Source organism: Streptococcus dysgalactiae subsp. dysgalactiae (genome assembly GCF_900459225.1).
Taxonomy (GTDB): domain Bacteria; phylum Bacillota; class Bacilli; order Lactobacillales; family Streptococcaceae; genus Streptococcus; species Streptococcus dysgalactiae.
On the sequence record NZ_UHFH01000003.1, the window covers coordinates 611,545 to 1,072,917 of the forward strand.

Below are 461,373 nucleotides of genomic sequence, written 5' to 3' on the forward strand. Positions count from 1 at the left end.
CCGAAGACAGCTTAGAAGCATCGCAACAGCGTGAAGATAAACTTGTTGAAAGCACAGCAGTTTCTCCAGCAGATTCTGCTAGCATGGTCGGTGACAAAGATGATCTTACGTCAAGTCCATTCGGTCAAGCTACTGTATCAGATACAGAAGAAATCAAGGAACAGCCGATTGTAGATCAATTCCCAGTGGAACAAACTCAAGATGCTGAGTCAGCTAATTTCACGGAAGAGGATGAAACAAGTCTTTCAGAAGAACCATCCAGTAGCCAACAATTTATGGAGGACTATTACCGTCGTAAGGCTGCTGTTGAAACAAGTCTTCAAGAAGCAGCTGCAGCAACTGTCCCACTGATGCCAGAGGAACCGGTTGAGGTATCTGTAGGGTCCGATATGTCAGAAGAGGTTGCACAAGACGACTCTTTGACTGAGGTGACGGAAACGGATGAGGAAAAATACAAGCGTAGCTTGAAAAAAACACGAACAGGTTTTTCAGCTCGCTTAAACAGTTTCTTTGCTAATTTCAGACGCGTGGATGAGGAGTTCTTCGAGGACTTAGAAGAAATGTTGATTCTATCAGATGTCGGTGTACATGTGGCGACAACTTTGACAGAGGAGTTGCGTTATGAAGCCAAACTGGAAAATGCTAAAAAACCAGATGCCTTGAAACGCGTGATTGTGGAAAAATTGGTGGACATCTATGAGAAAGATGGACAATATAATGAAGCTATCAATTATCAAGATGGCTTGACCGTCATGTTGTTTGTAGGAGTTAATGGCGTTGGTAAAACCACTTCGATTGGGAAGTTGGCTTACCGCTACAAGCAAGAAGGGAAAAAAGTCATGTTAGTGGCAGCTGATACCTTCCGTGCCGGTGCTGTTGCTCAGCTAGTCGAATGGGGACGCCGAGTAGATGTGCCAGTGATTATGGGTCCTGAGAAGGCTGACCCAGCGTCCGTTGTTTTTGACGGGGTGGAAAAAGCTGTGGCAGAAGGTGCAGATATTCTTATGATTGACACGGCTGGTCGTTTGCAAAATAAAGAAAATCTCATGGCAGAGCTGGAAAAAATGGGCCGTATCATTAAGCGCGTGATACCAGATGCCCCTCATGAAACGCTTTTGGCCTTAGATGCTTCAACAGGTCAAAATGCGCTTAGCCAAGCCAAGGAATTTTCAAAAATAACCCCTTTAACAGGTTTGATTCTAACGAAAATTGATGGAACTGCCAAAGGTGGGGTGGTCTTAGCCATCCGTCAAGAATTGGATATTCCAGTGAAGTTCATCGGATTTGGTGAAAAAATGGATGATATTGGAGAATTCCATTCAGAAGATTTTATGAAAGGTCTTTTGGAAGGGATCTTATAACCTCAAAAGGTCAGCCTAGACATAGCTAGGCTGACCTTTTTAAGTTGTTTGAGATATAGAGACTGATTGACCATTGATTAGAATACCAAAAACCGAGTTTTTTAGGTAGCATATTCTATATGATTCTAAAAAATACGATAAACATAAGGGTTGTCAGGTTCCTGAACTTGGTGAACTTCAGACAGTTCAAGAACAGGTAGATTTTGTTCCAAGTTTTTATCATATTCCATATGAAGGCGACCTTTGACAGTCAGCCAGGTGTTGTTAGGGTAGCTGGCTTGGCTGCCTGTTGTCAAAAGCCCATACACTCCTGAATCGGCAATACAGTGAATAATGCCGAAACGGAAAAGAAATTGGTAGTTGTCATGGCCCGGTTCGTTGTAAACGAAACCAGTGTACTGGATGTCACGATCAACAAACTCATCGGGATAGAGATAGATCAATTCCATCACTTCCATATAATTTTCAGTGGTAATGGTGACCGGTTTCTTGCCTTTATACTTATTGAGTTCTTGACGCATCTCTTTTTGATAGGCAGATTTTGTAAAATAAAGGCTGGTATCAGGTTTGAGGTATTGGATGGTGGTTCCGTCATCACTGACTCCTGTTTTAGAAGCTCCCGCAGCCAATGGGAAAGTGTAGCCTTTAGCAGAAACCGTGGTGGAATCTAAGGTAACGGTCGGCACAAGGAGTCCGACTAAGACAGGAAAGACCAAGATAAAAGGACTCGTCAGCTTTGCGATTTTTCCTGTTAAATGGCTGTGTACCTTAATGTTTTTCATCCAGGTATAGAGTTGAACAAGAGCTAAAATGAAAGATAAAACCATGGAAATATAAGCAAGGTAAGAATACCGAACATTGATGTACTGGTCCAGTTTACCAGACAACTGGAGGTACATGGTTAATTCAAAATAGCCAGCTAAAATTAAGAAACGAATCATTAGAGCACCCCCACAAGTAAACAATAAACGGTAATCATAATGACGGATACGCCGATAAATTGAACAATGAAGCGTCCTTTAAAAGCCTTTACCATCATCATGAGGTTTTTAATATCTACCATCGGACCGATTAAAAGAAAGGCAAGAACTGGAGCCACTCCAAAGGTTGATAATAAGGAAGCTCCGATAAAGGCATCGGCTTCACTACATAATGATAGAATGAAAGCCATAAGCATCATAATCAAAATGGCTGTCAAGGGATTGTGCCCAATCGTTGTCAACACACGGGTTGGGACATAAATTTGCATGGCAGAGGCAATCAAGGTTCCAAATACTAGATACCTACCGGTGTCGAAGAATTCATCAATAGCATGTACCAGTGCTAGATAAATGCGTTTTGGCAAGGTTTCATGAGAATAATCATGAAAATGCACGGGCTGAGCATTTTCCTTAAGAATATCCTCATCGACCAGGAAAGCCAACATCATGCCAAGCGCGATAGCTACTAAGATGGCACCAAAGAGACGAAGCATGAGGAAGCGAAGAGAATTCCCAAAAGCGGAATAGGTTGCAAACAAAACAATGGGGTTAATAATAGGAGCCGTAGCAAGGAAGGGCACTGCTGTATAGCTAGGCACCTTTTTTTCCAAGAAACGATTAATAATAGGAATAATCCCACATTCGCAAGAGGGGAAAACAAATCCAACAAAAGTTCCAAATAGGATGCGCAAGAACTTTTGCTTAGGTAGGTATTTTTGAACTAAGTCTGGCGTAACAAAGACTTCAATGCAGCCAGAGAGAATCGTTCCTAAAAGAACAAAGGGCAGCGCCTCAATGATAATAGATAAAAAAATCGCAAACCATTGTAGGACACTGGGAGGAAGAGTTGAAAACAGTGACATGCACCATATCCTTTCTAAATGACAAAAGAGAAGGCTAGAGCATTACTACTCAGCCTAAATCAATAACCTTTATTAGCGGTATGACAACTAGAAATCACGCTCACCTTCAGAGATTAAAGAAACTGTGAAGACAGCGGACAAGAACGTTAGGATTGATTTGGTTTAGTAGGATTATTGGGTTTGTTATTAGTCACTAATTTACCATCAGTAGAAACGTCAAGGGGAGCATTAAAATGAGGCAATGAAGCAAAACCTGCCATCATTTTCTCAAGTTCATCATTTTTTTTATGGGTAATTGCCATGGGTATGACCTTCTTTCATTCAAGATAAGTCTATTATACTATCATTTAGAAACAATGCCAAAGCCAAAGTGTTTTTCGAAGCAAATGGCAGATGAGATGGTTAGGGGTCTAGCTATCAAGAGCTGTGATTGTGCTTTTGTGATAAAATAGAACAAAATAAAGAGGAGGAAAATTGTGATGATGACAAAAGAAGATTGGGTGAGAAGGTTAGGATTAGAACCACATGTGGAAGGGGGCTATTTTAAACAAATGGAAAAAGCTTCAGAGCGTTTAGATTTTTCTGGTAAGGAGCGAGCGCTTTACACTAGTATTTATTTCTTATTAGAAGAAACTAATCCTTCTCATTTTCACCGGTTAACGGCTGATGAAATTTGGTATTTCCATGCAGGAGAGGCCTTGACAGTCCATATGATTACACCAGATGGTCATTATGAAGCAGTAACTTTAGGTTTGGACTTGTCCAAAGGGCAACGGCTTCACTACTGTGTTCCTAAAGGAACTATTTTTGGATCAACGGTCGAGAAAGATTATGCCCTAGTATCTTGCCTTGTGGCGCCAGGTTTTGAATTTGATGATTTTGAATTGTTTAAAAGAGCAGATTTGCTGGCTACTTATCCAGAATACCAGACTATCATTGAGCGCTTAACGAGAGATTAGACGTTTTTGAGACAACCTATGTGTTAGAGCAGCAACATTAGAATTTCTGATAAGTATGTTATAATGTGACTAATAGGAGATAACGGATGACAAAACAAATCTTATTAGTGGATGATGAAGAACATATTTTGAGGCTACTGGATTATCATCTCAGTAAAGAAGGTTTTTCCACACAATTGGTAACAGATGGACGAAAAGCATTGACATTGGCAGAAACAGAGCCTTTTGACTTTATCCTACTTGATATTATGTTGCCTCGGTTAGACGGCATAGAAGTGTGTAAGCGACTAAGAGCTAAAGCTATTAAAACTCCGATTATGATGGTTTCTGCTAAAAGTGATGAATTTGATAAGGTTTTGGCCTTGGAATTAGGAGCTGATGATTACCTGACAAAGCCTTTTAGCCCTAGGGAATTAGTAGCTCGTGTCAAGGCTATTTTACGGCGAACCAGTAAAGAGCAGCAAGAAGATGACACAGATGATTTCAGGGATGATTATCGGGTATTTGGGGCCCTAACCGTCTATCCAGACCGGCATGAGGTTTATAAGGCAGATCATTTATTGAGCCTTACCCCAAAGGAATTTGAACTCTTACTCTATCTTATGAAACATCCCAACATGACCTTAACTAGGGAACGTTTACTTGAACGGATTTGGGGATATGATTTTGGACAAGAAACCCGTTTAGTGGATGTTCATATTGGCAAATTGAGAGATAAGATAGAGGATAACCCTAAAGACCCTCAATTTATTCAAACGATTAGAGGCTATGGGTATAAGTTTAAGGAGTTATAGATGAAACGCTATCTTCAGTTTTTACTGGTTAGTTTTGGGCTTTCTTTTTTTATTCTGTTAGGAATGGCAGTTGCTCGGCTGAGTAAAGGAGTAGGTCTATTTTTGCTAGCCTTGTTGCTAGGAAGCAGTGCTTATTGGATCTGTCGACTATGGAGGTGGGAGCAGGCCTTTGAAAGCCTCCATCAGCCCCTCTTAACCAGTAATGACCACTTTTTAAAAAAAGGACAGGAGGATCTCACATTTCTTGCCAAATATATGACGGATTTAAAAAGCAGATTTGGTACAACAAGAGCGTCACTACAAAGATTTATCTGAGAAAATGGAGACCTTACTCTTTCATTTAACAATGGGAATGTTTTTAGTCTCTTCAAAGGGACAACTATTATTATCCAGTAAGTCACTACCTCATTATTTTCCTGATATGACTGAGGAAATGACGTCGATCGAAGACCTCAAACGGATGGATATTCGTAACCTCATTCATCAAGCTTTCGATCAACGACTCAAAGTCAAAAAGGAAGTAGCAGGTTTTCATGAGGATGATTTGATATTAGAAGTGACCGCAGTTCCTATTATCAATGACGCAAAATCTGTGTCAGCTGTTTTAGTCTTGCTTTATGATTTGACCACAATCAGAACCTATGAAAAAATGAATTTGGATTTTGTGTCAAATGCCTCCCATGAATTACGAACACCGGTAACGTCTATCAAAGGATTTGCTGAGACGATTAAGGCTATGCCGCCAGAGGAAGAGGCGTTGAAGGGTGATTTTTTAGAGATTATCTATAAAGAAAGTTTACGGTTGGAGCATATTATCGAGTATCTTTTGACTTTGTCTAAACTGCAACAAATGACCCTGCAGTTAACAGAGATAGAGTTGGCTGTTTTTGTCGAAGAGTTAAAGCAAAGCTTGCAACCTCAACTAGGAAAAAAAGACTTGCAGTTAAACCTGCAAGTGCCAGATGACTTAATGCTTGTATCAGACCGTCAATTACTGTCACAAATCTTGCTCAACCTGTTGTCCAATGCCATTCGTTATACGGAAGAAGGTGGCCACATTAGTGTCGAGGTTAAGAAAGTAACCGATGGGTTAGCGATTTCTGTCACAGATACAGGAATCGGGATGAGCCAATTGGAATTGAGCCGTATTTTTGAACGCTTTTACCGAGTGAATAAGGGACGAAGTAGGCAAAATGGTGGAACAGGTCTTGGCCTAGCCATTGTCAAAGAACTCAGTCAATTATTGGGAGGGCAGGTTACAGTCACCAGTCAACTCGGCAAGGGCAGTCGTTTTACCCTTTTATTGCCAGAACAAATCTCACTTGATTAGTTATGTTTATGGAAAGCTATGTTAGCGCAGATAATTGCCTAAGATAGCTTTTTTTGATTCTTTACATAATCTTTACATGAATCACGGATAAACCTTTACAAAGGATTGATACACTATAAGTGTAGTAATCCTACACAAAAAATAGTTAGAAATAAAGGTGATTGTTATGAAAGTCAAAAAAATGCTTGCTCTTGCAGCGATTAGTTTAACAGGATTTGGACTTGTCGCCTGTGGTAACACAAATTCTGATAACGGTCAGTCCGCTTCAGGTAAAATTGAAGTGATTTCACGAGAAAATGGATCAGGGACACGTGGTGCTTTTACAGAAATCACAGGGATTCTCAAAAAAGATGGTGACAAAGACACCGACAATACTACTAAGACAGCTGTGATTCAAAATAGCACAGAAGGGGTTCTCTCAGCAGTTCAAGGCAATGCGAATGCTATTGGTTACATTTCCTTAGGATCCTTGACCAAATCCGTCAAGGCCTTAGCAATTGATGGGGTAAAGGCTAGTCGTGAGACAGTTTTAGATGGGGAATACCCTCTCCAACGCCCTTTTAATATTGTATGGTCTTCTGATTTATCCCAATTAGGACAAGATTTTATTAAGTTTATTCACTCTCAACAAGGACAACAAGTCGTCACAGAAAATAAATTTATTGAAGCTAAAACTGAAGCAGCAGAGTATACTAGTCGAAACTTATCAGGCAAGTTGTCTGTTGTAGGTTCGACTTCGGTGTCTCCTTTAATGGAAAAATTAGCAGAAGCATACAAAAAAGAAAATCCAGAAGTGACAATTGACATTACTTCTAATGGGTCTTCTGCAGGTATTACAGCTGCTAAAGAAAAGACAGCGGATATTGGCATGGTTTCTCGAGAATTAAGTCCTGAAGAAGGTAAGAGCCTAACGCATGATGCCATTGCTTTAGATGGTATTGCGGTTGTGGTTAACAATGACAACAAGGCGAGCCAAATCAGTATGGCTCAACTGGCAGATGTTTTTAGCGGTCAATTGACCATATGGGACAAGTTGAAATAAGTGATGTGCTGCTGTTAGCTCCGCATCATTTCTCAAAAAATCAATTATCACAAGATAAGAAAGGTTAATAGGGAGATACGGTATCTCCCTTACTTTCTTCACTAGAAAGGATAACATGTGACAAAACAATCCTTCAAAGAAGCTATTTTCAAAGCCATTTTCTTTATGAGTGCAGCAGTAGCCGTTGTTGCTATTTTACTCATTTGTTATTTTATTTTTAGGAATGGCTTACCTTTTATGGCAGATTATGGCTTTTCACGTTTTTTGTTAGGCAGTGATTGGTCCCCAACAAACAATCCAGCTAGTTATGGCATTTTACCGATGATTATTGGGTCCTTGCTGGTTACGTTTGGAGCAATTCTTATCGGGGTCCCAACAGGCGTGCTAACGGCCGTCTTCATGGTTTATTATTGCCCTAAACCCATATACGGTTTTTTAAAATCAGCTATCAACTTAATGGCAGCCATCCCTTCCATTGTGTACGGATTTTTTGGGCTACAATTATTAGTGCCTTGGGTTAGGACCTTTTCAGGTAACGGCATGAGTGTCTTCACAGCTTCTGTATTACTAGGAATAATGATTTTCCCGACAATTATCAGTTTGTCAGAATCAGCCATAAGAACAGTTCCAAAAACCTACTATTCAGGTAGCTTGGCCTTGGGCGCTAGTCATGAACGTAGTATTTTCAGCGTCATCTTACCAGCAGCTAGATCAGGAATTTTATCAGCGATTATTTTAGGAATTGGTCGAGCCATTGGAGAGACCATGGCAGTCATTTTGGTTGCGGGAAATCAACCGGTGATTCCAAGTGGTATCTTTGAAGGGACTAGAACACTAACCACCAATATTGTTTTAGAAATGGCTTACGCATCAGGTCAGCATAGGGATGCTCTTATTGCGACATCAGCAGTTCTCTTTTTCTTTATTCTTCTGATTAATGCGGGCTTTGCTTATTTGAAAGGAAAATCGTCTTATGAGTAAATACGTGTTAAAAACTTTCGTTTACTTTTTTGCAGCATTAACCTTTGTGTCCCTTTTTGTGATTATCGGTTTTATTCTGATTAAAGGACTGCCACATTTCAATATGTCTTTGTTTTCTTGGACCTATACTTCTGAGAACATTTCCCTAATGCCTGCCATTATTTCCACTGTTATATTGGTTTTTGGTTCTCTTTTTCTAGCTTTGCCAATAGGCATTTTCGCGGGGTTTTACCTCGTGGAGTACGCTAAAAAAGATTCTCTTTGGGTAAAGATGATGCGGCTAGCTTCAGACACTTTATCCGGGATTCCGTCCATTGTGTTTGGTTTATTCGGCATGCTCTTCTTTGTCGTTTTTCTGGGATTCCAATATTCTCTTTTATCAGGAATATTGACGTCGGTTATTATGGTTTTGCCAGTCATCATTCGTTCAACAGAAGAAGCCCTTTTATCCGTTAGTGATAGCATGCGTCAAGCTAGCTTTGGACTTGGAGCAGGGAAGATAAGAACGATTTTTCGGATTGTTTTGCCAGTTGCCATGCCAGGAATTTTAGCAGGTGTAATATTAGCTATTGGTCGTATCATTGGTGAAACAGCTGCTTTGATGTATACCTTAGGAACATCGACGAATACGCCAACTAGTCTCATGTCTTCAGGCCGTTCTTTAGCTTTGCACATGTATATGCTGTCGAGCGAAGGACTGCATGTCAATGAGGCATATGCGACCGGTGTCATTTTGATTATCACGGTCTTAATCATTAATACCCTATCAAGCTTATTATCTCGGAAACTTGTGAAAGGAGCTTCCTAGTATGGGAACATTTTCAATTAGACAGTTAGATTTATTTTACGGTGAGTTTCAGGCTCTAAAAGATATTTCTATTGACTTACCCGAAAAACAAATAACAGCTCTTATTGGGCCGTCTGGATGTGGTAAATCAACCTTTTTAAAAACCCTCAATCGGATGAATGATTTAGTGTCATCTTGCCGTATTGAAGGGGAGGTGCTGCTAGACAATCAAGACATTTACAGTAGCAAATTCAACCTTAATCAGTTACGCAAGCGTGTTGGAATGGTTTTTCAACAACCAAATCCTTTTGCTATGTCTATCTATGACAATGTCGCTTATGGACCAAGAACACATGGGATTCGTGACAAGAAAGAACTAGACGCTTTGGTTAAGAAATCGCTAAAAGGAGCTGCCATCTGGGATGAAGTCAAAGATAACTTGAAAAAAAGTGCCATGTCTTTATCAGGTGGTCAGCAACAACGCCTTTGCATTGCTAGGGCATTAGCAGTAGAACCTGATATTTTGCTAATGGATGAACCTACCTCAGCTCTAGATCCTATTTCCACGTTAAAGATTGAAGATTTGATTCAAGGCCTGAAAAAGGACTATACGATTATTATTGTCACTCATAACATGCAACAAGCGTCTCGTATTTCCGATAAAACCGCTTTTTTCTTAACAGGAGAAATTTGTGAATTTGGTGATACGGTGGATATCTTTACGAATCCAAAAGACCAGCGCACAGAAGATTATATTTCAGGACGTTTTGGCTAAGGAAAGGAAAAAACCTTATGAGAGACCAATTTGAATTAGAATTACAAGAACTAGAACATTCTTTTCTAGAGTTAGGGCAGCTTGTCCTTGAAACGGGTTCAAAAACGTTATTGGCACTGGCTTCTAAAGATAAAGACATGGCAGAGCAGATTATTGCTCGAGATCAGAAGATTAACCAAAGGCAAAGTGCCATCGAATTAGTATGTGCCAGAATGTTGGCCCTACAGCAACCTCAAGTATCTGATCTTCGCTTTGTGATTAGCATTATGTCTTCTTGTTCGGATCTTGAACGAATGGGAGACCATATGACAGGTATCGCTAAGGCTATTTTACAATTAAAAGAAGACCAACTATCCCCCAGCGAAGACCAATTACATCTGATGGGGCAATCAGCACTTCGCATGTTAGCTGATTTATTAGAAACCTTTCCTTTGCATCAGGCTTCAAAAGCAGTTTCTATTGCACAAACAGATGAACAGATTGATCAGCACTATTATGCCTTATCAAAAGAAATTATAAGCCTTATGAAAGACCAAGAAACCTCCATTCCAAATGGTACTCAGTATCTCTATATTATAGGGCATTTGGAACGCTTTGCGGATTACATTGCTAATATCTGCGAGCGTGTGGTCTATTTGGAAACAGGAGAATTAATTGATTTGAATTAGGTTTGAGGTCATAGAGCAACTTATCCTAATCCTAAAAACGAGCACCTACAATATACTGACCCCAAAAGTTAGACAAAAAATCTAACAATTGGGGTGTTTTTGTTTCTATTCAATTATCTTCTCCTAAACGACTTTATGCTATAATAGATACTATTATGGAAAATAAAACGAATCAAACAATTGCAGAGGCTTTGTCTGTTAGCCTTAACCAAATTGAACAGGTACTGGCTTTAACAGCAGAAGGTAACACCATTCCTTTTATTGCGCGTTACCGCAAGGAAGCAACAGGGAATTTAGATGAGGTAGTGATTAAAGCCATTATTGATATGGACAAATCACTTACCACCCTCAATGAGCGTAAAGTGACTATTCTGGCTAAAATTGAAGAGCAAGGAAAACTTACCAGTTCATTAAGGGCTAGTATCGAAGCAACTGAGAAACTCGCTGACTTGGAAGAATTGTACCTGCCTTATAAGGAAAAACGCCGAACAAAGGCAACCATTGCGCGTGAAGCAGGTTTATTCCCATTGGCGCGTTTGATTTTACAAAATGCTCAAAACCTTGAAACAGCAGCAGAACCCTTTGTCACAGAAGGTTTTACTAGCCCAGAGGCTGCTCTTGCAGGAGCTGTGGACATTCTTGTGGAAGCCATGTCAGAAGACAGCAAGTTACGTTCTTGGACTTACAATGAGATTTGGCAGTATAGCCGCTTAGTATCAACGCTTAAAGATGAGCAGTTGGATGAGAAAAAGGTTTTCCAAATCTATTACGATTTTTCTGACCAAGTGTCCAACATGCAAGGGTATCGTACTTTAGCCTTGAATCGTGGTGAGAAATTAGGCATCTTAAAAGTATCTTTTGAACATAATTTGGAGAAAATGCAACGCTTTTTCAGTGTGCGTTTCAAAGAAACGAACCCTTATATTGAAGACGTTATCAATCAGAGCATCAAAAATAAAATTGTTCCAGCCATGGAAAGACGGATTCGTTCAGAGCTAAGTGATGCCGCAGAAGATGGGGCCATCCACCTCTTTTCCGAAAATCTCCGTCACCTTTTGCTGGTATCCCCATTAAAAGGAAAAATGGTTCTTGGATTTGACCCTGCCTTTCGAACAGGTGCAAAATTGGCTATCGTTGATCAGACAGGTAAACTTTTAGCGACACAAGTCATTTATCCAGTCGCACCTGCTAGCCAAACGAAGATTCAAGCAGCCAAAGAAACACTGGCTCAACTCATTGAGACTTACCAAATTGATATTATTGCTATTGGAAATGGAACGGCTAGTCGGGAGAGCGAAGCCTTTGTGGCAGACGTTTTGAAGAATTTTCCAAATACTTCCTATGTCATTGTTAATGAAAGCGGAGCTTCTGTTTATTCAGCATCAGAGTTAGCGCGTCATGAGTTTCCAGACCTAACAGTGGAGAAGCGCTCTGCTATTTCTATTGCTCGCCGTCTACAAGACCCGCTCGCAGAATTGGTTAAAATTGACCCTAAATCTATTGGAGTTGGTCAGTATCAGCATGATGTGAGTCAGAAAAAGTTGAGTGAGAACCTTGACTTTGTTGTAAATACCGTGGTCAACCAAGTCGGAGTTAACGTAAATACCGCTAGCCCATCGCTTTTAGCGCATGTGTCTGGCTTAAATAAGACTATTTCAGAAAATATTGTCAAATACCGTGAAGAAAATGGGGCGCTGACATCGCGCGCTGACATCAAAAAAGTGCCTCGATTAGGAGCCAAAGCCTTTGAACAGGCTGCTGGCTTCCTACGTATTCCAGGAGCCAAAAATATTTTAGACAATACTGGTGTCCATCCAGAATCTTATCCAGCAGTCAAAGAACTTTTTAAGGTACTTGAGATTCATGATTTGGATGAGGCTGCTAAAGCAAAATTGGCTGCTGTAACAATTCCTCAAATGGCAGAAACTTTAGGCATTGGCCTAGAAACGCTTAACGATATTATTACTGACCTCCTCAAACCAGGTCGTGACCTGCGTGATGATTTTGAAGCACCAATCTTGCGTCAAGATATACTTGATTTGAAAGATTTAGCTATTGGTCAAAAACTAGAAGGAACCGTGAGAAATGTGGTTGACTTTGGTGCTTTTGTAGACATCGGTGTTCATGAAGATGGGCTTGTTCACATTTCTGAAATGAGTAAGACCTTTGTTAATCATCCAAGTCAAGTTGTTTCAGTGGGGGACTTGGTAACTGTTTGGGTCTCTAAGATTGACTTGGACCGCCACAAGGTCAATCTCAGCCTATTACCACCGCGTGACACTCACTAATTATGTCCAAGAAGTTTCCCTGGCTGATTTTGGCAAGCCGTTTCGACATCAGGCTTATTGGAACAAGCGTCTAAAAACAACTGGCGGTCGCTTTTTCCCAAAAGATGGTCATTTGGATTTTAATCCTAGAGTGTTTGAGGAACATGGAGAGTTTATTTTTCGACAAATTGTCCGTCACGAACTCTGTCATTACCACCTCTATTTTGAAGGGAGAGGGTATCACCATAAGGATAGGGATTTCAAAGATTTGCTAGCCCAAGTAGATGGGCTTCGTTATGTCCCAACTAGCTCTAATCCAAAGGCTAATCATCATTATAGTTGCCAAACATGTGGGCAGGTTTATCAACGAAAAAGGCGTATCAATCTGGCTAAATATGTTTGTGGAAATTGTCGTGGAAAACTTATTGAAAAAAATCAGTCGTAAGGCTGATTTTCTTTTGCGAAAAATCAAGTAAACTATTATTATAGAATGAGGAGGTAAGGAACCGTGGAAACTAAATTTTATAAACAACGAAAAAATCGATTAGTGGCTGGTGTCGTTGCCGGATTAGCAGACAAGTATGGCTGGGATCTTACTTTAGCCCGTGTCTTGGCAGCTCTTCTCATCTATGGCACTAGTTTTGGACTATTGCTTTATATTCTGTTAGCCCTCTTCCTGCCCTACAAAGAAGATTTACTTGAAGAACGCTATGGTCGTGGTCCCCGTCGTCGTAAAGATGCGGATGTCTTAGATGAAGATGAAGACGAAGACGGTTGGTTTTGGTAAACAAATGAGAAGCCTTTGAGAATTAACAGGAACTTGAAGGTTTTCTCAGCTATGGAATATGTTATAATCTCCTAACATACAGCTATGCTAAAGGCCTTTATCTATTAAGATAAGGTCTTTTTTGAAGAGTTGCAGAGCAGTTATTTTTCTCATCTGAACAAAACAAACCTGAAAAAGAAGAGTAAATTTGGAAAGGATTTCTAATCTTACTTTTCTTTAGTTTGATGACACAAATTAGAGTATTTGTAAAGGCTTAGATAGTGTTTTGTGTTATAATATTGAAAAAGGAGAAAATATGACGGTTACTGTAAAGATGTTAGTCAAAAAAGTCAAATTGGACGTGGTATATGCTACAGATGAGTTGTTAGAAAAAGAAATCACAACATCAGATATCTCACGTCCTGGACTTGAAATGACTGGTTATTTTGATTACTATGCTCCAGAAAGGTTGCAGCTATTTGGTATGAAAGAGTGGTCTTACCTTACTCAAATGACCTCTCATAATCGCTATTCTGTTTTAAAGGAAATGTTTAAAAAGGATACCCCGGCTGTCATTGTTTCTAGAGCCTTAGCGATTCCTGATGAAATGATCCAGGCAGCAAAAGAAGAAGGGATTTCCCTTTTGAGTAGTCGAGTATCGACCAGTCGTCTGGCTGGGGAAATGTCCTATTTTCTAGACGCATCTTTAGCGGAGAGAACCAGTGTCCATGGTGTTTTAATGGATATTTATGGCATGGGGGTACTTATTCAAGGAGATTCTGGTATTGGTAAAAGTGAGACCGGATTAGAGCTGGTCAAACGTGGCCACCGCTTGGTTGCCGATGATCGCGTGGATGTTTACGCAAAAGACGAAGAAACACTCTGGGGAGAACCAGCAGAAATCTTACGCCACTTGCTTGAAATTCGTGGAGTTGGAATTATTGATGTTATGTCTCTATACGGGGCTAGTGCTGTTAAAGATTCTTCCCAAGTTCAATTGGCCATTTACCTTGAAAACTTCGAGGCTGGTAAAGTCTTTGATCGCCTCGGAAATGGGAATGAGGAGATTACCTTCTCAGGTGTCAGCGTTCCTCGTATCCGTATCCCAGTTAAAACAGGTCGTAACGTTTCGGTGGTTATTGAAGCTGCTGCTATGAACCATCGGGCTAAAGAGATGGGATTTGATGCTACCCAGACTTTTGAAGATCGCCTGACCCAGTTAATCACTAAAAATGAGGCGAGCCGATGATTAATCCCATTGCCTTACACCTTGGTCCACTGACTATTCATTGGTATGCTTTATGTATTTTATCAGGCCTTATTTTGGCGGTTTACTTGGCATCAAAAGAAGCCCCCAGAAAAGGCATGACCTCTGATGATATCTTAGATTTTATTCTCATTGCCTTTCCCTTAGCCCTCATTGGAGCAAGACTCTATTACGTTGTGTTTGAGTGGTCTTATTATGCACATCATTTAGACGAAATTATTGCTATTTGGAATGGTGGCATTGCTATCTATGGTGGTCTCATTACAGGTGCTCTAGTTCTTTTGGTTTATTGTTATTATAAAGTGCTAGATCCTATTCATTTTTTAGACATCGCTGCACCGGGAGTTATGATTGCCCAAGCTATTGGGCGTTGGGGAAATTTCGTTAACCAAGAAGCTTATGGTAAAGCTGTCAGTCATTTGAACTACCTGCCGAGCTTTATTCAAAAACAGATGTTTATTGAAGGAAGTTATCGTATCCCGACCTTTCTTTATGAATCCCTTTGGAATCTTTTAGGGTTTATTATCATCATGATTTGGCGTCGCAAGCCTAAAAGCCTTCTCGATGGCGAAATTTTTGCGTTTTATCTGATTTGGTATGGGTGCGGACGTCTAGTCATTGAAGGGATGCGAACAGATAGTCTGATGTTCTTAGGCTTCCGTGTTTCCCAATATGTTTCTGTATTATTAATTATCATTGGTCTGGTCTTCGTCTTTAAAAGACGTCGTCAAAAGGGAATTTCTTATTATCAAAAATAGGGATAGAAAGAGGAGGAACTTATGGATTTGGTTGGAATTTCACTTATTATTATTGCGCTAGCATTTGTTGCTTTGGTTGTTTTTTTAATTCTTGTTTTGAAAAAAGTTTCTGAAACAGTTGACGAAGCGAAAAAAACCATCTCAATTTTAACTAGCGATGTGAACGTCACTCTCTATCAAACTAACGAAATTTTGGCGAAAGCAAATGTTCTTGTTGAGGATGTCAACGGTAAAGTTGCCACAATTGATCCTTTATTTGTGGCTATTGCGGATTTGTCAGAAAGTGTATCTGACTTAAATCTTCAAGCGAGACATTTTGGTCAAAAAGCAAGCAGTGCGACACATAATGTTACAAAAGCTGGTAAAGTTGCTCTCGTTGGTAAGATGGCATCAAAAGTATTTGGTAAAAAAGGGGAAAAGCATGAGTAAATTCTTTAAAACATTAGTAGTGGGTGCTGCATCTGGAGCAGCAGCAGCTTACTTCTTATCAACAGAAAAAGGTAAGGCTTTGAAAAATCGTGCTGAAAAAGCTTACCAAGCCTACAAAGAAAATCCAGATGATTACCACCAACTTGCTAAAGAAAAAGGTAGTGAATACACTCATTTAGCACGTGACACTTTCTATGATGTGAAAGATAAGCTGGCTACTGGAGAGGTGACAAAAGAGGAGATTCTTGAGTTACTCAAAGATAAAACAACAGCTTTCGTGCAAAAAACAAAAGAAACCCTTGCCGAAGTTGAAGCGAAAGAAAATCAAGACGACATTATCATTGACTATACTCAACAAGATGAGCATGTTAGTGACGCTGACACTTCACAAGATAAATACTAAATAAGACAACCTAAAAAACAAAAAAAGAAAAGATTGAAGGCTTTGCTCACCAGTCCCCATAGTTAATTTTCGGCTAACTGAAGAAGGGAAGTGGTTATTGTGGCTTCAATCTTTTTGGTTTTTGGCAAAAGAAAAAGAGTCACGGAAAATGGACTCTAGAAGTTACATTAGTAATGATTTGATACCTTTAGCTAGTAAGGAAGTGATCCCTAAGCTGATGATGCTGGCAAATAAGAAAGCCAAAACCGGTGCTAAGTTCATTACGAGTAGGACAAATGCAAATAAAACAGTAATAAGGCTAAAGCAAGCAATCCGAGCGAAGAATACTAACTCTTTTAGTTTAGCACTCTGACCATTGAACTCTTGAAAATCTTGGAATTTACCCTGGGATTCTTGATAGGAATCGTCGTGTTCGAATGCGTCATGCTTCTTTAACGGTGTTGGCATAGTCCTCTCCTTTCCTTCAGATACTAAGCTATTCTACCACAAAAGTCCCATTTTGTCATCTTTTTTTAAATAAATTGAAAAAATTCAATAACCTTGACGAAGCTAGCTGCGGCAGGAAAAAATTACCAAATCGGAAGCTGTCAGATTTTGCAAGAAATATGCTTGACGCTTAGAATTTTTTGGTATAATAAAGGTTATATGAAAAAAATAATTATTACAGCCACAGCGGAAAGTATAGAGCAAGTCAAGGCTTTATTAGCTGCTGGTGTCGATCGTATTTATGTTGGTGAAGCGAATTATGGGTTACGTCTCCCCCATAATTTTTCTTATGACGAATTGAGACAAATTGCCAAACTAGTCCACGAGGCTGGAAAAGAATTAACAGTAGCTTGCAATGCTTTGATGCATCAAGATATGATGGATCACATCAAACCCTTTTTAGACTTAATGGCAGAGATTGCTGTTGACTATCTTGTGGTTGGTGATGCAGGTGTGTTTTATGTCAATAAAAGGGATGGCTATAACTTTAAACTGATTTATGACACATCTGTTTTTGTGACGTCTAGTCGCCAGGTAAATTTCTGGGGGCAACATGGTGCTGTTGAAAGTGTCTTGGCTCGAGAAATCCCATCAGCAGAGTTATTCACCTTAGCTGAAAATTTGGAATTTCCAGCAGAAGTGCTTGTCTATGGTGCTTCAGTCATTCATCATTCGAAACGTCCCTTGCTAGAAAATTATTACCATTTTACCAAGATTGATGATGAGGTTAGTCGTGAACGCGGTCTTTTCTTGGCAGAGCCAGGAGATGCTAACAGTCATTATTCCATTTATGAGGACAATCATGGCACTCATATTTTCATTAATAATGATATTGATATGATGTCTAAATTGGGTGAGCTTTATGAGCATGGTTTAACTCATTGGAAGCTGGATGGTATTTACTGTCCTGGTGATGATTTTGTAGCTATTACTAAATTGTTTATTCAAGCAAAAGAGTTATTAGAAGCAGGGCAATTTACCCAAGGGAAAGCTAAAAAGCTTGATCAAGAGGTACATGCCCATCATCCATCTGGCCGTGGTCTAGATACTGGTTTTTACGATTTTGATCCAAAAACCGTGAAATAAACACGTAACCCTTATCTTGAGTGAGTTTACTATTTCAAGGCAAGACAGGGTTATGACACCATTACACAGGTAATCTACCTATCTTGAAAATAGAAAGAATATCACATGTCACATATGAAAAAACGTCCAGAGGTTTTATCACCTGCTGGAACACTGGAAAAATTAAAAGTTGCGATTGACTATGGCGCAGATGCTATTTTTGTCGGAGGACAGGCCTATGGTCTAAGAAGCCGTGCTGGTAACTTCTCTATGGAGGAATTGCAAGAAGGCATTGATTATGCTCATGCGCGTGGGGCTAAGGTCTATGTTGCTGCTAACATGGTTACCCATGAGGGGAACGAAATTGGTGCGGGTGAGTGGTTCCGCCAACTGCGTGATATGGGACTTGATGCGGTCATTGTTTCAGACCCAGCCTTGATTGTCATTTGCTCAACAGAAGCTCCAGGTTTGGAAATTCATTTATCAACTCAAGCCTCATCTACCAATTATGAAACCTTTGAATTTTGGAAAGCGATCGGGTTGACGCGTGTTGTATTAGCCCGTGAGGTCAATATGGCTGAATTAGCAGAAATCCGTAAGCGGACAGATGTGGAAATTGAAGCCTTTGTCCATGGAGCCATGTGTATCTCTTATTCAGGCCGCTGTGTCTTATCCAACCACATGAGTCACCGTGATGCTAACCGAGGTGGTTGTTCACAGTCTTGTCGTTGGAAATATGATCTCTATGATATGCCATTTGGGGCTGAACGTCGTTCTCTAAAAGGAGAAATTCCTGAAGACTACTCCATGTCTTCTGTTGACATGTGTATGATTGAGCATATTCCTGACCTGATTGAAAATGGGGTTGATAGCCTAAAAATCGAAGGACGGATGAAATCCATTCATTACGTCTCAACCGTAACCAACTGTTACAAGGCGGCTGTAGATGCTTATATGGAAAGTCCGGAGGCCTTCTATGCGATTAAAGATGAATTGATTGACGAACTATGGAAGGTGGCTCAGCGTGAATTGGCAACAGGTTTTTATTATGGCACTCCAAGCGAGAATGAACAGTTGTTTGGCGCTCGCCGTAAAATTCCACAATACAAATTTGTCGGAGAAGTAGTTGCCTTTGACTCAGCTAGCATGACAGCGACCATTCGTCAGCGTAATGTCATCATGGAAGGCGATCGGATTGAATTTTATGGACCAGGTTTCCGTCATTTTGAAACGGTTGTTAAGGATCTACATGATGCGGATGGCCAAAAGATTGACCGTGCCCCAAATCCAATGGAACTCTTAACCATCTCTTTACCGAGAGAAGTTAAGCCAGGGGATATGATTAGGGCTTGCAAGGAAGGTCTGGTTAACCTCTATCAAAAAGACGGTACAAGTAAAACGGTCAGAGCTTAATTGAAATAAATATGAAAGGCCCTTTTTCCCTAGTGGCGTAAAAGCTGCGTTTGGGATAAAAGAGCCTGTTTTTTGAAAATTAGATACCACGATAGCTTATTTTCAAAAAACTTGATAAAATAAGGTCATCATAACTAAAAAGTTGAAAAAAAGATTGCTTTTGTCAATTTATTTTCGAATAGTATAAGTAAGGAGGAAAAAATAATGGCAGAATTTACGTTTAAAATTGAAGAACACTTACTCACCTTGTCAGAAAATGATAAAGGTTGGACGAAAGAATTGAACCGCGTCAGCTTTAATGGCGCAGAAGCCAAATGGGATATCCGCACGTGGAGTCCAGACCATACGAAAATGGGGAAAGGCATTACTCTTACCAATGAAGAATTTAAAACCATCTTAGATGCTTTTCGTAAGTAAAACCTCTCTATGGTTGTAAAAAATAACCCTTCTAGTCAACTGCACCTTGACATCTTGGCCATTTTAAGGCTGGTAATCGGGTGCAGTTGACACGGAGAAGGGTTATTTTTTAGATTGAAGACGGTCAGCAAGGCCTACAAAAACTAAGATTAGACCTAAGCCTATAAAAATCCACTTCGCAGCTAGAAGACCATAAAGGACAAAAATAGCAGCACTAATATAAGAGATATATTCTTTTGTCATCACGTTTTCATTACTTTCTTTAGGATACCCTCTATTATAGCATAAAAGCCATTAACAATCACAAGTGACTTCGCAGCAGTCTAGGCGATCAAGATGCATTTGGTTAGCTCTGTAAAATTCCAGAATATCAGGGTCAAGCTGCCAGCCTTCTCGGCTAGCAATTTCAGTGATAAGTGGCGAGAAGCGTTGACGGAATTTATAAATATAGCAGAAAATGGTATTTCCTTGTCTCAAACTAGGACCAATCAAGAAACAGTTTGAGTTTAGGGTGGATTCGTCATTCTCTGTTACTAGGGGAATACCATCTTGATTGTAGTCAAAAATGGCTTCTCCGCCAATAAGCTGGCAGGTGTTTAAAAATCCAGTGGCTAAGATAGGTTTGTGGCGACTATAAGCAGTGCTGCCATCTTGAAAAATGACTTGATAACCTTTTTCGGTTTGATGGATTTCTTGGGCATGTTTTCCTTCTGTGATGTGAATGTGATAGTTGGGATTGTCTTGAATATGTTTGAGTCTCTCTTGGGTAATCGGTGATAAGGAAATACTAGGATCGGCAGCTGTTTCGCTTTTTCCAAAACTATCGGTAAATAAATGAACCTCATTGCCAAGATAGGCTAAATGAGTGAGGGCATCACAGGCACTCTCATTTCCCCCAATAATAATAAAAGGATCTTCAGATTTGACATTAAAGGAGTCAACTTGACCATAGTGCATGCCTAGTTTAGCTCCTTTGATTCCTTGAGTGTTTGGCAGTTGGAATTCTCCGGTTGCCATAATCAGATAACGGCAACTAAAATCACCTTGGCTAGTGTTTAGGTGATAACCTTTGGGATGGCGTTGGATTGTTAGTACCTGAGTATTCGTTTGAATCGATAAGTTGTCATTTTTAGCAACTAAGGACAAGTAATGAGCATATTCAGGTCCAGATAGGTGCTCCTTATTGAAGCTAAAAGCGGGTGATGTATTAGGAACAACAGCATTAATATCTGGAAAACCAAAACCATTTGTAGTAAAGGAAGGTGTAATAAATTGTGTAGTTCTTGGCCATTTCAAAAAGCTATCTCCAACAGTTCCCTGCTCAAGAATCAAAAAATCGTTAATGTCGTATCTTTTTAAAGCGGCACCGAATCCAATGCCGGCAGCTCCTGCTCCAATGATAATAATCTGATAATGTTTCATATGATTCTCCTTGACAAGTGTTTAGACTTAGGTTAAAATACTTAACTAGTTAACTATTTTACAGTTTAACAAAACTTAGAAACTTTGTAAAGAAAGGAAAATCATGTTTCTATTAATATGTATTTTAGTAATGTGGGTGATGATCTTTGGAGTTGCCTGTTTTTATTTTGGAAGCTTAGATAAACAGCTTACTCCGCAAGTGATTTATCGTTTTACCTTAGCCATTCTGGTGGCAACTCTTATTTGGATTTTAGGCGCTTACTTTTTCGCCTTTGAAGGCAAAATGCAAACCTTAATGACGGTAAAATCAGTTTCTTTAGAAAGAGCCTTGGACTTGTTATTCCAATTATGTTTTTGCTTGTATGCAGTGGTTATGCTTATTGGTGCCATCATTGATCGGGTCAAAACCAGTCATCTCCTCTTGTTAGTTGGAGTGTGGATTAGTTTAGTCTATACCCCTTTAGCCTACTTGATGTGGAATACAGAGGGTCTATTAGCTAACTTAGGTGCTAGAGATTTTTCGGGAGGTATGGTGGTTCATTTATCGGCTGGACTGTCAACTTATATTTTGGCTCATTTTGCTGGGAAAACTCCTCACCAGCATGAGAAGATTCGCCAAGAATGGTTATATCTGGGTATGATTTTGGTGACCTTTGGTTGGTTTGGCTTTAATGTTGGACCTGTTGGACAATTGAATGCTTTGGCGGGTCAAGTTTTGCTTAATACCCTTTTAGCCATTGTTTGTGGTGGCTTTTCTTGGAGTCTAGTAACCTTTTTAAGGCACAAGGAAGAATCAACCGTTGCTTTGCTCAATGGCATGATTGTTGGCCTAGTGACCAGTACGGCAGGTGTAGGGTATCTTAACACAGGAGAGATTAGTTTTTTGACCTTTGTAGCAAGTGGTTTGACTTGTCTTCTGACGGATTACCTTAGTCATCAGTTGCCTGTTGATGATGTGGTGGATTCATTTGCCATGAATGGTATAGGAGGTTTTTTAGGAAGCTTAGGGCTTGCGCTATTGAGACCTCATCTTCTATTCCCGCAAATACTTGCCATCTTTGTAACGATTTTTCTATCTACTCTAGTCTCTTTTGTTCTTGCGAAGGCTCTTTTACAACATAAAACCAAGAAAGTTGAATAAATAAGACAAGAAGCAATATAAAAAAGGTAATCCACTTGAAGTAGGACTACCTTTTTATTATCATAAGTTTTTTATATTAAGGTTTCATGGTTGGGAAAAGTAGCACATCTCGGATAGTTGTTGTGTTTGTTAACAACATGCAGAGACGGTCAATACCAATTCCAAGTCCACCAGTTGGCGGCATACCATATTCAAGGGCTTCAACGAAGTCGTAGTCAATGCCAGTTGCTTCGTCATCACCAAGTTCTTTGGCTTGTGCTTGTGCTTCAAAACGAGATAATTGGTCAATTGGATCATTTAACTCTGTGAAAGCATTCGCGTATTCTTTGGTCATGATGAAAAGTTCGAAGCGGTCGGTGAAGCGGGCGTCTTTAGGATTCTTCTTAGCCAAAGGTGATACTTCAACAGGATGACCAAAGACAAAGGTTGGTTGGATTAAGGTTTCTTCAACGAATTCTTCGAAGAAAGCATTGATGATATGTCCAACACTTGTGAAGTGTTTTTCGAGTGGAACCTGTTTTTCTTTGGCAAGTGCAATAGCTTCTTCGACAGTCATTTCAGGCCAGAAATCAACACCCGTCACTTCCTTGATAGCATCTACCATGTGGACACGTTTGAAAGGTTCATTGATACGAATTTCAGTTCCTTGATAATCAATAGGCCCATCACCTTTAACAGCTTTAGCGGCATGTTGGATTATGCCTTCTGTCAAGTTCATGATGTCAAGGTAATCTGCGTAAGCTTGGTAAACCTCGATAGAAGTGAACTCAGGATTATGAGTGGCATCCATTCCCTCGTTACGGAAGATACGACCAATTTCATAAACACGTTCCATACCACCAACAATCAAACGTTTCAAATGAAGTTCTGTTGCGATACGAAGCACCATATCAATGTTTTGAGCATTATGGTGAGTAACGAAAGGACGAGCAGCAGCACCACCAGCTTCGTTATGAAGCACAGGCGTTTCTACTTCTAGGAAATCAAGTCCGTCTAAATAACGACGGATTTCTGAAATCATTTTGGAACGGGTCACGAAGCGGTTAAAGCTTTCACGATTTGAAATTAAATCAAGGTGACGCTTACGGTAAATGGTTTCAATATCAGTTAATCCGTGGAATTTTTCAGGAAGAGGTCGAAGAGACTTAGAAAGGTGAGTCAACTTGGTTGCCTTGATGGAGAGTTCCCCCATATCAGTCCGCATAATTTCTCCCTCAACGCCAAGAAAGTCTCCTAGGTCAGCTTTTTTGAAAATTTCATAGTTGTCTTCGCCAACAGAATCCTTACGAACATAAAGTTGGATCTGCCCTTCACGGTCTTGAAGATGAGCGAATCCAACCTTACCTTTACCACGTTTAGTCATCAAACGACCAGCCACGATAGCTGTTTTGTTTAGCTCATGTAAGTCTTCTTTTGTTTTGTCAGAATACTTTTCTTTTAATTCAGCAGAGTTGGCTGTGCGGTCAAAGCGTTTACCGAAAGGATCAATTCCTTGTTCAGCCAGCGCCGTCATTTTTTCACGGCGGACAATCTGTTGGTCATTTAATTCTTCGATGTGTTGATTAGACATATTTTCCTCCAATATGATTTCTTTTCCATTGTATCATAAAAGGGGCTAGAATACACCTATATTTCGTTGGAAAATGCAACTGCAGCGGGGCACTTTTTTGAAAATGAAATTGAAAAGCCTAATGGAAAATAGTATAATGGTTGGGATATTAAACTAGAAAAGAAGAGAGACTCATGATTACTGCTATTGTTTTTGATGTAGATGACACAATTTACGACCAGCAAGCGCCTTATCGAATCGCCATGGAAAAGTGCTTCCCAGATTTTGATATGTCAGTAATGAATCAAGCTTATATTCGCTTTCGTCACTATTCAGATGTTGGATTTCCAAGAGTAATGGCAGGGGAGTGGACGACCGAACATTTCCGATTCTGGCGTTGTAAAGAAACACTACTTGAGTTTGGCTATAGAGAAATCGATGAAGCTACGGGAGTGCATTTTCAAGAGGTCTATGAACACGAGCTTGAGAATATTACCATGTTAGACGAGATGCGCATGACCTTGGATTTCTTAAAATCAAAGAATGTTCCAATGGGGATTATTACTAATGGGCCAACAGAACATCAGCTGAAAAAAGTTCGTAAATTAGGGCTTTATGATTATATTGATCCTAAGCGTGTCATTGTGAGCCAAGCAACAGGGTTTCAAAAACCAGAAAAAGAAATTTTTAACCTGGCGGCAGAACAGTTTGACATGAACCCACAAACCACACTATATGTTGGGGATTCTTATGACAATGATATCATGGGGGCTTTTAATGGTGGGTGGCATTCGATGTGGTTTAACCATAGAGGACGTCAGTTAAAGCCAGGAACTAAGCCTGTTTATGATGTGGCAATTGATAACTTTGAACAACTCTTTGGTGCTGTTAAGGTTCTCTTTGATTTGCCAGATAATAAATTTATTTTTGATGTCAATGACAAGAAAAATCCAATTTTACAGATGGGTATCAACAATGGTTTGATGATGGCAGCAGAGCGTTTGCTTGAAAGCAACATGAGCATTGACAAGGTGGTTATCTTGCTTCGATTAACCAAGCAACAAGAAAGGGTTTTGCGCTTAAAATATGCCAGATAAAGAGTATCAGAGCCGTTCCTTTCGCTAAAGATTAAGTAATAAGGAGGCTAGCAAGTCACGTTTTCCTTGAGAGGAGGGGCCTACTTGTTGTCTTTTTTAGAAAATGACTGGAAAGATTATAACTCATTGGCACTAATAGATTTAAAAAATCGTCCTAAATTAGTGTTAGGACGGTTTTTGTTATTCTGTAAAGGATTTATCGTTCCACTTTAAGCACTGAAAGTCTTGACCATTCTTGGTTTCAAGTATGGTTAAACTAGCATTGTCCAATCCATCTTTGGCCAACAGTAAAGCGGGTTCGAAACCTAAGAGTGACCGAATACTAGCAGTTAAATTGGCTCCATGTCCCACAATAAGGACATTATGATAGTTTTTGCAACCAAATGATTGAATCAGTTGCCACACCCGATGCGTGGTCTTGTAGATGGATTCTGCTTCAAATTGATGCGGTTTGAATTGGGCTAAATTATGACGAAAAGCTGATATCTGTTGAGGATAAATAGCTGTCATAGTGGCTATCTTTGCCTCTTCCAATTTGCCTAATCGCCACTCCCGAAGTTGATTAGTATGGTAAAGGATAGGCTCTTGGTCAAAAGAGTCCAAAATAATGGCTGCCGTAGCCATCGCTCTAGGAAGGTCACTGGTATAGACAGCATCAAAGGAAATTTTTGATAGCGACTTTCCTAATAAGCGAATCTCGTCTTTGGATTCTTCAAGTAGGGGTGAGTCACCGCCAGCTCCCTGAAAGCGCCCTTCCAAATTCCAGAGGGTTTTACCATGTCTTACAAAATATAATTTCATAAAAAGATCCCTTTAAAGGTAAGTGATTCGAGCACCAAAAGGAAAGAGACTGATGAGAGCTAACTTGAGACACTGACCTGCAAAAGGAATGCCGATAATGGAAATACAGAGTAAAAGAGCAGAGGTAAGGTGCATCACCGCTAGGCTCCAACCACAGATTAACATCCAGAGGAGATTTAAGATGAGGCTATCAGTTCCTGTACCGATGTCGATAGTTTTACCGAAAGGAAATAACCCAAAATTGCCGATTTTAAAGCATTGAAGGCCAAAAGGGATACCAATAACCGTTAAGCACAGCAAAATACCGATAAAAGACCAGGCCAACCAAGCCCAAAAACCAGAAAAGATAAACCAAATCATATTTGCAACAGTTCTCATTTTTTCTCCTTTAAATCAGCAAAGCTTGCTCCAACGAAATCGGCTAAGGTGTGACTGTCGATTTGAAAAGAACGTCCAATCTCACCAGCAGAGACGATCATCTGTCCCTTCTCGAGGGCTGTTTCATCAATAAAAATAGGAAAGGAATGCTTTTGACGAATCCCAACAGGATTGTTTGCCCCGTGAACGTAGCCAGTTGTCTTTTGCAAGTCTTTTTGAGGAATCATAGCGACTTTCTTATTACCAGAGACTTTTGCCAGTTGCTTTTCAGACAAGTGTTCTGTCAAAGGGATAATCCCAATCAGAGGTCCCGTTTTATCCCCGATGAGGGCGAGGGTTTTATAAATATCAGAAGCTTGAATGCCTGAGGGCAAATCACCTTCTAAAGCATTAAGACTCAGTCCCTGGTGAGCGATGTGAGCCTTATCTAATATTTGTTCCACTAATGTTTTTTTGCGTTTTGTTTTTTTAGCCATGATCAAGTCCTTATCATTGTTTTAAACATAAAAAATAGTATAACACTAACATTATACCATTTTTTTAAGTTTGCTTTCAAATTGTTAAAGCTTAGTCTCTTGGATCAAAAAATTGAGTTTGGGTTGGCAAGATAAGCAAGAGGGCCAAAAGCGTGATTAATAAAGTAAGCAATCCAGAAGTTCCATTGACAGTAAAGGAATACCAGATGGCAGACATCCCTTTTGGAGCATAGCTTCCCCAGAAAATAACACCTGCAATAAAGTGCCAGAGGTAGCGTACCCCAACGGCTAAGATAGTAGCCATTAAGGCGATAAGCAAGGCAAAAGGCTTTTTTTGTTCTTTTAAGGTTTTGACAAGACTATCAGAGAAGATTCCTGCTAATCCCATTGAAATAAAGGCTAAAATATACTCGATAAAGACTTGGGACATGCTGAGATAGTAAACTTTTCCAAGTGCAAAATGTAATAGTCCCCAAATAAGTCCCGCAAGCAATCCATATTTCAACCCACGTCTCAAAGAGAAAATAACCAGAGGAATAGCACCATATGAGGGGCTAAACCATCCTGCAAAATCTGGAATGAAGGAAAGTGCCATTGCTAGGGCAGCAAAAATAGCAGCTTCGATAAGGTATTTGACATTTGTGTTTTTTGACATAAAAAAACTCCTTTTCAGAGACAAAAAGAGCATTGTTTTCCCAACTATTATCGTTTGGTCACAATCCCTACGCTTGTACTAGCAAGATCAGGTCCTCAGGATTTCGCAATTGCGATCTCAGCCAAAGCACTCCTTTGTGAATCATTATATTTTTCTATATTATATGATGCCGTGAAAGCCCTGTCAAGAAAGTTGGCTTACCATCTAAACTTTAGAATGACAAGACGAGCAGGAGCAGGAGTTATCAAACGTAAAAAAAGCCAGTTTCTAAACTGGTCTTTTAGTTCTTAATCTTTCCAAAGAGTTTTTCAAACGTTTTTTTAGTGTCCTTAGTTACAGCAATTTGATTCAAATCCAAGGGATGGTTAAAACCGTTGATGTAGCCTTGTGAAGTGTATTGGTGCAAATCGTAATCTAAAGTTGTATTAGGAGCGGCCTCGTAATAACCTGAATCGCTACCATAAGTGGGAATCCAAATGGCATCAAAACCTTTTGTTGAGATCTCTTGTTCAGCCATAAAGTAGGTCCCAATATACAAACCGACATTTTCAGCCCCTAGTTTCTTAAGTTCTTCTCTAAATGCTTTAACACCTTTGTTCATATCTTTCATCGTCACTTCTTCGACATCAATCCAATAATAAGTTGGATTAAAAGGAGCGGCATTTTTGTAGAAGGCTCTTGCTTCTTCTCGCATTTCTTTGGCGCTGCGTCCAAGGGCATAGCTGTAAACAGCCACAGGGACATCACGCTTTTGGAATTCCTTGATGTGTTTTTTAAAAGATTTGTCAATTCCGGTGGTAAAAGCCGCATTATTATGGGCTGTGATTTGTGACCCTCCATAGACACGAACAATTGCCCCAGAGATGTTATGTGATAAAGTGTCATAATCAATTTCTTCTGGGAGTTGCCAACCGGAAACATCAATAATAGGATTTAAAACAAAGTCTTCAGTCTCACTTGTGCTTGGTTTAGTTGAACTACTGGTTGCAATAGGAATATTAGCCTTTGCTTGCTCAAGCTCTTTTTGTTTCGCTTGATTAGCGTGTAACTTTCCAATGATTAATACCATTGCCAGTAGCGCAAAGAAGACGAGCACAACAATAGGTTTTATTCTTCTTCTCATTATTGCTATTGTACCTTAATTACTGGGAAAAATCAAAATATCCTAACTATTTCCTTATATTATCTTGCATTTTAAAGAGTTCGTGCTAAAAGGGTCAAGAATCGAGCGAGAGCCTATGTAAGAAATCATTCCTCAAGTTAGTATATAGCTATAGTCTATATCAGTGAACGGAATAAGCTAGTCTTTAACTATATCGTATAAGAGTAGGATAGCTTCTTTATTAAGTTATCCTCATTTTATGTTAGTTTTATAAGAAATGAGCCCAAAACTGGCTAAGTGCTCTAAAATCTGTCATAATAGAAAAAAAACAAGAAAGAGAAATTATGTCAACTAAGGTTGTTAGTCGAATCGCTGTGATGTCTGCCCTTTGTGTAGTACTTCGCATTGCTTTTAGTAGTCTTCCTAATGTCCAGCCTGTGACGGCTATTTTTTTAGTATATCTTCTTTATTTTGGGTTAGCAGAAGCTAGTTTAGTCATGATGTTATGCTTATTGTCCTCATCTTTTTTACTTGGCTTTGGTCCCTGGGTTTTCTGGCAAATCACGTGTTTTGCTTTCATTCTCTTGCTTTGGCGGTATATCTTTTATCCCTTAACGCTGAAAGTAAAACGCCACCAAATTATCTATCAGGCTGTTTTTGCTGGCTTTGGGGGATTTCTTTATGGGGTGCTGATAGATACTTGTTTTGCGTATTTGTATAGTATGCCTTGGTGGAGCTATGTTTTAGCAGGGATGCCCTTTAATATAGCGCATGCTTTATCAACTCTCGTCTTTTTTCCAGTTATTATGATGTTATTTAGGAGGTTAATCGGTGAACAAAGGATTTAAAACAGGATTTTTAGCACTTGTTGCTATGCTACTAGTGGCTTGCTCGCAAGGAACAAAACAAACACAGACTCCAAGCGTCCCCAAATCAGACCATCACGTTCGCTTAGTTGTTAAAGAAGACACCAATACTGTTGACGAAAAAGTTTCTTTTGAGGAAGGAGACACAGTGCTTGAGGTCCTCAAAGATAATTATGAGGTCAAAGAAAAAGATGGCTTTATCACTGCTATTGATGGTATTGAACAAGATACGAAAGCTAACAAATACTGGCTTTTTAAGGTCAATGGAAAGATGGCAGATAAGGGTGCCGATCAAATTACTGTTAAAGATGGTGATAGCATTGAATTTTATCAAGAAGTTTTTAAATAGTAACTATAATATAAAATAGACTTGGCACGCCAAGTCTATTTTATATTAACCAAGAAGTGCTTTAAGGTCTTCTTCAATTAGTTTAGGATTTGTCTTTGAGGAATAGCGTTTAATGACTTGACCATTTTGGTCAATGAGAAATTTAGCGAAATTCCATTCGATGCGTTTCCCAAGGGGCCCACTTTTTTCTTCTTTTAACCAGGTAAACAAAGGATCAGCGTCTTTACCATTTACTTTGATTTTTGCAAAGCGAGGGAAAGTAGTGTGATAGGTTAAGCTGCAAAAGCGATTAATCTCTTCGGCTTCCCCTGGAGTTTGATTTAAAAATTGGTTGCAAGGAAAATCTAAGACCTCAAATCCCTTGTCATGGTATGTGTCATATAGTGCTTGCAAGGCCTGGTATTGCGGGGTTAGCCCACATTTGGTAGCTGTATTCACGACCAAAACCACTTTTTCTTTGTAGTTAATTAGTGAGATGTCACTGCCATCCTGAGCCTTAACCGTAAAATCATAGAGATTAGGCATGTGACATATCCTCGGTGTAACTGATAATTTGGTCAACGGTATCACTCAAGAATTGAATGGTATCCCGAAGAGGTTTTTCAGTGGCAATGTCTGCCCCAATCAACATAGCAGTATCAAGAGGCGTACGGCTACCACCTGATTTTAGGAAGTCAAGCCATTCTTCAGCTCCATTTGGGTTATTTTTGAGGTTGAGGTAACCAGCTGTTGAAATAACAAGACCAGCAGAATAGGTGTAACTATATAAGCCCATGTAGTAATGCGCTTGGCGCATCCAGGTAAGAGCTGCGTCATCGTCAATGTCAACGGCATCTCCCCAGAAGTCTGTTAAGACCTCTTTCATCATGGCATTTAATTGGTCAGCTCCAAAGGTACCGCCTTCTTCAATAAGGGTGTAAACCTTACGTTGGAAAGCCGCTTCCAATAGGTGAGTGATGAAGTTATGGAAGTAGGTGTCTGTTAAACGGTGAGCAAGGGCAAAACGTTTTTGACGAGGGTCATCAAATTGATGTTCCAGGTAATCACTAAGCATCAATTCATTAAAGGTTGATGGCGCTTCGACATAATAAGTTGACATATGGGTGTTGAAGTAACTTTGGTGATTATCAGAGAAAATAAATTGGCCAGAGTGCCCGATTTCATGAATGAGCGTGTAGACATCAGACATTCTACCAGTCCAGCTCATTAAGACATACGGATGGACCTTGTAAGGATCAGCGGCATAACCACCAGAATCTTTATTGGCATTAGCAGCAAAGTCAACCCAACGCTCTGTCTGATAACGTTCGATTTCTTTCGTGTATTCTTGTCCTAATGGGGCTAAAGACTTCATCACGAGGTCATAGGCACCATCAATGCTAACTTCTGGATTGAGATCATTGTCAATATCTAGCTTCCAGTCAGCAAAAGTCATTTTCTCAAGACCGTTGACTTGGGCGACGTGTTTTAAGAATTTCTGAGCAACCGGTCCAAATTCAGTCATGATGAGATCAATTTGGCGGTCGAACAAGCTACGATCCACTTCCTGTTCAGCTAGAAGGTAATCAAAGACAGAAGCGTAGCCTTTCATATCAGCTAACAATTTTTCAGATTTAACCTTAGCCAAATAAGCAGCAGCAGCTGTATTTTGGTGTTTACGGAGACCTTTTGAGAAGGAACGGAAAGCTTTGTCACGAATCTCAGCATTTTCGTGATTTTGATAAAAGTTTTCATAAGAGACAAAGCTATTTTTGTAGGTTTTGCCATCCACCTCAAAATCATCCATGTCAAAGTCACCAGCCCGCATTTTGGTGTAAATATCATAAGGTGCATTGATGACCTCGCGTAAGTTAGCTAGAGCCTTTTCCACATCAGGACTGAGCAGGTGTTCTTTTTGGATTTTTGCCATGCGAATAGCTGCGCTAAAATGAGGGTTCTTTTCTAATGTATCTAGCACCTCAAGGTCGGCATTGGCTAAGGCAGTGTCAAAGAAGCTAAGGGCAACGCTAGCTTTAGTCATGAAATCATCACCAGCCTGAGCAATTTGAGCAAATGACTCACTTGAAAAATCAGTGGTTTGAGGCATAAAGGCATAGGTGCCAATATGACTCATTTGAATATAGATGTGCTCGATTTCCATAAAGGCTTGAGTGAAATCGTCAACAGAGGTTAATTGACCTTCATAGTTTCGTTTAAACACCTCAACATCTTGTAAGGCTTTTTCAATAGCGAGTAAAAAATCTTGGCGGTCTTTGTAGAGCGCTGTTAAATCCCAAAGTTCATTTTCAGGAAATTCTGAACGTTTTTTTAATTCCATAATGGTCTCCTTAACTTATGATTACCACTAGTATAACAGAATTTGGCTAGGATATAACAGAAAAATTGTTCCATACATTAAAGACGATAAAACGCTTACTTTCGATAAAAAGCAAACATTCCACTTTAGAGTGCTTTCATTTCTAGTAAAAAGTGGTATGATAAAAAGAGAAGCTAACAGAGGAGGAGTCAATAGTTTGTCACTTAAAAAGCTAGAGAGTAGTAACAACCAAGCTATTATTGCTGAAGAAGTTGCTATTTTAAAAGATATGTTGGAAAAAATCACCCGTCGAATGATTGGAGATGAGGCGTTCGCAACGATTGAAACCATTGTTGCTTTATCTGAAAAGCAAGATTATATTGGGTTAGAAACGATTATCGCAAGCATTTCTAATCAAGATATGGATGTGATTTCAAGATACTTTTCAATCTTGCCTCTGTTAATTAACATTTCAGAAGATGTGGATTTGGCTTATGAAATCAATTATCAAAATAATACCAACAAGGATTATTTAGGTAAACTTGCCTTAACTATTGATGCCGTCTCAGAAAAAGAGAATGCCAAAGACATCTTAGAACAGGTTAATGTGGTACCTGTTTTGACAGCCCATCCGACACAAGTGCAGCGCAAAACCATTTTGGAGTTGACAACGCATATCCATGATCTCCTTCGTAAGTATCGTGATGTCAAAGCTGGTGTCGTTAACCAAGAGAAGTGGCATAATGAACTCTATCGATACATAGAAATCATTATGCAGACAGATATTATCCGCGAGAAAAAACTCAAGGTCAAAAATGAGATTACTAACGTCATGCAGTATTACGATGGTTCTCTCATTCAAGCAGTGACCAAATTAATAACTGAGTATAAAAACTTGGCTCAGAAACGTGGCTTAGACTTGGTCAATCCTAAACCCATTACCATGGGCATGTGGATTGGAGGAGATAGGGATGGGAATCCTTTTGTCACAGCTGAAACCCTAAGGTTATCTGCTACGGTTCAGAGCGAAGCCATCCTGAATTATTATATTGAAAAATTAGCAGCCCTTTACCGAACCTTTTCTTTGTCTTCTACCTTAATTCAACCGAGTGCAGAAGTAGAGCGTCTGGCTAGCTTATCCCAAGACCAGTCTATTTACCGTGAGAATGAACCTTACCGTAGGGCTTTTCATTATGTGAAGTCCCGCCTTGTCCAAACACGCACTCAATTGACAGGGAACCAAGATACCACTGGACAGTCGGTCACAGCGGATCGCCTTACTCGTCAGTTAGCAATGCAAAATCAGTTAGAAGGACCTATTGCTGCCTACGTTTCGCCGGAAGACTTTAAAGCTGATTTGATGGCCATTGAGCAATCTCTTTTAAGCAATGGAGATGTTGCACTGGTTGATGGCGACTTACGCGAAGTGATGCAAGCTGTCGATATTTTTGGCTTCTTCCTAGCAAGTATTGACATGAGGCAAGACTCTAGTGTGCAAGAAGCATGTGTGGCAGAGTTATTAAAAGGAGCTAATATCGTTGAGGATTATAGCTCACTTTCAGAAACTGAAAAATGTGATCTTCTTGTGAAACAACTGACAGAGGATCCAAGAACACTATCTTCAGCAGCAGTTGCTAAGTCAGATTTGCTCGAAAAAGAATTAGCGATTTACGCAGCTGCACGTGAGTTGAAGGATAAGCTAGGTGATGAGGTCATTAAGCAGCACATCATTTCGCACACAGAAAGTGTTTCTGATATGTTTGAATTGGCCATCATGCTTAAAGAAGTTGGCCTGATTGACCAACACAAAGCTCGTGTGCAAATTGTGCCACTTTTTGAAACCATTGAAGACTTAGACAATGCTCGTGACATTATGACAGCTTACTTGAGTTACGATATGGTTAAATCATGGATTGCAGCTAATCATAACTATCAAGAAATTATGTTAGGTTATTCTGATAGTAATAAAGATGGTGGTTACCTTGCTTCAGGTTGGACCCTCTATAAAGCTCAAAATGAATTAACAGCCATTGGAGAGGAGAATGGCGTGAAAATCACTTTCTTCCATGGTCGTGGAGGAACAGTTGGACGAGGCGGTGGACCTTCTTACGATGCCATCACCTCACAACCTTTCGGTTCTATTAAAGATCGTATTCGCCTCACTGAGCAAGGGGAGATTATTGAAAATAAGTATGGTAATAAAGATGTCGCTTATTATCATTTAGAAATGCTCATTTCAGCTTCTATTAATCGTATGGTCACACAAATGCTTACCAACCCTAATGAAATTGACGATTTCAGAGAAGTGATGGATGGTATTGTTGCGGACAGTAATAAGATTTACCGCCAGCTAGTATTTGATAATCCTCATTTTTACGCTTATTTCTTTGAAGCAAGTCCTATCAAGGAAGTTTCTAGCCTTAACATAGGGTCAAGACCGGCAGCTCGTAAAACGATTACGGAAATCACAGGCTTGCGGGCTATTCCTTGGGTCTTTTCGTGGTCACAAAATCGTATCATGTTCCCTGGATGGTATGGGGTAGGATCGGCCTTTAAACATTATATTGACCAAGCAGAAGGCAATCTTGAACGTCTCCAACACATGTACCAGACTTGGCCCTTCTTCCATTCCTTATTATCGAATGTGGATATGGTGCTATCGAAATCAAATATGAACATCGCTTTTCAATATGCTCAGTTGGCAGACAGCCAAGAGGTTAGAGATGTTTTTCATGTGATTTTGGACGAGTGGCAGTTGACAAAAAATGTGATTCTTGCCATCGAAGGACATGAGGAGTTACTAGAAGATAACCCATCTTTGAAACAAAGTTTAGCTTTTCGTCTCCCTTATTTCAATGTGTTGAACTATATTCAAATTGAATTGATTAAGCGCCTGCGCAATCATCAGTTAAGAGAAGAGGATGAAAAATTAATTCATACAACGATTAATGGAATTGCCACTGGCTTACGTAATTCAGGCTAAATCCTTGAAAAGTTCTCTACCTAATTAAATTAAGGCAGCAGAAGTTTTAGGTTATCCCTAATCGTCTATTCAAAAAGGTCCCCTTTGTTTCGTCTGATGTCCTTGTCAGGCTTGCTTGGAGGCTTCTTTTTGCAGGAGATTGACTTTCACTTTTGTTTGTTCTTGAAAGATGATATAATGCTAAAAGATTATCTCAAGAAATATAGGGGAAACTATGAAAATTGATAAAAGGCACCTCTTAAATTACTCCATACTATTGCCTTACTTAATTTTATCGGTTATTGGTTTAATCGTGGTCTATTCCACGACAAGTGTTAGCTTGATTCAAGCACATGCTAATCCGTTTAAATCCGTGATTAACCAAGGGGCGTTTTGGACGTTAAGTCTGATTGCCATTATTTTCATTTATAAGTTAAAATTAAACTTTTTAACCAATACTAAGGTATTAACCTTAGTGATGTTAGTTGAAATGACGCTCTTGGTTATTGCTCGCTTCTTTACGACGGCTATCAAAGGAGCACATGGTTGGATTGTCATTGGTCCTATCAGTTTTCAACCTGCTGAATATTTGAAAATTATAATGGTCTGGTATCTGGCCCTGACCTTTGCCAAAATTCAGGAAAAAGTCAGTCTTTATGACTATCAAGCTTTGACGCGTCGTAAATGGTGGCCAACGGAATGGGGAGACTTACGAGACTGGCGAGTCTATTCCCTTTTTATGATACTTTTGGTTGCTGCCCAACCTGACTTGGGAAATGCTTCCATTATCGTATTGACAGCTATTATCATGTTCTCTATTAGTGGAATTGGCTACCGTTGGTTTTCAGCTATCCTTGTCTTGATTATTAGCTTATCAACTCTGTTTTTGGGAACAATTGCCCTCATTGGGGTGGAAAAAGTTGCTAAAGTTCCTGTTTTTGGCTATGTTGCCAAACGTTTCAGTGCCTTTTTTAATCCCTTCCATGATTTGACAGATTCAGGGCATCAGCTGGCCAATTCTTATTACGCTATGAGTAATGGTGGATGGTTTGGGAGAGGTCTGGGTAATTCCATTGAAAAAAGGGGTTATTTGCCAGAAGCACAGACAGACTTTGTCTTTTCCGTTGTTATTGAAGAGTTAGGTTTGATAGGAGCAGGGCTCATTTTAGCGCTTGTTTTCTTCCTTATCTTACGGATTATGAATGTGGGCATTAAGGCTAAAAATCCTTTTAATGCTATGATGGCCTTAGGAGTTGGTGGCATGATGCTGATGCAGGTATTTGTTAATATCGGTGGGATTTCCGGTTTGATTCCTTCAACCGGGGTAACTTTCCCTTTCTTATCTCAAGGAGGAAATAGCTTACTTGTTTTATCAGTTGCTGTCGGGTTTGTGCTTAATATTGATGCCAATGAAAAGCGTGAAGATATTTTAAAAGAAGCAGAGCTAACTTATCGGAAAGATGCTCGAAAAGAAAATAGTAACATCATTAACATCAACCAATTTCAATAAAAATCTCCTTTGAGGGGATTTTTTTGTAACCAAAATAAAGGATGACACGTTATATAAGTGTAGAAAGGGGGTGAGCCCCATCAAGTTAGAACCATATGAACAGGAACTAGTAGTTTATTCAAAAGATATTATCGCTTATTTAAAAGCATCGGGTGTGCCAGACCAGTTGGCGCGTGACATTAGTCAAGATGTTTTCCTAAAAATGTTAGAGAGTAATATTATCCTCCCACCTGAAAAGATACGTGCGTGGATGTATCGCGTTGCTGTCAGAAAATACATTGATCATTACCGAAGAGACAAGACTTATCTGGAGATTCTTCAAAGAGATTTTTTCCATCAAGAAACGGTTGTCGAATTTGAACAACCTAACTATACCCCTTTGTACGAGACCATTAGTGCCTTACCAGAAAAGTACCGCATGGTTTTATCACTTTATTATTTTGATGGCTTGTCGGTAAAAGAAATCGCAAGCATTTTGCACAAGTCCTTAAGCAGTGTCAAAATTAACTTGATGCGGGGACGAGCCTTATTAAAAGAAAAATTGAAGAAAGCAGGATATACATATGATGATTTCAACTGATTTTGAAAAGCTTGTCAAGCGACATAAACGCCGAAATATTTTTAGAACGGTAACCATTAGTGTAGTCTTAAGCCTGTTTCTTATGGTATTAGGATTTATAGGACTCAATAGACTGACTAGCAAGAACGGTCAAAGCATTCAACAGTATTATACGGTTATTTCGGAAATAGCCTACCCTAATATTAGTTATAGCAGTTGGGGCTACGATGCCACTTCCCAATTCACAGGTAATTTTGTCTCTCACCGTTTTAAAGATATTGATGGTATATCCGTTCCTTTTGAGAAATATGAACATTATTACTCTCTTATCTTAAACCAAAAATCATCAGCAAACAATAACTCATTGATGTCTGACGATAATGGTCGCTCGATGTACACAAGAGCATCCCATTATAAAGTTCCTATGTTTTTTAACAAGGGAAAAAGAATGCAACTTGGGTCGATAAAACCCACTCAAGATATTCCTCTCATCAGTCAAATGTCAGGACAAGCTGTAGAAGTAGCAATCACTTTTGATAAAGGCTATACCTTAAAAGAAATGGAACAGTTCATTCCTAAAAATTTAAAACTCAATTGGATTTGGAGCGGGGTTCAGCTTGATTATTTGGAAAGTCAATTTGGTTTTACCCCCTACTTTAATTTGGGTTTGACAGCCGAGAAACAGAAAAAGATGAACGCTGAGATTGCTAAGGCTTACCAAACCCAAAAGAATCCGGATTTGAACCCTATTTATCAAAAATATAGTCATAAAAGTGTTGTTTCTCCTGTTGAAGGGATGGAAAATAGTTATACTGCATTCCAAGATAGACTAGAACAATACTTCAAAATGGAGGAGAGTAGTCTCCAAACGGTAACGACTGAAGATGGAGAAGTTTATTCCTCTAAAGCTATGTTAAAAGAGTATTTAAAGCAAAACAAGAATCCAAAGACAGCTAAATTTGAAGGTGTCATCCTAACAGGACGCGCTGAGAATTTTGACCAATTACAAAATGCTGATTGGATTTATGCTTCAAATATTGGGCAATCCATTCAAATCCAACCCTACCATCAATTAGAAAAATAAAGAAAAAGCAAAAGGCATAAAATACTTGCATTTTCCTTAGAATTTGCTACAATAGTAAGGTAAAGTTAGACTGTATTGCCTACCGTCTATCTATAAAATATATTTTATTGGAGGCTTTTCCTAAAATGGCAAAAGAAAAATACGATCGTAGTAAACCCCACGTTAACATTGGTACAATCGGACACGTTGACCATGGTAAAACTACTTTAACAGCTGCAATCACAACTGTATTGGCACGTCGCTTGCCTTCATCAGTTAACCAACCAAAAGATTACGCTTCTATCGATGCTGCTCCAGAAGAACGCGAACGCGGAATCACTATCAACACTGCACACGTTGAGTACGAAACTGCAACTCGTCACTATGCGCACATCGACGCTCCAGGACACGCGGACTACGTTAAAAACATGATCACTGGTGCCGCTCAAATGGACGGAGCTATCCTTGTAGTTGCTTCAACAGACGGACCAATGCCACAAACTCGTGAGCACATCCTCCTTTCACGTCAGGTTGGTGTTAAACACCTTATCGTGTTCATGAACAAAATTGACCTTGTTGACGATGAAGAATTGCTTGAATTGGTTGAAATGGAAATCCGTGACCTTCTTTCAGAATACGATTTCCCAGGTGATGACCTTCCAGTTATCCAAGGTTCAGCTCTTAAAGCTCTTGAAGGCGACACTAAATTTGAAGACATCATCATGGAATTGATGGATACTGTTGATTCATACATTCCAGAACCAGAACGTGACACTGACAAACCATTGCTTCTTCCAGTCGAAGACGTATTCTCAATCACAGGTCGTGGTACAGTTGCTTCAGGACGTATCGACCGTGGTACTGTTCGTGTCAACGACGAAATCGAAATCGTTGGTATCAAAGAAGAAACTAAAAAAGCTGTTGTTACTGGTGTTGAAATGTTCCGTAAACAACTTGACGAAGGTCTTGCAGGAGACAACGTAGGTATCCTTCTTCGTGGTGTTCAACGTGACGAAATCGAACGTGGTCAAGTTATTGCTAAACCAGGTTCAATCAACCCACACACTAAATTCAAAGGTGAAGTATATATCCTTTCTAAAGACGAAGGTGGACGTCACACTCCATTCTTCAACAACTATCGTCCACAATTCTACTTCCGTACAACTGACGTAACAGGTTCAATCGAACTTCCAGCTGGTACAGAAATGGTTATGCCTGGTGATAACGTGACAATCAACGTTGAGTTGATCCACCCAATCGCCGTAGAACAAGGTACTACTTTCTCAATCCGTGAAGGTGGACGTACTGTTGGTTCAGGTATCGTTTCAGAAATCGAAGCTTAATTTTAATTAAGTTCCCAGAATAACAATTAAAGTCGGACACTTTAAATTGTAAAAAGCTCCCTTAAGGGAGCTTTTTTTGTTTTTTAAAGAATTTTAGCAATTAAGTTAAAGTGATAAATAGGTGAAGTAATATACACGATTGATAAGGAATATGAGTCAAGTGGTTTCTCACTGTAAAAAGAGAAGGAACCGTTTTTTTTATCAATTGACATTCTTTTTGCTAGATTCTTTACTGTATTCTTATTAACCCTATCTCTTTTTTACATTGTGTTTATTTGCAAATACTAATCATTGCGAAAAACTCTATGATTAAGGTGATAGGAATAAATATTTTCTAATATCTTACGTTTCCTCTCCTTATTTCTCCAGAGTGAGTAGTAGTTTGACTACCATGAGGACAAGATACAGCAATAGTATAGCCTTCCTTCTTGAAGGCAGAATAAAAGAAAAAATAAATCGTATAGGAAGTAGTGAAAAATTTTCAGAAAGCCCTTTTTTTATTTGTGAAAATATTCCTAAAATATAGCCGTTTTCTTTTAATAGCCAGTAAAATATGCTAAAATAGGAGATGTAAATAAAAAAAGAAGAGGTATGTGATATGTCACGTAAACCAATTATTGCCGGTAACTGGAAAATGAACAAAACCCCTCAAGAAGCAAAAGCATTCGTTGAGGCTGTAGCAAGCAAATTACCTTCAAACGATCTTGTAGATGTTGCAGTAGCAGCACCAGCTGTTGATTTGGTAACCACTATTGAAGCTGCTAAAGATTCAGTTCTTAAAGTTGCTGCGCAAAACTGCTATTTTGAAAATGCAGGAGCCTTTACTGGTGAAACATCACCAAAAGTGCTTGCTGAAATGGGAACTGACTATGTTGTTATTGGTCATTCAGAACGCCGTGATTACTTCCATGAAACAGATGAAGACATTAACAAAAAAGCAAAAGCTATTTTTGCGAATGGGTTAACTCCAATCCTATGTTGTGGGGAATCTCTTGAAACTTACGAAGAAGGTAAAGCTGTTGAGTTCGTCGGTGCTCAAGTTTCTGCGGCTCTTGCAGGTCTTTCTGAAGAGCAAGTAGCTTCACTTGTTTTGGCTTATGAGCCAATCTGGGCTATTGGTACTGGTAAATCAGCTACTCAAGATGATGCTCAAAAAATGTGTAAAGCTGTTCGTGACGTGGTTGCAGCAGACTTTGGGCAAGAAGTTGCTGATAAAGTTCGTGTTCAATACGGTGGTTCTGTAAAGCCTGAAAACGTTAAAGATTACATGGCTTGTCCAGATGTTGATGGTGCTCTTGTTGGTGGCGCATCATTAGAAGCTGATAGCTTCCTTGCTTTGCTTGATTTCCTTAATTAAATAACTATTTTAGGTTGATAGAAAAACAAGAAGGTCTGAATACCTTCTTGTTTTTTTTATATTAGTGTTAAGAGTAACCAAGATAGTGCTTACTAAGTAATCATACTCTATCAGACTGAGAGAATTACTTAACGGGAGTTAATGTATTAAAGCGGCTTTTAAAACATTTAGATTATTTCCGTACTTGTTAACTACATAATACATCTTGAGCTCTTAATTAAGTTATTCTACAAAGTTTAACGTCTCCATAGATATTTATATCTCACTTCCAGCAACAACCTACTTATCATGAGAGAGAACTAATCCTTGAACTACAGTAGGTGCAGCGATAATTGGCATTGTAAGGAGAATGCTGAGTAAAAAAGTTTTTATGGAAGGATTTTCTACAGTTGTTAGAACTCTGGGGATAATTTGCACATGATTAAAAGAGTTTGTGTTTTCATGAAGGGTCCATTCATCTTCAGAACCGTCCGCAATGTATCCAAAGCCTCCTTTGGGGATAATTTGTGGGCACGTTGCTGTAAACTTGTAAGGTTTAGAATTTTCAAACGCTCTTCACAATCTGATCGCTGTTAGCCATTAATCATCGTCATCATTTTAGGACTCATTTCTATTATCCAACAATTAACTATTGATGAAGATATTACTAAAATAAGGCTACCTAGTGACAAGAGCAATGAAAAAGTTTTAGGATTCATATGAAATCCTAAAACTTGGATAATATTGAAATTGCTAATAGCGTCTCAATACCTTCTTGATGAATTGAATCGATTGAAACAGCATAGGTCTTGGATAGTATCGAAAAGTTCCTGGTTTTTGTAAAATATAACCATTAAAGTTTTGTTTGAACCTTAAAACACCATCTGAGCCATCAAATTCACCAGTGATACCGAGAAAATTATAGGTTTTAATTCCTTTGGCTATAGCGTCTAACATAGCATGTTCTTGAAGAAGAGCAGGGGCATAAAATCGATTAAATTCTGGGTAGGAGCCTGAAAAGAGATAAACTGCCTCTTGAGGAGTGTACAAAAAGAGACTACCTGCGAGAATCATTTCTTTGGCACCATACTCTTTAAGAAAATCAAGGGCTTCAGAAATTCTGACGTCAAAGGTCTCAAATTGACTTGATAATTCACGAAGTTGATTTTGTTTTTTTTCAGAATGAGGGTGAATCATAAGCTCATTATCAAGTTTTTCAATTCTTCCCCAAAGTTGATTTTGTTTTTGCTTGAGGTTAGTCAAATAGTCATTGAAATTAAGAGTTGCTACCATGAATTCACAATATTCTCCAAAACTATCATAAAAATCTTGGTAATAAGATAAGGACTTATCAGAATAATCTCGACGATCTGACGTGGCAGTGGTAATCTCTTTGAAATGGTGGAGCTCATCTCGGTTGAGTGAACGTAAGGTAATGCCAAAAGTATTTGCTTTTTTGAGTAATGCTTTCCCCTTTTTGCTGAAAGATTGAGGTAGTCGAGAAGGAGTGATTCCCTCTAATTTTTTAACATAATGCCAAACGGGCTCTCCTTCTGGATAACCAGTTTTAAAACCATCATGTTGAAAACCTAAGGACGTTAGAAGCTCAATCAATTCTTCATTTGTTTCAGAAAGAGGGTTACCATTGCTATCAAATTGCTGATAATCATCATAAGGTTTCACAACGCATTCGATCACATGATGTTTTTTAGCATAATCTTTGAGTTGGCTGTAAAACTCTTTCAAGTACTCTGGGTAATTGGTATTGGGACCAGCATTAAGTTCAAGACGCCAGCCTCCTAAGACTTTTTGAAGAAAGATTAGGGCAGCAATTTTTAGTTTGCCATCTTTTTCAAGGCCTAGAAAATGGGGCTCTGCCCCTCTTTTCATCAATAACTTAGCCATTTCGGGCGTCTGAATAAAGGAATGGCGTTTTAAATTTTGGCAGTAATGAGCAAATCTTTCTTGGGATATTTCGATTAGTGCCATCAGTGGTGTGTGCTCCTTATTTTTTTTCGTAGGTTATAAGCGGCAGTAGCTAATTTGGAGATGGTGTTCACAGGAATATTAAATTCACCGGCGAATTCTTCGATGGTTGGGTTTAATCTAGCTTTGAAATGGTAGAGGCCGCCATTTAACTGGTTTTCCACCCCCCCCAGATTATGCCATCGGCAGCCTCGCTGAAAGGCTTCCTTAGCCGTATGATACCAGGTAAGTAGGGGGGCTTGATAGTTGCGGTAATCATCATCCATTCCAGCATAAAGATTTTCTGAGGTATCCCCATAAATTAAGGTTAAGGTCGCAGCTAAAGGAATACGCTCTTGTCCTTTTAAAAGTTGTGTATTTAAGACTGCTAGCTCTTTCTCAAGTCGCTCAATAGTCTTTTGATTCTCAGTGACTTTGCTAGGCTTGCTTTTTTCATTAAATTTGGCTTGTTCTGCGCTTGCTTTGTCTAATTGTTGAGAAAGAAGAGCTTGCTGTTTGGGTAAATCTAGGAAGGCCATGGTAATGTAAGAGTAATTAGCATAAGTGGTCAGTAACTTATGATAATAGGACTGCCCCCGTAAAATAATCCCTTTTCGCTCTTCTGTCTTAGCCATGAGGCTAGAAAAATCATCTAGCAATTCAGCTCCTCCGAAAATAATCTCAACCCCTTTGTTGGTCGCAGTGCGAATGGATTGTTTTGCTTTTTTGGACAGGTTCTCAAACTCAAAGTCTTTGGCGTAGATATTAGCCTGTACTCTTGGTTGAATCGTTTCATCAAGCTTTTTTGTTCTCCCAGACCATTCCAGCCCAAGTTGTTTTAAAAAAGCGATGATTGAGAGGGTGAAGTCATTTTCTTCACTATCTACTCCTAAAAATGACTGTTTGATTTGTAAACTTGGGTCCATTTTAACAAAGAGAGCGCGCTTGCTTTTTCCAAAAATTTTGAGGGTTTTAATCACAAAATCAAGGAGTTCAAAATTGGCGTAATCCATAATTGGTCCACGAGGGATATAAATCATGCTAAACCCAAGAGGAAGTGGCCTGATCAAGCAAGCAGCAGCGGCTACTTGAATGCCATCTTCGTAAAACCCAATCCGTTCATGTTTCCAATTATCTTTGACGTGTCCCCAATCCGAACTTTGTAGCAGGTTTACTTGAGGATGAGACAAGACAAATTGATCGTGTTCTTCAGGAGATATTCCAATTTTATACGTATACATTATTTTAACACCCACTCGCGAATAGCATGTGCCACACCACTGTCATTGTTTGATTTAGTGATATACTTGGCAATTTTTTTTAATTCAGGAACCCCATTTTCCATCACAACAGGGTTGGCAACAACTTCTAGCATGGCACGATCATTCTCAGCATCACCAATGGCCATGGTTTGTGACATGTCTAGTCCAAGCTTTTCAGCTAAATGTTTAATGGCATTACCTTTGCTGACGGTTTTGGGCATAAACTCTAAGTAGAACGGTGTTGACTTGACAATCGTGTAGTGATCAAAGAAGTTTTGAGGGATAAGCTTGATTGCTTCGTCCAGCAATTCGGGGTCATCGACCATCATAATCTTGATGATTTCTTTACCTGTCATTTCCTCTGGAGTTCGGTAGAAAATCGGCATGTTTACTAAAGTTGACTCGTGCACGGTGTATTTGCCAATATTACGATTAGCGGTAAAGATACCTTCTTTGGTAATCGCATGCATATGTATGCCTAGTTTTCGGCTTAAGTATTCAATCTCTAAATAGTCTTCATAAGTCATCAATTCTTTAACAACTTCTTCGCCAGTCTCAGCATCTTGCACCAATCCGCCATTAAAGGTAATGACGTGGTTTCCTTGATGATTAAGTTCTAACTGTTCGAGTAATGAAACTACTCCGGTAATAGGTCTGCCAGTAGCAACTACCACATGGACACCTTGAGCCTTAGCTTCTTGGATAGCTTGAAAAACGTCATCGGTGATACGGCGGTCATCGGTGATTAATGTGCCGTCAATATCGACAGCAACCAATTTGATAGACATCGCATTCTCCTTACTTATACTTAACTGTCATTATAAAAATGCTCTAAACTCTATCATACTAAAAATAGGTGTTTTTGTCATGAAATAGAAGAAGGAATGGAGTGAAAAGTAAGAGAAAACGTTTTAGTGTAGGATGATTTTTGTCATTACCATCAAAAAAGATTGAAGAAGGTCTTCTACACCAATCTCTGGATAAAGCACCTTTAAGAGAATTTGTGCACAATGTTATCAAAAAATAGTATCACTTTTTGCATTGTATGAGTCATAGGCGAGTGAAGCAATCCAAAATGCGATACGTTACATCGCAGCAAAAACGCTAGAAACATGATGTTTCTGGCGCTCGGAGATTTTTAGACCTAGGCTCAAAATCTAGGTATGAAATCCCGTCGGGAGTTGCTATCATCTGTGCTACCTAAGTCAAGTATCCTAAAAATATTAACTTTCAAGAAAGCAGACTTTTTCTTCAATTTAGAAGGACTTTAATTACTGAAGTGAAAGTGTCCATTGGAAATGTAACTAATAAAGGCTTCCTTACTAGAGGCAAACAGATCATCTAGCTCTAACATTTCCTTTGGAAAATAAAAGCGGCGATCTCCGTAAGTGGTACCTGTTAGGGCTTTGACAATAGGTGATAATTGTGACAATTCAGCACGGCTGCCATCTTGTTGTACCATTTCGATTTGAGTTCTTGGATTTGCTAGTTCTGGTCGGTAAATATCATAAGGTAGGTCAAAGTTAACATGGATACCAGTGTAATAATCAGGGTCAAAACCTACAGCCTCCACTAGCTGTCGTAAGCGCTCTAAATCTTCTTGTGACTCTTGATCAAAGGTGACCGATTTGAGAATTTTTCGGTTGATGAAGCGACCAGCTAAATCTGATAAAATATGGTCTTCGCTTGCCATCCAAACTTGGAAGTAAGTGTTCATTACCCCATCATCTAAAGAAAGGTAATCGGTTAGTTTGGCATTTTTCTCAAAGAAAGGAATAAGACCAGGCGCTGTTTTTTGGAAATAGGCTTTTTGCTCAGGATATAAGGTTTTAGCCCGTTTAAGAAGGTTTTGCAAGATAAGTTCCACGGCACGGCTAGCAGGATGAAAGTAAACCTGCATGTACATTTGAAATCGGCTCACGATATAGTCTTCCACAGCATGCATGCCACTGCGGTCAAAGACGATTCCCCCGTCAACAGGACGAATCACTCGTAGAATTCGCATCAAATCAAACTGGCCATAATTGGCAGCAGAGAAGTAAGAGTCTCTCAGCAGATAATCCATGCGATCACAATCAATTTGGCTAGAAATGAGCTGAACGACTTGTTTATTAGGATAGGTATGGTTGATGACACTAGCAACCTTACCCGGAAAATCAGGAGAATGACGCACTAAAATAGCATTAATCTCCGTTTTAGGATTAGTAATAATCTCTTGAGTAAAGGCCTCATGGTCTGTATGAAAGAGAGTCTCAAAGGTGTGGGAATAAGCACCATGACCAATGTCATGTAGGAGGGCAGCCGTCATGGTAACAAGACTTTCATCTTTGTTCCAATTATCAGGATATTTTTCCTCGAAGATTTCGGTGACACGCCGGGCAATTTCATACACCCCTAGACAATGGGAAAAGCGGCTATGCTCTGCTCCATGAAACGTAAACGCAGTTGTAGGTACCTGCTTGATGCGTCGTAACCGTTGAAATTCTTTGGTATTAACAAGATCATAAATAAGCTGATGATTAATATGGATATAGTTGTGAACGGGGTCGCGAAATACTTTTTCATTCATGGTTTATATTATACCAAAAATTGAAAAAATAAGAAGAAACTGATAGAATAGACAGACGAGACTAGAACAGAAAGAGAAGTTATGAAATTACAGATAAGGAATCATATTCGATTTGGGGATGACACAGAAATCATCCATGAAGTTCACGATGCTGAGTGGCGACAAAAAGGTGATTACCAATACCTGATTTATCAAAATGATGAGAAAGAGAAAGTTGTTATCAAGTATAATGAGAACGAATTAACCATGAGCCGTTTTTCGACCCCTCAGTCCATCATGAAATTTTTTGCAGGTAAAAAGGTTTTGATTGCCTTACCTACGCCGATGGGGATTCAACAGTTTTTAACAGATACCAGACATTACCAATTGAATCATGAGAGACAACATTTGACTCTTCATTATGACTTATTACAAGTTCATACGGAAGCATCTTTTGCCAGTTATCAACTGGAGTTAACTTGGACCTTTCCTGAGACTGATGACGAGTAATCAAAAATCATCAGATAAAAAAGTGATAAAAGTCCTTAAATAACACCAAATATAGTTAAAATATAATAAAAAACAACAAATAAAACCAAAAATCGTCAGATGATTTTTGGTTTTTTCTCTATCTTTTAGTGTTTTTTTCTTGTTTTTCGTTAATATTTTTACTATAATGATTATTATATCAAGGGAGTAGCAGACGGTTAGCCGTGATTGTATCGTCAATACGGAATTTCGATTTCCGGTACAATCTGAAACAGCGAGACTTGTTTAAGAAAAATAAACAGGTCTTTTTATTTGAACATGGGATAAAAAGACCAAGGGGGTACTAATTTGTCTAAAGAACAAAGACATGAAGCGTTTTATACGCAAAGTGAAGAGACCGTACTGGCTCAATTAGAGACCAGTCGCGAAGGCCTTACGTCTGTACAAGCAAAAGAGCGCTTAGCAGAGTATGGACGTAATGAGCTTGATGAAGGCGAAAAACGAAGTTTATTCATGAAATTCCTTGATCAATTCAAAGATTTGATGATTATTATTTTAATTGTAGCTGCCCTTCTTTCAGTTCTTACAGAGGGGATGGAAGGCTTGACAGATGCCATCATTATCTTGGCCGTTGTTATCCTAAATGCCGCTTTTGGTGTTTACCAAGAGGGACAAGCTGAAGCTGCTATTGAAGCCTTGAAATCAATGTCAAGTCCACTTGCTCGTATTCGCCGTGATGGCCACGTGATCGAAGTGGATTCTAAAGAATTGGTTCCTGGAGATATTGTCTTGCTAGAAGCAGGAGATGTTGTCCCTGCTGATATGCGCTTGTTGGAAGTTAACTCTTTAAAAATCGAGGAAGCAGCTCTTACTGGAGAATCTGTACCGGTTGAGAAAGATTTATCAATAGCTGTTTCAGAAGATGCAGGTATTGGTGACCGTGTCAATATGGGATATCAAAACTCAAACGTCACATACGGTCGCGGAATCGGAGTTGTTACCAACACTGGAATGTATACAGAGGTTGGGCATATTGCTGGCATGCTTGCTAATGCTGATGAAACAGATACACCATTGAAGCAAAACCTTGACAATCTTTCTAAGATTTTGACTTATGTGATCCTTATTATTGCAGCAGTGACTTTTGCTGTGGGAGTATTCTTGCGTGGGCAACACCCTCTTGAAGGCTTGATGACTTCCGTTGCACTTGCTGTTGCAGCGATTCCAGAGGGACTTCCTGCGATTGTTACTGTTGTGCTTTCTCTTGGGACTCAAGTACTTGCTAAACGTAACGCCATTATCCGTAAATTACCAGCTGTTGAAACGCTAGGATCAACTGAAATCATTGCTTCCGATAAAACGGGTACCTTGACAATGAACCAAATGACCGTTGAAAAAGTTTATACCAACGGGACACTTCAAAGTTCATCAGCTGATATTGCCTTTGACGATAATACCCTTCGTGTGATGAACTTTGCTAATGATACTAAAGTTGATCCTTCAGGGAAGTTAATTGGTGACCCAACAGAAAAAGCTTTGGTACAGTTTGGATTAGACCACAATTTTGACGTACGTGAGGCTATGGTGGCAGAACCACGTGTGGCAGAATTGCCATTTGATTCTGACCGTAAGTTGATGTCGACCATTCATAAACAAGCTGATGGCAAATATTTCATCGCAGTTAAGGGTGCGCCCGACCAATTGTTGAAGCGTGTGACCCAGATTGAAGAAAATGGGCAAATTCGTCCTATTACTGACGCTGATAAACAAGCCATTCTTGATACCAATAAGAGTCTTGCTAAACAAGCCCTTCGAGTCTTGATGATGGCTTACAAATATTCGGATGCTCTTCCAACACTAGAAACAGAAGTTGTTGAGGCTAATCTTGTCTTCTCTGGTTTAGTAGGAATGATTGATCCTGAGCGTCCTGAAGCAGCACAGGCTGTTAAAGTAGCTAAGGAAGCTGGCATTCGTCCAATCATGATTACTGGTGACCATCAAGATACGGCAGAAGCCATTGCCAAACGTCTTGGTATTATCGAAGAAGACGGCATTGATCATGTCTTTACAGGTGCTGAACTCAACGAATTATCAGATGAAGAGTTTCAAAAAGTCTTTAAACAATATTCCGTGTATGCCCGTGTATCTCCTGAGCATAAAGTTCGTATCGTTAAGGCTTGGCAAAATGAAGGTAAAGTTGTTGCCATGACTGGTGATGGGGTTAACGATGCACCATCTCTTAAAACGGCAGATATTGGTATTGGAATGGGAATTACGGGTACAGAGGTTTCTAAAGGGGCTTCTGACATGGTTCTTGCCGATGATAACTTTGCAACCATTATTGTAGCTGTTGAAGAAGGACGTAAGGTCTTCTCAAACATTCAAAAAACAATTCAATACTTGCTTTCTGCAAACATGGCTGAAGTCTTTACCATCTTCCTTGCAACCTTGTTTGGTTGGGATGTTCTTCAACCAGTTCACTTGCTTTGGATTAACTTGGTAACAGATACGCTACCAGCTATTGCCTTAGGTGTTGAACCTGCTGAACCAGGTGTGATGAAACACAAACCTCGTGGACGTAAATCAAGCTTCTTCGATGGTGGCGTGAAGGAAGCCATTCTTTACCAAGGTGCCTTCCAAACCATGCTGGTTCTTGGGGTTTATGGTTTTGCCTTGATGTTCCCAGAACACACAAGCTACCATGATGTCCATGCAGATGCTTTGACCATGGCTTATGTGACCCTCGGTTTGATTCAGTTGGTACATGCCTACAACGTGAAATCTGTTTACCAATCCATCTTTACTGTTGGATTGTTCAAAAATAAATTATTCAACTACTCTATTCCAGTAGCGTTTGTTGCCTTAATGTCAACTGTTGTTGTGCCTGGATTTAATAAATTCTTCCACGTGACACACTTGACAATTACACAATGGTTAGTCGTTGTTATTGGAAGTCTCTTGATGGTAGTTCTTGTTGAGCTTGTCAAAGCTGTTCAGCGATCACTTGGTCAAGATGAAAAAGCAATTTAATAGACGCTAAAAGGTTTGAGACAATTGTCTCAAACCTTTTTTGTGGTTGACTAGTTAAGAGTGCAAATTGGGGTCATTTTTGATCAAACAGTAACGAGGGATTAGATTAAGTATTCCAATGAAACAAGCATTGAGTAGCAGAGAATATTTTTGGTAAAGAGGAGGCAATTGAGTCTTTGAAAAAGTTAGGAACATCACAACGAAAAAGTAGAGTAAAGTCATTATAGTAGCAATCCTAAAGTAAGGATTATTGACAATAAAAATGGTATCTCCGTCTTGAACTTTAATAGAGGGGAAACTCAACCTATTGCAGGATAAAGAATAAGTTTCTGAGCCATTAGTTTTCTTGGGAAGTGAGAGGGTTATGGAACTATGATTAGGAACAGTAGTCAGATAATCTTTATTGATAAAAATCACTTTATCTTCTAGTGAGTTGAGAAAGGATAAGTTAGAAATAATGGTGATTGTCATGATAAACCTCTTCTGAATGTCATTTCTACTGGATACTTTCATGGCAGTAACTTTTTATCATGTTTAAGAAGAGCGACAACAGATGATATCAATCTATTTGTTGCTATTCAGTAAGTTCACTTAATGAGTAGCAAAGGGGAATCAGAAGGTTGATTCTTGCCAGTTAACTTGACAGTCGAAAATCTGTTGTTTCGCTTCTTTGCTATGACCCTCAATATCATCAATTAAAATCTTGGTTGCTTGCTCTCCTTCTTCATAAGCTGGTTGAATAATAGTGGTTAAACTTGGAGAGGAGAATTTTGTCCACTCGGTGTTATCAAATCCTACTAAACCAGTTTCTGGTAGACTGATATTTAGGGCTTTCATGGCTGTAAAAACCTTGGGCAGAGCCCAGCAGTTAGGGACAAAAATCAAACTTTGATTCTTTAAAGAAGTCTGTAAAAATTGAGCAATTGCTTCTGAAGAGGTTTGATTTTCATCGATAATCATTTGTTGATACTTAAGGTGGTTAGCTTCTAAGACATCAATAAAGCCCGAAGCTCGTTCAATGCGTGTGCTCAAGAGACTAGGATTACCAGTAATCATGATGAAATGTTGGTACCCCTTGTTGATACATTGTTGAATAGTATCGTAAACCGCATCATAATTATTGGTTTTGACCCAGTTTGTACGATGTTCGTAAAGCTGGCTATCAAAAAAGACCACTTTTTTCTTCTTAATATCGATAATGCGAGAATATTTTCTGAAATTAGAGGTAGGCTGAATGATAAAGCCATCCACTCCGAGGTTCAGCATCTTTTCAATGAGTTCATCTTCGCGAGAGGGGTCGTAGTTGCTGTTTCCGATGATAATTTGGTAACCAAATTCCTGGGCTTTGCTTTCAATTCCCTTAACAATTTGATTGGAAAAACTATTGGTAATATCACCAATAACCACGCCAATGAGTTTGGTAGATTTGGCGTTTAGACTTCTGGCAGCAATGCTTGGTTTATAGTTGGTAGCTTCAATCGTGCTTTTAATGCGATTTTTAGTTTCCTCTGACATCTTGTCAAATTTACCGTTCAAGTAAAAGGAAACTGTCGTTTTGGAAGTTTTAGCCAATTCAGCAATATCTTTGATGGTTACTTTACGCTGCATTGCATACACTCCTTTAATTTAGTGATGGTTAGTCATATTATAACATAAGGACTCGTAAAAGATTTAGTGTTTCAATCGAATAATCTCATTCGTGATATGGTTGATAACAACCACCTTTCCTCTGATTTTATGACCATTTAGGAGAACGAGTTTTTCTCCTTTAATTAAGTCCTCTTGGAGAACACAGATACTGTAGTCAAACTGCTTTCCTTTTAAATGCCAAGCAAGAGCGGTCTCAATTGGGTTGCGTTTGCCAGTTTGAAGTGGTGTTAAGGGAGTAACTTTGGTATCGTCAGGGACTAACAGGGTACTAGTGCAACCCTTGTCTTTAAAAGGTTTTCGTTTGATGAGTTTGTGACTAGTCAGGTATTGGTTGTATTTTTTTGACAAAATCGTTTCTTCGATAGTGAAAGGGCAGTCACTGATTAGTCTGAGGTCACTAAGGTGATCTGTCTTTACTTCTAAGTGATTATCAAGAATAAATTGACTGACAAGACAGTGGTTGCCTTGAGCCTGTATCGTATCAATGATAAGAAAAATTCCTGGTGGTAAAATGAGAATTTGTCGGTCATGTTGGTAGTTGTTCTTGTCAGAGAATTGCGTCTGGTAGCTACCTTCAATAAAGTAAACGTGTCCATTTTGTCGAAGGTGACAATAATTGGATTTGGGGTAAGAAAGGTAAGCCCAGGAGCTATCAACCTGCTCAGGTAATTGTTCTTCTAAAAAGGCGGTAGAATGATGGCTGGCGCTTTTTAGGGCATAGCGGAATGGTTCTTCTTTGTAAGTGTATCGCCCAGCATCACAGAAAAGTGGTTGACCGTTATAATAGAGACAGAGACTATTTTGGTCACTATGGGTATGGGAACTACCGATGGGCCCATTTTTGAAAAAAAGATAATAATTCTCTTGATTGATAGTAATATGCCCGGAATGTTCAAAGTGATGCGCAAAAGTTGGTAAGGTTTGGACGGGTAACTGTTCAAAAGTGTGGACACCTTTTTCTCCTAGAAGGAGAAGACTATCGATATCAAGTGTGGGAAAAGCAGCAGCTTTTAAGTGTGGTTCTTCAAGGATAGTGGCTGCTAGCGTTAGAATGTCTCTGGTATCGGTAAAATCACTGTCTCCCAAGGGAATCTGTTTGTGGTCAGGACCAGTCATTTTGAGGAGATAATCACTCATGGCAAGCAAAGTAGGTCTTAGCTTAGAGAGATAATCAGGGACTAAAGCAGTTAATTCCAGAAGGGCTTTGAGTACTTCCACATGATACATGGTTGATTGTTCAAATTGACTGCCATCTTCGAGAATTTGTAGTGCGAGTTGTTGCGCCAATTCTTTTCTAGCGAAAACTGTTGCTGCAGCAATATCAAGGTCGGACCCAAAGTAGGCATCAGCTAATAAAATCGCAGTGGTTTGCAAGATTCCCCAATTGCTGAGGCTATATTTATCAAGGTAGTTGGCATGGAGAAATTGAAGTTGTTTTTCCATGGAAGCTAGGATGAGGCTTTCCTCTTGCTTGGTTAAGGCGTCAAAAAGATTAAGGTAGATCAAACATTTGACCCAAGCAAAACAACGGATGCCAGTATCTAAGGTTCTAGTAGCTAACCCTTTAGGGTCTAAAGGAATGGCTGATTCAATCCAATTGAGGATGAAACCTTTAGCTGTTAAGAGATAACGTTCATCTCTTTCAACAAGGTAGACGAGGATTAATTTTTGGAGATAGGTCTGTCGATTTAACATAAAATTCCACTCAGAATCATCTGTGACAGCCTCTTGCCAAGTAATGGGATCTAAGTGGTAAGGAATGTGGCAAGGCTCCATATCCCAATTATCTTCAAATAAAAAGGTATTGGTTAAGAGTAGGTCAGCTATCCTTTTTTGATCAGCATAGCTGTCAGCCTGATAGTCTAGTAGGTAATTCCTGCAAAAGTCTGGATTGACTGTTTCTTTAAAACGTGCGAAGGCAAGAGACATAGGATATTTCCTTTCCAAAAGAAAAGAGACCTCATCATGTGCTTAGGAACTATTTCCCTATGCTCATAACAGGTCTCTATGAACCATTAAGCTAAAATACCTAACCAGCTACCGATAATACCGATAAGAACAGTGAGGAGAACCAATTTGTAGGTTGTCCATTTTTTGTTTTTAATGAGGTAGTACATTAGAAGGGTAAAGAGAGCTGGGAGAAGGGCTGGAGCAATTTTATCAAGCATCCCTTGAATTGTCACAAATTTTTGTGCTGCATTTGCCGCATCCACCTTGCCAGCGGCAAAAGTAATGGGAACAGTAATTTTAACAGAAGTAGCCGCTAGTCCAGCGATAACGGTAACGCCGACAATATTTGCCATGCGCGACACAACCGCCATTTGTTCACTTAATTTATCAATAAAGTTTGTGCCGACCTTATAGCCATAGAGTCCAGAACCAATTTTAATAGCGGTTAGGATAATATTCATGGCTAGGAAGAAGAGGATTGGTCCCAAAACCAGACCATCACTAGCTAAGGAAGCTGCAATCGTTGAAAAGAGTGGCGCCAAGCAAAATTGTGATAAGGAGTCACCGATACCAGCTAAAGGCCCCATAAGTGCCATTTTGATGTTTCGGGTTTCTTCTTCAGGGCGATCATTTTCTAACATGACCAAGTGCAGACTGGTGATGAAAGGAAGGAAGTGAGGGTTAGTATTGTAAAACTCACAGTTATCTTCTAAAGCTTGATATAAGCCCTTTTTATCACTGCCAAAATGTTTTTTTAAGGCAGGATAGATGACATTGGCGTATCCGATACCTTGGTAATTACTGTAATTAAACCCATTTTGTAGGAAGAAAGCTCTCAGAGCTGTTTTGAGGTAATCTTTCTTGGTTAATTTATTAGATCCAGTCATCTTGTTGACCTCCTTGGACAGTTGTTGCATCGACTTGCTTAGGTTTGTTGTAAAATTCATTCAAGGCGAAAATGATACCAATAATAGCGATACCAATGGTTGGAATTTGGAGGTAGGCTGCACAAACATAACCAATTAGTACAAACGGAATTAATTCTTTTTTGGCCATAACAGATAAGATCATGGCAAATCCGATAGCAGGTAACATTTTACCAGCGACAGTCAATCCATTGAGCAAGACAGGTGGGATATAGTCAACCAAGTGAAGGAGAGTATCCATTGACAAGGCACCTAATAAACCAAGGCCTAATCCGATAAAAGCGAAAGCCCAGATAGTGCCATTGGCAGCGAATTTGAAACCTTTAATATTGCCTTTTTGCAATTGTTTTTTAGCGGTTTCGGGAGCACCAGCAAAAGCTGTATAGACGAATGTTTGAAGGAACTGGATGGCAACTGCGATTGGTGTTGATAAGGCTAGTGCCGCTTCTGGGGTGACTTTACCAGCACTGGTAATAGCCATCAAGGTACCAAAGATACCAGGGCCGATAGGATTAGGAGGAACGGTACCCCCGGCACCCACTCCAAATCCCATATAAGCTAATTCGGAGATGGCTCCCATGCTAAGCGCAGTTGGCAAGTCACCTAGGATAATCCCTACACCAAAAGACAGAATAATACAACGGTTGGTGTAGATGCCAAGTAACATTCCGCTGAAACAAAAGGCTGTCCAAAGACCAATTAAAAGTGCCTGTAACAAATTGATATCCATATCAATCTCCTTTATTCATTAAATATAATCTAAGATGTCAACGTCAGAGGCGCTATTGCCAGCTGGAGTTGTTTTGGTGTTAAAAACCACTTGGTGGTCATGGGCTAGGCAACGAATAGCAGACTTGTCTGTTTCTCCCAGCGAAATAAACTGGGTAATCGCAACCTTATCATCAGTTTTATGAATATTACCGATATTGATTTCTGTGATGGGAACACCCCCTTCGACTAGGCGTTTGGCATCTTGCAAATCTTTGACCACGATGAAGATACTTTGAGCAGGACTTGCTTTATGAATGATGTCAATCACTTTTTGAATGGAGAAAAAACGAATGGCAATACTGGATGGGATAACTGTTTTCATAAGGGATTGTTGAATCTTATCTTCAGAAACGGCATCGTTAGCGACGATAACAGTGTTGCAGTTGAGGAATTTGACCCATAATTGCCCCTGTCCGTGAATCAAGCGCTCATCAACTCGCGTCATGATAATGTTTGGTTGTGTCATAAAATCTCCTTTTTAAATGTGATTATCGGTGTTTGTTACCAGTAAGGGTTCCAGTCTTTGTAGAAGCGAAGTAGAGCTTCAAGGTAGTAATAGTCTCCCCAGATATTTCCTTCATTCACCCCTTTTCCAGAGTGCCAAGAATAGACTCCGTGAAGCAGTAGAGGAGCACCAGGCTTGAGATCTTTGTTAGCATAATCCTTAATCAAGGCTCTTAGCATGCTGTGCATGGCAGCTTCGTATGTTTTTTTATCAGGATCACTGTCTGGTAAGGTTTTTAACATTTCGTGGATACCACATACAGCAATGGCTGTTGCTGAACTATCACGAGACTGTCCACTTCCATCTCCAAAAATTAAATCCCAGTAGGATACCTGGTCTTTAGGAAGACGGTTCAAGAAATAATGGGTCATGCCCTTGAAGAGTTGAATGAGTTCAGGTTCTTTTAGGAAACGATAGGTCAAAGGAATACCATAAATGCCCCAAGCTTGCCCTCTGGCCCAGGCCGAATCATCGCTATAACCTTGTCGGGTTACTCCTTTAACAGGATTGCCTGTTTCTGGATCAAAGTAGAAGGTATGGTAAGCAGAGGCGTCATCTCGGATGACATGATTCGCTGAGGCGTAGAAATGGTTGATCGCCATGTCGCGGTAACGGTTGTCTCCAGTTTCTTGGCTAGCAAAAAAGAGTAATTGGATGTTTAGGAGGCAATCAATGATTAAACGGTAATCTTCTTTTTTCCCCAGCTCCCCCCAGGCCTGAATAAAGCCGCCTTTGTCTTGATAGCGTTGGACTAATTTGTCGGCTGCTTTCAAAGCAGCTTCTCTAGCCTCAGGTGTTTTTAAAAGTTTCCATTCAGCCATGCAAGAAGGGGTGTAAAGAAAGCCCAAATCATGGTGATCTAGCTCAATGTCTCTTGTTACTCGATCTAGGAAAGAAAGGTCATTTGCTTGAGCCAGAGCTTTAATGGCATCATCTCCACTGTATTCGTAAGCTAACCAGAGGCAGCCAGTCCAAAAGGCATTGGTCCATTCCGTGTTGTCCATAATGGCGTATTGGTTATCTTTGGTAGCTGGCGTTGGAAAATCCTCTTTGAAGTAGTCCATATTAAGCCGAACTTGTTTGAGGGCTAAGTCAAGGGCATGAGTAATGTCTTCTTGGCTTAGGAAATCCTCTTTTGTAAATCGTTCAGGCTGCTTGATAGGTTCAAGAGCAATGGTTTTTAAAGGTCGTGTCATTAAATGCCTCCTAACTCATCGTCTGTCGCACCGTCTTCTTGCTGAGAAAGAGTCTTCCAGTCAACAATGCCTTCTTTAGAACATGTTATAAGTCCTGATACTAAGTCGTCAAAAGAAGCTGCTGTTTGTCTTGCAAAACTAGCTTCAATCAGCATAGCTAAGTTAAGACCAGAAAGAACATTACACGTCGTGTTTGGAAGAGATTCCATTAAGGTTGCAGCGACTTTAAAAGGGGTACCTCCTAGAAGGTCACAAAGAACTAAAGTTTCCTCTTCTGGGATTAAAGCACGAGATAATTGGTCCTGCACATCAGCGGTGGTCATCTCAGCAGTAAAATCAATAGCAGTTACCTTTTCTTGTTGTCCTGCAATTAACTCTAGGGATGAGACAATCCCACTTGCAAAGTGTCCATGTCCCATAACAATAATAGCAATCATGATAAAACTCCTTTTAGTTTACCGGTTTACTTAAAAACATTGTAGCGCTTTCAAAATTCTTTGTCAATACTTTTTTTAAAAGATTTTTGAAAAAGAAAAAGTGAGCAGTTGTGCTAAAAAAGAATCAAAAATTGCCTCTTTTGCAACTATTTAATGTAGAAAAGCCTTAGTAGCTATTAAAAATAGGATAAGGCGAAATAATAGTGACAGTTTGGATAGAACATTTTTTTAAATTTTTGAACCGTTTTCATTAAAATGATTGACAAAACTAGTTTACTTTGTTATAGTTTTGGTAAACAGGTTTACTTAATATAAAAACAAAAAGGAGAATCCTATGGAAAATATGTTTTCGTTACAAGGTAAGATTGCCTTGATTACCGGAGCATCCTACGGTATTGGTTTTGAAATTGCCAAAGCCTATGCTCAAGCGGGTGCAACCATTGTGTTTAATGACGTCAAACAAGAGTTAGTTGATAGAGGGATGGCTGCCTATCGAGAATTAGGGATAGAAGCTCATGGCTATGTTTGTGACGTGACTGATGAAGCTGGTATCCAACAGATGGTTAGTCAAATTGAAGATGAAGTAGGTGTTATTGATATTCTGGTCAACAATGCAGGTATTATTAGACGCACGCCGATGCTTGAAATGGCCGCAGAAGATTTTCGTCAAGTCATTGATATTGATTTAAATGCACCTTTTATTGTGTCAAAAGCAGTTTTGCCATCGATGATTGCAAAAGGACATGGTAAAATTATAAATATCTGTTCTATGATGAGTGAATTGGGCCGTGAAACTGTTAGTGCCTACGCGGCGGCTAAAGGTGGCTTGAAAATGTTAACCAAAAATATAGCCTCTGAGTTTGGAGAAGCCAACATTCAGTGTAATGGGATTGGTCCTGGCTACATTGCGACACCACAAACAGCTCCGTTAAGAGAGCGACAAGCAGATGGTAGTCGTCATCCTTTTGATCAATTTATCATTGCTAAAACACCAGCAGCACGTTGGGGGACAACAGAAGACTTAGCTGGTCCAGCTGTTTTTCTAGCTAGCGATGCCAGTAATTTTGTGAACGGCCATATCCTTTATGTCGACGGTGGCATTTTAGCTTATATTGGAAAACAACCTTAATCACACACTAGAAAGAGATTTTATATGAAAATTGCATTAATTAATGAAAATAGTCAAGCGGCTAAAAATGGTATTATTTACGATGCCCTTACCTCAGTGACAGATAAACACGGCTACCAAGTCTTTAACTATGGCATGTATGGCACAGAAGGTGAAAGCCAGTTGACCTACGTTCAAAATGGACTCTTAGCTTCTATTTTATTGACCACTAAGGCGGCCGATTTTGTGGTGACTGGTTGTGGAACAGGTGTTGGAGCTATGTTGGCCTTGAACAGTTTCCCAGGAGTTACCTGTGGTTTTGCGAGTGAGCCAACAGAAGCTTATCTCTTTTCTCAAATCAATGGTGGTAATGCCTTGTCTATTCCTTTTGCCAAAGGTTTTGGTTGGGGAGCAGAGTTGAATTTGACCTTAATATTTGAACGCCTCTTTGCAGAACCAATGGGCGGTGGTTACCCTAAAGAGCGAGCTATTCCTGAACAGCGGAATGCACGTATTTTAAGTGATTTGAAAAAAATTACTTACAGAGATTTGTTGGCGATTGTCAAAGATATCGACCAAGATTTCCTCAAAGAAACGATTTCTGGCGCTCATTTCCAAGAGTACTTCTTTGCCAATGCAGAGCCGTCAGAATTAGTCACTTATTTGAAATCAGTACTTGAACAGTAATTCCATTTTGACGAGGAAAGGAGGTCACATGTCTAAGTTATTATTGGTTGGTGAACCGCTGATTCGCGTTAGCCCCAATCAGTTTCAGCCTTTGACCAATGCCTGCGACGCTCAGCTTTTTTTTGGCGGTTCAGAAGTCAATATTGCAAGAACTCTAGGCGGTTTTGGTTTAGAAGCAAGGCTATTTACGGCCCTACCAGATAATCCTGTTGGTCACGCTTTTCATCAGTTTTTGAAGCAAAGCGGTGTAGATATGACCTTGACGGCTTGGCAAGGCAACCGTGTTGGGTTGTATTACCTTGAAAATGGCTTTGGCTGTCGGGCTAGTCAGGTTTATTATGACCGCTGTGGCTCTAGCTTTTCGGCCTTAGATAAGGACAGTCTTGATTTAGCTGCCATTTTTGAAGGCATTAGTCACTTTCATTTTAGTGGGATCAGTTTGGCGTTGGGTAAAAAAACTCAGGATCTGATTGAGATACTAGCGAGAGAAGCTAAGAAGAGGGATATTTGTATTTCTTTTGACCTTAACTTTAGATCTAGTATGATTGCGGTAGCTGATGCTAAACGACTCTTTTCTCACTTTGCTCAATACGCGGATATTATTTTTGGCATGGAACCTTTGCTGTTAGACAGTGACGATTTTGACATGTTTGATAGAAAAAAGGCAAATACTACGACGATTAGAGAACGTCTGGAAGGACTTTATCAGCGCTATCAGTTACAAGCTATTTATCATACGGAGCGTTCAAATGATGCCCAAGGCAGTAATCATTTCAAGGCTTATGCCTATGATGGGCAGTTTTACGAATCCTGTGAAGTGACGACCCCAGTCTTGCAACGGGTTGGAAGTGGAGATGCTTTTGTGGCAGGTTTGCTTTATCAGTTGTTAGAAGGTAACGAAAAGCAGCGCAACCTTGATTTTGCTGTAGCAACAGCTAGCCTAAAATGTACAGTAGCTGAAGATCAGCTCTATCACAGGGTCCAACAAGTAGAAGCAGTCTTAGCTAATCAACGAGATGTCCAGAGGTGATGATATGGGAAAAATAGAAATCTTAACCAAACTTAAGGCTAATCGGCTTGTCCTAGTTGTACGAGGACAGTCTAGTGAGGAGGCTTTAGCTTGCAGTCTGGCCAGTATTGAAGGCGGCATTAAGACAATTGAAGTCACCTATACTAACCCCTTTGCTAGTGAGGTTATCGGTCAATTGGCTGAACGCTTCAAAGAAGATACTGAAGTTTTAATAGGTGCTGGAACAATTTTAGATGATATTACCGCTCGCCAAGCTATTTTAGCTGGTGCTCAATTTATTGTTGGGCCTCATTTTAATCAGGCAGTGGCAAGACTCTGTCATCGCTATGGTGTTCCTTATTTACCAGGCTGTATGACCGTTACAGAAGTGGTAACTGCTCTGGAATCAGGTGTTGATATGGTGAAACTTTTCCCTGGTTCTACAGTCGGCATGTCCTTTATCCAGGCAATCAAATCTCCTTTGCCTCAGGTAGAGGTCATGGTGACAGGTGGTGTCAACGAAGGTAACGTCACGGATTGGTTGGCTGCTGGGGCACAAGTGTTAGGAATTGGTGGTGATTTTAACCGCTTGGCCAGTCAAGGGCGATTTGAGACCATCACCCAAAGAGCAGCAGCATATGTTAAATTAACAAAAGATTATTAACTTCAAAAATGAAGAAGGTGTCAAATGAAACACAAAAAATACTATCCCTACATTTGTTCTAGCATTCTATTAGCCTGCCTGCTATGGTCGCCAACGGTTTTAGCAGACGAAGATGCATCTGGGACAACTGCCTTACCAACGTCACAGGACATAGAGCGACCGCAACAAATGACAAATCTTTCTCACCAAGTGACATCTCAAAATGATGGAGTAGTGACAACAACAGAAATAGAAGTAGACCCAGACCTCGAGAGTCAAATCACTTTAACCGGTGAAAATCTCTTGAAGAACCCTCAATTTGACCAAACTAGTCCAGCTTCAACGTCTTCATCAGACAAAGACAAGGGCTGGTCTAAAGAAGCAGCTGAGGGTTGGCAAGTTTATAAAGATAGTAAGCAAACAGTTGGTAGTCCTCAAATTGATGCCACTGAACATCAACTGACCATGACCAATGAAGTAGGCAAGAAGTTAAGGGGATGTGTCCATCAGACGGTTGCCATTAATCCTGAAAAACAATACTTGGTTTCTTTTGATATTGAAACAAAGGATAAGACAGGGCAAACCTTTGTGCGTGTTATCGAAGAAATTAAAGAAAACAACACCTTAAAAGAGCAACGTCTGTGGCTCTCTCCAATGGCGACAGGAACCATGAAGAAACACCAAGAAAAGCTTTATGTCCCTAAATTAAAGGTTAACCAGATTAAGCTAGAGCTCTTTTACGAAACTGGTCAAGGTCAAGTGATCTTTGATAATATTTCCTTAAGAGAAGCGGGTGACAAACCTAGTGGTGCTATCAAGGAGGTTACTCATTCATTGGAAGAGCGAATTGCTTTGCCTTTGTCTAAAAAGTATCTCCTTGCCCTACCTGACTATATCTATCAGGTAGCCGCTGGGGCAAACCAAATTGTGCGTATCGAAAATGGTACTGTAGAGCCTTTGCAAGAAGGGCACACGCTGTTAGAAGTCTTTACCAAAGAAGGTCAAAAAATAGCTGATCTGCCTCTTGAAGTAACAGGTAAAGATGACAGTGAAATGACCGCTTTGATTTCTCAATGGCGTCAAATGATTCTGGGGGCAGATTCCTATAACGCATCGAACCCTGCTATGCAGGCATTAAACCAAAAACTAGATGACAGTGTGACCAAAAACCTCAACAGTCTTGTCAATAATCAAAAGGAAGCCTACTTGTGGGAAGATTTAAAGGATTTTGGGAAGTCATCTCATATGACTGCGACTTACAGACGTTTGGAAGAAATGGCAAAACAGGTCAATAGCCCAGCTTCGAAGTACTATCAAGATACAGCGTTAATCAGGTTAATCAAAGACAAATTGGCCTGGCTACACCTTAACTACTATAATCCTCAGAAGGATATCGAAGGCAATGCTAACTGGTGGGACTACGAAATTGGGACCCCAAGAGCCATTGTTAATACGCTGACGTTACTTTATCCTTATTTTACCCAAGACGAAATTAAAGCGCAGACCAAGAGCATTTCTCATTTTGTTCCGAATCCAAAACAGTTTCGTTCAACCTTGGTCAATCCTTTTAAGGCCATTGGCGGGAATCTTGTGGACATGGGACGTGTGAAAATCATTGAGGCCTTGCTGACGCATGATGAGGCAAAATTGAAAGAAAGTATTGAAGCTCTAGATACACTCTTTGAGTTTCAAAAGGATGGTTCAAAAGGAGAAGGTTTCTATCAAGACGGCTCTTACATTGATCATACCAATGTGGCTTATACCGGAGCTTATGGAAATGTCCTTATAGATGGCTTGTCACAATTAATCCCGCTGATTCAGGCATCACCGATGACCTTAAATGCACAAAAATTAGAGGTTATAGAGCACTGGATTGAAAAATCCTTCTTCCCATTGCTGATTCATGGCGAATTAATGGACATGAGTCGTGGTCGCTCTATTAGTCGTGAAAATGCTTCGTCAAGGATGGCAGCGTTAGAAGCTTTACGTGGTATTCTAAGGTTATCGCAAGTCTTGCCTGAGGCAAACAAGAATAGGATTCAAGGTCAATTAAAGTCAATCTTGGCCTTCCATGATAAAGAAACGATGTTGAGTAGCTTATCTAGCTACTATGACATCAATTTGTTTGAACAGGTTCTTGCTAATAAGGCTATTAAGCCCATGCCGATGTCAACCAACCTCTCTGTGTTTCAGAATATGGATAAATTAGCTTATTACAATGCTGACAAAGATTTTGGCTTTGCCTTATCCATGCATTCTAATAGGACCCTTAATTTTGAAGCCATGAATAATGAAAATACACGTGGTTGGTACACAGGTGATGGCATGTTCTACCTTTATAATCATGATTTGACCCATTATTCGGACAAGTATTGGCCAACTGTTAATCCGCTAAAAATGCCAGGCACAACAGAGGCCGAAGGCAACCGAGAAGATGTTACAGATGACTATTTGAAAAAACTAACCACTGATTATAAGGAAAAAGCTAAGGAAAAAGCTGGCATGTCCACCCTCCCAAATTCATTTGTGGGGGCTATCAAAGGGGATGACAAAACAGCCTTGGCTGCTATGGATTTCCAGAATTGGGATCGGACGGTCAGTGCCAAGAAAGCTTGGGGGATTTTCGATGACCGTATCGTCTTCTTAGGAGCTGGCATCCAGAGCACCAAAAATCAGGCGGTTAGCACAACGATTGATCAGCGAAAGGATAATCCAGAAAATCCTTATCGTCTATTGGTCAATGGCCAGGAAGTCAGTCTGACAAATGACACCCTTGAAAGAGATCATGTCACAAGTGTCTTGTTATTGTCTCAAGATGGCAAGAATAATATTGGCTATCTCTTTGATAAACCGACAACCTTAGTGTTCTCACGCCAAGAACAGTCAGGACGCTGGTCTAATATTAACAGAGGGTCAACAAATAAAGAGTTAGTCACACAAACTTTTATAACCATTAGCCAAAGGCATCAGCAAACAAATGATACGTACGCTTACACCTTATTGCCAAATGTCAGTCAAGAAGACTTTGATAAAGTTCGAACAGAAGCATCTATCGAGGTTGTGCGTAACGATAGTGACCTTCAAATTCTTCATGATCACAAACAAGACCTCTGGGCAGTTGTCAACTACCATGATGGACCTCAAAGAATTAATGATCAATTAACACTTGAAAAAGCTGGTTTGTACCTTTACCAGAAAGTTGGAAACGTCTTTAAATTGCTTTCTAAGGACTTAATGTCTAGTGATTAAAAAGAAAAACCCAGGTCATATCGACTTGGGTTTAGTTGTGTTCCCAGCGAAATCGAGGAACGAAATAACTACTAGCCAGGCTAACAAAGCCCGCCATAGTTAGGTAAAAAAGTAAAGGATTATCAAAATTGAGTAAGACGTGACTTCCTAAAATAAGAAAGACACCAGACCAGAATAAGAGAAGGTTTAAAGGATTATCCTTGAGAAGTAGCTTATCTTTGTCACTGACTGTTATAGCAGTTTGCCTGCTATGTTTGATGTTAAGTTGAGTTTGACCATCTGGAAGATCAATGTCAAGGCTGTCGCCATTATAGAGAACGGCTTTATGCTTGTCTCCAATGAAGATGGTTACAGGGGCACCTATTCTGACAAATTGGGTTTGTCGTTTAATATTCATATGTCTATCCTTTCATCTCGTTACTGTCAAAAATAGTCATGGCATCTCTCAATTAGGCTGCCAACTGCTGCTCGCGGTAGTCTTTAAAAACCTTCAATTCTTTAGTAGCATAATAGGCTTTGCTAGGGACCCATCTTCCTTTAATAGTCAAAAGAGTTGCTTGTCTGATAAACGCACGAGTGAGTTGCCATTCTTTGGCATATCCTAGTGTCCTTGAGTGATAGGTGACTCCATCGATAGTCTGAGGAGAAAAACGTTTGTGATGATGTCCAAAGACCACTTCTTTCACGCTATAGCGTCGAAAAATGTCATGGAAGGTAGGGCGCTCCCTAAGAAAGCGTTGAAGGCTTTGACCTTTGGATGTTTGAGGGTGAAAATGCTATGGGGACAAAGTGCATGGCTACAATCACTGTTTGATCAGAAAGCGCAATCAATGCCTTTTCTAATGCTTGACAAATCTGGTTTGTGAGTTCAGAATCTATCAAGGGCCGTTTTAGTCGCCGATCAAACCAGAAATGATTCGTGAAGTCAATATGATCAGCGTCAGCTTTTTCAGCAGAAAAACCATAGTCATACCAACCGTGAAAAGCAAGAAGACTGAGTTTAGGAGCAATAAGGTAAGTCTTGAAGTCGTGCGCCTCAATGTCAGCTTCGGTCAAATCTAGCATATCGTGGTTGCCCAGCTTAAAGGTAACGGTGATGTCTTGAGCCAAGACAGAAAGAAAGGGCTCAGTGTCCTTGTAAAAATGGTTGGTCATATTCCCTGCTAAATGCAGATGATCAATCTTTTCGTGCTTGAGCACTTCGATAAGTGTCTCACGCTCAAAAGGTCCAAAGTGATTGAGGTCTAGGTAAAGGTCGCTCATTATCGCAAGTCGTGTCATACTGGTATTCTAACAAAAGCTTAGTTGAAAAGCGACTAGAAGGAGCGAATAACACTAATAAAGCAGAAAAATAATAGAAAATAATGGAAATTTAGGAAGAAGAAAAGAATAATTTTCTGTAAATTAAGGAAATGTTATCATTTACGATAAATGGTTGACTTATTTTGCAACCGCTTGCATAATAAAGGCTGTAAGAATAAAAACAGAGGAGAAACTCAATGATGAGGAAAGCAAGTCCTGAAACCAAGGTAACCAATTATAGAATGTGGAAGTCTGGCAAGCAATGGCTTTTTGGAGCTAGCCTAGTTGCCGCCTCTTTACTTGTAATGAATACGCAAGCGTTTGCTGATGATGGTAATCCAGTAGTTAGTGAATCGACATCAATGCTAGTAGCACCGGTGTCGAGTGAGAACAGTACCACGCCCGAGGGAAGTAAAGACGTAACAGCTGCAACCAATGAAGCTATTGTTGCTCCTTCATCACATAATCCTGTCGGCCCACAGGTCAACGCCGACACAAGCAAAGATGAAGAGACAAAAGCTAACCTTTATACCGCAAATAATACTTGGAACGACTACAATAAGGATACAGAATTCCAAACACCGCAACCTGTCACTATTCATTATGAAGCTAAAAACTCCGATGATTATTATGCGGCTTGGATTTGGAAAGACAGTAAAGAAAATGAAAAAGGCCGTTGGGAAAAATTAGTCAAGGAGGGGAATAAGCATCTTCTTAAAGTAAATGCAGAGATAGGAGTCAGTGCCTTTAACTATATTCTTGTGAAGAATGCAGATATTTCAAGTGTTAGAGATTTTGGAAGTCAAAACGATAGTAAAAAAGTTACAGGCGATATGACGGCTCCTGTGAGTGTTTATACGCCAACAGATATTTATCACAATGAAAATGATGGGTGGTACTCACAGTTTGCGAATGTTCAAACTAAAGAGTTTGATCAGCGCTATGGTTATACTGATAAACAAGTTGATGAGAAGGGTAAAGTGACGATAGTTGGACAAAATGGCCAACTGGGAGCTTCTTTTGATGATAAGGGGAATGCTACTTTCAACGTTTGGGCCCCTACTGCCAATGCTGTTTCTGTTAATATCTACCAATCAACGGATGAAAATGCACCGCTTCTTAAAACCGTTGAACTAAAAAGAGGAAAAAATTACGATAGAAACGACCATACTAAAAATACCATTGGACTTTGGTCTGTCACTATAAAATCAGAAGAACTTGGTCAGGGAGCTTTTGCTAACATTGCTTACGATTATAAACTAACCATTCCAAGAGCTTTCTTTATTCAAAAAAACAGAAGAATGGAAAGAAAGTGATCAAGAAAAAGGTAAGTGGTATAAAGTTGGCGATCAATATGTTAATTCTGCGGGAGCCTCAAAGGAAAAATCCGATAAATTAAGTTCTAATGCAAGTAAAGAAGATATTTCTAAATTTTATGTCGGATCAGACCAAACCGTTACTATTCAAGATCCCTACTCAATTGCAACTGTTCGTAATGGTAAACGCTCTGTTCTTGTAGCGAAAAGCGCTATTGGCGGAGAAGTTCAGCAAACTAATAACGTACGCGTCTCATCTAAAACACAAATGAGTGTTATGGAAATGGATGTTCGTGACTTTACCATTGATCCTCATTCAGGAATCAGCGATCAAAACAAAGGAAACTTTTTAGGAGTCGTTGAAGAGGGGACAAAAGATACTAGGACAGGTCAAAAAACAGGTTTAGACTATTTGAAATATTTGGGTGTCAAATATGTTCAGATGATGCCTTTATATGATTTTCAGACAGTTCCAGAACTAGATCAAAATGATCCTAAAAATAACAGTATCTCAACAGAATTTTCAGCTGATGATCAACAAAACTGGGGCTATGACCCTAAAAACTACAATGTGCCAGAAGGCTCTTATTCAACAAACCCAGCGGATCCTGTTAATCGCATCAAAGAATTAAAAGAGATGGTTCAAAAACTTCATGATGCGGGGATTAATGTGGTGATGGATGTGGTTTACAATCACCTCTATGATGGACAAAACAACCCATTTGAATACACTGTTCCAGGTTATTATTACGCCATTAATCATGATGGTAAAATGAATAATGACGTTGGTGTGGGAAATGCTATTCGTTCGAATTCAGAAATGATGCGTCAATATATTGTCAATTCTGTCGTTCATTGGATTAAAGAGTACGGTATGGATGGTTTCCGCTTTGATGCTATGAGTGATCTAGATGTCACTACCCTCAATGCTATCAGAAAAGCTATTAATAAAATTGATGGCAAGATTGTTACTTACGGTGAAGGCTGGGATAGTATGGGAAAATACCTTTACAAAGATGGTGACAAGCCAACAAGCGTTTCATATGCGAAGGAGACACCAGAAGTGGGGCATTTTGATTCCATAGGGCGAGATGCTATTGCGGGTTCTCACTATGATAACGGAAACCCTCCAGGCTTTGTAAACGAAACGAGTGAGTATAAAGATGTAAAAGTTTCTGTTTTAGCAGATAGTTTATTAGGAGGTCATCATAGAAGTTTCCAAGATGCTTCTCAACAGCTGAACTATATCGAAGTACATGATGGCATGACTTTGAGTAATTTGTTGAAACATTATAATCAAACTGATAAGGATAATGCGATAATTCACCAAAACCGTGCTGAGTTAGCAACTGCTATGAGTGGTTTATCGCAAGGTATTCATTTCTTCCAACATGGGCAGGAATTTTTACGTGAAAAAGCAGGTGCTCACAACACTTATAATGCGGGCGATGAAAAGAATAAAATTGATTGGGAGTTAACCAGTAAGAACGTTGACGTGGTTAACTTTATGAAGTCGCTTTTAACTTTGCGTACAAATGAATCTTTGTGGCATTTGAAAGACTATGAAGCTGAAATTTTCAAAAAAATGAAAATTACCAATGCTCAGAAGGAATCTGGAATTATCACTTTTGAATTGCAAGAAGATAATGGTGATAAGTATTTAGTTGTTTTCAATAACAATACTAGTTCTGGTGATAAATCGTTGACCCTAGGAGATACTAATTCAACAAATTGGTACTACGGAAGACAAGATAATTTTACTGAATTTAAAAATACTGATGGCAATCGTGGTAAAATCAACGAGACTAACGATTTCACGAACGCCTATATTGTCACTACTAACTCCAAAAATCTTTACAATAAGATTGGTCAAATGAATGGGCAAAAAAACCATCACTATGGATCATCTTTCAGCGACCGTTCTTTATATCCCTAAAGCAGTAGAAGTAGCTAAACTAACTACTAAAGCTGATGTCACCTATATAGACCAGGAAGGTAAGAAACTTGTCATTCCTGCTAATCAAGGTGTTTCCTATTTGAAAGTAGAGTTTAATGATCCAAACAGTAAGTTTGGTTATGAGGTTTCTGGAATTGCGACGACCTCGGACCAAGAGCTTGGACATACTAAAAACGTTTTGACAAAAACTAGTGATGGTATCCAAACAGTCACAAAATACTACATGGCTGTAGATAAAGCGACAGGACATGTCGTTTCGGTAGCTCAACCAACGAGTTTTATCAACGGCACCCCTCAATCTACGGATGCTAATATTGAGTGGAAAGAAGTAACAGAAGCAGCTCCTGCAGAACTGAATGTTTCTCAAGATTCAGGTGAAGCGACTGAAGAATCTCCTAAGGGAAGTGCTGTAGGCAATAACATTGAGCAAGGTGAGTCAGTGACTCAAGAAACAACAGTAACGACTCCTATCTATGATACTTTTCTGAAAAGTATGATTTTTAAGAAAGCTGAAAAAGCAGTGAAACGAGAAAATAAGCATCAGCAAAAACAATTAAAACTGGAACGAAAAACTGCTAAAAAAATGACTAAAAAAGGTCGGGGTTATGCTTGGGGAAATAAACACTATTTTGCATTTGATGGATCGGTCTTGCATTTGGGGAAGAAAAAACATTGGTTTAGATAATAAGCAATTGTAAGGCTGCTACGTAGTCGTTATTTCCATTAGTTGTTAAATGATAAAAGAGGATTTGCATTTGGCGATTCTCTTTTTAGTGCTTTTGCTGAATGTTTTGGAAACTTGTGATAAACTAATCTAAAGGAGGATGCTATGATTCAAGGAATTATTTTTGATATGGACGGTGTATTGTTTGATACAGAGCCCTTCTATTTTAAGCGACGCGAAGCCTTTTTACTGGCTAAGGGGATTGCCATTGATCATTTGAGCGCCAAAGATTTTATTGGAGGTAATCTTCAAGAACTCTGGAAAGACTTGCTAGATGAGCATTTCACTCCTGAGGAAGCAAAAGCAGTCGCTGAAGCTTATGAATCTTACAAATTACAGCATAAGCCCCCATACGCAGAGGTCTTATTTGCTGAGGTTAGGCCTTGTCTCCAAGCTTTGAGAGATAAGAACATCAAGCTAGCCTTAGCTTCTAATTCAAATCGTGATGATATTTTATTAGCCCTAGAGACGAGTCATATTAAGGACTATTTTGAGGTTGTTTTGGCGCGTGAGGATGTCTCCCGTGGCAAGCCTTATCCTGATATTTATGAAAAAGCAGCGCAGTCACTCGGTTTACCAAAAGAAACCTTAGTAGTCGTTGAAGATAGTCAAAAAGGGATTGCGGCCGCGAAAGCTGCTAATCTGACGGTTGTTGCTGTTACTGATTACCGTTATGGGATTGATCAACAAGAGGCTGATGCTAACATCGATCACCTTATGCAACTTTGTGCAACAATTGAGCAGTTTTAGTCATGTGAGGCAAAGGTTTTTGCTTTGAAACTCTCAAGCACATTAAGATAGGAAGGTCTTGGATGCTATTTCTCAAGGCCTTTTTGATTTGTGCAAAAGAATGCGCTTTCAACTTTTTGCTGGCATTTTTGCTGAATAACCTTTACAATGAAAAAGTAGTTAGCTGGACCCCTCTGAGTGGTATCTAGCTTCTTGATATGATGACAAGCGATAAGGAGTGGTTACCGAACATGTCAAAGTACTATCGTCTCTTGAAAGAAAAATTCCCAACAAAGTCTTCTCTGGCTACCGAAATGATTAACCTAGAAGCCATTTGCCATTTGCCCAAAGGAACCGAGCATTTTCTAAGTGATCTTCATGGAGAATATGAGGCCTTTGATTACCTCTTGCGAAATGGTTCTGGATCCATCAAAAAGAAATTACAGGAATGTTTTCCCGACAAAGACCCTGGGACCATTGACCTGCTTTGTCAGTACATTTACTACCCTGCTGAAAAAATCAATGCTAATACCTTGTTCTCGGAACAAGCATTGCAAGAAGAATTAACCGGCTTTCTACCCGACCTATTGCAGTTGGTTAAGTACATCGGAGGCAAGTATACTCGCTCTAAAGTGAGAAAATTGTTACCCAAAGATTACGCCTATATCATGGAAGAATTGTTGACGGAAGGCCAACCTGATAAAAATAAAGAAAATTATTATTCAGCAATTATTGGTAAAGTGATTGAACTCAAGCAGTTGGAAAATCTCTTTATTGCTTTTGCGACCTTGATTCAGCAGTTAGCCATTGATCATTTGCACGTGGTGGGAGATATTTTTGACCGTGGGAAATACCCTGACTTGATTTTGGATCGGCTCATGACTTTTCAGCATATTGATATTCAGTGGGGTAACCACGACATCACCTGGATGGGTGCAGTTTCTGGATCGATGATTTGCATGGTCAATGTGATTCGGATTGCAGCGAGGTACAACAGCATTGAGCTCATTGAAGACCGCTACGGAATTAACCTTCGTCGCTTGATTGATTATAGCCAAACCTACTTTACCCCTAAGGTCGTTTTTCAGCCTATTTTGGATGGGGATGTGATTTCAGAACAAGATGAGCGGGTGTTGAATTGTTTGCAGCAGGCTACAGCTTTACTACAATTCAAGCTGGAACATCAATTGATTCACCGTCGGCCTGAATTTGAGATGATGGCGTCGAGCGCCTTAGACCGCATTCGACCAGAAAGTGAGGAAATGCTGGTGGGTGAGAAAACCTACCCACTAACTGATTTTCCTTTTGACATGGTGGACTGGCAAGCTCCTGGAAGCCTAACCACAGAAGAAGAGGACTTATTGGATGATTTGCTTGAGCGTTTCCAACAATCAGACCGCCTGCGTCATCACATAGAATTCCTCTTTTCGAAAGGTGCTATCTATCATATTTCCAATAATCATTTGCTTTATCACGGTTGTATCCCCATGCATTCCAACGGTGATTTTAAATCCATTTGCTTACAGGGACACTTTTTATCTGGCAAAACCCTGATGGATTTTTACGAAGAAAAAGTGAGGCAAGCCTATCAAAACCCTGATATTCAGGACGATTTTGCGACCGATTTGTTTTGGTATTTGTGGTGCGGAGAAGGGTCTTCTCTATTTGGCAAGCAGCGCATGACCACTTTCGAACGTTATTATATTGAGGACAAGGAAACTCATAAAGAAAAGAAAAATCCTTATTATCACTTAAGGGAAAAAGAAGACATCTGCCAACGTCTTTTGGCTGAATTTACTTTGGATGAAACAGGGCATATTGTCAATGGGCACACGCCTGTCCAGGAAAAGAGTGGTGAGATTCCGATTAAAGCTGGTGGGAAAATGATTATTATTGATGGTGGATTGGCGAAAGGTTATCAGAAAAAAACTGGTATCGCAGGCTATACCTTAATTTCCAACAGTTACGGTTTAGAGTTGGTGGCTCATAACCCCTTTTCATCAGTGGAAGCTGTTTTAAATGGAGAGTGTGACATTATTTTTATCAAACGATTGGTCGAAGAAGTGGCCGAACGCACCTTGGTCAAACAGACAGATAATGGCAAGGAGCTCCTCAAAGAAATTGAAGACCTGCATTACCTCTACCACCATTTTGATGAGTATTAAGCCTTGTTTAAGGTTCTTTTGAGACAATAGCAAAGCCTTAACAGGACTGTCCTATCAAGTAAGGAAAATGTGGAGAACATAAGTCTCTTTTGTGTTGAGTGATGACCTTACTAAACTAAAAGCAAAAAAGGTGGACTTTTGTCTTCCCTTTTTTGTTGTTACAGTAGCTGACTTTTACGGTGAATTTTCTGATGGGGAAGCTTTTGTTGAATTGTCATCCTTTCGTCTTGAAGTCTTAACTTATTTCGATTATGATAGTAGTATGAACATTAAGGCAGACATTCAGGCATTGGCTAAGGAAATTGGCATTTCAAAAATCGGCTTTACCACCGCAGATGATTTTTCTTATTTAGAGAAATCGTTGCGCCTTGGTGTCGAAGAGGGGCGCACTACTGGCTTTGAACACAAGGTGATTGAGGAGAGAATTAAGCCAAAATTATCGCTGGCTTCTGCCAAAACCATTATTTCCATTGCTGTTGCTTATCCCCATAAATTACCTGTCCAACCTCCAAAAACAAGTTATAAACGGGGAAAAATCACACCTAATTCTTGGGGGCTAGACTATCATCATGTGTTGCAAGATAAATTGCAGCGACTAGCAGAAGGTATCGAAGCCTTAACGGCTGATTTTGAATACAAGGGCATGGTAGATACAGGTGCCTTAGTTGATACTGCTGTGGCAAGACGGGCAGGAATTGGCTTCATTGGCAAAAATGGTTTGGTTATTTCTAAAGAATTTGGCTCCTATATGTACTTGGGGGAATTGATTACAAACCTTGACATTGAGCCTGACCAACCTGTGGATTACGACTGTGGAGATTGCAGACGGTGTTTAGATGCCTGTCCGACCTCATGTTTGATTGGGGATGGCACTATGAATGCTAGGCGTTGTTTGTCTTTCCAGACCCAGGATAAGGGTATGATGGCACTCGAGTTTCGTAAAAAAATCAAAACGGTTATCTATGGCTGTGATATTTGTCAAATTTGTTGCCCTTATAATAAAGGGATTGACAATCCCTTGGCATCACCTATTGATCCAGAACTAGCTATGCCAGAATTAGTGCCTTTTTTGGAATTGAGCAATAAGTCGTTTAAAAAAACCTTTGGTATGATTGCAGGTTCTTGGCGGGGGAAAAACATTCTTCAGCGTAATGCTATTATCGCACTAGCCAATGCGCATGATCGAAGTGCCATTCCAAAACTTTTGGAAATCATTGATCAGAACAATAATCCGATTCATACAGCTACAGCTATCTGGGCTCTAGGAGAATTAATCAAAAAGCCTAATCCAGACATGCTGGCCTTTATGAAGAACCTTTCTCTAGAGCATGAAGAGTCCAAAGAAGAGCTTGAAAGTCTACTCACAAAGTGGCAGAAGGCTTGATTTTATGATAAAATAAACAACGTTTAGCAAGCAAATAGAGAGAACGTATTGATAAACTCGAATCTGCTTTTAAAAGAAATGAAACGAAAGAGGAATCCAATATGGAAATAGCAGAAATGCGCCAAAAAATAGTAGAAAACAAAGAGAAGTTGACTAGCTTCAGGAGGTCTCTTTGACTTAGATGGTCTAGAAGAAGAAATTGCTCTTTTGGAGCATCAAATGACAGAGTCTGACTTTTGGAATGACAATATCGCAGCTCAAAAAACCTCACAAAAACTGAATGAGCTGAAGTCTACCTACGAGACCTTCCACAATATGCAAGAACTCTCTGATGAGACAGAACTGTACTTAGAAATGCTTGAGGAAGATGACAGTGTCAAGGACGACTTGGAGGCTAGCTTAGAGACATTAGGTCAGATTTTGGCGAGTTATGAGATGACCTTGCTCCTATCAGAGCCTTATGACCATAACAATGCCATTTTAGAGATTCATCCAGGGTCAGGTGGTACTGAGGCTCAGGACTGGGCAGACATGCTCTTTCGGATGTACACGCGCTTTGGGAATGCCAAAGGTTTTAAGGTAGAAACCTTGGATTATCAGGCAGGCGATGAGGCTGGTATTAAGTCGGTCACCCTTTCTTTTGAGGGACCAAATGCTTATGGCTTTTTAAAATCCGAAATGGGTGTCCACCGTCTGGTTCGGATTTCACCATTTGATTCGGCCAAACGCCGCCACACGTCTTTTGTATCTGTGGAGGTTATGCCAGAATTAGATGACACCATTGAAGTGGACATTCGTGATGATGACATTAAAATGGATACCTTCCGTTCAGGCGGTGCTGGTGGTCAGAACGTCAATAAGGTATCAACTGGGGTGCGTTTGACCCATATTCCAACAGGCATTGTTGTGGCCTCAACGGTTGATCGTACTCAATACGGAAACAGAGACCGTGCCATGAAAATGTTGCAGGCCAAACTCTATCAATTAGAGCAGGAGAAAAAAGCTGCTGAGGTCAACGCCCTTAAAGGAGATAAAAAAGAAATCACTTGGGGGAGCCAGATTCGTTCCTACGTTTTCACCCCTTATACCATGGTTAAGGATCACCGAACAAACTATGAGGTGGCTCAAGTGGATAAGGTCATGGACGGTGAGATCGAGGGCTTTATCGACGCTTACCTTAAGTGGCGCATGAGTGATAATTAAACTAATCATGTGTTAACGATTATTGTAAAGAAAGAAGAGTAAGATGGCATTAATTGAAATGAAAGGTGTTTCAAAGAAATACCGCCGCTCAACGACCGCCCTTAGAGACATTAATGTTTCTGTTAACCAAGGTGAATTTGTTTACCTGGTTGGTCCGTCAGGAGCAGGGAAATCAACCTTTATCAAGCTCCTTTACCGGGAAGAAAAATTAAGTTCAGGTAAGCTGTACGTCGGTGAGTTTGATTTGACCAAGCTTAAATCTCGAGATGTTCCTATTCTACGCCGTCATATAGGGGTAGTTTTCCAGGACTACAAGTTACTTCCAAAGAAAACGGTGTTTGAAAATGTTGCTTATGCCATGGAAGTTATTGGGGAAAAGCGCCGCCATATTAAAAAACGCGTTCCAGAAGTTCTCGATTTAGTTGGTTTGAAACACAAGATGAGATCTTTCCCTAACCAGTTATCTGGTGGGGAGCAGCAGCGTGTCGCAATTGCACGCGCCATTGTTAATAATCCCAAGCTGTTGATTGCTGATGAGCCGACTGGTAACTTAGACCCTGAAATTTCTTGGGAAATCATGCAGTTGCTTGAACGTATTAACCTTCAAGGGACAACAATCTTGATGGCCACTCACAATAGTCACATTGTAAACACCTTACGCCACCGTGTGATTGCCATTGAAGATGGTCGTGTGGTTCGTGATGAAATGGAAGGAGATTACGGTTATGATGATTAGATACTTTTTCCGTCATATTTGGGAATCCATTAAAAACCTTAAACGTAACTTTTGGATGACCTTTGCTTCTGTTAGTATGGTCACTGTCACCTTAACATTGGTTGGGGTTTTCACAGCCACCCTACTAAATATTCAGCGGGTTGCTTCGGGTGTTGAAAACAATATTCAAATTAATACCTACCTTCAAGTTGATTCAACTGATGCTGCTAAAGTGGTGCAAAATACCGCCGGTGAACAGGTTGATAATGAGAATTACCATAAGGTCTATGACCAAATCGCTCAACTGAAAGGGGTTCAAAAAATCACCTTTTCAAGTAAAGATGAGCAATTGAAAAAATTACAAGATACGTTAGGTGATGTTTGGGACATGTATGATGAGGACACTAATCCTCTACAAGATATCTACATTGTTGAAACCAAGACAGCCAAGCAGGTAAAAGGGGTGACCAAACAAATCAAGGCTATTGAAGGGGTAGAGGATGCTGATTACGGAGGCATCAACTCTGACAAACTCTTTAAGTTCTCCAAAATGATTCAAACTTGGGGACTGATTGGGACTGCCTTGCTCTTATTTGTAGCCATCTTCCTTATTTCTAACACTGTTCGGATGACCATCATGTCTCGTCAACGTGACATTGAAATCATGCGTTTGGTAGGGGCTAAGAATTCTTATATCCGTGGTCCATTCTTCTTTGAAGGGGCTTGGGTCGGCTTACTAGGAGCTATTTTGCCAGCCTTACTTATTTATTATGGTTATGACTTTGCCTATAAGCACTTCATGCCAGATTTACAAGTGAACAATCTATCACTGTATCCTATCAATCCTTATGTTTATGGTTTGATTGGGGCTTTGTTTGTCATCGGTGTTATCATCGGTTCACTTGGTTCAGTTCTTTCCATGAGACGTTATTTGAAATTCTAAACCATCAGAACTTCTGAAGTGATCAGAAGTTCTTTTTTTGATATGGCTAACGAAAAAATCAGCAGTCGTAAAACGACGGCTGATTGCTAAAATAGATGTTTAACGGCTGATTGCTAAAATAGATGTTTAACGGCTGATTGCTAAAATAGATGTTTAACGAAAGATACTTCTCTTTCGCATTAGTGGAAGAAGGGGTTGGCATTTTTTTCATGGCTAATAGTGGTTGAAGGGCCATGTCCAGGGTAGACCTGATAATGATTAGGAAGGCTGAATAATTGAGTGTTAATGCTATCAATCAACTGCTCAAAGTTCCCCGTTGGCAGGTCTGTTCTACCAATGCTTTCTCGGAATAAGGCATCACCACTAATGACGAATGCTTCCTCAGGAAAGATAAAAGAAACCCCTCCAGCTGAGTGTCCAGGTGTTGGAACCACAATGAATTGACAACCTGCGATGTCATAAGCAGTGTGGTATTGAAAAATCTCTTCAGCAGGTTGGCAGATAATATCAGGAAGATCTGCGTGACGAATCAGCCCAGAAAGGTTCATCTCAGGAGTGTAAAGCCAAGTGGCTTCTTCGTTAGCTACATAGACAGGTGGCTGGCCAAATGCTTCCCTAACCGCCTCCAAACTCATGATATGATCATAATGGGTATGCGTCAGCAAAATAGCCGCAAGTGGTTTATTTAATTCTTTGATACGGTCAATAATAGCCTTACCATTGCTACCAGGATCGACCACCAAAATACCTTGGTCAGTTACCAGTAGGTAAGTATTTTCCTCTGCAACGGGGTTCGTTATTGTAATAGGTGTCATATGCTGAGTCATTTTAAACGTGATGTCCTTTCTAATGTGTCTTTGGTTATTAGGTTAAGTCAAACAGTTTCATTTGCCATATTCTATCAGAAAAATGAGCAAAGGCGTAGCATTTAAAAGATACCCTTTGTGATATTATACCACGCCTAGATGTGATTCGCTGTTAAAAGGAATTAATGGACGGCGAAATGCCTCGTTCAGCCGAACGCTCTTTTGAAAACATGGTATAATAGGAGTACTATGAGTAATGAAATGACGAGAAAATATGCGGTTGTTGATTTGGAAGCAACTAACGCAGGAGCAACCGCAGCTATTATCCAGGTGGGGATTGTCATTATTGAGGGAAAAGAAGTTGTCGAAACTTACCAAACAGATATTAATCCCCATGAGCCCTTATCCGATCATATTAAGGCTTTGACAGGAATTACAGATGCCCAGTTAGCTCAAGCTCCCGAGTTTTCACAGGTTGCTAAAACCATTTATGAGTTAATTAGTGATTGTGTTTTTGTGGCCCATAATGTTAAGTTCGATGCTAATTTATTAGCGGAAGCTCTCTTTTTTGAAGGCTATGAGCTATTGACGCCTCGGGTAGACACTGTCGAATTGGCTCAGATTTTTTACCCTAGTCTTGAAAAGTATACCCTTGGCCATTTGTCAGCTGAATTGGGTCTGGAACTGGAAGAAGCGCATACAGCTATTGCAGATGCTAGAGCCACGGCGGCTCTATTTATTAAGCTTTTGCAGAAAATTGACAGCCTCCCAAAAGAATGCTTGGAGAGTCTACTGCCTTATGCTGATAGTCTTTTGTTTGAAACAGCGATGGTCATTGAACAGGGGTTTAATCAAGCCAAGTCCTATGATCCGAGAACGTATGTTCATCTTGGTAAGATGCTATTACCTAAGCACCCAAAAGGGCAATCATCTCCATACCAATTATCGAAGCAATTTGCTATCAATATGGCTCTTTTGGGATTAGAAGAGCGCTCTAAACAAGCTAGCTTTGCTCAACTGATTGAAGCCGATTATCATCAAAGGCAGGCGAGTTTTATCGAAGCCCAGACCGGTATTGGAAAAACCTATGGCTATTTGTTGCCTCTTTTAGCCCAAGAAGACCATAACCAAATTATTGTTAGTGTCCCGACCAAGATATTACAGGATCAATTAATGGCTAATGAAATAGCAGCTATTCAAGAACGGTTTCACATCACTTGCCATAGTTTAAAAGGCCCTGCGAATTACCTTAAATTAGAGGCCTTTGCAGAGAGTTTGGAACAAGAGGACCAAAACCGCTTGGTGAATCGGTATAAAATGCAGTTACTGATTTGGCTATTGGAAACAAAAACAGGAGACCTTGATGAGATTAAACAAAAGCAACGCTTTGCTGCTTATTTTGACCAGCTTAAACATGATGGAATCCTGAGTCAATCTTCTGATTTTTATGACTATGATTTTTGGCAAAACAGTTATGTTAAAGCCCAAACAGCTCGAGTAGTTATCACTAATCATGCTTACTTTTTACATCGGGTTCAAGATGATAAAGACTTTGCTAAAAACAAGGTTTTGGTATTTGATGAGGCTCAAAAATTAATGTTGCAGTTGGATCAACTATCTCGTCACCAGTTGAACCTTAGTCATCTGTTACAATCATTACAGGCCAAGTTAAGCACTCCCTTACCTCTTTTAGAAAAACGTCTGTTAGAAAGCCTTGTGTTTGAGTTAGGACAGCTGTCAAGTGATTTTTATCAGAATCAAGGGGAACAACAAACGCCTGATTGGTCCCGTATTGCTGGCTATGCGAAAGAATTGCCGGGAGTTGATTATCAGGATTTGCAGGCTTTTTTTGCCGTTGCTACTGATGATTACTGGTTAAGCAGCGACAAGCAAGAGGATAAGCGCGTGACTTATCTGAACAGTGCTAGTAAAGAATTTATCCATTTCCGACAATTCTTACCAGAAACGGTGAAAACCTATTTTGTCTCTGCCACCTTAACCATTAGCCCAGAAGTTACCTTAGCTGACTTATTAGGTTTTGAAGAGTATCTCTATCATGTTATTGCAACGGATAAAAAGGAAGACCAATTGGTGCTTGTTGATCAAGACATGCCTATTGTGACAGAAGTCAGTGACCAAACCTATGTGGAAGCCATTGCGAAACGAATTGAAAACTTGAAGCAAGAGGGTTATCCTATTTTGGTGCTTTTTAACGCTAAAAAACACTTGTTGAAGGTTTCAGATTGTTTAGATCAATGGCAGGTGCCTCACTTAGCGCAGGAGAAGAATGGAACAGCTTATAATATTAAAAAGCGTTTTGATAGAGGAGAACAGTCGATTTTACTGGGGTTAGGCTCTTTTTGGGAGGGAGTGGATTTTGTCGTGGCTGATCGGATGATAACTGTAATCACTCGTTTACCATTTGACCATCCGGAAGATCTTTTTGTGAAAAAAATGGGTCATTATCTATTAGGAAAAGGAAAGAATCCTTTCAAAGCCTATTTTCTTCCGATGGCTATTTTACGCTTAAAACAAGCTATTGGTCGCACGATGCGTCGACAAGATCAAAAGTCAGTTGTGTTAATATTAGATCGCCGCCTACTTACCAAGTCCTATGGTCATGCCATTTGGGATAGTTTAGGACAAGAATTCGTGATTTCTCAACAAAATTTCCCAGATAGTCTAGTAGAAATGGCTCGTTTTTTGCTATAATAGAAAGGATCATATAGTGAAAGAGACCCTTAACGTTGATAAGGGTGACAAACCAACGGTCTAGAAATCTTGGTTTGCGACCCTTGTTAGTCTCTTTTAATGACCTGTGTTGAGCCTTTCTCAATGGCTTTTTTCAAATGATTAGTTAATGCCGAAAAGCCCTTCTAACGAGGTAAGAGAAAAAGCTGGCTTAGAGTTACAGTAGAAATAGCTACCAAACACAGACTAGTAAAGTGGTGATTGACGTTAAGACAGGAAGACTGATGAAAAAGGAGATGTGATGACCAAACTATCGAGGCGTGTGTTGGACATGGAAGAAAGTGTGACTCTGGCAGCTGGTGCTAGAGCCAAGACTTTAAAAGCTCAGGGACGCGATATTTTAAGTTTAACTTTAGGCGAGCCTGACTTTATCACACCGAAAAATATCCAAGATAAGGCTATTGAATCCATTCGAAATGGAAAAGCTAGCTTTTACACCGTTGCTTCAGGACTCCCAGAATTAAAGGCTGCCATCGCTACTTACATGGAGAATCAATATGGCTATCCTTTAGCTGCCAATGAAATTGTGGCAGGGACAGGTGCGAAGTTTATCCTTTACGCTTTCTTTATGGCTGTTTTAAATCCTGGAGACCAAGTTTTAATTCCAACGCCTTACTGGGTGTCTTATTCAGATCAAGTGAAAATGGCAGAAGGACAGCCAATCTTTATCCAGGGATTAGAAGAAAATCAGTTCAAGGTTACGGTTGATCAGCTAGAAGCAGCCAGAACTGATCGAACCAAAGTGGTTTTGATTAATTCGCCATCAAATCCAACTGGGATGATTTATGGAGCTGATGAATTAAGAGCTATTGGTGAGTGGGCAGTGGCACATGATATTATCATTTTAGCTGATGATATTTATGGTTCCTTAGTTTATAATGGCAATCAGTTTATTCCTATTTCAACGCTCTCAGAGGCAATTCGTTGTCAAACCATTACAGTTAACGGGGTGGCTAAAAGTTATGCCATGACAGGATGGCGAGTTGGTTTTGCTGTTGGGGATCCTGAGATTATTGCCGCTATGAGCAAGATTATTGGACAGACAACATCCAATTTAGCAACGGTTTCACAATATGCGGCTATTGAAGCCTTCGCAGGTGATCAGTCGTCGTTGGAAGGCATGCGGTTGGCCTTTGAAGAACGTCTAAATACTATTTACCCACTTTTAAATCAGGTGCCAGGATTTGAGGTGATGAAACCTCAAGGAGCCTTTTACCTCTTCCCAAATGTCAAGAAAGCTATGACAATGACAGGTTTTACAAATGTAACAGCCTTTACAGATGCTATCTTAGAAGAGGTTGGTCTGGCTGTCGTCAGTGGTGAAGGATTTGGAGCGCCTGAGAATATTCGGTTGAGCTATGCTACTGATTTAGAGACTTTAAAAGAAGCTGTGAGACGGTTGACGGTTTTTATGGACCGCCGCACAGTAACGAATTAAATGGTACAAACAATTTATAGAAAAGAGAGATGATAGAATGACTAAAAAATACGTTTCCATTAGTGATGTAAAAGATTATGTAGGACAAGAAGTAACCATTGGCGCTTGGGTTGCCAATAAATCAGGTAAAGGAAAAATTGCCTTTCTTCAATTACGTGATGGCTCTGCTTTTTTCCAGGCTGTTGCCTTTAAACCAAACTTTATTGAGCGTTTTGGCGAGGAAGAAGGAGCTGCTAAATTTGATACTATCAAACGTTTAAGTCAAGAAACCTCTGTTTTTGTTAAAGGGATTGTCAAAGAAGATGAGCGTTCAAAATTTGGTTATGAGCTTGATGTGACAGATATTGAGGTCATCGGTGAGTCACAAGACTATCCAATCACACCAAAAGAACACGGAACAGACTTTTTGATGGACAATCGTCACTTGTGGTTACGTTCCCGTCGTCAGGCTGCTATTATGCAAATTCGTAATGCTATTATCTACGCGTCATACGAATTCTTTGACCAAAATGGCTTTATTAAATTTGATAGCCCCATTCTATCAGGAAATGCTGCAGAAAATACCACAGAACTCTTTGAAACGGATTATTTTGGAAATCCAGCTTTCCTTAGCCAATCTGGTCAATTGTACCTTGAAGCGGGAATGATGGCACTTGGTCGTGTCTTTGACTTTGGTCCTGTTTTCCGTGCTGAAAAATCCAAAACACGCCGCCACTTGACGGAATTTTGGATGATGGATGCTGAGTACCCATTCTTGTCACATGAGGAATCACTTGATCTACAAGAAGCTTATGTCAAAGCGATGATTCAAGGAGTTCTTGATCGTGCACCACAAGCCTTGGAAACCTTAGAGCGTGACACAGATCTCTTGAAAAAATATATTGCTGAGCCTTTCAAACGTGTAGCATATGATGATGCCATCAGCCTGTTACAAGAGCATGCTTCTGATGAGGACGCGGATTACGAAGCTATCCAACATGGGGATGACTTTGGTTCCCCCCATGAAACCTGGATTTCAAACTACTTTGGTGTGCCGACCTTTGTCGTTAACTATCCAGCTAGCTTTAAAGCTTTCTACATGAAGCCTGTTCCTGGCAATGAGGAGCGCGTGCTTTGTGCTGACTTATTGGCTCCAGAAGGCTATGGTGAGATCATCGGCGGCTCAGAACGTGAGACAGATTACAACAAACTATTAGCTAAAATCGAAGAAGAAGGTCTGAACCCAGATGACTATGCTTTCTACCTTGACCTTCGTAAATATGGTTCGGTTCCTCACTGTGGTTTTGGACTTGGCTTGGAACGTATGGTTACCTTCGTAGCTGGTACCAAGCATATCCGTGAAGCTATTCCATTCCCACGTATGTTACACCGTATTAAACCTTAATTGTCGTAAAAGCTCATGACCCCATGGGCTTTTTGGTTGCTAAAAAGGCTTGAAAAAATAAAACACGTCACAATTGATACACCTACAAGTAGCAATTATGAAAGTATTTCCTATTCTAAAGTGGCGTTAAGAAATCTTTAAGTTAGAAGAAACATAATCTCCAAGGGTAAAGTTACAAGAGCAATCATTAGAATTGATTTCAGAGATAAATAAAGCTTGTGATTACTAGGTCGCCCTGCTTTCTAAAAGAGGTGCTGATTTCTTTTAGAAAGGAGAAAAGAAGGAAGCGTATGACAAATAAAAAATGAGTAAAAGATGCTATTGATGCCAAAAACTATCTTATTTCAGAAGGGATCTTTCTCTTTGAATTAGACCAGCCTTTGCAAGAACTCATCATGACTGACTACCCCAAACTGGGACCTTCTGATTTTATTAGCCAAGAGCATTTAGCTGATTACCGCTTACGTTACCTTAATGACATGATGACAAACGCTAAATTAAAAAGCGATAGCATTCGAGACATGGTTTATGATGTTTCTAAAAAACAAAAAGACCATATTTGAAATGTCCAAGAAGCCTTAGACAGCCAAATTACGTTTGGACAACGCTTAGCTGATCAGGTGGCTCATTTTGGAGGAACGTGGACCTTTATTATCTCCTTTGTTATTTTTATGGCCATGTGGATGCTCTTTAATGAAATTAGTCCCTTTGGTTTGGCGTTTGATCATTACCCCTTTATTTTACTCAATCTTGCTTTATCCACCCTTGCGGCTATTCAAGCTCCGCTTATTATGATGAGTCAGAATCGGACTTCTGAATATGATCGTTTACAAGCTAAAAATGACTATGACATCAATAAAGCATTTGAAGAAGGCATTCGCTTATTGCACACCAAGCTTGATCATTTGGTATTACAAGATCAGTCTGATTTGATGCAGATTCAAAAGCTACAAACAGATATTCTCATTTCAATTACCAAACAATTAGCTCGGCAATTTCGTGAAGACGTTACCTCTTCAGAAGAGAACCCTTAGCCATGTGTAGACCAACAAAAATAGCTTTATCAAACAAGATAGAATACTCCTTGTCGTTTTAAACGTTTTGGGAGGTCACCTTATGTGGTATAATAAAAGGTAATCGTGCCAATAAAGAAAGGGAAAATGCAGATGCCAGATACACACATTAATTTGGTCATTGTGACAGGAATGAGTGGTGCAGGGAAAACCGTTGCCATTCAGTCATTTGAAGACCTTGGTTATTTTACCATTGACAACATGCCACCAGCCCTAGTTCCGAAATTTTTAGAGTTAATCGAACAAACCAATGAAGATCGCAGGGTAGCTCTGGTTGTGGACATGAGAAGTCGTCTCTTTTTTAAAGAAATCACCTCTGTCTTAGATAGTATAGAAACTAATGAGCATATTGACTGCCGTATTCTGTTTTTAGATGCGACAGATGGGGAACTGGTTTCTCGCTATAAAGAAACCAGACGAAGCCATCCACTCGCATCCGATGGCCGTTTGCTTGATGGCATCCGTTTGGAAAGAGAACTCTTATCTCCTTTGAAAAGTATGAGCCAAAATGTGGTCCACACTACAGAATTAACGCCTAGACAGCTGCGTAAAGTTATTTCAGATCAGTTCGCAGGAGATTCTAATCAAGCTTCTTTCCGGATTGAAGTCATGAGCTTTGGGTTTAAATATGGTTTACCTTTAGACGCAGACTTGGTCTTTGATGTTCGCTTTTTACCCAATCCCTATTACCAAGTCAGTTTGCGAGAAAAAACAGGTCTAGATCAAGAGGTTTATGACTATGTCATGGCTCACCCCGAATCAGAAGAGTTTTACAAGCATTTGTTAAACCTTATTGTTCCCATTTTGCCGGCTTATCAAAAGGAAGGAAAATCGGTCTTGACGGTGGCTATTGGCTGTACTGGTGGCCAGCATCGAAGTGTTGCTTTTGCGCATCGCTTAGCTGAAAGTTTAGCTAAAGATTGGTCAGTTAATGAAAGCCATCGTGATAAAAATCGTCGTAAGGAAACGGTAAATCGTTCATGAAAAATCCTAAAATTACTGTGATAGGTGGGGGGACTGGGATTCCCGTTATCTTAAAAAGTCTTCGGAAAGAAGCTGTTGATATTACTGCTGTTGTGACCGTTGCTGACGACGGAGGCTCCTCAGGAGAACTTCGTAATGCCATGCAATTAACCCCTCCAGGTGATTTGCGTAATGTCTTGTTAGCCATGAGTGACATGCCTAAATTTTATGAGCGGGTTTTCCAATACCGTTTTAACGAACGTGATGGTGCTCTAGCTGGTCATCCTCTTGGGAATTTGATTATTGCTGGTATTTCTGAAATGCAGGGGTCAACCTACAATGCTGTTCAGATTTTAACCAAATTTTTTCACATCACAGGTAAAATTTACCCCTCTAGCGAGCAAGCTTTGACCCTTCATGCGGTTTTTAAAGATGGACACGAAGTAGCAGGTGAAAGCTCCATTGCCAAATACCAAGGGATGATTGATCACGTTTATGTGACCAATACCTATAATGACCAAAAACCTCAAGCCAGTCGTAAGGTGGTTGATACCATCTTAGAAAGCGATATGATTGTTTTGGGGCCAGGTTCTCTTTTTACATCCATTTTACCTAATTTGGTGATTCCAGAAATTAAAGAAGCCCTGCGTCAGACCAAAGCTGAAATTGTTTATATTTGCAACATCATGACTCAATATGGAGAGACCGAACAATTTTCGGATGCTGATCACGTGGCTGTTCTAAATCAGCATTTGGGAACAGATCTTATTGATACAGTATTGGTAAATGTGGCTAAAGTCCCTCAAGCTTATATGAATTCTAACAAATTTGATGAGTACCTTGTTCAGGTTGATCACGATTTTGCTGGGCTGTGTCAGTCTGCTAAACGGGTGATTTCTTCTCATTTTTTACGATTGGAGAATGGCGGAGCCTTTCATGATGGTAACCTGGTGGTTGAAGAATTGATGAACTTAGTGAGGATTGCTAAACCATGAGTTTCACAACTAAAGTTAAAGAAGAATTAATTCATTTATCCACTGCAGATAAAAATGAGCTGGCAGCTATCATTAAATTATCAGGTAGTTTGGGTTTGGTCAATCAAGGGCTTCATTTGTCTATTACAACTGAAAATGCTAAAATCGCTCGCTACATTTACTCGCTGATTGAAGATGATTATGCCATTGTGCCAGAAATCAGGTATCATCAGAAGACAAATCTTCGCAAAAATCGTGTGTATACCGTCTATGTGGAGCAAGACGTTGACACTATTTTAGCTGACTTAAAGCTGGCTGATTCATTTTTTGGTTTGGAAACAGGCATTGAACCTCAAATCTTATTGAATGATGATGCCGGTCGTTCCTATCTCAAAGGCGCTTTTTTAGCGTCAGGAAGTATTAGAGATCCCGAATCGGGCAAGTACCAGCTAGAAATGTATTCTGTCTACCTTGATCACGCGCAGGATTTAGCTCAGTTGATGCAAAAATTCATGCTGGATGCTAAAACCATCGAGCATAAGAGTGGTGCCGTGACCTATCTACAAAAGGCAGAAGATATCATGGATTTCTTGATAATTGTCGGTGCGATGACTTGTAAAGAAGAGTTTGAAGGGATTAAGGTGTTGCGCGAAGCCCGCAATGACATTAATCGAGCCAATAATGTCGAGACAGCTAATATAGCAAAGACCATCAGTGCTAGTATGAAAACCATTAATAACATTATTAAGATTATGGATACAATTGGTTTAGAAAGTTTACCAATTGAATTACAACAGGTAGCACAACTTCGGGTTAAACATCCAGACTATTCGATTCAGCAAGTGGCAGATGCTCTTGATTTCCCTATTACTAAGAGTGGGGTCAATCATCGGCTACGCAAAATTAATAAAATTGCAGATGACTTATAATCACTACTATCGCATGAAGAAAGGTTCATGCGATTTTGCATTTTCTAAAAGTTGTTTTCCATTGTTTTTTTGAAGTGTCTGATATTCTGTGGTATGATAAAAGAGATATATCGTTTGTAAAGGAGACTTATTATGGCCTGCACCACTATTCTTGTTGGAAAAAGAGTGTCTTATGACGGCTCAACTATGATTGCCCGGACCGAAGATTCCCAAAATGGAGATTTCACTCCTAAAAAAATGGTCGTGGTTAAAGCAGAAGATCAGCCTAGACATTACCGTTCGGTGCAATCTTCCTTTGAAATGGAGTTACCTGACAATCCCATGACTTACACGTCTGTTCCTGATGCGCTTGGTAAAGATGGTATCTGGGCAGAAGCTGGTGTGAACGAGGCTAATGTGGCCATGTCAGCAACTGAAACCATCACTACCAATTCTCGTGTTTTAGGAGCAGACCCTCTAGTAGCTTCTGGTATTGGTGAGGAGGACATGGTAACCTTAGTGCTTCCTTATATCCGTTCTGCGCGTGAAGGGGTTTTGCGTCTTGGTGCCATTTTAGAAGAATATGGAACTTACGAGTCAAATGGTGTGGCTTTTTCCGATGAACATGACATTTGGTGGCTGGAAACGATTGGTGGTCATCACTGGATTGCAAGACGGGTGCCAGATGATGCTTATGTCACCAATCCCAATCAATTTGGCATTGATCATTTTGAATTTAACAATCCTGAAGATTACCTTTGCTCAGCTGATTTAAAGGACTTTATTGACACGTATCACTTAGATTTAACCTATAGTCATGAGCATTTTAATCCCCGATATGCCTTTGGTAGCCAACGTGACAAAGACCGTCACTATAATACGCCACGTGCTTGGATCATGCAAAAATTCTTAAATCCAGAAATTGTTCAAGATCCACGTAGTTTTGCACTTCCTTGGTGCCAAAAACCTTACCGTAAAATCACTGTAGAAGATGTTAAATACGTTTTGAGTAGTCACTATCAGGATACGGTTTATGATCCTTATGGTTCAGAAGGGACTCCGGTTAGCAAGAAAGCTTTCCGTCCTATTGGCATTAATCGTACAAGCCAAACAGCTATTTTGCAAATTCGTCCTCATAAACCTAAAGAAATTGCCGCTATCCAGTGGATGGCTTATGGGTCAATGCCATTTAATACCATGGTACCTTTTTTCACACAGGTGAAGACTATTCCAGATTATTTTGCTAACACTCACGAAAATGTGTCTACCGATAATTTTTATTGGACCAGCCGCTTGATTGCGGCTTTGGCAGATCCTCACCATAATCATCATGAAACAGATTTGGAAAATTATTTAGAAGCAACGATGGCAAAAGGTCATGCTCGATTACACGCAGTTGAGGCAAAGCTATTAGCAGGTGAAACAGTTGATTTAGAAGAAGAAAACCAAAAAATGAGCGATGAGATTCAAGTAGATACTCAAGCTTTGCTGAATAAGATTCTCTTTGATGCTAGTAATTTAATGACCAATCGTTTCAGTCTTAGTGACTAAACAAATTCAAGGTTGAGCAGAAGAGCTCAGCCTTTTTCTAGTTTTTTTCATGAATGATAAGATTAAAAACATCAAAAACTTGGAAAAACGGTGAGAGTGTGTTATACTTAACTGGTCGATTTTTAACCAGTTAATTACAAAGGAGGAATCATGAAGAAGAAAATTCTTTTAATGATTAGTTTAATCGGTGTGTTTTTTGCTTGGCAACTTAGCCAAGCAAAACAAGTGTTAGCAGAGGGTAAAGTTAAGGTTGTCACAACTTTCTACCCTGTCTACGAATTTACAAAAGGTGTTATTGGTAAAGATGGCGATGTGTCACTATTGATAAAGGCAGGAACAGAGCCTCATGATTTTGAACCTTCAACCAAAGACATTAAAAAAATTCAAGATGCAGATGCGTTCGTTTATATGGACGACAACATGGAAACATGGATTTCTGATGTTAAAAAATCATTGAAATCTAAAAAAGTAACTATTGTTAAAGGAACTGGTAACATGCTACTTGTAGCAGGTGCTGGTCACGACCATGACCATGAACACGGTCATGATCACGAGGAGGCTGATAAAGAGCATGATCATGACGAACATGGCGAAGAAGAGCACAGCCATGCCTTTGACCCACATGTGTGGTTGTCACCATACCGTAGCATTACGGTTGTTGAAAATATTCGCGACAGTCTTTCAAAAGCTTATCCAGAAAAAGCTGATGACTTTAAAGCGAATGCAGCGGCTTATATTGAAAAACTAAAAGACCTTGACAAGGACTACACAACAGCCCTTTCAGATGCAAAACAAAAGAGCTTTGTCACTCAACATGCTGCTTTTGGCTACATGGCACTTGACTATGGCTTGAACCAAATTGCGATTAATGGTGTCACACCAGATGCAGAACCATCAGCAAAACGTATTGCAGCTTTATCAAAATACGTTAAGAAATATGGCGTAAAATACATTTATTTTGAGGAAAATGCTTCAAACAAGGTAGCTAAAACGTTAGCTAAGGAAGCAGGAGTTAAAACAGCTGTTCTTAGTCCTCTTGAAGGCTTAACAGAAAAAGAAATGAAAGCTGGCGAAGATTACTTTACAGTCATGCGCAAAAATCTTGAAACATTACGCTTGACGACTGATGTTGCCGGTAAAGAAATCCTTCCAGAAGAAGATACCACTAAGACAGTGTATAATGGTTACTTCAAAGATAAAGACGTCAAAGACCGTAAATTATCTGACTGGTCTGGTAACTGGCAGTCTGTTTACCCATACCTTCAAGATGGCACTTTAGACCAAGTTTGGGATTACAAGGCTAAAAAATCTAAAGGTAAAATGACAGCAGCTGAATACAAAGATTACTACACTACTGGTTACAAAACTGATGTAGAGCAAATCAACATTAATGGTAAGAAAAACACCATGACATTTGTGCGAAATGGTGAAAAGAAAACTTTTACTTACAAATATGCTGGTAAAGAAATCTTGACTTATCCAAAAGGAAATCGTGGGGTTCGTTTCATGTTTGAAGCTAAAGAAGCAGATGCTGGCGAATTCAAGTATGTCCAATTTAGTGACCATGCCATTGCTCCTGAAAAAGCAGAGCATTTCCACTTGTATTGGGGTGGTGATAGCCAAGAAAAATTACATAAAGAGTTAGAACATTGGCCAACTTACTACGGTTCAGACTTATCTGGTCGTGAAATTGCCCAAGAAATCAATGCTCATTAATGCTAAAAAAGCAAACCTAAGAAAGATTAGGTTTGCTTTTTGTTTTCTTTCTTTTATTTTTGATCAAAAAAGTTTAATATTTATAAATATTTGCTGGACTAAGTCTTATTATTATAATATACTTGAGGTGGTTATAACAAGCTAGAGGTGAATAGGATGCCAAAAGAACAACCACTCTATTTACAGATTGTTGATGCCCTAGAAGTTAAAATCAGAAAGAGCATGACAGCGAACGATAAGTTACTGTCAGAACGAGAGTTAAGCAACCTTTACGATGTTAGCCGCATCACGATTAGACTAGCTCTTAAAGAATTAGAACTGCGGGGCTTAATTTATAAAAAGCAGGGTAAGGGAACCTATGTTTCTGGTATCAAGGAACCCCCCACTGATTTATCAAGTACCTATAGCTTTACAGAGCAGATGAAAAAAATGGGAAAAATGCCTAAAAACAGAAATTCTTTCCTTTGAACGGTATCAAGTGACACCCTACTTATCTGGTCTCTTGGAGATAGATGTTGATACTGACGTTTTTGAATTAGAGCGTCTAAGGATTGCAGATGATATGCCTTTGATGTTTGAACGATCCTATATTCCTGCTCAGCTTTTTCACGGGTTAAGCATTGAGCACTTGAAGCGTAAGCCAATGTACGATTTATTTGCAGAGGATTACCAAGAAACTATTCGCCTAGCAGAAGAAGAGTTTTATGCTAGCATTGCCTTGGACTATGAAGCAGACCTTTTGGGAATCAAAAAAGGAGATCCTGTCTTACATATTATTCGTAAAACTTATAACGATAAAAATATTTTGATCGAATTTACTTTCAGTATTGCAAGAGCAGACCAGTTTAGGTATAGGGTGCAACATCACCCCAATGGATAAAGAAATGGGAGGTTAATACATGTTTACAAAATCGCAGGAAGCTTTGGAAGCTCTTGGTGCAGCTATTACTACCAAAGAAATCAAGCAACAACCAGCTTTGTGGCAAGACACCATGGCTTCTTTTGACGTAACAAAAGAAGCCCTAGTTTCTTTTTTAAGGGCAGTTTATGAAAGCGCTAACGGAAATAGAGTTCGTGTTATTTTTACAGGTGCAGGAACATCAGAATATGTTGGCAATACTATTTGTCCCTACTTGAATAGGGGAGGGAATCGGCAGCGCTATTTCTTTGATAGTATTGCTTCAACGGATCTGGTTGCGGCGCCAGAATATTATCTTGCTGAGGAAGAGACGGTACTATTAGTCTCCTTTGCTAGGAGTGGTAATAGCCCAGAAAGTGTGGCAGCTGTTAATCTGGTCAATCAACTGGTACCGAATAGTTATCATTTGACCATTACTTGTGCCAAAGATGGGGAGCTGGCGAAAAAAGCACAGCAAGATGATCATTCTTTTCTCTATTTAATGCCAGAAGCTGCCAATGATGCTGGTTTTGCCATGACAGGTAGCTTCACTTGCATGATGCTAGCAGCTCTTTTGATTTTCGATGATGCGACCGACTTATCTCAGAAGCAGTCTTATGTGGCTGATATGGTTTTTGCTGGACAAATTATTCTTGATCAAGAAGAACGGCTACAAGAGCTAGCTGATTTAGGATTTGAACGTCTAGTTTATCTGGGTTCAGCAAGTTTAGCTAACTTAACCCAGGAGGCTCAACTAAAAATGCTAGAATTGACTGCTGGTCAGGTTGCAACAGTTTATGAGTCTTCGATGGGATTTAGGCATGGGCCAAAGTCCTTTATTAACAAGGACACCTTGGTAATAGGATTTGTCAATAGTGATCCTTATGTTAGACAATATGATTTAGATATATTAGAAGAAGTTAGAGCAGATGGTATTGCTCTAAAAACCCTAGCCCTCTTGCAAGAAGGCACAACCAATTTTTCAGGGGATCAATTTTTATTGGAAGTTAGTCAGTTATTGCCTGATGCCTATCTTGCCTTTCCAATGATTTTAGTGGCACAAATGCTAGCTCTCTTGACAGCTATTACAGTAGGAAATCGTCCTGATACTCCATCTCCAACAGGTACAGTTAATCGTGTGGTCAAAGGGGTAACAATTCACCCTTATCCAATTAGTAGTCGTCAAAGTAATAAAGCTTAAAGTTTTTGTATAGAAGTCATCGGTTAAGTGATTTTGGTCTACTAGCTCAAAAGAAAAACCCTCCTGAAACAGGAAGGTTTTTCGTATTGTCTTGCTTATTTTGCTGCGTTTGCGTCTTTGAGACCGTATTTTTTGTTGAAGCGGTCCACGCGTCCATCTGCTTGAGTGAACTTTTGACGTCCTGTGTAGAATGGGTGTGAATCTGATGAAATTTCCACACGAATAAGTGGGTAAGTTTCACCTTCAAACTCAACGGTTTCTTTAGAAGCTTTTGTTGAGCCGCTAAGGAACTGGTAACCTGTAGTTGTATCAAGGAAAACAACTGGACGATAATCTGGATGAATGTCTTTTCTCATCTTAAAAAAATTCCTTTCTGCCATGACACATTCCGCATCATAGTTATTAACCATTCCATTTTAACAGAAGTTGAAAGACTTGACAAGCCTTTTCTCTGATTATTTCACAGAAAAACTAATTTCCCTGACAAACAGCAATCAATTCTTGGAAAATCGTTTGATTTTCTTCTAAAGTAGCTGAATTGGCTCCACTTGCAAGAGGATGGCCCCCACCGTCATGGCGCTTTGCGATACCGTTGATAACTTTTTCTTTACTGCGCATGCGAACGCGGTAGCTACCATCAGCTTGTTCAACGAAAATAGCCCAGGCCTTAACGATATCAATTTTACCTGGAGCTGAGACAATGGCAGAGCTTTCAGCTAAGGACACGTCAAAGGTTTTAAGGGTGTCTTGACTGAGAAGGACATAAGCAGCGCCGCTCTCATCAATTGTGAGATGATCAAAAACATAACCTTGTAGCTTTGCAATTTTAAAAGGGAAAGAATCCATTTGCCTAGATATAGCTGCAAAATCAAAATGGAAATGTCTAAGCTGGCTAGCAATGGTGAGGGTTTTACTGGTAGTTGATGCATAGAGGAAACGACCAGTATCCCCAACAATACCAGTGTATAAGAGACTAGCCGCCTTGTCAGAAATCATCAGGTTTTGACTAAAGGCAAAGTCTGCAATGATTTCACTAGCACTGGAAGCAGTTGTGTCCACATAATAGAAATCACCATAGATATCTTCATTTGGGTGATGATCAATTTTCATCAAACAGTTGCCATTCAGGTAACGGTCATCATCAATTCTTGGTCGATTAGCAGTATCAGTGACGATGACCAAGGCTTCCTTGTAATCCTCATCATCCACCTGATCCATTTGACTTATCCAAGTGAGACTGGGTTCGTCAACACCGGTCATCAAGACCTTTTTATCTGGGAAATTTTGCTTAATGATTTCTTTTAAGCCCGCCTGGCTCCCTAGAGCATCAGGGTCGGGATTTTGATGACGATGGATAATAATCGTCTGGTAAGCTTTAATGGTTTCTAGAATAGTTTCAAAAGTTGTTGTCATGTTTTTTAATCTTTCAGCATATCAAGGTGGGGAATATCATCTTCTAAATAAATTTCAGAGATTGGTTTAAAACCAAATGAGGCATAAAATTGTTCTAAGTAAGCCTGTGCCTGAGCATAAACGGGTAAATCTGGAAACTGATTCTCAGCTACCTCTAACGCTTTGGCGACCAAGTCACTACCAAGACCAGTTTTTCGAACGCGACTAGTCACTAAAACTCTCCCCAGTTTCAGTTGGTCTTTTGCGGGGATTAAGCGACAGTAAGCTGTGATACCAAGCTCATCTTTAGTAAAGAGGTGTAGGGCTTCTTTATCGAGATCATCCACTTCAGGGTAAGGACAGGCCTGTTCTACAATAAAGACAGCAACACGCTCCTTATAAATCGCAAAAAGCTCTTCTGTAGATAATTGGTCAAAAGGTTTTAGGGTCCACATCATCTTACTTCCTTCATTGTTGTCTTCTTTGTCTCATATTATAGCACAATCTTCTATGAAAATTGCCAAAAGCAGTCAAGAAAAAAATTAAGATATAGCTTGGTAGTTTGCAGCTAGTCCTCGATTCACAGCAGGACGTTTGGCGATAGTGTGGCTCCAAGCCTGTATATACTCGTAATGATTTACTTGAAGAAATAGCCCAGCCCTGTTCCAAAGCTTGTCTTGGGCTAATTGCCCATACCATGCCCAGATGGCAATATCGGCAATGGTATAGTTATTACTAGCAATGTAAGGTTTTTGATATAATTCTCTATCTAATAAATCAAGTTGGCGTTTAGCTTCCATAGCAAAGCAGTCAATAGGGTATTCTAATTTCTCCTTGGCGTAATGGAAAAAATGACCAAAGCCACCGCCCCAAAAGGGGGCAGCACCAGTCTGCCAAAATAACCAATCGAGGACTTCAGTACGCTCTTTGGGTGTTTGAGGGATCAGTTGATGGTGTTTATCAACAAGATAAAGCAAAATATGTGCCGATTCAAAGACACGGATGGGTTCTTCTCCTGATAAATCGAGCAGAGCAGGGATTTTAGCATTTGGGGTGATGCTTACAAAGTCACTGCCAACTTGTTCTCCTTTAGAGATATCAATACGAAACAAGTCGTAGTCAACTCTTGAAACACCTAATTCTTTTAACTCTTCAAACATAATAGTAGCTTTAATGCCATTTGGTGTTCCAGAGGATTAGAGTTGGTAAGGCTTCTTCCCTTTAGGTAAAATTTCCTCAAACCGGCTTCCTGCAGTGTCAGCGTTGAGTCCTGAAATGTGTCCTTTATTTTCCCAAATCTCGGGGATATAATAGCTTGTCATTTAAAAACCTTCTGTTCGCTTTTTCCTGTCGTCATCATAACAGAAACCCAAATGAAGCACAAAAATTTGCAACAAGTTATCTTTTTGAAAATAAGGTTCGGATTTTGTTTAATTTTTTGTGAAAACGAATTTTTCAGCCTTTCTAAAGTTTATAAAATACAGACATTACACCCGAAAATGTGACAGAAATTGCTTGCTTTTTCCTTTAGTTTTGGTATGATATTAAAAAAATCTTTACAAGGAGACCTGCTTTGGAAACAATAGACTTTAACACAATAGCTAAAACAGAATTGCATTGCCACCTTGATGGTTCTCTCTCCTTAGAGGTCATTCGTCAATTGGCAACCTTAGCGAATGTAACCTTACCCGAAGACGACGCTAGCTTAAAAACCTTGGTCACAGCTCCAGAAACCTGCGAGTCATTGATGGATTACCTTAAAACATTTGATGTCATAAGACCTCTTTTACAGACGCAAGAGGCCTTGGAATTAGCTGCTTATGACGTAATGAAGCAAGCGGCAGATGACCAAGTGATTTATATTGAGATTCGTTTTGCACCAGAATTGTCAATGGATCAAGGACTGACAGCTGTTGATGTTGTAGAGGCTGTGTTAACAGGTATTCAAAAAGGTCAAGAAGACTTTGGTGTTGTGGGCAAGGCTATTGTGTGTGGGCTTCGTCAATCGTCTCAAGCAGTGAGTCAAGCTATTTTTGACCAGGTGGTTTCTTTGGCGTCAAAAGGCTTAGTCGGTTTTGATTTTGCAGGTAATGAACTTGACTTCCCGCCAACTGTATTAGAAAGAATAATTAAGCAAACCAAAGAACGGGGTCTTCCTTTTACCTTGCATGCTGGAGAATGTGGCTGTCCTAACTATATTTCAGATGCTATTGATTTAGGTATCAAGCGCTTAGGGCATGTGACAGCTATTCATCATCAAAAAGAGTTGCTGTCTAAGTTTATTGAAAATGAGGTGACTGCAGAGCTCTGCCTGACTAGCAACCTCCAGACGAAAGCTGCGAGGTCGATAGCGGATTTTCCTTATTTAGAAATGAAGGCAGCAGGAGCTAAGTTGGCGATTAATACAGATAATCGCACGGTTTCTGATACCAATTTAATCAAAGAATACAAACTTTTTGCCCAACATTTCCAAACAGACGCAGCAGATTTTCTATTGCACAATCAAGATGCTATCAAGGCTAGTTTTGCCAGTCCGATTGAAAAAGCAGAGCTTCTGAATCGCCTTGAACAATCATATCAGCCTTATCTTTAAAGAATTAGTGCGTTTCCCTAAAAAGTGTGCTAAAATAAAAATAGTTTAGTAATTTTGGGAGGAATTTATGGCATTAGCAAAAATCGTTTATGCCAGCATGACAGGAAATACTGAAGAAATCGCTGATATCGTTGCAAATAAATTGCAAGAATTGGGCCATGATGTTGACATTGACGAGTGCACAACAGTTGACGCTTCAGAATTTGAGGATGCTGATATAGCAATCGTTGCGACTTATACTTATGGTGATGGTGATTTACCAGATGAAATTGTTGATTTTTACGAAGACCTACAAGATTTAGATTTAGAAGGTAAAATCTATGGCGTGGTTGGCTCTGGTGATACATTTTATGATTATTTCTGCAAGTCTGTAGATGACTTTTCAGAGCAATTTGCTCTTACTGGTGCAACCAAAGGTGCAGAGCCTGTCAAAGTAGATTTGGCAGCAGAAGATGAAGACATCGACCGTCTAGAAGCCTTTGCAGAACAACTCTCACAGGCTGTTAATAATCTATAAAACTATTTAGCAAAAATGTCAGGGGCTTCCTTGGCATTTTTAGCTTTTTAACCCAAAATAAAGGGAATGTCACTTCAGGGTAGGGATTGAAAAAAACTATCAGTTTCACCTTGCTTCTGATCCTTTTATTAACTATAATAAAAAGATACTCTAATACATCTAGAAAAGGAAAGTTATGCGTTTAGAAGAGATACGACAAGAAATCAATGGTATTGATCAACACTTGGTTGCCTTATTAGAAAAGCGGATGGCACTTGTAGAGCAAGTAACAGCTTATAAATTAGCTAATCAATTGACTGTCTTAGATCAGGAGAGGGAAGATCAGATCTTAGATATAATCTCTCGTCTCGTTAAAGACCAAGCATTTAAACCAGTTATTCATGAGACATTCAAAACTATTATGTCTCTTTCACGACAGTATCAAACGCAACACTTAACAGGTGGTGACACTAATGATTAAATCAATTGCAAGACTGCCTAAACCTTCCTTAAAAGAAGCGTTAGGACTAGTAGGATTAGCGCTTCCCATAGGAGGCGTGGTTGGAGTGGTTGATGTTATTTTTGGCAAAGGGCTTTTGTTTCTTTCCGGATATCGTGATCAACACCTGTTCTTGCTTCTTCCTTTTCTTTTTCTAGCAGGCCTTGTTATTGTTTTTCTTTACGATAAGTTAGGCAAAGAGGTTCGTCAAGGAATGGGATTGGTTTTTGAGGTAGGACATGGTCAAAAAGATAAGATTCCCCCTATTCTAATTCCTCTTATTTTGTTCTCGACTTGGGTGACCCACTTATTTGGAGCGAGTGCGGGTCGAGAAGGAGTAGCCGTTCAAATAGGAGCTACCATCTCTCATTATTGTCGGAGATTTGTGACTAGTCAAGAAGCCGCGCGACATCTTTTGATTATGGGGATGGCAGCCGGTTTTGCAGGGCTTTTTCAAACGCCAATTGCTGCTGTCGTATTCGCCCTTGAGGTTTTATTAGTAGGAACGCTTCGTTATTCCGCTTTATTGCCTTCCTTAGTTGCTGCTTACGTGGCTTCTTGGACTTCCCATGTCTTGGGATTAGAGAAATTTACGATTGTTCTTGAAGAAACACTTACCATAACTCCCGTCACATTGGTTAAATTAATTGGGTTAGGTCTTATTTTTGGTCTGGTGGGAAATAGTTTTGCCTATTTACTTGACTGGTTTAAACCTTACCTGAGTCAAAAACTACCAAATCCTTATTTCCGGATTGCTTTTATCGGTGCTTTGTTATCTATCTGTCTGATGATTGGTCACGTCGGAAGATACAGTGGTCTAGGAACTAATTTGATTGCGGCAGCTTTTTCTGGTCAAACTATCCTAACTTACGACTGGCTTCTAAAAATGATTGTGACGGTTATCAGCTTGTCAGCTGGCTTTCAAGGTGGTGAAGTGACACCTCTATTTGCTATTGGAGCTTCTTTAGGCATCATTTTGGCCCCTTACTTAGGTCTTCCTGTACTGTTAGTTGCTGCACTTGGTTACGCCACGGTATTCGGAAGTGCCACTAATACGTTCTGGGCCCCTATCTTTATTGGGATAGAGGTCTTTGGTCCAGAAAATGCCCTAGCATATTTTGTCACCTCGGCTGCGGCCTATATGGTCAGCCACAGACATTCCATTTACAGTTATCAAAAAGTGGTAATGACTAACTTAGAAGACATGACGGTAAATCAGGTGGAGTTAAAAAAATAGCTTTACAATAAAGAAGCTTTTTGTTAGAATAGAATTTGTGTGTAATGGACACACGAAAATTACGGCTAATCCGCTAAGACAAGTACTTAAGATTAGTAAGATAGGAGAATAAAAATGAATCCATTAATCCAAAGTTTGACAGAAGGTCAACTTCGCTCTGATATCCCTAACTTCCGTCCTGGTGATACTGTTCGCGTTCACGCAAAAGTTGTCGAAGGAACTCGCGAACGTATCCAGATCTTTGAAGGTGTTGTTATTTCACGTAAAGGTCAAGGGATTTCAGAAATGTACACTGTTCGTAAAATCTCAGGTGGTATCGGGGTAGAACGTACATTCCCAATCCATACACCACGTGTTGACAAAATTGAAGTTATCCGCCACGGTAAAGTCCGTCGTGCGAAACTTTACTACTTGCGTGCATTACAAGGTAAAGCTGCTCGTATTAAAGAAATCCGTCGTTAATCTGAATAAGAGTCGATGGAATGACAAAAGGCTAGAGTGTTCTAGTCTTTTGTCTTGTTTTATAGCGTTTATTGGAGAGATAGAAGTCATGTGAGCTTGGCAAAACAGGGCAAGTAGATGGCCTATTACGTTTAAAAAGAAGACAATAGGAACACCGAAAACAGTAGTTGCTGGTTCGATTCCGGCAGGGGTCATTATTGTCACCAAAAAAGCCTTTTGATGTAAAGGCTTTTTTATTACTAAATTATTTTTAGGGGCATAAAAGGGGCAGTTTGATTATTAATCAATTCTTTCATATTTACAGTTGTATGACTGTAAATTGATAATGTTGTGTTGGGGTCTGAATGGCCAACTCTGTCCATAATCGCTTTTAGTGGTATTCCTTTTTCGGCTAAAAACGAAATGTGTGAGTGTCTGAATAAGTGAGTATGATAGTTACCATAAATTTTCAGGCGCTTATTGATGTATGCGTTTAAAATTGGTAAACCTTTTGAATTTGGAAAAATAAATTCACTTACTTTATTTTGTCGATTGATGATTTCTAAAATGTTATCAGACACAGAAATTTTGCGAGTTGATTTTTTGGTCTTAGTAGTCGTGATTTCTTTAGTGTAAAAATCGTAAGTTGCGTTAATTAGAATTTCTTTATTTTCAAAATCTATCTTATCATAAGTCAAGCAAGCCAGTTCGCCATACCTTGCACCAGTCAGAAACATCAATAAAACGATGTCTGCGAGCTTTTGTTCGTTGTTGGCTATCATTCTACCACAGAGGTCATAAACTTCATCAGATGTTAAATAAAGTACCTTTTCAGGCATATATTCCTCTTTTGGCTTAGGTACTAAAACATTATCTGTCGGATTGCTTGTTAAATAGTCCATTTGGATTGCGTAAGACAAAATAGCGTGTAATCTTTTTCTGCATTTATGTGTAACATGGTACGAATGGTTTGTCAATAAGTTGTCAATAAGTTGTCTAATGTCGCGTTTAGTCAACTTGCTGATAATTGTATCATCTGGCAACACGGTTGCGATATGACCGTCTGAGACTAAATAACCACGCTTTGTAGAGTCTTTGACCGTTGGTATCCATTGATTTAAATATTCGCGCTTTAATTCACCATAGGTCATCTCAGAATGATCGCGAATAGCGAGTCTATCTTCAATCTTTTCTTTGATAATAATACTTGCTTTATTCTTAGCTTGATTACTATTCTTATCAAGTGTCACAGATACTTTTTTATATTTTCCGGTTAATGGATCTGTATAACGTTCGATAAATTTAAATTTTCCATTTAATAATTCTTCAATCCACATTTGTTTTATACCTCAATTTCTGTTAAAATGGGTATAAGAAAACGAGCCATTTAATGCTTGTTTCTTATACGGTTTGGCCTCACACTCAACGTTTGGCGATGGCGAGTGTGGGGCTTTTTTATTTGTCTAAAAGTAAGTAGCCGTCTATATAAATTAGAGGGACACTATTCTCGGAACCACTTGTTGTCGTATATTCATAAGATAATAAATATCTTCCATTGATAGTGATATTATCAGTTTCTAAAAGCTTAGTTTCTAGTCGCTTGGTTTCGATAAACAACATATACAAGTCCCCATTAGGGGTGTTTGCTAGAATTTTAGTATATTTATCTTTATCAGAGATTTGTATTATTTTTAAATTATCGATTCTAACTTTAAGGGAAAAGTACTTTTTAGGGTCTCTTAAAATTGTTTTGTAGTCATAAAATAGATACTCCTCTGATTTGTAGTTATCTGTTGTTACTTTGTCAATCTTAGATATTAGAGTGTCAAAGTATTCTTTTTCGCTCATATCTCCAGATACTTTACTAGTATCCGATGATAGAGTTTTTGATGTTGTATCTTTTTTTGAGCCACCAGAGCAAGCTCCGAGACATACTATTAAGACTGATAAGGTAAACAAATATACTATTTTTTTCACAATAAATCCCCTAGATTAATTTTTTGAATTCGTCTTGTATTATCTCTTGCCCCCACGTCGTTGATATTTGATATGTCGTGGCAAACTGCAACCAATTAAAATCAACAACATCATGAGATGACAAGTAATTCTTTATCAATTCCCTAATCATAAATCTATCGGCTTGGTTTTCGTATTTTAGTAGCAATCTTTGATACTGTTTAGGGTCATGTTCAAGATGACCTAACTCGTGTAAAATAACTTTTTCTTTTTCTATTTGTGATAGATTTTGATTAATGTAGATTATCCGCTTGTCTGGATAGTAAAACCCTTTTCTGTCCCACATCGCTTCAGGGAACTCGAATAACTTGATATTGTACTGACTAAGTATCTCATTTATCTTCACCATTCCCCACTCCTAAAGACAATTTAATAATAGCTTCGATTTTTTCTACGTCTGTGTCAGATAAAGGTTTTCCGTCAAACATCACAACACGTTCACGGAGATTGGATAGGTCAATAGTTTGTGTCGGAGAGTTTTTAGGTGTCACCCCAATGATATGTTCTGGTGTCGTCCCTAAAGCCTTCGCAAATAAGTTGGCTCTATCTAGCGGAAATTTTCTTGCTTTATTAAAGTATAATGATACACCTGATTTTGACATGCCGACTTTTCTAGATAATTCACTTATCGAGAGATTTTTCTCTTTTCTGATATTATCCATCAAGTCAATTATTTCATCGTTTGTTCGCATTTTTTCGCCTTTCTTTTATTGACTATCTAAATTATACCACCGTTCTCAAAAAAGCACAATCGTTCTCACGGAAAAACTTTTTTATTTTTTTTAGATAAAAGTGTTGACAATAAAGAACGATATTGATATACTTAGATTGTTCTTTTAAGAGAACGAAATAAAAAGACAAAACAGAAGAGGGGGAAATATGGCAGTAGATTATTTACGTGTTAAAGCGGAGCGTATCGCCAAAGGCTACACACAAGACTACATGGCTAAGCAACTAGGATGGTCTGACCGAGCTAGATACGCAAAACGCGAGAACGGATTCGTATCTTTTGATGCTGATGAGTTAGCAAAAGTAGCTGAAATTTTAGGCATTTCAAAAGATGATATTGGAATTTTTTTTACATACAACGTTCACTAAAAAGAACGATTTGTTGGTTTTAGCCGCAAAAAAAACGACTGCGGGAACAGTCGCTAACTAAATTAATTTACTTAATTATACCATGAAAGGAAACAATATGCTAGCGAAATTAAAAAGCGGTATTGAAGTACCTTACGAAGAATTATGGATGGATGATAATGATTTAGCTGAATTTATTGGAAAGTCATTTGATCAAACGCAGCGATTACTAAGAAAGATGTACAAAGACAGAAATTACCGTAAGTACATTGACAAGGTTGGTGGTCGTTCGACAAAAGTTAAAAAATTTGAAGAATGGAGAAAAACACAAAATGAAAAGCTTATTTAACTTTATTTTCGCAAAACCAAAAAAACAAGAAGAAAAACCAAAATGGACGATTGAAAACAACGGTTGGGAAGCCAATGCGCGTAGATATAACCAGTTGCACGGTTTGCCTGGCAAGCAGATTTGGTAGGAGGAAAGAATGGAACAACAACTAATTAATGATAACGAATTTTTGCGAGACGAAAATCGCAGGTTAAATAATGAATTGGCGGAACATTATTTTGTAGTTACAGCTAAAGCCAATTTATTAGATGTCATTATTGCCAGTGGTTTTATCTTGCAAAGTACGATAGATAAATGTATAGCCGAATTGGATGAAATTGATCAAATGGAACTTAGAAAGGTATGGAATAAATAGTATGAGATTAGCAAAGCAAAAAATTGGAGCTCAACAAAATGGATATGGCCGCATTGGATGTGATATTGAAATTTATAATGAAATTGCTGAAATTGCAGATAAATGTGGATATACCCTGACGAGCTTAACAAATGCTCTTTTAGGTTATGCTTTAGAGAATAGCGAGCTCACAGCAGAAACAAAAACAGTTGAAGTTTTTAAATTTACTATAGGAAACGAGGATTTCGATAATGGTAACAATTAATAAATTGGAAATTGAAAACGTTAAGCGTATTAAAGCGGTAAAGATTGAGCCGTCGGCAACTGGCTTGACTATTGTTGGTGGAAACAATAACCAAGGGAAAACAAGCGTTCTAGACGCAATTGCTTGGGCACTAGGCGGCAATAAATACAAACCTAGCCAAGCAACGCGAGAAGGGTCTATGGTGCCGCCTACGCTTAAAATCACCATGTCTAATGGACTTATTGTTGAACGGAAAGGTAAAAACGCCAGCCTTAAAGTCATTGATCCAAACGGTCAAAAAGGCGGACAACAACTACTAGATAGCTTTGTTGAAGAGTTAGCTATTAACTTACCAAAGTTTATGGATGGAACACCAAAAGAGAAAGCAGATGTCTTGCTTGAAATTATTGGTGTCGGTGATCAATTAGCTGAATTAGAATTCAAAGAAAAAGAAATCTATAATCAACGTCATGCTATCGGTGTTATAGCGGACCAAAAAGAAAAGTTTGCTAAGGAGATGACATATTATCCTGACGCACCTAAACAACTGGTAAGTATTTCTGAGCTTATCCAACAACAACAAGCTATCTTAGCCAAGAACGGAGAGAATGCTCAAAAGCGTCAAAATGTAGAACGTATCCGCTATGATTATGATCAATCTATCTTGGAAGTTGACCGCTTACGCAAGTTATTAGCAGATGCAGAAGCTAAGACGAATAAGTTAAGCGAGGATTTAAAAATAGCAAATACTGACGCTATGGATTTACATGATGAATCAACAGCAGAAATCGAGGCAAATATCGCCGATATCGACGAAGTCAACCGTAAAGTTCGCGCTAACTTTGATAAAGATAAGGCAGAGGAAGACGCTAAGCAGCAACGTGATCAGTACAACACATTGACTAATGAGATTGAGGTTATTCGCCAGCAGAAACGAGATTTATTGACTAATGCAGACTTGCCACTTGAGGGGCTTACCGTTGATGATGGCAAACTGCTGTATCTTGGCCAGGAGTGGGACAACATGTCAGGAAGTCAACAACTTATGGTAGCCACTGCCATTGTACGAAAACTTAAACCAGAGTGTGACTTCGTTTTGATTGATAAACTCGAACAAATGGATAACATCACACTTACACAGTTTGGCCAATGGCTAGAGCAAGAAGGATTGCAAGCTATCGCAACCAGAGTTTCAACCGGTGAAGAGTGCGCGATAATTATCGAGGACGGCTACTCCGTGGAAAATAAGGCTCATAATTTTGAAACTGCAGCAGCAGGTGGTTTTGCCGAAACAGTAGCACCCGCTTGGCAAGGTGGATTTTAGAAAGGAGAATATCAATGCAAATCACAAGAGGAAAACGTGCACGGGCTCAACGTGTGGTCATCTATGGCCCTGAAGGAATCGGAAAATCTAGCTTTGCAGCACAATTTCCAGAGCCTCTGTTTATTGATACAGAAGGATCAACAGATAACATGGATGTGGCACGATTAGATAAACCAACAAGCTACACTATGCTAAAGAATCAAATTGCATGGATTAAAGCGAATCCAACATGTTGCAAGACACTGGTCATTGACACAATCGATTGGGCAGAAAGCTTAATCGTTGATGATGTCTGTGCGCAACATGGCAAGAAAGGTATAGAGGACTTTGGTTGGGGCAATGGTTATACCTACACAAAAGAGGAAGTAGGTCGATTCTTGAATATGCTCCAAGAACTGATTGAACTCGGTATCAACATTGTATTAACTGCCCATGCGCAAATGAGAAAATTTGAACAACCTGACGAGATGGGAGCTTACGACCGTTGGGAGTTGAAACTTGGTAAAAAGACAAGCTCACAGACGGCGCCACTTGTCAAAGAATGGGCTGATATGGTTTTGTTTGCAAACTACAAAACAGTAGTCATGACATCTGATACCAAAAAGAAGAAAGCTACTGGCGGACAACGTGTGCTATACACGCAGCACCACCCAGCGTGGGATGCAAAAAACCGTCATGGGTTACCAGACGAAATGCCTCTTGACTATGCAGGAATCGCACACATATTCACACAAGCACAAAGTCAACTCGCGGCAGAAACAGCGCCAATTCAGCAAACAGTACCTACTCAATCAGCACACGAAAACGCACATGAGCATCGGACAACACCTCAACAACAACCACTTCCAAAAAATGAAACAGGTCAACAAGTGGTATATCCATCATCATTGCCACAAGCTTTAACTGACTTAATGATGTCCGAAAAAGTCACACCAGACGAGTTAGTAGCAGTAGCAAATATTCGAGGACACTTCCCACCACTGACACCTATTGAAAATTTTCCACCAGATTATTGGAGCATGATTGTAGCAAATTGGGGAGCCACACTGGAAGTTATTAAAACCCAAGTCCGAACAATGGAACCACCCTTTACAGTGGAAGGCTCATAGATTTTGGGAATTAGAAATAATATCGAGGTATAACAAAACATGGATAAAACAATCAAATTAGATTTATCAGCTATTGGAGAAGGGGGCTTACAAGAAAAAGTGGATAAGGAACTTGAAAAAGTTTTTGACAATATCCTAGATCCAAATACTGATATTAAAACAAAACGAAAATTGACCATCACTCTCACTATGGTCCCAGATGAAACACGAGAAGTCATTAGTACATCAATGGAAGTTAAGTCATCCTTGGCGCCACAAACAGGTGTAGCCACCACTGTGCTTGTCGGTCAAAAAGATGGCAAAGTGTATGCTAACGAACTTAAAAGTAAAATCCCTGGTCAAACATATTTTGACGAAGAAGCAACATTACGAACAGATATCGGGCAGCCGATTGATGACCTTGAAAGAGGTATTAACGAAGATGTTATTGATTTTAATAAACAAAAGAAAGTAGGTAACTAATATGTCAGAAAATATCAAAGAAGCTTTGGAATATGCAGTAAAAATAGCCAACAAAATGCCTGAGACTATAATTGGCAATGACGGCAAAGAGTATTATGATCGCAACAAATATTCTTTGGTTGAACTTAAAACTAAGTATTATCCAAAAACATTGAATTTAAACACGCTTGACAGTTTAATTGATTATCTTAAATCAGATATGAACAATATTAATTCCAAGCGTCTTATGGTCATTGTAGAAGGCCCTCGTGAAGTTATTGTTTGCGAAGAAGATGATGATGACCTTAATCGAAATGTGTTAGTAACTGTGGAGGCAATTATTCCAAATGTTCAATTTGGCCGCTATGATTCACCTTCTGATTTTAATATTAGTCTGCAATCATTATTTGTTAACGCTGACGATCGTAACACAGTTATTGAATTCGCTAGTGCATTAAAAATCGAAAATGGCTCAGAAATTGTTGATGATGGCATTGGTCAAACTGCCACAATTAAACAAGGTGTGGCAAGCCTTGCAAAAGCTAAGGCGCCAAACCCAGTTACATTACGTCCATACCGCACATTTTCTGAAGTAGAACAACCTTCAAGTGAGTTCATTTTCCGCATTAATCAACTTGCTAATATGGCTTTGTTTGAAGCAGACGGTGGAAAGTGGCGCTTAGATGCTATCAATAATATTGCTAACTACTTAAAAGAAGAACTTGCTGATCAAACTAACATTACAATTTTAGCTTAATAGAAAATAGGAGAAATAAAAATGACTGAATACAATAACAACTTTGACCGTGAATTGGGATGGGATGATGAAATTACACAAGACAGTGTAGGTTTTGTTCAATTAGCGCCTGGTGATTATCAATTTACAGTAACTAATATGGAGCGTGCTCGTCACACACCTAATCCGCAGAGTCCAGGAAAATTACCAGCGTGTAACAAGGCGGTCGTTACGATTCAAATCGAAACATCAGAAGGAATCGCGCAATTAACTCATAACTTATTCCTACATACTACAACAGAAGGTATGCTATCAGCTTTCTTTGGTGCTATTGGTCAAAAGAAACATGGGGAACCACTTAAAATGAACTGGAATACCGTCATCGGAGCTAAGGGTGTTGCTCGTATTAATAAACGTAAAGGCACCGGCGATTATGCTGATCGCGAATACGATAACATCAAATCTATGATTTACGCTGATGAAGTTGATTGGACAAAAGTCTTAAATAAAGATGTCGCGCAACCACAGCAAATGACACCTCAACAATCTGCTCAACCTACATATCAGGGACAACAGGCACAAGGCACTAATTTTGCACCTCAACAACAACCAGCAACGCAGTCATATCAACAAGGTCAAATGCAAACACCTCAACAACCTCAAGGCGGATGGGGAGGATTCTAATGCAGCTTAGACCTTACCAAGAAGAGGCAAGGTCAGCAGTGCAACACGAGTGGGAAGACGGCAAGAAGAGAACTCTTCTTGTCCTTCCAACTGGTTGCGGTAAAACTATTGTCTTTTCGAAAATTATCGAAGACCGTGTAAGGCTCGGAGAGAGAGTTTTGGTTCTGGCTCATAGGTCTGAACTTTTAGAACAGGCTAGTGATAAATTGATGACAGCAACTGGATTAGGGACAGCATTAGAAAAAGCAGAGAATACTTCTTTAGGGTCATGGTTCAGGGTTGTAGTTGGATCAGTTCAAACGATGCAGAGAGAGAAGCGTTTGAGTAAGTTTCCTACAAATCATTTTGACACAATTATTATTGATGAAGCCCATCATGCTATCTCTGACGGTTACCAAAGAGTTTTGCAACATTTTGATAGTAGCAATGTTTTGGGGGTTACAGCGACACCAGATCGTGGTGACAAACAAAATCTAGGTAAATATTTCGATAGTTTAGCTTATGAATATTCTTTGGTAGATGCCATCAAATCTGGTTATCTATCTAAAATTACCGCGGTTACTATCCCGTTGACTTTGGACCTATCCACAGTTAGTCAGCAAGCTGGAGATTTTAAAGCAAGTGAGATCGGGACGGCGCTTGACCCGTACCTAGAACAAATTGCCGATGAAATGGTGAAGCAATGTGCAAACCGTAAAACAGTTGTATTTCTTCCACTTGTTAAAACTTCCCAAAAATTCCGTGATATTCTAAACCAAAAAGGATTCAAAGCAGCAGAGGTCAATGGAGAATCGAAAGACCGTGCTGAAGTCCTAGAAGACTTTGATAATGATAAATATAATGTACTATGCAATTCAATGCTTTTAACTGAAGGATGGGATTGCCCGACAGTCGATTGCGTAGTTGTACTAAGACCAACCAAAGTTAGAGCTCTATATAGTCAAATGGTAGGACGTGGCACGCGATTAGCGCCGGGGAAAGAAAATCTACTGTTATTAGATTTTTTATGGCATACCGAACGCCATGAACTTTGTCGTCCTGCTCATCTAATTGCAAAGACACCAGAAGTTGCTCAAAAAATGGTCGATAACATGACCGAGGAAACTGAAGTAGCCTTTGAATTGTTAGAAGCTGAAGAAGTAGCTAGCAAAGATGTTGTCGCAGAACGAGAAGAAGCACTCGCCAAGCAGTTAGCAGAAATGCGTAAGCGTAAACGTGCATTAGTTGATCCGTTGCAATTTGAAATGTCTATCAATGCTGAGGACTTAGTAGACTATGTGCCAGAATTCGGATGGGAAATGGCTCCTGTTTCTGATAAACAAAAGAACGCTTTAGAAAAATTTGGTATTTTTACCGACGACATTGGAAATGCCGGTAAAGCTACTAAGTTATTGGAGCGATTGGCCAAGAGGAGAGAAACTGGCCTAACAACACCTAAACAAATCAGAATGCTAGAACGATACGGATTTAAAAACGTTGGAATGTGGAAATTTGAAGTAGCATCAAACATGATTAACCGCATTGCTGCTAGCGGATGGCGCTTACCAAAAGGCATCAATGCTCGAGAATACCAACCTGAGTAATGAAAGGATAACATGGCAGAGAATGATTTTAATTTGCTACCGTTGCTGGATTATATCAATCCTGCCACGGTGGATTATCATACATGGGTCCAAGTAGGAATGGCCCTAAAACACGAAGGATATACTGCTATGGATTGGGACATTTGGTCACAGTCTGACAGTAGATACAAAAAGGGTGAATGTTTCGCTAAATGGGATAGTTTTCAAGGCAATGGACTTGGGACTGTCACTGGTGCAACTATCACACAGTTAGCGAAAGAAAACGGGTGGACATCTGACTACCGTACGAGTGATGAAGCCCACGAGCTTGATTGGGATAGCACTATTGATCGTGACTATAAAATTATTGACAAGAACTGGATCGAAGCAAAAGAAATTAGAGAACCTACTAACTGGTCACCTGTTCACGATTTGATTACTTACATCAACACTCTTTTTGAATCGACTGACAAAGTCGGATATGTGACAGAAACATACCCGATTGAAACAGATAAGGGCATTATCTATAAACCAACAAAAGGAGCCTATGACAGGACAGCTGGTCAGCTTATCCAAGAATTACAAAAAAATCCTAATGACATTGGTGCTGTCCTCGGTGACTATAAAGAAGAAGCTGGGGCATGGATACGATTTAACCCTTTAGATGGCAATGGCGTCAAGAACGACAATGTAACAGACTTTAGGTATGCCTTGGTTGAATCCGACAGCATGGAACTTGGTAAGCAGTATGCTTTATTTAAAGAACTAGAATTGCCGATAGCGGCATTGGTCCATAGCGGTAAAAAATCATTACATGCTATTGTCAAAGTAGATGCTCGTGATTATCAGGAGTACCGCAAACGTGTTGATTACATCTATCAAATCTGTAAGAAAAACGGTCTTGATATTGACACACAGAATCGTAATCCAAGTCGTCTATCACGAATGCCAGGTATTATGCGAAACGGTCACAAGCAATTTTTGATTGATACAAATATTGGTAAAACCAATTATGAAGAATGGTATCAATGGATTGAAGATTTAAATGATGATTTACCAGAGCCTGAAACGCTAGCTGATGAATGGGATAATTTGCCAGAGCTGGCTCCTGAATTAATTAAAGGAGTGTTACGCCAAGGACATAAAATGCTAATTGCAGGACCATCAAAAGCCGGTAAGTCATTTGCATTGATTGAGTTATCTATTGCTTTGGCTGAGGGGCAGAAATGGCTGGGTTGGCAATGTGAACAAGGGAAAGTCCTCTATGTCAATTTGGAACTGGACAGACCATCAGCTTTGCATCGCTTCAAAGATGTTTATGATGCGATGGGATTACCTCCTACTAATGTGGCAAATATTGACATTTGGAACCTCCGTGGGAAAACAGTACCAATGGATAAGTTAGCACCTAAACTTATCAGACGCTCACTGAAGAAAAATTACCAAGCGGTTATTATCGACCCTATTTATAAAGTGCTCACTGGTGATGAAAACAGTGCTGATCAGATGGCCCATTTTACAAATCAATTTGATAAGGTAGCCACGGAACTTGGATGTAGCGTAATTTACTGCCACCACCATTCTAAAGGAAGTCAAGGTGGTAAAAAGTCCATGGACAGGGCAAGTGGTTCTGGAGTATTTGCTCGTGATCCTGATGCATTGATTGATTTAGTAGAGCTTGAGCTTAGCGATGATTTGATTAAGGTTCGTGCTGATAAGGCTGCCAATAAAATCTATCAACGTGCTTTGCAAGAGCGAAATCTAGGCTACTACCAACAATATGTTAGCCTTGACGATTTGGAAAGTAATGCACAGATGAGACAACACTTTGAAAAAGCGATTAGTGATGTCCTAGTACGTAAAATTTACACAGACGAAATCAAGCAGGCTGTCCACGCTATCAACATTAGCACAGGCTGGCGAGTTGAAGGAACTTTACGTGAATTTGCTAAATTTCAGCCGGTCAACATGTGGTTTAGTTATCCAGTGCACGAAGTTGATACAACTGGTGTGTTGGCAGATATACAACTGGAGGAAAGTAAGCCGAACTGGCAGAAAGCTAAGGAAGGTAGAAAGTCAAAAAAAGAAAAGGCAGAGGAACGTAAGCAAAAAATAGATACAGCCTACAGTGCTCTATTTGATGGCTTCACACCCGTTTCATTATCAGAGTTGCAAGAGTATCTGGATTCTACCGAAAAAACAGTTCGAAATCATCTCAAAGAGCATGGTGGTTTTGATATTAAAAACGGAATTGTCTATCAGAAAAAAACAGAATAGGGAAAGAAAATAACAGAAAATTTTCCCTGTAAAAAACAGAGAATTTTATGTTATTTTCCCTTCCTAAATCCTGTAAAAAACATAAATTTTCCCTTTTTCTAAATCCTGTAAAAAACAGAGAATTTTATGTTATTTTCCGGAAAAAGACACGCTATAACTCTTATCAGAGTTATTAAAAGTGTTTTTCCTTCGTCAAAAGTCAAAGAAAAAGGAAGGTTTGGCGTTAGACTTCGCCAAAACCATTCCTTTCTCATCTTTGACAAAGCGCGTAGATTAAGAAAGGAATAAAAAATGCAAATTGAATTTTTTAAAAATGGTAAAAGTGATATTGAGTTGGAATATTTAAAAAATGAAGTTAACGGTTTTATAAACGACCTGCGAGAAGATGGTATTAAATGTTTAGATATCCAATTCATTTTTGATGAAGATGAGATCATCGTATTTGTTAAATATGAGGGCTTAATCGATGATTGATTTCTTTATCCCGATGAAGAAAATCCCAACTACTACACACCAACAAAAGAAGGTCCGTGTGGTAAACGGTAAACCACAATTCTACGAACCGGATTCGCTGAAGGAAGCTCGTGCCATGTTTATGAGTAAATTTGCACCCCATGCTCCTGAGAAAAAAATGACCGGTCCATTACGACTCACTGTCAAATGGTTATTCCCGAAAATCAAAAAATCAGTAGACGGACAATATAAAGATACTAAACCCGACACAGATAATTTGAACAAGTTACCTAAAGATTGTATGACTGCATTGGGATTTTGGAATGATGATGCGCAGGTTGCTTCGGAAATTATTGAGAAGTTCTGGGCTGATACAGTAGGAATATACGTAAAGGTGGAAGAGTTATGAAAATTGATTATATTAATTTTTTTGAACGAGTGGTTCCTGACTGGATGAGAGAGAGTAATGTCAAAATGCAAGAAGTTGGATTTAATACTGAAGCTTATTGGATATGGGCCAACCAGTCAATTGTTACGATTTGCGAAACTTATGGTAACGACTCATTAATTAATGGTCAATTTCATCTTATTTGGGAGTGGCTTGAAAGTAAAACAAAAGAAAGTAGTTAAAAATGGTAAAACACGTTGTTAGAGTTTACAACAAAGGTATTACAGCGACTTACGCGATCTATGACAAAAACCTGTTTCAGGAGCATGAGTTTGTAACAAAAATAGAAGCAATGCAGTTTATTAGACGGCTAGAGTTAGCTAATGATAAGCGAGCGACAGAATATTTTATGAGAGAGGTAGACGAATGATACCAAAATTTAGAGCGTATTTTGAGCAGTATAAGAGAATGATTTATTCCATAGGAATAGTAAACCAAAACATGATATTGGTAGACTTCCATGATACAGGTGACACAGAGTCATTATTTATTACAGATAGAATTCATGTTATGCAATCAACAGGCTTGTTTGATAAAAACGGCGTTGAAATTTTTGAGGGAGACGTCGTGAAATTACAATATACAATTACTAGTGATTTTGAACTTTTTGAAGTACGTCAATTTAGAGGAGGGATGTGGCGAATTGACAATAGACGACGCGGATCAGATTTGTGGTTAAGAAACGAGGACTGCGAAGTTATCGGGAATATATATCAGAACAGCGACCTGCTAGAAAGTGTGGAAGAATGACAGAAGAACAGATGATTGATTGCTTGCTTTATGAGTTAGCAAAAAAAGACAAAGCAATCGAGAAGAAAGACATCATTATTGCTGTACTGAAAGTCATGCTGTGTCTCGTGTTTGTTTTTGGCATCGCACTACAAAACCACCACAAACCGCAAATCACTGGTTTGCAGTCGCAATTACGCAGGACACAAAAGCAGCTTAAACGTGCTAGCGAGCAAAATCAGAGACAGACAAAGCGGATTGCGGAATTGACTGGGAATTGGGGATAAGGGATGAACTGGAAACATGCTTATTTAAAACCAAACAAAAATGGATTATTACAATGGCACGGGGATATACCTGAATATGATAAAGAACTAGTAATTTATACGCAAGGGTACTTTTCTATTGATATTTTTATTTTTGAAGATGACGGTAATGCTGAATTAGAAGAAAATTTTTCAGCTGACGATTTCTATTGGTGTGAACTTGAAAAACCTGATACTGGAAATGGGGGGTAAAATATGCCAGACATCAAGATTTTAGATGCTTGTTGTGGAAGTCGCCTATTTTGGTTTGATAAAAACGAACCTCACACAACTTTTATGGACGTCAGACAAGAAAAATTTGAGATACACGGCAAAAAAATCAATGTCAACCCTGATGTAATTGGTGATTTTCGTGATATGCCTTTTGAAAGTAATAGCTTTAACCTTGTTGTCTTCGACCCACCACACTTAAAATATGTTGGACAAAACTCAATTATGAAAGCTCAGTATGGCCAACTTGATAAAGAAAACTGGAAAGAAGATATTTCAAAAGGTTTCGAAGAGTGTATGAGAGTTCTAAAAGTAGGAGGAACTTTAGTTTTTAAATGGTCTGATTGTCAGATAAATGTAAAGGAAGTTTTATCAGCAATACCATTTAAGCCATTATTTGGCCAGCAACGAGGAACAACTCACTGGATGACGTTTATGAAATTTGAATTGACTGGAAATGGGGGATGAGTATGTCGCTAATTGATGAAGTGAAACAATGTGGTTTAGAATCACATAAAAAATGGTTCGATAGATTTTTTAATGATTTAAAAATCGAGGATAAGATTAAACAATCTGCAATGAAAGGGTTCTCTGGTTATAGAATCCCTATCTCCAAAAACGATGAATACTTAGCTAGACGCCTTAACAGTCAAAAAACAATAGATTTACTAAAACAGCGGTTGGGAGGCGGCTTTGATGTTGAAATAAAAACGCTTGAATCATCATATAAATTGCTTGGTAAACCAGTTGTATTTAGCAGAGATTTATGTATTTTTTGGAGGATAGGAGATGAGGATGGACAATAACACAGCAGTTGTTTTGACACTATTAATACTATTTTTACCTTTTATTATTGGAAGTTTTAGAGATTAACAGAGGTACAAAATGACAGAGCAAGAAATTAAAAATCTGCTTAATGACAGCAGAAAACTAGTATCAGAAGCAATTAACAAGTGCTATTTAGCGACAAGCAAAATTCCTCTATCTGTTGATAATAGCTTGATTTTTAGTGCTTACGATTATATTATTCACGACATCGGTGACGTTGATAAAATAGCTAAAGAAATAAGTAAGGCAGGGGAAAATGAACATTAACGACAAATCCATAAAAACTATTAACAGTATATACACATACGGTGATAGAGTAGAAATGTGCGAAAACATGCAATCATACGTTGCAGAGAGAGACGCGTTAATAAAAGATTTGCTGAGACTAAAAAATCCTATCGACAGAGACAGGGTGTCCGCAAAATTAGATAGAGTGCAAAATAATATTAGCGAGCTTATCTTAAGAGTGACAGATGTATGGCGAGGCAGTGAGCAAGTCATTGCTGAGCAGTGTTTTTTAAAGGTATTAGAGGAGGTGACGGAATGAATGAAAGCGAAATCAAAAATCTAGTAAATAGGCTAAGTGATTTAATTGATAAATGCGATAATGACTTTGAAGCAATGGTGTTTAATCCAGATGCAACATTTGATTTATTACTCGACAGTCATTCTGTACTATCAAGAGTTTTAAGGGAAGAGGTAGATTAATGATCTTTCTTTATTAATATTCGCTGGATGTTGTCTAGTAGTAAAAATCATAGAGTATTTAATTGATTTATAACCCCACGCAAGCGCCAAAGAGCCTGCAATGGCTCTGTGGGGTTACGTGCCAGGAACCACGTTAAAAGCGACTTAGACACCTTTTATTTTTATCAGCTGCATAGCGTGGAATAATCGTTATGCAGTCATAGACCGAAATTAATTAAAAAAGGATGTGACAAGAATCTCCTTAACCAAAAAAACAAAAATCTAACGCCGATTATCGGTCACTGGCTATTATTCAAGGCGCTAACGCTGACATCCTGCGCCTGTGTCAAATAAAAAGGAAAGAGAGGGCTTTTCTCCACAAAACAAAAAGACGTCCATGCGAACGCCTCCTTGGTTAAATTAAGCTTAAATAAATTATACCATACTGGGGGCTTTCATGACGTTTTTTCCAGAGATTGACATCCAAAAAACAAAATCTAATGCCAAGCGTAAATTGAGAGAGTATCCACGCTGGCGGAGGATAGCTAATGACGTAGATACTCAAAAAGTTACAGCTACTTACTCATTTGAGCCAAGGCAACCACATGGAATCCCTAGTAAACCTGTGGAAAGACTAGCACTTAATCGTGTGTCGGCAGAACAGGAGTTGGATGCGATTGAGAGAGCAGTCAACGGGATATTCGATCCAGAGTATAGATTGATACTGATTGACAAGTATTTGCTGACATATCCAAAGACTGATTGTGATATTTATACAAAACTTGGCTACGAAAAAAGTCAGTATTACAACATGCTAGATAACGCCTTGATATCGTTTTCTGAACTGTATAAAGAGGGAGTGTTGCTTGTTGAGAAATTGGAAAAAAGCTGGAATTAATATGGAATAATTATGTGCTTTATATATAAATATTCATGTTATTATAGTACTATCAAAATAACAAGAAGAGATAACCATTTTACCAACTGACTATTTATTTAGTCGCCAACTTTAACTACAATCAAACTTGTTATTTTGTAGCCTGATGGCGGTACAGCGAGTTGAGACGACAACTGGGTATGCAGGTTCGAATCCTGCCGTCTCAATCAGCGTCGGGGAGACGCGACCCCACATCCCTTTTAAGGCAGATACGTTCTGATGTGTGGGTTTTTATGATTAACCGCAAGTTCAAAAACAAGGGTCGCAACCTTGCTTGTGGTTAGTGGGGACAACGGTTGTAAGTCGGTTCGATTCCGACTGTTCCTGTACTAGTCATCACATAGTGGTGGCTTTTTATTATTTCAAAACAAATAAAAGCAGGAGGTTTAGGCTTGGGTAGAGCAAGAGACCCCAACCGAGACAAAGCATTTGAAATCTATTCAGAACACAATGGAGACATTGAACTGGTTGAGATTGCTGAGTGTTTGGGTGTTTCAGCTGGCACTGTCCGAGGTTGGAAAAGTAAAGACAAATGGGAACCTAAAATAAAAGGAACGTCCCAAAAGAAAAATACGGAACGCTCCAAAAAGCCAAGGGGTGCTCCTAAGGGTAGCAAGAACGCTCTAGGACACGGAGCGCCTAAAGGAAACACCAACGCTCTCAAACATGGATTGTTTGCTAAGTACCTCCCTCAAGAGGTTTATGAGATAGCTCAAGAGCTATCAAACAAGCATCCTATAGATATACTTTGGGAAAACATCACGCTGACCTATGCTAATCTACTGCACGCTCAGCGTATTTTATTCGTTCAAGATGTCGATGATAGGAATGCCTTTGTCACAAGCGAGGGTAAGGCTGGTGTGGGCTATGAACATCACACAGCATGGGATAAGCAAGGCAAGGCTCTAGCTGCAATAGCAAGGGCACAATCAGAGCTTAAAAGCATGATTAAGACCTATGACGAGTTAACACGTAGCGAGCTTGTCACTGACGAGCAGCGAACACGTATTGAACTACTTAAAGTCAAGCTCGATGCTGAAAAAGGCTCTAAGCCTGATACTAGCTTAATGAGAGCTTTGTTAGATGCTGTTGAGGGAGATGATTAGAATGCAGATTGTATTTTCAAACAAGCAAAAAGACATCATTAGACGCCCTTTTAACTACGAATTAGAGGTCAATGAGGGGACACCCAGAAGTGGAAAGACCACAGCGGGTCATTTTCGTTACGCTCGATATCTAATTGAGTCAGATGATGAAAACCACCTTGTGGCGGCTTACAATCAAGAACAAGCTTATCGTTTGTTTATCGACGGCGACGGTACGGGTTTGATGCATATATTTGATGGTAGCTGCGAAATAAAACACGACGAGCGTGGAGATCACTTGTTAATCATGACACCAAAAGGTAATAAGCACGTCTATTACAAAGGTGGCGGTAAAGTTAATAGCGTTGGTGCTATTACAGGTATGTCTCTAGGCTCAGTGGTCTTTTGTGAGATTAATCTACTGCATATGGATTTTATTCAGGAGTGTTTTAGGCGTACTTGGGCGGCTAAGCTACGTTATCACCTAGCAGATTTAAACCCGCCTGCACCACAGCACCCTGTGATTAAAGATGTCTTTGACGTTCAAAACACGAGGTGGACTCATTGGACCATGGATGATAACCCAATCCTGTCCGAGGAGCGTAAACAAAACATTATCAACAGTCTTAAGAAGAATCCATATCTTTACAAACGAGACGTACTCGGTCAACGGGTCATGCCTCAAGGGGTTATTTATGGCCTTTTTGACATGGAAAAAAATGTTCTAGATACTTTGATTGGCGCACCAGTAGAGATGTATTTCTGTGCAGATGGGGGTCAATCTGACGCCACCTCTATGTCTTGTAACATCGTAACAAGGGTTAGAGATAATGGCAAAATAAGCTTTAGACTTAACCGAGTGGCTCACTACTACCACAGCGGAGCTGACACTGGTCAAGTAAAAGCTATGTCAACCTACGCTTTAGAGTTAAAAGTTTTTATGGACTGGTGCGTTAAAAAGTATCAGATGCACTATACAGAGGTATTTGTAGATCCCGCCTGTAAATCTTTAAGGGAGGAGTTGCACAAGCTAGGAGTATTTACTCTGGGAGCTCCGAACAATTCTAAAGATGTATCTAGCAAAGCCAAGGGCATCGAGGTTGGTATCGAGCGTGGTCAAAATATAATCTCAGATGGCGCTTTTTATCTTGTTAATCATAGTGAAGAAGAGTATGACCACTACCACTTTTTAAAAGAGATAGGGCTGTACAGTCGTGACGACAATGGCAAACCTATTGATAAAGATAACCATGCCATGGACGAGTTTAGATACAGCGTTAACGTGTTCGTGCATCGATATTACAACTAAAGGAGCTGCTTAAATGGGGGTAATCCAAAAAATAAAAAATCTTGTTACAAGGAGTAAATACGTGATGACAACGCAGAGTCTTACAAATATAACTGATCATCCTAAAATAGCTATCAGTCAGCTAGAGTACGACCGTATAACAACCAATCTAAAGTACTATAAGAGTGATTGGGATAGTGTTTTATACTTAAACACGGATGGCGAGGCTAAAAAAAGAGATCTTAACCATCTGCCAATTGCACGGACAGCTGCTAAAAAGATTGCTAGCCTTGTCTTTAATGAGCAAGCAGAGATTAAGGTTGATGATGATGCGGCTAATAAATTTATTAGTGAGACACTAAAAAACGACCGTTTTAATAAAAACTTCGAGCGGTATCTGGAGAGTTGTTTAGCGTTAGGCGGATTAGCTATGAGGCCTTATGTGGATGGTGATAAAGTTAGGGTAGCATTTGTTCAAGCGCCTGTTTTTTTGCCACTGCAGAGTAACACGCAAGACGTTTCGAGTGCCGCCATCGTCATTAAGTCCGTTAAGACAATTAACGGCAAAGAGGTCTATTATACTTTGATAGAGTTCCATGAATGGCGCAGCTCTGATGATTATGTTATCTCAAATGAGCTATATCGCTCAGATGATAAAACTAAGGTAGGTAGCCGAGCGCCGTTATCTGAGGTATACGAGGACTTAAAAGACGAGGCTAAAGTTACAGATGTGACTAGGCCTATCTTCACTTATCTCAAGACCCCTGGAATGAATAACAAGGATATTAATAGCCCACTTGGGTTATCTATCTTTGATAATGCTAAGACAACGATTGACTTTATCAATACGACCTATGACGAATTTATGTGGGAAGTTAAGATGGGTCAACGTCGAGTTGCTGTGCCAGAGAGCTTGACTGCTTTAACTATTCGTACCAATGATGGCGATGTTGTTCCAAGGCCTCGCTTCGAGTCTGATCAAAACGTTTATATCCGTATGGGCGGCAGAGATTTAGACTCAAGCGCAATACAGGACCTAACAACACCTATTAGAGCGGATGACTATATCAAGGCTATCAACGAGGGGTTGTCGTTATTTGAGATGCAAATAGGCGTATCTGCTGGATTATTTAGTTTTGATGGCAAGAGCATGAAGACTGCAACAGAAATCGTCTCCGAAAACTCAGACACCTACCAAATGCGTAACAGTATTGTTGCTTTAGTAGAGCAATCGCTAAAAGAGTTAGTTATCTCTATATTTGAGATTGCTAAAGCTTATGATTTGTACCAAGGCGAAGCTCCCGGCATGGATAACATCAACATAAGTCTTGATGATGGTGTTTTTACAGATCGAGACGCTGAGTTAGACTACTGGATAAAAGTTGTTAATGCTGGCTTTGGCACTCGTGAGATGGCAATCCAAAAAGTGCTAAACGTGACAGAGGAAAAAGCTCAAGAAATAGCTGCAGAAATTAATACTGGAATCGTTGACAAAATCAACCAACAGCGTACTGATACACATTTATACGGAGAGTGATTAGATGAAAAAGAAGCCTATTAAGTTAAATGACGAACAGCTTCTTTTGGAAGCTAGTCAGTTATCTGATATGTATCATCAGCTGACTCTTGATTTATTTGACCAAGTGATTGAGAGGATAAAAGCCAGAGGCCCAGCGAGCTTAGCCGATAATCCTTATCTTTGGCAAGCTAATAAGTTACACGAAGCTGGACTGCTTAATGCAGATAATATTAAGCTCATTGCAAAGTATTCTGGCATTGCGGAAGCTCAACTTCGCTATATCATTGAGAATGAAGGATTCAAAATTTATAAAAATACATCTGAGCAGCTAGAAGAGGCTTTAGGTAGAGAGTCTGGGGTAAACAGTACTATCCAAGACGACCTATCTAACTATGCTAGACAAGCTATTGATGATGTGCATAATTTGATTAATACCACTTTGCCAATTAGTGTCATAGGGGCTTATCAAGGGATCATCCAAGACGCTGTTGCCGGTGTGGTGACAGGCTTAAAAACACCTGACAAAGCTATCAATCAAACTGTGATGAAGTGGTTTAAAAAGGGTTTTTACGGCTTTACAGATAAAGCTGGGAGAAAGTGGAGAGCAGACTCTTATGCTCGTACCGTTATCAATACTACGACTTGGCGAGTCTTTAACGAAGCCAAAGAAGCCCCTGCTAGGGAGTTTGGCATTGATACCTTCTATTACTCAAAAAAAGCTACAGCTAGAGAGATGTGTGCACCTTTGCAGCATCAAATTGTCACCACTGGCGAAGCGAGAGAAGAAGGAGGAATAAAAATCTTAGCTTTATCTGATTACGGGCATGGTGAGCCTGATGGATGCTTGGGAATCAACTGCAAGCACACTAAAACGCCGTTTGTCGTCGGTGTGAATAGTAAGCCAGAATTGCCAGAACATCTAAAAAATATCACTTCTGCACAAGCTAAAGCTAATGCGAATGCGCAAGCTAAGAAGAGGGCAATTGAGAGATCAATCCGTAAAAGCAAAGAGCTACTGCATGTTGCAAAGCAATTGGGTGATAAAGAGTTGATTAGGCAATATCAATCGGATGTTAGAAGTAAACAAGATGCACTTAATCATCTGATAAACAACAATGCCTTTTTACATCGCAATCAAGCTAGAGAAAAGCGTTACAATAATCCTTATACCAAAACTCAAAGTGAAGTCGAAGTTAGAAAAGAAAAAGCTAAATTAGATAAACGTAGGGATGTTGAAAGTGCTATAATAGGAGTAGAAACTAGTGAGGGGATACCGCTAAAAATAACAAAGCATTTAGCCGAAAGGGCGGTGCTGAGAAATGTAGCACCTATTGATATTGTCGATTCTATAAAAGAACCGTTGAAGATAGCTCCTATTAAGTACGATAACCTTGATAGACCTTCCCAAAAATACATTGGTAAGCGTGTATCAACAGTAATAAACCCTATAGACGGAAATATTGTTACAGTTCATGCTACTAGCACGAGAATCCGCAAAAAATATGGAGGAAATTGATGAAATTAAAAAGTATTTTAAATGATAGTCAAATAGATTTTGTCAAAAATGAACTTCCGGGATTACCTGTGGATATAGATGTTAATTCCGAAAAGTATGATGTTTTTTGTGAAGGTATAGAGACTTACTACCAGACAGAAAGCTTTGATGAGAAGTACAATATAACAGCTAAAGGTAAACTAGCTGAGAGTATTATTGATTTACTGACTGATAAAGGTTATTGGTGACACGACTTATTAAATCTAGAGCATTTAGCTAAAGGCTAGGTGCTTTTTTTGTACCTAAAAACAGGAGGAAGACATGAATAAACGCATCAAGAAAAAACGTAAATTGGAAACAGCTATTGTGTTGCTTGTTGCAGAGAATGCCATGCAAGCAGAAGCTATTAAAAATCAGAACCGACAAATTGCAGAGCTGAGAGCGGTTGTACAACAAAACGCCCAAGCTACCAATGAAGAGTTTGCGTCTGTTAAAGCTGCTACTTTAGATAACCAATCAGCCATCAAGGCAATTGGTGACACGGTTAACTACGTCAAGAAAAACTACAAACGTAAGTGGGGCAAATAAAGTTTAACCGTGTCGAATTCGACCCCTTTTACAAATCAAATCTAAACCAAGTCGTAGCAATACGGCTTTTTATTGTGCCTTTATCCGCAGGCGTTAAAGAACGGAAATCAGCGACCTATCGCTTTTATAGGAGGAAATGCACATGGAAAATGTGACAAACGAAAACGTCGACCAAGAGACTACTGGCTTGGAAAGTAATCAACAAGAAGATAAAGCATTTACACAAGATGATTTGAATCGAGTGGGAACTAAAGAGCATTCTAAAGGCTATAACAAAGCGGTTAAAGACTTAGGTTTTGATGACGTGGAGTCAGCCAAGGATGCACTAAAAGCCTTCAAAGAGTGGCAAGAGTCACAAAAAAGCGAGTCAGAAAAACAGACAGAAATCTTGAATGCTAAAGACAAAGAGCTTGAGGAAGCTCGGGCAAACAATAAGGCTCTTAATGCAAAGCTAGCGGCAATGTCTTTAGGTGTGAACGCTGAATCTATTGATGATGTGATTGCACTATCTGAGCGTCTTGTCACTGACGAGACAAGCATAGAGGATGCAATCAAAACGGTTTTGGGTAAGTATCCTCACTTTGGCCAAACAAAGGATAAAGCTCCTAAAATCACAGTGGCAGGCAATCCGTCTGCTGATAACGGACAAGGTTCGGTGTCTAAGGAAGACTTCGCGAAGATGTCTTACCAAGAAAAACTGGACCTAAAACTAAAAAATAAGAATCTTTATGACCAATTGAAAGGAAATTAAAACATGGCAGTAGGAACAACTAAAATGGCACAAATGCTAGACCCTGAGGTTCTAGCGGATATGATTGACGCAGAGGTAGGGAAAGCGATTCGCTTTGCTCCTCTCGCTGAAGTAGACACAACTTTAGAAGGACAACCAGGTACAACTTTAACAGTGCCTAAATGGGATTACATCGGTGACGCAGAAGATGTCGCTGAGGGAGAAGCTATCCCAATGACCCAACTTGGATTTAAAAAGACCACAATGAAAATCAAAAAAGCGGGTAAAGGTGTAGAAATTACTGACGAAGCTATTTTATCTGGGTACGGCGATCCAGTAGGCCAGGCAGCAAAGCAAATCGTAGAAGCTATTGACCACAAAGTTGATGCGGATGTATTGACTGCCCTTAGTGGTTCTACTCAAACTGTTAGCGCTCCTGCTTCTGTTGAGGGAGTATCTCAAGCGCTCGACATCTTTAATGATGAGGACGATGCTGAGACAGTTATTGTCATGAACCCAGCAGATGCATCTACTCTACGTTTAAATGCTGCGAAGGAGTGGTTAGGCGCTACCGAGGTTGGAGCAAATCGTGTTGTCTCTGGTGTTTATGGTGAAGTTTTAGGGGTACAAATTGTGCGTTCTCGCAAATGCCCTAAAGGAACCGCTTATATGGTCCGCAAAGGTGCACTACGTATCATGCTTAAACGAAACACAATGGTTGAGACAGACCGTGATATTACAAAAGCGATTAATCAAATTGTAGCCAATAAGCATTATGGTGTTTATCTTTATAAAGCCGAAAAAGCAGTTAAAATTACAATCACAGAGGCCAAGAAGAAAGAGAAAAGCTTTGAAATGTAGAGGTGGCATATGAACAAATACAGATCAACGGTAGACTTTACAAGCAGGGCTGAGGGAGTCTCATGCTCAGAGGGGCAAATCGTGGAATTAGATGGAGCTGTTGCTAATCAAATCAATGATAAAGCATCCGAAAAATTCCCTGATTATGCTCCTTTTTTGGAGCTTGTCGAACGCAAAAAACAGACAGTTGCTGACATCAAAAAAGCTTTAGGAGAAAGAGGTATTGATTACCCGCCCAAGGCTACAAAAGAGGAGTTGTTAGCGTTACTAGTGGAATAGATAGCCACTTTATTCGGGGGAGGTGGTTATTATCGCTTTTTTAACGCAAAAAGAATTTGAAGATTTGGGTTTTGCTACAGTCGAAGAGTTTGAGAAACTGGAAAAGCGTGCAGGTCACGCAGTTAACCTTTATTGTCGCAATCGCTACGATTATAAGCCCTTTGAAAAAGAACTAATCTTTATCCAAAAGGCTGTAAAGCGGGCAATCGCTTATCAGATAGCATATTTCAATGACTCAGGAGTAATGACAGCAGAGGATAAGCAATCCTTTGCTGGAATATCTCTAGGACGGACAAGTATTAGCTACACTGTCGGGCATGGCCAAGGCAGCCAACAAAAAACTCTGGCAGACAGGTTTAATCTCTGTCTAGATGCAGAGAATGAGTTACTAGCTGTTGGGTTAGGATATACAGGTATTAGCTATGATCGATAAAAGACTACTTATTGACGAACTGCAGGTAAGACTTGTTAAAGATAAAGGGGATTATGGAGGGTTTGTCTATGATGAGCCCTTTACACTCTCTCCCGTTAGGTTTGACCGTAATCTTGCAACCGCAGGTAAAGATAATGCAAGGCAAGAGACTAAGCCGTCGGTTATCTTTATTTATCCTAAATACTGTAAGACAGTAGCCGATAGGTCATGGGTTGATGCTGTTGTCGCTGATGGTGATACTGAGTACACCGTTGATAAAGTGATACCAGTCTACCACCCACTCACAAACAAAGTTTTTTGTTACGAAGTGGAGGTTATTTAATGGCTAAGATAGTGGTAGAGTTGGGAGGCATTAAGCGTAAAGTATCTCCTCGAGCGCTAGCTAAAGGAAAACTTATCATGAACAACCAAGTCATGATGTCCATGAACCCTTATGTTCCGTACAGAGACGGAGCTTTGAGAGGAAGCTCGAGAGCTAATAGCGTAGGCGTAACGTGGAGTGGACCACATGCTAGAGCCCAGTTTTATGGTGGTGCTTACAACAAGTACAAGTCCTTTAAATTTAAAAAGTACACAACACCAGGTACAGGCAAACGTTGGGATAAACGTGCGTTAGCTAATGCAACAATTGTCAAGGATTGGGAAAAATCCTTACTGAGAGGAATGGGATTTAAATGACAAATGACTTTGCAACTGTTTTGAGGCAATTTGTCGAAGGATTAGACTTAGGTATAAAGCCTAGACTTGACTATCTAACAAGACAAGAAGACCTAGCCATTTATCCAATGCCAGGCGGGAAGGTAAATAACGAGTACATGGATGGTACTCGTGAGATAAGCCTGCCTTTTGAGATTGCAATCAAAACTAAAAATCAGGAGTTGGCAAACACTGTGATGTGGACTATTAACAGCGCTTTGTCTAACTTTGACTTAAAATTACCAAGTCTTAATAATTCGTACACATTTACTAGCCTTGATGTCGAAAAGCCATTTTTAAATGACTTAAGCGACCAAGGCTTTTATATTTATGTGCTGGATATTACAGCACACCTAGAAATAGAAGGGAAAAACTAATGGCAAGACAAAAGAACGCCTTACGCGGGCATTTTATCGCACCATATAAAACAGGAAAATCAGAAACAGAGGTTACTGATGAGACCGTTATGGAATTAGCAAAATGGATTAAGGATATTTCCGATGATACCGACGAAAAGACAGAAGATGAGGCATACTATGACGGAGACGGGACAGAAGAAACAACCGTTGTAGGAGTTAAGGGGGCGTATACTTTCGAGGGGACCTATGACCCAGAAGACAAAGCCCAAGCCCACATTGCAAGTCTTAAGTATAAGCTAGGAGATGAGCGAAAAGTGTGGCATTTAATTGTAGCAGCAGACGGTAAAAAACAATGGTTGGGCGTAGCAACAGTAACAGAAATTATTGCTGGGTCTGGAGCTGCGGCAGATTTTGAAGCTTTTGGTTGTAAAATTACCTACAACACTTTACCAAAAGAAAGTTCAGAAATGACGCTAAAGAAAAAAGAGAAGAATTTCGAGATGTAATAGAGTCAGCGTAAGCTGGCTCTTATTTAATAAGGAGATGACATGTCAATAATTAATATTGATCTTAAACGTACAGGCTTCCCTGTAAAAATTGGAGTAGTTGAACTTTGGTTCGACACCAGTCAGGAGCGGCTACTTGAGTTTTTTGATATAGAGGCCGAGGTTTCACGTCGTTTTAACGAGTACGAAAAACAGATTATTGAAGCAAATCTCAGCAAGAGAATTGAAGACGAAGGGATCACCAAAGAAGTCGCCAAGGGCGCTTTAGATTTAGAAACAAAATACCTAGAAATTAATTACGACCTGCTGTTTGGAGACGGAACTTTTAATAAGCTTTATGAAACTTACCCTGATAAAGATGCGCTCGAGAGCACTCTTGAAGTTGTCTCTAGGGAAATTGAGCAAAAGCTGAATGAATTAAGAATCAAACGCCAAAAAATAGTCGAAGAAAAGGTGAAAAAATACAAAAAGAAGTGAGGTAGCTTATGAAACTAAACGATCCATTAGTAAAGTCGTTTGAGTTTAGGGGCGAAACTTACTCCATTAATTTGAGTTTTAACAAGGTTTTAGATGTCTTTGACGTCATTGATGATGATTTTTTAAACGAAACAGAAAAGTGTTTTTTGTGTCTTGATATTTTGCTAGATAGGACAGATTTACCTTTTACTTACGCGGTGGATCTTTGGATTCATATCAAAAAAAAATATATTGATATGAAAAAGCCTGAGAAACCTCAGCTTGACATCAAAGGGAATCCGATGCCTGTAGTAAAAGAAAAAGATGATAACGAAAAAGTAATCGATTTTAGGTTGGACGCTGAGTTTATCTATGCGAGCTTTATGCAAGCCTACAAAATCAATCTTTTAAAAGAGCAAAACAAATTGTCTTGGATTGAATTTAAGGCACTTTTAAATGCTCTACCCGATGACACTATTATGCAACGCATTATAGCTATCAGACAGTGGAAAGATGATGGTAAAGGGGATAAAGATTACAGAGATAACATGCGTAAACTAAAGGCCAAGTACAGCTTAGATGACGGAGAGGAGGAAGATGATGGCAGCTGATGGTAAGGTAACGATACTTGTTGACGTTGATGGTAAGCAGGTAAAGGTACTCAATAATGAGTTAGATAAAGTTGCCAAGCACGGTGATAAAGGCAGCTCCTCTCTTAAAAAATTTGCGGTTGGTGCAGGAGTCTTTAAATTAGCTTCGGCTGCAGTTGATTTGGTTAGCCAATCTCTTGGTAAGGCCATCACAAGATTTGACACTCTGGAAAAATATCCAAGAGTCATGAAAGCTATGGGGCATAGTGCTGAGGATGTTGCAAGGTCAACAGATAAGCTGGCTAATGGGATTGATGGTTTACCGACTACTCTAGACGAGGTTGTCGGAACTGCTCAACGGTTGACCTCTATCACGAAAGATATCAACAAATCAACAAATCTCACACTGGCTTTAAATAACGCCTTCTTAGCTTCTGGGGCCTCCTCTGAAGCTGCAAGCCGAGGATTAGAACAATATGCTCAAATGTTATCAGCTGGCAAGGTTGATATGCAAGCTTGGAAAACTCTTCAAGAAACAATGCCTTATGCCTTGCAACAGACTGCGGAAGCGTTTGGCTTCGCGGGTGCCTCAGCCCAAAAGGATTTTTATGAGGCATTAAAAAACGGCCAAATAACATTTGACCAATTTTCTAATAAACTCATCGAGCTGAATGATGGTGTCGGTGGTTTTGCAGAGCTTGCCAAAGAAAACAGCAAAGGGATTGAAACCTCTTTTAACAATATTAAGAATGCCATTGCAAAAGGTGTAGCCAATAGCATTAAGGCTTTAGATGATTTATCTAAGGCCGCAACAGGCAAGAGTATAGCTGATCATTTTGATAGTTTGAAAGCTGTTATCAATGCCTCTTTTAGCGCCATCAATGCAAGTATTAAAGCTAGTACACCGCTATTTAAACTTTTGTTTAGTGTTATTGGGGCTGGAATATCAGTCGTCAAAGCTCTGTCACCAGCCCTGGTTGGTGTAGCATCTGGTCTAGCCGCCATGAGGGCAGTTAATGAGACCATAACAATGATTAAAGCGCTAAATAGAGCTTGGGTTATGGCATCTGCATCAATGAGTATTGGAGCAACAACCATTAAGACTGTGACTGCGGTACAAGCGGTAAGTACCACGATGACTAAAGCTGATATGGTCGCAAGGCTGTCTCAGTTAGGTGTCTTAAAAGCCAGTACAGTTATTTATGGCGTTATGACAGGAGCTATTAGCTTATCTACTGCTGCAACCATAGCCAGTACCGCTGCGGTAACTGCTCTTAAAGCGGCACTTGTAGCCTTAACAGGTCCCGTTGGTTGGGTAGTAGGTGCGATTGGTGCGTTAGTTGCTGTCGGTGTAAGTTTGTGGTCATGGCTAACTAAAGAGTCAGACGAGACCAAAAAGCTGAAAAAAGAGCAGGAGGGGCTAGTCGAAAGCAACAAACAGCTAAGAGATTCTGTCCGTGAGGGCGTGCAAGAGCGTAAGAAGAGCCTTGAGTCCGTCAAAGAGAGCACTGCAGCTCATCAAAAATTAGCTGACGAAATCATTAAGTTAGCCGCCAAAGAAAACAAAACTGCAGGTGAAAAACAAAACTTAAAAAATAAGATTGATCAGCTTAATGGGTCTATTGATGGCTTAAACTTAGCCTATGACAAAAACTCCAATTCTCTTTCTCACAATGCAGATCAAATTAAGTCACGCATTAGTGCCATGGAAGCAGAAAGCACATGGCAGACAGCACAACAAAACCTGTTAAATATTGAACAGAAACGTAGTGAGGTTAGTAAAAAGCTAGCTGAAAATGCCGAGCTACGTAAAAAGTGGAATGAAGAAGCTAACGTCTCTGATTCCGTCCGAAAAGAAAAGATTGCCGAACTCACAGAAGAAGAGGGCAAGCTTAAAAACATGCAGACTCAACTGCAGGAGGAATATAACAAGACATCAGCTACTCAACAAGCTGCTGCAGATGCTATGGCTGCCGCTGAAGAATCAGGATCAGCAAGACAGGTTTTGGCCTACGAAAATATGTCAGAAGCTCAACGAACTGCCATAGACAATATGCGCACTAAGTATTCTGAACTTTTAGAGACAACGACATCTATTTTTGATGCTATCGAGCAAAAGACAGCTCTGTCAGTGGAGCAAATGAATGCCAATCTCGAACAAAATAGATTAGCTACTGAACAATGGGCTACGAATCTGGAAATTTTAGCTCAGCGTGGTGTGGATCAAGGTATTTTGGAGCAACTAAGACGCATGGGTCCTGAAGGAGCCACACAGACGCAAGTTTTTGTGGATGCAACAGACGCAGAATTAGCACCTTTGCAGGAAAACTTTAGAGCAGCCACAGAAACTGCTAAAAATGCGATGGGGAGCGTTTTAGACTCAGCAGGCGTGGAAATGCCAGAAAAAGTCAAAGGGATGGTCACTAATGTTTCTACGGGATTACAGGCTGAACTGCAAGCTGCTAACTTTGCTCAACTTGGCCAAGAAATCCCTAATGGGGTTTCTCAAGGTATAAGCCAAGGGACAGGTAAAGCAAGTGACGCAAGTATCAAAATGGGACAAGAAGTCAAGCGCTCTTTCCAAGGAGAGCTTGGCATTCACTCGCCATCTAGAGTGTTTACTGAGTATGGCGGCCATATCACAGATGGTTTGAGCAATGGCGTGACAAATGGGACGTCAAAAGTTATGCAAACCATGCAGAGTATGGCTCAACAGATGTCTCAAAAAGGACAGCAGATTGTTAATGACATGCGTACCAAATCAAACCAAATAACAGATGCCTTTAGTACAATGAGGGGTCCAATGCACTCTCACGGTGTTAATGCCATGCAAGGTTTGGCCAATGGTATTTATGCAGGGTCAGGGGCGGCTTTAGCAGCAGCTCAAAGTATTGCAGCGCGTATCACCGCAACAATACAGAGTGCCCTAGATATCAACTCGCCATCTCGTGTTATGAGAGATGAGGTTGGACGTTTTATCCCCCAAGGTATCGCTGTTGGTATTGACGCGGATAGAAAAGTCATTGACTCATCTATGCAAAAGCTAAAAGAGTCAATGACGATTAATGCAACCCCAGAACTAGCCTCTGGATTTAGCGGAGGAGTTGCTGGTGTTGCTAATCAGACCACAAATAACTCAAATAACAGTTTCACCCTTAATGTCAAGGTTGATGAATCCGACGGTAATAGCCGCGAGAAATATCACCGCTTATTCAGAGAATTTAGCTGGTATATTCAACAACAACAAGGAAGGTTAGGTGATGTTAAATGACAGCTTTTATCAAGTTTGATGGTAAAAAATCTTCAGATTTTGGTTTGAGAATTATTAATGACGTTGAGCATGACTCGACCTTTTACGATGTTGACCCGGTTAAAGTACCTGGTCGTGATGGGGTTGTTTTAAAGAATAACCAAAGGCTCGAAGCTGTCGAACGCTCTTATCCTTTGCGCTTGTACAGCAAGAGGAGATTGACAGAAGCAGAGACTGACATAAGTAATTGGCTTAATGTAACAGGCTGGAAAGATTTAGAGTTATCTTGGGAACCTGACTATGTCTATAAAGCAACACATATCACTCCATTTAGTATAAAAGAGGTCTTACGTAACTTTGGAAGTTTAAGAGCTAACTTTTTAATCCACCCTGTCAAATATTTAAAAACAGGTAAGCAAGAGGTGTCTCTTGTTAATGGTGGCACTTTACAAAATCCTGGTAATGTGCAAGCTAAACCAATCCTAAAAATCAAAGGCACAGGCAACGGTGTTTTAACCATTAATGGTTTTGAGACGGGGCTGGAAAATGTACAGGGCGAGCTTGTTATAGATATGGAGAGACATCTTGTCTATAAAGACGTCTTGTCTGCTTGGGATAACATCGTGCGGACAGAACGCCACCGCATGCCGTTATTTGACGTTGGACAAAATAACATCTCGTGGACTGGTAATTTTACGATTACTACTATACCTAATTGGGGGGTTAAAGTATGATACCAGTTTTGTACGAAGCTAGGGAGACTAAATTTAGGACTTTTGGTCTTGGAGAGATCGCAGACGCTTATGAGGTAAGAGTTACTCGTGAGCGCAATGGTAATTACTCACTATATATCAAATATCCTTTAGATGGTGTCTTTGCCTCTGTCTTTAAAGAGGAGATGAAGATTAAGTCTGACGCTGGTCGTAGGACCAAGTGGCAAACTTTTGAGATTGATCGGGTACTGCGAAATAGCAAAGACCACATCGAGATTTTTGCGCGTCACATCTCAATGCGCACACAGGATATTGCTTTAAAACCGTTTGTAAGCGGTGCGAGCGTAGGTGCTGAATCAGCTTTAGAAATCTGGAAGGAAAACCTTGTCGGTGATGATAAGTTTGATGTTAAAAGCGACATCCTAACGCTTGGTAGTTTTAACTGGGAAGTGGATAAAATTGGCAATGCCAGAGGTGCTCTAGGAGGTGTTGCTGGCTCAATCTTGGATGTTTATGGTGGTGAGTACGAGTTCGACAATCGCACTATCATTTTGCATAAGCAAATGGGGCGTAAAGCTCCTACGGTATTGGAGTATGGTCGTAATATCGTCAGCGTAGAGGAGGAGCGATTGCTAGATGGCAATTACACCTCTATCTATCCTTACGTAAGATATACGCCACAACCAAAACCGCAAGAAGAAGCCTCTGGTAAGCCGCACGTAGGCGAGCATGAGCAACCCGAAGAACAATTGGTGACGCTGCCCGAGTTTATCCTAGATGGTCAGTATCTTGACTTATATGCTCAACGCAGAATCCAGATGGTTGATTTGTCAAGCCATTTTAACGATGACAAAAATAAAAAAGAGCCAACAGTTGAAGAAATCAGAAAGCTGGCTCAGAAGTACCTTAAGGATAATAACATTGGTGCACCAAAAGTCAGTATCGAGGTTGATTATATCGACTTGTCACAAACGCTTGACTATCAAGATTTCAGGGTCATGGAAGAGGTGGAGCTTTGCGATATTGTACCGCTCTACTATCCAAAGTTTGGCATCACAACTGAGTCTGAAAAAGTCGTTGAGATTGTCTATGACGTCTATACCGATAGTAATCACACTATCAAGTTGGGCACGATTGGCCAGTCCATCTCTAAGAGTTTGACGGGCGGGGTCTCAGAGCGTATCAATGCGTTGGAAAATAACCAAAAGGTTATCACCAACAGCCAAAAACAGTTTGAGCTTAATCTACCTAAATACCTCAATGACATCAATGGTAACCGAGTCTGGTACGAAAAACCAGATGACAACATTGAGCATAAGATAGGCGACTACTGGTTTGAGAAAAATGGGAAGTATCAGCGTACTTGGATTTGGGATGGCAATCAATGGGTAAAAGTACTGGATACAGAGGATTTAAACCCTAATCAACGGGCTTTTGACGAGGCAATGGCTGAAATCGAAAAGCTCAAACAACATCAGCAAGAACTCGACGAACGCAACCAAAAAGAACTCGATGAATTCCGAGCCACCCTCAAAAACCTAGCTTTGCCAGAGGAAGCGATCAAGAAAATCACAGATGCTATCAAGGTTGATGACATCCCATCGATTAAACAGTCGTTTGATGACCTAAAAAACAAAGTCAGCGAGACGAGCGAGACTGCACGTCTAAACGCTGAAATTATTGGGACAGATGGCAAGACCCGCTACAACAAAAACTTATTGGTTGGCGAACCTAATCGCACGAAAACCTATGACCAAGACTATATCGAGGTCGAGGCCAACGATGGTGGCTTCAGGCGTGGCGAGACCTACACGATTAGCTTTAGTCAAACGTGCGAACTACTCAAAAAAGTGGCTATCACGCTGACACAGGCTAACAACAAAGGAGTTAAACTGGTACTGACCCCAACCAAAGCCAAAACGGAGCCGCAGACCTTTGACCTGACTAAAGATAAAGAGGTCATCAGCGTTTATCCTTTGAGCTACACGGCTGTTTTAACTGGCGATTGGTATAAATCTAAGCAAATAGATTTAAATGCGTCAGACGTGCAAAATTTAGCTCTGGAGATGGCCTATAAAGATGTGGTTGATGCTAAAGGTGCAACTATCATAGCTAAACAATCAAGCAATCCAAAAATTATTTTAGACGGAAGGAGGGACAGATGACATCAGTTGAAACAATACCAATAAAAATCGTCTTTGACCGCAAAGATGCCTCAGAATGGCAGTCTACTAACCCTGTTATTGATGATGGCGAACTAGTCGTTGAGTTAGACACTCACAGGCTAAAGGTCGGAGATGGCAAATTGACCTATAACGACTTGCCTTACTACGAAGGTCCACGAGGAGAATCCATAACAAAGGTACAGCTATCCGAAAATGGAGACTTATCTGTATGGATTGGCGACAAAGAGACTAAGCTCGGCAATATCAAAGGTCAAAAAGGTGATAAAGGGACAAGTATTACCGACATCACAAAAGATGGTGAGACACTGACAATCAAACTATCTGACGATACCCAAAAGACCTTTAACATCCCCAATGGCCAAAAAGGGGATAGAGGTAAGAGCGTGGAGAGCGCTAGAGTTGATGAGGCTGGCCACTTAAAGCTCAAAATTGAAGAGGAGCAAGAAAAAGACCTCGGTAATGTTAAAGGAGATAAAGGGGATAGTATTACCATCACAGACCAACAGCGTGTCTCAGAGGGCGTACAGTTAACCTTTAGCGACAAAACCAAAGTAGTCATCCCAAAAGGTGAAAAAGGTGATACTGGTGATGTCAACGGCATCAATCTGGATGACTATGTCAAAAAGTCAGATCTAAAAACCGTGGGGGCGCCAGATGTTAAAGCTATTAATGACTTTTTAGGGCTATCTCAAAAGGTATTTACGAGCAACTATAGATACTCTGATAGTCTTTTAAAAAGCTATAGTAACCCTAGTTACTCTGCTAGCTGGTATGTCAACGAATCAACCAAAGACGTCAATGTCAAAGACAAAGTATTGATTACTATAAGTAACACGACAACTCGAGCGGATAACTACTTGGAGGTATCAGTTACTTATGTTGGTTCTAACTACGTGACCGCTACCTCCACAGGGAAATTGTTAACTACTCCTGGCGAAGTTAATGTCCTAACGAAAGAACAAATCGCAGCTGCTTATGCTAAAAAAGAGCACAAACACACTGTAAGCGATATTGCTGATTTGAATTTAGATCAGTATGCTACAAAAGCTGAGCTAAAAAGAATTGAGTTAACTCCCGGTCCTAAAGGAGAGCAGGGTCCGCCTGGAATGGATGGACCACGGGGACCATCAGGACCGCCAGGACCACCAGGGAAAGATGCAGTGTTGCCAGATGGACTAGAAAGCGATGTTAGGCTGTTACAATCTCAGATAGTTTCAAAACTAGATAAAGCTACAGCTGATGCTGCGTACCTGCAAAAAGATGGCGTATCGGGTATTGCGGTAGCTAAAGTCATTACAGATGCTAGTCAAGCGACTGACAGTAATGTGCTTTATTTGGTCAAGGAGTAATTAAATGGTACAAAAATCATTATATACATCGTCTTATACGTCGCTTGGCGTCAAAGAGGTTACAAAAAGCAATACGCTTACGTCAAGTTGGACAACCCTTGCAAAAATGCAAGAAGGGAAGCTTTACATAAAGCAATATAGCGTTACTGCTTATAACAGCAATGCCTTACTGGACTTTTATTACACTGACGGAGATGATATCTGGTATTTTAGCTCACGAAAATCTCAGGCTTGGGATGATTATGGTTCCCTGGCGGGGACAAGCTCGTCATCTTCTGGCACCTCATCAGGCCTAAAACTTTCCAAAAACGGCGAAAAGGCAGAAGGTTATTTACAGAGTAGATGGACCGTCTGGCACATTAATAGTGACGGCTCGACGGATGACAGTAGAGTTTCGGCGTCGGAAATGATAACTTTTGAGCCTTATGTCAAAAATACTGATATTAGCGACTACCAAAATGGCAATGTCGTCAATATTTTTTATAAGGATACGGATGGCACTATTTGGACGTTTAATGCAAACAAAAAAAACGTCATAAAAAAATGAGTTACTTCGTACCAGAGCAGGAAAAAGATAATGTTGCTGATTTTAGAGGAGTGACTGATGTTATCTACAATAGTCAACACATCAAACAGATTATTTACAATCACGATGTTATTTGGAGGCTTAAATCACTTTATCAAAAAACAGTCACAACAAGCGCTGTAATGGATATTTATACAAGAGCCAAAACCATTTATATTTATGTCCCATTGTCAGATATAGACAATGTGATAAATGACATTAACTCTTTTAAATTAGTTGCAATTAATAATGTCAGTCTGTCATCTAGTGCAAAAGTTTACATCAGTAAAACACCCAGTAAATACAGCATATCTATATTGCAATTAGATAATGTTAGCGATATACAAAATATAACCGAAAATAAGTTGTTATTTGAAAAATAGGAGGTAACAATTGAGCAGAGACCCAACACTTATTTTAGACGAGACAAATCTCGTCATAGGAACAGATGGACGTATGCATTACACGTTTGTAGCGCAAGATGATAATCAAAAAGTCAGGCTAGCTAGTGATTGTTTAGGCACAGCGCATTTTAATCAGGTTATGATTGAGCGAGGAGATAAAGCGACTGGATACGTTGCACCAGTTGTCGTTGAGGGTAGCGGTGAGTCGACAGGTGTGTTTAAAAGTCTTGAGGAGATGCTTAGTGGTCTACAGTCTATTAATTTAGAGCTGACAGACACCGAAAACTCTAACTTGTGGTCAAAAATCAAGCTCACGACAAACGGCATGTTACGTGAGTATCATCGTGATCATATTAAAACAGAGATTGTTGAGAGTGCAAGTGGTATTGCCGCACGGATTAGTGAGGATACTGATAAAAAACTTGCGCTTATTAATGAGACAGTCTCAGGTATCAGACGTGACTATCAAGACGCTGATAGGCAATTATCATCAAGCTATCAAGCTGGTATCGAGGGATTAAAAGCCACCATGGCTAGCGATAAACTTGGTTTACAAGCTGAGATTAAAGCATCTGCACAAGGACTATCGCAAAAATACGACGATGAGATACGTAAGCTATCGGCTAAGATTACCACAACCTCAAGCGGCACGACCGAGGCTTACGAAAACAAGCTCGAGGGCTTACGTGCTGAGTTTACTCGCTCAAATCAAGGCATGCGTGTGGAGCTAGAGTCGCAAATCAGCGGACTAAGGTCAGCACAACAATCAACTGCCAGTCAAATCTCACAAGAGATTAGAGACAGGACAGGAGCTGTTAGTCGCGTGCAACAGGATTTGAACAGCTATCAAAGGCGGTTGCAGAGTGCGGAAGGCAATTACTCTAGCTTACAACAGACTGTCCGAGGTTTGCAAAGTGATGTGGGGTCCCCGACTGGTAAAATCCAATCACGCTTTACGCAGCTAGAAGGACAAATTGAGCAGCGGGTTACTAGAGATGGTGTCATGAGTATTATTAGTGGCGCTGGAGACAGCATTAAATTAGCTATCCAAAAATCTGGTGGTATTGATGCTAAGATGTCCGCAAGCGAGATTGTCTCAGCTATTAATTTAAATGGCTACGGTGTACGCATATCTGGCGAGCGTATTGCTTTAGACGGCAATACGACAGTTAATGGGGCGTTTGGTGCAAAACTTGGTGAGTTTATCAAGCTAAGAGCCGACCAGATTATCGGTGGGACAATTGATGCAAATAAAATCAATGTAATCAATCTCAACGCTAGCAGTATCGTTGGTTTAGATGCCAATTTTATCAAGGCTAAAATCGAGTATGCGATTACTAGTTTGCTTGAGGGTAAAGTCATCAGAGCACGAAATGGTGCTATGAGCATTGACTTACAAAACTCTAACATTGACTTTAACAGCAATGCAGCTATCAATTTTAATAGCAGAAATAATGCCTTGGTCCGCAAAGACGGCACACACACTGCCTTTGTCCACTTTAGCAATGCCACACCAAAAGGGTATACTGGCTCGGCACTTTATGCGTCGATTGGTATCACCTCATCTGGTGACGGGGTTAACAGTGCATCATCTGGACGTTTCTGTGGCGCTAGATTTTTCCGTGGCGCTAGCGGATATGAGCACACAGCTTATGTGGACCAAGCAGAATTTTATGGGGATACCATGCTTTTTTCGGACTCTTTTGACATCAAAAGAGGATTCGAAATGACTCCCACAGAGATGCCTAAAGTTGTCAGCCTTAATAAAATGTATCAAGCTATCTTAGCACTTGGACGGTGTTGGCTACACGCTAATAACACTGCCTGGACATTTAACTCTGACACAACAAGCGCCATTATCAGAGAGTATAACGCTCATATCAACGGATTATAGGAGATAATATGCAAGAAAAATTACTAGGAAAAATTATTAATGATTTAACAATTAAAGTTGCTAATTTAACGCTGGAAAATGCTCAATTAAAAGCACAGCATGAAGTTGAATTGGAAGAATTGAACTCTCAATTAGATGAAGCAACAGCACCAAAGAAAGAAGGTAAATAATTATGGCACGTAATTGGAAAGTAACAGGAAAATATCCTCAATTTGACAGCACAGGAGCAGTCGCAAGTACACACGTTATTATCGCAGCAGAAGACGGAGCTGTTATTCCGCAGCTTGTCAAAAAAGATTTAACAGGAACAAACGACAAAGATATCATCACAGCAGTCCTCGAAGAGTTTAAAAAATCGGAATACGTGGAAATCGCCATGGGCGAAGCCGTGCAAAAAGTGGACGATTTAGAAAAAATCTCACAGGAAACTGCTAAGACTGCAAAAACAGCTCAAGCAGCTGCTGGACTAGCTAAAGTGTCCGCAGAGCGTACGCAAAAGATGATTAACTTACAGACTATCCACGTTTTGACTACTAGCGATAAAGTAGAGCCTGATATTTACAAAGGTATGCTTGAGCTCATTGAGCCTGTCAAAAAAGGTGAATATCAAGCGTATGATGTATTTACTATTGTCGACGAGTCGCATGAAGACCAAGCTGGCGAAGGCAACCTTGTCTTTGTGCATGTCAACGAGCCGTTTACTTATGAGGCACAGACCTTAGAGGAGCTTGATTCAGAGGATAAAGTCACGGTTATTAAATATGCGGACTTAGTAAAGCAGGATTAGAGGTGGTTAGATGCACTTTGATTTACTACAGGCAGGAGCTGCAGCGGCAGCCCTCATGTCTGTTTTTGGCCTTTGGAAGGCAGTTGTAACGCCTTTTAAAAAAGCTATGGAAGCTAATGAGTTTGCCATGGGGCAACTTAAGGACTCTCTCAAAGAGTTGGCTTATGAGCTTAAAAATCTTGATCGTGACCGTGAGATTACCAAAAAAATTATCGATCGCCACGAAGAACGAATTGGACGTGTCGAAGACGAAGTCATTATCAATAAGGAGCGTATTATCACGCTATTTAAAAAAGGAGAAGAAAAATGAACAAATGGTTTAAAAAAGTAGCAATCAAAACAATCAAAACAATGGCACAAACTGCTGTGGGTCTTATCGGGTCAAGTGTGTTGATTACGGATATTAACTGGCCTACCATGCTATCAGCAGTGCTGTTGTCAGGACTTACTTGTGTCCTCATGAACGTGTCACAAATTAAAGACGAGGAATAAAGACATGCGAGCAATCACACGATTAGCATTAATACTAGCAATCGCAATAATGTATGTTCCGCTGTCTGTGATTGCTCTTATCTTTTATCCGTTTTTAGATAAGGAGGACAGATGACCTTTTTAGATAACATTAAGCAAGGCTGCTTAGATGGATGGGTTAAATATAAAATTCTACCATCTTTGACCGCAGCTCAGGCTATTTTAGAGAGCGGTTGGGGCAAACATGCACCACACAACGCTCTATTTGGTATTAAAGCTGATGCGAGCTGGACAGGTAAGTCTTTTGACACCAAGACGCAAGAGGAGTATCAGCCTGGTGTCGTCACAGATATCGTAGATAGGTTTCGTGCATATGATAGCTGGACTGATAGTATAATCGATCACGGTAAATTTTTAAACGATAATCCACGCTATCAGGCTGTTATCGGCGAGACTGACTATAAAAAAGCTTGTCACGCTATTAAAGATGCAGGTTATGCGACTGCTAGCGGATATGCGGAGTTGCTTAGCCAACTGATTGAGGAAAATGACCTGCAGGAATGGGATAAGGAAGTCTTAACAAATCAAAAGGAGGTAACGATGACAACCGCAAATGAGATTGTAAAATACTGTGTCGACCTTGCCAATTCAGGCATGGGAGTAGATAAAGATGGTATGTATGGCACACAATGTGCTGACTTGCCATGTTTTGTCGCTAAAAATTGGTTCGGAGTCGATTTATGGGGTAACGCGATTGATTTATTAGACAGCGCAAGTGCTCAAGGTTGGGAAGTCCATCGTATGCCAACAGAGGCAAATCCACGAGCGGGGGCTACGTTTGTAATGGCTGTTTCTGGGCACCAATTTGGACATACGGGAATTGTCATTGAAGACAGCGACGGTTATACCATGCGCACAATCGAGCAAAATATTGATGGCAATGCAGACGCCTTATATGTCGGTGCACCAGCTCGTTTTAACACTCGTGATTTTTCTGGTGTGACAGGATGGTTTTACCCTCCTTACCAAGGGAATGCAGTCACACAAACCGTCAGCACAGAGCCGCAAACGTCTGACACCATCGTAGAGACACCAAAATCTGGTACCTTTACGCTTGATGTTGCAGAGATTAATATTAGGCGGTGGCCAAGTTTGGCCAGCGAAGTAGTAGGTAGCTACAAGCAAGGCGATAATGTCAGCTTTGACAGCGAGGGTTACGCCAATGGCTACTACTGGATTAGCTATCTTGGCGGCTCAGGCAAGCGTAATTACCTAGCTATTGGACAGACTGATAAAGATGGCAATCGCATCAGCCTTTGGGGGAAATTAAATTAGATAAGACAAACGCCCTCGCTTTTGCGGGGGCTGTTTTTTCGCAAAAAACTTCGCATTTATTGACAAAAAGTTCAAGGCGTGTCATAATGAGGGTGAGGAGTAGCTGGAGTGCTACTCCTGAAATACATTATAAGGGAGGTTGTCAGTATGGCTACAAAAACATTTACTAGAGATTTTAGTTTTACAGCTGAAAGTGCTGATAGTTTGATTAAGGCACTAAACCGAAACGTAACCCCCAAGACGGTCGATGTGAGCCACATCAAAGAATTGACAGCAGAAGCAGAAATTAAGGCGTTTTTTGGTAAAAAATAATGAACTATAGAACAATTTCACTCGATGAAATAATGAAATATTTAGAAAAAGAAGAAATTCAGCAACTTCTAAAATCATTCAAAGGGTTCAATGACGGAACTTCTACACCACATGATGTAGAAGTCTTTTTGCATCAAAAAGCAGTAGAGTTTGAACGCTCAGCGATAGCATCAACTTATCTTGTTTTTTCTACAGATTCCCGTGAGCTGGTTGGTTTTTTCTCGCTAGCTAATCGACCTCTTTATTTTTCAAAACAAAATTATCAAACTCTGACTAAAAGTCAACGCAAAAAAATAAGCCGTTCAGGTCGTACCTTAAAGGGAAGCGGTAGTTTTTTAATGAATAGTTTTTTGATTGGTCAATTGGGTAAAAACTATAAATCAAATACCTCTATATCAGGAAAAGAGCTACTTACATTAGCTTGTGATAAAGTTAAGAAGGCTTCAAAAATTATCAATACTAAGTATATTTGGCTAGAATGCGATAATAATCCAAAGCTTATACAGTTCTACCAAAATTTCGGATTTACCCCAATTGATAACTTCGAATCCGAAAATGGGCTTAAAGTTTTTGTAATGAAGATACAAAAATAACAAATTGGATTTCTCTTACCTTCATTGACACTCCCGCACAATCATGAACAAATTACCGTAGTAAGAATTAGCCGAAATAAAAAACCAACCGCTCTCTTGATTGAGGGCGGTTTTTTTGTGTGTCTAAAAATTTTTTGAAATCTTAGTTTTCTTCTTCTTCTTCGGTAATAGTATCGTTATAAACGTTTTCTTCTGAATCATCCACAGAATTCTCTATTTCGTCTGTTGTAGAATCTTCAATATTATCAATTTCAGCTGCAGGGCTCTCTGTTACGAGTCCACCTTTTTCGTAATTAATATTAAATCCATCAGCAGTATTGAAAACACGAACAGTTTCGTTAATTACTCCATCGGAAGATAAAGCAGATACTAAAACTGATCTTGCTAATAACTCAGCCCCCTGATATTCAGGGATGGCACTGTAGAATACATAAACATCAGGATTCTTAGTGATATGGCTTAAAACTTTTTTCTCAATATATTGCATTCCACCTTTACGTGTTCCTACATTTTGCATTTGAGTTCCAGTAATAGCGTTTTTCCGTATGGACTTTCCTCCAAGGCTATCGGCAAAGAGATGGCTACGTACAAATAAGTGACTGTTGTATTGTTTACCTTTTAATGTTGTTAACACTACAGGTACATTGTTGGTAACTTTGTATGACTTAGTACGTCTTGAATCATATTCTTTCTCACTAATTTCTTCATTATCGGCTCTATTATAAAATCTGAACCAACCGCTTGGTTCGGGATTTGTTTCCCATTTTTCACGGTATCCTTTAGACATGTCAATCATATCTTTTGTGACAACGCCGTAAGCGCCTGTTGAACGTTTATAGCCATCTAATGGGTTATAAACTACATCAGATACGGTTACTCTTTTTTCGCTTGTACCTTGTCCTTTATAGACTCTCTCGGTTGTTTTATATATCTTAGGAAAAGCAGATTGGTCAATGTTTGACTCACCAATTACAGTATAATAGTCTTTATATTCACCATAAGTCTGATTTACTGAGACTGTTTTAGCTAAGACTGTACTGTGATGATAAGTTGGAATCGCCATCACAGCAAATGATGCGAATGCTGCAACAACTATTCTGGCGAGAGAGTTTCTAAGCTTTTTAGACATATCCATGTCCTCCTTTAATTATTTACAGGTTAAGTATACCACTTTAAATTAAAAAAAATTAAAATTAATAAAATTAATTTGTTGCCAACATTGTACTAAAATTTCTTTTTATTTAATATTCGCTAATAATAAATATTTTAGTTTGTAACAAAAATAGATGTTATTTAATTTTAAATAATCTTTAAATTTTATTATGTTATTTCCTGTAAAATACGAATAATAAGATAAGGAGGTGCTTTATGCTAACATACGACGAATTTAAACAGGCAATTGATGACGGATATATCACAGGAGGCACAGTCAAGATCGTGCGCAAAAACGGACAGATTTTTGATTATGTGTTGCCGAATGAGGAGATAAGAGATTGGGAGGTTGTGACAGAGGAGAGGGTGGAAGAGGTGATGATGGAATTGTGGTGAAAGGGTGCAAAAAAGGGGCAAAAAAGATTAAAAATGAAACTATTTTAAACTTTTTACTATAATAATTACCTTTTAAATCAACACTTGAACTATTGTGAACCATTGTGTACAATAGTAGTAGATTCCGGCAGGGGTCATATCGGGTTCAGAGCTTTGAACTGACTACCTGAACCATCTTGTTAGTCATCATGAAAATGAGATCTCTTGGCTGAGATTTGAACTTGCATTCCCTCTTTTTCTAGGTTACAATAGATACTACAGATATCCAGTAGACCCCTTAGTTCAATGGATATAACAACTCCCTCCTAAGGAGTAGTTGCTGGTTCGATTCCGGCAGGGGTCATATCGGGTTCAGAGCTTTGAACTGACTACCTGAACCATCTTGTTAGTCATCATGAACATGAGCAATCTATTATTGAACATTCTAAGCTAATTTTTCCTAAAGAAAAGGTGTTGGTGATAGGCTGTTTTGCCCTTAGATTGGGGCTCTTTTTCATTTTTGGCTAAATGATCTCCAACAACAGTATTTTACCACTATGGTCACTTAAAAAGGAGGTTGCCTCTTGTCTCAAAGGAAATCTATTGAACGTCGTATTGACTATGCCATTGTTTTTCCTGTTTGTTGCTTACTAGTGTTAGGATTGGTTTCTATTTATGTGGCGACAAGTTATGATTTTCCACAGCATGTGACATCCGTTATGGGGCAGCAGGTGCTATGGATTGCTATTGGAGCAGTCTTAGCCTTTATCCTAATGTTTTTCACTACAGCCACTCTATGGAAATTGACGCCCTGGTTGTACCTGCTGGGAATCGGTTTAATGATTTTGCCCTTGATTTTCTTTAGTCCTCAGTTGGTAGCGGCAACAGGAGCTAAAAACTGGATTACGATTGGGTCGGTGACCCTGTTTCAGCCCTCTGAGTTTATGAAGATCGCTTATATCTTACTGATGGCAAGAGCAACAGTCTGGTTTAAAGGAAAAAAAGAGCGTATCCACTTCAAAGACGATTGGATTCTATTGGGGTTTTATGGCATTATAACGTTTCCTGCGCTACTCTTACTTGCTTTGCAAAAAGATTTAGGGACTGCTATGGTTTTTCTTGCCATTTTGGCGGGAATGGTCCTCATGTCTGGGATTTCCTGGTGGCTAATCATTCCTTTAACTTTTGTCGTAGTGGGATTTCTTGTGGCCTTTTTCCTTATCTTTTTATTCCCTGAAGGCAAAGAGTTTCTCTTAAAACTGGGAATGGATACTTACCAATTGAATCGTATTTCAGCGTGGTTAGATCCTTTTGCTTTTTCAGAAACCATCGCTTATCAGCAAACACAAAGTATGATTGCAATCGGCAGTGGGGGACTGTTTGGAAAAGGGTTTAATGTTTTAGAATTACCCGTTCCTGTTAGAGAAAGTGACATGATCTTCACTGTTATTGCTGAAAATTTTGGTTTTATGGGTTCAGCTCTGTTATTAATGCTTTATCTGCTCTTGATTTATAGAATGTTAAAAGTCACTTTTGAGTTTAACAACCTCTTTTACACTTACATTTCAACAGGCTTTATCATGATGATTTTGTTTCATATTTTTGAAAATATTGGAGCAGCGATTGGTATTCTACCCCTTACGGGAATTCCTCTGCCCTTTATTTCACAAGGGGGCTCAGCCTTAATTTCCAACTTGATTGGGGTCGGTCTGATTTTATCGATGACTTATCAACAGGTGCTAGCGCGTGACAAAGAAAGCGAAAAAAACTTAAAGAGACGCCTACGCTATCATTAGAAAATAAGGGACCTAGTGCTTGTGAAACAAGTTGTTACTAGTCCCTTTTTATTTATGGAAATCGCTGTAATATTAAGTGAATTTGTGATATAATGAAAAGCATGGATTATCACGATTATATATGGGATTTGGGTGGTACCTTACTCGATAATTACGAAATTTCGACCCAGGCCTTTGTTCAGACGCTAGCTTTTTTTAACCTTCCAGGTGAACATGATGCTGTTTACCAAAAATTGAAGGAATCTACAGCCATTGCGGTTGCGACCTTTGCTCCATACCAACCTCAATTTTTGCAAGAGTATAAGCAAAATGAAGCGGTGAAGCTGACTCAACCGATTTGGTGTCTGGGAGCTAGGGAAATTTTGGCTAAAATTGTGGCGTCGGGATCACGTAATTTTTTAGTGTCTCATCGTGATCAGCAAGTTAACCAGCTGTTAAAACAAGCTGGACTCTCGGAATATTTTACCGAAGTGGTCACAGCTTCGAATGGTTTCGCTCGTAAGCCTAATCCTGAGAGTTTACTGTATTTAAAAGCAAAATATAACATTGAGAGTGGCTTGGTTATCGGGGATCGTGACCTTGATAGGCAAGCGGGACAGGCAGCAGGTTTTGATACCTTGCTTGTTGATGGTAGAAAAAACCTATTGGAGATAGTAACTTAGATGATTGAAGAAAACAAACAAGTTGAAGAGAAAGCACAAGACTATGATGCCAGTCAGATTCAGGTCTTAGAAGGACTTGAAGCCGTAAGGATGCGTCCAGGAATGTATATCGGATCTACAGCTAAAGAGGGCTTGCACCACTTAGTATGGGAAATCGTCGATAATTCTATTGATGAGGCATTAGCTGGATTTGCTACTCACATCCAGGTGTTTATCGAGGCAGATAATTCAATCACAGTCGTTGATAATGGGCGTGGTATCCCCGTCGATATCCAAGCTAAAACAGGTCGTCCAGCCGTTGAAACTGTCTTTACCGTTTTACATGCCGGAGGGAAATTCGGCGGTGGCGGTTATAAGGTTTCTGGAGGACTACATGGTGTAGGTTCTTCTGTTGTTAATGCCTTGTCGACCCAATTAGATGTTCGTGTTTATAAAAATGGTCAGATACATTACCAAGAATTTAAACGCGGGGCTGTCGTTGCAGATCTTGAGGTCATTGGAACCACTGATGTGACTGGGACAACGGTCCACTTTACACCAGATTCAGAAATTTTTACCGAAACGACTGAATTTGATTATAAGGTTTTAGCAAAACGTATTCAAGAATTAGCCTTTTTGAACCGTGGTTTAAAAATTTCCATTACAGATAAACGCTCAGGTATGGAACAAGAAGAGCATTTTCACTACGAAGGTGGTATAGGTTCTTATGTTGAATTTTTAAATGATAAAAAAGAGGTTATTTTTGACACTCCTATCTACACTGATGGTGAGTTAGAAGGGATTGCCGTAGAAGTTGCCATGCAATACACCACTAGCTACCATGAGGTGGTCATGAGTTTTGCCAACAATATCCACACCCACGAGGGTGGAACTCATGAACAAGGATTTCGAACAGCTCTTACTCGGGTCATTAATGATTACGCTAAGAAAAATAAAATCCTTAAAGAAAATGATGATAATTTGACGGGAGAAGATGTCCGCGAAGGCTTAACAGCAGTGATTTCGGTCAAACATCCAAATCCACAATTTGAGGGACAGACTAAGACAAAACTTGGCAATTCAGAGGTTGTTAAAATTACTAACCGTCTCTTCAGTGAAGCTTTTCAACGTTTTCTTTTAGAAAATCCACAAGTTGCTCGTAAAATTGTGGAAAAAGGCATTTTAGCCTCTAAGGCTAGAATTGCAGCTAAGCGAGCTCGTGAAGTAACTCGGAAAAAATCAGGTTTGGAGATTTCCAACTTGCCTGGTAAATTGGCTGATTGCTCATCAAATGATGCCAGCCAAAACGAACTCTTTATCGTCGAAGGGGATTCAGCAGGGGGGTCAGCTAAATCAGGTCGTAACAGAGAGTTTCAAGCCATTTTGCCTATTCGAGGTAAAATTTTAAATGTGGAAAAAGCAACTATGGATAAGATTCTGGCCAACGAAGAAATTCGAAGTCTCTTTACTGCTATGGGAACAGGTTTTGGTGCAGACTTTGATGTGTCAAAAGCTCGTTACCAAAAGTTGGTGATTATGACTGATGCGGATGTCGATGGTGCCCATATCAGAACTTTACTGCTAACACTCATTTATCGCTTTATGAGACCGGTTTTAGAAGCAGGTTATGTTTACATTGCTCAACCACCTATTTACGGGGTGAAAGTTGGTAGTGAAATCAAAGAATACATTCAGCCTGGTATTGAACAGGAAGAACAACTAAAAACAGCTCTTGAAAAATACAGTGTCGGTCGTTCAAAACCGACCGTTCAGCGTTATAAAGGTCTGGGAGAAATGGACGATCACCAACTTTGGGAAACGACAATGGATCCTGAGAATCGTTTGATGGCACGTGTTACTGTTGATGATGCAGCAGAAGCAGATAAAGTATTTGACATGCTCATGGGAGACCGTGTTGAACCAAGGCGTGAATTTATCGAGGAAAATGCTGTTTATAGTACATTGGATATTTAGTGACCTTGTTAGCCGCACAAGGATTTGTTACCAAAGAAGACGAACTGATTAAAATCTGTGTTGATAGGGTCTGATTTAGCATGTGGCTATCTCTAGGAATAGTGTTAATGAATAGGTGTTGAGGCCGAGCTTCGACACCTATGCTAGTCTCTACTAAGAAAGTCGTGTGAGTCGCTTGTGGGAGATTGTTCAATTAGTCAAATATGTTTTGAAATGCACTTGAAAGTATGTTATAATCGTAACGTTATAGTGTATTTTTGATAAAATTTTAATAAAAGGCGATTAAGGAGTCTCAATTTTTGCTGAGACACACGTTGACAAATCGCATCTAATAATAAGGAGATTCAGATGTCAAGCGGAATTATCTTGCTGATTGTGGCTATAGTCCTACTAGTGATTATCGCCTATCTAGTAGGTGTCATTATACGAAAACGTAATGATTCACTAATTACCAGTCTAGAAGAACGAAAACAGGCCTTGTTTGCCCTACCTGTTAATGATGAAATCGAAGAAGTGAAATCATTGCATTTGATTGGACAAAGTCAAACGTCTTTTCGTGAATGGAACCAAAAGTGGACGGATTTAACCCTCAACTCTTTTGCAGATATTGAAAATCATATCTTTGAAGCTGAGAACTTAAATGACACGTTTAATTTTATTCGTGCCAAACATGAAATTAGTAGTGTTGAAAGTCAACTTAATCTTGTTGAAGAAGATATTACATCTATTCGTGAAGCGCTTGGTATCTTAAAAGAGCAAGAAGAGAAAAATAGTGCACGGGTCACACATGCCCTTGATTTGTATGAAAAATTACAAGCATCTATCTCTGAAAATGAAGACAACTTTGGTTCTACTATGGCTGAAATCGACAAACAGATGAAAAATATTGAAACTGAATTTTCACAATTTGTTGCTCTCAATTCTTCTGGAGATCCTGTTGAAGCGGCTGAGGTACTTGATCGAGCTGAAGAGCATACGATTGCACTGGGACAAATCACTGAGCAAATTCCAGCCATTGTGGCTAAATTAGAAGATGATTTCCCAGATCAACTAGATGATTTGGAATCTGGTTATCGTCGTTTACTTGAAGAAAATTACCATTTCCCAGAGAAAAATATTGAAGCTCGTTTCCAAGAAATTCGCGAATCCATTCGTGCCAACTCTTCAGAATTGGTGACTTTGGATTTAGACCGTGCTAGAGAAGAAAACACTCATATTCAAGGGCGAATCGATTCTTTATATGAGTTATTTGAGCGTGAAATCGCGGCTTATAAGGTAGCTGCTAAAAATAGCAAAATATTACCACGATACTTGGCTCATGCTAAACGCAATAACGAACAACTTAAAACTGAAATTTCTCGTCTATCTCGAAAATACATTTTGAGTGAAAATGAAGGGTTCAATGTTAAAGCTTTTGAGAAGGATATTAATGACGTTGAGGAAAACACCCTTGAAGTTGCAGAGCAGTTTGGTACACAAGAAAAGCCATTCTCAGAACTACAACTTATTTTTGAACGTAGCATCAAAACATTAGGGTCGGTTGAATCTGGTCAAATGGATGTTTTTGAAGCTGTCAAAGATATTGAAAAAATTGAATCGCATGCCCGTCAAAATCTTGAAATTTATGTGACTCAACTTCACATGATCAAACGTTACATGGAGAAGCGTAACTTACCTGGAATCCCTCAAGATTTCCTTAGTGCTTTCTTCACAACTAGTTCTCAATTAGAAGCTTTAATGTATGAACTTAGCAGAGGCCGCATCAATATTGAAGCTGTTTCACGCTTATCTGAGGTTGCTACGGTGGCTATTGCAAACTTAGAAGAATTAACTTACCAAGTCGTTCAAAATGCGACTTTGACAGAGCAATTATTACAATACTCTAACCGTTACCGTTCCTTTGAAGCCGGTGTTCAAAATAGTTTTGAGCACGCCTTGAGATTGTTTGAAGTAGACAATGATTATCAAGCATCATTTGATGAAATATCTTATGCGCTTGAAACAGTAGAGCCTGGAGTAACAGACCGTTTTGTTAACTCCTATGAAAAGACACGCGAGCATATCCGTTTTTAATACATAAAAGCCTGTGATTTATCACGGCTTTTTTGCTAGCTATTAGTTTTAGTTGCTAATGAAAAGAAGCGATTTAGGCGAAAAAATCGTTACTAAAGTGCTTATTGGTTGTGATAATAGAAGGAGAACAATATGAAAACTGTGACAGGGTTTTTGTTATTGGATGTCGATGGGACGCTCATTCAAGAAGAAGTGATTAATTTTCTTGGAAAAGAAGAAGGGCAAAAAGAAGAAATTGTAGCCATAACAGCAGCCATGGCAGGTCAATTAGATTTTAAAACAGCTTTAGTTCAGCGAGTATCTCTTTTAGCTGGTTTACCTACAAGTGTCTTTGAAAAGGTGTCGCAATCTCTTCATTTGCATAAAGGGGCTAAAAAGCTTATTACGGAGATGAAGGAAAGAGGTTATAAAATTGGTTTAGTGTCGGGAGGTTTTCATGAGATTATTGATGACTTGGTGGCTACTCTTGAGATTGATTATGTTAAAGCTAACCACTTAGAAATAAATTGTGGGCGTTTAACAGGAAGTGTCATAGGAGAAGTGGTAAGTCAACAGACAAAGGCCGATTGCCTCAAAAGATGGGCTGATGAGAATGGTTTAAGGTTGTCACGAACCATCGCTGTTGGGGATGGGGCTAACGATCTTTTAATGGTGCAGCAGGCTGGTCTTGGGATAGCCTACTGTGCTAAACCAGTTCTTAAAGAAGTTGCTGATGATCACATTGATCAGCCAGATTTAGGGTTAGTATTAGACTGTCTGGATTCCTATCTTGTCTCTCCACGAAAAAGACAAGCATAATAAACAGATATGCTTGTCTTGTCAGTTTAGTGAAATAATTTTTGCCAGAAGGTTTTAGGTTTGTCAGCCGGTTGATCGATGATATTACTGTCTTCATTTTGTGTCAAAATAACTTCTAGGCGTGTTTCATCTAGGTTTACCATGTGATCTGTGTGAAGAACAAAAGCAAAAGGCGAGGTCATGTGTTTTTCGGTTACGATAGTTGCTGCTAGCTCATATTGTTTGGCTAGTTTCATGAAAAGCATCTGGTAGTTAGGTGCTAACAGTGAAGAAATCTTTAACGTAAGGGGACGGTATTTTAGAGCAAGATTTGGTAATTCGCTTTCTAAATAATCTTTTACCCGATTATCTTTGGCATCTTCCAAAGGTAAACTTAAAACGACTCGCTCAGCATAAGTTCCTAAGTAATGACGTTGTTCGTCAGGGTTGAATCGATTTTCTCCTAGGGCGCCTTGTAGTAGTTTATCGTCTAACCGCTCCATAACTCTCCTCGCTTTTCTCTCTAGTCTCTTTATTATACCGGTTTATCTCCAAAAATACCAATTCAATCAACTGTGGAAGTTTTCTGTAAATCAACGAAAGTTTATGAATGATAAATTGAAAACAAAGTAAGGTTTTCACGAAATTGCTTTTTAAGTTGATTAAAGGCCTAGTTTGTGGTATTATTAACATGTAAAATATTTAAACTCATAAGGAGAGTATTATAATGTCAATTATTACTGATGTTTACGCTCGCGAAGTCCTTGACTCACGCGGTAACCCAACACTTGAAGTAGAAGTTTACACAGAATCAGGTGCATTCGGACGTGGTATGGTTCCTTCAGGAGCTTCAACTGGTGAACATGAAGCCGTTGAACTTCGTGATGGTGACAAATCTCGTTACCTTGGTCTTGGTACTCAAAAAGCTGTTGATAACGTTAACAACATTATCGCTGAGGCAATCATCGGTTACGATGTTCGCGATCAACAAGCTATCGACCGTGCAATGATCGCACTTGACGGTACTCCTAACAAAGGTAAACTTGGTGCTAACGCTATTCTTGGTGTTTCTATCGCTGTTGCTCGTGCAGCTGCTGACTACCTTGAAGTGCCACTTTATACTTACCTTGGTGGATTTAACACTAAAGTTCTTCCAACTCCTATGATGAACATCATCAACGGTGGATCACACTCAGATGCTCCAATTGCATTCCAAGAGTTCATGATTATGCCAGTTGGTGCACCTACTTTCAAAGAAGGTCTTCGTTGGGGTGCTGAAGTTTTCCACGCTCTTAAGAAAATCCTTAAAGAACGCGGACTTGTTACAGCTGTAGGTGACGAAGGTGGATTTGCTCCTAAATTTGAAGGAACTGAAGACGGTGTAGAAACTATCCTTAAAGCTATTGAAGCAGCTGGTTACGAAGCTGGGGAAAACGGCATTATGATCGGTTTCGACTGTGCATCATCAGAATTCTACGACAAAGAGCGTGGTGTTTACGACTACACTAAATTTGAAGGTGAAGGAGCTGCTGTTCGTACATCTGCAGAACAAATCGACTACCTTGAAGAGTTGGTTAACAAATACCCAATTATTACTATCGAAGATGGTATGGACGAAAACGACTGGGATGGTTGGAAAGCTCTTACTGAACGCCTAGGCGGACGTGTTCAATTGGTTGGTGACGACTTCTTCGTTACAAATACTGAATACCTTGCTCGTGGAATCAAAGAAAATGCAGCTAACTCAATCCTTATCAAAGTTAACCAAATCGGTACTTTGACTGAAACTTTTGAAGCTATCGAAATGGCTAAAGAAGCTGGTTACACTGCTGTTGTATCACACCGTTCAGGTGAAACTGAAGATTCAACAATCGCTGACATCGCAGTTGCAACAAACGCTGGCCAAATCAAAACAGGTTCATTGTCACGTACAGACCGTATTGCTAAATACAACCAATTGCTTCGTATCGAAGATCAACTTGGTGAAGTTGCTCAATACAAAGGAATCAAATCATTCTATAACTTAAAAAAATAAATTAGTCTAGTGGACTAATTTATCCTGAGCTAATGTATTAGCGAGGTAAAGTTATTGAGGAAGACTTGGATATGTTATCCAAGTCTTTTTTTGCGGTAAGACAGAAATCGGTCACTCGTAGAATGCGATTTCGTTGTTGCACCCCCGTCAGGCTGACTAGGTTGGTCACGACAAAATGAGTGATTAGAGCGGTATAATGGATAAAGAAAGGAGTCATTTTGAGAGTTAGGTGTTCATTGTCTTGTGATTTTCTCCATTAGAGTTTTTGGGTGTTTCTAAATTATTATTTTATTATTAACTAATTGTTGTTTTTATCTAAAAAAATTCCCAAAACGAGAAAGAAAGGGTTTACATTTAAATCATTTTTACTATATCATAGGTGATAAGAATTGAATAGTTGTTTGGTTACTATAATACAAAAACTAGCCTTGTCATGATATCGCATTTAGGTGTATCTAAAAAACAATTATGTGAACTCTTATCAGTTGTTTATTTGTTGGATAAGGAGGTAATCGTTATGTTACAATTTACTTCAAATATTTTATCTACTAGTGTAGCTGAAACAACTCAAGTTGCTCCTGGAGGCTGCTGCTGTACTACTTGTTGCTTCTCAATTAACGTTTGGGGCGGTAGTACGCAAGATGGTAGCGGAAGCTATACACCAGGTAAATAATCTATTTAATACCTCAATTTAATGGCATATCAACGTGATTAGTTTGCTAGCGACCAGGTTACCTATCGTAACAGTTGGTGAGACTAGTGTTAAATGGAGGTGTTAGGACATGAGGCAGTGGTAATCGTCTTGGTTCTAGTGTCTCGAAGTAATTAGCAGGTACTAAGTGGTACCTGCTAATTACTATATGTTTGGTAGAATAAGATAGAAAGATTACTATGCCATTTTTTACGAAAGATAAACACGTTTTAGACAATCGTCCCCCCTAACGTTGGAAAAGGCAAGACCATTATTTGAATTTAACACCAATCACTTATCCTTATCGGGGTACTATCATTAGACGGTTCTAAAGACATCGAAACAGCTGGTTGCTCAACATTTAATGCCTAATGAGACCGACCGATAATCTTAGTCAGCGATTTTTAATGAATTACAAGTCTAAGCAGTTTTCCATTGCCACTTTGCCAACCTGTTCGCAATCATAGGGCGAAGATTTTCAATAGCTTCGCTGATATTGGGCATAATGCCGCTAAAAACCTTTGGTTCTATGGTTTTAAAGTTCATATGCTGGTCACTTTGTCGGGTTTTATTCTCAACTATGTTGTGACACCAGCCTCTGTTCACGATATCAAAGTTGCTAATGAGTTGCTAGAAGGCTGTAGACAATCTGTTATCCTTGCTGATTTAGGCTATCTCAGCCAAGAACTAAAAGAGACCTTACAACAGGAAGGCTATCACTTATGGACACCTTTACGCCAAAACATGGTCGGTGCAGAATAACATAATCACTGGCAATGACTTGTCATGAGGAGAACAATAGAAAACACGTTTTTCAGAGCTTTGTTCGCTATTTAATATTGAGCACACGTTGACTAGAAGTATCACGGGACTACAATTGAGAATTGAACAAATCATAATGGCTTATCATTTGAGATATTTTTAAATCAACTAGCACCACGAGTATTATTTGTTAAAATACGACGGAAAAAAACAGTTATGTGACCTTTTTTTGTTGCCTATTTTAACAACACTGTTGGCTTTATCTTTGAGCTTTTCAGGAAATAATCAGGCTAAAATTGGAATTTTAGACAAAGATCACAGTCGAATTTCGAAACAATTTGTTGCTCAGCTAAAACAAACGAAAAAGTACGATGTGTTCACCAAAATAGAAGAAAATCATATTGATAATTACCTTTGGGAGAATTATAATATCATGGACGATGTGGCTGCTGGGGATTACAAACGATTTGACCAGTTGTTGCAGAAGAATAAGAGTTTGAATGACCATGTGCAACAAGAGACTTTAGCTGATCGTTCACGTAGCAAATCAGTGTCATCTACCACAACAGGTTTCTTATTAATCTTGATGCTAGGTAGCACGAGTGTGATTTATGGTGGGATTTTAACAGACAAGTCTAGTCAAATTTATAATCGTTTAGTACTATCTCGTTTGTCTCGTTTTCAATACATGCTCAGTTATGTCTGTGTTGGTCTTGTCGCGTTTACAATTCAAATTGCGATTATGTTTAGCCTATTAAAGATTTTTAACGTTAGTTTTTACATTCCGACCCCAATGCTCTTACTGATTTTCTTCCTCTTTAGTTTGTTAGAGATAGGTTTTGGTTTGTTAATTGGTGAGATGACTCAAAATCCCCAACAAAGTAGTCAATTAGCTAACTTAATTGTAATGCCAGCGTCTATGTTGGCAGGGTGTTTATGGCCCTTGTCCATTACCCCTTCTTATATGCAAGCTATTGGGAAACTCTTACCTCAGAATTGGGTTCTTTCAGCTATCGCTGTTTTCCAAAGTGGAGGAAGCCTAGCACAGGTCGGGTCTTATCTTTTGGCAATGCTAGTGACAGCAGTGGCTTTCATAACTTTGTCAAGTTTCTTATTAAAACTTGCTCATTCATAAGATTCAGGTTTAGAAATAGTAGTGTAATGCTCTTTTGATGAGCAATTGGCAAGATAAAAGCATCAATCTGACTGATTAGTGGTAACTAATCTGGTTAGATTGGTGCTTTTTAGGTGAAAGACGATTAACTTTCTGAACAAATGGGTGAATGATAAGAAGCTCTATCCAAAAGTGAGAGTACACCTGGAAAATGTTTGTTTTTTAACATAAATCAAAGAAAAATAAGTTATTGATAACGATTACATTTTTAGTAATGCTAACTTTTTGTAACAAAATATACAAAAATGTATTTCTTTTGCTTGTCAATTTTGTTACAATAGGCGTGTATTAAACGTACTAAATAAAAGGAGTTTTTATGTTAAACAGGAAATTTTTCACTTATGCGTCATTATTAGCATTGGTTGCTGTTCCTACTGTTGTTGAAGAGGTTACTCTGCAACAGCATCCCGTCTATGCTGAAGAGGTGGTTGTCCCTAAATCAGAAGAACCTGTTGCCACTGGTGTGGAAGATAATGGTTCTGCAACAACTCCCCTAGCCCCTGTCGAGACTACTCAACCAGCTCCTACAACACCAGTTGACTCAGTCAATACGACTGTAGCAGCTAAAGAAGAGACCCCAGCGAATCCTGAAGTAATGGCAGATGCTAATGGCAGTCAGCCTATTTCAGACGTTCGAGTAAGCCCTGAAGGAAAACCTTACACGGTTACAGGTAAAATTATCAGCGTCGTGAATGGCTGGGGTGGTAATGGTTTTTACATTCAAGATAGCAATGGCACAGGACTTTACATTTACCCTGAGAAAAATTTGGGTTATGCCAGTGGAGACATTATTCAACTGACAGGTACACTTACTAATTTCAAGGGTGAATTGCAGTTGAAAAAAATTACTGCCCATAAAAAATTAGAAGGGCAGCTTCCTACCCCTGTTAAAGAAACAACCATTCCCGAATTAGAAAAAGCAACTCAATCAACACTAGTTAAGTTATCGAATGTAACTGTAGGAGAAATAGCATCGGATAAATACGAAACCTCTTCTTTTAATGTCACAGATATCGATGGTAAAAGTGTGGCAGTTCGTTTAGACAATCGCACGGGGATTAAAACAAGTGACTTAGTCGCTAAAATTGGTCAGGGGGATGTCATCAATTTGACAGCTATTTTGTCAACTTTTGATGGGAAATTGCAATTAAAACCATTTACCTTGGAACAATTTGAAGTGGTGAAACAGGCTGTCAGAAAAGAAGACACTACGCCAGTTGGCAAGGTTGTGAAAATTGGAGATATCCAAGGGACTCATCATACTTCGCCTCTTTTGAAAAAAGCTGTAACAGTTGAACAAGTTGTTGTCACTTACTTAGATGATTCCACTCATTTTTATGTTCAAGATCTTAACGGCGATGGTAATGTAGCCACTTCAGACGGTATCCGTGTCTTTGCTAAAAGCGCCAAAGTAGCTGTCGGAGATGTATTGACGATTTCCGGAGAGGTTGAAGAATTTTTTGGTCGTGGATATGAGGAACGTAAACAAACTGACCTTACAATTACCCAAATTGTGGCTAAAACTGTTACCAAAACAGGGACAGCTCCAGTACCAGCCCCTCTTGTGTTAGGTAAAGATCGTGTGGCACCTGCTGATATCATTGATAATGATGGCTTACGTGTCTTTGACCCACAAGAAGATGCTATTGACTATTGGGAATCCATGGAAGGCATGTTGGTTGCTGTCGACGATGCGAAAATCCTTGGTCCAATGAAAAATAAAGAAATCTATGTTTTACCTGGTTCTAGCACGAGAGTTTTGAACAATTCAGGTGGTGTATTGTTGCCTGCAACCAGTTACAATACCGATGTGATTCCTGTACTTTTCAAAAAAGGTAAGCAAACTATCAAATCTGGTGATTCTTACAAGGGAAGATTAGCTGGGCCAGTCTCATACAGTTATGGTAATTACAAGGTTTTTGTTGATGATAGCCAAAAGATGCCTGTCTTAATAGATGGTCACCTTGCACCTGAAAAAACACATTTGCAAAAAGACCTAAGCAAATTAAGTATTGCATCTTATAATATTGAGAACTTCTCAGCAAACCCATCTTCAACCAAGGATGAGAAAGTTAAACGTATTGCTGAATCCTTTATTCACGATTTGAATGCACCTGATATCATTGGTCTAATTGAGGTACAAGATAATAACGGCCCAACCGATGATGGTACTACAGATGCTACTCAAAGTGCTCAACGCTTGATTGATGCTATTCAAAAACTTGGGGGCCCAACTTATCGTTATGTTGATATTGCTCCAGAAAATAATGTTGACGGTGGTCAACCTGGTGGGAATATTCGGACAGGTTTCCTCTATCAGCCAGATCGTGTTAGTTTGTCTGATAAACCAAAAGGTGGGGCTAAGGATGCTCTATCATGGGTAAATGGGGAGTTAAACCTCAGTGTTGGTCGAATTGATCCAACTAATCCTGCTTGGAAAGATGTCCGTAAATCACTAGCAGCAGAATTTGTTTTCCAAGGAAATAAAGTTATTGTGGTGGCAAACCATTTGAACTCTAAGCGTGGGGACAATGCTCTTTATGGACGTGTGCAACCTGTTACCTTCAAATCTGAAGAAAGACGCCATGTTTTAGCTAATATGCTGGCTAAATTTGCCAAAGAAGGAGCAACTCATCAGGCAAATATTGTGATGTTAGGTGACTTTAACGATTATGAATTCACAAAAACGATTCAGTTGATTGAAGAAGGGGATATGGCTAACTTGGTCAGCAGACATGATTTAGCAGATCGTTATTCTTATTTCTACCAAGGAAACAACCAAACCCTCGATAACATGCTGGTATCTCGTAATCTGCTTGGTCAGTATGAATTTGACATGGTGCATGTGAATTCACCGTTTATGGAAATTCATGGCCGTGCTTCTGATCACGATCCATTGTTGCTTCAATTATCCTTTAAAAAAGCCGCAGATGCAGTTATAGAGGAAGGTAAACAAGCTCCGACTGCTACTGAGCAGAAAAAGGTAGTAACAGCTAAACCACTTGCGGCAGCTCAAAAAGCATCCTCAGAGAAGGCTTTGCCAAAAGCAGGTGAAAAAGCTGGGATTGTGATGACTATCTTAGGAATGACTAGCCTGTTTGCTTCTGTTAAGTTGTTTAGAAAAGGCCAAGAAAGACAATAAGCACAAAACAATTTTAAAATCCCTAGTGGGGTAAAGGACCTGAGTAAAGTCTGAAGTGACCCCCAAAAGTTGGACATTATATTTTAAGTTAAGGATTGAGTTCTGTATTGCACAGGACTTAGTCCTTTTAATGTAAGTTTGATTCGTTTAGTGTTGTAGTAGTTGATATATTCTGAAATAGCTGTTTTTAATGTTTCGAGGGAAGTAAATTCCTTCTCAAACCCATAAAACATTTCTGTCTTCAATGTTCCAAAAAAAGATTCCATCATGCCGTTATCTAAGCTATTTCCTTTACGCGACATGGACGGTCTCATTCCATGCACCTCAAGAAAATGATGGTAGTAAGTGTGTTGATATTGCCATCCTTGGTCACTATGTAAAATAGTGCCCTGGTAAGTTTGTTCAGGAAAAGCCTCGGAAAGCATCGTTTTAAGTTGTTGTAAGTTTGGCGAGGTAGATAAATGATATGCAATAATCTCACTGTTAAAGCCATCAAGAACTGGTGATAGATACAATTTTTGATCACTAGCAGGAATTGAAAACTCTGTGACATCGGTATAACACTTCTTAAGTGGTTGGGTAGCTTTAAATTGACGCTTAATGAGATTATCAGCTTTCTTGCCAACCTCACCTTTATAAGAGTTATAGCGACGTTTCGCACGGATTCTAGCTTTCAAACCAAGTTCTGTCATCAAACGTTGAACTTTCTTATGATTAACTTTATAGCCTCGATTTTTAAGTTCGAGGTGAATTCTACGGTAACCATATCTCCCTTTGTTCTCAGAATAAATATCTTGAATAGCTTCTTTTAATTCTTTGTTGTTATCTCCCTGAGTTAGACGTTTAACCTGATAATAGTAGGTTGATCGAGACAGCTTCAAAATATTAAGTAGGATTCTTAAATCAAATACATTGATTAGTCCTTGAATGATTTCTGTTGCTCTTTGAGCCTTGCTTCGACCCTCAATCGGAGTTCTCTCAACTTTTTTAGTACGGCATTCTCCGCTCTAAGGTACTCATTATCATATTGAAGACGCTCTAATTCAGTCATTTCTTCAAGTTTTCTCTTTGGTTTGCGTCCCATCTTTACAGGTCTCCCTCTTGATTTCTCAAGAATAGTATACCCGTTTTTCTTGTATTGCGCTATCCAATTAGGAAGCATTCCCTTGTTTGGTAATCCATAATCTAGAGAAACCTCTAGCTGAGACCTACCTTTCATCAGAACTTCGTTTATGATTTCCTGCTTTAGTTCAGGAGAATAATACCTATTTTTCCTTTTACAAACACTTTCCAATCCGTGTATATCAATAAGGCGGACCATGTATTGAAGGTTATACTTACTCATATTAAATGTTTGACTGATTTTAGGCCATGTCCAACCAGATTGTCGTAAGCGATAGATTTCAATTTTATCTTCATAACTTAATTTCATAGAAAAACACCCCAAAAGTTAGATTTGTTGTCTAACTTTTGGGGTGCAGTTCAGTCTCAGGTCCTTTTACTTTTCAGCCAAATAATTTATCTAATAAAAGAGAAAATCATGACACTAAAAGTATTCAGTTAGTCTGTATGAAAGGAATCGAGAAGGTAAACATGTCCCTTTGTTACAAGTCGCAGGAGTATTTAGTATTTTTGTAAAGTTGGCCTTTTTGTGGTACAATGTAACCGTTGTTTAGCAACCCTTGGTGCTTAGTTCCCTTTCACCAAGCATATTAGACACGTAAAGAGTTAGGTTTGACTAACTGCTTTGACGTTAAAGGAGAAAAAATGACAAAATTAACAGTGCGTGACTACGTTCACATTGCTTTAGTGGCTGCTCTCTATGTGGTATTGACCATTACGCCTCCTCTGAATGCCATTTCTTATGGAATGTATCAGTTTAGGGTATCTGAAATGTTGAATTTCCTTGCTTTTTACCATCGCAAGTATATCATTGCAGTGACTCTAGGGTGTATGATTGCAAACTTTTACAGTTTCGGACTTATTGATGTCTTTGTTGGCGGTGGCTCAACCCTTATTTTTGTGACGTTGGGTGTCGTTCTCTTTAGGAAGTACCACAAAGACTATCTATTTAATGGTCTTGTTAACAAGGCGTTATTTTACTTTTCTTTCTTTTTTGCCGCTTCCATGGTGACCGTTGCTATTGAGCTTTCTTTCTTTGGTGCACCCTTCCTATTGACCTGGTTTACAACGGCTATGGGGGAATTGGCATCGCTGCTCATCGGTTCTCTGATTATTGATAAGCTAGCTAAGCGTATGTCTTTTCATTAACGAATATTCATAACCGGAGTGAGAGAGGCTCCTACACTTTTTAGAAAATAGGTACTTGGACAGTTGCTGGATTTTACAGCTGTCCTTTTTATTTTCTTCTGATTAGGAAATAGCTTATTTTTAATCTTTTATGATAAAATAAGAGTATGAAAAAACGCATAAGAGAAGTGACGGAATTGCTTAACCGTTACCGTCAAGAATACTATACCAATGATTCCCCTTCTGTTTCTGATAGTGAGTACGATAAGCTTTATCGTGAGCTAGTGGAGCTTGAAAACCAATACCCTGAGCATGTCTTACAAGATAGCCCAACTCAGAATGTCGGAGGAACCCTTCTCACCGGTTTTGACAAATACCAGCACCAGTATCCACTATTTAGTTTGCAGGATGCTTTTTCGCGTGAGGAATTAGATGCCTTTGACAAGCGGGTTAAATCGGAATTTCCTGATGCCACTTATCTAGCAGAGTTAAAAATCGACGGTTTATCCATCTCTTTAAGTTATGAAAATGGCCAATTACAGGTGGGAGCTACCCGCGGAGATGGTAGTATTGGTGAAAACATTACAGAGAATCTTAAACAGATTAAAGATATCCCTCAAGTATTGCCTCAACCCCTGACCATAACTGTTCGAGGAGAGGCCTACATGTCTCGGCAATCGTTTAAAGCAATTAATGAAGAGAGACAGGAAAACGGTGAAACAGAATTTGCCAATCCTAGAAATGCTGCTGCGGGTACCTTGAGGCAATTAGATACGGCGGTAGTGGCCAAGCGTCAATTGGCTACTTTTCTCTACCAAGAAGCTAGTCCCACAACCAGAAGTCAGCAAGATCATGTCTTGAAAGCATTAGCTGATTTGGGTTTCTCAGTTAATCAGCGTTACCATCTATCATCCTCTATGGATGAGATTTGGAATTTTATTCAAACTGTGGAGGCAGAACGCGAGCAATTGGCTTATGATATTGACGGTATTGTCATCAAAGTGAATAACTTAGCCATGCAAGAAGAGTTGGGATTTACGGTTAAAGCGCCACGTTGGGCGATTGCCTACAAGTTTCCAGCAGAAGAAAAAGAGGCAGAAATCCTTTCGGTTGACTGGACAGTTGGTCGAACAGGTGTGGTTACCCCAACAGCAAACTTGACATCAGTTCAATTAGCTGGAACAACGGTCAGCAGAGCTACCTTGCATAACGTCGATTATATTGCGGAAAAAGATATTCGAATTGGAGATACCGTAATTATCTATAAAGCTGGGGATATCATTCCTGCTGTCTTGCGCGTGGTTTCTGACAAGCGTCAGGAACAGGTGCCTATGTGGATTCCAAGTCAATGCCCATCTTGTCAGAGTGATTTGGTGCATTTTGAGGATGAAGTAGCTCTACGCTGTATCAATCCTTTGTGTCCGAGTTTGATTCAGCGAGGGTTGGAACATTTTGCCAGTCGAAATGCCATGAATATTGCTGGACTTGGGCCTGCTGTTGTGGAAAAACTCTTTTTAGCAGGGCTTGTTCACGATGTGGCAGATATTTACAAGCTCACTAAGGAAGATCTTCTGCATCTAGATGGTATTAAAGAAAAGTCGGCCGAAAAATTGCTAGCAGCTATTGAAACATCCAAATCAAATTCAGCCGAGAAATTGTTATTTGGTTTAGGTATTCGTCACATTGGTGCTAAGGCCAGCCGTTTAATTTTGGAAACTTGCGGAAACATTGAGCATCTTTTAACGGTGAGAGAAGAAGACATTGCGACTATTGATGGTCTGGGCATGGTGATTGCTAAATCATTGGTTCAATATTTTCAACAAGCTTCTGCCATTCTTTTAGTAGAAGAACTAAAGAATGCTGGAGTTAACTTAGCTTATTTAGGACAGAAGATTGATAGTAATGCAGAATTATTTGGCTTAACGGTTGTTTTAACGGGCAAGTTGGAGAAAATGACTCGCAACGATGCAAAAGCAAAATTAGAAACCTTAGGTGCTAAAGTGACTGGCAGTGTGTCTAAGAAAACGGACTTGGTGATTGCTGGAAGTGATGCAGGGTCTAAGTTGGAGAAAGCGCAGGCTTTAGGCATTCGAATCGAAGGTGAAGAGTGGCTAGAGCAGCTTTAGGAGAGGTATTGTATGAAAAAACAAATGAGAGCACGTCTCATTTATAACCCGACATCAGGACAAGAAATGATGAAAAAGAGTGTTCCTGAGGTCTTAGATATTTTGGAAGGGTTTGGGTATGAAACCTCTGCCTTTCAGACGACAGCAGAAAAACATTCTGCTTTAAATGAAGCCAGAAGAGCTGCGAAAGCTGGATTTGATTTACTGATTGCTGCTGGAGGAGACGGTACCATCAATGAGGTAGTCAATGGGATTGCGCCACTGAAAAAGCGTCCCAAGATGGCTATTATCCCAACAGGAACAACCAATGATTTTGCGAGAGCTTTGAAAGTTCCAAGAGGGAACCCTAGTCAGGCGGCCAAACTCATTGGAAAAAACCAAACCATTCAAATGGATATTGGTAGGGCTAAGAAAGATACCTATTTTATCAATATTGCGGCAGCAGGAAGTTTGACTGAATTGACTTATAGCGTTCCTAGTCAGTTAAAAACCATGTTTGGCTATTTAGCCTATCTTGCTAAGGGTGTTGAATTATTGCCACGTGTTAGCAATGTTCCTGTTAAAATTACCCACGATCAGGGCGTTTTTGAAGGTCAAGTGTCCATGATTTTTGCAGCCATTACCAATTCTGTAGGTGGCTTTGAAATGATTGCTCCTGATGCTAAGCTTGATGATGGCATGTTTACTTTGATTTTAATCAAAACGGCTAATCTTTTTGAGATTGTACACCTTTTGCGTTTAGTTCTAGATGGCGGCAAACACATTACGGATCGTCGTGTGGAATACATCAAAACGAGTAAAATAGTAATTGAACCTCAATCAGATAAGCGCATGATGATCAATTTAGATGGAGAATATGGTGGCGATGCCCCAATCACACTTGAAAATCTGAAAAACCATATTACATTCTTTGCAGATACTGATTTGATTTCTGATGATGCCTTGGTACTGGACCAAGAAGAATTGGAAATTGAGGAGATGGTGAAGAAATTTGCGCATGAAGTAGAAGATTTAGAACAAGAACTGGAGGAATAAAGGAAGTGATAGATAATGCCATTACCGTTCATTATCATAGTCGTCAAGGAAACTACTTTAATTTAAGTTTGTGGCAGTGGCAAGATGGGAAATGGGGAAAAGATGCCTACTTCTCTCGATTTGATAGTTTTGGTGCAGTAGCTCAGTTAAGTTATCCGGCTCCTTACTTTTTAAGCCATGCTTATGTGATTGTAAAAGATCAATTGTGGCAGCACAAAACGATTGATTATCGTATTGACCGTGACTATGGTGTTCCAAAAACAGAAGTTTGGCTAGTGGACGGTGATGACACTGTTTATTATTCAAGGCAAGCTGCAGTTGCTAGTCGTTCGTATGGGCGTAGAATGGCTCATTCGTTTGATATGGCAGTTAACAGCAAAGCTTTCGATAAGCGTTGGGGATTTAATGGATGGCTTGGTTTTCGTTACCAGGAGAATCAGACGACCTTTCGCTTATGGGCTCCGACTGCTGAACGAGTTGATCTGATTTTATATGATTCAACGGCTGAACGAGCGAGCGTAGAGAGAGTTGTTCCTATGATTCGCGGCCATGTCAGTAATCCTGAAGATCATTCTAAAAATACTCACGGAGTGTGGGAGTTATGTTTAGAAGGAGACTATAACTATCAGGCCTATCGTTATCGAGTGTATTACCGTAAACGGACCTTTAGAGATACACGAGACCCTTATGCCATTGCAACAACGGCTAATGGTCGTCGCTCCATTGTGATTGCCCCTAACCAGCTAAAGCCAGAAGGTTTTGAAGTCAAACAGGGCAAAGAAGCAACGTGGAGACTAGACAATCCTAATCAAGCTGTTATCTATGAAATGCATGTGCGAGACTTCTCAAAATCTGAGACTTCAGGTGTCAGTCCATTACATCGTGGTAAATTTAAAGGATTGATTGAAAAAGGAACGCGTAACGAATTTGGGGACAAGACTTGTTTTGATTATGTCACGTCATTAGGGATAACTCATATTCAGTTGCAACCTCTTTTTGACCATCATCAAATCATTGAAGACAGTGGGGAATATGCCTATAACTGGGGATATGATCCTGAAAATTATAATGTGCCTGATGCGAGTTTTACCAGCAATCCTCACGAACCTGCGACACGTATTTTAGAATTAAAAGAAGTGATTCAAGCTTATCACGATGCTGGTATTAATGTCATCATGGATGTGGTCTATAACCATACCTTTTCATCTAGGGACTCAGCATTCCAACTAGCTGTTCCTGATTATTATTACCGGATGAATCCCAACGGAACCTTCCAAAATGGGTCGGGATGTGGTAATGAGACGGCTAGTGAAAAGGAAATGTACCGTAAGTACATGCTTGATTCTATTTTATATTGGACCAAAGAATTTAATATTGACGGTTTTCGTTTTGATTTAATGGGCTTGCATGATATTGAAACCATGAATCTTATCAGACGGGAATTAGATAAAATTGACCCAAGAATTCTTGTTTTTGGAGAAGGATGGGATATGGGAGTAGGGTTAGCTCCTGAACAAAAAGCTAAAAAAGATAATGCTTACAAGATGCCAGGAATTGGTTTCTTTAATGACGATCAGCGTAACGCGGTTAAAGGCGCAGAAATCTATGGGACATTTGAGGAAGGTTTTGCCTCTGGTGCAGCTACCGAAGATTGTGTTGCCAAGTCTATTTTGGGGAGTGATGAATTGGTCCACTATTTAAGTCCTAGTCAGGTAGTGAACTATGTAGAAGCTCATGACAACTACAACTTGAATGACCTCTTTTGGGCGCTCAATCCAACTGATAATCAAGAAGAACATACTCGTCGTATCCAGCTAGCTTCTGCCATGAATATCTTGATGCAGGGCATGTGTTTTATGCAGATTGGTCAGGAGTTTCTAAGAACTAAATTATATCCGACAGGAGAACAAGGAGAACTCACCCATGCAGACAAAGAAAGAGCTATGAATTCTTATAACGCTCCAGATCAGGTAAATCAAATTGACTGGAGACAGGTCACTCTAGAAAAAGAAACCGTTGCTTTTATGAAAAAATTAATTTTTTTGAAAACAAAAACCCATCTGTTTTCATATCCAAGTTTCGAAGAAATTCGTCGTCATGTCTATATTGAAAAAGCGGATAAAGGTACTGGTTTTATCAGCTTCACAGTGGATGATAAAAGAAAATACAAGGTTATTTTCACAACTTCTGGCAAACGCTTGCAATCATGTGTCGAGCATGATATAATTGAAACAAATGACAAGCGCTTTCAAAAAAGGGAGTTGTTACTCAATCCTTTGACAGCGATGATCCTTGATATTACAGAATAACCTGAGGTTTCTCAGGTTATTTTTGTTTTCTTGAGGCATAATCTTGTCTGGGATGAACCTGAAAATAGAGGTTTAAAAAGAGTGAGGATTAAAAGAGGGTGATGAAATGGACAATGAGTTAGCGCTTTACACATTTGGCACCGGGGAGAATAACCAGTTGCAAGATTACTTGGGTGTTCACCGGGTTGACATAGATTATAAAACTGCTTACGTTTTTAGGGTGTGGGCTCCGAATGCAGAAGAAGTGAGTCTAATAGGCGATTTTACTGACTGGAAAGCTAACCCTTTAAGCATGTTTAGGCATGAGGCGGGTGTTTGGGAAGTGACCACACCATTAGCTAAAGAAGGGGATATTTACAAATATCTGGTTAAACGGCAAGGTGGTCATGTTGTCGAGAAAATTGATCCTCTTGCTGTCTTGTTTGAAGCTAGGCCAGGGACAGGAGCTGTTGTTAAAACATTACCAGATAAAAAATGGCGAGATAGTTTGTGGATGGGGCGAAGGAAACGCTTTGGGTTTAGAGAAAGACCTGTTAACATCTATGAGGTCCACGCTAATTCCTGGAAAAAGGATGAAACTGGAAAGCCATATGACATGTCTCGCTTGAAAGAAGAGCTGATTCCTTATCTCAAAAAGATGCATTATACTCATGTGGAATTTCTTCCCGTCATGACGCATCCTTTGGACATGAGCTGGGGATACCAACTGATGGGGTATTTTGCTTTTGATTCGACCTTTGGTAGCCCAGAGGATTTCCAGGACTTTGTCGAAGCTTGTCACCTTAATAATATTGGCGTTATTGTCGACTGGGTACCAGGACATTTTACACAAAATGATGATGCTTTAGCTTACTTTGATGGAACGCCAACCTTTGAGTATCAAGATCATCATCGAGCGCGGAATTATGGCTGGGGGGCTTTGAACTTTGATTTAGGTAAAAATCAGGTGCAGTCTTTCTTAATCTCCAGTGCCTTATTTTGGTTAGAAACTTATCATATTGATGGTATCCGAGTAGATGCGGTTAGCAACATGTTGTATTTAGATTATGATCAAGGGCCATGGACACCTAATATTCATGGTGGAAACCAAAATCTTGAAGGGGTTGCCTTTCTTCAAAAATTGAATCGGGTGATAAAAGAAAAACACCCAGATGTCATGATGATCGCAGAGGAATCCTCTTCAGCAACACCGATTACCAGTCCTATTGAAGAGGGTGGACTAGGGTTTGATTACAAATGGAACATGGGTTGGATGAATGATATTTTGAGGTTCTATGAAGAAGACCCTTATTACCGGCAATTTGATTTCAACCTCTTGACTTTTAGTTTTGTGTATTGTTTCAATGAACGCTATATTCTGCCATTTTCTCATGACGAAGTAGTGCATGGTAAGAAGAGTATGATGCATAAGATGTGGGGAAATCGCTATAATCAGTTTGCAGGTTTGCGAAATCTCTACACTTATCAAATGTGTCATCCAGGTAAAAAATTACTATTTATGGGCTCTGAATTTGGTCAATTTTTAGAGTGGAAGTACAATGATCAACTAGAATGGCATGGTTTGGAAGATCACTTTAATGCCAAACTACAACGGTTTACAGCTGAGTTAAATCAGTTTTATAAAGATCATAACATGCTTTGGCAAAATGATGAGACGTATGACGGTATTGATATCATTGATGCTGATAACAAACAAGAATCGGTTTTATCTTTCTGTCGCCTCAACAATAAAGGTGAACTGTTGTTGTGTGTCTTTAACATGACGCCTGTTGAACGACCAGGTTTTACTGTAGGTGTTCCAGTCGCAGGAATCTATGAAGAAGTTTTCAATACTGAAATGGAAGCGTATGGAGGTGTTTGGAAAGAACACAATCCTATTACTAAAACAGTACAAGCACAATGGAAAGAGTATCATCAAACCCTCTCTTTCACTTTACCAGCATTGGGAGCAAGTATCTGGAAGGTTAAGCGTCGTCAAAAAGACTAGGAAATGTCAGAATAACTCTCCTCTTTTTATCATTAATGTCGTATTAAGAGATGAAGGGAAGAAAGGAAGCTTATCCAAAAGTCTCTTTGACATGTTAGGTGATGTTAGTCATGAAAGGATATCTAAATGAAGAATGAAATGTTAGCTCTTATCTTGGCCGGTGGTCAAGGAACTCGTTTAGGAAAATTAACACAAAGTATTGCTAAACCAGCAGTGCAATTTGGGGGTCGCTATCGTATCATCGATTTTGCCTTGTCAAATTGTGCTAATTCAGGGATTCACCATGTTGGTGTCATTACCCAGTATCAACCGTTAGCTCTTAATAACCATATTGGGAATGGGTCATCTTGGGGCCTTGACGGCATTAATGCTGGTGCTACCATTTTACAACCTTACTCAGCAACAGAAGGTAATCGTTGGTTCCAAGGAACCAGTCATGCCATCTATCAAAACATTGATTACATCGATAGTATTGATCCTGACTATGTCCTTATCTTATCTGGAGATCATATTTATAAGATGGACTATGATGACATGCTTCAAAAACACAAAGACAACATGGCCAGCTTATCAGTCGCTGTCATTGATGTGCCTCTAAAAGAAGCCAGCCGCTTTGGTATTATGAACACGGATACCAGTGATCGTATTGTGGAATTTGAAGAGAAACCCGCTCACCCCAAATCAACCAAGGCCTCTATGGGGATTTACATTTTTAACTGGAAACGTCTAAGAACCATGTTGGTTGATGCTGAAAAAAATAATATTGACATGTCTGACTTCGGCCAAAATGTGATTCCCTCCTATCTAGAGACAGGTGAGAGGGTTTACAGTTATAACTTTAAAGGTTACTGGAAAGATGTAGGAACCATCGAATCCTTGTGGGAAGCCAATATGGAATATATCGGAGAAGAAAATGCTCTGGACAGTCGTGACCGCTCATGGAAGATTTACTCTAAGAACCATATTGCACCACCAAACTTTATCACTGAAGAAGCAGATGTTTCGAATTCGCTTGTGGTTGATGGTAGTTTTGTATCAGGAAAGGTTGAGCATTCTATTTTATCAACCAATGTTCAGGTGAAAAAAGGTGCTCAAGTCAAAGATTCCTTTATCATGAGTGACGTTATTATTGGAGAGGGTACCAAAATCACACGTGCTATTATTGGAGAAGGTGCCGTCATTGGTGACGGTGTTGTGATAGATGGGACTGAGGATGTGCAAGTTGTTGGTTACAATGAAGTAGTGGGGGTTTCAAATGAAGATTGACAAATACACAGCCATTTTGGGAAGTTCAATTGGCTTTGCCGAAATGAAGGGATTGACAGATTCAAGACCCTTGGCAAACTTACCGTTTGATGGGAAATACCGTCTCATCGATTTTCAGTTATCCAACCTTGCTAATGCAGGGGTGAGAAGTATTTATGGTATTTTTCGTGGGGAAAATATCCGTTCTGTCTTTGACCATATTAGGTCTGGTAGAGAATGGGGATTAAACTCTTTATTGAGCCACTATTTTTTAGGTTTTTATAACACTGCAGAAGATTCTCAAGAAGCAGATAAAGATTATTATGATAATATCTTAACCTACCTCAAACGTTCTGGATCAGACCAAACCATTTATATGAGTTGTGATATATTATGTAATATCGAACTAAATCAAGTTATTCATCTGCATGCAGTTAATCAACGACCTCTTACAGTGGTCTACAAAAAAATGCCAACTGATGCCATCTCAAAAGCCAACGATATTTTAGATATTGATGAGACAGACACCGTTATCAATAGGCGCCAGATTCCGAGCGATCAAGATATCGAAAAAATGTCAGCGGGTATTTACATTATTGATACCCCTTGGTTGATTGAACAGATGGAGAAAGAAGCTCAAAAAGAAAAACCTCAAAAGTTACGTTTTTTACTTCGTGAGTTAACCGTTTCAGAAGGAGCTTTGGGATTTGAATACACTGGCTACTTAGCCAATATTCACTCGGTCAAATCTTACTTCGATGCTAATATGGACATGCTTGACCCCCAAAAATTCTATTCGCTTCTTTATGCCAATCAAAAAGTCTACACTCGTGTGAAGAATGAGGAATCGACTTATTTTGATCAAACGTCAGAGGTGAAAAATTCACAGTTTGCATCAGGAAGCATTATTAAGGGATATGTGGAGCATTCTATTGTGTCGCGTAACTGCCACATCGAGGTTGGAGCGCGGGTTAAAAATAGTATTTTGTCACCTAAAGCCATTATCGGTGAAGGAGCCATTATTGAGAATGCTATTATTGACAAATTAGTGGAAGTGACACCTGGTGTTACCATTAAAGGAACACAAGAAGAACCAATGGTGGTCGCTAAAGGAACTAAGGTTATTGAGGATATGATAAGATGAAAATAATGTTTGTGGCGGCAGAGGGAGCTCCTTTTGCCAAAACGGGTGGTCTAGGTGATGTGATTGGTGCCTTGCCTAAATCCCTGGTCAAAAATGGTCATGAGGTCTCCGTTATTTTGCCTTACTATGATACCATTGACCAAAAATTTGGCGATCAAGTGGAAGACGTGTTGTATTTTTACACACAAGTAGGTTGGCGCCGTCAATACGTTGGTCTCAAGAAGATTATGAAAGACCAAGTGACCTTTTATTTTATAGATAACCAATATTATTTCTTTAGAGGAAAAGTTTATGGTGACTGGGACGATGGTGAACGATTTGCTTATTTTCAGCTAGCCGCAATTGAGGCGCTGGAGAGACTTGATGCAATTCCAGAAGTTTTGCATGTGCATGATTACCATACAGCAATGATTCCTTTCCTATTAAAAGAAAAATATCATTGGATCGAGGCTTATCGAAAGATTAAAACAGTTTTCACTATTCATAATATTGAATTTCAAGGTCAATTTGACCCAGGAATGTTAGGAGACCTATTTGGTGTTGGAGCAGAGCGATATGAGGATGGGACTCTGCGGTGGAACAATTGCCTCAATTGGATGAAAGCTGGGGTGTTATATGCAGATCGCGTAACGACTGTATCCCCATCTTATGCCGGTGAAATCCAAACTCCTGAGTTTGGAAAAGGTTTGGATCAGTTGATGCGGATGGAATCGGGGAAATTAATAGGAATTGTTAATGGCATTGACACAGAAGTGCTCAATCCTGAGACAGACCCCCACTTAGTCGCTCCCTTTTCAGTAGCCGATTTATCTGGAAAATCAGCCAATAAAAAGGCTTTACAAAAAAGATTGAATCTTCCTGTACGCGATGAGGTTCCACTCATTGGGATTGTCTCACGATTGACTGACCAAAAAGGCTTTGACTTGGTGGTGCAGGAGTTGGATAATCTACTTCATCAAGATGTTCAACTAGTTGTTCTTGGGACAGGTTATAAGGATTACGAGGACGCTTTCAGGTGGTTTGCACAGGTTTACCCAGAGAAGCTTTCAGCTAACATTACCTTTGATTTAGGATTAGCGCAACAGATTTATGCTGCCTGCGATCTTTTCTTAATGCCAAGTGCCTTTGAACCTTGTGGGTTGTCACAAATGATGGCTATGCGCTACGGGACGGTTCCAGTTGTCCATGAAATTGGAGGATTAAAGGATACGGTTATTCCTTACAATTCCTTTGATAAAACAGGAACTGGATTTGGTTTTAATCACTTTTCAGGTTTTTGGATGCTGAAGACCCTCTTGTTTGCTTTGGATGCTTATCGCCATCATCCAGAGGATTGGAAAATGCTACAACAAAATGCCATGACACATGATTTTTCGTGGGAGACAGCTAGCTTGGCTTACGTGGATTTGTATCACAGTTTGGGAACAGTTATTTAATTCGTTATCAAAAATATGATAAGACCAGAGAGACGGCGAAAGCCGTTTTTTTGCTGGTTGGGGGTTTTGGAATATCCCAACCTTTTTGTTATAATAGAAGTGTGTTTCTATTTTTTGAAAGAAAATCCCAACCTTTTTTTCTGTTTTTGTAAAAAGGTTAGTATTAGTCTAAGAAAGCGTACCCAGACTAAAGAAATCTGTTGACATTCTTAATTTTAAGGAATAGAATAGCAAAGTAAAAAAAATTTTAAGGAGTATTCTACTATGAATCCTATTTTCGCATTGGCTTTGGCCTGTTTTGGTGTTTCTCTTGCTGAAGGTTTCTTGATGGCAAATCTTTTCAAAGCAGCGTCTCGCCAACCAGAAATCATTGGTCAATTACGTTCGTTAATGATCTTAGGTGTTGCCTTTATCGAAGGTACTTTCTTCGTTACCCTTGTTATGGCCTTCATTCTTAAATAACAGCCTATTTTATAATAGAAAAGGAGGGTGTTAGATGGAAGAAGCTAAAATACCTATGCTAAAGCTTGGTCCAGTAACCTTTAATTTGACCCTACTTGCTGTTTGTATTGTCACAATTGCGATTGTCTTTGCCTTTGTTTTTTGGGCAAGTCGCCAAATGAAATTGAAACCAGAAGGGAAGCAAACTGCTTTAGAATATTTAATCAGTTTTGTGGATGGTATTGGAGAAGAGCACTTAGATCATAACCTACAAAAATCTTATTCACTCTTACTGTTCACCATTTTTCTCTTTGTGGCTGTCGCTAATAATTTAGGATTATTTACTAAACTAGAGACAGTTAATGGCTATAACCTATGGACCTCGCCAACAGCCAATCTGGCTTTTGACCTTGCTCTATCTCTTTTTATTACCTTAATGGTACATATTGAAGGGGTTAGACGTCGTGGCTTGGTTGCCCATTTGAAACGTTTGGCTACGCCGTGGCCAATGACTCCGATGAATTTATTAGAAGAGTTCACAAATTTCTTATCACTTGCCATTAGGTTATTCGGTAATATCTTTGCCGGGGAAGTTGTTACAGGTTTGATTGTTCAACTGGCAAATTATCGAGTTTATTGGTGGCCAATTGCTTTCCTAGTCAATATGGCGTGGACAGCCTTTTCAGTCTTTATTTCCTGCATACAGGCTTTCGTTTTCACAAAACTGACAGCGACCTATCTAGGAAAGAAAGTCAATGAATCAGAAGAATAAGGAAGGAGAACAAACGAATGTCAATCACATTTGGTGAACTCGTTGGGAATTTTATTCTAGTAACAGGTTCTGTAATCGTCTTGTTACTCTTGATCAAAAAATTCGCTTGGGGTGCAATTGAATCGATTTTACAGACACGCTCACAACAAATTTCTCGAGATATTGATCAGGCTGAGCAATCACGCTTAAGCGCTCAACAGTTAGAGGCAGAAAGTCAAGCTAACTTAGACGCTAGTCGTTCAGAAGCAAGTAAAATCATCAGTGATGCCAAAGAAATTGGTCAATTACAAGGTGATAAATTGGTAGCAGCAGCTACTGCTGAAACAAAACGCTTGAAAGAAAAAGCGTTGACAGATATTGAACAAAGCAAATCAGACGCTATCTCAGCAGTCAAAACAGAAATGTCTGATTTAACGGTTCTTTTAGCGGAAAAAATTATGGGAGCTAATCTTGATAAGGCGGCGCAAAGCCAGCTTATTGATAGTTATCTTGATGACTTAGGAGAAGCTTAATGACCAAAAAAGAACAGGCTCTTATTGAGCAATATGCAAAAAGTCTTGTCGAGGTAGCAAGTGAACATCATTCTCTTGATGCCTTAAAGGCTGATGTGCTTGCAATTTTAGAGACGTTTGAAGCAACGAATCTTGAACATAGTTTATCAAGCCTGGCTGTTCCACATGCTGAAAAAATGAAACTGGTAACCTTATTAAAGGGAAATAATTCTATTTACATGAATAATTTCTTAGACCTCATTTTACAAAATGAACGTGAGGCTTACTTGTATCCTATCCTTCAAGCAGTTTTGAAGGAGATGGCGGCCGTCTCAAATCAGTATGATGTGACCGTTACCTCATCAATACCTTTGACTGAGGAGCAAAAAAGCCGTGTTCGTGCAGTTGTAGCAAAGAAATTTGCTGTAACAGCAGGTCGTTTAATTGAAAAAGTGGATCCTTCGCTTATTGGAGGATTTATTATCAGCGTCAATAATAAAGTAATTGATACCAGTATTCGTCGTCAATTACAAGCATTTAAAATGAATTTAAAATAGAAAGTGGTGTGACTTTTGGCAATTAATGCACAAGAAATTAGCGCTTTAATTAAAAAGCAAATTGAGAACTTCCAGCCAAATTTCGATGTCACAGAAACTGGGATCGTTACCTATATTGGTGACGGTATTGCACGTGCCCGTGGATTAGATAATGCCATGAGTGGTGAACTTCTTGAATTTGAAAATGGTGCCTACGGGATGGCTCAAAACCTTGAGTCAAATGATGTGGGTATCATTATCCTTGGTGATTTTTCAACAATCCGTGAAGGAGATGTGGTTAAACGTACCGGTAAAATCATGGAAGTACCAGTTGGTGAAGCTCTCATTGGACGTGTGGTAAACCCACTTGGACAGCCAGTTGATGGCTTGGGAGATATTGAAACAACTGGCTTTAGACCAGTCGAGACGCCAGCTCCTGGTGTTATGCAGCGTAAATCCGTTTCGGAACCATTACAAACTGGATTAAAAGCAATTGATGCTTTGGTTCCAATTGGTCGTGGGCAACGTGAGTTGATTATCGGAGACCGTCAAACAGGAAAAACATCCGTAGCTATTGATGCGATTTTGAACCAAAAAGGTCAAGACATGATTTGTATCTATGTGGCTATTGGTCAAAAAGAATCAACCGTTCGTACACAAGTTGAAACCCTTCGCCGTTACGGTGCCTTGGATTATACTATTGTTGTGACAGCGTCAGCCTCACAACCATCACCATTGCTCTTTATCGCTCCTTATGCGGGTGTTGCCATGGCTGAAGAATTTATGTACCAAGGCAAGCATGTCTTGATTGTCTATGATGATTTATCAAAACAAGCGGTGGCTTATCGTGAATTGTCTCTCTTGCTTCGTCGTCCACCAGGTCGTGAAGCTTACCCAGGGGATGTTTTCTACTTGCATAGCCGTCTTTTGGAACGCTCTGCAAAAGTCTCTGATGATTTAGGTGGAGGTTCTATCACAGCTCTACCATTTATCGAAACACAGGCCGGAGATATCTCTGCATATATTGCGACTAACGTTATTTCGATTACAGACGGACAAATCTTCCTGCAAGAGAACCTCTTTAATTCAGGAATTCGTCCAGCGATTGATGCAGGATCATCTGTCTCACGTGTAGGTGGTTCAGCTCAAATTAAAGCGATGAAAAAGGTTGCTGGTACTCTTCGTTTGGATTTGGCTTCCTATCGTGAGCTAGAAGCCTTTACCCAATTTGGTTCGGACCTTGATGCTGCAACACAAGCAAAACTTAATCGTGGTCGCCGTACGGTTGAAATCTTGAAGCAACCATTGCATAAACCATTGCCTATTGAAAAGCAAGTCGTTATTCTTTATGCCCTTACCCATGGCTTCTTGGATGATGTTCCAGTAGATGATATTTTGGCCTTTGAAGAAGCTCTTTACGACTACTTCGATGTTCATTACAATAACTTATTTGAAACTATCCGTACCACAAAAGACCTTCCTGAAGAAGCTGACCTTGATGCGGCTATTAAAGCGTTTAAAGATCAATCAAAGTTTAAGTAATAGAGGGAGGATACTAGTATGGCAGGCTCTCTAAGTGAAATTAAAGCTAAAATTATTTCAACTGAGAAAACAAGTAAAATCACTAGTGCCATGCGTATGGTTTCTTCTGCAAAACTTGTTAAATCTGAGCAAGCAGCTCGTGATTTTCAAATTTATGCCTCAAAAATTCGCCAGATTACCACAGATTTATTGAAATCAGAATTAACCATAGGATCTGATAATCCGATGTTGGTGTCTCGTCCTGTCAAAAAAACAGGCTATATTGTCATCACGTCTGATAAAGGACTTGTTGGGGGTTACAATTCAAAAATCTTGAAATCTGTTATGGATATGATTACGGAGTACCACGCTGATGGTGACTATGAAATCATTTCTATTGGTAGTGTGGGTTCAGACTTCTTCAAAGCAAGAGGAATGAATATGGCTTTTGAACTTCGTGGACTTGCGGATCAACCAAGTTTTGAACAAGTGAGACAAATCATTTCACAATCCGTTGGCATGTTTGTCAATGAGATTTTTGATGAGTTATATGTCTGTTACAATCACCATGTGAATAGCTTAACTAGCCAAGTCCGTGTTCAACAGATGTTGCCAATTTCTGACTTGGTTGCTGATGAAGCAGCAGAAGAAGGTGTTACTGGGTTTGAATTGGAACCTAATCGTCATGATATTTTAGATCAATTATTACCTCAATTCACAGAAAGTTTAATTTATGGGGCTATTATTGATGCTAAAACGGCTGAACATGCAGCAGGTATGACTGCCATGCAGACAGCAACTGATAACGCTAAGAATGTCATTAACGATTTAACCATCCAATATAACCGAGCTCGTCAAGCAGCAATTACACAAGAAATCACTGAGATTGTTGCAGGAGCAAATGCACTAGAATAAAAAATGACGCTGACTAGCGATTAGGTTATTGTCAGCATTCAATTTTATCAATCGAGATAAAATTACTTATGGGATTCCTTTTTAAAATCACTTGCGGTTTTTAGAATGAGCTAGGTTAGTAAAACTAAGCAATCCCTTACTATCGAATATAAGGAGAAATGAATGAGCTCAGGCAAAATTGCTCAGGTTGTTGGTCCAGTAGTAGACGTTATGTTTGCTAGTGGGGACAAACTTCCAGAGATTAATAATGCATTGATTGTTTATAAAGATAGTGATAAAAAGCAAAAAATCGTCCTTGAAGTTGCTCTGGAACTTGGTGACGGTATGGTGCGAACAATCGCTATGGAATCAACTGATGGGCTTACACGTGGGTTAGAAGTTCTTGACACTGGTCGTGCGATTAGTGTACCAGTAGGTAAAGAAACTTTGGGACGCGTCTTTAATGTACTTGGAGAAACCATTGACTTGGAAGAACCATTTGCAGAAGACGTTGACCGTCAGCCAATCCATAAAAAAGCACCATCGTTTGATGAATTATCAACATCATCAGAAATTCTTGAAACTGGTATCAAGGTAATTGACCTTCTTGCCCCTTACCTTAAAGGTGGTAAAGTTGGACTTTTCGGGGGTGCCGGAGTTGGTAAGACTGTCCTTATCCAAGAATTAATCCACAATATCGCCCAAGAACACGGAGGTATTTCAGTATTTACCGGTGTTGGTGAGCGAACACGTGAAGGAAATGACCTTTACTGGGAAATGAAAGAATCAGGCGTTATTGAGAAAACTGCCATGGTTTTTGGTCAGATGAATGAGCCGCCTGGGGCACGTATGCGTGTAGCCCTTACTGGTTTAACCATTGCTGAGTATTTCCGTGATGTAGAAGGCCAAGATGTTTTGCTCTTTATTGATAATATCTTCCGTTTCACTCAGGCAGGTTCAGAAGTATCAGCCCTCTTAGGCCGTATGCCTTCTGCTGTTGGTTACCAACCGACCCTTGCTACTGAAATGGGACAATTGCAAGAACGTATTACGTCAACTCAAAAAGGATCTGTTACTTCTATCCAAGCGATTTATGTGCCAGCCGATGACTATACTGACCCAGCGCCAGCAACTGCATTTGCTCACTTGGATTCAACAACTAACCTTGAGCGTAAATTGACTCAAATGGGGATCTACCCTGCGGTTGACCCATTGGCTTCAAGTTCACGGGCCTTATCACCTGAAATTGTTGGCGAAGAGCACTATGCTGTGGCAACAGAAGTTCAACGTGTGCTTCAGCGCTACCGTGAATTACAAGACATCATCGCTATTTTGGGGATGGATGAATTATCAGATGAAGAAAAAACATTGGTTGGACGTGCGCGTCGTATCCAGTTCTTCTTATCACAAAACTTTAATGTTGCTGAACAATTTACAGGTCTTCCTGGTTCTTACGTGCCAGTTGCTGATACAGTTCGCGGCTTTAGAGAAATTCTTGAAGGAAAATACGATGATCTTCCAGAAGACGCCTTCCGTTCAGTTGGTCCAATCGAGGATGTGATTAAAAAAGCCGAAAAAATGGGCTTTTAATGAGGTGATGCCATGACACAAATGACTGTTCAAGTGGTAACGCCAGATGGAATCAAATATGATCACCATGCTAAATTTATTTCTGTAACAACACCAGATGGGGAGATGGGGATTTTACCTAATCACATCAATTTAATTGCACCTTTGCAAGTTCATGAAATGAAAATTCGCCGAGGTGGTGAAGATGAAAAAGTGGACTGGATTGCAATCAATGGTGGTATTATTGAAATCAAGGATAATGTGGTTACCATTGTCGCTGATTCTGCAGAACGTGACCGTGATATCGATGTCAGCCGAGCAGAGCGAGCAAAACTAAGAGCAGAACGTGAAATTGCACAGGCTGAAACAACCCATAATATTGATGAGGTTCGTCGTGCTAAGGTTGCCTTGCGCCGCGCTTTGAATCGTATCAACGTTAGTAAAAAATAAAAGCTGTTAATAAAGAGGGAAGGGATCCAAGCTATGGCTTATCCTTCCTCAATCTTTATGACATCCTTTTTCGAGAGTTTAACCTTATTCTTTTCTCGCGGCAAGTTATTATGGCCAAAGAAATGTGTAAGAGAACTCTTTTTTTATTGGGACTGTAAGGGATTAGAAACCATCTCTTTATAGAGGTACTGCTTATTAGACCACTGTTTAGAGGTGACATCCAGAAAAAGAGCCATAATTAACAAGAGACTCCATTATACTTTGAGCTTTTATGTATGGACGTTCTTGCTTAGTTGGACGGATCAAAATGGTATGTTATAATAGGTTTATGGAATCACTAATGAAAATTATTACCTTTTTATGCCATTTATTTTTTATTGGTCTCAGTTACCAACTACTGATTAGCGTGATTGACTGGACAAAGTTTAGTCATCACCACCCAGAAAATCTTGGCAAGCTGCGTCTTTTTGTATTTCTAGTGGCTATTGCCCTAGGGTATTTGGTGAGCCATTTTATGTTAGAATTAATTCAGATTAGCCAAACTCTCTTTTTTGAGTTCCGCTAGGATGTCAGCAAAAGATATATGGTATAATATGACAACAACTATGAGATAGATATGGGAGAAGATTGTGGATAAAATAATCATTGAAGGTGGTCAGACACGGTTAGAAGGAGAAGTAGTTATTGAGGGAGCTAAAAATGCAGTTCTTCCTTTGCTAGCAGCAACTATCTTACCTTCAGAAGGGAAAACAATTCTCAGAAATGTTCCTATTCTTTCTGATGTTTTTACTATGAATCATGTGGTGCGTGGTTTAGATATTACCGTTGAATTTAATGAGGCAGCTAACGAAATCACAGTTGATGCTTCAGGAAACATTTTAGATGAAGCCCCTTATGAGTACGTGAGCCAAATGCGTGCCTCTATTGTTGTTTTAGGACCTATTTTGGCGCGTAATGGCCATGCCAAAGTGTCTATGCCAGGTGGTTGTACAATTGGTAGTAGGCCAATCGATTTGCACTTAAAAGGTCTAGAAGCCATGGGGGCAAAGATTACTCAAAAAGGTGGAGATATTACCGCTCAAGCAAAACGCTTAAAAGGAGCAACTATCTACATGGATTTCCCATCTGTTGGTGCTACTCAAAACTTAATGATGGCTGCTAGTTTGGCTGAAGGCGTGACGGTGATTGAAAACGCAGCTCGCGAGCCAGAAATTGTGGATTTGGCTCAGTTTCTAAATAAAATGGGAGCTAAGGTTCGTGGTGCTGGTACAGAGACCCTGACAATCACGGGAGTCACAAATCTTCATGGGGTGGAGCACGATGTGGTTCAAGACCGTATTGAAGCAGGTACTTTTATGGTTGCAGCGGCTATGACATCAGGAAATATCTTGGTCAAAGATGCAGTTTGGGAACATAATCGTCCTCTCATTTCGAAGTTAATAGAAATGGGGGTTTCGGTTACAGAAGAAGAAAAAGGTATTCGTGTGCAAGCTGATACGAGCAAACTTAAACCTGTATCAGTTAAAACCTTACCTCATCCAGGCTTTCCAACAGATATGCAAGCACAATTTACGGCCCTTATGGCTGTGGTCAAAGGTGAATCCACTATGGTTGAGACAGTCTTTGAGAATCGTTTTCAACACTTAGAAGAAATGCGACGCATGGGCTTACAATCTGAAATTCTAAGGGATACTGCCATGATTCATGGGGGTCAAGAATTACAAGGAGCACCGGTCATGTCAACAGATTTACGAGCTAGCGCTGCTCTTATTTTGACAGGAATGGTTGCCCAAGGCACAACAACTGTTACCAAGCTGACCCACTTGGACCGTGGTTATTATCAATTTCATGAGAAATTGGCTAAACTGGGGGCTTCAATCCACCGTATAAGCGAGGACTAGTTTATGACAAGTGGTTGGAGATATGTTGTAAGACAGTTATTGCTCATCTTAGGAATTGCTTTGTTAGCTTGCTTATTTTTAGCTTTTGGTCTAATGGTAGGTTACAGCTTTATGGGCGATGGGGGAAATCCTTGGTCTATCTTATCTTTAGATAAGTGGGCAGAGTTAGTGAATAAATTTACTGGAAAGTAGGCTTTGCCTACTTTTTATAGCATTTGAGAGGAAGTATGTTAATAAGGAAAAAACAAAAAAGGGTGCTTAATTCCTTCTTATTGATTTTGTTAGTGTTGGGGTCTAGTTACCTTGCTAAGAGTGATTTCATAGCTAGCAATCACCCTATTAAGCAAATTTATCGTACCGTTTTGGGAGATAAGGGTGAATCATCATCAGAATCAAAAGAAGTCCATAGTGAGGTTCCCACAGAAGCCCTATCCGCTTCTGTCTTAACCAAATCCATTAAGGAACAATTAGCTTCCGATATTGAATGGAATGGAGCAGGCGCCTATATTATCAACAGGAACAAAACAGATTTAACCGCAAGCGTAGCCAGTCTGCCCTATGCCAATAATGAAACCAAATGGGTTCAAGGACAAAAGGTTCCTACTAGAGCTAATGCCTTACTTACTAAGTCGACACGACAGTATCGGAATCGCTATCAAACGGACAATGCTTATCGTACCTTCAAGCCTGCTGGTTGGCACCAATTACATCACTTAAAAGGAAATTATGATCATGCAGTTGATAGAGGACATTTGCTAGGTTATGCTTTAGTTGGTGGACTGAAAGGTTTTGATGCTTCTACCAGTAATCCTGATAATATTGCCACTCAACTAAGTTGGGCCAATCAAGCAGATAAACCCTATTCGACAGGTCAAAATTACTATGAAGGCTTAGTACGTCGTGCATTGGATAAGGGTAAAAGGGTCCGTTATCGTGTTACCTTGCTTTATGATGGTGATAATCTCTTAGCCAGTGGTAGCCAGTTAGAGGCCAAATCTGCCGATGGGAGTTTAGCATTTAACGTGTTTGTTCCAAATGTCCAAGCAGGGCTGACGGTTGATTATCGAACAGGACAGATTGCCATCAATCCCTAGACTAAAAATCCATGATTTAGGATTGTCACTAAGCACTTTTTTTGATAGAATAGAGCTAATTGAATAAGTGTCTATGAGACTAGTACTAATAGGGAAATTAACAGGGAGTGAGGGCCGTGACTGGAAGCCTTCTGAAGGGAACTATTAGGAATTCACTCAGCTAGAGACAATTAATTAAGGTCTGATAACATCAGATAAAAACGGATGGTACCGCGTGTCAACGCTCCGCTTATGAAGTGGAGTAGTGGCACGCTTTTTTCATCGCTAAAAGAAGGGAAAACTATGGATTTACAAGTACAATTAGAGGAATTAAAAACAAAAACATTGGAGACTCTCCAATCTTTGACGGGGAATCATACCAAAGAACTGCAAGATTTGCGCGTAGCTGTTCTTGGGAAAAAGGGATCTTTGACAGAATTACTAAAGGGGCTAAAAGACTTGTCTAATGACTTGCGTCCTGTGGTTGGTAAACAGGTGAACGAAGTTCGTGACTTATTGACAAAAGCCTTTGAAGAACAGGCTAAAATTGTAGAAGCTGCTAAAATTCAGGCCCAACTTGATGCTGAAAGCATTGATGTGACTTTACCGGGTCGTCAAATGACTCTGGGTCACCATCATGTGTTAACACAAACCAGTGAAGAAATCGAAGATATTTTCTTAGGAATGGGTTTTCAGATTATTGATGGCTTTGAGGTGGAGAAAGATTATTATAACTTTGAGCGCATGAATTTGCCAAAGGATCACCCTGCCCGTGACATGCAAGATACGTTTTATATCACAGAAGAAATCTTGTTACGGACTCATACAAGTCCTGTTCAGGCCCGTACTCTTGATCAACATGATTTTTCAAAAGGCCCTTTAAAAATGGTTTCTCCAGGTCGTGTTTTCCGTCGAGACACCGATGATGCTACCCACTCACATCAATTCCATCAAATTGAAGGTTTGGTTGTGGGCAAAAATATTTCCATGGGAGACCTCAAAGGAACTCTCGAAATGATTATCAAGAAAATGTTTGGTGACGAACGTAGCATTCGTTTGCGCCCTTCATACTTCCCATTTACAGAACCATCTGTTGAAGTGGATGTTTCTTGTTTCAAATGTGGTGGTAAAGGTTGCAATGTCTGTAAGAAAACAGGTTGGATTGAAATCCTTGGTGCTGGTATGGTTCACCCAAGTGTCTTGGAAATGTCAGGTATTGATGCACAAGAATATTCAGGCTTTGCCTTTGGTTTAGGTCAAGAGCGAATTGCCATGTTGCGTTATGGCATTAATGACATTCGTGGTTTCTATCAAGGTGATCAACGTTTCTCCGAACAATTTAAATAAAACGAGTCGTTTGAAGACCTTTGTCAGCTATTTTATCTAAGATTGAGTGAAAGCTGATAGGTAATGATAATAGGTTAATTGTCTAAGGGGAAAGTCCCTCTCGTTTCAACGTCATAAGGGTTTTGACTTGGAATTTAAAATACGAAAGGAAATGACTCAAATCACGGCTTGAGAGCTTTCTCTAGCCGAGTGATTTGGGCACTAAAATTATGTTAGTATCTTATAAATGGTTAAAAGAATTAGTAGATATCGATGTGACGCCAGCAGCACTTGCTGAGAAAATGTCAACAACGGGTATTGAGGTAGAAGGAATTGAAGTCCCTGCAGATGGTTTATCAAAACTGGTTGTGGGGCATGTGCTTTCTTGCGAAGATGTGCCAGAGACACATTTGCATTTGTGTCAGGTAGATACAGGTGATGAAACGCCACGTCAAATTGTGTGTGGCGCACCAAACGTGAAAGCAGGGATTAAGGTTATCGTGGCTGTGCCAGGTGCTCGTATTGCAGATAATTATAAAATCAAAAAAGGCAAAATCCGAGGCATGGAATCTCTTGGCATGATTTGTTCCTTGCAAGAACTTGGTTTGTCAGATAGTATCATTCCAAAAGAATTTTCAGACGGTATTCAAATCTTGCCAGAAGAGGCTGTGCCAGGTGATGCCATTTTTAAATACCTTGACTTGGATGATCATATTATTGAATTGTCTATTACACCTAACCGTGCAGATGCGCTTTCTATGCGAGGTGTGGCACATGAAGTCGCAGCTATTTATGGCAAGTCAATATCATTTCCAGAAAAAAATCTACAAGAATCTGATAAGGCAACTTCAGAAGCCATTGAAGTGGCCATTGCCTCTGATAAAGTTCTAACTTACGCTAGCCGTGTCGTGAAAAATGTCAAAGTTAAGCCAAGTCCACAATGGTTGCAAAACCTTTTAATGAATGCTGGTATTCGTCCTATTAATAATGTGGTTGATGTGACCAACTATGTGCTCTTGTACTTTGGTCAACCTATGCATGCTTTTGATTATGATAAATTTGAAGACCATAAGATTGTGGCGCGTGCGGCTCGTCAAGGGGAAAGTATAGTCACACTTGATGGTGAAAAACGGGAATTGACCACTGAGGATCTTGTTATTACCGTGGCTGACAAACCAGTTGCTTTAGCAGGTGTTATGGGTGGTCAAGCCACTGAAATTGATGCCAACTCTCAGACGGTTGTTCTTGAAGCAGCTGTTTTCGATGGCAAATCGATTCGTAAAACGAGTGGTCGTTTAAACCTTCGTTCGGAATCATCTTCACGCTTTGAAAAAGGTGTTAACTATGCAACTGTTTTAGAAGCACTTGACTTTGCAGCGGCTATGTTACAAGAATTGGCAGAAGGTCAGGTCTTATCAGGCCATGTTCAAGCTGGTCAATTGGCAACAGAACCTGTTGAAGTCTCAACTAGCCTTGACTATGTGAATGTTCGTTTAGGAACAGAGTTAACTTTTAAAGACATTCAAACTGTTTTTGATCAACTTGGCTTTGGACTAACAGGAGATGAAACAAGCTTCACGGTAGCTGTTCCGCGCCGTCGTTGGGATATTAGTATTCCGGCTGATTTGGTGGAAGAAATTGCGCGTATTTATGGTTATGATAAGTTGCCAACAACCTTACCAGAGGCAGGAGGAACAGCTGCAGAATTAACGCCAACACAGGCCCTTCGTCGTAAAGTCCGTGGCTTAGCGGAAGGATTGGGCTTGACTGAAATCATTTCGTATGCCTTGACAACACCAGAGAAAGCTGTCGAGTTTGCAGTGGCACCAAGTCACCTGACAGAACTCATGTGGCCAATGTCTGTAGAACGTTCAGCACTACGTCAAAATATGGTTTCAGGGATGTTAGATACGGTTGCCTATAATGTGGCTCGTAAACAAAGTAACTTGGCTCTTTATGAAATTGGGAAAATCTTTGAACAAGAAGCTAATCCAAAAGAAGATCTTCCTAATGAAGTGAACCATTTTGCTTTTGCTATTTGTGGCTTAGTGGCACAAAAAGATTTCCAAACCCAAGCACAGGTGGTTGATTTTTATCATGCTAAGGGTATCTTGGATACTTTATTTGCAAACCTTAATCTCAAGGTTCAATATGTGCCAACCAAAGACTTAGCAAGCATGCATCCAGGCCGAACAGCGCTTATCCTGTTAGATGAGCAAGTGATTGGATTTGTTGGTCAAGTTCATCCAGGAACAGCAAAGGCTTATAGTATTCCTGAAACCTATGTGGCAGAATTGGATATGGCTGCTTTAGAAGCAGCTTTGCCAAGTAATCAAACTTTTGCGGAAATCACAAAATTCCCTGCTATGACACGTGATATTGCCTTGCTACTGGACCGTGAGGTGAGTCATCAGGCCATTGTAACAGCTATTGAATCGGCAGGTATAAAACGCTTGACTAAGATTAAGCTCTTTGACGTGTATGAAGGAGCAACCATTCAGGCTGGCAAAAAATCAATGGCTTATAGCCTCACTTTCCAAAATCCAAATGACAATTTAACGGACGAAGAAGTTGCCAAATACATGGAAAAAATGACTAAGGCACTGACAGAACAAGTCGGCGCTGAAGTACGTTAAGAAAAAGGAACTGAGTGAAGTGACCCCCAAAAGTTGGACATTATATTTTAAGTTAAGGATTGAGTTCTGTATTGCACAGGACTTAGTCCTTTTAATGTAAGTTTGATTCGTTTAGTGTTGTAGTAGTTGATATATTCTGAAATAGCTGTTTTTAATGTTTCGAGGGAAGTAAATTCCTTCTCAAACCCATAAAACATTTCTGTCTTCAATGTTCCAAAAAAAGATTCCATCATGCCGTTATCTAAGCTATTTCCTTTACGCGACATGGACGGTCTCATTCCATGCACCTCAAGAAAATGATGGTAGTAAGTGTGTTGATATTGCCATCCTTGGTCACTATGTAAAATAGTGCCCTGGTAAGTTTGTTCAGGAAAAGCCTCGGAAAGCATCGTTTTAAGTTGTTGTAAGTTTGGCGAGGTAGATAAATGATATGCAATAATCTCACTGTTAAAGCCATCAAGAACTGGTGATAGATACAATTTTTGATCACTAGCAGGAATTGAAAACTCTGTGACATCGGTATAACACTTCTTAAGTGGTTGGGTAGCTTTAAATTGACGCTTAATGAGATTATCAGCTTTCTTGCCAACCTCACCTTTATAAGAGTTATAGCGACGTTTCGCACGGATTCTAGCTTTCAAACCAAGTTCTGTCATCAAACGTTGAACTTTCTTATGATTAACTTTATAGCCTCGATTTTTAAGTTCGAGGTGAATTCTACGGTAACCATATCTCCCTTTGTTCTCAGAATAAATATCTTGAATAGCTTCTTTTAATTCTTTGTTGTTATCTCCCTGAGTTAGACGTTTAACCTGATAATAGTAGGTTGATCGAGACAGCTTCAAAATATTAAGTAGGATTCTTAAATCAAATACATTGATTAGTCCTTGAATGATTTCTGTTGCTCTTTGAGCCTTGCTTCGACCCTCAATCGGAGTTCTCTCAACTTTTTTAGTACGGCATTCTCCGCTCTAAGGTACTCATTATCATATTGAAGACGCTCTAATTCAGTCATTTCTTCAAGTTTTCTCTTTGGTTTGCGTCCCATCTTTACAGGTCTCCCTCTTGATTTCTCAAGAATAGTATACCCGTTTTTCTTGTATTGCGCTATCCAATTAGGAAGCATTCCCTTGTTTGGTAATCCATAATCTAGAGAAACCTCTAGCTGAGACCTACCTTTCATCAGAACTTCGTTTATGATTTCCTGCTTTAGTTCAGGAGAATAATACCTATTTTTCCTTTTACAAACACTTTCCAATCCGTGTATATCAATAAGGCGGACCATGTATTGAAGGTTATACTTACTCATATTAAATGTTTGACTGATTTTAGGCCATGTCCAACCAGATTGTCGTAAGCGATAGATTTCAATTTTATCTTCATAACTTAATTTCATAGAAAAACACCCCAAAAGTTAGATTTGTTGTCTAACTTTTGGGGTGCAGTTCAGAGCCTCAAAGGCTCGGTTCTTTTCTGTTATAATAGGGGAAGAAGGAACTCCAACTCAAATGATTGGAGAAAATATCAGAAAAAGTGGAGGGAAATCAGAATGTACCAGACAAAAATAACAGGAGACCGGCTTTACCACACGGTTTCGGAAGGCTACGGAGATAGCGTGACCTTATTTGGAAAAACTGATCAAGGGGAAACTCCTATGAGTTTACTGGTCATTGCCTTGTCTTCTTGTGTGACCATGTGTGTGCAGGGTTTTTACCATCGTCAATTTAAGCAAGATACACTTGCTGTTTCTGTTGAGGCTAGTTATGAGGAAGAAGCTTTTGAACTACTTGTTAGGATTGAGGATGTTTTAGATGGCAAAAAGAAAGCTGACTTATTGGCTTACATTGGGACCTATTGCCGCGTGAAACGACTCCTCAAACCCGAAGTTACGGTGACCATTACGTTAGAAGGACTGTCTCATGACTGATGCTTGTTTGAAAACTTACCAAAAACAATGGGCTTATCAAAAGTATTGGGTCATGGCACATTCGCAACAGCATTATAATGCTTTAAGAGGTTTGTTCAAAGGAAATGAGTGGTCAGAAGAAAAGGTGTTGACTTTTCATTGTTTGATTGAAGAAGCGCAAGCCATTCCTCCTACAGTAAAAACCTTACGAACGGCATATCAGCATGTTTGGGGGTATTTTAAAAAGGTAGCAAGCCAGGAAGAAAAAGAGCACTTCAAAGATTTGGATGCGCAGTTGGAAATTCGATCTGAGGAGATGCTATACTTTTTACAAGAGATGACTGCTCATTATCAGCCCTCTTATCTGCTATCTTGTCGTTTGATTACCACAGGTCCTTAAATGCTAAACAGAAAAGTAGCGATTTCTGGGAAGTTATGTTAAGTTAGTGATATAAATAAGGGGGAATGAGAGATGTTTTTAGCATTTAATGAAATGAAACAATCCAAATTGCGGTATGGTTTAATTGCTGGTTTGCTATGTTTGGTTGCCTATTTGATGTTCTTTTTATCAGGATTGGCCTTTGGTTTGATGCAGGAGAACCGCTCGGCGGTTGATCTTTGGAAAGCTGACAGTGTTTTACTAGCCAAGGATGCTGATGCTACCTTGACCTTATCACAGGTGTCCAGAGCTCAAGAATATCAAATAACAGCAGACAAGATAGCTCCTCTTGCTCAACTCAATACTGTGGCGTGGTCAGTTCAAAATCCTAAAGATGCCGACAAAGTTAAGGTCAGCCTTTTCGGGATTGATTCTACTAGCTTTATTCGTCCTAACATTGTAAAAGGTCGATTATTTAAGACTAACAAAGAGGTTGTTTTAGATCAAAGCCTTGCAAAAGAGGAAGCTTTTGCGATTGGTAAGGATTTTTACACGTCGAATTTTAGTCAAGCATTAACTATCGTTGGCTATACTCAAAATGCTAAATTTAGTGTGGCCCCTGTTGCTTACCTGTCGCTCGATGCCTTTCAAACCTTAGAAAATGGTAAGGGGGAGACTAAGAAGAAGCAACTGGTTAATGCGTTTATTGTGAGGGGAAACCTAGAAGACTACCCTAATCAAGAGTTGACAAAGTTGCCTATCAAAACCTTTATTACTAAATTGCCTGGTTACAAGGCACAGCTTTTGACCTTTGGTTTTATGATTGGGTTTCTCATTGTGATTTCAGCCATCATCATTGGTATTTTTATGTATGTGTTAACCATTCAAAAGGCTCCTATTTTCGGTATCATGAAGGCTCAAGGTATCGGGAATATAACGATTGCACAAGCAGTTCTGCTGCAAACCTTCTTGTTAAGTGCTTTAGGAAGCGGTTTAGGGTTATTGGGAACTTGGTTGACGTCTTTAGTGCTCCCTGAAGCAGTTCCTTTCCAAAGTAATTGGCTAGTTTACTTAGCGATATTAGTCAGTATGATTTGTTTTGCTTTGTTAGGAACCTTATTTTCTGTTTTTAGCATTGTACGAATTGATCCTTTGAAAGCAATTGGATAGGAGGTAGTGATGTCGGTTTTAACATTTAAACAAGTGACCAAAACATTTCAAGACGGTCATCAAGAAATCAATGCGTTAAAGGCAACTGACTTTTCCATTGAAGCTGGGGAATTTGTAGCGATTGTGGGACCATCAGGTTCTGGGAAATCAACCTTTTTGACCATTGCTGGTGGTCTACAGACCCCAAGTTCTGGACAGCTAATCATCGATGGTACTGATTATACGCATTTATCAGAAAAAGAGCGCTCACGCTTGCGTTTCCAATCTATTGGTTTTATCTTACAAGCCTCCAATCTGATACCTTTTTTAACAGTCCAGCAGCAGTTGGAATTGGTCGATCATTTGACAGGAAGCAAAGAAAAAGCCAAAGCCAATCAGTTATTTGACGATTTAGGCATTGCAGGGCTAAAACATCAGTTGCCTCAAGAATTATCCGGCGGAGAAAGGCAAAGAGCGGCGATTGCCCGTGCTCTTTACCATGATCCAGCACTGATATTGGCAGACGAACCTACTGCAAGTTTGGATACTGAAAAAGCCTATGAAGTGGTCAAACTGTTAGCTAAGGAAAGTAAAGAAAAAAACAAGGCCATTATTATGGTCACTCATGATGATCGGATGCTGGCATCTTGTGACAAGGTTTATCGCATGGAAGATGGTGTATTGCGCCAAGAAAAATAGGTAGAGTTGTTATTGCTGTTTAAAAGAAAAATAAAAACCAAACAAGTGTTACACTCGTTTGGTTTTTATTTGGGTAATGTTGGTTTTTCTTAGTTAAAGTTTATTGTAAGGGATGCTAAAGGTGTCACCATGCTCAAAGTCGCCATATTGGTAACCTCGGTCAAACCAGCGCTGTCGTTGTTGCGAAGTTCCGTGGGTAAAACTATCTGGAATGGCTCTGCCATAAGCTTCTTCTTGCAGAGTATCATCCCCAACTGCGTGAGCTGCTGCCATTGCCTCCTCAATATCTCCTTTTTCTAAAAGGCCTTGCCCTTGAACATAATTAGCCCAAGCACCAGCATAGTAGTCAGCCTGAAGCTCTAACTTAACATTGAGTTGATTGACTTCTGCCTTTGAGCGTCCTTGTCTAGCACTAGCGTAGTCTTCCATGATGCCAATTTCATTTTGGATATGATGGCCAACTTCATGAGCAATCACATAGGCCATGGCAAAATCGCCTTTGGCGCCGTATTTAGTAGACAACTCATCGTAAAACGAAATGTCTAAATAAACTTTTTGGTCGCCTGGACAATAGAAAGGACCAGCAGAGGCTTGACCTGTCCCACAAGCTGTCTGTGTGGCACCAGAATATAAGACTAAGGTTGGTTTGTTGTAAGTTAACCCCTTATCTTTAAACTGTTTGGTCCAATAGTCTTCGGTAGAGGCGAAGACCTTGCTGACAAAGGAAACCTGCTCTTGACTAGCCTTATCACCATTTGTACGTGTTACTTGGCTTGATTGGTAGGCATTGTTATTGGTGGAAGAAGGATTGCCTCCGAAAACACCAGATAGGCCACCCCCTCCCATGACTAGGAGAAGGAGTAGAATAACAAGTTTGGTTTTCCAACTTCCTCGTGAAAAGAGTAATTGAAGCAGAAGACCGCCCCCTAGGCCCCCACCACCAAAAGAACCAGACGATTGACCACGTCTATCTTCAACCTGTTGACTTTCTCTCAAATCATCCGTTTTCATAAGATTTCCCTCGTTTCTTTCTTGTTACTATTATAAAATAATTCGGTCAGAAATGCTTGTTTTAGTGCTTGAAAACGCTATTTTGAGATGATTTTTAATTAGTCTAAAATAGGAAAAGCTATAGGGATTTGCTATAATATAACAAAACAGATTTGGTCACCATAAAGGAGCTCTATGAAACTAATTTATACAGAAATGACCTATTCAATGACAGACATTTTGGTAGCTGAGGCAAGGCAGGCTGCCTCTCGAGGTTACCGTGTCTTTTACCTTGCTCCAAACTCTCTCTCGTTTGAAAAGGAAAGAGAAGTATTGACCTTGCTACCAGAACGAGGGTCCTTCTCCATTACCGTGACGCGTTTTGCTCAGATGGCAAGGTATTTTACGATCTCTAACTCTGAGTCAAAACAAGCCTTGGACGAGACAGCCTTAGCCATGATTTTTTACCGCGTCTTAATGCAGTTAACCCCTGAAGATCTTCCTGTTTATGGTCGCTTGAAAGACGATCCGGCTTTTATTAAGCAGCTAATTGATCTCTATCAAGAATTAAAAACGGCTAACCTTAGTGTCTATGAGTTAACCGAGTTAGATACTCCCGGTAAACAAGAAGACCTAATAAGAATTATCTCCCTTGCCGAAGAACTCATGACTCAGCAAGATTACCATCAAGACAGTGCTTTGATGTCCTTTGCTAAAACTATTGCAACAGGTCAATTGGACGAACAACTGTCAAAAACAGTGCTAGTTATTGATGGGTTTTCTCGTTTTTCTGCTGAAGAAGATTACCTATTATCTCTTCTTAACAGCAAGTGTCAAGAGATTGTGATAGGAAGTTATATTAGTCAGAAATCCTACCAAAAACCGTTTATTAAAGGAAATATTTATGAGGCCAGTATCCAATTTTTGCAAGGGCTTGCTGAACAGTACGAGACAAAACCGATTTATTCTCAATCGGAAAAGGTCTTCGCGCCGTCTTTTTCAAGAGTGACTCAGTTATTTGAAGCTCATCATGATTTTTCCCAAGTAGACTGGCAATTGGAAGAAAAAGATAAGGAAGACATTCACATCTGGCAAAGCCATCAGCAAAAAGAAGAGATAGAGCATGTTGCTAAGGCTATTCGAGAAAAATTGTATGAAGGTTATCGCTATAAGGACATGTTGGTCTTGCTAGGAGATGTGGACGCCTACCAGTTACAAATTGGTCCCATTTTTGACAAATTTGAGATTCCTTACTATTTAGGGAAGGCAGAATCCATGACCGCTCATCCCTTAGTGCAATTTATAGAATCTTTAGAGCGGAGCCAGCGCTATAATTGGCGTCGTGAAGATATTTTAAATCTGCTCAAATCAGGACTTTTTGGAAGTTTTGCCGATAGTGACGTTGACCGCTTTGAAGAATACCTCCAATTTGCAGACATTAAAGGATTTACTAAATTTTCAAGGCCTTTTACGATTAATTCCTCTCGTCATTACCCGTTGGAGTTGTTAAACGAGATAAGAGAAGCTATTTTTTCTCCTTTGCAAGCCTTATTTAAGAGTCAAAAACAATTGGGAACGTCATTGCTAGATAAATTGATGACCTTTTTTAAAGATGTTCAGTTAGCAGAAAATATGAAAAACCTGGGCCAAAATGAGCTAGAGACAGAGAAAAATGAAGAAGTTTGGAAAACATTCACCGACGTGTTAACCTCTTTTTACCAGACTTTTGGTCAGGAAAAGTTGAAACTGGCGGACTGTCTTTCCTTGATCAAAATGGGAATGCAGTCGGCCCATTATCGTATTGTTCCAGCTACTTTAGATGTTGTTTCTATCAAATCCTATGATTTGGTGCAACCTCACTCAAAACCTTTTGTTTATGCTATTGGTCTTACGCAATCTCATTTTCCAAAGCAAGTCAAAGAGACAGGGTTACTTTCTGATCAAGAGCGGGCAAGAATTAATGAAATCACTGATAGCTTCCAGCATTTTGACATTGGCAGTATCGAAAATAGCAGGAAAAATCATCAGACAGCTCTTTCACTTTTGAATGCAGCCACTCAAGAATTGGTCCTGAGTGTCCCAGCACTAGTGAACGAATTTTCAGATGACTTGTCTCCTTACCTCAAGGAATTGATGTCCTTTGGTCTTCCACTGATTGATAAAGGAAGCAATCGCTTTTCTTATGCTGCTAGTGATATTGGCAACTATAAGGCCCTTTTGTCACGTTTAGTTGACCTTAATCGAGAAGCTATAGTGGCTGACATGACCGAACAGGACAAGACTTTTTGGACTGTTGCCCTTCGTTATCTCCGACGACAATTAAGGCATCAGCAGGTCACACTTCCTATGCTAGATGACCATTTGGTGACGAAACCTCTAGCCTCCGAGGTTATTGAGGCACGTTTTCCAAGCGATCGTCCGCTTAGACTATCATCGACTGCTCTGACTGTTTTTTATAATAACCAGTACAAGTATTTTTTGCAGTATGTCCTAGGATTACAAGAAGCCGAATCTATTCATCCTGATGCCCGCATTCATGGGCAATATTTACATCGGGTATTTGAATTGGTGATGACGGATCACACAGCAGCTTCCTTTGACAGCAAATTGGCGCAAGCTATTCATCAAACTAACCAAGAAAAAGAATTTCAATATATCTATCAAGACAGTGCTGAAAATCGTTTCAGTTTAGACTTGCTTGAAGATATTGCTAAGTCGACCGCTTCTATTTTGCGTCTTAATCAGAATATGACTGTAAGTCGACAAGAAGACCCTTTTGCCCTGCAAGTGACAGATCAGATAGTGGTCCATGGGATAATTGACCGGATCGATCAGTTAAGTGATGGGAGTCTAGGGATTGTTGATTATAAATCCAGCGCGAATCAGTTTGATATCGGGAAATTTTACAATGGGTTAAGCCCACAACTTGTTACTTATCTGGCTGCTTTGCAGCAACAATTTGGACCAGATGATTTAGGGCACTTATTTGGTGCCATGTACTTGCATTTGCAAGAGCCTAAGTTAGACTTAGCAACTTTCAAAGCACTTGATGATAAACTGGTTGAAAGTATTTATAAAGAGTTGACCTATAAAGGAATCTTTTTAGAGTCTGAAAAAGAATATTTAGCAAATGGTGCTTACCAGACGCGAAATGCAATTTACTCCACTGAAGAGTTACAAACCCTCTTGACTTATAATGCTCTTCTTTACAAGAAAGCAGCAGAGCAGATTAAGAAAGGGCATTTTGTCATTAACCCTTATACAAGTGATGGGAAGTCTGTTCAAGGAGAACAACTCAAGGCTATTACACGTTTTGAGGCTGATCTTGATTTGGACCAAGCAAGGCATCTTGTAACGCTCCCTGCCAAAGATAAGCGCCAGCAGTTTTTAACGTTAATGAGAAAGGAGGATAACCTGTGATATCATTTGACCCTTTTTTAAGTCCAAGTGCCATTGCGCAACTAAAAGAAAAAGAAGCTCAAAGTAGTCAAGCGCAAAAAAGAACCCCAGAACAAATCGAAGCTATTTATACCAGTGGGCAAAATATCTTGGTGTCAGCCTCAGCTGGATCTGGAAAAACCTTTGTTATGGTGGAACGGATTCTTGATAAAATCCTAAGGGGTGTTTCAGTAGATAGACTTTTTATTTCAACCTTTACGGTCAAAGCGGCTACCGAGTTACGTGAACGTATTGAAAAAAACTGTATGCGCAAATTGCGAAAACCAGTGATCCTTTGCTAAAAGCTTATCTAACAGACCAATTACAAGCTTTATCACAGGCTGATATTGGGACGATGGATGCTTTTGCTCAAAAAGTCCTCATCCGTTACGGGTACAGCATTGGTATTTCCCCTCAATTTCGTATCATGCAAGATAAGGCGGAGCAAGACATTCTAAAGCGAGATGTTTTTAGCAAATTATTTGAAGAATTTATGACTCAAGATGATTCGTCCTTGTTTAAGGCATTGGTCAAAAATTTTTCCGGTAATCGTAAAGATGCTTCTTCGTTTAGAGAAGTCGTCTATAGTTGCTACGCCTTTAGCCAATCTACCGAAAATCCGAAACAGTGGTTAGAAGAAACCTTTCTAAAAGCTGCTCAAACCTATCAAGGGATTGAAGATGTCCCTAAACAAGAGATTCAACTCTTGCTGTCAACCATGCAAGATACCGCAGATCAGTTAAGAGAGGTGACTGACATGGAAGATTATGGTCAGCTGACAAAAGCTGGGAAACCAACAGCCAAATACGTCAAACATTTGGTCATAATAGAGAAGCTTTACGAATGGGCGCGTGACTTTCCTCACCTCTATGGGAGACAGGGGTTAAGCCAATTGGCAAGGGACCTGACAGCTCTTTTGCCGACTGGAAATGATGTGACAGTGGCTGGGATCAAATACCCTGTTTTCAAGAGTTTGCACCAAAAGCTCATCCGATTTAGGCACTTAGAAACCATTTTAACCTATCAGCCAGAAAGTATTCCCTTATTAGAGCTTTTGAAGATTGTTGTGCTTGCTTTTTCGAAGGCTTATCTGGATGCCAAAAAACAAGAAGGTGCTTTTGAATTTTCAGATATTGCCCATTTTGCCATACAGATTTTAGAAGAAAACCCTGACATCAGGCAGACATATCAAGACCAGTATCATGAAGTCATGGTTGATGAGTACCAGGATAACAATCATATGCAAGAACGGCTGTTGACCTTATTATCAAATGGACATAACCGTTTTATGGTGGGTGATATTAAACAATCCATTTACCGTTTTCGACAGGCAGATCCTCAGATCTTCAATCAAAAATTCAAGGACTATCAAACCTATCCTGAGCAAGGAAAACTCATTTTATTGAAAGAGAATTTCCGGAGTCAATCAGAAGTTTTAGAAGCTAGCAATGCTGTCTTTACTCATTTAATGGATGAGTCCTTAGGAGATATTTTGTATGATGAGCAGCACCAGTTGGTGGCAGGTAGCATTGGTCAAAAAATTGCTTCCCCAGAGCATCGTGCTAAGCTCCTGCTTTATAATACCGATTGCGAAGATCATCTTGACATAGAAGATGCGGATGACATTTCTCCTAGTGAAGTGACCATCGTTGCTAAAGAAATCATTAGGTTATACAATGAACAGCACGTACCTTTTGAGGATATAACCCTCCTAGTATCATCCAGAACAAGAAATGATGCCATTTTTCATACCTTTAACCAATACGGTATTCCGCTTGTGGAAGATGGTGGTCAGCAAAATTACCTCAAGTCGGTTGAAGTAATGGTGATGTTGGATACTTTACGTACTATTAATAACCCAAGAAATGATTATGCCTTGGTCGCCCTGTTGCGTTCACCGATGTTTGCTTTTGATGAAGATGAACTGACCAGGCTAGCTCTCCAACAAGGAGACGACAAAGAAGCAGATTGCCTCTATGATAAACTGGAGAGAGCATGCCTTGGCACAGGAACACACCCTGAGTTGGTCCATCAAGACCTAAAACTAAAACTAAGCAGGTTTATAGAGACCTTAAAAAGCTGGCGCCGTTACGCTAAAATCAGGTCGCTCTATGATCTCATTTGGAAAATTTTCAATGACCGTTTCTATTTTGACTTTGTGGGTAGTCAAGTTAAAGCAGAACAGGCACAAGTTAATTTATATGCCTTAGCTCTTCGAGCTAATCAGTTTGAACAATCAGGTTACAAAGGTCTCTCGCGTTTTATTGGCATGATTGACAAGGTGCTGGAAACACAAAATGATTTAGCCGATGTTGAGGTAGCTAGTCCTAAACAAGCGGTTAATCTGATGACCATTCACAAGTCCAAGGGATTGGAATTCAAGTATGTCTTTCTCCTCAACTGTGATAAGCGTTTTGCCATGACAGATGTCCATGCGCCATTTATTTTAAGCCGTCAACAGGGCATTGGTATTAAGTATTTAGCTGATGTCAAAGACGTTCTGGAAGAAAAAACGTTACCTTCAGTGAAAGTGAGTATGGAAACTCTCCCCTATCAACTCAATAAACAAGAGCTGCGTTTGGCGACTCTATCTGAGCAAATGCGCTTACTCTATGTTGCTATGACACGGGCTGAAAAGCAAATCTATCTGATAGGCAAGGCAAGCAAGGAGAAAAGTCAAGAATTCACCGATGGCAAACGCTTGGGAAATCATTTGCCTTTAGCTCTGCGTGAGCGACTAATGTCCTTCCAAGATTGGCTTTTAGCGATAGCAGATACCTTCACTGCAGAAGATCTCCATTTTGATGTTCAGTTTATTGAAGAAAGTGAATTGAGTCCAGAAGCTATTGGTCATTTACAGAGTCAACAGGTTTTACAACCGGATGACCTCAAAGACAATCGTCAGTCAGCAGATATTACGAGAGCCATTGACATGCTTAATAAGGTATCTCAACTTAATGAACGCTATGAAGCTGCCATTCACCTACCAACAGTCCGAACGCCAAGCCAACTAAAAGCTGCTTATGAGCCCCTGTTGGATTCAGATGGCGTCGAGGTTATGGAAAAAAGTTATCGGACACTCAACGAATTTACCTTACCTGAATTTTCAAAGCAAGTTAAAGTTGAAGCTAGTCAGGTAGGGTCAGCCCTTCATCGACTCATGCAAGCCATCCCTTTAACGAAGCCAATCAGTTTGGCAACAATTGCGCAAGCGTTGGAAGAAATAGAAGCTGAAGCAGTGGTCAAAGCAGCCCTTGATTTACAAAAGGTAGAACAGTTCTTTACTGAAACGGCTTTAGGAAAAAGGTTTCAAACCTACTCGACTAACCTTTACCGAGAAGCTCCATTTGCCATCCTCAAGAAAGACCCTCTCAGCCAAGAAGATTATGTCATTCGTGGGATTATAGATGCCTTTCTCTTGTTTGAAGATCATATCGAATTGATAGACTACAAAACAGATAGGTATCGTCATCCGAGTGACTTAAAAACACGCTATCAACAACAATTGGAATTATATGCAGAAGCGCTTAGCCAGATCTATGGACTTCCTGTAACCAAAAAGTACCTGGTGCTGATGGGCGGACCAGAGTTGGCTATTGTGACGCTTTGAGGCTGCCTCTTTCGTGTAGATAAAAGAGAAAAAAGAGAGGAATCCTCTCTTTTTTGTGATTTATTCAAGTGACCAATGAATGGCTATGCATAAGTAGTAGTAACAGAAGTATCTTTTTATGCTACAATGTAATAAAAATAAGACAGGAGGACAAGGATGTATCTACCAGCTTTTGGTGTGGAGGAATGGCTAAACCAGTATGAAAAAGAGGCTACCTATGATATTGCAGGCTCCTCTATTGCCTCCCTAACTTTAGAGAACTTATTCAGCATAACAGGCACAGACCCTCAAAGATTTTTCCAGACCCTTGCTCAAAAGCCCATGGATTACGGCTGGATTGAAGGTTCACATGATTTTAAACAAGCTGTTGCCAATCTCTATCAGACCTTAAGTCCTAATAATATTTTACAGACCAATGGAGCCACAGGGGCTAATTTTACCCTTCTTTATGCCCTTGTTGAAGTCGGCGACCATGTGATTGCTTATCAGCAACTGTATGATATTCCTGAATCATTAGGAGCATCAGTTGACTATTGGCAGACTAAAGAAGAACTGAATTGGCTTCCTGATTTAGATCAATTAGAACAACTTATTCGTCCCAATACGAAGCTGATTACCATCAATAATGCTAACAACCCTACTGGGGCTTATATGGATAAGGAATACTTGGACCGCTTGATCGCTATTGCTGAAACTCATAATCTTTACATTTTAAGTGATGAAGTCTACCATTCTTTTGCTTCCGATGAACTATTAGCTATTGCAGACCTTTACCATAAAGGGATTTCTGTCAATAGCATGTCCAAAACTTTTTCGCTTCCGGGGGCTTCGTGTAGGTTGGCTGGCAGCGTCTGAGGAAATAGTAGAACGGTTTAGGTTATATAGGGATTATACGATGATTTGTGCTGGTGTCTTTGATGATATGGTAGTAACCTTGGCCTTAACACATGCTTCTAAATTATTGGAACGGAATCGAACACTTGTCAATCAAAATTTAAAACATCTTGATGACTGGATACAACAAGAAGATAAGGCTTCTTATATTAAACCGAAACACGTTTCGACAGCTTTTGTGAAACTAGACATTCAAGAGCCCATCGAAGCTTTTGCCCTTCGTCTTCTCAAAGACTATGGTACCCTAGTCGTTCCTGGCAATCGCTTTGGTCGCGAAAAGCATATACGGATTGGCTATTGTTGTCAATCTGACATTCTTAAAGCGGGATTAGCAGTACTATCAGAATGTTTAAAAATCACACCGTAAAGTATTGACCTTTGAATAATAATGCACTATAATAGACTACATTAACAATAAAAAGGAATAAATATACTATGAACCTAAAAAAAATACTATTTAGTCTTCTCATTCCACTCCTCATTTTTACTTTGGCAGCTTGCGGAAAGTCTGAAAAAGTCAATCGCCAAGATAGTATCAAACAAGCAGGTAAACTTGTGATTGCTGTTAGTCCTGATTACGCTCCTTTTGAATTTAAAGCCTTGGTTAATGGCAAAGATACAATTGTTGGAGCTGATATTCAATTAGCGCAAGCTATTGCTGATGAACTAGGCGTTAAGCTAGAGTTGTCTCCGATGAGTTTTGACAATGTCTTGTCTAGCTTGCAAACTGGTAAAGCAGATATGGCTATCTCTGGCTTATCTTACACAAAAGAGAGAGCTAAAGTTTATGATTTTTCAACCCCTTATTATGAAACTGAAAATGCCATTCTAATGAGAGCTGCGGATGCAAAAGCAGCTAAAGACGTGACAAGTTTAGAGGGACAAAAAGTAGCAGCTCAAAAAGGTAGTATTGAGGAAGGCTTGGTTAAAAGTCAGTTACCCAAATCTAATCTTGTTGCTTTAACAGCTATGGGAGAGGCTGTCAATGAGTTGAAAGCTGGCCAAGTTTACGCTGTTGATTTAGAAGGACCAGTAGCAGCTGGCTACTTGGCGCAACATAAAGATTTAGCTTTGGCTTCTTTTAGTTTAAAAACCACTGATGGTGATGCTAAAGCAGTAGCTCTTCCGAAAAATAGCGGAGCCTTAACCAAAACTGTTAATAAAGTTATTGCAAAATTAGCTGAGGATAATCAGTACAAGACCTTTATTCGAGAAGCAGCATCATTAACAGGAAAATCTGTCGAATAAAATGTAAAATTGGATTGACTTTTTCCGAAAAATAATGTAATATGGCTTAGAACGTGAAAATGTTACAATATCTTGAGGAGGTGAAACACATGTCAAAAACAGTAGTACGTAAAAATGAATCTCTTGACGATGCTCTTCGTCGCTTCAAACGTTCTGTTACTAAAGCTGGTACTCTTCAAGAATCACGTAAACGTGAATTCTACGAAAAACCTTCTGTAAAACGTAAACGTAAATCAGAAGCAGCTCGCAAACGTAAAAAATTCTAACATGAGACAATAAAAGCAATCCTAAAGACCTAGGGTTGCTTTTATTATCTTGGCAGCAAATGGTGTTATAATAAATTTGTCGTCAAAAAAACAGTTGGAGTAGGTATCCAACTGTTTTAAGGTGTAGTGGTTTATTTATTTGCTAACAAATCACGGATTTCAGTAAGCAATTCTTCTTGAGTAGGAGCTGCCACTTCAACAACCTCTTCCTCTTGTTTTTTAGGCATTGCTTTTTCAGCAGCTTTGACAACAAAGAAAAGGCTAGTACCAATGATAAGGAAGTTAATAACAGCGCCTAAGAAGTTACCATATTTAACACCGTTCCAAGTCAATTGAGTAATGTTTTCCACATTGGCAGCTTTCAAGGCTGGATTTAAGATAAGTGGTGTGATGATATCGTTAACAAATGATGTCACGATTGCGCCAAAAGCACTACCAATGATAACAGCTACGGCAAGATCGATGACGTTTCCTCTAAACAAAAATGCTTTTAATTCTTTAATCATGAGAATTCCCCTTTTTTCTAATATAACCTAATGATATCACAATTGACCTGCAAAATCCAATGGGACCACCTGTATTTTTAAATTTACAAATGAGGTCTTCAATGGTATAATGAAACATAAAACTATAATGGGATTTTTATGGGGAGGTGATGACTTGGCAATTGACAAAGAGATGATTTCCCAAATAAAAAACAGTGTGAATATTGTCGATGTTATTGGAGAAGTCGTTAAGCTTTCCCGTGCTGGTCGACACTACCTCGGCCTATGTCCCTTCCATAAAGAAAAAACGCCCTCTTTTAATGTCATTGAAGACAGACAATTTTTCCATTGTTTTGGTTGTGGAAAATCAGGGGATGTTTTTAAATTTATCGAGGACTATCGTCAAGTTCCTTTTTTAGAAAGTGTTCAGATTATTGCTGAGAGAGCAGGGATAGCGTTAGAGATACCCCCCAGACAATCTGGGAGTTCTAGTCCTAAAACGAATCCCCATAAGGTTTTGATGTCTCTGCACGAAGACGCTGCAAAATTTTACCATGCTGTGTTGATGACAACTACCATCGGCCAAGAAGCAAGACAATATCTTTACCGACGTGGTTTAGATGACAACTTGATTGAACATTTTAATATTGGGTTGTCGCCTGATGAGTCGGACTACCTTTACCAAGCTCTTTCTAAAAAATACGACGAGAGCCAGCTAGCAGCCTCAGGATTATTTAACTTGTCTGAACAATCAAATACTATTTATGATGCCTTTCGCAATCGTATCATGTTCCCTTTGTCAGATGACAGAGGTAATATTATCGCCTTTTCAGGTCGAATTTGGACAAAGAGTGATTTAGAGAAGAAACAGGCTAAGTATAAAAATTCAAGAGGAACCGTTTTATTTAATAAGTCTTATGAGTTTTATCACCTTGACAAAGCCAAGCCTGTTATTGCCAAAACTCATGAAGTTTTTTTAATGGAAGGTTTCATGGATGTGATTGCCGCTTACCGTTCTGGTCATGAAAATGCAATTGCTTCTATGGGAACTGCTCTAACTCCTGAACATGTTACTCATCTTAAACAGGTCACTAAAAAAGTGGTTTTGACTTATGATGGTGACCATGCTGGCCAAAATGCCATTGCTAAATCACTCGACTTACTTAAAGATTTCGTAGTGGAAATTGTCAGGATTCCCAACAAAATGGATCCTGATGAGTTTGTGCAACGGCATTCCCCCGAAGCGTTTGCAGATTTGCTTAAGCAGTCTCGTATCAGTAGTGTGGAGTTCTTCATTGATTACCTCAAGCCTGATAATATGGACAATTTGCAGTCTCAAATTGCTTATGTGGAGAGAATAGCTCCCTTAATTGCACAATCACCTTCAATTACAGCTCAAAATTCTTATATTAATAAGGTAGCTGATCTCTTACCAGACTTTGATTACTTCCAGGTAGAACAATCAGTCAACGCCTTGAGGGCACAGGATAGGAGAAGACTACAGGAAGCGCCTGTTCAACCTGTTAGCCGACTTGTTACCCTACCGGTAACCAAAAGTCTTACAGCTGTTGCCAAAGCAGAAGGGCATCTTTTGCATAGGCTTTTACACCATGATTACCTGCTGACAGAGTTTCGTCATCGGAAGGATTTTTATTTTGATACACCCACTTTTCAGGTGCTCTATGAGCAGCTGAAAAAGCAGGGGCAAATCACTTCTTACGACTTGTCCGAAATGCCCGAAGATGTCAATCAGGCTTACTATAGTATTTTGGAATCTAACCTTCCTGAAGAGGTGGCTCCAGGAGAAATTGCTGATATTTTAGCCAAGCGCACCAAGCTTTTAGCAGAACGAGACCTTCATAAACAAAGTAAAAAAGTGAGAGAGTCAAGTAATAAAGGCGATCATGAATTAGCCTTAGAAGTATTAGAAAATCTAATTGCTCAAAAACGAAAAATGGAATAGAGGAAAATATGACAAAAGAAAAAGAAATTACAACTTTTAATGTTCAAGTTGCGGAGTTTATTCGTCATCATAAAAAAGAAGGAACAGCTATTGATGATGATGTAACTGAAAAACTTGTCATTCCATTTGCCTTGGATGCTGATCAAATTGATGACCTCCTTGAGCGTTTGACGGATGGTGGAATTTCTATTACTGATAAAGAAGGCAATCCATCGTCTAAATATATTGTGGAAGAACCAAAACCAGAAGAGTTAACCGATGAAGAATTAATTGGTAGCAATTCTGCTAAAGTGAATGACCCTGTCCGCATGTACCTCAAAGAAATTGGTGTGGTACCACTTTTAACAAGTGAAGAAGAAAAAGTGTTAGCAGTAGCAGTTTCAGAAGGTGACCTAGAAGCTAAACAACGTTTAGCAGAAGCTAACCTACGTTTGGTAGTTTCTATTGCCAAGCGGTATGTTGGTCGTGGGATGCAATTCTTGGACTTGATTCAAGAAGGAAATATGGGATTAATGAAAGCTGTTGATAAGTTTGACTATTCAAAAGGCTTTAAATTCTCAACCTATGCGACTTGGTGGATTCGTCAGGCTATTACCCGTGCTATTGCAGACCAAGCTCGTACGATTCGTATTCCGGTTCACATGGTAGAAACCATTAACAAATTGGTTCGTGAACAGCGTAATTTGTTGCAAGAGTTAGGGCAAGACCCGACACCAGAACAAATTGCAGAGCGCATGGAAATGACTCCAGACAAGGTTCGTGAAATTCTAAAAATTGCTCAAGAACCTGTTTCTTTAGAAACACCAATTGGGGAAGAAGATGATAGTCACTTAGGTGATTTTATCGAAGACGAAGTCATTGAAAATCCTGTTGATTACACTACTCGCGTGGTTCTACGTGAACAGTTAGATGAGGTTTTGGATACCTTGACAGATCGAGAAGAAAATGTTCTTCGCCTACGCTTTGGACTTGACGATGGTAAAATGCGCACTCTTGAAGATGTGGGTAAAGTCTTTAACGTTACCCGTGAGCGTATCCGTCAAATTGAAGCTAAAGCGCTTCGCAAACTCCGCCACCCAAGCCGTAGCAAGCAATTAAGAGACTTTATAGAGGACTAGAATCGTCCAGTAGAGGATTTTAGGTCGTTGGATTTAAATAGGAAGGAAACTAAAACCCAAAGTTTTGCTTATCACTGGTACACCTAAAAATTAGAAGGTGGACCGAACTTGGTGGGCATTTTAAATAGCAAGTTTGACATTACAACCGCACCTGAAACCTACTGGATGGTTTTATCGGTCTACCTTTACAAAAAGAAAGGACTCCGAACTCAGTGGGTATCTTTATCTATGGCATTAGGGAGAGATCCTTTGGGTGAATGTAGCTAAAGCCTTTAAGGGACTTTTCTGTCTATGTGGAAAACATTCAACAAATGAAAGGGAGATCATGACTGAGACACCAAAATATACCGAAGAGCAAGTGGCAACTATTAAAGATAGGATTCTTGAGGCCCTGGAAACGGTTATTGACCCAGAGTTAGGTATTGATATTGTTAATTTAGGCTTGATTTACGAAATCCGTTTTGATGACAATGGGCATACAGAGATTGACATGACTCTTACGACGATGGGGTGTCCGCTGGCTGATTTACTGACAGATCATATTCACGATGCCATGCGAGATGTTCCAGAAGTAACCAAGACCGAAGTAAAGTTGGTCTGGTATCCTGCTTGGACAGTAGATAAAATGAGTCGTTATGCCAGAATTGCATTAGGTATTCGCTAATATCATCATCAAGGGATGAAATATTCCCTTTTTTGATGTAAAATAAAGACGTTAAAAGTAGTAACCATTCAATAATGATAAAGACACTTACTGAATAAAGTAAGATGGTTTGCTTATGAATAAGGAGAAACGATGATTTTAATTACGGGAAGCAATGGGCAACTAGGAACAGAACTTCGTTATTTATTAGATGAACGACATGTGGATTATGTAGCTGTAGACGTTGCAGAGATGGATATTACAGATGCTGATAAAGTAGAAGCGGTTTTTGCACAAGTAAAACCAACTCTAGTCTATCATTGTGCTGCTTACACAGCAGTTGATGCAGCAGAAGATGAAGGCAAAGCATTAAACGAAGCCATTAACGTGACAGGTTCAGAAAATATTGCTAAAGCTTGTGGTAAATATGGTGCCACACTTATCTATATTTCGACGGATTATGTATTTGATGGCAATAAACCTGTAGGTCAAGAGTGGCTAGAAACTGACGTTCCAGATCCTCAGACAGAATATGGCCGCACAAAACGGTTGGGGGAATTAGCGGTAGAACAATATGCAGAGCACTTCTATATCATTCGTACGGCCTGGGTATTTGGGAATTATGGGAAAAACTTTGTCTTTACCATGCAGCAGCTCGCTGAAAAGCACCCACGTTTAACAGTTGTCAATGACCAGCATGGTCGCCCAACCTGGACAAGAACTTTGGCAGAATTCATGTGCTATTTAGCAGAAAATCAAAAAGCCTTTGGTTATTACCATTTATCAAACGATGCGAAGGAAGACACCACTTGGTATGATTTCGCTAAAGAAATCTTAAAAGGCAAAGCAGTTGAGGTTGTGCCAGTTGATTCGTCTGCCTTTCCAGCCAAGGCTAAGCGACCTCTAAATTCAACAATGAATCTTGATAAAGCAAAAGCAACTGGTTTTGTGATTCCAACATGGCAAGAAGCTTTGAAGGAATTCTACCAACAAGACCGTCACCAATAAGGCAGTGAAAGAGAGTTAGTCTAAGGAGACTGGCTCTCTTTCATTGGTTTAAGGTCGCATTGGGCCGCTAAATGTGGTATAATGTTACTGATTATATTTTAAAATGGGGTAGTATGCAATGCAGGATGTTTTCATCATTGGTAGCAGAGGGTTACCAGCAAAATATGGTGGCTTTGAGACCTTTGTCGAAGAATTAATTAGCCACCAATCAGCTAAAAACATTCGTTATCACGTTGCTTGTTTAAGCAATACGAAGCATAAGCTTCATTTTGACTACAAGGGGGCAGATTGTTTTTACCTTAATCCCCCAAAACTTGGACCTGCTAGAGTTATTGCCTATGATATGATGGCTACTGCTTATGCCTTATCTTATTGTGATCAGCATCAGATTAAGAAACCTATTTTTTATGTTTTAGGAAATACCATAGGTGCCTTTATTGCTCCTTTTGTCAAACAAATTCATGACAGAGGTGGTCGCTTTTTGATTAATCCAGATGGTTTGGAATGGAAACGTTCCAAATGGTCAAGACCAGTTCAAGCTTATTTAAAGTTTGCTGAAAAACAGATGACCAAGTATGCTGATTTGGTTATTTCAGATAATAGCGGTATTGATCGTTACCTTAAACAGGTTTATCCTTGGTCAAAAACGTGTTTTATTGCTTATGGAACGGAGACCACGCCTTCAAGTTTGACAGCAACTGACAGTAAGGTTAAGGCTTATTTCCAAACCTTTGGCATTAAAGAAAAAGAATATTATTTAATTCTAGGACGATTTGTTCCCGAAAATAATTACCAGACAGCCATCAAAGAATTTATGGCATCGTCATCCAAACGCGATTTAGTGATTATTTGCAATCATGAAGGTAATCCTTATTTCAAGCAGCTGCTTGCTGAAACAGGTTGTGATGAAGATCCTCGTATTAAGTTCGTTGGAACACTTTATGATAAGGAATTGTTGACCTATATTCGTGAAGAAGCTTTTGCTTACATTCATGGACATGAAGTTGGGGGAACCAACCCTGGTCTTTTAGAAGCGTTAGCCCATACCAACCTTAATTTGGTGTTGGGGGTGGATTTTAATCAGTCAGTGGCACGTTCAGCTGCTTTTTATTGGACTAAAGAAAAAGGTCAATTAGCTGAGTTGATTAATCAAGTGGATACAGGTCTTGATGATATTGCCTTAGGCAAAAAAGCCAAGGCTATTATTCAGGAACACTACACTTGGGAAAAAATTGTTGGGGAGTACGAGGCTTTATTTTTAGATGAACATTAACATTTTATTGTCCACTTACAATGGGGAACGCTTCTTAGCCGAACAGATTCAGAGCATCCAGAAACAAACTATCAAGGATTGGACCTTGTTGATTAGAGATGATGGATCCACAGATAGAACACCCGACATTATTCGCGAGTTTGTCAAACAAGATCAACGTATTCAGTGGATTAATGAAAATCAGATTGAAAATTTCGGGGTTATTAAGAATTTTTATACCCTCCTAAAATATCAAGCAGCTGATGTTTATTTCTTTAGTGATCAAGATGACATTTGGCTAGAAGATAAATTAGAAGTGACCTTGTTGGAAGCACAAAAACATGATTTATCGAAGCCGTTATTGGTCTACACGGACCTAAAAGTCGTCAATCAACAATTAGAAATAACCCACGCCAGCATGATTAAAACCCAATCTGCTCACGCCAATACTACCTTGCTTCAAGAGTTAACTGAAAATACGGTAACAGGTGGGACCATGATGATTAACCAGGCCTTGGCAAAGGAGTGGAACACGTGTGAAGGGCTCTTAATGCATGATTGGTACTTGGCTTTAGTAGCTGCAGCTAGAGGAAAGTTGGTCTATCTAGATATTCCAACGGAACTCTATCGCCAACACGATGCCAATGTACTGGGGGCTAGAACTTGGTCTAAGCGAATGAAGCATTGGCTAAGACCTCATCAACTTATCCGAAAGTATTGGTGGCTGATTACTTCTAGTCAACAGCAGGCCCAATTATTATTAGATTTACCACTACAACCAAAAGATCGTGATATGGTAGAAGCATATGTTTCGTTATTGAGCAAGTCATTGACTAAACGGTTGGCTACCTTAAAAACATACGGCTTTCGTAAAAACCGTGCCTTTCATACCTTAGTTTTTTGGAGCCTAGTCATCACCCTATTTGGTTACAGGAGAAAATAAGAATGAATTTTTTAACAAAGAAAAACCGCATTTTACTGAGAGAAATGGTAAAAACGGATTTTAAATTACGCTATCAGGGAAGCGCTATTGGTTATTTATGGTCTATTTTGAAGCCACTGATGATGTTTACCATTATGTACTTAGTGTTTATTCGTTTCCTTCGTTTAGGTGGAAACGTTCCACACTTTCCTGTAGCTTTGTTGTTGGCTAATGTTATCTGGTCGTTTTTTTCAGAAGCAACAAGTATGGGTATGGTATCTATTGTATCCCGAGGAGACTTATTGCGAAAATTGAACTTTTCTAAACACATCATTGTTTTTTCAGCCATTTTAGGTGCTTTGATAAATTTTCTGATAAATTTGGTTGTTGTTTTGATTTTTGCTTTGATTAACGGCGTTACAATTTCAAATTACGCTTATTTTTCTTTCTTTCTATTTGTTGAGCTAGTGGTTTTCGTAGTAGGAATTGCACTATTACTCTCTACAGTATTTGTTTATTATCGTGATTTAGCTCAAGTCTGGGAAGTCCTACTGCAAGCAGGAATGTACGCTACACCAATTATCTATCCAATCACGTTTGTTTTAGAGAGGCATCCTCTTGCTGCGAAAATCCTCATGTTAAATCCAATTGCACAGATGATTCAGGATTTCCGCTATTTACTTATTGATAGAGCAAATGTTACTATTTGGCAGATGTCAACAAATTGGTTTTATATAGCTATTCCTTATCTTATACCATTTATTTTATTATTTATTGGTATAACCGTTTTTAAGAAAAATGCGACTAAATTTGCGGAGATTATTTAATGATTAATAATAAAATTGCAGTTAAAGTAGAGCATGTTAGCAAATCTTTTAAGCTTCCAACAGAAGCGACAAAAAGTTTTAGAGCGACACTCGTTAATCGCTTTAGGGGCATTAAAGGATTTACAGAACAACAAGTATTAAAAGACATTAATTTTGAGGTATATAAAGGAGATTTTTTTGGTATTGTTGGTCGAAATGGATCGGGTAAATCAACACTCCTGAAAATTATTTCACAAATTTATGCTCCAGAAAAAGGACAAGTAACCGTAGATGGCAAAATGGTTTCTTTTATTGAACTAGGAGTAGGGTTTAATCCTGAATTAACAGGCCGTGAAAATGTTTATATGAACGGGGCTATGCTAGGATTCACAAAAGAAGAAATTAACGCTATGTATGATGATATTGTGGATTTTGCTGAGTTACATGATTTTATGAATCAGAAGTTAAAAAATTATTCTTCTGGAATGCAGGTCCGCCTAGCCTTTTCAGTCGCCATTAAAGCTCAAGGAGATGTTCTTATCCTTGACGAAGTACTTGCTGTTGGAGATGAAGCTTTTCAACGAAAATGTAACGATTATTTCATGGAAAGAAAAGATAGTGGCAAGACAACCATCTTAGTGACACATGACATGGGAGCTGTCAAAAAATATTGTAATCGAGCGGTACTTATCGAAGATGGTCTTGTTAAGGCTTATGGAGAACCATTTGATGTTGCTAATCAATACAGTGTGGATAATACTGAAGCAAAAGAGGAGTTACAAGATTCTGAAAAAGTTGCCGTATCGGACATTGTTCAACAACTAAGGGTAAATTTGACGTCTAAGCAAAGAATAACACCTAAAGAGATTATTTCGTTTGAGGTTTCATATGAGGTTTTAAAAGATGAACCCACCTATATTGCTTTTTCTTTGACAGATATGGATAGAAATATCTGGGTTTATAATGATAACTCCTTAGATCAGTTAGTAGAAGGGATAGGGAAAAAGACTATTTCTTACCAATGTCATTTATCACACCTTAATGATATTAAGCTAAAACTTGAAGTAACTGTTCGAGATAAAGATGGGCAAATGTTACTTTTTTCTACAGCAGAACAGTCTCCTAAAATTATTATTCAAAGGGATGATATAACTTCAGATGACTTTTCTGCTCTTGATTCAGCAAGTGGTCTGTATCAGCGAAATGGACAGTGGACATTTAGTTAATTGTAGTTACCAGGAAGAAAATTATGCATAAAGTTTCAATTATATGTACCAATTACAATAAAGCTCCATGGTTAGGTGAAGCTTTGGATAGTTTTTTGAATCAAAAAACAAATTTCGAAGTAGATATTATTGTTATTGATGACGCTTCTACAGATGAATCAAAAACAATATTAGAAGACTACCAAACAAGGTTCCCTGAAAAAATTACACTGCTTTTTAATGATCATAATTTAGGTATAACTAAGACTTGGATAAAGGCATGTCTTTATGCGAAAGGAAAATATATTGCTAGGTGTGATGGAGACGATTATTGGACAGATGATTCAAAACTTCAAAAACAGGTAGATGCTTTAGAAGCATCTAAGTATTCGAAGTGGTCTAATACAGACTTTGACTTTGTAGATAATAAAGGAAAAGTGTTACACTCTAATGCATTTGAGACAGGGTATATTCCTTTTACAGATACATATGAGAAAGTTTTGGCGCTTAAAGGGATGACAATGGCTTCTACTTGGGTTGTTGATGCCGAACTCATGAGATTTGTTAATCAAAAAATTAACATTGAAACACCCGATGATACTTTTGATATGCAATTAGAGTTGTTTCAATTAACGTCGCTAACTTATATTAATGATTCAACAACAGTTTACAGGATGACTTCAAATTCTGATTCTAGGCCAGCTGATAAAAAAAAAATGATTCATCGAATAAAACAGTTGCTTCAAACACAAGTGTCCTACTTAGATAAATATCCTCAAGCGAACATACCGCAAATCGCTAATTTATTAATGGAGCAAGATGGTAAAAATGAATTGCGTATTCATGAACTAAGCTGTTTGATAAATGATTTACGACAAGAACTCAATGAAAAAAGAGAACAGCAAAAAGAAAGAGAATTCGAGATAAAAGAGATAATAGAAAATCAGAGTCGACAAATTTGTGAATTGACACATCAATATAACTGTGTCATTAATTCACGTCGTTGGAAGTACCTGTCAAAACTCATTGATTTTATTAGGAGAAAAAAATGAATCGTGTTTTATTATATGTTCACTTTAATAAATACAATAAAGTCAGCAAGCATATTTACTATCAATTAGAAAAATTGAGACCACTCTTTACAACAGTTGTTTTTATTTCAAATAGTAAAGTGGAACAAAAAGAGTTAGAAAACTTACAAAAACAGAGACTCATTGATTCTTTTATCCAACGAGAAAACAAGGGGTTTGACTTTGCTGCTTGGCATGACGGCATGATGAAAAGTGGTTTTGACGACCTGAAATTATGTGATTCTTTGACTATTATGAACGACACGTGTTTTGGACCATTATGGGAAATGGAACCCTATTTTGAAAAATTCGATAACAATCAGTCAGTAGATTTTTGGGGACTAACTAATAATAGAAAAACAAGTAGCTTTAAGGAACACATTCAAAGTTATTTTATCACCTTCAAGCAACATGTTATTCAAAGTGATGCTTTTCTAAACTTTTGGAAAACGATTAAAGAATATGATGACGTTCAAGAAGTTATTCAAAAATATGAAACTCAAGTAACAACAACTCTTTTGGAGGCTGGTTTTAATTATCAGACCGTCTTTGACACAAGAGAGGTTGATTCTTCATTTATGTTACATCCGGATTTTTCCTATTATAATCCAACAGCAATTCTTCAACATCGTGTACCATTCATTAAGGTTAAAGCAATTGATGCTAATCAGCATATTACCCCATATTTACTGAATATGATAGAAGAAGAAACCACATATCCAGTAGGCCTTATCATTTCGCACATGTCACAAGTTGGTTTACCAGATGCAAAGTACCTTCTGGCAAGAAAGTATCTTCCTTTTGAATCACTGGTAACACAGAATGTTCCAAGAATTGCTGTCCATCTCCACGTGTTTTACGTTGATTTACTAAATGAATTTCTGGAAGCTTTTGATTCTTGGGAATTTCAGTATGATCTTTATATTACAACCGATACTAAAGAAAAAAAGGAAGCAATTGAAAAACTATTAGTACAATCAAATAGACATGCTCATTTATATGTTACTGGTAATGTCGGGAGAGATGTTCTACCAATGCTTTTATTAAAGGATAAATTGCGTGATTATGACTATATTGGTCATTTTCATACGAAAAAATCAAAAGAAGCGGATTTTTGGGCAGGAGAGTCTTGGAGAAAAGAGTTAATCAATATGTTGATTAAACCGGCTAATGAAATTGTGAGAAGTTTTGAGAATAATGACATTGGCATAGTGATTGCAGATATACCAAGTTTTTTCCGATTCAACAAAATTGTTGATGCATGGAATGAACATCTTATAGCTCCTGAGATGATGCGTTTATGGCAAGAAATGGGCTTAAAAAAAGAAATTGACTTCCAAAGTATGGATACTTTTGTGATGAGTTATGGAACGTTTGTATGGTTTAAATTTGATGCTCTCAAGCCGTTGTTTGACTTAGATTTGACTGTTGATGATATTCCGAAAGAACCCTTACCTCAAAACTCAATTTTACATGCTATTGAGCGATTATTAGTTTATATTGCATGGGATAGGTTTTATGATTTCCGAATTGTCAAAAATTCTTATGATCTTAGTCCTTTTATTGAAAATAAGCTTCTCAATTTGCGCGAAAGTGGTGGAGCTCGAACCTACGTCAATTTTGATCATATGGGTGGTATCAAAGGAGCGTTAAAATATATTATTATTGGCCCAGCCCGAGCTATGAAATATATTGTGAAACGAGTCTTAACGAGCAAGAGGTAAAATAGAAGTGAATCTTATAGGTAGAGGAATAGCATAACGATATGAAAAAAGATTTATTAGTAATGATTCCAGCATATAATGAGGAGGAATCAATTAAGCGCGTTGTAGAAAACTTGAAGACAAATTATCCGCAGTATGATTACCTTGTCATTAATGATGGTTCTTCTGATAAAACATCCAGCATATGTCATCTAAATGATTATAATATTATTGATTTACCAGAAAATTTAGGTTTGTCTGGTGCTATTCAAACTGGTTTTAAATACGCCTTTAAGAAAGGGTATGATAGAGCATTACAGTTTGATGCGGATGGTCAACACTTGCCTCAGTATATTGAATTACTAAGTAAAGCAATTGATGAGGGAAATGATTGTGTCATAGGTTCACGTTTCGTGAATGTTGAGAAGCATAAATCATTAAGAATGCTAGGAAATAGTTTAATTAGTCTTTTTATCAAGTTGACTACAGGAAAAACAATTACAGATCCAACTTCAGGAATGAGAATATTCAATAAAAAACTGATTGAAATTTATGCCACTAATATTAACTATACTCCTGAACCAGATACAATTTCTTATTTAATCCGTCAAGGATATAAGGTTTCAGAGGTTCAGGTTCAAATGAACGAACGAATAGCTGGTCAATCATATCTCACATTGTCAAGATCAATTAAGTATATGATTCACATGTTTATTTCGATTATTCTAATTCAGAATTTTAGAAAGAGGTAGAAAATGCATATTAGTTTGCAATTAATCTTAATAGTAGTGGCATTCTTGACAACACTTTTCATGATAGATAGTATTCGAAAATCTAAAATTTTAATTGAAGATAGTTTTTTTTGGCTATTTTTCTCTCTAATTATTCTCTTGTTATCTATCTTTCCGGGCATGGCAGTATTTTTCTCTGACCTGTTAGGGTTTGAGTCTCCTGCTAATTTTGTTTTTTTATCTATTATATTTTTGTTAATCATCAATCAGTTTTTCATCACTAAAAAATTATCACTTACGGAGATAAAACTAAAAAAGACGATTCAATATTTAGCTCTCAAAGAGAAAGTAGAAGACGCTAACAAAAACTAACTATAAAAAAGTAGAGGAAGATAATTATTTAGAGGAAAAGGAAAAGACTATGTTAGAGATCGTAACCAGTAGATTGCATAATATACCAAAGACAGTTGCAATATTACTAGGATCATTTGCAGTATTTGTGGCTTTATATGGTAAGTCAATGGATTTACCAATAACATTCTTAGTGATTCTATTTTTAACATCATTAGTTTTAATGACGTTTTTACCCTCTAAGATTGAAGTAGCGACACTATTAATTATTGCTATTATGGGGACAATTGCTGCTTTTATTTCGCCAATTAATGATATTCCGGATGAGAGAGTACATTTTGCTAGGGCTTTATATTTATCTGAAGGGAATATAAATTTGTCTAACGATGACTCTAAATTAGTCGTTTCAGATGATATCAATATCATTGATCATAATACTGGGAAGCCATTACAGCACCAACTTTGGTTGAAAGACAAAACACAAGAAATGATTTCATTTAAGGAAATCAGATCAACTAATGGGTATTATAATTTTTCTTATATTCCTCAAGCTATTGGTTTAGTTCTAAGTAAATACTTAGGCCTTCCAATTGGCATAGCTTATCTCTTGGGCCGTATATGCAATGTGTTAGCATACGGACTGTTGGTATACATTGCTTTAAAAATAGCAGATAAAGGTCAACAATTACTAGCTGTTGCTAGTTTGTTACCAATGAACATATATATTGCTGGTTCTTTTAATCAGGACGCTGTTTCTTTAGGGATAATTATCCTAACAATCTCGCTATTTGTCAGGATAATAACTATTTCAAAAATAAAGATATCTTATTTACTATTTTACACACTGCTTTGTTCAGTCATTGCTTTTACTAAATTACCTTACATTCTATTAATTTTTCTGCTTGTTTTTATACCGTCTGATAAGTTTGAAGAAAAAAAATATCAGGTATTGTTCTTTAAGTTGTTGAGTATCTTAACAGTATTACTTGTGACAGTTATCTGGCTTAAATTGTATGGTCAGATTAAATCTCCGCAGATTGATATGGCAGAATTTCTTCAGAGAGTTAATTTAAAACAACAATTGATTAGTATTATAAAACATCCTATTTCATATGGGGCCACTTTACTGAAGCATACTCTTCTTCATTTAATCAATCCAGTAGGTATTGAGGTTTTTGGACCCTTATCTTATGGGATGACAGAATTATTTCCACTAAGTATGGTTTATTATGCCATGGTGGTTATCAATAACGCTAATAAAGTAAAGGTTAGCTCCTTATCTCGAGTAGGAATGGGTCTGATATCTTTTGGTATAATTGGGGGAATTGTATTAAGCTTATATTTAACTTTTACCCCGGTTGGAGAAGCGACTGTGTTAGGAATTCAAGATCGTTACTTCTTAGGAATCATTCCTTTAATGTTTATATGGCTATCTTTTAATAACAAGAGGTTTGAAAAGTGTCAGAATATATTATCTGACCGTCAAGTTGCCACATGCTCCTTAATCTTTATCTTAGCAATGATTATTAGGGTAATGTTACAATATTATACTTAAAATAAGGGAGATATTTTGAAAACAGTCGCTATTTTTACGGCTTTTGTAAGCCCTCACTTAGGTGGTGTTGAGCGATATACTGAGAAAATTGCTCAACAACTTATTAATCAAGGCTATAGGGTTATTATTGTCACTACTAATAGTCATGAATTATTGGAACTTGAAAATAGTCATATGATGACTATCTATAGATTCCCCTCTAAAAGCCTATTTAAACAACGTTATCCTATTTTTAATAAAAACAACATCTACAAATCCATGTTTGAAAGATTGAAAAAGGAGAATATTGATTTTATCATCTGTAATACACGTTTTTATTTGACCACACTGATGGGATTAAAAATGGCTAAACTTAAAAATATCCCTGGAATTGTTATTGAACATGGAGGAGGATATGTTCAAGTTGGGGAAAATGTAAAAGGGCATATGGTCTTGGATTCATGTGCTAAAATCTATGAACATGTCATAACATTTTTAATCAAAAGGTATCATCCGAACTTTTATGCCGTCTCAAAAAGAAGCATGAGTTGGCTTAAAAAGTTTGGGATTAAAGCTTCAGGAGTTATTTATAATTCAGTTGATTCGAGTCTTTATACCCAGTACAAAAATAAATCATATCTCTCAGGACTTGAAGACAAAATTATTATTTCATTTGCAGGTAGAGTTATCAAAGAGAAAGGGGTGCTTCTTTTATTAGAGGCTTTTGAACGACTAAATAACAGAGAAAATGTCGTCCTCGTTATTGCTGGAGATGGCCCCTTGTTAGAAGAACTTCGATTGCAATATCAAGATGATTTCTCTATTATATTTACTGGGAAGCTAAACTTTGATCAAACGATGTCTCTGATGTCTCAATCCGATATTTTTGTTAATCCCTCTGTATATGCTGAAGGACTTCCAACAGCGGTTTTAGAAGCTGGGATGTTAAAATGTGCAGTATTGGCAACCGATAGAGGTGGTGTTGTGGAAGTCATTACGGATAATTCTAAAGGTGTTATCATTGATGATTCGATAGATTCTATCAAAAAGGAACTAGAGTTATTAATAACAAACGAGTCACAGCGTTCGAAACTCCAAGAAGAAATTCATTATCAGGTCTTTAAGCACTTTACTTGGGAAGTTACAGTTCAAAGCCTAATTGCAAACATTCTAGAGTCAGACTAGAAAGATGTTGATCTTTAGGCTATGAAAGGAAGATGAAATTATATTTAAGAAATCGATGTTAGATTATTGTAAAAAAAATAAAAAAGAAGTACTTGATATTATATTGTTTAGTATTTTATCTTTCTATTTAATTATTTTCATTGTTACAAAAAACAATTTATCCGTTGTTGCTTACAGTGCTAATATTGCTATAGTTGTGTTATTTGGGATGTTTTGTTTATTGTTTAAACATGCTTCAAGCAGAATGTTTATCATTTCCTTGATTGTATCAGCTTATAGCATTATAAGTAATACTTATGTAACTTTAGCTATATATAAAAATAAAAAGCACTTTTCGCTTCATTACCAGGATTTTCAAACCCTTTTATTAACAATAGGGGTTTTGCTGAGCTTAATCATCATAAGTTTGCTTTGTAAAAAATACCTACTGAGAAGAGATTTTCAATCCAGCGTGATAACAAAAGCAATAATATTAAGTCAAAGTTTCTCAGTAATAGCTTTAAGCAACCCTTTATTTACTAAGATAGTAGGTCAAAATAATTATTGGCCAATTGGAACACAAACAAATGTGTTTCCTCGGAATCTGTTAAATTATAGTTTTGTCTCCTTTCTTTTGTTGTTTCTAGTTTACTATGTGATTGTAACTGCTGCTAATAGTATCCTAGATAAACAATTTAGATTGAGATTATCAGGTGCTATAAGTTTATTATTGGCTATCATATTTAACTACTATATTCAGGCTGGGATTACAACATACGGAGAATTTCAAGGGAAATATATCATATCAGGAGCCACGCTCTTTCAGGTAGTTATTTTAAGTTTACTGTTCCTTACGATTTTCTTAGTGAGTAACAACTTTATTATTGGGTTAAGTCTAAATCTTTTTATAGCAACAGCTATTAGCATTGTTAACTTGGAGAAATATAAACAGCGAAATGAGCCGCTATTGTTTTCTGACTTAAAATGGATTAGAGAAATCAAGTTTTTTATTAATTATATTAGTTTTTGGCAGATAATTGGTTTTATTTTAGTTACTATAATTGCAATAGTACTGGTTTATTTTTTGCATCAAAGACTCTTTTCTACTAAAATTGTGGAAACCGTAAAATCGAGAATGATGTTACTTGCTTCTATAGCGCTAACATTTTTAACTATATTATTCGTTTTCAGTCGAAATGATAATGGTGAAATTGATAAAAATATTCCTGTCCTATCTTCTGTTTATAATGTTTTTGATATTGACTGGTATGGTTTAACCACAAACGCAAGGTTTCAATCATTAAGTTTTGTCTGGTTGAAACAATTAACAACAAGTACCATCAATAAACCCAAAAATTATAATCAACAAGCCATAGAAGAAATTTATAAAAAATATCAGTTATTAGCTGATGATATCAATAAAAAGCGGCAAAATAATATTTCTGATCAAACAGTCATTTACATATTGAGTGAAAGTTTTGCTAACCCGAACCGTATCAAGAACATATCACTATCTAAAGATCCGATTCCAGAAATAAATCATATTATGGAAAGTACTACTGGGGGGCTAATGCACTCAGACGGTTATGGCGGGGGAACAGCCAATATGGAATTCCAGAGTTTGTTTGGCTTACCCAAGTATAATTTTAACCCAACAGTTTCTATTTTATATTCAGATGTTTTCCCAAAATTAAAGTATCTTCCAGCAATCAGTAATGAGTTCGCTGAAAAAAATAGGATTGCTTTACATCTTGCCAATGCAAATAACTATTCTCGTAAGATTGTTTATGATAAGCTACACTTTTCTAAGTTTATAGCAACAGAAAATACTAAGCAAAAACCTGAGCATTTAATTAGGATGAGTTCTAGCTACAGTGACCAGTCTACTTACCAAAATATTCTTGATAATATAGATCCTGAACAAAGTCAATTTTTCTCTGTGATTACCATGCAGAATCATGGGCCCTGGTATACTGAGGTTAGAGATATCAATGCAAAACTCGATGATCTTACTCATGCCGAGAATGAAAATTTACAAAATTATGTTAATCTGTTGCATTTAACAGATGGTTATACCAAGTCATTTTTAGAAGAATTACAAAAGATTGATAAGGAAATCACAGTTGTTTTTTATGGAGACCATTTGCCTGGTTTTTATCCAGAAAAAACATTTGATAGTGATCAAAACATTAAATTTTTAACGGATTACTTTATTTGGAATAATAAAAATAATCCTAAACTAGACCATCCTTATGTTAATTCAAGTGATTTTACACCATTATTGTTAGAACATACAAACTCTAAGGTATCACCTTACTACGCCTTGTTAACCCAAGTTTTAGCAAATAGAAATACCTATGATGGTACTTTTGGCAAAAATAAAAATCAAGTAACTTCGGATTTGAAATTGATACAGTATGATTTAATAGAGGGAAGAGGCTATTTACGCTCTTACCCGAAATTTTTTGAAATAAATAACTACTAAAGCAGGAAAGATAGATGGTAGGTATAAAATGAGTAAAATTTTAGTAACAGGTGGTGCAGGCTATATCGGTTCTCATACCTGTGTTGAATTATTGGGAAAAGGGCACGAACTAATTGTTGTTGATAATTTAGAGAATGCTAGTTCTAAAAGCTTACAAGTTGTTGAAAAACTGACAGGAAAAAAAATAATATTTTACCAAACCGATATTTTGGATGAGGCTGGTCTAGATGCTATTTTTAGTCAGCATGACATCTCAGCCGTTATTCATTTTGCGGGTTTAAAAGCGGTAGGTGAATCAACACAAATCCCTTTAAAATACTTTACAACAAATATTTCTGGTACCTTGACCTTGCTACGTGTTATGGCTAAATATCAGTGCAAAAACATTATCTTTAGCTCGTCAGCTACAGTCTATGGTGACCCTCATAAAGTGCCTATTACAGAAGATTTTCCTCTATCCGTAACGAATCCTTATGGTCGTACCAAATTGATGGTTGAAGAAATCTTAAAAGACTTGTATCAGTCAGATAAGAGTTGGAATATTGTGATTTTACGTTATTTCAACCCTATCGGGGCACATCAGTCTGGAGAACTTGGTGAAGATCCAACAGGTGTTCCTAATAATCTTGTTCCTTATGTTACTCAAGTGGCAGTTGGTCGTTTAGAACGTATTGGTGTTTTCGGAGATGATTACAACACTCCTGACGGGACAGGCATTAGGGATTATATTCATGTGGTTGACCTTGCCAAAGGACATGTGGCTGCGCTGAAAAAATTGGTGCCAGAGTCTGGTCTATCTATTTATAATTTGGGAACTGGACAAGGTTATTCTGTTTTAGAGGTGGTTAAAACCATGTCTGAGGCTGTTGGTAAGGATATTCCTTATCAAATTCTTCCAAGACGTACTGGGGATATTGCCGTTTGCTACTCCGATGGAACTAAAGCCAAAGAAGAACTGGATTGGCAGGCAAACTATGATATCAAACGGATGTGTGAAGACCAATGGCGCTGGCAAAGCAAACATCCGGACGGTTTTAAGGATTAGAGGTTATCTGACGAAGGGTATTTAGGATTAGCAGTTACCTTATTTATGGATTAAATAGGAGTAACTGCTAATTTATTTCCTTCCAAAATAATAATTGTAGAAGGAGAGGGTGAGGAGAGAATGACAACAAAAAAAATTTTTATTTGGAATATGCTAGGTAGTTTATCTGCTGCGGTCCTCTCTGTGGTCTTGCTCATGGTTGTGACAAGGTTTTTAAGTCCAATTGACTCAGATAGTTATGCTTTTGCTTATTCTTTTGCTAATATGATGATTGTAATTGCCCTATTTCAGGTTAGGAATTACCAGGCCACAGATATTGGTGAGAAATATTCTTTTACTCAATACTTTATGGCGAGACTTATTACTTCCTTTCTGATGTTGCTTGTTTCAGGGATCTATTTAATAATCACACCAAATGATCCTTACAAAACCAATGTTATTTTATTGGTTTGTTTGTATCGATTGACAGATGCTTTTTCAGATTTATACCAAGGAATGTTCCAGCAACATGAACGCCTAGATATTGCAGGTAAGTCTTTAACCTATAGAAATAGTTTAATTTTTATCCTCTATACTCTAGTGATTGTTTATACTAAACATTTGGTTCTGGCTTTACAAGTGACTTGCCTTGTTTCTGTCCTCTTTATTCTATTTTATGATGTTAGAAAAGGGTATCATTTTGAACGAATTGACTTTACTGCTTTTAAGGATCGCGTCAATCAGAGAAAGAGCCTTCAACTTCTAAAAGAAAGTTTTCCTTTATTTTTAAATGGGTTTCTGATTATTTACATCTATACTCAGCCTAAATATGCAATTGAAACCATGAGCCATTTGAACAAGATTCCTCTTGGCTCTCAAACGATTTTTAATATTTTATTTATGCCAGCTTTTGTGATGAATCTTATGATGCTATTCTTTAGACCACAAATTACACAGATGGCTATTGCTTTACTGAAGGGACATGTGGCACAATTTAAAACTATCCAAATCCGATTATTTACTTATTTGGCTGGATCGATGCTCATTATTCTCATCGGAAGTGCCTTGTTAGGAATTCCTTTTCTATCTCTTCTTTATGCGACCCCTTTAAAATCATTTTGGCTAGCATTTATGACAATTATGGTCGGGGGTGCTATTGGAAGTTTTGCTACAGCTATTGATAATATTTTAACTGCAATGCGTAAGCAGCATTATTTAGTGATTCCTTACATAGGAAGTTTTGTGACTTCTCTGTTTGTGACGACTCATTTAGTAGAGACATTACATATTTTTGGTGCTTCCCTGAGCTTCTTATTAAGTATGTTTGTTTGGCATATCCTATCTGTCATTCTCTATTTTCTTATTATGAAACAATTTAGAAAAGATAATGTTTAGGAGAAAATAATAGTTGTACTGAAGACAGCTAATTGAAGTAAGCATTTGATATCAGGACCTCTTATTCTTCTCATCATATTTCATCATAATTATCCTAAAGGCTTTAAAAAACTTCTCTTGAATAAGTTATTTAAAGCCTTTTATGCTATAATTATATTGAGAAACTATTGAGGTGACCTATGAAATATGAAAGTTTATTAGATCGATTTATTAAATATGTCAAGATTAATACAAGAAGTAATCCAGATAGCGAGTTAATTCCTAGCACAGCAAGTCAAACCGAATTTGCTTTAACGGTTTTAAAACCTGAGATGGAGGCTATTGGATTACAGGAGGTTCACTATAATCCTGAAAATGGTTATCTTATTGGGACCTTGCCAGCCAATAGCCCAGCTTTAACGCGTAAAATTGGTTTTATTGCTCACATGGATACAGCTGATTTTAACGCCGAGCATGTTAATCCGCAGATTATTGAGGACTATCAAGGTGGCGATATTAAGTTGGGGAATTCAGGCTATACATTAGTTCCTGACGAATTTCCAAATCTTAACAATTATATTGGACAGACGCTGATTACCACAGATGGGACTACTTTACTAGGCGCAGACGACAAGTCAGGTATTGCTGAAATCATGACCGCAGTCGAATTTTTAACGTCTCATCCTCAATTGGAGCATTGTGAGATTAAGGTAGCCTTTGGTCCTGACGAAGAAATTGGAGTAGGGGCTGACAAGTTTGATGTTAAGGACTTTGATGTGGATTTTGCCTATACGATTGATGGTGGACCCCTTGGTGAACTACAATACGAAACCTTTAGTGCGGCAGGTTTGGAAGCTACTTTCTTGGGGAGAAATGTTCATCCTGGAACGGCTAAGAATCAAATGATTAATGCCCTCCAGCTAGCAGTAGATTTTCACAACCAGCTACCTGAGGCTGATCGTCCTGAAAAGACAGAAGGCTATCAAGGTTTTTATCATTTGATGGAATTGACTGGAACAGTTGAAGAGGCGCAAGCGTCCTATATTATTCGTGATTTTGAGACAGCGTCATTTGAAGCGAGAAAAGCCGTTATTGAACAGCTGGCTCAAACTATGAATAGCCAATTGGGTGCTGATCGTGTCCTTATTAAATTGACTGATCAATATTATAATATGAAGACAATCATTGAGAAAGATATGACGCCTGTTAATTTAGCGAAAGAAGTGATGGAAGATCTTTATATTACACCAATTATTGAACCTATTCGCGGAGGTACTGATGGCTCAAAAATTTCCTTCATGGGAATTCCAACACCTAATATTTTTGCTGGTGGTGAAAACATGCATGGACGTTTTGAGTTTGTTAGTCTTCAAACAATGGAACAGGCTGTTGACGTGATTCTTGGCATTGTGCGCAAGCCTTAGTCACTAAAAACAGCTCGAATGTTATGGAGGTGATTGATAAAAAATGATTAAATTATTTGGTAAAATAAGGTATCACTGGCAGCCCGAATTATCATGGTCCATCATTTACTGGTCCATTGCCTTTGTTCCTATATTTATAGGGCTATCCTTACTTTATGAAAGAACAGAAATACCGAGTCGAGTCTTTATCTTATTTGCCATTTTTATTGTTTTAGTAGGTATTGGCTTACACCGCTATTTTATCATTGAGAATAATGGTGTTCTTCGAATTGTATCCCTTAAGCTCTTTGGACCTCGCAAGCTGATGATTTCGTCTATTAGTAAGGTAGAAGTTACTAAGTCTACGGTTTCCTTGCATGTTGGAGAAAAAAGTTATCTCTTTTACATGCGTAAATGGCCTAAAAAATACTTTCTTGATGCTCTAGCAGTCAATCCTTACTTTAAAGGAGAGGTTATCTTGATGGATAATTTGATTAAGTTAGATTATTTTGAGGCTTATCAATATGACAAAAAAGCCCTTACTCGAGGGTAAGAGCCTTGGTTGGGCATGTTTTGACAGCTAAAATAGTGTCTTTGTCAGAAGGGTCAATCACTTGACTTGTTTCAAGGGAATTAGCTAACTTGACGATACCGTCATCATGGTAATCAAAGAGAGAGGAGTAGGTCTGGCATAGACCACAGGCGATACATTTTTCGGGGATAATAGATACTTTCATACGTATTATTCTAATATGATTTTGTTAAATTAACAAGGGGGAAGATCATGGCTAAAGAACCATGGGAAGAAAAGATTGTTGACGACAATAAGGAAACAAGAACACGTCAATCAAGAAGTGCGCTGATTAGCACACCTTGGTTAACGGCTTTGTTAAGTATTTTCTTTGTCATTATTGTTGCTATTCTCTTTATTTTCTTCTATACATCAAATAGTGGTAGTGATAAACAGGCTGAAACAACTGGTTTTTATGGGGCTTCAACGCATAAAAAAGTTAAAAAAGCATCTAGTACCAAAAAGAAAACAACAACTCAGGCAACAACAGATCAAACACCAGCTTCTAGCGAGGAAATACCAGCCTCAACTGAAGTAACGGGAGAAACCATTACTGTATTGGCAGGAGAGGGAGCAGCCTCTATTGCAGCACGTGCAGGTATTTCTGTAGAGCAGTTACAGGCACTTAATCCGGAACACATGACTCAAGGATATTGGTATGCCAATCCAGGGGATCAAGTGATTATTAAATAATTGAAGAGGAAGAAATGAAAGCAATTAAAATTGCGATTGATGGACCAGCTTCAAGTGGAAAAAGTACAGTAGCCAAGATTATTGCAAAAAATCTTGGCTATACTTATTTGGACACTGGTGCTATGTATCGCTCAGCAACTTATATCGCACTGACACATGGTTATACGAGTAAAGAAGTAGCCCTTATTTTAGAGGAATTAGCTAAAAAACCTATTTCCTTTAAAAAAGCGGAAGATGGGGCCCAATTAGTTTTTCTTGGGGATGAGGACGTGACCTTGGCTATTAGGCAAAATGATGTGACTAACAATGTTTCTTGGGTCTCAGCTTTGCCAGAAATTAGAGAAGAGTTGGTTCAGCAACAAAGACGCATTGCACAAGCTGGTGGCATTATCATGGATGGTCGTGATATTGGAACAGTTGTTTTACCAGATGCGGAACTAAAGATTTTTTTGATTGCTTCAGTAGAAGAACGAGCAGAGCGCCGCTATAAAGAAAATCTGAAAAAAGGTATTGAATCAGATTTTGAGACGCTAAAAGAAGAGATTGCGGCGAGGGATTATAAAGATAGTCATCGCAAAGTCTCTCCCCTAAAAGCCGCCGATGATGCTCTTATGTTTGATACCACAGGTATTTCCATTGAAGGTGTGGTGCAATTTATTCAAGAAAAAGCAGAAAAAATAGTTGACATGTCCTAGATCCTATGTTAGAATAATAACAATGAGAAAAGCAGAAGTGAGAGCTTCTCGCCTTGCGACTTAGGTTGTCTGGCCCTAACATGTCAAATTCTTATGGAATATTATGTGTGCGGGCTTGATTTATCAAGTCCGCTTTCGTTTTTCTCTAAAAAAATAAAGAGGTGAAGATCATAGCTAAAAAGGATCTATTCATTAATGATGAAATTCGCGTTCGCGAAGTTCGTCTAGTTGGTCTTGAAGGTGAACAATTAGGTATTAAACCATTATCTGAAGCACAGGCTTTGGCAGATGCTTCAAATGTTGATTTGGTTTTAATCCAGCCACAAGCTGTTCCTCCTGTTGCCAAACTCATGGACTATGGAAAGTTCAAATTTGAGTATCAAAAGAAACAGAAAGAACAACGCAAAAAACAAAGCGTTGTAACTGTCAAAGAAGTTCGTCTCAGTCCAGTTATCGATAAAGGTGACTTTGAAACAAAACTTCGTAACGGTCGTAAATTCCTGGAAAAAGGGAATAAAGTTAAGGTTTCTATTCGTTTCAAAGGACGTATGATTACTCATAAAGAGATTGGTGCCAAGGTACTAGCTGACTTTGCTGAAGCGACTCAAGATATTGCTATCATTGAGCAACGAGCAAAAATGGATGGACGTCAAATGTTTATGCAGCTTGCACCAATTTCAGACAAGAAGTAATTGTCACAGTTTAATTATATCTTAAGAGGAGAATACTAAAATGCCAAAACAAAAAACACACCGCGCATCAGCTAAACGTTTTAAACGTACAGGTTCAGGCGGTTTGAAACGCTTCCGTGCCTTCACATCACACCGTTTCCACGGAAAAACTAAAAAACAACGTCGTCATCTTCGTAAAGCTGGTTTGGTAAGCTCAGGAGATTTGAAACGTATCAAAGCAATGGTTACAGGCCTTTAAGATTAGGTTTTGTAGACATTTACTACTATTATAAGAATTATTTGAAGGAGAATTATTAATGGCACGTGTTAAAGGTGGCGTTGTATCACGCAAACGTCGTAAACGTATTTTAAAATTAGCTAAAGGTTACTATGGAGCAAAACACATCTTGTTCCGTACTGCAAAAGAGCAAGTGATGAACTCTTACTACTATGCATACCGTGACCGTCGTCAGAAAAAACGTGACTTCCGTAAACTTTGGATCACTCGCATCAACGCGGCTGCACGTATGAACGGTTTGTCATACTCACAATTGATGCACGGTTTGAAACTTGCTGAAATCGAAGTAAACCGTAAAATGCTTGCTGATTTGGCAGTATCTGATGCAGCAGCTTTCACAGCTCTTGCTGATGCAGCTAAAGCAAAACTTGGCAAATAATAAAGATTAAGAAAAAGGAGACAGGCGTGAACTGCACCCCAAAAGTTAGACAACAAATCTAACTTTTGGGGTGTTTTTCTATGAAATTAAGTTATGAAGATAAAATTGAAATCTATCGCTTACGACAATCTGGTTGGACATGGCCTAAAATCAGTCAAACATTTAATATGAGTAAGTATAACCTTCAATACATGGTCCGCCTTATTGATATACACGGATTGGAAAGTGTTTGTAAAAGGAAAAATAGGTATTATTCTCCTGAACTAAAGCAGGAAATCATAAACGAAGTTCTGATGAAAGGTAGGTCTCAGCTAGAGGTTTCTCTAGATTATGGATTACCAAACAAGGGAATGCTTCCTAATTGGATAGCGCAATACAAGAAAAACGGGTATACTATTCTTGAGAAATCAAGAGGGAGACCTGTAAAGATGGGACGCAAACCAAAGAGAAAACTTGAAGAAATGACTGAATTAGAGCGTCTTCAATATGATAATGAGTACCTTAGAGCGGAGAATGCCGTACTAAAAAAGTTGAGAGAACTCCGATTGAGGGACGAAGCAAGGCTCAAAGAGCATGAGAACAAAGGGAGATATGGTTACCGTAGAATTCACCTCGAACTTAAAAATCGAGGCTATAAAGTTAATCATAAGAAAGTTCAACGTTTGATGACAGAACTTGGTTTGAAAGCTAGAATCCGTGCGAAACGTCGCTATAACTCTTATAAAGGTGAGGTTGGCAAGAAAGCTGATAATCTCATTAAGCGTCAATTTAAAGCTACCCAACCACTTAAGAAGTGTTATACCGATGTCACAGAGTTTTCAATTCCTGCTAGTGATCAAAAATTGTATCTATCACCAGTTCTTGATGGCTTTAACAGTGAGATTATTGCATATCATTTATCTACCTCGCCAAACTTACAACAACTTAAAACGATGCTTTCCGAGGCTTTTCCTGAACAAACTTACCAGGGCACTATTTTACATAGTGACCAAGGATGGCAATATCAACACACTTACTACCATCATTTTCTTGAGGAGCATGGAATGAGACCGTCCATGTCGCGTAAAGGAAATAGCTTAGATAACGGCATGATGGAATCTTTTTTTGGAACATTGAAGACAGAAATGTTTTATGGGTTTGAGAAGGAATTTACTTCCCTCGAAACATTAAAAACAGCTATTTCAGAATATATCAACTACTACAACACTAAACGAATCAAACTTACATTAAAAGGACTAAGTCCTGTGCAATACAGAACTCAATCCTTAACTTAAAATATAATGTCCAACTTTTGGGGGTCACTTCAGACGATGAGCGTGACTCCTTTTTTTGCTGATATTAGTTATTGTGTAACTCATTGATAGTAATTGATCATCGAAGTAGTTTAAGATACTGAGTGGTAACACTGAGGTTGAAGAAATTAACGTGAACTAAAGAAGAGAATGGAGGTCAAAATAATTTACATTGTTTATTTTGGTAATAAGCATTATTGAATAGAATCAGAGAAAAGATAAGAGGCAGAAACATGCGTTTCTGCCTCTTATTAATAGTGTTAAGATTTGTGGTCTTATTCTGTAGGTTTATCAGTCTCTTCTTTAGGCGTAGGGTCAGTTGTTGCTTCAGTTTTTTCAGCTTCTTTAGGATTTAATTCCAAGTAAGATGGAGCTTTAAAAAGCTTCTGAGTTGATTTGTTACCATTTTTACTATATAAGCTAGTTGAATGAGAGCCAAGCTTAGCTGAAATATCTTTCATCTGTTTTAATTGCTTGGTATAAACAAACTTGCTAGAATCAATCACTTTTAAGCCATTATTCGTGTCAAATCGTAAGAGATCTCCGGTTTGGACAGCGTCACTGGCTGCTAGTTGTTGAGCCACAGCTGCACGAATTTCTTTAGTCTTAGCCATGGTCACCTCATCAGGGTTGGTAATTTCTAAACCTGTCTGAGTATTGTAAAGTCGGCCACTGTAATTGGTGTATTCTGGTGTCATATAGGTACCAGAGGTACGCTGAGCGACAATTTGGCTATTTTGAGGCGATAGGAGGTCTTGACCAAGTTGAACAAGATTGCTGGTATCAATCCCCAAGATATGGAGCAAGGTTGGAAGAGCATCAATTTCACCACCGAAGGTGTCTTTAACGCCACCATTGGTGTATCCTGGAATATGAACCATATAAGGAACTCGCTGAAGCATGGCGTTATCATATTCTGACCAGGTCTCAGAGTCTTTGCCTAGGAGAGGAGCAAGGCTAGAATTACGAGAATTTGAAATACCATAATGGTCACCATATAAAACAAAGATAGAATTCTCATACAAGCCAGTTGCTTTTAAATAATCAAAAAATGATTTCAAGGCAGCATCTAAATAATTGGCTGTGGCAAAATAACCATTGATGGTTTCATCATCTGTTTTAGCCAGTGGGAAACCTTCTTCATTGCTTTCACCTTTTAGGCTGGTATAGGGATAGTGGTTACTTACAGTAATAAATTTAGTATAAAAGGGTTGCTGCATTTGTTCAAGGTATTTAATGGAGTCCTTAAACATATACTTGTCATTCAATCCATACTGGAATGAGTTTTTGTCAGTTTGTTTTGAGAAGTAACTAGAATCAAAGAAGTAATTGTAACCCCATTGCTTGTAAGCATTGTTACGATTCCAGAAAGTCCCGACATTTCCGTGGAAAACCGCACTTGTGTAGCCCCCACTTTGTGCAAGGATACTAGGCGTTGCAAACTGAGTGTTTTCTCCACCATAGTTAACCATGAATGATCCACTGTTGAGCCCAAATAGGGAGTTTTCCATCATGGTTTCGGCATCGGATGTTTTTCCGGCTTTCACTTGGTGGAAGAAGTTTGAGAAGGACAATGTTTCATTAGAATGGTAGAGAGAATTAATGAAAGGTGTAACTTCATATTCCTTATCCCCATCTTTTAATTTGTAGTCGATGAGGAATTGTTGGAAACTCTCCAAATGGATAACAATGACATTTTTACCTTTTCCAATACCAAAATATTGAGAATCGGGGGCAGCATAATGATTTTTGACATAAGATTTAACATCAACCAATTCTTCGGCGGTAGCGCCGTTCCGCTCTTTTTGAGCTTGATAAGTTTGGTTACCGCTGTAGAAGGTAAAGGCTGGCAGCCCTAGTGCTCTGACAATATAAGTGTTTGAAAAACCGCGTGTCAGTAATTCTGGTCGGTCAATCTCGGCTAAAAAGAGATTAACCGAAAGAAGTAAAGTCGAAAGAGCAGTAACGGCAAAGGCAGCGCGCTTATTGAAAGGTCTGTAATCCTTTTTGATTTTTTTAGTGATAGTGAGACTAATCAAAATGATAAAATCAAGAATATAAACGATGTCCCAGATCCGCAAAAGGTTTAGAGCAGAATCTCCTAAACCAGCTGAAACTTTACTACTAGCTAACATAGCGCTAACTGTGATAAAGTCTGAAAATTCTCGGTAATAAATAGAATTGGATATTAAGAGAAGGTTGAGGATGATGTAAGCAACCCAAGAGATGATGTAAAAAGCTCGTGTACTCTTAATATAAAGGGCAAATCCCAATAGTAATAATGCTAATGGGATTGGGTTAATAATAGTTAGAAAGACTTGGTATGCATTTCCCAAATCTAGCGAAAAATCTGTATGATATGCCCACAGCGTCTTTAGCCAATAACAGAAGAGGAGGGTGATAATAAATCCTAATCTTGTATTGATAAAGCCTGTGATAAGTGTTTTAAATTTCTTCACAGTAGGAACTTCCTTATCATTTTTTCCTAAAAATATAATCTCCAAATAAAATCTCAGATTAAATTATATCAAAAATATGGGGTTAATGCTTGTCATAAGTTCAAATTTAGTAGGATTTTTTATCAGATTTTGTTATAATAAAAACTATGAATAAACTCTATATTGATTCTTTTGTGGAAAAGAAGTTAACAGCGGGGGTACAATTATTAGATGAAAAGGACTTTCCAAACCTAGAGCAGGAGGACCAGTTAGTGCAACTGGTGACCAAAGCTCATCGCCCGCTTGGGATAGCTTATATCTCTAAGCAAAATAAAGGAATTGGCTGGTATCTTGGTTCAACCGTAACGCAGTTGTCTAAGGCTTACTTTATTGACTTATTTACAGTTGCTAAGAGTAAGAGGCAACAGTTTGCCCAATCGGACTTGACCAACGCCTACCGTCTGTTCAACCAAGAAGGTGATAACTTTGGAGGACTGACGATTGACCTCTACAAGGATTTCGCTGTCTTTTCATGGTATAATAGTTTTGTTTACCAAGAAAAAGAGATGATTATCGAGGCATTTCAAGAGGTTTTCCCTGAGGTTAGAGGAGCATATGAAAAGAATCGTTTTAAGGGGGCACTACCTGAGTCGGCTCACTTATATGGTGAGCAAGCAGAGGATAGTTTTTCTATTGTAGAAAATAGTGTTGCCTATCAGGTTTTCTTAAATGACGGCTTGATGACAGGGATTTTTCTGGACCAACACGATGTTCGAAAAGCCTTAGTAGATGGATTGGCGTTGGGGAAATCTCTGCTTAATATGTTCTCCTACACAGCAGCTTTTTCAGTAGCTGCAGCAATGGGAGGAGCTATTGAGACAACATCCGTGGATTTAGCGAAACGGTCTAGAGAGCTATCAGTTGCTCACTTTGAACAGAATCACTTGGACTTGAGTACCCATCATTTTGTGGTGATGGATGTTTTTGACTATTTTAAATATGCTAAACGCAAAAACTTAACCTTTGATGTGATTGTGATTGACCCACCTAGTTTTGCAAGAAATAAAAAGCAAACCTTCTCTGTTAGCAAAGATTACCATAAATTAATCACTGAGGCATTGGACATATTGAGTCCTAAGGGAACCATTATCGCTTCAACAAATGCTGCCAATATGACTGTTAATCAGTTTAAAAAGCAAATTATCAAGGGATTTGGAAATCGTCGACCGGAGTCCATGTGTCTCCAGCAGCTTCCAAGTGACTTTACTATCAATAAAGCAGATGAAAGAAGTAATTATTTAAAGGTATTTACTATAAAGGTACGAGAATGAAAATTGTAGCACCAGTCATGCCAAGAAATTTTGAAGAGGCTCAAGCTATTGATATCTCCAAGTATGAGGAGGTTCATTTAGTCGAATGGCGAGCAGACTACCTTCCTAAAGAGGAAATTGTATCAGTAGCGCCTGCTATTTTTGAAAAATTTGCTGGAAAAGAAATTATCTTTACTCTTCGTACAGACAAAGAAGGGGGCAATATTGCCCTTTCGGATCAGGAATACGTTGCGGTGATTAAAGAGATCAACGCGATCTATAATCCTGACTATATTGACTTTGAATATTTTAGTCATAAAGCTATTTTTCATGAAATGCTTGATTTTCCAAATCTAGTCTTGTCTTACCATAATTTTGAAGAAACTCCTGAAAACTTGATGGAAGCTTTCTCCGAGATGACTAAACTGGCACCTAGAGTGGTAAAGATTGCAGTGATGCCAGAGAGTGAGCAAGATGTCCTTGATTTAATGAATTACACTAGAGGCTTTAAAACACTCAATCCTGAGCAGGAATTTGCGACTATATCTATGGGAAAACTCGGTAGGTTATCGCGTTTAGCTGGGGATGTGGTTGGATCCTCTTGGACCTTTGTTTCTCTCGATCAGGCTAGTGCTTCAGGGCAAGTTAGTCTTAGCGATATGAAACGTATTATTGAAGTGTTAGAAGCAGACACTTCTCATTAAATGAATCATCAAGAAGACATTATTCCCTTGAAAGCTCAGGAATAATGTTTTTCCTTTATCTAGGGAAAACTAAACTTAAAAGGAGAAAAGAGATAAGATGCGTTATTTGACAGCAGGAGAATCTCACGGTCCTTCCTTGACAGCGATTGTTGAAGGTGTGCCAGCTGGTCTAAGTCTTAGCCCAGCGGATATTGATCAGGAATTAAAACGGCGACAGGGCGGCTATGGCCGTGGAGCTAGAATGAGCATTGAATCTGATCGTGTGGTAATATCATCAGGCGTTCGACATGGTAAAACGACAGGTTCTCCAATTACTTTAACGGTGATCAATAAAGACCATCAAAAATGGACAGATATTATGGCCGTTGAAGATATTGAGGCGAGCTTTAAAAGCAAGAGACGCGTTAAACACCCTCGGCCTGGTCACGCTGACTTGGTGGGTGGGATAAAGTATCGTTTTGACGATTTACGAAATGCTTTGGAACGTTCTTCGGCTAGAGAGACAACCATGCGGGTGGCAGTTGGAGCTATCGCCAAACATATTCTTGCTGAATTGGGAATTACGATATTCAACCATGTTTTGGTTTTTGGAGAGCTTCCTATTGAGATCCCTAAAGGGATGTCTCTATCAGCTATGAAGGAGGCAGCTCGCCAATCAGAATTGTCTATTATCAATCCGCATCAAGAGGTAGAAATCAAAACCTATATTGATACTATTAAAAAAGAAGGTGATACCATTGGTGGCACCATTGAGACAATTGTTGAAGGTGTGCCAGCAGGTCTAGGATCTTATGTCCAGTGGGACAGAAAATTAGATGCCAAACTGGCTCAAGCAGTTCTTTCCATTAATGCTTTTAAGGGGGTTGAATTCGGCCTTGGCTTTGACATGGCCTCTCTGAAAGGCTCTCAAGTGATGGACCCGATTATCTGGAATGCTGATGAGGGATATGGACGTCAAACCAATCATTTAGGGGGCTTTGAAGGGGGCATGACCACAGGACAACCTCTTGTTGTTAAAGGGGTTATGAAGCCCATTCCTACTTTGTATAAACCACTCATGTCGGTAGATATTGATAGTCATGAACCTTATAAAGCAACGGTGGAACGCTCTGATCCAACGGCTTTACCAGCTGCGGGGGTTATCATGGAAAATGTCGTGGCAACCGTTCTTGTCCAAGAAATCTTAGCAACCTTTTCTTCGGATACGATGCTTGATTTGAAAAAAGCATTTTCAGACTATCGGTCTTATGTCAAACAGTTTTAGATAGCAAGACTGAAGCTTTTATGATATGATTAGCAAGTAGTAAATGATAAAGGAGACTCGTCATGTCACAAGAAATTTATGATGATGCCAATCGACTTGAAAGGGCGATTCGTGCTCTTCCAGAATACCAAAAAGTGTTGGAAGTGAAAGAAACCATTCAAGCAGACGCTAGTGCTAGCCAACTGTTTGATGAGTTTGTCGCTATGCAAGAAAAAATCCAAGGGATGATGCAATCAGGCCAAATGCCAACGGTTGAAGAACAAACAAGCATTCAAGAACTTAGCCAAAAGATTGAAGCTAATGATCATCTGAAATCATATTTTGAAGCCCAACAGGGTTTGTCCGTTTATATGAGCGACATTGAACGTATCGTCTTTGCTCCGTTGAAAGATTTAGTCAAGTAAGGGAAGCTTAAAGGAAAAATCAGATTGTTGACGAATTTGTCATAGTCTGTTTTTTGTGGAATTATCCTTGATGTATCAGAGAGTTGAGACTCCCTGACATTTGTGTTATAGTCAAATAAAGTGATGGGAGTAGTAGGCTGATTGTTGTGTTGGTGAAATAGAAGTTGCCTCATAATCCGTCATTTAAAACATCGTATTAGAAAGCAGAAGGTGATAGAAATGGTCAATCATTACGATTACATTGTTATTGGTGGAGGAAGCGCAGGAATTGCTTCTGCTAACAGAGCAGCCATGCATGGGGCCAAAGTATTGTTAGCTGAAGGTAAAGAGATTGGGGGAACCTGTGTTAACCTAGGCTGCGTTCCCAAAAAAGTCATGTGGTATGGAGCTCAAGTAGCAGATATTTTAGGGACTTACGCTAAGGATTATGGATTCGACTTTTCAGAGAAAACATTTGATTTTAAACAATTAAAAGCAAACCGCCAAGCTTATATTGATCGGATTCACGCATCCTATGAGCGTGGTTTTGACCAGAATGGTGTTGACCGTATCTACGACTATGCTGTTTTTAAAGATGCTCATACTGTGGAAATAGCAGGACAAACTTATACTGCACCGCATATTTTGATTGCTACAGGAGGACACCCTGTGTTCCCAGATATTGAAGGGGCCGAATTTGGGATTAGTTCAGATGGCTTTTTTGCTTTGGATGAGGTACCTAAACGTACGGCTGTGGTTGGGGCAGGCTATATTGCTGTGGAACTTGCTGGTGTTTTGCAGGCTTTGGGGTCAGAGACGGATTTATTTATTCGTCACGATCGACCTTTAAGAAGTTTTGACAAAACCATTGTTGATGTCTTAGTTGATGAAATGGCAGTTAGTGGGCCGCGCTTACACACTCATGCAGAAGTGGCAAAGGTTGTCAAAAATACTGATGAGTCCTTGACCCTTTACCTCAAAGATGGCAAGGAAATTGAGGTTGATCAGCTTATTTGGGCTATCGGTCGCCAGCCTAATCTAGAAGGTTTTGGTCTTGACAAAACAGGGGTGGCTTTAAATGAGAAAGGCTATATTAAGACAGATGCTTATGAAAATACATCGGTTAAAGGGATTTATGCAGTAGGTGATGTCAATGGTAAATTAGCCTTAACCCCAGTTGCTGTTGCTGCGGGACGTCGTTTGTCAGAACGCCTTTTTAACGGTAAAAGTGATGAGAAATTAGACTACCAAAATGTAGCGACCGTGATTTTCAGCCACCCTGTTATTGGGGCCATTGGGTTATCTGAGGATGAAGCTATTAAAGAATATGGTCAAGAAGCGGTTAAGGTTTATCAATCACGCTTCACTTCCATGTTTACTGCTGTAACAAACCATCGTCAATCCTGTTTGATGAAGTTAGTAACGGTTGGGGATACCCAAAAAATAGTTGGTCTTCATGGAATCGGCTATGGGGTTGATGAAATGATTCAAGGATTTGCAGTGGCTATTAAGATGGGGGCAACCAAAGCAGACTTTGATAATACTGTCGCTATTCACCCAACGGGCGCAGAAGAATTTGTCACCATGCGCTAAAGAATGTAACCTAAGGCAATAAAAAATGATGTTAACAGTTTTTGAGGAAGGTCTTCTAAACTGCTAGCATCGTTTTTTTTAGATAATTAAGAGAGTGTATTTTTAAAGATGCTCTTTTTACTCAGACAATATTGCCTTATTTCTGATATAAAATAAAGCGATCCTCTCACAACAAAGAGTTCGTCAGATGTTAAGGAACCTTGTAACCAGTCTCTGTAATTTTTTACCTGTGGGTATTTATCAGGATAATCCTCTAAAAGATTTGCTTCAGGGAAATCAAAAGTCGTGACAGATACTTCAAAAATATCTAGTTGTGCCAGCAAGTCGGCTAAAGGCTTACGTTTGAGACCTGCAAAGAGAATGTGAATAGGACGTTTAGGAAATTCTTCTTGTAGTAAGGCCTTTAATTTGGCAATAGAATCTGGATTGTGGGCACCGTCTAACAGCAGATTAGGACGTATCAATTCAGAACGTCCGGGCCAAGTTGCTGCTTCAATTCCTTTTTGTATTGTTTCTGGAGTTAGTTGAGGAAAGGATTTTCTAAGTAACTGAGCTGTCATAATGGCTAGGCAGGCATTAGCGTTTTGATGTTGTCCCAGTAATCGTAAGTGTAAGTTAGTTAGGATGAAGTCATTGTATTGAAAGCTGAAGGTAGTTTCTGAAGGCAGTAGTTGGAACGTTTCTCCCAATTGTTATACTCTTGAATTGGCTATCTGAGCATGATGCTTAAAAACTTTGATAGCTTCCGTAACAAGTTCACCAATCACAACGGGCTCCTTTGCTTTGATAACAGCAGCTTTTTGCTGAGCAATATCAGCTAAAGTATGATCGAGACGTTCTTGATGGTTAAAACTAATAGAAGGGCAAACAACTGCTAAAGCGTGGAAGACATTTGTTGCATCTGTTAGTCCTCCAATACCAGCTTCGATGATGGTAAGATCCACAGGATTAAGTTCGGCAAAATAATAAAACATGATAAGGGTTACCAACTCAAACTCAGTTGGTCGCTGCCACTGGGTGTCTTGAGACATTTTAGTCAATATGGGTTTGATGACCCTCACGCAGTGCTTCAAATCCTGCTCAGAAATAGGCTGTCCATTGAGGCAAATACGGTCGTGAAAGGACATCATAAAAGGTGATGTAAAGGTTCCTACTTGATAACCAGAAGCAGTAAAAATATGTTGCAAATAAGCCGTCACGGACCTTTTACCATTAGTTCCAACTACGTGAATAGCGGGAAATTTATCTTGTGGTCGACCTAAAGCATCAAGTAGATAAGTCATTCGGTCTAAATCAGTTTTTCGTCCATTAGCCTTAAAAGTGTGAATCCAAGCAATATTATTGTTTGCGCACATCAGAATGTCCTATCTTTTTAATCTAATGCTAGTAAGTAATATTATAAAGTCTCTTAAAGTCTTTAAGGATTAGTAGGAAGTCCAGTATTGGCATCCTCAGTTCCTGCTGCATTGGGAAGTTGTGTTCCTTCAGTTGTTGAAGGTGTATCAGGCACTGCAGTTGTAGTAGAGGCTGTATCGTTGTGAGAAGGGGTGGTAGAAGATGGCGGTAAAATTGTTTTAGTCTCATCACTATTTTCTGATGAATCCTTATGGCTCTGATTTCCTTGGGAGGAGTCTTTTTCGATAATCTTGACAATGGTATTGCTAGATTCTTTTGATGTATTGTCAGTTTTTGTATCTGAGGCTGGTTGTAAAGCTCGAGTAATGGTAATAGTCGCCACAATAATACTCAAGATACTACCGATGAGGGCAATAGATTTTTGAAAGGCAGTAAAGCCGGTTTTAATATGTTGTGTAGGAACACCTCCTGATTTACGAGGTTTCTGTTGACGGGAATAATGTGATGACATGTCTTTCTCCTTTTAATCGTCGTAACACTAAGCGCTAGAGAGGATATTTTGAACGGTTAGTTTTCTCCATAACGCTTCACTTATCAGTATAATCTAGAAAAAAAGTGAAGTCAACGGTTTACCTTATGTCTAGGACACAGGTGACTTATGTTCAACATTTAGGGCAATATTTTCCTGATTTCATTTTAACTATTTTGTGATACAATAAAGTATTGAGTAAAAATGAAGGTGACACATGATTTATTTTGATAATGCAGCCACAACCATTCCTTATGGCGAGGTTCTTAGAACCTACCAAGAAGTAGCAACAAAAATATATGGCAACCCCTCAAGCCTGCATCAATTAGGGACAAATGCAAGTCGTATTTTAGAGGCTTCCCGTAAACAGGTTGCTGGTTTGTTGGGTGTTAAATCAGAAGAAATCTTTTTTACGTCTGGTGGGACAGAAAGTGATAACTGGGCTATTAAAGGGATTGCTTTTGAAAAGGCTGCTTTTGGGAAACATATTATTGTTTCAGCGATTGAACATCCTGCGGTAACTGAGAGTGCCAAGTGGCTTAGCTCACAAGGATTTGAGGTAACATATGCTCCTGTAACAGCACGAGGAATAGTAGATGTGGAGGCCCTAGCTGAGCTTCTTCGACCAGATACCATCTTAGTGTCTATTATGGCGGTTAATAATGAGATGGGGGCTATCCAGCCTATTCAAGCTATCTCAAAAATGTTGGCAAATTACCCAACGATTACTTTCCATGTTGATGCGGTCCAAGCAATCGGCAAAATTCCCACTACAACCTATCTGACTGAACGCGTTGATTTGGCCTCGTTTTCTGGCCACAAGTTTCATGCAGTGCGTGGTGTAGGCTTCCTCTATAAAAAATCTGGCAAGCGACTTACCCCTTTATTGACTGGAGGAGGTCAAGAACAGGAGATGCGCTCAACAACTGAGAATGTAGCAGGAATTGCTAGTATGGCCAAGGCACTCAGAATGGTAACTGAAAAGGAAACCTTAGCTTTATCTAGGCTGAAGGCAATGCGAGAAGTGATTTATCAGGCACTATCAGGCTATCAGGATGTTACCCTATTCTCAGGCCAAGAAGGATTTGCGCCCAATATTATTACCTTTGGTATCAAGGATGTTCGAGGTGAAGTCATTGTCCATGCTTTTGAAACGCACGACATTTATATTTCGACAACCAGCGCTTGTTCGTCTAAAGCTGGAAAGCCGGCAGGAAGTTTGGTAGCAATGGGAGTACCCGTCAAAGCTGCTCAAACTGCTGTTCGTATTAGTCTAGATGATGATAATGACATGGGACAAGTAGAGCAATTCCTCACAATATTCAAACAGATTTATGATAAAACACAGAAAGTTAGGTAAGATGAACTATTCAGAAATTATGGTTCGCCACGGTGAACTATCAACTAAAGGAAAGAATCGTATGCGATTCATCAATAAACTTAAAAAGAACATTCAGGATGTTTTAGCTCCTTTTCCAGCTATCACTGTTCGTTCAGACCGTGACAGAACTCATGTCTATCTGAATAGCACAGATTACCAGCCAGTTGTAGAAGCTTTGAAACTGGTTTTTGGGATTCAAGCCTTATGCCCAGTTTATAAGGTTGATAAAAGTGTTCCTGTCTTGGTAGAGACTGTTCAAAACATCATGACCTCTCTTTATCATGAAGGCTTAACCTTTAAAATTACTAGTAAACGGAGCGATCACCAATTTGAATTGGATAGTCGTGAACTTAATAATCTTCTTGGAGGAGCTGTTCTTGAGGTTTTACCAAATATCCAAGCTCAGATGAAACATCCAGATGTGACCCTCAAAGTTGAAATTCGTGATGAAGCAGCCTATATTTACTATGAAGAAATTAAAGGAGCAGGCGGATTACCAGTAGGAACATCGGGTAAAGGGATGCTGATGTTATCAGGTGGTATTGATTCACCGGTAGCTGGTTATTTAGCCCTTAAACGAGGCCTTGATATTGAAGCCGTTCACTTTGCTAGCCCTCCTTACACCAGTCCAGGTGCCTTGGTTAAAGCGCAAAACCTTACTCGTCGGTTAACTCGTTTCGGTGGGAATATTCAATTTATCGAAGTTCCCTTTACAGAAATTCAAGAAGAAATTAAAAATAAGGCACCAGAAGCCTACCTTATGACATTAACTCGTCGCTTTATGATGCGCATTACAGATGCTATTCGTGAACAACGCCATGCACTTGTTATTGTTAACGGTGAGAGCCTAGGTCAAGTTGCTAGTCAAACTCTAGAAAGCATGCAGGCCATTAATGCTGTCACCTCAACACCAATTATCCGACCAGTAGTAACAATGGATAAGCTTGAGATTATTGAGATGGCTCAGGCGATTGATACCTTTGAGATTTCTATTCAACCGTTCGAAGATTGCTGTACTATTTTTGCACCAGATCGTCCTAAAACCAACCCTAAACTAATTAATGTGGAAAAATATGAAGAACGTTTTGATATTACAGGTCTTGTTGAGCGAGCAGTTGCAGGCATTGTCGTGACGGAAATCACACCTGAAGTTATCAATGATGATGTTGACAGTCTTATTGATGACTTGCTCTAATGACATTTTTAGATGTTAATTAAGCAGTAGTAACTTTATAAGAAACATAACCACCCGTTAGACGGGTGGTTTGAACAAGGGCTATAAGTCCCTATTACCAGCCAGTGCCTAAAGACGCTGGCTTTCACTTTGTTCAAGCCTTATCGCTTTTGACTCGTTACAGACCTCTTAAAGAGGTGTTTGCATTACTTGCCCCTATCCCTAAAGGGATCTTCTGAAAAGGCAACACTTTTCTGTACAACATTTATAAAGTGTTTTCTAGGCAATTAATCTTTTAGTCATTGGTGTTTGGTAGTTGAGACTACCATGAATGCGGTGGTAATTCCACCAATGAACATAGTCTTTAGTCTTAAGAGCTAGTTCTTCCAGCGATTGAAAGGTTTCTTGATAAACAAATTCAATTTTGAAAGCACGATACGTACTTTCAGCTACGGCATTGTCATAAGGACAACCAGCCTGACTAAGCGAACGTGTGATTCCAAAGGCTTCCAATATTTCATCAATTAACTGATTATCAAACTCTTTGCCACGATCTGAATGGAACATCTTGACTTTGGTCAGGGCGTAAGGAATGCTTTGAATGGCTTGCTTAACGAGTTCAGCGGTCTTGTGCCAACCAAGAGACAGGCCGATGATTTCACGGTTGTATAGGTCAATAATAAGGCAAACATAAGCCCAACGATTGCCTGCACGAACATAGGTTAAGTCAGTGACTAAGGCTTGTAGTGGCCTTTCTTGCTTAAATTGCCTGTCTAAATGGTTGGGAATAGGGGCTTCATTCTGGCCTCTGGAATGTGGTTTGAAGGTGGCTTTCTGATAAACAGAAACCAAATTGAGTCGCTTCATAATGCGTCGAATCCGACGACGTGAAAGTGTAATACCTTCGTTATTCAAGCATATTTTGATTTTTCTGGATCCGTATCTGGCCTTACTTTCGAGAAAAATAGCTTTGATATTTTCTTCAAGTTTCCGCTTCAGAGACTGGTTTAACAGCCTTGTAGTAATAGCTAGAACGAGGAATGTTCAACCAACGACACATGGCTGAAATGCTATAGTTATCCTTATTAGCAGTGATTATTTCCCTTTTTGTGCCATAATCACCGCCGCTTGCTTTAGGATATCTAATTGCATTTCGAGTTCTTTATTGCGTTTCCTGAGTTCAATCAGCTTCCGCTGTTCATCTGTCAGATTATCAACAGACTTGAATGAACCTGTTGTTTTGGCTTGTCTAACCCACTTATCGAAGGTGGAAGGGGTTAGCTCATATTCCTTGATGAGACTGCTACGCTTTCTACCAGCATTGTAAAGATCAACAATTTGTTGCTTAAAATCATCGGTGAAGTGGCGACGTATTTTTCTAGACATATCTGTTCTCCTATTTTCTTTAGTGTAGAACACTTTATAAATTCTGTCTAGTTTAGTGTAACCTATTCAAGGTGACCTTCTATTGTCTCAACTCCCTTGTAACTACATATTTTGTGGAGTATCTCACCTAAGCTGCTTCGATATTGATTATAAATGATTTTTCGTCTATACTTGGGGGTGAACACAATGTGATAGTTAAAATTTCACTTTGTGTGTGATAAACTATGAGCCTTTTGTGCCATATTTTTCTCCTTTTGCTTTTCAATAGGCTTGAACACCTTTATTGTATCGCGTTTGGAGATTTTCTTGTACAACATCCGATGCGCACCCGCATAGCAGGTGGTTTATTGTTTCGCACCTATGGAGCGAAACGGACTAAAGTCACTAAATGAAACAGCACAGGAAATTGTTGCAGCAAGATGTTATAATAGAGGAAAAGGAGGTTGTGTTTTGACAAAAGAGATTCCCTATAAAAAAACAATATTAGTTGTATTTTCTATGATTGCTATACTTTTACTAGTTGGATTGATGGATGATTTATTTGCCTTTCAAAAAAGTAGTAAAGCAACACAACGAATTGGAAAACAAGATGTAAGGACAGCACAAGTAGTTGCAAATGGGGATATTTTGCTTCATGATGTTTTATATACCAGTGCGGAAAAACCCGATGGCTCCTATGATTTCACTCCCTATTTTGAATTCGTTAAAGAACGCATTTCAAAAGCTGATTTAGCCATAGGAGATTTTGAAGGAACAATCAGCCCAGACGATCCACTAGCGGGTTATCCACTTTTTAATGCTCCGCCTACAATAGCTAATGCTATGAAGGCAACAGGCTATGATGTTGTTGATTTGGCTCACAATCATATTCTTGATTCTGGCTTAGCAGGAGCATTACATACTAAAAAAACTTTTGAAAAATTAGGTTTATCGACTGTAGGTATTTACGAAAAAAACCGTGAAACAGAAGATTTTCTCATTAAAAAGGTTAATGGTATTAACATTGCCATTTTAGGTTATTCCTATGGATATAATGGCATGGAAGGAAATTTAACAGAAGATGAATATCAAAAACATTTATCAGATTTCAATCAGGACAAAATGAAAACTGATATTCAAAAAGCAAAAGAAAAAGCAGATGTCACAATCGTCATGCCGCAATCTGGCACAGAATATGCTCTAGAACCAACAGAAGAACAAAAAACCTTGTATCGGTCAATGATTGATTGGGGAGCCGATGTAGTTCTAGGAGGCCATCCTCATGTGGTTGAACCTGCTGAAGTTATTACTAAAAATCATGAAAAAAAATTAATTATTTATTCTATGGGAAATTTTATTTCTAATCAACGTTACGAAACATTAGGTGACATATGGACAGAGCGTGGTCTTTTGATGGATATAACATTTGAGAAAAAAGATAAGAAAACGATTATAAAAACAGTCAAAGCTCACCCAACAATTGTATTGGCAAAAGCCAAAAGTACTTTTGCAAAAGAGGGTTACGAACTCTATAACTATAGAACATTAGTATTAACAGATTTTATTGAAGGCGGAAAATACCGAAATCAAATTGATTTAGAGACCCAACAAAAAGTGGATATAGCTTACAAAGAAATGGGTCAGCATGTGCAACTTAATTGGAAATAAAAATAGGTAATGTTTACCTTTTAAAAAGAAAGTGAGCTAGATGATGGCACTGAATCCCTAAAATGAGATAAAAGAAAGACACTCCTGTTGAAATCTAGTATGATATGTACCCAGAATCCTGGACACATACTTATAAACTAGGCGGAACCCATGGATGTCATCCTGTATTGTACAGGAGGCATCCATTTTGTTTTTGCCTGAATTCTTTTGTTATTGTAATAATCAATATATTCCTCAACAGCTCTTGAGAATTCTTCACTTGAGAATTCTTCAAATGAAGAATAGTCTTTCTCATAGCCATAATACATCTCATTTTTTAACCTTCCAAAAAATGTCTCCATTATACAATTATCATAGCAGTTCCCTTTCCGTGACATAGACTGGACAATACCATGTTGGTGTAATGTATTTCTAAAATAAGGATGTTGGTACTGCCAACCTTGATCAGAATGAAATATAAGACCTTCTACTGATGGAAATTTATTGAAAGCTCTATCGAGCATTCTACTTATCTGTTCAAGATTAGGACTCATAGATAAATCATATGATATGATTTCATTTGTGTTCATGTCTAAAACTGGAGATATATAACACTTTCCCCATGAAAAATTAAACTGAGAGACATCTGTTGTCCACTTTTGTAAAGGCGCAGTTGTGCTAAAGTTTCTAGCAATAATATTGTCGGCAATCTTTCCTACCTCACCTTTATAGGAATGGTATTTTTCCTTTGGACGTTTGCCTAATAAACCTTCTTTATGCATGAGACGTTGAACTCTCTTATGGTTCACCTTGTATCCACGATTAATCAGTTCTTGATAGACTCGTCTAACGCCATATCTACTTTTATTTGAGTCAAAAATACTTTTGATTTCGTTAAGTAACTCTTCGTTTCTTAAAGCAACAGCATCTATCTTGCCAATCTCGAAATAATAAGTTGATTTGGCTAGGTTTACTGCTTTGAGAAGATATTTTATGTGAACTGCACCCCAAAAGTTAGACAACAAATCTAACTTTTGGGGTGTTTTTCTATGAAATTAAGTTATGAAGATAAAATTGAAATCTATCGCTTACGACAACCTGGTTGGACATGGCCTAAAATCAGTCAAACATTTAATATGAGTAAGTATAACCTTCAATACATGGTCCGCCTTATTGATATACACGGATTGGAAAGTGTTTGTAAAAGGAAAAATAGGTATTATTCTCCTGAACTAAAGCAGGAAATCATAAACGAAGTTCTGATGAAAGGTAGGTCTCAGCTAGAGGTTTCTCTAGATTATGGATTACCAAACAAGGGAATGCTTCCTAATTGGATAGCGCAATACAAGAAAAACGGGTATACTATTCTTGAGAAATCAAGAGGGAGACCTGTAAAGATGGGACGCAAACCAAAGAGAAAACTTGAAGAAATGACTGAATTAGAGCGTCTTCAATATGATAATGAGTACCTTAGAGCGGAGAATGCCGTACTAAAAAAGTTGAGAGAACTCCGATTGAGGGACGAAGCAAGGCTCAAAGAGCAACAGAAATCATTCAAGGACTAATCAATGTATTTGATTTAAGAATCCTACTTAATATTTTGAAGCTGTCTCGATCAACCTACTATTATCAGGTTAAACGTCTAACTCAGGGAGATAACAACAAAGAATTAAAAGAAGCTATTCAAGATATTTATTCTGAGAACAAAGGGAGATATGGTTACCGTAGAATTCACCTCGAACTTAAAAATCGAGGCTATAAAGTTAATCATAAGAAAGTTCAACGTTTGATGACAGAACTTGGTTTGAAAGCTAGAATCCGTGCGAAACGTCGCTATAACTCTTATAAAGGTGAGGTTGGCAAGAAAGCTGATAATCTCATTAAGCGTCAATTTAAAGCTACCCAACCACTTAAGAAGTGTTATACCGATGTCACAGAGTTTTCAATTCCTGCTAGTGATCAAAAATTGTATCTATCACCAGTTCTTGATGGCTTTAACAGTGAGATTATTGCATATCATTTATCTACCTCGCCAAACTTACAACAACTTAAAACGATGCTTTCCGAGGCTTTTCCTGAACAAACTTACCAGGGCACTATTTTACATAGTGACCAAGGATGGCAATATCAACACACTTACTACCATCATTTTCTTGAGGTGCATGGAATGAGACCGTCCATGTCGCGTAAAGGAAATAGCTTAGATAACGGCATGATGGAATCTTTTTTTGGAACATTGAAGACAGAAATGTTTTATGGGTTTGAGAAGGAATTTACTTCCCTCGAAACATTAAAAACAGCTATTTCAGAATATATCAACTACTACAACACTAAACGAATCAAACTTACATTAAAAGGACTAAGTCCTGTGCAATACAGAACTCAATCCTTAACTTAAAATATAATGTCCAACTTTTGGGGGTCACTTCAATGTGATATCCTTTTTTCTTTAAGTTCTTTGACGATTGCCGCTTTTTCGCCTTGAGTAGCGCAGTTCCTTTTTGTGTCTCAAGGCGATTAATTTTTTATTGCTTCATTTTCTGTTTTTAAATAGGCTGTTTCAGCTCTTAATCTTATTAATTCTTCTCTCTCTGTAGGCGTTAAATCAACTGGCTTATATTTTTTAGTCATAGGCGGTTCCTTTTTCCTTCGGCGACCTCTTTTAAGGTTCAATCCTTCATACCCTTTTATTTTATATATTTGAACCCATTTAGACAATAGTCCAGTATCAATACCCGCGTTAATTGCAACACTACTTTGAGATTCTCCAGAGAAGACACGTGCAACTAGCTCATATCTTTCTTCAACTGTACGATTTTTAGATGATTTTGAATGTTTTAGAAAATCAAAACCATGTATTTCCGCAGTTTTTGACCATCGGACAATTCTTTTTCTAAAGTTTTTTTGCCCGATACCAACTGGAGTCTCTATCCACTGACCTGAACGATACATGTTTACTGCATTTAATTTAAAATTATAATTATATTTCATACAAAAACCCCTTTCACTGGATTAGTCCAGTAAAAGGGGTACATATCAGTAAACTAGAAACAGGAGTGTTTTATTATGGTTAAAAAAGCATATTCATGGGAAACTAAGCTTGCTTGCATCGAGATGAAGAAAGGAGGCAAGTCTAACAGAGTTATTATGGAGATACTAGGTATCAAAAATGATAGTCAAATCTATATTTGGATGAAATGGTACGAAAACGAGGAGCTTTATCGTTTCCATCAAGGTGTTGGCAAGCAATATACTTATGGTAAAGGCTTGGAACATCTATCTGAAGTGGAACAATTACCATTACAAGTTGACCTCTTAAAAAAGTATCGAGGCTTGATAAGGAAATCGATAAAGTAAGTCTTATCAAGCTTGTGGAAGACTATAAAAACAACCACCAGATAGCTGTCATTCTAGACTGTTTTGACGTCAAACGGTCGACTTATTACCGTTGGAAAAAGGAGTATGAGAAGCCGCAAAAAAAAGATGATGTCATTGAATTAATTGAACAGCTCTGCATGGAGAATCACTTTATTTATGGCTATCGTACCATTACACGATTGCTCAAAAAGATCCACGGATTGACTGTTAATACAAAGAAAGTCTATCGTATCATGAAAAATAATGGCCGGCTTTGTCGGACACGCACCAAGAAAGTTCCCAATTTGGGTAAAGCTTATGATTTAACAGATAACAAATTGAGTCGGGATTTCCATTCCGATAAGCCTATGGAAAAGCTTGTAACAGATATTACCTACCTATATTATTTCGGTAACTGTAAATTGTATCTCTCATCAATTATGGATCTCTATAACCGAGAAATGATAGCTTACACTATTTCAGAGTGTCAGGACACGGATTTTTTACTAGACACCCTTAATCAGTTAAAATTGCCTAAAGGAGCACTCTTACACAGTGACCAAGGCTCAGTGTATACTTCTATGGCTTACTACCAGGCTTGCACGGAAAAAGGCATTATCTGCTCAATGTCTCGAAAAGGAACACCTGCAGATAATGCCTGTATTGAATGATTTCACTCCGTCCTAAAGACTGAAACCTTTTATCTCCATAATAGGAGAAAATACAACAAAGATAGTATAACAAATATTGTTAAAAATGACATTACATTTTATAATGAAACTAGACTTCAACAGAGATTAAACGACCAGTTTTCTGTACTGTACAGAAAACTGGTCGCCTAAAAGTGTTTTTCTTACGTCCCACTATTAGGGTGCAGTGCCGATAGCTCACTTTCTTTTTATGAATTAATAAACTGTGATAGAATCCACTCTTCGAAACGTTTTGAATCTACATCCATGCAGACTTTTTTAGTTTCTAAAGTCTTTGAAACAGGTTCGTAGGCTGAATTAGTGATAATTGCTCCAGTAGCAAGGCCATCAGTAATGACCCGCAAATACTTCTCTTGGATGGTAAATAAATCAGGCTGTGTCAGGTAGGCAATGGTACTGGCATCATGAATTGTCATCCCCATATCCAAGCTAGGTCCCCCATAATTTTCAAAGAGATGGTAGAGCATTTCTCCTATACGACCAGAATCCTTTATTTTTAGAGCGGTTTCTCTGTAGAGAAGAGCTTTTTCTGTCACATCTAAGCCAATCATAGTTAACGGAATGTCTGATTTAAAAACAAGATCTGCAGCATGAGGGTCACTAGCTATGTTAAATTCTGCTAGTGAAGAAGTATTTCCTCCGTGTATAGCCCCTCCCATCATAATAATTTCGGAGATGTGATTTTTTATATCAGGATACATAGCAAGAAGTAAAGCAAGATTGGTCATAGCACCAATGGATACAATACTAATATCTTTAGAATGTTTTAAGATGGTTTGTCGCATGGCTTCTACAGCATGAATATCTAAAGGTTTTTGCTTTGGATTTGGAAAATCGTATCCATCCATACCAGTTTTACCATGTATGCTTGGTATAGTTTTTAAATCTTTTAATAGAGGTTTTTCAGATCCTCGAGCGACAGGAAGATTTGCTTGCATAAATTCTACTAATTTTAAAGCATTTGTTGTCGCTTGATCAACGGTAACATTTGCTCCGACAGTTGTTATCAGACAGACATTAATTTTAGGGTGCATTAAAGCAAGTATAATAGCAGTAGCGTCATCAATACCTGGATCAGTATCGATAATAATATTTTTAACCATATTAATTTCCTTCACCTTTCATAAGCTACTTTGATATTACCATTTTAATAAGAATCTGAAAATAGTTAGGTGATTATCTCTGTTAAATATATTCTTTCCGAAAGTTGTCAAGTCAAGTGCAACCAGTTCATAGATAACTAGATTTCCATAGGTTAAGCTATTCGAGATAGCTCAAACAGGAATTTTGAGGATTGATATTGAAGAGGTCGTCTTGGGCGCTCATTGATGGCAGTAATATCAATGTCAAGTTCTTCAGAGGTTAGTGGATTAAGTGAGACTCCTTTAGGGACATATTCTCTGAGGAGGCCATTGAAGTTCTCGTTTGTTCCTCTCTCATGTGAAGAGTAGGGATGTGCAAAGTAAACTTCAACAGCTTCTAAGGTTGAGAGTAAACTAAACTCAGAACCATTATCCGCTGTGATGGATGCAATAGGATACTGACTAATGGGATACCTGATAGCACGGTTACTAGTAGAATTAATGTTAGACATGTTCATCTGCTTTCCATACTGAATTGGAGAATTCTAGTATATCAGACGAACATGTCGTTTTTGTTCCACTTCATTTTATAACGCGGGAATATATTCTTTCACAGAAAAAGCTTGCAAAAAATAAAAGTTAGTGATAGACTTGTAATGTTGACTAAATGCACATCCTGTGCAACCGCTCGAAAGTCGTTTTCAAGTAGATTAAATCTCACGATTCAAGGCGAGTCTTCACAGAGGGAGACCTCATACAAAAATTTTATAGGAGGTGCATCATGAGCACATACGCAATCATCAAAACTGGTGGAAAACAAGTTAAAGTTGAAGTAGGTCAAGCAATCTACGTTGAGAAAATTGACGCTGAAGCTGGCGCAGAAGTAACTTTTAACGAAGTTGTTCTTGTAGGTGGTGACAAAACTGTAGTTGGTACTCCGGTTGTTGAAGGAGCTACTGTCGTTGGAACTGTTGAAAAACAAGGAAAACAAAAGAAAGTTGTAACTTTCAAATACAAACCTAAAAAAGGTAGCCACCGTAAACAAGGTCATCGTCAACCTTACACTAAAGTTGTCATCAACGCAATCAACGCTTAATTTACTAGCTTATGATTAAAGCAATTTTTACTCGCCCAAAAAATGGTCAACTGAGCAGTGTTACACTGACAGGTCATGCTGGTAGTGGTAAACATGGCTTTGATATTGTTTGTGCCTCTGTTAGTACTCTAGCCATTAACTTTGTTAATTCTCTTGAGGTGTTAGCAGATTGCCAAGCATTAGTAGATCTTAATGATGTTGAAGGTGGGTATATGGTTATTACAATACCACCACATGACAACAAAGAGGAAGTTCAATTATTATTTGAATCTTTTCTTCTAGGAATGACTAGTTTGGCGAATGATTCTTCGAAATTTGTCAAAACTCAAGTCATCAAAATTTAATTTAAGAGAGGAAACAACATTATGTTAAAAATGAATCTTGCTAACTTGCAACTTTTCGCCCACAAAAAAGGTGGAGGTTCTACTTCAAATGGACGTGACTCACAAGCTAAACGCCTAGGGGCTAAAGCTGCTGACGGTCAAACCGTTTCAGGTGGTTCCATTCTTTATCGTCAACGTGGAACTCATATTTATCCAGGCGTAAATGTAGGCCGTGGTGGAGATGACACACTTTTCGCTAAAGTGGAAGGTGTTGTACGTTTCGAACGTAAAGGACGCGATAAAAAACAAGTTTCTGTTTATCCAGTAGCTAAATAATTGTTTAAAATCGCATTAAATAAGGCTTTCCAGGTGTCTGGAAAGCCGATTTTTTTTGGTATCTATTTTGGTATTTGATGTCAAAAACTATTAGATGCTGATTAAGGTATGATTTTTTTGTTGTAAGTTATGCAAAGGGTATTTGACTGACTTTAGTTAACTCTTTAGGGTGATATTATTTAGATGATACAGTCTAGAAAGAAGATGTTGCAATAAGAAGCTTTATGGTATAATTAGGGATACTAGATTTAGAAAGGGAAGTCATGAATATCCAACAATTACGTTATGTGGTTGCTATTGCTAATAATGGAACTTTTCGGGAAGCCGCCTCAAAATTGTTTGTTAGTCAGCCAAGCTTATCGGTTTCTATCAAAGATTTAGAAGCAGAACTAGGATTTCAAATTTTTAATCGGACCACTTCTGGCACAGTGCTGACAAGTCAAGGGCTGGTTTTCTACGAAAAAGCTTTGGAAGTCGTGAAAAGCTTTGACGCTTTTGAAAAAACCTTTTCGCAGGCTGATTTGGATCAAAATGAATTTTCGATTGCTAGTCAGCATTATGACTTTTTACCTCCTCTGATTACTGCCTTTTCTCAGCAGTATGATGGCCAACGCATTTTTCGGATTTTTGAATCCACTACAATCCAAATTTTGGATGAAGTGGCGCAAGGAAATAGTGAGTTAGGTATTATTTATTTAAACGCTGACAATCAAAAAGGCCTTTTTCAACGCATGGATAAGTTGGGTTTGGAATATGTTTCTTTAATTCCTTTTACAACCCATATTTATCTTTCGAAAACTCATCCATTAGCCAATCGCGAGGCACTTTATTTGAAAGATATTCAAGGATTACCTGCTGTAAGGTTTACTCAGGAAAAAGATGAATACTTGTACTATTCTGAAAATTTTGTGGACACTAGTGAATGCCCTCGTATCTACAATGTGTCAGACAGAGCAACGTTGAATGGTATTTTGGAAAGAACCGATGCCTTTGCGACGGGATCAGGTTTTCTTGATCATCGTAGTGTGAATGGTATTAAAGTGATTCCTTTGATTGACCATATTGACAACCATATGATTTATGTCAAACGAAAAGATAAAAACCTTTCAGTTGCTGGTGCCACATTTGTGACTATTTTAAAAGATTATTTTAATGAAAGAAGGAAAGCTTTATTGTGAAAAAGTTACTTTTTGTACTTAGTTCAATCTTCCTTATTGCTTTGGATCAATTCAGTAAATATTGGATTGTTTCACATATTGAACTTGGACAGATAAAACCCTTTATACCTGGTATAGTCAGTTTGACTTACTTACAGAATAATGGAGCTGCCTTTTCCATGTTACAAAACCAGCAATGGTTCTTTGTTATAATGACAACCTTGGTGATTGGCTATGCTATTTACTATGTGATGACCCACCCACAGTTGACAATCTGGAAACAATTAGCCCTTTTACTAATCATTTCAGGTGGCATTGGTAATTTTATTGATCGTTTGCGCCTGTCCTATGTGATTGATATGGTGCATCTAGATGTTATTGATTTTGCAATTTTCAATGTGGCAGATGCTTACCTCACTTTGGGAGTCATTTTATTAGTAGTGTGTTTATGGAAAGAAGAGGATTATGGAAATTAATGCGTTGACGTCGGGGCAGCGTCTGGATAAGGCCTTGGCTGACTTAAGCCCCTTGTCACGGGGCCAAGCCAATGATCAAATTAAGCAAGGCCTTGTTTTAGTGAATGGCCAGCAAAAAAAAGCAAAATATACGGTTCAGGCAGGCGATGTGATTCAGTTTGAATTGCCAGAAGAAGAAGTCTTAGAGTACCAAGCTCAGGTTATCCCCTTGGACATTATCTATGAGGATGAAGCCTTAGCTATTATTAATAAACCGCAAGGAATGGTTGTTCATCCCTCGGCGGGGCACCCTTCAGGAACAATGGTTAATGCCTTGATGTATCATATCAAGGATTTGTCCTCAATCAATGGTGTGGTTCGTCCAGGAATTGTCCATCGGATTGATAAGGATACCTCGGGACTGTTAATGGTAGCTAAAACAGATGAAGCTCATCAAGCTTTGGCCGCAGAATTAAAAGCTAAAAAATCTCTCAGAAAATACCTAGCCATTGTTCATGGAAACCTACCGAATGATCGTGGGATGATTGAAGCTCCTATAGGTCGTAGCGAAAAAGACCGTAAAAAACAAGCAGTCACAGCGAAAGGTAAGGAAGCAGTGACACGTTTTACAGTGCTAGAGCGCTTTGGAGATTATAGTCTGGTGGAATTACAACTTGAAACTGGTCGCACCCATCAGATTCGTGTTCATATGGCTTATATTGGGCATCCTGTTGCTGGTGACCCTTTATATGGCCCTCGTAAAACCTTGTCAGGACACGGCCAATTTCTTCATGCCGAAACATTGGGGCTGACCCACCCTTTAACAGGGGAAGACATGTTATTTACCGTTGCGCCTCCTGCTATTTTCCAAAAAACATTACAGCAATTAAGACAAAAACAGTAAATGAGGAAGAACATCATGTTCTAACCTCATTTTTTCATTCAAAAACCCTGCTTTTAGTCATGATAAAAACAGGGTGAAAAGGTAGAACTGTCGAAAACATTTCTAAGGAAATAAAACTGATATCAACTAAGACTGTAAGACCTGACCAACAAGTTGGAATCCTTGATAGGTGAGGATAGTGTAGATATAAAGGGTAACAGGCTTCGCTAGTAAGAAGATAGCGGTGAATTTGCGAAGAGACATCTTGCCTAAACCAGCTACCATGCAGAGGAAGTCGTCTGGAAATCCTGGTAAAATAAAAGCAGCAGCCAGAAAGCGTTCAAAGTATTTACCCTTGTCTAGGTAGGGAATGTACTTGTTGTAAGTATCATCGGAAACAAAGATTTTGGCAAATTGTGCACCATATTTTCTGGCAAGCATGAAGCTAATGAGAGAGCCGATAAAAATACCAACCGTATTATAAATAAAGCCTAAGAAAGGTCCGAAAACCACATGCCCTAAGACACAGGTTAAACCGCCAGGGATAACAGGATAGACAACCTGAACGATTTGAATAAGGATAAATAAACAAGGAGCTAAAATCCCAAGTTTAACGAGGTAAGCTTGAAAAGTTCCTCCTACAGCAAAGAAGTTAGGATGTTGCTGGAAATAAGCCAAAAAGAGTAAGGATAAAGCAATTCCAAAGGCAGTAAGGATTTGGATGGTTTGCTTATGAGTTAGGGTCCGAGTTTTAGAAGGCATAAGGAAGACTCTCTTTCGTTTCTTTGATATTATTGTACTATTGTTTTCATACAAATACAATAGGTCTTAAGACTTATTTTTTTGAAAAAAGTCTTGTCTTTAGCTTGGGTTTTTGCTATACTAATGAAAATAAAATATTCCTTTAAAACAGTCCCGTGAGGCTGTCAAGGAGACCAATCTGAAAAAGTGCACCATTGTACCCAATTGTGCCATATTTTGTTGAATCTCCTTGTTATCAAGGAGATTTTTTATTTGAATTTTTAGAGGAGGTTTCAACATGAAATCTAAGGAAATTGTCGATGACGTGACCATGAAGCGCGCCATTACCCGTATTACTTATGAGATTATCGAACGCAACAAACAATTGGACAATGTGGTTTTGGCAGGAATCAAAACGCGAGGTGTTTTTTTAGCCCGTCGTATTCAAGAAAGATTACGTCAACTCGAAGGACTAGAACTACCTATTGGCGAATTAGATATCAAACCTTTCCGAGATGATGTGAAAGTTGATGAAGACACGACATTGATGCCTGTTGATATTACAGGTAAGGATGTGATTTTAGTCGACGATGTGCTTTATACAGGACGTACCATTCGAGCGGCCATTGATAACTTAGTGAGTCTAGGTAGACCAGCCCGTGTTAGTCTAGCTGTTTTAGTCGATCGTGGTCATCGGGAATTGCCGATTCGTGCGGATTATGTCGGAAAGAATATTCCGACTAGCAGCGTGGAAGAAATTATTGTTGAGGTTGTCGAAGTTGATGGCCGTGATCGCGTTAGCATTGTTGACCCAACATAAGAAAGAGGTATTACTGTGAAAGATGTCATTTATGATGTAGAAGAAGTTCCAAAGGCAGGTATGTTAATTGGTCTGTCTTTCCAGCACTTATTTGCTATGTTTGGTGCGACTGTTCTGGTTCCCATTCTAGTTGGAATTGACCCATCAGTTGCTTTGTTATCTAGTGGTTTAGGAACCCTTGCCCACTTATCAGTGACCAAATTTAAAATTCCAGCATATATGGGATCAAGTTTTGCCTATATTGCAGCAATGCAACTGTTGATGAAGACAGATGGTATTGGAGCTGTGGCTCAAGGGGCTATGACAGGAGGTCTAGTTTACCTGATTGTAGCTTTAATTGTTAAAGCTATTGGCAATGATTGGATTGATAACATCTTACCACCGATTGTGGTTGGTCCTATTGTTATGGTCATTGGTCTAAGCCTAGCTTCTACAGCTGTTAATGATGTCATGCTAAAAAATGGGAGCTATAATCTGACTTATCTTGTTATTGGGTTAGTCACCTTATTATCAGTTATTTTTTTCAATATTTATGGTAAAGGAATTGTCGCTATTGTTCCCATTTTATTAGGGTTATTAGTTGGTTATGTTGTAGCCCTTTTAGTGGGTGTTCTCACCGGTCAAGAAATTGTTGATTTTACCAATGTGGCTCAGGCCAAATGGTTTAGTATCCCATCAGTGGAAATTCCTTTCCTCACCTACGGGATTAAATTCTATCCAAGTGCCATTTTAACCATGGCTCCGATTGCCTTTGTTACAATGACAGAACATTTTGGACATATTATGGTCTTAAATAGTTTGACAAAAAGAGATTATTTCAAGGATCCAGGACTCGAAAAGACCCTTACAGGTGATGGTTTTGCGCAAATGATTGCCGGTTTTCTAGGCGCACCGCCAGTGACTTCCTATGGTGAAAATATTGGTGTTATGGCTTTAAATAAAATATTCTCAGTCTACGTCATTGCGGGCGCCGCAGTGATTGCAGCTCTCCTTAGCTTTGTGGGTAAAGTATCTGCTTTAATTCAGTCTATTCCATCCCCAGTAATCGGAGGTATCTCTGTTGCTTTGTTTGGGGTGATTGCTTCAAGTGGTTTGAAAATCTTGATTGAATCAAAAGTTGATATGGATAATAAGAAAAATCTATTGATTGCTAGTGTTATTTTGGTCTCTGGGATTGGAGGATTGATGCTTCAAGTAAATGGTCTTCAAATTTCAGGTGTCGCTTTCTCAACACTTCTTGGAATCATCCTATATCAGGTACTTCCTGAAAAATAAAAGAGCCAGTTGTCTACTACTTAATTTAGTTGTCATTCATTAGTGATAAAGGGGAGGAACATGTCAGTCGTTAATAACCGTGTTGCACTTACTAATTTAGTTTCAATGGAAACATTAACCAATGAAGAAGTTTTAGGGCTTATCAACCGAGGTTCAGAATACAAAGCAGGAAAGGTTGCCCTACCTAAACTGCAAGATCAGTTTGTGGTCAACCTCTTTTTTGAAAATTCTACTAGAACTCATAGATCATTTGAAGTAGCTGAGAAAAAACTTGGGTTAACCGTTCTTGATTTTAATGCAGATACGAGTGCTGTTAATAAGGGAGAAAGCTTGTATGATACTGTGTTAACCATGAGTGCCCTAGGGACAGATATTTGTGTGATTCGTCATCCTGAAGATGATTATTACAAGGCCTTAGTGGAGAGTCCAACAATCACAGCTTCAATTGTTAATGGCGGAGATGGTTCTGGACAGCATCCAAGCCAGTGTCTGCTTGACTTGTTAACTATTTACGAAGAGTTTGGGCGATTTGAGGGGTTAAAAATTGCGATTGCAGGGGACTTGACCCATTCGCGTGTCGCAAAATCAAACATGCAGATTTTAAAACGATTAGGAGCAGAGCTTTATTTCTATGGTCCCAAAGAATGGTATTCAGAAGAATTTGACAGTTACGGGGCTTACACTGCGATTGATCACATTATTGAAGAGTTAGATGTCCTGATGTTGCTTCGGGTGCAACATGAGCGTCACGATGGTCAGCAAAGTTTTTCAAAAGATAGTTACCATCAGCAGTTTGGACTGACACAAGAACGTTACAATGCTTTAAAGGACTCTGCTATTATTATGCATCCAGCTCCTGTTAACCGTGATGTGGAAATTGCAGATAGTTTGGTAGAAGCACCGAAGGCAAGAATTGTTTCTCAAATGACGAACGGTGTCTTTGTACGTATGGCTATTATTGAGGCTATTCTTAATGGCAGAAGCCATTGCTGATTAGTCAAAGTGAAAGGGTATGAGAAGGTAAAGAATGGCAAAACGATTACTTATTTTGGAAGATGGTACTATTTTTGAGGGAGACCCCTTTGGAGCAGATAAAGATGTGACTGGCGAAATTGTTTTTAACACAGGGATGACAGGTTATCAAGAGTCCATTACTGACCAGTCCTATAATGGTCAACTGTTAACCTTTACCTACCCTCTGATTGGAAATTATGGCATTAACCGTGATGACTATGAATCGATTACACCAACGTGTAAAGGGGTTATTGTCTCTGAAGCCAGTCGGCTGGCAAGTAATTGGCGCCAGCAAATGACGCTAGATGACTTTTTAAAAATAAAAGGTATCCCAGGTATTTCAGGAATTGATACGAGAGCATTGACCAAAATTATTCGACAACACGGAACCATGAAAGCTACGATGGCAGATGATGGAGATACTATCCAGCATTTAAAAGATCAACTGCGTGCAACCGTGTTACCAACTAACACTATCGAGCAAGTCTCAACAAAAGCAGCCTACCCAGCACCAGGTATTGGAAAAAGTATAGTTTTGGTTGATTTCGGCTTAAAACATTCGATCTTAAGAGAGTTATCAAAAAGACAATGTAACGTCACCGTGGTTCCATTTACTATCACAGTAGAAGAAGTACTTCAATTGAATCCCGATGGCTTAATGTTGTCTAACGGTCCTGGAAATCCTGAACAGTTACCAGAAGTTTTGGACATGATTCGAGAGGTTCAAGGGAAGATTCCGATTTTTGGTATTTGTATGGGTCATCAACTCTTTAGCTTGGCAAATGGCGCAAAGACTTTTAAAATGACTTTTGGTCATCGAGGTTTTAACCATGCGGTTAGAGAAATTGCAACGGGAAGAGTGGATTTCACTAGTCAGAATCATGGTTATGCTGTAGAACGCGAAAGTTTACCAGAAACACTTATGGTGACACATGAGGAAATCAATGATAAAACGATCGAAGGAGTCAGACATCGTGACTTTCCAGCCTTTTCCGTCCAATTTCATCCTGATGCTGCCCCTGGTCCTCATGATGCTAGCTATTTATTCGATGAATTTTTAGATATGATTGATGCTTGGCAATTGAAACAGCAAGCAAAAAAATAATAGCATCAAAGGTCAAAAGAAAAGATTCTTTGAAAGAAATTAGTTAGCTGTTTGAAAGGAAGACAATTTCAATCTTTCAGACCAAGCTGTCTTGGATTATTTAATGTCGTCCTGTGAGGCGACAAATCGAAAAAGAGGAGAGGAAAAAGGAGCACTAGTGTGGGGGAGAGTGAAAAAATCAAGTATTGGCATTAGCTAATAAGATTTTGTAAGTCCTTCTACGCTAGTCTCTTTCATAATAATAAGTATGCCAAAAAGAAAAGATATTCATAAAATTATGGTAATTGGTTCTGGCCCCATTGTTATTGGCCAGGCTGCTGAATTTGATTATGCGGGAACACAAGCCTGCTTGGCTCTAAAAGAAGAAGGTTATCAGGTCATTCTTGTGAATTCAAATCCAGCTACCATTATGACAGACAAAGAAATTGCAGATAAGGTTTATATTGAACCTTTAACCATTGAATTTGTGAGTCGTATTCTTAGAAAAGAAAGACCAGATGCTCTATTGCCAACCCTTGGAGGGCAGACGGGGCTTAACATGGCAATGCAATTATCTAAGGCTGGTATCCTTGAGGAATTGGGGATTGAATTATTAGGAACCAAATTATCTGCGATTGATCAAGCAGAAGACCGTGACCAGTTCAAACAACTGATGGAAGAATTGGAACAGCCAATCCCGGAATCAGAGATTGTCACCAGTGTTGAAGAAGCAGTTGCTTTTGCTCAAACGATTGGTTACCCCGTTATTGTACGTCCGGCTTTTACTTTAGGTGGTACAGGTGGTGGTATGTGTGCCAATGAGAATGAGTTGCGAGAAATTGCTGAGAGCGGACTAAAATTATCTCCTGTCACCCAATGTCTAATCGAGCGTTCAATTGCTGGTTTCAAAGAAATTGAATACGAAGTGATGCGAGATAGTGCTGACAATGCCTTGGTTGTTTGTAACATGGAAAATTTTGATCCTGTTGGTATTCATACAGGAGATTCTATTGTTTTTGCACCAACTCAAACCCTTTCTGATAGTGAGCACCAAATGCTACGCGATGCTAGTCTAAACATTATCCGAGCCCTTAAAATTGAAGGGGGATGTAATGTGCAATTGGCGCTAGATCCACATAGTTTTAACTATTATGTGATAGAGGTTAATCCTCGCGTGTCACGTAGCTCCGCCTTAGCTTCAAAGGCGACGGGTTACCCTATTGCCAAGTTAGCGGCTAAGATTGCTGTTGGACTTACGCTTGACGAAATGATTAATCCAGTGACAGGGACTACCTATGCCATGTTTGAGCCAGCTTTGGATTATGTGGTGGCTAAAATTCCACGCTTTCCATTTGATAAATTTGAGCAGGGTGAACGTCGTCTGGGAACACAAATGAAAGCAACTGGAGAAGTCATGGCCATCGGGCGAAACATTGAAGAGTCATTGTTAAAGGCTTGTCGTTCTTTGGAAATTGGGGTCTTTCATAACGAAATGTCAACACTAACTGCTGTTAGTGATGATCAGTTAATGGCTAAAATTGTGAAAGCTCAAGATGATCGTTTGTTTTATTTATCAGAAGCTTTGCGTCGTGGTTACACCATTGAAGAACTCGCCTCTTTGACAAAAATAGATCTCTTTTTCTTAGATAAGTTACTTCATATCATTGAACTAGAGTATGAATTGAAAGCAGTTCCTGATGATCTCGATAAGTTAAAAAAAGCTAAGCGTTATGGCTTTTCAGACCTGAAAATTGCAGAGCTGTGGCAGGTAGACGAAACTCATGTTAGGGAGTTGAGATTGGTCAATGGAATTGTTCCTGTCTATAAGATGGTGGACACCTGTGCAGCAGAGTTTGATGCTAAAACACCTTATTTTTACTCAACCTACGAGTGGCAAAATGAATCGACACTATCTGATAAAGAATCAGTACTTGTCTTAGGTTCTGGCCCCATTCGTATTGGTCAAGGAGTTGAGTTTGACTATGCAACAGTGCATTCGGTTAAAGCCATCCAAGAAGCAGGCTATGAAGCTATTATTATGAATTCGAATCCTGAAACAGTCTCTACAGATTTTTCAGTGTCAGATAAGTTGTATTTTGAACCACTGACCTTTGAAGATGTCATGAATGTGATTGATTTAGAGCAGCCTAAAGGTGTCGTCGTTCAGTTTGGTGGACAAACAGCTATTAATTTAGCACAGGCTCTTTCCGAAGCGGGTGTGACGATTTTAGGAACTCAAGTGGATGATTTGGATCGGGCAGAAAATCGAGATCAGTTTGAAAAAACGCTGAAAGCATTAGGCATCCCACAACCACCAGGTCAAACAGCAACCAATGAAGCAGAAGCCTTAGCTGCCGCTAGTCACACTGGTTTCCCTGTTTTAGTCAGACCGTCATATGTTCTTGGCGGTCGAGCTATGGAGATTGTGGAAAATGCAAAAGATCTTCAACGTTATATGAAAACGGCAGTCAAAGCCAGTCCAGAACACCCAGTTCTGATTGACTCCTATATTGTTGGTAAAGAGTGCGAAGTAGATGCCATTTCAGATGGAGAGTCGATATTAATTCCTGGAATTATGGAACACATTGAGAGAGCTGGTGTTCATTCGGGAGATTCAATGGCGGTTTACCCACCGCAAGGATTATCCAAACAGATACAAGAAACCATCACAGACTATACCAGACGTTTAGCCATAGGACTAAACTGTATTGGCATGATGAATATTCAATTTGTCATTAAAGATGAGCAGGTGTATGTGATTGAAGTCAATCCACGCGCAAGTCGTACCGTACCTTTCCTATCCAAAGTCACAAATATTCCAATGGCCCAAGTAGCTACAAAATTAATTTTAGGGCAAAAATTAAGAGATTTAGACTATGGGGATGGTCTTTACCCAGAGAGCCAGCTGGTTCATATCAAAGCACCTGTTTTCTCATTTAGTAAATTGACTCAGGTAGATAGTCTTTTGGGACCTGAGATGAAATCAACAGGGGAAGTTATGGGGTCAGATGAAAATATTGAAAAAGCTTTGTATAAAGCATTCGAAGCAAGTTATTCCCATTTACCAGAATATGGTCACATTGTTTTTACCATAGCAGATGGTAGCAAGGCAGAGGCATTGGAGTTGGCGAAACGTTTTCTTGCGATTGGCTATCACATTGTTGCCACTCAAGGTACAGCAACTTATTTTACTGAACGAGGGCTAGAATCACAGGTGGTTGCTAAAATTGGCGATACCGCAAATGACATTCCATCCTTGGTTCGAAGTGGACAGGTTCAGGCCATTATTAATACAGTTGGCACTAAGCGCAAAGCGGATAAAGATGGCCAATTCATTAGACGTTCAGCTATTGAACAAGGAATTCCACTGTTTACAGCTTTAGACACAGCTGAGGCGATGTTAACAGTTTTAGAAAGCCGTTCCTTTAGAACACAAGCCATTTAAGGCTCAAGCCCTTTTTAAGTATTCTTAGAGGGGCTTTCTCTATTGTTTTAAGAACTAAGTGACAAAAGTGTAAGGTAAAAATGCTTAAAAACAACTATAATAGAAGAAAAGGCAACTAATTTGAGCATGATTTTTGTTGGGAAGATGAAGAATTTCTTGACAAGAATTGAAAAAGGTCATATACTTGTCTTATAAAAATAGTACAAAAGGGGAGGACAGAAATGTCTCAAAAAAGAAAATTTAATATGTCAAATAAAACTAAAGGGATTTTAGGTGCAACAGCACTATCTTTAGTATTAATTGGGGGAATTTTATGGAAGCAACATCAAGATACTTTATCAACTAAAGCAATGAAAGAGCCCTATTCAACAGTTAATGTAACAGAAGGGAATGTTGCTTCTTCAACCTTACTTTCAGGTACTGTCAAAGCCCTTTCAGAAGAATATATTTATTTTGATGCCAGTAAAGGATCTGATGCAACAGTAACCGTAAAAGTTGGAGATCAAGTAACCAAGGGTCAACAGTTAGTTCAATATAATACAACGATACCACAAGCAACTTATGATGCTGCGGTTAGAAATCTTAATAAAATCGGTCGTCAAATTAATCATCTTAAAACCTATGGAGTTCCTGCAGCTACAGTAGAAACAAGTACTAATGAGGAAACAGGTGAAGAAACTACAACAACTATTCAACCATCTGCTCAACAAAATGCTAGCTACAAACAGCAGTTGCAGGATTTAAATGATTCATATGCTGATGCTCAGTCTGAAGTTAATAAGGCACAAGTAGCACTAAATGACACTGTCGTTGTCAGTGGTGTTTCAGGTACTGTCGTAGAAGTTAATAATGATATTGATCCTTCTTCTAAAAATAGCCAAAAGTTAGTTCATATCGCCACAGAAGGGCAACTTCAAGTCAAGGGAAGTCTAACAGAATATGATTTAGCTAATGTTAAAGTTGGTCAACCAGTTAAAATCAAATCAAAAATTTATGCCGATCAAGAATGGACTGGAAAAATTAATTATATTTCAAATTATCCGACAGACTCTAGCAACAGTGGTACTGGAGCAGGAACTACAGGAGGATCAACTAATGCTAATTACGATTATAAAATTGATATTACAAGTCCTCTGAATCAATTAAAACAGGGCTTTACCGTTTCTGTTGAGGTTCTAAACGAAACAAAACATATGTTGGTTCCTGTTACTTCGGTTATTAATAAGAATAAGAAACATTATGTGTGGGTTTATGATGATAGCACAGCTAAAGCTAAGAAAGTGGAAGTGACTCTAGGGAATGCTGATGCTGAAAAACAAGAGATCAGTCAAGGTTTGAAGGTTGGAGATATTGTTATTGCTAACCCTGATAAGCAAATTAAAGAAGGTGACAAATTGGAAGATGTTATTTCAGCAGATATTAAGGCATCAAAAGATTCTAATGAAAAAAACAAAAAATCAGAGGTGAATAAGTAGTGCCGGATAGAAAAAAAGAATTAATGCGATTAACAAATATTGTTAAGAGTTATCGAAACGGTGATCAACATCTTAAGGTCTTGAAAGGTATAGACTTAACAGTATATGAAGGTGATTTTCTAGCAATAATGGGACCATCTGGCTCAGGGAAATCTACCTTGATGAATATTATTGGCTTGTTAGATCGAGCAACTTCTGGAGATTATATCTTAAATGGAACAGCAGTCGAACTCCTTAGTGATCGAAAACTTGCTCGAGTTCGAAATGAAGAAATTGGGTTCGTTTTCCAACAATTTTTTCTTTTAGCAAAATTAAATGCTCTTCAAAATGTTGAGCTACCTCTTATTTATGCTGGATATAGTATATCAAAGCGTCGTGAACGTGCTAAAAAATTCTTAGAAAAAGTAGAACTTGGTATGCGCATGAAACATTTACCGTCAGAGTTATCAGGTGGACAAAAGCAAAGAGTGGCTATTGCTCGTGCTCTAGTCAATAATCCCTCTATTATTTTGGCAGATGAACCAACAGGCGCGCTTGATACGAAAACAGGTCAGCAAATTATGGAGCTTTTGACAACTTTAAATAAAGAAGGTAAAACGATTATTATGGTAACCCATGAACCTGAGATTGCTGACTTTGCAACGCGTAAAATTATTATCCGTGATGGTGAGATTACCACTGATACTACAGGAAGTGTCAGAATTGAATAGGAGGAAATTTAATGGAAAATTGGAAATTTGCTCTTAGTTCAATTTGGGGGCATAAAATGCGTTCAATCCTAACTATGTTGGGGATTATTATTGGAGTATCAGCTGTTGTGATTATAATGGGGCTGGGAAATGCCATGAAGAAGGGTGTCACGGATACTCTTTCAAATAATCAGAAGGAACTTCAACTTTATTACAAAGCAAAAGACGAAGATGAAGATTTATATGCTATTTCCGACTCTAATCAAAGTAATCATCCAGTTAAAAGTGAATGGTTGGATCAAATTACTAGAGAGATTAATGGGATTGATACTTATTATGTCACCAACAGTGCTTCAGCAACTATTTCTTATGAGAAAAAGAAGATGGACAATGTTACTATTACAGGTGCTAGTCAAGATTATTTTAAAGTGAAGAACTACGATATTGTAGCAGGTCGTACCTTAAAGGTATCTGACTATCACAATTTTTCTCGTATCGTTTTATTGGATACAGTCTTATCAGATGAGTTGTTTGGTAAAGATAATTATAAGAATGCCTTGAATAAGGTTGTTAATGTTGGAAATAAAGATTATCTTGTTATTGGAGTTTACAAATCTTCACAAAACTCTATCATGAAGGGAGGATTAATTGGGAGTGCTGTCATGGCCAATACTCAGGTGGCATCTGAGTTTAACGCTAAAGAGGTTGATTCTATCTATGTTCATGTGCGTGATATTCGTCAAAGCTTAACATTAGGGGAGAAAGCTGCTCAAATGTTAACAAAATTATCACGTGTTAAAGAAGGTAAATATGCTGTTCTTGATAATAGTAAACTAATCAAGGAAATCAATACTCAATTTGGCGTTATGACGACCGTTATTGGTTCTATTGCTGGAATTTCTTTATTGGTTGGTGGTATAGGAGTTATGAACATTATGTTAGTCTCAGTTACTGAACGTACCCGAGAAATTGGTTTACGTAAAGCCTTAGGAGCTACTCGATTAAAAATTCTTGCTCAGTTTTTGATTGAATCCATAGTGTTGACTGTTACAGGAGGGTTACTAGGATTACTATTAGCCCAACTTGGAGTTGCCCCTTTAGCAACGGCTTTAAATCTTAAAGGAGCATCAGTTTCATTTGATGTTGCTCTTGTTGCCATTTTATTCTCAGCATCTATTGGAATTATTTTTGGAATATTACCTGCTAATAAGGCAAGTAAGTTAGATCCAATTGAGGCTTTGCGTTATGAATAGATTTGGTATCTCGTATGCCTTTATAAAAAAATTTTAAAAGGGACTGGGTGTCTTATCAATTTTATTATAGTTAGCCTTGGCTGTCTATCTGGTGAGGCAACTCGATATTCTTAACAATCCCAATGCCTTAGCCTATACTGTCAAAGACCATGTAGTGATTGGTTCGATTGGTTTTTTCACCCTAAAAATTATCCAAGTGGTAATTCCTATCATTCCTGATGGGGTTACCACAGTCGTTGGTTTTCTCGCTTTTGGACCTGGATTAGGATTTTTGCTCAAAGTTGCAGGGATTTGTATTGGTTCGTCACTATTATTTAAAACGGAAGAACAATTGGACTATTACGAGAGAAAATTATTGTCAAAAACGTTTGAAGTCTTTTTGTCTTAAATATGCTTTCCCCACTTGTACCAGTAGACGCATTGATTATGATTACGGGATTAAGTCGCATGAGTTACCGTAAATTCCTGATAATCATCCTCATCTGCATACCAATTTCCATTATTACATTTAGTTATTTTGGGATTTATTGTGGAGAGGTCATAAGGCGTCTGTTAATGACTTCTTAATTCCTAGCTGAACTTCGTTCAACTAGGAGTTTTTGAGTGATATGCTTATTGTTTAAACAAAAGGAGATTAATCCATGAAACTCTTGTCTGATTTATTATCGACCATGTCAAAAATCAGATTCTCTTGGTTATTAAAGGCCAGTGTCTTTCAGTTATTATTTGTAACCATTGCTAACTTTGTATTATCCGAGTTTTTCTATATTATACTGGGAGTAACTGGACAATATCATTTAGATAAAGACAATTTTTTTACTTTTTTGAAAAATCCTCTAGCACTGGCTTTATTATTTTTGTATTTATTGTTATTTGCTGCCTTTATCCATCTTGAATTTTTTGCGCTTTATCGGATTATAGCAGATCAAGAGATTAGCGTTAGAGGTATTAAAAAGCGATTTTCTTATTATTTGAAGCGCATTTGGAAGATATTCTCCGGTTATCAATTAATTCTTTTTGTAGGCTATATCTTGCTGACTATCCCAGTCTTGCACCTAGGGTTATCTTCAGTCATCACTGAAAAACTTTATATTCCAGAATTTATCGTAGGGGAACTGTCGAAAACAGCAACAACTAAATATTTGTTATACGTCGCCTTTGCTTTTTTGTTTTATCTTAATTTACGCTTGATTTATTTTTTACCCTTGTTAGCCATTAAGCATCGAACAGTAAAAGAGGCTATGCTAGAAAGTTGGCTAAGAACTAAGGGGTATCAGTTTTCTTTAGTGATTCGTCTACTAGCTGTCAGTGCTGTCACCTTTTTGTTTTCATCAACCGCTATTTCGATTGTTTTAGCCCTAGTATATTTCTTTAATCCTAGTGGTAATCAGGTGATTATACAAACCATTTCCTTAACTATTATCTGGGAATTAATCTTTTTTGCGACGATTTTCTTGAAGCTTTGCTCTGCTATTATTTTAAAAGAAGATATTGCACCTCAAAAGAATGGGATTATCCTAAAAAAGTAACCAAACGAACCAAGGGCTACGCCTTCTTATTTGTGCTGTTGACCTTAGGATTTGCTTATCAGTCATTGGAAAGATTGGCCTTCTTTCAAAGCCCAACTCCAAAAGCTGTCATCGCTCATCGTGGTCTTGTTTCAGCAGGTGTGGAGAATTCTTTAGAGGCGCTAGAAGGTGCTAAAAAAGCAAAAAGTGACTATGTTGAGCTAGATTTAATCTTAACTAAAGACAATCGCTTTGTTGTGTCGCATGATAATCATCTGAAACGATTAGCAGGTCTTGATGAAGATATTCGTCATCTAACCTTAGCAGAAGTGGAACAGTTACGTATTCAGCAGGGCAAGTTTTCGAGTCATTTCGTTTCTTTTGAAACGTTTTACAAAAGAGCTAAGAACTTAAAGATGCCCCTCTTGATTGAATTAAAACCAACAGAATCTGAGCCTAACAATTATGTCGACCTCTTCCTAGAAGAATACCATCGTCTCGGCATTAGTAAGGAAAATAAGGTTATGTCACTTAACTTGAAAGTCATGGAAGCTATCAAAAAGAAAGATCCTTCTATTACAGCTGGGTATGTTATTCCTATTCAATTTGGCCTTTTTGGAGATGAAACGGTTGATTTTTATGTGATTGAAGATTTTTCATACCGTTCTTATTTGTCGACACAAGCTTTTTGGAAGAACAAAGAAGTCTATGTTTGGACCATCAATGATTCTAGTCGGATAGAACATTATTTGCTCAAACCTATTCAAGGAATTATCACAGATAAGCCAGGTTTAACCAGATATTTAGCTAAGGATTTGAGGAAAGATATGTCTTATTTTGATCGGTTAACTAGGATTATTAGCAGCCTCTACTAGATTTTAAAAACTGTCAAGAAAAAAACTTGACAGCTTAAAAAAACTACGATATACTAGTCCATGTAAGAAATGAGCAAGGCTCTATTTCTTGACAGAACTATTAAAAAGAAAAGAGATATGATAACAATGGCAGTTAAAATTCGTTTAACTCGTATGGGTTCTAAGAAAAAACCTTTCTACCGTATTAACGTTGCAGATTCACGTGCACCACGTGATGGTCGTTTCATCGAAACAGTTGGAACATATAACCCACTTGTAGCTGAAAACCAAATCACTATAAAAGAAGACCGTGTTCTTGAGTGGTTGGCTAAAGGTGCACAACCTTCTGATACAGTTCGTAACATCTTGTCAAAAGCTGGTGTTATGGCTAAATTCCACGACCAAAAATTCTCTAAATAATAAAAGCCTATGGATACCATTGAAAATCTTATTATCGCTATTGTGAAACCTTTGATTTCACAACCAGATAATCTTACCATTAAAATTGAAGATACTCCTGACTTTTTAGAGTATCATCTTGACTTGGATGCTCAAGACATCGGTCGTGTTATCGGAAAAAAAGGTCGTACTATTACAGCGATAAGATCGATTGTCTATTCGGTTCCAACTGCAGGGAAAAAAGTTCGTTTAGTTATTGATGAGAAGTAGTATCTCATTGGGAATAAAGTAGAACAGATGTCTGTTAATCGTGGTTAGCAGACTTTTTTTGTTGCTCTCAAATTGATTGTTTGATGAAAAGGCTTAGTTATTAGCTTGCTTTTAGCCACATATAGTTTATCAAATATTAAAAAATTAACTGATTAAGCAAATGGTGGTATGATTAGCTTAGCCCTATGGGGACACTAATCAAAACTTGTGAAGTAATCATTTACTGAACAAGATATAAAAGGAAATCTAATGATTAAAATTCATAAACGCGTCATAAGCCTAATGGCTGTAACAGCGCTATCAAGCTTGACTTTGGCGAATGCTGCTATGACATAAACTGTTCAAGCTGAGACGCCTGTTCATTCTACAGTACTGGAAGCTCCAGCAAGAACATTTCAATTTTTAGCAACAGTTGTTGACAGTAAAGGTCAAGCTTTATTTAGTCATTTACCAATTAATAGAAGCCTTAGCGTTTCAGTTGATGGTGTGGTTAAAGGTTATACTATTCGTACTAGCCAAGCCAATAGTCAATTAGCAGCTAGTTTTACTGCTCAAGGTGTAGGACAAGGCATTTTTGACTATACTAAAACACCTGTAGATGTTTACGTACGTAATCAAGACGCTGAAGCAATTGTTGACAAAGCAGTGACCTTAAAAGATAGCTCAGGTAATCTTGTTGAAACAGTAACAACAGGTAAAGATGAGCTAGCTCGTTTTACTAAAGGCCTAATGGATGGTACGTTTTATGCTGTCTTTATGGATGACAAAAAATGAGCGAAACCATTCCAGGTATGCCAGTTAATGTGGCTCTTGATACAAGCAAAGGACAGGCAACAGAACAAACCAAAGCAACAGGTTTTAACTTCCTTGTAACTATTTTAGACAAAGAAGGTAAAGTTCTTGAAGGAAAAGAAGTTGCTTTGTCTGATATTACAGATGGGAAACCACTTCCTCTTAAAGCTGCAAAGACAAATGCAAAAGGCTAAATTCTATTTGAGCAATTACCATTATCACGTAATATTAGTGTGACATTTGATGGTAAATTACAAGGATATATTGTTAGAACAGACCAAAATGGACATCTAAAAGAAGAAGCCTTTTATGCTGAAGGAAAAGGAAGTGTGGCACCAGAATATACGAAAAAACCATTGACGATTATTGTTCGTGATTCAGGTGGAAATGGTCTTGTTGGTCAAACGGTGACTTTAGTTAATGATCTTGGCCAAACAGTTGGCTAGATGACAACTGATGCAAAAGGGAAAGTAACTTTTGTTAACCAGTTGATGGATGGTATGTTCTATAATTACCTGGTTAGTGGTATTAAAATGGATACTGTGACACCAGGAAATGACATCAGTGCCTACTTGAAAACTAGTCAAATTAAGAAAGCTGATGAGAAGCCAATGCTTGAACTGTCAGACAAAACAGACGTTTCAAAACAAAAGGATAAGGCTAAAGGTATGGATACCCAAAAAACAGTGGCGCCTGTAAAACAAGAAGATAAAACCCTTCTTAAAGCAGATGATAAAGGAGTTGCTTTAGTCAGCTTGATTGGTTTTGTTATCTTAGGAATTGCAGGCATGCTTACCTTGACAAAGGCAAAAATGAAACCATAACCCCCTATCTCTCTTAAAACTATTTCTTGATCTGAACGATAGTATTCAAAAGGGATTTTATGTGTGTTAGTGCCTCTATTTTATACGAAAAATGAACCAAGCTAACTAGGAGATGAAAAAATTTTCTACCACTAGCCACGTTTAGAAATGAGAAATGGCCTATGATATAGCTGATGCCCTTTCTTTTGAAAGAGAAGGGAGAAAATTGTTAACCAGAAGTGCAAAATAGGTTATAACGTGTTAAAATAGTAAATGGTTTGGTTTTAACCGTAATTCCTTTTATAGGAACTTATGAAATCATGATAAACCACCCAGGTGGTACGAGATAACGAGCGAACGATTGAGGAGTTAGTATGGAATATTTTAACGTTGGGAAGATTGTCAATACCCAAGGACTACAAGGAGAAATGCGTGTATTATCGGTCAGTGATTTTGCTGAGGAGCGCTTTAAGAAGGGATCGCAATTGGCTTTGTTTGATGAGAAAGACCAGTTTGTTCAAGAGGTCACGATTGTTAGCCATAGAAAGCAAAAAAACTTTGACATCATCAAATTTAAAGACATGTATCATATTAATGCTATTGAAAAGTACAAGGGATACACTTTAAAGGTCTCAAAAGACAATCAAGGGGATTTACAAGAAGGAGAATTTTATTACCATCAGATTATTGGCATGGCTGTTTACGAAAAGGATGTCCTTATTGGACATATTAAGGAAATCTTGCAGCCAGGTGCTAATGATGTTTGGGTAGTGAAGCGTCAAGGAAAACGAGACTTGTTATTACCATATATTCCCCCAGTAGTTCTTAACGTAGATGTTCTTAACAAGCGCGTGGATGTTGAATTGATGGAAGGCTTAGACGATGAAGATTGATATTCTAACCCTTTTTCCTGAAATGTTTGCCCCTCTAGAGTATTCCATTGTAGGCAAGGCAAAAGAAAAAGGATTACTTGACATTCACTACCATAATTTTCGAGATTATGCTGAAAAAGCTCGACATGTTGATGACGAACCCTATGGCGGTGGGCAAGGCATGCTCTTGAGGGCACAACCAATTTTTGACACCATTGAACACATCCAAGCTCAAAAACCGCGGATTATCCTCTTGGATCCTGCTGGAAAATCCTTTACTCAGGCTCATGCTGAAGAATTAGCTCTTGAGGAAGAGTTAATTTTTATTTGTGGTCATTATGAGGGCTATGATGAGCGCATTAAGACCTTAGTCACAGATGAAATATCGTTGGGAGATTTTGTCCTAACTGGTGGGGAATTGGCAGCCATGACGATGGTGGATGCAACTGTTCGGCTAATTCCAAATGTGATTGGCAAGGAAAGCAGTCATCAGGATGATTCCTTCTCCTCAGGGCTTTTAGAATACCCTCAATACACTAGACCTTATGACTACCGAGGGATGACGGTGCCAGATGTTTTGATGAGTGGGCACCATGAGCGTATTCGATTGTGGCGTTTAGAAGAAAGTCTCAGGAAAACCTATTTGAGAAGACCAGATTTACTAGAGCAGTACGAGTTTTCTGAGGAAGAGCGCAACTTATTAGCTAAGATAAAAGCAGAATTGATTCAAGGAGAAGACTAATGGAAGAAATAGAATATGATATAACCATCATTGGTGGTGGTCCAGTAGGTTTATTTACCGCTTTTTATGCAGGGCTCCGAGGTATGAGGGTAAAAATCATTGAAAGTTTATCAGAACTAGGTGGTCAACCCGCCATTCTTTACCCAGAAAAAATGATTTATGATATTCCAGCCTACCCAGCTTTGACAGGAGCAGAATTAACAGAGAATTTGCTCAAGCAGTTGAGTCGTTTTGAAGATCGTACAACAATTTGTTTAAAAGAAGAAGTCTTGTCTTTTGAAAAGGTTGAAGGTGGTTTTTCGATTACCACTAATAAGGCAGAGCACTTTTCAAAAGCGATTATCATTGCTTGTGGAAATGGCGCTTTTGCACCACGGACATTAGGGTTAGAAGGGGAAGAAGACTTTGCTGACCATAACCTGTTTTATAATGTCCATCAGTTGGAACAATTTGCAGGCCAAAAAGTTGTGATTTGTGGTGGTGGGGATTCGGCTGTGGATTGGGCTTTGGCTTTAGAAAACATTGCTGAAAGTGTTACAGTTGTCCACCGCCGCGATGCATTTAGAGCACATGAACACAGTGTGGAATTGTTGAAAGCCTCAACGGTTAACCTCTTAACACCTTATGTGCCAAAAACATTGAAAGGAATTGGAAACCTAGCTGAAAAGCTAGTCATTCAAAAGGTTAAAGAAGAAGAGACAATGGAGCTTGATGTGGATAGTATCATTGTGAGCTTTGGTTTTTCAACCTCTAATAAAAATTTGAAAAATTGGAACCTCGACTACAAACGCTCCAGTATCAATGTCACTCCGCTTTTCCAAACCAGTCAAGAAGGTATTTTTGCTATTGGGGATGCGGCAGCTTATGATGGGAAAGTTGATTTAATCGCTACTGGATTTGGTGAGGCACCAACAGCCGTTAATCAAGCCATTAACTATATTTATCCAGATCGAGATAACCGTGTGGTGCATTCAACATCTTTAATTGACTAAAGAGTTAGGGTTACAATCTCGTCGTTAGAGAGGAACGTTCACTTACTAGGCTGATACTTGTTCTAAGGGGGAGAGCCCTTTTGTCAAGTGTTCGTGACAAGTCTAAGGCATTGTGATAAAATAGACATTGTGAAAAAATGTGATAGTTTTCACAGGATAATACATTACAATGAAAAGGGGTCTATCATGACAACAACAGATAAAGAGACATTTAGTTCTTTTATGAATAAGGTCTTGGCGGGTACAGCGATTGCTATCGTTGTGGCGCTCATTCCAAATGCTATTTTAGCAACTTTTTTAAAGCCGCTTCTGCCAAATGCAGCAGCAGAATTTTTACACATTGTGCAAGTCTTCCAATTCTTCACACCTATTATGGCAGGGTTTTTGATTGGTCAACAGTTTAAGTTTAACCCAATGCAACAGTTGGCGGTTGGTGGAGCAGCCTATATTGGTTCTGGAGCCTGGGCTTATACTGAGGTTGTTCAAAAAGGTGTTACAACAGGCACTTTCCAACTTAGAGGTATTGGGGATCTCATCAATATGATGATTACAGCTAGCCTTGCGGTTTTAGCGGTTAAGTATTTTGGGAATAAATTTGGCTCTTTAACCATTATCTTGTTACCAATTATTATCGGAACAGGTGTTGGTTACATTGGTTGGAAGTTATTGCCTTATGTGTCTTATGTGACAACGCTAATTGGGCAAGGGATTAATTCCTTTACAACCTTACAACCTATTTTAATGTCTATTTTGATTGCAGTTGCCTTTTCGCTTATCATTGTTAGTCCGATTTCAACAGTGGCTATTGGTTTAGCTATTGGTTTAAATGGAATGGCTGCCGGTGCTGCGTCTATGGGAATTGCATCAACAGCTGCAGTTCTTGTTTGGGCAACACTCAAAGTTAATAAGTCAGGTGTACCAATTGCTATTGCACTTGGGGCTATGAAAATGATGATGCCAAACTTCTTAAAACATCCTATCATGGCTATTCCAATGGTGGTCACTGCAGCAATTAGCTCATTAACAGTACCATTGTTTAATCTTGTTGGGACACCAGCTTCATCTGGTTTTGGTTTGGTTGGTGCAGTAGGACCAATTGCTTCTTTAGCAGGTGGTAGCTCAGTACTTATTATTATCCTTGCTTGGATTGTTGTACCATTTGCAGTTGCATTTGCAGCGCATAAGGTTTCTAAAGATATTCTAAAACTTTATAAAGAAGACATTTTCGTCTTTGAAGGCTAATAGGAGGAAAACATGTTAGTTTATATTGCTGGCTCAGGTGCCATGGGTTGCCGTTTTGGTTACCAAATTTCAAAAACAAATAATGATGTGATTTTGTTAGACAACTGGGAAGATCATATCAATGCCATTAAAGAAAACGGGTTGATTGTAACAGGTGATGTGGAAGAAACGGTTAAACTTCCTATCATGAAACCAACCGAAGCAACTCAAGAAGCCGATTTAATTATCTTGTTTACAAAAGCAATGCAGTTGCCACAAATGCTTCAAGACATTAAAGGTATTATTGGAAAAGAAACCAAAGTGCTTTGCCTTTTAAATGGCCTTGGACATGAAGACGTTATTCGTCAGTACATTCCAGAACACAACATTTTAATGGGAGTTACTGTCTGGACAGCTGGATTGGCAGGTCCTGGTCGTGCTCATCTTCAAGGTGTGGGAGCACTTAACTTACAAAGCATGGACCCAAGCAATCAAGAAGCTGGACACCAGGTGGCTGATTTGTTAAATGAAGCTAACTTGAATGCGACTTATGATGAGAATGTTGTGCCAAACATCTGGCGAAAAGCTTGCGTGAATGGTACCATGAACTCAACTTGTGCCCTTCTAGATTGTACAATTGGTGAATTATTTGCCAGTGAAGACGGTCTCAAAATGGTTAAAGAAATCATTCATGAGTTTGTTATCGTTGGTCAAGCAGAAGGTGTTGCCTTGAACGAAGACGAAATTACAACTTATGTCATGGACACTTCTGTTAAGGCTGCCCACCATTACCCATCAATGCACCAAGATCTTGTTCAAAACCATCGCCTGACTGAAATTGATTTTATCAATGGAGCTGTCAATACCAAAGGTGAGAAACTGGGCATTGATACCCCATATTGCCGCTTGATTGCACAGTTGGTACATGCCAAAGAAGCTATTTTAAAGATTAACTAATTTAAAAAGATTTGAAAAGCTCATCACATTAGGATTAAATCCTTTGTGAAGGGCTTTTTTAGGTTTGATACTTTCTTTCAGCTTATCGAAGTTATGGGTAAGAAAAAAGTGACAGATATTGGATGTTTTTGGAAGATTATGCTTGACTTTAGAGAACAAAAAGGTATAATAATAATTGTAACCGATTTCAGAAAGAGGTGATTCTATCTTAAAATCAAAACGAAAACAGTTGATTATGGCAAAAATCGTAAAAGATAACTATGTTGCTTTAGAAGATTTGATGCAGCTGCTGGATTCGTCTGAGTCAACTGTCCGTAGAGATTTGGGGGAACTGGAGCAAGAAGGACGTTTGCACCGTGTTCATGGTGGAGCTGAATTGTTTCATTCCTTGCAAGAGGAATTGTCTAATCAGGAGAAGTCTGTCAAAAACAGTCAAATCAAACAGGCGCTCGCTCAAAAAGCTTCCCGATTCATCTATGATAATGATGTGATTTTTATTGATGCTGGGACAACGACGGAATTTTTACTCCCTTTTTTACAAGGAAAAAATGTTACGGTCGTTACTAACTCCATCCATCATGCGACTCGCTTAGTTGATTTATCCATCAAAACGATTATCATTGGTGGGTATGTCAAGCAAACGACTGATGCGAGTATTGGGAGTGTGGCTTTGGAACAAATCAGACAGATGAACTTTGATAAAGCATTTCTTGGCATGAATGGTGTTGATGAGGCCTATCTAACAACCCCAGATATGGAAGAAGCCGTGATAAAAAAAGCAGTCATTGCGAATGCGAAAGTGTCTTACATTCTGGTTGATGGCTCGAAAATCGGTCAGGTATCTTTTGTTAAAGTAGCTGCCATTAATCAGGTGACTATTATTACTGAGGCAGCCTCGACAGGGATTCTCAAAAAAATAAAGGAAAAGGCAAAGGTGGTTGAATTATGATTTATACCGTGACCTTAAACCCTTCGATTGACTTTATCGTCAGAATTAATCAGCTAAACCTGGGATCAGTAAATCGCATGGTCAGTGATGATAAGTTTGCAGGGGGAAAGGGTATTAACGTCAGTCGTGTCTTGCAACGATTAGGAGTTGGGAATACGGCGACAGGCTTTCTTGGCGGCTTTACTGGACATTTTATCGAAGATAGTTTAAAGAATGAAGGCATTGAAACGGCTTTTGTCAAGGTAGAGCAGGATACCCGTATCAATGTTAAAATTAAGTCGCAAGAAGAGACTGAAATAAATGGTCAAGGGCCAATGATTAGTCAGGAACAATTGGAAGCCTTGAAAGCTAAGTTATCCCAATTGACCTCAGACGATACAGTTGTTTTTGCGGGATCAGCTCCAGCCAATCTTGGGAATGCTGTTTATAAGGAATTGATTCCTTTAGTTAGGCAAAGTGGTGCCCAGGTGGTTTGCGATTTTGAAGGACAACCCCTCTTAGATGCCCTTGCGAATAATCCTTTGTTAGTTAAACCTAATAACCATGAATTAGAAGCTATTTTTGGTGTTCCGTTAAACAGTCTTAACGATGTAGAAACCTACGCTCGTCGAATTTTAGAGATGGGAGCTCAGTATGTCCTCATTTCGATGGCTGGTGATGGTGCCTTGTTGGTTACTGAGGAAGCCACCTATTTTGCTAAGCCAATTAAAGGGCAGGTCAAAAATTCTGTCGGGGCTGGTGATTCTATGGTTGCTGGATTTACAGGCGAATTTGTTAAGAGTAAAGACCCAGTAGAAGCCTTGAAATGGGGAGTAGCGTGTGGTACGGCGACCGCTTTCTCTGATGACTTGGCGACAATTGCATTTATTAAGGAAATATATCATAAAGTTGAGGTAGAAAAACGATGAAGATTCAAGATTTATTGAGAAAAGATATTATGATTCTTGACTTACAGGCTATTTCGAAAGAAGTTGCCATTGACGAGATGATTACACGTTTAGTAGAAAAAGGTATTGTTCACGATTTTGATGTCTTTAAAAAGAGTATCATGGCACGTGAAGAACAAACATCAACTGGACTTGGCGACGGTATTGCCATGCCTCATTCTAAAAATATTGTGGTTGATGAACCAGCAGTTTTATTTGCGAAATCAAATAAAGGGGTGGATTATAAGGCTTTAGATGGTCAACCAACGGATCTCTTCTTTATGATTGCTGCACCTCAAGGGGCAAACGACACTCACTTGGCTGCGCTAGCAGAATTATCACAATACCTTTTGAAAGACGGTTTTGCAGATAAACTTCGTGCTACAGCGACACCAGATGACGTTCTTGCTGTCTTTGATGAGGCTTCAACAGCTAAAGAAGAAGTGGTAGCGCCAACAAGTGATCAAGATTTTATTGTTGCAGTTACAGCTTGCCCAACAGGGATTGCTCACACTTATATGGCAGAAGAGGCTTTGAAAAAACAAGCTGCAGAAATGGGAGTAGCTATTAAAGTTGAAACAAACGGCGCTTCTGGTGTGGCTAATCGTTTAACCGCTGAAGATATTCAGAAAGCTAAGGGTGTTATCGTTGCAGCAGATAAAGCAGTTGAAATGGATCGTTTTGACGGTAAACAATTAATTGCTCGCCCTGTTGCAGATGGCATCAAGAAGAGTCAAGAATTGATTTCTTTGATTTTGAATAATGAAGGACACACTTACCACGCTAAGAACGGAAAGTCTGAAACAGCAGTCTCATCTGAGAAAACAAGCTTAGGTGGTGCTTTCTATAAACACTTGATGGGTGGTGTCTCTCAAATGTTGCCATTCGTTATTGGTGGCGGGATTATGATTGCCCTAGCTTTCTTGTTGGATAACATGCTTGGTGTGCCAAAAGACCAATTAGGCAATCTTGGATCTTATCATGAAGTAGCTGCTATTTTCATGAAAATTGGGGGTGCCGCCTTTTCCTTCATGTTACCAGTATTAGCGGGTTACATTGCATACTCTATCGCTGAAAAACCAGGTTTGGTTGCTGGTTTTGTGGCAGGTGCTATTGCATCGAGTGGACTTGCTTTTGGCAAGGTTCCATTTGCATCAGGTGGAGAAGCTAGCTTGGCTTTAGCGGGTGTGCCATCAGGTTTCCTTGGTGCTCTTGTTGGTGGTTTCCTGGCTGGTGGTGTTATTCTTGCTCTACGTAAATTATTAGCAGGCTTACCACGATCTCTTGAAGGGGTTAAATCTATTCTTCTTTACCCATTACTTGGTGTCCTTGTCACTGGTTTCTTGATGCTCTTTGTCAATATCCCAATGGCAGCTATTAACACAGCGCTTAATGATTTCTTACAAGGTCTTTCAGGAAGTTCTGCTGTCCTTATGGGACTTCTTGTTGGTGGTATGATGGCTGTTGATATGGGTGGTCCTGTTAATAAGGCAGCTTATGTTTTTGGTACAGGAACTTTAGCAGCTACTGTCGCAAATGGTGGTTCAGTTGTTATGGCTGCTGTTATGGCAGGTGGTATGGTACCTCCTCTAGCTGTTTTTGTAGCCACTCTCTTGTTTAAAGATAAATTTACTAAAGAAGAACGCGAATCAGGTTTGACCAATATTGTTATGGGGCTTTCATTCATCACTGAAGGAGCAATCCCATTTGGCGCCGCAGACCCAGCGCGTGCAATTCCTAGCTTTATTGCTGGTTCTGCCTTGACAGGAGCTCTTGTTGGTTTGGCTGGTATTAAATTAATGGCACCACATGGTGGTATCTTCGTCATCGCCTTAACAAGCAACCCAATCTTATACCTTGTCTTTGTAGCGATTGGTGCTATTGTATCCGGAATTATCTTCGGCGCCCTTCGCAAAAAAGCTTAACGTTGAAAGACTTTTTCCTTACTAAAACTAGAATCTGCTAAGGTTCTAGTTTTTTGATATACTAAAAGAGAAAGAATAAGAAGTGAGGATATGGCTTGAAAAGAAAGAAAAGGAGAAAGGCTACTAATCCCTCATTAAAGGCTTTTGCTTTGTGTTTAGTATTGCTTAGTGCCTTTGTTAGTATTTGGACACTAAGAAAGGCTAAGCAAGAGTTAACCGCTTATGCAACTCATGACACAATGGTTTTTGTAAGGCAAATTAGCCATGCAGCTCAAGCAGTTGCTCAAAAAGAAAAGTTATATAGTTCAGTGATGATGGCTCAAGCTATTTTAGAGTCTAACAATGGTAAGTCCCAGTTGAGTCAGAGACCTTATTACAATTTTTTTGGTATTAAAGGGAATTATAAGGGGCGGTCGGCTATTTTTTCTACCTTAGAAGATGATGGGCAAGGAAATTTATACCAAATTGATGACGCCTTTCGTTCTTACGGTAGTATGACAGCATGTTTTGAAGACTATGCTAGAGTTTTGAATAATCCTCTGTATACCAAAACCCATAAAAACCTGGGTTCTCATTATTATGATGCCACAGCTGCACTAACAGGAACATATGCCACTGATACCAGTTACAACACCAAATTAAATGAACTCATTGCTGTTTATCAACTGACCTATTTTGATAGTCCCATGAAATAATAAGCTTTATCCACAAAATCCTCTTAAATTAGAAGAAATATTTCGATTTTAAGACAAAAGTTATCAATCTGGTTAAATCAGTTGTGGATAAGTCCTTGTTAGATTTTCTATGTTATAATAGAAACATAAAAAATGAACAGAAAAGGGATTTAATCACTAATGGTAAAAAAGAAAGGTAAGCTTCTACTTATCAGTCTTTTTGTTCTTGCGGCTTGTTTAGGAGCTTACAGTGCAATGAGACAACCTAACCGTACCTCTAAAGTATCAGCAGAAACAGTCACTGGTACTTCGACACAGGCGTTTATCAATAATATTGGACCTACAGCCAGCGCTATCGCTCAAGAGCGTGACCTTTACGCTTCTGTGATGATTGCTCAAGCTATTTTAGAATCAAGTAACGGTCAATCTGGCCTTAGCCAAGCACCCTATTATAACTTCTTTGGCATCAAAGGGGCCTATAATGGTTCGTCAGTTACCATGTCAACTTGGGAAGATGATGGAGCAGGAAATACCTATACTATCGATCAACCCTTTAGAGCATACCCAAGCATCGCTGATTCACTTCATGACTACGCTAACTTACTAAGCTCTAATATGTATGCTGGTGCTAGAAAATCAAATACACTGTCGTATCAAGATGCGACAGCAGCTTTAACAGGTCTATACGCTACAGACACGAGTTATAACTTGAAGTTAAACAATATTATTGAAACGTATGGGTTAACCGCTTATGACGTGACAAATGCTTCAGACCAAGGAGTCTCCTTAACAGGTGCAGGCTACGTTTGGAATGAGTACCGTCACAATTATACAGATGCGGAAACCCTAGCAATTGATGAAGCATGGGCACAACGCTTTAACTATTAAGATAAGTCTAAAAATCATCCTAACGGGTGATTTTTTGGTATAATGAAATAATGAAAACAATTAAAGAAGTATACCAAAATCATGCTGAGATGCCTTACATTGCTCCAGCTTATCAAGAAGAGTTACTGCGCAAGCCTATTCCTAAGCGTAACATGGAGCGTACCAAGGAAGGGTTACTTCCTGGTCACATTGTGATGTTATGGCGCATTCAGTTCGGGACCTATACAACTGCTAATAGTCATCATAAATATTTTTACACGACCTATGGCATTGATGCGCAAACAGAATTGGACTGGCTAATCTCTCAAGGTTATGTGCAAAAAGACTCTGCAAGAGAATCGCTCTGTCATTTGCCAGCTAGCCGTTTAAAAGACTTTTTGGGACAAAAAGCAGTTAAAGGACTATCAAAAATGAAGCGAGATGAATTAGATCAAGCCGTTTTAAGTCATTTTAGCGAAGAAGAATTGAGCGTTTTAGTTGACCTCAGAGGTTACCGACTACTCCCTAAGGGAGAAGAGGCCTTAGGGGCTAATGCCAATATTGTTGACCGTCATCCTCAGAAAAAATACTAGTTTAAGTCTACTTTAATAATCCTCAAATCTATGCTATAATGAGTCATATCGACATCAAGGAGAATGAATACATGCAATTAGTTCGTGAAAAAGAATTTGTCAATCAATACCACTATGATGCTAGAAATCTCGAATGGGAAAAAGAAAACGGAACACCTGAAACCAATTTTGAAGTGACGTTCCAATTGATTAATAAAGATGAAGCTCGAAAGGAAACAGCTATCGTCTCTGTGTTACAATTTGTTATTGTCAAAGAAGAATTTGTGATTAGTGGAGTGATTTCACAGATGGTTCGTATTTTAGACCGTTTAGTAGATAAACCAAGCGAATTTACCCAAGAAGAAGTTGAATCGTTAGCAGCACCTTTATTAGATATGGTTAAACGCTTGACTTATGATGTCACAGAAATTGCCTTGGACCGTCCGGGCATTAATTTGGAGTTTAAGAATTAATGAAATTAGCAGTAATTACTGATAGCACAGCAGCATTACCAACTGACTTAAAGCAGGATGAGGCTATTTTTAGTCTTGATATTCCAGTTATTATTGATGGCGAGACCTATTTTGAGGGGCGTAACCTGACCATCGATGATTTTTATCAAAAGTTGGCAACCTCACAAGAGCTCCCTAAGACAAGCCAGCCCAGCTTATCGGAATTAGATGAGCTTTTAGGCCTTTTGTCTGCTAAGGGATACACACATGTCATCGGGCTTTTCTTGGCTGGTGGTATTTCGGGTTTCTGGCAAAATATCCAGTTTTTAGTTGAAGAACATCCTGATTTGGTCATTGCCTTTCCAGATAGTAAAATCACATCAGCTCCATTGGGCAGCATGGTTAAAAATGTATTAGATTGGTCTCGTCAAGGGAAAACCTTCCAAGAAATTCTAAATCAGTTGCAAAAACAGATTGACGGTACGACAGCCTTTATCATGGTGGATGATTTGAATCACTTGGTTAAAGGAGGAAGATTATCAAACGGTTCAGCACTGCTTGGCAATCTTTTGAGCATTAAGCCTATCTTGTATTTTGACGATGAAGGAAAAATCGTGGTTTACGAAAAAGTCAGAACAGAGAAGAAAGCCATGAAACGTTTGGTAGAGATTCTTAATGACTTGACAGCAAATGGACAATACGATGTTTCCATTATTCATTCGAAAGCCCAAGATAAGGCAGATCACTTGAAGGCACTCTTGCAAGACAGTGGCTACCAGTGCGACATCGCAGAAGTTCACTTTGGTGCTGTTATTGCTACTCATCTAGGAGAAGGAGCAGTCGCCTTTGGGATTACACCCCGCGCCTAGTTATTTTTTGGGAAAGCTGGCGCCAAGTCTCAGTCAGATAGCAAACCCCCCCCTTACGAAATAGCTAGTGACCTAGGGTAGGGTGACTAGTCCTTTAGATAATAGGTTAGAAAATAACGTATGAAATTAATGACAATGCCTTCTGAATTTCAGAAGGCTTTACCAATATTGAATAAAATTAAAGAAGCTGGTTATGAAGCCTACTTTGTGGGTGGCAGTGTCAGAGATGTGCTGTTGGGTCGTCCTATTCATGATGTAGATATTGCGACTAGCTCCTATCCTGAAGAGACCAAAGCGATTTTTAACAGAACTGTCGATGTTGGCATTGAACATGGTACAGTGCTCGTGCTTGAAAATGGTGGTGAGTATGAAATCACAACCTTTAGGACAGAAGATGTCTATGTGGATTATCGCCGTCCTAGTCAAGTGTCTTTTGTGCGCTCTTTAGAAGAAGACCTCAAACGTAGAGATTTCACTGTGAATGCTTTGGCTCTTGATGAAAATGGTCAAGTGATTGATAAATTTACAGGTTTACAAGATTTAGAGCAAAAGCGATTACGCGCAGTAGGAGAGGCAGCAGACCGTTTTGAAGAAGATGCCCTCCGTATTATGAGAGGTTTTCGCTTTGCCGCAAGTTTGGATTTCGATATCGAGTTTGCCACCTTCGAAGCTATGAAAAGTCATTCCCCACTGTTAGCAAAAATTTCGGTAGAGCGTTCCTTTATTGAATTTGATAAATTGTTGATGGCACCTCATTGGCGAAAAGGTATCTTGGCTATGATTGCTTGTCAAGCTTACGACTATTTACCAGGTTTGGGACAACAAGAAATAGCTTTAAAGCAGTTAACAGTGTCCCTAGCTGATGGCTTTACCTTTAGTGACCACCATCAAGCTTGGGCTTATTTGATCATAAGCTTATCGATTCAAAATCCTAAGCCATTTTTAAAGGCTTGGAAAACCTCAAATGATTTTCAACGCTGTGTGGCACAATTAGTGACCCTTTATCATATTCGACAAGAAAGACCTTTTGAAAAATTGGATATTTATCAATATGGTAAAAAACTGACAAGGTTGATAGAATCCCTTCGCCAAGCTATGGGACAAGACGTTGATATGGCTTATATTGAGCAATTAGACCAAGCATTAGCTATTCATGATAAACATGACATCGTGGTAAATGGCTCGCACTTAATAAAGAACTTTGGTTTGAAACCAGGACCAGAGTTGGGAGTGATGCTTGAACGCATTGAGTTAGCTATTGTGGAAGGTCATCTTGCTAATGAGTTAGATGCCATTGAAGCATTTGTTAGAGAGGAATTAGCAACATGAGCTATTTATTGGTGGAGAAACTGACAAAAACGGTGGGAGATAAGACTGTCTTTCAAGATATTTCCTTTATTATTCATGACTTTGACCGTATTGGGATTATTGGGGTTAATGGGACAGGAAAAACAACTCTTTTAGATGTCTTGTCGGGAAGGCTTGGTTTTGACGGAGACAATTCTCCATTTTCCAAAGCCAATGATTACAAAATCGCTTACTTAACACAAGATCCTGAATTTAACGATGCAGCCTCTGTTTTAGATACGGTATTGTCATCTGATGTTAAGGCGATTCAGCTGATTCGTCAATATGAACTATTGATGGCGAATTATACTGAGGATAAACAAGAGACCTTAGAGTCCCTCATGTCTGAAATGGATCGCTTAGATGCTTGGTCTATTGAAAGCGATGTCAAAACAGTCCTATCAAAATTAGGCATCACGGATTTGGAACAAAAAGTGGGAGACCTATCAGGTGGTATGAGAAGACGTGTCCAGTTAGCTCAAGTATTGCTAGGGGCTGCTGACTTACTCTTATTGGATGAGCCAACCAACCATCTTGATATTGACACCATCGCTTGGTTAACAACCTATCTCAAAACAGCTAAAAAAACCGTCCTTTTTATTACCCATGACCGTTATTTCCTGGATAATGTGGCCACCCGTATTTTTGAATTGGATAAGGCGGGACTGACAGAATATCAAGGCAATTACCAAGACTATGTGCGCTTAAAAGCAGAACAAGACGAACGAGATGCTGCTAATTTACACAAGAAGAAGCAACTCTATAAACAAGAATTAGCCTGGATGAGGACGCAGCCACAGGCGCGTGCAACCAAACAGCAGGCTAGAATCAATCGTTTCAGTGACTTGAAAAAAGAAGTTCACCAAGACAGTTCTGCGGATAAATTGGAGATGACTTTCGGAACGAGCCGAATTGGGAAGAAGGTGATTCACTTTGAAGACCTTTCTTTTGCTTATGGCGACCGACAGTTGATTAAGGATTTTAACTTGATTATTCAAAATAAAGATCGTATTGGAATTGTTGGAGATAACGGCGTCGGAAAATCTACCCTGTTGAATTTAATTAATGGAGATCTTGAACCAACTTCTGGGAAGCTTGATATTGGAGATACTATTCGTGTAGGTTATTTCTCTCAGCAGCTCAAAGATATGGATGAGACCAAACGGGTCATTAATTACCTTCAAGAAGTGGCTGATGAGGTTAAAACAAGCGTGGGAACAACGAGTATCAGTGAGCTTTTAGAGCAATTTCTTTTTCCGAGATCAAGTCATGGCACGCTGATTGCTAAATTATCTGGTGGGGAGAAAAAACGGCTCTACTTGCTAAAAATGCTCATTGAAAAACCAAATGTTCTTCTCCTTGATGAGCCAACAAATGATTTAGACATTGCCACCTTGACGGTCTTAGAAAACTTTTTAGCTAACTTTGCAGGACCAGTCATTACGGTTAGTCACGATCGTTATTTCCTAGACAAAGTAGCCACTAAGATTTTAGCCTTTGAAGAAGGCGATATTCGTGTTTTTTATGGTAATTACAGTGATTACCTTGATGAAAAAGTTTTTGAAAAAGAAACAGTTGAGGCTGACTTGGTTAAAGCAACAGTCATTGAAGAAGTGCCGCTTCCTCCGAAAGAGGAAAGAAAGCGCATGTCCTACCTTGAAAAACAAGAATGGGCTCAAATTGAAGATACGATTGCCACGCTTGAGACCCAGATTGAAGATATTGAACATCAGATGTTAGAAGTAGCAAGTGACTATGGTCAGCTAGCTCAGCTTCAAAGGGATTTAGAGCAAAGAAATAAGGATTTACTGGAAGCTTACGAACGATTTGACTATCTTAGTGGCTTAGAAATGTAAGAATTGTATGTCAATGTCATTTTTATGGTACACTAGTGATAACAACAAAAGAAGTGCTAGATTGCGCTTCTTTTCATTCATCATTTATTACCTGAAGGAGGAGAAAAATGGGGCTGATTTGGTCGTATTTATCATCAAAGCCTAAGTGGTTGGCTTTGGACATTTTAGGTGGCCTATTATTTGTCCTGGTTAATTTAGGATTACCCACTATTTTAGCTCGAATGATAGACCATGGAATCATGCAGCAGGATACCGAAGCCTTATATGGCTGGACGTTGGTCATGTTTGTCATTATTGTGTTAGGTGCTCTTGGTCGAATTATCTTATCCTACGCATCTGGTAAGCTAACGACAACCATGATCAAGGAGTTGCGCAATGACATGTATCGTCAGTTGCAGGATTACTCTCATACAGAATATGAAAAAATTGGGGTTGCTTCTTTGGTTACCCGAATGACAAGTGATGCCTTTGTGCTCATGCAGTTTGCTGAAATGTCTTTACGATTAGGAGTAGTGACGCCCTTAATGATGATTTTTTCAGTGCTGATGATTTTCTTGACAAGTCCATCGTTAGTATGGATTGTAGCGGTATCCATGCCTTTTTTGGTGCTGGTTGTTGTTTATGTTGCCGTCAAAACAAGGCCTCTCTCTGAAAAACAACAAGAAAGTTTAGACCACATTAATCAGTTAGTCAGAGAAAATTTGACTGGCTTGCGCGTGATTAGAGCCTTTTCGAGAGAAGCGTTTCAGCAGGAACGTTTTGATGAGCGTAATCAAGAATACGCCAGTATTTCTAAACGTCTCTTCACCCTAACAGGATTGACAGAACCGCTATTTGTGCAAATCATTATTGCCATGATTGTAGCCATTGTTTGGTTTGCCTTAGACCCTTTGGCTAAGGGACAAATTCAAATTGGGGATTTGGTAGCCTTTATCGAGTATAGTTTTCATGCTCTTTTTTCGTTTTTGATGTTTGCTAATCTCTTTACCATGTATCCTAAAATGGCAATTTCCAGCAAACGGATCAAAGAAGTCATGGACATGCCAATCTCTATTTCTAAAAATGAAGATGGGGTAACAGAGACCTTGACAAAAGGTTACCTCGAATTTGACAATGTCACCTTTGCCTATCCTGGAGAAACAGAAAGTCCTGTTCTACATAACATTTCTTTTAAAACCAAGCCTGGTGAAACCATCGCTTTTATTGGCTCAACAGGGTCAGGAAAATCATCCTTGGTGAATTTAATTCCTCGATTTTACGACGTGACGTTTGGGAGAATCTTGGTCGATGGGGTAGATGTCAGAGATTATCAGTTAAAATCTCTTCGTGCTAAAATTGGTTTCATCCCACAGAAAGCTCTGCTATTTACAGGAACTATCGAAGACAATTTAAAATATGGTAAGGCAGATGCTAGCTATTGGGAATTAGATGAAGCTACGGATGTATCTCAAGCTAGAGCATTTATTGCTAGCCGCGAAAAAGGCTATCAGACCCATCTAGCAGAAGCAGGAAGCAATTTATCAGGTGGTCAGAAGCAACGGCTATCCATTGCCCGTGCGGTTGTTAAAAAACCCGATATTTATATCTTCGATGATTCTTTTTCGGCACTAGATTACCAAACCGATGCTGCTTTAAGGAAGCGCCTGAAAGAAGTAACAGAGGATGCGACTGTTTTGATTGTAGCTCAACGGGTTGGGACTATCATGGATGCCGATCAAATCATTGTTCTAGATCAAGGTGAAATTGTCGGTCGAGGCAAGCATGAGGAATTGATGGCAACCAATGCTATTTACCGTGAAATTGCTGATTCGCAATTAAACAAAGGAAATCTCATGGAAAAGGAGGTGGACTAATGGCAGAGCAACATGTTTTTAAGCGGGTGTGGACCTATTTAAGCGCCTACCGTGGCTTAATCTTTTTAGCAGTTTTCCTTAAAATTATCAGTGCTGTCATGAGTGTCTTGGAACCCTTTGTGCTTGGTTTAGTCATTACAGAATTGTCATCTAATCTTCTTGATATGGCTAAGGGGATTGAAGGCGCAGGGATTAATACCTCTTATATTGCTTTTTTACTGCTTGTCTATTTTATTCGTGCATTATGTTATGAAATCGGAGCCTACGGGTCAAATTATGTCATGACCAAGGCTGTTCAATCGACTATTCGTGATTTGAGACAGGCCTTGAGTCAAAAAATTAATCGTATTCCTGTCTCTTATTTTGACCAACACCAGTTTGGGGATATGCTAGGACGCTTCACCTCAGATGTTGAGACAGTGTCAAATGCTTTGCAACAGTCTTTCTTGCAGATTGTCAATGCCTTTCTCACCATTTTTCTCGTGATGGGAATGGTCTTGTACCTCAATCTGACACTAGCTTTGATTGTGATTGTTGCTATTCCTATTATCTATGCTGCATCTCAATTCATTTTAAAAAAATCACAACCTTATTTTAAAGAGCAAGCTAAGGTGTTAGGAGAGATGAATGGTTTTGTTCAGGAAAATCTATCGGGTTTTAACGTCTTAAAACTTTACGGCCGCGAAGAAGCCTCAGAGCAAGCCTTCCATCAGATTACTGAACACTTGCAAGATGTTGGGTTTAAGGCAAGCTTTTTATCCGGTATTATGATGCCTGTTTTGCATTTTATTTCTGATTCTGTCTATATGATCGTTGCTTTGGTCGCAGGCCTGCAAGTTATGGCAGGACAATTGACCATTGGGAATATGCAAGCTTTTGTTCAATATATTTGGCAAATCAGTCAGCCAATTCAAACCATTACCCAGTTAGCAGGTTTATTACAGAGTGCTAAATCATCCTTAGAACGTATTTTTGCGGTTCTGGATGAGGCGGATGATGCCATGCTTGTGACAGATCAACTGGATGAGGATTTAACAGGTCAAGTCTCATTTAACCATGTGGATTTTTCCTATCAGGCTGATAAACCTTTGATCAAAGAGTTTACACTTGATGTTAACCCCGGTGAGATGATTGCGATTGTAGGACCAACTGGAGCTGGGAAAACGACTCTCATTAACCTCTTGATGCGTTTTTATGATGTGAATAAAGGATCCATTACTGTTGATGGGCATGATATTCGTGACCTGTCACGTCAATCCTATCGTCGCCAATTTGGTATGGTCCTACAAGATGCTTGGCTTTATGAAGGGACAATCCAAGATAACCTTCGCTTTGGGAACCTTGAAGCCAGCGATGAGGCTATTGTAGAAGCAGCCAAAGCTGCCAATGTGGATCATTTTATCAGAACCTTGCCAGGTGGGTACCACATGGTGATGAACCAAGAATCTAGTAATATTTCCTTAGGTCAAAAACAACTTTTAACCATTGCAAGGGCCTTGTTGGCTGATCCTAAAATTCTGATTTTAGATGAAGCGACCTCTTCGGTAGATACTCGGCTAGAATTATTGATTCAAAAGGCGATGAAGCGGTTAATGAAAGGACGAACAAGCTTTGTGATCGCTCACCGTCTGTCTACAATTCAAGAAGCTGATAAGATTCTAGTATTAAAAGATGGTCAGATCATTGAACAAGGGAACCATGACAGTTTACTGGCTGCTCAAGGTTTCTATTTTGATCTCTATCATAGTCAATTTAAATCCAGTCAACCCTAAGCTAATAGGGGATGAAGAACATTCTCTTAAACAAGAGGATGTTTTTTGAGTTCAGTTAGTAAAACATGCAAACTCCAGTAACCTATAAATTTCTCTTATAGAGTAATCCCTAGAAAATATCTTTTTCTGTTTTTAGGTCAATACTCATTGAATGTTAGGGAATAACGATCTATACAAATGAAAAACTTGACAGTAAAATTCAGAAAATTTATAATATTGACTATACTTGACACGATAGATAAGGAAGGACAAGATATGGTAACAGCAAAAGCATATGTTGCAGGTGTTTTTAAGAAAGTTAAACAAGAGAACGAGCATGAAACAGAATTTTTACAAGCAGTTGAAGAGGTCTTTGACTCCTTGGTACCAGTTTTTGAAGCTTACCCTCAGTACATGGAAGAGAACCTTTTAGAGCGGTTGGTAGAACCTGAGCGAGTGGTGAGTTTTCGGGTTCCTTGGGTGGATGATAAGGGCAAGGTTCAAGTGAATCGTGGCTACCGTGTTCAATTTTCATCAGCGCTTGGGCCTTATAAAGGGGGCTTACGATTTCACCCTTCAGTGAACCAATCCATTGTTAAATTTTTAGGTTTTGAACAGATTTTTAAAAATTCTCTAACTGGTCAACCAATTGGCGGTGGTAAGGGAGGGTCCAATTTTGATCCTAAAGGTAAATCTAATGCCGAAGTGATGCGATTTACCCAAAGTTTTATGACTGAATTGCAAAAACATATTGGACCAGACCTAGACGTTCCGGCAGGAGATATTGGAGTCGGAGGTCGAGAAATAGGCTACCTATTTGGTCAGTATAAACGTCTGCGTGGATTTGAAAATGGTGTGCTAACAGGTAAGGGACTCACTTATGGTGGTTCATTAGCCCGTAAGGAAGCAACAGGCTATGGCGTAGTCTATTTTGCCCAACAGATGCTAGCTGCAAAAGGTGATAGCCTGACTGGTAAGACAGCTCTTGTGTCAGGTTCTGGTAACGTGGCTATCTATGCTGTTGAAAAATTACAAGAATTGGGCGTTAAAGTTTTGGCAATGTCCGATTCGTCAGGTTATATTTACGATGACAAGGGAATTGACCTTGCCCTTTTGAAGCAAATCAAAGAAGTTGATCGTGGCCGTATTCATGCCTACCTCGAAAAATCTCCAGATGCTGTCTTTACACCAGCAGATAAAGGAAGCATTTGGTCCCTCAAAGCAGATTTGGCTTTCCCATGTGCGACTCAAAATGAATTAAACGAAGAAGCTGCCAAAAATCTGATTGCCAATGGTGTTCTAGCCGTTACAGAAGGGGCTAACATGCCTTCAAGCTTATCAGCTATTACAGCATTTCAAGAGGCAGGAGTTTTGTTTGGCCCGGCCAAGGCAGCCAATGCTGGAGGGGTAGCTGTATCTGCTTTAGAAATGGCACAAAACAGTAGTCGTTTAGCCTGGACATTTGAAGAAGTGGACCGTAAACTCTATGACATCATGACAACTATTTATGAGATATCAGCTGATGCTGCTAAGTCTTTTGGTCAAGAAGGTAATTTTGTCTTTGGTGCTAACATTGCTGGTTTTCTAAAGGTTGCCCAAGCCATGTCAGAACAAGGGGTTGTTTAAACCGTTCTTTGATTTATCCTTAAGCAATTCTTGAGAAATTTTCCCTATCTCATCTGATATAATAGAGATGAGTCATTGACATCATACTGCTTTGAAAATAGTATTTGCATTAGGGGGAGAAAAGATGATTAGAGAGATTGTGACAGATACTTTTTTCTTGCAGCAAAAGTCCAAAGCTGCTACTAAAGAAGATTTATGGATTGGTCAAGCCCTACAAGATACCCTGTCTTTCCATAGAGATCATTGTCTTGGCTTAGCTGCTAATATGATTGGTGAGCAGAAGCGCGTGATTATCATCAGCATGGGATTTGTGGATTTGGTAATGTTTAACCCCGTTATAGTCTCTAAGAGAGAAGCTTATGAGACAGAAGAGTCATGCTTGTCCTTAACTGGTAGCCGTCAGACCAAACGCTATACTAGTATCACAGTTGAATACGTTGACCTTAATTGGAGGCCTAAACGCTTAAGATTATCAGGTTTACCAGCTCAAATTTGCCAACATGAGTTGGATCATTTAGAAGGTATTTTAATATAAACCCAAAAGCCAGCAAGGCAGTTATAAAAAGTTCCTCAATCGTTAGAGATAGCTATTAGTGTGTCGAGGGGAGTTGTGGCTGTTTGCTTGGCTTTTTTATGCTTTTAGCTAACAGTAGGACACTAAAAATATCCCATCCTCGATAAGAGAATGGGATATCATGAGCTATGTGGATAGAAACGAGATTTTAGTTTCTGTCTTTTTTCTTAAGAAGCCCAGCACCACCTAAAGTTAGGAATCCAAGAATCATCATGAGGGTAGACGAACTTTGATTGCTACCTGCCATTGGAAGACTAGCATTGGCAGTCTTACTTTTAGCAGCAAGTTCTTCTGCTTGTTTAGGAGTAGTTAATTTCTTCTCGTCAGCTTTCACAGCAGGTGTGACAAGGTCAGAGACAATTTCAGTAGAAAGGATATTACCAGTGCGGTCTCTAAAGATTCTGCTGATGATATCATGTTTACCAGTGTCATCTGTCTTAGTAGAGCCTTCAAGTGTTGAGTTTACATAAGTTTTCACCCCTTTGACAGCAGCAGAAACAGGTTTACCAGCAGCTTCTAAATCTTTGATGTACTCGATAAAGACTTCTGTATCAGGATTGATAGCGCCAATTAACTTAGCTGATTTAAAGACTGAGAAGCCATCACCACCACCATAAAGGAAATCATTGACAACAAGAGTGTAATTAGCAGCTAAATCAAGCTCTTCACCATTATCTTTATAGACTTTAACGACTTTAAATGGAACCTCAGGATTTTTAGCTTCGTTGTCGGTGTAAGTGTACTTAAGACCAGACATTTGAAGGAAGTATTTTTGACCTTCATCATACTGTTGGTTCAAGACATCATAGATTTGTTGACCGGTCATTTGAACAACTTGAAGGATATTGCCAAATGGTTGAACAGCCTGTGCAGCTCCCCAAGTAATGGTCTGATCATCTTTGACAACAAGATCCGCACGGATACCACCATTGTTTGTCATAGCAAAATCAACGTTAGGGAAAGTTTTCTTAGCGATAGCCAGTTGAGCAGTTGTTACCAAGTTACCAATAGGAGATTCCTTGTCATTGTTTTCCATTTTAGGAATAGTAGAAGATGTTGAAGCAGTACCGATTTTACGTTCAGTAACTGTTTTAACAATTTCATTAGCCTGATCAACAATAGCTTTGATATCAGCACTTCCAGTTTTGACACCAGGTGCTACGGCAATGACTTTAGCTTCTGGTGTCGCCACAAAATCATTGGTATCAGTGTCTAAAGTTCCACGGACATCAGCGTAAGCCTTACCTTGAGAGACTGCTTGGACAACACGTGTCTTACCAACAGTTCCGTTAGTGTATTGGTGATTGTGTCCTGCAAAGACAATATCCACACTGTGATTTGGGTAAAGTTGGTTAACTTTTTCCATAATAGTCGCCACTTCATTATCAACGACACCATCTTTGCTTGTTGCAGGAATGTGAGCCAAAACAACGATCGCATTCACATTTTGTCCTTGTAATTCTTTGGCATACTTAACGATGGTTTCAGCAGCATCTAAGAATTTATATTGTTCATAGTTTTGTTTTAAAACAAGATTTGGAATTTCTGTTGTGACAATACCGATAAATCCAACTTTAACGGATTTGTCATTCACAGGAATATCTTTGACAGCATAAGGTTTCCAGTCATAAGGAATCTTGTTGGATTCTTTGTCAACCACATTAGCAATGACAATGGTTTGCTTAGAAGCTTCATGCTCATAGTTTTTGGTAATGTCATTAACCGTTGAATCAGCAGCAGGTGCTTGACCTGTCATGATACGATTAAACTCAGCTAAACCTTCATCAAACTCATGGTTCCCAAGTGTTCCATACTCAAAGCCCATTTTATTAAAAACTTTTACAGTAGGTTCGTCTTGTAATAGTCCAGAGTTGGCAGGACTAGCCCCGACCATGTCTCCTGCTTGGACACGGATACTTGTGCCTTCTGGGCTTGCTTGTTTGAACTCAGTTTCGGCATCGTCCATGTAGGCATCCAATTGAGCGGCAGTACCAGCATTGGCTACTTTACCTTCTGGCATGTAGGCTGAACCTGTTGTATCAAGGGCACCGTGGAAGTCATTGACACCAAGCAATTGCACATCGACCTGATCAGCTTGAACTCCTGTTACTAGCATTGAAAAACCAGCAAAGACACTCAACACACTACTTTTTAAAACAAGATGCTTTTTCATAAAATCTCCTAATAAGTTAAAGTAATTGTTACAAGTCAAGTTTACTATTATTTACACTAGAATTCAATAAAATGTTGTTAAAAAGAGAAATATTTTTAAAAAATAGGAAAGATTGTAAAAGTGAAAACGTTTAAAAAGCAAACATTTCATTCCATAAAATTGGCAGAAAAATATAAAAAGTTTTAAAAACCTATTTACAAAGCTTATGAGGTGTGCTAAGATGATAGACAGATTAAAAGAAAGGAGAACAATGTCATGAACAATTCAACTAAACGTATGAACTTTCTTGAGAATACCCTCCTTTCTAGCCGAAAAAGTTAGTTTCTTTTAGTGTGACTAATAGAAAACAGTAAAGCCCGTGGTAGGAAGGATATCTTATTGCGGGCTTTTTGTGTACCCAAATTCCTGTTTGACGACAAAAACTTGTCAAACTGGTTAACTGAAAAGAAGAAGGAGGATAACATGCTATCCTTAATCAGTCGTTACATTAAACAAAACAAATGGACTTACATCATTATTGCCCTAACACTATTTGTCTATGACGCATCCCTGATTATTCCGACAAAAGTGATTCAAAGCTTAATTGATGCTATGTCTCGGTATCAATTGACTCAAGCAAGTTTGATGAGCCATGTTTTGGTTCTCTTAGGAGCAACGATATTGTCATATGCCACGGCTTATGTCTGGCATCTCAAGCTTTTCCAAGAAGCAGTGCATTTTAAATTTGACTTGCAACAACGTGCCTTTCGTAAATTGGTTTTTATGCGGACGCCTTTTTATGAAAAATTTAGATCCGGTGATATGATGACCCGGTTTTCGACAGACGTTGAAGCCTTAATGGATTTTATTGGTTATGGCCTGATGATTATTCTTTATGCTGGTGGGATGATTGCCTTTATTATTCCAACCATGTTTTTGATATCATGGCAAATGTCACTCATCGGTATGATTCCCATTAGCATCATGATGGTCATAACTTATTTTATTACTAAAAAACAAGAAGTATTGGTTGAGGATGCTCGTGAGGCTATTTCCAACTTAAGTGATGAGGTCCTCGAGACTGTCGAAGGCATCCGTGTGATGCGTGCTTATAGTAAAAAAGATTACATGGAAAATCATTTTGCGCAAAAAGCTGATGCGCTAGCTGATCGTTGGAATCGCATTGCTGGTTACAGAGGTCTCTACTTCCCTGTTTATAGTGTGATGATTGCTATCAGTACTCTTATTATTTTGACGGTTGGCCTACACTTTATCAATAAAGGAGAGGTGAGTTTAGGTCAAGTGATTGCCTTGCAGTTGTACTTGGTTTCTTTGGTGGAACCGTTTGCCATGTTATCTGATTTTATTCTTGTTTATCAGACTGGGCGGACCTCATTTCATAAAATCAATGAACTCATCGAGACCGGTGATGACCTCGAAGAAGACGGGCATCTGAAGCTGGAGAGCTACGATCAGATTCGTCTAGCGGATTATTCTTTTTCTTACGCTAAGAGCAGTAAGCCTAGTTTGTCCGCTATTAATCTGGTATTGAATAAAGGTGAGACATTAGGGATTGTCGGAAAAACTGGGTCTGGAAAGACGACTCTATTGCGTCAATTGTTGAGGCAATACCCAGTTGGTCAAGGTCAATTTTACATTAATGGGCACCATGTTCTGGAGTACCAACGTCACGCTTTGGAAGAACACATCGGTTACGTGCCACAAGAACATGTGCTCTTTTCAAAAACAGTTTCTGAAAATATCGCCATGGGGAAAGAGGATGCTACTTTAGAAGACATTCTTGCTGCCATTGCGACGGCTTCTTTTACTGACGATTTAAAAGGGTTGTCAAAAGGGCTAGAAACTAAAATTGGTGAGCGCGGCTTATCTATTTCAGGTGGTCAAAAGCAACGGATTTCCATTGCCAGAGCCTTTTTGTCAGAGCCTGATTTGTTAATTTTAGATGATTCTTTATCGGCCGTAGATGCTAAAACAGAAACAGAGATTATTACTCATATTCAGGAAGAAAGGCAAGGTAAAACAACGATTATTGTCAGCCACCGTCTATCAGCTATTCAACATGCCGATTGGGTAATTGTGATGGATCAAGGCAAGATTGTTGAAGAAGGAAAACCGGACCAGCTTCTTGCACAAAAAGGTTGGTATTATGAACAATACCAACGTCAACAAGCACAGGAGGACTAAGATGGCCTTATTTAAACGCTTATTAAGTGAAATCAAAGTGGCTAAAGCAGCTTTTGCCACGGGAATCGGGCTATTGTTACTGGCAACGGCAGCTGGACAAATAGCCCCACTATTATTAAAACAACTGATTGATCATTACTTGACGCCGTTAGCAAAAGGAAAATCTATCGTTTTAGCTCATTTTGAGCAGTTGAGCTGGCTTTATTTAGCCCTGATTATAGGATCAGCCCTGTTACGTTATGTCTCTTATCGGAGCCTGGTTTATTCCTCGAATAAGGTGGTTACACAGTTAAGAAAACAAGCTTTCGATGTCATGCAAAGCCTACCGATTTCTTATTTCGATCACCAACCTGCTGGTAAAATTGCGACTCGCATTGTCAACGATACTGAAACGTTGCGAAACCAATTTTACGACAATCTGTTGTCGCAGATTATCATCAGCATGGCTCAAATTATCTTTATTTATGGGGTAATGATTTATCTGGATCTTAGATCAGGACTGTTGTTACTATTAGTTATCCCTATCTTTTACGGCATTCAAGTTCTTTATAAACGCTTAACAGACCAGCCTATGAAAGATTTTTATGACGCTAGAAGTGCTGTCAACACTCAAGTCAATGAAACCATGAACGGGTTTTCCATTATCCAGCTTTTCCACCAAGAAAATTGTATGCTAGAAGACTTTAACCAGCAAATTAATCAGATGAAAAAGGCAGATGATACAATCATCTTTGCTGATTCTGTGGCTTCGTGGACCTTAACAGAATTGGTGAAGTACACCATGATTTCTGCTATCTTAGCTTTTATTGGCTATCAATTTTTACAAGGAAAGCCAGGAATTACAGTGGGGAAACTCTTTATTTATTTAAATTACCTCACCCGTTTATTTGATATATTAGGAACAATGGTTAGGCAGCTGCCTAATATTCAGCGGTCACAAGCAACAGGTGGCCGTTTAATGGCTCTATTAGACCAAAAGCTGGAAGAGGATAATCCCAAGGAGATACATATTGACAAAGGAAATGTCACCTTTAATCACGTGTCGTTTGCCTACGAAGAGGGCAAAAATGTTTTAACAGATATCACAATAGAAGCCAAACAAGGAGAAACGATTGCGTTAGTTGGGCATACCGGATCAGGTAAATCTTCAATTATGAATCTCCTCTATCGTTTTTACACGCCTCAGTCAGGAATGATTACCGTCGATGGGCAGGATATTCAAGCCTATTCTAGAGAAAGCTTGCGCTCCCAAATGGGAATCGTTTTGCAAGATCCCTATCTTTTCTCAGGGACCATTGCTTCTAATGTGACCATGGGGAATCAAAGCTACAGTGATCAAGAAGTGATAGAAGCTCTAGAAAAGGTTGGAGCAGGGCCTATGATTGGTAGATTAGATAAAGGGATTCATGAGCCTGTTTATGAAAAAGGGGCGTCTTATTCTAGTGGCGAGCGGCAACTCATTGCTTTTGCCAGAACATTAATTACGAATCCTAAAATTCTTATTCTAGACGAAGCGACTTCCCATATCGATACGGAAACAGAAGAAATTATCCAGCGTGCTATGGAAGTTTTGAAACAAGGTCGAACAACCTTTATCATTGCTCATCGCCTATCGACGATTCAATCTGCTAATACTATCCTTGTCCTAGATAAGGGGCGCATTGTCGAGCGTGGAAACCATCAAGAATTGTTAGCAAAAGGTGGTATTTATGCGCAGCTTTCTAAATTACAAGAAAAGGTATAAAATCGTGGCAAGCGTCGTCATTATTCTCATAATAACTTCGGCACTCTATTTAAAAGCTATCTAATATGTCTTAGATAGCTTTTATATGTGCTATAAGTGGTTTGTTGACAAAGACTAAAAAAGGTATATCATCGCATTTTCTAAGGATTTAGTGTAAAATAGTAAGGTAACAGTTTAAAAGAATGAACAACGAAAAGATAAGAAAATGAACGAAAAGATTGGATACGGTAAAGCGCATAGTAAAATTATTTTAATGGGGGAACACGCCGTTGTCTACGGTTACCCAGCGATTGCTTTGCCACTCACAGATATTGAAGTCGTCTGCCATATTTTTCCAGCAGACAAGCCTCTAACCTTTGATTTTTATGACACGTTATCAACAGCAATTTATGCTGCTTTAGATCATTTGCAGCACCTAGAAGAACCAATTACTTATGAAATCGTGTCCCAAGTGCCGCAAAAACGAGGGATGGGGTCTTCGGCGGCTGTTTCTATTGCAGCTATTAGGGCGGTATTCTCTTATTTTCAAAAATCATTACCAGATGAGCTGTTGGAAATTTTAGTCAATAAAGCAGAAATTATTGCTCATACTAATCCTAGTGGTTTAGATGCCAAAACCTGTCTTAGTGACCATGCCATCAAGTTTATTCGAAATATTGGTTTTGAGACTATAAAAATTGACTTAGGTGCTTTTTTAATCATTGCAGACACTGGTGTCCATGGGCATACCCGTGAAGCTATTAATAAGGTGGCCCAGTTTGAAGAAACCAATCTACCTTATCTAGCTAAGTTAGGTAGGTTGACCGAAGCTGTTGAAAAAGCCATTACTCAAAAAGACAATCAGGCTATTGGTCAGCTTATGACTCAGGCTCATTTCACCTTAAAAGCTATCGGAGTGAGCATCGCTAAAGCTGATGAATTAGTTGATGCTGCTCTCAAGGCAGGTGCTCTTGGCGCTAAAATGACTGGAGGCGGTTTAGGAGGTTGTATGATTGCTCTGGTTGACACTAAGGAAATGGCAGAAACCATTAGCCATAAATTACAAGAAGAAGGAGCCGTAAACACGTGGATCCAAATGTTATAACTGTAACATCTTATGCAAATATAGCTATTATCAAATATTGGGGGAAAGAAGACCAGACCAAAATGATTCCCTCAACCTCTAGTATTTCGTTAACTTTGGAAAACATGTTCACTACAACCAGTGTTTCTTTCCTACCAGACACAGCATCAAGTGACCAGTTTTACATCAATGGTTGCTTACAAGATGATAAGGAGCATGCCAAGATTTCGGCTATCATAGACCAGTTTCGAAAACCTAATCAGCCCTTTGTTAAGGTCGAAACTCAAAATAATATGCCAACAGCTGCAGGCCTTTCCTCAAGTTCCAGTGGTTTGTCAGCTTTGGTCAAAGCTTGTGACCAGTTATTTAACACTCAGTTAGATCAAAAAGCTCTAGCTCAGAAAGCAAAATTTGCGTCAGGCTCAGCCTCTCGTTCCTTTTTTGGTCCGGTTGCTGCTTGGGATAAAGACAGCGGTGACATTTATAAGGTGGACACCGACCTGAAAATGGCTATGATTATGCTAGTTTTGAATGATGCTAAAAAGCCAATTTCCAGCCGAGATGGTATGAAATTATGTCGTGAGACGTCTACTACCTTTGATGAGTGGATAGAAAAATCAGCAGTGGATTATCAAAACATGTTGACTTATCTTAAAGCCAATGATTTTGAGAAGGTCGGTCAGTTAGCAGAGTCCAATGCTTTGGCTATGCATGCCACGACCAAAACCGCTAACCCTTCTTTTTCTTATCTCGCAGATGAATCCTATCAAGCAATGGAAGCTGTTAAACAACTCCGTCAGGAAGGCTTTTCTTGCTACTTTACCATGGATGCAGGACCAAATGTGAAGGTACTCTGTCTAGAAAAAGATCTTGAGACATTAGCAGCACGATTTGAAAAAGATTACCGAATCATCGTCTCAAAGACAAAGGACTTACCAGATGCTTAATTACCGTGTACAAACAGGTGGCAAATTATACCTGACAGGAGAATATGCTATTTTAGAGCCGGGCCAGCTGGCACTGATTCAGTTTATTCCCCTGATGATGACAGCAGAAATAGGCCCATCATCTCATCTTCAGCTAGCTTCAGATATGTTTGACCACAAAGCTGATATGACGCCAGATGCTTCGTATGGTCTGATTCAAGCGACGATTAAGACTTTTGCAAACTATATGGGGCAGTCGGTGGAACAATTAGACCCCTTTTCATTGTCTATTACAGGCAAACTAGAGCGGGATGGCAAAAAATTTGGAATTGGCTCAAGTGGGAGTGTCACGCTCTTAACTTTGAAAGCTCTGTCAGCTTATTATCAACAGCCCTTAAGCCAGGAGCTTCTTTTTAAACTAGCTGCATATACGTTACTAACTCAAGGGGATAATGGTTCTATGGGAGATATTGCTTGTATTGCCTATCAAACCTTAGTTGCCTATACTTCTTTTGACCGACAGCAGGTTAGTCAGTGGCTTTCTGATATGCCTTTACGAGATCTTCTAGCCAAAGATTGGGGGTATCAGATTCAGATTATTGAACCAGCTTTGTCGTGTGACTTTTTGGTTGGCTGGACTAAGATTCCCTCTATTTCTAGTCAGATGATTCAACAGGTAAAGGCAAAGATTAGCCCCAGTTTCTTGACTACTAGCTATGAGTTGAGTCAAGAGACTATTGCAGCTTTGCAATCCGGACACAAAGAAGCTCTCAAAACAAGTTTAACAAGAGCGAGTCAGCTGTTAGGAGCTCTCGATCCAGTCATTTACCATCCGAAGTTAGTAACTCTAGTTGAGGCTTGTCAGGGGCTATATGCCGTTGCTAAATCATCTGGCTCTGGTGGTGGAGATTGTGGTATTGCCCTTGCCTTTGACCACGAAGCCAAGGAGGCTATTGTTACTAGATGGCAAGCAGCTGATATTGACTTATTGTATCAAGAAAGGTGGGGAAACTATGACTAATCGTAAAGATGACCATATCAAATATGCTCTCAAGTATCAATCGCCGTACAATGCTTTTGATGACATGGAGTTGATACACCATTCCTTACCTAGCTATGATGTCGCTGATATTGAGTTGAGCACTCATTTTGCAGGACAGGACTTTGAGTTTCCTTTTTACATTAATGCCATGACAGGGGGGAGTCAAAAAGGAAAAGCAGTTAATGAAAAATTAGCTAAAGTGGCAGCTGCTACTGGCATTGTCATGGTGACCGGATCTTATAGCGCTGCTTTGAAAAATCCGAGCGATGACTCTTACCGATTGCATGAAGTAGCAGAAGGGTTAAAACTAGCTACTAATATTGGATTGGATAAGCCAATAGAACTAGCTCAACAGACTGTTAAAGAGATGAATCCCTTATTTTTGCAGGTTCATGTCAATGTGATGCAAGAATTGTTGATGCCAGAAGGTGAACGAGTTTTCCGAACTTGGAAACAACACCTGGCCGACTATGTGAGTCAGATTAGAGTGCCGATTATCCTCAAAGAAGTTGGCTTTGGTATGGATGTCAACACTATTAAAATTGCTCATGAGCTAGGTATTCAAACCTTTGATATCTCAGGTAGAGGAGGTACCTCCTTTGCCTACATTGAAAACCAACGTGGCCTTGATCGTTCGTATCTAAACGATTGGGGTCAAACCACTGTTCAATGTTTGCTAAATGCACAAGGGCTCCTAGATCACGTGGACATTTTGGCCTCAGGAGGTGTGAGACATCCTTTAGACATGATTAAATGTCTGGTGCTTGGGGCGCGTGCTGTGGGACTATCGCGAACTGTTCTAGAATTGGTCGAGAAATACCCTGTTGAGCGCGTGATTGATATCGTGAACGGGTGGAAAGAAGACCTCAAGCTAATCATGTGCGCTCTTGATTGTCGCACTATCCAAGACCTTCGCCAAGTTGATTACCTTCTTTACGGACGTCTCTATCAAGCTAATCATTAAAACCATCTCTATTTGTTAACCAAAGGTTTGGCAAATAGAGATGGTTTTTTGTTATAAGATGGTTAGAAATTATTGTTTAGTTAAAAAAGACAATACACGTTCAGGAATGAAACACATAGTAACAGCTGACTGTCCTTATGACAATGCCGTAGCTGAGAGCGTCTATCGCGCTTTCAAAATTGAATTTATTCATTAAGAAACCTTCCAGCCACTGAAAGAATTAATCCTTAAAACGAAAAATTATGTCTACTGGTGGAATTACCGTCGTATTCATGGCAGTCTCAACTACCAGACACCCATGACCAAAAGATTAACGGTCTAATAAAAACACTCTATAAATGTTGTACAGAAAACTGTTGCCTTTTCAAGCTACCTTTTTTCCCTGCATTCATAAGGGTTGCTAATTGAGATAGGTGAATATCTTGAAAATCCAACAGGGCATTTAAAAGGGTTACTTGTTCGGTAAGTTTACCTTCGAAGTAGTCTTAAATCATGGAAGCTCTCGGGAGCAAAACGTCAATTACAGAAATAGAAATAAGATGGGTGGGTATTACCAAGGATTGTCAATAAGATAGAGATAATGAAACCGAGCGACTAAAAAGCCCTTCCCAAGAGAATGAGTTGGGAGGACTAACCGGTTATTGGGTAACCATCTCTGTTTAAAAAGAGGTAGCCTTAGTTTAAGCATTTCGTAGTATTGCTAGATGCTGACTAGCTTTCTCAAGGTTCATTGGCTTGTCTGCTAATAAGGAGGTCACCAAAGGGGCAACTTCCTCCTCTTTAGCACCTGCTAAAAGGGCTAGTGACTTCGCATGAAGCTTCATATGGCCTGCTTGAATACCTGAGGATGTCAAAGCCTTGAGCGCAGCAAAGTTTTGAGCCAATCCCACCGAAACAATGACCTGAGCTAAGGTTTTAGCATCTGGTTGATTAAGTAAATCACGGGCAATGGAGACAGTTGGATTAAGTCCAATAGACCCCCCTTTACTGGCAATGGGCATAGGAAGCGTTAATTGACCAAGTAATACTTCTTGTTCCTGGTCAAACTCCCAATGACTGAGGCCTTGGTAAGCCCCATTTCTTGAAGCGTAAGCATGCCCCCCCGATTCGATGGCACGCCAGTCGTTCCCTGTCGCCATAACTACCGCGTCAATGCCATTAAATATTCCCTTATTATGGGTGGCAGCTCGGTAGGAGTCCACTTGAGCTAATTGACTTGCCAAGACCATTTTTTTAGCTAATTGCTGGGCTTCTGACTTCTCTCGACTCAAAAAGCGAATATCAACTTGACAACTAGCCGTTACAAGAGACTCTGTGGCATAATTTGATAGGATAGCCATTAAGCTTTTTCCCTTGGATAATGATTCTAGGTCGGGAATAAGTGCTTCCATCATGGTATTGACCATATTGGCTCCCATGGCCTCTTGTGTGTCTACTGTGAGATAAAAAATAAGGAAATCTCCCTTTTCTTCCAAACGGATTTCTCTGGCGCCGCCACCTCTTTTGACAATTGATGGGTAGGCATCATTAGCAGCTGCAATCAGTTTGTCTGAGTTGGCAAGAATAGCTTGTTTAGCCTCTTCCACTTGGTCGATATCATAGAGAGCAACTTGACCAATCATTTGGCGTTTGAGAATTTTAGAGGTAAAGCCCCCAGAGTGCTTGATCAGTTTAGCAGCAAAGGAAGCAGCAGCGACAACAGAAGGTTCTTCAGTCACAAAAGGGACTTGATAAGACACGCCGTTAATGAGGAAATCAGGAGCGATACTAAAAGGTAAGGCAAAGCGTCCCAAAACATTCTCGGTCAGTTGATTAGCCGTTTCGATAGGTAATAAGTAATCATTCTCTAATGCTTGAAAATGCTCAGGGGTTAAGAGTTCAAATTGTTTAATGAGTTGCAGTCGCTCTTCAAAGGTCTTCTTTGAAAAGCCTGCCCAATTAAGATTCATATTTGTCATTGATTTGGTACAGTCGTTGATTGTCCTTGATTTCTGTTAAGGCAAATTTGCCAGTTAAGTAGGTGTTGAAGCTAGCATCGCCTTGCTCATCCAATTTGGCTTCTTCGTAGAAAAGTTCTTCGTACTCAGCGACAGAAAGGCGATGTCTTTGATCTAAAATGGTTTGACGATTCGTTATTAGCATCTGCTCATAGCCTGCTACTAACTGTCCTGAGAAAATTTCACTCACTGCTCCAGAACCGTAACTGAAAAGTCCGATTCGGTCCCCTGCTTGTAACGTTTTGCTATTTTCAAGCAGAGACAAAAGGCCTAAATAAAGAGAACCTGTATAGATGTTGCCGATTTGTTTGCTGTAAGTGATAGAAGCTTGGAAATTTTCCAGTAAGTGTTCCTTGTGTTCAACAGGCAAGGACTCATCCATCATTTTATTCAGTCCTTTCAAGGCTAACTTCGGAAAAGGAAGATGGAAACAAAAAGCAGCAAAATCTGTTAGTTGAGCCTCTGTTTTGTCTTGGTAGGCTTGCCAGGTAGTTTCTAAAGAGTCAAGGTACTGTTTGGTAGAGTAAACGCCGTTAACAAAAGGCGTTGTACTATAATTTGGACGCCAGAAGTCCATGATATCTCGCGTCTGCGCCACATTATCTTGATGCAATTCGAAAATACGTGGATTAGCCGTTACCAACATAGCAATGCTTCCAGCACCTTGAGTGGATTCACCAGCAGACTCAATGCCATATTTAGCAATGTCACTGGCAATAACAAGAACACGTGATTCTGGCTTTGCTGCCACATGTAGTTTAGCGTAATCTAACGCGGCCGTGGCACTATAACAAGCTTCTTTGACTTCAAAAGAACGGGCAAAAGGTTGAATCCCCATCAAATGGTGGACGTAAATTGCCGCGGCTTTGGATTGATCAACACTTGACTCCGTTGCAAGAATAACCATGTCAATTGTAGCTTTGTCTTCATCTGTTAATATCTGATCAGCTGCAGAAGCAGCTAATGTCACAATATCTTCTGTAACCGGAGTAACACTAAGGGCCTCGATGAGTAGTCCCTGACTAAATTTTGCTGGATCTGTTTGGCGAGCAAGAGCCAAGTCATCCAATTTCAAGACATATTGACTGGTCGCAAAACCAATCTTATCAATTCCGATTTTCATAAGTGTCCTTCTTTATATCCATTTTTGTAGTCTTATCCATTTTAACACATTTTATCCAGAAGTTAGACTGATAAAACTATGACTTTCCTTTTTCAGATTAAAAAAAGAGAACTTATCAGATAACATTTCCAAGAGACATTTCGTTTTTATTCTGGTATTTTCCTATAAAATTAGTTAGAATAGTAAGAAGCGCTCAGAAAGAAAGGACCTGGAGATGACAAAAGCAGACGAGATTTTTAAAGCCAATATTGAAAAAATTATGGATGAGGGTGTCTTTAGTGAACAAGCACGTCCCAAGTATAAAGATGGTCGTACGGCTAATTCCAAATACATTACAGGTGCCTTTGCAGAATATGATTTAGCTAAAGGGGAGTTTCCAATTACCACCTTACGACCTATTCCCATTCAATCAGCTATTAAAGAATTATTGTGGATTTATCAAGATCAAACTAACAGTTTAGATGTTTTGGAAAACAAATACAATGTTCATTATTGGAATGAATGGGAAGTTGGTCAGACAAGAACCATTGGTCAACGCTACGGAGCGGTCGTCAAAAAACATGACATCATTTCAAAATTATTGAAGCAATTGTCAGAAAATCCTTGGAACCGTCGCAATGTCATTTCCCTTTGGGACTATGAAGCGTTTGAAGAGACAGAAGGCTTGTTACCATGTGCCTTTCAAACCATGTTTGACGTTAGACGTGTAGAGGAAAATCTTTATTTAGATGCTACCTTGACGCAACGTTCTAATGATATGTTGGTTGCCCATCATATTAACGCCATGCAATATGTTGCCTTGCAAATGATGATTGCTAAACATTTTGGCTGGAAAGTTGGCAAATTCTTTTATTTTGTCAATAATTTACACATTTACGATAATCAATTTCCTCAGGCTAAGGAATTATTGAAACGACACCCAACTGATTGTCAGCCTAAGCTTGTGTTAAATGTTCCAGATGGTACTAATTTCTTTGATATTAAACCAGAAGATTTTGAATTGCAAGACTACGAACCGGTCAAACCACAATTGCGGTTTGACTTGGCAATCTAAGGATTACCTCGATTTTTTTGTGAGCATTTTACTAAGAAATTTGATAAAATAAGGAAAGTTCAAGGTGAAGGAATAGACTAATGACAAAGGAAATGATTGCTATCTGGGCAGAAGATGAAGCAGGTCTTATCGGGGTTGATGGCAAGCTACCATGGTACCTGCCAAGAGAGCTGCAACATTTTAAAGAAACAACTTTGAATCAAGCTATTTTAATGGGGAGAGTAACCTTTGATGGCATGAATCGTAGGCTGCTTCCTAATCGTCAAACCCTTGTGATGACAAGAGATGTAAACTATCAAGTAGATGGGGTATTGACCATGACTAGTGTTGAGGAAGTTCTGGATTGGTATCATGCACAGGAAAAAACACTTTACGTTATTGGTGGAAGCAAGGTTTTAGAAGCCTTTGACGGTTATTTTAATCGTGTGATTAAAACAGTGGTTTGTCACCAATTTGAAGGGGATACCTACCGACCAAAACTTGACTTAAGTCGTTTTAAGGAAGAAATCCAAACCTTCTATCCAAAGGATGCAAACAATCCTTACGATTTTACAGTGACGGTCTTAAAACACCAATAGTATAAGGAGATGATAAGGAATGCAACGTAGTATTTTTGGCATATTTACGGCCTTTTTGTGTGCGATTTGTATCTTATGTGCTATTCCAGCCTTTCGGAAAAATCGTTACGGCCTAGGGACACTATTCTTGTTAAATGCTTTTACCAATTTGGTCAATAGTATCCATGCCTTTTATGGCACCTTGTTTTAAAGCATTCTAAAGCGGGTAATCAAAAGATACTTGAAGCATTTAGAGAATATTGAGTACACGAGTGACTCATGAAACGTATGAAATGATAAGAGAAAGTAAGAGAGAGTTATAGGAAATGGCAGGAAATCGTACAAACGATATTAAAGTATATTGCTCATTTTGTGGCAAGAGCCAAAACGAAGTCAAAAAAATTATTGCAGGGAATAATGTTTTTATCTGTAATGAATGTGTGGCTTTGTCACAAGAAATTATTAAAGAAGAGTTGGCAGAAGAAGTATTAGCTGATCTAACAGAAGTTCCAAAACCCAAAGAGCTCCTTGAGGTTTTAAACCAGTATGTTGTTGGCCAAAATCGTGCCAAACGTGCTTTATCAGTAGCTGTTTACAATCATTACAAACGCGTATCATTCACGGAAAGTCGTGATGATGAAGATGTGGAATTGCAAAAATCAAACATTTTAATGATTGGTCCAACAGGTTCAGGAAAGACTTTTCTGGCTCAAACCTTAGCTAAGAGCTTAAATGTTCCCTTTGCGATTGCTGATGCAACCTCACTGACTGAAGCAGGGTATGTTGGAGAAGATGTGGAAAATATTCTTCTCAAGCTTATCCAAGCAGCTGATTATAATGTGGAACGAGCAGAGCGTGGTATCATCTATGTCGATGAAATTGATAAGATTGCTAAAAAAGGCGAAAATGTGTCCATCACACGTGATGTTTCTGGTGAGGGAGTTCAGCAGGCCTTACTAAAAATTATTGAAGGAACGGTTGCTAGTGTTCCTCCTCAAGGCGGTCGTAAGCATCCAAATCAGGAAATGATTCAAATTGATACCAAGAATATCTTGTTTATTGTTGGGGGAGCCTTTGACGGCATTGAAGATATTGTCAAACAACGTTTAGGAGAAAAAGTCATTGGTTTTGGTCAAAACAGCCGAAAAATCGACGACAATGCTTCTTATATGCAAGAGATTATTTCAGAAGATATCCAAAAATTTGGTCTTATACCAGAGTTTATTGGACGCTTGCCAGTCGTAGCTGCTCTTGAACAACTAAACACATCAGATTTGATTCAGATTTTGACAGAACCAAGAAATGCCCTAGTCAAGCAATATCAAGCTCTTCTTTCTTACGATGGCGTCGAATTGGCATTTGATAAGGAAGCCTTAGAAGCCATTGCAAATAAAGCCATTGAGCGTAAGACAGGCGCGCGTGGTCTTCGTTCTATTATCGAAGAAACAATGTTAGACATTATGTTTGAAATTCCAAGCCAAGAAGATGTCATAAAAGTGCGTATCACCAAGGCTGCTGTCGAAGGCAAGTCAAAACCCGTTTTAGAGACAGCGTAAGGAGAAATAATGGCTGAAGAACAAGTCTTAAATACCCATAATGCCTCAATTTTGTTGAGCGCTGCAAACAAATCTCACTACCCTCAAGATGACCTGCCAGAAATTGCTTTGGCAGGACGTTCCAATGTTGGGAAATCTAGTTTTATTAACAGCATGCTTGGGCGAAAAAACTTAGCGCGTACGTCAAGTAAGCCAGGAAAAACTCAGCTTTTAAATTTTTTCAACATTGATGACAAGCTTCGCTTTGTGGATGTACCAGGATATGGTTATGCCAAAGTATCAAAATCTGAACGTGCTAAATGGGGCAAAATGATTGAAGAATATTTGACTAGCAGGGATAATCTAAGAGCTGTCGTGAGTTTGGTGGATTTACGTCATGAATCTTCTAAAGAAGATGTTCAAATGTATGAGTTTTTAAAGTATTATGACATTCCTGTCATTATTGTGGCAACCAAAGCAGACAAGATTCCTCGTGGTAAGTGGAATAAGCATGAATCAATGGTTAAGAAAACTCTGGGGTTTGACAAGACAGATCATTTTATCATTTTTTCATCAGTGGACCGCGTGGGTATCGACGAAGCATGGGATACTATTTTAGAATACCTGTAAAAGAGAGAAATCCTAACAGATAGAATATTTCCAATAGGGAATGTTCTTTTTGTGTTCTAAAAAAAGGGTAGGTTAGAAGTTTTTTATTTTGACTTGACGCTTTAATCATGTCATGCTAGTATTTTATATTGAGGAGATAAGTAATGACACGAGTAGCCATAGGGCACCCCGCAAGAAAATGTTTGCTATGGGATCGATGTAGTGCTCTTTGTGTGTTTATCATTTTCCTAGCTTTATTGACGATGCTTTTTGTGATTAGGTACCGTAATAGTTCTATCGAAGGTATTTGGAAGACGGCAAGTATTGATCAAAAATTAGGAGATGATTTTGCGAAACGGCTCACAGGATTACATCAAAGTCCCCTTATTGATGACAGTTTGTTAACGTCATCCGAAATGATTTTACAGGTTAAAAATAATAATGCTCACCTAAGCTTTAGAGTCCAAGTCGAAAAAGCTGCCTTTGCTGAACGTTTAGCATCTTATCACGAAAATGAGTTATTAAAGATATTGAAAGATAATCACCTTGTGATTGGTGATTTGAGTCAGGAAGAACAACACATCATTGACAGTAGCATGCCAGCTCACCATGAGTTGGAAATGATTTTAGATCAGGCTTTTGAAAAGCTAGCTTCCAATATTGGTGGTCATTATGATCGGAAAACAGGAAGCTTGTCTGCTGTTATTCTTAAAGGCAATGTTAATCGCATTTTGCATACTATTGATATTAGTAAATTAATCACAGGACATATTTACCTTTCAAAAGGAATCACAACACCTAATGGTTACTTTGATTACATCAAATTTGGTAGAAAACTAGAATTATTAGGTGATGAAAAAATTATTTTTAAAAAGATAACAGAAAAAAGCGCATCTGGCACTTCTTAAGGTTGCAAGATGCGCTTTTTTACGTTAGGTCATTTTCCAAAAGTACTGGCTAATGATCAATTTTTGTCGTGAATGACTAACTGTCCTTGTTCCAGACTAGCTTGTAGGTTTTTGACCTCTGGGTGATCGAGGTAGAAGTCTGTAATGCGGTCTCGGATTTCTTGCTCGATGACACGGCGTAATGGTCGAACTCCCATTGCGTGGTCATAACCTAGTTCAATCAAGTGAGCTTTGGCATCATCAGAAATAGTTAAGCTAATTCCTTTTTTAGCTATGGTTTGATTAACTTCTGCTAACATTAAATCAACAATTTCTTCTAAGTCTTCTTTTTGCAAATGATTGAATTCGATAACCCCATTGAAACGATTGAGAAATTCTGGTCTAAAGTAAGGCGCAATACGGTCCATAATAGCAGGTTGATCTGTGTTTTCATCTTCTTGATGCCCAAATCCCGCATTAGAAGTAGCAATGATAACAGTGTTTTTAAAGTTGATGGTATTCCCCTGACCATCTGTTAATCGGCCATCATCCAGTACTTGGAGAAGAAGGGTAATGACTTGCGGATCGGCTTTTTCAATCTCATCCAATAGAACAATCGCATATGGATTGCGACGAACGCGTTCTGTTAGCGTATTGTTATTATCATCATAGCCAATATAACCAGCAGTTGTGCCGATTAGCTTGGACACAGCTGTACGATCACTATATTCAGACATGTCAAGTCGAATAATAGCATCTTTGGAACCAAAGAGGTCCAGTGCTAGCTGTTTGGCTAATTCTGTTTTACCGACACCTGTTGGTCCAACAAAGAGGAAGGAACCGATAGGACGATTGCCGTCGTCAAAACCAGCTCGATTACGGCGAATAGCACGAGCCACAGCTTCAACAGCTCCATCTTGGCCAATCACGTGTCCTTTTAAGCGGTTACTAATTTCTTTGAGTCTTTCCAAATCACTAGCTCCCATATTGGACACTGGGACACCAGTCAGACGCTCTACGGATTTTGCAATGTCATTGACAGTAGCAGTAACCTTTTGGTCTTCGCTATGGCTATCCATTTGTTTTTGCAATTCTTCAATTCGTGTTTTAGCGGTTAAAGCTCTCTCAAAATCTTCTTTGGCCACAGCCTCTTCTTGGATGTTCTTTTGAGTTGTCATTTCAGCTTCTAGAGACTTGAGGTCAGTCACAGGATGCTGAGCAGCTAAATGCGCAGCAGTCATATCTACTAAGTCAATCGCTTTATCTGGTAAACTACGTTGAGGAATGTACTGAATAGAATAGTCAATCGCAGCTTTAAGAACAGCATCCGGAAGGATAACATTATGGTGTTGTTCGTAAAGATTTCGAATTCCCATTAAAATATGGAAGGTGTCTTCAGCAGACGGTGCATTGACCTTAACCTCATTAAAACGACGAGCAAGCGCAGCATTTTTTAAAATGGTATTGCGGTATTCATCTTGAGTTGTTGCACCAATCAGTGTCAATTCACCACGGGAAAGAGCAGGTTTTAGCATATCAGCTAATCCTTTAGACCCAGAGTCACCACCAGTGGAACCTGCACCAAGGATTTGATGGATTTCGTCAAAGAAGAGAATAATATTCCCAGCTTCTTTGACCTCTTGAATCATGTTTTGGATATTTTCTTCAAAGGAGCCACGGTACTGAGTGCCTGCTTCAAGGCCAGAGATATCAATGGAAATAATTTCTTTATTTTTGATAGCAGCAGGGACGTCACCATTCACAATAGCTTGAGCTAGTCCTTCAACCACAGCTGTTTTACCAACACCAGCATCTCCGACTAGAACGGGATTATTCTTTGTTCGGCGAGCTAAAATTTCCGCAGTGTCTTGAATTTCGTGATTGCGACCAATAACAGGATCAAGTTTTCCTTGTCTTGCTTCTTCAGTTAAGTTGGTGCCCAGTTTAGCTAAAATCCCATCCTTTTTGGTCTGATGACCTTGGGATGTAGACTGTTCAGTACCTTTATCACCTTTATCGCTTAGACGACCAGTTTGACGATATGCCTGGAATTCTTCAGGTGTCATTTCGCGTCCATTCACTAAATAGCGTCGATTTTCACTACGATAGCCACCCATATTGCCCATTAGTTGATTAAAGATATCATCCATGTTTCCAAAAGGATCTTTGTCATAATAATTTGTCATATTAGTTACCTCGAAATAAAAATAATGTACTATCGTAAGATAGAGTAGGAAGGTTACCATTCTTAGATCCGTACACACTTTAGTAGATTAGAGAGGTCACAGCTAAGAATTGGAGTTTACGTTTTGCTAACCACCTTATGATATTATTTTATCTATTTAGTCAGTTAAGGTCAAATAAAAAAATTAAAAATTTGGGTTTGTTTTTTAAAACAGCAAATTTCAAGTCCAAGTTAGCTACTTTGCCAAAATTCTCTGGGTGATTTGTAACCTAGTATTTTCTTTGGATAGTTATTTATCCAATTTTCAATGCATGCGACTTGTTGCTGGGTCGCATTTTTACTTCCCTTAGACCACCAACGGGGTATCAGCCTGTTATGATTTTTATTAGTCCCACGTTTCCACGATGCATAAGGATAAGCATAGTAAATGTGCTCGGGATTAAAAACTTCAGCTAATGGACTGAATTCATCCCCGTTGTCTGCTTTGATAGAGTTAATCTGATACTCTTTAAGAATAGCTTTTAGCGCTTGGTTCACAGAAGAATCCGACTTGTCAGGAATGAGGCGAATGAGTTGATAGCGACTCTTTGTGTCGGTTAGGGTCAGTAGACACTCATTTTTAGCTCGTGACTGAATAACGGTATCAATCTCAAAGTCTCCAAAATGCTCACGCTTATTAATGCTCTCTGATCGCACCTCGATAGATTTTCCAGCAGGCTTAAAGTCAAGACTGGCTTGTTTTTTATTAGCTTTCACTTTGCGAGAATAGAGCGTGTCAGATTCGGTAAATCTTAAGTGCCCATGAAGAATCCAGTAATAGATGGTTGCAATAGGAACCTTAATCCCTTTTGTTTTGACCATCATTTCAGGAGAGTATCTGTGTTTGATGTAGTGAGTTATCTTTTCTTTGAGTCCCTTGGTTAGGGAGACCTGTTTAACAGAACGTTTGCGATTGTTTTGATAAGCTTTTTGAGCGAAATCAGCTGAGTAGAGTACTTCAAATTTCCCTTTACAAACTTGTTGTCTCACTTGTCCACGTTTAACTTCATTGATAGTGGTTTGAGGAGCTTTAGCTAATCTTCCAGCAATGTCACGATTTGAATAGTCTTCGTGGAACTAACGTTCAATGTTTCTGCGATCAGCTAGTGTCAATTGTTTCCCTTTGGGTGTATAATAGTTTTGCATCTCGGAGTCTTTCTAATTGTTGTTGTGATAAACTACAATTATATCTCTCTGAGATGTTTTTTCATACTCTCAACTGGTTAACTTCATTTTAGAACTTTCAGCCCAAGCAGCTAAATGAAAAGGTTAATTTTTTTAGATTTTTCTATTGACAACTAAACATTAAAACGGTATACTGATTAAGGTTTGATAAAAACTGACCTAAGACAGCAGGGGAGCGTGCTCATAATATTCCTGCCGAGGCACAAAACGTAATTAGAAAAATAACGTATTTGTACTTTCGTGTCTAGGTTTAGGTGCGATTTTTTTGTACCTAGCCCAAAAATAAAAACGGAGGTAAAACTAATGAGTGAAGCAATTATTGCTAAAAAAGCTGAACAAGTCGAACTTATTGCTGAGAAAATGAAAGCAGCAGCAAGTATCGTTGTTGTTGATTCACGTGGTCTTACAGTTGATCAAGATACTGTTCTTCGTCGTTCACTTCGTGAAAGTGGCGTTGAGTTTAAAGTTATCAAAAACTCAATTTTGACTCGTGCAGCTGAAAAAGCAGGTCTTGATGAGTTGAAAGACGTATTCGTAGGACCATCTGCAGTAGCATTTTCTAACGAAGATGTTATTGCACCAGCTAAAGTTATCAATGACTTTGCAAAAACTGCTGACGCACTTGAAATCAAAGGTGGTGCAATCGAAGGCGCTGTTTCTTCAAAAGAAGAAATCCAAGCACTTGCAACATTGCCAAACCGCGAAGGAATGCTTTCTATGCTTCTTTCTGTACTTCAAGCTCCAGTCCGCAACGTTGCATACGCTGTCAAAGCTGTTGCAGAAAACAAAGAAGGCGCTGCTTAAGTCGTCTCAAAGTAGCTTAAGGCTACACTTAACATTTTAAATTAATTATTTGGAGGAAATAACAATGGCATTGAACATTGAAAACATTATTGCTGAAATTAAAGAAGCTTCAATCCTTGAGCTTAACGATCTTGTAAAAGCTATCGAAGAAGAATTTGGTGTAACTGCAGCTGCTCCTGTAGCTGTAGCTGCTGCTGGTGGTGCTGAAGAAGCTGCTAAAGATTCATTCGACGTTGAATTGACATCTGCTGGCGACAAAAAAGTTGGCGTTATCAAAGCTGTTCGTGAAATCACAGGTCTTGGTCTTAAAGAAGCTAAAGGTCTTGTTGATGGAGCACCTGCTAACGTTAAAGAAGGCGTTGCTGCTGCAGAAGCTGAAGAAATCAAAGCTAAACTTGAAGAAGCTGGAGCAACTATCACTCTTAAATAAGAAGCACATAGCAATTTGAGAGCGGAAGCCCGATTTACCAGTCTTTTAGAGCTTATAGCGATTTAGAGAAACTGATAAATTGATTTGGTTTCCTGCCAAAAATCCTGCCAAAAAAACTTTGGCAGGATTTTTGTTTTTATATAAATAAACTGTGCAAAGTTGCTATTTCTTAAACATTCTTATTACTAGGAATATATTTTTACGTGAGCGAGAACATTTTAATAAGTGTTCTCGCTTTTTTTATTTTCAGGAGGAAAATCATGCAAAAGAATGAACAGTCATCACGACAAATTGTGATGTGTCATCTCATGGCTATCATGCGAATCGATATTGAGAAAGCGACATGGATAGTTGGTGAGATGGAAGATTCTGGCTTAATCCAGTTTGATGACATGGGGAATGTTGGTCTGTTAGTGTTGGAGGGACAATCATGAAACGTATCACCGCAAATCACTATCAAACGTCAGAGCGTTATTATAAGCTCCCTAAACTCTTATTTGAGAGCGAACGCTACAAGGATATGAAACTAGAAGTTAAGATTGCTTATGCTGTTCTAAAAGACCGTTTGGAATTGTCATTAAGTAGAGGGTGGATAGATGAAGATGGAGCTATTTATTTGGTCTATTCCAACTCCAAACTCATGGCACTACTTGGCTGTTCCAAGTCAAAATTATTGACGATTAAGAAAACCTTACGAGAGTATGGTTTGATAGATGAAGTCCAACAATCTTCCAGTGAAAAAGGACGTTTGGCGAATAAAATTTACTTAGGTGAGTTGGAACATGAACCTACCCCAGTCTCAAATTCAGACGGGGGTGGTGTTCAAAAAATACTAGGGGGGTATCAAAATCAGCCGGGGCCGGTCTTAGATTCAGCCACTAGTGAGACTGAAGTTAGTGAGACTGATATGAGTGAAACTAAAGAGAGTGAGTCAGTCATTGAGGACGAGGAGGAGAAAGAAAGTCTAACAAGTAAGAAAAATGACAATGACAATTTTCAACGTAAAGTAGACCGAGTCACAAGATACGACAGAGATTACATTTGGGGCTTGGTACATGATCAGTTGAGACAAGTTGGTCTATCACAGGATGCTAGTGATTATGCCATGATTTATTTTGATCATCGGTATCAGTACGCTTTAGAGAATATGAGGTTTGCGGACAGAACAGAAACGATAGCGGAATACGTCTTTAATGGCGTCTTATCCGAATGGACCAAGGTCCAACGCTTAAAAGAACTAAAAGGGGGTGAGTAAGATGTTTTGGTGGATATTATTAGGTATTTGGGGATTAGGAATGATTTGGTTCATTTTTGAACTTATCACTGCCCCAGAAATGAAAGATCATTATTAAGAAAGGACGTTACGGAAGAAGTAAGGTCCTTTTAGTTTTGTCAGAAAGGAATGTGAGACATGAAGTTTTTAGATTTGTTTGCAGGAATTGGAGGCTTTCGACTGGGGTTAACTCGTCAAGGCCATGAGTGTATTGGCTTTTGTGAGATTGATAAGTTTGCGAGGAAATCTTACAAGGCCATCTATGAGACCGAAGGAGAAATAGAATTTCATGACATTAGACAAGTCACAGACCAAGACTTTAGACAACTTAGAGGGCAAGTGGACATCATCTGTGGGGGATTCCCTTGCCAGGCATTTTCACTCGCAGGCAGACGATTGGGATTTGAGGATACTAGGGGAACTTTGTTCTTCGAGATTGCTCGAGCGGCCAAACAGATCCAACCACGTTTTTTATTCCTCGAAAATGTCAAGGGCTTACTCAGTCACGACAAGGGAAAGACATTTCGAACAATCCTCACCACATTGGATGAGTTGGGGTATGATGTTGAATGGCAGGTGCTTAACAGTAAAGATTTCCAAGTGCCGCAAAACCGGGAAAGAATTTTTATTATCGGACATTCTAGAAGATTCCGTCCCCGATTCCTATTTCCTCTCAGAGGAGAAAACAGCTCAGCTAGTCTTGAACGATTAGGTAATGTTAATCCATCAGGAAATGGCATGAATGGGGAAGTCTATTTATCATGTGGACTAGTACCAACCTTAACCAGAGGAAAAGGTGAAGGAACTAAAATTGCCATTCCAGTTTTAACCCCTGATAGGCTAGAAAAACGCCAACATGGGAGACGATTTAAGGGCAATCAAGACCCAATGTTCACCCTAACTGGTCAAGATCGACATGGGGTAGTTGTCGCAGGAACTCTGCCAACTTCTTTTATCCAAACTGGACGAGTCTATGACCTTTCAGGGCTTTCTCCAACGTTGACAACCATGCAAGGAGGGGATAAAGTTCCTAAGATTCTCTGTCGTGAAGAAGTGCCACAATTGAAAATTAGGGAAGCGACCAAACTAGGCTATACCAAGGCAATAGTCGGAGATTCTGTCAACCTTGCTTACCCAGAGTCTTCCAAGCGCAGAGGACGAGTAGGAAAAGGTATCGCCAATACCTTAACCACTTCTGACAATATGGGAGTGGTTGTTGCTGCTTTGGAATACCGTAAGGACAAGTGGTATGAAGTGACTGGAATAATCCTAGATGGAAAACTGTATCGGTTGAGAATCAGACGCCTAACACCTAGAGAATGTTTTAGACTTCAGGGGTTTCCTGATTGGGCTTACGACAGAGCGGAGAGGGTATCCAGTAAAAGCCAGTTGTATAAACAAGCAGGCAATAGCGTAACCGTCACCGTTATCGAGGCCATTGCTAGAGAATTTAGAAAGATTGAAGAGGAAGAAAAACATGAAATTATTACATAGTAAAAGTATTAGGAACTGCACAGAGCTAGAAGAAGCTATACATCAAGCAGAAGTGGAGAGATTTTCGGAAATGATTGCTTCTTTACCCAATTATGATTGTGACATTGATGTTACTTTTGAAGATGACTACCACAAAGAAATGAATTATCCGTTAGCTTATGAGTCCAACTTACATCGTATTTTTGAGTTTATTGAAACCCAAGACATCAAAAATGGTGTTGATGCTTATCTAACGGATGAGAACAATCTCGCCTTTAGGGCATATGGGCAAGGCTATTCTTGGAATGATAAGAATGATGTCATCACCACATTAATAATAGTGAAGTGCTACGGTGAAGGCATGTCACCTATTGATATGAGTAAGGTGTTTACTCCACCAACTCAAGCATTAGAGAAGGAGCTATCTGTGTAGGAGGAAGCGATGTTAGAAATCTATTTAAGCCGAAATAACAGTCGGAATCAAAAACTCCTGTCTTTTTGTGACTCGCATGGTATTTCCTACTCCTGTAAAGAAGTGAGTCATCTATCACGTGAGGAATTACTGAGGTTGTTTACCAAAAGCAGTGATTGTTTTACGCTCTTATCCCCCTCGCTACAACGATTTAAAGGTCATAGAAAGATGAAATTGAGTGAGTTAGTGACGGTGGTTCTACGGAAACCTGACCAGAATCTTCGTCTCCCAATTGTGGTTTGTGAGGATAACGTGTATCCCGATATGAGTTTAGAAGAAGCAAGGACCTTTCTTCCGAGAAGTCAAAAAGTGGTTTCCTTTCGTGAACATCTTTTTAAGGATCTGGTGACATAAGGAGGAGTTATGAACGATCGTTTTTGGGAAAATTTGGAAATTATCGTTATGGAAAAAGGACTGTCATGGGCTGACCTTGCTCAACAGATGTTTAAGGGACAATACGTCTACCCTAGTGAGTTTAAGCGCCTCTACCAAACCTTTCGTCACTACAAATCTCATCGCCTCATGCCACAAGGCAAATGGGTGGAGAAAATAGTGAGTGTTTTAGAGATTGACTATGAAGATTTGTTTAGGAGATAGCGATGAAACGACTAGTAGTGATGTACGGAGCCATTCATGTCAATGTCTTCCTAGTGAGTGTGTACCTAGTTGGTTGGCTAAATGGGGCATGGTTAACAGTTTTACAAGTGACGTTTCTAGCCCTGCTATTGTGGAGCTGGAAAAGGTTTAAGATACCGAAAAGAGACATATCTTTGAAGGAGAGAGGAATTTGGTTACTTGGCAGTCTTGGTGTCATGGTAAGTCTGGCTCTTATCATGAGTGCTCTATTTTCAGGAAGCGAACCAAACCAAGAAACGTTAGTGACTGTTCAAAATCAGATTCCTGTTTTCTCCTTTATTTTCTTTCTTCTTAATGCCAGTGTTGTGGAAGAAGTCTTTTATAGAGAGGTGTTGTGGGGAGTCTTACCTCAACCAGTGGTTCAAGTGTTGTTAGCGAGTTTTCTCTTTGCCTTAGCTCATCACCCCTCTAGTTTATTCACTTGGGTGCTTTATGGGAGTTTAGGTCTCACACTTGGTATGGTGAGAGGGCAAACAGACTGCTTGACGTCCGCACTTATTCACCTGTCTTGGAACGGAATTGTCTTTTTCCTATCTTTATTGTGATACCAAAATCAAGGGTGCTTTCGTATCATGAAAGCACCCTATTGTTTTGATGGGGAATCATATAAAGGAGGGAATGATGTCATCCGAACAACAGGAACGTCAAGCGATTCAATATGCGGAACGGAGTGCTATGTTTACGGTGAAGGTCCTTCTCAAACTCTTAGAGTGGTCAGCCAGACACGCCCTAGCACAAGACTCGGCTTATAAAGTTGGTGTTCAAAAGTTAGAAGAACTCCTTCAAAGTCCTTATGCTATTGAGTCGCTGAATATCTCAAAAGACATCTTGGATAAACCCGTTGATGTCGAAAAATTTAAGGAATTGGTGGAATCAGAAAACCTTCCTATTGCCATTAGTTGGCAAGGAGATTACCTTCATTTCTATGCTAAGGATAAGTCGCTCTTAGACAAGCACTTAGATGAGTTGCTTCAGAAGCTGGTTTCCAATCCAGAAAAACTGAAAGGGCTAACTATGGATAAAACTCTTGATGAGGAAATCGCACAAGCCAAGGAACAGATTGTGATGTCAGAACCCTCTGCTGTGAAATCAAAGGAGGTCATTCTCTAATGGTCTCAGGGAAAAAAGTTTGTATCTTTGGTATTTTAGGGCTTGCTCTTGGCTATTTCTGCCATCGGCTAGTCTTGCTTTACGATAGTCTACCTAATCAACCGCCCTTGGAACGCCTTGCCTATCTCTTAGGAGAGGGACAGAATCAGGTCTTAAATCCCTTGTGGAATGGCAACTTCACTGGAAGATCGTTTTTAGGCTTTTGCTTTGGGATTGTGACGATGGGCCTAGTCTATCTTTACGTCTCAACTGGTCAAAAGGTTTACCGAGAAGGGGCTGAATATGGCTCTGCTCGCTTTGGAAACAATCGTGAGCGTAAAGCCTTTCTCAGTAAGAATCCCTTTAATGACACGATTTTGTCACGTAATGTTAGGCTAACCCTGTTAGAAAAGAAAGCCCCACAGTTTGACCGAAACAAGAACCTTGTGGTCATTGGTGGGTCAGGGGCAGGGAAGACCTTTCGGTTTGTCAAACCCAATCTGATTCAGCTAAACTGTTCCAATATTGTCGTTGACCCTAAGGATCACTTAGCTGAAAAGACAGGGAAGCTCTTTTTAGAGCATGGCTATCAGGTCAAGGTCTTAGACCTTGTAAACATGATTAACTCAGATGGTTTTAATCCCTTTCGCTATGTGGAAACGGAGAATGATTTGAACCGTATGCTTACAGTCTATTTCAATAATACCAAAGGCAATGGTAGTCGCAGTGATCCCTTTTGGGATGAAGCTTCCATGACCTTAGTCCGTGCGATTTCCTCTTACTTGGTGGATTTTTACAATCCCCCAGGTAGTACAAAGGAAGAAGCAGACAGTCGCCGTAAGCGTGGCCGATACCCATCCTTTTCAGAAATCGGAAAACTCATCAAGCTCTTATCCAAAGGAGAAAATCAAGATAAGAGTGTCTTAGAAGTGATGTTTGAGACCTATGCCAAGACATATGGGACAGAAAACTTCACCATGCGTAACTGGGCAGACTTCCAAAACTACAAGGATAAGACCTTAGATTCGGTGATTGCTGTCACAACAGCTAAGTTTTCCCTCTTTAATATCCAATCTGTCATTGATTTAACCAAACGTGACACCTTGGACTTAAAAACATGGGGGACGCAGAAAACCATGGTCTATCTCGTTATTCCAGATAATGACACCACCTTTCGGTTTCTCTCAGCCCTTTTTTTCTCCACCGTCTTTTCAACCTTAACGAGACAAGCTGATGTGGACTTTAAGGGACAACTGCCTATCCATGTCAGAAGTTATTTAGATGAATTTGCCAATGTCGGCGAAATTCCAGACTTTGCCGAACAAACCTCAACAGTTCGCTCACGAAATATGAGTCTCGTACCCATTCTTCAAAACATTGCCCAACTTCAAGGATTTTATAAGGAGAAGGAGGCTTGGAAAACCATTCTAGGAAACTGTGACAGTTTGCTTTATCTTGGAGGAAATGATGAAGAGACCTTCAAGTTCATGAGTGGCCTCTTAGGCAAACAAACCATTGATGTGAGAAGTACCAGTCGGTCGTATGGCCAAACAGGGTCTGGGTCAACGTCTCATCAGAAAATTGCAAGGGATCTCATGACTCCTGATGAAATTGGAAACATGAAACGTGATGAGTGCTTGGTGAGAATTGCAGGGATTCCTGTTTTTAAGGAGAAAAAGTTCTTTCCCTTGAGACACAAGAACTGGCAATACTTAGCGGACAAGGAGTCAGATGAACGTTGGTGGCATTACCACATTGACCCACTAGAAACAGAGGAAGTTCCGTTTGAACCCTCAGACCACAAGGTTAGGGATTTAAGCACAGAAAGCACACTACACTAATAGAAAAGAGGAATCGTATGAACCAAAAATTTACAGGATTTGTTTATGGCGTGGACGCTAGTTCCATGTTTGCCCAAGCCATGGCGCTCTTACAAAAAGGAATGGTTGCGACAGGCGCCTTTCTTGTCGTCATGGGCATTATTAACCTATCAACCAATATCAAGGATGGTGGACCTGGTGTCCGCAATGCCATCTTAGAAATTGTGGGTGGTGTTATGGTAGGTGCCGCAGGTGCCTTCATCACCCAAATTACCATTTAGGAGGGCTAAGTATGACATGAACAACACATTACCTTCATCTTTTGTCTTTCTAGCCTCGGAGAAAATTTCAAGCGATAGCCTATTTGAAGGCTTTAACGTGGACTTGGAATCGACGGCCAACTTGGTCAAATCCCTTGCGGATTATAACCCAACCGTTTGGTCTTATATGTCAGCGATCACAAAAGGAGTGATGCAACCATTGGGAGTGGCTATTTTAGCAGTCGTTTTAGTCCTTGAGTTCTCGAAGATGGCTAAGAAAATCGCCAACTCAGGTGGTGCCATGACCTTTGAAGCTATTGCTCCTATGATTGTCTCTTATATCATGGTGGCTGTGGTCATTACAAATACCACCGTTATTGTAGAAGCCATCTTAGCCGTTGCTTCTCATATCATTGAAGGCGTAGCTGGTGTCGTTTCTCATGGGGGAACGACTTATGAGACCATTTCAGGACTTAAAGGGTCAGGAATTATTGGAAAACTCATTGTTGGCTTTTTTGCCATTCTGATATGGTTAGTGCGATTGGTTAGTGTGATGGTGGTGAATCTCCTCATTACCATTCGCTTTATCCAACTTTATCTCATGATTCCATTTGCGCCTCTAACGATTCCGACCTTCCTCAGTGATGACTGGCGAAGCGTTGGGATTGGCTACCTGAAAAACATCATGGTCTATGCTCTCCAAGGTGTCTTGATTTTCTTAATCATCTCCCTTGTTCCCCTCTTTGAATCAGCAGGGAAATTGGCTCTCTCAAATGGGGCGGGAGTGATGGAGACGCTAGCGACCGCCTTTGGTGGTTTAGTCCAGGCTATTTTATTGATTATTGCCTTGGTGGGCAGTCAACGGACTGCGAGAAGTATCCTAGGCATGTGAGAGTAGGACAGGAATCGGTACTGCTTTGCAGTCGATTACGTCGTCCTACCTCCGCAAGGACGACTAGAACTGTCATAGCTAGGAACTAGCGTAGAGAGTTCAGACGTCTACTGCGTCAAATTCATTAAACCATTCAAACTGGACTGAGATTTCCATCTTAGTCCTTTTATCAAAGAAGGAGATAGTACTTATGAATACACGTGTTTTTAAGGACATCACAAAAGTCCAACACAGGGCTTGGCTAGGTTTTACCACACGACAAGTTATCTTTGTCTTGCCAGCCATTGCCATTACCATCTTGATTTTAGGGTTAAACCTCTTTTATTGGCAATTTGGGGATTGGTTTGTCTATGGTCTTATCTTTACCTTTACCATTCCTCTTATGCTTTTTGGGGTCTATCGCCCTAATGACTTACCTTTTGAAACGTATCTTAATTATAGATGGCATTATGAAATGACCATACCAGACCGTACACTAACTGGACAGAAAGGAATACAACGTGAAAAAAACAAATCGCTCAATGAAACCAAAGACCTCTTCTAAGCACAATAAGACACGTAAACCAAAAGAAGAAGTGCTACCAACAACTGTTAATACACTTCTTTACCAAGGCCTTTTTCCTAATGGTCTCATGCAGGTTACCCCAGGTTATTTTTCCCAGTCCTATCTTTCAGGGGATGTCAATTACCAGACGGTGGGACTTGAAGATAAGAGAGCGATTATGGAAACCTATTCGGATTTGATTAACAGTTTGGATGACAAGACCAATTTCCAACTTACTATTTTTAACCAAAGGGTCAACTTGGATAAGTTTAGAAAGGGTGTCTTGTACCCCTTACATGAGGATGGGGATGATACCTATCGGGAAGAACTCAACCGTATCATGGAAAATAACCTTGAAGCTGGAGAAAATAACTTTTCAGCTGTTAAATTCATCTCTTTTGGGAAATCAGACCAAAATCCGAAACTCGCTTATCGCTCCCTGTCTCAGATTGGAGAATACTTCAAGAGTGGTTTTTCGGAAATAGATGCGAACTTTACTCTCCTCAGTGGAGAAAGCCGTGTGAATCACTTAGCTGATATGTTGCGAGGGGAAAATCATTTGCCCTTTTCTTATCAAGACCTGGTGCGTTCAGGACAAACAACTAAGCACTTTATTGCCCCAACCAGTCTGTCCTTTAAGCACAAAAATCATATTGAAATGGATGATAGACTGCTTCAGATTGTCTATGTTCGTGACTATGGGATGGAATTGGGAGATAAGTTCCTAAGAGAACTGATGCAGTCAGATTTGGAAGTGATGATTAGTCTTCATGCTAAAGGGGCAGCCAAGTCAGAAGCCATGACCAAGCTCCGCACCAAGAAGACTTTGATGGAATCGCAAAAAATTGGGGAGCAACAAAAGATGGCACGATCTGGCGTTTATCTTGAAAAGGTTAGTCAAGTCTTAGAAAGTAATATTGATGAAGCCGATGAGTTGATTAAAACCATGACCCAAACAGGAGACAAGCTCTTTGACACCCTTTTTCTGATTGGAGTCTTTGCGGATAACGAAGACCAATTGAAGCACTCCCTTGATATTATCAAACAAGTGGCAGGTTCTAATGATCTTGTGATTGATAATCTGACCTATATGCAGGAAGCTGCTTTTAATAGTCTGTTGCCTTTTGGGAAGAACTACCTTGAGGGTGTGTCACGGTCTCTTTTGACCTCAAACATTGCCGTGAATTCCCCATGGACCTCTGTTGACCTACAAGATAAGGGAGGGAAATTTTATGGGATAAACCAGATTTCAAGTAATATCATCACCATTGACCGTGGGAAACTAAATACCCCATCAGGCTTGATTCTAGGAACTTCAGGTGCAGGTAAGGGAATGGCGACTAAGCATGAAATCATCTCAACCAAGTTAAAAGAAGCAGAGACTGATACCGAAATCATCATCGTTGATCCCGAAAATGAGTACAGTATCATTGGTCAAGCCTTTGGTGGGGAAAGTATTGACATTGCGCCTGACTCTACCACTTTCTTAAACGTTTTAGACTTATCCGATGACAATATGGATGAAGACCCTATTAAGGTCAAATCTGAATTTCTTCTCTCTTGGATTGGGAAGCTCTTGGACCGAAAAATGGATGGTCGAGAGAAATCGCTGATTGACCGTGTGACACGGTTAACCTATAAGCATTTTGAGACACCATCTCTCGTGGAATGGGTCTTTGTTCTCTCTAAACAACCTGAACAAGAAGCCAAGGATTTGGCTCTTGATATGGAGCTTTATGTGGAAGGGTCACTCGATATTTTCTCACACCGCACCAACATCAAAACTGACAGCCATTTCCTCATTTACAATGTCAAAAAATTAGGAGATGAATTAAAGCAGATTGCCCTCATGGTCATCTTTGACCAGATTTGGAATCGTGTGGTTAAAAATCAAAAACTTGGCAAGAAGACCTGGATTTACTTTGATGAAATGCAGCTGTTGTTGTTGGATAAGTACGCTTCTGATTTCTTCTTCAAATTATGGAGCCGTGTCCGTAAGTATGGGGCCATTCCCACAGGCATTACTCAAAACGTAGAAACCTTACTTCTTGATGCCAACGGCAGACGCATTATCGCCAATAGCGAGTTCATGATACTTCTAAAACAAGCTAAAAGTGACCGAGAAGAGTTGGTCCATCTTTTGGGCCTATCTAAGGAGCTTGAGAAATACTTGGTTAACCCAGAAAAGGGAGCTGGATTGATTAAGGCAGGCTCAACGGTTGTTCCCTTTAGAAATAAAATCCCACTTCAAACCCAACTCTTTGACATCATGAGTACCGATCCAGAAAAGATGAGGGCTGAACAATGACAAGAGAGCAACAGAAGGTCAAGGTGGCCCGTAAAACCTTTCAGAGTAGTTTAAAGGCTAGCCGTACCCATTACCGCAGGGAGAAGAAGGGGTTAAAACGCTCACTTCCTAAACGACGCTTTATCATGCGCCGAGCTGAGAAAGCTGAAACAAGGGAACAACGTCAGGCCTTAAAACAAACCTATCAGGAGGAAAAAGACCTAGCGACAGATACCTTTAAGGAAGCCATTTCCTATGTATCTCCCAGATGGCTAAAAAGTAAGGAAATTGAGAAGTATCGGCTTCCTCAAGCCAGACAGCGCCTAGCAGTCGCGAGAAAACACTTGGCAGAGGTCAAGATGGCCGAAAAAGAGGAGGCTGCTACCCCTAAGTTTACCTATCAGAAAAAGCCAACAGAATCAAAAACGTCACGGTTTCAGTTTCAAAAAGAAAAACCTCTTGAACGCCTTCAGGCAGAAAAAGAGGTGAAATCAGCTAAGCGTGACGTGATACAACTAAAAAAAGCACATCAGTTTAAGAACCCCTTGATCAAGGTCAAACGAGGGTTACGCTATGTCGCTTCAGACTCACTGGATGTAGTCGCTCAAGATGATGACTTGGAGAGAATCAGAACTCTAAAAGAGTCTGTGATTAAAGGAAGAGGCTATGGGAGATTTACTTATCAGTCAGGAAAACTCCTTGTCAAAAGTGGGCAGACAGGTCTTCGGTTTACTAAGACGAAAGTCACTCATAGTAGGGAGCGGTATCAGAATTTTAAAAAGGGGAAAGGCTTTACTCGTCAGAACCCTTTAAAACCAAGAAGACGTTACCACACCTTTCTCAAACAAGCTAGAAGGCACAGTGTGTCAGGAATAACAGGGGTTATTCAAGCGATTAAGAATAGCCTGACCTTCTTTTCATCGATTGCCCTTAATCCTATGACTTGGGTCGTGTCAGGCTTTTTGTTTTTCTTGCTTTTGATGATGAGTTTTGTTATAGGAATTTCAGGAACCACTCTCATTCAACAGGATGAGAGTGAACTGACAAAAGCCTATACGCACATGACGTGGGAAGATGCGGAAAACACCCGAACCAACCCCACTGGCATTACCTACTACACCAAGATTGATGACGTCATGGGCTTTATGAATCTCAAGTATCAAGATTATGCTTTAGATGAGGTCATGGAAGAAGGGGATAAAACTTATCAATCCTATTTGAGTCAACTTTGGCAGGACTTAAACGGTGGGGATTCTTTAAAATCCATGCTTGAGTTAAGTAAGGAGGCTACCTATAAGCTCTCTGATGACGATAGAGAAGACTTAAAGGAATTAAGTGAGGAAGGCACCTACCTTGCCCTCCAAGAATTGGATAATCCATTTCAGGGACAGACTGAAGACGATGCGCTAACCATGGCGGTCCGCTATGGCTATGAGGTGATTGATGACAAGCCAACCCTCCATCACCATATCATTCTAGAAGCTAAAGAAAATCAAGTGATTGTGGCTCCCATGGATGGTAAGGTCTCCCTAGATGGTGAGAACATTATCATCACGTCAGGTAAGGGACTGAATAAAGCTCAGCTGACCCTATTTAATAGTAATAGTGGTCGAGTGAACGATGGCCAAAAGGTCCAAGCAGGGGAAGTGATTGGTAAAACCAAGGATGGTACTGGTCTAAAAGTGATTTATCAAAAGGTTGACGATGATTCAGAGAAACTGGTTTACGTCAATCCAGCCTTTTACTTTCCTAAAGTCATTCAACTCCAAACGACGATTCTACCTACCATTGGTCAATTTGGAGGCGATGAGTTTGCGAGAGCCAAAGCTATCTATGAGTATTTGAAGAGTCAAGGGGCGACTAATCAAGCGATTGCGGCTATTTTAGGAAACTGGTCAGTAGAATCCTCAATCAATCCCAAACGAGCTGAAGGTGACTATTTATCGCCTCCTGTTGGTGCAACGGATAGTTCTTGGGACGATGAGGGGTGGTTGTCTCTAAATGGTCCAGCTATCTATAATGGCAGGTACCCCAATATTCTAAGACGTGGCTTAGGCTTAGGGCAGTGGACAGATACGGCAGATGGGTCACGCAGGCATACCTTATTATTAGAGTATGCCAAACGAAAAAACCAGAAGTGGTATGACTTAGGCTTACAACTGGATTTTATGCTAAATGGGGATAATCCTTACTATACCAACTGGTTAAAAGACTTTTTCAAAAATTCAGGAAGCCCAGCTAGCCTTGCCCAAGTCTTTCTCATTTATTGGGAGGGAAATAGTGGTGATAAACTCCTAGAGCGACAAACCAGAGCTAATGAGTGGTATTACCAAATTGAGAAAGGCTTTAGCCAACCAAATGGTGGAACTGCCCAGAGTGATCCAAAAGCGCTGGAAGCGGTTCGGGGCGATCTTTATGACAATTCTATTCCAGGTGGAGGTGACGGTATGGGCTATGCCTATGGGCAATGCACTTGGGGAGTAGCTGCTCGTATCAACCAATTGGGGTTGAAACTCAAAGGCCGAAACGGTGAGAAAATTCCAATCATCAGTACCATGGGAAATGGTCAAGACTGGGTAGCAACAGCAGCACGTCTTGGTGGAGAAACAGGTAAGCTACCAAAAGCAGGAGCTATTATCTCCTTTGCGGGAGGAGGTCATGGGTCGCCAACAGAATACGGTCATGTCGCCTTTGTCGAGAAAGTTTACCCAGATGGGTCTTTCCTTATCTCAGAAACCAACTATAATGGCAATCCTAACTATACCTTCCGTAAGTTATCAGGAGTCGATAGTACGATTAGTTTTGCCTATACGACGAAATAAAAACAATATGCTAACAACTTAATAATTTGTTAGCATATTGTTTTCTTTGTTATTGATTTTTTCTAAACAATATGCTAACATTATAGTAGAATGTTAGCATATTGTTTAGGAGGTGGCGATATGGATCTGTTAGAGAAACCTGTTTATGATTATATAAAAAAAAATCATGGAGTTATAACTTTTCGTGATATAGAAGAGCTTAACTTTTCTTACCAACAACTGAATCAATTGGTCTCAAAAGGTAAAGTGGAATCAATTGAAAGAGGGATTTATCATCTGCCTGATACCTATATTGATGATTTCTTTAGTTTACAGTATCGTTTTCCAAAAGGAATTTATTCCTTAGACACAGCACTATGGTTACATGGCCTTTCCCTCACTGTTCCATTTGAACCTGTGATGACTTTTCCTTTTGGGACGAACACGAGGCTAATGAAAGAAGCTGGTGTTAAGCCGATTGTTGCTAGAAATCATCATGAAATCGGTATTATAAAACTAGAGCGACAGGCTGGACAGTTTATCTCAGTATATGATATGGAACGAACTTTGGTAGAGTGTTTGCGAACAGCTTATCATGTTGATGTTCAAGTCATTGCTCCAGCGTTTCAAGCTTACTTTAAAAAAGGAGCTGTGAATTATGCCAAGTTGTACCACTATGCACAACTATTTAAAGTCACTGAAAAGCTACAATCTTATGTGGAGGTCTTGTCGTGAAATTTTCAAATGCCAATAGCTTCAAAGCGAAAATTAAGAATATTGCAAGAGAAAAAGGGATACCTGCTCAACAAGTTCAGCAGAACTATTTGATTGAAAAAATCTTAAAACTCATCTCTGAAAGTCGGTATAAAGATTCTTTCATTGTGAAAGGTGGATTCCTTATCGGACAGATGATTGGCTTAGATAAACGAACAACAATGGATTTAGATGTTACTTTGAAAGGTCAACCTCTTAGCGAGGAAAATATTCAAAAAATCTTCAAAGAAATTGTAAGTCAACCTTCTGAAGGTTTTCAATTTGAAGTTGATATGTTAGAGCCAATTCGACAAGATGACGAATATGGTGGCTTTACCCTTAAACTCAAGGCAACATTCGATACCCTACGTGAAGTTGTCTTTATTGATATAACAACAGGTGATCGGATAACGCCACGAGAAATTACTTATCAATTGCAGTCTGTTTTTTCAGAGAATAAGCTAGAAGTTTGGACTTATAATTTAGAAACTGTTCTTGCTGAAAAATTAGAAACGATTATTCGTCGAGGAGCTGCTTCAACTAGACCTCGTGATCGCTATGACCTCTACACATTGTATCACCTTCGAAAAGATGAGATTGATATCCCAATATTGAAAACTGCTCTAAACAATACTGCTAAAAAAAGAGAAAGCTTAGATGTTTTGATAAATTGGGAAAGTCAATTAGAGGTAATCCGTAGCTCTGACTATCAGAATCAGCTTTGGTCTCGTTATCAAAAATCATTTAGGTATGCCAGTGAAATTAGTTTTGAGGAGTCGGTAGAAGTGGTGGCAATTATTTTAAATCAATTAGGGGGTTAGTAGCGTATGCTGACAGGAACTTTGAAGATGATGGGTTATGAATTTTTCTTTACATTTGATAAAGAAAAGTTATCTTTGATTCCTAAAGAAGAGAAAGATTCGATTAAGTATTCTTGGTTTTATAAAAAATTGGAAACTGGGGGATATGCTTGGCCTGGAGATCCTAAATTTGTAGAAGAAGACTTTCTTTATGGACGGACAAATGAAACAAATCAAGTTATTACATTTCTAACAAATAAACACATTCAACTTCATGAAAACAATGGTGTTATTACTGTACCGTTTTTGGCCTATTTTTTTAGTTATTCTGAAAGACCTATGATTAGCCGGATATCCTTCAGCGGGTTAGAACTAAACTATATTCATCCAATCAATCATGCTTTTGAAATTTCGTATAAGACTGAAGAACATGATGGAAAAATAAATATTAGTACCTATGATTTTGACTCCACAACGACAAAAGAACAGAAGTTTAACGTTTTTGGAAAAGAAGTTCAAGTTTATTTCGGAATTACAAGGACAACGAGTCTATCTATTGAAAAACCACCTCTAACCCTATCATAGTCAATGATTTTTCATTTTGAAGAAACTCAAGATTATTCTTTTGTACGAGAGTTATATCGTATCGCAAAAGAGTTTCTCCAATTTCTTTGTAATAGAAGAAATGTTAGTTTTACTGATATTCGATTGTCAAATAATCAAGGAAAGGTTGGGGAATTCAATGTGATTGAAGAAAGTATTGAGATTGAAATGAAGCCATTGAAAGATGGAAGATATATTCAACAAAAATATATTGCTGGCTATGAGGGGAAGATATTAAATGACATAGCTGAAAATAATCTATATCTCAGACATCTAGGTAATAGTTTTAGGGATAGTCTGATAATTGATGCTGCCAGTTTTGTGCTAAGAACTGCTGCTTTTGAATGGGAGTTTAGCAAACTATTTTCAGAAGATAAATGGAAAAGTGATCAAAGAAAAAGACTGGAAGAGGAAGTCAGCAAAGAATTGGAGTGTTTAATTGAAACCTCAACAGGTAAAAAGAAAAAAATTTACAAAGATCTGAAAAAATCAGTTATTTCTTATCTATCTCTTTCTCAAAAGATTCATCAAATATTTGAAGAATACGGGGCTAGAATACTAGATATATTTGGTTGTTATATGTATAAAATAAACAATATCTCTTATGATCATTCTAAAATCGGAGAGAGGATTGGCAAGCAAAGAAATAATTTTGCCCACGGAAATTTAGATAAAGAATTTATAAATGAGTCTTTGATAGATGTAGTGTTCCTTGAACAAATTGTCCTAGCTATGCAACTCCAATATTTTGGAATAGATGAGATAGAAATCCAAAAAATTATAAATGAAGTATTTCACCATAATTTGGCATTATAGAGTGGCTCTGGGAGGGTCTGATACATCAGTCCTCCTCTTTTTTGTAGGGAATTTCAGAAGTTATCGGTAGTGCTACCGATAGCTTTTTTCTTTGTCCTTCTTTGATGTGATACCAAAATCAAGTCGTCTTTTTTATGATGAGGAGAGAGTGACAGATTGTTGCTACTTATCAAAAAGAAAAGAAGGACTTTTTATGACCAAACAATGTCATCATCACTTTTTAGTCAATCAGGAAAAAGCAGAAAAACACGTCTTCCGTAAAAGTAAGAAGTACCGTACGCTTTGTTCGGTGGCTCTTGGAACTATGGTGACGGCTGTTGTCACTTGGGGTGGCCAAGTAGCACAAGCTGATGAAGTGGTAACACCCTCGCTGGATAAAACCGTTCAGTTGACAGAAAATCCTGCGACCAACTTACCAGAAGCTCAGCCAACTCCAGTTGTTGAACAGACGGATAGCCTTGCCTCAACTGGTCAATCAGATGGGGCTATCATGGTTACGGTTCCTCATGATGTTGTGACACAGGCTGTTAATCAAGCAACTGCTAAAGGAGTTACTACTGTTCAAGACCAACCTATGGACTTGGGAAATACGACTTCTGCGAGTGAGACCAGTAAGCAATTGGATAAGGCGGAAGCTGATGCTGCTAAGCAGGCTGAAGCCATCACTCAGGTGACCAATACCTATAAAGCGGATAAAGCGATTTATGAACAAGATAAAACTCGTGTTGAACAAGGGAATGCTGCGTTGGCTGCTAGTCATAAAGACGCCACTCAAGCAGGAAAAACCTTGAACCATTCAGTGGATAGCACAGTTTCAAAAATCAAAGGCCAAGATCAGTCGGCTATTGTGACCGTTACCACTCAAACAGTACCATCAGGAGATGGCTCAACTGTTTCAGGCTATCAGGATTATACCTCTGCGGTAGCTGCTATTGATAAGCAAAATAAGGACAATCTATCTGAATACGAATCAAAGAAAAAAGATGCAGATGCCATTGTCGCAAAGAACTTAGTGACTCAAAAGGAAAATGAAGCGAGTCTTGCTAAAGCAAAGGCTGATAATGAAGCTATTACTAAACGCAATCAAGCTGGGCAACAAGCGATAGATGACGAAAATAAGGCTGGTCAAGCTGCTGTGGATGTCTACAATAAAGACCAACAAAAATTGGTGACAGACCGTGAAGCTGAGATTGCTGCTATCACGAAACGCAATAAGGAAAAAGAAGAAGCCGCCAAGAAAGAAAATGAAGCGATTGATACCTACAACGCCAAAGAAATGGAGCGCTATAAACGTGATTTAGCTGAGATTTCAAAAGTTGAGGAAGGCTACATCTCACAAGCTCTTGCTCAGGCTTTAAATTTGAATAATGGAGAACCACAAGCACGCCATTCAGCTGATACAAGAAACCCAAATCGTATCGTTGCAAAAGGTGACGCTATGCTTGGTGGGTATTCTAAAATCCTAGATTCTACTGGTTTCTTTGTCTATGATACTTTCAAAACGGGAGAAACCCTTTCCTTTACCTATCAAAATCTTCAAAATGCTCGCTTTGATGGTAAGAAAATCACAAAAGTAGCCTATGACATTACAAACCTTGTTTCTCCAACTGGAACTAATGCCGTGCAGTTAGTCGTGCCAAATGACCCAACAGAAGGCTTTATCGCTTACCGTAATGATGGGACAAGCAATTGGCGAACAGACAAGATGGAGTTTCGTGTCAAGGCCAAGTATTTCTTTGAAGATGGCTCACAAGTCAGCTTCACCAAGGAAAAACCAGGTGTCTTTACTCATTCCTCACTCAACCACAATGACATCGGTTTAGAGTATGTAAAAGACACATCAGGTAAGTTTGTTCCTATCAATGGCTCAACCATTCAAGTAACTAACGAAGGTTTGGCTCGTTCACTTGGGTCAAACCGTGCCAGTGATTTGAAGCTTCCTGAAGAATGGGATACGTCATATAGTAAGTATGCCTATAAAGGAGCAATTGTCTCAACGGTTACATCAGGCAACACCTATACGGTGACCTTTGGTCAGGGGGATATGCCCCAAAATGTTGGTCTCTCTTATTGGTTTGCCTTAAATACCCTTCCAGTTGCACGGACGGTTAAACCTTATAGTCCAAAACCACATGTGACACCAAAGTTAGAGCCAGTTCCAGAACCCGTTAAGGTTGTGCCAAAAACCTTTACCCCAAAAACCTTTACCCCAGAGCCACCTGTGAGCTTTAAGGAAAAACCATTAGAGAAAGTTACTCAGCCTAGCCTAACACTTACCAAGGTGACCTTGCCTAAAGACCCTACGCCAGAACCGTTACCAAAAGCACCACAAGTGCCAACGGTTCATTATCACGACTATCGTCTGACAACGACTCCTGAAATTGTTAAGGAAGTTATCAATACCGACCAAGTGAACCTTCATGACAAAACGGTCGCAAAAGATTCAACGGTCATTTATCCCTTAACCGTAGATGCTTTTTCTCCAAATCGAGCCAAAACCACTAGCCTCACCTTTGAAGATTACCTTCCGGCAGGCTATGCCTTTGATAAAGAAAAAACGCAGGCAGAAAACGGAAATTATACCCTTACCTTTGATGCTGCTAAGAATTTTGTGACCTTGACCGCAAAGGAAGCCTTGCTTCAAGAGGTCAACCAAGACCTCACCAAGTCTTATCAACTGGTGGCTCCGAAACTTTACGGTAGCCTTCAAAATGATGGAGCAAGCTATTCCAACAGTTATAAGCTCCTCATCAATAAAGGAACGCCAAACGCCTATACGGTGACTTCAAATGTCGTAACAGTGCGTACGCCTGGTGATGGGACAACCACTAGCCGTATTGACCCTAAGAAACGCAATGAAAATGAAGATGGTGTGGTCATTAACGATACAGTGGTGGCTTTAGGCACAACTAACCATTACCGTTTGACCTGGGATTTAGACCAATACAAGGGAGATATCTCTTCTAAAGAGACGGTTGCTCGTGGTTTCTTCTTTGTGGATGATTACCCAGAAGAAGTTCTTGACTTGGTAGACAAGGGAACAAGTATCACCACTCCTGAAGGCAAAGCTTTATCAGGGATTACTGTTAAGACTTATGCGTCGCTGTCAGAAGCGCCTAAAGACCTTCAAGATAAACTCGCTCATGCTAAGATTTCTCCTAAAGGGGCTTTCCAAGTCTTTATGCCTAATGATAATCAGGCTTTCTATGACCAGTATGTTAAAACAGGCACCTCTTTGAACCTTGTCACTAAAATGACAGTGAAAGATGACCTCTATGGGAAAACGGCAACCTATCGAAACAAAGCCTACCAAGTGGATTTTGGCAATGGCTATGAAACCGATGAGGTGATCAATACCCTTGTTAGCCCAACACCTAAAAAACAAAGCCTTAATAAGGATAAGGTGGACATTAACGGAAAACCGATGGTAGTGGGTTCACAAAACCACTATACCTTGTCATGGGACTTAGACCAATACCGAGGCATTAAGGCCGATAAGGCTCAGATTGCACAAGGGTTTTACTTTGTGGATGACTATCCCGAAGAAGCTCTATTACCAGATGATGCAGGCATTCAACTTGTGACAACTGACGGCAAAGCAGTGTCAGGTGTGACGGTAAAAACTTATACGAGTTTATTAGAAGCTCCTAAAAACCTACAAGCAGCCCTATCAAAACGCAAGATTTCTCCTAAAGGAGCTTTCCAAGTCTTTATGGCAGAAGATCCGCAAGCCTTTTATGATTCTTATGTAACGAAAGGTCAAAACATCACCATCATCACTCCTATGACTGTTCGTGAGTCTATGCTTAATTCAGGAAAGTCTTATGACAATGTAGCTTATCAAGTAGACTTTGGACAAGCCTATGAAACCAATACGGTAACGAATCACGTGCCAAAAGTAAACCCTCATAAGTCCAATACCAATAAAGAGAGCGTGTCTATTGATGGGAAGACCGTTCTTCCAAATACCGTCAATTACTATAAGATTGTTCTGGATTACAGTCAGTACAAGGACTTGGTGGTGACGGAGGATGTTCTTGCAAAAGGTTTTTACATGGTGGATGATTACCCCGAAGAAGCGCTTAGCCTCAATGCAGATGGTATCCAAGTGATGGATAAGGCAGGAACTCTTGCCAAAGGGATTTCGGTGAAAGCCTATGCCTCATTGTCGGAAGCGCCTAAAGTGGTTCAAGATGCTATGGCCAAACGCCAGTTCATACCCAAAGGAGCCATTCAAGTTTTAAGCGCTGATGATCCAAAAGCGTTCTACGAGGCTTATGTTAAAACTGGTCAAACCTTAGTGGTGACCCTTCCAATGACCATTAAGAATGAGCTGACAAAAACTGGTGGGAAGTATGAAAACACCGCTTATCAGATTGACTTTGGTTTGGCTTATGTGACAGAGACTGTGGTTAATAATGTGCCAAAACTAGACCCACAAAAAGATGTGGTGATTGATTTGTCACAAAAGGAGAAAAGTCTTGATGGAAAAGAAGTTGCTTTGAATCAGGTCTTTAACTACCGCTTGGTGGGAGCACTTATTCCTGGTAATCGTGCGACACCACTCATCGAATACCGCTTTGACGATGATTACGATGAAAGCCATGACGACTATAACGGTGTTTACAAGGCTTATACCTTAGTAGATGTGACTCTAAAAGATGGAACGGTTTTACCAAAAGGGACAGAAGTGACCAAGTACACACTACAACATGTCGACACGTCAAAAGGAACGGTTACCATCAGTTTTGATAAGGAATTCCTTGAAAAACTAGCTGAAGAATCCGAGTTTCAGGTTGATGTTTACGTGCAGATGAAACGAATCACTTCAGGTGAAGTAGAAAATACGGTACTACATACCGTCAATGGCTACACTATCAGTTCAAACACGGTTAAAACAACTACTCCTGAACCAGAGCCACCAACTCCGACTCAACCAACCCCACCCCAACCACCTATTCCAACACAAGAACCACCAGTTCCAGCAAGTGTCTTACCAAATACAGGAGAGAGTCAATCCCTCTTGGCGCTTGTCGGTGGAGGACTTCTTTTAGGTCTAGCTTACGGACTTTCTAAACGCAAAATGGAGGACAACTAGATGGAACCTAAAAACATTTACACAAGAGATTCAGACCAAGATGGTCTAACGGATGCTCAAGAGTTAGCTTTAGGGACTAATCCTTTTAGCAATGATACGGATAGTGACGGACTGACAGACCTAGAAGAAGTCCAACAAGGCTTGAATCCAATTCAACAGCGTAAGGAGAGCAGTTATGGCTTGGAATTATGACACGATTTCAAAAACTCTCTCTGATATGGCACTAGAAAACTATGAAGATATGGTTAAAGCCTTTTTAGCTATGGAGTTGAGTATCAAAAACAAGTCACTTCTTGATACGCTCTATCAAGACTTTAGGAGCATTGATGACTTGTCTTTAGTTAGTGATGACCTGCGTCTAAGAGCAGACGGTTATCAGGAACAGCTTCAAGAAGAAGTGACGGACCTCTTGGATAAACTCTATCGAACAGGTGAGGGAGCTAGTTTCATTATGGAAGTGATTGCGTCCAACAATATTTCTGAGTCCCTTGCTCAGTATGAGGTTTTGAATGAGGAGGATTATTCGCCTCTCACCTTAGAAACCTTGCAGGACATTATCCAAAAGGAGTTGTCTTTAACGAGTCAAGATTATTTTGGAGATGCGACTTATCTCGCCTTGCAGAAGGATTTGTTAGACCAAAAAAGCCATTTCTTACGACAGTATGTGACAACTTTGATGGAAAAGTTACCACAAGAAAAAGACCAAAGAGCCTTGGTCCTAGACTAAAGCAGTGGGCTGAGAATACCTCTCAGCTCCTTTTTTAATTGGAGGAACGTATGAATCAAGAACAATTACTTGAGATGTTGCGGGCAAGATTGCCACGTGACCAGATTCTTTTGGAATCCTTTTTACGCTATCAAGCAACCCATTTTGATGAGGATTGGGATAGCCTTATCCAAAATTTTACAACCCAAAGAGGAGTAGTCACCTCACCTGTTCAAGTGGTTCGCTTTGAAACAGAAGTTTCTGCTTTTGTAGAGGCAAGCCCCTTTGACGAGGCAACAGACCTAAGCAGCTACACGCAGACCTTTGGTCAGGCTGGCTTAAAGAAGTTACCTCAGTTAAACAGTGATGAGAAAGCCTTGGTGATTGAAGTAGCTCTCTTTAACCTAGCCACTCGCTTTCAGCTCTTAGACCAAGAGGGCGCCTATCAATCCATTTCGGCAGCTTCTCTTTTGGAAAAAGGCAGAGCTGCTAATTTGGTCAATGTCTACCGAGTGGCCAATAATTTGTCTGACCGAATTAGCCGTGATATTGAACAGTTTCTTCTCACCTATGAACCTGAACGGGTAAGTCCCCAGGAAACGTTGGAGGAAAAGGGGGAGGTTGTTGATAATATAGTAATATCAGAGTCTCGTCAAGAAATCACCTTTCGGGAAGAGGGTTTCATCATAATCGCAAGTCTTGATGAGGACGAGTTATCACAACTAGATTTACGAACAGGGCAAACCAAACATTTACCAGCCTATGAACATCTAAACTTGTCTCAAAAATTTGAGATACTAAGTCACTTTGACCAAGTGAGAAATAGCCGTCCAAAGCTACCAAACCTGAGACGTGGGGAGTTTGACCATGAGATGGAAATGACGCCAATCTATGCGGACAATGAGCTATTAACCTATTTAGAAGCTGATGGGACCGTCTATGACTTACAACGTCCTTTAACACCTCAAGAAGAAGTGATCTTAACTGAAATGGGTCAAACCATTTTGGGTGAAAATACCGAAAAACTGACTCGTTTAGAGATAGACTTAGCTGACTTTGATGAGCAACAAGGTGGGATACTGATAGATGCTGCAGGGCGTTTTCGTTTGAAGAATGTCGACCTAGCCTTGCTAGGGGGCTATCCTAAGGCAACCGTCACTCAATTAGCCCTTGCGACAGAATTGCTTCAGATGGGATTAACGCATGACAAGGCAGAATTTTTCTTGACCAGTCAGCTAGACTTAGAAGAAGCAAGACCCATTGCCTACGCCTTCTTGCATGAAGACCTTACTCTTGAAGAAGCTAGAACCTTTGAAAGGGACAAACTGTCCCAACCTGACCTATCCTTTAGGGAATGGCGAGAACACATCTCACAAACAAAACCTGAAATCATTGTGACTCAAGAAAAACTACCAAATCCTATCGTAGAAGAAGCCCTTAAACGCTACCCGATTGATTCTAGAGTAACTTATAAGGGGCAAGAGTTTCAGGTAATGGCCATTGAGGAGTCAGGCGTTAATAACCTGATTCGGATTGAATTACAAAATGATTTCACCGATGTGATTGAACAAAATCCAGTTCTTTTCTTACGGACACTAGAAGACATCACTCAAGCTCTTCATGTTCCTTCTGTCGAAGAAAAAGAGGAAGTGGAAGAACCTAGCCAAGAATTAGACCTCTTTTCCTTCATGGATATGGAAGAACAAAATGAGCCGGTTTCTCAAGTGATAACATCTCTATCATCAAATAAGAGAGAGGCTAAACAAGAAGAAGCATTGTCAGAAGATGAGTTGGAACCAGAAGTCACTGAGACGCCCCCGACCACTGATTTTCACTTCCCAGAAGATCTAACAGACTTTTACCCTAAGACAACAAGGGATAAGGTTGAAACCAACGTAGCTGCTATTCGTTTGGTGAAAAGTCTTGAATCTGAACACCGTCAAGCCACACCAAGTGAACAAGAACTGCTTGCCAAATACGTGGGCTGGGGAGGCTTAGCTAACGAGTTCTTTGACGAGTACAATCCAAAGTTTTCTAAGGAACGTGAGGAATTAAAAACGCTAGTCACAGAGAAAGAGTATTCAGACATGAAACAATCTTCTTTGACAGCTTATTACACAGACCCTCTCTTGATTCGTGAGATGTGGAATAAACTAGAACGAGATGGCTTTACAGGTGGTAAAATTCTAGACCCTTCGATGGGGACTGGGAATTTCTTTGCGGCAATGCCTAACCACCTGAGAGAAAATAGTGAGTTGTATGGTGTAGAGTTAGACACGATTACAGGAACTATTGCCAAACACCTTCATCCGAATAGCCACATTGAAGTAAAGGGCTTTGAGACTGTTGCCTTTAATGAGAATAGTTTTGATTTGGTTCTCTCAAATGTATCGTTTGCCAATATCAGGATTGCGGACAGTCGCTATGATAAACCCTATATGATTCATGATTACTTTGTCAAAAAATCCCTTGATTTGGTGCATGATGGTGGACAAGTGGCTATTATTTCCTCCACAGGAACCATGGATAAACGGACAGAAAACATTCTCCAGGACATTCGTGAGACGACTGATTTTCTTGGTGGTGTGCGTTTGCCAGATACTGCCTTTAAGGCCATTGCAGGCACCAATGTCACAACGGACATGTTGTTTTTCCAGAAGCATGTGGATAAGGGATATGTGGCAGATGATTTAGCTTTTTCAGGTTCTATTCGCTATGACAAGGATGATCGTATTTGGCTGAATCCTTACTTTGATGGAGACTACAATAGTCAGGTTCTTGGGACCTATGAGGTTAGAAACTTTAACGGTGGGACACTTTCTGTGAAAGGCAATTCTGATCATTTGCTAGCAGATGTTCAGACTGCTCTTAAACAGGTTAAAGCCCCTAGAGTGGTGGATAACTCTGACATCTTCATCACTCCTGATGTGATGAGAAGACAGGTCATTGATACCTCTGTTCCGCCTGAAATCAGAGAAAGCTTAGACCAGTATAGCTTTGGCTATAAAGATTCTACGGTTTACTACCGAGATAATAAGGGAATCCGTGTTGGGACTAAGACCGAGGAGATTAGCTATTATGTGGATGAGGAGGGCAACTTTCAAGCTTGGGATACCAAGCATTCGCAAAAACAGATTGACCGCTTTAATGACCTCGAAGTCACAGATAGCACTGCTCTTGATGTTTATGTGACCGAAGAAGCGACCAAACGTGGGCAGTTTAAGGGGTATTTCAAAAAGACTGTTTTCTATGAAGCTCCCTTGACTGAGAAAGAAGTGGCACGAATTAAAGGGATGGTCGATATTCGGAACGCTTACCAAGAGGTCATCGCCATTCAACGTTACTATGATTATGACAAGGAAGAGTTTGCACACTTACTTGGAAAACTCAATCAAACCTATGATAGTTTTGTGAAACGCTTTGGCTATGTGAATAGTGCTGTGAACCGTAATCTCTTTGATAGTGATGATAAGTATTCACTGCTTGCGAGTTTGGAAGATGAAGGACTTGATCCAAGTGGGAAAATAGTTATCTATACCAAGTCTCTGGCTTTTGAGAAAGCCCTAGTTCGTCCTGAAAAGGAAGTAACGGCAGTTTCTTCTGCCCTTGACGCTCTCAATTCTAGTCTAGCAGATGGTCGTGGGGTCGATTTGGCTTACATGATGTCTATTTATCAGACGGATTCTAAAGCGTCTTTGATTGAGGAATTAGTAGACGCTATTATTCCAGACCCAGAACGCTATCTAAAAGATAGGGAAGTGGTCTATGTATCTCGGCAGGATTTCTTATCAGGGGATGTGGTGACTAAGTTAGAGGTTGTGGACTTACTCATTAAAGAAGACAACTCTGATTTTCCTTGGGTCTATTATCAAGGTCTCTTAGAAGATGTGAAACCACCACGTGTGACCTTAGCTGATATTGATTATCGGATTGGCTCACGTTGGATTCCTCTAGCCGTTTATGGGAAATTTGCCCAAGAAACCTTTATGGGACAAACTTTTGACCTGACTGACCAAGAAGTATCAACTATTCTTGAAGTCAGTCCGATTGATGGGACGATGTCTTACCAATCCAAGTTTGCCTTTAGGTATTCTACCGCAACGGATAGAAGTTTAGGTGTGCCTGGGTCTCGGTATGATAGTGGTCGTAAAATCTTTGAAAACCTGCTTAATTCCAATCAACCAACCATTACCAAACAAGTGGAAGATGGGGATAAGAAAAAGCACGTGACGGACGTGGAGAAGACAACGGTTCTTCGTGCTAAGGAAACACAACTTCAAGAACTCTTCCAAGATTTTGTGGCTAGTTACCCAGAGGTGCAACAGATGATTGAAGAGACCTATAATAGCCTTTATAATCGTACAGTCTCAAAAGTTTATGATGGCAGCCATTTAACCATTGATGGGCTTGCCCAGAATATTTCCTTACGCCCTCACCAAAAGAATGCTATTCAACGGATTGTGGAAGAAAAACGAGCGCTTCTAGCTCATGAAGTGGGTTCAGGTAAGACCTTAACCATGCTTGGGGCAGGATTCAAACTGAAAGAACTCGGAATGGTGCATAAGCCTCTTTATGTGGTGCCATCAAGTCTGACCGCTCAGTTTGGCCAAGAAATCATGAAGTTCTTCCCAACCAAGAATGTCTATGTGACGACCAAGAAAGATTTTGCGAAAGCCAAACGTAAGCAGTTTGTCTCACGGATTATCACAGGGGACTATGATGCCATTGTCATTGGGGATTCCCAGTTTGAGAAAATTCCCATGAGTCATGAAAAGCAAGTGACCTATATTCAAGATAAGTTACAACAACTTCGTGACATCAAGCAAGGTAGTGATAGTGATTATACTGTTAAAGAAGCAGAGCGTTCTATTAAGGGTTTAGAGCACCAATTGGAAGAACTTCAAAAGTTGGAACGTGATACCTTTATTGAATTTGAAAATCTAGGGATTGACTTTCTCTTTGTGGACGAGGCTCACCATTTTAAGAATATCAGACCCATTACAGGCCTTGGGAATGTCGCAGGGATTACCAACACGACTTCTAAAAAGAACGTGGATATGGAAATGAAGGTCAGACAGGTTCAAGGAGAACACGACTATCGTAATGTGGTCTTTGCGACAGGAACACCAGTCTCTAACTCTATTAGTGAACTCTATACCATGATGAGCTATATCCAACCCGATGTCCTAGAACGATACCAGGTCTCTAATCTTGATTCATGGGTAGGGGCTTTTGGGAATATCGAAAACGCTATGGAACTAGCACCGACAGGGGATAAGTACCAACCCAAGAAACGCTTTAAGAAGTTTGTGAACCTGCCTGAACTCATGCGGATTTATAAGGAAACAGCAGATATTCAAACCTCAGATATGCTTGATTTACCAGTACCAGAAGCTAAAGTTATTGCAGTGGAGAGCGAATTGACAGAAGCTCAGAAATATTATCTTGAAGAGTTGGTTGACCGTTCAGACGCTATCAAGTCAGGCAACGTTGACCCTAGTGTTGATAACATGTTAAAGATTACTGGAGAAGCAAGGAAACTAGCCATTGACATGCGCCTTATTGACCCAGCTTATACCTTATCTGACAATGAGAAGATTCTACAAGTGGTGGATAACGTGGAACGGATTTACCGTGAGGGTAATCTCGAGAAAGCCACGCAGATGATTTTCTCTGATATTGGCACACCTAAAAGTAAGGAAGAAGGGTTTGATGTTTACAATGAATTGAAAGACCTCTTGGTGGATAGAGGGATTCCCAAAGAAGCAATTGCCTTTGTCCATGACGCTAATACGGATGACAAGAAAAACTCTCTGTCACGCAAGGTCAATAGTGGAGAAGTACGGATTCTCATGGCTTCAACGGAAAAAGGTGGAACAGGATTAAACGTGCAGTCTCGCATGAAAGCTGTTCATCATTTAGACGTTCCCTGGCGTCCCTCTGATATTGTCCAACGCAATGGTAGGTTAATTCGTCAAGGCAATATGCACCAAGAGGTAGATATCTATCATTATATTACCAAAGGGTCATTTGATAACTACCTCTGGGTGCGACATGAAGTCGCTTAATTGAACTGTCTGGCATGATGACCAGACCAACTATTCCGTTAGTTGAGCCAAGTATCAACTGCATGTTCGCCATGTGGTAAGCTGATACGTAAGGTAGCCCTACTTTAAAGTCGAACCGTGAGGAGAGACCGATACTGCTAGCAACAAAGCGGTTAGGGAGCTAGGCTTGATAGTATGGCTAACAAATGTGAACCACTGTTAAATGTCGTTAAGTTGAACAGGCTAAAGTTGCTGATAAGCCTGAACCAAAAGGTGTGCAGTCGGTTAACCCTTTCCATAGTGGGGTTACACGGACAAATGACTGCCGGCAGAGAGGTGGAGCCTAACCTATCATTTTGTTCATTAAGCGGAACATGGTAAGCCTGTATTGTTGCTTCTAGCAAGGCAAATCGTAAGAAATGCTGATAACAGTGCAGGTATAGGAAAATGGAAAAAGCGAATGCCATCTTGTAATGAGATGGATAGAGGTTCAAGATTTGCCTCAACTTGAAAGAGTGCAGACTTCCATTCGGTTTCTAATCACAAGAGAACTTGTAGAATTTTTGAAAGGAGAAAGCAAATGAACAGTAAAATGTGTGCTACTACTAACATAGCCAACAGTTGGGAAAATATTGATTTCGTGAAAGCTGAAATCTGTGTTAAAAAACTACAAATGCGTATTGTGAAAGCGTGGAAGTTGGGTAAATTCAACCGAGTGAAATCACTTCAACATTTACTAACGACTTCATTCTATGCAAAAGCCTTGGCAGTGAAACGTGTCACTGAAAATCAAGGTAAAAAGACAAGTGGCGTTGATAAAGAGTTATGGCTAACACCTAACGCTAAATATCAAGCAATCAAGAAATTAAAGGTCAAAGGCTATCGTTCAAAACCACTAAGACGGATTTATATTCCTAAGAAAAATGGTAAGAAAAGACCCCTCAGTATTCCAACGATGACAGATAGAGCAATGCAGACATTATTTAAGTTCGCTTTAGAACCTATTGCAGAAACAACAGCAGACCCAAATTCTTATGGCTTTAGACCCAAAAGAAGTACTCAGGATGCTATTGAACAATGTTTCTCAGCTTTGAGTAAGCAAAAATCTGCTAAGTGGGTTTTAGAAGGTGACATTAAAGGATGTTTTGATAATATCAGTCACGAGTGGATAATGAAACACATTCCAATGAACAAGACAATACTTGGAAAATGGTTGAAAAGTGGTTATATCGAAAATGGAAAGTTATCTCCAACAGAGTTTGGAAGCCCTCAAGGGTCACCAATTTCACCAATCATTTCAAATATGGTACTAGATGGTCTAGAGAGAAAACTTTCAACGACATTTAGAAAGAAAAAGGTTAATGGTCAAGTCTATGCACCAAAAATTAATTTTGTTAGGTATGCGGATGACTTTATTGTTACTGGTGTCAGTAAGGAACTATTGGAAAATGAGGTTAAACCAGTCATTATTGAGTTCTTGAAAGAACGTGGCTTGGAGTTATCGGAAGAAAAAACGTTGATAAGTCATATCACGGATGGCTTTGATTTTCTGGGCGTAAACATTAGAATGTACGACGGAAAATTACTAACCAAACCTTCCAAAAAGAATTACGAAAGTATTGTTTCGAAAATCAGGGATATTATCAAAAACAACCCGTCGATGAAACAGGAGCTGTTAATCCGTAAGTTAAATCCTATTATCATAGGTTGGGTTAACTACCAAAAGCACAACGTTTCATCAGAATCATTTCAAAGACTTGATTTTGATATCTATCAATGTCTATGGCAGTGGTGTGTCCGAAGACATCCTAAAAAGGGGAGAAGGTGGGTTGCTAATAAATATTTCCATACTTTTGGTAGCCGTAGTTGGATTTTTAGTGTTCCAACTGCTGATACAATGGAAAATGGCGAACCATTCTATCTTCGCTTGAAATATGCTTCTGATACTGATATTCGCCGACATATTAAAATTAAGGCGGAAGCAAACCCATTTGATGAACAATGGCAACCGTATTTTGAGGAACGTCAAGAAAAGCAAATGCGACAAGAACTAAAAGGAAGACGTGTGATTAACGGACTATATTATAAACAAAAAGGGATTTGTCCAGTTTGCGAATTGAAAATCACCAAGGAAACAGATTTCCGAGTTCATCAAACCGTGAAAGACCATAAACCAATAAAAACATTGGTACACCCTACTTGTCATAAAAATATAAAAGAAAACACGCTGGTTCTCTAACGAGGACTTATAGAAGCTTGAGCCGTGTGAGGGGAAACTCTCATGCACGGTTCTTAGAGGGGAAAGAGGTCGTGAGACCTCTGACCTACTCGACCAGACACAGGAGAATAAACTCAAATACATCACGCAAATCATGACTTCTAAAGATCCTGTACGGTCGGCAGAAGACATTGATGAACAAACCATGACTGCTTCAGACTTTAAGGCTTTAGCGACAGGTAATCCTTATCTCAAACTAAAAATGGAACTAGAGAATGAGTTGACGGTATTGGACAATCAAAAGCGTGCCTTTAATCGCTCCAAAGATGAGTATCGCCATACCATTTCTTACTGTGAGCAGAACCTCCCTGCCCTTGAGAAACGCCTTAGTCAATATGACCAAGATATTGCTCAATCCTTAGCAACTAAGTCACAAGATTTTGCCATACGATTTGATAACCAGATGATGGATAACCGTGCAGAAGCTGGAGACTATCTACGTAAACTCATTACCTATAACCGTTCTGAAACCAAAGAAGTAAGAACGCTTGCGACCTTTAGAGGGTTTGAGCTTAAAATGGCAACCAGAAGTCCTAGTGAGCCCTTGCCAGATATGGTGTCTTTAACCATTTCAGGCAGCAACCAGTATTCTGTCTCTTTAGACTTGAAGTCAGACGTGGGAACGATTCAACGCATTACTAATGCCATTGACCATATCCTAGAAGACCAAGAAAAGACAGAAGAAATGGCTAACAATTTGAAAGATAAGCTATCAGTCGCAAGGGTTGAAGTGGAAAAGGTCTTTCCTAAAGAAGAGGATTATCAGCTGGTTAAAGCCAAATATGACATCCTTGCCCCTTTGGTTGAACAAGAAGCAGAGGTTGAGGAAATTGATGCAGCACTAGCTAAGTTCAATGAAACGATCCAACCGCAACAGGACCAACAACTTTCGCTTGATTTTTAAGAAAAAGGCTGACAAAAAATAATGAACGCGGTAAAATGAAGTCAAGAAATCATCAAAGGAGAATTGATTATGACCCAGACAGTAGAAGATATACGTTACCAATTAGAAGAATGGTTAGCACAAGGTTTTATAAGCTCCGAAGACCGAGCTAACTATCAAGTCCTAAAGGAACAATATGAAGATGAAACCCTTGATTACAGCTTTTCAAAGCGAGAAATCATTGGTCAATTAGAGGTAATTATCACGACTCGTGAGAATGACTTTCCAGACTTAGATGAAGTGACTAAAGGAGAGTATCTAGACCTGGTTGGCCAACTGGATGACCTAGACAAGGGGAAGGCAGATTATTATCGTAAGCAATTAACGTAGAAAGAGGTGTAGAGATGTTAGAACAAATCATTCAAAGTCTTTTGATTATCGCAGCGATAGGACTGATTTTGCTTGTCCTTTACCAGATTGCGAAAATGCTTGGAAGCTTATTTATCATTGGTTTAATCGGATTTTTAGCTTTCACAGAAGTCTATGGAATTTACCTCTTTTTTACAGAACGATACCTCTATGTGGAAGATTTAGCCACCAATGGAATTTTCAGCTTTACCACTTTCTATATTATTTTTAATCTTTTACTTGTCTTTGGACTTGTTAGAAAAGTTGTTAGAAGTCGGATGGCATAACGTAATGGGATTACCTAAGTTAGGTAGTCCTTTTCTTTATTGTGATAACTTTTCCAAGTCCATCTTGTTATCATAGTGCTATCTTATGGAAAAAGGAGATAGCACTAGTGATGTTAAATAAAATGAAGGCTCGGCTATTGATTGGTTTAGGAGGTCTAGTGGTGACTAGCTTTATGGTGATGATGGGCTACACTATTGGTTCTCAGTCTGTAACCAATCACACGCAGAAACAAATTCAGTCTGAGGCTCAAAAACTGCTGGCCAAAGAGAAAGAAAAAGAGAAGGCAAGTGTTCTCTCTGATGAGTTAGTCAAGGAATTTCTCACACAATACTATACCAAGGAAAAGTTAGGCGAGAACAACAACCGTATCAAGCCCTATATGACAGATTCTGCCTTTAAGGAAGAGGTATCTCGTCAAGAAGATTCCATTAACCAAGTCTATAAAGACTATATGTTGGATTATCGCTTTGAGTCTGCCAATATCTATGTCAATACAGAAGAAAATGAAGCTTTTGCGGAAGTATCTTATCAGGTTGTTTACGTGTCAGATTTCAGTGATAAGGCTCAGAAAAGCACACAGACAGAAACCACCTCTCTTAAACTATCTTATGCCAAATTGTCAGATAAACTCCTTGTCAATCAGGTAACCATTTGGGATGGGAAGCTAGAGGACTTAAAAGAGTCTTCTGATGAAGTAAATTCAAGCATTCCAAAGATTCAAGGGACTACTACAAGTGAGACCAACTAGCAGGAGTTTATCTTCTGCTTTTTTGATAAGGAGATGAGATGACAAGAATTGAAAAAGTGAAACAAAAGGCGATTTTAGAGGTGGCAGAAAGTCTAGGTTATTCTTTTAAACGACTATCAGGGCAAGTCTATGAACATCCAGAACACGATTCTTTTAGGATTTTTGTGGATACCAATACTTTTAAATGGTTTTCACGTGACATCCAAGGAGATGTGATTGATTTTGTTCAATTAGTGGCAGGGGTGTCTTTTAAAGAAGCCTTATCCTACCTTGAAACAGGAGACTTTGAACAGGCTAAGGTGGTCGAAGAGACCTATCAACCCTTTCGTTATTATCTAAGAGAAGAACCATTTGACCAAGCACGAACTTATTTGAAGCAGTTTCGTGGTTTGAGTGATGAGACCATCAATGCTTTTGGCAGACAAGGGCTATTAGCACAGGCTCATTATCAGACAAAGGCCTTTCAAGAATCCGTTCTTGTCTTTAAGAGTTATAATCATCAGGGGCAGTTAGAAGGGGCAAGCCTGCAAGGACTTGTCAAAAATAATGAGAAACATGATCGAGGTTACCTCAAGAAAATCATGAAAGGCTCTCATGGTTATATAGGAATGAGCTTTGATATTGGGAAACCGAAACGCCTTATCTTTTGTGAATCAGTGGTTGATATGATGAGTTATTATCAACTCCATCAGAAGCAGCTATCAGATGTGCGTTTGGTTTCTATGGAGGGCTTAAAACTCTCTATGATTGCTTATCAGACACTAAGGTTAACAGCAGAGGAACATGACAAGCACAATTTTTTAGATAATATCAAGCCAAGTAAATTAGCGCATTTTCTTCGTATCATACAAGAAACAACTATCTTTTTTCAGAACCACCCAGGTTTGATAACATTAGCTGTTGATAATGATGAAGCAGGGCGAGACTTTTGTCAGAAATTATCTGAGAAAGGACTTCCCATTGAAACAGACTTACCACCATTACAGGAACTAGAAACTAAAGCAGATTGGAACGATATTGTGAAAGGTCATAGTAATCATTCTCTAAAAGATGTGATACAATCGGCCAAGTTACAAGTTTTAAGAAGTAACCCTCCACCTAGAAAAAATACCGCTTTAGAGTTGTGATAACAAAATCAAGTTTCTTAGCTTAATCTAGAAAGTGATAAGGAGGACACCCTATGAGTGTGATTGAACGCCTAGCCGAAAGAGTAGCTAGGCAAGAGGAAAAGGTTGCGAAAGAAACGGAAAAATTAGAAACCTATCGCAGTCAATTACAAACGGCTATGTATCAAGCCTTTATCAAATACCAACAAAATAGTCCCTGGACTTTTGATGAAGCATTGACGCAGGCTTTTGGCCAAGAAGAACAAGAACTCAAACTATCAGACACTAGAAATGAGGAATAACACATGACAAAAGATTGGACCTTTGACCAACCACTAGATGATAACACACCAACGTCTTCATCAGAAGAACGTGCGAAGATTGCGGCACTATTTCATAAAGAAAACCAAGAGGGCGCTGAAGACGTTGATTATGTGGCAGCCTTTGAAATGGAACAACAAAAGTCTAAAAATCAGATGGTTCCACAGCAAAAGACTCAAGAGCAATCCATACCAGAAGATAAGCACTCCTCAACCATTACAAACGACTACAAGCAATATCTAGCTGATGTGATGGATCAAAACAATGAGGATATTCGTCAAAGTCAGAAGAAAATTGAAGAGCTGCACCAGTTGATTGATGACAAAAATAAGCAAAATAAGAAATTACAAGCCATTTCAGCAGCTATTGATGACTTGTAAGTGAGGCAGTCCTTACAAGGGCTGCTTTTTATGGGGAGAGAAGATGAAGTTATTCAAAAAACGAACACAACATCAAGATAGTTTTAAGCGTCTTATTCATCGGTTATCAGGAATGTCTGAATCGGACTTACATAAGGTCAACCAATTATTAGATGTCGTTTTTGACGCTACAAGTCAAACTAACCGAGATGAAAAAATGTCTCCTGAAACTTTGCCAATAGAACCTATCCTAGATGAGACCATTACTGAAGCTAAGAATATATTGAAGACTGAGCAACTTGAAAAGCGGATAGAGCAGTTTAGGCAGGCGAAGAAACCGAAAAGCGAATAACGCACCAAAAATGGTGCATTATTCGCTTTTTTTGTTATAATGAAAGTAACTAAATAGGAGGCCATCATCTATGATTGGAGAGAATATCAAATCGTTACGTAAAACCCATGATTTAACACAACCAGAATTCGCAAAGATTGTTGGAATTTCACGAAATAGCCTTAGCCGTTATGAAAATGGTACGAGTTCAGTCACAACAGAACTTATAGACTGCATTTGTCAGAAATTCAATGTTTCTTATGTTGATATTGTAGGAGAAGAGAAGATGTTAACACCAGTAGAAGATTATCAATTGACGCTAAAAATAGAAGTCATCAAAGAGCGTGGCGCAGCGATTTTATCTCAACTATATCGCTATCAAGATAGTCAAGGAATCGCTTTTGACGATGAGACCAATCCTTGGATTTTAATGAGTGATGACTTGTCAGACCTTATCAATACCAAGATTTACCTTGTTAATACGTTTGATGAAGTGGAGCGTTACAATGGTTATTTGGATGGTATTGAGCGCATGTTGGTACTTGCTCGTCATCAGGTGGTGGCTTAATGGCTCTGGCAGACTATCATCAAGATGACTTTGACTTTGCCTTAAAACGAACCATTCGTTCTTTAACTCGTGGCAAAGAGACATCAGTTAATCCAAATGCAATTTTACTTGGCGGACAAAGCGGAGCAGGTAAAACAACGATACACCGTATCAAGCAGAAAGAGTTTCAAGGGAATATCGTCATTATAGACGGTGATAGTTATCGCTCTTTACACCCGAACTATCTAGCTTTACAAGAAGAATACAGTAAAGATAGCGTGGATTATACCAAAGGTTTTGCAGGAAAAATGGTGGAACATCTTGTCGATGAACTCAGCAAGCAAGGTTATCATTTATTAATTGAAGGAACCTTGAGAACGGCAGAAGTCCGACGAAAAACAGCTCAGTTATTGAAATCAAGAGGCTATCAAGTCTCGTTAGCTTTGATAGCAACCAAACCTGAATTGTCCTATCTCAGCACCTTAATCCGCTACGAAGAAGTCTATGCGGTTAATCCAAACCAAGCTAGAGCAACTCCTAAAGAACATCATGATGCTATTGTAGAGCATTTAGTTGATAACTTACGAGAGTTAGAAACTGATAAACTCTTTGACCAGATTCAAATTTATCAAAGAGACAGACGTTGTGTCTATGATTCTGAAACAGATAAAGGTTCAGCAGCCGATGTCCTACAAGAATGCCTCTTCGGAAAATGGAGCAAGGTAGAGGAGGAGATGATGAAGGTGGGACAGGAACAGTTGAGGGAAGTAGGTAGAAGGAATGAAAAAGATGCATAGTTACATAAAGTATCTAACTCAAGAAGATCCAATCATCACTGATGAAGGTAAGCAGATTGAGATCCTTCACTTAGACATTCAAGATGACTCAGAAATTTTTGAAGATTGGGCAAAACAATTCAGAAGAAATTATTGTTCTGATGATGAACTTGCTGAAATGACAGGTTGTATGAATATCTCCACTAAAGAGTATCTTGAAAATTTTAAATTACCCTCGGATAGCGGTATTGGCCTTTCAACGATGTCAGGAGATTTTGGAGAAATATTAGTATCTGACTATCTTCAGTATGTTGAAGAATACGTGGTTCCTAGGACTCGTTATAATCGTAAAGTTAATAAAGATACTTCAACTCAAGGAAGTGATGTTTTGGGATATAAGAAAGATTCTTTGAATGCAGTGAATGATGAGGTCGTAGTTATTGAAGTGAAATCATCGGCATCAAATTCTAGTACCGTTAAAGCGAAAAATAAGCTCCAAGAAGCTATTAATCATTCTAACAAAGATTTTAAACGCTTTTCAACCTCAATTGTAGCCAGCTATTTAAGATTAAAGGAATCTAATATTGACCAGGCAAATGTAGTGGAAAGATTTTTAAATATAACAGATAATCCATTTAATGTTATTTATGGAGCAGCTGCAGTCCACTCCGGTCAATCATATGATATTGATATTATCAAACAAGCGGTTTCAAAAAATCACAAGGACTATCAGAAATTGCGGCTATTAGTTATTCATTCTGATGAATTAATGGAATTTATTAAAGAACTCTATTCGAAAGCGAGTGAAGTATGATAGAATTTGGAAAACAATCATTATATTATTCAAAACTTGTGCGGTCTAAAGCAAAAATGTTTGAGTTTGATATTCCTATGGAGAGTCATATTCCAATTTCAGAAGAAGCTCAAAAATCATTTCTTGTGGCACTAGCAATTGTTGCAGATACTGCTAGGGAGTATTTTGAAGACTATATCAATCATAAGAAGTTTAATTTACAATTAAAAAATCAATTACACAATGCTGCTGAATATTTTGATGCATTTCTTGCTTCAGGATTAGGAAATTCGGCTGAATATCAAGACTATATTGCAATACTGGGAGCCACAGCTTATTATCTAGGCGATTATAATGGAAGTTCGAGAGTTATGATTAACTATATATCGGATGATATCCATCTATTAGAAGACAGTATGACTCTTATTAAAGTATTTATTGACGTTATAACGGATGAAATCTTTTTGAATCATACGCCGATAGAAGGTAAATTCTCTAGTGAATTAAATACTCTAGTTGAATCATACAGGAATTATATTTTATTAAAAACTGAGTTTTCTAAAGAAATTTTTAGAAATTTGCAATATAAAGTATATGGGGATGGGAGCGATTTTTCAATAATCATTGTAAATTGTCTTTTGGCAGTAGTATGTAAAAAAATAAATAGTTCATCAGCGAAATTATTGCATGAATTTTCAAGATTAGATTTTTCATTGTGGCGGGATTATATACAATCGGAAGACAGTATAAAGGAGCTTTGGCCATCTCAAATTGAATTAGGAAGACAGGGGATTTTTTCGGGTGAATCTGGAATTGTTCAGATGCCAACAAGTTCGGGTAAGACTGCGTCGGTGAATCTAATATTACGCTCAGCATTTTATTCAAACAGAATTGATAATGCGTTGATTATTGCCCCTTTTAGAGCATTGTGCAGGGAAATATATAGAGATATTAATGCACACTTCGTTGATGAGAATAATGTGATTGTTAGTGAAGTTTTTGATTTACCAGAGATTCCACCGGATTTCTCAATTTTTAATGATGGAAAAAAAAGAGTCTTTATACTTACTCCAGAGAAATTGTTGTTTTTATTGAGAAACCATCAAAGTTTTATTGATGAAATAGGACTTTGTATATTTGATGAAGCACATCTTTTTGATGATCCAAGTCGTGGAACCAATTTTGAGTTACTGTTGTCAACGGTTAAACAAATTTTTCCAAAAGCAATTCAGAAGATTTTAATTTCTGCTGTAATACCAAATAGTGAAGCTATAAATCGGTGGTTTAACGAAGATGGAGTAATCGTTTCTAACAATTCGATAAAAACAACAGAGAAAAGAGTTGCGTTTAGTGATTTAAACGGGAGTAATGAGCAATTATATTTCATAGATCCTATTACATTTGAAGAAGAATTTTTTGTTCCACGTACTGTTAGTGTAAGTGAATTAGAGTATCTTGGAAAAGAACGCAAACAAAAAGTATTTCCAGAACTGACAAACGCAAATGATATAAGTATTTATTATGGAACTAAGCTAATTAATAATGGTGGAGTAGGAATTTTTTGTGGAAGAAAAGATACGGTCAATGTTGTTTTGAAGAGATTTATAGACTTAAATAATAGGAATTATGATCTAACTAATTTTTTAAAAAACTCAGATAGGTCTGAAGTTGAAAAAATAGGAAACTTAATTAGTCAAAATTTAGGAAATGATAGTGTTGAATATATATGTAGTCAGATAGGAGTTTTTTCACATCATTCAGGTATACCTATGGGGATACGCATTGCTATAGAGTATGCTTTTTCAAAAAGTAAAATAAATAATGTAGTATGTACTTCAACCCTAGCACAAGGTGTAAACTTACCTATTAAATATTTGATTATTTCAAGTGTGTATCAAGCAGGAGATGCAATAAAAGTTCGTGATTTTCAGAACTTGATAGGTAGAGCAGGAAGAGCTGGAAAATATACAGAAGGAACGATAATTTTAACAGAGCCAAATATTTATAAATCACCAAAAAATAAGTGGAAAAAACAAAACTATGAAAAATTATTAAATCCTATTAATACGGAGGGTTGTCAAAGCAATATTCTAAATATCATACAGTTTAAGTCAGTTGTTTCGACTAACTACAGAATTGGTGAAAAAGAATTTGATTTTTGGAGCATGATTATAGAGAGGTTTATCAATAATATAGAGTATAGAGCAAAAATAGGCGATATGTTATCGAATTTAAGGAAACAAAACAATCCTTATTTTAAGGATTTTAATTCTAAGATAAATCTAATTGAAAAAACTCTAGTTGCTATTGAAAATTATATAGCTTCTATGTATGCTACTGAATTGGAGACTGATAGATTAGCTGAAAATACTTTTGGATATTTCTTAGGTAATGAAGAGGAGCAAGGAAAAATAAAAGAATTATTTGCTTTAATAAAAACCAAGGTAACTGATAGTTCAGTAAAAACTGAAATAATTGCAAAAAACTCAATTGGATTATATCAATCTGAATTGTTAAAAAAATGGGTTCAGGAAAATATAGCTTTTATCCTTGCTTGCGAGAGAGAAGAAGATTTATTAAGTGTTTTAACTGATATTATAATAGTTTTTTCAAACAACAAGGAGATTAAAAGATTAAGTATAGGAAATCTAAACTATATTTCTCAACTATGGATTAAGGGCATTTCTTATTTTCAAATATTGGAAAGTTGTACCGAAAAATCAATTAGTATCAAGAAAAGCGGTAAACTAAAACTAATTGATATGTCGGATATCATTTCTATTTGCGATAATGGATTAGGGTATGAAACATCGATGATTTTAAATGCAATCAACAATATTCTCGAAGAATTAAATGGAGAAAAAACAGATGTACTAAATAAGCTGGTAAAGAGATTGAAATATGGTTTATCTCTTGAAAAAGAAATTAATATCTATGAATTAGGTTTTTCAGATAGAATTGTAGTTCAAGTTATTGGTCAAGAGATTAATTCTATAAGTAAGAATCAGATTAGAAATGAAATCAAACAGAAATCAATTGACTTGAAAGGTATATTGACAGATTTTCCAAGTTACTATACTAAGTTAATTAGTGAAATGTAAAATTAGTTTCTATGAAGCTTTAAAAGTTAAGATAATTGGTGATTCTAAAACTGGCAATCCGAATGTTTCTATAATTTATAAAGAGTAACTTTTCCGAGAGCTATCCAGCTCTCTTTTTTTCTTACCTTCATTTCTAGGATGTGATATCTTTTCCAAATCATCCCTGCTATCCTAATATCATTCCTAAGAAAATCAAGTCTTGATTTTCTGCTGGGGGTTTGGGGGCGAAGCCACCAAGTTATCTTATCGTTGGCTGTCAAAACTGGAAGGTTTTTGTCGGCTGGCGATATGATTTTTTGGGTATTGTGACCACAATGCCTGAGCTCGCAAAGACCGAACAAGAAGAGAGTGAGGTCTTTAGGAAGCGTACTGACAATGTGAGGCAGCCTGACATTGTCAGACAAGTATAATGTTGAAAGGATAGTAGGATGGGACAAGAAATTAAGTTGATTCGTAAGCAATTTAGAATCACGAGACAAGAAGAAAAACAGATAAAAGAAATGATGAGGGAACAAAAACTGGATAGTTTCTCAGAATTTCTTCGTCAAAATTTGTTGAAAAAGAATTATCAGGATAGAATTTTTGAAAGTTGGTTCTCCCTTTGGCAATCTCAAAAGTTTGAGCAGATTAGTCGAGATGTGTATGAAGTTTTGATTATTGCAAGAGAAAATCACCAAGTGACTCAAGAACACGTTTTAATCTTATTGAGCTGCGTTCAAGAATTGATAGCGGAAGTCAATCAAGTACAACCACTCAGTCATGAGTTTCGTGAAAAATACATGAGATAGGAGGCTACTATGGTTTATCGATATCGCACTAATCTCAAAAAAGTATTTTTAACAGATTCAGAGTTACATCAATTGAATGAACGAATTGCTAAGAGTCATTGTCAAAATTTTTCAGTCTATGCCAGAAAAGTGTTGCTGAATCCCAATATGTCATTTGTCACCATTAACACGGATACCTATGACCAGTTAGTATTTGAATTGAGACGGATTGGAAATAACATCAATCAAATTGCGCGTGTTATTAATTACAGTCATCTTATTTCTCAAGAACAGCTGAATGAATTGCGTAAGGGGATTGGTGAGTTAGTTACAGAAGTCGAAAAAGAATTTCAAGTAAAGATTAAAAAATTAAAGGAGTTTCATGGTAGTCACTAAACACTTTGCGACACATGGAAAAAAATATCGTAGGCGTTTAATTAAGTATATTCTCAATACTGATAAAACGGACAATTTGAAATTGGTATCTGATTTTGGCATGAGCAATTATTTAGACTTCCCTAGCTATGAAGAAATGGTAGAAATGTACAATGTCAACTTTACCAATAACGACAAGTTGTACGAATCTAGAAATGACCGACAAGAAAAACACCAGCAAAATATTCATGCCCATCACCTCATCCAATCATTTTCTCCTGAAGATAATCTGACACCTGAAGAAATTAACCGTATTGGTTACGAGACTATGATGGAATTGACAGGAGGTCGCTTTAAGTTTATCGTAGCGACTCATACAGACAAAGATCATACCCACAACCATATCTTAGTCAATGCCATAGACAGTAATTCAGATAAAAAATTGATATGGAATTATGCCTTAGAACGAAATTTACGTATGATTTCAGACCGTATTTCTAAAATGGCGGGGGCAAAAATTATCGAGAAACGTTACTCCTACCGTGACTATCAAAAATATAGGCAGTCTAGTCATAAATTTGAATTGAAAAAACGTCTGTATTTTTTGATGCAACAGTCAAAGTCCTTTGATGATTTTTTAGAAAAAGCGGTGCAGTTACATGTTTATATTGATTTTAGTCAGAAGCATAGTCGATTCATGATGACAGATAGAGCAATGACAAAACCAATTCGAGGACGCCAACTCAGCAAACGAGATTTATATGATAAAGAATTTTTTAGAACGCATTTTGCTAAGCAAGAGATTGAAAGTCGTTTAGAATTTTTGTTGAACCGTGTCAATTCTTTAGAAGAGTTACTGACAAAAGCGAAAGAATTGAATCTAACCATTGACTTAAAACAAAAGAATGTAACCTTCATACTTGAAAAAAATGGAAAGCAGATAAGTCTGAATCATAAAAAAATAAGTGACAAGAAATTATATGATGTCAATTTTTTTCAAGATTACTTTAAAAATAAGGAAGTCGGTGATTCAGAAGGATTAGAGAATTTACAGGAGCAGTACCATACTTTTCAAGAAGAACGAGATAAGGATAAAGTATCCACTGAAGAGATTGAGGAAGCCTTTGAAACATTTAAGGAAAAACGAGATGCCGTTCACGAATTTGAAGTGGAACTTGCAGAACATCAAATTAAGAAGTTAGTTGATGAGGGCGTTTATATCAAGGTGTCTTTTGGTATAAAGCAGAGCGGTTTTATTTTTATTCCCAACTATCAATTAGATATTCTTGAAGAAGAGAATCAGACAAAATATAAAGTCTATATCTGTGAGACAACCTCATACTTTGTCTATAACAAAGAGCATTCGGATAAGAATCAGTATATAAAAGGACGAACCTTGATTAGACAGCTAACCAACGATAGTCGAGTAATACCATACAGAAGATCGACTGTTGAGCGACTTCAAGAAAAGTTTTCTGATATTAACCTCTTGATTGAGTTAACAGAGACAGACAAAAAATACCAGGACGTTAAAGACGAACTGGTTGTAGAAATAGCAGAGCTAGACATCAAACTGACTCAAACAAATGAAAAAATCGCCACCTTAAACAAGATGGCAGAAGTGCTTATCAATTTGAAGAGTGATGAAACGAGCAGTCGAAAACTAGCAAAGTATGACTTTTCAAAACTTAATTTGACGGAATCAATCACACTAAAACAGGTGAATGACGAAATAAGAGTACTGCAAGAGGAATTAGGACATTATCTTGATGAGTATGAAGGATTAGCTAGAAGATTGGAGATGTTTGTGAGCTTGTTAAATAAAGAAAATACACTTGAGCTAGAAAATCGGGATGATATTTCTTTGGTATGATTCATTTTTTAAGGAATAAATTCATACCATAGGTCGTTATCCTAGTTAAAAAAGATATAACCAATAACTATATCAAATCATTAGAAATATATAATTTACTCTTATAGTATTGTTTGGTAAACTATTTCAAAATTTATATGAGGTGATGTCTATGGTTAAGAAGTATTTTGAGCATGTTGGTTCCTTTTTACGTCCTGAAGAATTAAAGGTAGCGAGACAACAATTTGATAATGGTGATATTTCCAAGGAAGCATTAAAAGAAGTTGAAGATAAAGCTATTATCGAGTTGGTGGATAAACAGGTTGCGGCAGGTCTTGATAAAATTACTGATGGTGAATTTCGTCGTTCTTACTGGCATTTAGATAATTTTTGAGGATTTGATGGTGTATCACATGAGCATTTTGGTCGTGGTTACCTATTTCACGATGAAGAAACTCGAGATGATACCGCTGTTTTGCGTGGGAAATTAGGGTTTACAAAAGAAAAACATCCTTTTATCTCTCATTATGAGTTTTACAAGAAAATAGCTGATGATAAAGGAGTTGAAGCTAAAATTACGATTCCAGCTCCAGCACAATTTTTGGCGGAATTGGAACGAGGAAAGAATGCTAATTCTATCGGTGATTTTTATCAAGATAGAGGCACATTTTTAACGGATATAGCGAGAGTGTACAGGGAAGAAATTTTAGCACTTTACGAAGCTGGTGTCAGAACAATTCAACTGGACGATTGTACGTGGGGCATGTTAATTGATGAGGATTACTGGCAAACAAGACAAAGAGAAGGATTGAGTAAGCAAGACGTTATTGAAGATTACCCTTTTGTTAATAACAATGCTATCAAAGATCTACCAAATGATTTGACGATCAATACACATGTATGTAGAGGAAATTACCATTCAACTTATGCTTCTAAAGGGCCTTATAATGATGTTGCGGAAGCCTTCTTTGCTCGAGAAAATGCAGAGACTTATTTCTTGGAATTTGATGATGAACGTTCTGGGGGGGGTTGAACCATTAAGCCATTTACCAGAGGAAAAAGTTGCAGTTCTAGGACTTATTACTTCAAAAAATGGGAAATTGGAGGATAAAGAAGCTGTTATCAAACGAATCCAAGAAGCTAAGCAGTATCTGCCACTAAAAAACTTATGGCTATCAACGCAATGTGGATTTGCATCAACCGAAGAAGGTAATATCCTAACTGAAGAGGATCAATGGAAGAAACTAGCTTTAGTGAAAGAAATCATTGATGACGTTTGGAAAGAAGATTAAGTCCACTTGAATCATGGCCACCCGTCCAACGGGTGGTTTGAACAGGGGCTATAAGCCCATATCACCAGCCAGCGTCTAAAGACGCTGGCTTTCACTTTGTTCAAGCCTAATCGCTCTTGACTCGTCACTTGCCTCTTAAAGAGGCGTTGGTATTACTTACCATCATCCCTAAAGGGATCTTCATATTCTTTTACGCTCAATTGATCTAAGGCTATATCATGTTTTTCTTGTTCTTGAATATATTTTTTGATAGTGGCTTCGTTCAGACCAACTGTGCTCACATAATATCCCTCAGCCCAAAAATGGCGATTTCCAAACTTATATTTGAGATTGGCGTGTTTATCAAACATCATCAAGGCACTCTTACCTTTTAAGTAACCCATGAAACTTGAAACACTAATTCGTGGAGGAATACTTACTAACATGTGAACATGGTCTGGCATTAAATGACCTTCTATAATTTCAACTCCTTTATAACTACATAAGCGTCGAAGAATGTCTCCTAAACTACTTCTATATTGATTATAGATGATTTTTCGTCTATACTTAGGGCTAAACACTATGTGGTAGAACACATCCACTTTGTGTGTGATAAACTATGTGCCTTTTGTGTCATATTTTGCTCCTTTCGCTTTACATTAGGCTTGAACACCTTTATTGTATCGCGTTTGGAGTTTTTTTGGTATAACCTTCGATGCGCACCCGCATAGCGGGTGGTTTATTTGTTTCGCACCTACGGAGCGAAACGGACTTAAAGTCACATAATAAAAATTTCAAAACACCTGTGCTGGAGCGTAGGTGTTTTAGAATGGTTAGCATTTACGCTTTCATATTTACTGCTAGAGTATCTAAAAGTAGCCTCATAATAATATAAAGTGGCAGTCTTGAATGGACCTCGAAATCAGGAAAATAGGTTAATTCTGTCTTAAACCCATATAATTGATAATCCGTTAGTTTTCCGAGATTTCCAGCTTGATTGGAACTAATTAAAACACTGGGTATCAGTCGTTCTTGACAGTTGCTAGCAGCATTTTGTAAAGAGTGCGTCTCACCATTTAGTGAAATAAAGATGACACACGTTTTTGTATCTAAACGTTTGCTAATGGTACGAATGATATTGGGATCGGTGTAGAGTTCAGTATAGATGCCTAATAGCAACAATTTAGTTTGCATTTCTGTTCCCAATAATTCTGAAAAACCACGTGCAAAAATGATGACTTTTTCTGTATCTAGTAAGAGATCCACCACGTTATTGAGAGTTTTTAAATCTAGCATATTCAATGTTCGAGTAACTTCCTGGTAACTCTTTAAAATTGAAATCTTAGTTTCGTCATTCAATAGAGGTTCTGTTAGGATATTTAATTCATCCTGAGCATTATTGGCCATACTGTGTTTAAAATCTACAAAGCCACGATACCCCTTTTTTTGAAGCGTTCTTGTAATAGTAGCGGTAGAAACACTGATAATCTCTCCGACTTCGGATATATTGAGGTTGATAATTTCTTGAAAATGCTCATTTAAATAGTCCCAAGTGTAAGTCTCGGTTTGTGTTAGTTGTTTTTTTGATGTCGTCATATATTCTCCGAAAGTAATGTAAAGCATTTCAATATTGCTTGAATATCAGAAAACCCTTACAAGTTATTTGTGTTATTTTAATGATAATAAAAAAATAAAAGAGTGGTGATTTTATGTCGGTCTATACTTGCACAATGAATCTAGCGATAGATATGTTTATTCAGACAGAAGATATGGAGGATAAAAAAGTTAATAGGACCATCTATGATGAGTTACAAGCAAATGGTAAAGGGGTTAACGTATCAATTATTTTAAAAAAACTCGGTATTGATAGTACGCCTTTAGGATTTAAAGCTGGTTTTACAGGTGATTTTATCGAAGATGAGTTAAAAAAACAAGCTATTTTGTCAAATTTTGTCAAAGTAGATGGAACGACTAGGATAAATGTATTCACTCAGGTCATGTCAAAAAATCAGGAATTCAAATTGGTTAACCAGGGTCCAATCATATTAGAAAAATCTCAAGGGGAACTATTAAAGCAATTTGAATCCTTAAATCCAGATGACTTCTTGATTGTATCGGGAAGCTTGCCAAGAGGAATCTCTTCAGAGATCTTTTTAAAGATTGGTAAAATTTGTCAGAAAAAAGGGATAAATCTCATTTATGATATTAGCGATCCAAAACTAATTGAGTGTTTATCTTTTAAACCATATTTAATTAAGCCAAACGACGAAGAAATATCGGAATGGTTTCACCTAGAAGATCCGTCATTGAATGATTTAATCGAAAAAGGAAAACTCCTTCAAGAAAAAGGGGCGAAAAATGTTCTCATTTCATTGGGAGGAAGTGGATGTCTTCTGATAAGCGATTCTGTCTATTTTGCAAATGCACCAAGCGGAATAGTTGTTAATACAGCTTGTGCGGGAGATACACTTTTGGGAACATTTCTTGCCAATAAATTGAAGGGACACTCCGAAGTGGAATGTCTTGCTCAAGCAGTAGCAGCAGGCTCATCGACCGCCTTTCGACCAGGACTTACAGATTTTACTGATGTTGAATTATTAAAAAAACAAATCAAAATTAAGGAGATTACAGATGGTTTATAAAATTATAGCAGCAACAGGCTGTCCAACAGGTATTGCTCACACGTACATGGCTCAAGAAGCTCTTGAACAGGCTGCCAAAGATAAGAATGTCTCAATCAAAGTTGAGACGCACGGACAAATTGGTGTGGAAAATCAACTGACACAAGAAGAAATTGCGAATGCGGATGCCGTTATTATAGCAGCAGATAAGGATGTTCAAGCAGAACGTTTTGCCGGTAAAAGAGTTATCAATGTATCTGTAGGAGAAGGTATCAAAAATGCTGAAAAACTAGTGCAAGATGCAATAGATGGCAAAGGTTTTATTCAAAAAGGTGATGTTAAAGAAGATGTTGTTGACGAAAAGCAAGATCATCGTGAACATTTCGGTCGTCAAATTTATAAACATTTGATGAATGGTGTTTCTCACATGTTACCTTTTGTGGTAGCTGGTGGAGTGCTAGTCGCTGTATCCTTCTTGTTTGGTATTTTTTCTTTTGATACTGAAAGTGAACAATATAATTGGTTTGCGGCTATGCTAAAAAATGATATCGGTGGTGTTGCAATGGGAATGATGACGCCTGTTTTGGCGGCTTTTATTGCTGAATCCATTGCTAAACGACCAGGTTTTGTTGCCGGTCTAGTAGCTGGTCTCATGGCAGCGAATGGAGGATCTGGTTTCTTAGGAGGTATTTTAGGCGGTTTTGCAGCGGGTTACATCGTTCTTGGTTTAATTAAACTTCTTAAGGGTCTCCCTAAATCACTAGATGGTTTGAAAGCAATCTTTTTATATCCCGTTATAGGAGTTTTTCTAACCGGATGTTTTATGGCTCTGATAAATGCACCAATGGCTTGGGTTAATGAATCCATGATGTCATGGTTAGCCGGTTTTGAAAATGCTAATCCTCTCCTTCTTGGAATTATTATTGGTTGCATGAGTGCTTTTGATATGGGTGGACCTATCAATAAGGCTGCCTACGTAACAGGTACTGTTCTTCTTGGTCAAGGCAACACAACATTTATGGCAGGTGTATCAGCTGCTTGTATCGTACCCCCATTGACAACATTCTTTGCAACTTTGTTCTTCCGTAAATATTACAGCGAAGAAGATAAAAACGCTGGTCTTGCTAACTTGATTCTTGGGTCAACGCATATCACCGAAGGTGCTATTCCATTTGCTGCTAAAGATCCATTACGTAATCTCCCTATCTTAATGATTGGATCTTCAATTGGTGCTGTATTGACATACCTTTGGAAAGTTCAAGTCCCTGCACCACATGGTGGCTTCTTGGTATTGCCTGTTGTGACACATGCAGCTCTTTGGGTTTTGGCAATCTTTATTGGAGCGGTTATATCTGGTCTTCTTATGGGGTTTGTGCAAAAGATAAAAAGCGATAAAGAGGTTTAAAAATGATTGATAAAAATTTAATTCGTGTAGATGTAGACATGCCACTAAAAAAAGATGTGTTTGCTTATCTTGCTGGTCTTGTTGTTGAAAATGGTTATGCAGATGATACTGATCAAGTCTATAAAAGTTTGTTATCTCGTGAAGAAGAAGGAACAACAGGCATGATGGATGGATTTGCTATTCCACATGCTAAAAGTCAAGCGGTCATAAAACCAGGTATTACTGTTTTAAAACTAAAAAATGGAGTTGAGTGGGAGTCTATGGACGGTAAACTCATTGATTCTGTCATAGCCTTATTTATTCCAGAGACAGAAGTTGGTTCAACTCATCTGACTTATCTCTCAAAAATTGCTAGAATTCTTATGAAAAATGACTTTAAAAATTATTTTAAAGAAGCACATGAGATCGAAGAAATTGAGACAGTCTTTAATAAGTACTTAGAGCTTTAGACATGTATTAAACGCTATAAAACCCCTCTGCAAATAGACTGATGACGTCAAGAATTAAAATCAAAGTTTAATTCTTGATGTCCATCGTCACAGAGGGATTTTTAATGTAAATAGTAATAATTTTTTGAATAGCCTTTAAGTATTTACCTTAATGATGTTACAAAGCCTCATCTCTATGTTGTCCAGTTCGAATTCTAATAGCATCTTCAATTGGAATAATAAAAATTTTACTATCTCCAATTTCTCCAGTTTGAACTGCCGAAATGATAGCTTCAACTACAGTATCAACACGAGAATCACTCACGATTATTACTACTTTGACTTTTGCTAAGAATGTTCGTTATTACGTTAGAAAAAACTAACATAAATAAGGTGTACTAAAAAATTCAATAGAAAAAGACACTCCTTAATAATAAATTAAGAAGTATCTAGATTATCCTTTTTGAAAGCTGCTATTACTTATCAGCAATAATTATTTTAGAAAATTTCTCGTACTTTTCTATCATTTCAGTTGTCACATTTTTATCAGTCACAATTAAATCCATTCGTTCTAGCTGGTAGAAGTTATAGAAATCATAACTTTCAAACTTGGTACTATCAACTAGAAGGATTTTCTCAACAGCATTATTCAAGGCAACTCTTTGAACCTCTCCTTCGAGGTCACTGTAGGTAGCAATCGAATTATTATAAACAGCATTTGCACTGACAAAAGCTTTTGAAAATGTTAATGATTCTAGGTTATTAATAGCAATAGACCCAACAAAAGCACCAGTAATTTCACGACACTCACCACCAATTAAAATCAAGTCAATAGTAGTGCTCGGATGTAAAATCAGAAAAACAGGAAGGCTATTTGTAATAACTCTTATATTTCTATTTTTCAATTCGACAGCTAGATGCTCTAAAGTTGTTCCTGGACCTATAAAGACAGTTTCACCATCTTTAATAATATCGTTAGCTCTTTGTGCGATTTGTTTTTTTTCGTTAGTTTGTAAGACTTTCTTTTCGGTGTGCGTTTTCTCGTGGCCTTCGTCATTTGTTGAAGGGTTATCTAAGTATTGAGCTCCACCATGAGTCCTGATAAGTAATCCTTCATCTGCTAATGTATCAAGATCTCGCCTAGCGGTCATATCTGAGACGTTCATTTCATCGATAATATCTTTTACTTTTATAAAACCGTCAACTTTTAAGATATCGAGAATTTTTTCATGACGTTCTTTCTTCTTCATTCTTACCTCCTATCAGTTTCTTATAATATAACTATTAAAGGTATCATAACATAATAACAACCGAAAAATCAAACGAAACAAACAAAAATATTTAAAAACAAAGACAAACAAAACATAAAAATGTTTTATATGAAACGCTTACTAAAAAATAAGAAATAATGATTTAATACTGATTAATATAATAGTTATTGTTGTTAAAGGTTTATGGAAGTTGTTAAAACACATAAAACATCATTTTCGAGACATAAAATCAAACAAAATAAACATATATATGTTTATTTTTAAAAAAACCAACATAAAAGTGTTGACTTTTATGTTGGTTAGGTGTATTATAAGGTCATAGAAATAATGTAAGCGTTATTTCAAAAGATTTTGCAAATCGTTAATTAACTATCTACGTAGGTTTTCCACATTTACTTATTCTAAATCAAATCATAGGAGAAATAAAATGGCAATTATTATCGGTGCTGACAAAGCAGGTACAGAACTTAAAGATGTTATCAAAGATTACCTTAAAGAAGGTAAATACGAAGTCATTGATGTCAGTGAAAATGAAGTTCGTGACTTCGTTGATACAACTCTCGCTGTTGCAAAAAAAGTTAATGCATCCGAAGATAACTTGGGTATTGTAATTGATGCGTATGGTGTTGGTTCTTTCATGGTGGCTACTAAAATTAAAGGAATGGTGGCAGCTGAAGTATCAGATGAGCGCTCAGCATACATGACAAGAGGTCACAATAACTCTCGAATCATTACGCTTGGTTCTGAAATTAGTGCACCAGGAATTGCAAAAAACATTGTCAAAGGCTTTGTTGAAGGTGAATATGATGGTGGACGTCATCAAGTTCGTGTTGACATGCTTAATAAAATGTGCTAATTGATTGAAATAGGTTAAAACAAGGAGAACAAAAATGAAAATTGCTGTAGGTTGTGACCATATTGTTACTTATGAAAAAATCGCTGTTGTTGATTATTTGAAATCACAAGGTCATGAAATCATTGATTGCGGTACATACGATAATGTCCGCACACACTATCCAATTTTTGGTAAAAAAGTTGGTGAAGCAGTAGCAAGTGGTGAAGCAGAACTAGGTGTTGTTATCTGTGGTACTGGTGTTGGTATTACAAATGCCGTAAATAAAGTTCCTGGAATTCGTTCAGCACTCGTCAGAGACATGACATCTGCTATCTACTCAAAAGAAGAGCTTAACGCAAACGTTATTGGTTTTGGTGGAAAAATTATCGGTGGTTTGCTGATGAATGATATTATCGATGCTTTCTTAGCTGCTGAATACAAACCAACTGAAGAAAATAAAAATTTGATTGAAAAAATTGATAGCTTACAACATGCTAGTCAGGATCAAAATAACCCACACTTCTTTGATGAATTCTTAGAAAAATGGGATCGTGGTGAATATCACGACTAATATTTGAATATACTAATATAGGGATAAATATAGAAAAAGGAGCTATTGTGATTTTAACAGTTACTTTAAATCCAGCTATTGATGTCTCCTACCCTTTGGATGAGCTAAAATTCGATACCGTAAATCGAGTTGTAGATGTTACAAAGACACCTGGTGGTAAAGGCTTGAATGTTTCCCGAGTTCTTAATGAATTCGGTGAAACAGTCAAAGCTACTGGTTGTATAGGTGGAGAAAGCGGTGATTTTATCATTAATCATCTTCCCGATTCGATTTTAAGTCGCTTCTATAAAATTTCAGGCGATACCAGAACTTGTATAGCCATATTACACGAAGGGAATCAAACTGAGATTTTAGAAAAAGGACCGATGTTAAGTGTAGATGAAATTGATGGATTTACTAATCATTTTAAATATTTATTGAATGATGTTGACGTAGTGACAATGTCAGGTAGTCTTCCTGCGGGAATGCCAGATGATTACTATCAGAAATTGATTACTATTTCCAACCTTAATGGAAAGAAAACGGTTCTGGATTGTTCTGGAAATGCTCTAGAAGCAGTATTGAAAGGTGATAGTAAACCAACAGTTATCAAACCTAATCTTGAAGAACTTTCTCAACTTCTAGGTAAAGAAATGACAAATGATTTTGAATCCTTAAAAGAAGTCTTACAAGATGAACTATTTGAAGGAATTGAATGGATAATCGTTTCTCTTGGTGCTAATGGTGTATTTGCAAAACACAAGGATACGTTTTATAAAGTTGACATTCCTAAAATCGAAATTGTAAGCGCTGTAGGTTCTGGTGATTCTACAGTAGCAGGTATCGCTTCGGGTTTAGCGAATGATGAAGATGATCGAGCTTTATTAACAAAATCAAATGTCTTAGGTATGTTAAATGCTCAAGAAAAAACAACTGGGCATGTTAACATGGAAAATTACGATAAGTTATATCAATCTATTAAAGTCAAAGAGGTATAAAAAATGACAATTACTTTAACTGAAAACAAACGTAAAAGCATGGAAAAACTAAGTGTAGATGGTGTTATATCTGCCTTAGCCTTCGACCAACGTGGAGCTCTCAAACGTATGATGGCCCAACATCAAACAGAAGAACCAACAGTAGAACAAATTGAAGAGCTTAAAAGTTTAGTTTCTGAAGAACTTACACCATTTTCATCATCAATTTTACTTGATCCTGAATATGGCTTGCCAGCAAGTCGTGTTCGTTCAGAAGAAGCAGGCTTGTTGTTGGCATATGAAAAAACAGGATACGATGCAACAACAACTAGTCGCTTACCTGATTGTTTAGATGTTTGGTCTGCGAAACGTATTAAAGAAGCTGGTGCAGAAGCAGTTAAATTCCTTCTTTACTATGATGTAGATGGAGATAAAGATGTCAATGAGCAGAAAAAAGCTTACATTGAACGTATTGGTTCTGAATGCCGAGCAGAAGATATTCCATTCTACCTAGAAATTCTAACTTATGACGAGAAAATCTCTGACAATGCTAGTCCTGAGTTTGCAAAAGTAAAAGCTCATAAAGTTAACGAAGCAATGAAAGTATTCTCAGAGGAACGCTTTGGTGTTGACGTGTTGAAAGTTGAAGTTCCAGTAAACATGAAATTTGTAGAAGGCTTTGCAGAAGGTGAAGTTCTCTTTACAAAAGAAGAAGCAGCTCAAGCTTTCCGTGATCAAGAAGCTTCTACTGATTTACCATACATTTACTTGAGTGCAGGTGTTTCAGCCAAGTTGTTCCAAGATACTTTGGAATTTGCAGCAGAATCAGGCGCAAAATTCAATGGTGTATTGTGTGGACGTGCTACTTGGGCAGGATCTGTAAAAGTCTATATTGAAGAAGGACCTAAAGCAGCTCGTGAATGGTTGCGTACAGAAGGTTTCAAAAATATTGACGAATTAAACAAAGTACTAGATAAAACTGCAAGTCCTTGGACTGAAAAAATTTAACATTATTTTCGGAGGAAACTACAATGAATAGAGAAGAAACTACTCTTTTAGGTTTTGAAATCGTAGCCTATGCTGGTGATGCCCGCTCTAAATTCTTAGAAGCTCTTAAAGCAGCGCAAGAAGGGAATTATGCTAAAGCAGAAGAATTAATCGCAGCAGGTAGTGAATGCTTGAACGATGCTCATAATGCTCAAACAAGTCTACTACAAAAAGAAGCTGCGGGAGAAGATTTGGCATATAGTGTTACTCTTATGCATGGTCAAGATCATTTAATGACTACCATTTTATTGCAAGATTTAATGAAACACATGATTGAACTTTATAAGAGAGGAGCAAAATAATGAATGGATTAATTGCTCAGATTGAGAAAGGGAAACCTTTCTTCGAGAAAATTTCTCGAAATATCTATCTTCGTGCTATTCGTGATGGTTTTATCGCTGGTATGCCAGTCATCTTGTTCTCAAGTATCTTTATCTTGATTGCCTATGTTCCAAATGCATGGGGCTTCCATTGGAGCAAAGATATTGAGAATCTTTTGATGACACCATACAACTACTCAATGGGTATTTTAGGTTTGTTTGTGGCTGGTACGACTGCGAAAACATTAACCGATTCAATGAACCGCTCATTGCCTAGCACGAACCAAATCAACTTTATTTCAACCATGCTTGCTGCTATTGTAGGTTTTCTACTAATGGCGGCTAATCCAGCAAAAGACGGTGGTTTCTTAACTGGATTTATGGGAACAAAAGGTTTGTTGACAGCCTTCATCGCAGCATTTATTACCGTAAATGTCTATAAAGTCTGTGTGAAAAACAATGTCACTATTCGCATGCCTGAAGAGGTTCCACCAAATATCTCTCAAGTATTTAAGGATTTGATTCCATTCACGTTATCAGTTGTACTTCTTTATGTGATTGAATTGATTGTTCATACTACTTTAGGCGTTAACGTTGCAGAATCAATTGGTAAACTTCTTGCACCATTGTTCCAAGCAGCAGATGGCTATGTTGGAATCACTATTATCTTCGGTGCATTTGCTTTCTTCTGGTTTGTTGGTATCCACGGTCCTTCTATTGTTGAACCAGCCATTGCAGCGATTACTTACGCAAATGCTGAAACCAACCTTCAATTACTTCAAGCTGGTGAACATGCGGACAAGATTTTGACTTCAGGGACTCAAATGTTCATCGTTACCATGGGTGGTACTGGTGCAACTCTCGTCGTTCCATTCATGTTCATGTGGTTAACAAAATCAAAACGTAACAAAGCCATTGGACGTGCATCTGTTGTTCCAACATTCTTCGGAGTTAACGAACCAATCTTGTTCGGTGCTCCACTTGTTTTGAACCCAATTTTCTTTATTCCATTTATTTTGGCACCAATTGTCAATGTATGGATTTTCAAATTCTTTATTGATACACTTGGAATGAACAGTTTTACTGCAAACTTGCCTTGGACAACACCAGCTCCATTAGGTCTTATTCTTGGGACAAACTTCCAAGTGCTAGCATTCATTTTGGCAGCTTTGTTAATCGTTGTTGATGTCATTATCTACTACCCATTCTTGAAAGTATACGATGAGCAAATTCTTGCTGAAGAAGCAGCAGGTACGAATTCATCAGATGCCCTTAAAGAAAAAGTTGCAGCAAACTTTGACACTAAGAAAGCTGATGCTATTCTTGAAAAATCAGCAGCTAAAGAAACTAAAGAAATCACTGATCAAACTAATGTTCTCGTTCTTTGTGCCGGTGGTGGTACAAGTGGTTTATTAGCAAATGCTTTGAATAAAGCAGCAAAAGAATATGGTGCACCTGTCACTGCAGCAGCAGGAAGTTATGGTGCTCACCGTGAGATTTTACCACAATATCAAGTTGTTATCCTTGCACCTCAAGTAGCTTCTAACTATGAAGATATTAAAGTGGAAACTGATAAACTTGATATTAAATTAGCTAAAACAGAAGGGGCTCAATACATCAAATTGACTCGCGATGGTCAAGGTGCATTGGACTTCGTTAAAGAACAGATAGAAAAATAATATTTCACTAGGGAAGGTTGGGGGTACTCAATCTTCCTTTATAGTGAAATGAAAATTTAGAAGAGGTATATCATGACTAAAACATTACCTAAAGATTTTATTTTTGGTGGTGCTACAGCTGCTTACCAAGCTGAAGGTGCTACCCACACAGATGGCAAAGGGCCAGTAGCTTGGGATAAATACTTAGAAGACAACTATTGGTATACTGCTGAACCAGCAAGTGACTTTTACAATCGTTATCCAGTCGATTTGAAACTTAGTGAAGAATTTGGTGTCAACGGCATCCGTATTTCTATTGCCTGGTCTCGTATTTTTCCAACAGGAAAAGGAGAAGTTAACCCTAAAGGAGTAGAATACTACCACAATCTTTTTGCAGAGTGTCATAAGCGTCATGTTGAGCCTTTTGTTACACTTCACCATTTTGATACACCAGAAGCTCTCCACTCGGATGGTGATTTCCTCAATCGTGAGAACATTGAACATTTTGTAAATTATGCAGAATTCTGTTTTAAAGAATTCTCAGAAGTTAACTATTGGACAACATTTAACGAAATTGGGCCTATTGGTGATGGTCAATACTTGGTTGGTAAGTTCCCTCCAGGTATCCAATATGATTTGGCAAAAGTTTTTCAATCTCATCATAATATGATGGTTTCTCATGCTCGTGCCGTGAAACTCTTTAAAGACGGTGGCTATTCAGGTGAAATCGGTGTTGTACATGCTCTTCCAACTAAGTATCCATTTGATGCTAACAATCCTGACGATGTTAGAGCAGCTGAACTTGAAGATATCATCCATAATAAATTTATTCTTGATGCAACTTATCTTGGTAAGTATTCAGATAAAACAATGGAAGGTGTTAACCATATCCTTGAGGTGAATGGTGGTGAACTTGATCTTCGTGAAGAAGATTTTGTAGCACTGGATGCTGCAAAAGATTTAAATGATTTCCTTGGTATTAACTACTATATGAGTGATTGGATGCAAGCTTTTGATGGCGAGACTGAAATCATTCATAACGGTAAAGGTGAAAAAGGAAGTTCCAAATACCAAATTAAAGGTGTTGGTAGAAGAGAAGCACCAGTAAATGTTCCGAAAACAGATTGGGATTGGATTATTTATCCTCAAGGTCTATATGATCAAATTATGCGGGTAAAAGCAGACTATCCTAATTATAAAAAGATTTACATTACTGAAAATGGTCTTGGTTATAAGGATGAATTTGTAGACGGAACAGTTTATGATGATGGTCGTATTGACTACGTGAAAAAACATTTGGAAGTGATTTCTGATGCGATTTCAGATGGTGCTAACGTTAAAGGATACTTTATCTGGTCTCTGATGGATGTTTTCTCATGGTCAAATGGATATGAGAAACGTTACGGTCTCTTCTATGTTGATTTTGAGACACAAGAACGTTATCCTAAAAAATCAGCGCATTGGTACAAGAAAGTTGCTGAAACTCAAGTCATTGATTAATCCTTACTATGAAAGTGTGTACCTATGTTTAAAACATTAAAAAGAGTGACAGACGGTGTTTTAACTTCTGCCTATGAAAAAGTTTATATTGTTAATTTTGAAAAATGTCCATATATTCCATACATCGATCAAGATGTTTTAAAATCTTTAGGGAAATGGTATGTCTCTACTGGAGGAGAATGGATTTGTCATTCAGATTTAGAATTAGATGAATTCAAAATATTGTTTAACAATCTCTTAGAAGATTCTTTAAAAGGGAATGTTAGATATGAAATGGACTATATGCCTTTTCAGCAATCATAGAGTATAATTGGGGAATCAACTAATGAAATTAAAAAATGACGAATTAACGGTTGAATTTAAACCAGAGGGGGCGACCATCAGTTCGATTAAAGATCGAGATGGTGTGGAATATCTTTGGCAAGGCAATCCAGAGTACTGGAGTGGTCAGGCACCAGTTCTCTTTCCTATCTGTGGTAGTCTAAGAAATGATGAAGCCACTTTTAAGGTTGGTGAAAAAACAATTTCTGGCTCAATGCCTCGCCATGGGATTGTCAGAAAACGCACTTTTGATTTAGTAAAACATACCGAAAATGAGGTACAGTTTCGTATTTTGTCTGACGATGAGATGTTAAAGCAATACCCTTTTCCATTTGAACTCCAATTAACCTATTGCTTGGACGGTAATAAGTTGGAAACAGAATATGCAGTTCGATATTTAGGTGAGTTAGATGCGATGCCATTTTTTATTGGAGGCCATCCAGGATTTAATTGTCCATTATTAGAGGATGAAGCATTTGATGACTATTACCTAGAATTCGAATTGGAAGAAGATTGCACGATTCCAAAAAGTTTCCCAGATACGGGACTTCTTGATTTTTCCAAACGTCAACCAATGCTATCTAAAACAAGAATTTTAGAATTGAATTATGAACTGTTTCAACATGATGCGTTGACGTTTGATAACCTTAAATCTCGGAAGGTTGCTTTGAAATCCAAAAACCATCAAAAAGGATTAAAAGTATCATTCGAAGATTTTCCTTTCTTAGTTGTTTGGACAACAACCAACAAAGGGCCATTTATTGCTCTGGAACCGTGGAGTGGCTTATCTACCTCTTTGACAGAAACGGACAACTTTATTGATAAAACCCATGTCACTTATGTTGAAAAAGGCGAAGTATCTCGCAAAGCATTTACAGTTGAAATTTGTTAATGAATTTGGCAAATAGCTTATTAATACTTACTTTAATATTCTGACTTATATCATGAAATTATGATTTATTGATTTAAAATTTATCAATAAACTTCAGTAATATTGAGGTAATATATCAGCTGTCATATTATGACAATTTCCAAGTTTTCTTCTAAAAGTATTCTATACTTTTCATAGGAGAAAGCTATATGTACCAACGTATAAGGGACTTGAGAGAAGACAATGACTTCACTCAGAAATTTGTAGCTGAAAAACTATCGTTCTCTTCCACAAATTATGCAAAGATTGAGAGAGGTGAGGTAGTTCTTACAGCTGAAATACTTATAAAACTCTCTGCACTCTATAACGTTAGTACGGATTATATTCTTGGACTATCAGACTGTCCTCAAAGAATTAAACAAAAAATAAAATAGTCTCTCCTTGATTTGTTCATTGACAATTGAATAAACCGAGGTGGGACTTTCTTATTTGTTGAGCAATTTAGTGAGATACGCCGTGATAGGAGCGAAAATTATTAGCTATAAAATAGAGTGGTTCTCTATCTGCCATGACCACAAATAAGGACAATGATACTTCTGAACGTTCAGGCTGCCATCGTAAAAGGACAGCGGGTGAGATGCCCATGAATGAATTAACCAATCATACCTACTGAGGAAATAATTTTTTTGACAGGAGTGGAGGTATGAAAACAGTAACATATAAAAACTTGATGAATATTGGTTTTCCTGAACATACGGCAAGAAACATCATTAGAGAAGCAAAAAGAATAGCAGTAAAAAAGTTTGAAGAAGCTCGCAAAGTTGACCATAATGCGGTACAATTAAGTAAATCGCCCTTTGACAATAGAAGACTTGGTATTGCTCCTAAAGATATAGTAGAAGAGTTAATCGGAATTTCACTCTCTGAAGACAATTTAGAAAGTGAGAATTAAAGATGGCTACAAAAAATCAAAAAAAGTATAAAGGTGTTTATTGTGATAAGAATGGCAAGATATTTTATCAGGCTGATCTTGGTGTTGATCCAGTAACAGGTAAACGAGTTCAAAAGAAAGCTAGAAAGAATCAGTATGGTAAGCCATTTACTACAATGAAAGAAGCGTATGATGAACTGGTTCGAATTAGGTATGAGTTTAATAATAACCTTAGTATTGAAAATTATAATATAACATTTGAAAGTTATATGAATACCATTTATCTAAGAGCTTATAAGCAAAAGGTACAAGCTGTAACTTATAAAACTGCTTTGCCACATCATAAGTTATTTATTCAGTATTTTGGCTCTAAACCTTTAAAAGGCATAACAGCTAGAGATTGTGAATCTTTTAGATTGCACATCATTGAGCATTATTCTGAAAATTATGCAAAGAATTTATGGTCACGATTTAAGGCTTGTATGGGATATGCTGAGAGATTAGGATATATTTCATCTATGCCATGCAAGGCATTAGATAACCCTAGAGGCAAGCACCCTGATACTCCATTTTGGACTTATATTGAGTTTCAGAACTTTATTAAATCATTTGATTTACAAGATTACGAAGATTTACAAAGATTCACAACTATTTGGTTATATTATATGACAGGTGTTCGTGTAAGTGAAGGTTTATCGTTATGGTGGGAAGATGTCGATTTTGAACACAAATTCTTGAAAGTTCATACAACCTTAGAGAAGGATGAAAATGGAAATTGGTATCGTAAAGACCAAACCAAAACACCTGCTGGAGAACGCCTCATTGAACTGGATGATGTGACAATATCAGTATTGGAAAATTGGCGAAAAAATCAAGTTGCCAATCAAGATAAAGATTTCATTATTTCACGATTTGGTGAACCGTTTTGTAAATCAACGATCTGTCGAATTATTAAGAGAAAAGCTAAAGAAGTTGGAGTACCAGTGATAACAGGAAAAGGATTGCGGCACAGTCATGCTTCCTATCTCATAAATGTTTTGCAGAAGGACATTTTATATGTGGCAAGACGAATGGGACATGCTGATAAGTCTACAACTTTGAATACCTACAGTCACTGGTTTAATGCATTAGATAAAACAGTATCAGAAGAAATAACCCAAAATGTAATTAGTGCAGGACTAGATTCCATTTTATGCCAAAATCCCTGCCAAACTCATAATTAAGGCTAAAAAGCCTATTATACCGCCCACAGAGTAACGTGTGTTATTGTTACTCTTAAATAATAGAGTCCTTGCTTTAGTAGCTTAAATATGCTGATTAACCCGCTATTTTTAAAAATAGCGGGTTTTTTGAATATCATTTTTGATAGGTTTTAATAAGCCGTTATTATCGATTGTTATGATAAGTCTAGTCAATAATGTTAAGCTTTAAGAGTAATTGAGATTGTTGTGTTAAGTGGTATTTCACTTATAGTTAATTTTCTGAGAATTTTTGCTATAATAGTAACTATGAAAGATATAATGAAGAAAAGGTGGGCTATCCTTTTTTTTGTGGTACTAGCTTGTTCGGGGCTTGGTAAAACAGTTCTCGCAGCTGATTTTCAAGTGGGGGCAGAACATGCGATCGTCGTAGAAGCAGATTCTGGTAGAGTCCTGTATGAGAAAGACGCTAAGACGCCAGACGCCATTGCCTCTTTGACCAAATTGGTGACAGTCTATCTGGTTTTGGATAAGGTTAAGTCAGGTCAACTACAATTATCAGATCAAGTTAACCTCTCAGATTATGCGTTTGAGTTAACCACAGATAGTTCTCTAAGTAATGTACCCTTTGACCAAAAGGCATATTCGGTGCAGGATTTATTAAAGGCAACTTTGGTGGCAAGTTCAAATAGCGCAGCCATTGCGTTAGCAGAAAAGGTAGCAGGATCAGAGCCTAACTTTGTAGCGCAAATGAGGATACAGCTATCTCGTTGGGGCATTACTTCTGGTAAAATTCTTAATGCTTCAGGTCTGCCAAATGAGGTGTTAAAGGACCATCGTTATCCTGGTTCTGCGTTGGAAGAAGAGAATATACTGAGTGCTCGGGATATTGCAATTGTGACGATGCACTTATTGGAGGATTTTCCTGAGATTTTAGAGATTACTAAACAAACAGAAGTTGATTTTGCTGGTAATTCTATTCACAGTTTTAATCAACTCTTGCTAGGTATGGCTAAGGGTAGAGCAGGAGTTGATGGTTTAAAGACAGGAACGACAGATTTGGCGGGTCATTGCCTTGTGGTAACTTCTATTGAAAATGGTATGAGACTGATTACCGTTATTCTAAATGCCGATGGATCTGATAAAAACCAGAACACGCGGTTTGAGCAGGCGAATCGTTTGTTAGACTATGTGGCTAAACGGTATCATCGTCGTAAGATTTTGAAAAAGGGAAGCCTGATGACAGAACGTCCTTTCTCAGTGGTAAATGGCACAGCACAGACCTTATCTGCTTATGTAACCAAAGATGTCACCTTGGTGTTAGGCACTGATGAGCTGGCTCCTAGACCGAAACAGTTTGTGGTGTCAACCGACTCTTTGTTAGCACCTATTGCTAAAGGTGAGGTGGTTGCTTATTTGGCTTCTCCCAGAATTGCAGGCGAGAGGTATTTGAAAAAACCTGAGCGTATTCCTCTGAAAGCTAGTCAATCTCTTAAAAAGGCCTCTGACTTACAGCTGTGGTGGCGAGGTCTTCTGGAGAAACTGAAGTAAGATTAAAGATAGCATTCTTTATCAACACAAAAAGACAGTGAGAAAATTTTCTTCTTACTGTCTTTTTTTACTTTATTATTACTTAATTCACACTTATTGTCTCATAGCTGCTAAAAGTGTTTCAGGGCTTGTCGTTGGTAAAATGCGAATGCGATTGAGGGAAAGCAGTCCATCGGCTGCGCTAGCAACACCTTCATTAGTTGTTACCCCCAGTTTGTAGTTGAGACTAGCTGCAATTTGTAAGGTAGTATCGCTGTATCGGCCTGCTGGATAAGCGATGGCAATGGTTTCTTGACCTAATTCTTTATCAAGGTAATCCTTAGAGTCTTTCATTTCACTTGTCTGAGTGTCTGGACTGGATTGCTCTAAATCTGGATGGTTAACGGTGTGGTCCTGGAAGGACATACCGGATTGTTTCATTTCTTTCATTTGATTGAGGGTTAAATTGGCAACACTCCCAATTTCAGTTAATCCCGTAATGACATTGTTTGTTGCTTTAACACCATATTTTTTAAGGATTGGATAGGCAACTCTATAAAAATCAATCATACTATCATCAAACGTTAACCAAACCACTTTTTCAGCGGGTAATTCATTACTTGAAAGCACACGGTAGGCTTCTTCTGGGCTTAAAAAGTAGTAGCCAGCTTCTTTCATTGTTTTGATCTGCTGTTCAAAAAGATCAGGAGCAACAATTAGATTGGCATTTGCAGCCTCTTCGGGAGCCATGACATGGACGGCGTGATACATTAAAATAGGTACTTTAACAGGTGAGGTTTGCTTCGTCCAAGTGTTCTGTGACTGATTAGTTTTTGGTGATGTCGAGGTTGTAATCTGGTTTTTTTTTGCTTTTTGAATGATTTTGGTAGTTGTTTCTTTGTGTTGGAAGAAGCTGACTTTTGGAAGAGCTTGAGATATCTGTGATAGGTTTAATTTGGAGTGATTCTGGTACAAACAGAAAATTAAGGCTAACCCAAGCGTGCAAGCTAATAACAATAGGATGTTAATCATCGTAAAGGCTTTGCGTCGTTGGCGCCGTTTATGTCTATTCTTCATTTGATGCTCCTTTTGATTTGGTTAATCCTATTGTAACATTTTTTAGCAGTAGCAAGTCTTTTAGAAAGAAATTTTCTTGTACTTGCTATTAATATATTTTGTAAAACTAAGGCTAAATTTGGTATAATTGAGGAGATTGATGGAGGATCAGACCATCATTAAGGTAAGAGTGAGGTGAAAGAAACGATGATAAAAATAGCTTTATTAGGATTTGGAACTGTTGCAACAGGTCTTCCACCTTTATTAGAACAAAATAGAGTAAAATTACAGGCTCTAGTAGGAGATACATTAGTTATTGAAAAGGTGCTAGTCCGAGATGAGGCTACCAAAAGACGATTGCAGCAACAAGGCTACTCGTATAATTTTGTTACTTCTTTGGAAGATATTATTAAGGATGATACTATTGCTATTGTGGTTGAATTAATGGGGCGTGTTGAGCCTGCTAAAACCTATATTACTCGTATCCTTTTGGCAGGGAAACATGTAGTTACTGCCAATAAGGACTTACTAGCTATGCACGGGTTGGAGCTTGCTTCTTTGGCCAAACAACGGGGGTTAGCTTTCTACTACGAGGCTGCTGTAGCTGGAGGTATCCCAATACTAAGAACGTTAGCCAACGCCTTTGCCGCAGATAAGGTAACGGCTCTTTATGGTATTTTAAATGGTACCACGAATTTTATGTTAACTAAGATGGTTGACGAGGGTTGGACATACGAGACTGCTCTGGCAGAAGCACAATCACTAGGCTATGCAGAGAGTGATCCGACAAATGATGTGGAAGGCATTGATGCGGCCTATAAACTTGCTATTTTGAGTCAATTTGCTTTTGGAGTGACCATACCATTTGAGAAAATTGAGCATCAAGGTATCACTCATATTACCCCAGAAGATGTGACAGCAGCAGATCAATTGGGCTATGTCATTAAGTTAATTGGTTCTATCCGTGATTGTTCCGAAGGTCTTCAGGCACAAGTGGCTCCGACCCTTGTGCCTAAGTCCCATCAGTTGGCAGGTGTTATAAATGCTATGAATGCTGTTTATGTGGACTCTGTTGGAATCGGACAATCTCTGTTTTATGGTCCAGGAGCTGGGCAAAAACCAACAGCAACATCTGTTCTTGCAGACCTTGTTGAAATAGGAAGATGCTTAACCCATCAGTTATCAATAACCCCTTTTAATTGTTTTGAGGTAGATGGTCAACTTGCACAAGCTGAAAATTGTTATGATTACTATTACCTGTCCTTGAAGTGTTCGAAGGAGATAACACTAACAGAAGAAAAGCAGGGGAGAGATGAGCAAATACCGGTGATTCAAAAATTGCTTGATGTTTCTGATAATAATCAGTACAAACGCCTAGTCATTGTGACCAACAAAATAAGTCAACCTACCTTTGAAACCTTTAAATGTCGCCTAGCCGCTAAGGCAGGTGTCACTATTTTAAATAGTTTTAATGTTTTAGGAGAAGACTAGTATGAAAATAAGAGTTCCAGCTACTTCAGCTAATTTGGGACCAGGGTTTGACTCAGTTGGAATCGCCGTATCCAAATATCTAGAAATCACTATTTTAGAAGCCACAGATAAATGGGTGATTGAGCATGATTTGGAAGGTGTGCCTTGCGATGACCAAAATCTATTGCTGCAAACAGCCTTGAAACTGGCTCCTAATATGCCACCTCACCGTATTAAAATGACGTCAGATATTCCTTTGGCGCGTGGGTTAGGTTCGTCATCGTCAGTCATTGTTGCTGGGATTGAATTGGCGAATCAGCTAGGTCAATTGACCTTATCTGATGAACGTAAGCTAGCGATTGCCACAGAGATTGAAGGACACCCAGATAATGTCGCACCAGCTATTTTTGGTCAAATGGTTATTGCGTCACAGCTTGGAAAAGAAGTGAATTATATTGTCACTCCTTTTCCAGACCTAGCTTTGGTTTGTTTTATCCCTGATTATGAATTAAAGACGACTGAGTCGAGAGATGTTTTACCAAAGCAAATGTCATATAAGCAAGCGGTAGCAGCCTCATCTGTAGCAAATCTGGCTATTGCTGCTTTGTTGACAGGAGACATGAGGAAGGCTGGTAAGGCTATTGAAAATGACCAATTTCATGAAATTTACCGTCAAAAGTTAGTGAAAGACTTTCAGCCTATTAAACAAGTGGCCGCAGCTAGCGGGGCTTATGCCACTTACTTATCAGGAGCTGGTCCAACGGTGATGGTTCTATGCTCTCTTGATAAGCGAGCAAACGTGTATGAAGCAATTTCACAACTTGGGTTGTCAGGTAACCTTGAGATGTTGACGGTTGATCAGCGAGGTTTATGCCTTCTCTAAAACAAGGCTAATCCCTATAGTGGAGAGGTGGCAACATCAGTTGCAATTGTCATTATCCGCTGTTACTTTACTTGTCATGTGGTATACTAGAAATAGATGTTGTGAGGTATAAGATGACTTATCAAGAAACACTAGACTGGATTCATGGACGGTTAGCCTTTGGAATTAAACCAGGTTTAGAACGCATGCTCTGGGTACTTAATCAGCTAGGAAACCCTCAAGAGCGGATTAAAGGGATCCATGTGGTAGGAACAAACGGAAAAGGCTCTACGGTCAATAACTTACAGCATATCTTTACGGCTGCAGGTTATGAGGTGGGTACCTTTACCTCACCCTATATTATGGACTTTAAAGAGCGAATCAGTATCAATGGTAATATGATCTCAGAGGCTGATTTGGTTTATGCTGCTAATCGTGTTCGTCCTTTAACAGAGCGTTTAGTCCAAGAGACTGATTTTGGAGAGGTAACTGAATTTGAAGTGATTACTTTAATCATGTTCCTCTATTTTGGAGACATGCATCCTGTTGACCTTGCTATTATTGAAGCAGGATTGGGAGGATTGTATGATTCAACCAATGCTTTTCAAGCGATGGTAGTCGTTTGCCCATCTATCGGTTTAGATCATCAGGCTATCTTGGGAGAGAGTTATGCTGAGATCGCTGCGCAAAAAGCAGGGGTATTAGAGGGGGGTGAAGCCCTTGTTTTTGCCGTTGAAGATCACGCAGCACGATTAGTTTTCTTGGAAAAAGCAGAGCAAGTAGGAGCTTCTATTTGGGAGTGGCAGAAACAATTTCAATTGCAAGGAACACCGACAGGCTATGTTTTTACAAGCCCGTTGAAGACGATTTCAACCATTCACATTGCTATGCCAGGTGAACATCAAGTATCTAATGCTGCTTTGGCGATTATGACGAGTTTAATCTTGCAAGACCGCTATCCTAAGCTAACTCCAGATCACATAAAGGAAGGTCTGGAATCCAGTTATTGGTTGGGCCGTACCGAATTATTAGCGCCAAATCTGATGATTGATGGGGCACATAATAATGAAAGTGTGGCTGCTTTAGTAGCTCTCTTGAAAAGTAAGTACAAGGGTAAAAAGATTCATATTCTGTTTAGTGCGATTGATACCAAACCCATTGCGGATATGTTAGCTAGGTTGGAAACAATGGGCGATTTGTGGGTAACTAGTTTCCATCATCCGAATGCCTATCCGTTAGATAAATACCCTAATCGATTCAGGAGAATAGCCGATTTTAGAGACTTTTTGGATTTGCGTTACCAAGCAACAACAGCCGACTTTTTCCTCGTTACGGGCTCCCTTTACTTTATTTCTGAAGTAAGGCAGTATTGGAAAAGTCAGTCCGATGACAATTCCATTTGAGAATCAACAATTAGAGATCATTTAAAAAGGGGAAGACTATTGTCTATTAATAAAGAAAAAGCAGAAGCAGCCATCTACCAATTTCTTGAAGCAATTGGAGAAAATCCAAATCGAGAAGGGCTTCTTGATACACCTAAACGAGTTGCAAAGATGTATGCTGAGATGTTTGCAGGTCTTAACAAAGACCCTAAGGAGGAATTTACAGCTGTTTTTACGGAACACCATGAGGATGTGGTTATCGTCAAAGACATTAGTTTTTATTCCATGTGTGAACATCATCTGGTGCCCTTTTATGGCAAAGCTCATATTGCTTACTTACCAAGTGATGGTTGTGTCACTGGCCTGAGTAAATTAGTGAGAGCGGTTGAGGTCGCAAGTAAACGTCCTCAGTTACAAGAGCGCTTAACCGCTCAAATTGCAGACGCTTTGGTTGAGGCTCTTCATCCAACAGGCGTTTTGGTCCTCGTTGAAGCAGAGCACATGTGCATGACAATGCGAGGCATCAAAAAGCCAGGAAGTAAAACCATCACGACTACGGCAAGAGGTCTGTACAAGGAAAATCGTTCTGAAAGACAAGAAGTTATGGCATTAATGACAAAAGCTTAGGAGGGGACTATGAAGATTGGGAAATTTGTGATTGACGGTAACGCTGCTATTATGGGAATTTTAAATGTGACTCCCGATTCCTTTTCCGATGGTGGTTCATACACGACAGTACAAAAAGCCTTACAACAGGTAGACCAGCTAATTGCTGATGGGGCCAAAATTATTGATGTTGGCGGTGAATCCACTCGACCAGGTTACCAATTTGTGAGCGCTGCTGATGAAATTGAGCGTGTCATTCCCGTGATTAAAGCCATTAAAGCAAAATATGATGTGTTAATCAGTATTGATACCTACAAAACAGAAACCGCAAGAGCAGCTTTAGAAGCTGGTGCTGATATTTTAAATGATGTCTGGGCAGGTTTATACGATGGGGGAATGCTTGCTTTAGCAGCGGAGTATGATGTGCCTATTATCTTGATGCATAACCAAAAAGAAGAAGTCTATCAAGATGTAACACAAGATGTTTGTGATTTTTTGAGTGCTAGAGCTCAGGCAGCTATAGATATTGGAGTACCAAAAGACAATATTTGGATTGATCCAGGATTTGGATTTGCCAAATCTGTTCAACACAATATGGAGTTATTAAAAGGATTGGATTGTGTCTGTCAGTTGGGTTATCCTGTCTTGTTTGGTATTTCGAGAAAGCGTGTTGTAGATGCATTGTTAGGCGGCAACACCAAAGCTAAAGAGCGAGATGGAGCGACAGCAGCCTTATCTGCTTACGCCCTTGGAAAAGGCTGTCAGCTTGTACGCGTACACGATGTCAAGGCTAATCAAGAAATTGTGGCTGTTTTGAGTCAGTTGATGTGAGGGATGTATGGATAAAATAATATTAGACGGTTGTCGATTTTACGGCTATCATGGAGCCTTTCAAGAAGAACAAACCCTTGGACAGATTTTCTTGGTTGATTTAGAACTAGCAGTAGATTTACAAGCAGCCTCTTTGTCAGATGAATTGGCTGATACTGTTCATTATGGTATGGTTTTTGAGAGTGTTCGCCAGTTGGTAGAAGGGGAAACATTTACCTTGATTGAATGTTTAGCAGGTGCGATTTGTGAAAAACTTTTTGACGAATTTTCACGGATTGAAGCCATTAAAGTAGCCATCAAAAAAGAAAACCCACCGATCGCAGGACATTACAAGGCAGTTGGTATTGAATTGGAGAGGCAGCGATGACCATTGTTTATTTAAGTTTAGGGACCAATATGGGAGACCGGGAAGAGTACTTGAGTCAAGCTGTCCAGTCCCTTTCTAAGATTCCTAAAACCCATTTACTAGCCCAATCGTCTATTTATGAAACGGCTGCTTGGGGTAAGACAGATCAAGATGACTTCCTTAACATGGCCTGTCAATTAGATACAAAATTAACCGCGGCTGATTTCTTAAAAGAAACACAAGCTATTGAGCAATCTCTTGGTCGTGTGAGACATGAAAAATGGGGACCAAGAACTATTGACATTGATATCTTGCTATTTGGAGAAGAGGTTTATGACACAAAGGAATTGAAAGTGCCACACCCATATATGACTGAGCGTGCTTTTGTTTTGCTTCCTTTATTAGAATTAAACGCTGAGTTGAAGCTGCCCTTCCGTCCAGTCCCTTTATCGACTGATTTGGCGGCTTTAGACACCTCAGGCATCACGCTTTTTTCAGCTCGACAGACAGAGTCTTAGCCCTGTTTTCGAGGTGATGATTGCAATAAGCCAGTCCAGAAACTTTTGTTAAAATCATCGTTATTTTTTCTAAAATTTGATATAATAGTATCGGCTTTATGCCGATTTTTTTACTCGTATAAGAAGTGATAGAAGAAAGAAGATAACTATGATAACTGAACTTCATGGGATTGATATTCGTGAGAATGAACCCCTAAAGAACTATACCTATACTAAGGTAGGTGGCCCAGCTGATTTCTTAGCCTTTCCTAGAAATCACTACGAGCTTTCACGCATTGTGACCTATGCCAATAAAGCGAATATCCCTTGGATGGTTTTGGGAAATGCTAGCAATCTGATTGTTCGCGATGGAGGTATTCGTGGTTTTGTCATCATGTTTGACAAATTAAACGCAGTCCGCATCAATGGATACACATTAGAAGCAGAAGCAGGAGCGAACCTGATTGAAACAACTAAGATTGCAAAATTCTATAGTTTAACAGGATTCGAATTTGCATGTGGCATTCCTGGAAGTATTGGGGGTGCTGTTTTTATGAATGCGGGTGCCTATGGCGGGGAGATAGCGCACATCTTCTTGTCAGCTAAAGTACTCACACCAAGTGGGGAAGTGAAAAACCTCTCAGCTCGAGAAATGGCCTTTGGCTACCGTCACTCAGTTATTCAAGAAACTGGTGATATTGTTATTTCTGCTAAATTCGCCCTTAATCCAGGGAATTACGATCACATCAGTCAAGAGATGAATCGTTTAAATCATCTGCGCCAGCTCAAACAACCGTTGGAATTTCCATCCTGTGGCTCGGTTTTTAAGCGTCCTCCAGGACACTTTGCAGGTCAACTAATCATGGAAGCGAATCTTAAAGGTCATCGTGTTGGAGGTGTGGAAGTTTCTGAAAAACATGCCGGTTTTATGATTAATGTGGCAGATGGCACAGCTAAAGATTATGAAGATTTGATTGCCCATGTTATTGAAACAGTTGAAAGCCATTCTGGTGTTAGGCTTGAGCCAGAAGTGCGTATTATTGGAGAAAGCCTATAACACTCGTTAATCATCATTAAAGAAAGTACCGTGGAGGATTTATGACAATTGACTAAGCCAATTATCACATTTAACAATGTTTCAAAAACATTTGAGGACAGTGGAACACAGGTCCTAAAGAATATTAATTTTGACCTTGAAGAAGGAAAGTTTTACACCTTATTAGGTGCCTCAGGCTCTGGAAAATCAACCATTTTGAACATTATGGCTGGTCTTTTGGACGCTACCAGCGGGGATATTTACTTGGATGGCGAACGTATTAATGATTTACCGATTAATAAACGTGATATTCATACTGTTTTCCAGAATTATGCTCTTTTCCCTCATATGACTGTTTTTGAGAATGTTGCCTTTGCTTTGAAGCTGAAAAAAGTGGACAAGAAAGAGCTTGCTAAGCGCGTGAAAGAAACCTTGAAAATGGTTCAGTTGGAAGGCTATGAAAATCGTTCCATTCAAAAGTTATCCGGTGGTCAACGTCAACGTGTGGCCATTGCGCGTGCGATTATCAATCAACCTCGTGTGGTCTTGCTTGACGAGCCACTTTCAGCTCTTGATTTAAAACTCAGAACGGAAATGCAGTATGAATTGCGTGAATTGCAACAGCGTCTAGGCATCACATTTGTCTTTGTTACTCACGATCAAGAAGAAGCCTTGGCCATGAGTGATTGGATTTTTGTGATGAATGAAGGGGAAATTGTTCAGTCAGGAACGCCAGTAGATATTTATGATGAACCCATCAATCATTTTGTTGCCAATTTTATCGGGGAGTCTAATATTATCAACGGTACCATGATTGAAGACTACCTCGTTTCTTTTAATGGTAAAACGTTTGAATCGGTCGATGGTGGTATGCGTCCCAACGAGGCTGTTGAAGTGGTTATCCGTCCTGAAGATCTTCAAATTACTTTGCCAGAAGAAGGAAAATTACAAGTTAAAGTTGATACCCAATTATTCCGAGGGGTTCACTACGAAATTATCGCCTATGATGATTTGGGTAATGAGTGGATGATTCATTCTACCTGCAAAGCTATCGAGGGAGAAGTTATCGGACTAGACTTTACCCCTGAAGATATTCATATCATGCGTCTTAATGAGACTGAGGAAGAATTCGATGCGCGTATTGAAGAATATGTGGAAATGGACGAACCAGAAGATGGATTGATTAATGCTATTGAGGAGGAGCGTAATGAAGAAAACCTCTAGCCTTTTTTCGATTCCTTACTTCTTATGGATTCTCTTCTTTGTTGTTGCTCCAGTTACTCTCCTATTTTATAAGTCCTTTTTTAACATTGAAGGGCATGTGACTTTAGCCAATTACGAAACATTTTTTAGCTCTTGGACCTATTTGAGAATGAGTGTGAATTCCATTCTATATGCTGGTATTATCACACTTGTCACGCTCTTAATTTCATATCCTACGGCACTCTTTTTAACGCGCCTAAAGCACAAGCAGTTGTGGCTTATGCTCATTATCTTGCCAACATGGGTAAATTTATTGCTAAAGGCCTACGCTTTTATGGGGATTTTTGGTCAACAAGGAGGAATTAATAGCTTTTTAACCTTTATGGGAATGGGGCCGCAGCAAATCCTGTTCACGGATTTCTCATTTATTTTTGTAGCCTCTTACATTGAACTTCCTTTTATGATTTTACCGATTTTTAATGCTTTGGATGATATTGACCATAATGTCATCAATGCCAGTCGTGATCTAGGAGCCAATGAGTTTCAAGCTTTTTCAAAGGTTATCTTCCCTCTTTCTTTGAATGGAGTTAGAGCAGGTGTCCAGTCAGTTTTTATTCCAAGTTTGAGTCTCTTTATGTTAACCCGTTTGATTGGTGGGAACCGTGTGATTACGCTTGGAACAGCTATCGAACAACATTTTTTGACAACCCAAAACTGGGGAATGGGATCAACCATAGGTGTGGTGTTAATCTTAACCATGGTTGCTATTATGTGGCTAACAAAGGAGAAAAGTAAATGAAAAAATTTGCCAATCTTTATTTAGCAAGTGTCTTTATTTTGCTCTATGTTCCCATTTTTTATTTGATTTTCTATTCTTTCAATAAGGGAGGGGACATGAATGGTTTCACAGGAGTGACATTTGAGCATTACCAAACCATGTTTGAAGATAGTCGCCTGATGGGGATTCTATTACAAACCTTTGTTCTTGCTTTTACTAGTGCCTTACTGGCAACGATTATTGGGACCTTTGGAGCTATCTTTATTCATCAGATCAAACGTAAATACCAAAATGCGATATTATCTGCCAACAATGTTTTGATGGTGTCACCAGATGTTATGATTGGTGCTTCCTTTTTGATTCTTTTCACTTCGTTGAAATTTCAATTGGGAATGTCTTCTGTTCTATTGAGTCATGTTGCTTTCTCTATTCCTATTGTGGTTTTAATGGTGTTGCCGCGTTTGAAAGAGATGAATCAAGACATGGTCAATGCAGCTTATGATTTGGGAGCTAATTATTTCCAAATGCTCAGAGAAGTTATGCTTCCCTATTTGACACCTGGTATTATTGCAGGTTATTTTATGGCCTTTACCTATTCTTTGGATGATTTTGCAGTGACCTTCTTTTTAACTGGAAATGGTTTTACCACTCTATCGGTTGAAATTTATTCACGGGCTCGTCAGGGAATTTCCTTGGATATCAATGCTTTGTCAACCATCGTTTTCTTTTTCTCCATCCTCTTAGTGATCGGTTATTATTATATTTCACAAGATAAGGAGAAAAAGCATGCGTAAACTTTATTCTTTTTTGGCAGGAGTTTTGGGCGTTATTGTTATTTTAACAAGTCTTTCCTTTATCTTGCAGAAAAACTCTGGCTCTGGTAGTCAATCAGACAAATTAGTTATTTATAACTGGGGAGATTACATTGACCCAGCTCTGCTAAAGAAATTTACTAAAGAGACAGGTATTGAAGTACAATATGAGACTTTCGATTCCAATGAAGCCATGTACACCAAAATTAAACAAGGTGGAACCACTTATGATATTGCTGTTCCTAGTGACTACACCATTGATAAGATGATCAAAGAAAATCTTCTGATCAAACTGGATAAATCAAAATTGGTTGGCATGGAGCACATTGGTAAAGAATTTTTAGGAAAAAGCTTTGATCCTCATAATGATTATTCCTTACCTTATTTTTGGGGAACAGTAGGGATTGTCTATAATGATCAGCTAGTGGATAAAGCGCCTATGCACTGGGAAGATCTGTGGCGTCCCGAATATAAAAATAGCATCATGCTTATTGATGGAGCGCGCGAAATATTGGGCGTTGGATTGACCACCTTTGGTTACAGTGTTAACTCAAAAAATCGAGAGCACTTAGAAGCTGCAGAACGTAAACTTCAACAGCTAACGCCAAATGTCAAAGCTATTGTGGCTGACGAAATGAAAGGATACATGATTCAAGGAGATGCTGCGATTGGCATAACCTTTTCCGGAGAGGCTAGTGAAATGTTAGACAGTAATGAACACCTTCACTATATTGTTCCTTCGGAAGGGTCCAATCTCTGGTTCGATAATTTGGTGCTTCCAAAAACCATGAAACACGAAAAAGAAGCGTATGCCTTTTTGAATTTTATCAATCGTCCTGAAAATGCAGCGCAAAATGCTGAATATATTGGTTATGCAACACCAAACAAAAAAGCTAAGGCTTTGCTTCCAGAGGAGATTAAAAACGATCCTGCCTTTTACCCAACTGACGATATCGTCAAAAAATTGGAAGTCTATGATAATTTAGGCTCAAGATGGTTAGGTATCTATAACGACCTTTATCTCCAATTCAAAATGTATCGCAAATAAAAACAAAAAGACTGATGTCATCTACACGTCAAGAGTTGAGACAATAAGAACTAACTCTTGAAACGAAGTGGTTATTCAGTCTTTTTTTGCTTGCTGATTAATGAGATGAAGCCCAGTAAACCCAATAAGGATGGCCAATTTTAGTAAAAATTTGTTGGCTGTCTAGTTGATTGTTTTCTTCTAAATAAGCAGTACTCGTGGTGCTAGTTGATTTAAAAATATCTCAAATGATAAGCCATTATGATTTGTTCAATTCTCAATTGTAGTCCCGTGATACTTCTAGTCAACGTGTGCTCAATATTAAATAGCGAACAAAGCTCTGAAAAACGTGTTTTCTATTGTTCTCCTCATGACAAGTCATTGCCAGTGATTATGTTATTCTGCACCGACCATGTTTTGGCGTAAAGGTGTCCATAAGTGATAGCCTTCCTGTTGTAAGGTCTCTTTTAGTTCTTGGCTGAGATAGCCTAAATCAGCAAGGATAACAGATTGTCTACAGCCTTCTAGCAACTCATTAGCAACTTTGATATCGTGAACAGAGGCTGGTGTCACAATATAGTTGAGAATAAAACCCGACAAAGTGACCAGCATATGAACTTTAAAACCATAGAACCAAAGGTTTTTAGCGGCATTATGCCCAATATCAGCGAAGCTATTGAAAATCTTCGCCCTATGATTGCGAACAGGTTGGTAAAGTGGCAATGGAAAACTGCCCATAATCACCATGGTATCTGGTGAGATTTTTCTATTCATGGCTTGTCGAATGAGTTGAACCAACCAAATCAATTATTTTGTCCGTCTGTTAAATCGGCTTCTTTCTAGTAAGTTGCCACCAAAGAAACATTGACAAATCCTGTAAAAACGGCGTTGAGATGTAATTCCTAACTCAGCTTGAAGTAGCAATAACACAAGAAGGGACTCATCTGAAACTTTGGAGAAACCGATATTACGACGATGTTTCAACGAATCGGGACAGTAATGGCGATAAAATTGAGAACATATTTGAGATAATTGTTTGACATCCCATTGTAAATGATGGGATTTAGCAGTATACTGTCAGTGGTTCATTAGGACTACCTCCTGTTTGTTTTGTCACATACAGTATAGTCCTTTTGGGCTTTTTATTGTCCTTGAAAATCAACTAGCACCACGAGTAAGCAATATATTTTCGGACAAAAACATGAGATAAATGACAAGCTGTGGCCAGTCCTTGATGGAGGAAATTGGTGAAGGTATTTTTCCCTTATCCCTTGGTTACAGTGCCATTACAGGAGTCGGAAGTGAGCAATTAGTGGCTCAACTGATTCCAGCCACCATTATTGGGTATCTTATGCACGACTTTACTCAACCGTTTTGGGGAAAAGCAGCCCTCTTTAAAGCATTTGCAGGTGTCGATGCTATTTCAATTGTACTGGATACTAAAGATACCGAAGAAATTATTAATATCATCAAGGCGATTGCACCAACCTTTGGTGGTATTAACTTAGAAGATATTAGTGCATCCCGATGTTTTGAAATTGAGCAGCACTTGATTGACGACTGTCAGATTCCTATCTTTCATGATGATCAGCATGGAACAGCTATTGTGGTGTTAGCAGCTGTCTTTAATAGTTTAAAACTACTTCAAAAATCTCTTGCTGAAGTGTCCATCACCCGTAAATTATTAGCAGCAGGTGCTACGAAAGTGACAGTAGTGGATAAATTTGGCATTATCAATGAATAAGAAGCAACTCAATTATCGCCACATCATTTGGATATAGCGAAAGTCACTAATAGTGAGTTTAAATCAGGTACCTTAGAAGATGCTCTTGAAGAAGCAGATATCTTCATTGGCGTATCAGCACCAGGAGTCTTAAAAACAGAATGGATTAGTAAAATGGTGGAGCGCCCAGTAATTTTTACCATGGCCAATCCTATTCCAGAGATTTACCCTGATGAAGCCCTCCTTGAAGCGGGAGCTTACATTGTAGGTACTGCCGCAGTATTTTCATAACCAAATTAATAATATCCTTGCTTTCCCAGGTATTTTTAGGGGTGCACTAGATGCGCGGACAAAAACTATTACTGTTGAGATGCAAATTGCTGCTGCAAAAGCTATTGCTAGTCTTGTCCCATACGAAACCTTGAGTACTACTAATATTATTTCAGAAGCCTTCCAAGGAGGAGTCGCTGACATTGTTGCTAAAAGTATCAGTTCTGCCGTTACTGAAGCTTAACTTAAACATTCCTCTAAACCATTTAAGTAAAAACCTGCTAGGCTATTGGCTAGCAAATTTTGTGTATATACAGCTTTTAGCAGACTAGCCGCTGAAAAAGCACTGGTAACTTAATCCTGTCTTTGATACAATGGTACTAGTGCATTCAAAAGAAAGAGAGGAAAAGATGGAAAATCACAAAAATGAATTTACCTTTTCAAACAAGTCCATTATTGCCTATGTTTGGCGTGGTATTATTGTTGGCGTTGTAGCTGGAGTTGTGGTTAGTCTATTTCGATTGGTTATTGAAAAGATGGCTGAAGCGGTTGTTGAATCCTATCATGCCGCTCATGAGAATCCCCTTTTATTAGTTCCTATCGTTGGTATCAGCTTATTAGCTGTTATTTTTGTCGGCTTTTTAGTTAAGTCTGATCCTGATATCAAAGGTTCTGGAATTCCTCATGTCGAAGGAGAGCTTAAAGGTCTTCTGTCGCCAAATTGCTGGAGTATTCTTTGGAAAAAATTTTTAGGAGGAACATTAGCCATTTCTATGGGCTTTATGCTTGGTCGTGAAGGTCCCTCTATTCAACTTGGTGCCATGTCAGCAAAGGGATTTGCTAAACTCATCAAATCCAGCCGTTTGGAAAAACGAGTTCTGATTGCCAGCGGATCAGCAGCAGGTCTATCAGCTGCTTTCAATGCCCCGATTGCAGGACTTTTATTTGTTGTTGAGGAGATTTACCATCATTTTTCTCGCCTAATCTGGATTACAGCATTAGTCGCAAGCTTGGTCGCTAACTTTATTTCCTTAAATATTTTTGGTCTCAAACCAGTTCTTGGTATGCCGAAAGCCATGCCTTTTTTAGGGCTCAACCAATATTGGTTATTACTATTGTTAGGGCTCTTTCTTGGTGGCTTAGGTTACCTCTACGAAGTAGTCATTCTTGATTTTTACAAACTTTACGGTGTTTTAGGGAGATGGCTGCATTTGCCAGCTTATTTTTATGGGATTATTCTGGTGGTTATGATATTACCGATTGGTTATTACTTGCCACAATTATTAGGTGGGGGACATAGTTTAATTCTTGCCTTATCCCATCATCAACTCCCCTTACTCACCATTCTCCTTTATTTCCTTATTCGCTTTATCGTTAGCATGTTTAGCTATGGCAGCGGTCTACCTGGTGGCATTTTCTTACCTATTCTAACGCTCGGTGCTCTGGCAGGGTTGTTATTTGGGCAAACAGCTCTGCAATTAGGATTACTCAACCAGCGCTTTCTACCTCTTTTCTTGGTTTTAGGCATGGCAGGCTATTTTGCGGCTATCTCCAAGGCACCCCTGACGGGGATGATTTTGGTGACTGAAATGGTTGGAGATTTGAAGCCATTGATGGCTATAGCGGTAGTGACTTTTGTTTCCTATTTGGTAATGGACTTATTAAATGGACAACCCATTTATGAAGCAATGCTTGATAAAATGGCCATTAAACATCCTACTGACTTAGTAGAGCCAACTTTGATAGAATTAACGGTCGGAGACAAGATTTCAGGAAAGTATGTCAGAGACTTAAAACTACCTGACAATGTCCTAATCACGACACAAATTCACAATAAAAAATCACAAGTGGTTTCAGGCAGCACGCGCCTCTTAGCCGGTGCCACCATTTTCTTAGTTGTTAATGAAGCTGACACAGGATTTGTGAGAGAAGTATTGATGTAGATACATTAAAAAAACCGAGTACCCTTTTAGAAAGTACTCAGTTTTTTAATATAGTAGTTTAGTTATTGCTTGTGTTTAAACTGATAAGAGCGCGATTTTCTTTGGTCTTAGTGTATTGCTTGCGGTAGTGACTTGGTGTCATGTCATAATATTGTTTAAATTGGCGATTAAAGTTAGAAAGATTGTTAAAGCCAATCACATTAGCAATTTCAACAATAGGTTTGCTTGAATTGACCAACAATTCGCAGGCCTTGTTAAGTCTTACTTGAATAATAAATTCAGTACAGGAGCTACCGGTATGTTGCTTAAAAATAGCCATAAAATGAGTCTTACTGTAACCAATAAAGTCGGCTAAAAAATCGATAGTCAATGACTGGTGGTAGTTATTATTGATGTAAGCAACCAGTTCTCGAATTTTTTCATTTTTTCGATGGATATCATCAGTGTATTTTCGGATGACATACCGGTGGTAATATAATAAGTATAAGAATTCGTGTAGTTTAGCCTTTAAGAGTAATTCAAAATGACGATCCTCTTCTTTGGATAAGCTGAAAATCACAAACAAGCAGTCTTTTAAAGCATCATAACCTGGCATATCAGGTTTAATGCAAGGCAAAAATTTGTAAGTGCTGTCTTGTAGGGGCTGTAAATACCGATTAGTCACTTGATCACCAACGGAAGATCCAATCATATCCAAATGAAACTGAAAAGTTTCAATCACATGAGTTTCCCCGTTAATAGGATGAATGGAGTGCATGCCATTAGGTCTAATCAGAAGAATATCACCTGTCTCACCATTAAAAAAGTCGTTATCAATATGATAGCGAGCAGTTCCTTCTTGAACATAGGTGAGTTCTAATTCTGGATGTCAATGGAATAAAATATCAGGTCGCCCATCATTGATGACAGTCTGAAAATAACGATAAGGTAGCGGCTTTCTCTTAGCCTGTATACCTAAACGTGGTTGTAACTTATTAAACATGTTTTCTCTCTCCTGAAACAATAGTCAGTTAGTAGTATTGTAACAAAAAAATGGCTTATTTCTAAGGATATGCTTAAAAAAATTTTTTCTACAATAGTAAGTGATGATCTCCAGGCGGTCAATGACTAACATGTTAGTTGTTTAATGTAGAGCGTTGTATACTGAATAGAGTCAATCTTTTTGTTATACTAGAGATAATAATAAGGAGTTTGACATGTTAGAAATTGTTTCAGAAGAATTACGACGCTATCAAGAAAAGAAGCTAGCAGATTACCATGATAAAAATAAGAGTACTAAAAAAGGGGGCATTGTTTTTGCTGGAGATTCATTGATTGAGTTTTTCCCCTTAAAAAAAGCCTTAGGAACAGCCTTTCCTTTTATTAATCGAGGTATTGCAGGAATTGATAGCCAGTGGTTAGTGACGCATTATGATGATCATATTACTGATTTAGAACCAGAAAAAGTATTTTTATTAATTGGTTGTAATGACATTGGTCTAGGATTTGACAAGAATCATATTGTTTCAACTATTGTAGAATTGATTAACCAGATTCGAAGCCATTCCATCTATAGTCAGATTTACCTTCTGTCATTATTACCGGTGTCACAGAATCCAGCATACCAGACGACGGTTAAAGTTAGGACAAATGCTGTTATTGATAGCATTAATCACGAATTATCCATGATTCCTTCTGTAGAATTTATTGACGTCAATACTTGTCTTAAAGATGCACAAGGTGGACTAGCAGATAGCTATACCTTAGATGGTCTACACCTTAATTTTCAGGCCTATGCTATAATGGCACAAGTCATTAAGGACTACTTATAAAAGCATTAAGAAACCAGCAACTACTGGCCTATGATGACCTTTTTAGATTATGCTAAGAAGATCAATATAACCAATTATTCTTTGTCCAAGTAGTTCTCACTGCCCTTAATGTCGATGAGAAGATTCGGGTATCCCTGTTTTGTAATTTAGTGTATAATGGAAAAGAAGGAGTTACCATGAAATTTGAAAAAAAACATATCCTCTATCTTGTTGTGACATTTATTCTTTGTTATGCTATTTTAGCCAACTGGGAAAATGGAACTGATATTGTAAGGACTATTTATAAAACAAGCCTCCCCTTTCTCTATGGAGCAGCAGGAGCTTATATTGTTAATATTGTCATGAGTGCTTATGAAAAAGCATATGTCTACGCTTTTAAAGGAAGTCACCTCGTTTTAAAACTTAAGCGAGGCATCTGTATGTTGCTAGCTTATCTGACCTTTTTTATTTTAATCACTTGGATTATCTCAATTGTCATCCCAGATTTAATTGCTAGTATTAGCGCCTTAACAAAATTTGATACACCATCTATTAAAGAAGTGGTTAATCAGTTAGAACATAATAAATTATTAGCGCGTGTCATCAAATATATTGGTGGTGATGCCAAACTGACACAAACCATTACGAGTTATAGTCAACAATTATTAAAACAATTTATCGGAGTCCTAACGAATATCTTGACGTCAGTGACTGTTATCGCATCTGCGATTATCAACCTTTTCATCAGTTTTGTCTTTTCACTCTATGTCCTGGCCAACAAAGAGAGTCTTTGTCGTCAAGGAAATACTTTGGTGGATACTTATACTGGTAAATATGCTCAGAGTATTCATTATCTAGTTGATTTATTACATCATCGTTTTCATGGTTTCTTTGTCAGCCAGACCTTGGAAGCTATGATTTTAGGGACTCTCACAACGACGGGAATGTTTTTACTACAATTACCATTTGCCGGAACTATTGGGGTATTAGTGGCCTTCACTGCATTAATTCCAGTTGTCGGAGCTTCTATTGGTGCAGCAATTGGTTTTGTTTTAATTATGACCCAATCCATGTCACAAGCGATTGTGTTTATTGTGTTTTTAATTATTTTACAACAAATTGAAGGAAATTTTATCTATCCAAGAGTGGTGGGAGGTTCCATTGGTCTGCCAGCAATGTGGGTGTTAATGGCCATTACTATTGGAGCTTCCTTAAGAGGAATAGTTGGGATGATTATCGCCGTTCCTTTAGCAGCAACTCTCTATCAAGTCATTAAGGATAACATCCAAAGAAAACAAGCCATTCAAAAAAAACAGGTTTCTTAACAAGAAACTTGTTTTTTATCGAATAAATAGATAGGGAGGTAGTGAGATGTATTCGATCAAATGCGATGATATAAAGCTGATGCCAAGAGAACGGTTGATGCGCATGGGGGCCGAAGCCTTAAGCAACCAAGAATTATTAGCCATTTTATTAAGGACAGGAAATAAAGAAAAACACGTTTTGGAATTATCTTCTTACCTGTTGTCACATCTAGAAAGCTTAGCAGATTTTAAAAAGCTGTCCCTGCAAGAATTACAAACCTTAGCGGGAATCGGTAAAGTGAAAGCAATTGAAATCAAAGCAATGATTGAATTGGCTGCTAGGATTCAAGCAACTGAGCAAACGATGTCTGAGAAAATTCTTTCAAGTGTTCAGATTGCAGAGAAGATGATGGCTGTTTTAGGCGATAAAAAGCAGGAGCATTTAGTGGTTCTGTATTTAGATAGTCAAAATCGCGTGATTGAAGAGAAAACGATTTTTATAGGGACAGTCAGACGTTCGATCGCAGAACCTAGAGAAATTTTATATTACGCTTGTAAAAATATGGCAACAAGCCTTATTGTGGTTCACAATCATCCATCAGGAAGTATTGACCCGAGTCCTAATGATTACGCTTTTACTGAAAAAATAAAACGATCATGTGAAGACATAGGCATCATTTGCCTGGATCACATCATCGTCAGTTATCAATCTTATTATAGTTTCCGAGAAAAATCATCTCTTTTCTAGCTTAAAAGTCATTGACAAATAAATCAAAGAGTTGCAAATCTTCCTTGCGGACATCTTGAAGCAACTCAGGATGCCATTGAACACCCAAAAAAGGAATCGCCTCGTTAGTAGAAACAACAGCTTCAATCGTTCCATCACGAGGGTCTCTTGCAATAACTTTTAAATCATCAGCGACCTTTTTTAGACTTTGATGATGAAAAGAATTAATGACAGTTTTCTTACCATATATAGGATATAAAATGGAATCTTCATCCACAATCATTTCATGCGATAGAAAATCAGAAGGAGCATCTTGCCAATGGGAAGGAATATTCTGGTTTAAACTGCCACCTAAGGCAACGTTCATTAATTGAGTCCCACGACAGACGCCTAAAATAGGTTTTTTATGGGTTATAGCTTCTTTAATGATGGCTAGTTCAAAGTAATCTCGTTCGGGTGAGAAATCATTATCAAAGGCAGCTTTTTCTTCTTGATAATATTTAGGGTCTACATTTTGTCCCCCAATTAAAATTATTTTATCGACCATGGCCACATACACCTTAGCAGCTGACTCATCACCAATTGGTAATAGAAGAGGTAAGCCACCTACATCAGTAACTGCCTGGACAAAACCAGTAGGCGCATATGACCAGGGCAGATTATCTAGAGCGATATTTAATCTCTGATTTGTACTTATTCCAATGATGGGTTTGGACATTGCACCTCCTTAGCCAAGATGGTTTTGATTCATAAAATAGAGAAGGGTTTGCAATTCGCTAGTTAAATCCACGGATTGGACAATCACACCTTTTGGAACCTGTAAATGGACAGGAGCGAAACTTAGAATCCCTTTAATACCAGCTTCAATGAGTTGTTCGGATACTTCTTGAGCATAGATACTTGGCACAGTTAAGATAGCCGTTTCAATATCAGTATTGTCAAGTTGGTCTTTGATGGTTGAAATCCCATAAATTGGAATACCATCAGTGGTCTTGGTCCCTACAAGAGGATTATCATCAGTATCAAATCCCATTGCAATCTGCATTTTATTACGGTCATGGAAACGGTAGTGTAAAAGTGCGCGACCAATGTTACCACATCCAACTAAAATCACGTTAGTAGTAGAATGATCGTTAAGTAAATCAGCAAAGAAATTCATTAATTTGGTGACATCATAGCCAAAGCCACGACGTCCTAATTCTCCAAAATAAGAAAAATCTCGACGAACAGTTGCCGAATCAATGCCCATAGCATCTGCAATTTGTTTAGAGCTAGCTTTTTCAACCTGATCAGCATGAAAACGTTTGAAAATGCGGTAATAGAGTGATAAGCGTTTTGCGGTCGCTTTTGGAATAGATTTATCAATAACCACTGTTTAACTCCTTATAGAATTGTCATTACATTTATCTTTCTTTATTGTAACAGAAAGTTTGTGAAAACTGCAACGTTTTGTTCATTATTTTGTGAAAAATCTCTTTTCATAGAAACCGTAACTCGTTTATAGGAGGATAAGAAAAAAGCTAAGAAGAAAATTCTTAGCTTTGCTATTTTTAGTGAAGGCCTTGTTGCTCAAGGAAAAAGTAGAGGTTTCCAAACTGTCCCGTATCATCTAGTTGCTGGCCATCTATCATTACCTTGGTAACAGGGAAATAATCTGCAATAGCAATTTGACAAGCTAATTGCGCCTGTTTATAGTCATCATAACCAGCATAGGAAATCCGCTCTTCCTGTTTGTTGTTTAAATAGCTAATGTCAATCATTGTATGTCACCTCCCTTTTTGATAGCACCATTGTAGTACGCAGGGAAGAGAAATACAATTGATTAGCTTAGACTTTTGTTTTACTAAAAATATCACGTTCGACAAGGCTATCCATAAGGAAATAAAACTTGTCTTGAAGAATTTTATTGCCTTCAGATTTGAAAATATTAACTAACCTAAGACCAGACTGATCGGTAATAGCAAGTTTAAAGCTATCGAGTTCTTTATTTATCGTAATTTTTAAAGGAAAACCTTCTCCTGAATTAGGAACTTTTTCTAACAAGCGGATTAATTGATAATGCCCCACCTTGGTTTGTGTAAAAGTAGTGTCTTTCAAAGCGTATTTTTTGACAGTTGGACTGATTTGGTAACGATATTTACAGTCTTTTAAAGTAATTTCTTTTTCAAATGCCATCTGATTCTCCTAGAATTTTTCGTAAGGTTTGAGCCAGTTGAGTGACTTCTTCGAAGGTATTTTGATCTGACAGGCTGACGCGAATGGATTCTGCTAGGCGATGAGACTCTTTGCCATAGTAAGCTGCAAGTACATGACTTGGCTCAACGGTTCCAGCTGTACAAGCAGAGCCTGTCGACACTGCAAAACCAGCTAAGTCAAGTTGGGTTAGTAGGACTCCATTTTGATAGCCAGGAAAGCCAATGTTAATCACTTGTGGCAGAGAGTTTGGTCCTTGATTAAGGTAATAAGAGAGTCCCTCTAACTGTTCCAACAAGTGATCCCGTAAAGAAGTGATATGATTGGTTGCTGACAAACAGTTAGTTAAAGCATCCTTTAGAGCTTGTGCCATCCCCACAATGCCTGGTATGTTTTCAGTGCTGGCTCTGTGTTTATGTTCTTGTTCTCCCCCATGAAGTAGGGAGTCCATAATCATTCCTCTACTATAAAGGAATCCAACACCCTTAGGACCGTGAAATTTATGAGCAGAAGCTGATAAAAAATCAATCCCCAATTGCTCAGGAAAAATCTCAAATTTTCCGATAGCTTGTACAGCATCTACGTGAAAAACCGCTTGATGGTCTCTAAGGAGGTTTCCAATCTCTTGAATAGGTAAGACATCACCTGTTTCATTATTAGCATACATCATGCTTACTAAAATCGTATCATCTCGGAGCGCCTTTTTAACGTCAGCTAAATCAATTCTTCCATTTTTGCAAGGCAAATAAGTCACCTCGAATCCAAGTCGGTCTTCAAGATAGGCCATAGTGTGAAGAACAGAGTGATGTTCAATAGCAGTTGTGATGAGGTGCTTACCCTTATTTTGATTAGCTAAGGCGTAGCCTTTAATAGCTGTATTGTTGCTTTCTGTCCCTCCAGAAGTGAAAATAATGTGGCGAGCATTAACGTCTAAAAGATTGCTGATTGTTTTGCGCGATTCTCTTAGAGTTTTGCTTGCTTGACGTCCGTAAGAGTGAATACTAGAAGGATTGCCAAAAAAATCTGTCATTGTCTCTGTCATTACTGTGATGACAGCTGGACTAAGTGGGGTAGTAGCAGCGTTGTCAAAATAAATCATGCGTCATGTTTACCTTTGGGTTTATAGGAGAAAAGAGGACTTAATGGTTTTCTTTCGTGAATTCGGATGATTGCTTCTGCAATCAAGTCGCTAGCACTAAGGTAAGTGACATTTTCTGGGACACGGTTTTTGGTCTTAACAGAATCTGTAACGATAATGTCTTTAATCGGAGCAGTTTCCAAAACATCCGCAGCACCACCAGCAAACAAGCCGTGACTAGCAACGGCGTAAATGTCAGTTGCACCTGCTCGTTCAAGGATCTTAGCAGCTTCTGCAAAAGTTTTTCCAGTGTTAAGAATATCATCAATCAAGATAGCTTTTTTACCAGCAACATCACCGATAACATAGCCCTCTTCACGCTCTGAGTCATCCTCTGCGTAGTCAATAATAGCAATTGGTGAATCCAGATACTCTGCTAAGCTTCTAGCACGTTTAATACCAGAATTTTTTGGGCTCACTACAACAGTATCGGCACCTGCCAAGCCAAGTTGGCTGTAATGATCAGCAAACAAAGGCACTGTGAAAAGATTATCCACTGGAATATCAAAGAAGCCCTGTACTTGAACGGCATGCAAGTCAAGTGTGACAACGCGGTCAATACCAGCTTTGGTTAGCATGTTAGCAACTAATTTAGCTGTGATAGGTTCACGAGATTTAGCTACACGATCTTGACGTGAGTATCCAAAATAAGGTAAAACAATATTGACAGTGTTGGCGCTAGCACGTTTACAAGCATCAATCATGATGAGTAATTCCCAGAGATTATCATTGACAGGAAAACTAGTGGATTGAATGATGTAAAGATCATCACCACGAACTGTTTCTTCAATGTTAATCATAATTTCCCCATCAGAGAATTGGCGGGAAGAAATTTTCCCAAGAGGAATTCCTGATGCTTTCGAAATTTTCTCGGCAATCGGGAGATTTGATGTGAGTGAGAACAGTTTGATTTGCTTGTCAGCATATCGTTCAGTCATGGTAAATTTAGCTCCTTCATTTCAACAAGTAGAATAAACAGGAAGAAATTCCAAGTTTTATTCAAAGTGATTCATTAACATTACTATTTTAACAAAAAAACAGAAAAATTTCAGTCTTTCTGTTGATTTTATCTGCTATTTCCAGGATTCTTCAAGGTTTTGCTAAAACGAGCAACTTTGCTTTTAGCATACTTAAAGGCAATCTGATGTTGGGTTAAAAAAAGATCAAAATCGATTTTTCCTTTGATTGGATCAGTAACTTCTAACTCTAATTCATAGTCTTTAGTATTGGCATACTGATTGTAATCCAAAGCCATTTTCCCAATTGGAGTATCGCTTTCTCTCCGAATAGTCGTCAAATGTCCAAACGTTTTAAGAGCCTCTAAATCAATCCCAATAGAAGTGATTAAGCCAAGAGCTGGCGACTCTGGCAAGTGCCCATGCTTAATCATGTCTTTTGCTTGTTCAAGAGTGAGAGGGAGATTGTATTCACGATTACCAACTTTTTCAGGAACTTTCAAGGTTAGTTCGGCACTATTTGTAAAGGTACGAATGCGCAGTGACATCTTATTAGCTTTTAAATCAAACCCCTCGGTGTCGATGTAATAATTAGTCTGTGTCACTGGAGCTACATGACTCATTTGAGAAAGGAGACGATTATATTCATCTTTGGTTAATAAGGTTTTATATTCAATTTCTAGGTTGGTCATGGGAAATTCCTTTTAAACTTAATTTGTGCTATAATAAATTGTTATTTCAATTTTATATTAATATCCTAGCTTTGACAAGAAAGGAGAAAACAGGTGGCTTTAGATTGGGAAGAATTCTTAGACCCTTACATTCAAACTGTTGGTGAATTAAAAATTAAATTGCGTGGTATTCGCAAGCAATTTCGTAAGCAAAATCGTTATTCCCCTATTGAGTTTGTAACAGGCCGGGTGAAATCAGTTGAAAGCATCAAAGAAAAAATGGTCCTGCGTGGGGTTCTTGAAGAAAACATAGCGCAAGACATCCAAGATATTGCCGGTCTCCGTATTATGGTGCAATTTGTAGATGATGTTGAAGAGGTTTTAGCATTGCTACGTCAACGGCAAGACATGACAATTGTCTATGAACGAGATTACATTCGCAATATGAAATCCAGTGGCTACAGGTCTTATCATGTGGTTGTTGAGTACCCTGTTGATACCATTGAAGGTCAAAAAAAGGTTCTAGCTGAAATTCAAATCCGTACTCTGGCGATGAATTTTTGGGCAACGATTGAACATTCGTTGAACTATAAATATGGCGGAGATTTCCCAGAAGAAATCAAAAAACGTCTTGAATTGACCGCAAAAATTGCCTTAGAATTAGACGAAGAAATGCGTAAAATTCGAGAAGACATTCGGGAGGCTCAATTATTGTTTGACCCCGTGACACGAAATTTAAGTGATGGTGTAGGAAATAGTGATGACACAGATGAATTATACAGATAAGGTGAAGCGAGTTGCCATTATTGCGAATGGCAAATATCAAAGCAAACGCGTTGCCTCTAAACTTTTCGCCGTATTTAAAGATGATCCTGATTTTTACTTATCAAAGAAAAATCCAGACATCGTGATTTCTATTGGCGGGGATGGGATGCTTTTATCTGCCTTTCACATGTATGAAAAAGAATTAGATAAGGTACGTTTTGTAGGAATCCATACAGGTCATCTGGGATTTTATACCGATTATCGGGATTTTGAACTTGATAAATTAATTGATAATTTAAGAAAAGACAAAGGAGAGCAAATCTCCTATCCCATCCTGACAGTGGTTATTAGTTTGGATGATGGTCGTGTTATTAAAGCGCGTGCCTTAAATGAAGCTACAGTTAAGCGCATCGAAAAGACAATGGTAGCAGATGTTATCATCAATCATGTGAAATTTGAAAGCTTCCGAGGTGATGGCATTTCGGTATCTACACCTACTGGAAGTACAGCATATAATAAGTCCTTAGGAGGGGCTGTCTTACATCCGACGATTGAAGCTCTCCAATTAACGGAAATTTCTAGTCTTAATAACCGTGTCTTTAGAACCTTGGGCTCATCAGTCATTATTCCCAAAAAAGATAAGATTGAGTTAGTGCCGAAACGCTTAGGTATTTATACCATTTCCATTGATAATAAAACCTATCAGCTTAAAAATGTCACTAAAGTGGAGTATTTTATCGACGATGAGAAAATTCATTTTGTCTCATCTCCAAGTCATACGAGCTTTTGGGAAAGGGTCAAGGATGCCTTTATTGGAGAGATTGACTCATGAGATTTGAATTTGTAGCAGACAAACGAACAAAAGTAAAAACTCTGTTAAAAAGTCATGATGTCTCCAGAGGACTATTGGCGAAAATCAAATATAAGGGTGGTAATATATTAGTAAATGGTATCGAACAGAATGCCATTTATTTATTGGATATTGGGGATGTGGTAACTATTGATATTCCAAAAGAAGAGCCTTTTGAAAAGCTTGAAGCGATTCCTTTTGACTTGGACATTGTCTATGAAGATGACCATTTTCTAGTCATTAATAAACCCGTTGGCTTTGCCAGTATTCCGAGTGCCATTCATTCCAATACTATTGCCAACTTTATCAAGGCATATTATGTGGAAAAGAGTTATCCTAATCAACAAGTACATATCGTGACTCGTTTGGATAGAGATACGAGTGGATTGATGTTATTTGCTAAGCATGGCTATGCTCATGCAAGATTAGATAAGCAGCTCCAAACTCGTGCCATTGAGAAACGTTATTTCGCCCTCGTTTCTGGTCAAGGTGCTCTACCCGACGAAGGGGATATTGTGGCACCAATTGGGCGATCTAAAGATAGTATCATTACACGGGCGGTTGATTCCATGGGGAAATATGCTAAGACCAGCTACAAGGTGGTCGCGCGCTATCCAGAAAATGTGCACTTGGTAGACATTAAATTGCATACGGGACGTACCCACCAGATTAGAGTTCATTTTGCCCACCTTGGTTTTCCCCTGTTAGGGGATGATCTCTATGGAGGTCGCTTGGACCTAGGAATAACAAGGCAAGCCTTACATTGCCATTACTTGAATTTTAAAGATCCGTTTACAGAAAATGAGTGTAGACATGCAATAAACTTGACAGATGACTTTGAGAGCGTTATCATAGATTTACAGAAAAAAGATAGAGGTTAATAAATAATGAGTATTCGGAGTTTATTCGGTGGCTTAAGAGAAAAGATTCTTGGAAAAAACATGAAAATTGTTTTTCCAGAGGGAAATGATGAGCGTGTGGTTCGTGCAGCTGCTCGTTTGAAATTTGAAGGACTTTTAGAACCGATTATCCTTGGACAGTCAGAAGAGGTTCGCAGCCTTTTAACAAAATTAGGTTTTGCTGATCAAGACTATACTATCATTAATCCAAATGACTATGCTGACTTTGAAAGAATGAAAGAAGCTTTTGTTGAGGTCCGTAAAGGAAAAGCAACGCTTGAAGATGCAGATAAAATGCTTCGTGATGTTAATTACTTTGGTGTTATGTTGGTTAAAATGGGATTAGCAGATGGAATGGTATCAGGGGCTATTCATTCAACAGCTGACACTGTTCGTCCAGCCCTTCAAATCATCAAAACTAAACCAGGTATCTCAAGAACTTCAGGTGTCTTCTTGATGAACCGCGAAAATACGAGCGAGCGTTACGTGTTTGCTGATTGTGCTATCAATATTGACCCAACAGCACAAGAATTGGCAGAAATCGCTGTTAACACAGCTGAAACAGCTAAAATCTTTGATATTGATCCTAAAATTGCTATGTTAAGCTTCTCAACAAAGGGTTCTGGTAAAGCGCCTCAAGTTGATAAGGTAAGAGAAGCAACAGAAATTGCTAAAGGGTTGAACCCTGATTTGGCACTTGATGGTGAGTTGCAATTTGATGCAGCCTTTGTTCCTGAAACAGCAGCTATCAAAGCACCAGATTCAGCGGTTGCTGGTCAAGCTAATACTTTCGTTTTCCCTGACTTGCAGTCTGGAAATATTGGTTACAAAATTGCACAACGTTTAGGAATGTTTGATGCTATTGGACCAATCTTACAAGGATTGAACAAACCTGTTAATGATTTATCTCGTGGCTCAAGCGCTGAAGATATTTACAAATTAGCTATTATTACAGCAGCACAAGCTATTGAAAGCCAAGGGTAACTCAAGACCCCTTGATATAGGATTCTAACCGCTAAGTGATGTGTTAGAAGTTGTCCAAAGACTAATTGACATTATTAAAAACGAGTTGGCCAGACCATCTCGTTTTTTTGAAGGTGAGGAAATGTATGGGAAATATTGCCTTAGTAACAGGGGCTTCAGCCGGTTTTGGCAGAGCCATTGTCGAACAATTAATTGCAGATGGGATAAAGGTTATTGGTGCCGCTCGTCGTCTTGAGAAACTCAAGGCCTTAGAAACGAGCTTTGGATCGGACAACTTTTACCCTTTGCAGATGGATGTCACAGATACCAAAGCGATTGATGTTGCTTTGACAAGTCTACCAACTCAGTGGCAAGATATTACTATTTTAGTTAATAATGCAGGCTTGGCATTGGGACTTGATAAGGCTTATGAAGCCGATTTTGAGAATTGGATGACGATGATTAATACCAATATTGTTGGGTTGATTTATCTCACACGTCAATTATTACCAAATATGATCTCCAAAGATGATGGTATTATTATTAATTTAGGGTCAACCGCAGGGACAATTCCCTATCCGGGCGCCAATATTTATGGGGCTAGCAAGGCTTTTGTTAAGCAGTTCTCACTCAATTTACGAGCTGATTTAGCAGGTAGCCATATACGTGTGACCAATATTGAACCCGGCCTATGTGAAGGGACAGAATTTTCAAAGGTTCGCTTTAATGGTGATGAGGAACGGGTGAAGGCCATTTATCAAGGAGCACATGCCATTCAACCTCAAGATATTGCGTCGACCGTATCATGGGTGATTCATCAGCCCCCTCATGTTAATGTTAATCGTATTGAGCTGATGCCAGTGTCGCAAAGTTATGGACCGCAACCAGTTACTCGTGACTAGCAAGGGATGAGTCCATAAGAATAATAATCTTTAGAAAAATGGTTTACTGGAATGACTTATTCTTTATAAGTGAGACTTACCGATTTAGTCATCAAAAAAAGCAGTCAAGAAGAAAGGTTTTAATGTTTCCAAGTGTTCTTGATTGCTTCTTGTGCGTTGATGATTTAGGCTGAACTCCCTATTTAAAATCAAGTTTAGTGATCTAAAATGGAAGGACCTGATGTCACATCGGACCAGCCAACAATGGCTTGTCCAGTTTCTTCTAAATACTGGTTTAATAACGGTTTAATGTCTTGAACGGTATCCAAAACTCCCACCAGCTGACCTTGAGGATTTTTAAGAGCTTGATAATGCTGCATGTAAATATGATCCAATGAACCCGAAGGAAGTAGGAAGGTTTTACAAGGGTTATCTGATAAACGCAATTCAGCAAGAATCCAATCTTCTATTTCTTTATCAGTAGCTGGCAAAAAACTTCCATTAAAAGCATGATTATCGACTATGATGTTTCCATTTGCATCAGATAACCTTGCTTGCAAAGGAAGGTACTCTAAAAAATGTCCATCAAATTTTTGGTAAAATCTAGTGAGGTATTGGCTTAACGATAAGACTGCTGTTGCTTGATCAAATACACTTTCTGTCACTAAAAATCCCTGACCATATTGAGAGGTTTTGAAATAGAGTGTAGGCAAGTCAATGTCATGCTCATGGAAACTGAAAATTCCCTGGAAAGTCGACAATTGATTTGACTGAATGTTGGCTTTGCTAGTGAGAATAGTCACCTCAAAAAGGTGTGAGAAGTGGTGGGAAAGCTCTCTAATAAACGTATCTTCAAGTTGGTTTTCAGGTGTTAAGAGCGCTAAAATGGAAATGGTATTTTTCATAATTGTATGATAGCTGTATTTTCTAGAAAAGACAATTAATCTGTTTATCTATTATCATAGGCAAGTCTAGGATTTTTGATAAGGTAATTTTGGAGAGATAGGCCGACACAGTGACCTGTTTTTCTATAAGGGGGTAATAGTCTCATTATTTGACTTATAGTGGGAAACTTTTTATAATGGTCAACAACAAACGACAAGAAAATAATGAGAGAAAATGTTTTTGAGAACTGGTGAGTTTTTACCTTACTGAGGATACCTAAGAGTCCCTTTAATTAATAGATGAAATAGTAGATACGTTTGTCTAAAAATAGGAGTGTTTGCAATAATTCCTTTGGAAGTAAAAAACTCAAGGTAGTTACTCAGAACGTTTTGAGAAAAAATGACAGAGAGACAGGTTGAATGAATTCATCAGCTTTTATAGTGATGCTTTAACCAATGAATTGGAGAAATAATGATACGTTTTAATAATGTTTCTAAAACTTTTGGTCAGACAAAGGTTTTGCAAGAGCAGACCTTTCAAATTAATGACCGTGAATTTTTTGTGTTGGTTGGCCCCAGCGGATCGGGCAAGACCACACTTTTAAAAATGATTAATTGCCTTATTGAACCAAGCTCTGGAGATATTTTACTGAATAACGTCCCACAGAAAGAGTTAGATTTACGTGAGATGAGGCTATCTATTGGATACGTGTTGCAGCAAATTGCTCTTTTTCCCAATCTCACAGTAGCTGAAAATATTGCGATTATCCCTGAGATGAAGCAATGGTCACCTGAAGAAATTAGACAAAAAACTGAAGAATTATTGAATAAGGTGGGCCTACCTGCTAAAGATTATCTTAATCGTTACCCAAGTGATTTATCGGGAGGTGAACAGCAACGTATTGGTATTGTACGTGCTATCATTTCTCATCCTAAAATTCTATTGATGGATGAACCATTTTCAGCCTTAGATCCTATTTCACGTAAACAATTGCAAGAATTAATGTTGAGTCTTCACAAGGAGTTTGGCATGACTATTGTATTTGTGACACATGATATTGATGAGGCTATTAAATTAGGAGACCGCGTGGCTATTTTAAATGAGGGAGAAATTGTGCAACTGGATCGCCCAGAAATGATTAAGACCCACCCTGCTAATGCTTTTGTAGCCAATTTATTTGGAGGTAATGAGCATGCCTAATTTGTTTGTAACTTTCCAAAACCGTTTTAATGAATGGTTGGCTGCTCTAGGGGAACACCTGCAAATTTCCCTTTTATCTCTTATGATTGCCTTACTAATAGGCGTGCCTTTAGCAGCTCTTCTCAGTCGCAGCAAACGTTGGTCAGACATCATGTTACAGGTAACAGGTGTTTTTCAAACCATTCCCTCACTGGCTTTGCTTGGTCTTTTCATCCCTTTAATGGGAATTGGAACGTTGCCTGCAGTGACAGCTTTAGTTATCTATGCGATTTTTCCGATTTTACAGAACACCATCACAGGGTTAAATGGTATTGACCCGAGTCTCGTGGAAGCAGGGACAGCGTTTGGGATGACCAAATGGGAGCGTTTGAAAACATTTGAGATTCCAATTGCTATGCCTGTCATTATGTCAGGTGTGCGGACGTCAGCAGTCATGATTATTGGCACAGCTACTTTAGCTTCTTTGATAGGAGCCGGTGGACTTGGCTCTTTCATCTTATTGGGGATTGATCGTAATAATGCTAATCTGATTATGATAGGGGCTATTTCTTCAGCTCTACTAGCCATTATTTTCAATAGTTTGTTACAGTACCTTGAGAAAGCTTCCTTGCGACGGATTATGATTAGTTTTGGAATCACTTTCCTTGCCTTGTTGGCATCGTACGCTCCTATGGTGCTTAGTCAGTTTTCAAAAGGAAAAGATACAGTGGTTATTGCCGGTAAATTGGGAGCAGAGCCCGATATTCTGATTAATCTCTATAAGGAATTAATTGAAGACCAATCAAATATAAGCGTTGAGTTGAAATCTCATTTTGGGAAAACTAGCTTCCTATATGAAGCCCTTAAATCTGGAGATATTGATATCTATCCTGAATTTACAGGAACCATAACATCAAGTCTTTTACGCGACAAACCACCTTTGTCTAATGACCCTAAGCAGGTCTATGAGGATGCTAAAAAAGGCATTGCTAAGCAAGATAAACTGACCCTTCTCAAGCCATTTGCTTACCAAAATACGTATGCTGTTGCTATGCCAGAAAAATTGGCAGAGGAATATCAGATTGAAACCATTTCTGATTTAAAAGTGCATGCTGATACTTTAAAGGCTGGTTTTACTCTGGAATTTAAGGACAGAGCAGATGGCTATAAGGGAATGCAATCTCAATATGGGTTACATCTATCTGTGGCGACGATGGAGCCAGCCTTGCGTTATCAAGCTATTCAATCAGGAGATATCCAAGTAACAGATGCTTACTCTACGGATGCTGAAATTACGAAATACCATTTGAAAGTTTTAAAAGATGATAAACAGTTGTTTCCACCTTATCAGGGAGCTCCTTTGATGAAAGCCTCCTTATTAACAAAACATCCAGAATTAAAAGGCATTCTTAATCAATTAGCGGGAAAAATTACTGAAAAAGAGATGCAGGACATGAACTACAAGGTATCTGTTAAAGGAGCAGATGCTAATAAGGTCGCTCGAGATTATCTGTTGAAAGCAGGCTTAATTCAGAAATAAACAGAAATGTTGGTCCGTAGGACTGGCATTTTTTCATCTCTTACGTTCAAGAAGTAACAATTCATAAACGCAAAAACCGAACTTTTAAATTAAAAGCAGTATTTAAATTTGACAAAAAATAAACAAATGAATAAACTATAAAAGGAAAGGTAAGTTTTTACCTAGCGATGCCTCTAATCATCAGAGGTCATAGGAAGGTCATTTTGTATAAAGGACGTGGAGAAGAAGATGAGAACTGACTTATTTTCTTTCATCTGTGTCAAAAGAGGAGAAACTTATGTTTAATGACATCCCTGTATTTGATTATGAAGATATTCAACTGATTCCTAACAAGTGCATTATTACTAGTCGTTCACAAGCAGATACAAGTGTAACACTCGGAAAATACCAGTTCAAGCTACCAGTTATCCCAGCAAATATGCAAACAATTATTGATGAAACAATTGCTGAGCAGTTAGCAAAAGAGGGTTATTTTTATATTATGCATCGTTTTGATGAAGATAGCCGCAAACCTTTTATCAAACGCATGCATGAACAAGGCTTGATTGCATCAATCTCTGTTGGGGTTAAAGCTTACGAATATGAATTTGTGACTTCTTTGAAAGAGGATGCTCCTGAGTTTATTACCATTGATATTGCTCATGGTCATGCTAACAGTGTTATTGATATGATTAAGCATATCAAAACTGAATTACCAGAAACATTTGTCATTGCTGGAAATGTTGGTACGCCAGCAGCTGTACGGGAACTCGAAAACGCAGGTGCTGATGCCACTAAAGTAGGTATTGGTCCAGGAAAAGTTTGTATTACTAAAGTAAAAACAGGTTTCGGTACAGGTGGTTGGCAGTTAGCAGCACTGCGCTGGTGCGCAAAGGCAGCTCGTAAGCCTATCATTGCTGATGGTGGGATTCGCACACATGGTGATATCGCTAAATCCATCCGCTTTGGAGCGAGTATGGTCATGATTGGTTCGCTTTTTGCAGGGCATATTGAAAGTCCTGGAAAAACAGTAGAAGTGGATGGTGAAACGTTTAAAGAATATTATGGCTCGGCGTCAGAATATCAAAAAGGCGAGCATAAAAATGTAGAAGGTAAAAAAATCTTACTGCCTACAAAAGGCCATTTATCAGACACCCTGACTGAAATGCAACAAGATTTGCAATCGTCCATTTCTTACGCGGGTGGTAAAGATTTAGACAGTTTGCGTCATGTTGATTATGTTATTGTCAAAAATTCCATTTGGAATGGTGATTCTATTTAAATGATATGGAGTTAGCTAGGACCAGCAAAGAATTTTTTTAGCTTAATGCTGGAGATGCTTTTATCATATCTCTGTAGGTATTGAAAAAAATAAGAAACATGGTAAAATAGTAAATTATCATAATGAATTAAATAATGACATACTTATTTATGCTGTGAATTGGCGCAGCGTCTCTACAAGACACCTTAATGTCTAACAATAAGTAAGCTTTTAGGCTTGCTTGGTTTTTAACCTTGCAAAGTGAGGAACTTTTATGGTTTCTAACTTTGCGGCAGGCTTTTTCTATTTGAATCAAAGGAGATTTATGCAGTTACTTGAGAAACGCATCTTAACAGATGGCAATATTCTAGGAGAGAATATTTTAAAGGTAGATAATTTTTTAACCCACCAAGTTGATTGTCGATTGATGAAAGCGATCGGCAAGGTATTTGCTCAAAAATATGCTGAGGCAGGAATTACAAAAGTGGTTACAATCGAAGCTTCAGGTATTGCACCAGCCGTCTACGCTGCAGAAGCAATGGATGTTCCTATGATTTTTGCGAAAAAACATAAAAACATTACCATGACAGAGGGGATCTTAACAGCAGAAGTTTATTCTTTCACTAAACAAGTGACGAGCACGGTGTCTATCGCTGGTAAATTTCTATCTAAAGAAGATAAGGTTTTGATTATTGATGACTTTTTAGCCAATGGTCAGGCAGCAAAAGGTTTGATTGAGATTATTGGTCAAGCAGGGGCACAAGTCGTCGGCGTTGGTATTGTGATTGAGAAATCTTTCCAAGATGGCCGTCGATTGATTGAAGATATGGGCATTGAAGTGACCTCATTAGCACGTATTAAAAACTTTGAAAATGGGAACTTAAACTTCTTGGAGGCTGACGCATAATGATACATTCAACAAAGCAAGAACATTCTCACTCGCAATCAGCTGTCCTTGGCTTACAGCATGTGCTTTCGATGTATGCCGGATCTATTTTAGTACCAATTATGATTGCAGGTGCTTTAGGTTATTCCGCTAGAGAGTTGACTTACCTGATTTCGACAGATATTTTCATGTGTGGTTTGGCTACTTTCTTACAGTTAAAGTTAACCAAGCATACGGGAGTGGGATTACCAGTTGTTTTAGGATGTGCTTTTCAATCAGTGGCACCTCTCTCCATTATTGGAGCGCAGCAAGGTTCAGGTGCCATGTTTGGAGCCCTAATTGCGTCAGGAATTTATGTCATTTTAGTGGCAGGTATTTTTTCTAAGATTGCTCGTTTCTTCCCACCAATTGTTACAGGATCGGTCATTACCGTTATTGGTTTAAGTCTCGTAGGTGTTGCTATGGGGAATATGGGAGATAACGTCAAAGAGCCTACGGCACAAAGCATGATTTTATCATTGTTGACGATTGTCATTATTCTTTTAGTCCAAAAATTTACCAAAGGTTTTGTGAAATCCATTTCCATTTTGATTGGGCTTGTAGCGGGAACTTTGGTTTCAACCATGATGGGATTAGTAGATATAACTCCTGTTGCAGAGGCTTCTTGGATTCATGTGCCAACCCCATTTTATTTTGGCATGCCAACTTTTGAAATCACTTCTATTGTGATGATGTGTATCATCGCAACGGTTTCTATGGTTGAATCAACAGGTGTCTACTTAGCGCTCTCAGATTTGACTAATGATCAATTAGATGAAAAACGTTTGCGCAATGGTTATCGCTCAGAAGGGATCGCAGTCTTTCTCGGTGGGTTATTTAACACCTTCCCTTATACTGGTTTTTCTCAAAATGTTGGACTTGTCCAAATCTCAGGTATTAAAACCCGTCGTCCGATTTACTACGCAGCAGGTATCCTTGTGGTCATTGGTTTACTCCCTAAATTTGGAGCAATGGCGCAAATGATTCCAAGCCCAGTTCTTGGTGGAGCTATGCTTGTTCTCTTTGGTATGGTTGCTCTTCAAGGAATGCAAATGCTTAATCGTGTTGATTTCCAAAAGAACGAGTATAATTTTATTATTGCTGCTGTTTCCATTTCGGCTGGCTTAGGGTTTAATGGCACCAATCTTTTTGCTAGTTTACCAGAGACAGCTCAAATGTTCTTAACGAATGGTATTGTGATTGCCACTTTGACATCTGTTGTCTTAAACCTGCTCTTAAATAGTAAAGATTATTAAGATATCAATGATCATACTAAAAGACAAACCTCAAAAATGAAGTTTGTCTTCAATTTGAAACGACTCAGAGAGAGTCGTTTTTTTGATAGGTTTAATCAGTTAGCTAGAAAGACTCCTAGTTGTTTTTACTAATACATGGCTTGGAAGTATGGTCTTAGTCCATTTGACATCCAGATTTTTTGATCTTTTGTGACCACAAGTCCTTCAATGTGTTTTAGATTATTTAAACAGCTAATAACGGTGGCTTTATCGAGTCCAAAGAGTCGGGTAGTCCATATTTCACAATCCAAAGAAGAAGGAGCCATGACCGTTAAGCTGAGCATATCTGTTTCTATAGGATAGCCTGTCTGACGATCTAAGATATGATGATACTGTTTCCCTTTGGCTGTAAACTGCCTTTCATAAATACCAGAGGTCACTACAGAGTGATTGTTGACCTTGATGAGTCCCAAGTGCTTGCCTCGTCTGGCACCTGGTTCTTGAATTCCAATTCGAAAAGTCTTGTCAGGGCTTTTCGGATTAGGTCCATGAACTAAGACGTTTCCTCCTAAATTGATTAGGGCAAATTCGACCCCGTCTTCGATGAGATAAGCCATGATATTATCTGCAATGTAACCCTTAGCTAAGGCACCCAAATCAAGTGACATTCCAGATCGTGTTAAGAAAACGGTTTGATTGGTCTGATTAATTCTAATGTTTTGGGGATCGGTGAGGGCTAATTGTTGTGAGATAAGCTCAGGACTGGGTAGATTAGCATCAGGAAAGCCGATTCGCCAGGTTTGGACAAGTGGCCCGATAGCGATATTCAAATTACTTGGCGCAGCTAGGCTATGTGATTTACCAATTTGAATAAGAGTCAGCAAATCAGAGTGGGCACGGACGGCTTTGACACCAGCTGCCCTATTAATAACCATCAATTCAGAAGTAGAATCATTGGCAGAAAAACGATGATTGTAAGTATGTAATAGGGTAATCACCGTCTGAAGTTGTTGAGGAGCTTTGTTGGATGCAATATGGATATCAATAACAGTTCCCATTAGTTTTAATTGTTGCGTAACAAACATAATTAGTCCCCTTTTTAGCAGAAGACCCCCACTAAGGAGTGGGGGAAGGTTATTATAATTTTCGTTTCATTTCACCTTGTGGGAAATAAGACCCTTCTGGCATGTCGTTAATAAAAACATGAATGCTTTCTTGAGGTGCTTCAGCGATGCGTGAGACGACTTCAGTCACTTCACGTGCTAATTGATTTTTTTGATTTTGGCTACGACCTTCAAAAAGGTCAATGGTTACAAATGGCATAGGAAACCTCCTTTTCTAGTTATGTCTATTTTATCATGTTGTTGTGAAATTGCCTATGCTTAACAGCTTCTTGAAAAGGCTTACCAAAGGACTTTTTTCTCATTACCAGTGTCGGGTTTTCGAAGAAGTCAATCGCCAAATGAATACAATTATGATAGAATAGAAAGGATAAAAATAGAAGGTAGGATACTCCATTTTGGCTCAATTATACTATAAATATGGGACAATGAATTCAGGCAAGACTATTGAAATCTTGAAAGTAGCACATAATTATGAAGAACAAGGAAAACCTGTTGTCATTATGACAAGTGCTCTTGATACGCGTGATGGTTTTGGCGTCGTTTCAAGTCGTATCGGCATGCGACGAGAAGCAGTTCCTATTTCTAGTGATATGGATGTTTTTAACTTTATTGATCAATTGGAGGAAAAACCTTATTGTGTCTTGATTGACGAAAGCCAATTTTTAAGCAAGCAAAATGTTTATGATTTGGCGCGTGTGGTGGATGAGTTAAATGTTCCTGTCATGGCTTTTGGGTTAAAAAATGATTTTCAAAATGAACTGTTTGAAGGGTCAAAATACCTTTTGCTTCTGGCCGATAAGATTGATGAAATCAAAACGATCTGCCAATATTGTAGCAAGAAAGCCACGATGGTTTTACGAACTGAGAATGGAAAACCGGTATATGAGGGAGCTCAGATACAAATCGGAGGGAATGAAACCTATATTCCAGTTTGCCGTAAGCATTATTTTCACCCACCCGTTAGCACCGAACAGTCAGTCATGACTGAGAAAAAGTAAAAAGAGGAGATGATCAAAACGAATGAACATTTATGATCAATTACAGGCGGTTGAAGACCGTTATGAAGAGTTAGGCGAATTATTGAGTGACCCAGAAGTCGTTTCAGACACCAAGCGTTTTATGGCCTTGTCAAAAGAAGAAGCTAGTACACGTGATACTGTAACAACCTACCGTGAGTATAAACAAGTAATCCAAGCCATTGCTGATGCGGAAGAAATGATTAAGGATGCCAGTGGTGATCCTGAATTAGAAGAAATGGCTAAGGAAGAATTAAAAGAGTCTAAAGCTGCTAAGGAAGACTACGAAGAAAAACTTAAAATCCTCCTCTTGCCGAAAGATCCGAATGATGATAAAAATATCATTTTGGAAATCCGTGGAGCTGCCGGTGGTGACGAGGCTGCCCTTTTTGCTGGTGACCTTTTGACCATGTACCAAAAATTTGCTGAAAGCCAAGGCTGGCGTTTTGAGGTCATGGAAGCCTCTTATAATGGAGTTGGTGGTATCAAAGAAGTTGTTGCCATGGTTTCTGGTCAGTCTGTTTATTCTAAATTGAAATACGAATCTGGTGCTCACCGTGTGCAGCGTGTTCCTGTAACAGAAAGCCAAGGCCGTGTCCATACGTCAACAGCAACAGTTCTTATTATGCCAGAAGTAGAAGAAGTAGAATACGACATTGATCCTAAAGATTTGCGTGTTGATATTTACCATGCTTCAGGTGCAGGTGGTCAGAATGTCAATAAAGTGGCAACTGCCGTTCGTATCGTTCACTTGCCAACCAATATTAAAGTGGAAATGCAAGAAGAACGGACACAACAAAAAAACCGTGACAAAGCGATGAAAATTATTCGTGCCCGTGTGGCTGACCATTTTGCCCAGATTGCTCAAGACGAACAAGACGCTGAACGTAAATCAACCATTGGTACAGGTGACCGTTCAGAACGTATTCGTACCTACAATTTCCCGCAGAATCGTGTGACGGATCACCGTATTGGCTTGACCTTACAAAAGTTGGATACTATTTTGTCTGGAAAGATGGATGAAATCATTGATGCCCTTGTCATGTATGACCAAACACAGAAATTGGAATCTCTCAATAACTAATGAACTATGCTACATTAATCAGGACTTATGAAGATAAACTGGAACAAATAGGTGAGGATCGCGAAAACCTCGCCTATGTTTTTAGGGAACTAAAAGAGTGGTCTAGCCTTGATTTCTTACTTCACCAAAATCAAGAAGTAAGTTCAGATGACTGCCTGATTTTGGAAAAGATTTTCATGGATCTAAGCCAGCATTTATCTCCTCAATATCTAACAGGACGGGCTTATTTTAGAGATCTTCAGCTTTCCGTGGACCAAAGAGTTTTAATTCCAAGGCCCGAAACGGAAGAACTAGTAGACTTGATTTTAGCTGAAAATCCCGATACACCGTTGAGTGCTTTGGATATTGGAACAGGTAGTGGAGCGATTGCTATTTCTCTCAAGAAAGAAAGACCTGCTTGGCAGTTAACAGCATCTGACATTTCAAGTGACGCCCTGAGCTTAGCCCAAGATAATGCTAGCCATTATCAGCTTGATATAACTTTTATCGTTTCGGATGTTTTTAGTCAACTTTCAGGAACCTTTGATATGATTGTGTCAAATCCCCCCTATATTGCCTACGAGGATAAGGATGAGGTAGGTTTAAATGTCTACCAGTCAGAACCCCATTTAGCTCTTTTTGCAGCAGAAGACGGTTATGCCATCTACCGAAGGATTATTGAAGAGGCTTCGAATTACCTAAGTGAAAAAGGGAAGCTTTACTTTGAAATTGGTTATAAGCAGGGAGAGGGCATTAAAGCACTTGTTAACACTCATTTTCCTCAAAAACGGGTTCGGGTCTTAAAGGATGTATTTGGTAAAGAAAGGATGGTCGTCGTCGATCATGGAACGATTAGCTAGTATCATTGAATCAGGTGGCGCTCTTGTGTTACCGACAGAAACGGTTTATGGTCTTTTTGCCAAGGCTTTGGATGAAAAAGCGGTGAACGCGGTTTATGACTTAAAACAGAGACCTCGCGATAAGGCAATGAATCTGAATGTTGCTGATTTTGATAGCATTTTAGCTTTTTCAAAAGAACAGCCAACATACCTTGAAAAACTTTATCAAGCATTTTTACCTGGACCTTTGACAGTTATTTTAAAGGCGAATGATCGTGTGCCTCACTGGATAAATTCTGGACTAGCAACCGTTGGTTTTCGACTGCCCAGTCATCCGATTACTGCAGCGCTAATTCAAAAAACTGGCCCTTTAATCGGTCCTTCTGCCAACTTATCTGGTAAACCCAGTGGTAAGGTTTTTGATCAGATTATACAAGATTTTGATTTTCAAGTGATTGGTTATGCGGATGATCCTTTTCTAACAGGTAAGGATTCAACGATTTTAGATTTGTCAGGCGAAAGCCCTGTGATTTTACGCCAAGGTGCTATTACGAAGGAAGAGTTAGTAGGCAAGATACCTGAGCTTCATTTTTAGGAAAGGGGTTATGCGGATGTTGAGACCATTAAGTAAAGCAGATTGTCCATCACTAAAGGAGATTAATGATAAAGCCTTAGGGTATTGTGTCTCAATCGATTTGGTGGAAAGTCAATTCGAACGATTGATAGATGATGGCCATCATTATTTTCTAGCCTATGATGATGAGGATACTCATCAATTAGTAGGGTATGCTCATGCAGAATGCTACGAGACACTTTACACAGATAAGGGCCTTAATGTCTTGGCTTTAGCCGTTTTACCAGATTACCAAGGAAAAGGCATTGGAAGTTCTTTGGTAGCAGGGTTAGAAGCACTTGCCAAAGAAGAAGAATTTGCTTTTATTCGCCTGAATTCTGCTAGTCACCGCACAGAAGCGCATGGTTTTTATCGAAAACTGAATTATGTGGATGATAAAACACAATTGCGTTTCATTAAGAAATTATAAGGAGATGACGATGATTTTTGATCAAGATAATTTTGAAGCTTTTGATGAAGACCTTTGGGATGCTATTCATGCTGAAGAAGAAAGACAAGAACACAATATTGAATTAATTGCCTCTGAAAATATGGTCTCAAAAGCTGTCATGGCAGCTCAAGGATCTGTTTTGACGAATAAGTATGCAGAAGGCTACCCTGGTAATCGCTATTATGGCGGAACAGAATGTGTGGATATTGTCGAAACGCTTGCTATTGAACGCGCTAAACAGCTTTTTGGTGCTTCATTTGCTAATGTTCAAGCTCATTCTGGCAGTCAAGCTAATGCAGCAGCATATATGGCTTTGATTGAAGCTGGCGATACTGTCTTAGGGATGGATTTGGCAGCAGGTGGACACCTTACTCATGGATCACCGGTCAATTTTTCAGGGAAAACCTACCATTTTGTAGGTTATTCAGTAAATGCTGATACGGAAATGTTAGATTATGATGCCATTTTGGAGCAGGTTAAAGCTGTCCAACCTAAATTGATTGTTGCAGGGGCTTCGGCTTATTCTAGAAGCATTGATTTTGCAAAGTTTCGTGATATTGCTGATCAAGTTGGTGCTTATTTAATGGTAGATATGGCTCACATCGCTGGTCTTGTGGCAGCAGGTTTACATCCTAATCCTGTTTCTTACGCGCACATTGTTACTTCAACAACTCACAAAACCTTACGTGGTCCTCGTGGTGGATTGATATTAACCAATGATGAAGCTCTTGCTAAAAAGATTAACTCAGCCATTTTCCCAGGTCTACAAGGAGGACCTCTTGAGCATGTGATTGCTGCCAAAGCGGTTGCTTTTAAAGAAGCCTTGGATCCATCCTTTAAAGACTACGCACAGGCTATTATTGATAACACTGCGGCTATGGCAGCAGTGTTTGAGCAAGATGAGCGCTTCCGCCTTATTTCTGGTGGGACAGATAATCATGTTTTCTTGGTAGATGTTACCAAAGTGATTGCAAATGGTAAGTTAGCTCAAAATCTTCTCGATGAGGTTAATATTACTCTAAATAAAAATGCCATTCCTTTTGAAACCTTATCTCCTTTTAAAACATCAGGCATTCGTATTGGTTGTGCAGCTATAACCAGTCGTGGCATGGGAGTTAAAGAAAGTCAGACTATCGCTCACCTCATTATCAAAGCCTTGGTTAATCATAATCAAGAAACTATTCTTGAAGAGGTTCGTCAGGAAGTGCGTCAATTAACAGATGCTTTTCCACTCTATAAAAAATAAGGAACCATGTTAGACAGTTATATCAAACGTATCGTTATTCATCAGTTTTCCCCTAATGACACAGAATTATTACTATCTGATCGCTTGGTGAGCATTACACCACGCATTGATGAGTATTTTCGGAAAAAATTAGCTAAAGTATTTTCAGATGAGGCTAAGAGAGGTCAATTTGAGCCTGATAATGCCTTTTTTGCAACTATCAGTGATGATCTTTTAGAAACCTCCGTCACCCTTGCTCAATTATGGAAAGAAGCATTTGTCATTGCAGAGGATCAAAAAACCAATGATTTGGTGTTTATTCAGTTCGATAAAGATGGAGAACCCTTCTTTGCCTTCCTACGAATTGCCTTAAAAGAGCAGTTCGCTCACCTTTCTGATAATTATGAACACCCTTTTACGGTAACACAGAATAATTTGCCGAGTCCTACCCAAACACCGGACGAAGCACTGGTCATTAATCTTAAATCTGGTCAGTATTATTTGATTGAGAAACGTGTGAAACATAATGGTAGTTTTGAACATTATTTTTCGGAGACTCTTTTAAAGGTTAAACCTGAACAGTCAGTTAAAAAATCAATCAAAATGATTGAACAAACGGCTCAGAAAATTGCAGAGAACTTTAATCAAGATGATTTTGCTTTCCAATCCAAGATGAAGTCAACGCTTTTTAACCAATTAGAAGCTGATGATACCTTATCACCAGAAAAATTAGCTGATCAGCTCTTTGATGATAATTTAACGGCCCGTTTAACCTTTGTGGACCAAGTCAAAGAAGCGATTCCAGAACCCATAAAAATCAGTGATATTGATCATTCCAGACAAATCAAAAAACTAGAAAGCCAAAAATTATCGTTGTCAAATGGCATAGAGTTGACCGTGCCAAATGCTATTTATCAGGATGCCGAATCAGTCGAATTCCTGTTAAATGATGATGGGACTTATTCCATCTTAATTAAGAACATAGAGGATATTAAAACAAAATAAATGTTTAAATTCATTAAGCGTGTCTGCGCTCTGCTCATTTTTTTGCTTATTTTCTATCAAGTGCTTGTTATTCGACACAATGTCCATCGTGTCTTGGCTTACAAGCCGATGGTTGAAAAGACCTTAGCAGAAAATGATACGAAGGCAAATGTAGACTTAGTCTTAGCCATGATATACACAGAGACAAAAGGTGGCGAAGCAGATGTCATGCAGTCCAGTGAAAGTAGCTCTGGAAAGAAAGACTCCATTACAGACAGTCAATCTAGCATTGAGCATGGGGTGAGTTTGCTTTCTCATAATTTGTCTCTAGCTGAAGAAGCAGGGGTTGATTCTTGGACAGCAGTTCAAGCCTATAACTTTGGAACAGCTTATATTGACTATGTTGCTGATCATGGTGGGCAAAATACTATTCCTTTAGCCACAACTTATTCTAAGACAGTAGTTGCTCCGAGTCTAGGAAACACTAGCGGCCAAACTTATTTTTACTACCACCCTCTAGCTTTGATTTCTGGAGGCAAGCTTTATAAAAATGGTGGTAATATCTATTATTCACGAGAAGTTCATTTCAATCTCTATTTAATTGAATTAATGAGCCTTTTCTAGAAAGTCATTATGAAACGATTACGTCCATATGTGAAAGGGTACCTAAAAGAAACTATCTTAGGTCCCATTTTCAAATTATTAGAAGCTTTATTTGAATTATTAGTGCCTTTGCTGATTGCTAACTTGATCGATGTACAGATTGGTCAGCGAAACAGTCAAGGGATTTTTGGGGTTGTCTTAACCTTATTTGCCTTAGCAGCTGTTGGTCTGGCATTCTCTATGACAGCTCAATACTATTCGTCCAAGGCTGCAGTAGGCTTTACAAAACAGATGACCGATGACCTTTTTGAGACAATCATGGGACTCCCTAAAGAAGAACAGGACCGCTTAGGTTATGCCAGCCTTTTATCTCGTTTGACCAGTGATAGTTTTCAGGTTCAAACAGGTATTAACCAATCGTTACGTCTTTTTTTAAGAGCTCCTATTATTGTCTTTGGTGCGATAATCATGGCGTATTGGATTAGTCCCAGTCTTACGTTGTGGTTTGTGATAATGGTGGTCATCTTATTGGGGCTTGTTTTTGGCATTTCTCGTTTTTTAAACCCGCTCTATCGTGTGATTCGTCAGGAAACGGACCACTTAGTTCGTCTAACCAGTCAGCAATTGCAAGGGATTCGGGTAATTAAGGCATTTAATCAAACTCAAAATGAACTTCAAACGTTTAAAGAACAAAACGATAGCTTAAGTCATAACCAATATCAAGCTGCTACCCTAGCTAATCTCTTAAATCCAATGACGTTTCTAGTGGTTAACGTTACCTTGCTGATTCTGATTTGGCAGGGAAGTTGGCAAGTGTCTTCTGGCACACTCAGCCAAGGCATGCTAGTGGCTTTAATCAATTACCTCTTACAGATTTTATCAGAACTGTTAAAAATGACCATGCTAATGGGAACAATCAGTCAGAGTGTAACAGCTGCAAACCGCATTAGTGAGGTTTTAACTTTATCTGAGCAAAAACCAATACCACTTGGCGAATCTCAATGGAAGTCTTCAATGCTTTTAACCATTAATCATCTGACTTTTACCTACCCAAGAGCATCAGAACCTAGTCTTTATAACATTCAATTTAGTGCTAATCAGGGAGAATGGATTGGCATTATCGGAGGAACAGGAGCGGGGAAAACAACATTAGTTGAGTTGATTTGCCGCACTTACTCACATAATCATGGCGAAATTAGCCTTAAGTGGCAAGGGCAGACACCAAAAACAGTAGAGGACTGGCGCCGTTTCATTGCTCTTGTTCCTCAAAAAGTCCAACTGTTTAAAGGAACAATCAGAAGTAATCTGATGTTAGGGCAATCCACTCCTGTTGAGGATCAGAAGCTTTGGCAGGCACTGGAAATAGCCCAAGCAAAAGACTTCGTCGCTGCTTTACCAGATCAATTAGAGTCTCCGGTTGAAGCTTTTGGGCGTAATTTCTCAGGAGGTCAACGTCAACGCTTAGCCATTGCCAGGGCTCTTGTTAATCCAAAACCGCTGTTGATTTTAGATGATGCCAGTTCTGCCTTGGACAATGTGACTCGTGTCCAACTTTTTAAAGCATTGAAAGAGGAATTATCAGATGTCTTAGTGATTTTGGTGACACAATCTATTAAGAATTTAGCTTTTGTTGATAAGATTTTACTTTTGGATCAAGGACACCAGCTTGGTTTTGCCAGTCATGAGGAACTAAAGACAACTCATTCAGTCTATCAAGACATGCTAGCACTTCAACGGAAGGGGGAGGCAAAATGACAAAAATCAATCACCACCTCCTGGATCGCTTGTTCAAAGACTTGTTGAAGAAACGTCTGTATGTTTTTATACTTGTAGCAGCTAGCCTTGTTCAAGTAGGATTGAGTGTCTACCTGCCAGTTCTTATCGGTAAAGCTGTTGACGTCATCTTACTAGCCAATCATTGGCAAACCCTGAAGTGGCTCCTAGTGCAAATGGCAATAGTGGTTTCAATCAACGCTTTTATTCAGTGGATAATACCTCTTTTCTATTATCGTCTGCTTTATCGCTATAGTCAGCAATTAAAAAATGATCTTTTAGGAAAAATTCATCAACTACCCTTTGCCTATCTCGATCAGCAAACCATTGGAGATTTGGTCAGTCGAGTGACAACTGACACAGAACAACTTTCTAATGGCCTACAGATGGTATTTAGTCAATTTGTAACGGGCTTGCTGACGATTCTATTTACTATTTTTGCTATGGCGCAAATTGATTGGATGATGTTAGCCGTAGTGCTAATCCTAACACCCATTTCTCTTTTTCTTGCCCGCTATATCGCCCAAAAGAGCTTTCACTATGCCCGAGAGCAAACACAAAGTAGAGGAAATCTAGCTCAATTTACAGAAGAGATGATACGACAAGAAAGCTTGGTTCAAGTCTTTAATGCTCAAAATCAGGCTATTGAGAATTACAAGTATTTTAATGAAATCTATAGCGAAGCCTCACAAAAAGCTATTTTTTATGCCTCAACAGTTAACCCAGCAACGCGATTTATTAATAGTGTCATTTATGCTTTATTGGCAGGTTTAGGGGCTATGCGTATTATGGCTGGTCTTTTCTCCGTGGGTCAATTAGCGACTTTTTTAAATTTTGTTGTTCAATACACTAAGCCTTTTAATGACATTTCTTCAGTGATGGCAGAAATCCAAAGTTCTCTGGCGTGTGCACAACGTCTCTATCATCTTTTAGATCTTGAGGTAGCGAAGCCTGACGATACTTTACCATTTAAAACTTCAGAAGTTAAGGGACAAATTGATTTTGAGAACGTTAGTTTTTCTTATCAAAAAGAAAAACCACTACTTCAAGAGATTAGCTTTTCTGTTGCTGCTGGTTCTAAAGTAGCAATCGTCGGTCCAACAGGATCAGGAAAAACGACCTTAATCAATTTATTGATGCGTTTTTACGAGGTAGATGATGGCAGTATAATGTTGGATCAAGTGCCTATTAAGGACTATGACAAAGAAGAATTCAGGTCTATAATTGGCATGGTCTTACAAGAAACATGGTTAAAGGATGCCACTATTCATGATATCATTGCTTATGGCAGTGACAAAGCTAGCCGAGAAGAAGTGGTGGCAGCTGCTAAAGCGGCCAATGCTCATTTCTTTATTATGCAACTTCCTGAAACTTATGATACTTATCTATCTTCGTCTGCCGAAGCGTTATCACAAGGACAAATCCAATTATTGGCCATTGCACGTCTATTTTTGAGAAAACCTAAAATTTTGATTTTAGATGAAGCCACATCATCTATTGATATCAGAACAGAAACGATTATTCAGGATGCTCTTCAACAGTTAATGAAAGGTAGAACGAGCTTTATCATTGCTCATCACTTATCAACAATTCAATCAGCTGATTTGATTTTAGTCATGAATCAAGGGCGATTGGTTGAGTGGGGAACACATGCCATCTTAATAGCAAAAAATGGATGTTATGCTAGATTACAACAAATAAGGTAAAGTTCGTCTTTTAACAAAGATGAACTTTTTTATATTAGCAAAGTTAGTTAATTAACAAACTTTAAACTGTTATATAAAAAAATAATAGTGAAAAAATGGACAATCTTCTGTGATAAATGAGAAAATCGGTTGATGAAAGAAGAAATAGATAAGAAAAGTGAGCAATATATTTGGAAGCGTTTTTTGACTGTGATATAATAAAGCCCTATATAATATTGTGAAATGAGGAACAAAATATATGAGTAAAATCGTTGTTGTTGGTGCAAACCACGCTGGTACTGCCTGTATCAAGACTATGTTAACAAACTATGGTGATGCCAATGAAATTGTTGTATTTGACCAAAACTCAAATATTTCATTTTTAGGTTGTGGTATGGCACTTTGGATTGGTGAGCAAATTGCTGGACCAGAAGGACTTTTCTATTCAGATAAAGAAGAATTAGAGTCTTTAGGGGCTAAAGTTTACATGGAATCACCTGTTCAATCTATCGACTACGATGCCAAAACAGTGACTGCTCTTGTGAATGGTACAGAACATGTGGAAAGCTATGACAAGTTGATTTTTGCAACTGGATCGCAACCTATCTTGCCACCGATTAAAGGTGCCGAAATCAAAGAAGGATCACTTGAATTTGAAGCAACTCTTGAAAATCTTCAATTTGTGAAGTTGTACCAAAACTCGGCAGACGTTATTGCTAAGCTTGAAAATAAAGATATCAAGCGAGTAGCTGTTGTCGGTGCAGGTTATATTGGTGTTGAGTTGGCAGAAGCTTTCCAACGTAAAGGTAAAGAAGTTGTTCTTATTGATGTTGTAGATACTTGCTTGGCAGGTTACTATGATCGCGATATGACTGACTTAATGGCTAGAAACATGGAAGAACACGGTATTCAATTAGCCTTTGGTGAAACAGTTAAAGAAGTTGCTGGTGATGGCAAAGTTGAAAAAATCATTACTGATAAAAAGGAATACAATGTGGACATGGTTATCCTTGCTGTAGGTTTCCGTCCAAATACAGCTCTTGGAAATGGTAAGATTGAGCTTTTCCGTAATGGTGCTTTCCTTGTTGACAAACGTCAAGAAACTTCTATTCCAGGTGTTTATGCTATTGGTGACTGTGCAACGATTTATGACAATGCAACTCGTGACACAAGCTACATTGCGTTAGCGTCGAATGCTGTTCGTACAGGTATTGTAGCAGCTCATAACGCTTGTGGTACAGACCTTGAAGGTATTGGCGTTCAAGGCTCAAACGGTATTTCCATTTACGGCTTGCACATGGTTTCAACTGGTTTGACACTTGAAAAAGCAAAACGTCTTGGTTTTGATGCTGCAGTGACGGAATATACTGATAATCAAAAACCTGAATTTATCGAACATGGTAACTTCCCAGTAACAATCAAAATCGTTTATGATAAAGACTCACGTCGTATCTTGGGTGCTCAAATGGCAGCGCGTGAAGATATGTCAATGGGAATTCACATGTTCTCACTTGCTATCCAAGAAGGCGTAACCATTGAAAAATTAGCTTTGACAGATATTTTCTTCTTGCCTCACTTTAACAAGCCATATAACTATATTACAATGGCAGCCTTAGGAGCAGAATAAGATAAGATGTCTTTGATTCGTGTATAATATTAAGTGTCTCCCTATGGAGGCACTTTTTAGGAGGAAAAATGAGAAAAGTAGTCTTGAACATTGCTATGAGTTTAGATGGGTTTATCGCAAGGGAAGACGCGACCTATGATTGGATTGAGGGGCACGGAACGGATGCATATGATAGTGCTAACCAATTTGATAATCCATCCTTCTTTGCTTCCTGTGATACCGTTATTATGGGGCGAAAATCATTTGAAGATTGTCCGATTGAGCTAATAGAAGGTTACCGAGAAAAAAACTTTTATGTGGCTAGTAGTCAAGTAATGACTAGTCCCTATTCAAATGTCTATTTTTCTAAAGATATAGTTAGTACTCTTAAGCAATTGAAAGCAGGAGAGGGAGGACCGATTTGGATATTTGGCGGAGCAGACCTTGTTCATAGCCTAATAGGAGCTGACCTCATCGACCATTACATTATAGGTATCATCCCGACTATTTTGGGGTGTGGTCGGCCTTTGTTTACAGGCAATCGTCAAGAACGTCATTTAAGACTGATAGAATCGACTGTCACAGATGGTATCGCCATGCTACGATATGATAAAAGAGAATAAAAAAAGAGGCCCAGAGGGTCTCTTTTACATGTTTAGGATGTTTTAGATATGGGGGGTTAGTTTTTAGCAGCAGAAGCAAATTCTTCCTTAGCAAAAGCTTCATCGATGATAGCTTTCAATTGATTTGCAGAAGCTTGCATTTTTTGGAGTTCAGCATCGTTAAGAGGGATATTAACTGGGCGAACGATACCATATGCGCCAACGATAGCTGGTTGACCAATATAGCAATCTTCAACGCCTTCGTATTGTCCTTCTTGGAAAACAGAAAGTGGAAGAACAGCATTTTCATCATCAAGGATAGCTTTTGTAATACGAGCTAGGGCAACTGCAATACCGTAGAAAGTAGCACCTTTTTTGTTGATGATTGAGTAGGCTGCATCGCGGACAGATATGAAAAGATCAACTAAACCTTGCTCATCGATGTCACGGTTTGCTTGTAGCCAATCGTAAAGTCCAACCCCCGCAACGTTAGCGTGTGACCAAACGGCAAATTCTGAATCCCCGTGCTCACCCATGATATAAGCGTGGACTGAACGCGCATCAACCCCAATTTTAGCAGCAAGTGCTTGACGGAAGCGGGCTGAATCTAGTGATGTACCTGATCCAATGACACGCTCTTTAGGGAAGCCTGAGAATTTCCAAGTTGAGTAAGTTAAAACGTCAACTGGATTAGCAGCAACAAGGAAGATACCATTGAAACCAGATGCAACGATTTGTGTAACAACCTCTTTATTGATACGAAGATTTTTTTCAACAAGGTCAAGGCGTGTTTCACCTGGTTTTTGAGGAGCGCCTGCTGTCAAGACAACGAGATCAGCATCATGACAGTCTGAGTATTCAGCTGCATAGATTTTTTTAGGTGATGTAAAAGCAAGAGCGTGGCTTAAATCTTCAGCATCTCCTTGAGTTTTTTCTTTAAAAATATCAATAATACCAAGTTCTTGAGCAATATTTTGTGTTACCAATGCAAAAGCGTATGATGAACCAACGGCACCATCGCCGACCAAGATTACTTTTTTGTGTTGTTTAGTTGCAGTCATTTCTAAACATCTCCTTAATTTTATTAGAGCAATCGCTCGTACGACTTTATTTTAACATATTGAGAATTGTTTGTCATGGAATTCAGAAAAATAATGAAAATAGTTTTCTGATAACGCTTCCAGAAAGAAAAAATAAGGATTTTATGGTATAATGGAACATAGTATTGACTAGAGTATTGACTAGAAAAGGAGCATTCCTTAAATGCAAGATAGAAATTTAATTGACGTCAATCTGACAAGCGAAATGAAGACGAGTTTCATCGACTACGCTATGAGTGTTATTGTAGCGCGGGCGCTTCCAGATGTGCGTGACGGTTTAAAACCCGTTCATCGTCGTATTCTCTATGGGATGAACGAACTCGGTGTCATGCCTGATAAAACACATAAAAAATCAGCCCGTATTACCGGTGATGTCATGGGTAAATATCATCCACATGGAGATTCTTCTATTTATGAAGCCATGGTTCGTATGGCACAGTGGTGGAGTTATCGTCACATGCTTGTTGATGGTCATGGAAACTTTGGTTCTATGGATGGCGATGGTGCTGCGGCGCAACGTTACACTGAAGCGCGTATGAGTAAAATTGCGCTAGAATTATTAAGAGATATTAATAAAAATACGGTTGATTTTCAAGATAACTATGATGGTAGCGAAAGAGAGCCGCTAGTATTACCAGCCCGCTTCCCTAATCTCTTGGTCAATGGTGCGACCGGTATTGCGGTTGGGATGGCAACTAATATCCCTCCACACAACTTGGCAGAATCAATTGATGCTGTCAAAATGGTTATGGAGAATCCAGATTGCACAACGAGAGATCTCATGGAAGTCATTCCAGGGCCAGATTTTCCGACAGGAGCTCTTGTCATGGGACGTTCAGGAATTCATAGAGCTTACGATACAGGAAAAGGCTCTATTGTCTTACGGTCGCGTACAGAGATTGAAACCACTAAAACTGGTCGTGAACGTATTGTGGTGACGGAATTTCCCTATGGTGTCAACAAAACAAAAGTACATGAACATATTGTTCGTTTGGCTCAAGAAAAACGCATCGAAGGCATTACTGCCGTGCGTGATGAATCTAGTCGCGAAGGGGTGCGCTTCGTTATTGAAATCCGTCGTGACGCCTCAGCCAATGTGATTTTGAACAACCTTTTCAAATTGACAAGTCTTCAAACAAACTTTAGCTTTAACATGCTAGCTATTGAAAATGGTGTACCTAAAATCTTATCATTAAGACAAATTATTGATAATTACATTAGCCATCAAAAAGAAGTGATTACTCGCCGTACTCAATTTGATAAGAATAAGGCAGAAGCTAGAGCTCATATTTTAGAAGGATTGTTGATTGCTCTAGATCACTTGGATGAAGTCATTGCTATTATCCGAAACAGTGAGACAGATGTCATTGCCCAAGCAGAATTAATGTCTCGTTTTAACTTATCGGAACGTCAAAGCCAAGCCATATTGGACATGCGTTTGCGTCGTTTGACTGGTTTGGAGCGAGATAAAATCCAATCAGAATATGATGAATTGTTAGCTTTGATTGCTGATTTAGCTGATATTCTAGCTAAGCCGGAACGCGTTGTGACTATTATTAAAGAAGAGATGGATGAGATTAAGCGTAAATACGCTAACCCTCGTCGCACAGAATTAATGATTGGTGAAGTCCTCTCTCTAGAGGATGAAGATTTAATCGAAGAAGAAGACGTTTTAATCACCTTATCCAATAAAGGTTACATCAAACGTCTTGCTCAAGATGAATTCCGTGCCCAAAAACGTGGGGGCCGTGGTGTTCAAGGAACAGGGGTCAATGATGACGATTTTGTTCGTGAGCTGGTATCAACAAGTACCCATGACACCTTGCTCTTCTTTACGAATTTTGGACGGGTTTATCGTTTGAAAGCTTATGAAATTCCTGAATACGGTCGCACAGCCAAAGGCCTTCCAATAGTTAATTTGTTAAAATTGGAAGATGGTGAAACTATTCAAACCATTATCAATGCACGCAAGGAAGAAACCGCTGGAAAATCTTTCTTCTTTACCACAAAACAAGGGGTTGTCAAACGTACAGAAGTATCTGAGTTTAATAATATCCGACAAAACGGTCTGCGTGCCCTCAATTTGAAAGAGGGAGATCAACTGATTAACGTGCTACTGACCAATGGTCAAGACGATATCATTATTGGAACTCAGTCCGGTTATTCTGTGCGCTTTAATGAGGCAAGTATCCGCAACATGGGCCGCTCTGCGACAGGAGTTCGTGGTGTCAGTCTTCGTGAGGACGATAGAGTTGTCGGTGCTTCACGTATCAATGATCATCAGGAAGTCCTCGTGATTACTGAAAATGGTTATGGGAAACGAACTGAGGCCATAGAATACCCAACCAAAGGCAGAGGGGGGAAAGGGATTAAGACAGCTAACATCACTCCTAAAAACGGGCAACTGGCTGGACTTGTAACAGTTGACGGCACAGAAGATATTATGGTCATCACTAATAAAGGGGTTATTATTCGAACAAACGTGGCTAATATCTCCCAAACGGGTCGTGCTACCTTAGGTGTTAAAGTGATGAAATTAGATGCAGACGCTAAAATCGTGACATTTGCTTTGGTTCAAGCAGATGATGAGGAAGAAACTATTGGTGAGGTAGAGCAAAGCCAAATCCCAGCTGCTACAGATATGACACCAAATAATGACGAGGAGTAACGAAACGAATGGTAAAAAAACAACGTCGTCAGAGTAGAAAACCGATGTCATGGGCAAGGAAAATTCTGATTGCTGTCCTTTTAATTCTTGGGTTGGCCTTACTCTTTAATAAGCCCATTCGCAACACATTAATTGCATGGAATTCTAACAAGTATCAAGTAACCAAGGTATCCAAAAAGGACATCAAAAAAAATAAGGAAGTCAAATCGACTTTTGATTTTCAGGCTGTTGAGCCAGTCAGCACAGAGGCTGTTTTACAAGCGCAAATGGCTGCTCAAAAACTCCCTGTCATAGGAGGTATTGCTATACCAGAAGTTGGTATTAACCTACCAATTTTTAAAGGGCTAGGCAATGTCGAATTAATTTATGGTGCTGGAACCATGAAAGAGGACCAAGTTATGGGAGGCGAAAATAATTACTCTCTTGCTAGTCATCATATTTTTGGTATGACTGGTTCTTCTCAGATGCTTTTTTCACCGTTGGAAAGAGCCCAAAATGGTATGGCTATCTACTTAACGGATAAAGAAAAAATCTACAAGTATAACATCCATGAGGTTTCTACGGTGGCTCCTGAGCGAGTTGATGTGATTTATGACACACCTGGGCTTAAAGAGATTACTTTAGTAACCTGTACAGATTTGGAAGCAACAGAACGTATTATTGTGAAAGGACAACTCAAAACAGAGTATGATTTCGATAATGCGCCTGCTGAAGTACTTAATGCGTTCAGTCATTCCTATAATCAAGTCTCTACCTAATAGAATAGAGGCGACGACATCATTTAATAAGTAGGAGGAGGCTATAACGAGTCCTTCCCTACTTTTTCTTTTGAAAGGAGAGGGATTATGCACTTAGATGCTATTCACCACGTGGCTATTATTGTCTCCGATTATGAGGCATCAAAAGATTTTTATGTTAATAAGTTAGGGTTTCGTATTATCCGAGAGAATCACAGACCGGAGAGACATGATTATAAGTTGGATTTAGCCTGTGGTCAGATTGAATTGGAGATATTTGGAAATGTTACCAGTGATCCTTTTTATCAATCCCCACCAAAACGTGTTGGTAGACCAGAATTTGACAGGGAAGCCTGTGGTTTGAGACATCTTGCCTTTCGTGTTACCAACATTGAGAGTTATGTAGATGACCTAAAGAGCTTAGGAATTCCAGTAGAGCCTATCAGGTATGATGATTATACAGGTGAGAAAATGACTTTCTTTTTTGATCCGGATGGCCTGCCTTTAGAGTTACATGAATAAGTTAGTGAATTCCCTATTGGTGTCTTTGACAATCAGTAGGGTTTTTGATTGCTTTAAAAGAATATTGGCTTCTCATCAAATGATAAGAGATTGACAAGGGAATTAAAAGATGATATGCTATCAGATGATTAACTAGTTAAGAGAGTTTATATGAGAAAAAATATTGTTACTACTGTCAAATGGCTATGCTTAAGTTTCCTTTTTGTGGGCTTGGGCTTGTCTGGTTGCCGGTCTGTTGATAAACCATTAGCAAAAGGCTTACATATCAAGACCAGCTTTTATCCCGTTTATGCTTTGACAAAGGAGATTTCGGGAGATTACAACCAGATTGACCTGATGGTGAAAACGGTTAGCATACATTCTTATGAACCTAGTCCTAATGTGGTTGCTAGGACCTATGATGCGGATATTTTCATTTACCATTCCAATATCCTAGAATCATGGGCGGCTGATTTAGCTCCCCAGCTTAGAAAAAAAGGAGTACTTGTTTTAGAGGGAGCGGCTCATTTGCCATTAGAAAGGGTGCAAGGGCTGGAAAAAGTTCCCTTAAAGAAAGGCATGTCCGCAAATGCACTCAATGATCCTCACACGTGGACAGATCCTCTATTAGCCAGCCAGGAAGCAGATGCTATTGCCACATTATTAGCAAAAAAAGATCCTGACCATAAGGAGTATTACCTCAAAAATGCCAAGCGCTTTAAGTTAAAGGCTCAGAAGCTAGTAGAACGGTATCAAGCGAAATTCGCTAGTCTTCCCCGTCATACCTTTGTGACACAGCACACAGCATTTTCCTATTTAGCAAAACGTTTTGGCCTAACGCAACTAGGCATTGCAGGTGTCTCCCCAGAACAAGAACCGAGTCCCCAACAATTGGCTGATATGAAGCGTTTTATTGAACGATATGGTGTCAAAACAATTCTTATGGAAGAAAATGTTTCTGGCAAACTCGCCAAAACGCTAGCAAAAAGTAGTGGGATTAGTGTGAGACAATTAAGCCCCCTTGAAATCGCTCCAGATAATCAAAAATCTTATCTTGACAATTTGGAGATGAATTTAGCCGTACTTTATGATGTCCTGGAGAAAGAAAAATGAACAAACGCATTAATGTAACAATAGTACTAGCTGTCATCTTATGTGGTTTAACAGCTTGTAAACCTCAATCGATGGAAGGTACTAAGCCCAAGAATGATCAAAGTCATAAAACAAGTCACAAAAGCCACGAAAAAGTGCTAAAAGATGACAGTGATAAAACCCCAGCAGAAATTGATCAAAAAGAAGGTATTGCTGCTGAGCAAATTGTTGTTTCGATTTCAGATGACGGGTTTGTTACCTCACATGGAGATCATTACCATTTTTATAATGGAGAAGTTCCATTTGACAGTTTATTATCAACGGAATTATTGGCTCCTGAAGATTACCAGTTTGACAATAGCCATGTTATCAGTGACATTCAAAATGGTTATATCCTTAAAGTAGGTGAGACCTACTACGTTTATTTGAAAGATCAAAACCATCGAGATAATCTTAGAACGGTTTCAGAAGAATAAGTTTGATGGTAAAATAGTAATAATTAATGACTGTTCTTTGGAAGAATTTCCAAAGGGCATTTTTTGTTTCAGGAGTGACACTGATGCTGACAGTTTTTAATCGTCTTATGGTAGGAAAAATGCTACAATAGTCCCACTGGATTTTGAAAAAGAAGAGGGAATAGAGGTTTGTGACAAATTACAATGAGAGGTTTGCAAAGGTTATTGTGCCTATCGATCATTTGAAATAGCTCTTCTCCCATAGGAAATTTAGCTTTATTGAGGTAATGAAAATGACTTATAAAAAAATGTTAGTGGTAGGTGCTCTTGTGCTAGCATCGGTCTTTACCATCCAAACTGCTTTCGCAGCAACGAATAACGTCCAAACTGTTATTGATGAACACTATGTGCAGCCGGATTATGTATTAGGCTACTCCTTATCACCTGACCAACAGAACCAAACGTTGAGTTTGCTCCACTACAATAGTGCTAAGGATAAACAAATTAAAACATTGAACACTACAGCCTATGCCTCTATTATGAATGTAGCAGATGATCCGAGCCTTCAGCTTTATTCTTCTGTTAAAATTCAAAAGTTAGGAGTAAAAGAGACCTTAACAGTGACAATCGAGACACCCCAGATGATTCAAAAAGTGACTCAGGACATGTATCGAAATGCAGCAGTTACTCTTGGCATTGAGCATGCAAGCATTCAAGTTGCCTCTCCTATCCCTGTCACTGGAGAATCAGCACTGGCCGGTATTTATTACTCCTTAGAAAAAAATGGGGCCAAAGTTCCAGAGGAGAACAAGCAGCTTGCACAAGAAGAATTAGCCACACTGTCTAGTATCAATACTGATAATGCGGATAAGGTAGGTTATGATGCTGATAAGTTAAATGTTGCCTTAACTGATATCAAAGCAGCTGTGGCAGAAGGTGGAAAGAACCTCTCAGAGGAGCGTGCCCGTCAGATTGTTGAAGATACTTTGAAAAATTACGGCTTAAACCAATCTGTAACAGCCCATCAAATCAACGTCATTGTTAATTTTGCTATTCATTTATCTAATAGTGGTGTAATTACAAATAGTCAATTTGTGGAAACTCTAAATGATTTAAAAGCAAGTATTGTTAGCAAAGCTAATGGAACTTTTGACCACATTGATCTTCATTTTGATGCCAATCAAGCCCTTGATAAGGGTAAGGGCATTTGGCAGCAGATTGTGGATTTTTTTAAGCAGTTCATTAATGGCTTATCACGCCACGTCTAAAAAAGGGTAGGGATGTTTTCTTTCAAGCCTTGTGGCAGTAGTTCTATTGGTTCATAAAAACTGGATGATCGCATTCAGTTTTTGTTTATCTAAAAAAATCTTTTAAACTAACTTAAACAGCTTGCAGATATTGAGTTATAGGGATTTATCGATATGTTATTAGCTAGAAAACGTCTAAAAGAGGATTAACAATGACTAAAAAGAGTCATATACTTAACTAATTAATAATGTTTAATGATGACCTATTTAACGATGTTACACTTTCTTATTAGAAAGGAGCCAAAAGGGAAAGTATATTGCTTTTGGTCTCGGTTTGTCATGCTGCCTATTATTCCCTTTAATGACAGACTGTCAAACACCATCTAGGCAGGTCAAAGAAGGGCTACACATAGTTACCAGTTTTTATCCTGTCTATGTAATGACCAAGTATATCTCTGGTGATTTGAATGATGTGAAAATGATTCAGTCTAGGGCAGACATTCACTCATTTGAACCTTCGCCTAATGATGTGGCAGCGATATATGATGCTGATTTATTTGTTTATCAACTCTCATAGCTTGGAGGTTTGGGCGGGTAAACTAGATGCCAATAAGCATGAGTCAACGGTTAAAATTGTTGAAGCTTCAAAAAGGTTAGTTATGGATAAGGTAGAAGGTTTAGAGGATATGCCTGTCACGGATGGCATTGATCCTGCAAGACTATATGATCCTCATACATGGTCAGATTCAATATTAGCTGCAGATAAAGCAGATATCATTGATAAGCAGTTGGCAAAGATTAATCCCAAACATCAAGTAGTTTATCAAAAAAACGCTAAAGCGTTTAGAAAAGAGTCTGAGGTGATTAATCATAGCTTTCAAGCTAAATTTAAAACAGTTAAAACCAGAACGTTTGACACCCGACACACGGCATTTTCTTATCTGGCAAAACGATATTATCTAAGACAGTTAGAATAGCGAGGGATTTCTCTAGAGCAACAGCCAACAGCTAGACAATTAACCGACATTAGAGATTTCATCAAAACTTATCAGGTGAAAACCATTTTTGTTGAGAAGAATGTTTCACAAAAGCTAGCAAAAACCGTTGCTCATATCACTGGCGTTAACCTGAAACTATTGAGTCCCTTAGAAACGTGAATCGGTTACACTAAACTAGACAGTCTTATAAAGTGTTCTACACTAAAGAAAATAGGAGATCAGATATGTCTAGAAAAATACGTCGCCACTTCACCTATGATTTGAAGCAACAAATTGTTGACCTTTACAATGCTGGTAGAAAGCGTAGCAGTCTCATCAAGGAATATGAGCTAACCCCTTCCACCTTCGATAAGTGGGTTAGACAAGCCAAAACAACAGGTTCATTCAAGTCTGTTGATAATCTGACAGATGAACAGCGGGAGCTGATTGAACTCAGGAAACGCAATAAAGAACTCGAAATGCAATTAGATATCCTAAAGCAAGCGGCGGTGATTATGGCACAAAAAGGGAAATAATCACTGCTAATAAGGATAACTATAGCATTTCAGCCATGTGTCGTTGGTTGAACATTCCTCGTTCTAGCTATTATTACAAAGCTGTAGAGCCAGTATCTGAAGCGGAACTTGAAGAAAATATCAAAGCTATTTTTCTCGAAAGTAAGGCCAGATACGGATCCAGAAAAATCAAAATATGCTTGAATAACGAAGGTATTACACTTTCACGTCGTCGGATTCGACGCATTATGAAGCGACTCAATTTGGTTTCTGTTTATCAGAAAGCCACCTTCAAACCACATTCCAGAGGCAAGAATGAAGCCCCTATTCCCAACCATTTAGACAGGCAATTTAAGCAAGAAAGACCACTACAAGCCTTAGTCACTGACTTAACCTATGTTCGTGTAGGCAATCGTTGGGCTTATGTTTGCCTTATTATTGACCTATACAACCGTGAAATCATCGGCCTGTCTCTTGGTTGGCACAAGACCGCTGAACTCGTTAAGCAAGCCATTCAAAGCATTCCTTACGCCCTGACCAAAGTCAAGATGTTCCATTCAGATCGTGGCAAAGAGTTTGATAATCAGTTAATTGATGAAATATTGGAAGCCTTTGGAATCACACGTTCGCTTAGTCAGGCTGGTTTTCCTTATGACAATGCCGTAGCTGAAAGTACGTATCGTGCTTTCAAAATTGAATTTGTTTATCAAGAAACCTTTCAATCGCTGGAAGAACTAGCTCTTAAGACTAAAGACTATGTTCATTGGTGGAATTACCACCGCATTCATGGTAGTCTCAACTACCAAACACCAATGACTAAAAGATTAACGGTCTAATAAAAACACTTTATAAATGTTGTACAGAAAACTGTGGCCTTTTCAAAACGTAACAAAATAATTGGAACAGCAGCAGCCTTAGTTGTCTTATGTAGCTCGTTTGGGTATGTTTTAGGAAAATATCAAGCTGAACATACCGATAACAATACGATTTCTTATGTGATAGACAAGGGCAAGAACAAAACTCAAAAAACAACGTTAGCAGCAGATAAATCACCTGATGACATTAGTCGAAAAGAAGGCATTTCTAAGGAGTTATAAGCCTATAAATCATAAAACAAACCTATAAAAATATTGAAAAATAGTATAACCAACTCTTAATCTATTTTTTTGATAAACTCTCAATTTTATCAGATGATTTACGAATATATAGTTGAGGACTAAATAATCTTTGAGCCTTTCTTGATAGGCTAGTTTCGGTTTAGTGATTGCTTGCTACACGATTTAGTGACGTTTATTTGGTTAAATACATTTAGAAGATGAGAGAGGCAAATGACAAAGGTAACATTTTATTCAAAAATAGGAATTTCGGCAGAAGAACACGATGCTTTTGTAACGCAACATGAGCAAGTCAATTTGTTACAGAGTAGTAATTGGGCTAAGGTTAAAGACCAATGGGAAAATGAACGGATTGGTATCTACAAAGGAAATCAGCAGGTTGCTTCTTTATCTCTGTTAATTAAACCATTACCTCTCGGGATGACTATTATCTATATCCCTAGAGGACCAGTCATGGATTATGGGGATTATGATTTGGTAACTTTTACGATGAATACACTCAAAGATTACGGTAAATTGAAAAAAGCTTTATTTATTAAATGCGATCCTGCGATACTTTTAAAACAATATTCGCTAGGTCAAGAAGGAGAGAAAAAAACAACTGCTTTAACAGCTATTGAGAATCTGAAGAAGGCAGGTGCTCATTGGACAGGTCTGACGACAGCTATTGCAGATAGCATCCAACCCCGGTTTCAAGCTAATGTTTATCCTGAGAAAGAGCATCACCTCACCTTTCCAAAACACACTAGGCGTCTGATGAAAGATGCTATGCAGCGTGGGGTAACAACTTATCGTGCAACGCCATCAGAGATTGAACAGTTTTCAGCAGTTGTTTCATTAACAGAAAAACGAAAAAATATTTCCCTACGTAATAAAGCTTATTTTAAAAAGTTAATGGCAATCTATGGTGATAGAGCTTACTTACATTTGGCCAAAGTCAACATTTCACAGCAATTGACACACTATCAGCAACAATTAGCAGTTGTTAATGAGGAGATTGAACTTACTCAACCACATCAAAAAAAACGACTCAAGAAATTAGAAGAGCAGAAAAGTTCTTTGGAACGTTACATTGTTGACTTTGAAACTTTTGGGACAAGCTCACCTGAAGATGTTGTTATAGCAGGGATTCTTTCCATTTCTCATGGAAATGTCATGGAGATGCTTTATGCTGGAATGAATGAGGCGTTTAAAAAATGCTATCCGCAATACCTTCTCTATCCTAAAGTCTTTCAAGATGCTTATCAAGATGGGATTATTTGGGCGAATATGGGAGGTGTAGAAGGAACTCTTGACGACGGATTAACAAGGTTCAAGTCTCATTTCTCTCCTGTTATCGAAGAATTTATAGGAGAGTTTACACTTCCTGTGAGTCCACTGTATGTCCTTGCTAATATGCTTTACACCTTCCGGAAACGGTTAAAACATAAGCATTAAAAAAGAGCTCGCCAAAGTATGTACGGACCCCCAAAAGTTAGACAACAAATCTAACTTTTAGGGTTGGACTTGGTATAATAAAGTAGACACAAAATTAAGTGGAAACGAGGAAAAGTCATTATGCCAAGAAAAACCTTTGATAAAGCCTTCAAACTCTCTGCTGTAAAACTCATCCTTGAGGAAGAGCAGTCTGTAAAAATGGTTAGTTCAACTTTAGAAATTCATCCCAATAGTCTTTATCGATGGGTTCAAGAATATGAAAAATATGGAGAAAGTGCGTTCCCAGGACACGGGAGCGCACTTCGTCATGCTCAATTTGAGATAAAAAAACTTGAAAAAGAGAACAAACTGCTACAGGAGGAATTAGCTCTTCTAAAAAAGTTCCAGGTCTTCTTGAAGCCAAACCAGAAATAAAATTTCGGTTTCTGAAGGAAAATAGTGTTAGCTTGAATAGTCATCACGCCTGTCAAACTTTTCAAGTTTCCCGTTCAGGTTTCTATGCTTATTTAAAACGTCGTCCATCTTCAAGGCATGTTGAGAATGAAGCTTTGAAGGAAATGATTAAAGCCATTTTCTATGAACATAAAGAGCGTTACGGAAGTGTACGAATTACCCAAGAACTTTGTAGACGTGGCATGCATGTCAATCATAAACGTGTTGGTAGACTCCTTCATCAGTTAGGTCTCTATGCTAAAGGAAGTCGATATAACTATAAATACTATAACCGTCGACGTTCTTCATTAACTCGTCCCAATCTTGTTAATCAATGTTTCCAAGCAACTGGTAAGAATAAATTATGGCTAGGAGACTTAACCTATATCCCTATACAAGAAGGAATACTTTATTTATCTGTCTTTATAGACGTTTATAGTAGAAAGATTGTTGGTTGGGCAATGGGCCGACGTATGCAAGACAAGTTGGTAACAGAGGCTTTCAATCAAGCTTATGATAGAGAAAAGCCTAAAGAAGGGGTAATCGTCCATACAGATCAGGGGTCTCAATATACCGGGGGCACGATTTCAGGTCCTACTTAGACGGAAAAAATGGAAGTCCAGTATGAGTCGAAAAGGTAATCCATACGATAATGCACTCATGGAAGCCTTTTATAAAACATTAAAAAGAGAGCTTGTCAATGATGCTCATTTCGCAACTATTGAGCAAGCTCAGCTTGAGATTTTTAAATATATTGAGACTTACTATAACCCTGAACGTCTGAATTCAGCTTTAGGATATCTCTCACCTGTAGAATTTGAAAAAATAGTTACTAATTAGCTTAACTTTATGTCTATTTTTTCTTGACAAGTCCAGGGAGTCCGTACAAGTAGGCGAGTTCTTTTTATCTCTATGGTTACAGGGATTTATTAACATTAGGGTATTGTTCTAAATGCCCTTTAAAAGAAAATTTTAGAATAAAAGGAGCAATCATTGTCGTTAAGATAACAACCACAACTAAAGTAGAATAAGTTTGATGAGTAATCAATTTCTCTGCGAGACCTATTTGAATAATAATCAGCGCCATTTCCCCGCGACTAACCATCCCAGCTCCAATAGAAAGTGATTCCTGACGAGAAAAAGCAAAACCTCTTCCAACGAGATAGGAAGGCAGTAATTTGGTAACAATAGCTAATAAGGTTAATGCTAGAACTAATCCTAAATAAGAGAAGACACCATTTAATTGAAGTGGTAGCGCAATAGACGCAAAAAAGATGGGAATAAAGATGCTGTAAGCAATTACTAATATGTTGTGTTCTACAATATCCGCTTTGGATGTTTGCCCAACAGCTAGACCGGCAAAAAATGCCCCAATAACAGAACTCATGCCGACTGACCAAGCAAGGAGAGACCAGGTTAAACAAATCAGTAATGCAAGGAAGGTTTCTTTCTCAAAATAGGGGATATGTTGGCTCCAATCATATAATTTGGGAACCAATAGTTTGACAGAAAAAACCAAGAAAACTAAAAAGAGGATTTGTAAACCAACTTGCATCACTAAATGGCTTGAGGCTCCTGCAGATGACATAAAGAAACTTAGCAGTAGAACAGCAAGCACATCATCAGCTACCGCAGCTCCTAGAATAACTGCCCCAATTTTCGTTCGTACCTTTTGGTACTCTTGCAGTACTTCCACAGTAATGGATACACTTGTTGCTGCAAAAACGAGTCCATAAAAAACGGCTGTATTAATAGGAAAGCCAAGGGCAATTCCAACATAGTAGAAAGCTACCATAGGGATAACAACACCCGATATAGCAACTACTAGACTAGGTTTGAAGTATTTTCTTAATAGTTCTAAATTAGCTTCTAGTCCAGCTAGAAACATCAGTAAAATAACCCCTATTTCAGCCAGGAAGTGCATAATGTGCCCCTCATGGACTAAATTGAGTAAAGATGGACCGATTAAAATACCGACACATAACTGGCCAACAACAGCAGGAATAGCTAGACGATTTGCCAACAAAGTAGCCATGAGACTAGCAATAAGAATAATAGTTATCTCTAATAAGGTTTGCATATGAACTCCAATAATATTTCTGAAATTATCATTATATTATAACATTTTTAGCTAAAAAGGTTAAGTTATGACTAAAAATACCTTTTAAGTTGTTTTATAATAGACATAAAATCAATAATGATAATTGACAGATTATTGTAAAACATGAGTATGGTCGTTATCACTGAAAAGAAAGATTAGCAAACAAAAAACCATCTGTATAAGACAGATGGTTCTCACGCTAGTGAATTATTCCCACTCAACAGTTGCAGGTGGTTTGCTGGTGATGTCATAGACGATACGGTTGACATGATCAACCTCGTTGACAATACGTGTTGAAATTTTTTTTAAGACATCCCAAGGGAGTTGAGCAAAGTCAGCTGTCATACCGTCAATTGAAGTAATGGCACGAATAGCGATGGTATAATCATAAGTACGACCATCTCCCATGACACCTACAGAACGGACACCTGTGTTAACTGTAAAGTATTGCCACACGTCACGATCTAAACCGGCCTTAGCGATTTCTTCACGAAGGATAGCATCTGACTCGCGAACAGTTTCAAGTTTCTCTTCAGTAATAGCTCCCATAACACGAATAGCTAAACCAGGTCCAGGGAAGGGTTGACGCCAAACAATTTCTTCAGGCATTCCAAGAGCAATTCCAAGAGCACGAACTTCATCTTTAAAGAGAGTGTTTAAAGGTTCAATCAATTCAAATTGCATGTCTTCAGGAAGGCCTCCCACATTATGGTGAGATTTAATGGTTTGGGCAGTTTCTGTTCCTGATTCGATAATATCAGTGTAGAGCGTTCCTTGAGCAAGGAAATCAACACCTTTTAATTTGCTGGCCTCGTCATCAAAAACGTAAACAAATTCATTACCGATGATTTTACGTTTTTTCTCAGGATCTTCAACATCTGCAAGAAGATCAAGGAAACGTTTTGAAGCATCCACACGGATAATATTTAGTCCGAATTTGCCCCCAAGCATTCCCATAACTTGGTCTCCTTCATCCTTACGAAGAAGTCCATGATCGACAAAGATACAAGTTAATTGATCACCAATAGCTTTTTGAAGAAGGACGCCAACAACTGAAGAATCTACTCCCCCAGAAAGTCCGAGAAGAACTTTACGATTACCTACGGTTTCACGAATTTTCGCGATTTCCATTTCAATGAAATTATCCATTGACCAATCGCCACGCGCCCCACAGATAGAGACTGCAAAGTTTTTTAGAATATCATTCCCATACACAGAGTGTCTCACTTCTGGATGGAACTGAATACCGTAAAGGTGTTTCTCAGTATTTTCCATAGCCGCGTAAGGGCAGTCGTTTGAGTCACCAACAAGATGGAAGCCTTCTGGAATTTCTGTGACGGCATCACCATGACTCATCAAAACAAGTTGCTCTTCAGGAGTACCTGCAAACAATTTTGAATCGGCACGGAGGTGAAGAGTTGACTGACCGTACTCACGGTTTCCAGCTTGGCCAGCAGGAACAACTTTACCACCTAACATATGAGTGATTAATTGCATTCCATAGCAGATACCAAGAATCGGAATCCCTAGTTCAAAGATTTCAGGGTCAATACCAAAGGCGTTATCAGCGTAGACAGAGTTAGGTCCGCCTGATAAAACGATACCAATGGGATTGATCTCACGAAGTTCTTGAGCGGTGATTTTATGGCTTTTAAGTTCGGAAAAAACACCGAACTCTCGAATACGTCTAGCAATCAGCTGGTTGTACTGGCTACCATAATCAAGAACGATAATTTTTTGAACATCATTCAAAATTGAAATTTCAGTCATTATAATCCTTTCATTCTATATCAACCGTCAGATTGATAGTTTTCAACTTATTGTAGCATATTTTTGTCAAAAAGACATTAGAATTTCTTTGGGGGAATATAAAGATGTCTAGGAGTTATGTTACAATAAAAGACTAAGGGATAAAATATGAGTGGCAAGGAGGTCCTGTGATTAGGAAGAAAAGAATTTTTGGCTTATTTCAAGTGAGTGAATTACTCTTACTTGGGCTTTTGATCAGTCTTTTATTTGCCCTCTTTGCACTCACCAATAGTTTTTCGAATCTTCACAATATGTTAGCAACTGCAGGACTAATCCAAAGAAGTGCTAATCAAAAGCCACATTATCAGGTGGGGCAAGAAGTTCAGGCTAAACTTCCGGGGAAATACCGTGACTGGATTGGAAAAGTAAGCAAGCGACTTGCAAATCTGGATGACAAGTGCCGACTCAACCATCATTATGATATAACCTTTCCCATGCAACAAGTTAGCATCCATGTAGGAGAATCAGATTTGACAAAAGCTGATAAGGCTAAGTTTGCAAAAGGGGATATTGTTAAGTTATCTTCTCCGAAGGTAAAAGAAGATAGAAATACCTATCAGGGACAATTAGCAACCGTAGAAAAGGTTAAACCTCACCATGCTCCTTCGAGTGGTGGCTACCAATATGATATGACCTTGAATGATAGTCAAAACTTAAATGGCATTCCAAAAAAGGATATTGTAGCACCCTACCGCATAGCTCTAAAGGAGGAGAATACTGCTCAGGAAAATAATCAACTTCTCCGAAAAGCTTTTACGTATGCTCAAACTCATCCTAACAGTATTTTGGCTTTTCCAAAAGGACAATTTCGGATTGGTTCAATGACTCCTGACATAGATTATGCTGTACTGCCATCAGAAACTGCTATCGTTGGTAACCAAACAGAGTTAATCACTCAAGGAACCGTGTATTGGTTTGGCTTTCCGACGGGACCCGAAGCTCATCAGGGAGTGCATCATCTCACTTTAGCAGGTATTCACTTTAAAGCAAGTGACTTAAACAAAGGCAATCACTTTATGATTATGGCGGACCATGGCAGTGATTGGCATGTTTACAATAATCGATTTACTATGGTCCATCAACGTAATAGTCATTTTTTTGATTTAGGTTCTTTGCAAAATTCATTATTTGAAAAAAATGACTTCATCGGCTATGCTCCTGAGCTAACAGAAGAAAGCGGGCTGCTCTCAAAAGCTGGAGGACATGATTTTTTCTCAGAAGCCATTCAGTTTGATGCTGCCACACATCGATTTGCATGGGATGGTGACCTATTAAAGAAAATTGCTCCAAACTATGATGCTTTCAATCAAATACGACATTTATGTCATAATATTACGATAAGTCAAAATCAATTTTTACCTTATATCGATTCCAAAGGGAAGTTAAAAGCTTACAGTAGTTCTATTGGTCAGCATTCTTCAGAAGTAGGAACCATCACTGTAATAAATAATGTGTTCGCTTCTTCCATTGTTTCTAGAGCTAACAAAGAACCTTCTCCAAGTTGGTTTATGGAGCCAATTCATTTTCCTCCCAATTCGCCTGTAACGATTGTAGGTAATACCATTAATTAATAATAGCCTGGCTATTTGCCCTGCCATTTTAAGGTGAAATATGATAAAATAAAAGAAGAATTGATTTGAGGAGTAAGGCATGCTACCAGCTTATATTAAAATTCATGACGCTATCAAAAAAGACATCGATCACGGTGTTTGTCCAATTGGTAGTCGTCTGCCTAGTGAGAGAGACTTGGCAGAACATTTTTCTGTTAGCCGCATGACTTTACGACAGGCTATTACCTTACTTGTGGAAGAGGGGATCCTTGAAAGAAGGATAGGGAGCGGCACCTATGTGGCCAGTCACCGTGTTCAAGAAAAAATGCGTGGAACCACAAGTTTTACAGAAATTGTGCGTTCCCAAGGACGCACGCCGTCCTCGAAATTATTGTCCTATCAGAGACAGTTAGCCAGTGATACAGAAGTGAAAGAATTGGCTCTGGAAAAAACAGACCATGTGATTCGAATGGAACGTATCCGTTATGCTGATAATATTCCTCTGGTCTATGAAGTTGCTTCAATTCCCGAGAAATTTATTAAACGTGTAAAACGGACGGATATTACAGAGCATTTTTTTCAAACATTAATAGCTAACGGTTATGAAATCGGTAAAAGCCAGCAGACGATTTATGCTAAAACTGCAAGCGATCGCGTCGCTGTTTATTTGGAAGTTGCCAAAGGTCATGCTATTTTAGCCTTGACTCAGATTTCTTATTTTACAGATGGTAAACCCTTCGAATATGTACGAAGCCAATATGTCGGTGATCGTTTTGAATTTTATTTAGAAAATAATTAAGATGGAAGTTTCTGAGAAGCTTCCATCTTTGATTGCCTTAAAGAGAATCAATGCCCTTACACTGATTTGCTACTGTTAAAAACTATCACAATATGATAAAATGAAGATTATGGAAATTGAAAAAACAAATCGAATGAATGCCCTTTTTGAATTCTATGCAGCTCTGTTAACAGATAAACAGATGAATTATATTGAATTGTATTATGCAGATGATTACAGTTTAGCTGAAATTGCTGAGGAATTTGGTGTTAGTCGTCAGGCAGTCTATGATAATATTAAACGGACAGAAAAGATTTTAGAGACTTATGAAATGAAACTTCACATGTATTCAGATTATATTGTCCGAAGTGAGATCTTTGATGAGATGATCAATCATTATCCCGATGACGAGTATTTACAGGAAAGAATTTCCATTTTAACTAGTATTGACAATAGAGAGTAAGAGGAGTTTTGACTATGGCTTTTGAAAGCTTAACCCAACGTTTGCAAGATGTGTTTAAACACATTCGCGGTAAAAAGAAATTATCAGAATCAGATGTTCAAGAAGTGACAAAAGAGATTCGTCTAGCTCTTTTAGAAGCCGATGTCGCTTTACCAGTTGTTAAAACCTTTATTAAGCGCGTACGTGAGCGCGCTATTGGCCATGAGATTATTGATACTCTTGATCCAACACAACAAATTCTTAAGATTGTTAATGAAGAATTAACGAGTATTTTAGGCTCAGAAACCGCAGAGATTGATAAATCTCCAAAAATTCCAACTATTATCATGATGGTCGGTTTGCAAGGGGCTGGTAAAACAACTTTTGCAGGAAAACTCGCTAATAAATTAATTAAAGAAGAAAACGCGCGACCACTGATGATTGCTGCCGATATTTACCGTCCAGCAGCCATTGATCAGTTAAAAACACTGGGGCAACAAATCAATGTACCTGTTTTTGATATGGGGACAGACCACTCAGCAGTCGATATTGTCAGAAAAGGTTTGGAACAAGCTCGTGAAAACCGCAATGACTATGTCTTGATTGATACTGCGGGTCGCTTGCAAATTGATGAAAAACTGATGGAAGAGCTGCGCGATGTCAAGGCTTTAGCACAACCAAATGAAATTCTTTTAGTTGTAGATAGCATGATTGGTCAAGAAGCTGCCAATGTAGCCTACGAGTTTAATCATCAGTTGAGCATCACAGGGGTTGTGTTAACAAAGATTGATGGTGACACCCGTGGAGGTGCGGCGCTATCTGTCCGTGAAATCACTGGAAAACCAATTAAATATACAGGTACTGGTGAAAAAATCACAGATATTGAAACATTTCACCCAGACCGCATGTCCAGTCGGATTTTGGGAATGGGAGATTTGCTTACCCTCATTGAAAAAGCTAGCCAGGAATATGATGAGAAAAAATCCTTAGAGTTAGCCGAAAAAATGCGTGAGAACACTTTTGATTTCAATGATTTTATTGAGCAGTTAGATCAAGTGCAAAATATGGGGCCTATGGAAGACCTCTTGAAAATGATTCCAGGAATGGCTGGTAATCCAGCTTTGGCCAATATGAAAGTTGACGAAAATCAAATTGCTCGCAAACGTGCTATTGTCTCTTCAATGACACCTGCTGAACGTGAAAATCCTGACTTACTAAACCCGAGCCGTCGACGTCGTATTGCAGCTGGTTCTGGGAACAGTTTTGTAGAAGTTAACAAATTTATCAAAGACTTTAACCAAGCCAAAAGCATGATGCAAGGGGTTATGTCGGGCGATATGTCTAAAATGATGAAAGATATGGGTATTAATCCCAGTAATCTTCCTAAAAACATGCCTGCTGGTATGCCAGATATGTCTTCCTTAGAAGGGATGATGGGACAAGGTGGTATGCCTGATTTATCTGGCCTTGGTGGTGATATGGATATGAGTCAACTGTTTGGCGGTGGGTTCAAGGGGAAAATTGGACAATTTGCGATGAAGCAGGCCATGAAACGTCAAGCCAATAAAATCAAAAAAGCTAAGAAAAAGCGTAAGTAACAGTTTTTCAATTCATCTCTATAAAATAAAGGTCATTGACCAAAGGTTTAGTGTTGTATGCTACAGGACTAGACCTTTTTATTTCAGTCTAATGACCTAGTAGACTGGTCATCATAAAGCAAATGATGAATCATCATTAAAAATATCTTTCATTTTAAGAAAAAGTTAAGTTTAAATGACTAAGATTTAGCTATCACAATAGCTATGGAGCTTTTAATTCCCTGTAGAAACATCCGTTTAAGAAGTGATAAGTTGAAAAATTCACTTTTAGAGGAATAAAGCTAGGAGAACGTTATGATTAACAACCATTTAAACGCTAGATTAGTTGTCATTTGGAGTCTTTTTCTTTTTTTACTTCCCTCCCTCTTTTTAATTAGTTTAATAGGAAGTTCTTTAGGACTGGGAGTCCGTTTGGGAGTTATTTCTTATGCATGGATGTTAGCAGCCATTTATCTTAGTACTAAACCGCACTGGGTTGATCGATGGGTTGGGCTGTCACACCTATATGTTATACATGGTATCCTTAGTTTATTGGCTATTTTATTAGCCTTATTTCATAAAGAACTAGATCCCTCACAGGGATTGATCAAGTCCACTGGCGAAGCAGCACTCATTATATTTCTTGCGGTAGCAGCTTTTTCAATGTTATTTATCAGGTTGGCTAACCAGCCGAATCAAAATTTTGGATTTTATCAAGAAAAAGTTGGAATCTTACTTGAAACATGAGCAATCGATCTGGATTCATCGCTTGATGCTTTTAGCAACTGCGCTAATTTTCATATTTGTGAGTTTATTTAGTTTTATCAGTTTGATTGTCATGAGTTTATATTTATGGACAGCATTTGCTCCTCAGGCGAAAGGTTTAGAAGGTCATCTCAAGGACTGTCAAAAAATAGGGGACCATATTGTTAAGCTAACGATTTCCGTACCCGAACAGTCTCAATTAAACATTCAGCCAGGTGATTTTGTCTTTATATCATTTCCCGAATATCCTAAGATGAAGGAACCTCATCCATTTTCTGTCTTTAACGTTCTTAATATGAAGCAGGATATAGAATTTGTGATACGGGAAGTTGGAGATTTTACTCAGCAATTAGCTAGCTTAGAATTAGGGAGCAGAGTGTCCATTTCTCAAGGTTTTGGACAATATCAAAGTATCATAAAAAGGCACCAACCTAGTGAATTATTCATAATAGCTGGTGGCATTGGAATTGTCCCACTGATGGCCATTATGGAAGCTAATAGCCATATCAAAATAACACTCTTTTATTCTGTTAAAAGACAAGAAGACTTTGTTCATATGGAAAACTTAGAAAAGATGTCCTTAAAAGGGAATCTTCAAGTTTTTAGTCAAGTTGGGCGCCATAGTGAAGATATTATTTTAAGAGAATTTTCGACTAAAAGTGCCAATAGCGTTGTTTTACTAGGAGGACCTACTGGTATGGGAAGAACGTGGCGAAAACGATTAATACAGCAGGGAGTAGCTCCTCAACGGATTTATTATGAAGAATTTTTGTGGTAATAACAAAAAGAAGTTAACGGATAACTTGATATCCCTGAAAGTGGAGGTAGGTCCAACTATTTCTAGGGAAAGTGTTATTCATTAGCTCCTTTTTTATGATTGTCATATAAACTTGAATGCCTTTAATGATTTAACTTCGATAGCATCACACTTCTAGTGGCATAAAATTAGCAATGATTTTTCCTATAATCCTTGGGTCTTCATCGTAAGGAGCAAATTTATCAGAATATTTTTTATTTAAGGAGACAAGGCGTAAGCCATCTTCTTCACGATAAACTTTTTTGATATAGGTCTGCCCATCCCATTCTACGGCATAGATGGCACCGTCGTAATCAAAACTGTCTTGCTTAATGAGAACGACCTCCCCATTTAGATAAGTGGGTTCCATAGAATCTCCGAAAACCCAAGAGGCAAAGTCATAGTCTAATTGTTCATCATGAAAAACCACATCGAAATTGCCATCACCAAAGTAAGAGTAGCCAGTACCGGCTGATAAACTCTCATAAACACGGTAAGAATAAACTTTTTTGGACTTATTAGGAAGCTTAGTGATAGGTGTTTGTTGATTAAGAAGTTGTTCTGAGTAGCTAATAACTTTTTCTTTATTAACAGGAAGCAGTTGATTAAAAGGAATCAACAAACGATGGTCTTTGTTGAAATAGTCTGCTGTTAATCCAAATAAACTTAAGAGTTGCTCAAAGTGCTTTTGATTAGGGATATTTTTCCCTTTTTCCCAGTTAGAAATAGTCATTTTATTGACGTTTAATAGCTGACCTAACTCTTCCTGGTTTAGTTGTTTTGCTAAACGTGCTGTTTTTAATTGATCTCCAGAAAACATGAAAGTACTCCTTTTAGTAAAGTTATAACTTTACTAAAAGTATAACAAAATGACGCTGGAAAAGCAAGCACTTCACAAGATATCATTATTAGAATTTTTGACAATTTTCTTAAGAAAGCGTATGATAACAATAGTTTATCTTTGTGAACACCTATTAATATTAGGGAGGCTACCATGCTAACAATTGCCTATATTGGTAACGGAAAGAGCACCAATCGCTACCACATTCCATTTGCTAAACAACTAAAAGACATTCATATTAAAACAATTTATGATCCTTTTCCTAGTCCTTGGGAGCCACTAGAAGGGGTTACTTATACCGATAACATTTATGAGGTCCTAAACGATCCAGACATCCAACTTGTTATTTTATCCATCCCTCCATCTGCTCATTATGCAGTGGCTAAGCAGTGTTTGGAAGCAGGTAAAAATACCTTGGTTGAAAAACCATTTACCGAGACAGCAGCAGAAGCCAAAGAATTATTTGATTTGGCTAAGCAAAGAGGCGTGTTTTTACAGGCCTATCAAAATCGCCGATTTGATACTGATTTTCTAACGGTTCAAAAGGTAATCAACTCAGGTGTTTTAGGAGATGTCTTAGAAGTCGAAATGCACTTTGACTATTTTCGTCCAGAAATTCCAGAAAGTGTTGAACAGTATTCTTTGAACACGTCCTATTTGTATGGGCATGCGTGTCATACCGTTGATCAAGTTATTTCTTATTTTGGAAAACCTAATAAGGTTCATTATGATGTGCGTCAACTGTTAGGTGAGGGACGCATGAACGATTATTTTGATTTGGATTTTTATTATCCGAATAGCCTCAAAGTCTCTATTAAATCGAGTTATTTTCGAATTAAAGAAAGACCAAGCTTTGTCGTTTATGGTAAAAAGGGAATGTTTGTGAAAGCTGTTAAGGATCGTCAAGAAGAAGATTTGAAACGCTTTTACATGCCGACCAACACTGATTTCGGTATAGATAGACCAGAGGCTTATGGCACCCTAACTTATATTGACGATCAAGGGGGTTACCATGACGAAAAAGTCATTTCAGAAAAAGGTTCCTATGCTCAAATGTACCAAGCTATTTATGATAGTATTTGCTTGGGGAAACCTAAACTTGTAAAAGATGACGAAACAATTACTCAGATAGAGATTCTCGAAGAAGGTATTTGTCAAATGAAAGAACAAAACCACTGATCTCAATAACTTTTACACAATAAGCTATTAACCATCTAACTCTTTGTAGCTATACCCATCGATTGCTAAAGGGTCGCTCCCTTTATATGAATCTTTGGAAGGCTATAAAGAGTTTTTTTTGGTCATATTCAGGTCACAAAAGTGTTCTAAAATAAGAACATATTAAAAAGGAGGCCGAAAAATGATAATAGCTTGGAAAGAGATTGCACATCATCCTAAAAAATTCATCCTTATTGAACTTTTGATTATTGTGATGATGTTTATGGTTGTTTTTTTAACGGGACTAACTAATGGATTAGGTAGGGCAGTAAGCTCACAGATTGAGAATTACGGGAAAGTGACTTATTTGCTATCAAGCGATTCTGAGGGGCTCATCACATTTTCTACGATGACTAATAAGCAACTCGATAAGTTGAAGAAATCTAACATTGATACATCAAATGGGCTAGCAATTCAACGCGCTAGCATTAGCCAGTTATCATCTGATAAAAAAGAGGATGTAACTTATTTTGCTATTGAAAATGGTCAATTGATAGAGCCAAAATTAACATCAGGACAGGGTTTATTCCATCAAAAAAATAGCATTGTTTTAGACCAATCTTTTGAAGAAAAAGGCATTCAAATTGGTGATGTGGTCAAAGATGTTGCCTCAAAAAAGACATTAGTGGTATCAGGATTTGCCAAAGATGCGATGTATGGGCACAGTCCAGTGGCTTTTATCAGTAATGCGACATTTGAAACCTTACGAAAAGAAAGTCTACCGTCTTATCAGTGGGCGCCACAAGCTTACCTCACTAAAAAAACAGTTAAGGCTGCTCAATTACCAGAAGGAATAAAGAGCTTTAGTCAAAAGACCGTTATTTCAAAAATTCCAGGTTATGCTGCTGAAAACATGACCTTAACCATGATTACTTGGGTGCTACTCATAGCGTCATCTGCTATCTTAGGGGTTTTCTTTTATATCTTGACCCTCCAAAAATTAAAACAATTTGGGGTCTTAAAAGCAATCGGCATGTCCATGACAGAAATAGCAGGAATACAGTTATCGCAGATAGGCATTTTAGCCTTTTTAGGCTTAGGTATTGGGGTGGCTGTGGCGACTTTACTAGCTCAAATATTACCTGCTAGCATGCCCTTTTATCTGGTGTGGTCTGATGTGTTTTTAGTAACAGCTAGTTTCTTTATTATTGCGATGATCTGCGGTTGTTTAACACTTTTAAAAGTGAAACAAGTCGATCCCGTTCAAGTTATTAGTGGAAATGAGGAATAAATATGGCGATTTTAGAATTAACAAATATTTCAAAAAGCTTCCAGGATGGTGATCAATCAAAGGTGATTTTAGATCAGGTTAACTTAAGTGTTTCGGAGGGGGAATTTGTTGCTGTTTTGGGACCATCTGGATCAGGAAAGTCGACTTTATTAACCATTGCAGGCTTATTATTATCAAGCGATTCTGGTCAATTGCATATTGCTGGACAAGAGCTTACCCAACTCAAACAAAGTGAGTGGACAAAGAAACGTCGAGAATTAATTGGTTTTATTTTCCAAAATCATCAACTACTTCCTTATTTAACCATTTCAGAACAATTACAACTGGTAGCCAACTTGTCGTCAGATCAAACAAAAGAGGAAAGTCGTCAAGAAATGGTTGAGTTACTGGATCAACTTGGCATACTAGAGTCCAAAAACAAATATCCAAGTCAGTTATCGGGTGGTCAGAAACAACGGGTAGCAATCGCTAGGGCTTTCATCAGCCATCCTCAATTGATCTTAGCAGATGAACCAACGGCTAGTTTGGATGAAGACAGGGGACGTGAAATCGCTGCTTTAATACAAAAAGAAGTGAAGGAGCAGAATAAGGCTGCTGTCATGGTAACACATGATCAACGGATACTAGAATTTGTAGATACTGTCTACGAACTGAAACATGGAAAGCTCTATAAAATCTTCCTATGATTTTTCTGAAACATGATATAATGTAACCAATATGAGGTAGCGTACTAAAGAATAAATGTATAAGGTGAGGAGAAAGTAATGTTTGCTATTTTAGTAGTGGAAGATGATTGGTCTCTCCAAAAAGTAATTTCAACTAAACTAAGTCAAGAAGGTTATCATGTTCATGTAGCTTCTAATGGCCAAGAAGCCTTAAATTATTTAGAGAACACGCACATTGATCTAATGGTGGTTGATATTATGATGCCTGTTATGGATGGTTATAGCCTTGTAAAACTGCTCCGAGAAAGTGGTCAGCAGTTACCGATCTTAATGATGACAGCAAAATCTCAATTTGAATCCTTAGAAGAAGCTTTTCAGTTAGGTGTTGATGATTATCTTGTTAAGCCCATTATCTTATCTGAATTGGTGTTGCGCATTAAAGCCCTGCTTAGACGGGTTAAGCTAGAGCATGAACAAGAATTGCAACTGGCTAACTGTAAGCTGCAATACCAATCTTTGACCTTAACAGATCTCAAAACAGGTCGTATTGAGCAACTGCCTCCCAAGGAATTTTATGTCTTGTATAAGCTTTTGAGCACTCCTCAGAAAATATTTACCCGTTTGGATTTGCTTGATGATATTTGGGGGATGGAAGAGGATTACGATGAGCGCGTGGTTGACGCCTGCATCAAACGCATCCGCCAAAAATGCAAAGATTATCAAGATTTTGATATTATCACCATACGTGGTTTAGGGTATAAAGGACAAATTAATCATGGACAAACCTCCTAAAGAACTAGCCTTCTCACTTAGATATTATTTTGTTTGGGTTTTTTGTAGCATTCTTATTTTTTCTTGTTTGATAGGAATTTTATTAGCAGCCTTGCTGAATTATTATATCCTGAGCAGCCATGATATCCATCTGATAGCAGCTATTGCCTGTTTCATCAGTATTGTCATAGGTTCCTTGTGCATGTGGTATGGCTCCATCTACCTGACTCGGCCAATTAGTCAATTGAATGATGCGGTTACAAGAGTATCTAAAGGGGATTTATCCGTTCAAATCAATCGCCGGAAATACCCACATCAAAAAGCAGCTTTTCATAATGAAATTGATGAGTTAGCACATAACTTCAACACAATGACAAAAGATCTTCAGCAAATAGAAATCATGCGTCAAGAGTTTATTTCAAATGTTTCGCATGAATTGAAGACCCCGGTTGCTTCCCTATCAGGTATCAGTGAGTTATTATTGGATAAGAACGTCCCTGAAAAAGAGCAACAAGAGTTACTAGAACTCATGCAGTCTGAAACCAAGCGTTTATCACGTTTGTGTGATGATTTATTAAATCTATCCCGTCTCGAAAAAGGGGACTATCAAGTCCAAAGCGTTCGCATTGATGAACAACTACGACATGCTCTTATTTTGTTAGCTGAAAAATGGCAGGACAAGGAACTGCAGATTGACTTTCAATCAGATGCGGTTACCCTTGAAACAATCCCAGACTTGTGCATGCAAATCTGGACTAACCTGATTGACAATGCTATCAAATATAGTAAACCGTCACTTCCTGTAGACTTGAGTATTTTTTGCGAGGAACATGATAACATGGTGGAGGTCATCATCAGAGATAAGGGAATAGGCATGTCAGACGCGGTTAAGCATCGTATGTTTGAAGAATTTTACCAAGCAGAGAGTTCCCATTCTCAGCAAGGCTATGGCTTAGGGTTAACAATCGTGAAGAAAATTAGTCAGCGCTTAGGTGCCAAGTTAGCTGTTGATTCGATATTAGGTGAAGGAACAGAGATAGTAGTTTGTTTTCCTAAAAGTATGAGTGACTAAAGCGAGTAGATACTCATTGTTCATTAGTCAGTAGCAATGCTTTCCTTTGACTTGAAAACGTTTTTATGATACCATTGGGGTACAGATTTATTTCGGATGAGTCTAGTGCCTAATAAAGGAGGACAATATTATGACATTCGATTATAAAGACCATGGTAAAGAACGTTTTGTTGTTGATATTGAAGATTATACCAAACAAAATGATAATTACCGTACAACCATTTGGACTGGGGAGAAACTCCAAGTCACCTTAATGAGTATTGAGCCTGGCGATGATATCGGGTTAGAAATTCATCACGGTATAGACCAATTTTTACGGATTGAATCTGGAAAAGGGTTATGTCAAATGGGAGATTCAGAAGACTATCTTGATTTTGAGCAAGTTGTTGAAGGAGATGATGCTATTTTAGTTCCTGCAGATACTTGGCACAATGTTCAAAATATTGGCGATACTCCACTAAAAATCTACTCAATTTATGCTGGTCCAGACCACGTTTTTGGTACCATTCATCACACGCATGAAGATGCTAAAAATGATCCTAACGAAGATTAAATGATTCAAAAAGCAACACCACTGGTTGATTAGTGGTGTTGCTTTTTGAATGTGGTGCTCATGAAAAGAAGGCATTTACCTATTACTGTTAATGGTTTAGTGAAAGACCCTAAATATTGAACAAGCTGTCCGCCAAATTGTTTCTTGTAGTTAAAATTACCAATTCCTTCTTGAGATTGATCAACTTCGATGGTACCTCCAAAGTTAAAATAAGAAAGACCAGATTCTTTAGCATATCGAATCATGTCACAATTAATTAAAGTTGCTCCCCCAAAAATAAAGTATTCTTGAATATTACCTCCAAAGTAACTAAGCAATTCATCACCGTAGTCGATAAAAAGGTAGGACGAAAGAGGTAAATGGTCAGTTTTTACCTGAAGTTTTTGGAATTCCTGCCAACGTTTTTGGTAACTGGTTAACTGTTGCGTCGCATTTTTGATAACTGTGTTACGTTTTTTAGAATCTGCTTTATTCTCTAAATCTTTAATTTCTTCCTGATACCGATTGATGTGATCCTTTAGATAGGTTTGATAGGATGCGCAGTCAAGATAAGCATACATAAACTTTGCCTGATCTCCCAACTTATCTTTGAGGGTTTCAAAAAAAGAAAGGTCTTGGATACTAAATGATTTCCGATGAGAAGTTTGCTGTAAAATATCATAAAATAAGGGAATTTCTGTAGCTGTCAACTCTTTTACTTTGACGTGAGAATTTCTATATTTCTTGATGTTCCGTTTGAGGGAATTGGAGAAACTTGCCTCAATCTCTTGATAATTACGATACGGTCGGAGGTCTTTCAAAAAGACTTGCATCATCCCATTGAATAAGTAATCAGAATCGAAATAAAGGTTGTAACTTAAACGCCTAAATACATCAGCAATCTCTTGATTCTCATTCTGACTAATAATGGCCAAGTTTTCATCCTTACGCTGATCAATAAGACAGGGGTGGCACATTAGGCTGATAGCCTGTTGTTGACGGACATGGTGTTCCAATGATTGGATTGCCTGAATAACTAGAGAGGGATTTGAATAATCTAAGACAGGACCTTGAATGACCAATGGTTCTTGGAAATATTTCCATTTTTTCCGGTAATCCACAACTGCCAAGCCAACCACTTGTCCATCTTCAAGGAACAATAAGCGTTCAACTTTGTTATAATGATTGCGTTCTTCTTGCAGTTCAGCTATCTGATGAGATTGTAGTATATTAGAGGTTAAAAAAGTTTCTTGGGCAGCTAAAAATTCCGATGCAGTAGCACTAATGATTTTCATAGTAGGATCCTAACATTTCTCCAGAAATTCAGATTCAGCATCACAAAAAGATTTCTTTTGCATGTCTTATTGTTACATATATATTACAATTAAATAACAATTGTGTGAAAATGTTTCTCACATTTGAAAAAATATTTTTTTAACAAGTTAACATTAGTCTATAGAGTATAAACTAGAGAATTAAAACAAGCATTTCCTTGAGCTAGAAAATTAGTCAAAAACCTCAAAGAGTTACTAAAAGTGATTTCACAGGATTAAATTAGGCTAACATGAATTGAATAGCTATAAACAAAGGAAATGAAACCTAAAAAGCTAATAAGGTGAGCCTTAACAGAAAGACACGACACGAAGAAAAAATAGATTAAAATGAAGATGATCAAAAACAACATGGACGATTTCAGAGGTTTTAAAAAACAGTTTGGGAAGGTAATTGTTAAATTATACGTACGTAACCTAAAAATAGTTGTATCTGCAGAGATGCAGGGAAATTAGTAAAAACAAGGACAGGAGAGAGACAGCTATTTTTCTCTGCTATATCTTTCCGAAAAACTATAATTTTCTTGAAAAATATGTAAGGGTATGATATACTTCTGTTAGAACGATTTCTCTAATCATAAGGTATTTAAAAAGGAAATATAATATGAGACGTGATTTGTTACTCGAAAAAATTGAAACTTATAAAGCTATCATGCCTTGGTATGTGTTAGAATACTATCAGTCAAAATTGGCTGTCCCATACAGTTTTACAACCCTATATGAGTATTTAAAAGAATACAAACGTTTTTTTGACTGGTTAATGGATGCTGACTTAACGGATGCGACTGTCATTGCTGATATCGATTTAGCGACTCTTGAACACTTGACTAAGAAAGATTTAGAGGCCTTTGTTCTGTACCTAAGAGAACGCCCTTCTCTTAATACTTATTCCACCAAACAGGGTCTTTCTCAAACAACGATTAATCGCACCTTGTCTGCTTTATCAAGTCTTTATAAATATTTGACTGAAGAGGTTGAAAATGATCAGGGAGAGCCTTATTTCTATCGGAATGTCATGAAGAAGGTGTCCACGAAGAAGAAAAAAGAAACCCTAGCTTCTAGAGCTGAAAACATTAAACAAAAGCTTTTTTTAGGAGATGAAACCATGGGTTTTCTAGAGTATGTAGATAAGGATTATGAACTCAAATTATCCAATCGTGCCAAATCTTCTTTCCGTAAAAATAAAGAGAGAGATCTAGCAATTATTGCCCTACTACTGGCCTCAGGCGTTCGTCTATCAGAAGCCGTTAATCTTGATTTAAAAGATGTTAATCTTAATATGATGGTTATCGAGGTTATCCGCAAAGGGGGAAAACGAGATTCAGTGAATGTTGCAGGTTTTGCTAAACCTTATTTAGAAGCTTATCTGGCTATTCGCAAGAATCGTTATAAGGCTGAAAAACAAGACCTTGCCTTCTTTTTAACGGAATATCGAGGGGTCCCTAATCGCATGGATGCCTCCAGTATTGAAAAAATGGTTGGTAAATACTCTCAAGATTTTAAAATTCGTGTGACTCCCCATAAGTTACGACACACATTAGCCACACGTCTTTATGATGCGACCAAGTCCCAGGTTTTGGTCAGTCATCAATTGGGGCATGCATCGACTCAAGTTACCGATTTGTATACACATATTGTTAACGATGAACAAAAAAACGCCTTAGACAAATTATAAAAAAATACATAAAAATAATTATGTAAAATAAATACCGAATTATTTACATTTTGCAAAAATTTAATTAAAATAATACTGTGAAGAAAAAACTAATACCAATTCTATCTTATTTCAAACCGTACGACTATCTATTGGTTACCCTGGCTATTCTGATTTCCTTTATCCCATTAGTTGTAACGACCTACTATCACCCAACTACTGCTTCGCCCCAGAATTTAGTAGCTGTGGTCAAAATTAATGGTCAGGTAGCTGATGAATTTCCTTTGAAAAAAGGAGGAAAGCATCAAGAAAAGACCTACTATCCACAAAAAGGGCATTATAATATCATTGAAATTGACGGTAAACGTATCCGCGTTAAAGAAGACAATAGTCCTGATCAGATTGCCGTAAAAACTGGCTGGATTAGTCAGCCAGGTCAGGTGTCTGTCTGCCTTCCTCATAAACTGATTATTGAAATTCAAGGGTCAAGTGATGATTCACCTCAAAATGAAGAAGATGAGCTTATTCTACCCCTTTAATTACTAGCATATTAAAACAACCTTAGCACTTTGGTGATGTTAGATTATCCCAATAAACTGAGGTTGTTTTTTTAGATGAAACAAAGAATAATGAGTAACAGTAAATAGATGCTGCTGACTAAGACAAAATTCTTAATGGATTCAATAAATGTTTTTTGTTTCACTTGTTTCTTTAAAAAGGTTAAGAGTGTTTTGAAACTAATGGGGTAAGCTAAAAAGACTAGGAATGCGATTAAAGGCAACCACTTCCAAATGATAAATAGGACGAACATTAGCCAAGCCAAGCTATGCAAGGCAGTATACAGATAAAGGCTATGCTGTTCACCTAAATAGTAAACCAAGGTATACCGTCTGTTTTTTAGGTCTTGCTGATAGTCACAAATGTTATTAGCGAGCATAATATTAGCAATAAGAGCCACTAAAGGAAGAGACATGAGTCCAATTTTTAAGGCTTGCATCCACTTTAGCGTTATGGAAATGCTCTCACTATTCCAATGGCTGTAAAAAAGCTGGTGAGGGTCTTGAACATAAATCGCAAGGAAAAAAATACCAAATCCCATGGTAACTCCCGAGAATAATTCTCCTAAAGGAAGTCTAGACAGTGGATAGGGACCAAAGGTATAAAAAATACCGATTAAAAAGCAAAGAGCTCCGAAAGGTAACAACAAAAGATCTGTTCTGACCACTAATAGCAGGGAAATAAGCGATGCAAAGATTAGCAAGCCATAAATGATATTGGTCATGCTTTTGAAATTGAGTTGGTGCTTTCCGATAACATTTTCGTCACGCTGATAGCTGACATCATAAGCTTTGTGATAGTCCATAGTGTTGTTAATAGCTGTTGTACACATGTCAAAGGCAATCACAGCTAAAGCAAACAATAAACTATTGGTCACATTTAGCTGATGATATTGCCATTGACTCCAAGCAAATCCAATACACATGGGAAAGACACTAGCTACCTTTGTTTTTAATTCAACAAATTCCAAGAAAACGGGCAAGGTCAGTGGTTTAGTTTCCATTGATGATATGATACTCCTTATTGGTTAAGCTAAATTTGTTTTTCAGTCCCTTACTGAGATGGACACCATTTTGTTTATCAATAAAAACAGCTTCTACGTGATCCATCTTATTAATAAACTTAAGGCCGTCTTCGATTCCTAATAAAAAGAGAGTGGTCGAGAGTTCATCTCCCTGCAAGGAGGTTTTAGTATAAACGGTGACGCCGGAAATATTATTCTCAACAGGGTAACCTGTTTTGGGGTCCATAATATGATGGTACTTTTTACCGTCAACTTCTAAAAAGCGTTCGTAAATACCTGAGGTAACAATGGACTGGTCTTTGAGATGAACAGTACCAACAGTATCTCCTCGCACTTGATCTGGATTTTGAACGCCAACGTTCCATCCTTCTTTAGGATTTTTAGGAGAGGTGCCAAGGACTAACACATTTCCTCCCAGATTAATAATGGCAGTATTGACCTTGTGTTTTTTTAAAATGGCTTTAACGCCGTCAGCGATATAACCTTTTGAAATAGCTCCTAACTCTAAGGTCATGCCCTTTTCAATAAAAACTGATTTATCCTTGTCATTAAGATGAATGTTCTGATAATTAATATAAGGAAGAGCCGCTTCTATTTCTTCTTTGCTTGGTAATCTAGCAATATCGTCTCCAATGCGCCATAAATTCGTAATAGCGCCTATAGCAATATCGAATTTTCCATGACTGGCTTCGGCCATTTGCTTCGCCGCGTTAATGATAGTGTAGGTTTTAGGGTCAACTGTCACTGATTTTTGACCAGCTTGGTGATTAATGCGATAAACATCCGATCCTTCCAGATTGGTAGATAAGAGTTTTTCCATGTCTTTGATGTATTGAATCGCTTCAGTCATTGTTTTTTCTTGATGATCATGGTAAATGCTGAGCTGAACAACAGTGTGCAACAAGGGTTCTGTCCGAACAAGTGGAGAATCACTAACAGCTAATTGGCTGGCATTTTCTTTTTGGCAAGCTCCTAAGCATAAGTAGATAAGAATTGCAACAAGGCATTTGAGAGATTTCATAAGTCCTCCTTTTATCATAAAAAAACCAAAGAGTTAAGGGTTCCCTCAACTCCTCGGTTCTGATAGTAACTTATTTGCCTAAGTCAATAGTATCTGTTTTACCTTCTTTAGCTGCTTCAAGAAGTGCCTCAGTTGATTTTTTGAAGTTTTCTGAAGTATGTGTAGCTCCTGAAACAACTTCAACATCATCAAGTTTTTGTTTTTCAACAAGTTGGCTGTTTAAGTTTTCAGTGGCTTCTTTTGAAGAAACGCCTGATTTTGCCTTCATGTTTTTGTTGTATTCTTCATCATCAGCTTTGAGTTTACCGTCTTTATTTTCGTATCCAAAGTCTGATGCTGTGATTTTACCATCTGCAACGGTAATAGTATGAACGACTTTCCAGCCACGTTCGTCAAATGCTGACTCAGCTTTATAAGTGCCATCTTTAAGCATAGCTTTATTATCAGTAGATTTTGCAACTTTTTCAGTTTTAGTTTCTGATGAGGTTGCTGATTTATTCTCTGACTTACTACCACATGCAGCAAGCATAACAAGTGATGCAACTAACAGGGAACCTGTTAATAATTTCTTTTTCATTAAAAAGACCTCCAATTTAATTTCCTCTAATTAGTTTACCATAAAAGTGGTGAAAAGTCGACCGTTTTTGTAAGCCCTTACTAATTTTTGTTAGTACCGTCTAGCTAAAATGTGTTCCGTAAAGGTTAAAAAACCTTCTTGATGATTGAGTGGCAATAGGCCACTGGTCTGCCTAATTTTCACAAGATATTTCTCAATTAACGCTTCAGTTCCTTCAAAAGCCTGTGTATTTAGCAAATGATTATGAAGTAGTGTTAGTTCTTCTTCTTTCCATTCCACAGATTGGTGCTTGTCAACCAAATGTTTGATAGTTTCTGACTGCACCATTCCTAGAATCAGCGGTGCAGTATAGATACCATTTTGAACATCCTGTAATCTAGGTTTACCGGATTGATCAGCCCTCAGACGATAATCAATTAAATCATCTGACAGTTGAAAGGCCATTCCCAGAAAGATACCTAACTGGTAGGCTGCCTTAGAGGTTTTCTGAGGAATCTTAGGATACCAAGTTCCCAGCTGACATGCCAAGCCAAATAGAAAGGCTGTTTTACCTTTTATTTGTTTTAAATAGGCTTTCATAGTCATTTGACTATTGTGCTGGTTCATAAGTTGTGCTAATTCTCCAGCTAAAATACGTTCCACGATGTGATAAGGAAGAGGCCCGTTGTCTTCCCAGTTATCTTTGATATTTAGAAGTTGTGCTCCCCTAGTAGCCAATCGTCCCGCATAGGACAAGAGGTAATCACCAGCATAGATAGCTATTTTATTAGAATAGACCTGATGTAGAGGCTTGATATTTCTTCTTAACTCTGCCTCATCAATAACATCATCGTGGATAAGGGTAGCTAAATGAAAGGTTTCGATAGCTGCTGCAAGATACAGTTTTCCTTGAGAGATTTCCCCTTGGATTTCTTTTTCAAGATAGAGACAAAGACCAGCTCGAAGGTACTTTCCTGAAGCATTGATGTAGTCTAAAATAGTCGTTTTAATATCAGGAGGCAGCGATGACATTTCAGAAATCATGATGTGCTTAACGCTGACTAATGCCTCTTCGATGTCACCATGATGTTTCCAAATGGCATGAATCACAACTAATTTCTCCTTTACTTGTTGTCTGCCTTAGTCCAAGATAGGGCTAGTAAGAGTTTATTCTCGCTATAGGCCGACTTAATGATTTTTCCTTAGATAAAGGTGTTTGGGCTTACCATATATCCATCTATCTAGACGATTTCCTAACCAAGGCATGATCCAATAGTCAAGTCCAAAGCTTCTTCCTGCTCCTGCCATTAAAGCAATGGCGACAGGAATGAACCAAATGTTTACCCAGTAGAACATGCCGGATAAGCTGAACATAACCACTAAAGCTGCTGTAGCAGCGCTGACTAACCAGACAAAGGCTCCTACAATTAAGGCAAGACCAATTGCAATCTCTAAGCAGGTCATCATTTTTTGCATAAATAGGGCCACTTCTTGGTTTGGCATCATGATTTTCATCAGTGATTCAAACCAGTGAGGCATTGATTTAAGCACTTGCATGGGTTCTTCACCATAGGTATAGCTCAATCCAAAAATTTGCTTAGCCATTTCACCTGCGCCCTTGGCAGCAGCTTCACCACCTGCTTCTGAAGCACCAGAAGTTACCTCAGCGGCTTTTTGTAGCCATGGGAATGGGAAGACAACTTTATCACCAAACCAAGACTCGGTTCCAAACAAACCAAAGGCTTTTTTAAGACCTTCGTACAGCCATAACGATCCATAGAAAACTCGTAGAGGAACTAACCATAAACGGTTCCCTTTACTGGATAAATTACTTCCAAAAATATTACGGCCATCTTTAATATCGAAGAATTCATGTTTAAGGTAAGCCCCGATATTAAAGAAACTACTAATCGTAAAGAAGTAAAGTAAGTTTGTAAAGTGTTTAACAGCCATAGCCAAGAAGCCAGACATATGGAATTTATCCATCAAATAGGCAACTCCATATTTGGAGCCGATGGAAACCATAAAGCCGTCATACTTACCTTTGTAGCTAACTTTTTCAGTTTTCTTGATAGTTGCAGCAATGTTTTGGGCAGCTGTTTTACCAGTTTGCTCAGCAGCTTGAACAATTTGCGGGGTTGGTTTGCCATCTTGGTTTTGATCTTCATAATAAACCAAGTCACCAGTAACATAGACATTTGGATGTTCCAAAGTTTCCATGTACTGGTTCGCAACGAGGCGCCCTCCGCGAGCTTTTTCAATGTCAAACTCACTTGTGTCAGTATTTGCTTTGACTCCTGCTGTCCAAATAGAAGTATAGGTATCAATTTTGCGACCGGAGCTAAGGTAAAGAGCATCTTCTTCGACGCTAGCAACACCATCAGCCAGGACAAGCTCAACCCCTTTTTTGATAAGGTATTTTTGGGCTTTAGTTTGTTCTTTTTCGGTCACCATATTCAAAATAGATGGCATGGCTTCTACTACTTTTAAGGAGAAGTCTTTAACATCCAGCTTGAATTGTTTGGCAAGAATTGGTACCCAATCAATGAGTTCCCCAATCATCTCAATACCAGTGAAACCAGCACCAATAACAGTAAAGGTTAAGAGAGCTCTGCGTTTAGCCACATCGTGCTCTTGCATAGCGCGGTAACAAGCATCTAGAATATGATAGTGTAGAGCTTCTGCTGCTTCGATTGACCATAAGCTAAAACCATGTTCTTTGACGCCTGGTGTTCCAAAATCGTTGGCTTCTCCTCCCATGGCTAAGATCAAGTAATCAAAGTCAAGGGTTTGATGTTCTGCTTGGACTTTTTTAAGGTCGTAATCAATGGCTACGACCTTATCAGTCACTAATTGAACTTTTGGGTATTTTTTAAAAATACGTTGCAAGTCATATTTAATGGCTTCAGGTTCAACACGTCCAGCTGCTACTTCATGCAGCTCGGTCATATAAGTTTGAAATGAGTTTTTATCAATCAGGGTGATGCTGACGTCATCTTGTTTTTTAAATGTTTTTGCCAAGTATCTAGCGGAAGCAATTCCCGCATAACCAGCACCGACAATGACAATATTGTGTGTCATAGGTGTCCTCCGTTAACGTTTTCATGGACTATTATATCATACTATCTAGTGATATTCAAGATGATATTAATAGAACGGTCACAGAATAATCGTTTATATTGACTTTTTGGCCGGCTCTTGTGTTAAAATGGGGTGTATTAAGAGATAGAAAGAACGGCTATGAACAAACAATCTCAAAAATTATTATTTATTACGATGCTGGCAGCGCAGGCGGTGGTCATTTCCTTCTATGAACGCTTTATTCCTACGCCATTTGCTTTTGCACCAGGGGCTAAGTTGGGCTTAGCCAATCTCATTACCGTATTAGCTTTATTTACCTTAAAACCTATAGATAGTGCCAAGGTTATTTTGTTAAAACTGTCTATTTCAACTTTTTTAAGTGGAACTTTTTCAACCTTTCTTTATGGTTTTTCAGGGACACTTTTGAGTTTTCTAGTGATGTTAAGCTTAAAAGCGTTAGGTCCTAAACGGGTGAGTGTGATCGGGATTTCGACTCTCGGCGGCATCATGCATAATGTAGGTCAATTACTGGTTTTTGGTTTTATTGCAAGGTCTTGGTTAGTGCTTAATTATCTCCCTATACTCTCTTTCAGCGGTATTTTATCAGGTTTCTTTGTTGGACTAGCAGGCAACTATTTGCTGCTAAAGGTAACCCCTCTGAAACAGTTTCATCAAGAGTTACTAGATGATTGGATTATTTAGTATTTGCATAAATAAAATTACGTAAAAAACTGGAGGCGCTCTAATGACCTCCAGTTTTTTTATCTTGTTAGAGGAGAGATGATGACTTGAGTTCCTTCCCCAATTAGGCTATTAACCTTTATGTCTAAGTTGAGCTGATCTAATATCTCTTTGGTCATATAAAGCCCTAATCCCGTTGCCTTTTGGTGTTCATGTCCATTAAATCCAGTAAACCCTTCGTCAAAAAGACGTGGCAGGTCTTCACTTAGTATTCCGATACCATTATCTGATATAATAATACTTTTGCTACTTAATGTTATGGTTATGTTTCCACCTTTGGTTGAATACTTTATAGCATTGTCAATCAATTGCATCAAGGCAAACCTCAACCATTTTTTATCTGTCTTCAGTTGACAGTTTCCTTGAATGGTCACACTAAGCTCTTTAGCAATACATAAGTAACGAGATTCTTTCACAATAGAAGAAATGATTTCTCTTACAGATACCATCTGAAAACGAAAATCGTCGTGATGTTGTTTAAATTTTAAATAACTTAAGAGGTTATTGAGGTATTTTTCTAAGCGGAAAACTTGCTGTTGGTATTTTTTTACATCCGTACTTTGGGTTTGAACCATTAAAGACAGAGCAGATAAAGGGAGTTTCATTTGATGAGACCACATTTTGATGAGGGACTCTGTGTTTTTTTGTTGATTTCTCTGCTGTAACAGTTTTTTTTGATGCTTCTTCATTCAACTTTATAATTAAGGAATGGTAAACTTTGTCGCTCGGCAATGTCAAGGAATCGAGGTCTGTTACATAAATAAATTCTTGTAAAGTTTTTATTTTTGTCTTAAACTGATAATATTTCCAAAGACTGATGAGGCCTAATGTAGTAAGGGAAATTATATTAGCTGTGAGAAAATAATGCATTGGGAGACGATAAAGGTAAAATACTAGCCAGTAGATACCTACCAGTATGGCGTATTGACTGTAGAAGAAACGATATTCTTTTAAAAAGGCTTTTATCATTTAACAAGATACCCCACTCCCCTTATAGTATGAATATGATCAAAGCCGATAGTCGCAATTTTCTTTCGCAGACGTGTCATATTGACGTTGAGGGTATTGTGATCAATGAAATTATCATTTTCCCAGAGTCTTTCCAGGATTTCTTCTTTGGTTACAATTTCATGATTTTTGGTTATCAATATGGTCAGGATTTTATGTTCTGTTGGTGATAAGGTGACGGAATCTTTACCATTTGACAAGGTACCGTCAAAATGAAGTTTAAACTGAGCAAAACTAATCTCATCACTAGTAAATTGCTGACTACGTCGTAAAAAAGCTGCTATTTTTGCGTCTAAAATGGTTAGCGAAAA

At 38.8% G+C, this 461,373-nt stretch carries 427 protein-coding genes, 1 tRNA gene, 32 pseudogenes, 3 riboswitches and 3 other annotated features (2 of these 466 cut by a window edge); of the genes and pseudogenes, 370 read left to right on the forward strand and 90 right to left on the reverse strand.

The genetic code is table 11. The annotated features are described in order from the left end of the window. A protein-coding gene (ftsY, locus tag DYD17_RS03410) for a signal recognition particle-docking protein FtsY (RefSeq protein WP_115252719.1) crosses the window boundary here: on the forward strand, positions 1-1,361 show its 3' portion. The gene continues 190 nt to the left of window position 1, outside the view; only the last 1,361 of its 1,551 coding nucleotides appear in the window; the start codon falls outside the window, past its left edge; the stop codon is at positions 1,359-1,361. 125 nt (positions 1,362-1,486) lie between these two features. Here ftsY and DYD17_RS03415 read toward each other — a convergent pair whose 3' ends face one another. The 3 genes from DYD17_RS03415 to DYD17_RS10930 all read right to left on the reverse strand — a co-directional run bounded on the left by DYD17_RS03415 (position 1,487) and on the right by DYD17_RS10930 (position 3,506). Further along, the gene (locus tag DYD17_RS03415; RefSeq protein WP_115252720.1) at positions 1,487-2,302 is read right to left on the reverse strand and encodes a TIGR03943 family putative permease subunit; all 816 of its coding nucleotides are present in this window, start codon (positions 2,300-2,302) and stop codon (positions 1,487-1,489) included. After that, a complete protein-coding gene (locus DYD17_RS03420; protein ID WP_003049962.1) occupies positions 2,302-3,204 on the reverse strand; it encodes a permease in 903 nt (300 codons plus the stop codon). Before DYD17_RS03420 ends, DYD17_RS03415 begins: the two co-directional genes overlap by 1 nt. A gap of 146 nt (positions 3,205-3,350) precedes the next feature. Then, positions 3,351-3,506, reverse strand: coding sequence for an SPJ_0845 family protein (locus DYD17_RS10930; RefSeq protein ID WP_164549214.1), 156 nt, complete (start codon positions 3,504-3,506; stop codon positions 3,351-3,353). 180 nt (positions 3,507-3,686) lie between these two features. Between DYD17_RS10930 and DYD17_RS03425 the strand changes: the two genes are divergently transcribed. From DYD17_RS03425 to DYD17_RS03495, 15 genes and pseudogenes are all read left to right on the forward strand, one after another. Then, on the forward strand, positions 3,687-4,163 hold the full coding sequence (locus DYD17_RS03425; protein WP_037585091.1) for a cupin domain-containing protein: 477 nt from the start codon (positions 3,687-3,689) through the stop codon (positions 4,161-4,163). An 86-nt stretch (positions 4,164-4,249) separates the two neighbouring features. After that, positions 4,250-4,957, forward strand: a complete 708-nt coding sequence (locus DYD17_RS03430) for a response regulator transcription factor (RefSeq protein WP_003049966.1) — start codon at positions 4,250-4,252, stop codon at positions 4,955-4,957. Further along, positions 4,958-6,287 (forward strand): annotated as a pseudogene (pnpS, locus tag DYD17_RS03435) (two-component system histidine kinase PnpS). It begins immediately after the preceding gene. Between the two features lie 166 nt (positions 6,288-6,453). Then, positions 6,454-7,329 carry a substrate-binding domain-containing protein gene (locus DYD17_RS03440; RefSeq protein ID WP_115252721.1) on the forward strand — a complete coding sequence of 292 codons (876 nt, stop codon included), beginning with the start codon at positions 6,454-6,456 and terminating at the stop codon, positions 7,327-7,329. 117 nt (positions 7,330-7,446) lie between these two features. Further along, positions 7,447-8,310 carry a phosphate ABC transporter permease subunit PstC gene (pstC, locus tag DYD17_RS03445; protein WP_003049977.1) on the forward strand — a complete coding sequence of 288 codons (864 nt, stop codon included), beginning with the start codon at positions 7,447-7,449 and terminating at the stop codon, positions 8,308-8,310. Continuing rightward, a complete protein-coding gene (pstA, locus tag DYD17_RS03450) occupies positions 8,303-9,118 on the forward strand; it encodes a phosphate ABC transporter permease PstA (RefSeq protein ID WP_003049978.1) in 816 nt (271 codons plus the stop codon). The genes pstC and pstA overlap by 8 nt, the downstream gene beginning before the upstream one ends. 1 nt (position 9,119) lies before the next feature. Further along, positions 9,120-9,872 (forward strand): phosphate ABC transporter ATP-binding protein PstB, encoded by a 753-nt coding sequence (pstB, locus tag DYD17_RS03455; protein WP_115252722.1) that lies wholly within the window; start codon positions 9,120-9,122, stop codon positions 9,870-9,872. A 17-nt stretch (positions 9,873-9,889) separates the two neighbouring features. Next, on the forward strand, positions 9,890-10,540 hold the full coding sequence (gene phoU, locus DYD17_RS03460) for a phosphate signaling complex protein PhoU (RefSeq protein ID WP_115252723.1): 651 nt from the start codon (positions 9,890-9,892) through the stop codon (positions 10,538-10,540). 155 nt (positions 10,541-10,695) lie between these two features. Continuing rightward, complete coding sequence (locus tag DYD17_RS03465; protein WP_115252724.1) at positions 10,696-12,828, forward strand: Tex family protein; 2,133 nt, start codon at positions 10,696-10,698, stop codon at positions 12,826-12,828. After that, the gene (locus DYD17_RS03470; protein ID WP_003049982.1) at positions 12,815-13,252 is read left to right on the forward strand and encodes a SprT family protein; all 438 of its coding nucleotides are present in this window, start codon (positions 12,815-12,817) and stop codon (positions 13,250-13,252) included. Before DYD17_RS03465 ends, DYD17_RS03470 begins: the two co-directional genes overlap by 14 nt. A 63-nt stretch (positions 13,253-13,315) precedes the next feature. Further along, a complete protein-coding gene (locus DYD17_RS03475; RefSeq protein WP_115252725.1) occupies positions 13,316-13,594 on the forward strand; it encodes a PspC domain-containing protein in 279 nt (92 codons plus the stop codon). Positions 13,595-13,889: 295 nt separating this feature from the next. Continuing rightward, the gene (hprK, locus tag DYD17_RS03480) at positions 13,890-14,822 is read left to right on the forward strand and encodes an HPr(Ser) kinase/phosphatase (protein ID WP_003049984.1); all 933 of its coding nucleotides are present in this window, start codon (positions 13,890-13,892) and stop codon (positions 14,820-14,822) included. Then, positions 14,819-15,598: a prolipoprotein diacylglyceryl transferase gene (gene lgt / locus DYD17_RS03485; protein ID WP_115252726.1), complete on the forward strand. Its 780-nt coding sequence runs from the start codon at positions 14,819-14,821 to the stop codon at positions 15,596-15,598. The genes hprK and lgt overlap by 4 nt, the downstream gene beginning before the upstream one ends. 21 nt (positions 15,599-15,619) lie before the next feature. After that, positions 15,620-16,027 carry a DUF948 domain-containing protein gene (locus tag DYD17_RS03490; protein WP_115252727.1) on the forward strand — a complete coding sequence of 136 codons (408 nt, stop codon included), beginning with the start codon at positions 15,620-15,622 and terminating at the stop codon, positions 16,025-16,027. Beyond that, positions 16,020-16,430, forward strand: a complete 411-nt coding sequence (locus DYD17_RS03495; protein WP_115252728.1) for a YtxH domain-containing protein — start codon at positions 16,020-16,022, stop codon at positions 16,428-16,430. Before DYD17_RS03490 ends, DYD17_RS03495 begins: the two co-directional genes overlap by 8 nt. Before the next feature lie 162 nt (positions 16,431-16,592). On the opposite strand, the gene DYD17_RS03500 is transcribed toward DYD17_RS03495, so the two are convergent. Next, positions 16,593-16,877, reverse strand: a complete 285-nt coding sequence (locus tag DYD17_RS03500) for a DUF3270 domain-containing protein (protein ID WP_003049989.1) — start codon at positions 16,875-16,877, stop codon at positions 16,593-16,595. Between the two features lie 198 nt (positions 16,878-17,075). On the opposite strand from DYD17_RS03500, the gene DYD17_RS03505 reads away from it, so the two are divergent. The 3 genes from DYD17_RS03505 to DYD17_RS03515 all read left to right on the forward strand — a co-directional run bounded on the left by DYD17_RS03505 (position 17,076) and on the right by DYD17_RS03515 (position 19,811). Next, positions 17,076-18,002 (forward strand): peptidase U32 family protein, encoded by a 927-nt coding sequence (locus DYD17_RS03505; RefSeq protein ID WP_115247118.1) that lies wholly within the window; start codon positions 17,076-17,078, stop codon positions 18,000-18,002. Between the two features lie 105 nt (positions 18,003-18,107). After that, positions 18,108-19,394 (forward strand): peptidase U32 family protein, encoded by a 1,287-nt coding sequence (locus DYD17_RS03510; RefSeq protein ID WP_115252729.1) that lies wholly within the window; start codon positions 18,108-18,110, stop codon positions 19,392-19,394. A gap of 204 nt (positions 19,395-19,598) precedes the next feature. Beyond that, on the forward strand, positions 19,599-19,811 hold the full coding sequence (locus DYD17_RS03515; protein ID WP_003049995.1) for a YdbC family protein: 213 nt from the start codon (positions 19,599-19,601) through the stop codon (positions 19,809-19,811). 102 nt (positions 19,812-19,913) lie between these two features. Here the strand turns inward: DYD17_RS03515 and DYD17_RS10935 are convergent, their stop codons facing one another. Together DYD17_RS10935 and DYD17_RS03520 are read right to left on the reverse strand one after the other, a co-directional pair. Next, a complete protein-coding gene (locus DYD17_RS10935; protein ID WP_003049996.1) occupies positions 19,914-20,054 on the reverse strand; it encodes a hypothetical protein in 141 nt (46 codons plus the stop codon). A gap of 51 nt (positions 20,055-20,105) precedes the next feature. After that, positions 20,106-21,233: an NAD(P)/FAD-dependent oxidoreductase gene (locus DYD17_RS03520; protein WP_003049998.1), complete on the reverse strand. Its 1,128-nt coding sequence runs from the start codon at positions 21,231-21,233 to the stop codon at positions 20,106-20,108. A 103-nt stretch (positions 21,234-21,336) separates the two neighbouring features. On the opposite strand from DYD17_RS03520, the gene DYD17_RS03525 reads away from it, so the two are divergent. Then, positions 21,337-22,374: an ammonium transporter gene (locus DYD17_RS03525; protein ID WP_115252730.1), complete on the forward strand. Its 1,038-nt coding sequence runs from the start codon at positions 21,337-21,339 to the stop codon at positions 22,372-22,374. A gap of 76 nt (positions 22,375-22,450) precedes the next feature. Here the strand turns inward: DYD17_RS03525 and lysS are convergent, their stop codons facing one another. Beyond that, on the reverse strand, positions 22,451-23,944 hold the full coding sequence (gene lysS, locus DYD17_RS03530) for a lysine--tRNA ligase (RefSeq protein WP_003050002.1): 1,494 nt from the start codon (positions 23,942-23,944) through the stop codon (positions 22,451-22,453). Positions 23,945-24,117: 173 nt separating this feature from the next. Here lysS and DYD17_RS03535 point away from each other — a divergent pair, with 173 nt between their 5' ends. Beyond that, positions 24,118-25,020, forward strand: a complete 903-nt coding sequence (locus DYD17_RS03535; RefSeq protein ID WP_115246522.1) for an HAD family hydrolase — start codon at positions 24,118-24,120, stop codon at positions 25,018-25,020. Between the two features lie 180 nt (positions 25,021-25,200). Here DYD17_RS03535 and DYD17_RS03540 read toward each other — a convergent pair whose 3' ends face one another. The 5 genes from DYD17_RS03540 to DYD17_RS03560 all read right to left on the reverse strand — a co-directional run bounded on the left by DYD17_RS03540 (position 25,201) and on the right by DYD17_RS03560 (position 28,453). Then, positions 25,201-25,821, reverse strand: a complete 621-nt coding sequence (locus DYD17_RS03540) for a histidine phosphatase family protein (protein ID WP_115276340.1) — start codon at positions 25,819-25,821, stop codon at positions 25,201-25,203. Positions 25,822-25,833: 12 nt separating this feature from the next. Beyond that, positions 25,834-26,199: a YccF domain-containing protein gene (locus DYD17_RS03545; RefSeq protein ID WP_003050006.1), complete on the reverse strand. Its 366-nt coding sequence runs from the start codon at positions 26,197-26,199 to the stop codon at positions 25,834-25,836. Then, positions 26,196-26,675 carry an aminoacyl-tRNA deacylase gene (locus tag DYD17_RS03550; protein ID WP_115252732.1) on the reverse strand — a complete coding sequence of 160 codons (480 nt, stop codon included), beginning with the start codon at positions 26,673-26,675 and terminating at the stop codon, positions 26,196-26,198. Before DYD17_RS03550 ends, DYD17_RS03545 begins: the two co-directional genes overlap by 4 nt. Positions 26,676-26,766: 91 nt before the next feature. After that, positions 26,767-27,330 carry an energy-coupled thiamine transporter ThiT gene (thiT, locus tag DYD17_RS03555; protein ID WP_115252733.1) on the reverse strand — a complete coding sequence of 188 codons (564 nt, stop codon included), beginning with the start codon at positions 27,328-27,330 and terminating at the stop codon, positions 26,767-26,769. 47 nt (positions 27,331-27,377) lie between these two features. Beyond that, positions 27,378-27,474, reverse strand: a riboswitch (TPP riboswitch). A 136-nt stretch (positions 27,475-27,610) separates the two neighbouring features. Further along, a complete protein-coding gene (locus DYD17_RS03560) occupies positions 27,611-28,453 on the reverse strand; it encodes a glycoside hydrolase family 25 protein (RefSeq protein WP_115252734.1) in 843 nt (280 codons plus the stop codon). Positions 28,454-28,776: 323 nt separating this feature from the next. Between DYD17_RS03560 and DYD17_RS03565 the strand changes: the two genes are divergently transcribed. Next, positions 28,777-29,280, forward strand: coding sequence for an ECF transporter S component (locus tag DYD17_RS03565; RefSeq protein ID WP_115252735.1), 504 nt, complete (start codon positions 28,777-28,779; stop codon positions 29,278-29,280). Further along, the gene (locus DYD17_RS03570) at positions 29,264-29,647 is read left to right on the forward strand and encodes a DUF4430 domain-containing protein (RefSeq protein WP_111715839.1); all 384 of its coding nucleotides are present in this window, start codon (positions 29,264-29,266) and stop codon (positions 29,645-29,647) included. The genes DYD17_RS03565 and DYD17_RS03570 overlap by 17 nt, the downstream gene beginning before the upstream one ends. 45 nt (positions 29,648-29,692) lie before the next feature. Here the strand turns inward: DYD17_RS03570 and DYD17_RS03575 are convergent, their stop codons facing one another. Both DYD17_RS03575 and pepF read right to left on the reverse strand, forming a co-directional pair. Further along, entirely contained in the window at positions 29,693-30,172 is a 480-nt protein-coding gene (locus DYD17_RS03575) for a glutathione peroxidase (protein WP_003050016.1), read from the reverse strand. Beyond that, positions 30,165-31,964, reverse strand: a complete 1,800-nt coding sequence (pepF, locus tag DYD17_RS03580) for an oligoendopeptidase F (RefSeq protein WP_003050017.1) — start codon at positions 31,962-31,964, stop codon at positions 30,165-30,167. The genes DYD17_RS03575 and pepF overlap by 8 nt, the downstream gene beginning before the upstream one ends. 196 nt (positions 31,965-32,160) lie before the next feature. Here pepF and ppc point away from each other — a divergent pair, with 196 nt between their 5' ends. From ppc to tpiA, 6 genes are all read left to right on the forward strand, one after another. Further along, on the forward strand, positions 32,161-34,926 hold the full coding sequence (ppc, locus tag DYD17_RS03585) for a phosphoenolpyruvate carboxylase (protein ID WP_115252738.1): 2,766 nt from the start codon (positions 32,161-32,163) through the stop codon (positions 34,924-34,926). 214 nt (positions 34,927-35,140) lie between these two features. Then, entirely contained in the window at positions 35,141-36,415 is a 1,275-nt protein-coding gene (gene ftsW, locus DYD17_RS03590; protein WP_115252739.1) for a cell division peptidoglycan polymerase FtsW, read from the forward strand. Between the two features lie 70 nt (positions 36,416-36,485). Then, complete coding sequence (locus tag DYD17_RS03595; protein ID WP_003050022.1) at positions 36,486-36,995, forward strand: RNA polymerase sigma factor; 510 nt, start codon at positions 36,486-36,488, stop codon at positions 36,993-36,995. Further along, a complete protein-coding gene (locus tag DYD17_RS03600) occupies positions 36,979-38,058 on the forward strand; it encodes an anti sigma factor C-terminal domain-containing protein (protein WP_115252740.1) in 1,080 nt (359 codons plus the stop codon). The genes DYD17_RS03595 and DYD17_RS03600 overlap by 17 nt, the downstream gene beginning before the upstream one ends. A gap of 125 nt (positions 38,059-38,183) precedes the next feature. Next, positions 38,184-39,380, forward strand: coding sequence for an elongation factor Tu (gene tuf / locus DYD17_RS03605; RefSeq protein ID WP_003047614.1), 1,197 nt, complete (start codon positions 38,184-38,186; stop codon positions 39,378-39,380). Positions 39,381-39,978: 598 nt separating this feature from the next. Further along, positions 39,979-40,737, forward strand: coding sequence for a triose-phosphate isomerase (gene tpiA / locus DYD17_RS03610; RefSeq protein ID WP_003050024.1), 759 nt, complete (start codon positions 39,979-39,981; stop codon positions 40,735-40,737). 279 nt (positions 40,738-41,016) lie between these two features. Here tpiA and DYD17_RS03615 read toward each other — a convergent pair whose 3' ends face one another. The 5 genes from DYD17_RS03615 to DYD17_RS03635 form a co-directional block, all read right to left on the reverse strand. Next, positions 41,017-41,241 (reverse strand): alpha-hydroxy-acid oxidizing protein, encoded by a 225-nt coding sequence (locus DYD17_RS03615; protein WP_176579754.1) that lies wholly within the window; start codon positions 41,239-41,241, stop codon positions 41,017-41,019. A gap of 228 nt (positions 41,242-41,469) precedes the next feature. Continuing rightward, positions 41,470-42,705, reverse strand: coding sequence for an aminoacyltransferase (locus tag DYD17_RS03620; protein ID WP_115246511.1), 1,236 nt, complete (start codon positions 42,703-42,705; stop codon positions 41,470-41,472). Continuing rightward, positions 42,705-43,922: an aminoacyltransferase gene (locus DYD17_RS03625; RefSeq protein ID WP_115252741.1), complete on the reverse strand. Its 1,218-nt coding sequence runs from the start codon at positions 43,920-43,922 to the stop codon at positions 42,705-42,707. Before DYD17_RS03625 ends, DYD17_RS03620 begins: the two co-directional genes overlap by 1 nt. After that, positions 43,922-44,731, reverse strand: coding sequence for a sugar-phosphatase (yidA, locus tag DYD17_RS03630; RefSeq protein WP_115246509.1), 810 nt, complete (start codon positions 44,729-44,731; stop codon positions 43,922-43,924). Before yidA ends, DYD17_RS03625 begins: the two co-directional genes overlap by 1 nt. Positions 44,732-45,210: 479 nt before the next feature. Next, the gene (locus DYD17_RS03635) at positions 45,211-46,512 is read right to left on the reverse strand and encodes an HD domain-containing protein (RefSeq protein WP_115246508.1); all 1,302 of its coding nucleotides are present in this window, start codon (positions 46,510-46,512) and stop codon (positions 45,211-45,213) included. Positions 46,513-46,593: 81 nt separating this feature from the next. On the opposite strand from DYD17_RS03635, the gene DYD17_RS03640 reads away from it, so the two are divergent. Both DYD17_RS03640 and DYD17_RS03645 read left to right on the forward strand, forming a co-directional pair. Next, on the forward strand, positions 46,594-47,001 hold the full coding sequence (locus DYD17_RS03640) for a YwiB family protein (RefSeq protein ID WP_115246507.1): 408 nt from the start codon (positions 46,594-46,596) through the stop codon (positions 46,999-47,001). Between the two features lie 327 nt (positions 47,002-47,328). After that, on the forward strand, positions 47,329-50,010 hold the full coding sequence (locus DYD17_RS03645) for a cation-translocating P-type ATPase (RefSeq protein ID WP_115252460.1): 2,682 nt from the start codon (positions 47,329-47,331) through the stop codon (positions 50,008-50,010). A 54-nt stretch (positions 50,011-50,064) separates the two neighbouring features. Here the strand turns inward: DYD17_RS03645 and DYD17_RS03650 are convergent, their stop codons facing one another. The 8 genes from DYD17_RS03650 to DYD17_RS03685 all read right to left on the reverse strand — a co-directional run bounded on the left by DYD17_RS03650 (position 50,065) and on the right by DYD17_RS03685 (position 57,445). Beyond that, positions 50,065-50,481, reverse strand: a complete 417-nt coding sequence (locus tag DYD17_RS03650) for a hypothetical protein (RefSeq protein WP_115246505.1) — start codon at positions 50,479-50,481, stop codon at positions 50,065-50,067. A gap of 141 nt (positions 50,482-50,622) precedes the next feature. Then, positions 50,623-51,618, reverse strand: a complete 996-nt coding sequence (locus DYD17_RS03655) for a LacI family DNA-binding transcriptional regulator (protein ID WP_115276341.1) — start codon at positions 51,616-51,618, stop codon at positions 50,623-50,625. A gap of 63 nt (positions 51,619-51,681) precedes the next feature. Then, positions 51,682-53,589, reverse strand: a complete 1,908-nt coding sequence (locus tag DYD17_RS03660) for an alginate lyase family protein (RefSeq protein ID WP_115252743.1) — start codon at positions 53,587-53,589, stop codon at positions 51,682-51,684. Positions 53,590-53,675: 86 nt separating this feature from the next. Then, a complete protein-coding gene (locus tag DYD17_RS03665) occupies positions 53,676-54,497 on the reverse strand; it encodes a PTS system mannose/fructose/sorbose family transporter subunit IID (RefSeq protein WP_115252744.1) in 822 nt (273 codons plus the stop codon). After that, the gene (locus tag DYD17_RS03670) at positions 54,484-55,266 is read right to left on the reverse strand and encodes a PTS mannose/fructose/sorbose/N-acetylgalactosamine transporter subunit IIC (RefSeq protein WP_003050044.1); all 783 of its coding nucleotides are present in this window, start codon (positions 55,264-55,266) and stop codon (positions 54,484-54,486) included. Before DYD17_RS03670 ends, DYD17_RS03665 begins: the two co-directional genes overlap by 14 nt. 18 nt (positions 55,267-55,284) lie before the next feature. Further along, positions 55,285-55,773, reverse strand: a complete 489-nt coding sequence (locus tag DYD17_RS03675; RefSeq protein ID WP_003050046.1) for a PTS sugar transporter subunit IIB — start codon at positions 55,771-55,773, stop codon at positions 55,285-55,287. Between the two features lie 35 nt (positions 55,774-55,808). Further along, complete coding sequence (locus tag DYD17_RS03680) at positions 55,809-57,008, reverse strand: glycoside hydrolase family 88 protein (RefSeq protein WP_115252459.1); 1,200 nt, start codon at positions 57,006-57,008, stop codon at positions 55,809-55,811. Next, positions 57,008-57,445, reverse strand: a complete 438-nt coding sequence (locus DYD17_RS03685; RefSeq protein ID WP_115252745.1) for a PTS sugar transporter subunit IIA — start codon at positions 57,443-57,445, stop codon at positions 57,008-57,010. Before DYD17_RS03685 ends, DYD17_RS03680 begins: the two co-directional genes overlap by 1 nt. Positions 57,446-57,779: 334 nt before the next feature. On the opposite strand from DYD17_RS03685, the gene DYD17_RS03690 reads away from it, so the two are divergent. From DYD17_RS03690 to DYD17_RS03710, 5 genes are read left to right on the forward strand one after another with little or no spacing between them, the layout of a single operon-like run. Beyond that, on the forward strand, positions 57,780-58,574 hold the full coding sequence (locus DYD17_RS03690) for a gluconate 5-dehydrogenase (protein ID WP_115252746.1): 795 nt from the start codon (positions 57,780-57,782) through the stop codon (positions 58,572-58,574). Between the two features lie 24 nt (positions 58,575-58,598). After that, positions 58,599-59,240, forward strand: a complete 642-nt coding sequence (locus DYD17_RS03695) for an RpiB/LacA/LacB family sugar-phosphate isomerase (protein ID WP_003060429.1) — start codon at positions 58,599-58,601, stop codon at positions 59,238-59,240. A gap of 28 nt (positions 59,241-59,268) precedes the next feature. Continuing rightward, positions 59,269-60,270 carry a sugar kinase gene (locus tag DYD17_RS03700; protein WP_115252747.1) on the forward strand — a complete coding sequence of 334 codons (1,002 nt, stop codon included), beginning with the start codon at positions 59,269-59,271 and terminating at the stop codon, positions 60,268-60,270. 4 nt (positions 60,271-60,274) lie between these two features. Next, positions 60,275-60,913: a bifunctional 4-hydroxy-2-oxoglutarate aldolase/2-dehydro-3-deoxy-phosphogluconate aldolase gene (locus DYD17_RS03705; protein ID WP_115246496.1), complete on the forward strand. Its 639-nt coding sequence runs from the start codon at positions 60,275-60,277 to the stop codon at positions 60,911-60,913. Between the two features lie 24 nt (positions 60,914-60,937). Beyond that, the gene (locus tag DYD17_RS03710; RefSeq protein WP_115252748.1) at positions 60,938-64,141 is read left to right on the forward strand and encodes a polysaccharide lyase 8 family protein; all 3,204 of its coding nucleotides are present in this window, start codon (positions 60,938-60,940) and stop codon (positions 64,139-64,141) included. Between the two features lie 31 nt (positions 64,142-64,172). On the opposite strand, the gene DYD17_RS03715 is transcribed toward DYD17_RS03710, so the two are convergent. Next, positions 64,173-64,538: a hypothetical protein gene (locus DYD17_RS03715; protein ID WP_115252749.1), complete on the reverse strand. Its 366-nt coding sequence runs from the start codon at positions 64,536-64,538 to the stop codon at positions 64,173-64,175. A gap of 52 nt (positions 64,539-64,590) precedes the next feature. Next, positions 64,591-65,422: pseudogene (locus DYD17_RS03720) on the reverse strand (metallophosphoesterase). A gap of 218 nt (positions 65,423-65,640) precedes the next feature. On the opposite strand from DYD17_RS03720, the gene DYD17_RS11105 reads away from it, so the two are divergent. The 9 genes from DYD17_RS11105 to ftsX all read left to right on the forward strand — a co-directional run bounded on the left by DYD17_RS11105 (position 65,641) and on the right by ftsX (position 76,579). Continuing rightward, positions 65,641-66,759: a KxYKxGKxW signal peptide domain-containing protein gene (locus tag DYD17_RS11105; protein ID WP_236593288.1), complete on the forward strand. Its 1,119-nt coding sequence runs from the start codon at positions 65,641-65,643 to the stop codon at positions 66,757-66,759. Between the two features lie 277 nt (positions 66,760-67,036). Further along, positions 67,037-68,695, forward strand: a complete 1,659-nt coding sequence (locus DYD17_RS11110) for an alpha-amylase family glycosyl hydrolase (protein WP_255312506.1) — start codon at positions 67,037-67,039, stop codon at positions 68,693-68,695. After that, on the forward strand, positions 68,637-69,401 hold the full coding sequence (locus DYD17_RS03730) for a hypothetical protein (protein ID WP_115252750.1): 765 nt from the start codon (positions 68,637-68,639) through the stop codon (positions 69,399-69,401). Before DYD17_RS11110 ends, DYD17_RS03730 begins: the two co-directional genes overlap by 59 nt. A 144-nt stretch (positions 69,402-69,545) precedes the next feature. After that, positions 69,546-70,190: an HAD family hydrolase gene (locus DYD17_RS03735; RefSeq protein ID WP_003050065.1), complete on the forward strand. Its 645-nt coding sequence runs from the start codon at positions 69,546-69,548 to the stop codon at positions 70,188-70,190. Positions 70,191-70,420: 230 nt separating this feature from the next. Further along, the gene (locus tag DYD17_RS03740; RefSeq protein WP_115276342.1) at positions 70,421-72,334 is read left to right on the forward strand and encodes a fructose-1,6-bisphosphatase; all 1,914 of its coding nucleotides are present in this window, start codon (positions 70,421-70,423) and stop codon (positions 72,332-72,334) included. 262 nt (positions 72,335-72,596) lie between these two features. Continuing rightward, positions 72,597-73,718, forward strand: coding sequence for a tRNA epoxyqueuosine(34) reductase QueG (gene queG / locus DYD17_RS03745; RefSeq protein ID WP_115253251.1), 1,122 nt, complete (start codon positions 72,597-72,599; stop codon positions 73,716-73,718). Positions 73,719-73,819: 101 nt separating this feature from the next. Next, positions 73,820-74,921 (forward strand): peptide chain release factor 2 gene (gene prfB, locus DYD17_RS03750; RefSeq protein ID WP_115252752.1). Its coding sequence is split into 2 segments (ribosomal slippage): positions 73,820-73,891 and positions 73,893-74,921, totalling 1,101 coding nucleotides; the frame shifts between segments, so codons are not numbered across the junction. 43 nt (positions 74,922-74,964) lie between these two features. Continuing rightward, positions 74,965-75,657 (forward strand): cell division ATP-binding protein FtsE, encoded by a 693-nt coding sequence (ftsE, locus tag DYD17_RS03755; protein ID WP_003050069.1) that lies wholly within the window; start codon positions 74,965-74,967, stop codon positions 75,655-75,657. After that, positions 75,650-76,579 carry a permease-like cell division protein FtsX gene (gene ftsX, locus DYD17_RS03760; protein ID WP_003050071.1) on the forward strand — a complete coding sequence of 310 codons (930 nt, stop codon included), beginning with the start codon at positions 75,650-75,652 and terminating at the stop codon, positions 76,577-76,579. The genes ftsE and ftsX overlap by 8 nt, the downstream gene beginning before the upstream one ends. A 179-nt stretch (positions 76,580-76,758) precedes the next feature. Here the strand turns inward: ftsX and DYD17_RS03765 are convergent, their stop codons facing one another. Next, positions 76,759-77,394 (reverse strand): MBL fold metallo-hydrolase, encoded by a 636-nt coding sequence (locus DYD17_RS03765; RefSeq protein ID WP_046177307.1) that lies wholly within the window; start codon positions 77,392-77,394, stop codon positions 76,759-76,761. Between the two features lie 240 nt (positions 77,395-77,634). Between DYD17_RS03765 and DYD17_RS03770 the strand changes: the two genes are divergently transcribed. From DYD17_RS03770 to DYD17_RS03820, 11 genes and pseudogenes are all read left to right on the forward strand, one after another. Continuing rightward, entirely contained in the window at positions 77,635-80,097 is a 2,463-nt protein-coding gene (locus tag DYD17_RS03770; RefSeq protein WP_115252754.1) for a bifunctional DnaQ family exonuclease/ATP-dependent helicase, read from the forward strand. A 280-nt stretch (positions 80,098-80,377) separates the two neighbouring features. Continuing rightward, a complete protein-coding gene (locus DYD17_RS03775; RefSeq protein ID WP_115252755.1) occupies positions 80,378-81,574 on the forward strand; it encodes a pyridoxal phosphate-dependent aminotransferase in 1,197 nt (398 codons plus the stop codon). A 37-nt stretch (positions 81,575-81,611) separates the two neighbouring features. Next, positions 81,612-82,958, forward strand: coding sequence for an asparagine--tRNA ligase (gene asnS / locus DYD17_RS03780; protein WP_003050076.1), 1,347 nt, complete (start codon positions 81,612-81,614; stop codon positions 82,956-82,958). Positions 82,959-83,278: 320 nt separating this feature from the next. Next, positions 83,279-83,992 (forward strand): annotated as a pseudogene (locus DYD17_RS03785) (DUF1003 domain-containing protein). Positions 83,993-84,124: 132 nt separating this feature from the next. Next, a complete protein-coding gene (gene rapZ / locus DYD17_RS03790) occupies positions 84,125-85,015 on the forward strand; it encodes an RNase adapter RapZ (RefSeq protein ID WP_115253252.1) in 891 nt (296 codons plus the stop codon). Further along, a complete protein-coding gene (locus DYD17_RS03795) occupies positions 85,012-85,989 on the forward strand; it encodes a YvcK family protein (protein ID WP_003050082.1) in 978 nt (325 codons plus the stop codon). The genes rapZ and DYD17_RS03795 overlap by 4 nt, the downstream gene beginning before the upstream one ends. After that, a complete protein-coding gene (gene whiA / locus DYD17_RS03800; protein WP_003050083.1) occupies positions 85,986-86,897 on the forward strand; it encodes a DNA-binding protein WhiA in 912 nt (303 codons plus the stop codon). The genes DYD17_RS03795 and whiA overlap by 4 nt, the downstream gene beginning before the upstream one ends. 132 nt (positions 86,898-87,029) lie before the next feature. After that, complete coding sequence (locus DYD17_RS03805) at positions 87,030-88,427, forward strand: C69 family dipeptidase (RefSeq protein ID WP_115252756.1); 1,398 nt, start codon at positions 87,030-87,032, stop codon at positions 88,425-88,427. Positions 88,428-88,577: 150 nt separating this feature from the next. Then, positions 88,578-90,143 (forward strand): zinc ABC transporter substrate-binding protein AdcA, encoded by a 1,566-nt coding sequence (locus tag DYD17_RS03810; protein WP_003050086.1) that lies wholly within the window; start codon positions 88,578-88,580, stop codon positions 90,141-90,143. Positions 90,144-90,299: 156 nt separating this feature from the next. Beyond that, positions 90,300-91,023 (forward strand): annotated as a pseudogene (locus DYD17_RS03815) (GntR family transcriptional regulator). A gap of 19 nt (positions 91,024-91,042) precedes the next feature. Then, the gene (locus DYD17_RS03820) at positions 91,043-92,242 is read left to right on the forward strand and encodes an SIS domain-containing protein (protein ID WP_115252757.1); all 1,200 of its coding nucleotides are present in this window, start codon (positions 91,043-91,045) and stop codon (positions 92,240-92,242) included. A gap of 95 nt (positions 92,243-92,337) precedes the next feature. On the opposite strand, the gene DYD17_RS03825 is transcribed toward DYD17_RS03820, so the two are convergent. The 4 genes and pseudogenes from DYD17_RS03825 to yghU all read right to left on the reverse strand — a co-directional run bounded on the left by DYD17_RS03825 (position 92,338) and on the right by yghU (position 94,956). Beyond that, positions 92,338-92,598: a type B 50S ribosomal protein L31 gene (locus DYD17_RS03825; RefSeq protein ID WP_002985307.1), complete on the reverse strand. Its 261-nt coding sequence runs from the start codon at positions 92,596-92,598 to the stop codon at positions 92,338-92,340. Between the two features lie 115 nt (positions 92,599-92,713). Further along, the gene (locus DYD17_RS03830) at positions 92,714-93,655 is read right to left on the reverse strand and encodes a DHH family phosphoesterase (RefSeq protein WP_115246482.1); all 942 of its coding nucleotides are present in this window, start codon (positions 93,653-93,655) and stop codon (positions 92,714-92,716) included. 5 nt (positions 93,656-93,660) lie between these two features. Next, positions 93,661-94,092 (reverse strand): GNAT family N-acetyltransferase, encoded by a 432-nt coding sequence (locus DYD17_RS03835; RefSeq protein WP_115252758.1) that lies wholly within the window; start codon positions 94,090-94,092, stop codon positions 93,661-93,663. An 84-nt stretch (positions 94,093-94,176) separates the two neighbouring features. Further along, positions 94,177-94,956, reverse strand: a pseudogene (yghU, locus tag DYD17_RS03840) (glutathione-dependent disulfide-bond oxidoreductase). 251 nt (positions 94,957-95,207) lie between these two features. Here yghU and add point away from each other — a divergent pair. The 5 genes from add to rplS all read left to right on the forward strand — a co-directional run bounded on the left by add (position 95,208) and on the right by rplS (position 98,921). After that, entirely contained in the window at positions 95,208-96,227 is a 1,020-nt protein-coding gene (add, locus tag DYD17_RS03845) for an adenosine deaminase (protein WP_115252759.1), read from the forward strand. Between the two features lie 67 nt (positions 96,228-96,294). Next, the gene (locus DYD17_RS03850) at positions 96,295-96,744 is read left to right on the forward strand and encodes a flavodoxin (RefSeq protein WP_003056802.1); all 450 of its coding nucleotides are present in this window, start codon (positions 96,295-96,297) and stop codon (positions 96,742-96,744) included. Positions 96,745-96,919: 175 nt separating this feature from the next. Further along, positions 96,920-97,204, forward strand: a complete 285-nt coding sequence (locus tag DYD17_RS03855) for a chorismate mutase (protein ID WP_115252760.1) — start codon at positions 96,920-96,922, stop codon at positions 97,202-97,204. Next, on the forward strand, positions 97,197-98,459 hold the full coding sequence (locus DYD17_RS03860) for a voltage-gated chloride channel family protein (RefSeq protein WP_115252761.1): 1,263 nt from the start codon (positions 97,197-97,199) through the stop codon (positions 98,457-98,459). Before DYD17_RS03855 ends, DYD17_RS03860 begins: the two co-directional genes overlap by 8 nt. A gap of 114 nt (positions 98,460-98,573) precedes the next feature. Then, positions 98,574-98,921, forward strand: a complete 348-nt coding sequence (rplS, locus tag DYD17_RS03865) for a 50S ribosomal protein L19 (protein WP_002985298.1) — start codon at positions 98,574-98,576, stop codon at positions 98,919-98,921. A 239-nt stretch (positions 98,922-99,160) separates the two neighbouring features. On the opposite strand, the gene DYD17_RS03870 is transcribed toward rplS, so the two are convergent. From DYD17_RS03870 to DYD17_RS03885, 4 genes are all read right to left on the reverse strand, one after another. Then, positions 99,161-100,237 carry a tyrosine-type recombinase/integrase gene (locus tag DYD17_RS03870; protein WP_111685702.1) on the reverse strand — a complete coding sequence of 359 codons (1,077 nt, stop codon included), beginning with the start codon at positions 100,235-100,237 and terminating at the stop codon, positions 99,161-99,163. Positions 100,238-100,355: 118 nt separating this feature from the next. Beyond that, positions 100,356-100,877 carry a hypothetical protein gene (locus DYD17_RS03875; protein WP_023612337.1) on the reverse strand — a complete coding sequence of 174 codons (522 nt, stop codon included), beginning with the start codon at positions 100,875-100,877 and terminating at the stop codon, positions 100,356-100,358. A 10-nt stretch (positions 100,878-100,887) separates the two neighbouring features. Beyond that, complete coding sequence (locus DYD17_RS03880) at positions 100,888-101,265, reverse strand: ImmA/IrrE family metallo-endopeptidase (protein ID WP_030126053.1); 378 nt, start codon at positions 101,263-101,265, stop codon at positions 100,888-100,890. Further along, entirely contained in the window at positions 101,249-101,608 is a 360-nt protein-coding gene (locus DYD17_RS03885) for a helix-turn-helix domain-containing protein (protein ID WP_023611288.1), read from the reverse strand. Before DYD17_RS03885 ends, DYD17_RS03880 begins: the two co-directional genes overlap by 17 nt. A 187-nt stretch (positions 101,609-101,795) precedes the next feature. Here DYD17_RS03885 and DYD17_RS03890 point away from each other — a divergent pair, with 187 nt between their 5' ends. From DYD17_RS03890 to DYD17_RS04150, 55 genes are all read left to right on the forward strand, one after another. Beyond that, positions 101,796-102,014 (forward strand): helix-turn-helix domain-containing protein, encoded by a 219-nt coding sequence (locus DYD17_RS03890; protein WP_023612341.1) that lies wholly within the window; start codon positions 101,796-101,798, stop codon positions 102,012-102,014. 97 nt (positions 102,015-102,111) lie between these two features. Further along, a complete protein-coding gene (locus DYD17_RS03895) occupies positions 102,112-102,342 on the forward strand; it encodes a hypothetical protein (RefSeq protein ID WP_023612302.1) in 231 nt (76 codons plus the stop codon). Next, a complete protein-coding gene (locus DYD17_RS10940) occupies positions 102,326-102,469 on the forward strand; it encodes a hypothetical protein (RefSeq protein WP_164492191.1) in 144 nt (47 codons plus the stop codon). The genes DYD17_RS03895 and DYD17_RS10940 overlap by 17 nt, the downstream gene beginning before the upstream one ends. A 9-nt stretch (positions 102,470-102,478) precedes the next feature. Then, positions 102,479-102,697 carry a hypothetical protein gene (locus DYD17_RS03900; RefSeq protein WP_023612348.1) on the forward strand — a complete coding sequence of 73 codons (219 nt, stop codon included), beginning with the start codon at positions 102,479-102,481 and terminating at the stop codon, positions 102,695-102,697. Between the two features lies 1 nt (position 102,698). Further along, the gene (locus DYD17_RS03905; RefSeq protein WP_003056170.1) at positions 102,699-102,941 is read left to right on the forward strand and encodes a hypothetical protein; all 243 of its coding nucleotides are present in this window, start codon (positions 102,699-102,701) and stop codon (positions 102,939-102,941) included. Then, on the forward strand, positions 102,925-104,244 hold the full coding sequence (locus DYD17_RS03910) for an AAA family ATPase (protein ID WP_030127673.1): 1,320 nt from the start codon (positions 102,925-102,927) through the stop codon (positions 104,242-104,244). Before DYD17_RS03905 ends, DYD17_RS03910 begins: the two co-directional genes overlap by 17 nt. Positions 104,245-104,258: 14 nt before the next feature. Further along, complete coding sequence (locus DYD17_RS03915; RefSeq protein ID WP_115276343.1) at positions 104,259-105,353, forward strand: ATP-binding protein; 1,095 nt, start codon at positions 104,259-104,261, stop codon at positions 105,351-105,353. A gap of 39 nt (positions 105,354-105,392) precedes the next feature. Next, a complete protein-coding gene (locus DYD17_RS03920) occupies positions 105,393-105,815 on the forward strand; it encodes a hypothetical protein (RefSeq protein WP_115276344.1) in 423 nt (140 codons plus the stop codon). Position 105,816: 1 nt separating this feature from the next. Beyond that, positions 105,817-106,551: a hypothetical protein gene (locus DYD17_RS03925; protein WP_115276345.1), complete on the forward strand. Its 735-nt coding sequence runs from the start codon at positions 105,817-105,819 to the stop codon at positions 106,549-106,551. Between the two features lie 21 nt (positions 106,552-106,572). Next, positions 106,573-107,214: a hypothetical protein gene (locus DYD17_RS03930; protein WP_115276346.1), complete on the forward strand. Its 642-nt coding sequence runs from the start codon at positions 106,573-106,575 to the stop codon at positions 107,212-107,214. Beyond that, a complete protein-coding gene (locus DYD17_RS03935; protein WP_115276347.1) occupies positions 107,214-108,797 on the forward strand; it encodes a DEAD/DEAH box helicase in 1,584 nt (527 codons plus the stop codon). Before DYD17_RS03930 ends, DYD17_RS03935 begins: the two co-directional genes overlap by 1 nt. Positions 108,798-108,809: 12 nt before the next feature. Further along, complete coding sequence (locus DYD17_RS03940; protein WP_115276348.1) at positions 108,810-111,053, forward strand: AAA family ATPase; 2,244 nt, start codon at positions 108,810-108,812, stop codon at positions 111,051-111,053. Between the two features lie 291 nt (positions 111,054-111,344). Further along, a complete protein-coding gene (locus tag DYD17_RS03945) occupies positions 111,345-111,527 on the forward strand; it encodes a hypothetical protein (RefSeq protein ID WP_003059078.1) in 183 nt (60 codons plus the stop codon). Continuing rightward, a complete protein-coding gene (locus DYD17_RS03950) occupies positions 111,520-111,915 on the forward strand; it encodes a RusA family crossover junction endodeoxyribonuclease (protein WP_023612320.1) in 396 nt (131 codons plus the stop codon). Before DYD17_RS03945 ends, DYD17_RS03950 begins: the two co-directional genes overlap by 8 nt. Continuing rightward, a complete protein-coding gene (locus DYD17_RS03955) occupies positions 111,912-112,136 on the forward strand; it encodes a hypothetical protein (protein WP_023612313.1) in 225 nt (74 codons plus the stop codon). Before DYD17_RS03950 ends, DYD17_RS03955 begins: the two co-directional genes overlap by 4 nt. 2 nt (positions 112,137-112,138) lie before the next feature. Continuing rightward, the gene (locus tag DYD17_RS03960) at positions 112,139-112,324 is read left to right on the forward strand and encodes a hypothetical protein (protein ID WP_023612326.1); all 186 of its coding nucleotides are present in this window, start codon (positions 112,139-112,141) and stop codon (positions 112,322-112,324) included. Next, positions 112,321-112,704, forward strand: coding sequence for a YopX family protein (locus tag DYD17_RS03965; RefSeq protein WP_115276349.1), 384 nt, complete (start codon positions 112,321-112,323; stop codon positions 112,702-112,704). Before DYD17_RS03960 ends, DYD17_RS03965 begins: the two co-directional genes overlap by 4 nt. Continuing rightward, a complete protein-coding gene (locus DYD17_RS03970) occupies positions 112,701-112,970 on the forward strand; it encodes a hypothetical protein (protein WP_115276350.1) in 270 nt (89 codons plus the stop codon). Before DYD17_RS03965 ends, DYD17_RS03970 begins: the two co-directional genes overlap by 4 nt. Before the next feature lie 3 nt (positions 112,971-112,973). Next, a complete protein-coding gene (locus DYD17_RS03975) occupies positions 112,974-113,201 on the forward strand; it encodes a hypothetical protein (protein ID WP_115276351.1) in 228 nt (75 codons plus the stop codon). A gap of 3 nt (positions 113,202-113,204) precedes the next feature. Further along, the gene (locus DYD17_RS03980; RefSeq protein ID WP_115276352.1) at positions 113,205-113,687 is read left to right on the forward strand and encodes a class I SAM-dependent methyltransferase; all 483 of its coding nucleotides are present in this window, start codon (positions 113,205-113,207) and stop codon (positions 113,685-113,687) included. 2 nt (positions 113,688-113,689) lie between these two features. Beyond that, on the forward strand, positions 113,690-114,025 hold the full coding sequence (locus tag DYD17_RS03985) for a hypothetical protein (protein WP_115276353.1): 336 nt from the start codon (positions 113,690-113,692) through the stop codon (positions 114,023-114,025). 79 nt (positions 114,026-114,104) lie between these two features. Beyond that, entirely contained in the window at positions 114,105-114,314 is a 210-nt protein-coding gene (locus DYD17_RS03990; protein WP_115276354.1) for a hypothetical protein, read from the forward strand. Beyond that, positions 114,304-114,594, forward strand: a complete 291-nt coding sequence (locus tag DYD17_RS03995) for a hypothetical protein (protein ID WP_115276355.1) — start codon at positions 114,304-114,306, stop codon at positions 114,592-114,594. Before DYD17_RS03990 ends, DYD17_RS03995 begins: the two co-directional genes overlap by 11 nt. Beyond that, positions 114,591-114,755: a nuclear transport factor 2 family protein gene (locus DYD17_RS10945; RefSeq protein WP_174221692.1), complete on the forward strand. Its 165-nt coding sequence runs from the start codon at positions 114,591-114,593 to the stop codon at positions 114,753-114,755. Before DYD17_RS03995 ends, DYD17_RS10945 begins: the two co-directional genes overlap by 4 nt. A 436-nt stretch (positions 114,756-115,191) precedes the next feature. After that, a complete protein-coding gene (locus tag DYD17_RS04000) occupies positions 115,192-115,632 on the forward strand; it encodes an ArpU family phage packaging/lysis transcriptional regulator (RefSeq protein ID WP_115276356.1) in 441 nt (146 codons plus the stop codon). Between the two features lie 431 nt (positions 115,633-116,063). Continuing rightward, complete coding sequence (gene terS / locus DYD17_RS04005; protein ID WP_115276357.1) at positions 116,064-116,777, forward strand: phage terminase small subunit; 714 nt, start codon at positions 116,064-116,066, stop codon at positions 116,775-116,777. Continuing rightward, positions 116,770-118,065, forward strand: a complete 1,296-nt coding sequence (locus DYD17_RS04010) for a PBSX family phage terminase large subunit (protein WP_174221693.1) — start codon at positions 116,770-116,772, stop codon at positions 118,063-118,065. Before terS ends, DYD17_RS04010 begins: the two co-directional genes overlap by 8 nt. A 13-nt stretch (positions 118,066-118,078) precedes the next feature. Beyond that, positions 118,079-119,581 (forward strand): phage portal protein, encoded by a 1,503-nt coding sequence (locus DYD17_RS04015; protein WP_115276358.1) that lies wholly within the window; start codon positions 118,079-118,081, stop codon positions 119,579-119,581. 4 nt (positions 119,582-119,585) lie between these two features. Next, a complete protein-coding gene (locus DYD17_RS04020) occupies positions 119,586-121,079 on the forward strand; it encodes a phage minor capsid protein (protein ID WP_115276359.1) in 1,494 nt (497 codons plus the stop codon). Next, the gene (locus DYD17_RS04025) at positions 121,079-121,306 is read left to right on the forward strand and encodes a hypothetical protein (protein WP_010922077.1); all 228 of its coding nucleotides are present in this window, start codon (positions 121,079-121,081) and stop codon (positions 121,304-121,306) included. Before DYD17_RS04020 ends, DYD17_RS04025 begins: the two co-directional genes overlap by 1 nt. Positions 121,307-121,379: 73 nt before the next feature. Next, positions 121,380-121,646 (forward strand): hypothetical protein, encoded by a 267-nt coding sequence (locus DYD17_RS04030; protein WP_115276360.1) that lies wholly within the window; start codon positions 121,380-121,382, stop codon positions 121,644-121,646. A 136-nt stretch (positions 121,647-121,782) separates the two neighbouring features. Then, a complete protein-coding gene (locus DYD17_RS04035) occupies positions 121,783-122,397 on the forward strand; it encodes a hypothetical protein (RefSeq protein ID WP_115276361.1) in 615 nt (204 codons plus the stop codon). A gap of 3 nt (positions 122,398-122,400) precedes the next feature. After that, positions 122,401-123,237 (forward strand): N4-gp56 family major capsid protein, encoded by an 837-nt coding sequence (locus tag DYD17_RS04040; RefSeq protein ID WP_115276362.1) that lies wholly within the window; start codon positions 122,401-122,403, stop codon positions 123,235-123,237. Between the two features lie 9 nt (positions 123,238-123,246). Then, a complete protein-coding gene (locus tag DYD17_RS04045; protein WP_115276363.1) occupies positions 123,247-123,516 on the forward strand; it encodes a HeH/LEM domain-containing protein in 270 nt (89 codons plus the stop codon). Between the two features lie 31 nt (positions 123,517-123,547). After that, positions 123,548-123,949: a head-tail connector protein gene (locus DYD17_RS04050; RefSeq protein WP_174221707.1), complete on the forward strand. Its 402-nt coding sequence runs from the start codon at positions 123,548-123,550 to the stop codon at positions 123,947-123,949. Next, a complete protein-coding gene (locus DYD17_RS04055; RefSeq protein WP_115276365.1) occupies positions 123,939-124,271 on the forward strand; it encodes a minor capsid protein in 333 nt (110 codons plus the stop codon). The genes DYD17_RS04050 and DYD17_RS04055 overlap by 11 nt, the downstream gene beginning before the upstream one ends. Next, the gene (locus DYD17_RS04060) at positions 124,271-124,627 is read left to right on the forward strand and encodes a minor capsid protein (protein WP_115276366.1); all 357 of its coding nucleotides are present in this window, start codon (positions 124,271-124,273) and stop codon (positions 124,625-124,627) included. Before DYD17_RS04055 ends, DYD17_RS04060 begins: the two co-directional genes overlap by 1 nt. Further along, a complete protein-coding gene (locus tag DYD17_RS04065) occupies positions 124,624-125,022 on the forward strand; it encodes a minor capsid protein (RefSeq protein ID WP_115276367.1) in 399 nt (132 codons plus the stop codon). Before DYD17_RS04060 ends, DYD17_RS04065 begins: the two co-directional genes overlap by 4 nt. Then, a complete protein-coding gene (locus DYD17_RS04070) occupies positions 125,022-125,510 on the forward strand; it encodes a phage tail tube protein (protein ID WP_115276368.1) in 489 nt (162 codons plus the stop codon). Before DYD17_RS04065 ends, DYD17_RS04070 begins: the two co-directional genes overlap by 1 nt. Positions 125,511-125,552: 42 nt before the next feature. Further along, the gene (locus DYD17_RS04075) at positions 125,553-125,987 is read left to right on the forward strand and encodes a hypothetical protein (RefSeq protein WP_115276369.1); all 435 of its coding nucleotides are present in this window, start codon (positions 125,553-125,555) and stop codon (positions 125,985-125,987) included. An 8-nt stretch (positions 125,988-125,995) separates the two neighbouring features. Next, positions 125,996-126,577, forward strand: coding sequence for a bacteriophage Gp15 family protein (locus DYD17_RS04080; protein ID WP_115276370.1), 582 nt, complete (start codon positions 125,996-125,998; stop codon positions 126,575-126,577). Then, on the forward strand, positions 126,567-129,827 hold the full coding sequence (locus tag DYD17_RS04085; RefSeq protein WP_115276371.1) for a tape measure protein: 3,261 nt from the start codon (positions 126,567-126,569) through the stop codon (positions 129,825-129,827). Before DYD17_RS04080 ends, DYD17_RS04085 begins: the two co-directional genes overlap by 11 nt. Further along, a complete protein-coding gene (locus DYD17_RS04090) occupies positions 129,824-130,540 on the forward strand; it encodes a phage tail domain-containing protein (protein ID WP_115276372.1) in 717 nt (238 codons plus the stop codon). The genes DYD17_RS04085 and DYD17_RS04090 overlap by 4 nt, the downstream gene beginning before the upstream one ends. Then, entirely contained in the window at positions 130,537-132,684 is a 2,148-nt protein-coding gene (locus DYD17_RS04095; protein WP_115276373.1) for a phage tail spike protein, read from the forward strand. The genes DYD17_RS04090 and DYD17_RS04095 overlap by 4 nt, the downstream gene beginning before the upstream one ends. After that, entirely contained in the window at positions 132,681-134,054 is a 1,374-nt protein-coding gene (locus DYD17_RS11115; protein ID WP_236593284.1) for a hyaluronate lyase N-terminal domain-containing protein, read from the forward strand. Before DYD17_RS04095 ends, DYD17_RS11115 begins: the two co-directional genes overlap by 4 nt. A gap of 4 nt (positions 134,055-134,058) precedes the next feature. Next, a complete protein-coding gene (locus DYD17_RS04105; protein WP_115276374.1) occupies positions 134,059-134,601 on the forward strand; it encodes a hypothetical protein in 543 nt (180 codons plus the stop codon). Next, on the forward strand, positions 134,598-135,002 hold the full coding sequence (locus DYD17_RS04110) for a hypothetical protein (RefSeq protein ID WP_115276375.1): 405 nt from the start codon (positions 134,598-134,600) through the stop codon (positions 135,000-135,002). The genes DYD17_RS04105 and DYD17_RS04110 overlap by 4 nt, the downstream gene beginning before the upstream one ends. Positions 135,003-135,012: 10 nt before the next feature. Then, positions 135,013-136,917 carry a gp58-like family protein gene (locus DYD17_RS04115; RefSeq protein WP_115276376.1) on the forward strand — a complete coding sequence of 635 codons (1,905 nt, stop codon included), beginning with the start codon at positions 135,013-135,015 and terminating at the stop codon, positions 136,915-136,917. Positions 136,918-136,925: 8 nt separating this feature from the next. Further along, positions 136,926-137,087: a hypothetical protein gene (locus tag DYD17_RS04120; RefSeq protein WP_003052363.1), complete on the forward strand. Its 162-nt coding sequence runs from the start codon at positions 136,926-136,928 to the stop codon at positions 137,085-137,087. Between the two features lie 2 nt (positions 137,088-137,089). Next, positions 137,090-137,704, forward strand: coding sequence for a DUF1366 domain-containing protein (locus tag DYD17_RS04125; protein ID WP_115276377.1), 615 nt, complete (start codon positions 137,090-137,092; stop codon positions 137,702-137,704). Between the two features lie 10 nt (positions 137,705-137,714). Continuing rightward, positions 137,715-138,014, forward strand: coding sequence for a hypothetical protein (locus DYD17_RS04130; RefSeq protein WP_003051643.1), 300 nt, complete (start codon positions 137,715-137,717; stop codon positions 138,012-138,014). Further along, positions 138,011-138,196, forward strand: a complete 186-nt coding sequence (locus DYD17_RS04135; protein ID WP_003051640.1) for a holin — start codon at positions 138,011-138,013, stop codon at positions 138,194-138,196. Before DYD17_RS04130 ends, DYD17_RS04135 begins: the two co-directional genes overlap by 4 nt. A gap of 111 nt (positions 138,197-138,307) precedes the next feature. After that, a complete protein-coding gene (locus DYD17_RS04140) occupies positions 138,308-139,510 on the forward strand; it encodes a glucosaminidase domain-containing protein (protein WP_115276378.1) in 1,203 nt (400 codons plus the stop codon). Between the two features lie 147 nt (positions 139,511-139,657). Continuing rightward, positions 139,658-139,822, forward strand: coding sequence for a hypothetical protein (locus tag DYD17_RS04145; protein WP_003051631.1), 165 nt, complete (start codon positions 139,658-139,660; stop codon positions 139,820-139,822). A 32-nt stretch (positions 139,823-139,854) separates the two neighbouring features. Beyond that, positions 139,855-140,415: a GNAT family protein gene (locus DYD17_RS04150; RefSeq protein ID WP_011018106.1), complete on the forward strand. Its 561-nt coding sequence runs from the start codon at positions 139,855-139,857 to the stop codon at positions 140,413-140,415. 142 nt (positions 140,416-140,557) lie between these two features. Here the strand turns inward: DYD17_RS04150 and DYD17_RS04155 are convergent, their stop codons facing one another. Further along, positions 140,558-141,550, reverse strand: a complete 993-nt coding sequence (locus DYD17_RS04155) for a DNA/RNA non-specific endonuclease (protein WP_115276379.1) — start codon at positions 141,548-141,550, stop codon at positions 140,558-140,560. Positions 141,551-141,783: 233 nt separating this feature from the next. Between DYD17_RS04155 and DYD17_RS04160 the strand changes: the two genes are divergently transcribed. The 7 genes from DYD17_RS04160 to serB all read left to right on the forward strand — a co-directional run bounded on the left by DYD17_RS04160 (position 141,784) and on the right by serB (position 149,224). Further along, positions 141,784-141,963, forward strand: coding sequence for a competence regulator inhibitor paratox (locus DYD17_RS04160; protein WP_115276380.1), 180 nt, complete (start codon positions 141,784-141,786; stop codon positions 141,961-141,963). A gap of 271 nt (positions 141,964-142,234) precedes the next feature. Then, positions 142,235-142,306, forward strand: a tRNA-Arg gene (locus DYD17_RS04165). 220 nt (positions 142,307-142,526) lie between these two features. After that, the gene (locus DYD17_RS04170) at positions 142,527-143,738 is read left to right on the forward strand and encodes an FtsW/RodA/SpoVE family cell cycle protein (protein ID WP_115252762.1); all 1,212 of its coding nucleotides are present in this window, start codon (positions 142,527-142,529) and stop codon (positions 143,736-143,738) included. A gap of 101 nt (positions 143,739-143,839) precedes the next feature. Next, positions 143,840-144,400, forward strand: a complete 561-nt coding sequence (locus DYD17_RS04175; protein WP_115253253.1) for an HAD-IA family hydrolase — start codon at positions 143,840-143,842, stop codon at positions 144,398-144,400. Next, positions 144,401-146,353, forward strand: a complete 1,953-nt coding sequence (gene gyrB / locus DYD17_RS04180; protein WP_003050110.1) for a DNA topoisomerase (ATP-hydrolyzing) subunit B — start codon at positions 144,401-144,403, stop codon at positions 146,351-146,353. It abuts the gene before it with no gap. 348 nt (positions 146,354-146,701) lie between these two features. Next, positions 146,702-148,426, forward strand: coding sequence for a septation ring formation regulator EzrA (ezrA, locus tag DYD17_RS04185; RefSeq protein WP_115245746.1), 1,725 nt, complete (start codon positions 146,702-146,704; stop codon positions 148,424-148,426). A 132-nt stretch (positions 148,427-148,558) separates the two neighbouring features. Continuing rightward, a complete protein-coding gene (gene serB / locus DYD17_RS04190) occupies positions 148,559-149,224 on the forward strand; it encodes a phosphoserine phosphatase SerB (RefSeq protein ID WP_115252763.1) in 666 nt (221 codons plus the stop codon). Positions 149,225-149,250: 26 nt separating this feature from the next. On the opposite strand, the gene DYD17_RS04195 is transcribed toward serB, so the two are convergent. Further along, entirely contained in the window at positions 149,251-149,706 is a 456-nt protein-coding gene (locus tag DYD17_RS04195) for a YueI family protein (RefSeq protein ID WP_115252764.1), read from the reverse strand. Positions 149,707-149,930: 224 nt separating this feature from the next. Between DYD17_RS04195 and eno the strand changes: the two genes are divergently transcribed. From eno to DYD17_RS04225, 6 genes and pseudogenes are all read left to right on the forward strand, one after another. Next, complete coding sequence (gene eno / locus DYD17_RS04200; RefSeq protein WP_003050115.1) at positions 149,931-151,238, forward strand: surface-displayed alpha-enolase; 1,308 nt, start codon at positions 149,931-149,933, stop codon at positions 151,236-151,238. 517 nt (positions 151,239-151,755) lie between these two features. Next, the gene (sagA, locus tag DYD17_RS04205) at positions 151,756-151,911 is read left to right on the forward strand and encodes a TOMM family cytolysin streptolysin S (RefSeq protein WP_080555679.1); all 156 of its coding nucleotides are present in this window, start codon (positions 151,756-151,758) and stop codon (positions 151,909-151,911) included. A 218-nt stretch (positions 151,912-152,129) separates the two neighbouring features. Further along, positions 152,130-152,351 (forward strand): annotated as a pseudogene (locus tag DYD17_RS04210) (streptolysin associated protein SagB); the annotation flags it as partial. Then, positions 152,341-152,854, forward strand: a pseudogene (locus DYD17_RS04215) (IS982 family transposase); the annotation flags it as partial. The pseudogenes DYD17_RS04210 and DYD17_RS04215, both read left to right, overlap by 11 nt. Next, positions 152,845-153,826: pseudogene (locus tag DYD17_RS04220) on the forward strand (ABC transporter permease). The pseudogenes DYD17_RS04215 and DYD17_RS04220, both read left to right, overlap by 10 nt. Positions 153,827-154,181: 355 nt before the next feature. Continuing rightward, the gene (locus tag DYD17_RS04225; protein ID WP_115252765.1) at positions 154,182-157,007 is read left to right on the forward strand and encodes an endonuclease/exonuclease/phosphatase family protein; all 2,826 of its coding nucleotides are present in this window, start codon (positions 154,182-154,184) and stop codon (positions 157,005-157,007) included. Between the two features lie 83 nt (positions 157,008-157,090). Here the strand turns inward: DYD17_RS04225 and DYD17_RS04230 are convergent. Beyond that, positions 157,091-158,439, reverse strand: a protein-coding gene (locus DYD17_RS04230) for an IS3 family transposase (RefSeq protein WP_115252561.1) whose coding sequence is annotated in 2 segments (ribosomal slippage) — positions 157,091-157,998 and positions 157,998-158,439 — 1,350 coding nt in all. Because the reading frame shifts where the segments join, the coding sequence is not laid out codon by codon here. 218 nt (positions 158,440-158,657) lie between these two features. Beyond that, positions 158,658-158,777: riboswitch (PreQ1 riboswitch) on the forward strand. On the opposite strand from DYD17_RS04230, the gene DYD17_RS04235 reads away from it, so the two are divergent. From DYD17_RS04235 to pheT, 22 genes are all read left to right on the forward strand, one after another. Beyond that, on the forward strand, positions 158,775-159,278 hold the full coding sequence (locus DYD17_RS04235; protein ID WP_115252766.1) for a QueT transporter family protein: 504 nt from the start codon (positions 158,775-158,777) through the stop codon (positions 159,276-159,278). It overlaps the preceding riboswitch by 3 nt. Before the next feature lie 146 nt (positions 159,279-159,424). Beyond that, the gene (ligA, locus tag DYD17_RS04240) at positions 159,425-161,383 is read left to right on the forward strand and encodes an NAD-dependent DNA ligase LigA (protein ID WP_115252767.1); all 1,959 of its coding nucleotides are present in this window, start codon (positions 159,425-159,427) and stop codon (positions 161,381-161,383) included. 12 nt (positions 161,384-161,395) lie between these two features. Then, positions 161,396-162,418 (forward strand): diacylglycerol kinase family lipid kinase, encoded by a 1,023-nt coding sequence (locus tag DYD17_RS04245; protein WP_003060188.1) that lies wholly within the window; start codon positions 161,396-161,398, stop codon positions 162,416-162,418. An 8-nt stretch (positions 162,419-162,426) separates the two neighbouring features. Beyond that, the gene (gene pulA, locus DYD17_RS04250; RefSeq protein WP_174221709.1) at positions 162,427-164,727 is read left to right on the forward strand and encodes a type I pullulanase; all 2,301 of its coding nucleotides are present in this window, start codon (positions 162,427-162,429) and stop codon (positions 164,725-164,727) included. A gap of 106 nt (positions 164,728-164,833) precedes the next feature. Beyond that, on the forward strand, positions 164,834-166,714 hold the full coding sequence (gene glgB / locus DYD17_RS04255) for a 1,4-alpha-glucan branching protein GlgB (RefSeq protein ID WP_115252769.1): 1,881 nt from the start codon (positions 164,834-164,836) through the stop codon (positions 166,712-166,714). A 126-nt stretch (positions 166,715-166,840) separates the two neighbouring features. Beyond that, the gene (locus DYD17_RS04260) at positions 166,841-167,980 is read left to right on the forward strand and encodes a glucose-1-phosphate adenylyltransferase (RefSeq protein ID WP_115245755.1); all 1,140 of its coding nucleotides are present in this window, start codon (positions 166,841-166,843) and stop codon (positions 167,978-167,980) included. Then, a complete protein-coding gene (gene glgD, locus DYD17_RS04265; RefSeq protein WP_115245756.1) occupies positions 167,970-169,103 on the forward strand; it encodes a glucose-1-phosphate adenylyltransferase subunit GlgD in 1,134 nt (377 codons plus the stop codon). The genes DYD17_RS04260 and glgD overlap by 11 nt, the downstream gene beginning before the upstream one ends. After that, positions 169,100-170,539: a glycogen synthase GlgA gene (gene glgA, locus DYD17_RS04270; RefSeq protein ID WP_115252770.1), complete on the forward strand. Its 1,440-nt coding sequence runs from the start codon at positions 169,100-169,102 to the stop codon at positions 170,537-170,539. The genes glgD and glgA overlap by 4 nt, the downstream gene beginning before the upstream one ends. Before the next feature lie 264 nt (positions 170,540-170,803). Continuing rightward, on the forward strand, positions 170,804-171,001 hold the full coding sequence (locus tag DYD17_RS04275; RefSeq protein WP_002985249.1) for a F0F1 ATP synthase subunit C: 198 nt from the start codon (positions 170,804-170,806) through the stop codon (positions 170,999-171,001). A 34-nt stretch (positions 171,002-171,035) separates the two neighbouring features. Continuing rightward, positions 171,036-171,752: a F0F1 ATP synthase subunit A gene (gene atpB / locus DYD17_RS04280; protein WP_115252771.1), complete on the forward strand. Its 717-nt coding sequence runs from the start codon at positions 171,036-171,038 to the stop codon at positions 171,750-171,752. Between the two features lie 17 nt (positions 171,753-171,769). Next, complete coding sequence (atpF, locus tag DYD17_RS04285; RefSeq protein ID WP_003050131.1) at positions 171,770-172,264, forward strand: F0F1 ATP synthase subunit B; 495 nt, start codon at positions 171,770-171,772, stop codon at positions 172,262-172,264. Beyond that, entirely contained in the window at positions 172,264-172,800 is a 537-nt protein-coding gene (locus DYD17_RS04290; RefSeq protein WP_003050132.1) for a F0F1 ATP synthase subunit delta, read from the forward strand. Before atpF ends, DYD17_RS04290 begins: the two co-directional genes overlap by 1 nt. Before the next feature lie 15 nt (positions 172,801-172,815). Then, positions 172,816-174,321, forward strand: a complete 1,506-nt coding sequence (gene atpA / locus DYD17_RS04295; RefSeq protein WP_115252773.1) for a F0F1 ATP synthase subunit alpha — start codon at positions 172,816-172,818, stop codon at positions 174,319-174,321. Positions 174,322-174,339: 18 nt separating this feature from the next. Next, complete coding sequence (locus DYD17_RS04300) at positions 174,340-175,215, forward strand: F0F1 ATP synthase subunit gamma (protein WP_003050136.1); 876 nt, start codon at positions 174,340-174,342, stop codon at positions 175,213-175,215. 162 nt (positions 175,216-175,377) lie between these two features. Then, on the forward strand, positions 175,378-176,784 hold the full coding sequence (gene atpD / locus DYD17_RS04305; RefSeq protein WP_003050137.1) for a F0F1 ATP synthase subunit beta: 1,407 nt from the start codon (positions 175,378-175,380) through the stop codon (positions 176,782-176,784). Between the two features lie 12 nt (positions 176,785-176,796). After that, on the forward strand, positions 176,797-177,213 hold the full coding sequence (locus tag DYD17_RS04310) for a F0F1 ATP synthase subunit epsilon (protein WP_003050138.1): 417 nt from the start codon (positions 176,797-176,799) through the stop codon (positions 177,211-177,213). Positions 177,214-177,541: 328 nt separating this feature from the next. Then, positions 177,542-177,778: a DUF1146 family protein gene (locus tag DYD17_RS04315; RefSeq protein WP_277997757.1), complete on the forward strand. Its 237-nt coding sequence runs from the start codon at positions 177,542-177,544 to the stop codon at positions 177,776-177,778. A 64-nt stretch (positions 177,779-177,842) separates the two neighbouring features. Further along, positions 177,843-179,114 carry a UDP-N-acetylglucosamine 1-carboxyvinyltransferase gene (gene murA, locus DYD17_RS04320; RefSeq protein WP_003050140.1) on the forward strand — a complete coding sequence of 424 codons (1,272 nt, stop codon included), beginning with the start codon at positions 177,843-177,845 and terminating at the stop codon, positions 179,112-179,114. A 3-nt stretch (positions 179,115-179,117) separates the two neighbouring features. Continuing rightward, complete coding sequence (locus tag DYD17_RS04325; protein WP_003050141.1) at positions 179,118-179,306, forward strand: DNA-directed RNA polymerase subunit beta; 189 nt, start codon at positions 179,118-179,120, stop codon at positions 179,304-179,306. 35 nt (positions 179,307-179,341) lie between these two features. Beyond that, positions 179,342-180,208: a DNA/RNA non-specific endonuclease gene (locus tag DYD17_RS04330; protein ID WP_037584927.1), complete on the forward strand. Its 867-nt coding sequence runs from the start codon at positions 179,342-179,344 to the stop codon at positions 180,206-180,208. 282 nt (positions 180,209-180,490) lie between these two features. Then, a complete protein-coding gene (pheS, locus tag DYD17_RS04335) occupies positions 180,491-181,534 on the forward strand; it encodes a phenylalanine--tRNA ligase subunit alpha (RefSeq protein ID WP_115276381.1) in 1,044 nt (347 codons plus the stop codon). Between the two features lie 209 nt (positions 181,535-181,743). After that, positions 181,744-184,149: a phenylalanine--tRNA ligase subunit beta gene (gene pheT, locus DYD17_RS04340; RefSeq protein ID WP_003050144.1), complete on the forward strand. Its 2,406-nt coding sequence runs from the start codon at positions 181,744-181,746 to the stop codon at positions 184,147-184,149. 47 nt (positions 184,150-184,196) lie between these two features. Here pheT and DYD17_RS04345 read toward each other — a convergent pair. Further along, a protein-coding gene (locus DYD17_RS04345) for an IS3 family transposase (RefSeq protein WP_115252561.1) occupies positions 184,197-185,545 on the reverse strand; the annotation gives its coding sequence in 2 pieces (ribosomal slippage) (positions 184,197-185,104 and positions 185,104-185,545; 1,350 coding nt in all). Between the two features lie 153 nt (positions 185,546-185,698). Between DYD17_RS04345 and DYD17_RS04350 the strand changes: the two genes are divergently transcribed. The 4 genes from DYD17_RS04350 (at position 185,699) to DYD17_RS04365 (ending at position 188,282) form a co-directional block, all read left to right on the forward strand. Further along, entirely contained in the window at positions 185,699-186,076 is a 378-nt protein-coding gene (locus tag DYD17_RS04350) for an OsmC family protein (protein ID WP_003050145.1), read from the forward strand. After that, positions 186,069-186,455 carry a YbgA family protein gene (locus tag DYD17_RS04355; RefSeq protein WP_003050146.1) on the forward strand — a complete coding sequence of 129 codons (387 nt, stop codon included), beginning with the start codon at positions 186,069-186,071 and terminating at the stop codon, positions 186,453-186,455. The genes DYD17_RS04350 and DYD17_RS04355 overlap by 8 nt, the downstream gene beginning before the upstream one ends. 72 nt (positions 186,456-186,527) lie before the next feature. Beyond that, positions 186,528-187,604, forward strand: a complete 1,077-nt coding sequence (locus DYD17_RS04360) for an FtsX-like permease family protein (RefSeq protein ID WP_115252774.1) — start codon at positions 186,528-186,530, stop codon at positions 187,602-187,604. A 9-nt stretch (positions 187,605-187,613) separates the two neighbouring features. Continuing rightward, complete coding sequence (locus tag DYD17_RS04365; RefSeq protein ID WP_003050148.1) at positions 187,614-188,282, forward strand: ABC transporter ATP-binding protein; 669 nt, start codon at positions 187,614-187,616, stop codon at positions 188,280-188,282. Positions 188,283-188,375: 93 nt separating this feature from the next. Here DYD17_RS04365 and ypfJ read toward each other — a convergent pair whose 3' ends face one another. Beyond that, on the reverse strand, positions 188,376-189,293 hold the full coding sequence (gene ypfJ, locus DYD17_RS04370; RefSeq protein ID WP_115252775.1) for a KPN_02809 family neutral zinc metallopeptidase: 918 nt from the start codon (positions 189,291-189,293) through the stop codon (positions 188,376-188,378). 174 nt (positions 189,294-189,467) lie between these two features. On the opposite strand from ypfJ, the gene rexB reads away from it, so the two are divergent. From rexB to rpsU, 5 genes and pseudogenes are all read left to right on the forward strand, one after another. After that, complete coding sequence (gene rexB / locus DYD17_RS04375) at positions 189,468-192,692, forward strand: ATP-dependent nuclease subunit B (RefSeq protein ID WP_115252776.1); 3,225 nt, start codon at positions 189,468-189,470, stop codon at positions 192,690-192,692. Further along, a pseudogene (gene addA, locus DYD17_RS04380) lies at positions 192,689-196,320 on the forward strand (helicase-exonuclease AddAB subunit AddA). Before rexB ends, addA begins: the two are co-directional and overlap by 4 nt. A 156-nt stretch (positions 196,321-196,476) precedes the next feature. After that, a pseudogene (locus tag DYD17_RS04385) lies at positions 196,477-197,581 on the forward strand (aminotransferase). A 68-nt stretch (positions 197,582-197,649) separates the two neighbouring features. Continuing rightward, entirely contained in the window at positions 197,650-198,462 is an 813-nt protein-coding gene (locus DYD17_RS04390) for a transporter substrate-binding domain-containing protein (protein WP_115252778.1), read from the forward strand. 89 nt (positions 198,463-198,551) lie between these two features. Next, a complete protein-coding gene (gene rpsU, locus DYD17_RS04395) occupies positions 198,552-198,728 on the forward strand; it encodes a 30S ribosomal protein S21 (RefSeq protein ID WP_000048058.1) in 177 nt (58 codons plus the stop codon). Between the two features lie 131 nt (positions 198,729-198,859). Here rpsU and mscL read toward each other — a convergent pair whose 3' ends face one another. Continuing rightward, a complete protein-coding gene (gene mscL, locus DYD17_RS04400) occupies positions 198,860-199,234 on the reverse strand; it encodes a large conductance mechanosensitive channel protein MscL (protein ID WP_003050154.1) in 375 nt (124 codons plus the stop codon). A 127-nt stretch (positions 199,235-199,361) separates the two neighbouring features. On the opposite strand from mscL, the gene dnaG reads away from it, so the two are divergent. From dnaG to DYD17_RS04495, 19 genes are all read left to right on the forward strand, one after another. Beyond that, positions 199,362-201,176 (forward strand): DNA primase, encoded by a 1,815-nt coding sequence (gene dnaG / locus DYD17_RS04405; RefSeq protein ID WP_115276382.1) that lies wholly within the window; start codon positions 199,362-199,364, stop codon positions 201,174-201,176. An 8-nt stretch (positions 201,177-201,184) separates the two neighbouring features. Beyond that, complete coding sequence (gene rpoD, locus DYD17_RS04410) at positions 201,185-202,294, forward strand: RNA polymerase sigma factor RpoD (RefSeq protein WP_115276383.1); 1,110 nt, start codon at positions 201,185-201,187, stop codon at positions 202,292-202,294. A 325-nt stretch (positions 202,295-202,619) separates the two neighbouring features. Then, on the forward strand, positions 202,620-202,958 hold the full coding sequence (locus tag DYD17_RS04415) for a metal-sulfur cluster assembly factor (RefSeq protein WP_037585100.1): 339 nt from the start codon (positions 202,620-202,622) through the stop codon (positions 202,956-202,958). A 132-nt stretch (positions 202,959-203,090) separates the two neighbouring features. After that, the gene (rfbD, locus tag DYD17_RS04420; protein ID WP_003050159.1) at positions 203,091-203,945 is read left to right on the forward strand and encodes a dTDP-4-dehydrorhamnose reductase; all 855 of its coding nucleotides are present in this window, start codon (positions 203,091-203,093) and stop codon (positions 203,943-203,945) included. A 118-nt stretch (positions 203,946-204,063) separates the two neighbouring features. Next, complete coding sequence (cps2T, locus tag DYD17_RS04425) at positions 204,064-205,218, forward strand: beta 1-4 rhamnosyltransferase Cps2T (RefSeq protein WP_115252780.1); 1,155 nt, start codon at positions 204,064-204,066, stop codon at positions 205,216-205,218. Next, complete coding sequence (locus tag DYD17_RS04430) at positions 205,208-206,140, forward strand: glycosyltransferase family 2 protein (protein WP_115252781.1); 933 nt, start codon at positions 205,208-205,210, stop codon at positions 206,138-206,140. Before cps2T ends, DYD17_RS04430 begins: the two co-directional genes overlap by 11 nt. Positions 206,141-206,142: 2 nt before the next feature. Then, complete coding sequence (locus DYD17_RS04435; RefSeq protein ID WP_164549216.1) at positions 206,143-206,946, forward strand: ABC transporter permease; 804 nt, start codon at positions 206,143-206,145, stop codon at positions 206,944-206,946. Further along, positions 206,946-208,151, forward strand: a complete 1,206-nt coding sequence (locus DYD17_RS04440) for an ABC transporter ATP-binding protein (protein ID WP_003050163.1) — start codon at positions 206,946-206,948, stop codon at positions 208,149-208,151. The genes DYD17_RS04435 and DYD17_RS04440 overlap by 1 nt, the downstream gene beginning before the upstream one ends. Before the next feature lie 23 nt (positions 208,152-208,174). Then, entirely contained in the window at positions 208,175-209,182 is a 1,008-nt protein-coding gene (locus DYD17_RS04445; protein WP_115252782.1) for a glycosyltransferase family 2 protein, read from the forward strand. Continuing rightward, positions 209,179-210,924, forward strand: a complete 1,746-nt coding sequence (locus DYD17_RS04450; RefSeq protein ID WP_115252783.1) for a rhamnan synthesis F family protein — start codon at positions 209,179-209,181, stop codon at positions 210,922-210,924. The genes DYD17_RS04445 and DYD17_RS04450 overlap by 4 nt, the downstream gene beginning before the upstream one ends. Before the next feature lie 41 nt (positions 210,925-210,965). Next, the gene (locus DYD17_RS04455; protein ID WP_003050165.1) at positions 210,966-211,655 is read left to right on the forward strand and encodes a glycosyltransferase family 2 protein; all 690 of its coding nucleotides are present in this window, start codon (positions 210,966-210,968) and stop codon (positions 211,653-211,655) included. Positions 211,656-211,658: 3 nt separating this feature from the next. Then, a complete protein-coding gene (locus tag DYD17_RS04460; protein ID WP_115252784.1) occupies positions 211,659-212,006 on the forward strand; it encodes a DUF2304 domain-containing protein in 348 nt (115 codons plus the stop codon). 49 nt (positions 212,007-212,055) lie between these two features. Next, entirely contained in the window at positions 212,056-213,540 is a 1,485-nt protein-coding gene (locus tag DYD17_RS04465; RefSeq protein WP_115252785.1) for a DUF2142 domain-containing protein, read from the forward strand. Positions 213,541-213,555: 15 nt separating this feature from the next. Beyond that, positions 213,556-214,704, forward strand: coding sequence for a glycosyltransferase family 4 protein (locus DYD17_RS04470; RefSeq protein ID WP_003050168.1), 1,149 nt, complete (start codon positions 213,556-213,558; stop codon positions 214,702-214,704). Between the two features lie 55 nt (positions 214,705-214,759). After that, positions 214,760-217,168 carry an LTA synthase family protein gene (locus tag DYD17_RS04475; protein ID WP_115252786.1) on the forward strand — a complete coding sequence of 803 codons (2,409 nt, stop codon included), beginning with the start codon at positions 214,760-214,762 and terminating at the stop codon, positions 217,166-217,168. A 28-nt stretch (positions 217,169-217,196) separates the two neighbouring features. Further along, positions 217,197-218,213, forward strand: coding sequence for a UDP-glucose 4-epimerase GalE (gene galE, locus DYD17_RS04480; RefSeq protein WP_115252787.1), 1,017 nt, complete (start codon positions 217,197-217,199; stop codon positions 218,211-218,213). A 120-nt stretch (positions 218,214-218,333) separates the two neighbouring features. Continuing rightward, on the forward strand, positions 218,334-219,587 hold the full coding sequence (locus DYD17_RS04485; RefSeq protein ID WP_115245781.1) for a lipopolysaccharide biosynthesis protein: 1,254 nt from the start codon (positions 218,334-218,336) through the stop codon (positions 219,585-219,587). Positions 219,588-219,766: 179 nt separating this feature from the next. After that, a complete protein-coding gene (gene pepT / locus DYD17_RS04490; RefSeq protein WP_115252788.1) occupies positions 219,767-220,990 on the forward strand; it encodes a peptidase T in 1,224 nt (407 codons plus the stop codon). A 43-nt stretch (positions 220,991-221,033) separates the two neighbouring features. Continuing rightward, positions 221,034-221,522 carry an EbsA family protein gene (locus DYD17_RS04495; RefSeq protein ID WP_003050174.1) on the forward strand — a complete coding sequence of 163 codons (489 nt, stop codon included), beginning with the start codon at positions 221,034-221,036 and terminating at the stop codon, positions 221,520-221,522. Here DYD17_RS04495 and DYD17_RS04500 read toward each other — a convergent pair. After that, positions 221,509-221,706, reverse strand: coding sequence for a ferredoxin (locus DYD17_RS04500; protein WP_003050175.1), 198 nt, complete (start codon positions 221,704-221,706; stop codon positions 221,509-221,511). The two genes, DYD17_RS04495 and DYD17_RS04500, sit on opposite strands and share 14 nt — an antisense overlap. A 47-nt stretch (positions 221,707-221,753) precedes the next feature. Between DYD17_RS04500 and DYD17_RS04505 the strand changes: the two genes are divergently transcribed. From DYD17_RS04505 to DYD17_RS04530, 6 genes and pseudogenes are all read left to right on the forward strand, one after another. After that, positions 221,754-222,233: an SAG1386/EF1546 family surface-associated protein gene (locus DYD17_RS04505; RefSeq protein ID WP_003050176.1), complete on the forward strand. Its 480-nt coding sequence runs from the start codon at positions 221,754-221,756 to the stop codon at positions 222,231-222,233. A 14-nt stretch (positions 222,234-222,247) separates the two neighbouring features. Continuing rightward, positions 222,248-222,928, forward strand: a complete 681-nt coding sequence (gene cmk, locus DYD17_RS04510) for a (d)CMP kinase (RefSeq protein WP_003050177.1) — start codon at positions 222,248-222,250, stop codon at positions 222,926-222,928. 23 nt (positions 222,929-222,951) lie between these two features. After that, positions 222,952-223,075 (forward strand) — a sequence feature (ribosomal protein L20 leader region). 14 nt (positions 223,076-223,089) lie between these two features. Further along, positions 223,090-223,620 (forward strand): translation initiation factor IF-3, encoded by a 531-nt coding sequence (gene infC, locus DYD17_RS04515; RefSeq protein ID WP_003050178.1) that lies wholly within the window; start codon positions 223,090-223,092, stop codon positions 223,618-223,620. Positions 223,621-223,660: 40 nt separating this feature from the next. Beyond that, positions 223,661-223,858, forward strand: coding sequence for a 50S ribosomal protein L35 (rpmI, locus tag DYD17_RS04520; protein WP_003050179.1), 198 nt, complete (start codon positions 223,661-223,663; stop codon positions 223,856-223,858). Positions 223,859-223,916: 58 nt separating this feature from the next. Next, entirely contained in the window at positions 223,917-224,276 is a 360-nt protein-coding gene (gene rplT / locus DYD17_RS04525; protein WP_003050180.1) for a 50S ribosomal protein L20, read from the forward strand. Positions 224,277-224,356: 80 nt separating this feature from the next. Next, positions 224,357-225,550 (forward strand): annotated as a pseudogene (locus DYD17_RS04530) (IS3 family transposase). A gap of 293 nt (positions 225,551-225,843) precedes the next feature. Here DYD17_RS04530 and DYD17_RS04535 read toward each other — a convergent pair. After that, on the reverse strand, positions 225,844-228,027 hold the full coding sequence (locus DYD17_RS04535; RefSeq protein WP_003050181.1) for an LTA synthase family protein: 2,184 nt from the start codon (positions 228,025-228,027) through the stop codon (positions 225,844-225,846). A gap of 146 nt (positions 228,028-228,173) precedes the next feature. Between DYD17_RS04535 and DYD17_RS04540 the strand changes: the two genes are divergently transcribed. From DYD17_RS04540 to gorA, 5 genes are all read left to right on the forward strand, one after another. Next, the gene (locus tag DYD17_RS04540) at positions 228,174-229,337 is read left to right on the forward strand and encodes a class I SAM-dependent rRNA methyltransferase (RefSeq protein WP_115252790.1); all 1,164 of its coding nucleotides are present in this window, start codon (positions 228,174-228,176) and stop codon (positions 229,335-229,337) included. Continuing rightward, on the forward strand, positions 229,334-230,020 hold the full coding sequence (gene aroD, locus DYD17_RS04545; protein ID WP_115252791.1) for a type I 3-dehydroquinate dehydratase: 687 nt from the start codon (positions 229,334-229,336) through the stop codon (positions 230,018-230,020). The genes DYD17_RS04540 and aroD overlap by 4 nt, the downstream gene beginning before the upstream one ends. A gap of 97 nt (positions 230,021-230,117) precedes the next feature. Next, positions 230,118-231,284 (forward strand): chorismate synthase, encoded by a 1,167-nt coding sequence (aroC, locus tag DYD17_RS04550; RefSeq protein WP_115276385.1) that lies wholly within the window; start codon positions 230,118-230,120, stop codon positions 231,282-231,284. A gap of 62 nt (positions 231,285-231,346) precedes the next feature. Further along, complete coding sequence (locus tag DYD17_RS04555) at positions 231,347-231,688, forward strand: YlbF/YmcA family competence regulator (protein WP_003050185.1); 342 nt, start codon at positions 231,347-231,349, stop codon at positions 231,686-231,688. Positions 231,689-231,907: 219 nt separating this feature from the next. Then, on the forward strand, positions 231,908-233,260 hold the full coding sequence (gene gorA / locus DYD17_RS04560; protein ID WP_003050186.1) for a glutathione-disulfide reductase: 1,353 nt from the start codon (positions 231,908-231,910) through the stop codon (positions 233,258-233,260). 86 nt (positions 233,261-233,346) lie between these two features. On the opposite strand, the pseudogene DYD17_RS04565 reads toward gorA, so the two are convergent. Further along, positions 233,347-234,615: pseudogene (locus tag DYD17_RS04565) on the reverse strand (folylpolyglutamate synthase/dihydrofolate synthase family protein). A 62-nt stretch (positions 234,616-234,677) separates the two neighbouring features. Beyond that, on the reverse strand, positions 234,678-235,127 hold the full coding sequence (locus tag DYD17_RS04570) for a DUF6556 family protein (protein ID WP_003050187.1): 450 nt from the start codon (positions 235,125-235,127) through the stop codon (positions 234,678-234,680). Between the two features lie 235 nt (positions 235,128-235,362). Between DYD17_RS04570 and DYD17_RS04575 the strand changes: the two genes are divergently transcribed. Together DYD17_RS04575 and thiI are read left to right on the forward strand one after the other, a co-directional pair. Beyond that, positions 235,363-236,505: a cysteine desulfurase family protein gene (locus tag DYD17_RS04575; RefSeq protein WP_115252793.1), complete on the forward strand. Its 1,143-nt coding sequence runs from the start codon at positions 235,363-235,365 to the stop codon at positions 236,503-236,505. A gap of 1 nt (position 236,506) precedes the next feature. Further along, positions 236,507-237,721 (forward strand): tRNA uracil 4-sulfurtransferase ThiI, encoded by a 1,215-nt coding sequence (gene thiI, locus DYD17_RS04580; protein WP_003050189.1) that lies wholly within the window; start codon positions 236,507-236,509, stop codon positions 237,719-237,721. A 258-nt stretch (positions 237,722-237,979) separates the two neighbouring features. On the opposite strand, the pseudogene DYD17_RS04585 reads toward thiI, so the two are convergent. Both DYD17_RS04585 and DYD17_RS04590 read right to left on the reverse strand, forming a co-directional pair. Beyond that, positions 237,980-239,086: pseudogene (locus DYD17_RS04585) on the reverse strand (IS3 family transposase). Between the two features lie 68 nt (positions 239,087-239,154). Then, a pseudogene (locus DYD17_RS04590) lies at positions 239,155-239,274 on the reverse strand (transposase); the annotation flags it as partial. Between the two features lie 262 nt (positions 239,275-239,536). Between DYD17_RS04590 and DYD17_RS04595 the strand changes: the two are divergent. Next, positions 239,537-240,733: a CapA family protein gene (locus DYD17_RS04595; RefSeq protein WP_003050193.1), complete on the forward strand. Its 1,197-nt coding sequence runs from the start codon at positions 239,537-239,539 to the stop codon at positions 240,731-240,733. A 137-nt stretch (positions 240,734-240,870) separates the two neighbouring features. Here the strand turns inward: DYD17_RS04595 and DYD17_RS04600 are convergent, their stop codons facing one another. After that, positions 240,871-241,734: an IS3 family transposase gene (locus DYD17_RS04600; RefSeq protein WP_160147950.1), complete on the reverse strand. Its 864-nt coding sequence runs from the start codon at positions 241,732-241,734 to the stop codon at positions 240,871-240,873. Between the two features lie 27 nt (positions 241,735-241,761). Between DYD17_RS04600 and DYD17_RS04605 the strand changes: the two genes are divergently transcribed. Next, a protein-coding gene (locus DYD17_RS04605; protein ID WP_115276386.1) for an IS3 family transposase occupies positions 241,762-243,110 on the forward strand; the annotation gives its coding sequence in 2 pieces (ribosomal slippage) (positions 241,762-242,203 and positions 242,203-243,110; 1,350 coding nt in all). A 119-nt stretch (positions 243,111-243,229) separates the two neighbouring features. Here the strand turns inward: DYD17_RS04605 and DYD17_RS04610 are convergent. Beyond that, complete coding sequence (locus DYD17_RS04610) at positions 243,230-243,703, reverse strand: COG3415 family protein (RefSeq protein ID WP_115276387.1); 474 nt, start codon at positions 243,701-243,703, stop codon at positions 243,230-243,232. Positions 243,704-243,775: 72 nt separating this feature from the next. On the opposite strand from DYD17_RS04610, the pseudogene DYD17_RS04615 reads away from it, so the two are divergent. After that, positions 243,776-244,911, forward strand: a pseudogene (locus DYD17_RS04615) (IS3 family transposase). A gap of 56 nt (positions 244,912-244,967) precedes the next feature. Here DYD17_RS04615 and DYD17_RS04620 read toward each other — a convergent pair. Further along, positions 244,968-245,882 (reverse strand): nucleoside hydrolase, encoded by a 915-nt coding sequence (locus DYD17_RS04620; protein WP_003050203.1) that lies wholly within the window; start codon positions 245,880-245,882, stop codon positions 244,968-244,970. 152 nt (positions 245,883-246,034) lie between these two features. Further along, a pseudogene (locus DYD17_RS04625) lies at positions 246,035-246,355 on the reverse strand (IS30 family transposase); the annotation flags it as partial. A 178-nt stretch (positions 246,356-246,533) separates the two neighbouring features. Beyond that, positions 246,534-246,608, forward strand: a sequence feature (ribosomal protein L21 leader region). Between the two features lie 34 nt (positions 246,609-246,642). Between DYD17_RS04625 and rplU the strand changes: the two are divergent. From rplU to DYD17_RS04655, 6 genes are all read left to right on the forward strand, one after another. Next, entirely contained in the window at positions 246,643-246,957 is a 315-nt protein-coding gene (rplU, locus tag DYD17_RS04630; protein WP_002985116.1) for a 50S ribosomal protein L21, read from the forward strand. A gap of 11 nt (positions 246,958-246,968) precedes the next feature. Then, positions 246,969-247,301, forward strand: a complete 333-nt coding sequence (locus tag DYD17_RS04635; protein ID WP_003050209.1) for a ribosomal-processing cysteine protease Prp — start codon at positions 246,969-246,971, stop codon at positions 247,299-247,301. Between the two features lie 21 nt (positions 247,302-247,322). Next, complete coding sequence (rpmA, locus tag DYD17_RS04640; protein ID WP_002985110.1) at positions 247,323-247,616, forward strand: 50S ribosomal protein L27; 294 nt, start codon at positions 247,323-247,325, stop codon at positions 247,614-247,616. 263 nt (positions 247,617-247,879) lie between these two features. Beyond that, positions 247,880-248,794 (forward strand): LysR family transcriptional regulator, encoded by a 915-nt coding sequence (locus DYD17_RS04645; protein WP_003050211.1) that lies wholly within the window; start codon positions 247,880-247,882, stop codon positions 248,792-248,794. Beyond that, the gene (lspA, locus tag DYD17_RS04650; RefSeq protein ID WP_003050213.1) at positions 248,791-249,249 is read left to right on the forward strand and encodes a signal peptidase II; all 459 of its coding nucleotides are present in this window, start codon (positions 248,791-248,793) and stop codon (positions 249,247-249,249) included. Before DYD17_RS04645 ends, lspA begins: the two co-directional genes overlap by 4 nt. Continuing rightward, on the forward strand, positions 249,239-250,132 hold the full coding sequence (locus DYD17_RS04655) for an RluA family pseudouridine synthase (RefSeq protein ID WP_115276388.1): 894 nt from the start codon (positions 249,239-249,241) through the stop codon (positions 250,130-250,132). Before lspA ends, DYD17_RS04655 begins: the two co-directional genes overlap by 11 nt. A gap of 126 nt (positions 250,133-250,258) precedes the next feature. Here the strand turns inward: DYD17_RS04655 and DYD17_RS04660 are convergent, their stop codons facing one another. After that, positions 250,259-250,873, reverse strand: a complete 615-nt coding sequence (locus DYD17_RS04660; protein ID WP_003050219.1) for a TVP38/TMEM64 family protein — start codon at positions 250,871-250,873, stop codon at positions 250,259-250,261. A 277-nt stretch (positions 250,874-251,150) separates the two neighbouring features. On the opposite strand from DYD17_RS04660, the gene pyrR reads away from it, so the two are divergent. From pyrR to DYD17_RS04820, 35 genes and pseudogenes are all read left to right on the forward strand, one after another. Beyond that, on the forward strand, positions 251,151-251,672 hold the full coding sequence (pyrR, locus tag DYD17_RS04665) for a bifunctional pyr operon transcriptional regulator/uracil phosphoribosyltransferase PyrR (RefSeq protein WP_003050221.1): 522 nt from the start codon (positions 251,151-251,153) through the stop codon (positions 251,670-251,672). 15 nt (positions 251,673-251,687) lie between these two features. Beyond that, entirely contained in the window at positions 251,688-252,947 is a 1,260-nt protein-coding gene (locus DYD17_RS04670; protein WP_003050223.1) for a uracil-xanthine permease family protein, read from the forward strand. Positions 252,948-253,007: 60 nt separating this feature from the next. Then, entirely contained in the window at positions 253,008-253,940 is a 933-nt protein-coding gene (locus DYD17_RS04675) for an aspartate carbamoyltransferase catalytic subunit (RefSeq protein ID WP_115276389.1), read from the forward strand. Between the two features lie 34 nt (positions 253,941-253,974). Next, on the forward strand, positions 253,975-255,066 hold the full coding sequence (locus DYD17_RS04680) for a carbamoyl phosphate synthase small subunit (RefSeq protein ID WP_115252798.1): 1,092 nt from the start codon (positions 253,975-253,977) through the stop codon (positions 255,064-255,066). Between the two features lie 247 nt (positions 255,067-255,313). Next, positions 255,314-258,490, forward strand: a complete 3,177-nt coding sequence (carB, locus tag DYD17_RS04685) for a carbamoyl-phosphate synthase large subunit (protein ID WP_115252799.1) — start codon at positions 255,314-255,316, stop codon at positions 258,488-258,490. A 245-nt stretch (positions 258,491-258,735) separates the two neighbouring features. Continuing rightward, positions 258,736-259,965 (forward strand): efflux RND transporter periplasmic adaptor subunit, encoded by a 1,230-nt coding sequence (locus DYD17_RS04690; RefSeq protein ID WP_374188324.1) that lies wholly within the window; start codon positions 258,736-258,738, stop codon positions 259,963-259,965. Positions 259,966-259,988: 23 nt separating this feature from the next. Then, on the forward strand, positions 259,989-260,675 hold the full coding sequence (locus DYD17_RS04695) for an ABC transporter ATP-binding protein (protein WP_115253255.1): 687 nt from the start codon (positions 259,989-259,991) through the stop codon (positions 260,673-260,675). 11 nt (positions 260,676-260,686) lie between these two features. After that, positions 260,687-261,907, forward strand: a complete 1,221-nt coding sequence (locus DYD17_RS04700) for an ABC transporter permease (RefSeq protein ID WP_115245802.1) — start codon at positions 260,687-260,689, stop codon at positions 261,905-261,907. A 43-nt stretch (positions 261,908-261,950) separates the two neighbouring features. Beyond that, a pseudogene (locus DYD17_RS04705) lies at positions 261,951-262,474 on the forward strand (TVP38/TMEM64 family protein). 74 nt (positions 262,475-262,548) lie between these two features. Beyond that, positions 262,549-264,290 (forward strand): annotated as a pseudogene (locus tag DYD17_RS04710) (glycerophosphoryl diester phosphodiesterase membrane domain-containing protein). Positions 264,291-264,416: 126 nt separating this feature from the next. Beyond that, complete coding sequence (rpsP, locus tag DYD17_RS04715; protein WP_003050242.1) at positions 264,417-264,689, forward strand: 30S ribosomal protein S16; 273 nt, start codon at positions 264,417-264,419, stop codon at positions 264,687-264,689. Positions 264,690-264,698: 9 nt separating this feature from the next. Next, a complete protein-coding gene (locus DYD17_RS04720; protein ID WP_003050244.1) occupies positions 264,699-264,938 on the forward strand; it encodes a KH domain-containing protein in 240 nt (79 codons plus the stop codon). A 486-nt stretch (positions 264,939-265,424) separates the two neighbouring features. Next, on the forward strand, positions 265,425-265,712 hold the full coding sequence (locus DYD17_RS11120; protein ID WP_236593283.1) for a hypothetical protein: 288 nt from the start codon (positions 265,425-265,427) through the stop codon (positions 265,710-265,712). Beyond that, a complete protein-coding gene (locus DYD17_RS11125; RefSeq protein ID WP_236593282.1) occupies positions 265,709-265,924 on the forward strand; it encodes a hypothetical protein in 216 nt (71 codons plus the stop codon). Before DYD17_RS11120 ends, DYD17_RS11125 begins: the two co-directional genes overlap by 4 nt. A 39-nt stretch (positions 265,925-265,963) precedes the next feature. Further along, positions 265,964-266,176, forward strand: a complete 213-nt coding sequence (locus tag DYD17_RS11130; RefSeq protein ID WP_226313911.1) for a hypothetical protein — start codon at positions 265,964-265,966, stop codon at positions 266,174-266,176. Continuing rightward, positions 266,177-266,554 carry a hypothetical protein gene (locus DYD17_RS11135; protein WP_236593281.1) on the forward strand — a complete coding sequence of 126 codons (378 nt, stop codon included), beginning with the start codon at positions 266,177-266,179 and terminating at the stop codon, positions 266,552-266,554. Positions 266,555-266,907: 353 nt separating this feature from the next. Beyond that, positions 266,908-267,426, forward strand: a complete 519-nt coding sequence (gene rimM / locus DYD17_RS04730) for a ribosome maturation factor RimM (protein WP_003050247.1) — start codon at positions 266,908-266,910, stop codon at positions 267,424-267,426. After that, complete coding sequence (trmD, locus tag DYD17_RS04735; protein WP_115252801.1) at positions 267,416-268,147, forward strand: tRNA (guanosine(37)-N1)-methyltransferase TrmD; 732 nt, start codon at positions 267,416-267,418, stop codon at positions 268,145-268,147. Before rimM ends, trmD begins: the two co-directional genes overlap by 11 nt. Further along, entirely contained in the window at positions 268,147-269,139 is a 993-nt protein-coding gene (locus tag DYD17_RS04740; RefSeq protein ID WP_115252802.1) for an NAD(P)/FAD-dependent oxidoreductase, read from the forward strand. Before trmD ends, DYD17_RS04740 begins: the two co-directional genes overlap by 1 nt. Positions 269,140-269,325: 186 nt before the next feature. Continuing rightward, positions 269,326-270,381 (forward strand): PTS transporter subunit IIC, encoded by a 1,056-nt coding sequence (locus tag DYD17_RS04745; RefSeq protein WP_115252803.1) that lies wholly within the window; start codon positions 269,326-269,328, stop codon positions 270,379-270,381. A 12-nt stretch (positions 270,382-270,393) separates the two neighbouring features. Continuing rightward, positions 270,394-271,317, forward strand: coding sequence for a 2-dehydropantoate 2-reductase (locus tag DYD17_RS04750; RefSeq protein ID WP_115252804.1), 924 nt, complete (start codon positions 270,394-270,396; stop codon positions 271,315-271,317). Positions 271,318-271,552: 235 nt separating this feature from the next. After that, a complete protein-coding gene (locus tag DYD17_RS04755; protein WP_115252805.1) occupies positions 271,553-272,266 on the forward strand; it encodes a DeoR/GlpR family DNA-binding transcription regulator in 714 nt (237 codons plus the stop codon). After that, positions 272,263-273,174: a 1-phosphofructokinase gene (gene pfkB / locus DYD17_RS04760; protein ID WP_115252806.1), complete on the forward strand. Its 912-nt coding sequence runs from the start codon at positions 272,263-272,265 to the stop codon at positions 273,172-273,174. Before DYD17_RS04755 ends, pfkB (DYD17_RS04760) begins: the two co-directional genes overlap by 4 nt. Then, a complete protein-coding gene (locus tag DYD17_RS04765) occupies positions 273,171-275,117 on the forward strand; it encodes a PTS fructose transporter subunit IIABC (protein WP_115252807.1) in 1,947 nt (648 codons plus the stop codon). The genes pfkB (DYD17_RS04760) and DYD17_RS04765 overlap by 4 nt, the downstream gene beginning before the upstream one ends. Positions 275,118-275,212: 95 nt before the next feature. Then, positions 275,213-275,812, forward strand: coding sequence for a glycoside hydrolase family 73 protein (locus DYD17_RS04770; protein ID WP_115252808.1), 600 nt, complete (start codon positions 275,213-275,215; stop codon positions 275,810-275,812). A gap of 159 nt (positions 275,813-275,971) precedes the next feature. Further along, on the forward strand, positions 275,972-276,679 hold the full coding sequence (locus tag DYD17_RS04775) for a glycoside hydrolase family 73 protein (protein ID WP_003050275.1): 708 nt from the start codon (positions 275,972-275,974) through the stop codon (positions 276,677-276,679). 50 nt (positions 276,680-276,729) lie between these two features. Further along, a complete protein-coding gene (locus DYD17_RS04780) occupies positions 276,730-277,251 on the forward strand; it encodes a hypothetical protein (RefSeq protein WP_003050277.1) in 522 nt (173 codons plus the stop codon). Between the two features lie 71 nt (positions 277,252-277,322). Then, positions 277,323-277,703 (forward strand): DUF1149 family protein, encoded by a 381-nt coding sequence (locus DYD17_RS04785; protein ID WP_003050280.1) that lies wholly within the window; start codon positions 277,323-277,325, stop codon positions 277,701-277,703. Next, positions 277,703-278,551 (forward strand): DegV family protein, encoded by an 849-nt coding sequence (locus DYD17_RS04790; protein ID WP_003050283.1) that lies wholly within the window; start codon positions 277,703-277,705, stop codon positions 278,549-278,551. Before DYD17_RS04785 ends, DYD17_RS04790 begins: the two co-directional genes overlap by 1 nt. 120 nt (positions 278,552-278,671) lie before the next feature. After that, positions 278,672-279,880 (forward strand): CCA tRNA nucleotidyltransferase, encoded by a 1,209-nt coding sequence (locus tag DYD17_RS04795; RefSeq protein WP_003050286.1) that lies wholly within the window; start codon positions 278,672-278,674, stop codon positions 279,878-279,880. Further along, entirely contained in the window at positions 279,877-281,754 is a 1,878-nt protein-coding gene (locus DYD17_RS04800; RefSeq protein WP_115252809.1) for an ABC-F family ATP-binding cassette domain-containing protein, read from the forward strand. Before DYD17_RS04795 ends, DYD17_RS04800 begins: the two co-directional genes overlap by 4 nt. Positions 281,755-281,861: 107 nt before the next feature. Continuing rightward, the gene (locus DYD17_RS04805; RefSeq protein WP_115252810.1) at positions 281,862-283,607 is read left to right on the forward strand and encodes an ABC transporter ATP-binding protein; all 1,746 of its coding nucleotides are present in this window, start codon (positions 281,862-281,864) and stop codon (positions 283,605-283,607) included. Next, positions 283,607-285,379, forward strand: coding sequence for an ABC transporter ATP-binding protein (locus DYD17_RS04810; RefSeq protein ID WP_003050294.1), 1,773 nt, complete (start codon positions 283,607-283,609; stop codon positions 285,377-285,379). Before DYD17_RS04805 ends, DYD17_RS04810 begins: the two co-directional genes overlap by 1 nt. 255 nt (positions 285,380-285,634) lie before the next feature. Then, positions 285,635-286,984, forward strand: coding sequence for an NADP-specific glutamate dehydrogenase (gdhA, locus tag DYD17_RS04815; protein WP_003050296.1), 1,350 nt, complete (start codon positions 285,635-285,637; stop codon positions 286,982-286,984). A 124-nt stretch (positions 286,985-287,108) separates the two neighbouring features. Beyond that, positions 287,109-287,519, forward strand: a complete 411-nt coding sequence (locus DYD17_RS04820; protein ID WP_003050301.1) for a peptide deformylase — start codon at positions 287,109-287,111, stop codon at positions 287,517-287,519. 187 nt (positions 287,520-287,706) lie between these two features. Here the strand turns inward: DYD17_RS04820 and DYD17_RS04825 are convergent, their stop codons facing one another. Continuing rightward, a complete protein-coding gene (locus tag DYD17_RS04825) occupies positions 287,707-289,731 on the reverse strand; it encodes a surface-anchored 5'-nucleotidase (RefSeq protein WP_115252811.1) in 2,025 nt (674 codons plus the stop codon). A gap of 462 nt (positions 289,732-290,193) precedes the next feature. Between DYD17_RS04825 and DYD17_RS04830 the strand changes: the two genes are divergently transcribed. The 7 genes and pseudogenes from DYD17_RS04830 to DYD17_RS04860 all read left to right on the forward strand — a co-directional run. Beyond that, a complete protein-coding gene (locus DYD17_RS04830) occupies positions 290,194-291,915 on the forward strand; it encodes an ABC transporter ATP-binding protein (protein ID WP_115252812.1) in 1,722 nt (573 codons plus the stop codon). 1 nt (position 291,916) lies between these two features. Beyond that, positions 291,917-293,659 carry an ABC transporter ATP-binding protein gene (locus DYD17_RS04835; RefSeq protein WP_115252813.1) on the forward strand — a complete coding sequence of 581 codons (1,743 nt, stop codon included), beginning with the start codon at positions 291,917-291,919 and terminating at the stop codon, positions 293,657-293,659. A gap of 205 nt (positions 293,660-293,864) precedes the next feature. Continuing rightward, positions 293,865-294,743, forward strand: coding sequence for a mevalonate kinase (gene mvk, locus DYD17_RS04840; RefSeq protein ID WP_115252814.1), 879 nt, complete (start codon positions 293,865-293,867; stop codon positions 294,741-294,743). Further along, on the forward strand, positions 294,725-295,669 hold the full coding sequence (mvaD, locus tag DYD17_RS04845) for a diphosphomevalonate decarboxylase (RefSeq protein WP_115276390.1): 945 nt from the start codon (positions 294,725-294,727) through the stop codon (positions 295,667-295,669). The genes mvk and mvaD overlap by 19 nt, the downstream gene beginning before the upstream one ends. Next, positions 295,662-296,669, forward strand: a complete 1,008-nt coding sequence (locus DYD17_RS04850) for a phosphomevalonate kinase (protein ID WP_003050321.1) — start codon at positions 295,662-295,664, stop codon at positions 296,667-296,669. The genes mvaD and DYD17_RS04850 overlap by 8 nt, the downstream gene beginning before the upstream one ends. After that, on the forward strand, positions 296,662-297,654 hold the full coding sequence (gene fni / locus DYD17_RS04855) for a type 2 isopentenyl-diphosphate Delta-isomerase (RefSeq protein ID WP_115252816.1): 993 nt from the start codon (positions 296,662-296,664) through the stop codon (positions 297,652-297,654). Before DYD17_RS04850 ends, fni begins: the two co-directional genes overlap by 8 nt. 124 nt (positions 297,655-297,778) lie before the next feature. Further along, a pseudogene (locus DYD17_RS04860) lies at positions 297,779-297,976 on the forward strand (IS3 family transposase); the annotation flags it as partial. A 358-nt stretch (positions 297,977-298,334) separates the two neighbouring features. Here the strand turns inward: DYD17_RS04860 and DYD17_RS04865 are convergent. Both DYD17_RS04865 and DYD17_RS04870 read right to left on the reverse strand, forming a co-directional pair. Next, the gene (locus DYD17_RS04865; protein WP_115252817.1) at positions 298,335-299,612 is read right to left on the reverse strand and encodes a hydroxymethylglutaryl-CoA reductase, degradative; all 1,278 of its coding nucleotides are present in this window, start codon (positions 299,610-299,612) and stop codon (positions 298,335-298,337) included. Further along, entirely contained in the window at positions 299,593-300,774 is a 1,182-nt protein-coding gene (locus tag DYD17_RS04870) for a hydroxymethylglutaryl-CoA synthase (RefSeq protein ID WP_003050333.1), read from the reverse strand. Before DYD17_RS04870 ends, DYD17_RS04865 begins: the two co-directional genes overlap by 20 nt. Positions 300,775-300,988: 214 nt before the next feature. On the opposite strand from DYD17_RS04870, the gene DYD17_RS04875 reads away from it, so the two are divergent. The 6 genes from DYD17_RS04875 to DYD17_RS04900 all read left to right on the forward strand — a co-directional run bounded on the left by DYD17_RS04875 (position 300,989) and on the right by DYD17_RS04900 (position 305,437). Beyond that, complete coding sequence (locus DYD17_RS04875; protein ID WP_003050334.1) at positions 300,989-301,828, forward strand: thymidylate synthase; 840 nt, start codon at positions 300,989-300,991, stop codon at positions 301,826-301,828. An 80-nt stretch (positions 301,829-301,908) separates the two neighbouring features. Continuing rightward, positions 301,909-302,406, forward strand: coding sequence for a dihydrofolate reductase (locus tag DYD17_RS04880; RefSeq protein WP_115252818.1), 498 nt, complete (start codon positions 301,909-301,911; stop codon positions 302,404-302,406). Between the two features lie 19 nt (positions 302,407-302,425). Further along, positions 302,426-302,596 (forward strand): hypothetical protein, encoded by a 171-nt coding sequence (locus tag DYD17_RS04885; RefSeq protein WP_003050338.1) that lies wholly within the window; start codon positions 302,426-302,428, stop codon positions 302,594-302,596. Between the two features lie 115 nt (positions 302,597-302,711). Then, positions 302,712-303,941 carry an ATP-dependent Clp protease ATP-binding subunit ClpX gene (clpX, locus tag DYD17_RS04890; protein WP_115252819.1) on the forward strand — a complete coding sequence of 410 codons (1,230 nt, stop codon included), beginning with the start codon at positions 302,712-302,714 and terminating at the stop codon, positions 303,939-303,941. Positions 303,942-303,950: 9 nt separating this feature from the next. Next, entirely contained in the window at positions 303,951-304,550 is a 600-nt protein-coding gene (gene yihA / locus DYD17_RS04895; protein WP_115252820.1) for a ribosome biogenesis GTP-binding protein YihA/YsxC, read from the forward strand. A 143-nt stretch (positions 304,551-304,693) separates the two neighbouring features. Then, the gene (locus DYD17_RS04900) at positions 304,694-305,437 is read left to right on the forward strand and encodes a hypothetical protein (RefSeq protein WP_003050349.1); all 744 of its coding nucleotides are present in this window, start codon (positions 304,694-304,696) and stop codon (positions 305,435-305,437) included. 56 nt (positions 305,438-305,493) lie between these two features. Here the strand turns inward: DYD17_RS04900 and DYD17_RS04905 are convergent, their stop codons facing one another. Beyond that, the gene (locus DYD17_RS04905) at positions 305,494-307,602 is read right to left on the reverse strand and encodes an AAA family ATPase (RefSeq protein ID WP_003050352.1); all 2,109 of its coding nucleotides are present in this window, start codon (positions 307,600-307,602) and stop codon (positions 305,494-305,496) included. 160 nt (positions 307,603-307,762) lie between these two features. Further along, positions 307,763-308,786, reverse strand: a pseudogene (locus DYD17_RS04910) (IS30 family transposase). 179 nt (positions 308,787-308,965) lie between these two features. Next, positions 308,966-309,100 (forward strand) — a sequence feature (ribosomal protein L10 leader region). A 28-nt stretch (positions 309,101-309,128) separates the two neighbouring features. Between DYD17_RS04910 and rplJ the strand changes: the two are divergent. From rplJ to DYD17_RS05125, 40 genes and pseudogenes are all read left to right on the forward strand, one after another. Beyond that, the gene (gene rplJ, locus DYD17_RS04915; protein WP_003050354.1) at positions 309,129-309,629 is read left to right on the forward strand and encodes a 50S ribosomal protein L10; all 501 of its coding nucleotides are present in this window, start codon (positions 309,129-309,131) and stop codon (positions 309,627-309,629) included. A gap of 64 nt (positions 309,630-309,693) precedes the next feature. Next, on the forward strand, positions 309,694-310,059 hold the full coding sequence (gene rplL, locus DYD17_RS04920) for a 50S ribosomal protein L7/L12 (protein WP_003043797.1): 366 nt from the start codon (positions 309,694-309,696) through the stop codon (positions 310,057-310,059). A gap of 260 nt (positions 310,060-310,319) precedes the next feature. Beyond that, on the forward strand, positions 310,320-310,493 hold the full coding sequence (locus DYD17_RS04925) for a hypothetical protein (protein WP_001171244.1): 174 nt from the start codon (positions 310,320-310,322) through the stop codon (positions 310,491-310,493). Further along, positions 310,490-311,314 (forward strand): replication initiator protein A, encoded by an 825-nt coding sequence (locus tag DYD17_RS04930; protein ID WP_115276391.1) that lies wholly within the window; start codon positions 310,490-310,492, stop codon positions 311,312-311,314. The genes DYD17_RS04925 and DYD17_RS04930 overlap by 4 nt, the downstream gene beginning before the upstream one ends. Before the next feature lie 156 nt (positions 311,315-311,470). Next, positions 311,471-312,826: a DNA (cytosine-5-)-methyltransferase gene (dcm, locus tag DYD17_RS04935; RefSeq protein ID WP_115252822.1), complete on the forward strand. Its 1,356-nt coding sequence runs from the start codon at positions 311,471-311,473 to the stop codon at positions 312,824-312,826. Next, positions 312,810-313,238, forward strand: a complete 429-nt coding sequence (locus DYD17_RS04940) for a hypothetical protein (protein ID WP_000770700.1) — start codon at positions 312,810-312,812, stop codon at positions 313,236-313,238. The genes dcm and DYD17_RS04940 overlap by 17 nt, the downstream gene beginning before the upstream one ends. A 9-nt stretch (positions 313,239-313,247) precedes the next feature. Next, the gene (locus DYD17_RS04945) at positions 313,248-313,631 is read left to right on the forward strand and encodes a thioredoxin domain-containing protein (protein ID WP_000890150.1); all 384 of its coding nucleotides are present in this window, start codon (positions 313,248-313,250) and stop codon (positions 313,629-313,631) included. Positions 313,632-313,640: 9 nt separating this feature from the next. Next, the gene (locus DYD17_RS04950) at positions 313,641-313,874 is read left to right on the forward strand and encodes a hypothetical protein (RefSeq protein ID WP_000999830.1); all 234 of its coding nucleotides are present in this window, start codon (positions 313,641-313,643) and stop codon (positions 313,872-313,874) included. Positions 313,875-313,876: 2 nt separating this feature from the next. After that, complete coding sequence (locus DYD17_RS04955) at positions 313,877-314,458, forward strand: CPBP family intramembrane glutamic endopeptidase (protein WP_115252823.1); 582 nt, start codon at positions 313,877-313,879, stop codon at positions 314,456-314,458. A gap of 76 nt (positions 314,459-314,534) precedes the next feature. Then, positions 314,535-315,023, forward strand: a complete 489-nt coding sequence (locus tag DYD17_RS04960) for a hypothetical protein (RefSeq protein ID WP_000093688.1) — start codon at positions 314,535-314,537, stop codon at positions 315,021-315,023. Then, the gene (locus tag DYD17_RS04965) at positions 315,023-316,843 is read left to right on the forward strand and encodes a VirD4-like conjugal transfer protein, CD1115 family (protein WP_115252824.1); all 1,821 of its coding nucleotides are present in this window, start codon (positions 315,023-315,025) and stop codon (positions 316,841-316,843) included. Before DYD17_RS04960 ends, DYD17_RS04965 begins: the two co-directional genes overlap by 1 nt. Positions 316,844-316,860: 17 nt before the next feature. Beyond that, positions 316,861-317,103, forward strand: coding sequence for a hypothetical protein (locus DYD17_RS04970; protein WP_001072129.1), 243 nt, complete (start codon positions 316,861-316,863; stop codon positions 317,101-317,103). 16 nt (positions 317,104-317,119) lie between these two features. Continuing rightward, on the forward strand, positions 317,120-317,974 hold the full coding sequence (locus DYD17_RS04975) for a type IV secretion system protein (RefSeq protein ID WP_001066429.1): 855 nt from the start codon (positions 317,120-317,122) through the stop codon (positions 317,972-317,974). A gap of 190 nt (positions 317,975-318,164) precedes the next feature. Further along, on the forward strand, positions 318,165-318,518 hold the full coding sequence (locus tag DYD17_RS04980; RefSeq protein ID WP_001097593.1) for a PrgI family protein: 354 nt from the start codon (positions 318,165-318,167) through the stop codon (positions 318,516-318,518). Beyond that, positions 318,475-320,826, forward strand: coding sequence for a VirB4-like conjugal transfer ATPase, CD1110 family (locus tag DYD17_RS04985; RefSeq protein ID WP_115252825.1), 2,352 nt, complete (start codon positions 318,475-318,477; stop codon positions 320,824-320,826). The genes DYD17_RS04980 and DYD17_RS04985 overlap by 44 nt, the downstream gene beginning before the upstream one ends. Then, a complete protein-coding gene (locus DYD17_RS04990; protein ID WP_115276392.1) occupies positions 320,823-323,627 on the forward strand; it encodes a phage tail tip lysozyme in 2,805 nt (934 codons plus the stop codon). The genes DYD17_RS04985 and DYD17_RS04990 overlap by 4 nt, the downstream gene beginning before the upstream one ends. A gap of 120 nt (positions 323,628-323,747) precedes the next feature. Beyond that, on the forward strand, positions 323,748-324,341 hold the full coding sequence (locus DYD17_RS04995; RefSeq protein WP_000364835.1) for a type IV toxin-antitoxin system AbiEi family antitoxin domain-containing protein: 594 nt from the start codon (positions 323,748-323,750) through the stop codon (positions 324,339-324,341). Next, positions 324,338-325,180 (forward strand): nucleotidyl transferase AbiEii/AbiGii toxin family protein, encoded by an 843-nt coding sequence (locus DYD17_RS05000; RefSeq protein ID WP_000672729.1) that lies wholly within the window; start codon positions 324,338-324,340, stop codon positions 325,178-325,180. The genes DYD17_RS04995 and DYD17_RS05000 overlap by 4 nt, the downstream gene beginning before the upstream one ends. Before the next feature lie 6 nt (positions 325,181-325,186). Next, positions 325,187-326,578 (forward strand): annotated as a pseudogene (locus DYD17_RS11335) (HEPN domain-containing protein). A 193-nt stretch (positions 326,579-326,771) separates the two neighbouring features. Then, entirely contained in the window at positions 326,772-331,676 is a 4,905-nt protein-coding gene (locus DYD17_RS05015) for an SspB-related isopeptide-forming adhesin (protein ID WP_115276393.1), read from the forward strand. Beyond that, the gene (locus DYD17_RS05020; protein ID WP_000433419.1) at positions 331,677-331,868 is read left to right on the forward strand and encodes a thrombospondin type 3 repeat-containing protein; all 192 of its coding nucleotides are present in this window, start codon (positions 331,677-331,679) and stop codon (positions 331,866-331,868) included. Next, complete coding sequence (locus tag DYD17_RS05025) at positions 331,852-332,403, forward strand: hypothetical protein (protein ID WP_115276394.1); 552 nt, start codon at positions 331,852-331,854, stop codon at positions 332,401-332,403. Before DYD17_RS05020 ends, DYD17_RS05025 begins: the two co-directional genes overlap by 17 nt. Positions 332,404-332,453: 50 nt before the next feature. Next, positions 332,454-338,450 (forward strand): DEAD/DEAH box helicase family protein, encoded by a 5,997-nt coding sequence (locus DYD17_RS05030; RefSeq protein ID WP_115252828.1) that lies wholly within the window; start codon positions 332,454-332,456, stop codon positions 338,448-338,450. 559 nt (positions 338,451-339,009) lie between these two features. Beyond that, positions 339,010-340,668: a group II intron reverse transcriptase/maturase gene (ltrA, locus tag DYD17_RS05040; protein WP_115276395.1), complete on the forward strand. Its 1,659-nt coding sequence runs from the start codon at positions 339,010-339,012 to the stop codon at positions 340,666-340,668. Between the two features lie 94 nt (positions 340,669-340,762). Further along, positions 340,763-341,611 (forward strand): annotated as a pseudogene (locus DYD17_RS05045) (hypothetical protein); the annotation flags it as partial. A gap of 69 nt (positions 341,612-341,680) precedes the next feature. After that, entirely contained in the window at positions 341,681-341,980 is a 300-nt protein-coding gene (locus DYD17_RS05050; RefSeq protein ID WP_000195241.1) for a DUF5962 family protein, read from the forward strand. A gap of 14 nt (positions 341,981-341,994) precedes the next feature. After that, positions 341,995-342,285 carry a DUF5966 family protein gene (locus DYD17_RS05055; RefSeq protein WP_000893078.1) on the forward strand — a complete coding sequence of 97 codons (291 nt, stop codon included), beginning with the start codon at positions 341,995-341,997 and terminating at the stop codon, positions 342,283-342,285. A 110-nt stretch (positions 342,286-342,395) separates the two neighbouring features. After that, positions 342,396-343,034 (forward strand): hypothetical protein, encoded by a 639-nt coding sequence (locus DYD17_RS05060; protein WP_000932871.1) that lies wholly within the window; start codon positions 342,396-342,398, stop codon positions 343,032-343,034. 38 nt (positions 343,035-343,072) lie between these two features. Further along, complete coding sequence (locus DYD17_RS05065; RefSeq protein WP_000196746.1) at positions 343,073-344,161, forward strand: toprim domain-containing protein; 1,089 nt, start codon at positions 343,073-343,075, stop codon at positions 344,159-344,161. 53 nt (positions 344,162-344,214) lie between these two features. Beyond that, a complete protein-coding gene (locus tag DYD17_RS05070) occupies positions 344,215-344,442 on the forward strand; it encodes a DUF5965 family protein (RefSeq protein WP_115276396.1) in 228 nt (75 codons plus the stop codon). Positions 344,443-344,445: 3 nt separating this feature from the next. Then, complete coding sequence (locus DYD17_RS05075) at positions 344,446-344,841, forward strand: DUF5945 family protein (protein ID WP_000159225.1); 396 nt, start codon at positions 344,446-344,448, stop codon at positions 344,839-344,841. Positions 344,842-344,884: 43 nt separating this feature from the next. Then, positions 344,885-345,172, forward strand: coding sequence for a hypothetical protein (locus tag DYD17_RS05080; protein ID WP_000765214.1), 288 nt, complete (start codon positions 344,885-344,887; stop codon positions 345,170-345,172). Positions 345,173-345,242: 70 nt separating this feature from the next. After that, the gene (gene pezA / locus DYD17_RS05085) at positions 345,243-345,719 is read left to right on the forward strand and encodes a type II toxin-antitoxin system antitoxin PezA (RefSeq protein WP_000578851.1); all 477 of its coding nucleotides are present in this window, start codon (positions 345,243-345,245) and stop codon (positions 345,717-345,719) included. After that, on the forward strand, positions 345,719-346,495 hold the full coding sequence (pezT, locus tag DYD17_RS05090; RefSeq protein WP_115252829.1) for a type II toxin-antitoxin system toxin PezT: 777 nt from the start codon (positions 345,719-345,721) through the stop codon (positions 346,493-346,495). The genes pezA and pezT overlap by 1 nt, the downstream gene beginning before the upstream one ends. Next, entirely contained in the window at positions 346,479-347,288 is an 810-nt protein-coding gene (locus tag DYD17_RS05095) for a Hachiman antiphage defense system protein HamA (RefSeq protein ID WP_032459422.1), read from the forward strand. Before pezT ends, DYD17_RS05095 begins: the two co-directional genes overlap by 17 nt. Beyond that, positions 347,285-350,368 (forward strand): DEAD/DEAH box helicase, encoded by a 3,084-nt coding sequence (locus tag DYD17_RS05100; RefSeq protein ID WP_115276397.1) that lies wholly within the window; start codon positions 347,285-347,287, stop codon positions 350,366-350,368. Before DYD17_RS05095 ends, DYD17_RS05100 begins: the two co-directional genes overlap by 4 nt. A gap of 428 nt (positions 350,369-350,796) precedes the next feature. After that, positions 350,797-351,156, forward strand: coding sequence for an SAG1252 family conjugative relaxosome accessory protein (locus tag DYD17_RS05110; protein ID WP_000529540.1), 360 nt, complete (start codon positions 350,797-350,799; stop codon positions 351,154-351,156). A gap of 9 nt (positions 351,157-351,165) precedes the next feature. Next, positions 351,166-351,531 carry a MobC family plasmid mobilization relaxosome protein gene (locus DYD17_RS05115; protein ID WP_000263044.1) on the forward strand — a complete coding sequence of 122 codons (366 nt, stop codon included), beginning with the start codon at positions 351,166-351,168 and terminating at the stop codon, positions 351,529-351,531. After that, on the forward strand, positions 351,518-353,383 hold the full coding sequence (locus DYD17_RS05120) for an SAG1250 family conjugative relaxase (RefSeq protein WP_115252830.1): 1,866 nt from the start codon (positions 351,518-351,520) through the stop codon (positions 353,381-353,383). Before DYD17_RS05115 ends, DYD17_RS05120 begins: the two co-directional genes overlap by 14 nt. Before the next feature lie 151 nt (positions 353,384-353,534). Beyond that, a pseudogene (locus DYD17_RS05125) lies at positions 353,535-354,654 on the forward strand (5-methyltetrahydropteroyltriglutamate--homocysteine S-methyltransferase). A 152-nt stretch (positions 354,655-354,806) separates the two neighbouring features. Here the strand turns inward: DYD17_RS05125 and tnpA are convergent. Both tnpA and DYD17_RS05140 read right to left on the reverse strand, forming a co-directional pair. Beyond that, a pseudogene (gene tnpA, locus DYD17_RS05135) lies at positions 354,807-355,270 on the reverse strand (IS200/IS605 family transposase). Positions 355,271-355,473: 203 nt separating this feature from the next. Beyond that, positions 355,474-356,229 (reverse strand): MurR/RpiR family transcriptional regulator, encoded by a 756-nt coding sequence (locus DYD17_RS05140; RefSeq protein ID WP_000213558.1) that lies wholly within the window; start codon positions 356,227-356,229, stop codon positions 355,474-355,476. 113 nt (positions 356,230-356,342) lie between these two features. On the opposite strand from DYD17_RS05140, the gene pfkB (DYD17_RS05145) reads away from it, so the two are divergent. From pfkB (DYD17_RS05145) to DYD17_RS05155, 3 genes are read left to right on the forward strand one after another with little or no spacing between them, the layout of a single operon-like run. Then, positions 356,343-357,275, forward strand: a complete 933-nt coding sequence (pfkB, locus tag DYD17_RS05145; RefSeq protein WP_017771100.1) for a 1-phosphofructokinase — start codon at positions 356,343-356,345, stop codon at positions 357,273-357,275. Beyond that, positions 357,265-358,659, forward strand: a complete 1,395-nt coding sequence (locus tag DYD17_RS05150; protein ID WP_115252831.1) for a PTS fructose transporter subunit IIC — start codon at positions 357,265-357,267, stop codon at positions 358,657-358,659. The genes pfkB (DYD17_RS05145) and DYD17_RS05150 overlap by 11 nt, the downstream gene beginning before the upstream one ends. 2 nt (positions 358,660-358,661) lie before the next feature. Further along, positions 358,662-359,108, forward strand: a complete 447-nt coding sequence (locus DYD17_RS05155; protein WP_115252832.1) for a PTS sugar transporter subunit IIA — start codon at positions 358,662-358,664, stop codon at positions 359,106-359,108. A gap of 157 nt (positions 359,109-359,265) precedes the next feature. On the opposite strand, the pseudogene DYD17_RS05160 reads toward DYD17_RS05155, so the two are convergent. Continuing rightward, positions 359,266-359,433 (reverse strand): annotated as a pseudogene (locus tag DYD17_RS05160) (P-II family nitrogen regulator); the annotation flags it as partial. 130 nt (positions 359,434-359,563) lie between these two features. Continuing rightward, positions 359,564-360,337, reverse strand: coding sequence for a DeoR/GlpR family DNA-binding transcription regulator (locus DYD17_RS05165; protein WP_115252834.1), 774 nt, complete (start codon positions 360,335-360,337; stop codon positions 359,564-359,566). A 448-nt stretch (positions 360,338-360,785) separates the two neighbouring features. Between DYD17_RS05165 and lacA the strand changes: the two genes are divergently transcribed. The 13 genes from lacA to pbp3 all read left to right on the forward strand — a co-directional run bounded on the left by lacA (position 360,786) and on the right by pbp3 (position 372,118). Beyond that, entirely contained in the window at positions 360,786-361,214 is a 429-nt protein-coding gene (gene lacA, locus DYD17_RS05170) for a galactose-6-phosphate isomerase subunit LacA (RefSeq protein WP_115252835.1), read from the forward strand. A 34-nt stretch (positions 361,215-361,248) separates the two neighbouring features. Further along, positions 361,249-361,764 carry a galactose-6-phosphate isomerase subunit LacB gene (gene lacB / locus DYD17_RS05175; protein ID WP_017649750.1) on the forward strand — a complete coding sequence of 172 codons (516 nt, stop codon included), beginning with the start codon at positions 361,249-361,251 and terminating at the stop codon, positions 361,762-361,764. A gap of 47 nt (positions 361,765-361,811) precedes the next feature. Then, positions 361,812-362,741: a tagatose-6-phosphate kinase gene (locus DYD17_RS05180; protein WP_115252836.1), complete on the forward strand. Its 930-nt coding sequence runs from the start codon at positions 361,812-361,814 to the stop codon at positions 362,739-362,741. A gap of 3 nt (positions 362,742-362,744) precedes the next feature. Then, on the forward strand, positions 362,745-363,728 hold the full coding sequence (lacD, locus tag DYD17_RS05185) for a tagatose-bisphosphate aldolase (RefSeq protein WP_017646968.1): 984 nt from the start codon (positions 362,745-362,747) through the stop codon (positions 363,726-363,728). Between the two features lie 23 nt (positions 363,729-363,751). Continuing rightward, entirely contained in the window at positions 363,752-364,069 is a 318-nt protein-coding gene (locus DYD17_RS05190; protein WP_001078303.1) for a PTS lactose/cellobiose transporter subunit IIA, read from the forward strand. Next, positions 364,069-365,766, forward strand: a complete 1,698-nt coding sequence (locus tag DYD17_RS05195) for a lactose-specific PTS transporter subunit EIIC (RefSeq protein ID WP_115252837.1) — start codon at positions 364,069-364,071, stop codon at positions 365,764-365,766. The genes DYD17_RS05190 and DYD17_RS05195 overlap by 1 nt, the downstream gene beginning before the upstream one ends. A gap of 72 nt (positions 365,767-365,838) precedes the next feature. Beyond that, positions 365,839-367,245, forward strand: coding sequence for a 6-phospho-beta-galactosidase (gene lacG / locus DYD17_RS05200; protein WP_016480895.1), 1,407 nt, complete (start codon positions 365,839-365,841; stop codon positions 367,243-367,245). A 24-nt stretch (positions 367,246-367,269) separates the two neighbouring features. Then, positions 367,270-367,548: a DUF3884 family protein gene (locus DYD17_RS05205; RefSeq protein WP_000477313.1), complete on the forward strand. Its 279-nt coding sequence runs from the start codon at positions 367,270-367,272 to the stop codon at positions 367,546-367,548. A 22-nt stretch (positions 367,549-367,570) separates the two neighbouring features. Next, positions 367,571-368,458, forward strand: coding sequence for an aldose 1-epimerase family protein (locus DYD17_RS05210; RefSeq protein WP_115252838.1), 888 nt, complete (start codon positions 367,571-367,573; stop codon positions 368,456-368,458). 188 nt (positions 368,459-368,646) lie between these two features. Then, entirely contained in the window at positions 368,647-368,871 is a 225-nt protein-coding gene (locus DYD17_RS05215; RefSeq protein ID WP_000284847.1) for a helix-turn-helix domain-containing protein, read from the forward strand. A gap of 269 nt (positions 368,872-369,140) precedes the next feature. Then, positions 369,141-369,389 (forward strand): DUF3173 family protein, encoded by a 249-nt coding sequence (locus tag DYD17_RS05220; RefSeq protein ID WP_000860228.1) that lies wholly within the window; start codon positions 369,141-369,143, stop codon positions 369,387-369,389. A 2-nt stretch (positions 369,390-369,391) separates the two neighbouring features. Continuing rightward, complete coding sequence (locus tag DYD17_RS05225) at positions 369,392-370,591, forward strand: tyrosine-type recombinase/integrase (RefSeq protein ID WP_024439949.1); 1,200 nt, start codon at positions 369,392-369,394, stop codon at positions 370,589-370,591. Positions 370,592-370,888: 297 nt separating this feature from the next. Next, positions 370,889-372,118 carry a D-alanyl-D-alanine carboxypeptidase PBP3 gene (gene pbp3 / locus DYD17_RS05230; RefSeq protein WP_003050430.1) on the forward strand — a complete coding sequence of 410 codons (1,230 nt, stop codon included), beginning with the start codon at positions 370,889-370,891 and terminating at the stop codon, positions 372,116-372,118. Between the two features lie 93 nt (positions 372,119-372,211). Here the strand turns inward: pbp3 and DYD17_RS05235 are convergent, their stop codons facing one another. Further along, positions 372,212-373,174, reverse strand: a complete 963-nt coding sequence (locus tag DYD17_RS05235; RefSeq protein WP_115245857.1) for a polysaccharide deacetylase family protein — start codon at positions 373,172-373,174, stop codon at positions 372,212-372,214. 186 nt (positions 373,175-373,360) lie between these two features. Between DYD17_RS05235 and DYD17_RS05240 the strand changes: the two genes are divergently transcribed. From DYD17_RS05240 to DYD17_RS05295, 12 genes are all read left to right on the forward strand, one after another. Next, positions 373,361-374,644 carry a homoserine dehydrogenase gene (locus DYD17_RS05240; protein WP_115252839.1) on the forward strand — a complete coding sequence of 428 codons (1,284 nt, stop codon included), beginning with the start codon at positions 373,361-373,363 and terminating at the stop codon, positions 374,642-374,644. Between the two features lies 1 nt (position 374,645). Beyond that, positions 374,646-375,506 carry a homoserine kinase gene (thrB, locus tag DYD17_RS05245; protein WP_115245859.1) on the forward strand — a complete coding sequence of 287 codons (861 nt, stop codon included), beginning with the start codon at positions 374,646-374,648 and terminating at the stop codon, positions 375,504-375,506. A gap of 113 nt (positions 375,507-375,619) precedes the next feature. After that, entirely contained in the window at positions 375,620-376,888 is a 1,269-nt protein-coding gene (locus tag DYD17_RS05250) for a bifunctional folylpolyglutamate synthase/dihydrofolate synthase (protein WP_115252840.1), read from the forward strand. A 39-nt stretch (positions 376,889-376,927) separates the two neighbouring features. Next, on the forward strand, positions 376,928-377,494 hold the full coding sequence (folE, locus tag DYD17_RS05255) for a GTP cyclohydrolase I FolE (protein ID WP_115252841.1): 567 nt from the start codon (positions 376,928-376,930) through the stop codon (positions 377,492-377,494). Positions 377,495-377,503: 9 nt separating this feature from the next. Beyond that, entirely contained in the window at positions 377,504-378,304 is an 801-nt protein-coding gene (folP, locus tag DYD17_RS05260) for a dihydropteroate synthase (protein ID WP_115252842.1), read from the forward strand. 7 nt (positions 378,305-378,311) lie between these two features. Further along, positions 378,312-378,671 (forward strand): dihydroneopterin aldolase, encoded by a 360-nt coding sequence (folB, locus tag DYD17_RS05265; RefSeq protein WP_115252843.1) that lies wholly within the window; start codon positions 378,312-378,314, stop codon positions 378,669-378,671. Then, on the forward strand, positions 378,668-379,168 hold the full coding sequence (gene folK / locus DYD17_RS05270) for a 2-amino-4-hydroxy-6-hydroxymethyldihydropteridine diphosphokinase (RefSeq protein WP_115252844.1): 501 nt from the start codon (positions 378,668-378,670) through the stop codon (positions 379,166-379,168). Before folB ends, folK begins: the two co-directional genes overlap by 4 nt. A gap of 148 nt (positions 379,169-379,316) precedes the next feature. Beyond that, complete coding sequence (murB, locus tag DYD17_RS05275; protein WP_115245864.1) at positions 379,317-380,204, forward strand: UDP-N-acetylmuramate dehydrogenase; 888 nt, start codon at positions 379,317-379,319, stop codon at positions 380,202-380,204. Positions 380,205-380,252: 48 nt separating this feature from the next. Continuing rightward, positions 380,253-381,407, forward strand: coding sequence for an ABC transporter ATP-binding protein (locus tag DYD17_RS05280; RefSeq protein WP_003050456.1), 1,155 nt, complete (start codon positions 380,253-380,255; stop codon positions 381,405-381,407). Next, positions 381,391-382,185 carry an ABC transporter permease gene (locus DYD17_RS05285; RefSeq protein ID WP_115252845.1) on the forward strand — a complete coding sequence of 265 codons (795 nt, stop codon included), beginning with the start codon at positions 381,391-381,393 and terminating at the stop codon, positions 382,183-382,185. Before DYD17_RS05280 ends, DYD17_RS05285 begins: the two co-directional genes overlap by 17 nt. Then, positions 382,182-382,958 carry an ABC transporter permease gene (locus tag DYD17_RS05290; protein WP_003050462.1) on the forward strand — a complete coding sequence of 259 codons (777 nt, stop codon included), beginning with the start codon at positions 382,182-382,184 and terminating at the stop codon, positions 382,956-382,958. Before DYD17_RS05285 ends, DYD17_RS05290 begins: the two co-directional genes overlap by 4 nt. Continuing rightward, complete coding sequence (locus DYD17_RS05295; RefSeq protein ID WP_003050464.1) at positions 382,951-384,024, forward strand: ABC transporter substrate-binding protein; 1,074 nt, start codon at positions 382,951-382,953, stop codon at positions 384,022-384,024. Before DYD17_RS05290 ends, DYD17_RS05295 begins: the two co-directional genes overlap by 8 nt. 97 nt (positions 384,025-384,121) lie before the next feature. On the opposite strand, the pseudogene DYD17_RS05300 reads toward DYD17_RS05295, so the two are convergent. Beyond that, positions 384,122-384,214: pseudogene (locus tag DYD17_RS05300) on the reverse strand (response regulator); the annotation flags it as partial. A gap of 22 nt (positions 384,215-384,236) precedes the next feature. Further along, positions 384,237-385,026 (reverse strand): annotated as a pseudogene (locus tag DYD17_RS05305) (IS982 family transposase). A 355-nt stretch (positions 385,027-385,381) separates the two neighbouring features. Between DYD17_RS05305 and DYD17_RS05310 the strand changes: the two are divergent. Both DYD17_RS05310 and DYD17_RS05315 read left to right on the forward strand, forming a co-directional pair. Next, positions 385,382-386,240 (forward strand): annotated as a pseudogene (locus DYD17_RS05310) (NAD(P)-dependent malic enzyme); the annotation flags it as partial. A gap of 166 nt (positions 386,241-386,406) precedes the next feature. After that, complete coding sequence (locus DYD17_RS05315) at positions 386,407-387,939, forward strand: ClC family H(+)/Cl(-) exchange transporter (protein ID WP_003050480.1); 1,533 nt, start codon at positions 386,407-386,409, stop codon at positions 387,937-387,939. 58 nt (positions 387,940-387,997) lie between these two features. Here the strand turns inward: DYD17_RS05315 and DYD17_RS05320 are convergent. Further along, a pseudogene (locus DYD17_RS05320) lies at positions 387,998-388,921 on the reverse strand (helix-turn-helix domain-containing protein). A 214-nt stretch (positions 388,922-389,135) separates the two neighbouring features. Here DYD17_RS05320 and DYD17_RS05325 point away from each other — a divergent pair. The 3 genes from DYD17_RS05325 to radC all read left to right on the forward strand — a co-directional run bounded on the left by DYD17_RS05325 (position 389,136) and on the right by radC (position 391,781). Next, entirely contained in the window at positions 389,136-389,750 is a 615-nt protein-coding gene (locus tag DYD17_RS05325; RefSeq protein WP_115252846.1) for an SGNH/GDSL hydrolase family protein, read from the forward strand. A gap of 176 nt (positions 389,751-389,926) precedes the next feature. Next, a complete protein-coding gene (locus DYD17_RS05330) occupies positions 389,927-391,054 on the forward strand; it encodes an AI-2E family transporter (protein WP_003050489.1) in 1,128 nt (375 codons plus the stop codon). Between the two features lie 46 nt (positions 391,055-391,100). Next, positions 391,101-391,781, forward strand: a complete 681-nt coding sequence (gene radC, locus DYD17_RS05335; protein ID WP_003050491.1) for a RadC family protein — start codon at positions 391,101-391,103, stop codon at positions 391,779-391,781. Between the two features lies 1 nt (position 391,782). Here the strand turns inward: radC and DYD17_RS05340 are convergent, their stop codons facing one another. The 7 genes from DYD17_RS05340 to DYD17_RS05370 all read right to left on the reverse strand — a co-directional run bounded on the left by DYD17_RS05340 (position 391,783) and on the right by DYD17_RS05370 (position 396,739). Then, on the reverse strand, positions 391,783-392,478 hold the full coding sequence (locus tag DYD17_RS05340; RefSeq protein WP_115252847.1) for a gamma-glutamyl-gamma-aminobutyrate hydrolase family protein: 696 nt from the start codon (positions 392,476-392,478) through the stop codon (positions 391,783-391,785). A 9-nt stretch (positions 392,479-392,487) separates the two neighbouring features. After that, on the reverse strand, positions 392,488-393,132 hold the full coding sequence (locus tag DYD17_RS05345) for a redox-sensing transcriptional repressor Rex (protein WP_003050493.1): 645 nt from the start codon (positions 393,130-393,132) through the stop codon (positions 392,488-392,490). 178 nt (positions 393,133-393,310) lie between these two features. Continuing rightward, positions 393,311-393,520, reverse strand: coding sequence for a DUF4649 family protein (locus DYD17_RS05350; protein WP_115252848.1), 210 nt, complete (start codon positions 393,518-393,520; stop codon positions 393,311-393,313). Between the two features lie 67 nt (positions 393,521-393,587). Next, on the reverse strand, positions 393,588-393,935 hold the full coding sequence (locus DYD17_RS05355) for a DUF1831 domain-containing protein (RefSeq protein ID WP_003050496.1): 348 nt from the start codon (positions 393,933-393,935) through the stop codon (positions 393,588-393,590). Then, entirely contained in the window at positions 393,925-395,052 is a 1,128-nt protein-coding gene (locus DYD17_RS05360) for a cysteine desulfurase family protein (protein WP_003050497.1), read from the reverse strand. The genes DYD17_RS05355 and DYD17_RS05360 overlap by 11 nt, the downstream gene beginning before the upstream one ends. After that, the gene (locus tag DYD17_RS05365; protein ID WP_003050498.1) at positions 395,049-396,029 is read right to left on the reverse strand and encodes a ribose-phosphate diphosphokinase; all 981 of its coding nucleotides are present in this window, start codon (positions 396,027-396,029) and stop codon (positions 395,049-395,051) included. Before DYD17_RS05365 ends, DYD17_RS05360 begins: the two co-directional genes overlap by 4 nt. A 128-nt stretch (positions 396,030-396,157) precedes the next feature. Further along, on the reverse strand, positions 396,158-396,739 hold the full coding sequence (locus DYD17_RS05370) for a CYTH domain-containing protein (RefSeq protein ID WP_003050499.1): 582 nt from the start codon (positions 396,737-396,739) through the stop codon (positions 396,158-396,160). 93 nt (positions 396,740-396,832) lie between these two features. On the opposite strand from DYD17_RS05370, the gene DYD17_RS05375 reads away from it, so the two are divergent. The 5 genes from DYD17_RS05375 to DYD17_RS05395 all read left to right on the forward strand — a co-directional run bounded on the left by DYD17_RS05375 (position 396,833) and on the right by DYD17_RS05395 (position 401,097). Next, a complete protein-coding gene (locus DYD17_RS05375) occupies positions 396,833-397,504 on the forward strand; it encodes a GTP pyrophosphokinase (protein WP_003050501.1) in 672 nt (223 codons plus the stop codon). Next, positions 397,479-398,315 (forward strand): NAD kinase, encoded by an 837-nt coding sequence (locus DYD17_RS05380; protein ID WP_003050502.1) that lies wholly within the window; start codon positions 397,479-397,481, stop codon positions 398,313-398,315. The genes DYD17_RS05375 and DYD17_RS05380 overlap by 26 nt, the downstream gene beginning before the upstream one ends. Further along, on the forward strand, positions 398,312-399,214 hold the full coding sequence (locus DYD17_RS05385; protein ID WP_003050503.1) for an RluA family pseudouridine synthase: 903 nt from the start codon (positions 398,312-398,314) through the stop codon (positions 399,212-399,214). Before DYD17_RS05380 ends, DYD17_RS05385 begins: the two co-directional genes overlap by 4 nt. Before the next feature lie 6 nt (positions 399,215-399,220). Then, complete coding sequence (gene pta, locus DYD17_RS05390) at positions 399,221-400,216, forward strand: phosphate acetyltransferase (protein ID WP_003050505.1); 996 nt, start codon at positions 399,221-399,223, stop codon at positions 400,214-400,216. A 125-nt stretch (positions 400,217-400,341) separates the two neighbouring features. Further along, on the forward strand, positions 400,342-401,097 hold the full coding sequence (locus DYD17_RS05395; RefSeq protein WP_003050506.1) for an SDR family NAD(P)-dependent oxidoreductase: 756 nt from the start codon (positions 400,342-400,344) through the stop codon (positions 401,095-401,097). Positions 401,098-401,291: 194 nt separating this feature from the next. Here DYD17_RS05395 and DYD17_RS05400 read toward each other — a convergent pair whose 3' ends face one another. Further along, the gene (locus DYD17_RS05400; protein ID WP_115252851.1) at positions 401,292-401,981 is read right to left on the reverse strand and encodes a multidrug transporter; all 690 of its coding nucleotides are present in this window, start codon (positions 401,979-401,981) and stop codon (positions 401,292-401,294) included. A gap of 451 nt (positions 401,982-402,432) precedes the next feature. Between DYD17_RS05400 and DYD17_RS05405 the strand changes: the two genes are divergently transcribed. From DYD17_RS05405 to DYD17_RS05425, 5 genes are all read left to right on the forward strand, one after another. Then, on the forward strand, positions 402,433-403,161 hold the full coding sequence (locus DYD17_RS05405) for an ABC transporter ATP-binding protein (protein WP_003050511.1): 729 nt from the start codon (positions 402,433-402,435) through the stop codon (positions 403,159-403,161). After that, positions 403,154-404,680, forward strand: coding sequence for an ABC transporter permease/substrate-binding protein (locus DYD17_RS05410; protein WP_003050514.1), 1,527 nt, complete (start codon positions 403,154-403,156; stop codon positions 404,678-404,680). Before DYD17_RS05405 ends, DYD17_RS05410 begins: the two co-directional genes overlap by 8 nt. A 277-nt stretch (positions 404,681-404,957) precedes the next feature. After that, positions 404,958-405,941, forward strand: a complete 984-nt coding sequence (gene guaC / locus DYD17_RS05415; protein WP_003050516.1) for a GMP reductase — start codon at positions 404,958-404,960, stop codon at positions 405,939-405,941. A 123-nt stretch (positions 405,942-406,064) separates the two neighbouring features. After that, positions 406,065-406,160: riboswitch (purine riboswitch) on the forward strand. Between the two features lie 85 nt (positions 406,161-406,245). Next, complete coding sequence (locus DYD17_RS05420) at positions 406,246-406,827, forward strand: xanthine phosphoribosyltransferase (RefSeq protein WP_115252853.1); 582 nt, start codon at positions 406,246-406,248, stop codon at positions 406,825-406,827. Next, the gene (locus DYD17_RS05425; protein WP_115252854.1) at positions 406,827-408,101 is read left to right on the forward strand and encodes a nucleobase:cation symporter-2 family protein; all 1,275 of its coding nucleotides are present in this window, start codon (positions 406,827-406,829) and stop codon (positions 408,099-408,101) included. Before DYD17_RS05420 ends, DYD17_RS05425 begins: the two co-directional genes overlap by 1 nt. Before the next feature lie 128 nt (positions 408,102-408,229). On the opposite strand, the gene DYD17_RS05430 is transcribed toward DYD17_RS05425, so the two are convergent. Continuing rightward, positions 408,230-409,165, reverse strand: a complete 936-nt coding sequence (locus DYD17_RS05430; RefSeq protein WP_115252855.1) for an FAD:protein FMN transferase — start codon at positions 409,163-409,165, stop codon at positions 408,230-408,232. A gap of 52 nt (positions 409,166-409,217) precedes the next feature. After that, positions 409,218-409,403, reverse strand: a complete 186-nt coding sequence (locus tag DYD17_RS05435) for a 4-oxalocrotonate tautomerase (protein ID WP_115245880.1) — start codon at positions 409,401-409,403, stop codon at positions 409,218-409,220. Between the two features lie 196 nt (positions 409,404-409,599). Here DYD17_RS05435 and DYD17_RS05440 point away from each other — a divergent pair, with 196 nt between their 5' ends. The 12 genes from DYD17_RS05440 (at position 409,600) to DYD17_RS05495 (ending at position 421,685) form a co-directional block, all read left to right on the forward strand. Next, positions 409,600-410,202, forward strand: a complete 603-nt coding sequence (locus tag DYD17_RS05440; RefSeq protein WP_003050525.1) for a thymidine kinase — start codon at positions 409,600-409,602, stop codon at positions 410,200-410,202. A 22-nt stretch (positions 410,203-410,224) separates the two neighbouring features. After that, the gene (gene prfA / locus DYD17_RS05445) at positions 410,225-411,304 is read left to right on the forward strand and encodes a peptide chain release factor 1 (RefSeq protein ID WP_115252856.1); all 1,080 of its coding nucleotides are present in this window, start codon (positions 410,225-410,227) and stop codon (positions 411,302-411,304) included. After that, positions 411,304-412,143, forward strand: a complete 840-nt coding sequence (gene prmC / locus DYD17_RS05450) for a peptide chain release factor N(5)-glutamine methyltransferase (protein ID WP_115252857.1) — start codon at positions 411,304-411,306, stop codon at positions 412,141-412,143. Before prfA ends, prmC begins: the two co-directional genes overlap by 1 nt. Then, positions 412,127-412,717 (forward strand): L-threonylcarbamoyladenylate synthase, encoded by a 591-nt coding sequence (locus DYD17_RS05455; RefSeq protein WP_115252858.1) that lies wholly within the window; start codon positions 412,127-412,129, stop codon positions 412,715-412,717. Before prmC ends, DYD17_RS05455 begins: the two co-directional genes overlap by 17 nt. Before the next feature lie 16 nt (positions 412,718-412,733). Further along, positions 412,734-413,165, forward strand: a complete 432-nt coding sequence (locus DYD17_RS05460; protein WP_003050529.1) for a GNAT family N-acetyltransferase — start codon at positions 412,734-412,736, stop codon at positions 413,163-413,165. A gap of 10 nt (positions 413,166-413,175) precedes the next feature. Next, the gene (gene glyA, locus DYD17_RS05465; RefSeq protein WP_115276398.1) at positions 413,176-414,432 is read left to right on the forward strand and encodes a serine hydroxymethyltransferase; all 1,257 of its coding nucleotides are present in this window, start codon (positions 413,176-413,178) and stop codon (positions 414,430-414,432) included. A gap of 6 nt (positions 414,433-414,438) precedes the next feature. Next, positions 414,439-415,416: a nucleoid-associated protein gene (locus tag DYD17_RS05470; RefSeq protein ID WP_003050531.1), complete on the forward strand. Its 978-nt coding sequence runs from the start codon at positions 414,439-414,441 to the stop codon at positions 415,414-415,416. Further along, positions 415,417-416,019 (forward strand): lysozyme family protein, encoded by a 603-nt coding sequence (locus DYD17_RS05475; RefSeq protein ID WP_003050532.1) that lies wholly within the window; start codon positions 415,417-415,419, stop codon positions 416,017-416,019. It begins immediately after the preceding gene. A gap of 9 nt (positions 416,020-416,028) precedes the next feature. Continuing rightward, a complete protein-coding gene (locus DYD17_RS05480; protein ID WP_115252859.1) occupies positions 416,029-417,753 on the forward strand; it encodes an ABC transporter ATP-binding protein in 1,725 nt (574 codons plus the stop codon). Next, positions 417,750-419,477 carry an ABC transporter ATP-binding protein gene (locus tag DYD17_RS05485; RefSeq protein ID WP_003050534.1) on the forward strand — a complete coding sequence of 576 codons (1,728 nt, stop codon included), beginning with the start codon at positions 417,750-417,752 and terminating at the stop codon, positions 419,475-419,477. The genes DYD17_RS05480 and DYD17_RS05485 overlap by 4 nt, the downstream gene beginning before the upstream one ends. A gap of 238 nt (positions 419,478-419,715) precedes the next feature. Further along, positions 419,716-421,083 carry a H2O-forming NADH oxidase gene (gene nox, locus DYD17_RS05490; protein WP_003050536.1) on the forward strand — a complete coding sequence of 456 codons (1,368 nt, stop codon included), beginning with the start codon at positions 419,716-419,718 and terminating at the stop codon, positions 421,081-421,083. Positions 421,084-421,151: 68 nt separating this feature from the next. Next, complete coding sequence (locus DYD17_RS05495; RefSeq protein WP_115252860.1) at positions 421,152-421,685, forward strand: dihydrofolate reductase family protein; 534 nt, start codon at positions 421,152-421,154, stop codon at positions 421,683-421,685. A gap of 56 nt (positions 421,686-421,741) precedes the next feature. Here DYD17_RS05495 and DYD17_RS05500 read toward each other — a convergent pair whose 3' ends face one another. Continuing rightward, entirely contained in the window at positions 421,742-422,725 is a 984-nt protein-coding gene (locus tag DYD17_RS05500; RefSeq protein ID WP_003050541.1) for an L-lactate dehydrogenase, read from the reverse strand. A gap of 202 nt (positions 422,726-422,927) precedes the next feature. Here DYD17_RS05500 and gyrA point away from each other — a divergent pair, with 202 nt between their 5' ends. The 11 genes and pseudogenes from gyrA (at position 422,928) to DYD17_RS05560 (ending at position 434,780) form a co-directional block, all read left to right on the forward strand. Beyond that, on the forward strand, positions 422,928-425,432 hold the full coding sequence (gene gyrA, locus DYD17_RS05505) for a DNA gyrase subunit A (RefSeq protein WP_003050543.1): 2,505 nt from the start codon (positions 422,928-422,930) through the stop codon (positions 425,430-425,432). An 8-nt stretch (positions 425,433-425,440) separates the two neighbouring features. Next, positions 425,441-426,190: a class A sortase gene (locus DYD17_RS05510; protein WP_003050545.1), complete on the forward strand. Its 750-nt coding sequence runs from the start codon at positions 425,441-425,443 to the stop codon at positions 426,188-426,190. Between the two features lie 87 nt (positions 426,191-426,277). Continuing rightward, positions 426,278-426,691 (forward strand): SMU1112c/YaeR family gloxylase I-like metalloprotein, encoded by a 414-nt coding sequence (gene gloA2, locus DYD17_RS05515; RefSeq protein WP_115252861.1) that lies wholly within the window; start codon positions 426,278-426,280, stop codon positions 426,689-426,691. 150 nt (positions 426,692-426,841) lie between these two features. Then, positions 426,842-427,783, forward strand: coding sequence for a metal ABC transporter solute-binding protein, Zn/Mn family (locus DYD17_RS05520; protein ID WP_003050549.1), 942 nt, complete (start codon positions 426,842-426,844; stop codon positions 427,781-427,783). Beyond that, entirely contained in the window at positions 427,780-428,238 is a 459-nt protein-coding gene (locus tag DYD17_RS05525; RefSeq protein WP_003050551.1) for a pneumococcal-type histidine triad protein, read from the forward strand. Before DYD17_RS05520 ends, DYD17_RS05525 begins: the two co-directional genes overlap by 4 nt. A gap of 272 nt (positions 428,239-428,510) precedes the next feature. Further along, the gene (locus tag DYD17_RS05530; protein ID WP_115252862.1) at positions 428,511-429,485 is read left to right on the forward strand and encodes a DUF1002 domain-containing protein; all 975 of its coding nucleotides are present in this window, start codon (positions 428,511-428,513) and stop codon (positions 429,483-429,485) included. 340 nt (positions 429,486-429,825) lie between these two features. Further along, positions 429,826-430,615, forward strand: a pseudogene (locus tag DYD17_RS05535) (metal ABC transporter solute-binding protein, Zn/Mn family); the annotation flags it as partial. A gap of 71 nt (positions 430,616-430,686) precedes the next feature. After that, positions 430,687-431,792 (forward strand): IS3 family transposase gene (locus DYD17_RS05540; protein ID WP_115252863.1). Its coding sequence is split into 2 segments (ribosomal slippage): positions 430,687-430,963 and positions 430,963-431,792, totalling 1,107 coding nucleotides; the frame shifts between segments, so codons are not numbered across the junction. Positions 431,793-431,825: 33 nt separating this feature from the next. Next, on the forward strand, positions 431,826-432,053 hold the full coding sequence (locus tag DYD17_RS05545; protein WP_115252864.1) for a pneumococcal-type histidine triad protein: 228 nt from the start codon (positions 431,826-431,828) through the stop codon (positions 432,051-432,053). 231 nt (positions 432,054-432,284) lie between these two features. Further along, complete coding sequence (locus DYD17_RS05550) at positions 432,285-433,508, forward strand: peptidoglycan bridge formation glycyltransferase FemA/FemB family protein (protein ID WP_115252865.1); 1,224 nt, start codon at positions 432,285-432,287, stop codon at positions 433,506-433,508. 120 nt (positions 433,509-433,628) lie between these two features. Then, positions 433,629-434,780 (forward strand): annotated as a pseudogene (locus DYD17_RS05560) (IS3 family transposase). 76 nt (positions 434,781-434,856) lie between these two features. On the opposite strand, the gene DYD17_RS05565 reads toward DYD17_RS05560, so the two are convergent. Then, positions 434,857-436,020 (reverse strand): cation:proton antiporter, encoded by a 1,164-nt coding sequence (locus tag DYD17_RS05565; protein ID WP_115252866.1) that lies wholly within the window; start codon positions 436,018-436,020, stop codon positions 434,857-434,859. A 228-nt stretch (positions 436,021-436,248) separates the two neighbouring features. Beyond that, the gene (guaA, locus tag DYD17_RS05570) at positions 436,249-437,811 is read right to left on the reverse strand and encodes a glutamine-hydrolyzing GMP synthase (RefSeq protein WP_115245909.1); all 1,563 of its coding nucleotides are present in this window, start codon (positions 437,809-437,811) and stop codon (positions 436,249-436,251) included. A gap of 167 nt (positions 437,812-437,978) precedes the next feature. On the opposite strand from guaA, the gene DYD17_RS05575 reads away from it, so the two are divergent. The 6 genes from DYD17_RS05575 (at position 437,979) to DYD17_RS05600 (ending at position 443,740) form a co-directional block, all read left to right on the forward strand. After that, positions 437,979-439,421, forward strand: coding sequence for a hypothetical protein (locus DYD17_RS05575; protein ID WP_115252867.1), 1,443 nt, complete (start codon positions 437,979-437,981; stop codon positions 439,419-439,421). A 79-nt stretch (positions 439,422-439,500) separates the two neighbouring features. Next, positions 439,501-440,199, forward strand: coding sequence for a GntR family transcriptional regulator (locus DYD17_RS05580; protein WP_115252868.1), 699 nt, complete (start codon positions 439,501-439,503; stop codon positions 440,197-440,199). Positions 440,200-440,308: 109 nt separating this feature from the next. Continuing rightward, the gene (locus DYD17_RS05585; RefSeq protein ID WP_003050586.1) at positions 440,309-440,641 is read left to right on the forward strand and encodes a putative DNA-binding protein; all 333 of its coding nucleotides are present in this window, start codon (positions 440,309-440,311) and stop codon (positions 440,639-440,641) included. 14 nt (positions 440,642-440,655) lie between these two features. Beyond that, entirely contained in the window at positions 440,656-442,218 is a 1,563-nt protein-coding gene (gene ffh, locus DYD17_RS05590) for a signal recognition particle protein (protein ID WP_003050589.1), read from the forward strand. A gap of 294 nt (positions 442,219-442,512) precedes the next feature. Next, positions 442,513-442,944 (forward strand): hypothetical protein, encoded by a 432-nt coding sequence (locus DYD17_RS05595; RefSeq protein ID WP_003050592.1) that lies wholly within the window; start codon positions 442,513-442,515, stop codon positions 442,942-442,944. Continuing rightward, positions 442,934-443,740, forward strand: coding sequence for an FAD-binding oxidoreductase (locus DYD17_RS05600; protein ID WP_003050595.1), 807 nt, complete (start codon positions 442,934-442,936; stop codon positions 443,738-443,740). The genes DYD17_RS05595 and DYD17_RS05600 overlap by 11 nt, the downstream gene beginning before the upstream one ends. A 145-nt stretch (positions 443,741-443,885) precedes the next feature. Here DYD17_RS05600 and DYD17_RS05605 read toward each other — a convergent pair whose 3' ends face one another. Further along, positions 443,886-444,578 (reverse strand): LexA family transcriptional regulator, encoded by a 693-nt coding sequence (locus DYD17_RS05605; RefSeq protein WP_003050598.1) that lies wholly within the window; start codon positions 444,576-444,578, stop codon positions 443,886-443,888. Positions 444,579-444,752: 174 nt separating this feature from the next. Between DYD17_RS05605 and DYD17_RS05610 the strand changes: the two genes are divergently transcribed. The 6 genes from DYD17_RS05610 (at position 444,753) to DYD17_RS05635 (ending at position 450,109) form a co-directional block, all read left to right on the forward strand. Next, positions 444,753-445,778 carry a Gfo/Idh/MocA family oxidoreductase gene (locus tag DYD17_RS05610; protein ID WP_115252869.1) on the forward strand — a complete coding sequence of 342 codons (1,026 nt, stop codon included), beginning with the start codon at positions 444,753-444,755 and terminating at the stop codon, positions 445,776-445,778. A 181-nt stretch (positions 445,779-445,959) separates the two neighbouring features. Beyond that, positions 445,960-447,048 carry an ABC transporter permease gene (locus DYD17_RS05615; protein WP_003050605.1) on the forward strand — a complete coding sequence of 363 codons (1,089 nt, stop codon included), beginning with the start codon at positions 445,960-445,962 and terminating at the stop codon, positions 447,046-447,048. A 2-nt stretch (positions 447,049-447,050) separates the two neighbouring features. Further along, positions 447,051-447,734, forward strand: a complete 684-nt coding sequence (locus tag DYD17_RS05620; RefSeq protein WP_115245955.1) for an ABC transporter ATP-binding protein — start codon at positions 447,051-447,053, stop codon at positions 447,732-447,734. Positions 447,735-447,812: 78 nt separating this feature from the next. After that, the gene (locus DYD17_RS05625) at positions 447,813-448,505 is read left to right on the forward strand and encodes a response regulator transcription factor (RefSeq protein WP_003050611.1); all 693 of its coding nucleotides are present in this window, start codon (positions 447,813-447,815) and stop codon (positions 448,503-448,505) included. Then, on the forward strand, positions 448,489-449,556 hold the full coding sequence (locus tag DYD17_RS05630) for a HAMP domain-containing sensor histidine kinase (RefSeq protein ID WP_003050614.1): 1,068 nt from the start codon (positions 448,489-448,491) through the stop codon (positions 449,554-449,556). Before DYD17_RS05625 ends, DYD17_RS05630 begins: the two co-directional genes overlap by 17 nt. Positions 449,557-449,686: 130 nt before the next feature. Next, the gene (locus DYD17_RS05635) at positions 449,687-450,109 is read left to right on the forward strand and encodes a cupin domain-containing protein (RefSeq protein ID WP_115252870.1); all 423 of its coding nucleotides are present in this window, start codon (positions 449,687-449,689) and stop codon (positions 450,107-450,109) included. Between the two features lie 29 nt (positions 450,110-450,138). Here the strand turns inward: DYD17_RS05635 and DYD17_RS05640 are convergent, their stop codons facing one another. Then, positions 450,139-451,383 carry a peptidoglycan bridge formation glycyltransferase FemA/FemB family protein gene (locus DYD17_RS05640; RefSeq protein ID WP_115252871.1) on the reverse strand — a complete coding sequence of 415 codons (1,245 nt, stop codon included), beginning with the start codon at positions 451,381-451,383 and terminating at the stop codon, positions 450,139-450,141. Positions 451,384-452,023: 640 nt separating this feature from the next. Between DYD17_RS05640 and xerS the strand changes: the two genes are divergently transcribed. Beyond that, complete coding sequence (xerS, locus tag DYD17_RS05645) at positions 452,024-453,094, forward strand: tyrosine recombinase XerS (protein ID WP_115245959.1); 1,071 nt, start codon at positions 452,024-452,026, stop codon at positions 453,092-453,094. 77 nt (positions 453,095-453,171) lie between these two features. Then, complete coding sequence (locus tag DYD17_RS05650; protein ID WP_037584945.1) at positions 453,172-453,612, forward strand: NusG domain II-containing protein; 441 nt, start codon at positions 453,172-453,174, stop codon at positions 453,610-453,612. Positions 453,613-453,683: 71 nt separating this feature from the next. Here DYD17_RS05650 and DYD17_RS05655 read toward each other — a convergent pair whose 3' ends face one another. The 5 genes from DYD17_RS05655 to DYD17_RS05675 form a co-directional block, all read right to left on the reverse strand. Further along, a complete protein-coding gene (locus DYD17_RS05655; protein ID WP_003050631.1) occupies positions 453,684-454,634 on the reverse strand; it encodes a 1,4-dihydroxy-2-naphthoate polyprenyltransferase in 951 nt (316 codons plus the stop codon). Next, positions 454,624-455,676: an FAD:protein FMN transferase gene (locus tag DYD17_RS05660; RefSeq protein ID WP_003050637.1), complete on the reverse strand. Its 1,053-nt coding sequence runs from the start codon at positions 455,674-455,676 to the stop codon at positions 454,624-454,626. The genes DYD17_RS05655 and DYD17_RS05660 overlap by 11 nt, the downstream gene beginning before the upstream one ends. A 70-nt stretch (positions 455,677-455,746) precedes the next feature. After that, the gene (locus DYD17_RS05665) at positions 455,747-456,253 is read right to left on the reverse strand and encodes an FMN-binding protein (protein ID WP_115252872.1); all 507 of its coding nucleotides are present in this window, start codon (positions 456,251-456,253) and stop codon (positions 455,747-455,749) included. A 90-nt stretch (positions 456,254-456,343) separates the two neighbouring features. Next, the gene (locus DYD17_RS05670) at positions 456,344-457,342 is read right to left on the reverse strand and encodes a polyprenyl synthetase family protein (RefSeq protein WP_003050642.1); all 999 of its coding nucleotides are present in this window, start codon (positions 457,340-457,342) and stop codon (positions 456,344-456,346) included. Between the two features lie 78 nt (positions 457,343-457,420). Continuing rightward, complete coding sequence (locus DYD17_RS05675; protein ID WP_003050645.1) at positions 457,421-459,313, reverse strand: NAD(P)/FAD-dependent oxidoreductase; 1,893 nt, start codon at positions 459,311-459,313, stop codon at positions 457,421-457,423. Positions 459,314-459,472: 159 nt separating this feature from the next. Here DYD17_RS05675 and DYD17_RS05680 point away from each other — a divergent pair, with 159 nt between their 5' ends. Further along, complete coding sequence (locus DYD17_RS05680) at positions 459,473-460,015, forward strand: Gx transporter family protein (RefSeq protein ID WP_115252874.1); 543 nt, start codon at positions 459,473-459,475, stop codon at positions 460,013-460,015. Positions 460,016-460,074: 59 nt separating this feature from the next. Here the strand turns inward: DYD17_RS05680 and DYD17_RS05685 are convergent. Then, a pseudogene (locus DYD17_RS05685) lies at positions 460,075-461,023 on the reverse strand (sensor histidine kinase). Further along, positions 461,020-461,373: the 3' portion of a response regulator transcription factor gene (locus DYD17_RS05690; protein WP_115252876.1), read on the reverse strand. The gene runs 312 nt beyond the window's last position; the window shows 354 of its 666 coding nt (coding positions 313-666); the start codon falls outside the window, past its right edge; the stop codon is at positions 461,020-461,022. Before DYD17_RS05690 ends, DYD17_RS05685 begins: the two are co-directional and overlap by 4 nt.

Bases quoted from the DNA above. Each gene is read 5' to 3' on its own strand.
- DYD17_RS04225 (WP_115252765.1), top strand. From the start codon at position 154,182: ATGTTAAACAGGAAATTTTTCACTTATGCGTCATTATTAGCATTGGTT.
- DYD17_RS04825 (WP_115252811.1), bottom strand. From the start codon at position 289,731: ATGAAAAAGCATCTTGTTTTAAAAAGTAGTGTGTTGAGTGTCTTTGCT.
- DYD17_RS04360 (WP_115252774.1), top strand. From the start codon at position 186,528: ATGTTTTTAGCATTTAATGAAATGAAACAATCCAAATTGCGGTATGGT.
- DYD17_RS04940 (WP_000770700.1), top strand. From the start codon at position 312,810: ATGAAATTATTACATAGTAAAAGTATTAGGAACTGCACAGAGCTAGAA.
- DYD17_RS04960 (WP_000093688.1), top strand. From the start codon at position 314,535: ATGTCATCCGAACAACAGGAACGTCAAGCGATTCAATATGCGGAACGG.
- DYD17_RS05630 (WP_003050614.1), top strand. From the start codon at position 448,489: ATGGACAAACCTCCTAAAGAACTAGCCTTCTCACTTAGATATTATTTT.
- pta (WP_003050505.1), top strand. From the start codon at position 399,221: ATGAGTATTCGGAGTTTATTCGGTGGCTTAAGAGAAAAGATTCTTGGA.
- DYD17_RS05025 (WP_115276394.1), top strand. From the start codon at position 331,852: ATGGCTTGGAATTATGACACGATTTCAAAAACTCTCTCTGATATGGCA.
- pheT (WP_003050144.1), top strand. From the start codon at position 181,744: ATGTTAGTATCTTATAAATGGTTAAAAGAATTAGTAGATATCGATGTG.
- DYD17_RS04465 (WP_115252785.1), top strand. From the start codon at position 212,056: ATGTTAGAGATCGTAACCAGTAGATTGCATAATATACCAAAGACAGTT.
- DYD17_RS11105 (WP_236593288.1), top strand. From the start codon at position 65,641: ATGATGAGGAAAGCAAGTCCTGAAACCAAGGTAACCAATTATAGAATG.
- pheS (WP_115276381.1), top strand. From the start codon at position 180,491: ATGGATTTACAAGTACAATTAGAGGAATTAAAAACAAAAACATTGGAG.
- glgB (WP_115252769.1), top strand. From the start codon at position 164,834: ATGGACAATGAGTTAGCGCTTTACACATTTGGCACCGGGGAGAATAAC.
- DYD17_RS05285 (WP_115252845.1), top strand. From the start codon at position 381,391: ATGAAGAAAACCTCTAGCCTTTTTTCGATTCCTTACTTCTTATGGATT.
- DYD17_RS05435 (WP_115245880.1), bottom strand. From the start codon at position 409,403: ATGCCATTTGTAACCATTGACCTTTTTGAAGGTCGTAGCCAAAATCAA.
- DYD17_RS03525 (WP_115252730.1), top strand. From the start codon at position 21,337: ATGTTTCTATTAATATGTATTTTAGTAATGTGGGTGATGATCTTTGGA.
- fni (WP_115252816.1), top strand. From the start codon at position 296,662: ATGACTAATCGTAAAGATGACCATATCAAATATGCTCTCAAGTATCAA.
- DYD17_RS04140 (WP_115276378.1), top strand. From the start codon at position 138,308: ATGACCTTTTTAGATAACATTAAGCAAGGCTGCTTAGATGGATGGGTT.
- ftsE (WP_003050069.1), top strand. From the start codon at position 74,965: ATGGCATTAATTGAAATGAAAGGTGTTTCAAAGAAATACCGCCGCTCA.
- DYD17_RS03945 (WP_003059078.1), top strand. From the start codon at position 111,345: ATGCAAATTGAATTTTTTAAAAATGGTAAAAGTGATATTGAGTTGGAA.
- DYD17_RS03695 (WP_003060429.1), top strand. From the start codon at position 58,599: ATGAAAATTGCATTAATTAATGAAAATAGTCAAGCGGCTAAAAATGGT.
- dcm (WP_115252822.1), top strand. From the start codon at position 311,471: ATGAAGTTTTTAGATTTGTTTGCAGGAATTGGAGGCTTTCGACTGGGG.
- DYD17_RS05355 (WP_003050496.1), bottom strand. From the start codon at position 393,935: ATGGCATTTGAAAAAGAAATTACTTTAAAAGACTGTAAATATCGTTAC.
- trmD (WP_115252801.1), top strand. From the start codon at position 267,416: ATGAAGATTGATATTCTAACCCTTTTTCCTGAAATGTTTGCCCCTCTA.
- nox (WP_003050536.1), top strand. From the start codon at position 419,716: ATGAGTAAAATCGTTGTTGTTGGTGCAAACCACGCTGGTACTGCCTGT.
- DYD17_RS03935 (WP_115276347.1), top strand. From the start codon at position 107,214: ATGCAGCTTAGACCTTACCAAGAAGAGGCAAGGTCAGCAGTGCAACAC.
- DYD17_RS03505 (WP_115247118.1), top strand. From the start codon at position 17,076: ATGAAAAAAATAATTATTACAGCCACAGCGGAAAGTATAGAGCAAGTC.
- DYD17_RS04065 (WP_115276367.1), top strand. From the start codon at position 124,624: ATGACAAATGACTTTGCAACTGTTTTGAGGCAATTTGTCGAAGGATTA.
- DYD17_RS03835 (WP_115252758.1), bottom strand. From the start codon at position 94,092: ATGATGTGGACCCTAAAACCTTTTGACCAATTATCTACAGAAGAGCTT.
- DYD17_RS04820 (WP_003050301.1), top strand. From the start codon at position 287,109: ATGATTAGAGAGATTGTGACAGATACTTTTTTCTTGCAGCAAAAGTCC.
- atpF (WP_003050131.1), top strand. From the start codon at position 171,770: ATGTCAATCACATTTGGTGAACTCGTTGGGAATTTTATTCTAGTAACA.
- DYD17_RS05015 (WP_115276393.1), top strand. From the start codon at position 326,772: ATGACCAAACAATGTCATCATCACTTTTTAGTCAATCAGGAAAAAGCA.
- rpoD (WP_115276383.1), top strand. From the start codon at position 201,185: ATGACAAAAGAAAAAGAAATTACAACTTTTAATGTTCAAGTTGCGGAG.
- DYD17_RS03995 (WP_115276355.1), top strand. From the start codon at position 114,304: ATGAACATTAACGACAAATCCATAAAAACTATTAACAGTATATACACA.
- DYD17_RS04015 (WP_115276358.1), top strand. From the start codon at position 118,079: ATGGGGGTAATCCAAAAAATAAAAAATCTTGTTACAAGGAGTAAATAC.
- DYD17_RS05060 (WP_000932871.1), top strand. From the start codon at position 342,396: ATGTTAAATAAAATGAAGGCTCGGCTATTGATTGGTTTAGGAGGTCTA.
- DYD17_RS05030 (WP_115252828.1), top strand. From the start codon at position 332,454: ATGAATCAAGAACAATTACTTGAGATGTTGCGGGCAAGATTGCCACGT.
- DYD17_RS05455 (WP_115252858.1), top strand. From the start codon at position 412,127: ATGGAACGATTAGCTAGTATCATTGAATCAGGTGGCGCTCTTGTGTTA.
- DYD17_RS10940 (WP_164492191.1), top strand. From the start codon at position 102,326: ATGAAAAGCTTATTTAACTTTATTTTCGCAAAACCAAAAAAACAAGAA.
- DYD17_RS04110 (WP_115276375.1), top strand. From the start codon at position 134,598: ATGAGTTACTTCGTACCAGAGCAGGAAAAAGATAATGTTGCTGATTTT.
- DYD17_RS04885 (WP_003050338.1), top strand. From the start codon at position 302,426: ATGCAACGTAGTATTTTTGGCATATTTACGGCCTTTTTGTGTGCGATT.
- DYD17_RS03540 (WP_115276340.1), bottom strand. From the start codon at position 25,821: ATGAAATTATATTTTGTAAGACATGGTAAAACCCTCTGGAATTTGGAA.
- DYD17_RS03740 (WP_115276342.1), top strand. From the start codon at position 70,421: ATGTCAAAGTACTATCGTCTCTTGAAAGAAAAATTCCCAACAAAGTCT.
- DYD17_RS03705 (WP_115246496.1), top strand. From the start codon at position 60,275: ATGGGAAAAATAGAAATCTTAACCAAACTTAAGGCTAATCGGCTTGTC.
- DYD17_RS05595 (WP_003050592.1), top strand. From the start codon at position 442,513: ATGATTAACAACCATTTAAACGCTAGATTAGTTGTCATTTGGAGTCTT.
- DYD17_RS04025 (WP_010922077.1), top strand. From the start codon at position 121,079: ATGAAATTAAAAAGTATTTTAAATGATAGTCAAATAGATTTTGTCAAA.
- DYD17_RS04495 (WP_003050174.1), top strand. From the start codon at position 221,034: ATGATTAAATTATTTGGTAAAATAAGGTATCACTGGCAGCCCGAATTA.
- rpmA (WP_002985110.1), top strand. From the start codon at position 247,323: ATGTTAAAAATGAATCTTGCTAACTTGCAACTTTTCGCCCACAAAAAA.
- DYD17_RS05190 (WP_001078303.1), top strand. From the start codon at position 363,752: ATGAATAGAGAAGAAACTACTCTTTTAGGTTTTGAAATCGTAGCCTAT.
- DYD17_RS03620 (WP_115246511.1), bottom strand. From the start codon at position 42,705: ATGGCACTAATCGAAATATCCCAAGAAAGATTTGCTCATTACTGCCAA.
- DYD17_RS03600 (WP_115252740.1), top strand. From the start codon at position 36,979: ATGATGATTTCAACTGATTTTGAAAAGCTTGTCAAGCGACATAAACGC.
- DYD17_RS03990 (WP_115276354.1), top strand. From the start codon at position 114,105: ATGACAGAGCAAGAAATTAAAAATCTGCTTAATGACAGCAGAAAACTA.
- DYD17_RS04300 (WP_003050136.1), top strand. From the start codon at position 174,340: ATGGCAGGCTCTCTAAGTGAAATTAAAGCTAAAATTATTTCAACTGAG.
- DYD17_RS10935 (WP_003049996.1), bottom strand. From the start codon at position 20,054: ATGACAAAAGAATATATCTCTTATATTAGTGCTGCTATTTTTGTCCTT.
- queG (WP_115253251.1), top strand. From the start codon at position 72,597: ATGAACATTAAGGCAGACATTCAGGCATTGGCTAAGGAAATTGGCATT.
- ffh (WP_003050589.1), top strand. From the start codon at position 440,656: ATGGCTTTTGAAAGCTTAACCCAACGTTTGCAAGATGTGTTTAAACAC.
- DYD17_RS05095 (WP_032459422.1), top strand. From the start codon at position 346,479: ATGAAAAAGATGCATAGTTACATAAAGTATCTAACTCAAGAAGATCCA.
- DYD17_RS04120 (WP_003052363.1), top strand. From the start codon at position 136,926: ATGCAAGAAAAATTACTAGGAAAAATTATTAATGATTTAACAATTAAA.
- DYD17_RS03930 (WP_115276346.1), top strand. From the start codon at position 106,573: ATGACTGAATACAATAACAACTTTGACCGTGAATTGGGATGGGATGAT.
- folB (WP_115252843.1), top strand. From the start codon at position 378,312: ATGGATAAAATAATATTAGACGGTTGTCGATTTTACGGCTATCATGGA.
- DYD17_RS05635 (WP_115252870.1), top strand. From the start codon at position 449,687: ATGACATTCGATTATAAAGACCATGGTAAAGAACGTTTTGTTGTTGAT.
- DYD17_RS05525 (WP_003050551.1), top strand. From the start codon at position 427,780: ATGAACAAACGCATTAATGTAACAATAGTACTAGCTGTCATCTTATGT.
- pfkB (WP_115252806.1), top strand. From the start codon at position 272,263: ATGATTTATACCGTGACCTTAAACCCTTCGATTGACTTTATCGTCAGA.
- DYD17_RS04035 (WP_115276361.1), top strand. From the start codon at position 121,783: ATGCACATGGAAAATGTGACAAACGAAAACGTCGACCAAGAGACTACT.
- DYD17_RS05235 (WP_115245857.1), bottom strand. From the start codon at position 373,174: ATGAAGAATAGACATAAACGGCGCCAACGACGCAAAGCCTTTACGATG.
- DYD17_RS04880 (WP_115252818.1), top strand. From the start codon at position 301,909: ATGACAAAGGAAATGATTGCTATCTGGGCAGAAGATGAAGCAGGTCTT.
- DYD17_RS04830 (WP_115252812.1), top strand. From the start codon at position 290,194: ATGCTATCCTTAATCAGTCGTTACATTAAACAAAACAAATGGACTTAC.
- DYD17_RS03900 (WP_023612348.1), top strand. From the start codon at position 102,479: ATGGAACAACAACTAATTAATGATAACGAATTTTTGCGAGACGAAAAT.
- DYD17_RS03690 (WP_115252746.1), top strand. From the start codon at position 57,780: ATGGAAAATATGTTTTCGTTACAAGGTAAGATTGCCTTGATTACCGGA.
- DYD17_RS03550 (WP_115252732.1), bottom strand. From the start codon at position 26,675: ATGGCTAAAAAAACAAAACGCAAAAAAACATTAGTGGAACAAATATTA.
- mscL (WP_003050154.1), bottom strand. From the start codon at position 199,234: ATGATTAAAGAATTAAAAGCATTTTTGTTTAGAGGAAACGTCATCGAT.
- mvk (WP_115252814.1), top strand. From the start codon at position 293,865: ATGAACGAAAAGATTGGATACGGTAAAGCGCATAGTAAAATTATTTTA.
- DYD17_RS04690 (WP_374188324.1), top strand. From the start codon at position 258,736: ATGTCAAATAAAACTAAAGGGATTTTAGGTGCAACAGCACTATCTTTA.
- DYD17_RS05120 (WP_115252830.1), top strand. From the start codon at position 351,518: ATGGTAGTCACTAAACACTTTGCGACACATGGAAAAAAATATCGTAGG.
- DYD17_RS04660 (WP_003050219.1), bottom strand. From the start codon at position 250,873: ATGCCTTCTAAAACTCGGACCCTAACTCATAAGCAAACCATCCAAATC.
- DYD17_RS03870 (WP_111685702.1), bottom strand. From the start codon at position 100,237: ATGTGGATTGAAGAATTATTAAATGGAAAATTTAAATTTATCGAACGT.
- DYD17_RS03960 (WP_023612326.1), top strand. From the start codon at position 112,139: ATGGTAAAACACGTTGTTAGAGTTTACAACAAAGGTATTACAGCGACT.
- DYD17_RS11115 (WP_236593284.1), top strand. From the start codon at position 132,681: ATGACATCAGTTGAAACAATACCAATAAAAATCGTCTTTGACCGCAAA.
- DYD17_RS05400 (WP_115252851.1), bottom strand. From the start codon at position 401,981: ATGAAAAATACCATTTCCATTTTAGCGCTCTTAACACCTGAAAACCAA.
- DYD17_RS04970 (WP_001072129.1), top strand. From the start codon at position 316,861: ATGAACCAAAAATTTACAGGATTTGTTTATGGCGTGGACGCTAGTTCC.
- pyrR (WP_003050221.1), top strand. From the start codon at position 251,151: ATGAAATCTAAGGAAATTGTCGATGACGTGACCATGAAGCGCGCCATT.
- DYD17_RS04930 (WP_115276391.1), top strand. From the start codon at position 310,490: ATGAAACGTATCACCGCAAATCACTATCAAACGTCAGAGCGTTATTAT.
- DYD17_RS03515 (WP_003049995.1), top strand. From the start codon at position 19,599: ATGGCAGAATTTACGTTTAAAATTGAAGAACACTTACTCACCTTGTCA.
- DYD17_RS04475 (WP_115252786.1), top strand. From the start codon at position 214,760: ATGTTAGATTATTGTAAAAAAAATAAAAAAGAAGTACTTGATATTATA.
- DYD17_RS03430 (WP_003049966.1), top strand. From the start codon at position 4,250: ATGACAAAACAAATCTTATTAGTGGATGATGAAGAACATATTTTGAGG.
- DYD17_RS05430 (WP_115252855.1), bottom strand. From the start codon at position 409,165: ATGTTTGTTACGCAACAATTAAAACTAATGGGAACTGTTATTGATATC.
- DYD17_RS04055 (WP_115276365.1), top strand. From the start codon at position 123,939: ATGATCGATAAAAGACTACTTATTGACGAACTGCAGGTAAGACTTGTT.
- ltrA (WP_115276395.1), top strand. From the start codon at position 339,010: ATGAACAGTAAAATGTGTGCTACTACTAACATAGCCAACAGTTGGGAA.
- galE (WP_115252787.1), top strand. From the start codon at position 217,197: ATGAGTAAAATTTTAGTAACAGGTGGTGCAGGCTATATCGGTTCTCAT.
- DYD17_RS03950 (WP_023612320.1), top strand. From the start codon at position 111,520: ATGATTGATTTCTTTATCCCGATGAAGAAAATCCCAACTACTACACAC.
- prmC (WP_115252857.1), top strand. From the start codon at position 411,304: ATGAACTATGCTACATTAATCAGGACTTATGAAGATAAACTGGAACAA.
- DYD17_RS05425 (WP_115252854.1), top strand. From the start codon at position 406,827: ATGATACATTCAACAAAGCAAGAACATTCTCACTCGCAATCAGCTGTC.
- DYD17_RS04680 (WP_115252798.1), top strand. From the start codon at position 253,975: ATGGCAAAACGATTACTTATTTTGGAAGATGGTACTATTTTTGAGGGA.
- DYD17_RS04990 (WP_115276392.1), top strand. From the start codon at position 320,823: ATGACAAGAGAGCAACAGAAGGTCAAGGTGGCCCGTAAAACCTTTCAG.
- DYD17_RS05680 (WP_115252874.1), top strand. From the start codon at position 459,473: ATGAACAAACAATCTCAAAAATTATTATTTATTACGATGCTGGCAGCG.
- yihA (WP_115252820.1), top strand. From the start codon at position 303,951: ATGGCTGAAGAACAAGTCTTAAATACCCATAATGCCTCAATTTTGTTG.
- DYD17_RS04950 (WP_000999830.1), top strand. From the start codon at position 313,641: ATGAACGATCGTTTTTGGGAAAATTTGGAAATTATCGTTATGGAAAAA.
- DYD17_RS05640 (WP_115252871.1), bottom strand. From the start codon at position 451,383: ATGAAAATCATTAGTGCTACTGCATCGGAATTTTTAGCTGCCCAAGAA.
- DYD17_RS05115 (WP_000263044.1), top strand. From the start codon at position 351,166: ATGGTTTATCGATATCGCACTAATCTCAAAAAAGTATTTTTAACAGAT.
- rpmI (WP_003050179.1), top strand. From the start codon at position 223,661: ATGCCAAAACAAAAAACACACCGCGCATCAGCTAAACGTTTTAAACGT.
- DYD17_RS05240 (WP_115252839.1), top strand. From the start codon at position 373,361: ATGATAAAAATAGCTTTATTAGGATTTGGAACTGTTGCAACAGGTCTT.
- DYD17_RS04070 (WP_115276368.1), top strand. From the start codon at position 125,022: ATGGCAAGACAAAAGAACGCCTTACGCGGGCATTTTATCGCACCATAT.
- DYD17_RS03970 (WP_115276350.1), top strand. From the start codon at position 112,701: ATGACAGAAGAACAGATGATTGATTGCTTGCTTTATGAGTTAGCAAAA.
- DYD17_RS05110 (WP_000529540.1), top strand. From the start codon at position 350,797: ATGGGACAAGAAATTAAGTTGATTCGTAAGCAATTTAGAATCACGAGA.
- DYD17_RS03665 (WP_115252744.1), bottom strand. From the start codon at position 54,497: ATGACTGGATCTAATAAATTAACCAAGAAAGATTACCTCAAAACAGCT.
- lacD (WP_017646968.1), top strand. From the start codon at position 362,745: ATGACAATTACTTTAACTGAAAACAAACGTAAAAGCATGGAAAAACTA.
- aroC (WP_115276385.1), top strand. From the start codon at position 230,118: ATGCGTTATTTGACAGCAGGAGAATCTCACGGTCCTTCCTTGACAGCG.
- yidA (WP_115246509.1), bottom strand. From the start codon at position 44,731: ATGTCTATCAAATTGGTTGCTGTCGATATTGACGGCACATTAATCACC.
- DYD17_RS03560 (WP_115252734.1), bottom strand. From the start codon at position 28,453: ATGAGAAGAAGAATAAAACCTATTGTTGTGCTCGTCTTCTTTGCGCTA.
- DYD17_RS04365 (WP_003050148.1), top strand. From the start codon at position 187,614: ATGTCGGTTTTAACATTTAAACAAGTGACCAAAACATTTCAAGACGGT.
- thiI (WP_003050189.1), top strand. From the start codon at position 236,507: ATGAACTATTCAGAAATTATGGTTCGCCACGGTGAACTATCAACTAAA.
- cps2T (WP_115252780.1), top strand. From the start codon at position 204,064: ATGCAGGATGTTTTCATCATTGGTAGCAGAGGGTTACCAGCAAAATAT.
- DYD17_RS04900 (WP_003050349.1), top strand. From the start codon at position 304,694: ATGACACGAGTAGCCATAGGGCACCCCGCAAGAAAATGTTTGCTATGG.
- DYD17_RS05055 (WP_000893078.1), top strand. From the start codon at position 341,995: ATGTTAGAACAAATCATTCAAAGTCTTTTGATTATCGCAGCGATAGGA.
- DYD17_RS03425 (WP_037585091.1), top strand. From the start codon at position 3,687: ATGACAAAAGAAGATTGGGTGAGAAGGTTAGGATTAGAACCACATGTG.
- DYD17_RS03490 (WP_115252727.1), top strand. From the start codon at position 15,620: ATGGATTTGGTTGGAATTTCACTTATTATTATTGCGCTAGCATTTGTT.
- serB (WP_115252763.1), top strand. From the start codon at position 148,559: ATGAAAACTGTGACAGGGTTTTTGTTATTGGATGTCGATGGGACGCTC.
- clpX (WP_115252819.1), top strand. From the start codon at position 302,712: ATGGCAGGAAATCGTACAAACGATATTAAAGTATATTGCTCATTTTGT.
- sagA (WP_080555679.1), top strand. From the start codon at position 151,756: ATGTTACAATTTACTTCAAATATTTTATCTACTAGTGTAGCTGAAACA.
- DYD17_RS05065 (WP_000196746.1), top strand. From the start codon at position 343,073: ATGACAAGAATTGAAAAAGTGAAACAAAAGGCGATTTTAGAGGTGGCA.
- DYD17_RS04865 (WP_115252817.1), bottom strand. From the start codon at position 299,612: ATGACAAATATGAATCTTAATTGGGCAGGCTTTTCAAAGAAGACCTTT.
- DYD17_RS05405 (WP_003050511.1), top strand. From the start codon at position 402,433: ATGATACGTTTTAATAATGTTTCTAAAACTTTTGGTCAGACAAAGGTT.
- DYD17_RS05250 (WP_115252840.1), top strand. From the start codon at position 375,620: ATGACTTATCAAGAAACACTAGACTGGATTCATGGACGGTTAGCCTTT.
- DYD17_RS04785 (WP_003050280.1), top strand. From the start codon at position 277,323: ATGCAATTAGTTCGTGAAAAAGAATTTGTCAATCAATACCACTATGAT.
- DYD17_RS04905 (WP_003050352.1), bottom strand. From the start codon at position 307,602: ATGACAAATTATTATGACAAAGATCCTTTTGGAAACATGGATGATATC.
- DYD17_RS04635 (WP_003050209.1), top strand. From the start codon at position 246,969: ATGATTAAAGCAATTTTTACTCGCCCAAAAAATGGTCAACTGAGCAGT.
- DYD17_RS04555 (WP_003050185.1), top strand. From the start codon at position 231,347: ATGTCACAAGAAATTTATGATGATGCCAATCGACTTGAAAGGGCGATT.
- glgA (WP_115252770.1), top strand. From the start codon at position 169,100: ATGAAAATAATGTTTGTGGCGGCAGAGGGAGCTCCTTTTGCCAAAACG.
- DYD17_RS04275 (WP_002985249.1), top strand. From the start codon at position 170,804: ATGAATCCTATTTTCGCATTGGCTTTGGCCTGTTTTGGTGTTTCTCTT.
- DYD17_RS05410 (WP_003050514.1), top strand. From the start codon at position 403,154: ATGCCTAATTTGTTTGTAACTTTCCAAAACCGTTTTAATGAATGGTTG.
- DYD17_RS03920 (WP_115276344.1), top strand. From the start codon at position 105,393: ATGGATAAAACAATCAAATTAGATTTATCAGCTATTGGAGAAGGGGGC.
- DYD17_RS04000 (WP_115276356.1), top strand. From the start codon at position 115,192: ATGACGTTTTTTCCAGAGATTGACATCCAAAAAACAAAATCTAATGCC.
- DYD17_RS04325 (WP_003050141.1), top strand. From the start codon at position 179,118: ATGACAAGTGGTTGGAGATATGTTGTAAGACAGTTATTGCTCATCTTA.
- DYD17_RS05655 (WP_003050631.1), bottom strand. From the start codon at position 454,634: ATGGAAACTAAACCACTGACCTTGCCCGTTTTCTTGGAATTTGTTGAA.
- DYD17_RS03820 (WP_115252757.1), top strand. From the start codon at position 91,043: ATGTTTACAAAATCGCAGGAAGCTTTGGAAGCTCTTGGTGCAGCTATT.
- DYD17_RS04235 (WP_115252766.1), top strand. From the start codon at position 158,775: ATGACAAAATTAACAGTGCGTGACTACGTTCACATTGCTTTAGTGGCT.
- DYD17_RS03830 (WP_115246482.1), bottom strand. From the start codon at position 93,655: ATGACAACAACTTTTGAAACTATTCTAGAAACCATTAAAGCTTACCAG.
- DYD17_RS04350 (WP_003050145.1), top strand. From the start codon at position 185,699: ATGTACCAGACAAAAATAACAGGAGACCGGCTTTACCACACGGTTTCG.
- ftsW (WP_115252739.1), top strand. From the start codon at position 35,141: ATGAAAATTGATAAAAGGCACCTCTTAAATTACTCCATACTATTGCCT.
- DYD17_RS05020 (WP_000433419.1), top strand. From the start codon at position 331,677: ATGGAACCTAAAAACATTTACACAAGAGATTCAGACCAAGATGGTCTA.
- atpB (WP_115252771.1), top strand. From the start codon at position 171,036: ATGGAAGAAGCTAAAATACCTATGCTAAAGCTTGGTCCAGTAACCTTT.
- DYD17_RS04540 (WP_115252790.1), top strand. From the start codon at position 228,174: ATGAATAAACTCTATATTGATTCTTTTGTGGAAAAGAAGTTAACAGCG.
- DYD17_RS11135 (WP_236593281.1), top strand. From the start codon at position 266,177: ATGACAACTGATGCAAAAGGGAAAGTAACTTTTGTTAACCAGTTGATG.
- DYD17_RS05100 (WP_115276397.1), top strand. From the start codon at position 347,285: ATGATAGAATTTGGAAAACAATCATTATATTATTCAAAACTTGTGCGG.
- rpsP (WP_003050242.1), top strand. From the start codon at position 264,417: ATGGCAGTTAAAATTCGTTTAACTCGTATGGGTTCTAAGAAAAAACCT.
- rapZ (WP_115253252.1), top strand. From the start codon at position 84,125: ATGCCAGATACACACATTAATTTGGTCATTGTGACAGGAATGAGTGGT.
- DYD17_RS05530 (WP_115252862.1), top strand. From the start codon at position 428,511: ATGACTTATAAAAAAATGTTAGTGGTAGGTGCTCTTGTGCTAGCATCG.
- DYD17_RS03710 (WP_115252748.1), top strand. From the start codon at position 60,938: ATGAAACACAAAAAATACTATCCCTACATTTGTTCTAGCATTCTATTA.
- DYD17_RS03545 (WP_003050006.1), bottom strand. From the start codon at position 26,199: ATGAGAACTGTTGCAAATATGATTTGGTTTATCTTTTCTGGTTTTTGG.
- DYD17_RS05605 (WP_003050598.1), bottom strand. From the start codon at position 444,578: ATGTTTTCTGGAGATCAATTAAAAACAGCACGTTTAGCAAAACAACTA.
- DYD17_RS05370 (WP_003050499.1), bottom strand. From the start codon at position 396,739: ATGACCAACCTAGAAATTGAATATAAAACCTTATTAACCAAAGATGAA.
- DYD17_RS03985 (WP_115276353.1), top strand. From the start codon at position 113,690: ATGTCGCTAATTGATGAAGTGAAACAATGTGGTTTAGAATCACATAAA.
- DYD17_RS03730 (WP_115252750.1), top strand. From the start codon at position 68,637: ATGGGCAAAAAAACCATCACTATGGATCATCTTTCAGCGACCGTTCTT.
- DYD17_RS04145 (WP_003051631.1), top strand. From the start codon at position 139,658: ATGGCTACAAAAACATTTACTAGAGATTTTAGTTTTACAGCTGAAAGT.
- DYD17_RS04355 (WP_003050146.1), top strand. From the start codon at position 186,069: ATGACTGATGCTTGTTTGAAAACTTACCAAAAACAATGGGCTTATCAA.
- DYD17_RS03915 (WP_115276343.1), top strand. From the start codon at position 104,259: ATGCAAATCACAAGAGGAAAACGTGCACGGGCTCAACGTGTGGTCATC.
- DYD17_RS05225 (WP_024439949.1), top strand. From the start codon at position 369,392: ATGGCTACAAAAAATCAAAAAAAGTATAAAGGTGTTTATTGTGATAAG.
- DYD17_RS05580 (WP_115252868.1), top strand. From the start codon at position 439,501: ATGCTACCAGCTTATATTAAAATTCATGACGCTATCAAAAAAGACATC.
- murB (WP_115245864.1), top strand. From the start codon at position 379,317: ATGATAACTGAACTTCATGGGATTGATATTCGTGAGAATGAACCCCTA.
- ypfJ (WP_115252775.1), bottom strand. From the start codon at position 189,293: ATGAAAACGGATGATTTGAGAGAAAGTCAACAGGTTGAAGATAGACGT.
- DYD17_RS03965 (WP_115276349.1), top strand. From the start codon at position 112,321: ATGATACCAAAATTTAGAGCGTATTTTGAGCAGTATAAGAGAATGATT.
- DYD17_RS03680 (WP_115252459.1), bottom strand. From the start codon at position 57,008: ATGACACGACCTTTAAAAACCATTGCTCTTGAACCTATCAAGCAGCCT.
- DYD17_RS03775 (WP_115252755.1), top strand. From the start codon at position 80,378: ATGACCAAACTATCGAGGCGTGTGTTGGACATGGAAGAAAGTGTGACT.
- DYD17_RS04440 (WP_003050163.1), top strand. From the start codon at position 206,946: ATGATTAATAATAAAATTGCAGTTAAAGTAGAGCATGTTAGCAAATCT.
- DYD17_RS04195 (WP_115252764.1), bottom strand. From the start codon at position 149,706: ATGGAGCGGTTAGACGATAAACTACTACAAGGCGCCCTAGGAGAAAAT.
- DYD17_RS05625 (WP_003050611.1), top strand. From the start codon at position 447,813: ATGTTTGCTATTTTAGTAGTGGAAGATGATTGGTCTCTCCAAAAAGTA.
- DYD17_RS04435 (WP_164549216.1), top strand. From the start codon at position 206,143: ATGAATTTTTTAACAAAGAAAAACCGCATTTTACTGAGAGAAATGGTA.
- DYD17_RS05500 (WP_003050541.1), bottom strand. From the start codon at position 422,725: ATGACTGCAACTAAACAACACAAAAAAGTAATCTTGGTCGGCGATGGT.
- DYD17_RS03685 (WP_115252745.1), bottom strand. From the start codon at position 57,445: ATGATTGCTATTATTGTTATGGGACATGGACACTTTGCAAGTGGGATT.
- radC (WP_003050491.1), top strand. From the start codon at position 391,101: ATGTATTCGATCAAATGCGATGATATAAAGCTGATGCCAAGAGAACGG.
- hprK (WP_003049984.1), top strand. From the start codon at position 13,890: ATGACGGTTACTGTAAAGATGTTAGTCAAAAAAGTCAAATTGGACGTG.
- DYD17_RS03975 (WP_115276351.1), top strand. From the start codon at position 112,974: ATGAACTGGAAACATGCTTATTTAAAACCAAACAAAAATGGATTATTA.
- pfkB (WP_017771100.1), top strand. From the start codon at position 356,343: ATGTCGGTCTATACTTGCACAATGAATCTAGCGATAGATATGTTTATT.
- DYD17_RS04800 (WP_115252809.1), top strand. From the start codon at position 279,877: ATGAGCTATTTATTGGTGGAGAAACTGACAAAAACGGTGGGAGATAAG.
- DYD17_RS03795 (WP_003050082.1), top strand. From the start codon at position 85,012: ATGAAAAATCCTAAAATTACTGTGATAGGTGGGGGGACTGGGATTCCC.
- DYD17_RS04805 (WP_115252810.1), top strand. From the start codon at position 281,862: ATGGGGCTGATTTGGTCGTATTTATCATCAAAGCCTAAGTGGTTGGCT.
- DYD17_RS04995 (WP_000364835.1), top strand. From the start codon at position 323,748: ATGGATCTGTTAGAGAAACCTGTTTATGATTATATAAAAAAAAATCAT.
- DYD17_RS05330 (WP_003050489.1), top strand. From the start codon at position 389,927: ATGAAATTTGAAAAAAAACATATCCTCTATCTTGTTGTGACATTTATT.
- DYD17_RS04330 (WP_037584927.1), top strand. From the start codon at position 179,342: ATGTTAATAAGGAAAAAACAAAAAAGGGTGCTTAATTCCTTCTTATTG.
- rimM (WP_003050247.1), top strand. From the start codon at position 266,908: ATGGAATATTTTAACGTTGGGAAGATTGTCAATACCCAAGGACTACAA.
- DYD17_RS03850 (WP_003056802.1), top strand. From the start codon at position 96,295: ATGGCATTAGCAAAAATCGTTTATGCCAGCATGACAGGAAATACTGAA.
- DYD17_RS04965 (WP_115252824.1), top strand. From the start codon at position 315,023: ATGGTCTCAGGGAAAAAAGTTTGTATCTTTGGTATTTTAGGGCTTGCT.
- DYD17_RS05480 (WP_115252859.1), top strand. From the start codon at position 416,029: ATGAAACGATTACGTCCATATGTGAAAGGGTACCTAAAAGAAACTATC.
- gorA (WP_003050186.1), top strand. From the start codon at position 231,908: ATGGTCAATCATTACGATTACATTGTTATTGGTGGAGGAAGCGCAGGA.
- DYD17_RS04850 (WP_003050321.1), top strand. From the start codon at position 295,662: ATGCTTAATTACCGTGTACAAACAGGTGGCAAATTATACCTGACAGGA.
- DYD17_RS03655 (WP_115276341.1), bottom strand. From the start codon at position 51,618: ATGCAGCGTAAAGTAACCATCAAAGATATTGCTGAATTGGCTAAAACT.
- DYD17_RS05610 (WP_115252869.1), top strand. From the start codon at position 444,753: ATGCTAACAATTGCCTATATTGGTAACGGAAAGAGCACCAATCGCTAC.
- thrB (WP_115245859.1), top strand. From the start codon at position 374,646: ATGAAAATAAGAGTTCCAGCTACTTCAGCTAATTTGGGACCAGGGTTT.
- DYD17_RS03700 (WP_115252747.1), top strand. From the start codon at position 59,269: ATGTCTAAGTTATTATTGGTTGGTGAACCGCTGATTCGCGTTAGCCCC.
- phoU (WP_115252723.1), top strand. From the start codon at position 9,890: ATGAGAGACCAATTTGAATTAGAATTACAAGAACTAGAACATTCTTTT.
- DYD17_RS05510 (WP_003050545.1), top strand. From the start codon at position 425,441: ATGGTAAAAAAACAACGTCGTCAGAGTAGAAAACCGATGTCATGGGCA.
- DYD17_RS04485 (WP_115245781.1), top strand. From the start codon at position 218,334: ATGACAACAAAAAAAATTTTTATTTGGAATATGCTAGGTAGTTTATCT.
- DYD17_RS05295 (WP_003050464.1), top strand. From the start codon at position 382,951: ATGCGTAAACTTTATTCTTTTTTGGCAGGAGTTTTGGGCGTTATTGTT.
- guaC (WP_003050516.1), top strand. From the start codon at position 404,958: ATGTTTAATGACATCCCTGTATTTGATTATGAAGATATTCAACTGATT.
- pstB (WP_115252722.1), top strand. From the start codon at position 9,120: ATGGGAACATTTTCAATTAGACAGTTAGATTTATTTTACGGTGAGTTT.
- DYD17_RS04290 (WP_003050132.1), top strand. From the start codon at position 172,264: ATGACCAAAAAAGAACAGGCTCTTATTGAGCAATATGCAAAAAGTCTT.
- DYD17_RS04095 (WP_115276373.1), top strand. From the start codon at position 130,537: ATGATACCAGTTTTGTACGAAGCTAGGGAGACTAAATTTAGGACTTTT.
- DYD17_RS03510 (WP_115252729.1), top strand. From the start codon at position 18,108: ATGTCACATATGAAAAAACGTCCAGAGGTTTTATCACCTGCTGGAACA.
- rplT (WP_003050180.1), top strand. From the start codon at position 223,917: ATGGCACGTGTTAAAGGTGGCGTTGTATCACGCAAACGTCGTAAACGT.
- xerS (WP_115245959.1), top strand. From the start codon at position 452,024: ATGAGACGTGATTTGTTACTCGAAAAAATTGAAACTTATAAAGCTATC.
- DYD17_RS04500 (WP_003050175.1), bottom strand. From the start codon at position 221,706: ATGAAAGTATCTATTATCCCCGAAAAATGTATCGCCTGTGGTCTATGC.
- DYD17_RS04720 (WP_003050244.1), top strand. From the start codon at position 264,699: ATGGATACCATTGAAAATCTTATTATCGCTATTGTGAAACCTTTGATT.
- DYD17_RS04755 (WP_115252805.1), top strand. From the start codon at position 271,553: ATGGCAAAAATCGTAAAAGATAACTATGTTGCTTTAGAAGATTTGATG.
- DYD17_RS05350 (WP_115252848.1), bottom strand. From the start codon at position 393,520: ATGATTGACATTAGCTATTTAAACAACAAACAGGAAGAGCGGATTTCC.
- gyrA (WP_003050543.1), top strand. From the start codon at position 422,928: ATGCAAGATAGAAATTTAATTGACGTCAATCTGACAAGCGAAATGAAG.
- DYD17_RS03420 (WP_003049962.1), bottom strand. From the start codon at position 3,204: ATGTCACTGTTTTCAACTCTTCCTCCCAGTGTCCTACAATGGTTTGCG.
- DYD17_RS10945 (WP_174221692.1), top strand. From the start codon at position 114,591: ATGAATGAAAGCGAAATCAAAAATCTAGTAAATAGGCTAAGTGATTTA.
- DYD17_RS05340 (WP_115252847.1), bottom strand. From the start codon at position 392,478: ATGTCCAAACCCATCATTGGAATAAGTACAAATCAGAGATTAAATATC.
- DYD17_RS03650 (WP_115246505.1), bottom strand. From the start codon at position 50,481: ATGACAATCACCATTATTTCTAACTTATCCTTTCTCAACTCACTAGAA.
- DYD17_RS04765 (WP_115252807.1), top strand. From the start codon at position 273,171: ATGAAGATTCAAGATTTATTGAGAAAAGATATTATGATTCTTGACTTA.
- DYD17_RS04925 (WP_001171244.1), top strand. From the start codon at position 310,320: ATGCAAAAGAATGAACAGTCATCACGACAAATTGTGATGTGTCATCTC.
- gdhA (WP_003050296.1), top strand. From the start codon at position 285,635: ATGGTAACAGCAAAAGCATATGTTGCAGGTGTTTTTAAGAAAGTTAAA.
- DYD17_RS04160 (WP_115276380.1), top strand. From the start codon at position 141,784: ATGCTAACATACGACGAATTTAAACAGGCAATTGATGACGGATATATC.
- pepT (WP_115252788.1), top strand. From the start codon at position 219,767: ATGAAATATGAAAGTTTATTAGATCGATTTATTAAATATGTCAAGATT.
- guaA (WP_115245909.1), bottom strand. From the start codon at position 437,811: ATGACTGAAATTTCAATTTTGAATGATGTTCAAAAAATTATCGTTCTT.
- DYD17_RS05520 (WP_003050549.1), top strand. From the start codon at position 426,842: ATGAGAAAAAATATTGTTACTACTGTCAAATGGCTATGCTTAAGTTTC.
- tuf (WP_003047614.1), top strand. From the start codon at position 38,184: ATGGCAAAAGAAAAATACGATCGTAGTAAACCCCACGTTAACATTGGT.
- DYD17_RS05220 (WP_000860228.1), top strand. From the start codon at position 369,141: ATGAAAACAGTAACATATAAAAACTTGATGAATATTGGTTTTCCTGAA.
- DYD17_RS05365 (WP_003050498.1), bottom strand. From the start codon at position 396,029: ATGACTGAACGATATGCTGACAAGCAAATCAAACTGTTCTCACTCACA.
- DYD17_RS03905 (WP_003056170.1), top strand. From the start codon at position 102,699: ATGAGATTAGCAAAGCAAAAAATTGGAGCTCAACAAAATGGATATGGC.
- DYD17_RS04610 (WP_115276387.1), bottom strand. From the start codon at position 243,703: ATGAAATATAATTATAATTTTAAATTAAATGCAGTAAACATGTATCGT.
- DYD17_RS05325 (WP_115252846.1), top strand. From the start codon at position 389,136: ATGTTAGAAATTGTTTCAGAAGAATTACGACGCTATCAAGAAAAGAAG.
- rpsU (WP_000048058.1), top strand. From the start codon at position 198,552: ATGTCAAAAACAGTAGTACGTAAAAATGAATCTCTTGACGATGCTCTT.
- DYD17_RS03940 (WP_115276348.1), top strand. From the start codon at position 108,810: ATGGCAGAGAATGATTTTAATTTGCTACCGTTGCTGGATTATATCAAT.
- rexB (WP_115252776.1), top strand. From the start codon at position 189,468: ATGAAACTAATTTATACAGAAATGACCTATTCAATGACAGACATTTTG.
- atpD (WP_003050137.1), top strand. From the start codon at position 175,378: ATGAGCTCAGGCAAAATTGCTCAGGTTGTTGGTCCAGTAGTAGACGTT.
- DYD17_RS05070 (WP_115276396.1), top strand. From the start codon at position 344,215: ATGAGTGTGATTGAACGCCTAGCCGAAAGAGTAGCTAGGCAAGAGGAA.
- DYD17_RS04245 (WP_003060188.1), top strand. From the start codon at position 161,396: ATGAAAAAACAAATGAGAGCACGTCTCATTTATAACCCGACATCAGGA.
- DYD17_RS04430 (WP_115252781.1), top strand. From the start codon at position 205,208: ATGAACATTAACATTTTATTGTCCACTTACAATGGGGAACGCTTCTTA.
- DYD17_RS04455 (WP_003050165.1), top strand. From the start codon at position 210,966: ATGAAAAAAGATTTATTAGTAATGATTCCAGCATATAATGAGGAGGAA.
- DYD17_RS04975 (WP_001066429.1), top strand. From the start codon at position 317,120: ATGAACAACACATTACCTTCATCTTTTGTCTTTCTAGCCTCGGAGAAA.
- DYD17_RS03440 (WP_115252721.1), top strand. From the start codon at position 6,454: ATGAAAGTCAAAAAAATGCTTGCTCTTGCAGCGATTAGTTTAACAGGA.
- folP (WP_115252842.1), top strand. From the start codon at position 377,504: ATGAAGATTGGGAAATTTGTGATTGACGGTAACGCTGCTATTATGGGA.
- DYD17_RS05215 (WP_000284847.1), top strand. From the start codon at position 368,647: ATGTACCAACGTATAAGGGACTTGAGAGAAGACAATGACTTCACTCAG.
- DYD17_RS04125 (WP_115276377.1), top strand. From the start codon at position 137,090: ATGGCACGTAATTGGAAAGTAACAGGAAAATATCCTCAATTTGACAGC.
- DYD17_RS04870 (WP_003050333.1), bottom strand. From the start codon at position 300,774: ATGAAAATCGGAATTGATAAGATTGGTTTTGCGACCAGTCAATATGTC.
- lacG (WP_016480895.1), top strand. From the start codon at position 365,839: ATGACTAAAACATTACCTAAAGATTTTATTTTTGGTGGTGCTACAGCT.
- DYD17_RS05075 (WP_000159225.1), top strand. From the start codon at position 344,446: ATGACAAAAGATTGGACCTTTGACCAACCACTAGATGATAACACACCA.
- DYD17_RS04570 (WP_003050187.1), bottom strand. From the start codon at position 235,127: ATGTCATCACATTATTCCCGTCAACAGAAACCTCGTAAATCAGGAGGT.
- DYD17_RS05675 (WP_003050645.1), bottom strand. From the start codon at position 459,313: ATGACACACAATATTGTCATTGTCGGTGCTGGTTATGCGGGAATTGCT.
- rplJ (WP_003050354.1), top strand. From the start codon at position 309,129: ATGAGTGAAGCAATTATTGCTAAAAAAGCTGAACAAGTCGAACTTATT.
- DYD17_RS03575 (WP_003050016.1), bottom strand. From the start codon at position 30,172: ATGCCTAATCTCTATGATTTTACGGTTAAGGCTCAGGATGGCAGTGAC.
- DYD17_RS05155 (WP_115252832.1), top strand. From the start codon at position 358,662: ATGATTGATAAAAATTTAATTCGTGTAGATGTAGACATGCCACTAAAA.
- DYD17_RS04445 (WP_115252782.1), top strand. From the start codon at position 208,175: ATGCATAAAGTTTCAATTATATGTACCAATTACAATAAAGCTCCATGG.
- DYD17_RS05395 (WP_003050506.1), top strand. From the start codon at position 400,342: ATGGGAAATATTGCCTTAGTAACAGGGGCTTCAGCCGGTTTTGGCAGA.
- DYD17_RS04740 (WP_115252802.1), top strand. From the start codon at position 268,147: ATGGAAGAAATAGAATATGATATAACCATCATTGGTGGTGGTCCAGTA.
- DYD17_RS03415 (WP_115252720.1), bottom strand. From the start codon at position 2,302: ATGATTCGTTTCTTAATTTTAGCTGGCTATTTTGAATTAACCATGTAC.
- lysS (WP_003050002.1), bottom strand. From the start codon at position 23,944: ATGTCTAATCAACACATCGAAGAATTAAATGACCAACAGATTGTCCGC.
- DYD17_RS05475 (WP_003050532.1), top strand. From the start codon at position 415,417: ATGTTTAAATTCATTAAGCGTGTCTGCGCTCTGCTCATTTTTTTGCTT.
- DYD17_RS04795 (WP_003050286.1), top strand. From the start codon at position 278,672: ATGAAATTAATGACAATGCCTTCTGAATTTCAGAAGGCTTTACCAATA.
- lgt (WP_115252726.1), top strand. From the start codon at position 14,819: ATGATTAATCCCATTGCCTTACACCTTGGTCCACTGACTATTCATTGG.
- DYD17_RS05470 (WP_003050531.1), top strand. From the start codon at position 414,439: ATGTTAGACAGTTATATCAAACGTATCGTTATTCATCAGTTTTCCCCT.
- DYD17_RS04745 (WP_115252803.1), top strand. From the start codon at position 269,326: ATGACAACAACAGATAAAGAGACATTTAGTTCTTTTATGAATAAGGTC.
- DYD17_RS04390 (WP_115252778.1), top strand. From the start codon at position 197,650: ATGAACCTAAAAAAAATACTATTTAGTCTTCTCATTCCACTCCTCATT.
- lacB (WP_017649750.1), top strand. From the start codon at position 361,249: ATGAAAATTGCTGTAGGTTGTGACCATATTGTTACTTATGAAAAAATC.
- gloA2 (WP_115252861.1), top strand. From the start codon at position 426,278: ATGCACTTAGATGCTATTCACCACGTGGCTATTATTGTCTCCGATTAT.
- DYD17_RS04030 (WP_115276360.1), top strand. From the start codon at position 121,380: ATGAATAAACGCATCAAGAAAAAACGTAAATTGGAAACAGCTATTGTG.
- eno (WP_003050115.1), top strand. From the start codon at position 149,931: ATGTCAATTATTACTGATGTTTACGCTCGCGAAGTCCTTGACTCACGC.
- DYD17_RS03500 (WP_003049989.1), bottom strand. From the start codon at position 16,877: ATGCCAACACCGTTAAAGAAGCATGACGCATTCGAACACGACGATTCC.
- DYD17_RS04575 (WP_115252793.1), top strand. From the start codon at position 235,363: ATGATTTATTTTGATAATGCAGCCACAACCATTCCTTATGGCGAGGTT.
- gyrB (WP_003050110.1), top strand. From the start codon at position 144,401: ATGATTGAAGAAAACAAACAAGTTGAAGAGAAAGCACAAGACTATGAT.
- DYD17_RS03890 (WP_023612341.1), top strand. From the start codon at position 101,796: ATGGCAGTAGATTATTTACGTGTTAAAGCGGAGCGTATCGCCAAAGGC.
- DYD17_RS03495 (WP_115252728.1), top strand. From the start codon at position 16,020: ATGAGTAAATTCTTTAAAACATTAGTAGTGGGTGCTGCATCTGGAGCA.
- asnS (WP_003050076.1), top strand. From the start codon at position 81,612: ATGACTAAAAAATACGTTTCCATTAGTGATGTAAAAGATTATGTAGGA.
- ezrA (WP_115245746.1), top strand. From the start codon at position 146,702: ATGTCAAGCGGAATTATCTTGCTGATTGTGGCTATAGTCCTACTAGTG.
- pstA (WP_003049978.1), top strand. From the start codon at position 8,303: ATGAGTAAATACGTGTTAAAAACTTTCGTTTACTTTTTTGCAGCATTA.
- DYD17_RS04315 (WP_277997757.1), top strand. From the start codon at position 177,542: ATGGAATCACTAATGAAAATTATTACCTTTTTATGCCATTTATTTTTT.
- DYD17_RS03635 (WP_115246508.1), bottom strand. From the start codon at position 46,512: ATGAATGAAAAAGTATTTCGCGACCCCGTTCACAACTATATCCATATT.
- DYD17_RS04835 (WP_115252813.1), top strand. From the start codon at position 291,917: ATGGCCTTATTTAAACGCTTATTAAGTGAAATCAAAGTGGCTAAAGCA.
- DYD17_RS04750 (WP_115252804.1), top strand. From the start codon at position 270,394: ATGTTAGTTTATATTGCTGGCTCAGGTGCCATGGGTTGCCGTTTTGGT.
- DYD17_RS04060 (WP_115276366.1), top strand. From the start codon at position 124,271: ATGGCTAAGATAGTGGTAGAGTTGGGAGGCATTAAGCGTAAAGTATCT.
- DYD17_RS04075 (WP_115276369.1), top strand. From the start codon at position 125,553: ATGTCAATAATTAATATTGATCTTAAACGTACAGGCTTCCCTGTAAAA.
- tpiA (WP_003050024.1), top strand. From the start codon at position 39,979: ATGTCACGTAAACCAATTATTGCCGGTAACTGGAAAATGAACAAAACC.
- DYD17_RS04135 (WP_003051640.1), top strand. From the start codon at position 138,011: ATGAACAAATGGTTTAAAAAAGTAGCAATCAAAACAATCAAAACAATG.
- DYD17_RS04090 (WP_115276372.1), top strand. From the start codon at position 129,824: ATGACAGCTTTTATCAAGTTTGATGGTAAAAAATCTTCAGATTTTGGT.
- DYD17_RS05380 (WP_003050502.1), top strand. From the start codon at position 397,479: ATGACACAGATGAATTATACAGATAAGGTGAAGCGAGTTGCCATTATT.
- pezA (WP_000578851.1), top strand. From the start codon at position 345,243: ATGATTGGAGAGAATATCAAATCGTTACGTAAAACCCATGATTTAACA.
- DYD17_RS03565 (WP_115252735.1), top strand. From the start codon at position 28,777: ATGTCAACTAAGGTTGTTAGTCGAATCGCTGTGATGTCTGCCCTTTGT.
- DYD17_RS03675 (WP_003050046.1), bottom strand. From the start codon at position 55,773: ATGACACAACCAAACATTATCATGACGCGAGTTGATGAGCGCTTGATT.
- dnaG (WP_115276382.1), top strand. From the start codon at position 199,362: ATGGGATTTTTATGGGGAGGTGATGACTTGGCAATTGACAAAGAGATG.
- lacA (WP_115252835.1), top strand. From the start codon at position 360,786: ATGGCAATTATTATCGGTGCTGACAAAGCAGGTACAGAACTTAAAGAT.
- DYD17_RS04130 (WP_003051643.1), top strand. From the start codon at position 137,715: ATGCACTTTGATTTACTACAGGCAGGAGCTGCAGCGGCAGCCCTCATG.
- DYD17_RS05210 (WP_115252838.1), top strand. From the start codon at position 367,571: ATGAAATTAAAAAATGACGAATTAACGGTTGAATTTAAACCAGAGGGG.
- pbp3 (WP_003050430.1), top strand. From the start codon at position 370,889: ATGAAGAAAAGGTGGGCTATCCTTTTTTTTGTGGTACTAGCTTGTTCG.
- DYD17_RS03735 (WP_003050065.1), top strand. From the start codon at position 69,546: ATGATTCAAGGAATTATTTTTGATATGGACGGTGTATTGTTTGATACA.
- DYD17_RS03765 (WP_046177307.1), bottom strand. From the start codon at position 77,394: ATGACACCTATTACAATAACGAACCCCGTTGCAGAGGAAAATACTTAC.
- DYD17_RS05360 (WP_003050497.1), bottom strand. From the start codon at position 395,052: ATGATTTATTTTGACAACGCTGCTACTACCCCACTTAGTCCAGCTGTC.
- DYD17_RS04260 (WP_115245755.1), top strand. From the start codon at position 166,841: ATGAAGAATGAAATGTTAGCTCTTATCTTGGCCGGTGGTCAAGGAACT.
- DYD17_RS04020 (WP_115276359.1), top strand. From the start codon at position 119,586: ATGAAAAAGAAGCCTATTAAGTTAAATGACGAACAGCTTCTTTTGGAA.
- rplU (WP_002985116.1), top strand. From the start codon at position 246,643: ATGAGCACATACGCAATCATCAAAACTGGTGGAAAACAAGTTAAAGTT.
- DYD17_RS04780 (WP_003050277.1), top strand. From the start codon at position 276,730: ATGAAAACAATTAAAGAAGTATACCAAAATCATGCTGAGATGCCTTAC.
- DYD17_RS10930 (WP_164549214.1), bottom strand. From the start codon at position 3,506: ATGGCAATTACCCATAAAAAAAATGATGAACTTGAGAAAATGATGGCA.
- DYD17_RS05140 (WP_000213558.1), bottom strand. From the start codon at position 356,229: ATGACGACATCAAAAAAACAACTAACACAAACCGAGACTTACACTTGG.
- DYD17_RS05615 (WP_003050605.1), top strand. From the start codon at position 445,960: ATGATAATAGCTTGGAAAGAGATTGCACATCATCCTAAAAAATTCATC.
- DYD17_RS05420 (WP_115252853.1), top strand. From the start codon at position 406,246: ATGCAGTTACTTGAGAAACGCATCTTAACAGATGGCAATATTCTAGGA.
- ftsX (WP_003050071.1), top strand. From the start codon at position 75,650: ATGATTAGATACTTTTTCCGTCATATTTGGGAATCCATTAAAAACCTT.
- DYD17_RS04310 (WP_003050138.1), top strand. From the start codon at position 176,797: ATGACACAAATGACTGTTCAAGTGGTAACGCCAGATGGAATCAAATAT.
- pepF (WP_003050017.1), bottom strand. From the start codon at position 31,964: ATGGAATTAAAAAAACGTTCAGAATTTCCTGAAAATGAACTTTGGGAT.
- rfbD (WP_003050159.1), top strand. From the start codon at position 203,091: ATGATTTTAATTACGGGAAGCAATGGGCAACTAGGAACAGAACTTCGT.
- DYD17_RS04460 (WP_115252784.1), top strand. From the start codon at position 211,659: ATGCATATTAGTTTGCAATTAATCTTAATAGTAGTGGCATTCTTGACA.
- DYD17_RS04010 (WP_174221693.1), top strand. From the start codon at position 116,770: ATGATTAGAATGCAGATTGTATTTTCAAACAAGCAAAAAGACATCATT.
- DYD17_RS03925 (WP_115276345.1), top strand. From the start codon at position 105,817: ATGTCAGAAAATATCAAAGAAGCTTTGGAATATGCAGTAAAAATAGCC.
- DYD17_RS03520 (WP_003049998.1), bottom strand. From the start codon at position 21,233: ATGAAACATTATCAGATTATTATCATTGGAGCAGGAGCTGCCGGCATT.
- folK (WP_115252844.1), top strand. From the start codon at position 378,668: ATGACCATTGTTTATTTAAGTTTAGGGACCAATATGGGAGACCGGGAA.
- DYD17_RS04645 (WP_003050211.1), top strand. From the start codon at position 247,880: ATGAATATCCAACAATTACGTTATGTGGTTGCTATTGCTAATAATGGA.
- DYD17_RS04155 (WP_115276379.1), bottom strand. From the start codon at position 141,550: ATGGATATGTCTAAAAAGCTTAGAAACTCTCTCGCCAGAATAGTTGTT.
- DYD17_RS04700 (WP_115245802.1), top strand. From the start codon at position 260,687: ATGGAAAATTGGAAATTTGCTCTTAGTTCAATTTGGGGGCATAAAATG.
- DYD17_RS11110 (WP_255312506.1), top strand. From the start codon at position 67,037: ATGGAAATGGATGTTCGTGACTTTACCATTGATCCTCATTCAGGAATC.
- DYD17_RS04040 (WP_115276362.1), top strand. From the start codon at position 122,401: ATGGCAGTAGGAACAACTAAAATGGCACAAATGCTAGACCCTGAGGTT.
- DYD17_RS05165 (WP_115252834.1), bottom strand. From the start codon at position 360,337: ATGAAGAAGAAAGAACGTCATGAAAAAATTCTCGATATCTTAAAAGTT.
- DYD17_RS05460 (WP_003050529.1), top strand. From the start codon at position 412,734: ATGTTGAGACCATTAAGTAAAGCAGATTGTCCATCACTAAAGGAGATT.
- DYD17_RS04655 (WP_115276388.1), top strand. From the start codon at position 249,239: ATGGAAATTAATGCGTTGACGTCGGGGCAGCGTCTGGATAAGGCCTTG.
- DYD17_RS04620 (WP_003050203.1), bottom strand. From the start codon at position 245,882: ATGGTTAAAAATATTATTATCGATACTGATCCAGGTATTGATGACGCT.
- DYD17_RS04080 (WP_115276370.1), top strand. From the start codon at position 125,996: ATGAAACTAAACGATCCATTAGTAAAGTCGTTTGAGTTTAGGGGCGAA.
- DYD17_RS04980 (WP_001097593.1), top strand. From the start codon at position 318,165: ATGAATACACGTGTTTTTAAGGACATCACAAAAGTCCAACACAGGGCT.
- DYD17_RS05150 (WP_115252831.1), top strand. From the start codon at position 357,265: ATGGTTTATAAAATTATAGCAGCAACAGGCTGTCCAACAGGTATTGCT.
- DYD17_RS04875 (WP_003050334.1), top strand. From the start codon at position 300,989: ATGACAAAAGCAGACGAGATTTTTAAAGCCAATATTGAAAAAATTATG.
- DYD17_RS05565 (WP_115252866.1), bottom strand. From the start codon at position 436,020: ATGCAAACCTTATTAGAGATAACTATTATTCTTATTGCTAGTCTCATG.
- DYD17_RS04175 (WP_115253253.1), top strand. From the start codon at position 143,840: ATGGATTATCACGATTATATATGGGATTTGGGTGGTACCTTACTCGAT.
- DYD17_RS03855 (WP_115252760.1), top strand. From the start codon at position 96,920: ATGCGTTTAGAAGAGATACGACAAGAAATCAATGGTATTGATCAACAC.
- DYD17_RS05485 (WP_003050534.1), top strand. From the start codon at position 417,750: ATGACAAAAATCAATCACCACCTCCTGGATCGCTTGTTCAAAGACTTG.
- DYD17_RS04790 (WP_003050283.1), top strand. From the start codon at position 277,703: ATGAAATTAGCAGTAATTACTGATAGCACAGCAGCATTACCAACTGAC.
- ligA (WP_115252767.1), top strand. From the start codon at position 159,425: ATGAAAAAACGCATAAGAGAAGTGACGGAATTGCTTAACCGTTACCGT.
- DYD17_RS03770 (WP_115252754.1), top strand. From the start codon at position 77,635: ATGAGTAATGAAATGACGAGAAAATATGCGGTTGTTGATTTGGAAGCA.
- DYD17_RS03860 (WP_115252761.1), top strand. From the start codon at position 97,197: ATGATTAAATCAATTGCAAGACTGCCTAAACCTTCCTTAAAAGAAGCG.
- DYD17_RS04675 (WP_115276389.1), top strand. From the start codon at position 253,008: ATGTCAGTCGTTAATAACCGTGTTGCACTTACTAATTTAGTTTCAATG.
- DYD17_RS05205 (WP_000477313.1), top strand. From the start codon at position 367,270: ATGTTTAAAACATTAAAAAGAGTGACAGACGGTGTTTTAACTTCTGCC.
- DYD17_RS05550 (WP_115252865.1), top strand. From the start codon at position 432,285: ATGACAAAGGTAACATTTTATTCAAAAATAGGAATTTCGGCAGAAGAA.
- glgD (WP_115245756.1), top strand. From the start codon at position 167,970: ATGAAGATTGACAAATACACAGCCATTTTGGGAAGTTCAATTGGCTTT.
- DYD17_RS03885 (WP_023611288.1), bottom strand. From the start codon at position 101,608: ATGCGAACAAACGATGAAATAATTGACTTGATGGATAATATCAGAAAA.
- aroD (WP_115252791.1), top strand. From the start codon at position 229,334: ATGAAAATTGTAGCACCAGTCATGCCAAGAAATTTTGAAGAGGCTCAA.
- DYD17_RS05290 (WP_003050462.1), top strand. From the start codon at position 382,182: ATGAAAAAATTTGCCAATCTTTATTTAGCAAGTGTCTTTATTTTGCTC.
- DYD17_RS03465 (WP_115252724.1), top strand. From the start codon at position 10,696: ATGGAAAATAAAACGAATCAAACAATTGCAGAGGCTTTGTCTGTTAGC.
- pezT (WP_115252829.1), top strand. From the start codon at position 345,719: ATGGCTCTGGCAGACTATCATCAAGATGACTTTGACTTTGCCTTAAAA.
- DYD17_RS03810 (WP_003050086.1), top strand. From the start codon at position 88,578: ATGAAGAAGAAAATTCTTTTAATGATTAGTTTAATCGGTGTGTTTTTT.
- DYD17_RS04810 (WP_003050294.1), top strand. From the start codon at position 283,607: ATGGCAGAGCAACATGTTTTTAAGCGGGTGTGGACCTATTTAAGCGCC.
- DYD17_RS11125 (WP_236593282.1), top strand. From the start codon at position 265,709: ATGAGCGAAACCATTCCAGGTATGCCAGTTAATGTGGCTCTTGATACA.
- DYD17_RS03825 (WP_002985307.1), bottom strand. From the start codon at position 92,598: ATGAGAAAAGACATTCATCCAGATTATCGTCCAGTTGTTTTCCTTGAT.
- DYD17_RS03640 (WP_115246507.1), top strand. From the start codon at position 46,594: ATGAAATTACAGATAAGGAATCATATTCGATTTGGGGATGACACAGAA.
- DYD17_RS05315 (WP_003050480.1), top strand. From the start codon at position 386,407: ATGGAAAATCACAAAAATGAATTTACCTTTTCAAACAAGTCCATTATT.
- cmk (WP_003050177.1), top strand. From the start codon at position 222,248: ATGAAAGCAATTAAAATTGCGATTGATGGACCAGCTTCAAGTGGAAAA.
- DYD17_RS04085 (WP_115276371.1), top strand. From the start codon at position 126,567: ATGGCAGCTGATGGTAAGGTAACGATACTTGTTGACGTTGATGGTAAG.
- DYD17_RS03660 (WP_115252743.1), bottom strand. From the start codon at position 53,589: ATGTCTCTTGCCTTCGCACGTTTTAAAGAAACAGTCAATCCAGACTTT.
- DYD17_RS05050 (WP_000195241.1), top strand. From the start codon at position 341,681: ATGACCCAGACAGTAGAAGATATACGTTACCAATTAGAAGAATGGTTA.
- DYD17_RS03980 (WP_115276352.1), top strand. From the start codon at position 113,205: ATGCCAGACATCAAGATTTTAGATGCTTGTTGTGGAAGTCGCCTATTT.
- DYD17_RS03805 (WP_115252756.1), top strand. From the start codon at position 87,030: ATGGCCTGCACCACTATTCTTGTTGGAAAAAGAGTGTCTTATGACGGC.
- DYD17_RS04505 (WP_003050176.1), top strand. From the start codon at position 221,754: ATGGCTAAAGAACCATGGGAAGAAAAGATTGTTGACGACAATAAGGAA.
- DYD17_RS04150 (WP_011018106.1), top strand. From the start codon at position 139,855: ATGAAATATTTAGAAAAAGAAGAAATTCAGCAACTTCTAAAATCATTC.
- DYD17_RS05080 (WP_000765214.1), top strand. From the start codon at position 344,885: ATGAAGTTATTCAAAAAACGAACACAACATCAAGATAGTTTTAAGCGT.
- DYD17_RS04415 (WP_037585100.1), top strand. From the start codon at position 202,620: ATGACTGAGACACCAAAATATACCGAAGAGCAAGTGGCAACTATTAAA.
- DYD17_RS04045 (WP_115276363.1), top strand. From the start codon at position 123,247: ATGAACAAATACAGATCAACGGTAGACTTTACAAGCAGGGCTGAGGGA.
- DYD17_RS05660 (WP_003050637.1), bottom strand. From the start codon at position 455,676: ATGAAATCTCTCAAATGCCTTGTTGCAATTCTTATCTACTTATGCTTA.
- DYD17_RS03625 (WP_115252741.1), bottom strand. From the start codon at position 43,922: ATGTATACGTATAAAATTGGAATATCTCCTGAAGAACACGATCAATTT.
- DYD17_RS04945 (WP_000890150.1), top strand. From the start codon at position 313,248: ATGTTAGAAATCTATTTAAGCCGAAATAACAGTCGGAATCAAAAACTC.
- DYD17_RS03880 (WP_030126053.1), bottom strand. From the start codon at position 101,265: ATGGTGAAGATAAATGAGATACTTAGTCAGTACAATATCAAGTTATTC.
- thiT (WP_115252733.1), bottom strand. From the start codon at position 27,330: ATGTCAAAAAACACAAATGTCAAATACCTTATCGAAGCTGCTATTTTT.
- DYD17_RS05195 (WP_115252837.1), top strand. From the start codon at position 364,069: ATGAATGGATTAATTGCTCAGATTGAGAAAGGGAAACCTTTCTTCGAG.
- prfA (WP_115252856.1), top strand. From the start codon at position 410,225: ATGAACATTTATGATCAATTACAGGCGGTTGAAGACCGTTATGAAGAG.
- DYD17_RS03895 (WP_023612302.1), top strand. From the start codon at position 102,112: ATGCTAGCGAAATTAAAAAGCGGTATTGAAGTACCTTACGAAGAATTA.
- DYD17_RS04450 (WP_115252783.1), top strand. From the start codon at position 209,179: ATGAATCGTGTTTTATTATATGTTCACTTTAATAAATACAATAAAGTC.
- DYD17_RS05495 (WP_115252860.1), top strand. From the start codon at position 421,152: ATGAGAAAAGTAGTCTTGAACATTGCTATGAGTTTAGATGGGTTTATC.
- rplS (WP_002985298.1), top strand. From the start codon at position 98,574: ATGAATCCATTAATCCAAAGTTTGACAGAAGGTCAACTTCGCTCTGAT.
- DYD17_RS04695 (WP_115253255.1), top strand. From the start codon at position 259,989: ATGCGATTAACAAATATTGTTAAGAGTTATCGAAACGGTGATCAACAT.
- carB (WP_115252799.1), top strand. From the start codon at position 255,314: ATGCCAAAAAGAAAAGATATTCATAAAATTATGGTAATTGGTTCTGGC.
- DYD17_RS04105 (WP_115276374.1), top strand. From the start codon at position 134,059: ATGGTACAAAAATCATTATATACATCGTCTTATACGTCGCTTGGCGTC.
- DYD17_RS03670 (WP_003050044.1), bottom strand. From the start codon at position 55,266: ATGGATATCAATTTGTTACAGGCACTTTTAATTGGTCTTTGGACAGCC.
- DYD17_RS03955 (WP_023612313.1), top strand. From the start codon at position 111,912: ATGAAAATTGATTATATTAATTTTTTTGAACGAGTGGTTCCTGACTGG.
- DYD17_RS04955 (WP_115252823.1), top strand. From the start codon at position 313,877: ATGAAACGACTAGTAGTGATGTACGGAGCCATTCATGTCAATGTCTTC.
- DYD17_RS05620 (WP_115245955.1), top strand. From the start codon at position 447,051: ATGGCGATTTTAGAATTAACAAATATTTCAAAAAGCTTCCAGGATGGT.
- whiA (WP_003050083.1), top strand. From the start codon at position 85,986: ATGAGTTTCACAACTAAAGTTAAAGAAGAATTAATTCATTTATCCACT.
- rplL (WP_003043797.1), top strand. From the start codon at position 309,694: ATGGCATTGAACATTGAAAACATTATTGCTGAAATTAAAGAAGCTTCA.
- DYD17_RS04775 (WP_003050275.1), top strand. From the start codon at position 275,972: ATGGTAAAAAAGAAAGGTAAGCTTCTACTTATCAGTCTTTTTGTTCTT.
- DYD17_RS05585 (WP_003050586.1), top strand. From the start codon at position 440,309: ATGGAAATTGAAAAAACAAATCGAATGAATGCCCTTTTTGAATTCTAT.
- glyA (WP_115276398.1), top strand. From the start codon at position 413,176: ATGATTTTTGATCAAGATAATTTTGAAGCTTTTGATGAAGACCTTTGG.
- DYD17_RS03535 (WP_115246522.1), top strand. From the start codon at position 24,118: ATGATTACTGCTATTGTTTTTGATGTAGATGACACAATTTACGACCAG.
- DYD17_RS05665 (WP_115252872.1), bottom strand. From the start codon at position 456,253: ATGAAAAAGAAATTATTAACAGGTTCCCTGTTAGTTGCATCACTTGTT.
- DYD17_RS03715 (WP_115252749.1), bottom strand. From the start codon at position 64,538: ATGAATATTAAACGACAAACCCAATTTGTCAGAATAGGTGCCCCTGTA.
- DYD17_RS05385 (WP_003050503.1), top strand. From the start codon at position 398,312: ATGAGATTTGAATTTGTAGCAGACAAACGAACAAAAGTAAAAACTCTG.